We start from the raw sequence: 447,859 nt of genomic DNA on the forward strand, positions 1-447,859 counted from the left end.
CCACGTCCGGGCCTGCCGCCACCCATCCGGCCAGCCGCGCGTTCGCGGCGTCGGTGACCTCGGCGAGCGCCCCCGGCAGCTCGGCGGCGGCGAACCCCTTCTTCCGCAGGCTCTTGCCGATGCGGTACTCGTCCACCGATCCGTCCGGGACGATGCGCGAGGAGGCGATGGCGAGCTGGTCGAACGCGGGCTGCCCGCGCCCGTCGAGCGGGACCTCCTTCGTCCAGAGGCCGGAGAGCGCCTCGTCCAGGGCGAGGGAGGCCAGGTGGCAGGCGGTGTGGCCGAGGGAGAAGCCGGCGCGCGCCTCGGCGTCGACCGCGACGGCGGCGGCCGCGCCGGGCTCGACGCCGGTCGCGTCCGCCACGAGGTGGCAGACCAGGAACGCCCAGCCTTCGGTCCCCGTGCGCACCGGGGCGTCGCCGACGTGCAGCGTCGATCCGTCGGTCGCTCCCACGACCGCGCCGACGACCGGGAGGACCCGGCTCCCGATGGTCACCGTCCCGGTGTCCGCCGGCTGGTCGGGCCAGACCGGGTCGACCGGGTGGAAGGCGGTGCGGTCGAGGATGACCGCGCTGCGCCCGTCCTCGAGAGGCTCGACGTGCAGCACGGTTCCGGTGGAGGCGAGGTCGCCGTCGGGGTAGGTGACGACGGTGTCGCGGGCGGGGAGGGTCATCCCTCCAGCGTAGGGGACCCTCCCGGCGCGATCACTTCGTGAGCGCGTCGACGTACGCGGAGTGCGCGTCCATCCACTTCTCGACGATGCCGTCGTACTGGCTGGCGTCGGTCTTGCCGTTGTACATCGCGTTCTCCAGCGAGTAGAGCAGGTCGGACTTCATCCGGAACTTCTTGACCCACTTCGCGATCTGCGGGAACTTCTGCGGGAAGTCCGTGCTCGCGATCGAGTGGATGGACTCCGCCGCGCCCAGTGTGTTCTTCGGGTCCTTCAGGTCCTTCAGCTTCCACTGGTCGTAGGCCCAGTGCGGCCGCCACAGCGTCACCGCGATGTTGTCGTGCTTCCGCATCGCGCTCGACAGCTCGGCGAGCATCGCAGGTGTCGAGGAAGTGACGTAGTCCATCTTCCCCAGCCCGTACTCCGGGATGACCTTCTTCTGGGTGGCCTCGGTGAGCCCGGCACCCGGCTCGATGCCGACCAGTCGGTTGCCGAAGTCGGAGGCGTGCGAGGCGAGTTGGTCGAGCGAGTCGATCGGGGCGTCCTTGTTGACCGCGATGGTCAGCTTCGCCTCGTCGTTCCAAGCGCCGAGGTCGGTGAGGTGCGCGCCGTAGGTCTTCATATACTGCGCGTGCGTCGTCGGCAGCCAGCCGTCGAACGCCACGTCGTAGTCGCCCGTGCTGAGCCCGGCGAAAGCCGGCCCGGCGTCGGCGTACTCGAACTGGACCTGGTAGCCCTGGCGCTCCAGCACATGCTTCCACAGGTAGGACGCGGCCTCGCCCTCCGGCCAGCCGTTGAACACGGCGACCTTCACGGTGCCCTTGTCGCCGCCCGCGGTGGAGGCCGCGGTCACGGCCGTCCCGCCGATCACGACGAGCAGGCCGGCGCCGAGCACCGCGAGCGCGCGCTTCGGCATCCGCACTCGGGCCTTCCCGGCCGCCGCGGTGAGCCGATCGAGCACGATCGCCAGGATGACGACGGCGATGCCCGCCTCGAAGCCGAGCCCGACATCCACCCGGCTGAGCGCCTGGACGATGTCGCGGCCGAGACCGCCGCCGCCGACCATGCCGGCGATGACCACCATCGAGAGCGACAGCATGATGACCTGGTTCACGCCGGCGAGGATCGACGGCATGGCGAGCGGAAGCTGGATCTGGCGCAGGATGCGCCGGGGCGGCGAGCCGAACGCGCGGCCGGCCTCCACCAGCTCGGTGTCGACGCCGCGGATGCCGAGCTCGGTGAGCCGCACGCCCGGCGCCATCGCGAACACGATCGTCGCGACCATGCCCGGCACCACGCCCACCCGGAACAGGATGAGCGCCGGGATCAGGTACACGAACGCGGGCATCGTCTGCATGAAGTCGAGCACCGGCCGGATGATCGCCGAGGCGATCCGGGACCGGGCGGCGAGGATCCCGAGCGGCACGCTCAGCGCGATCGCGATGGCCGAGGAGACCAGGACCAGCGCGAGCGTGTCCATCGCGTTCGACCATTGGCCGATCCCCGCGATGAGCAGCAGCCCGAGCACCGTGCCCGCGCCGAACACCCAGCCGCGCAGCCAGACCGCGAGGATCGCGACGATGAGGATGACGCCCCAGAACGGCGGCGTCTGCAGCACCCAGTCGACGCCGTCGTACATCCCGGTGAAGACCACGCGGATGACGTCGAACAGTCCGCCGAAGGTGGTGGTGACGACGTCGACGACCGCGGTCGCCCACTCGCCGAGCGGGATCAGGTGGGCGGGGTTCACGCGACCACCTCCTCGCCGCGGGCGACCTCCGGGACGGCGTGGCTCCCGGCGGTCTCCCGCAAGGCCAGCGTCATCGCGTCGACCGGCACGGTGGCGGGAGGCTCGACCACGACCGGGATCTCGGTGGTGTCGCTGGAGACGTTCCCGAGCGCCGCGAGCAGGGTGACCCGCGGGATCACGCCCAGCAGGCGGCGCTGGTCGTCCACCACGGCGAGCGGGAGGGCGCTGCCGACGGCGGGCTCCACCAGTTCGCTGAGCACCTCGTCGCGGGACACCGTCGCGAAGTCCGCGTCGATCGCCTCGGTCAGGTCGCCCTGCCCGTCGCGGACCTGGCGCATCACGTCGCGGTCGCGCACGGCGCCGAGCAGCCTCCGTCCCTGGCCGACGACGAACGCCGCGGAGGTCTGGAGGTCGCGCATCGTCCGCATCGCGGCGCGCGGGCCGCCCGCGACGGTGACCAGCGCTCGAGCCGGCTCCATCACGCTCGCCGCGGTGAGCACGCGGGCGCGGTCCACGTCCTGCACGAAGCTGGCGACGTAGTCGTTGGCGGGGTCGGTGAGGATCTCTTCCGGCGTGCCGGTCTGGACGATCCGGCCGTCGCGCATGACGGCGATCCGGTCGCCGAGGAACATCGCCTCGTTGAGGTCATGCGTGATGAAGACGATGGTCTTGCCGAGCGAGCTCTGCAGCTCGAGGAGCTGCTCCTGCATCTCGCGGCGGATCAGCGGGTCGAGCGCGGAGAACGCCTCGTCCATCAGCAGCACGTCGGTGTCGGCCGCCAGCGCGCGGCCGAGGCCGACGCGCTGCTGCATCCCGCCGGAGAGCTCGCCGGGGAGCTTCTCCCCCCAGCCGCCGAGGCCGACCAGCTCCAGCACCTCGGCCGCGCGCTCGCGGCGCTCGGCGGCGGGCGTCCCGCGCACCTCCAGGCCGTAGGCGATGTTGTCGAGGACGGTGCGGTGCGGCAGCAGCGCGAAGTGCTGGAAGACCATCGAGATGTGCTGCTGCCGGACGGCGCGGAGCTTCGCCCCGGCGAGGCCCGTGATCGTGGTGCCCATGACCTCCACCTCGCCCGCCGTGGGCTCAAGCAGCCCGTTCAGGAGACGGATCAGGGTGGACTTGCCCGAGCCGGACAGTCCCATCACGACGAAGATCTCGCCGCGCCGGACGGTCAGGCTCGCGTCGATGACGGCGGCCGTACCGAGCCCTGCGACGTCTTTCCGGCTCGCGCCCTGCCGCACCCGGCGCACCGTCTCCTGGGGTTTGCGTCCGAAGACCTTGAAAAGGTTCCTCGCCTCGACGGCGATCGTGTTGCTCAACGTGTCTCTCCGCGGTGCGCGCTCGCGTCTGGTGGACACGCGCACTCTGGTCGCGCCCGGGCCGACGGCGTGCGGCGACGGCAGCACGACTCGAGCGCGGGCCTTCCGCGCGAATCACCGTCACTGGCGCGACCATCGGGGTGCGCCCACGCCAGCCGACCGTACGATCCGAGCGGGGCCACCGGTGCGGCCGCACGGCCCGGATCGCGGGCTGGTTCACCTCCGGCGCACCGCGCTCCGCAGCGCGCCAGGGCCTTTCGACGCTATCAGGGTCTTCGCGGCGATCGCGAATCGAGAGCGGGTGAAACCCCGCGCGGCGGGCCATCGGATCTACCGCGCGCGGCGGGATTCCGGCAGAGTGAGCGGCATGGCGAACAGCACCGGCGGTCACCCCTGGCAACGCGTCCCGATCGAGCCGCAGAGCGTCGACGCCCCGCTCTCCCAGGCGGCGGTCTTCCTCGTCGTGACGGTGGCGGACTCCCCCGACGCGATCGCCGCGGCGAAGGACGTGGTGGCGAACATCTCCGACATCGTGAAGACGGTGGGCTTCCGCGACCTGGGCGCCAACCTGTCGTGCAACGTCGGCGTCGGCGCGGACTTCTGGGGCAAGCTGACCGACGCCGCTCCGCCGAAGGAGCTGCACCCGTTCCGGGAGATCCGCGGAGCGGTGCACACGGCGGTCGCGACGCCCGGCGACCTGCTGTTCCACATCCGGGCGGAGCGCGGCGATTTCTGCTTCGAGTTCGAGCGGCAGCTGCTCGACGCCCTCGGCGACGCGGCCACGGTGGTGGACGAGGTGGTCGGCTTCCGCTACTTCGACGCCCGCGACCTCCTCGGCTTCGTCGACGGGACGGCCAACCCGACCGCGGGCGACATGGCGTCCGCCGCGATCGTCGGCGACGAGGATCCCGCGCACGCCGGCGGCAGCTACGTGGTGGTGCAGAAGTACCTGCACGACCTCGCCTCCTGGAACCGCCTGCCGGTGTCGTCGCAGGAGGACGTGATCGGCCGGACCAAGGTCGAGAACATCGAGCTGCCGGACGCCGAGCACGGCCAGAAGGCGCACAAGACGCTGAGCACGATCACCGACGAGAACGGCGTGGAGCACGACATCCTCCGCGACAACATGCCGTTCGGGAGGCCGGGACACGGCGAGTTCGGCACGTACTTCATCGGCTACTCGCGCGAGCTGTGGGTGATCGAGCGGATGCTGGACCGGATGTTCATCGGCGACCCTCCCGGCAGCCACGACCGCATCCTGGACTTCTCGACGGCCGCCACCGGGACCACGTTCTTCGCGCCGACCCGGAGCTTCCTGGAGGGGCTCGGGGGCTGAGGCGGGGCGGGGTGAGCACGCGGGTGACGCCCGTATGACGCCGCATGACGCGCGACCCCGCAACAGGTCGTCATCTTCGTGGCGACCGGTGGCGACGGCACGATACAAAAAGGCCATCATGTCGCGCATCTTCACGAGCAAGTTCAACCCGGGCCGCGCCCGCTGGGAGCTGGTGGTCAGCCCGCGCGGCGACGTCTACGCGTTCCCACTGACGCTGCCGATCGCGCAGCGCCAGGCGCTCGGCGGCCACAAGCGGTACCTGGTCGGCAAGGTGCGCAAGCAGCAGGAGACCTGGACAGCGGCCGGGCCCTCCGGGCTGGTCTACGGCACGACGTTCCCGACGCTGCCCTCGGCACTGGAGGCCATCGCCGACGAGGTCGACCTCGCCCCGGTGCCGTAGGGCCGACGCGATCACGCGATCGGGTCGATCACCAACTCCATCCACGTCTCCGGCGACGCCAATGTCGTCGGCCGGCGTGGACCTGGTCTGCGTGCCGGACGCGTTTCAGACGTCCCGACGGAACGGGAACCCGGCAGGGCCGCGTTCGTCACGCGGACTTCAGCAGCGCGTCCTCCAGCGCAACCCACGGCAGCATCGCGCACTTCACGCGCGTCACGTACCGCGAGACCCCCGCCAGCACGACGGCGTCGCCGAGCACCTCCTCGTCGCCCTCCAGCGCACCCTTGGACTGCATCAGCTCGCGGAACGCCGCGATCGACGCCGTGAGCTCCGCTCGGTCGGTGTCGTGCACCAGGTCGCTGAGCAGCGACGCCGACGCGGTCGAGATGGAGCAGCCGTGGCCCTCCCAGCTGATCGCGTGGACGCGGCCGTCCGCGCCGGGGTGCACGCCCACGGTGACTTCGTCGCCGCAGGTCGGGTTGAACTGGTGCGAGCTGGCCGCGGCATCCGCGCGGAGGCCGTAGCCGTGCTTCTCGCGTGCGTGGTCGAGGATGACCTGCTGGTACAGGCTCTGCAGATCGCTCATCGGTCGATCACCCCGAAGAACTCCCGCGCGTCGGCGACCGCCGCCACCGCGGCGTCCACCTCGTCCGCCGTGTTGTAGAGGTACGCGCTGATCCGGGTGGAGGCCGTGGCGCCGAACCGGCGGTGCACCGGCTGGGCGCAGTGGTGGCCCACGCGCACCGCGATGCCGCGGTCGTCCAGGAACTGGCCGACGTCGTGCGCGTGGATGCCGTCCACGACGAAGGCGGCGAGGCCGACCCGCTCGACGTCCGCGCCGGGGCCGAGCACCCGCACGCCGGGGATCGCCGCGAGCCCGGAAAGCATGCGCGCTCCGAGTTCCGCCTCGTGCGCCTCGATCGCCGGCATCCCGACGGCGTCGAGGTAGTCGACCGCCGCGGCGAGCGCGACCGCCTGTGACACGCGCTGCGTGCCGGCCTCGAAGCGCTGCGGGGCCGGCAGATACTCGGCGTGGTCGAGCGTCACGGTGGTGATCATTGAGCCGCCGGTGAGGAACGGCGGCAGCGCGTCGAGCAGCTCGCTGCGGCCGTAGAGGGCGCCGACGCCGGTCGGGCCGAGCATCTTGTGGCCGGAGAACACCGCGAAGTCGACACCGAGCGCCGGGAAGTCGACGGCGAGGTGCGGCACGGACTGGCAGGCGTCGAGCACCGCGAGCGCGCCCTGGGCGTGCGCGAGCGCCACGAGCTCACCGACCGGGTTGATCGCGCCGAGCACGTTGGAGACGTGGGTGAAGGCGACGACCTTGGTGCGCGGTCCGATCAGCTCGGCCGCCTGGTCGAGCCGCAGCAGGCCGTCGTCGGTCAGCCCGATCACGCGGAGGGTCGCCCCGGCGCGGGCCGCCAGCTCCTGCCACGGGATGAGGTTGGCGTGGTGCTCGGCCTCCGTGACGACGAGCTCATCGCCCGGGCCGACCCGGAACCGCTCGGCCGCCGCGCCGCCGCGGCCTGCGGACGCGTTCGACATCCCGTAGGCCAGGAGGTTGAGGCCCTCCGTTGCGTTGGAGGTCCAGACCAGCTGCTCCGGCCGGGCTCCGACGAAGCGGGCCACGCGGGCGCGGGCGTCCTCGAAGAGCTCGGTGGCCTCCCCGGCGACGGTGTGGGCGCCACGGTGCACGGCGGACGTGAACCGCTCGGCGAAGTCGCGTTCAGCGTCGAGCACCTGCCGCGGCTTCTGCGCGGTGGCGCCGGAGTCGAGGTAGACGAAGGGGTGCCCGTTCACCTCGCGGGAGAGGATGGGGAAGTCCGAGCGGAGACGGACCGTGTCGAGGGTGTCGGTGCGCATACTGTGCCTAACGCTACCGGGGTTCGCTGCAATCCCGCCGTGCGTGACGGCGCTGGATGACGCCGGGCGCGGCCGACCGGCCGCCGGTAGGCTCAGGGGCATGGTCGAACGGACGAACGGCTCGCCGTGGTTCTTCATCGGCGGCGTCCTGCTCGTCGTGGTGGGGCTCGGCGGTCCGCTCCTGGTGGACGCGGTGACGGGCGACGTGCAGTGGGTGGTCCGCGGCGTCGGGGTGCTCGTCGCGATCGGCGGCGGTGTGCTCATCGGGTTCTGGCTGCGGAGGCGCCGGGGGCGCTGAACCGCCGGCCCTGACCACCCGCTGGGCCAGCGCGGATGACACGCCGGGATTGGGGTGGATCAAGCATTCTGCCCGGTACGTTTCGCACGCTGACTGCTTCAACTGCTCGGCGAGACGCTCACTCACCAGTTCCCGGCTGTGTAATGGATCGCCCGCCGATGGGCTTGGAGGTGTGGATGAGGAGACTGGCTTCGCGAGCGACCAACGTGCATTCGTCGGGTGCCCCAGCGAACCCGCCTTCGAGGACAGCGATATCGATACTGGTGGCGGTTTCCACGACAGCGGCGCGGGTGCCGTAGCAATCCGGGGTCCCTGCAAGGAAGAAGACCCGGATATCGGTGCTCGAGACCACCTCGTATCGATTCCATTCGACGCCCCTCTCGCCGGTGAGATCGTTTCTCGGTGTGTCGTCTTCGCTCTCGTAAGGCGTCACGGGCGACGGTGGTGAGCTCCGGTGTGGTTCCGCGGCGGTACAGCTACCGAGAAGCAGGGCAGGGAGCAGGGCTCCCACGGAAAAAATCCCGCGCAAGCCCCGCCCACAGGATTCTCCGTCAGCGAGCGGCATCCTCACCAATCGCTGTTCGCGGCATTGTAGAGTCCGACGATGCGGGAGTCGAGATACGGTCCGGCGATGTACGACGTATCGTCCCTCGGCCCGAAGGAGTTGACGGTCCTGATGTTCCCGAGGCCTGTGGAATTGCTGTAATGGGAAAGCCAAGGGCCACCCGATGCCCCGCCACCGAAGTTGCATCCGCTGATCGAGTGGAACTGGTACGTCGAGTTGTAACGGGAGCCGGTCGTCCCCCAGCACGCCCACATTACCTCGCCTTTGTTCAGGTTTCCGGGGTATCCGAAGTTGCTGACACCGAAGTTGTAGCTTCCGCCGTAGATGAGCCCATGCCCACCGACGGCGTCCACGACGGTCCCGTTGCTATTCGCGTACGTCGTAACGAAAGCGATGTCGGAGTTGAAGCCGCGGGCAGTCGGCCCGTAGTTGATCCAGTCGTTATAAGCACGGAGCGAGTAGGCGGAGAACGTGCCGTGAGGACGCGTCCCGTTGTGGTATTCGGGGATGAAGACCCAGTTCTGGTGCCATGTCTTCCCCGGCCCACCATGCACACAGTGCCCGGCGGTCGCGACAAGTCGCGAGGAACCACTGTTGATGGCGGCTCCCGAACAGATGTAGTTCTTTCCGTCCGAGGCATCCCGGAAGAGCACCTTGCCGTTGGTCTTGGAGAAGTTCGTCACCGCGGTCCGCGTACCCTTTTTAGTCTCGGCGGGAAGCGCCGCATCTGCGATAGCCGTCTCCGGCTCCTCGACCCCGAGCGTCCGTCTACCGAGGTCGCTCGCCGAAAGCTCGGGAGTGTCCACGGGGTTCGCCTCGGCGATCCGATCAGGCGTCCAATAGTCGAGTACCCGGGGATCACCACCGATCGCGTCCAGCTCCTCGGCTGAGAAAGGCCTGGTGCGGGGACTCCTCGACACGTCTGGGGAGAGCGCCGGGGCGGCGGCGGTGGTTTCACCGGAAACGTCGGACGTCGAAGCGTGATCGTTTTTCGGTGCAGCGTGCGCTGGTGCGGCTGTCCCGGACAGGACAGGGAACATCAGCGCGGTCGCAAGTAATACGCCGCGGACCGACGTTCTGCGGTGGGGACGGGGATGCATAAGGGGCCAACCTGCCTTCTTGTCGTAGCTGACGACGCGACGCGGCCACACCCCTCGTGAATGGACACATCATCGTGCTGCACCGAGCCAAAAGGTCGGACTCAATGTGCCTGATCACTTGAACCTAGCGTGAGCGCAACGACCAATGGTCACATAAACATATCGCCGCTTTTTACCTAAAGGGAAGCGCTTATAAGGTGAAATTGTCCTCGGAGTCACGGCGAATCCGGGCTGAGCCGGCTCGGCTCCCCCTCATCCGCACGCCGGCTGCGGGCTCCCCTACTCCACCGTCGCCCGCGCGAGGTCGCGCAACTCGACCAACCGCCGCGCCGCACCGCCGTGCCCGCCGCGGATCGCGATGTGCTGCCGCGCCGGCGGGGTGAACGCGGCGTCCAGCGCGTAGGTCACCATCAGCAGGTAGAACCTCAGCAGCCGTGAGGCGTCCGCCCGGAGCGGCTCCTGCTCCGGCTCGCAGATCATCCCGTCGAGCCAGCGGGAGAGCTGGGTGAAGGCGATCCGCAGCCGAAGGCCCTGGCGCGCGTCCGCGGCGCCGAGCCGGCGGTCGGCCGGGCGCACCCCGACCGGGCGGCCGGGCTCCCCCGCCACAGCGCATCGCTCGAGCAGGCTCTCCGCCGCGGAGAGGTGCGACACCGCCTCCTCCAGGACGGCCAGCAGGGTCAGGGCGCTCAGGCCGTCCTCCACGAGCGCCGTGGAGTCGGCGCGACGTGCCTTGGCGAACCACCCCACCGGGCGCCTCCCTCCTGCCGGCCTCCTGCCGAAGTGGGACCGATTGTACGCTGGCATACCCCGGATCCGAGAGGGGATCAAGGCGCTTCCCCGGGCGCCGGATCGCGCCTAGCGTTCGCCGCGGCAGTTCTGACGACGCGCCCGCCGGAGAGGCGGGCGAAAGTGGAGGAGGCACCGATGACCGACCGCAGATCCCCAGCGGACGAACCGACGGAGACCCGCGCGTACGAGCCGGGCACCCGGGCGTACGACGCGGCGCCCGCGGACGCGACGGCGCCCGCCCCGGCCGCCGGAGCTCACCGGGCGCACGGCGAGCCCGTCGATCCCGTCGCGACACGGCACGCGGACGACCGCTCCCTCGACGAGGAGCCGGTGGACGAGTACCCGCGCGCCGCCCGCTACCCGAGCGACACCCGGGATGAGACCGACGAAGCCGTCCTGGTGGACGGCAACCGGACCCTGCGCGAGAACGTGGTCGCCCGCGAGCGCAGCGAGTTCGGCGGCATGAAGTTCGGCTCCGCCTTCTTCGGCTGGCTCACCGCCACCGGCATGGCGGTCCTGCTGACCGCCCTGGTCGCCGCAGCGGGCGCCGCCGTCGGGCTCGGCGCGACGGGCGGCGGCAACGCGGCCGCGAACGCGGCCAACAAGAACGCCGCGACGATCGGCATCGCCGGGGCGATCGCCGTCGTCGTGATCGCGTTCGTCGCGTACTACTGCGGCGGCTACGTCGCCGGCAGGATGGCGCGCTTCGACGGCGCTCGCCAGGGCCTGGCGGTGTGGATCTGGGCGATCATCATCGCGGTCGTCGTCGCCATCCTCACTCTCATCCTCGGCGCTCAATACAACATCCTCGGCAACATCAACGGCTTCCCCCGCATCCCGCTGAACGAGGGCAGCGTCACGCTGACCGGCATCATCACCGCCGTGGCCGTCGCCATCGTCAGCCTCGCCGGCGCGGTGCTCGGCGGCGTCGCCGGCATGCGGTTCCACCGCCGGGTGGACCGGGTCGGCCTCGGCAGCTAGCAGGCCCTGGTCTCGAACAGAGAGGTGCGGCCGGTCTCACCCCGTCCTGTGGATGAGATCGGCCGCACCGTCACCCGCATCAGGGAGTGACCTTCGGTCCGCGGAACCCCCGTGCCGCTGAACCGGTCGAATGATTCTCCCCGCAGGGGGTTACCGGCGGGTGAACTGGAGCCTGGGACTACCCCCAGAACGGGTGCGCCAGGCTGAGGATCCTCCGATGGAACGCCGCCGGGCGATAGTGTCGGTGCACCCGAACGAGGAGCCCGATGAGCCAGTTGCCGCCGCCCGGCTGGTACCCCGACGCCGACACCCGGTTCCAGCGCTGGTGGGACGGCCTCCGCTGGACGGACGCGGTCCGCCCGCTGGCGCCCTCCGCGCCGGTCGCAGGGCCGCCGCCGGTCAACGGCCTGGCCACCGCGTCGCTCGTCGCCGGCCTGGTCGCAGCGGCCGTCGCCGCGCTGGCGGTCGCCACCGGCGGCGGCATCGACCCGCTCCTCGCCCTGCTGATCCTGGTCGGTGTCGGGCTGTCCGTGGGCCTCGGGATCCCCGCGCTGATCCGCGCCGGGGCGCTGACGCCGCGCATCGGGAGGGCGCGCGCCATCTGGGGGATCTGCCTGGGCGGGGGTGCGCTGCTGGGCTGTGTGCTCGCGGTGGCGCTGTTCGGCGCGACGCCGGTGGACGGCGGGACGAACGCGGACGTGCCCGCGGCCGCGGCGCGCGCGTGAACCCCGATGGACCTCGATGAACCTCGACGCGGAGGATGAGATGACCGAGAACCCTGAAGCTTCTGTGCCGGCGGCGGCGGATGCGCCCTTCGCGCCCGTGGCGTCCGGTGCGGCCTTCACGCCGGACTGGGCCGCCGCCCAGCCGCCCGCGGCCGCAGGCTCGTGGCCATCGCAGCCGCTCGCTGCGGCTCCGGCGCCGGCTCCGGCTCCGGCTCCGGCTAAATCGCCGCGACTGGGCCGGGTTGCGATGATCATGGCCATCGGCGTGATCAGCGTGTCCGTGCTGATCTCGATCCTTCAGGGCGTGTTCGCGACCACGCTCTACACGTACAGCCGAGCGTCGGGCGCCGGCTTCAACATGCGCCCGGACCAAGACTGGTTCGGCCTCCAGCTGCTCGTCGGCTCGGCGTTCGGCATCTGGGCGCTGACCCAGGGAATCGTGGCGGTGGCCCAGAACCGCGGCCGTCGTTACGGCGTCGTCGCGATCGTCCTCGCGGGCGCCGCGCCGATCGTCAGCCTCATCGTGTGGATCGCACTGGGCTTCGCGTTCGGGCACCACGTGCAGGGGTGAGGGGCGAGGCGGCCGGCGACCTCTGGTTCTTGTCAGTCCGCCTGCGCTGACTCGATCTTCGAGCGGAGGACGGCCCTCTGTCGGCTGTCTCTCCAGGACCGGAGGACGTCGATCCCGGGCACGAAGAGGGTGGCCACGACCATGACCCCGACGAGCCGCACAAGGGTCGGGTATCCGGCCAGACCCACCACGAGTCCGGCAAGCAGGCTACTCACGGCTCCCCCGATGTTCAGGAAAGTGTCGGCCACGCCCTGGGCTCGGAGACGGCTCGCTGCTGGCACGGCGGCGAGCCCGGCGGAGCTGGCGACCATGTTCAGTGACCAGCCGAAGCCCAGCAAGGTGAGCCCGACGCCGAAGAACAAGGCGGACTGCGTACTCATCGCGATGACGACACACGCCGCAAGGATGCAGGTGAGCGCGGCGATCCAGGCAGTGCGGTGACGAGTCACGCGGACAAGCAGCCCGAACAGCGGGCTTGCCACGTACATGCCGACGAGGTGAGCGCTCATGATCGCAGCGATCGCCTCGATACCGACGCCTCGCTCGGTCAGGAAGACCGGCGCCATGCCCATGAGCCCTGTCATCGCCATGTGCGTCGATGTGGACACGACGATCGCGCTCCACGCCGCCGCAGGTATGCGGTGACGGGGTGGTGACGGACCGACGGGCGCGCTCACCGGACGGACCTTCTCCAGAACGGACGTCCTGACGAGGGAGAGGATGAGGAGCGACACGGCATAGAGCCCTGCGATGACCAGGAACGGCGCCGCGGCCATTCCGGACCTCACCGACGACGTCGCGATCTGAGGTCCGGCGAAGCTCCCGACGCTCGCGACCCACAGGATCAGCGCGATGTAGTGCGGGCGCCGGGCGGGATCCGGGGCGAGGTCGGCGGCGGCGAAGCGCAGCGCGAACCCGGCCGCTGTTCCGCTCCCCACTCCGACCAGTCCGACGAGGAACATACCCAGCACGCCCGTCGCAGCACCCACGGCAGCGGCCAGACCTCCCGCAATAGCGATGACGTAGGCGACGCGCAGGGCTGTCCTGCGGCCGCGTCGCGATGCAAGACGGGCGAGCGGAATGGAGGCCACTCCGGCGCCGATGATGGTCACGGTCTGCGCAAGGCCCGCTGCCGTCGCCGATCCGGCGAGGTGCGTCACCGCGATCGCGCTTGCCGTCAGTGAGACACCGGCGGCAGCGGCTCCCGATATCTGCGTGAGGGCCAGGGCGGCGAGGGCGACACGGTTCCGAGAGGGCGTCACGCGTGCTTCTCGTAGAAGAAGGGCGCTTCGTCCCCCTGGATGTACACGGCCGTGTAGTCCTCGAACTCCTGGTAGACGGCGACTTCGTATTGCGTCACGATGCTGCCGTCCGGTTCTTGGATGGCAACCCCGTGCCAGGGTGAGATCGTGGTCCTCGAATCCGCGAGACGTGGCGAGTACTGCCCGGGCTTGGGATGCACCGTGCCGCGGATCGCCCCGTGGAACGACGAGCCGATGAGGTTCACTGTGCGTAGTTTCGTCATCAGCACCGCATACTCGAAAGCTGTCTCTTCGGCGCGTTGCTGAACGACGACATCGGCGTCGGCGATGAATCGCTCGATGTCCACGTCCCTGTGCGATCCGCTTTTGTACAGTTCGATCAGCGCCGCCGAGATGGCAGTCGTCTCGGTTCCCTGCCGGAGAGCTCGGACCAGGTCGGCGCGCTCGCGGAGCCGACCGGAGTCCCATGCCCGGCGGACCTCGTTCCTGACCTGGAGATCAACGGCATCGAGATCGCGCTTCCTGGATTGCAGGAGATCGTGCATGTCGACCGTACGGAGTTGCCCGCGCGCACCCAGGAGGTCGATCTGGGCCTCGAGATTGGCTCCATAAGGGATCGCCTCGTCGTCGCTGTAACCGTAGAACGGCCGGTACGCCCTTCCGTCGAGAATCAGCGTGAACAGCACTCCCGGGCTGTAAATCCGGCGGACCGCGTCGGAGACGTTCTTCAGCCGTTGCAGAGCATAGAGCTCGCCCAGATCGGGGCTCACTCGCCGATGGGCGGCAGGGTTGTGCGGACGCCCTGCGAACGATGGGAGCACGATCTCGATCGGCGCTCCAGCGCGCATGGCTCTGTCGATCTTCTTGAGGACGCCGCCGGACGGGCGAAGGACGTGGTCGTCAGGTCCCTTTCTGAAACGAGGATGGTTGAGGACAGTGACGATCGCTTCGGCTCCGGTGCCCTTCGCCACCCATGAGTGGTCCAGGCCGTGCCGAGCCTGGAATTGCTGGACGTCGAAGCGCGCGACGGTCCGAGAGTCGATGGGACGCCACCTCCGCGCGGCATCCAGAAGCTTCCAGGGGTTGGCTTTCCACCCCGCTGGAGTGTACGAAACGTGCGCGAAGTCGATTTCGGCCAGCGCCCCGAGTGGTGTCGGATCAGTCATTGCGGAACCCCCTAATAGTGAAATCTTAGGGTATACCGTTCCGCATCTACATTTCTCATTTCAGGGATCCGGGGCTGCCGCAGTCAACAAAAGACCCCGGCTCATCGGCCACCCCGGCTACGGGTTCAGCTGGTCGTCGATCGCCGCTTTGAAGGCCTCGAGTTCCAGCGTGTCGCCCTCATAGACCGTTCCCCCGCCGGTCCAGGTGAGCGCCAGCGTGCCGACAGTCTCGTCTCCTGTCACCTCGGCGCCTTCGAAGCGGGCGTGATCGATGACGTCGTCGTGGCTCCCGTTGTGGTGCTCATCGTCGAAAAAGTAGATCCTTTTCGGAGTGAGAACGAGCCGACCGGCATGCCGGCCGTTCTCATCCAGTCGATCGGCTCCCACTTCCGCGATCGGCTGCTCGCCCTTCGGGAGCCTGTCCGGGCGGCCTTTTGCATGTTCAACCATGACCGCACCATAGACCCGGAACGATCGCGGTTGTGAAGATCCCGCAGCCCATCTGCCGATCCCCTCAGATCGTGTACGAGATGAGCTTCGCGCACTCCGCCTCCCCCAGGGCGTTCGCGTGCAGAGCGTCCCAGACGACCGGGCCGAACCCGAAGATCCACGGGGTGCTCGGGCACAGCCCGTGGCCGGAGAAGCCACCGATCACGTCGACGAATCGGGTGTTCGCGTCACGCGCGCCCGCGACCCCCTGACGGATGAATGCGGCCACCCCGACGAGCACACCATTCGCCAGCGTGGCCTGCGTCGCCGTCAGGTTGACTGGCATACTGCCGAGCCTGCGAGCGACTGGAGACAGGCGAGAGTGGCGTTGGCTCCGCTGCACGGGAGCAGCGCGCTCTGCCAGCCGAGGTCGTTGATGCCGACGGTGAGGGTCACCAGTTTCGTGGCTCCGCCGATCGCTCCGTGTGCGCTCAGATAGGCCAGCTGCGTGTATACGTCGGCGGTGGTGGCGCCGGCGCACGCCGCCGAGAAGGACGGCGACTGCCCATACGAGGCGGCAAGGACGACCGGATACGCACCGGGAGCGTGCACACAGCCCGCAGCGCAAGGTGAGCAACAGACGCCCGGCCACCCCGGGATGTTCTCGTCCTCAGCGCTACGGGCTCAGCCTCAGCCGGCAGGATACGGACGCGATCAGGCAGACGTTCAGCGACTGCCCGTAGCCCCGTGCCGTATTGTGTCCCCCCGAGGATCAGTCCCGTCATCTCGAAGGCCGTGCACATCCGTGAAGTACTGCCAGCACGCGCCCGCAAGAGCCGGGGCGTCCAGAATCGGAGCCACCGCCGCGACCGCGTCGGTCAATGCTCTTCGGGACCGCTCAAGTTCGACAGTGAAATCACTGAGTCGCGGCTCCCACCCTTTCCTCGCGACCGGTTGAGCCGCGCCGAGAGCCATGTACACGTAGCCTCGGTCGCTCATCGCGAAGAACACGGTGTCCGACGAGAGATCGCCGAAGTCGAGCGCCCACAGGACGGGGGTCCGTTCCGCGCGCCATTCGGGGACCATCGCCTCTACGAGGTAGTTCGTTGCGTATCTCACTGGCTCGACCAGGCCGTAAAAGAAGCCGACCCGCTCGTCACCCTCCCAGAAATCCCATCCGGGGTCGTCCACTGAAAGCGAGTAGGTCCAGCCGTGCTCGTTGCGGAACCCCGACATCGGCTGCTCTAAGAACTCCTTGGAACGGATGACGGAGAGAGCGTCCCGCAAGCCATCTTTCCTACCGACGAGCTTTGCCGGCTTGTCGTCCTCGTCGAGGACGGCGAGCAATTCCATCCCGGTACGGACATTCGAACGAGCGAACACTCGCACCGCATCCACGTAGTTCGTCTCCGCTTCGAACTGCGACCGCTTCACCGCTCCCAGCATCCGCTCGCGATCCCTGATCTTCATGGTGCGCCTCCCCTGACTAACCAGGTCTACGCCCCGCGATTCGCTTACGCCATATCGGGAAGACGACGGACTCCGAACCCATCAACCCCCGTCCTAGCCGGCACTCGGTGAACCGCGTTTCACACCGCCGCACACACCCGGCGTGACTGCTTCGACTCAGACCCGTCAGCCGGCCGGTATCGCCACGGTGAGTGCCGTTCCGCTCGCCGTTCGGGCGTTCACGGCCGGGCGGCCTGTCGCGGGCTGGGTGTCGACGGGTTGCTCAAGCGGCAGGGGACGTGGGCGCGATGACAGTTGATGCGCCTGCCCCGGAACATTCGCGGGATCACGCCGATCTGGGCAGCAAAAACCCCAGATCACTTGAATTCTGGGGATCCTCTTTCGCTGGCATCATCGACCTCTGTTCAAACCTATTTGAGGGCGGCCTGACCCCCGATGGACTGCGACAGCTGACCACCTCATCAGGCATTCGAACTGATGGTTTGAGCACGCCGAGTGAATACCGACCGCATCGGCTTTCCAAGCGTCTTGGCGAAGCGAACGTAGAGGACATCCTCCAGCGATATCGGACAGGTGAGAGCGCCCGCAGTTTGGCGCACGAGTATGGCCTTACCGCGTCCGCGCTCGTTCGGCTGTTGCGGGACCGGGCCGTGGTGGTTCAGAAGCGGAAGATAACCGACCAGGAAGTGGCTGCGATGGCAACGGGATATGAAGCGGGAGCGACCATGGCCGAGATCGAAGCGAAGTACCAGCTGTCGCACGGCGCGTTTATCGCGCCATGCATCGCGTGGGCATCGAGGCGCGGCCAAGTGCGCCTCGGTCAAATCGGGGATGAAGGCCGTGCCGGTGGTCTACCCCCTCTCCTCAGACCGGAATGTGGGGGTTTACATTACATGCGAAATTTTTTAAGTTCCAAGTATGACGACTCAACACCCACCCGCCCCACACAGCCCAGAAGACAAATCAAACGACATCGGGGACGCAGCACAGGAGAACCTCGAATACATCCTTGATGGATTTACCAAGTTCGTCCTCGACGGCCATGTCTCAGAAGGGGTGATCGACACTCTCTCGGCAATCCCGGTAGTCAAGAATGTCGCTGCCGTCCTTGCGATCATCGGCACCTTCCGCAACAGGTTCGTGGCGAAGAAGATCGCAGTGTTCATCGACACCGTGCAGGCTGGCGCCCACGACCCAGCAGCTTTCCAACGGCTTCGAGACAAGTACGGCGAAGAGCGCATTCTTGAAGAGGTGATGAACCGTATCGACCGGCTACGAAGCGAAATGCACGCCGACATCTACGCGCACCTGTACCGCGCCGTGGTTGACGAGTCGATTGACTGGCCCCGATTCGTCCAGATCGCGGACGCCATCGAAGCCCTCAGCACCACCGATATCGACGACGAGCACATCAGCAACCCAGTCTCCGGGCCGAGCTTCACCGCATCCGGTCTCTCGTATCTCTACTACGATCCGAAATCGGATCGTATGCGCATGGCCAAAAACGGCACCTTCTACAACGACTTCTGGACATATGGACTAGAGCCGTACAAAGAGAGCCACCAGGCTCGCGACTGAGGTTCCAAGGGACGCCCGCCCGGAGTCAGTTTCTATATCGCTTGATTCGATCGTGCCACGCCTTTAGCCAAGCAATTTCGCAACCAAGCTCGTCGATTGCTTGCGGCACTTAGTTTTCTTCTGGTGCATTGTCGTGCCGCGCAGCCCAGCTGGAAGTTTTCGCGTATCCGGTCTGAAACTCGTCATGATCGTTCTGCGTGAACAAAGGGAGGATCTTGAGCATGGTCGGGCGTACCTCGTTCGTTCCACGTTCGACGAGCTCAAAGTTGCGGAGGTCGTGGCCAGAGAAAAGATGGGTCGGGAAGCAACCGATGACCTACGCAAGCTCATCGCTGACGCGGTCCACGATCTACTGCTGGCCGATCGCGAAGCGAAAGGACAACTGCGTAGTCAACTTCAGAAGCTGGAGGCACAAGAGGAGCGCCTGATCGAACTTGCGACAGACGACTCGCTTCCGATTGCCAGGCTCCGAACGAAACTCGAGCAGACATCACTGCAGAAGGCGGCCGTTCTCGAAAAGCTTCACGAAACCGAGGACCGACTTCAGTACGGAGCAGATATGACCTTTTCCTATGTGGAGCTGCTCCGCGAACCAGGCGAGCTCTATCGCCGGGCTCCTGACGCTGTGCGCCGAGATCTGATCTCAGCCCTGTTCGAAAAATGCCTCGTGTACGTGCACACCGGCGGCCTGTCGATCGTGACCGAACGAATACAGCCGAACGCCGCGCTACGTCAGCTTGGAAGCCACCCAGCCCCGGATCCGAAGGACGCCAAAAACCAGAAAACCTCCCGCAAAAGTGCGAGAGGTTTTCGATCCAATGAGTCCGGCTCTGGTCCAATTACTCATGGTTTGAGTAAGACTCATATGGCTGGGGTACCTGGACTCGAACCAAGAACAACTGAACCAGAATCAGCCGTGTTGCCAATTACACCATACCCCAAGGGCTTCGGGCCATGGCCCGGGCACGAGATACAACAATAGCCTATGCTCCGCCGCTTCCACAAAACGCGGGAGGGCCGGGCGAGCCGTCGCCGGGCCCGGCCGTTCAGGCCGCGACGGCGGCGGTCTCCTCCTCCTCGGCAGTAGCCTCGATCGTGTCGTCCGCGGCCCGTCGGCGGCGCACGGTGAGCAGGTGACTGATGCCGATCAGCGCCACCCCGGCGGCCGCCCACAGCGCCAGGCGGAGGCCGTCGAAGCCGAACACCTGGCCGGGGAAATACGTCAGCGCCCGCGCGGCGTCCAGCCAGGCGGCTCCCGTCCAGAACGTGCTGAGGCCGGCGAAGAACGGCGGCTGCATGTTCTGCGGGAAGATGCCTCCGGAGGTCGTCACGTTGAGCATGACGAACAGCAGGGTGAGGACCGGGGTGGTCCAGCGGCCGAGCATCGGGTGAAGGCCGACGCCGATCGTGATGATTCCGAACGTGTAGAGGGCGCCGAGGAGGCCGATGGCCCATTCGTTGCCGGCGAGGACATGGAAGAGCGGGCCGGCCACCACAGTGGTGATCGCCGAGACGACGGCAGCGGTCGCGGCCGACACGGCGATCCGCCAGCCGATGCCGAGGCGCCCCGCGACCGCAGCGATGGCGATCGCGCTCGAGTAGCCGCCGACGCTCATCGCGACCATCATGAAGAACAAGCCCTGGCCGGTCATGTCGTTCGCGGGCACCGGGCGCACGTCGTCGATCGTCACCGGCAGGTGCTGCTGGTAGGCGATCGGGAGCAGCACCTCCTGCGCGGCGGAGGCCTCCGCCGGGGACGCCGCGGTGGACACGATGATCGTGGCGTGCGTCGCGTCGGTCGCGTAGGCCGCGGAGAGCGTTCCGTCGGCGACCTCCGCCTTTGCCTTCGCGAGGGTCGGGACGGTGCTCACGTCGAGAGCGCGCGGGGCCTTGTCGTTGAGGGTCTGCGCGAAGACGCCGGCGGCAGGGCCCTGGCCGACGATCCCGACGGGGATGTTGTCCGGCTGTGCGGCGTGGAACGCGCCGAGGTAGGCCAGCGCCATCCCGGTCGCGAGGAACAGCGGGATGACGATGTGGGAGCCGAGCGTCTTCCAGAAGGCGGCGGGCGGCCAGAACCGCTGCGGCCGAGCGGCGGCGGGGGCGGGGGCGATGCGGTGCGCGGACATGCGGCGGAAGATCCTCTCGACAGTTTTGTTGCAGAGAGCAACGTACGATAATTAGTTGTATTGTGCAACTTGGATCCCGGTAGGCTGGGTGGATGACCCCTCCTGACCCGCGCGACCCGATCGCCCGCGTGCAGCGCGAGCTGCTCACCGTCGGCCGCCGCGGAACCGCCCGGGTGCGCAGGGAGGACGAAGCGCTCTCGGTGGTGGACCGGTCGCTGCTGACCTACATCCAGGACAATCCCGGCTGCCGGGCGGTCGACATCGCGACGCACTTCCAGCTCAACCGCTCCACGGTGTCGCGGCAGCTCGCCGCCCTCCTGGAGCACGGCTACGTCGCGGCCGACGAGGAGGGCGGAGGCTCGCGCGGCACCGCTCTGCGGCTCACCCCCGAGGGCCGCCGCGCCTACGACCAGTCCACGCGCACGGTGCTGGACTCGGTCGCGCGCCGCCTCGAAGGCTGGTCGCAGGCCGACCTGGAGGCTCTCGCGCGGATGCTCGAGCGCTACAACGCCGCCCCCGACGAGTGACCCCGGCCGCCGCGATTCGTGCCGAATGTCGCGAATGGAGGCGCCAGAACGCACATTCGTGACGAATCGCGCAGCGATGCGAGCGCGTGTGCGCCGCGGGGACTAGAGGACGGCGCCCTCGTCCACGCCGATGCCGATGAGGTCGCGGTTCACGGCCGCGGCCACGACGGCGCCCGACCCGGCTGCCACGATGAGCTGCTGCGGCCCCGGCGCGGTGGTCTCACCCGCCGCGTACACGCCCGGCAGCGAGGTGCGGCCGTGCGCGTCCGTCACCAGATACCCGTCGGTGTCTCGGTCGAGGTCGAGCGCGTCAGCGAACGACAGGGCGGGAGTCCACACCGGCCGCACGAACCCGCCGGCCCGCGGCACCACGGTCCCGTCGCTGAGCCGGACGCCCGTCATGACGCCCTTCTCCCCCACCACATCCTCGATCGGCCGACGCTCGACGCGCACGCCGAGCCGGGCCAGCGCCCGTTCCTCGTCGTCGCCGATCGGCGCGACGCCGTTGGTGAAGACGATCAGGTCGCCCGTCCACTGCGTGAGCAGCAGGGCGCGCTCGGCCAGGTCCGCCGTCTCCCCGATCAGGGCGAGCGGCTCACCGGCCTTCTCGTAGCCGTCGCACTCCAGGCAGCTGTGCAGCTGGGTGCCGTAGAAGGCGCGGAGGCTCGGGAGGGCGGGCATGGTCTCAGCCACGCCGGTCGCGATGACGACGGTCTGCGCCACAGCGTCCACGTCGGCGCCGCCGCGCACGCCAGTGCCGCGGACGCGGAAGCCGTCGGCGTCCACGGTCACCGAGCCGACCTGCGCGAACACGACGTCCGCGTCGTCGTAGCCGGAAACCTCTTCGCGGCCGAGGCGGCGCAGCTCCGCGGGCGGCACGCCGTCTCGGCTCAGGAAGCCGTGCGCCTGCAGCGTCGCGGCGTGGCGCGGCCGGTTGCCGTCCACGACGAGCACCCGCCGGCGGGCGCGCGCCAGGTTCAGCGCGGCGCTGAGGCCGGCCGGGCCGCCCCCGACGACGATGACTTCGACGCTGTCCCCCACGGCGAGACCTAGCTCAGGCTCGCCGACAGTGCGCGCAGCCGGGCCAGTGACTCGGCCTTCCCGAGGATCTCCATCGACTCGAACAGCGGAGGCGACACCCGGCGGCCCGAGACAGCCACCCGCAGCGGCCCGAACGCGACGCGCGGCTTGAGCCCGAGAGCCTCCACCAGGGCGTCGCGGAGCGCGGCCTCGATCGCGTCGTGCGTCCAGCCGTCCTCCGGCAGAAGCTCGAGCGCGCCGAGCGACGCGGCGAGCACCTCGGCGGCGTTGTCGGGCAGCGACGCCCGGGCGTCGTCCTCGATCGTCAGCGACGCGGCGTCGGTGAACAGGAAGCCGAGCATCCCCGGCGTCTCGCCGAGGAGCTGCACGCGCTCCTGCACTAGCGGCGCGGCCTCCGCGAGCACCGCGCGCTGCGCCTCGGTCAGCGGCTCGGTGAGCACACCGGCGGCGACCAGGTACGGGATGGTCCGCTCGGCGAAGTCCCCGACCTCCAGCAGCCGGATGTGGTCGCCGTTGATCGACTCGGCCTTCTTCTGGTCGAAGCGGGCCGGGTTGGGGTTCACGTCGGCGACGTCGAACGCCGCGACCAGCTCCTCGATCGAGAACACGTCGCGGTCGTGGGTGAGCGACCAGCCGAGGAGCGCCAGGTAGTTGACCAGGCCCTCCGGGATGAACCCGCGGTCGCGGTGGTGGAACAGGTTCGACTCCGGGTCGCGCTTGGAGAGCTTCTTGTTGCCCTCGCCCATCACATACGGGAGGTGGCCGAACCGCGGCACGAATGTGGTCACGCCGGCGTCGATGAGCGCGTGGTACAGCGCGATCTGCCGCGGGGTGGAGGACAGCAGGTCCTCGCCGCGGAGCACGTGCGTCACGCCCATGAGCGCGTCGTCCACCGGGTTCACGAAGGTGTAGAGCGGGTGGCCGTTCGGGCGCACCACGACGAAGTCGCTGAACGAGCCGGCCGGGAAGGTGATCTCGCCGCGCACCAGGTCGTCGAAGCTGAGGTCGTCGTCCGGCACCCGCAGGCGCAGCGCCGGCTCGCGGCCCTCAGCGCGGTAGGCGGCCTTCTGATCCTCGGTGAGGTCGCGCTCGAAGTTGTCGTACCCGAGCTTCGGGTCGCGTCCGAGCGAGACGTTGCGCGCCTCGATCTCCTCGCCGGTGGCGAAGCTCTCGTAGATGTGGCCGGAGGCCTTCAGCCGCTCGATCAGCTCGCGGTAGATGTCGTACCGCTGCGACTGCCGGTACGGCTCGTTCGGGCCGCCGGCGTCGATCCCCTCGTCCCAGTCGAGGCGCAGCCAGCGCAGCGCGTCGATGATCATCGCGTACGATTCCTCGCTGTCGCGGGCGGCGTCGGTGTCCTCGATGCGGAAGATCAGCTTGCCGCCGGTGTGCCGCGCGTACGCCCAGTTGAACAGGGCGGTGCGGATCAGGCCGACGTGCGGGGTGCCGGTGGGCGACGGGCAGAACCGGACGCGGACATCCGCGCCGGTCGCGGTCGAGAAGGGGTGCGAGGCGTTGTCAGACATACAGAGGAAATCCTACTTGGGTGCGCGCACCGGATTCACCAGCGAGCCGACGCCTTCGACCTCCACCTCGACGGTGTCGCCCGCGACGATGGGCCCGATGCCGGCCGGCGTGCCGGTGAGGATGACGTCGCCCGGCAGCAGGGTGAAGACGCTCGAGGCGTAGGCGATGATCGACGGGATGTCGTGCACCATCTCGGAGATGCGCGCCTCCTGCTTCAGCTCGCCGTTGACCCGGGTGCGCAGGAACGCCTCCGGGTTCAGCTCGGTCTCGATCACCGGGCCGAGCGGGCAGAAGGTGTCGAAGCCCTTCGCGCGGGTCCATTGGCCGTCCGACTCCTGGAGGTCGCGGGCGGTGACGTCGTTGGCGACGGTGTAGCCGAAGATATGCTCTGCGGCCTTCTCCTCCGGGACGTGCCGCGCGATCTTGCCGATCACGACGGCCAACTCGCCCTCGAAGTCGACCCGCTTCGACTGCGGCGGCAGCACGATCGCGTCGCCGAGGCCGATCACCGCGGTGTTCGGCTTGAGGAACAGCAGCGGCTCGCCCGGCGCCTCACCGCCCATCTCGGCGGCGTGGTCGCGGTAGTTCTTACCGACCGCGACGACCTTCGAGCGCGGGATGACCGGGGCCAGCAGCGAGCCGACCTGGCCGAGCGGCACGCGCTCCCCCGTCGTGTCGAAGCCGGAGAACAGCGGGTCGCCGGCGAGGACGACCAGAGCGTCGTCGTCGACGATGCCGTAATCGATCACCGGGGTCTGCTCGGAGGGACGTGTGTGGCTGAACCGTGCGATCTTCACGCGTTCGAGCCTAGCGCCGCGACGATCCGGGCGATGGCCGGGGTGGGGATGCCGTGCCGGGCGCCGATGCGCAGCAGCGCGCCGCCGATCGCGTCCAGTTCGTTCGGGTGGCCGTCGGCGAGGTCCTCCTGCAGGGAGGTGCGCATCCCGCCGGGCACGCTGTGGAGCACGCGGACGAGGTCGAGCGCGGAGGTGGGGACGCCCTCCGCGGTCGAACAGGCGACGATCTCGGAGACGACGGCCTCGGTCAGCTCGGGGTCCTCGCTCAGGGCGGGGCCGGCCGACTGCCGCCAGTAGGAGGTGAGGAGCGCGAGCGCCGACAGCAGCCGGAACTTGGCCCAGAGCACTTCGGCCTCGGTTCCGCCGACCTTCACGCGCGGGCCGGCGTCCGCGAGGGCGCGGATCGACGCGAAGCCGCCAGCGGCCTCCGGAGCCTCGATGTTGACGAATGGGCTGCGGTGGTCGATCACCGTCGTGGAGGCGCGCAGCGCGGACACCGCGACGGACGCGCCCGCGACCGGCACCCCGGGCAGCGCCTCCCGCAGCGGGACCATGTGCTCGACGCCGTTGAGGAACGACACCACCTCGCTCGGGTGTGCCGCCGCGATGCCCGGGAGGACATCCTCCAGCCCGTAGGCCTTGGTCGCCACGATGACGCTCGCACCCTCCGGCACCTCGGTGGCGGCGGAGACGCGCTCGACGCCGTCCCCGAACGTGGCGCTGCGCACCTCGATGCCGTCCGCACGGATCGCCTCGACGGTCGTGGGCCGGCCGACCGCGACGACGTCGTGCCCCGCGCGGGACAGCAGCCAGGCGAACAGGCCGCCGACGGCTCCGGGACCGACGACGGCGAAGACGGGTGCTGGGGAGCTCATGGCTCGATCGTAGCCACGGTTCAGAGCGCCGACAGTCCCCAGGGCTCGCCGTCGAGCGCGAGCAGCACGTCCGCGGTGGCCGCGATCGCCGGGACGGCGTCGGAACCCGCGGCGGCGACCAGGTTGATGGTGCGATGGTCGCGGTTCGCGGTCGGGCGGAGCACCACACCGTCGACCGCGCCGGCCGAGCCGACCGCGAGCGCCGGGAGCAGCGCCACGCCGACGCCCTCGGCGACCATCCGAAGCACGGCGATGAAGTTGTCGGTCTCGTAGGCGATGCGCGGCGCGTAGCCGCAGGCGTCGGTGAGCTCGAGGAGGTGGCCGCGGCAGCGCGGACAGCCGCCGATCCAGGAGGCCGTCGCCAGCTCGGCGAGGTCGACGCGCTCCCCGGCGGCGAGGGGGTGGTCGGCGCGGAGGGCGACCAGCATCTCGTCCTTCCAGAGCGGGACGACGGCGAGGCCGCGGGCGCTCTCCCGGTGCGGGTCGACGCGGTCGCCCGGGTAGCTGAACGTGATGGCGAGGTCGGCGGTCTGCTCCCGGACCGCCGCGACGGCCTCGGGAGGCTCGGCCTCGAGGTAGGTGATCCGGACGCCCGGGTGGTCGGCCTCCATGGTGTTGAGCAGCCGCGGGACGAGAGAGGAAGACGCCGAGGGGAAGCCCGCCAGCCGGACCCGGCCGGTGCGGAGGCCGCGCAGGTCGGCGAGCTCGCCCGCGGCAGCGTCGAGTGCGGTGGTCACCGCGCGGGCGTGCCGGGCGAGCACGCGGCCGGCCTCGGTGAGCCGGACACCGCGGCCGGCGCGCGCGACCAGCGGCATCCCGATCCGGGCCTCCAGTCGGCGCAGGTGCTGGCTGATCGCGGGCTGGCTGTAGCCCAGCGACTCGGCGGCGCGGGTGATCGAGCCGTGGTCGGCGATCGCCCGCACCACGCGGAGGCTGTGGGAGTCGAGGTCGTCGAGCAGCATGCGGAAATCATAACGCCGGGTGATGGATGCGATTCAACACCTGTTCTGGTGTGATGTGTGAGGGTCGCTCAGGATGGGAGCCATGCCCGAATCCCCGACCCTGCCCGCGCCAGCGTCCGTACCAGCGGAGGCCGCGACGCCAGCCGCGACGCTGTCCTCCTCGGCATTCCGGGACGCTTTCCTCTCCGGAGCCGGCTACCTCGCCGCCTGCACGCAGGGCCTCCCCACCCGCACCACGGTGGAGGCCACCCGCATCGACCTCGAGCGCTGGGCGCGCGGCGAGGCCACGCCCGGCGACTACGACGCCGCCATCGCCCGCGCGCGCACCGCGTTCGCACGCCTGGCGGGAGTGGCTGTGGCGGACGTCGCGATCGGATCACAGGCGTCGGTGCTGGCCTCCCTCATCGCAGCCTCCGCCCCGGACGGCGCCATGGTGCTCTGCCCTGAGGGCGACTTCGCGTCCGTCGTCGCGCCGTTCCAGGCCCAGGCGCACCGCGGGGTGCGCGTCAGGGAGGTCGCCCTGGCCGACCTCGCGGACGCCATCGACGGCGACACCTGGCTGGTGGCGTTCTCACTGGTGCAGTCCGCGACCGGCGAGCACGCCGACGCCGACGCGATCCTCGCCGCCTGCGCCCGCACGGGGACGCTGAGCCTGGCCGACCTCACCCAGGCGCTCGGCTGGCTCCCGGTCGACGCCTCCCGCTTCGATCTGACCATCACGCACGCCTACAAGTGGCTGTGCGCGCCGCGCGGCAGCGCGTTCCTGACCGTACGGCCTGCGCTGCGCGACGCCCTCAACCCGGTGCACGCCGGCTGGTACGCGGGCGAGGATCCGTGGACCTCGTGCTACGGCCCGCTCCTGGCTCCCGCGGCCTCCGCCCGGCGCTTCGACGTGTCTCCCGCGTGGCCGGTCTGGCCCGGGACCGCCGCAGCCCTGGAGTTCTTCGCGTCGCTCGACTCGGCCGCTGTGCACGCGCACGCGACCGGCCTGGCCGACCGGCTCGCGGAGGCGCTCGGCCTCACCGACGTGTTAGGCCGCGCGGTTCGCGGCCGTGCCATCCTCACCTGGCCCGACCCGGAAGGCGCCGACCTCGCCGCGCTCACCGCCGCGGGCCTGCGCGCCTCCGGTCGCGCCGGCCGGGTCCGCGTCGCCTTCCACCTCTGGAACACCGACGACGACGTCGACCGCGTCCTCACCGCGCTGGTACCCTCCCGGCGGCATTCGTCACGAATGTAGGGAAACGTCGCCGCTTTCGCGACATTCGTCACGAATGTGGATTCGCCCCTGCGCCGCGATTCGTGAGGAATCGCGGCACAGGGGCGAATGCGACGCGGTCTACGCGTCGAGGCGCATCATCCAGTTGTGGCGGTCGCGCTCGCGGCCGTACTGGATGTCGGTCAGCTCCTTGCGCAGCGACATCGTGAGCTCCCCGGGAGGCGCGGTGATGTCGCCCACCGTGAAGGTGTCCGACTTCAGCTCGCCGATCGGCGTGATGACCGCGGCGGTGCCGCACGCGAACACCTCGACGATGTCGCCGGACTCCACGCCGTCGCGCCACTCGTCGATCGTCACGCGGCGGCGCTCCACCGTGTGGCCGCGGTCGCGGGCGAGCTGCAGCACCGAGTCGAGCGTGATGCCCTCGAGGATGCTGTCCGAGTCGGGCGTGACCAGCGTGCCGTCCTTGTAGACGAGCACGACGTTCATGCCGCCGAGCTCCTCGATGTACTTCCCCTCCACGGAATCGAGGAAGAGCACCTGCGCGCAGCCGTGCTCGTACGCCTCCGCCTGCGGGAGCAGGCTGGACGCGTAGTTGCCGCCGGTCTTGGCGGCGCCGGTGCCGCCCTTGCCCGCGCGCGACCAGTGGTCGGACAGCCAGATCGACACCGGGGCGACGCCGCTCGGGAAGTACGCTCCGGCGGGGCTGGCGATCAGATAGTACGCCACCTTGTTCGCGGGCCGAACACCGAGGAAGGCCTCCTTGGCGAACATGAACGGGCGCAGGTAGAGGCTGGTCTCCTCACGGTTCGGCACCCAGTCGCCGTCGACCGCGATCAGCTGCTTGAGCGAGTCGAGGAAGTGCTCGACCGGCAGCTCCGGCAGGGCCAGGCGGTAGGCGGAGCGCTGCATGCGGGCCGCGTTCGCCTCCGGGCGGAAGCTCCAGATCGAGCCGTCCTCGTGCCGATAGGCCTTGAGTCCCTCGAAGATCTCCTGCGCGTAGTGCAGCACCGCGGCGGACGGCTCGAGCTGGATCGGGCCGTACGGGGAGACCCGCGGCCGGTGCCAGCCGCCCTTGGCCGACCAGCACAAGTCGACCATGTGGTCGGTGAAGTAGTTGCCGAAGCCCGGGTTCGCGAGGATCTCCTCGCGCTCGGCCGCGCTGCGCGACGACTCGTTGCGCGTGACGTTCCAGAGGAGGCCGGCCGTCTCGCTGGGTCCGGAGGTGAGGTTGATGCTGGTGGAGGTCATTGAGTGTCCTTTTGTGCGATGCGTCAATTCTGCGCCACGCGGGCCGCGATCGCGTCGCCCACTTCGGAGGTGGTGCGCGCGGCGCCGCTGCGGGCGGCCAGGTCGGACGTCACCGCCTGCTCGACCCGCTCGGCGAGCTCCCGGGCGCCGAGGTGGCGGAGGAGGAGCGCGACGGAGAGGATCGCGGCGGTGGGGTCGGCCTTCTGCTGGCCGGCGATGTCGGGGGCCGATCCGTGAACCGGTTCGAACATGCTCGGGAATTCGCCCGCGGGGTTGATGTTGCCCGAGGCGGCCAGTCCGATGCCGCCGCTGATCGCGGCCGCGAGGTCGGTGAGGATGTCGCCGAAGAGGTTGTCCGTGACGATCACATCGAATCTAGCAGGATCCGTGACCAGGAAGATCGTCGCCGCGTCCACGTGCAGGTAGTCGACGTCCACGTCCGGATGCTCGACGGCGACCGCGTCCACGATCCGCTTCCAGAGCCCGCCCGCGAAGGTCAGCACGTTGGTCTTGTGCACGAGCGTCAGCTTCTTGCGGCGCTGCTCCGCCTGCTCGAAGGCGTAGCGGACGACGCGCTCCACGCCGTAGGCGGTGTTGACCGAGACCTCGTTCGCGATCTCGTGCGGCGTCCCCTGCCGGATCGCGCCGCCGTTGCCGACGTACGGGCCCTCGGTCCCCTCGCGGACGACGACGAAGTCGACCTCGCCCGGGTTCGCCAGCGGGCTCGCGATGCCGGGGAACAGGGTGGTCGGCCGCAGGTTGACGTAGTGGTCGAGCGAGAAGCGCAGCTTCAGGAGCAGCCCGCGCTCGATGTTCGCACCGGCCAGCCGCGGGTCGCCCGGCTTGCCTCCGACGGCGCCGAGCAGGATGGCGTCGTGGCTCGCGATCGCGGCCAGGTCGTCGTCGGTGAGCACGTCGCCGGTCGCCAGGTAGCGGTCCGCGCCGAGCGAGAAACGGGTCTTCTCGAACGCGAGGTCGCTGCCCGCGGTGACCGCGTCGAGCACCTTGACCGCCTCCGCGATCACCTCCGGACCGATTCCGTCCCCGGGGATGACGGCGAGTTGGACGGTTCTGCTCATGACGCTCCTGCGCTGATCGGTGGGCGGACGGTTCCCCTACACACTATCGCCGCCGCCGCGCCGCTCAGCCGCGCACGCGCCGCAGTGTGACCAGCGCGAGCACGGCGGCCGTCAGCATCAGCCCGGCGCCGATGGAGGCCGTGAGCGCGATGCCGCTGTCGAACGCGTGGCGCGCGGACTCCAGCAGCTCGCCTGCGGCGCCGCTCGGGAGGCCTTCGGCGACCGTCACCGCCCCGCCCAGGGTGTCCCCGGCGGCCGCTGCGTCGGCCGGGCTCAGTCCCGCGGGCAGCACGATCGCCGCGCGGTACGACGCGATGATGATGCTCCCGAGGGTCGCGGTGCCGAGCACCGCGCCCAGCTCGTACGCGGTCTCGGACACCGCGGACGCCGCCCCCGCCTTGTCGGCCGGCGCCGTCGACACGATGAGCTCGTTCGACACGGTCTCCGCCGCGCCGATCCCCGCCCCCAGCAGCACGAACGCCGCGAGCAGGATCCCCCACGAGGCGCCGCCGCCGCTCACGGCGACGAGCAGGTACCCCGTCGCCGAGACGCACAGGCCGGCCGCGATCACGAGCCCAGGCCGAAGCCTGCGCGCCACCGGCACGACGAGGAGGCCGGACACGATCATGGTCGCGAGCCCCGGTAGCAGCACCATCCCGGCACGCATCGGGGGCATCCCGAGCACGAGCTGGAGGTGCTGCGACACGAAGAACAGGAACCCGACCAGCGCGATCACGCTGAGCAGGTTGATCAGCACGGCGCCGCTGAACGCCGCCCGCCGGAACAGGCGCATGTCGAGCATCGGCACCGGCCTGCGGAGCTGGCGGCGCACGAACAGCACCCCGGCGGTCACCCCGACGAGCACCGCGAGCACGGGCACGAGCGCGAGCCCGTGCACCGCGAACTCCTTGATCCCGTAGACGATCGGCGCCATGGTCACCAGCGACAGCAGGATGGACACGACGTCGACCGGCCCCGGCGCGGGGTCGCGCGACTCGCGCACCAGCAGCGGGGTCAGCACCAGCAGTGGGATGAGCACCGGCACCGCCAGCAGGAACACCGATCCCCACCAGAAGTGTTCGATCAGCAGGCCGCCGACGATCGGGCCGAGCGCGGACCCGGCCGCGAAGCCCGCCGCCCAGATCGCGATGGCGACGCGGCGCTGCTCGCGGTCCTGGAAGACGCTGCGCAGCAGCGACAGCGTGGAGGGCATGAGCATCGCGCCGAAGACGCCGAGCAGCGCCCGCGCGCCGATCAGCAACTCGGCGGTCGGGGCGAACGCGGCCGCGGCGGAGACGCCGGCGAAGCCCGTCGCGCCGATCAGCAGCACCGTCCGGCGGCCGATGCGGTCACCGAGGCTGCCCATCGCGACCAGGAGGCCGGCGAGCACGAGCGGATAGACGTCGACGATCCAGAGCATCTGCGTGGACGACGGACGCAGCGCCTCGGTGATCGCCGGCAGGGCGAAGCCGAGCACGGTGTTGTCGACCGACACCAGGAGGACCGGCAGCATGAGGACGACCAGGGCGACCCAGGCGCGCGTGCCGGCGCGGGCCGGCGCGGGCGCAGGGGTCTGCGCCGTCGGCTCGGCGGCGGCCGGGATGCGGTCGGGGCGGGTGGTCGCGGTCATGGCATTACTGTACCGTCCGGACGGTACAGTAGTCAACGAACCAGGACGAGGCTCGGGAGCGCATGGGCTCGGAAGCGCATGGGCTCGGAAGCGCATGACCGGGCGCACAGCGCCGCCGCGGCTAGCATGGCCCCATGTCCTCCCCCGCCTCCGCGGCGTCCCCCTCGTCCGCTCCCGCCTCGCGCTCCGCGCGCGACCGCATCCTCGACGCCTTCGAGGACCTGCTCGCCGAGCAGAGCGAGCGCGCGGCGACGCTGGAAGCCGTCGCCGCGCGCGCGGGCGTCTCCAAGGGCGGCCTGCTCTACCACTTCGCGTCGAAGGACGCCCTGGTCGACGGCGTCCTGGAGCGCTTCGCGGCCGACCTCGCCACAGACATCGATCACATGCGGGCCGCGCCGGACGGGCCGGTCGCCTACTTCCTGCGCACCTCCATCCCGTCCGACAACCGCCTGGAGCGCGTGATCGTCGCGATCGCCCGGCTGGCCCAGGCGTCCGACGCCCGCGCCAGCGACGCCCTGGCCGACGCCCAGCGGCAATGGCTCAGCGAGTTGGAGGCCGTCGTCGGCGACCGGATGGTGGCGCGGACCATCATGCTGATCGGCGATGGGATGTACTACAACACGGCACTCCTGCCGGCGGCGAACACCGTGCTGCGCGACGAGACCGACCTACAGGAGCTGATCGGTCTGGTGGAACGGCTCAGCGCGCGGGACTGAGCGGACTCACGCCCCTCCCGCGGCCAGCAGCCGCAGCAGCGACCTCCGGGTCCGGTCGTCTCCGGCCGCCGCGATCGCGCGGCGCAGCTCGGCCGCCGACCCCGGCCGGTCACCCGCCAGCCGCAGCAATTCGGCGCGCGCCGCGTGCGCCCTGGGTGCCAGCGGACCGGCGAACACCTCAGGATCGGCGTCGAGCGCGGCGAGGGCGACCTCCGGTCCGGCGTCCGGGCTGTGGCCCAGCGCGACCAGCCGGCCGAGCCGCGCAGACGCGCTCGGCCAGACCCGCACCAGCCCGTCGTAGAGCCGGACGATCGCGGGCCAGTCGGTGGCCGTCCAGGTCGGCGCGATCGCGTGCAGCCCGGCGATGCCCGCCTGCAGGGCGTAGCGACCGTCCCCTTCGCCCATTCCGTCGAGCGCGACGGTCGCCAGCCGCTCCCCCTCCACCATCATCGGTACGTCCCAGCGCGTCCGGTCGGCCTCCCGCAGCGTCGCGAACTCATCGTCCACGGTCAGCCGCGTCCTCTGGCGGGCCTCGGTGAGCAGCAGCAGGCCGAGCAGTCCGGCGCTCTCGGCGTCGCCGGCCACCCGGTGCGCGTCGCGGGCGAGGGCGATCGCGTCGGCGCGCAGCCGGTCGTCCGCGGTCGCATGCCCGACCGTGTAGAGGAGGTAGATCGTCGTCAGAGCGTCCGGCATCCGGGCCGCGACGGCCGCCGGGTCGTCGAGAGCGAACCGGAGGCCGGTGTCGTGGACGCGCTTCTTGGCGCGGGTGAGCCGGGCGGCCATCGTGGGCTCGCTGACCAGGAAGGCGTCCGCGATCCGCGCGGTCGGCACGCCGCAGACGTGCCGCAGCGCCAGCGCGACGCGCGTCTCCGGCGCCAGGTCGGGATGCGCGACGAGCAGGATGAGGTCCAGTCGCTCATCGCCGGTGAACACCTCAACACCACCCCTCTGCTCCGCGGCGGCCGCGGCCGCGCTCTCGGCGCGCTCGGCCTCCGCCGCCAGCATCGGAGCGACGCGCCGGGCGCTCCGCTCGCGCCGCAGCGCGTCGAGCGCCACCCGGCGCGCGACCGTCGTGATCCAGGCCGCGGGGTTCCGCGGCTCACGGCCGCGCGCCGCCTCCGCGACGGCGCGCGCGAACGCCTCCTGCACCGCGTCCTCGGCGAGCAGGAGGTCGCCCGTCGTGCGCGCGACCGCGCCCAGGATGCGGGCGGCGTCCTCGCGGTAGGCGCGCTCGATCCGGGAGTGCGGGGTCACGGCCCCGCCCTCCCGCGGCGCACCCATTCCGCGCTCCGCCATCCGCCTCCGGTCTGCCCGGCTCAGCGCACGGTGTCGAGCACCAGCACCGGGTACAGCTCCACCCAGCCGCTGGTCGGCACCAGAGCGGCCAGCTCCCTGGCCTGCTCGGGCGTCGCGGCGGTGTAGCTGTAGAAGCCGGTGACGACCTCGCTGGTCTCGCCGAACGGTCCGTCGGTGATCAGCGGGGCGGCGCCGCCCCTGGGTGTGATCTTCGTCGCCTTGGCGATCGGCTGCAGGGCGCTGCTGGCGACGATCCGCTCGCCGGCTGCGGCCACGGCGTCCTGGAATGCCTTGTGGCCGGCCATGCCCGCCTGCCACTCCTCCGCCGTCATCGCCTCGGGGTTCCAGTTCGGCTCGCGGATGAGCAGAACGTACTCGTCGGACATCGTGGTCTCCTCACTTCGTCGGAACGCCACCCCGCTCGGGGCGACATCCGTACGACGCAAGTCAACCGCCCGAATCGACAGTGCGCGACAGGAATTTCCTGGAGGCCGGGCCTCAGGCCTCCGTGATGTCGATCTCCTGCATCAGGTCGGCCTTGATCGCGATGCGCACGGTCTCGAGCAGGCCCTCCGGGACGCGCGAGTCGACCGTCAGCACGCTGAGCGCCTTGCCGCCGGCCGAGGTGCGGGCGATCTGCATGCCGGCGATGTTGATCTTCGCCTCGCCGAACTCGTGGCCGTAGACCGCGACGATGCCGGGACGGTCGTCGTAGACCATGACGATCAGGTGCTCGGCGATCGGCACCTCCACGTCGTAGCCGTTGATCTCCACGACCTTCTCGATCTGCTTGGTGCCGGTGAGGGTACCGGAGACCGACACCTGCGAGCCGTCGCTGAGCGCTCCGCGCAGGGTGATCAGGTTGCGGTACTCCTCGCTCACCGAGTCGGTGATGAGGCGCACCTCGATGCCGCGCTGCTCGGCGAGCAGAGGCGCGTTCACGTACGACACCGTCTCCGAGACGATGTTGGTGAAGATGCCCTTGAGCGCCGCGAGCTTGAGCACGCTGACGTCGTAGTCGACGAGCTCGCCGCGGACCTCCACGTCGATGCTGGTCAGCGGGCTGTGCGCCAGGCCGGAGAACACTTGGCCGAGCTTCTCCACGAGCGGGATGCCGGGGCGCACGTACGGGTCGATGACGCCGCCGGCGACGTTGACCGCGTCCGGAACCAGCTCGCCGGAGAGCGCGAGCCGCACCGACTTGGCCACCGAGACGCCGGCCTTCTCCTGCGCCTCATCGGTCGAGGCGCCGAGGTGCGGAGTGACGATGACATTCTCGAGCTCCAGCAGCGGCGAGTCCGTCGGCGGCTCAGTGACGAACACGTCGAGTCCCGCGCCGGCGATGCTCTTGGTGCTGAGCGCGCGGTAGAGGGCGTCCTCGTCGATCAGTCCGCCGCGGGCGACGTTGACGATGAACGCGGTCGGCTTCATCTGCGCGAGCTGGTCGTCGGAGATCATCCCGGTGGTCTCCGGGGTCTTCGGCATGTGGATGGTGATGAAGTCGGCGTCGGTGAGCAGCTCGTCCAGGCTGACCAGCTGGACACCGAGCTGCTGCGCCCGGGCGCTCGTGACGTACGGGTCGTACGCGATCACCTTGGTGCCGAACGCCTGCAGGCGGGCGGTGATCAGCGCGCCGATGCGGCCGAGGCCGATGATGCCGACCGTCTTCTCGTAGAGCTCGACGCCGGTGTACTTGGAGCGCTTCCACTGACCCTGGGCGAGCGCGCTGTGCGCGGCCGGGATGTGCCGGGCGAGGCTCAGGATGTGACCGACGGTGAGCTCGGCGGCCGAGATGATGTTTGAGGTCGGCGCATTGACGACCATGACACCCGCATTGGTGGCGGTCTTGATGTCGACGTTGTCCAGGCCGACGCCGGCACGGGCGATGACGCGCAGCTTCGGGGCGGCGGAGATGACCTCGGCGTCGACCTTGGTGGCGGAGCGCACCAGGATGGCATCCGCGTCGGAGACGGCGGACAGCAAGGCGGGCCGATCGGTCCCGTCCACGTTGCGGATCTCGAAGTCCGGCCCGAGGGCGTCGACGGTGGCGGGCGAAAGTTCTTCGGCGATCAGCACGACCGGCTTTGTCACGTGGCAGTTTCCTTACAGGGAGGCTGGCTTGGGAGAAGACGCGCAGCAGTCGTCGGTGCGCGGGTTGCTTAACTCTAGCCGGAGCGCAACGCCGCCTTTCACCGCGTTACGAACGGACGTCGCGGACGGCGGCGACCGCCTCGCGCACGGTGATCGGATGGGTGATGTCGTAGGTCGCGTCGCCGCCGCCCGGGCCGCTCGGCGCGCCCGACACCGTCTGGCGCGCCGAGAGGTGCACCGCGTCGACTCCGGCCGCGATGAGAGCGTGGATGTCCTGCACGCGCACTCCCCCGCCTGCCATCACCTGAATGCGGCCGTCCACCCGCTGGGCCAGCGCTCGCAGGCCGTCGAGCCCGTCGACACTGCGCGCCGCGCCGCCGGAGGTGAGGATGCGCGCGACGCCGAGCCTCGCGAGCAGGTCGGCGGCGGCCGGCGGGTCGCTCAGCGTGTCGAAGGCCCGGTGGAAGGTCACCTCGAGGCCGGCGGCTTCCGCGACGAAGCGGGCGACGGCCTCCCCGTCGACACTCCCGACCTCGTCCAGTGCGCTGACGACCACGCCCGCGGCGCCCGCTTCACGGGCGAAGCGGATGTCGGCGGCGATCGTGTCCAGCTCGTCGGAGTCGTAGACGAAACCGCCGCCGCGCGGACGCACCAGCACGTGGACGAAGCCCGCGCGGCCGTCCTCCCGCGCCTCCTCGACCGCTGCACGCACGAGCCCGGCCGACGGGGTCAGCCCGCCGAGGCCCAGCGCGACGCACAGCTCGACCCGGTCCGCGCCCTCCGCGAGGGCGACGCGCACGCCGGCGACATCCTGGACGGCGATCTCGACGGCGGTGCGGCGCGGTTCGGGCATGCGGCCACGATAGCGGCATTCCCGCCAGGACGGCCCCGGCGTAACGTCGACCGTGAGGGTTCAGGGAGGAGGCCGTCATGCAGGCGACGATCGGAGACCGGATCTGCATCCGGGGCACCCACGTGGAGTCCGCCGACCGCCACGGCTCGGTGATCGAGGTGCGCGGAGAAGACGGCGCGCCGCCGTATCTGGTCCGGTTCGACGACGGGCACGAGACGCTCGTCTATCCCGGCACCGACGCGGTGATCGAGCACAGCGCGGCGTAGCGCAAACCCCCGAAGCGCGGACGCCCGGAGCGTAACGACGGACGGGGCCGCACCCTCATCCGGTGCGGCCCCGTCCGGGATGCCGTGGTCAGCGCGGCTGGATCAGCGCGCGACCTCGCCGTCCACGTAGTCGTCGTCGTTGGACGCGTTCCAGGCGAAGAGCTTGCGCAGCTCGCGGCCGGTGGCCTCGATGGGGTGCTGCTCGCCCTTCTTGCGGAGCTCCAGGAACTCGGGCGCGCCCGCGTCCTGGTCGGCGATGAAGCGCTTGGCGAAGGTGCCGTCCTGGATGTCGGAGAGCACCGCCTTCATGTTCTCCTTCACGTGCGGGTCGATGACGCGCGGGCCGGAGACGTAGTCGCCGTACTCGGCCGTGTCGGAGACACTCCAGCGCTGCTTGGCGATGCCCCCCTCCCACATCAGGTCCACGATGAGCTTCAGCTCGTGCAGGACCTCGAAGTAGGCGACCTGCGGCTGGTAGCCGGCCTCGGTCAGGGTCTCGAAGCCGTACTGGACGAGCTGCGAGACACCGCCGCAGAGGACGGCCTGCTCGCCGAAAAGGTCGGTCTCGGTCTCCTCGGTGAAGGTGGTCTTGATGCCGCCGGCGCGGAGGCCGCCGATGCCCTTCGCGTACGAGAGGACGAGCGGCCAGGCGTTGCCGGTCGCGTCCTTCTCGACGGCCACGATGACGGGGACGCCGCGGCCGGCCTCGTACTCGCGGCGCACAGTGTGGCCGGGGCCCTTGGGGGCGACCATGATCACGTCGACGCCCTCGGGCGCCTCGATGTAGCCGAAGCGGATGTTGAAGCCGTGGCCGAAGACGAGGGCGTTGCCCTCCTCCAGGTTGGCCTGGATGTCGTCCTTGTAGAGGTTCCGCTGCACCTGGTCGGGCGCGAGGATGACGACGACGTCGGCCCACTTGGCGGCGTCGGCGGCGGAGAGGACGCGGAAGCCCGCCTCCTCGGCCTTCGGCTTGGACTTCGAGCCTTCCTTGAGGCCGATGACGACCTCGACGCCCGAGTCGCGGAGGTTCTGCGCGTGCGCGTGGCCCTGCGAGCCGTAGCCGATGACCGCGACCTTCTTGCCCTGGATGATCGAGAGGTCCGCGTCGTTGTCGTAGTAGATCTCAGCCACTGTGTGGGTTCTCCTTCGTGATGTGGTTCTTAAACGTTCTGGTCTAGTTTTTGAAGACGCGCTCGGTGATGGACTTGCCGCCGCGGCCGATCGCGAGGAGGCCGGACTGGGCCATCTCCTTGATCCCGTACGGCTCCAGCACCTTGAGCAGCGCCTGGGTCTTGCCGCTGTCGCCGGTGACCTCGATCACGAGGGCGTCGGTGGCCACGTCGACGACGCGGGCACGGAAGAGGTTGACCGCCTCCAGCACCTGGGAGCGCGTCGAGTTGTCGACCCGCACCTTGATCAGCAGGTGCTCGCGCTGGACCGATTGCGCCGGGTCCAGCTCCACGATCTTGATGACGTTGATCAGCTTGTTCAGCTGCTTGGTGACCTGCTCCAGCGGGAGGTCCTCGACGTCCACCACCACGGTGATGCGGGAGAGGCCGTCGACCTCGCTCGTGCCCACCGCCAGCGAGTGGATGTTGAAGCCGCGCCGCGCGAAGAGGCCGGCGACCCGGGTCAGCAGACCGGGCTTGTCCTCGACGAGGAGGCTCAGAACGTGTGTGCTCATGGGGGTCACTCCTCTCCGAAGGACGGGCTGTGGTCGCGTGCGTACTGCACGTAGCTGTTGCTGACGCCCTGCGGCACCATCGGCCACACCATCGCGTCGGCGCTGACGACGAAGTCGATGACGACCGGGCGGTCGTTCGTCTCCAGCGCCAGCTTGATGGCGGCGTCCACCTCCTCCTCCTTCGTGACGCGAATGCCGAGGGCGCCGTACGCCTCGGCGAGCTTCACGAAGTCGGGCACCCGCACGGTGTCGTGGCCGGTGTTGAGGTCGGTGTTCGAGTAGCGGCCGTCATAGAACAGCGTCTGCCACTGCCGCACCATCCCGAGCGACGAGTTGTTGATGATCGCCACCTTGATCGGGATGTCGTTGATGGTGCAGGTGGCCAGCTCCTGGTTGGTCATCTGGAAGCAGCCGTCGCCGTCGATCGCCCACACGACACGGTCCGGCTGGGCGACCTTGGCGCCCATCGCCGCCGGCACCGAGTAGCCCATCGTGCCGGCTCCGCCGGAGTTCAGCCATGAGTTGGGGCGCTCGTACTTGATGAACTGCGCGGCCCACATCTGGTGCTGGCCGACGCCGGCGGTGTAGATGCCCTCGGGCCCGGTCAGCTCGCCGATCCGCTGGATGACGTGCTGCGGGGCGAGCAGGCCGTCGCTGGTGGGCGTGTAGCCCAGCGGGAACTCCTCGCGGAGCCCGTTGAGGTAGGTCCACCACTCGACCAGGTCGGGCGCACCCGCGCGGGCGGCGTCCTGGTAGGCCGCGGTCAGATCGACGATGACGTCCTTGGCATCGCCGACGATGGGGACGTCGGCGACTCGGATCTTGGAGATCTCGGCGGGGTCGACGTCGACGTGCACGATCTTCGCGTTCGGCGCGAAGAGAGAGGTGTTGCCGGTGACCCGGTCGTCGAAGCGCGCTCCGAGCGACACGATGAGGTCGGACTCCTGCAGGGCGAGCACCGCGGGCACCGTGCCGTGCATGCCGGGCATGCCGAGGTGCTGCTTGTGCGTGTCGGGGAACGCCCCGCGCGCCATCAGCGTGGTGACCACCGGGATGCCGGTCGCCTCGGCGAGCTCCAGGAGCTCCTGCGAGGCGCGCGAACGGATCACGCCGCCGCCGACGTACAGCACCGGCTTCTTCGACTCGACCAGCAGCTGCGCCGCGGCGAGGATCTGCTTGCCGTGCGCCTTGATGATCGGGCGGTAGCCGGGCAGGTCGATCTTGGGCGGCCAGACGAACGGCACCGCGTTCTGCTGGGCGTCCTTGGTGATGTCCACCAGCACCGGGCCCGGTCGTCCCGTCCCGGCGATGTGGTACGCCGCAGCGATCGTGGCCGGGATGTCCTCGGCCTTCTTGACCAGGAACGAGTGCTTGGTGATCGGCATGGTGATGCCGACGATGTCGGCCTCCTGGAACGCGTCCGTGCCCATCAGCGTGGAGAACACCTGGCCGGTGATGAACACGACCGGGACGGAGTCCATGTGCGCGTCCATGATCGCGGTGACGAGGTTCGTCGCCCCGGGGCCGGAGGTCGCCATCGCGACGCCGACCTTGTTGGACGCCGAGGCGTAGCCCTCGGCCGCGTGGCCGCCGCCCTGCTCGTGGCGGACCAGGATGTGACGGATCGCGGACGAGTCCATGATCGCGTCGTAGATGGGGAGGATCGCACCGCCCGGCAGCCCGAAGACGTCGGTGACGCCGAGGAGCTCGAGGGTGCGGACGACCGACTGGGAGCCGGTCAGGATTTCGGGCGACGCCTTTCCGGGCGCCGCGGGGGGCAACACTGAACTGGGGGTTGCATCCGGCGTCATGCCTTATCGATCCCTTACGTGCGAAGCGGTTGATGTATCTGAGCGGGGGCGAAGGCTACCCCGTGACCGCGCCCTCCGCAGCGGAGCGCACGAGCTTGGAGTACTTCGCGAGAACGCCACGGGTATAGCGCGGAGGAAGAGGCGCCCAGCCGTCACGGCGGGCGGTCAGCTCTGACTCGTCGACAAGTAGGTCGAGGGAGCGAGCCGCGATATCGACCCGTATCAGATCACCATCGCGCACGAAGGCGATGGGACCTGCGTCCACCGCTTCGGGTGCTATGTGGCCGATGCACAGGCCGGTTGTGCCGCCTGAGAATCGTCCGTCCGTCAATAGTAGTACATCCTTGCCGAGGCCTGCGCCCTTGATGGCGGCGGTGATCGCCAGCATCTCGCGCATGCCCGGGCCGCCCTTGGGGCCCTCGTAACGGATGATGACGACGTCGCCGGCGCTGATGCGCCCCTCGGTCAGCGCGTCCATCGCGGCGCGCTCGCGCTCGAACACGCGTGCGGGCCCCTCGAACACGTCGGCGTCGAAGCCCGCCGTCTTGACGACTGCGCCCTCCGGAGCGAGCGAGCCCTTGAGGATCGTCAGGCCGCCGGTCGGGTGGATGGGGTTGTCCAGCGAGCGCATGACGTTGCCGTCCGGCGCGGGCGGGTTGATCTCGGCAAGGTTCTCCGCGACGGTCTTGCCCGTGACGGTGAGGCAGTCGCCGTGCAGCAGGCCCGCGTCGAGCAGGGCCTTCATGACGACGGGGACGCCGCCGTGCCGGTCGACGTCGTTCATGACGTACTTGCCGAACGGCTTGAGGTCGCCGATGTGCGGCACCTTGTCGCCGATCCGGTTGAAGTCGTCGATGGTGAGCTCGACCTCCGCCTCGTTCGCGATGGCCAGCAGGTGCAGGACGACGTTGGTCGAGCCGCCGAACGCCATGGCGACGGCGATCGCGTTCTCGAACGCCTTCTTGGTGAGGATGTCGCGCGCGGTGATCCCCTGCTTGAGCAGGTTGACCACGGCCTCGCCCGAGCGGTGGGCGAAGTAGTCGCGGCGGCGGTCGGCCGAGGGCGGCGCGGCCGAGCCGGGGAGGCTCATCCCGAGCGCCTCGGCGACGCTGGCCATGGTGTTCGCGGTGTACATGCCGCCGCAGGCGCCCTCGCCCGGGGCGATCGCGCACTCGATGCGCTTGAGGTCCTCCTCGCTCATCTTGCCGGCCTTGCACGCTCCGACCGCCTCGAACGAGTCGATGATCGTGACGTCCTTCTCGGTGCCGTCGCTGAGCTTGACCCAGCCCGGCGCGATGGAGCCCGCGTAGAGGAAGACGGCGGAGAGGTCGAGCCGCGCTGCGGCCATGAGCATGCCGGGGAGCGACTTGTCGCAGCCGGCGAGGAGCACGGTGCCGTCGAGGCGCTCGGCCATCATGACTGTCTCGACCGAGTCGGCGATGACCTCGCGGGAGACCAGCGAGAAATGCATACCCTCGTGACCCATCGAGATGCCGTCGGAGACGGAGATGGTGCCGAACTGGAGCGGGTAGCCGCCGCCGGAGTGCACGCCTTCCTTCGCCCCCTGCGCGAGGCGGTCGAGCGAGAGGTTGCAGGGCGTGATCTCGTTCCACGAGCTGGCGATGCCGATCTGCGGCTTCTCCCAGTCCGCGTCGCCCATGCCGACGGCCCGCAGCATCCCGCGGCTGGTTGTGGCTTCGATTCCGTCCGTGACGACGCGCGAACGCGGCTTCCAATCGATCTCTGGCATGTGACAACTCTAGGACCGTTTGGATACCGGGTCGGCCATGAGTCGAACCGGTGCAGAAGCCGCAGCGCTACTCGGGTTGTGGAGGACGTCCGCGCCCTCAGGCGCGCGCGCTCCCCCGCGCATCCGCCAGCAACCCCAGCAGCGTCGCCACCGCCCGCTCGTCCGCGACCCGGAACTGTGCCGCCGTCTCACCTTCGCCGACCTTGATCCCCAGGTCGCCCTCCTCCGGCCGCAGCACGGCGAAGGCGTCCTCGTCGGTGATGTCGTCGCCGGCGAACAGGACCGCGGTCGCGTGCGTGTACTCGCGCAGGCGCTCGATGCCGTCGCCCTTGTTCGCCCCGCGGACCGAGAACTCGATGATGTCCTTGCCGTCGCGGATGGTCAGGGCGTCGCTGACGGACGCAGCGGCCTCGTAGGCGCGCGCCACCACGGCAGCGCCCTCGTCGGCGTCCAGCAGGCGGTAGTGGACGCCGAAGCCGACCGGCTTGACCTCCAGTCGCGTGCCCGGGACGCTGTCGACCAGCGCGCCCAGGGTCTCGCCCAGCTTCTCGAGCGTCGTCCGCTCCTCGTCGCTCAGATCGAGGGAGACGCCGTCGCGGCCGAAGCGGATCTCGACGCCGTGGGAGCCGATCAGCAGAGCGTCCTTGTCGGCCTCCGTGACGATCTCCAGGCTGGAGAGCGGACGGCCCGAGACGTACGCGACCCAGGTGTCCGGGAGCGCCTCCAGGCGGTCCAGGGCGGCCTTCGCTGCCGGGAGCATCCGGGCGGCCTTCGGTTTGTCGACGAAGGGCGCGAGCGTGCCGTCGAAGTCCAGGGCGAGCAGCAGGCGCTCGGCGCCCGCCAGCCGCGCGACGGCCGTCGCGAGGGCGATGGCGGCCGGCTGCGGGTCGGTGGCGGCGTTCGGGAGGGAGGTGTCTGTCATGCGGCTCTCTGTTGCGTGAACGGGGGTCAGCGCCGGTTGACCGGCGGATTCTGCAGGGGGTGGTCGCCGTGGGCGCTCCGGGTGAGCGCCTCCAGGAAGCTGGCGGACCAGCGGGCGACATCGTTCGTGAGCACCTTCTTGCGCAGCGCACGCATGCGGCGCACCCGGTCGCGCTTGGGCATCGCGATCGCCTGGAGCATGGTGTCCTTCAGGCCCTCGATGTCGTGCGGGTTGATCAGGAGCGCCTGGCGCAGCTCGTCGGAGGCGCCGGCGAACTCGCTGAGCACCAGCACGCCGTCCTCGTCGACCCGGGTCGCCACGTACTCCTTGGCCACCAGGTTCATGCCGTCGCGCAGGGCGGTGACGAGCATGACGTCGGCCGCGAGGTAGAGCGCGACCATCTCCTCCTTGGGATAGCCATGGTGGAGGTAGGCCACGGCGGTGTGGCCGAGGGTGGCGTAGTCGCCGTTGATCCGGCCGACGGTGAGCTCGATCTCGTCGCGCAGTTGGCGGTAGGTCTCCACCCGCTCGCGGCTCGGGCTCGCGACCTGCACGAGTGTGACGTCCTCCACGCTCAGCCGGTCTTCGCGCAGCAGCTCCCCGAAAGCCTTCAGCCGGTGCCCGATGCCCTTGGTGTAATCGAGACGGTCGACGCCCAGCATGATCGTCTCGGGGTTGCCCAGCTCCTCCCGGATCTCCTTGGCGCGCTCTCGGATGGACGGGCGGCGGGCCAGTTCCTGGTACGCCTCGGCGTCGATGGAGATCGGGAAGGCCCGTGCGAGCACCGTGCGCACCAGGCCGCCGTGCCGGTTCGTCGTGACGTGCCGGTGCGACCCGGACTCGGGGTCGTCGGTGTCGATCGGCACCTCGATGATCGGGCCGCGAGTCTCGTAGCCCTTCAGCCGGCGGACCGCGCGCGAGAAGTTGCCCGCGTCGGCCACCCGCTGGAAGCCGATGACGTCGGCGCCGAGGAGGCCGTCGATGATCTGCCGGCGCCACGGCAGCTGCGAGTAGATGCCGTACGGCGGGAACGGGATGTGGTTGAAGAAGCCGATGACCAGGTCCGGGCGCACCTCCCGCAGCATCGCCGGCACGAGCTGGAGCTGGTAGTCATGCACCCAGACGACCGCACCGTGCGAGGCGACGCTCGCGGCCGCGTCGGCGAAGCGGCGGTTGACGCGCACGTAGCTCTCCCACCACTCCCGGTGATAGCTCGGCTGCGCGATGACGTCGTGGTACAGCGGCCAGAGCGTGTCGTTGGAGAAGCCCTCGTAGTACTCCTCCAGCTCCTGCTCGCTGAGCATGACGGGCCGGATGGTGATGCCGTCCGCCTCGAAGGGCTCGATCTCCTCGTCCGCGACGCCGGCCCAGCCGACCCAGACGCCGTCCTCCGCGCGCATGACCGGCTGCAGCGCCGTGACCAGGCCGCCCGGCGACGGCCGCCAGGACGCCTGCCCCGCCTCGTCGACCACACGGTCGACGGGTAGTCGGTTGGACACGATCACCAGGTCGTACGTATCGGTTGCTGCGGCTTCGGACGTCTGGCTGATGGTGGGTCAACTCCCCCAGTTGATGCGATTGGTCTGCTTGTCACAGTACCAGCGCCCGATCCGGCCGGCGCGGGTGGGCGTTCCCCCTCCGGACACTGCTCGTTCAGTCGCCGTCGTTAGAGTGGCGGTCGTGATGCGCATCGGCATGGGCACGACCTGCGTCTACCCGCTCGGGGTCGAGACCGCCTTCCGCACGGCCGCCGAGCTGGGCTACGACGGCGTGGAGGTCATGGTCACCCGCGACGACCGGACGCAGTCGACGGAACCCCTCCGCAGGCTCGCCGAGCGCTACGGCACGCGCGTCCTGAGCGTCCACGCCCCTGTCCTGCTGCTGACGCACTTCGTCTGGGGACGCGACCCCGGCGTCAAGCTGGAGCGGTCGGCCGAGCTCGCCGCGGAGCTGGGCGCCGACACGGTCGTCGTGCATCCGCCGTTCCGCTGGCAGTCCGGCTACGCCGAGGACTTCCTCGGCCTCGTCCGGACCACCGCCGAGCGGACCGGCGTCACCGTCGCGGTCGAGAACATGTTCCCGTGGAAGGTCGCCGGCCGCTCGATGGCCGGTTACGTCCCGCACTGGAATCCGCTCGGCATGGACTGCGACGCGGTCACGCTCGACTTCTCGCACGCCGCGCTGAGCGGGGTGGACGGGCTCGACCTCGCGAGCCGGCTCGGCGACCGGCTGCGGCACGTGCACCTGTGCGACGGCTCCGGCCCGCTGGACGACTCGCGCGTGTTCGACGAGCACCTCATCCCCGGGCGCGGGAGCCAGCCGGTCGCCGAGGTGCTGCGCTCGCTCGCGGCCTCCGGCTGGGACGGCTCGGTCGTCGCGGAGGTGAACACGCGGAAGGCGCGCGACACCGCCGAGCGCACGGCGATGCTCCGGGAGACCTTGGAGTTCGCGCGCGCCACCATCGACGGCACGCACCAGGCGCCGGCCCGCATCGCCGGTGAGGGCGCGGAGGACGACCCTGCTACTTCGCTCGGCCCAGCAGCCGCGTCAGCGCGTTCGCGTACTGCGCATAGCCCGTCGCGGTCGGATGGAAGGCGTCGATCCCGCTGAGGTTCAGCCACGGCTTCTTCGAGCCGATGCCGTGCCCGGCGAAGTCGACCCCGACGTAGGTCATCGGCACCCCCTGGGCGCGCTGGGAGTCGACGACGTCGGAGATGGTCTGGTTGAGGCCGAGCGTCGCCGCGTTGATCGCGGTGTCCGTGCCGAAGGTCGGCGACTTCGGGTCGTAGTTGTCGAACTCGATCGCGTAGCCGGTGACGACGATGCGGGCGTTCGGGGCGGCCAGGTGTATAGCCGCGTAGACCGCCGCCAGCCGCTCCGGGAGGACGTTCAGCAGGGACAGGGCCGAGGAGACGCCGTTGCGGCAGGCGAACGCCTTGCCGGCCGAGCACTCCGCGGCGATGGCGGCGACGCCGAGGTCGTTGCCGCCGATGCTGATGGTCACCAGGTTCGTGCGGTCGTCCAGCGCGATCAGCTGATGTTTGAGGAGGTCGGACGTCGTCGCTCCCGCGCAGGCCGCGTTGACGACCAGGTCGACCCCGGACTGGCGGGTGAACACGCTCGGGTAGCTGAGCGGGCTGGAACGGCACTTGCCGGTCTCGTCACCGCCGCCCATCCCCGCGGCGAAGGAGTCGCCGAGCGCGACGTACCGGGTCTGCGCCGTGAGCGGCTCTTTCGGGAACGGGTCGCGGGTCGCCTTCGGGGTCGGCGTGGCTCCGACGGCCGCACCGGGCGTCGCCGCCGGATTCGCCGGCGCGGCGCACGCGGCCACGGCCAGCAGTACGGCCGCGCACAGCGCGGTCGCGAGGGCCGGACGGAGCAGTCGACGTCGCATCGAGCACACGTTACCCGCTGCGCCTCGGCGTTCGATCAGATCCGTTCGGTGAGGGCCAGCAGGATGGCGGGCACCGACTCCGAGAGCCGTTCGGCGAACTTCCGCTCGTCGCCCGAGAGCAGCGCGCGGGCCTCCCCGTTGGCGCAGAGCTCCGCGATGACGCGCACCGCCTCCTCCGGGTCGATGGTGAACCGGCGCCGCGCGCTCGCGAGGGCGGCGACGACCGTCTCGGTGAGCTCCTGGAAGAAGCCGTCCTGGTAGCGCAGGAAGTCCGCGGAGATCGCCGGGTCGCGCAGCGCGAGCAGCAGGAACTCCGACTGCACCAGCCACCAGCGCCGGTCGTCGGACTGCAGTTCCAGGATGCGGGTGATCGTGCGGAGGACATCGTCGTCGTCGAGCTCGACGCCTCCCGAGCCCACCAGGGGCCGGAGGAACTGTTCCACGCCGGCGTCGAGCTGCTCGAGCCGCATGGTCTTCTCGCGCTCCATCAGGGCGAAGAAGAGCTCCTCCTTGCTGGAGAAGTTGGAGTAGAACGCGCCCCGGGTGAAGCCCGCCGCCTCGGCGATCGTCTCCACGCTCGCGGCCTTGACGCCCTGCTCGGCGAAGACGTCGAAGGCGGCGTCGAGGAGCCGTGTGCGGGTCCGCTGCCGGCGTGCGGACTCGACGGGCGCGTCGTCTCTGAGAGCCGTGCTGTTCAAGCTGAAACCTTCCTGTGCCGAGTTCCCGATACACGAGTGTATCCGATACAGTCGGGCATCGGATACGACGGTGTATCGAAACCCATTCGACGGTCGGCGCGACCCCGCTCCGTCGTTCCTTTCACTGTTGGAGAACGCGTGTCCTCGCTCCTGTATTCGATCGGCCGCTGGGCCTTCCGCGCCCGCAAGCTGGTCCTGTCGCTGTGGCTGCTGCTGCTCGTGCTCCTGGCCGGGGGCGCTGTCGCCTTCAACCAGGGCACGGACAACACGTTCAGCATCCCCGGCACCGAGTCCCAGGCGGCGCTCGACACGCTGAGCAGGACCTTCCCGCAGGTCAGCGGCACCAGCGCGCAGATCGTCGTGGTGGCGCCGAAGGGCGAGACGGTCGACCAGGCGGCGATCAAGGACCCGGTCGAGCGCACCGTCTCCGACCTCGCGAAGACCGCCGGGGTGGCCGGCACGACCTCCCCGTACAGCACCACTGTCAAGAACCTCATCTCGGACGACCGCACCGCGGCGATCGTCACGGTGCAGCTCCACGGCCAGCAGACCACCGTGCCGGCGGAGACCAAGGCCGCGATCAAGGACGCCGGCGCCGCCCTCCAGAAGGAGCTTCCGGCCGGGTCGCAGACGGCGGTCGGCGGCCAGCTGTTCTCGCAGAACCTGCCCACCATCTCGCCAACGGAGGGCATCGGGCTCCTCATCGCGATCGTCGTCCTGATCATCACGTTCGGGTCGATCCTCGCGGCCGGGATGCCATTGGCCACCGCCCTGCTGGGCGTGGGGCTGTCGATGGCGCTGATCTTCCTCGCCACGCTGTTCGGTCCGATCTCGTCGACCACTCCCCTGCTCGCCCTGATGCTCGGGCTCGCGGTCGGGATCGACTACTCGCTGTTCATCATCTCGCGGCACCAGAGCCAGTTGAAGGCGGGCGTCGATCCGGAGGAGTCCGCCGCCCGGGCGGTGGCGACCGCCGGGTCCGCGGTGCTCTTCGCGGGGATCACGGTGATCATCGCGCTCGCCGGCCTGGCCGTCGCGGGCATCCCGTTCCTCACGACGATGGGGTTGGCGGCGTCGGTCGCGGTCGGCATCGCCGTGCTGGTGGCGCTCAGCCTGACGCCGGCGTTCCTCGGCTTCGCGGGGGCGCGGATCACGCCGGGGCATCGCGCCGCCAGCCGGGCCGCGCGCGCGGCGAAGCGCTCGGCAGGGGCAGGGCCCGCGGGCGCGGAGGACGCGCCGCCCGCAACCGAGCCGGCCGCCCGCGCCAACCCGTCGCTCGCCCACGCCGCGACGGCCGAGATCCCGAAAGGCCCCTTCCGCACCTGGGTGCGCGCTGTCACGCGCTTCCCGATCGCGACCGTGGTCGCCGTCGTGGTCGCGCTCGGCATCGCCGCCGTGCCCGCCCTCCAGCTCCGGCTCGCCCTCCCGGACGCCGGGTCGCACCCCAAATCCGACCCGGCGCGCATCGCCTACGATCTGGTGTCCGAGCACTTCGGCCCCGGCTACAACGGCCCGTTGATCGTGACCGGCTCGATCATCTCCAGCCACGACCCGCTCGGGCTGATGAAGAAGCTCGGCGCGGAGATCGCCGACCTCCCCGGCGTCGCGGCCGTCCCGCTGTCCACCCCGAACCAGAACGCGGACACCGGCATCGTCCAGGTCATCCCGACCACGGCGCCGGACGATCCGGCCACCGCCCAGCTGGTCTCCGAGCTGCGCTCGAAGCACCAGCACTTCCTCGACGAGTACGGCGTGGACCTCAAGGTGACCGGGACGACCGCGGCCCAGATCGACGTCTCCACCCGACTCGGCGGTGCGTTGCTGCCGTTCGGCATCCTCGTCGTCGGGCTCTCCCTGGTGCTGCTGACCATGGTCTTCCGCTCGATCGCGGTGCCGATCAAAGCCGCGCTCGGGTACCTGCTCTCCGTCGGCGTCGCCTTCGGCGCGGTCACGGCGGTGTTCGAGTGGGGCTGGTTCGCCGACGCGGTGCACCTCGACAAGACCGGGCCGGTGATCAGCTTCATGCCGATCATCCTGATGGGCGTGCTGTTCGGGCTCGCGATGGACTACGAGGTCTTCCTGGTCAGCCGGATCCGCGAGGATTACGTGCACGGCGGCGACGCGCGGAGGGCCATCCAGAGCGGCTTCGTCGGCTCAGCCAAGGTCGTCACGGCCGCGGCCATCATCATGATCTCGGTGTTCGCGGCGTTCGTCCCGGAGGGCGACGCGTCCATCAAGCCGATCGCGCTCGGGCTCGCCGTCGGTGTCTTCGTAGACGCGTTCATCGTCCGGATGACGCTCGTGCCCGCGGTCCTGCAACTCCTCGGCGACAAGGCCTGGTGGATGCCGCGCTGGCTCGACCGCATCCTTCCCTCGTTCGATGTGGAGGGCGACGGGCTGCAGAAGGAGCTGGAGCTGGCGGACTGGCCGGAACCCGACTCCCGGTACGTCGCCGCGGCGGACGGCCTGTCGGTCAGCGCGCGGCGGACGCCGATCCTGCGCGACGTGAGCTTCCGGCTCGCCGACGGGGAGGCGCTCGTCGTGCACGGCCCGGACCGCACGGCCGCGCTCGCGCTGCTGATGGCCGTCACCGGCCGCACACGCGTCGACGGCGGAACGGTCAAGGTCGCCGGATTCGTCCTGCCGACCCGCGGCTCGGCCGTGCGCTCGCGGACCTCCGTCGTCCGGCTCGACCACGCCGAGACCCCCGTGGAGGACGTCCGCCGCGCGCTCGCCGGCGCACCGGTCATCCTCGGCCTGGACGCCGCGGACAGCCTGACCGACCCCGTCGAGCGGCGGCGCGTGCGCGTCGAACTCGGCAGGGCGTTCGCCGACGCTTCGGCCGCCGGTCGGCCGTTCGCACTGATCGTGAGCTGCGTCGACCCCTCCGGGCTGGACGACCTGCTGCCCGACACCGCCGAACCGACTGAGGTGCAGCTCGCCGTCGACTCCGACGGGGCGGCGCACGGAGCCGCCTCCACTCCTCCCGCTGCAGCGCCCGCGCCCGCTGCCGCCGCCGCCGACCACCACCCTGCCGCCCACCTCGAGAAGGCGAACGCCCGATGACCACCCCGATCTCCCCGTCCTCGACGCCGGCCCTGCGCCGCCCGCGCTCGCTGTTCTCGCTGGAGCGGATGCGCTCCGACAAGCGGGTGACCTGGCTGACCATCGTGGGTATCGTCCTCGTCCCGCTGGTCATCGGCGGCCTGCTGGTGTGGGCGCTCTGGAATCCGACCGACCGCCTCGGCGACGTGAAGGCCGCCGTGGTCAACCTCGACCAGCTGGTGACCGTGAACGGCCAGATCGTCCCGCTCGGACGCGAGATGGCCGCGGGGCTCCTCGGCGCGAAGAACCAGAACTTCACCTGGGTGCTCACCGACCAGAAGGACGCCAACGCGGGCATCGCCGACGGCAGCTATGTCGCCGTGGTGACCATCCCGAAGGACTTCTCGAAGGCGGCGACCTCGACGGCGGGCACGTCCGGCGCCGCGACGCAGGCGACCATCGACGTCCGCACGAGCCGGAAGTCCAAGCTCGTGGACCCGGCGATCAGCCAGGCGGTCACCACGACCGCGACGGGCGTGCTCAACAAACAGCTCACGACGACGTACCTGGAGAACGTGTACGTCAGCTTCAACACGCTGCACGACCAGCTCGCGAAGGCGGCGGCCGGCGCGGAGTCGCTGTCCACCGGGCTGACGCAGCTCGCGAGCGGCACCCATCAGCTCGCCGACGGCTCGGCGCAGCTCGCCACGGGAGCGGACTCCCTCGCGAGCGGCGTCGGGCAGCTCTCCGGCGGCGCGTCGGGGCTGGCGAGCGGGCTCGGGACGCTGTCGAACGGGATGACCCAGTACGCGAACGGCGTGTCGCAGGGCGCGACGGCGGCGCAGCAGCTGCCGTCCGGAGCCGCGCAGCTCGCCACCGGCACCGCGGGTGTCCGCGACGGTGTCGGCCAGACGGTCACCGGCCTGACCGACCTGCACAAGAACTGCGTGCTCCTGCACACCGCAGCCGATCCGATCTGCGTGGGCATCCAGTCCGCCATCGACGGGATCACGAACCCGGACCCCCGGAAGGGCCTCCAGGCCGCCGCGACCCAGGTCGCCGCCGGCGCGCAGACCTTCTCGAACAGCGTCGCCCCGTTGCCCGGCCAGCTCGCACAGTCCGCGGCGGCGGCGCAGCAGCTCGCCTCCGGCGCGTCCCGGTCGGCCTCCGGAGCGCAGCAGCTCGCCTCCGGCGTCCAGCAGTCGGCGGACGGGGCATCCCAGTATGCGACCGGCGTGCAGCAGTTCGCGGCCGGCGTGCCTGCGCTCGCGTCCGGCGCCGACCAGTCGGCGGCGGGCGCGGCCTCGCTCGCCTCCGGGCTGAACCAGGCCGTCGCGAAACTTCCGAGCTACGACGCGGGCCAGCGCACGAACCTGGCCTCGGTGGCGTCGCAGCCGGTGGGCCAGAAGCAGTCCGGCACCACGGCGTTCGGAGCTTCCAGCGTCCCGCTGTTCGCGTCGGTCGCGCTGTGGCTCGGGGCGTTCGCGTCGTTCCTGGTGCTGCAGGCGATCTCGCGGCGGGCTCTGCTGACCTCGCGCGCCGCGGGCCGTATCGCGGCCGACGGTCTGCTGCCGGCCGCGGCGATCGGGGTGCTTCAGGGCGTTCTCGTGGCTGCGATCATGCAACCCGCCATGCAGCTGAGCGTCGGCGCGTGGTTCGGCTTCGCGGCGGTCGCGGCTGCGGCCGCCGTCGGCTTCGCGGCGGTCAACCATGGGCTGGTCGCCCTGTTCGGCGGACTCGGGCGGTTCCTCTCGATGCTGGTCGTCGTGGTCACGCTCGCCTCCGGGATCGTGTCGACCGCACCCGGGTTCTTCGACAGCGTGACCGCGTGGCTCCCGACATCGCCCGCGATCACGGCCCTCCAGGGCGTCGTGGACGGGTCGACGGGGGTCTGGCGCGGGCTGGGCGGCCTCCTGATCTGGACCGCGATCGGCTTCGCGCTCGCGCTCGCGGCGGTCGCCCGCCGCCGCATCGTCAGCGCGTCGCAGCTGCTACCGGCGGAGTGACCGCGGGTCAGGCAGTGGCGGCCAGGGCCAGCGTCGCGAGCACGACGGTGACGGGCGCGACGATCAGGCCGAGGAGCATGTAGCGGCCCCAGCGGATGCGGACGTCGAACGACGTGAGCCGCTGGTGCCACAGCAGGGTCGCCAGCGACGCCCACGGAGTGATCAGCGGACCGGCGTTGACCCCGATCAGCAGCGCGGCCAGCCGGACCGGGCTGCCCGCGGCCGGTTCGAGCGCCAGGTAGGCCGGGAGGTTGTCGATCGCGTTGGCGCCGACCATTCCGGTCAGTGACAGCCGCAGCAGCGCGAGCGGCGACTCCCCCGAGCCCGACACGCGCGCCAGCAGCGTTCCCAGACCGTTCGCGTGCAGCGCCTCGATGAACAGGAACAGCCCGGAGGCCAGCAGCACGAGCTGCCACGGCAGCAGCCCGAACCGCAGCACCGAGCGCCGCCGCACCGCGAACACCACGGCCAGGACGACCGCAGCACCCGACGCCGGGATCCAGACCGGGATCCCGGACACCAGGAGCGGCATCAGCGCGACCACGACCGCCGCCGCGATCCAGAACAGCACCGGGTCCTCGATGCCGTCCTCCTGCCCGGTCTCGTAGCGGACCAGCAGCCGCGTGCGCGAGAGGACGAACACGACCACCAGCGGCACGACGATCGCCACGAGCGCCGGCGCCCACATCAGAGCGGCGAAGGCGAACGGGGTGGGCTGGCCCATCGCGTGCTGAGCGAGCAGGTTGGTGAGGTTGGAGACCGGAAGCAGCAGCGAGCCGGTGTTCGCGATCCAGACGGTGGTCAGGGCGAACGGCAGCGGGTCGAGGCCGGAGTGCCGGGCCAGCACGATCACGACGGGGGTGAGCAGCACCGCGGTGGTGTCGAGCGACAGGAAGATCGTGCTGAGCGTCGCGACGACGGCCACGAGCAGCCAGAGCAGCCAGGCCCGGCCACGGCCCCAGCGCGCGGTCTGCTGGGCCACCACCGTGAACACGCCGGCCTCCGCCGCCAGCTCGGTCACGACCGTCACCGCGACGACGAAGAGCAGGATCGGCCAGACGCGGTCCCAGAGGGCCAGCGCGTCGGCCGCGGGCAGCAGTCCGGTGAGCACCGCGACCGCGCCGAGGAGGAGCAGCACAGCGCCGACGATCGCCGTCCGCATCCCACTCCTCTCCGCGACACCTTCAATCCGGGGCCCTCGGAAGCGTACCCTGGCGGACGAGCGAAAGGACGCGGATGCGCAAGTTCATCTTCAACGGAGCGGTCATCAGTGCGATCATCGGACTCTGGTCCACGATCCAGGAGACCAAGGAGGGCCGGCGCGATTGGCGGGTGGTGCTCATGTGGATCAGCGCGGCGATCAGCGTCGTGATCGCCGTCGGAACCGTCCTGGAGGAGTCGCGGGAGGCCGACGAGCGCGAAATCCGGCGCTGACCGCACGATTTCCGCGATCCGCTCGGCGTGTCCGCGCGTTCTGAGGGTGATACGCCCTGACACTTGTTCTCGACGGAGAACCTGGAAGGGGTATCGCGATGTTTGGTCGTAGGCGGCATGCCGCCGCCGAGGTGCAGGCGGCGCCGGTTCCTCAGCTCACGGATGCACAGATCCTCGAGGTGGTCCACACCAAGATCGCCGAGCTGATCGGCGAGCGCGGCGAATGGACCGTGTCGCGCCGTTCGACCGACGACACCGACTCCATCTTCCACTCCGTCCTTGCGCAGTCCGTCTCGGTCGGGATCACCGCCGCACTCGTGGAGGCGCGCCGTCGTCTGGAGGCCGGGGAGGCCGCAGCCGAGCCGCAGCACCGCGCTCCCGTCGAGCCGATCGCCATCGCGGAAGCGGCCCCGGTCGCCGAGGAGCGGCACGAAGAGCCCGCCGCATTCGGCTGGGAGCCCGCGCCGATCACCGTCTGGACCGACCTGCGTAAGCCCGTCACCGGCGAGCTCCCCGCCATCGCGGAGCGCTCCGCGGCCTAGCCGTCAGCCGATCTTCTTCCACGACGCCGGCCCGTCCGACCCCGCGCGGTAGGTCTGCAGCGGCACCTCTTCCTTCTTCCACGCCGCGATGACCGGCGCGACGATCCGCCACATCTCCACCGCGGTGTCGCCGCGCACCGAGAGCGACGGGTCGCCGTCCAGGATGCCCTCCAGCACTTCGCCGTAGGCCAGCAGGAGGCCGGGGCCGAAGTCGGCGCTGAGCGCCACGCGCTCGATCACGTGCGGGTCGTCGGGCCCGTTGATGTTGAGCTCCAGCGACATCGCGTCCGGGGCGAGCATGATGCGCAGCATCGTCGGCTCGCGGTGCCCCTTCAGGCCGCGCGGGATGTGCCGCGCCGGCTTGAACGTGACCAGGATCTCGCGCCGGCGCGTGCCGAGCGCCTTCCCCGAGCGCAGCGTGAACGGCACGCCGGCCCACCGCCAGGTGTCGATCTGGACGGTGACCTCGGCCAGCGTCTCGGTGTTGTTCGCCGGGTCGACGCCGGGCTCGCTGGTGTACGCCGGCAGCTTCTTCCCGTCGACCGTGCCCGCGGTGTAACGGGCGCGCCTGCTGGAGGCCGCCGGGTCGTCGTCCCACACCCGCGTCGCCCGCAGCACCGACGCCTTCGCGTCGCGCAGGTCGGTGGCGTCGAGCGCGCTCGGGGGCTCCATCGCGAACACCGCGAGCACCTGCAGCAGGTGGCTCTGGATCATGTCCATCAGCGCGCCGGCGTGGTCGTAGTAGCGGGCGCGGTCCTCCAGCCCGAGCGACTCGTCGTAGACGATGTCGACGCTCTGGATGTGGTCGCCGTTCCAGACCGGCTCCAGGATGCTGTTCGCGAAGCGCAGGCCGATCAGGTTCAGCACGGTGGAGTTCCCGAGGAAGTGGTCGACGCGGTGGATCCGGTCCTCCGGCACCAGCGTCGCCAGCCGCTTGTTCAGCGCGATGGCGGAGCGCTTATCGGTGCCGAACGGCTTCTCCAGCGCGAGGGTCAGGCCGGCCGGCAGCGTTACCTTGCCGAGCGCCTCGCACGCCTTCGCGGTGATCGCGGGCGGCAGGGCGAAGTACAGGGCGGGCGCCCCCTCGCAGGCGTCGAAGATCTTCTGCAGGTCGTCGGTCTTCGTCACATCCGCGGGGAGGTACACAGTGCTCGTGAGCAGCTGCTCCACCGCTGGGCCACCGGCCTTCACCGTCTTGAACGACGCCTTCACGACGGAGCGCCACTTCGCGTCCGACCAGTCCTCCGCCCCGGAGCCGACCAGGTGGAAGCGCCGTTCCGGGTGCTGGGTGAGCAACTGCCCGATGGCAGGGAGGAGGAGCCTGGACGACAGATCGCCGCTCGCTCCGAGAATCACCAGAGTGCCCACGGACTGCGTCATGCGCTTCACAGTACGGCCATACTGGGGATATGTCGCTCCCCATCGAGGATTACGCCCTGATCAGTGATTGCTTCACCGGGGCCCTCGTCGGACGGGACGGCAGCATCGACTGGCTGTGCCTGCCGAGATACGACTCGCAGTCCACGTTCGGCGCCCTGCTCGGCACCGAGGACCACGGTCGCTGGCTGCTCGCACCGACCGATCCCGACGCCACCAGCACGCGCCACTACGAACGGGACACCATGATCCTGGTCACCCGCTGGCGCACCGACACCGGCGAGGTGGAGGTGGTGGACGCGATGCCGATGGGCGACCACCGGGCGGACCTGGTGCGGCGGGTGCGCGGCGTCAGCGGAACCGTCGAGATGCGCCAGGATCTGCGGATCCGCTTCGGCTACGCGACGGCCATCCCGTGGGTTCGCAAGATCCCCGACCAGAAGCCGGCCGCGCTGGTGGCGGTCGCCGGCCCGGACGGGCTGGTCTTCCGCGGGACGACGATGCACGCAGCGGACCACGCGCACCAGGCGACGTTCACCGTGAAGGCCGGCCAGACCATCGACCTGTCGATGACCTGGTTCCCCTCGCACCGCTCGGCGCCGGAGCCGCTCGACGTGGAGACTTCCCTGCAGACCACCCGGGAGTGGTGGACGAAGTGGGCGGAGGGCTGCGCCCACGACGGCCCGTATCGCGAGGAGGTCGTCCGCTCGCTCCTGATCCTGCGCGCCCTGACCCACTTCGAGACCGGCGGCATCGTCGCGGCGGCCACGACGTCCCTGCCCGAGAACTTCGGCGGCGAACGCAACTGGGACTACCGGTACGTGTGGCTGCGCGACGCGTCGCTGACCATCGGCGTCCTGCTCGCCCACGGCTACGACGACTACGTCGACCACTGGCGCGACTGGCTGCTGCGTGCGATCGCGGGCGACCCGGGCGACGTCCAGATCATGTACGGCCTCGCCGGCGAGCGCGACCTCGCCGAGCGCGAGCTCGACAGCCTCCCGGGCTACCAGGGCGCGCACCCGGTCCGTGTCGGAAACGACGCCTCCACGCAGTTCCAGGCCGACGTGATCGGCGAGGTCATGCTGGCGCTCGATCACGGCCGCACCCGGGGTGTTCCGGAGACGCGGTTCTCGTGGGCGCTCCAGCGCGCGCTGATGGGGTATCTGGAGCAGAACTGGCGCAAACCCGATCACGGCATCTGGGAGATCCGCGGCGAGGAGCGGATGTTCACCCACTCCCGCGTGCTGGTGTGGGCCGCGTTCGACTGCGCCATCCGGGGCGTCGAGCAGTTCGGCCTGGAGGGTCCGGTGGAGCGGTGGCGGCGCCTCCGCGATCAGATCCGCGCGGATGTGGAGGCCAACGGGTTCGACGAGCACCGCGGCACCTACGTGCAGTACTTCGGCACCACCGAGGTGGACGCCTCCCTGCTGCTCCTGCCGCAGGTCGGCTACTGCGCCTTCGACGACCCCCGGATGCTCGGCACGGTGAAGGCGATCGAGGCGGACCTGATGCGCGACGGCCTCCCCCTGCGCTACCGCACCGAGAAGGGCGTCGACGGCCTGCCGCCCGGCGAGCATCCCTTCCTGGCCTGCGCGTTCTGGCTGGCCGAGCAGTACGCCCGTTCGCACCGGGTGGACGACGCGGTGCGCCTGATGGACCGTCTCGTCTCGCTGGCCAACGACATCGGGATGCTCTCCGAGGAGTACGACGTCGAGGGCCGCTCGCAGGCGGGCAACACGCCGCAGGCGCTCACCCATCTGGCGCTCGTGCGCGCCGCGGACGCCATCGCCGAGGTGCGGAAGGCGTGACGCCCGCGATCGTGGAGCCCGCCACCGAGGAGGAGGTCGACCTCGGCGAGCGGCTGGGGCTCGGCGCGCCGTGGGTGACGATCGTGTGGAACGACCCGGTGAACCTGATGTCGTATGTGACCTACGTGTTCCAGAGCTACTTCGGGTACTCCAAGGCGGAGGCCAGGCGGCTGATGCTGCTCGTGCACAACGAGGGCCGCGCGGTCGTCGCGACCGGCACGCGCGAGGAGATGGAGCGGCACGTGGAGGCCATGCACGGCTACGGGCTCTGGGCCACCCTGACGAAGGCGGACGCGTGAGGCCGTTCCGCGCCGACCGGCACGGCGGCGGCGTGCGCGCGCGGTTCGAGGCGGAGGAGGCCGCGGTCCTGCGCGGCTTCGCGGCCGAGGCGGCGGAGCGGGCCGAGCGCGCCGGAGCGGAGTCGCCGGACACGCCATCCGCCGACCCGGCACTCGCCCGTCTCCTCCCGGACGCGTATCCCGACGACCCCGAGGCGTCGGCGGAGTTCCGCCGGTTCACGGCCGAGCGGCTGGCCGAGTCGAAGGCGCAGAACGCGCGCGTCGTGATCGCGTCGCTGAGCGGGCCGGCCGACGCACCCGGCGGCGCGGTGGACGTGCGCCTGGACGCCGCCGAGGCCCAGGCCTGGCTGCGCGCCCTCACGGACATCCGGCTCGGGCTGGCCGCCGGCCTCGGCATCGAGGAGGACGGCGACGAGGGCGACGTGCACGACCTGGAGTCGGCGACGCGCCGGGCCGTGTACGACTGGCTCGCCGCCGTCCAGGAGTTCCTCGTGCTGGCGCTCGCCCGCGCCGAGCGGCACTGACGGTCAGACCGGGAACCGCACCGCGGCCGCGACGGCGCCGCCGCCGGGGACGTCCTCCGCCCGCAGCGCGTAGATCTTCGCCTTCGAGGCCAGCGAGCGGCGGATGATCTCGTCCACCACGCCGTAGTTGCCCGCCGTGTCGTCGTCGAGGTAGGCGATCGTGCCGGTCTCCTCGTCCACGGAGCCGGGCACCCGCCGGTCGATGTCGAACACCAGGGTCTCCACCGCGCCGTAGGTCGCCGCCCGGGCGATGTCGCTCAGGTCGGCGAGGGCCGTGCCTGCGGCGATACGGGTGGAGAAGTCCTCCTTGAGCGCTTCGATCTTGCGGGCGTACAGGCGGTCGAGGACGCCGCGCGCGGCCGCCGCCAGCTCCTCCTCGGTCTTGTCCTCCGGGTTGCCCGCGATCACGTCGTCCACGAGCCGCGGGTAGTCCGTCGCTCCCCGGAAGATGCCGATCAGCGGCTCGGCCGCGGCGAGGATCAGCGGGTCGGTGGAGGTGGCCAGCAGCGGGTGGAGCGCCCGCTCGATCGCCTGCACGTACTCGAGCATCCGCACCTTCTGGCCCTCGGAGCCCTGGATGCGACCCTCGGCCGCCCGGCCGCTGATGGAGGTCTTGCCGACCGCGTCGGCGACGTCCTTCGGCATCCCCTCCACCTCGATCAGCGCGGGCGGCTGCTCGGGGTCGACGCGGATCAGGCGCACCGAGTTCTGTGCCAGCGCGAGGATGAGCGCCGACTGCGGGAAGGTCACCGCACGAAGCAGCGGCTTGATGTAGAAGCGATCGGCGACCTCGCACGCGGAGGTCAGCCGGTTGGGCAGACGGAAGGTCTCGGCGACCTCGCCGTCGAGGAACACCGCGAGCGATCGCGACTGGTAGCGCCAGAAGTCGCGGTCCTCCAGGATGCCCTCGCCCTCGGCCTGGACGGCGGCGATCCGGTGCCGGTCGACGCCCATGCCCTCCAGCGATTTCACCGCGAGCGCGAGGTGGTTCTTGAGTTCGATCCGCGCCCTGTCCGCCTCCGGCGGGGTCGTCCCGGTCGGCAGGTAGATGCTGACGCAGCCCGGTTCGCGGTGCGCCGCGATCCTTTCGATGTCGGCCTTGGTCGGAATGTCCTTGTAGTCCACGTTTCCTCCTCGGTCGGGGCCCGGCCGGACGTCGGCGGCCGGTCGCCCCAGTCTCGTCGCGGGCGCAGAGCGGCACAAGACCCCCGGGGGTGAACCTCGGCGTGACCCGTTGACAGATCCGCGCAAGGCGGCTACCGTCCCTTAAACCGGTTTAGACGCCACCTGTTCTGGGGGTGGCACCAGGAATCCACGAGTTCTGAAGGAAACGCAATGAAGCGGAATCGACTCCTCGCCGCTGCGACGGGCGCAGCCCTCGCCGCCGCCGCCGCCCTCGTCCCGGCGATCGCCGCCCCGGCCGACGCCTCCCCTGCTCCCGCGGCTCCGGCCGTCCCCACGCTGACGAACCTCGCCCACCTGAATTTCCTCCTGGACGACGTGCCGTTGCTTCCCGGGGTCGCGGGCCACTCCACGTACCAGCAGAGCCAGCAGCCGACCGCGCGCGCCCCGTGGGTGTACGCGAACCGCAACGCCGACGGCAGCTTCACGCGCGTCGGCGGCGGCCCGATCACGAACGCCGCCAAGGGCTGGTACGCGCAGGGCTCCTTCGACGCCGACGACATCTCCCGCGCCGCGGTCGTCTACCTCCGCGACTGGAAGCAGAACGGCACGGCCGCCAGCCGCGCCTCGGCGTACGAGCTGCTGCGCGAGTTGACCTACCTGCAGGTCGACTCCGGCCCGAACGCCGGCAACGTGGTGCTCTGGCAGCAGCACGACGGCACGCTGAACCCGTCCGCGACCCCGGCCGACAACCCGAATCCGAGCGACTCGGGCGAGTCCTACTGGCTGGCGCGCACGGTGTGGGCGCTCGGCGAGGGCTATGCGAGCTTCCAGCAGTCCGACCCGGGGTTCGCCTCGTTCCTCCAGCAGCGGATGTCGCTCGCGCTCCGCTCGCTGGAGCGCCAGTCGCTCACGAAGTACGGCACCACCGAGACGGCCAACGGCGTCACGGTGCCCGGTTGGCTCATCGTCGGCAGCGCCAGCCCGACGGCGGAGGCCGTGCTCGGCCTGAGCGCGTACACCGCGGCGGCTCCCGGCGACGCCCAGGCGCGCACCGACCTCCAGCGCTACGCGAAGGGCATCGCCGGGCTCTCCTCGGGCGGCACCGGCCAGTGGCCGTTCGGCGCGCTGCTGCCCGAAGCCAACTCGCCCACCTTCTGGCACGCCTGGGGCGGCATGCAGCCTGCCGCGTTGACGGCCGCCGCGACCCGGCTCCACGACGGCAGCCTGCAGACCGCGGCGAACACCGACCTCGCCAGCTTCACTCCGCAGCTCCTCGCCAGCGGCGGCCCCGACAACGGCTGGACGCCGACCCCGGCCGACCCATCCCAGATCGCCTACGGCGTCGACTCCCGGGTGGAGGGTCTGGTCGCCGCGTCCGACGCCACCGGCTCGACCGGTCTCGCCACCCTCGCGGGCGCGCAGGCCGCCTGGTACTTCGGCGCCAACCCCGCGGGCGTCCCCGTCTACGATCCGAACACCGGCGTGTGCGTCGACGGCATCGGCGGCGACGGCAGCGTCAACCACAACTGCGGCGCCGAGTCGGCGATCCACACCGAGCTGAGCATGCTCGCGCTGGACGCCCATCCGGCGATCAAGCGCCAGGCGCTGGCGCTGACGCACCGGTCCGCCGTCGACGGCCTGCAGGTCGTGGAGGCCGAGAAGGGCACGCGCACCGGCCCGGCCTCCGTCGTCACCCCGCCCTCCGCGTGGACCGGCTCGGCCAACTGGTCGGGCGGCGCCTACGTCTCCGCCTCCACCGGCGCGACCGTCACGATGACGCTCCCGGCCGGCCACCCGGCCGCGCGCATCCTCCCGATCGAGGACCTCGGACCCGACGGGACCGCCACGAGCGGCTCGGGCACCACCGCCTGGACGGCGAACGGTGGAAACCGAACTGTGCAGCTCGGCACGAGTCAGAACGTGCGCCCCGGCGCGCAGGGCATCGCGCCCAGCCCGGTGTTCCTGCTGCCGCAGACCCTCCCGGTCTCCGCGCCCATCGGAGCGACAACCGTCACCGCCCGGGTGAGCGGCCACGCCCGGCTCGACGCGGTGCTCGTGCAGCCCATCGTCTCCCACCTCGGCCTGACCGGCTCCGGCAGTCTCGACGTCTACGTCAACGCCACCTCGGCGACGGTGCCGCAGCATCTCGGCTCCTCCGGCCCGGTGCTCGCGACCCGCTACGACGCCACCGGCCATCAGGTCGGCGCCCCGATCCCGCTGAACGGCAACGGCACCGTCACGGTCGTGCCCGGCGGCTTCACCACGGTGGTGCCGCGGTGACCCCGGCCGACATCACGATCAACGACGTCGCACGGGCGGCGGGCGTGAGCAAGGGACTCGTCTCGCTCGCCCTCAACGGCAAGCCCGGCGTGGCGCTTCAGACCCGCGAGCGCATCCTCGCGACCGCGCGTGAGCTGGGGTTCACCCCCAACCCGAGCGCCCGCGGGCTCACCACCCGGCGCGCGTACGCGCTCGGGCTGATCCTGCGCCGCGCCGCCCGCACCATCGAGGTGGACCCGTTCTTCGCGGCGTTCATCGCGGGCGTCGAGACCGTGCTCTCGGAGCGCGGCCAGGTGCTCGTGCTGACGGTGGTGCCCGACCACGACGCGGAGGCGCGCGCCTACGAGCGGCTCGCGCTCGACAAGCGCGTCGACGGCTTCCTGCTCACCGACCTCCTCGCCGACGACCGGCGCATCCGGCTGGTCCAAGAGTTCGGCTCCCAGGCGGTCTCGCTCGGCGAGCCGGTCGGCGGCAGCCCGTTCCCGGTCATCACGCGCGACTACGACTCCGGGATCGACGAACTCGTCGCGCACCTGCTCGGGCTCGGCCACACGCGCATCGCGCACGTGTCGGGCGACGAGCGGATGCTGCACGGCCTCCGTCGCCGCGAGCGGTTCGAGCAGGCGATGGTCGAGGCCGGCCTGCACCCGGTCGTCGTCCCCACCGACTTCTCACCCGAACAGGGCGCTGAGGCCACCAAGACCCTCCTCGACTCCGCGGAGCCGCCGACCGCGATCGTCTACGGCAACGACCCGATGGCGATCGCGGGGATGGGCGTCGCGCACGAGCGCGGCCTCCGGCTCCCCCAGGACCTGTCCATCACCGGGCTCGACGGCTCCCAGATCGGGACCTACATCTATCCGAGCCTGACGACCCTGGACAACGACCCGGCGGGCTGGGGCATCGCCGCCGCCACCGCACTGCTGCGGCTGGTGGAAGACGGCGAGCCTGCCGATGTCGCCCTGCCCCCTGCCCGACTGGTGGTGCGCGCCTCCACGGCCGCGCCATCGCGTCACTGAAATCACAGAAAGAGCACAGAACATGCGCAAACGCATCACCGGCTACCGCAGACTCGCGGTCGCCGTCATCAGCGCCGGCGTCGTCGCCGGCACCCTGGCCGCGTGCGGCTCCAGCGGCGGAGGCGGTCAGACCGACGCCATGAAGGCGCACGGCCCGATCACCATCTGGTACTCCAACAACGCCCAAGAGGTGCAGTGGGGCAAGGCGATGGTCGCCTCCTGGAACTCCGCGCACCCCAAGGAGCAGATCAAGGCCCAGGAGGTCCCCGCCGGAAAGAGCACCGAGGAGGTCATCGGCGCCGCCATCACGGCCGGCACCACGCCGTGCCTGGTGTTCAACAACCTCCCGGCGGCCACCGGCCAGTGGGAGAAGCAGGGCGGCCTGGTCGACCTGTCGAAGTTCTCCGACGGCAACTCGTACATCGAGGGCCGCAGCGGCAAGACCGCCGACCAGTACAAGTCGCCGAACGGCGACTACTTCCAGATGCCGTGGAAGCAGAACCCGGTGATGATCTTCTACAACAAGGCCATCTTCCAGAAGGCCGGGATCGACCCGAACAGCCCGGACCTGTCGACCTACGACAAGTTCCTGGCCGCTGCGCAGAAGATCAAGTCCTCCGGAGCGGCGCCGTACGCCATCTACCCGGCACCGACCAGCGAGTTCTTCCAGCCGAACTTCGACTACCTGCCCCTGCTGGCCGCGCAGACCGGCGGCAAGACGTTCATCGAGAACGGCAAGGCGAACATCACCAGCCCGGACTCGCTCGACGTCGCCAACTTCTGGAAGACCATCTACGCCGACGGCCTCGCCGGCAAGGAGGCCTACCAGGGCGACGCCTTCGCGGACGGCAAGTCGGCCATGGCGATCGTCGGGCCGTGGGCCATCGCGGTCTACAACAAGGTCCAGTGGGGCTCGGTTCCGGTCCCGACCAAGGACGGCAAGTCGGCCGACCAGACCTACACGTTCCCTGACGCGAAGAACATCGGCATGTACACCTCGTGCAAGAACCAGGGCACGGCGTGGAACGTCATCAAGTACGCGACCTCCAAGGACCAGGACGGCAAGCTGCTGGACGTCACCGGCCAGATGCCGATCCGCTCCAACGTGTCGAGCGTGTACGCGAGCTACTTCGACTCGCACCCGGCCTACAAGCAGTTCGGAAGCCAGAGCGAGCGGACTGCTGACGACCCGACGGGCGTCAACACCATCGCCCAACTCCAGGCGCTGCGCGACGCGTACTCCAAGTCGGTGATCAACGGCACCGGCACGGTGGAGGACGCCTTCAAGGCCGCCGCGCAGAAGATCGACCAGCTCCAGGCTCAGAAGTAATCATGAGCACCCTCTCCGCACCCCCGGCGGCGGGCACCGCGCCCGCCGCCGGGGCGAGCCCGGGACGGCGCCCGCCCGTGCTGCGGCGGATCCTCGGCCGCAATCCGCTCGGCTGGCTGTTCGCCGCGCCATACCTGGTCTTCGTCCTGCTGATCTTCGCGTACCCGCTGGTGTACGCGGTCTACATCTCGTTCTTCGACTACTTCTTCGCGGCTCCCGGCGCGCAGGTGACGCAGCCCTTCGTCGGCCTGCAGAACTACGTGCAGGTCTTCACCGACCCGGCCGTGATCCAGTCGTTCATCAACGTGGGGATCTTCCTGATCATCAACGTGCCGCTCACCGTGGTGCTGTCGCTGGTGCTCGCCAACGGGCTCAACAGCATCACCCGGTTCCGCACGTTCCTGCGCGTGAGCTACTACGTGCCCTACGTCACGGCGAGCGTCGCGATCATCGGCGTGTGGCTGTTCCTGTTCAACAGCACGGGCCTGGTGAACCAGATCCTCGGCCCGCTCGCCCCGAACCCGTCGTGGTTCGTGAACCCGGTGCTGGCCATGCCGACCATCGCGATCTACGTGACCTGGAAGCAGCTCGGCCTCTACATCCTGCTGTACCTCGCGGCGCTGCAGAACGTGCCGCGCGAACTGTACGAGTCGGCCGCGACGGACGGCGCCGGGCGGGTGCGGCAGTTCTTCTCCGTCACCGTCCCGGGCGTGCGTCCGGCGACCGTGCTGGTGCTGCTGCTCGCCACCATCACCGGCGCCAACCTGTTCACCGAGCCGTACCTCCTCACCGGGGGCGGCGGGCCGGACGGCCACTCGACCTCGCCGGTGCTCCTGATCTACCAGCAGGGCATCCAGCAGGGTCACCCGGGCTACGCCTCCGCGATCGGAGTCGTGCTCGTGATCCTGGTGCTGATCATCGGCTGGCTGCAGAACCGATTCGCGGGAGGACGCGACTGATGACCACGCTCAAGATCACCGGCCCCGACCAGGCGCCGCGCAACCCGCGTACTCCGCGGCAGCGGCGCCGCCGGGACATGGCCGCCTCCACGAAGCTCAGCCGGCCGCAGGCGATCCTGCAGGGCGTCGTGCTGACGATCGGGGCCATCGCCTTCCTGTTCCCCTTCTACTACATGCTGATCGGGTCGCTGCAGGCCGCGCCCGACACCACGGTCGCCGGGGCGTTCCCGAACCCGGCCAACCTGACGCTGCACAACTACGCGGCGATCGACTCCCGGATCAACCTCTGGCAGGGGCTTGTCAACTCCGGGATCTTCACCGGCGGCGTGCTGCTGTTCACGGTCGTGTTCGGCGTGCTCGCCGGGTACGCGCTCTCGATCCTCGAGTGGCGCGGCCGCGGGGTGACCTTCGCGCTGGCGCTGCTGGTGCAGACCATCCCGTTCCAGCTGCTGATGATCCCGCTCTACGTGCTCATCGCGCGCAACTACGGGCTCGCGGACAACTACCTGGGGATGATCCTGCCGTTCGCCATCAACTCGGCGGCAGTGCTGATCTTCCGGCAGTACTTCCTGCAGCTGCCGCGCGAGCTGTTCGACGCGGCACGGATCGACGGCGCCGGGGAGTTCACCCTGCTCTGGCGGGTCGCCCTCCCGCTGGTGCGCCCGGCGCTGGTCACCGTGCTGCTGCTGACCTTCATCGGCCCGTGGAACGAGTTCCTCTGGCCGTTCCTCATCACGAAGGAGGCGAGCCTGCAGCCGCTGGCCGTCTCGCTGGCGAACTACATCAGCACCGTCGCGGCCTCCACGGCCAACCCGTACGGCGCGATCCTCGCCGGAGCGGTCGTCCTGGCCGCGCCCGTCGTGGTGCTGTTCATCGTGTTCCAGCGCTACTTCACCTCCACCGACATCGGCTCGTCCGTCAAGGGCTGAGCCGCCCCACCGCAACACCACGCAAGGAGAACAGTGGACGCCGCCTACACCGACGCCCTCCGCCGCAACTACGAGGAGGCGTTGGGCCATTCCAACGCCCTCACCGACCACATCTCGACCGACCAGTTCTCGGCGCACTACGTCGATCCGCCGGACTGGGCGATCGGCCCGTTCGAGCGGGACCCGTCGCTCACCTTCCGGCTCGACGGCCAGTGGGACGACCCCACCGGCGTCGGCTGGACGAGCAGCGCGATCTACAATCCGACGATGATCGAGCGCGGAGGTGAACTGCACCTCTACTACCGGGCCTCGCCGCGGATGGAGTCGACTGCCAGCCGCATCGGGCACGCCGTGCGCCGCGACGGCGTCTGGAAGGACGACCCGGCCAACCCGGTCGTGTACCCGACCCTGCCCAACGAGACACTGGGTTGCGAGGACCCGAAGGTCTACGAAGCGGACGGCCGCTACGTGCTCTTCTACAACGCGATCCGCCGCACGGGCGACGGCGAGACCGCGGTCGACATCATGGGGATGGTCTCCGACGATCTGGTGTCGTGGGAGAAGATCGGCCTGGTCGTCCCGCTCGAGGTGTCCCTCGGCTGGGCGAAGGGCGCCGTGGTGCCCCGCGACGAGCGCGGCCGCGCCGTGCGGATCGGCGGCGAGTACCTGATGTACCTCTCGGAGGGCTGCGGCGATCGTCCGATGATCGGGCACTCCGACGACCTGGTCTCCTGGACCTTCACCGAGCAGCCCTACCTCGACCTGTCGCCGCTACCCGGCACCCTGTTCGAGGTCGCCTGCGCCGTCGTGCGCGGCGACGACCTCGTGCTGGACTTCTTCTACGCCGACGATCACGGCGACTTCGCCGCGGCCCAGGCGCACTACTCCGTCGACGCTCCGTTCACGCAGACCGGCCTCCACCGCGGCGGCTCCCTCGCCTGGGGCGGCCTGCAGAGGGTGGACGGCCGGTGGTCGTTCGCGCAAGGCTGGGACGCCCCCCGCGGAGAGCGCGAAATCTATGTCTACAAGGAGGTCACGAAGTGACTGAGTCTTTCCCCGCCGTGCCCTTCCCGTACGCTCTCACCCGCGCCGGCGTGGTGATGATCCCCGACCCCGGCGAGCCGCTGGAGGCCGAGGGCGTGCTCAACCCGGCCTCCGGCCGCGACGCCGACGGCGAGCTCTACCTGCTGCCGCGGCTGGTCGCCGACGGCAACGTGTCGCGCGTGGGCCTCGCCCGCGTCGTCGTGGAGGACGGCGTGCCCGTCGGCGTCGAGCGGGAGGGCGTCGTGCTGGCGCCCGACCGCGACTTCGAGCGCGGCCGGCGCAACTCCGGGGTGGAGGACCCGCGCACGACCTACGTGCCCGCCCTCGGCCTCCACCTGATGACGTACGTCGCCTACGGACCGCTCGGCCCGCGCACCGCCGTCGCCGTCTCGTCCGATCTGCGGTCGTGGCAGCGCCTCGGCCCGGTGAGCTTCGAGTACGACGACGAGCTGGGTGTCGACTTGGCGCTCTTCCACAACAAGGACACGGTGTTCTTCCCCGAGCCGGTCACCGGCCCGGACGGCGTGGAGAGCCTCGCGGTGCTGCACCGGCCGGTGTGGGATCTGGGCGAAGTCCGTGACGGTGAGGGCGCGCACCCGCCGACCGGGCTGGAGGAGAAGCGCCCCAGCATCTGGATCGCGTTCATCCCGCTCGCGGCCGTCCGCGACGACCTCGGCGAGCTGGCCCGGTGGCGGCACAACCGCTTCCTGGCCGGACCGGAGTACCCGTTCGAGGAGCTGAAGATCGGCGCCGGTCCCGCCCCGGTGCGCGTCCCGGAGGGCTGGCTTCTGCTCCACCACGGCGTCACCGGGCGCCTGGAGCGCGGTGTCGACCAGCAGAAGCACGTCAACTACGCCGCCGGCGCGATGATCCTCGACGCCGACGAGCCGTGGAGGGTGATCCGGCGCACCGAGGAGCCGCTGCTGAGCGCGGAGACCGAGGAGGAGCGCAGCGGGATCGTGCCGAACGTCGTCTTCCCGACGGCGATCGAGCGGATCGGCGACACCGACTGGGTATTCTACGGGATGGCGGACTCGAAGATCGGGGTGGCGAAGCTGGAGCGGGTGGTCTGATCCGCGGCATGATGTCGAGATGACGCCTCCCCGTTCGTACGAACGGTGAGAGGAAGGAATCACGACCATGTCCCAGTACCTGCTCAGCGTCTACCAGCCCGACGGGCCCGTCCCCGAGCCGGAGGTCCTCGCCGCGATCGGCGAGGACCTCGACGCGCTCAACACCGAGATGCGCGCGGCCGGCGCATGGGTGTTCTCCAACGGCCTCCTGCCCCCGGAGTCGGCGACCGTGCTGCGGCCGTCCGGCTCCGAGGTGCTCGTCACCGACGGGCCGTTCGCGGAGAGCAAGGAGCACCTCGGCGGCTTCACCATCGTCGACGTCCCCGACCGGGACGCCGCCCTCGAGTGGGGGCGCCGGCTCGCCGTCGCGACGACGCTGCCGATCGAGGTGCGGCCGTTCGCGTGAGCGTCAACGCAAGCGGCACGATCAGCGGCTACGGCGCCACCGTGGGATAGCCGCTGCGCCTTCCCCACGCGCCCTCCGCGGTGGAGAGTGGCGCTATGGACATCGCATTCCTCGGGCTCGGCCGGATGGGCCGCGAGCTCGTCCCGCACCTGATCGACGCCGGCCACACCGTCACTGTCTGGAACCGCTCACCGGAGCCGGCCGAGACCATCGGCCGCCGCGGCGCGCACGTCGCGGCGTCGGCGGCGGACGCCGTCGCCGCCGCGGACACGGTCGTGAGCGTGCTGTTCGGGCCGGAGGCCGTGCGGGAGACCCTGCTCGACCCGGAACTGCCGTGGCGCCCTGGCACGCTGTGGATCGACGTGACGACGGTCTCGCCGGCCGACGCGACCGAGTTCGCCGACCGTGCCGCCGCGCTCGGCATCCGTTACGTGGCCTCCCCCGTCGTCGGGTCGCTCGCTCCCGCCCGCGCCGGAAAGCTCGCGGTGCTGGTCGGCGGCGAGCACGACGCGGTGCGCGAGGCGAAGCGAGTCGTCGGGTTGTGGGCCGATCAGGAGAAGCTGCGCACCTTCGACACGCCCGCGGCGGCGACCGCGGCGAAGCTGGTCGCCAACCTCGCGCTCGCGATCTCGATGGAGGCGCTGTCGGAGTCGCTGCGCCTCGGCCGCGCCGCGGGCCTCAGCGACGACGAGGTCCTCGCGACGCTCTCCCTGACGGCGATCGCCCCGCTCGCCGCCATGAAGGGCCCGCTCGTGACGGCGGGCGACTACGACGACGCCCAGTTCACCGCCGACGCCCTCGCCAAGGACGCGCGCCTCATGCTCGCGACGGCGGACGTGCCGCTGCCGGCCGTCGCGCTCGTCGCGGCCGAGCTGCAGCGCGCGATCGACGCCGGCCAGGGCGGGAAGGACTTCTCGGTGATCGCTCGGGATCGCTGACCGGGCTCTCCGAGGGTGAACCTCACCACCGGACCGCGCGTCCCGCTTGTGACCCCGGCTGCCGTCCCCCTACGCTCGGCGGAAGGCGTGGAACAGGCGCCGGGACCGAGAGGCGGGGGCCATGCGTTTCATCCAGTCGCCGGACCGGCGTACGCACCCGCACGGTCCCGACACCCAAAACGCGCCGCTCCTGAAGCGCAGCCCGTTCCTGTTCGGGTTCGTCGTCACCCTCGGCGCGCTGGGCGCCGTCGCCACCGGCTACATGCTCTACGGCCTCCGGTCGATCATCTTCTCGGTCTTCCTCGCGGCGTTCGCAACAGTCGGCCTGGACCCGCTGGTCCGCTGGTTCCAGCGGCACGGGATGAAGCGCGCCTGGGCGATCGTGACGGTCATCCTGCTCATCGTCGGCGTCCTCGTCGCGATCGTCTGGGTGGTCGTCCCGCTGATCGTGCAGCAGATCACCAACCTGGCGACGGCCATCCCGGCGGAGGTGGCGACGTTGCGCGCCGCGGGCTGGTTCGACGCGACCAACGCGGCCAGCAACGGCGTCCTCGGCCAGGCGGTCACCTGGATCTCGGATCAGGTGAAGAACCCGCAGACCTGGGCGAACATCGGCAACGGTCTGGTCGGCGTCGGCCTCTCGGTGCTGAACGGCTTCACGACCGGCTTCTTCATCGCCATCCTGACGATCTACTTCATCGCCTCCTACGACTCCACCAAGGCGTCGCTCTACCACCTGGTGCGCCGCTCGCACCGGGACTCGTTCGAGGGCTACACCGAGCGCATCCTGCAGAACTTCGGCAAATACCTGAGCGGGATGGTGATCCTCGCGTTCTTCAACGCGACCTACAGCCTGATCCTGCTGCTGGCGACCGGCGTGCCCGGCGCGTTCCTGATCGCGCTGGGGGCGTTCTTCATCACGCTCATCCCGCTGATCGGAACGGTGCTCACCACCGTGCTGATGACCGTGCTCGCGCTGATCCACTCGCCGGTGAGCGCGATCGTCGTGCTGGTCTTCATGCTGATCTACATGCAGGTGGAGGCATACATCCTCACCCCGAAGGTGATGGGCAAGGCGGTGCAGGTCCCGGGCTCGGTCGTCCTCATCTCGGCGCTCGCGGGGTCGACGCTGTTCGGCCTGCCGGGGGCGCTGGTCGCCATCCCGATCTCGGCGGGCATCATCCTGATCGTGAAGGAGGTCGTGATGCCTCGGAAGGATCGGACGTAGCAGGCGTAGAGTCCCTCCACGTGACCACGAAGATCGCGCTCATCACCGGGGCAAACAAGGGAATCGGTTTCGAGACGGCGCGGCGGCTCGGCGAGCTCGGGATGACCGTGCTGGTCGGCGCGCGGGACGAGCAGCGCGGGCTCGCCGCCGAGGCGTCGCTCCGGGATGGCGGCGCCGACGCCCGGTTCGTGCGGCTCGACGTGACCGACGACGACTCGATCGCACGCGCCGCCGAGTGGATCGGCCGGGAGTTCGGCCGCCTCGACGTACTGGTCAACAACGCCGGCACCGCCACCGTCTCGCGGCAGCGTGCGCTCGCCAGTGCGACCTCGCTTGCGGACATGCGCGCGGTCTACGACATCAACGTGTTCGGCCTGGTCGCCGTCACGAACGCGATGCTGCCGCTGCTGCGGCGCTCCGAGGCCGGGCGCATCGTCAATGTGTCCAGCGAGGTCGGCTCGATCGGGTCCCAGTCCGACCCCGCCAGCCCGCTGTACGACCTGCCCGCTTCCGCGCAGTACCCGTCGTCCAAGGCGGCGGTCAACATGCTCACCGCGATGTACGCGAAAGAGTTGAGGGACACCCCGATCAAGGTGAACGCCGCCAACCCCGGCTTCACGGACACCGACTTCAACGACCACCGCGGCATCCGCTCGGTCGAGGAGGGCGCGGAGCCGAGCGTCCACCTGGCGACGCTGCCCGACGACGGACCGTCCGGCGTGCTGTGGGGACACCTGTGGCTGCGGGAAGGCGAGGGCGGCTACGGCGTGCTGCCCTGGTAGCCGGAGGCGTCGCTGCTTCCGCGCGCGCCGCGGGCCGACGCCTCCCCCGCACCCGTCCCGACGGCCAGGAACGCCGTCCCGAAGCACAGCTCCACCCACGCCGCTTCGTCCAGCCCGTCCCGCATCGCCGCCCGGATCGACTCCCACGGCCGCCGCCGCATCCACTCCTCCAGCGCGGCCGACCTCCCGACCGCCGCGACGCCCAGCCACGCCAGCCACGCCGGCGTGCGCTCCGGCCTCTTCAGGTCGAGCACCGCCCACCGGCCGCCCTGCCTGAGCGCGGCCGCCCCGTGCGCGACGACCGCACCGCACGCGGGCACCTGGGTGAGCGCGTAGGTGGAGAGGATTGCGTCCACGCCGCGCGGGAAGGGGAACTCCGCGGCGTCGGCCTGCACCAGCTCGACGTTCCGCCAGCCGTGCGCCGCCACCCGCGAACGGGCGCGGTCGAGCATCGCGTCGGTCAGGTCCACACCGATCAGGCGGCCGGCCGGCCCGATGGCGTCCTCCAGCAGCGGGAAGTTCAGCCCCGTTCCGCAGGCGATCTCCACCACGGTCGCGCCGGAGCGGAGGCCGAGCGCCCGCACCGCGCGCAGCCGCTGCGAGCGCTGCGGGTAACCCGGCACCGGGTACAGCCGCGAGGTGAGGTCGTAGTGCGCCGCCTTCCGCCGGTAGACCTCGATCAGCCGCTCGGCGCCGTCCACCCGGGTCACGGCGACCCCGCGCCGGCCTGCACGTCGGCCTCCACCGCGGCCTTGATCGCGGCCATCTCGATGTCGCTCGTGCGCTGGATCCTGCGCCGGAGGATGCCGGGCGGGAGCAGGCGCATGACGTTCGAGAGGTCCACCTCCACCCACATGATGGCGTCGGTGCTGTCCTCGCCGGCCGGCAGGACCTCCATCCCCCAGCGCGCCGGCGACGAGCCGACGGTGCCGGCGAACCCGAGGGTGTGCGGGGCGTCGACGACGGTCACCCGCTCGGTGCGGCGATGCTCCGTCCGGAAGTCGCGCGCCCGCTGTTCGATGATCGCGCCGGGCTCGATCGGTCCGCCGCCACGGACCCGGCACTCGAGCACGGTCGGCGCCCACTCGGCCCAGCGCCCGACGTCACACAGGTAGTCCCACACGTCGCGGACGCTGCCGGCGACGACGATGCGGCTCTCGGTACGGATGGTCATGGCTCGCGCCGCGGGGTCGTCACGGCGTGCGTCCTCCTGTGGGGTACACGGGGTGGGCGGGTGGATGGTTCACCTGACGCGTTCGCCACGATGAACGCCGCCGCATCCGCAGCGACCCGCTCGGGCCGCTCCCACAGGACCAGGTGCCCCGTCCCCTCGTAGATCATCAGGCGGCTGCCGTCGATCGCACCCGCGAGCTCGTGGGCCTGCGAGGCCGGCAGGATGTCGTCCTGCGCCCCCCACAGGATCAGCGTCGGCGCGGCGATCGTCCCGTTCCCAAGCGGCGAGGGCGCGGTGACGAGCCCCTCGATGCCTGCGAGAAGAACCGCACGCGGGATGCTCAGCGCCGAGATCTCCTGGTCGACGAGGAAGCTCCCCGGCACAGGCGAGCGCAGCGGGAGGACCCCGTTGAGGGCCCGGACGTCATCCCGGGTGACGGGATCGTGGAACGACGCCAGCACGCGCGCGAGCGCCGCCGGAACCGGCCCCCGCAGGTCGCTCGGCGCCCCGACCAGCACGAGTCCCCGCACCCGTTCGGGATGCGCGACGGCGACCTGCTGCGCCACGTAGCCGCCGCTGGAGGTGCCGAGCAGCCAGGAGGCGTCGATCGCCAGCGCATCCAGGAGCGCCACCACGTCCTCGCCGACCTCGCTCAGCGAGTACCCCCGTGGGGGCTTCGAACTTCCGCCGGCGCCACGCAGGTCGGGAACGACGACACGCAGCGAGCGCGGAAGCAACGGGGTCAGCCGATCGAACGAACGATGCGTCTCACCCCACGCGTGAAGAAGCACGACCGGTTCGCCCTGGCCGGAATCCAGAACGGCCAGCTCGATCCCTGTGGAGAGCGGGACGCGCCGCATGCGGGCATTATGGCGCGTGGGGAGGTGTCGTGTTCAGGTCTCGTCGTCCCGGCAGACGCCCGCCGCCACCGCAGCCGCACCTCCCACACTCTGGTCCGCGGACGAAAAACCCCCGATCCCAGTGTTTCCAAGGGATCGGGGGCTTCTCGCCACCTGCGGTGTTGGGTGCGCCCCCAGGGACTTGAACCCTGAACCCATTGATTAAGAGTCAATTGCTCTGCCGATTGAGCTAGAGGCGCATTCGTTCCGGTTTCCCGGACCGAGGCTCAACATTAGCATCCGATTCGGGCACGGCGCCAATCGAGGCGGGCGCCCTCCGCACCCCGGGCGTGTCCGCGCGTCGGGCCGCTAGGCTCCTGGCGTGACCGACGCACGCGACACCGCCCCGCAGCTCTCCGACGACCTGGCGCTCGCGCTGCGGCTGGCCGACCTGGCCGACGAGATCTCGTCCGCGCATTTCCGGGAGCGCGGCCTCCACATCGACACCAAGCCGGATCGCACGTTCGTCACGGAGGCCGACCTGGCCGTCGAGCGAGCCATCCGGGAGGCGCTCGCCGCCGAGCGGCCGGGCGACGGAATCCTCGGCGAGGAGTACGGCACCGAGGGGAGCGCCGTTCGGCAGTGGATCCTCGACCCGATCGACGGGACCTCCAACTACCTGCGCGGCGTACCGGTGTGGGGGACGCTCATCGCGCTCGCCGAGAACGGCACGCCGGTCGTCGGCGTGGTCAGCTCCCCCGCGCTGGGCAAGCGCTGGTGGGCGGCGGCCGGCGGCGGAGCGTGGACGACCGACGGCCCCGGTGCCGAGCCGCGGCGGATCCGGGTGTCGGCGGTGGACGACCTGGCGAACGCGTCGGTCAGCTTCCAGAGCATCGCCCAGTGGGACCAGGCGGGCTACCTCGACCGGCTCGTCGCGCTCACCCGGCGGGTGTGGCGGGACCGCGCCTACGGCGACATGTGGGCATACATGCTGCTGGCCGAGGGGCTGCTGGACGCGGTGGGCGAGTTCGACGTCAAGACCTACGACCTCGCCGCGCTCATCCCGATCGTGGAGGAGGCCGGCGGCCGGTTCACCTCGGTGACGGGCGAGCCGGGGCCGTCGCACGGCTCGTCGCTCGCGTCCAACGGCCTGCTGCACGCGGCCCTGCTCGACGCGCTCGGATAGCAACGCCCGACAACACTTTTATAGGCTCCGATTCCCGCGGCCCCGGCGCCCTCCACCCAATAGGCTCGATCGTGTGAACACCCACAGCGACGAGCCTCTCGTGCACATCGCCGGCTTCCGCATGGACTTCGGGCGGACCACCGTCATCCGCGACCTCTCCTTCGACATCGCGCGCGGGGAGACGTTCGGCTTCCTCGGCAGCAACGGGTCGGGCAAGACCACGACCATCCGCGCCCTGCTCGGCATCTACCAGCCGACCGCAGGCGTGCTGCACATCGACGGCAAGGACTTCTCTCCGGAGGCCGGTGAGCGGCTCGGCTACCTGCCGGAGGAGCGCGGCCTCTACAAGAAGGAATCCGTCATCGACGTGATGGTCTACTTCGGCCGGCTGAAGGGGCTCGGCGCTGAGAGGGCGCGGCGCTGGTCCAGCGAGTACCTGGAGCGCGTCGGCATCGGCGACAAGGAGAAGGTCCGACTGGACAAGCTCTCCGGCGGCCAGCAGCAGAAGGTGCAGCTCGGCGTCACGATCATGAACCAGCCCGAGCTGCTCATCCTCGACGAGCCGACGAAAGGCTTCGACCCGGTCAACCGGCGGCTGCTCATGGACATCATCGACGACCAGAAGCGCGCCGGCTCGACCGTGATGATGGTGACCCACCAGATGGAGGAGGTCGAACGGCTCTGCGACCGCGTCATCCTCCTCAAGGACGGCGTCTCCCGCGCCTACGGCACGGTCTCCGAGGTGCAGGAGCAGTTCGGCGGGACGGTCGTACACGTGGACCACGACGGCACGATCCCGGCCTCCCCGGCCTACCGGGTCGCGAGGGACGAGAGCGGCCACGCCGAGCTGGAGGTCGCGAACGACGCCGACACCGCGGCGATCCTGCGCGGCCTCCTGGACGCCGGCCTCCACGTCACGCGCTTCTCCCCCACCCGCAAATCTCTCGACGACATCTTCGTCGAGGTCTACGGCGCCGAGAGCCGGGAGGACTGACCATGGCCCGCCACAACCTCTCCACCGTCATCGGGTTCGAGTTCACCCGCACGATCAAGAAGCGCAGCTTCTGGGCGGTGACGCTGATCCTGCCGATCCTGGTGTTCGGGCTCGGCGCGCTCGTCATCTCGGCGAACGTCTCCAGCGCCAACACCGCCGACCAGCAGAAGAACGCGCGCTTCGACTTCCTCTACGCGGACGCCTCCGGCCTGGTCGACCCGGCCGTCGCGCACAGCTACGGCGGCAGGGAGGTGGCCAGCAGCTCAGCGGGCGTCGAGGAAGTGCAGAACGGCGGCAGCCCGGCCTTCTTCGACTACCCGGCCGACCCGTCCCAGCAGACGATCAAGGTCTACGGGGCCGACGCTGGCGTGTTCGCGAACAGCAAGTACTCCGCCGTCGCCCAGTCGCTGCTGGCGACGAGCGTGGAGCGGAAGCTGAACAGCCCGGTCGACGTCGCGATCCTCCGCGGCGAGACGACCACCTCCACGACCACCTTCAAAGACGGCGCCGTCGCGCCCGGTTTCCAAGGGATCCTGCCTCCTCTGATCTTCCTGGCCGCGTTTTTCATCGTGATCGTGTTCCTCGGCAACCAGATGCTCAACTCGACCCTGGAGGAGAAGGAGAACCGGGTCACGGAGATGATCCTGACGACGATCAACCCGACCAACCTCCTGGTCGGCAAGGTGGTGTCCCTGTTCGCGGTCGGGATCATCCAGATCGCCGTCTTCGCGCTGCCGGTCGTGATCGGCTACCTCTTCTTCCGCGACCAGCTCGCCATCCCGAACTTCGACCTGAGCTCGCTGGTGTTCGACCCTCAGAAGATGATCATCGGGGCGCTGATCACGATCGGCGGCTTCGCGCTGTTCACCGGGACGCTCGTCGCCGTGGGCGCGGTGATGCCGACCGCGAAGGACGCGGCGCCGTTCTTCTCGGTCGTGGTCTTCGCCGTCGTCATCCCCGTCTACGCGTCCAGCTACGCGGTCAGCACGCCGGAGGCGCCGATCGTGCAGATCCTGGCGTTCTTCCCGTACACGGCGCCGATCACCGCGCTCATCCTCAACGCGTTCGGGTCGCTGCCGCTCTGGCAGGCGATCGTGATCATCGTCGAGCTGTTCGCCCTCTCCTACGTCGTGCTCCGGCTGGCCGTCCGGCTGTTCCGGTACGGGTCGATCGAGTACTCCAGCAAAGTGCGCATCCGGGATGTGCTCGGGCGCAAGCCCGCCGCGGGATCGGCGGTCCGCTGATGCGCGCCGTGATCGTGCCGCAGCCGGGCGACGCGGAGGTTCTGACCGTCGCCGACGTCCCTGAGCCCCAGCCCGCAGGCGGCGAGGTCCGCATCCGGGTGATCGCGGCCGGCCTGAACGGCGCGGACCTCAGCCAGCGCCGCGGCTTCTACCCGCCGCCTCCCGGAGCGCCCGAGTGGCCCGGCCTCGAGGTGTCCGGCGTGATCGACGCGGTCGGCGCGGACGTCGAGCCCGGGCGCTGGCAGGAGGGCGACCTGGTCTGCGCTCTGCTGCCCGGCGGCGGCTACGCCGAGTACGTCACGGTCGACGCGGAGCTCGTCCTCGCGATCCCGCCCGGCGTGGACCCGGTGGAGGCCGCCGGCCTGCCCGAGGTCGCCGCCACGGTCTGGTCCAATGTGTTCGACCTCGGCGCGCTCGCGCCGGGCGAGACCCTGCTGGTCCATGGCGGCTCCAGCGGGATCGGCAGCATGGCCATCCAGCTCGCCCACGCGCTCGGCTCCCCGGTGATCGCGACGGCCGGCAGCCCCGAGAAGGCCGCGTTCTGCCGCGGGCTCGGCGCGGACGCCGCGGTCGACTACCGCACCGACGACTTCGTGGAAGCCGTCTGCGCCTTCACCGACGGCCGCGGCGCCGACGTCGTGCTCGACATCGTCGGCGGCGCGTACATCGCCCGCGACCTGGAGGCCCTCGCGACCGACGGCCGCATCATGTCGATCGCGGTCCGCGACCGCACGCCGGCCGCCGTGGACATGGGCCTCCTCATGCGCAAGCGCGCCCGGCTCCAGGGCACGACGATGCGCGCCCGCCCGCTCGCCGAACGGGTCGCGATCGTCGCCGCCGTGCGCGAGCACGTCTGGCCGCTGCTGGAGTCCGGCGAGGTCCGGCCGGTCATCGACTCGGTGTTCCCGCTCGCGGACGCGGCTCAGGCGCACCGGAGGATGGAGTCGTCCGCGCACCTCGGGAAGATCCTGCTGCGCGTCTCCTGACCCACGCGTCGGCGACGGCAGCGCCCGCCGCGCCGACCGCATACGCGAGCAGGTCGATCCATTGGAACGTGGACCCGATCACTAGCTCGGCGCCGGGGACCGTCGCCGACAGGTACGCGGGGACACTGGTCAGCTGGAAGACCTCCACGGCGGCGCAGATCCCGAAGGCGACGCCGCCGACGACCGCGCTCGACACCCGCGGGGCCACGACCGCGACGAGCAGGAAGATGAGCACCGCGTACAGCGCGTCCCCCGCGAACGCACCGGCGGCGCTCTGGAAGACCTCGTGAACGGTCAGGCCGGCGGCCACGGTCGCGAGCGCGGCGACGAACAGGGCGGTGCGGCGGCGGGCGCGGGACCGCCTGGGTGCTCGGGATGGCATGAGTCGAGGGTATGGGGGCGGGTGCGGTGAGGCGTCCGGCGGCCGACGGATCGATCTCCGCCGGTGGGATGATCCGGCCGGTTCGACGACGGCGACCCCGGTTCGGTGGGAGGATCGAAGCATGACCACGCCGCCCTCCGACGACGCCCTGTCCGCCCTTCCGAAAGCCGAGCTCCATCTGCACATCGAGGGCACCCTCGAGCCCGATCTGGCGTTCGAGCTCGCCGGGCGCAACGGAGTGGAGTTGCCGTACGCCTCCGTCGATGAGCTCGCGGCGCAGTACGACTTCTCCGACCTGCAGTCGTTCCTCGACCTGTATTACGCGACCATGGCCGTGCTGCGCACCGAGGACGACTTCGCCGAGCTCACCCGCCGCTACCTTCGCACGGCCGCCGCGCAGGGGGTGCGGCACGCCGAACTGTTCTTCGACCCGCAGGCGCATGTGACGCGCGGCGTTCCGATCGAGGCGGTCGTGGACGGGATCAGCGGCGCCCTGGCGGAGGCCGAGCGCGACCTCGGGATGTCGGGCGGCCTCATCCTCTGCTTCCTGCGCGACCAGCCGGTGGAGTCCGCCGACGCGATCCTGACCGCCGCCCTCACCCGGCCCGAGCGGCTGCTCGGGGTCGGGCTGGACTCCGCCGAGGTGGGCTATCCGCCGGAGCTGTTCGCGGACGTGTTCGCGCGGGCCAAGAGTGCCGGGCTGCACGCGGTCGCGCACGCCGGCGAGGAGGGGCCGCCCGCCTACATCGTGCAGGCGCTCGACCTCCTCGGCGTGGAGCGGGTCGACCACGGCATCCGGGCCGCCGAAGATCCCGAGCTGATGGCGCGCCTGGCGGCCGACGGCATCCCGCTCACCGTCTGCCCGCTGTCCAATGTCCGCCTGCGCACGGTCCCCGACCTGAGCGCGCACCCGCTGCTGCGGCTCGACGCCGCGGGGGTCCGGGTCACCGTGAACTCGGACGACCCGGCGTACTTCGGCGGCTATATCGGCGACAACTACCGTGCGATCCGGGACGCGCTCGGCGTCACGGCCGAGCAGGCCGAGCGGTTCGCGCGCACCTCCATCGACGCCTCGTTCGCGAGCGCCGAGCGCAAAGCCGAGCTGCAGGCCGAGGTCGACGTGTGGCAGAGCTGACGGGAGGCCGGGTCGGGAGCATCACTCGTCCGGACGGGCGCGCGGTGCGGTTCTTCGACACCGGGGAGGCCGGCCCCGCGGCGGACACCGACGCGCCTGTCGTCGTCTGGCACCACGGCACCCCGCAGACCGGTGCCGTCCTCCAGCCGATCGCGGAGGCGGCAGCCGCCCGCGGCCTCCGCGTCGTCTCGGTCGCCCGGCCCGGCTACCCGGGCTCCGACGCCCTGACCGGCCGGACCGTCGCGGACGCGGCGGCCGACGTGCTCGCCGTCCTCGACGTGCTCGGCGTCGAGCGCTTCGCCGCGGTCGGCGCCTCCGGCGGCGCCCCGCACGCGCTCGCCTGCGCCGCCCTCGCCCCGGCAGGGGTGTCCGCCGTCGTGTCGTTCGCCGGCATCGCGCCGTATTGGGACGACGTCGACTGGTTCGCCGGCATGGCCGACCCGGGCGGTCTGCGCGCAGCGCTCGCCGGCCGGGATGCCCGCGCCGCGCACGCCGAGACCGCCGAGTTCGAACCGGAGTCGTTCACCGCTCGCGACTACGAGAATCTGAAGGCGGCGTGGGCCGCGCTCGGAGCCGACGCCGGAGCCGGGACCGCCGAAGGACACGACGGCGAGGTGGACGACGACCTCGCCTACGTCTCTCCGTGGGGCGTCGAGCTGAGCGCCGTGAGCGCTCCGGTCCTCCTCGTGCAGGGCGGACGCGACCGCGTCATCCCGGCCACGCACGCGGGCTGGATGCTGGAACGGCTCCGCCGCGGCGAACTCTGGCTGCGGCCGCGAGAAGGTCACGTCTCGGTCCTGACCGCGCTCCCCGTGGCGCTGGACTGGGTGACGGCGACCTCCGCTCGCTGACCGACACGCGCATTTCTGTGGATTCTTTCAGAAAAGTGCTCTCTTCCTGCTAGGGTCGCGGGAAGTCGACCGGATGGGCCGCTCCCGGCACACCGTCCCGTTTCCCGAAGGAGAGCTCATGACGACGACGTCCACGGCGTCCGCGCCCGCGCGGTCCGGAACACTGCGCCGCAGCCTCGGACTGTGGGCGATCGTCGGTCTCGGCCTCGGATACATGACGCCGACCGTCGTCTTCGACACCTTCGGCATCGTCTCCGACGAGACCAGCGGCGCCGTGCCCGCCGCGTACCTCGTCGCGCTCATCGTGATGATGTTCACCGCCGTCAGCTACGGCAAGATGGCGGGCGCCATCCCGAGCGCCGGGTCGGCCTACACCTACGTGCGGGAGTCCATCCACCCGAACCTCGGCTTCATGGTCGGCTGGACGTCACTCATCGACTACGTCCTGCTGCCGATGGTGAACTGCCTGATCATCCGGCTCTACCTGGAGCAGGTCTTCCCGGGCGTCCCCGGCTGGATCTGGGTCGTGATCTACTGCGCGGCGGTGACGACGCTCATCTACTTCACGATGCGGGGCACCTCGAACATCAACATGATCCTGCTCGTCTTCGCCATCGTCGTGATGGCGGTGTTCGTCGCGATGGTGATCGCGCAGCTCGCGAACGGCGCCGGCGACGGCACCGTCGCCTCGATCAAACCGTTCTTCCACGACGGCGTCACCCTGTCGGCCGTGCTCACGGGCGCGACGGTGGTCTGCTTCTCGTTCATCGGCTTCGACGCGGTGACGATGTACGCCGAGGAGGCGAAGACGCCGAAGATCATGCCGCGGGCGATCCTGCTGACGGTGGTGATCGGCGGGGCGATCTTCCTCGTAGCCGGGTTCTTCACGCAGCTCCGGTTCCCGACGAACGCGCCGTTCGGCGAGTTCACCGACGACCCGCTCCCCCAGATCGGCCTCATCGTCGGCGGCCCGGTCTTCCAGGCGATCTTCGTCGCTGCCGGTTTCGCGGCGACGCTCGCCTCGGGCCTGGCCTCGCACGCGTCGGTGTCCCGGATGCTGCTGGTGATGGGCCGCAACAACGTCCTCCCCCGCCGCTTCTTCGGCTACATCGACCCGAAGACGCACACGCCGACGCTGAACATCGTGCTGGTCGGCGCGATCTGCCTCCTCGCGATGTCGTTCTCGCTGGAGCTGATCTCGGCCTTCATCAACTTCGGCGCCCTGATCGCCTTCACCTTCGTCAACGTCTCGGTGATCGCCTGGTTCGCCATCCGGCAGGGCCGGCGGCGCACGGCGGCCGACATCGTGAGCTTCATCGTCCTCCCGGGGATCGGCATGCTGCTCACCGGCATCCTGTGGGCGAACCTGCACGCGGACGCGCTGATCGGCGGCCTGATCTGGACGGCGATCGGCTTCGCGTACCTGCTCGTGCTCACGCGCGGCTTCCGCCGGCGGGCGGCCGCCTTCGACGAGAACCAGCCGGTCACAGGGTTCACACCGGCGGCCGGGAAGGATCGGGAGCCGACGGGGTAAGCGTCAGCACTCACCTGCGAGTCACCCGAACCGCGCGCCCCGCGCCGCACTGTTCGTTCTAGTGTTGGCACAAGTGTCCTGTCGGGCGCACCGTTTCGCGCCCGGCCCCGGGGAGGAGTACCGATGTCCGAGCTCGACCTCAACCAGCCGTTGACGCCTCCGGACGAGCCGGCGGCCGGGGTGAGCCTCACACCGCCCGCCGCGGTGCCGGAGGTCGGCGGCGACCAGGCCGTCGGAATGGTCGCCGTGCCCGCCGACAAGCGGGCCGAGCTCGCTGCCAAGGCGGACGAGTTCGTCGCCGGGCTCGCCGGGGTGGAGCCGGGCAGTCCCGAGTTCACCCGTCGCGTCGACGAGATCGCGCGGATGGGCGTGCAGGAGATCCGGTCGTCCTCCGAGGTCTCGAACCGAATGCTGCAGCGGCCGGAGTCCTCGCTCGCCGCGGCCCGGGGTCGCGGCGGCCCCTCCGACCCGCAGACCCAGGTGGCCCAGACGCTGCAGCAACTCCGGACCACGATCACCGACCTCGACCCCGGCCACGCGAACCTCGCCGGCTCCAAGGGATTCTTCGGGAAGCTGCCCGGCGGCAAGTCGCTGATGCGCTACTTCGAGCGCTACCAGCCGGCGCAGAAGCAGCTCGACGCGATCATCACCGCGCTCATCTCCGGCCAGGACGCCCTCCTCAGGGACAACGCGGCCATCGACCTGGAGCGCACCAACCTCTGGGCGACGATGGGCAAGCTCGGCGAGTACACCACGCTCGCCAAGGCGCTGGACGACGCGATCGAGGCGCGCGCGGCGGAGCTGCGGCTCACCGACCCGCAGCGGGCGGACTCGCTCGTCGCCGACGCGCTCTTCCCGATCCGCCAGCGCCGCCAGGACCTCACCACGCAGATCGCGGTCTCCGTCCAGGGCTACCTCGCGCTCGACGCCATCCGGAAGAACAACCTGGAGCTGATCAAGGGCGTCGAGCGTGCGCGCACCACGACCGTCGCCGCGCTGCGCACCGCGATCATCGTCGCCCAGGCGCTCGGCAACCAGGAGCTCGTCCTCGACCAGATCACCGCTCTCAACGACGCGACGAACTCGATGATCGACCGCACCGGCGAGCTGCTGCGGCAGCAGACCGCGCGCGTGCACGAGCAGGCCGTCTCCACCGGGGTCAGCATCGAGACGCTCCAGCACGCGTTCGACAACGTGTTCGCGACGATGGACTCCATCGACAGCTACCGCGTGAAGGCCGTCGAGAGCATGGCGAAGACCGTGGACGCGCTGGAGCAGCAGATCACGCGCTCGAAGAGCTACCTGGACCGGTCGCACTCGAACAGCAGCAGCTGACGGGACGGCACCCCGGCCCCCGGTTCAGGGCAGGTCGAGCCGCGACGCCCCGAAGCGCTCCGACAGGAATCGCCCGTTGACCAGCAGGGCCGTCGCGTCCTGTTCGATCGCGGCGTCCCGCATCCGCCTCGCGGCGCGCTCCAGCTCCGCGAGCTGCCGGACCAGCGCAGTCGCCGCGGTCGTCCCGTCCGGGAAGACGTGATCGGCCGCCCAGTCCGCCGGCAGCGACAGGTAGGCGCGCAGGGTGTCCGGAAGGTAGACGGTCGCCGTCCGCCGCACCACGACCTCCGGCTCGCCCTGCCCGGCGACCCGCGGGAGGGCGTCGATGAGGAGGTCCCCGATCCGCCCCACCTGGGCGACCGCCTCCTCCGGCACCCGGTGGCCGAGGCGGGCGGGCAGCGTCCGGAGGTCGCCCTCGATCGTGCGGTCCCGCACCTGGATCTCCGACCCGGCGGGCTCCAGCCCCAGGGTCTGCAGCGCACGCGAGGAGGTCGCGGCGTCCCCGGCCGCCTCCGCGGCGAGCGCGGCGACCCGGCCCGCGAACGCGGTCAGCCACTCCCCGAGCCCGAGGGCGCGACGCGCGATCGTCACGCCGCCGTAGACGCGGTGCGCCTCGCCCTTCCAGTGCGGTCCCGGCTCGTAGCCGAGCGTCAACGTCTCCTCCGGGCCGATCAGACTGACCCGCGTGATGGCGCCCGGCCTGCCGGAGAGTCGGTCGGCGAGCGTTCGTTTGCGCTCGACGACCAGCACCCGGGCGGCGAGGGCCGGCGGCAGGGCGCGCGCGACGCTCTCGACCAGGTCGGTCAGGAACGTCTGCGGGTCGGTCGCCGCCTCCGTGGGCTCGGTCATCGTCCGCCGTCGGTGAGCGGGAGGACGAGGTTCGGTGTCGCGATGACGTGGTCGTCGCGCAGCGGTCGGACCGCCGTGCCGATGGCGAAGAACTCGGTGGTGTGGCCGCCCCAGGTGCCGGTCGGCGGCTTCTCGTCGGCGACGACGGCCGTGCCCACCGCGACGAACTCGGCGAGGTCGTTGCCGTATTCCTTGAACTCGATCTCCAGCCGCACGCCGACGACGCCGTCCGCGCCGAGCGCGTCGGCTTCGGCTTCCATGCGGGTCATCGCGAGCTCGCGGGCGTGGTACATCGCCTGGCTCAGCTTCTCGAGTTCCATGTTCTTGCTCCACTTACGAGCCTGGATGCCCACATGGTAGACGCTGGAGCCGAGCACGAGGCCGACCGGCCGGAACCCCGCCTGCCGGACGAGCAGGAACTCGTTCACCGACAGGTCGGAGGTGAAGCTGAGGACGGCCGAGGCCGTGTCCTCGACCGTCAGGTCCGTGCTCCACACGTCGCCGCGGTTCTTCGGGTACGGCACGAGCAGCGGGTCGTCGGAGCGCACCGCGGTGCCGAGCGCAGTGAACTCCCACGCCGACCCGTCCAGCCGGGAGCGGCGGACTGTGACGCCGACCACCCCGTGCGCCCCGAGCGCGCGTGCTTCGGTGAGCATCCGCCGCACGGCCCCGTACCAGGCGGACTCGTACGCCTTCACATAGGGCGCGAAGCCCACATAGCTGGTGCCGCCGGAGGTCGTGACCGGCGAACGCCAGGCGGTGCGGCTCCGCCCCGGGGTCGGACCCGGCGCGCTCCACCACGCGCAGCCCGTCCCGGCCCAGCCGAGGTTCACGACCATGCCGCCGAAGACCTCGCCGACCGCCAGCAGCCCCGCGCTGCGCGCCGCTGCCGCCGCCGGGGCGGAGAACAGCGAGGACCGCACGCCGCTCGCGGCCTGCTGCTGCACGCGCGAGCGCGCGGCCGCGGAGAGGCCGTCGGGAGAGTGCGTCACGCGCTCATCCAACCACGTCCGCGGCCGCGACGCGCGCAGCGCTGAGGTTCCGTCTCGTCAGCGCCCGACGGCAGTGCGGAGGAGCTGCGCGACGCGCTCCCGGGCAGCGTCGTCGAGCGCGGTCAGGGCGAACCCGACCGGCCACACGTTGCCGTCGTCCAGGGTCGCCGCCTGCTGGAACTCGATCGTGGCGTAGCGGATCTTGAACTTGGATCCCGGCTTGAACGCGACGACGACCTTGCCGTCGGCGTCGGCATACGCGGGCATCCCGTACCAGGTCTTCGCGGCGAGCGACGTGTTGTCCGCGACGAGCCGGTGGAAGGCCTCCGCGAGCTCGCGGTCGGTCCCCGTCATCGCGGCGATCGCCTCCTCGCACGCGGCGGCGGCGTCGGTCCCGGCCTGCTGTGCCTTCCTCTCGGCGACGGCGGCCTTGAGCGCCGCCTTCTCTTCTTTGCTGAACGTGGTGTCGGTCATGGTGTCCCCTTCTCGATCGGATGAGCCGGGTTCAATCTACGATTTCCGGGGTCAGGCGCGCTTCTCGATATCTGCTCGATCGTGGACGAACCGGGGGCCTCCGGGGGCCTTTACCCTCGGCCCCGCCGGTCTTAATATCGTGTCGTCACCCCGGACCCCGGTGACTCCCGTATCGATACGTGGGCTCGAGGGGGCGAGGCGGCATGCAGTTCAGCGTCGCGTGGGTCGCGACGCGCCCCGAGGACGCGCGAGAGCGCCTCGCGGCAGTGTTCAGCGGCGTGGAGGTGGCCACCGACGAGGCCGATCGCTTCAGCCTGTCCAGCCTGGAGAGCGGCGACGGCGCGGTGACGCTCGCCCACCTGAAGTGGACGGCGAGTGGGCGTAGCAGGACGGAGGAGAACCCCTTCTACGTCATCGGGGACATCGACGACGGCTCGGTGTCGATCGTCGCCGGCGGGGAGGCGGTCGACGCGCGGCGGGTGTTCCTCATCCCGCCGCGCGACATCGAGGCGTCCTGGACCGGCTCGCACAGCGCGCGGACGGTCCGCGTGCGGCGATCCGTCGTCGACGCGTACGCGCGCGGGCTGCTCGGAGCGGAGGCGCCCGCCGTGGCCTTCGAGTCGACCTCCCCGATCAGCCCCGTGCACGAACTGCTCTGGCGGTCGGCCGAACGGCACATCCGGGAGGACGTCGCGGAACACGGCGACCTGCTTCATGACGATCTGATCTGGGACGCCGCCGCCCGCCACCTGGTCGCCGCCATGCTCGCCGCGTTCCCGAACTCGACCTCCGGCTGGGACGCCAGGACCGACGGCGATCGTGCGCTGCCCGCGTCGGTGCGTCGTGCGGTCGCGTTCATGGAGGAGCACCTGGGCGAGCCGATCTCCATCGGGGACATCGCCGAGAGCGCCGGGCTCTCGGCGCGCGGCCTCCAGGACGCCTTCCGCCGCCTGCTCGGGCGCAGCCCTACGCAGGAGCTGCGCCTGCTGAGGCTGGAGGCGGTCCGCGACGAGCTCATCGCCGCCGGCCCCGGCTCCGGCGCGACCGTGAGCGCCATCGCGCACCGCTGGGGCTTCGGCCACATCCCGCGGTTCGCAGCCGCCTATCGCGCCCAGTACGGAGAGAATCCGCGCGACACGCTGCACCGTTAGCCCGCACACCGGTTGATAAACGGTCCCGGTGCGGGGACAGTCATGGGTGAGGCCGAATCCACCGCGGACGAACGCCCGGTCGGGAGGCGCCATGACCGAGACCGACATGTCCGGATCGAGGCCGCCGGGTCGCAGTGTTCCTCCCGACGAGGATGCGGCGATAATTGAGGCGATGGCCAACGAAGACGAACGCTTCACGAGGGCGATGCGCGACTTGAAGGGGGAACTGCCGTCGGACGGGGACCTCGGCAGGTCGTTCACGGACCTGTTCCCGATCGCGGGCACGGCGATCTCCACGCTGGGAGACCTGCTGGGCTCCGAGACGGTCTTCGCCAGCGACGCGCAGGCCGCCCGGTTGGACGAACTGCAGTTCGACCTCGGCATCGGACCGTGCTGGGACGCCCTGAGCACAGAGCGGCCGGTGCTCGAGCCCGACCTCCGCGAGCACCCGCGCAGCACGTGGCCCGCCTTCACCGAAGCCGCCGTCGCGGACGGGGTCGGGTCGCTGTTCGCCTTCCCGATGCTGGTCGGATCGCTCAGGATCGGCGCCGTCGACATGTACTCACGCAGCCCGATGACCCTGGACCGGGTCCAGACCCGGCAGGCGGCGTCGCTGGCCGACCTGGTCGGACGGCTCGTGCTCAGGAAGGCGCTGATCCGTTCCTCGGTGGAGGACCCGGACGAGCCGGAGAGCCCGTTCTCGCGCCGGCTCGTGCACCAGGCCACGGGCATGGTCCTCGCCCAGTTGAACGTCAGCGCAGACGACGCCCGTCTGGTCATCCAGGGGCACGCTTTCGCCACCGGGCGCTCGATGATGGAGGTCTCGCGCGACATCGTCGCCGGCGCCCTCGACTTCAGCGTCGACGAGGCGGGCGGCGAGGCCCGATGACAGAGAACACGCGCGAACTCCAGCTGCTCCGCGCTTTCGCGGGCTTCGCCGACACACTGGTCGCCGGTTACGACGTGGTCGACCTCATGCAGCGACTGGTGGACACCTGCAGCGCCCTCCTCGAGGTGACGGCGTCAGGCGTGCTGCTCGCCGACGAGACCGGGGAACTCGACCTCCTGGCGTCGACGAGCGAGGCCAGCCGGCTGGTGGAGGTCTTCCAGCTCAGCGCCTACTCCGGCCCGTGCATCGAGAGCTACACCACCGGCCGGATCGTCGCACTGCCGGACATCGCGGCGTCCCCCGCGCGCTGGGAGCAGTTCCGCGACAAGGCGATCGACCACGGCTTCGCCTCGATCGTCGCGATCCCGTTGCGGCTGCGGGAGACCACCATCGGGACCCTGAACCTGCTCCGCGAGACCCGGGGCGAGCTCCCGGAGGACGACCTGGTCGCCGCCCAGGCGTTCGCCGACGTCGCCACGATCGGGATCCTGCACCAGCGGACGCTGCACGAGAGCGAGACGATCCGGGAGCAGTTGCAGACCGCCCTGAACAGCCGCATCGTCATCGAACAGGCGAAAGGCGTCGTCGCGCAGCTCCACCGGGTGAGCATCGACGAGGCCTTCACGGTCATCCGCGACCACGCCCGCCGCCGCCAGCAGGGACTGACCAGCGTGGCGACCGCGATCGTCGAGCGCACCCTGGTGCCGCCGCTGCCAGGGGCCCAGGGGCGGGGCGAGTAGCGGGGCCGGCACGCTCGTATCGCTGCCGACGGCCGCGGTGAGCTCCCGGATGGCCGGCGCCGGGTCATCCGCACCAAGTCATCCGCGCCGGGTCATCGCGGCGGCGCATAGTCGATCGGCCGCACGCGGACGCGGCGGTGACGGTATGCGCAGTTGTACGCAGGGGATGACCTCAACAACGCGCGATGACGACCATCCGTGGAGATGGGGGGAATCGAACCCCCGTCCACTGCTGTGGTCATGTGCCTTCTACGGGCGTAGCCAGTGAAGTCGCTTTCTCAGCCCCGGAACTTGTCGCTGGCACCTGTTCCGACGGGCTCAGTATCAGTTGGAGTCCCTCTGCGCCCTGATGCTCAACGCAGAAGCAAGTCTTCTAGCTGACGCCAGGATCCGGGTAGAAGACAGTTCCCGGTCTGACGGTCTCTTCAAATGGCGAAGGGGAACTTACGCCGCGAGGGCGAAGTCGGCCTTGGCCGAGACAGTGCTCTTGTTATTGGCACTTATTTTTTCGCATGGATCGTTTACGAGATAACCATGCATCCTCGACCCGCTTCTCACAATCTCGCAGACAATGTCGAAACCGATCATCCCCGTGCGACGGCCGTGAGGCCGGGTCGTCATCGCGCGCTGTTGAGTTGTCCAGATACACACCGCTCCTGGCGGCGAGCTTCTTATCGTACAACAACACAGCCCCCACTTCTATGCCACGATCGGTGGATGGCCGACACCATCATCACCGTCCAGGGCGAGTACGAGCTGAAGCACCCGGCCGAGCGGGGTGCGGTGCGGCTGAGCGTCGCGTACGAGGGCGAGCAGCGCGACGATACGCTCGCGCTCACCGCCCAGCGGCACGCCTCCCTCGCCTCCGAGCTGCGCGAGCTGCACAACCCGCAGACCGGGCCGGTCACCGCGTGGGCGTCCGACCAGCTCCGGGTCTGGGGCGACCGGCCGTGGAACCAGGACGGCCGCCGCCTCGCACCGGTCTACCACGCCGAGGTCGGGCTGGACGTCACGTTCAGCGTGCTGACCGCCCTGTCCGACTGGGTGGGTGTCGTCTCGCTCCTCGACGGCGTGACGATCCAGGGGGTCACCTGGAGCCTGACGGAGGCGAGGCGCCAGTCGATCACGCAGGAGGCCCGGCGCCGGGCAGTGGAGAACGCGGTCGCCAAGGCGACCGTCTACGCCACGAGCCTCGGGCTGACCACGGTGAAGCCGCTCGCGCTCAGCGACCCCGGAATGCTCGGCGACGGGCCGGCGAACGGTCAGCCGCAGCCGCTCCAGGCCCGCGCGATGTCCGCCGAGTTCGGCGGGGCGACGCTGGCGCTGAAGCCGGAGGACATCACCGTTGCGGTGCAGGTGCACGCGCGGTTCGCGGCGTCCTGAGGGCGCAAGCGGGTCAGCTGCTCGGCTTCGGTGACGGAGTCGGCGTCGGCTTACCCGGTCGCAGCGGGAGGTCGGCGACGTTGAGGATGCGGGCCGCGGTCACCGTGCTGCCGGAGCGGGTGCCGATGACGATCACCTCGTCGCCGACGGCGAAGTCGGACGCCTTCTGCGTCTGGCCCGGAGCCCCGTACGCCGTGGACGACGTCGTGTCCACGGTCAGGGTGGCGCCGCGCGGGGTGGAGATGGTCCAGGTGGAGCCGGAGATCGTCGCCACGGTGCCGCGGACGACTCCCTTGGCGATCGGGCCCTCGTCCTGACGGCCGCCCTGCCCGGAGCCGTTGCCCTTGCCGTTCGGCCCGGGAAGTCCGGGAATGCCCGGCTTGACCTGCACCGGGCCGCGGTTGCCGTCCTGCAGCAGCCGCGAGACGGGAGAGCCGGCGTGGAAGACGATCGAGCCGACCGCGAAGGCGCCGGCACCGGCGATGCCGAACAGGACGATGACGCCGAGCACCAGGGTCGAGATGGCGAACGCCAGCCCGTGACGCTTGTAGAACGGCTCCCCCACGGGGCGCACGGGCGCGCCGTACGGCGCCTGCGATCCGTACGGGTGCCCCTGCTGCGGCGGCACCTGCTGGTACGGCGGCACGCCATGCTGCGGCGGCACCTCCTGCTGCGGAGGCTGGGGCCGCTGCGGGTACAGCGGCTCCGTGGGTCGGTTCTCGTCCATGCTCACAAGAACACCTGATCAAACCTCGATACGGCTGAGCGCCGGTTATGGCTTCGATGTGAACTCACGCCGGCTCCACCAGCACCGAGCGCAGCTTCGCCAGCTCGAACTCGTCGAGCCCGGTGGCGATGAGGTACTCGCGCACGCTTCCGAACCGGCGCTCCACCAGGTCGAGCGCCTCCTCGAGGGCGGCGGGCGGGCTCCCGCCCAGGATGATGCGGAGGTCGGGCGTGACCTCCACCCCGTGGCTGCGGACGAGGTCGATCATCCCGTCCAGCCACGGGCCGCGGAGGTTGGCCTGCGTCGCGACGTAGTCGGCGATGACGAGGTCGCGCTCGACGCCGACGGCGAGGAGCGCGAGCGCGACGACGACCCCGGTGCGGTCCTTGCCGGCCGTGCAGTGCACGACGACGGCGTCCTCCCCGGTGTCCGCGATCTCCCGCAGCGCGGTCACGACGACGTCGCCGTGCTGCAGCAGGATCTTCTCGTACAGCCCCACCAGCGTGATGCCGATGGTCGACTGGGACGCGCCGGAGCCCTCGAACACCGGCAGGTGGAGGCGCTGGAGGCCGAGGCCGTCGACATCGTCCGGCAGCACCGAGACCTCGAAGTCGTCGCGGAGGTCGATCACGACCCGCACGTCGAGGTCGCGCAACGCCTGCCGCCCCTCGTCGCCCAGCCGCGCGAGCCCGTCCGACCGGTACAGCTTGCCGCGGCGCACGGCGCCCTCGGGAACCGGGTAGCCGCCCGCGTCGCGGAAGTTGTACGTGCCGGGCACCGGGATGCGCTCGGCGAGTTCGCGCGTCGCGGCACTGCTCGCGTGGGCGCTCGTCGCCTCGTCGTCGGTGCTCATGCCCTCATCCTGCCACCCGGCGCCGACAGTGCGCCGTGCGGCTGGCATCACTCGCCGAGATGACGCCGGCTGGACATCGCCCGTTCGGCCTCGCGGTTGTCCTGGCGCTCGCGCAAGGCCTGGCGCTTGTCGTACTCGCGCTTGCCCTTGGCGACCGCGATCTCGACCTTCGCGCGCCCGTCGCTGAAGTAGATCTGCAGCGGGACGATCGTGTAGCCGCCCTGCTTGACCTTGTTCTCGATCTTGACGATCTGCGCCTTGTGCAGCAGGAGCTTGCGCTTGCGACGCGGTGCGTGGTTGTTCCACGTTCCGTCGAGGTACTCGGGGATGTGCACGGCGTCGAGCCACGCCTCTCCCCCGTCGACGAACGCGTAGCCGTCGACCAGCGACGCCCGCCCCTCGCGCAGCGACTTCACCTCGGTGCCGGTGAGGACGAGGCCCGCCTCGTAGGTGTCCTCGATGGTGTAGTCGTGGCGCGCTCGGCGATTGGTGGCCACGACCTTCTGGCCACGTTCCCTGGGCACAGCGTCTCCTGACGTCGAAGATGGTGCTGCCCGGCACGGCGCCGGGCAGCAGACCAGTCTACAGTGCCGGGCCAGGATCCGCTGAAGGCTAGACCCGCAGGTAGCGCTTGATCGCGAAGTTCGCGGAGGCCGCCGCCAGCACCACTCCGACGACGATCAGGAGTGGGATCACCAACCAGCCCTGATCCATCCCGACGAAGTTGATCGACGGGATCTTCGGGCCGAGGAAGCCGCGCACGAAGTACTGCACCAGCAGCCAGATCACGACGCAGCTCAGGATCGAGCCGATCAGCGCGGCGATCACGCCCTCGATGATGAACGGGGTCTGGATGAAGCGGTTGGACGCTCCGACCAGCCGCATGATCCCGATCTCCCTTCGGCGGGAGAACGCGGACAGCCGGATCGTGGTCGCGATCAGCAGCACCGCGGCGACCAGCATCAGGATGGCGATGCCGATCGCGGTGAGGCTGGCCGCGTTGAGGATGTTGAAGATCTGGTCGAGGTAGCTGCGCTGGTCCACGACGCTCTGCACGCCGGGCGTGCTGGACAGCGTCTCGGTGAGCACGTCGGAGCGGTTGGGGTCCTTGAGGTTCACCCAGAACGTCTGCGGGATCATGTCCGGCGTGACGTAGTCGGCGATCTGGTTGCCCTTGAACTGCTGCTTGAACTGCTCGTAGCCCTGCTTCTGGTCCTGGAAGTAGAACTTCTGGATGTACGGCGCGATCTCCGGAGACTCGAGCTGCTTCTTGACGGCCTCCACCGTCTGCGGGGTCGCGGCGCCGCCTGGGCAGTTGTCGGTGTCCGTGCACATGTACACCGCGACCTGGGCGCGGTCGTACCAGTACGTCTTCATCTGGGCGATCTGCAACTGGAGCAGAGCGGCGGTGCCGACGAAGGTCAGCGAGATGAAGGTGACGAGCACGACGGAGACGACCATCGAGAGGTTGCGGCGCAGGCCGTTGCCGACCTCGGACCAGATGAGCCCGAATCTCATTTCGTGGGCCCCACATTCTGTTCGCCGTCGCGGTCGGACGCGTCGCGCAGCCCGCTCAGGTCGAGGTTGGCGGTGAAGTTCAGGTGGTCCGGCAGGTCCTCCCCGCCGGAGGGCACGGCGACCGGGACGGGCGCGGGAACGGCCGGGGCGGGCGTTTGCTGCGCGGGCGCGGGCTGCACCGGCTGCACCGGACCGGTCGCGCCCACCGGCACGGGTCCGGTGGGGTTGCCGACCGGCGCGTGCGGGCGCGTCATCGGCTCGGACGGAGCGGGCGCCGCGGCGGCGGCCGGCACCGGCGCGGCGGCTGCGATCGGCACCGCGGAGGTCACCAGTCCGTCCGCGGTCGGCCGCGGCAGCGGGATCGCGGAGGTCACGCCGTAGCCGCCGTGCCGCTCGTCGCGGACGATCTGGCCGCCGACGAGCTCGATCACGCGCTGCTTCATCTGGTCGACGATCGCCGCCTCGTGCGTGGCCATCAGCACCGTGGTGCCTCCGGCGTTGATCTGGGCGAGCACCGACATGATCCCGGCGCTGGTGGCCGGGTCGAGGTTTCCTGTCGGCTCGTCGGCCAGCAGGATCTGCGGCTTGTTGACGACGGCGCGGGCGATCGCGACGCGCTGCTGCTCACCGCCGGAGAGCTCGTGCGGGAGGCGCTGCGCCTTGCCGTCGAGGCCGACCATCGCGAGCACGTCGGGGACGGCCTCCTGGATGAAGCCGCGCGACTTGCCGATCACCTGGAGGGTGAAGGCGACGTTCTGGAAGACCGTCTTGTTCGGCAGGAGCCGGAAGTCCTGGAAGACCACGCCGATGTTGCGGCGGAAGTACGGGACCTTTCGCGACGAGATCGTGCCGAGGTCCTGACCGAGGACGTGGATGGCCCCCTTGGTCGGCCGCTCCTCCTTGAGGATCAGCCGGAGGCAGCTCGACTTGCCCGAGCCGGAGGCGCCGACGAGGAAGACGAACTCGCCGCGCAGCACTTCCAGGTTGATGCCGTTGAGCGCAGGGCGCGCTGTTCCCGCGTACTGCTTGGATACGTGTTCGAACCGGATCATGACTGTTAGAGACTAAGCAACTCTTCCGCGATCCACAGTAGCGACATGCCCGCGAGCCGCAAGCCTGACAGTCCCCGGCACACGCGCTGAACGCAACGCGCGGGAGGCCTGTGACCGGGCCTAGTCCTCGTCCTTGGCGCCCGCTCGCCAGCGGATGCCCGCGGCGATGAAGCCGTCCAAGTCGCCGTCGAAGACGGACGCCGGGTTGCCCGACTCGTAACCCGTGCGCAGATCCTTCACCAGCTGCTGGCCGTAGAGGAAGTAGGAGCGCATCTGGTCGCCCCAGCTCGCGGTGATGGTGCCGGCGAGCTCCTTCTTCTTGGCGGCCTCCTCCTCCTTCTGGAGCAGGAGCAGCCGGGTCTGGAGGACGCGCATCGCGGCGGCGCGGTTCTGGATCTGCGACTTCTCGTTCTGCATGGAGACGACGATGCCGGTCGGGAGGTGCGTGATGCGGACGGCGGAGTCGGTCGTGTTGACCGACTGGCCGCCGGGGCCGGAGGACCGGAAGACGTCGACGCGGATGTCGCCCTCGGGGACCTCGACCGCCGTGGCCTCCTCCATCAGCGGGATGACCTCGACCGCGGCGAAGGATGTCTGGCGCTTGTCGGCCGACCCGAACGGGCTGATCCGGGCGAGCCGGTGCGTTCCGGCCTCCACCGAGAGCGTGCCGAACGCGTACGGGGCCTCGACCTCGAAGGTCGCCGACTTGATGCCCGCGCCCTCAGCGTAGGAGGTGTCCATGACCTTCACCGGGTATTTGTGCTGCTCCGCCCAGCGCAGATACATGCGCATCAGCATCTCGGCGAAGTCGGTGGCGTCGTCGCCGCCGGCTCCCGAGCGGATGGTGACGATCGCCGAGCGCTCGTCGTACTCGCCGCTCAGCAGCGTCTGCACCTCGAGGTCGCCCAGCGTTTTCTGCAGCGACTCCAGCTCGGCCCGCGCCTCGGCGGCGGACTCCTCGTCGTCGCCTTCGTTGGCGAGCTCGACGAGCACCTCGAGGTCGTCGAGGCGCTGCTCCACCGAGGTGATGCGGCCGAGCTCGGCCTGGCGGTGACTGAGCGCGCTGGTGACCTTCTGCGCGTTGGCCGTGTCGTCCCAGAGATCGGGCGCCCCGGCCTTCTCGCTGAGGTCGGCGATGTCGGCGCGGAGCTTCTCGACGTTGACGACGGCGACGATGTCGGCGAGGGTCGAGCGGAGCTCCGCGATCTGCGGGGAGAGGTCTAGTTCGATCATGGCGTCCTCCAGCCTACCGGCTGCCCTCCCGGCGGGACGTGCCCGGGACAGTTGTACTGTGTTAAGCAAATGACTTCCGACGAGCGCCCGTTCTCCTTCCGCTCCGTCGCACTCGCCGCCTTCCTGCCCACGCTGCTGTTCTCGATCGGCGAGGGCGCGATCATCCCGATCATCCCGATCGCCGCGGGCAATCTCGGGGCGACGCTGGCGATGGCCGGCTTCATCGCGTCGATGCTCATGCTCGGCGAGCTGGCCGGCGACATCCCGAGCGGCTGGCTCGTCTCGCGGGTCGGCGAGCGCCGCGCCATGATCGGCGCAGCCGCCGTCGCGGTCGCCGGCGTAGTGGTCTGCCTGGCCGCCCCGAACTACTGGGCGCTCATGGCCGGCATCTTCGTGGTGGGGATCGCGACGGCCGTCTTCGCCCTCGCCCGGCACGCGTTCATGACGACCTACGTGCCCGTCCGCTACCGGGCGCGCGCGCTGTCCACGCTCGGCGGCATCTTCCGCGCCGGCTGGTTCATCGGCCCGCTGGTCGCCTCCGCCGTGATCGCGGCGACCGGGTCGACGCAGTCGGTGTTCTGGATCTTCATCGTGAGCTGCCTGGGCTCGGTGGTCGTCCTGCTGGTGCTCCCGGACCCCGAGCGGATGTTCGGCCCGGCGCCGACCACGCCCGGGCACGGCGGCGAGCCGCTGACGGAGGGCGAGGAGGACGCCGAGGAGCGCACCCGCGGGCTCTTCGCGACGATCTGGGCGTTCCGCGGCGTGCTCGCGCGGATGGGCTCCGGGATCTCGCTCGTCGCGGCCGTCCGCTCCGCGCGCACCGTCCTGCTGCCGCTCTGGGCCGTCTCGATCGGGCTGAGCGAGGCGAACACCGCGCTCATCATCGGCATCGCCGGGGCCGTCGACTTCGCCCTGTTCTACGCCAGCGGCCAGCTCATGGACCGCTTCGGACGGATGTGGAGCGTGGTGCCGTCGATGCTCGGCCTCGGCATCGGGTTCCTCGTGCTGTCGTTCAGCCACGACCTCCCCGGCGCGGTGGCCTGGTACGTCGGCGTCTCGCTGTTCCTCGCGTTCGCGAACGGCATCGGCTCCGGCATCATCATGACCCTCGGCGCCGACCTGGCGCCGAAGGAGAGCCCTGCGGCGTTCCTCGGCGCCTGGCGGTTCACCGGAGACGCGGGCCAGGCGGCGGCGCCGCTCGTGGTCTCGCTGCTGACCGGGCTGGTGTCGATCGCGTTCGCGAGCGGAGTGATGGGCGTGTTGGGCCTGGTCGGCGCCGCGCTGCTCGCGCGCTTCATCCCGCGCTACATCCCGCGCCGCCCGCGGCCCGCAGAAGGGGCTGCGGAGGGGCTGACGGAATAGCCGCCGGTCCCGTACCGTTCGATTCGTATGCAAACGCATCGAGCAGGAGGACGGACATGGCCGCACGGCTGGAACTCGGGATCGACACGTTCGGCGACATCACGCTGGACGCCGACGGGAAGCCGCTGCCGCACGCGCAGGTGCTCCGCAACGTCGTCGCCGAAGGCGTAGCGGCAGACCAGGCCGGGCTCGACTTCATCGGCATCGGCGAGCACCACCGCAAGGACTTCTCCGTCGCGGCCCCGGAGGTCGTGCTCGCGGCCATCGCCGGGCAGACCGAGCGCATCCACCTCGGCTCGGCGGTCACCGTGCTCAGCTCGGACGATCCGGTGCGGGTCTTCCAACGCTTCGCCACCCTCGACGGTGTCTCGAACGGCCGGGCGGAGGTCATCCTCGGCCGCGGCTCCTTCATCGAGTCGTTCCCGCTGTTCGGCTTCGACCTCGGCCAGTACGAGGAGCTCTTCGACGAGAAGCTCGACCTGTTCGCCGCCATCCGGCAGCAGGAGCCCGTCACCTGGAGCGGCACGCTGCGGCCGCCGCTGACCGAGCAGTCCGTCTATCCCCCGGTCGAGCACGGCCTGCTGAAGACCTGGATCGGCGTGGGCGGCAGCCCGGAGTCGGTGGTCCGCGCCGCGCGCTACGGCCTCCCGCTCATGGTCGCGATCATCGGCGGCGGGCCGATGCGCTTCCAGCCGCTGACCCAGCTCTACCGCACCGCGCTGGAGCAGTTCGGCCAGGACACCGACCTCCCGATCGGCGTGCACTCCCCCGGCTTCGTCGCCGAGACCGACCAGGAGGCCAAGGACCTGCTCTGGCCGCACTGGGAGGCGATGACCAACCGGATCGGCCGCGAGCGCGGCTGGCCGCCGGCGACCCGGGCGCGCTTCGAGCACGAGGCGGCCGAGGACGGCGCGCTGGTCGTCGGTTCGCCGGAGACCGTGGCGCAGAAGATCGCCTACGCCGCACGGGGCCTCGGCCTCACCCGGTTCGACGTGAAGGTCAGCAACGGCACCCTCGCCCACGAGCACATCATGCGGGCGATCGACCTGCTCGGCCGCGAGGTCGCGCCGCGCGTGGATGAGCTATTGTCGTAGCCGCGCGCAGCGCGAGCCGCGGGAGTGGTGAAACTGGCAGACACGCAGGATTTAGGTTCCTGTGCTTCACGGCGTGAGGGTTCGAGTCCCTTCTCCCGCACCTCATCGTCCGTCCAGAGGATGAGCACGGGCGGCGTCCAGTGGGTCCACAGGGTGATGTTCGCTGTGAGGGCTCCGGATTCGCACGGTTCGTGGAGGTTGCGCCCACTAAACTCGGGCTGAATCCGCCACCCGGATCCTCACCACCCGAACCCTGGAGACACGTGATCCATCACGCCGGCCTCATCCCCTGGCTCGACCCCACCACCATCATCGGCGCGGCCGGACCGTGGGCGCTGCTCGTGGTGTGCGGCATCGTGTTCGCCGAGACGGGCCTCCTGGTCGGCTTCCTGCTGCCCGGCGACACCCTGCTGGTGATCTCCGGCCTGCTCACCCACACTTCGCGGGTCTTCGGCGTCGACATCTGGTGGGTCTGCCTGGCCATCGCCTTCGCGGCGTTCCTCGGCGGGGAGGTGGGCTACCTGATCGGGCACAAGGCCGGGCCGCGCGTGTTCGAGCGCAAGGAGACCGGCCTGTTCAGCATGGAGAACGTGCGCCGCACCAACGCGTTCTTCGACCGGTTCGGCGCGCTCGCGGTCATCCTGGCGCGGTTCGTGCCGATCGTGCGCACGTTCGCCCCGGTCGCCGCGGGCGTCGGGCACATGAACTACAAGAAGTACTCGCTCTACAACGCGATCGGCGCGCTGCTCTGGGGCGCGGGGCTCACGGTCTTCGGCTTCCTGATCGGGTACATCCCGCCGATCGCGAACTTCGTGTCGCACTACATCGACATGATCCTCATCGGAGCTGTGGTGATCACGCTCATCCCGACGCTGTTCCACTACGTGCAGTCGCTGCGCAAGGCGAAGAAGAAGCGCCTGGCCGAGACGGACGCCGAACTCCCCAGCCCCCGTCCCACGCCCGACATCTGAGGCCACGGGCCGCCGCTCAGCGGTGGAACTCGTCCTCGTGCGCGGCATGCTCGGCCGGCTCGAGCTGGAACGTCGAGTGCTCGACGTCGAAGTGCTTCGCCAGGCAGCCCGAGAGCTCGTCCAGCAGGTCGCCCGTCGCGCCGGAGCGGAAGACGCCGGCGTCGACCACGACGTGCGCCGTGAACACCGGTGCGCCCGAGGTGATCGCCCAGACGTGCACATCGTGCACGGCGACCACCCCCGGGGTGCCGAGGATGTGGTCGCGGATCTCCGCGACGTCGGTGTCGGCGGGCGCCGCCTCGCTGAGCACGCGCACCACGTCGCGCAGCAGGAGAACCGCGCGCGGGACGATGAGAGCGGCGATCAGCAGCGACGCGATCGCGTCGGCCGGGGCGAAGCCCGTGAACATGATCACGAGCGCCGCGACGATGACGGTCAGCGAGCCGATCAGGTCGCCGAACACCTCCAGGTAGGCGCCGCGCATGTTGATGGAGTGATCGGCGGCGGGGCGCAGCAGCAGGAGGGCGCCGAGGTTCGCCACGAGGCCGATGACGGCGACGACCAGCATCGGCCCGGACTGCACGTCCGTCTCCCCCGACACGAGCCGGCCGATCGCGCCGACGGTCACGAAGACCGCCACCACGACGAGGATCAGGCCGTTGATGAGCGCACCGAAGACCTCCGCCCGGCGGAAACCGAACGTCTGCCGGTCGGTCGCCGGACGGGCGGCCACGATGGTGGCCATGAGCGCGACGATCAGGCCGGTCAGGTCGCTCAGCATGTGGCCGGCGTCGGCCAGCAGCGCCAGCGAACCGCTCAGCCACGCGCCGACGACCTGCACGACGAGCACCGCGGCGACGATCCCGATGGCGATCAGGAGCCGGTTGCGATTGGCGGAGTGGCCGTGGTCGTGACTCATGGTTCTTCTACGGTATGTCGAAGTCGCGGCGGCGTGCCAGCGCTGCGGCTAGATAGGAATGAGTGCCGTTCTCATTCTCAGCGCGCCAGTGCTTCTCGGCGCGCCACGGCTCAACCCGCGCCGGCGACCAGCTCCCGCAAGGCGGGGACGATCGCCGCGAAGGCCCGCGAGCGGTGGCTCTCGGCGTTCTTGACCTCCGGCCCGAGTTCCGCAGCCGTCGCGTCGTGGCCGTCCGGCACGAAGATCGGGTCGTAGCCGTGGCCGTGCTCGCCCCGCGCCTCGTGCGCGATGCGGCCGGGCCAGAGCCCCTCGACCACGGTCTGCCGGCCGTCCGGGGTCACCAGCGCCAGCGTCGCGGTGAAGTGCGCCGCGCGCGTGCCGTCGGGGAGCTCGGCGAGCTGGTCGAGCAGCAGCCGGAGGTTGGCCTCCGCATCGCCGTGCCGGCCGGCCCAGCGCGCCGAGAAGATCCCCGGAGCGCCGCCCATCGCGTCCACGCAGATGCCGGAGTCGTCGGCCAGCGCGGGCAGTCCGGTGTGCGCGGCCGCGGCGCGCGCCTTGATCAGCGCGTTCGCCTCGAACGTCACGCCGTCCTCCACCGGCTCCGGGCCGTCGTAGCCGACGATCTCCAGCCCGGGGACGGCGTCGCCCAGGATCTGCTGGAACTCCCGCGCCTTGTGCGGGTTGTGCGTGGCGAGGACGACGCGGACCATCAGCCCTCGATGCCGAGCGCGGACGACTCGAGCGCGGCACGCTGCACGGCGGCCAGCTCGGTCGTGCCCCCCAGCGCCAGGTCGAGCAGCGCGTTCAGCTCGTCCCGGTCGAACGGCGCGCCCTCCGCGGTGCCCTGGACCTCCACGAACGACCCGCGCCCGGTGACGACCACGTTCATGTCGGTCTCGGCGCGGACGTCCTCCACATAGGCGAGGTCGAGCATCGGGGTGCCGTCGATGATGCCCACGGAGACCGCGGAGACGGAGTCGATCAGCGGGGTGGCCTTCTGGCCGATGAAGCGGTGCTGGCGCCCCCACTCCAGCGCGTCGGCGAGCGCCACGTAGGCGCCGGTGATCGCGGCGGTGCGGGTGCCGCCGTCGGCCTGCAGCACGTCGCAGTCGATCACGATGGTGTTCTCGCCCAGCGCCTTCATGTCGACGACAGCGCGGAGGCTGCGGCCGATCAGCCGGCTGATCTCATGGGTGCGGCCGCCGATGCGGCCCTTGACCGACTCCCGGTCCATGCGCTCGTTCGTGGAGCGGGGCAGCATGGCGTACTCGGCGGTGACCCAGCCTTTGCCCTTGCCGGTCATCCAGCGCGGCACGCCGTTCGTGAAGGAGGCCGTGCACAGCACGCGCGTGTTGCCGAAGGAGATCAGCGCCGAGCCCTCGGCCTGCCGGCTCCAGCCGCGCTCGATGGTGACAGGACGGAGCCCGTCGGGGGTGCGGCCATCCGCGCGGGTGATGTCGGTCACAGTTCTCTCCTCGGTGGGAAGCGGTCGGTCGGGGGTCAGAGCGGGAGGTCGATCACGCCGGTCTGCACGAGGTCGACCCGGAAGATCTCCGGCCCGATGAACCGGTGCGCGAGGCGCAGGAAGTAGTCGGCGTCGAGGCCGGTCGCCTCGTAGCGGATCACGGGCGGTGTGGTCTCCGTGCGCTCCAGGCCGCCGCTCACCAGCGTGCGGTAGACGTCCTTGGCCGTCTCGGTGTCGCTGGACACCAGGGAGACGCCCTCGCCCATGACGTACGAGATGGCGCCCTTGAGGAAGGGATAGTGCGTGCAGCCGAGCACGAGCGTGTCCACGTCGGCCTCGCGCAGCGGCTGGAGGTACTCGGCGGTGACGCGCAGCACCTCCTCTCCGCTGGTGATCCCGGACTCCACGAACTCGACGAAGCGCGGGCAGGCCTGCGTGAAGAGCTTCAGGGACGGCGCGGCGGCGAAGGCGTCCTCGTAGGCGCGCGAGGAGATCGTCCCCGCTGTGCCGATGACGCCGACGCGGCCCGTCTTGGTCGCGGACACCGCGCGGCGCACGGCCGGCTGGATGACCTCGATCACCGGCACCGAGTAGCGCTCGCGCGCGTCGCGCAGCATGGCGGACGACGCGGTGTTGCAAGCGATCACGATCAGCTTGACGCCCTGGTCGACCAGGAAGTCGAGCACCTCGAGCGAGTAGCGGCGCACGTCCGCGATCGACTTCGGCCCATACGGAGAGTGCGCGGTGTCGCCGACGTAGAGCAGCGACTCGTTGGGGAGCTGGTCGCGGATGGCGCGGGCGACGGTGAGCCCGCCGACCCCCGAGTCGAAGATCCCAATCGGCGCATCCGTCACAGCAGTCCAGCCTACCCGTCCGCGCCCCTACCCGTCCGCGCCGTGGCTAAGGTGGAGCCGTGACCGAGTCCTCCGCGCTGCTGACCGACCGATACGAGCTGACCATGCTCGACGCCGCGCTGCTGAGGGGCACGCACGACCGCGAGAGCGTGTTCGAGGCGTTCACCCGGCATCTGCCGAGCGGCCGCCGCTACGGCGTCATCGCCGGCACCGGGCGGCTGCTGGAGCTGATCGAGCGCTTCCGCTTCGGCGACGCGGAGCTCGAGTACCTGCGCGACAACGACGTAGTGCGCCAGGAGACGCTCGACTGGCTCGCCGACTTCCGGTTCTCCGGGACCATCCGCGGGTACCGGGAGGGCGAGATCTACTTCCCCGGCTCGCCGTTCCTGATCGTGGACGCGCCGTTCGCCGAGGGGGTCCTCCTCGAGACGCTGCTCCTCAGCGTCTTCAACTACGACTCCGCCGTCGCGTCCGCCGCGGCGCGGATGGTGACCGCGGCGGCCGGCCGCCCCCTCGCCGAGATGGGCTCGCGGCGCGCCAACGAGAACAGCGCGGTCGCGGCGGCGCGGGCAGCGTACATCGCGGGCTTCGACGCGACCTCCAACCTGGAGGCCGGCCGCACCTGGGGTGTGCCGACGATGGGGACGGCCGCGCACGCGTTCACGCTGCTGCACGACAGCGAGGAGGACGCCTTCCGCGCGCAGGTCGCGGCGATGGGCACCGGAACGACCTTGCTGGTCGACACCTTCGACGTCGAGCGGGCGATCGAGACCGCCGTGCGGGTGGCCGGCCCGGAGCTCGGCGCCATCCGCCTCGACTCGGGCGACCTCCCCAAGCTCGTCCGCCAGGTCCGCGACCAGCTCGACCGGCTCGGCGCGACGCGCACGCGGATCACGGTGACCAACGACCTCGACGAGTTCACCATCGCGGCGCTGTCGTCCTCACCCGTCGACTCCTACGGCGTCGGAACGTCGGTCGTCACCGGCTCCGGGTCGCCCGCCTCCGGGATGGTCTACAAGCTCGTCGCGCACCGCGACGACGACGGCGCCTGGGTGCCCGTGGCCAAGAAATCCGACGGCAAGCCCAGCATCGCCGGCCGCAAGCACCCGGTCCGCCGGCTCGACGCGTCGGGGCGCGCGGTCGCGGAGGTCGTCCACATCGTCGAGGCCGGCGACGTGCCCGACGACAACGGCCGCGACCTCCTCGTGCCGCTGGTCACGGACGGCGAGCTCCACCGCGAGCACCTCGGCCCGGAGGGAACCAAGCGGGCGCGGGAGCACCGCGCGAGCGCGATGGCGGAACTGCCGGACGAGGCGTTCCGGCTGGGTCGCGGCGACCCGGTGCTGCCGACGATCTTCGGCTGAGCCGGCTACTCATCCCGCACCGCGGCGCCCGGGTCGCGGGACCAGGTGATGACCGTTCCTTGTGGCCGATCAACCGAGCCGTGTCAGCCTTGGCCTGACCTGCCAGGCCGCCAATTACTACAAAAGATTCGAGATCAGCACGCAAGATCGCCATTTCGGTCACGCAATCCGGCGCCTAAGCACGCAATGTAGCCCCGTGGCGTACGCGATTTGCCCAGTCGGCATATCGCCGCACGGGTCTCAGCACATCTACTGGAGGGGCGCACCTGCGGTGAGCAGCCCGCGCATATCGGTGGCATCGGCGCCACCGAGAAGGAGGCAAGGTGAACAGTTGTAAAGCTAGTCACCGATTCCGTGGAGGACGGAGAACATCGTTCGGGTTGGGGGCGGTGCTGACAGTGGCCGTGACGGTCGCGCTTTCGGTGGTGACTCCCGCCGAAGCGGCGAATTGGTGGACGTGGCGGTCGAGTTCGGCCAGCAGCGCCAACGGAACCTGGTACGGGGTGAACACGGGCGCTCAGTACAACCAGGCACGGGTTCGCACCTACACCGACCAAGCCAACGCGGAGGTGTTCACGGCTGGAGTGGGGACCTCTTCGGCACCTGCCCAGGTGATTCAAACATTCGGCGGCTACCGCACGGTGTCGGCCCAATGCCGATGGGTCACCGGCCTTGTACCACAGGGAACGCGCTACGGGATGGTCGACTGCGCGCTTGGCTTCTGACCGAAAGGACCACAAAGCATGAACAAGACAGCTTTCATTTCAACTCTCGCAGCCGGGGCCTTGGCATTGGGCCTGGGATTCATGATCGCGACTAACACCAGTCAGCCGAAGGCGGTTGCCGCCGACGCAATCGACCCGGCGATGACCAAAGCGCTCTCGCCACGACTCCAGCAGTCGCAGGTAACCACCGACGCGCTACCGAAGTTCCTTCAGGCCGGTACCCAGGAGCTGCCCGGTATCCAAGCCAGCAGCGTGCGACAGCTCGGTGAAACCGAGGACGCTCGATTCTGGCTTGGCATCAACGAAGATGGCGAGACCTGCCTCATCAACCTGCTCTCAGGTCCTGACCAGCTTGCCTCGATGACCTGCCAGCCCGCCGCCGTGGTCTGGAAGCAGGGCCTAGCGTTACAGGTCGACACCAAGGCCGGAAGTGTGCGGGCATATTTCCTGCCGACCGGATACGCCACCGAGATCGACGGTTACGTCAGAGTCGGCGATCAGCTGCTGGTGGGTCACCCGAGCCAAGCGTCCAAGACGATCACCGTAGCCCCCACAGGGAAGTCGCGGGCGATGCGGTCGGCTGACGGCGTGAGCTTCGGTGGCGCCCTGCTCGAACTGCCATGGATGCCGGCCCCGCAATACGGGAACGGCAACTGATGTCGGCGTCTGCGCAGACCACAACACACGGAAACAGGTGGCGCCCCGCGGTGCTGTCAGCTCTCGCCGTGCCGGTGGTGTTCCTCTTGGTGCTCGGCAACCCGTTGGAGGTGAGCGCCGCGGGCACCAGCTACTACAAGGGTGACAGCGCCCACGGGGTCTGGCGCGGTAGCCCCACCGTCTCCACCACCGGAAACGCGGCACAGGCCCAGTTGAACGCGGCAACCGTCACCGTCGACAACGGCGCATCAGCCACCAGCGGGCAGAGCGCCGCGACCCAGACCTACAGCAGGCGCTCCGTCCCGGTGTACTGCCGATGGACACACCCAGCATTCACCAAAAACACCGCACCCCTGAGTTGCCAGATCACCAAGTGACACCCCGTCGGGGCACCTTACCCTGGTAATGGCGTCCCGACTTCTCTCTCTCCGGGCCTCACCCGATCGACGATTTGGAGAACAGATGATCTGGAAGCGAATCGGGAACGTGCTCCTCACTGCAGGCCGTATCCTTTTGATCGTCCTCGGCCGAATCGGAACGGTACTCATGATCCTCGGCAGTGGGCTCAAAGGCGGGCACAGCGCAGACGAACAAGCCCGGGCGCTCTACATGCCCCGCAAAGATTACCGCCCCTGACCGCCCCGCCGAAGCGGCGGCTGTGCGGTTGGCGTTGCGCCCTGCGCGCTTCCTGGCATCGGCGTAGTGACCGGAACTGCCGGACGAGGCGTTCCGGCTGGGCCGCGGCGACCCGGTGCTGCCGACGATCTTCGGCTGAGCGCCCTACTCTTCCAGCTTCACTCGTCGCGCAGCTTCTCGTAGATCTCCTTGCAGGTGGGGCAGACCGGGAACTTCTCCGGGTCGCGGCCCGGGGTCCACATCTTGCCGCACAGCGCCTTGACCGGCTTGCCCGTCAGGGCGGACTCGAGGATCTGCTCCTTCTTCACATAGTGCGAGAAGCGCTCGTGGTCGCCCGGCTCGGAGATCTGCGGGGTCTCCAGGAGCTCGCGCTCGAGCGTCGTCGTGCCGCCGCCGCCCGGCTCTCCGCCGGGTTCGAGAGTGCTGGAGTCGTTCATCATCCCAGTCTAACGACGTGAGGCCGGGACGCCTCCTGCTCCGTCGCCGCCGGGCTCAGTCGTTCCGGTTCGCGAACGCCATCAGCTCCGGGCCACGCTTGTCGAACGCCCGCGCGCCCACCCACAGGCCGACGCCGAGCGTGGCGAAGCCGATCAGCACGGACGCGATCGGCGAGATGCCGAGCCAGAACGGATTGACCGTCAGGCCGAGGACGAGGAACACGATGGCAGGCGACGCCAGGACGACGATCGCGAAGAAGCTGAACGCCTGCGCGAGGGCCGCCGAGGCGCCGGAGTACTGCGGCTGGGTGAAGGCGCTGTCGCCCGGCTTGGTGGCCGGATACGGGAACAGGGCCGAGAACACGCTGGACAGACCGAGGCCGATCACCAGGATGGACCCGCACAGCGCCGCGACAGCGGGCAGCACGGCCCAGTCGCCGAACACGGCAGTGGTCACGATCGAGCCCACCGCGATGACGGGGATCCCGATGACCACGGGCGGGAACATCCTCCCGAGCCGGTCCGCGATGCCGCGGGTGCCCGACACCAGGTGCAGCCAGATCGCCGTGGAGTCGTAGGCGACGTCGTTGTGGATGGTCCAGCCGAGGAACAGGCAGACCAGCGGCAGCGGCACCAGCGACGCGAAGTGGATCGGCAGGCCGCCGAGCGCGAGCGGAACGACCACCAGCACCGGGATGACCGGGATCGGCACCAAGGCCACCCAGTAGCGGGTGTCCCTCGCCCAGTAGGTCATCGACCGCGCGGCGATGGCCGCCGTCGGGCCGCCGGGGAGCCGGGAGAACCAGCCCAGGCCGTGGTGGTCGCGCGCGCTCACCTCCCGCGCCGGCGAGACGAGCACCAGCGCGACCAGGGTGCGCCACACCAGCCAGAGCACGGCGACGGTCGCGACCGCGATGAGGAACTGGGCGAACGCCGCTCCCCCGTCGCCCTCGGCCGCGGCGCCCGGCATGCTCCAGACCGCTCCGAGCGGCGTCCACTGCAGCCAGCCGGCGAAGCCGTTCAGGGTGCCGAGGCCGTCGCGGCCCCAGTCGACCGTGAGCAGCAGGATCAGCACAGGGGCGAGGAGCACGAGGGCCAGCATCGCGACGACGCCGCCCGCCTCCTTCGACCGGCGCGGCGGGATCAGGAGGGACGCGATCGCCGTCGATATCCGCGACGCGAGCACGCAGGTGGGCACCACGAGCAGCGCCGAGAGCACGGCGAGCACCGCGGCGCCGGGCTCGCGGGACCAGGTGATGACCGTGCCGAGCGAACAGACGAACAGCACGACCGCGGGGACGCCGACGAGCGCGGCGAGGGCCAGAGCCCGGGCGAGCTCCCGGTCCGGGATCCCGAACAGCGCGAACTTCCGCGGGTCGAGGGCGTCGTTCACGCCGAACATCAGGGGCAGCAGGAGGAACCCGGCGACCACGATCGACCCGACGACGACGAGCACGCCATGCACGTCGGCGACATCCGGCGCGAGGCGCGCCGCCACCAGCGCGCCGAACACCAGGACGCCCGTCACGATGCCGTACGCCAGCGCCAGTACCAGGCCGAACACCTGCCACGGGCTGCGCCGGAAGGCGTTGGCCAGGAGCCTGAGCCTCAGTCCGAGAAGCTGTGCAACCACTCCATGCCCTCCGCCGCCTTGCGTCCGCCCGCCAGGTCGACGAACCGCTCCTCCAGGGTCTGCTCTCCGCGCACCTCGTCGATGGTCCCGGCCGCGAGCACCTGGCCGCCGACGATGATCGCGACGCTGTCGCACACTCGCTCGATCATGTCCATGCCGTGGCTGGAGAGCACCACCGTGCCGCCTGCCGCGGTGTAGCGCTGCAGGATGTCCACGACGTTCGCGGCGGAGACCGGGTCGACGGACTCGAACGGCTCGTCCAGCACCAGGAGGCGCGGCGAGTGGATCATCGCGGCCGCGAGCGCGATCTTCTTGGTCATACCCGCCGAGTAGTCGGCGACCAGCCGGTCGAGGGCGTCCGCGATCCCGAAGGCGATCGCGAGGTCAGCGGTGCGCGCGTGCACGGTCACGGCGGAGAGCCCGCGCAGGGTGCCGGCGTAGTGCAGGAACTGCGCACCGGTGAGGCGGTCGAACAGCCGCAGCTTGTCGGGGAGCACCCCGATGACGTGCTTGGCCCGCACCGGCTCGGTCCAGACGTCCACCCCGTGCACCACGACGCGGCCCTCGTCGGGACGCAACAGCCCCGTGATCATCGACAGCGTGGTGGTCTTGCCGGCGCCGTTCGGCCCGACGATGCCGTAGAAGGAGCCCTCGCGCACGTCGAGCGAGACGCCGTCGGCGGCGACGATCGAGCCGTAGCGCTTGCTGAGCCCGTGCACGGTGAGGACGCTCGGGCGTGTGTCCACGATCGGGGCCGGGCGCGCCGGCTCCGGAGCCTCGGCGGGCTCGGGCACCGCAGGCGCCGTCTCCACGACGGCCTTCGCCGTACGGGACTTCTGAGTGGTCTTCGCCGGGGTCGCGGTGGTCTTCGCAGCGGTGGCGCGCTTGCGCGGCGTCGGCGTTCGCGTGCTCGACCCCGCTGCGGCGGCGGCCGTCTTCGGCTGTGTGCGCTTGGCTGCGGGGCGGCCGGGCGCCGCCTGCTCCGGCCCGGACTGCGTGATCTCGGACATCCGCTCCCCCTCGTCGTCCCCCTGCGGTTCGGGCGCGCCGGACTCCGGATCGGTGCTGCTGCCGGGTCGCGCGTGCTCGAAACTCACCACGCAACCGTACCAACACAGAACCGCTTGCGTACCCCCCGACGGGTGCCTCGCGATGAGGGTGTCACGGTTCTCAGACTGCCTAGGAAAGTCCTGTGAGGAACATAACGACCCAGCAACGACCGACGTCAACCCCTGCCCCCGGATGAGGGCCGCCGGTATTCTGGTGCAGGCATGAAGGCGTGTCGAAACACGTAAAGCGTGAATGAACTCCCGGTGACGATCCGGGAGTGGCGGGCTTCGACGCACCGCCGCAAATCACACCCACACGGGGTTCGCGCGGATTCAAGGAGATGATTGTGACGACCCAGGTAGTGATCCTCGCGGCGGGCATGGGAAGCCGGCTCGGCCGGAGCCTTCCGAAGCCGCTGACGGAGCTGAGCGACGGCCGCACCATCATGCAGCAGCAGTTCGACAACATCCACGCCGCGTTCGGCAAGGACGTCACCGTGACGATCGTCGTCGGCTACAAGCTCGAGCACATCATCGAGGCGTTCCCGGACGCCGAGTTCGTCTACAACGAGCAGTACGACCAGACCAACACGTCCAAGAGCCTCATGCGCGCCCTGCAGGCCTCCGGCCCCGGCGGCGTCCTCTGGATGAACGGCGACGTCGTCTTCGACCCGGCCGTCCTCGTCCGCGGCGCCGCGATGGTGGCGCGCGACCAGACGTTCGTAACCGTGAACACCTCGTCCGTCGCCGACGAGGAGGTCAAGTACACCACCGGCCCCGAGGGGTACATCCACGAGCTGTCCAAGACCGTCAAGGGCGGCCTGGGCGAGGCTGTCGGCATCAACTACATCTCGGGCAAGGACAAGGCCGCCCTGCTGCGCCAGCTCCAGCGGGTGGCCGACCAGGACTACTTCGAGCGCGGTCTCGAGCTGGCGATCGAGCAGGACCGCCTGCTGGTCGAGCCCGTCGACATCTCCGACCTGTACGCCGTCGAGGTGGACTTCCAGGAGGACCTGGAGCGCGCGAATCTTTTCGTATAGTCGAAGGGCTGTGTGACGCGAACACGCAGCCAGCGATCAATACGATAGGTTCCCGTGACCACTACCTCCGCCGACCTGCGCCCCGCGCAGCGAACGCGCGCCGCCCGCTACCGCCACTCGCTGTGGCTGCTGACGGTGCGCGACCTGCGCGTGCGCTACTCGACCAGCGCGTTGGGCTACCTGTGGTCGATTCTCGATCCGCTCGTCATGAGCGCGATCTACTGGTTCGTCTTCACGGTGATCTTCCACCGCAGCGTCGGTGAGAACCCCTATATCGTCTTCCTGCTCGCGGCGCTCCTGCCGTGGATGTGGTTCAACGGCGCGGTCTCCGACAGCACGCGGGCCTTCCTCCGCGAGGCGAAGCTCATCCGCTCGACGATGATCCCCCGCACGATCTGGGTCAACCGGATCGTGGCCTCCAAGGGCATCGAGTTCCTGCTGTCGCTGCCCGTGCTCGCGATCTTCGCGATCGCCACCGGCGCGACGGTGAACGTCGACATCCTGCTGTTCCCGCTGGCGATCCTCATCCAGGTGGTGCTCACGGTCGGCGTCGGCCTGATCGTCGCACCGCTCGTGGTGTTCTTCCGCGATCTGGAGCGGGCCGTGAAGCTGGCGCTGCGCTTCCTCTTCTATGCCTCGCCCATCATCTACAGCGCTCGGGACCTCCCGGGCGGCTGCGGCGCAGGCGTCCCCGTCAAGGAGTGCGCCGCGCACCTCGCCGCCAACCCGGGCACGGCGACCGAGACGCTGTTCTCGCTGCATTTCTGGTCGGCGTTCAACCCGCTCACCGGCATCTTCAGCCTCTACCGGTCGGCGTTCTTCCCGCAGGAGCTGGACTGGTACCTGGTGATCGTGGCCGCGCTGATGTCGCTGGTCCTGCTCGGGGTCGGCTGGCTCGTGTTCACGCGCTTCGAGCGCGACGTGCTGAAGGAGATCTAGGTGTCCGCCGTCATCGACGTCGCGGGCCTGGGCGTGCGGTTCAAGCGCAACCGCGGAGCCCGGCGCTCGTTCAAGGATCTGTTCGCCGGGCGCCGGCGCCGCGCCCGCCCCGATGACTTCTGGCCGCTGCGGAACGTGACGTTCCGTGTCGAGCCGGGCGAGGCGATCGGCGTGGTTGGCCGCAACGGGCAGGGGAAGTCGACCCTGCTGAAGCTCGTGGCCGGTGTGCTGCTGCCCGATGAGGGCACCGTCAAAGTCGCCGAAGGCGTCGCGCCCCTGATCGAGATCACCGGCGGCTTCGTGGACGACCTCACGGTGCGCGACAACGTCTACCTGACCGCCGGGCTGCACGGGATGACCAAGCCGCAGATCGACGCCCGGTTCGACGAGATCATCGCGTTCGCCGAGATCGGCGACTTCGTGGACACGCCGTACAAGCACCTCTCCAGCGGGATGAAGGTGCGGATCGCGTTCGCGGTGATCGCGCAGCTCGAGGAGCCCGTCCTGCTGGTCGACGAGGTGCTCGCGGTCGGCGACCGGGGCTTCAGAGAGAAGTGCTACGCGAAGATCGAGGAGCTGCTCGCCAGCGGCCGCACCCTCTTCTTCGTCTCCCACAACGAGAAGGACCTGCGCCGGTTCTGCGCCCGCGGGCTCTACCTCGACAAGGGCAGCCTCGTGCTCGACGGCCCGATCGACGCGGTTCTCGACCTCTACAACCAGGACTACGGGGCGTAGAAAAGCGCCGGTCAACCAGCTTTTCAGCACCACTGGAAGTCCTGCACAGAAAAGAAATCGCGCGAGTTCTCCCCAGAAGAGGTCTTCAGGCCCGAATTCGGCGTTCCGGCGTCGGAGGGCGTTATTACCGTTGCTCCCATGAAGACGCTCCGGAACCTCCGAACCCCGCTCGCCCCACTCCGCGACAGGCGCCACGCCTACCGCGTCCCCTGGACCGTCGATCGCAGCGGCGCGCCCCACTTCCGCCTTGTGAACACCAGCAACGAAGAACTGCGCGGCGTCACCGTCAGCATCGCGGGCAGCTCGTCCGTGCGGGTGAGCTCGCCGTCCGCCGTGCGGCCCGGTGAGGCCGTGCGCGCCAGCCTGAGCGGCAGCGACGACCCCGCGCGTGACACGCTGCTCGTCGTACGGTGGTTCCCGCCCGACGGCCGCGGTCCTCCTGCATGCATTTTCCGAACTCCGGGCCTGAGGCACGAAGGTCGCGGTGGCGCACACTCTGGCCCGCCAGTCTCCAGCCGGATAAGCATGACGCATGAAACATTCGAGGTCTCGCGCCGCGGTCCGCTTCGGTGCGCAGGTGCGCCGCACCCGCATCGCCCTCGGGCTCAGCCAAGAGAGCGTCGCCGAACTCGCCCAGATCCATGTCACGAACTACGGCCGCATCGAACGCGGCATCGCGAACCCCAGCCTCGTCACGATGCTCCGGATCGCGAGCGTGCTCGGCACCGACATCGCCCTCCTGACCGAAGGGCTGTCACGAGACGACCTGCCCGCCGAGTTCGAGGTCCTGACGGCGGACGAGTTCCTGCGGGAGCGGGAGAGGCGGCGCTGAGGCGCGGCCGCGCGCGGTCCGACGGCATGTATTTTCCGAAGTTCCGGCCTCAGGCAGGAATGTCGAAGTGGCAGGCACTCTGGTTCGGGAATCCGCAACCGGATAGGCATGACGCATGAAACAGCCGACCTCTCCTGCGGCGATCCGGTTCGGGGCGAACGTGCGGGACGCGCGCCTCGCGCTCGGTCTCAGCCAGGAGAGCATCGCCGAACTCGCCCAGATGCACGTCACCAACTACGGCAAGATCGAGCGCGGCACCGCCAACCCGAGCCTGGTGACCATGCTGCGGATCGCGAGCGTGCTCGGCACGGACGTCGCGCTGCTGACCCACGGGCTGTCGAAACGCGACCTGCCGGACGAGTTCGACGTCCTGAGCGCCGAGGAGTTCCTGCAGGAGCGCGCCAGACGGCGCTGAGGCGGCGATCTCCTCGCCGGCCTGGTCGCCGCGGCGTGGAGGCCTACACTCGGTACAGATGAGCAAGCGACCCGAGCCCTTCGTCTCCCCGACCGGCGGACCGCCGCGTGGCGGGGACACCCCGCGCGCCGTCGACAACACCCTGGACCGGTTCCTCGGCATCCAGCGGCCGGTCGTGCTCGCGCACCTGCGCGGCCTGCGCCGCCGGCACCCCGAGGCGACGGCCGTCGAGCTCGCCGCCATCCTCGAGCGGCGCTATCTCGCGGCGGTCACCACCGGCGGCGCGGCGGTCGGCGCCACGGCCGTCATCCCCGCCATCGGCACCGGCGTGACCCTGGCCCTCTCCGGGCTGGAGACCGCCGCCTTTCTGGAGGCCACTGCGCTGTACGCGCAGTCCTTGAGCGAACTGCACGGCATCGCGGTGGAGGACCCGGCGCGGGCACGTGCCCTCGTCCTGACCATGATGCTCGGCCGCGAGGGCTCCGACCTGGTGCGCCAGCTCGCCGCGCAGGTGGCCGGCACCGGGGTCACGCGCACGGCGTACTGGGGCGAGCTCGTCACCACGACGCTGCCGTCGATGGTCGTCGGGCCGCTCGTGGACCGGCTGCGGAACTCCTTCATCCGGCAGTTCGCGGTGCGCGGCGGCGCCTCGATCGTTGCCCGGGCGATCCCGTTCGGCATCGGCGCGGTCGTCGGCGGGACCGGCAACCACATCCTCGGCCGGCGCGTGGTCACGAACTCGCGGCTGGCTTTCGGGTCGGCGCCGCTCGTCATCCCGGACGCCCTCACTCCGTCGGAGGGGCCGGGAGCGGTGCGGCGCTTCGGAGTGGTCACCGGGCGCCGCGTGGTGCAGGCGGGGGTCGTGCTGCGCAGCGCCCTGCCCGCGAGCAAAGCCCGTCGCGGGCGGAAGGACGACGATCCGGCCGCGCCGGAGTCGCCGGACGAAGCCGCGCCCTAGACGATCGGAGGCCGCCCGGCCGCGGTCATCCGCAGCACCGTGCGCCAGCGGATGGGCCGGCGCTCGCCCGGGTCGGCGCTCCAGCCCTCGCGCCAGCCGCCGAACCACGCGCGCAGGACGTCCGGCTTGCGGAACCAGCGCAGGAGCTGAATGCCCGTCCACGAGCCGACGTAGACCGGGACCAGCACCGCGGGCAGGTTGCGGCGCGCCAGCCAGACGCGGTTGCGGGCGTTCAGGCGGTAGTAGTACGAGTGCCGGGTGGGCGACACAGCCGGGTGCTCGGCGACCAGGTCGCCCGCGTACCAGACGCGCTTGCCCTGATCCCACACCCGCCAGGCGAGCTCGATGCCCTCGTGCGCGTAGAAGAACGGGTCGGCCCAGCCACCGGCGCGCTCGAACACGACGCGCGGGAGCACGATGACCGCCTCCAGCACCGAGAACACTGCGGACGACCGCTCCGGGTCGCCCTTCCGGATCCGCGGGATCCAGCGCCGCGGCGACGGCTTGCCGTCGCGCGCCCGCAGCCGGGGCTGGATCATCCCGACACCGGGGTCGCTCCGCAGCAGGGCGATCGCGTCGCGCAGGAAGCCGGGCGACGGGATGTCGGCGTCGTCGTCCAGGAAGAGCAGGTACTCCCCCGCCACCTGCGGCACCCCTCGGTTGCGCCCGGCCGGGATGCCGAGGTTCTCCGGCAGCGCCAGCGTCCCGACCCCGGGCGGCAACGGCGGATCCGCTGTCGCGGGGTCCCAGCCGTTTCCGACCACGACGATGTCGGTGGCCACCCCCTTCTGGGCGAGGACGGACTCCACGCCGCGCAGCAGGTCCTCCGGCCGCGTGCCCTGGGTGAGCACGACGACGCCGACCGTGGGGTCAGCCACGGACCCGCTTGGACGACATGATCGCCACGAAGTGCCCGATCGCCGCCAGCAGCGCCAGCGGAACGAGGATCGACAGCAGGACGCGGTCGGCGAGCGGCGAGCCGATGAACAGCCCGACGATGGAGAAGACGAAGATCAGGATGGTCAGCTCCACCGAGTGGTACATCCGGTGGAACGGGACGAACTTGGCAGCCTTCCGCAGCCGGGCGACCACCCCGTGCGTCGGGGCGTACGCGGCCTCGGTGTCGGCCAGCTTGGGCAGGCCGGCACTCGCCCGGGCGACGCGCACCATGTCGTTGAGCGCCTTGTTCAGGACGATGATGAGCGCGAGCAGGGTGCCGAGGTTCGTCCAGAGGAAGTCCTGCGGCGCCTCGAACGGGAACCCGGCGGCGCGGATGCCGAGCACGATGGCGATCAGCGTCTCCGTCGTGTAATGGCCGACGTTGTCGAGGAACATCCCCGCGGGCGACGATGTCCCGCGCCAGCGTGCGACCTCGCCGTCGCAGCAGTCCACCAGCATCTGGAGCTGGCCGAGGACGAGCGCGAGCGCGGCGCCGGCGATCCCGGGGATGAGCAGGCTCGCGGCCGTGGCCCAGCCGGTCAGGATCATCAGCCCGGTGACGCCGTTGGCCGAGATGGAGGTCTTGAGCAGGACCCAGGTGAGGTACGGCGACAGGTTCCGCAGGTACAGCGACGCCGTCCAGTGCTCGGCGTTGCGCCGTCCGCGCACCTCGGGCGGCTGGGCCACCGCCCGGAGTTCGGCGATCGACGAGGGCCGCGCTCCGTGCGCCGCCGGTCCCGCTGCTGTCATGCCTACCTTCCCGTGTGGGCCGTGATGTTCCGCGTGAGCGAGAGGTATCCGAGGATGAACCCGATGCCCCAGCTGAAATGGATGCACGGCAAGACTACGAGAAACCACAGGAACGCGGAAAAGTTGTCGCGGCGCCCCCAGACGAACGCGGACGCCACCACGATGACCAGGTACGCCGCAGGCACCGCGAAGGCCCAGAGCAGCCAGGGGGTCGCACCGAGGACGGCCTGCAGCACGCCGCCGAGTCCGAGCAGCACGCCGAGGGCGACGCCGAGCACCATCACCGGCGGGGCGAAGTAGCGGACGCCGTTGGAGGCCGGGAAGCGCCGGGCGAGCTCGCCGCGCCAGATCCCGGTCGAGAAGAACTGCCGGGCGAGCCGGTACAGGTTCGGGCGCGGCCGGTAGACGACGCGCAGCCGGGGGGTGAACCAGACGGTGCCACCCGCCTGCCGGATGCGCCGGTTGAGCTCCCAGTCCTGGCCGCGCTTGATCTCCTCGTCGAAGAGGCCGACCTGCTGGAGGCGGTCGCGGCGGAACACGCCGAGGTACACCGTCTCGGCAGGGCCGGCTGTGCCGCCGACGTGGAGCTTGGTGCCGCCGAGCCCGATCCGGCTGCCGTATGCGCGGGCGACCGCGCGCTCGAACGACGTCGTGCCCTGGGCGTCCATGAGCCCGCCGACGTTGTCGGCGCCGGTCTCCAGGATGGTCTCCACCGCGATGCGCGCGTAGTCCGGCGGCAGGACGCTGTGGGCGTCGACGCGGATCACGACCGGGTACCGGGACGAGCGGATCGCCAGGTTCAGCCCGGCCGGGGTCGAGCCCACCTCGTTGTCGACGACGCGGATGCGCGGGTCGACGGCGGCGAGCTCGGCGACCAGTTCCGTGGTGCCGTCGATGCTCGGCCCGAGCGCGATGGTGACGTCGAACGGACCGGTGTAGTCCTGTGCCAGCAGGCTGTCGACCGCGGCCCGCACATGGGTCGCCTCGTTGAGGACGGGCATCACGTAGGACACACCGGGAAGGGTGTTCACGTTGTCGTCCGGCATCTGATCCATTCGTCGTACGGGCCTCGCCGAGCTTATCAGCCGGCGCCTGAGCGCCCCGTCCGACGACAGGACGACGGAAGGCCGCCCCGCTCTGCGGGACGGCCTTCCGTGCGGGCCTGCGGTCAGTTCGCCGGGAGCGAGCCCAGGGTGACCGAGGTGGTCTTGGACTGACCGTTGTGGAGGTACGTGACTTCGGCCTTCGCGCCCGCCGGAAGCGCGCGCACCTGGGCGGTCAGGTCCGTGGCGTCCGTGATCGGCAGCCCGTTGAAGTTGACGACGATGTCGCCCGCCTGCAGGCCGGCGCTGGCCGCGGCTCCGCCGGAGGTGACCGACTTGATGGCGGCGCCGACCGTGGTCGCCTTGCTGTCCTGGCTCGCGTCGCCGACCGAGGCGCCGAGGAGGCCGTGGGTCGCCTTGCCGTCCTTGATCAGCTCGTCCGAGATCCGCTTCGCGAGGTTCGACGGGATCGAGAAGCCGACGCCGATGCTCCCGGACTGGGTGCCGGAGGAGCTGCCGCCGCCGGCGCTCGCGATCGCGACGTTGATGCCGATCAGCTCGCCCTTGCTGTTGAGCAGCGCGCCGCCCGAGTTGCCCGGGTTGATCGACGCGTCCGTCTGGATGACGGGGAGCGAGATGGTGCCCTGGCTGCCGCTCTGCGACGAGCCGCCGCCCTGGTTCGGGAAGTCGAAGTTGAACGGGTTCTGCGAACTGCCGTTGCCGCTGCCGCCGCCGTTGCCGTTCGAGCCGTCGCTGGACTTCGGCGCCGCCGAGGACGCGATGCTGATCGACCGGTTCAGCGCGCTCACGATGCCGTCGGTGACGGTGCCGGAGAGGCCGAGCGGGGCGCCGATCGCGACCGTGGTGTCGCCCACGTTCAGCTTGCTGGAGTCGGCCCAGTTCATCGGGGTCATCCCGCTGGCGCCGTCGAGCTTGATGACCGCGAGGTCGGTGGTGGGGTCGGTGCCGACGATCTTGGCCGTGTAGATCTTGCCGTTGTTGTCGGTGACGCTGATGCTCACGTTGGCCGCGGCGCCGTCGAGGGTGACGACGTGCGTGTTGGTGAGGATGTAGCCGTCCGGGGAGAGCACGACCCCGGAACCGGTGCCGCCCTCGCTGGAGGCGCTGACGGAGATGGTGACGACGCTCGGCGACGCCTTGGCGGCGACCGCGGTCACCGTGGTGGCGTTGTTGGTGTCGTTGACCGTGATGTTCTGCGGGCCGGAGACCGTCTTGATGGTCGCGTTGCTTCCAGTGGCCGAGTACAGGCCGATGCCCGCGCCTGCGCCGGCCACGCCGCCGATGAGCGCGCCGATGGCGAGCGTGGCGATGATCAGGCCGGTGTTGCGCTTGCGGGGCGCCTTCTCGCCGGTGCCCGGCGCGGCGGCGTAGGGCTGGTGGGCGCCGGGGAGCTGAGCGCCCGGCTGGGCGTACGGGGCCTGCGCGTAGGCGGGCTGCCCGAACGCGCCGTTGCCGTAGTCGGGCTGCGGCTGGTGCAGCGGCGCGCCGGCCGGCTGACCGTAGGGCTGCTGCGGGGCGACCGGCTGGGTGGGCTGCGTGTGGTTCACGGGGATCGGGCCCTGCGGCGCCGTGGGCTGCTGCGCCGTCGGCTGCTGGGCGGTGGGCTGCTGGGCGGTGGGCTGCTGCGCGGTGGGCTGCTGCGCCGTCGGCTGCTCGGCGGTCGGCTGCTGCGCCGCGGGCTGAGCGGCGGCGGGAGCGGTCCAGCCGTGGTCCGGGGCCGGAGCGCTGGGCTGCTCGGCTGCCGGGGTCTGCGCCGCTACGGGAGTCTGCGCCGCCGGAGTCTCGGCGGGACGAGCCGCGCCGCCATCCACGACCGCGTCGGCTTCGGCGTCGTTCTGGGGCTTCGCGGGCTCCGGGGTGATCGGGGAGTCGGTCATGGTGTGGTGCTCCTTCCAAGCACTAGACAGCTTGGGATGCCAACCTGAGCGTTCTATTTGCGGGTCCTGTGGGCGACCTTCCGCCTCCCGATGACTCCTCCCAACGTAACGAATGGATACGCTCGGAGCGAGGCCCTACGGTGGGTCCATGACGGTTTCGGGCGCATGGAGGGCCGCCGCGCGCGGCGCGGGACTGCTGGGTGCGGACGGCGTCGTCCGCCCGACGATCTTCGCGGAGATGAGTGCTCTCGCGGTGCGCACCGGCGCCATCAACCTCGGCCAGGGCTTTCCCGACGAGGACGGGCCCGCCGTCGTGCTCGACGCGGCCGTTGACGCCATCCGCGCCGGCGCCAACCAGTATCCGCCGGGGATCGGCGTCCCGGAGCTGCGGCGGGCCGTCGCCGATCACCAACGGCGCTTCTACGGTCTGGAGGTCGACCCCGACCGCGAGGTGCTGGTCACCGCCGGAGCGACGGAGGGCATCGCCGCGACCCTCCTCGCTCTGCTCGAGCCGGGCGACGAGGTCGTCACATTCGAGCCCTTCTACGACGAGTACGGCGCGGTGATCTCCCTCGCCGGCGGCGTGCACCGAACCGTCCCGCTGGAACCGCCGGCGTTCCGGCCGGACCTGGACCGGCTGCGCGACACCGTGACGGACCGCACCAGGGTCATCCTGGTCAACACGCCGCACAACCCCACCGGTGCGGTCCTCGACCGCGAGACGCTGACGACGATCGTCGAACTGGCCCACCGGCACGACGCTCTCATCGTCACCGACGAGGTCTACGAGCACCTGACCTTCGGGCCGCGGCACATCCCGATCGCGACGCTCCCCGGCGGCTGGGAGCGGACCGTGACCATCTCCTCCGGCGGCAAGACCTTCAACACCACCGGCTGGAAGGTCGGCTGGCTGACCGCGCCCGCCGAACTCGTCACCGCCATCCTCGCCGTGAAGCAGTTCCTCACCTACGTGAACGGTGCGCCGTTCCAGCCGGCTATGGCCGCCGGCCTGGCCCTCCCGGACACGTTCTTCACCGGGATCGCCGCCGCGCTCGCCCACAAGCGCGACGTCCTGTCCGCCGGGCTGCGGGCCGCCGGATTCGACGTCCACGGCAGCGACGGCACCTACTTCGTCGTCGCGGACGCCGCGCCGCTCGGCCACCCCGACGCCGTCGAGTTCTGCCGCCGGCTGCCCGAGCTCGCCGGTGTGGTCGCGGTGCCGCTGTCCGCGTTCTGCCGCGACGACTATGCGCGGCGGACGGCGTCGCTGGTGCGGTTCGCCTTCTGCAAGCGCGTCGAAGTACTGGAAGAGGCCGCAGCGCGGCTGGCGACGCTGGGCTCCTGACCCGGCCTGGGCTCCTGACCCGAACGCTGCCGAGCCGCGCTCAGTCGATCGGCTCCACCCGGTAGCGCCGCAGCTCGAGTGCCGGGTTCCGCCGGCGGACCTCCTGCACGCGCTCGGCCGACGCCTCCGCGACGGCGACGCCCGAGGTCTCCCCCAGTCCCGCGAGCACGACGCCCATCGGGTCGACGATCGCGCTGGAGCCGACGCCGATCGGCGGCGTGTGGTCGGCCGCCGCGACGTACAGCGTGTTCTCGATCGCGCGCGCGGCGATCAGCGTCGACCAGTGCTGCTCCTTGAGCGGACCGCGAACCCACTCCGCGGGAACGGCGACCAGCTCGGCGCCCGCGTCCGCCAGCCGCCGCGTCACTTCGGGGAAGCGCAGGTCGTAGCAGGTCTGCATGCCGATCCGGAGGCCGTCCACCTCGAACACCTCGGGCAGCGCGAGGTCGCCGGGCACGACCCAGTCGGACTCGGTGGAGCCGAAGGCGTCGTAGAGGTGCTGCTTGCGGTAGACGGCGAGTCTCTCGCCGGTCGGGCCGACCGCGACGAGCGTGTTGGCGAATTTGTCCCGCACCCCGGTCTGCTCGACGAGCCCGGCGATCACGAAGACGTCGTGGTCGCGCGCCGCGACCTGGAGCGCCTGCACGAACTCCCCGTCCAGCGGCTCGGCGTTGCGCGCGAAGGACGGCCCGAGGGGGTCGGTGAAGTACGAGGAGTACTCCGGCAGCACGACGAGCCGCGCCCCGCGGGCGGCCGCGACCGCGATCAGCGCCTCCGCCAGGTCCCGGTTGTGCACCCGGTCGTCGCCCGGCGTGAACTGCGCGACCGCGACGCCGACGCCGGTCACGGCCGGGCCTCCGCGCCGGGGACCGCCTCCGCGACGGGGCGCGGCGTCTCGACCGGGAGCCGGAGGCTGATCGACGTGCCGAGGCCCTCCTCGCTCGCGATGTCGAGCCGGCCGCCGTGCGCGGTGACGATCGCCTTGGTGATGGTGAGACCGAGGCCGACGCCCGGGACCGCGTTGCGGGTGGCGGTGGAGGCACGGAAGAACCGCTGCGAGAGCTGGCTCAGCTCTACAGCCGGGATGCCCATCCCGGTGTCCGTCACCGCCACCACCGCCTCCTCCCCCTCACGGTGCAGCGAGACGGTGACCCTCCCGCCGGACGGCGTGAACTTCAACGCGTTGGAGACGAGGTTGTCGACGGCCTGCCCGAGGCGCACGGTGTCGCCGCGGACCTCCACCGGCTCGTCGGGGACGTCGCACACCAGCTCGACACCCGCGGTCGCGGCGACCGGGGTCGCCGACTCGACCGAGGCGGCGACGACCGAGCGCAGCTCCGCGTCCGTGATGTCGATGGGGAACCGTCCGGACTCCACCTGGGCGGTGAACAGCAGGTCGCCGACCAGCCGCAGCAGCCGGTGCGCGTTGCGCTCGGCGACGCCCAGGTACTGGAGCTGCTCGTCGGACAGCGGGGACTCGTCGTCGTCGCGCATCAGCTCGAGGTAGCCGAGGATCGAGCTGAGCGGGGTCCGCAGCTCATGCGAGATGAGGCCGACGAACTCGTCCTTGAGGCGCGCGAACTCCCGCGCCTGCGTCATGTCGGTGGCCACGAAGATGAAGCCGACCCTGTGCCCGTTCTCGTCCAGCCGCGGGGTCGCGGCGACCTGGACGGGCACCTCCTTGCCGTCGGCGCGCACGTAGGTCCAGTCGCGCACGTCGGCATAGCCCGCCCGCACAGTGTCCACGAGCGCGGAGAAGTCGTCCATGCCAGCCACCGTCGTGAAGCGCGCGTCCATGTCGCGCAGCCGCTCTTCCAGCTCGCTGACCAGGTGGAACTCGATGACCTTGCGGTTCGCGCCGACGACCTGACCCTCGGTCAGCCCGAGCATCTTCTCGGCGCCCGGGTTCCAGACGTCGATCACACCGTCGAGGTCCGTGCCGATCACGGACTGCTCCGTCACGGCGTTCCAGATGCTCTGGATGAGGCGGTTCGCGGTCTTCAGCCTGGCCTCGTTGAGCACCAGCTCGTCCTGCGTGCGCACGGCCTGCTGGAGCAGCTCCTCTCGTTGCTCCGCGGCGGCGCGGGTCGCCGCGAGCTGCCGGCGCGAACGGTGCGCGATCTCGTTGACCACTGCGGCGACGATCAGGTAGATGACCGGCGAGAAGAAGGCGCGGATGATGTCGGCCGGACCTGTCGAGGCCACATCCACGACGATGGGGGCGAGCAGCACCAGGAAGATTCCCGCCCCGGCGATCACGATGTTGCGCCGGCCCTCCTCCGTCGCGATCCAGACGAACGGCAGGAGCAGGATGACGCCGACCGCCGAGGTGGTGCCGCCGGTGCCGATCCGCATCAATCCGATCGAGAGCATCGCGATCAACGGGACGACGACCGACCAGCGCACTCCCACGCGCGGCCACGGCACCAGGATCGCGAGCAGCAACGCCCCGATCATCATCGCGACCGAGCCGCCGATGTAGGGCAGGATGTGCTGGCTCACCACACCGGGGATCAGCGACAGTCCCAGCGCGATCGCGTACCCCACCAGCGTCGGCGCCAGTTTCAGGACGACGGAGGGCGATTCGATCGGGATACGGCTGAGCCAGCGGTCGACCGTCATGCGAGTTCTCCCAGTCCGAGCATCGAGCGGATGCGCTCGGAGAGCGCTCGCGGGCTGAACGGTTTGATGAGGAAGCTGTCCGAGCGGTCGGCGACGATGCCGTGGTCGGTGAGGAGCTGCACGGAGGCCGACACCATCAGGATCATGGTGCTCTTGGTCAGCTCGCCGCCGCGGATCGCCTCGGCGACCTCCACGCCGTTGAGGCCCGGCATCGAGATGTCGAGCACCGCCAGGTCGATGCCGCCGGCGTTCACCGCGTCGAGCGCCGACCGGCCGTTGTCGACCGCGGCCACGACGTCGACACCCGCCCGGTTGGCGGCGATCACCATGAGCCCCCGGATGTCGGCGTCGTCGTCCGCGATCACGACCCGCTTGGCCGTCACGAGAAGAACACCACCCGCACCACGACGATCGCGGCGATGATCAGGAGGGCGACGGCGCCGTAGACCGGCAGCCGCAACTCCCAGCGCCGGTTGGCGTCCAGCTCGCGCTGCAGCTGCTCGCGCTGCACCCGGGTCAGCTCGACGGGGCTCATCCCTTCTCCTCCTGATCGACGGCGGCGAGCAGCGCCGCCACTCGGTCGTAGCGGCCCACGTCCGCGGCGTCATGGCTGTCGGTGGAGGCAACGATACGCGCACCGGCGGCCTGCAGGGCGCGCACCGCGGCGGGGCCGGGGCAGGCCCACTTCTCGTTGATCTCGACGATCGTGCCGGTGGCAGCCGCCGCGGCGGCCCAGGCGGCCAGCCGGGAGGCGCCGAGCTGCTCCTCTGAGAGCCCGACCTTCGGCAGGATGGAGAACCAGTGCGCGAGCTGCGCGTGCGGCGTGGCCTCCATCGCCCGGATGCTCGCCTCGATCAGCAGGTCGAGCGCATCGTCCGCCGAGAGTCCGGCCGCAAGGCGCTCCCGGGTGGCCTCGGGCGACCACGGCCCATCGGTGCCGGGGAACTGGTGGTCACCGATCACGACGGCGTCCACACCGCCGGGGCCGACGACGAGGCCGGCGGGGGTGTCGAGGGCGCCCGAGACGTCGAGGAGCTTGGCCTCCACGCCGGTCAGCACCGTGAGACCGTCCGGTACCGGCTCGGCCGCGACCGCCGCGACGAACTCCGGAACCCACGCCGTCGACGCGCGCACGTGGTCGGTCAGCCGCACCGTGCGCAGCCCGGCGCGGTGCGCGGCCGCGATGTTCTCGGCGAGCGTGCTGCGGGCGTCGTCGGAGAAGGTGGAGTGGACATGGAAGTCGCCCTCCAGGAGCGCGCTCAGCCCGGTCGCTCCCGGTGCCGTCACTCTTCGGGCCCCTCGGCGTGCGCGGCGTTCCCGGAGACGAGCACGTCGCCCGGGTCGAGGAAGACGTCCTCCAGGAAGCGCACGTTGGCGAGCTCCGCGAAGTCGACGGCCGAGGGCACCGGGCGGCCGAGCACCAGGTCGAGCAGCAGCGACGGCATGTCGACGCCGGCGGCGATCGTCAGCGGCATCGCGCCGGGGAAGCGCGGGTTGACCTCCAGAAGCGCGGGGACGCCGTCGCTGGAGTAGCGCAGCTGCACGTTGGCGACGCCGGTGAGGCCGATGGCGCGCGCGACGTCGGCGGCGGTGTCCGACAGCTCGGCCCGGCGAACCGTGCGGCCGGCGATCGAGACGCCGGAGTCGACGCGTTCCCGTGAGCGCGGCACGGCGGCGATGACGTTGCCGTCGAGCCCGGCGAGGACGTCGACCGAGAACTCCTCGCCCGGCAGGTTCTCCTGGATGATGACGCTGCGGTCCTCGCCGAGCGCCTCCAGTGCCGCGCGGTCGGGGATCAGCCGGACGCCCCGCGAGCCCGCGCCGCTGCGCGGCTTGACGATCACCGGGAAGACCCACTCCGCGCCGACGCCGTCGCGGTCGAGCAGCCGGGTCTCCGGGATGCGCGCGCGGCCGGCGACAGTCTGCGCGAGCCGGTACTTGTCCAGGCACGTCACCAGCGTCTCGTGGCTCGGCGCGGCGAGGGCGGTGCCGGCCGCCGCCAGCTCGTCCCGTCTCGCCGCGAGCCCGGGCAGCTCGACGTCCACCGTAGAGAACAGCACGTCGACGTCGTCGGTGGCGCACAGGGCGATCACGTCGTCCACGAACTGCGGCGACTTCCCGGGAGGCACGATCCGGCGGGCGCCCTCTGGCACCAGGTACAGCCCGCTCGCCCAGCCGTCCATGTCCGCCGCGAGCACTTCCACGTCGGCGCGCTTGAGCAGGGAGCGGATGACGGCGACGCCGGCCGGTCCGCCGGCTCCGGTGACCAGGACCCGGGTGACCTCGTCGCTCATTCCTGGGTCCTTCTGATCCGTGCGTCGGTGTGGATGCTCGCGGCGGGCACCGAGATGTCGGCGGTGTCGCGCATGACCTCCAGCGGCTCGCAGTTCGTGCCGCCGCCGAACCGGGACCAGTACCGCGCGGTGGCGAGCACGAAGTCGTGCTCGAGGTACGCGCGCTGCTCGGTCTGCGAACGGAAGCAGTCGATCAGCCGCAGCTTGGACTCGGTGAACCCGTCGATCGGCACGAACCGGGTGGGCCGGAAGTCGATGGTCGCCGACGGGCTCTGGAAGCAGCAGACCGTGCGCACGTCCCGGGTCGCCACGTTGACGGCGGCGTGCACGGCACGGTGGTCCTGGTGACGGTCGTGCGCGGAGTGCGTGTAGACGATGTCCGGCCGCACCTCGGCGACGACCCGCTCGACGATGCTGACGGTTGGGTCGCCCGCCGAGATGCGGGTGTCCTCCAGGTCCTCCAGGAACAGGCGGGCGCCGAGCAGCTCGGCCGCCGCGAGCGACTCGTGCTGGCGGTCCTCGGCGTCCCCGCCGCGGGCGCCGCGGGAGAGCGTCAGAATGACCACCTGATTGCCCGCCTCGCGGTGCGCGGACAGGATGCCGCCGACTCCGATCTCGACGTCGTCCGGGTGCGCGCCGATGGCGAGGACCACCTGCTGCTGGTTGGCGGCGCGCTTGGCGCGGCCCTCCTCGGCCAGGCGGCCGACGATCGCGACGAGCTCGGAGGAGGCGATCGGCTTGGTGAGGAACTCGTCGGCCTGGGCCCGCAGCGCGGAGACGGCGTAGTCGACCGAGACGTGCGCGGTCATCACCACGACCGGCATCCCCGGGTGGCGCCCGCGCAGCTCGCGCAACAGGTCGATGCCAGAGATGCCCGGCATCTCGATGTCCGTGATGACGACGTCCGGGTCGAAGGCGGCGATGGTGTCGAGCGCGATGGACGGATCGGTGACCGCGACCACCTGCGCATCGGCACGCTTCTCCAGCACCGTCTTCATGTAGAACGCGACGTCCGGATCGTCCTCGATCACGCACACGCGGTACTTCTGAGCAGAGTTCGCCATACGTCTTCTCCCGAATTCCTGGCTCGACTCTAGTGGGACGCCCGGTCTGCACGAATCGGACTCGCCCGGGCGTGCACCCGATTTCACAGCGCCCCGAGGCCGTGATAGAGTTTCTTCTTGTGCCGCGGGGTGGAGCAGCTCGGTAGCTCGCTGGGCTCATAACCCAGAGGTCGTAGGTTCAAATCCTGCCCCCGCAACCAACTGGCCCGGACTTGAGGAGAAATCCCCAGGTCCGGGCCGATTTTTGTCTGTGCTGCACCTGTCTGTGCTGCACCTGTCTGTGCTGCACGTGTCTGGCACCCGGAGGATGAGTGGACGAGGCTCTCGACGCCGCGCGCGTCGCGGCGGTCTGGGAGGAGCATCCCACCTGGGCGCTGCTGCGCAGCTACAACGGCCGCTGGGTCCTCCCCCTCTTCTCCCGTCATCTGGAGTACGCCGACGGCACCGTATCGGCCGACTGGTTCCACCAGAAGGTCGCCGAGGCGCTCGAGGCCCTGGAGGACGACCGCGACGACCGCGACGACAGCGACGCTCCGGCCGACGCCGAGTCCTCCCGCACCTCCCCCGTCGAGTACTGCCGGAGCTGGGTGGACAGCCGCTGGCTGATCCGCACCCGCGCCGGCGCCGGCGAGGGACGCGCCCGCTACCGGCTCTCGCAGTACGCCCTCCAGGCGCTGCGGATCGTCCGCGAGCTGGCCGAGCCGGACAGCGCTGTGTCCGAGGCGCGCTTCGCGAGCATCGCGCACGCCGTCCACCACCTTGCCGCGCTCACCGACCCGACCGCGGAGTCCCAGCTCGAACGCCTCGACCGGGAGATCGCCGAGCTGCAGGCGCGCCGCGACGCGATCGCGCGCGACGGAGCGGTCGCCGCCTCCCCCGAGACGGTCGCCCGCCAGGTGCGCGAAGTCCTCCGGCTCACCGCGACGCTGCCGGAGGACTTCCGCCAGCTCGGCGCGATGGTCGAGCAGCGCCACCGGGAGGTCGCGCGGGCTGCCTCCTCGCAGCATGTCGGCAAGGGGGCGCTCGTGGACCGCTTCCTGCGCGACAACGACCTGCTCGAGGAGACGCCGGAGGGGCGTGCGTATCGCGGGTTCGCGGGGATGCTCTCCTCGCGCGAACTGGACGGGATGCGCGCCGACATCGACCGGGTGCTGTCGCGCCCAGGCGCGGAGCTGACCGAGCGGCAGCGCGCCCAGCTCGAGACGCTGATCACCTCGCTCCTCGCCGAGGAGCAGGCGGTCCAGGAGACCTACGTGCGCTGGACTTCCTCACTGCGCCGGTTCCTCAGCCGCAGCGGCTCCGACCGGCACGCCCGGCTGCTCTCGCTCGCGGCCCGCGCGCTCGACGCGGGCGCGCTCTGGACGGAGCGCCGGCCCGGGCCGGTGCTGGTCGACGGCGACGTGCTCGGCATCGGCGGCTGGGAGCTGGTCGACGTGACCCAGACCCAGCTCTGGCGCGACCGCGGCCGGCCGCAGGTCGGCGTCGCGATCACCGAGAACGACGACCCGCTGCCCGAGCACGAGCGCGACGCGCTCCGGCTCGCGGTAGGGACCAGCACCGCGGCCGTGCGGGAGACGATCGACGCCCTGCTCGCGCGGGCCGAGACCGTCACCGGCGCCGACGTGTACGCGGAGACGCCGCCGGAGTTCCGCCGGCTCGGACTGGCCGTGAGCCTGATCGAGCTGGGCGCCGAGCACGGCGCCGTAGCCGAGGGCGTCCAGACCGTGCCGCTGGAGCTGGCCGACGGCGACCGCGAAGTGACCATGCCGCTGCTCGTCTTCGGACGGGACGCGCTCGAGACGGAGGCGAACGACCGGTGACGGACACCCTCGAACAGGACCCGATCGACAGCGCGGACGCGCAGGCGCGCGACGACGCCTTCGGCGACCGGGTCCCCGACACCCTCCCCCGCGAGGCGCGCACCGCGCTCGTCACCCTGCTCACGAGTCGGTTCATCACCCGCGCCAAGCAGCCCGACGCCTGGCGGAACCTGCTCGATCACGAGGACGACATCCGCGCCCGGCTCGACGAGCTGTTCCTGACCCTGCACCTCGACCGCGAGCACGAGGTCGCCTTCAAGCGGCAGAACGGCGAGGACGGCGTCCCCGTCCTGCTCCGACGGGAGAAGCCGCTGTCCCGCGACGCCTCGCTCCTGCTCGTGCTGCTGCGGCAGGAGCACGCCTACACGGACGCGCACGACGAGCCTGTCACGGTCACCCGCGACCACATCGCGGAGTTCCTCGGCCGGTTCCAGGGCGACTCCGCCCACGACGAGGTGCGCGTCGACCGCCGGATCCGGGCGGCGATCGCGGCGCTCGACCGGCTCGAGCTGCTGACCCCCGCGCCAGAGGACCCCGATCTCTTCGTCGTCTCGCCCGCGGTCGTGCCGCTGATCGGCACCGCCGAGCTGCTCCACCTGGAGCGGCTGTTCCTGGAGGGCGCCGGTGCGCCCGCCGACACCGCCGCCGCCGAGGAGGACGCCGAGTGACCGATCTGCCCGCCGACGAGGGCCTGCTGCGCCGCGGCCAGTTCCGCATCGAGCTCGTCCAGCTCCTCAACTGGGGCAGCTACGACGGCCTCCACCGAATGCCGGTCGGCCGCGGCGGCATCGCCATCCTCGGCCCGACCGGGCGCGGCAAATCCACTGTGCTCGACGCCATGTCGGCCGTCATCATGCCCAACCCGCAGGAGTTCAACCGGGCGGCGCGCGACGACTCCCGTCACCGCTCCGAGCGCACCGTCTACAGCTACGCGCGCGGCAAGACCGACGAGGTGAAGGACGCCGGCTCGGACACCACCACCACGCACTTCCTGCGCCCGCTCGGCACCGCCTTCCCGAGCGGCGCCGCGATCACCTGGCGCACCGAGCTCGGCGAGACGATCACCGCGGCGCGGCTCGCCTGGATCGGACCGGACACGTCCACACAGGACGAGGTCACCACCGCGACCGTCTACCTGCTCGCGCACGGCGAGTTCCCGCTCGGCCGGCTGAACGAGCTGGTGCAGGAGCCGGGCAGCTCGTCGCCGCTCACCCGGGCCTCCCTCGGTCGGCTGGTGCACCCCGAGCGCGACCTGGTCACCTCCTCGCAGCCCGAGCTCCGCGTGCGGCTGTGCGAGGAGCTCGGCATCGGCGGCAGCGACGAGTCGCAGCTCAAGGCGCTCACCCTGCTGCGCCGCGCTCAGGCGTCCAAGGGCGTGTTCTCCATCGACGAGCTCTTCAAGAGCTTCGTGCTCACCGAGCCGCGCGCCCTCTCGCGCTGGGAGACCACCCTCAGCAGCTACCGCGAGGCGTCCGCGCTGTACGACGTCTTCGAGACCACGCGGCGCAAGCTCGAGGTGCTCGCCGACGTCCCGGCCCGGGCCGAGCAGTACGCCGCAGCCGTCGAGGACGCCACTGGCAAGCGCCGGCTGCTCTCCCCCGCAGACGGCGAAACCGGCCCGCGGCTGCGGGTCTGGCTGGCCGAGCGCATCCGCGACTGGGTGTCCGGCCAGGTGGACGAGGTCCGCGACCGCAAGCGCGAGCAGGAGGCGCTGCGCCGCGAGGCCGACGCCGAGGAGCAGGCGGCGCACCGCGCGCACCAGGACGCCCAGGCCCGGCTCGCCGCGGCTGGCGGTGACCCCGCAGTGGTGCTCCGCCGGGAGCTCGAGTTCGCCGAACGGATCCTCGCGGCCCAGACCCGCGAGCGTGCGGCGGCCGACGCCGTGTTCGCCCGCGCGGGACTGGCCGCCCCGGAGTCCGCAGGTCAGCTCGCGGAGCTCCAGCGCGAGGCCGAGTCGCGCCTCGCCGCGGTGACCGCCGACGACGAGCAGCAGGCGCGACGCTACGAGCTGGCCGGCCGTGTCGACGCCGCGAAGAAGGCCATCGCCGTCGCCACCGCCGAGAAGCGGTCGTTCGAGCAGCGCCGCAGCAACGTGCCGGCCGACGCCGACGAGCGCCGCCGCCGGATCGCCGAAGGGGCCGGGCTGGCCCCAGAGGACCTCCCGTACGCCGGCGAGCTGTTCGAGGTCGCCCCGGGCCGCCGGGACTGGAGCCGCGCCGTGGAGGCCGTGCTCGGCGAGGTCGCGACGCACCTGATCGTGGACGAGCGCCGCTTCGACGCCGTCCGCCGGTTCGTGAACGAGGCCGACCTGCGCGGCCGGGTCGTGCTCGTGCCGGCCGCCGCCGGCCGCGCGCCGGCGCTCGACCCGATCGATCGGACCGTCCCCGCGCTCCTCCAGTTCGACGACGCCAGTCCGTTCCACGGCTGGCTGCACGACGAGCTGGTGGCCGACCGCAGCGTGCTGTGCGTCGAGTCGCCAGAGGAGCTGGACGCCGCCCGGCCCGCAGGCGTCACCGGCGCGGTCACCCGCTCCGGGATGCGCTCTGCCGCGCGCGGCCGCGTCGTCAAGGACGACCGCCGCACCGCCTCCTGGATCGGCCTCGACAACACCCCGCGCATCCACGAACTGGCGTCCCGCATCGCGTCCCTCGAGGCCGAGCTGGCGGACGCCCGCGCCGCGTCCGACCGCGCGGAAGCCGAGCACGGCGACGCCAGCCGCCGCAGCGAGGCGCTCGGCGCGATCCGCGCGCTGGAGTGGGAGGCCATCGAGGTCGCGCCGCACGCCGCACGCGCCGCCGAGCTCGCCGACCAGCTCGCGAACGTCTCGGTCGCGCACCCCGAGGCCGCCTCCCTCCAGGAGGAGTCCGAACGCCACGACCGCGAGCGGATCGACGCTGCCAAGCGCGGCGCCGCCCTCCAGGCCCGCGTGGACGAGCTGGAGGCCCAGCACGCCGCCCTCATCGACATCGAGGACAGCATCGCCGACGCCCTGGAGGACAACAGCCCGCTCACCGCCGATGAGCGCCTGCTGCTCGGCACGCTGCCGTTCGCGGCGCCGCGGGAGGCGGCCGATGTCGACCGGCGCTACGCCGAGGCGCTGGCGGCGCTGCGCGACCAGATCGACGCCCACCAGCAGAGCGTCGAGCATTATGAGCAGCTGCTCGTCGTGACGTTCGAGCGCTACCGCGACCTCGACCCCGGCGCCGAGATCGACGCGACCATCGACAGCCTCCCCGCCGTGCAGGCCATCCACCGGGTGCTGGTGGAGGACGACCTCCCGCGCGCCAAGTCCGACTGGCTGGTCAAGGCGGGCGCGAGCATGGGCGACAGCCTGCGCGCCCTCCTCACCCAGATCGAGGAGGACGGCCACGCGATCCGCCGCGGCGTCCGCCCGATCTCGAACGCCCTGCGCGGCATCGAGTTCCGCGAGGGGTCGACCCTCGACATCGACCCGCGGCCGGTGTCGAACAGCGACCTCCACGAGTTCACGCGGACGCTGCGCAAGCACACCGCCGCCGCGGCCGGGGCCGACCGGAGGGACGCCGCCGCGATCGAGCGCGACTTCCTCGACCTCCGCCGCGACCTGTCCCGCCTCGAGGAGCGCTCACGGGCCGGCGAGGCCTGGCGGCGGCGGGTGCTCGACGCGCGCGAGCACTACCAGTTCCGGGCGATCGAGACCCGTGCCGACGGCGCCCAGATCGTGCACGAGGGCGTCGCGGGCAAGTCCGGCGGCGAGGGCCAGGAGCTCATCGCCTTCGTCCTTGGGGCGGCGCTGCGGTACCGGCTCGGCGACGGGACGGACGCCACCCCCACCTACGCCCCGATCATCCTCGACGAGGGCTTCGTGAAGGCCGACAACGAGTACACCGGGCGCGCGCTGGCGGCGTTCCGCGGGCTGGGCTTCCAGCTCATCGTCGGCGCCCCGCGCGACAAGGTGAACGCGTTCGAAGAGCATGTGGAGTCGGTCGCCTACGTCACCGGCGACCCGGCTCGGCCCGGGCTGTCGCGGATCTACTCGCTCAGCATCCGGGAGGCGCTGGAGGGCGAACGGATCGGGGCGCTGTAGCTCTCCGCCGACGTCAGCCGAACGTCACCTCGTCCAGCTCCGGGACCTCCACCCCGGCCGCGATGAGGTCGAGCGTGACGCGCTCCACGATGTCGGCCGCGGGCTCGCCGTCCGGGTACGTGGTGTGCGCTCCCGCCGGGACGATCACGTCGAATCCGCGCTCCAGCGCGCCGACGGCGGTCGCCTGCACGCAGTACTCGCTCTGCAGGCCCGCCACCACGAGCGTGTCCACGCCCATCGCGCGGAGCACGTCCGCCAGCGCCGGGTTGGACTCGAAGGCGTTCGCGACGTCCTTGCGCACGATCGGCTCGCCGGGCAGCGGCGCGAAGACCAGCTCCCAGCCCGGGCTGCCCGGCTCGTCGGGGTCGCCGCGGCGTCCGTCGTTCTTCACGTGCACGATCGCGGCGTCCGCGTCCCGTGCGGCGTCCAACAGGCCGGCGAGCACACCCCGGAACTCCGCGGCGCCCTCGACGGCGGTCTCGCCCTCCAGCATGTTGCGCTGGACATCGACGAGGATGAGGCCATATCCCATGCGCTCCATCATGCGCCGCATTCGCTATGGTCGTAAACCGGGGGCCAGCATCAGATGCGCACGCCGCGAGGAGGACTGTGGCTGACGATCACGGCAAGGCGACGCAGTCCGCCGTGCGCGAGCGCAACCTGACGAGCGCGCTGCAGCTCGTGCTGTCCGGGGAGGGCCTGGCCACCCGGGCGAGCATCGCGCGACGCACCGGGCTGACCTCGGCGACCGTCTCGTCACTGCTGGCCGGCCTCATCGCGGACGGCCTGGTCGTGGAGGGCAGCCTCGCCGAGAGCACAGGCGGCAAGCGCGCGACCACGCTACGTGTGGAGGCCTCCCGCAACGTGCTGCTGTCGGTGATCGTCCAGCCCGGGCTGGTCCGCGGGGCCGTGCTGGACCTCCTGGGCGACGTGGTCCAGAGCGTCGCCCAGCGCACGACCGCGACGGCGACGGTGGAGGACGTGCGGGCGATCGTCCGCCGCCTCGCGACCGCGACGACCGCCCGCGTCGTCGCCGTGGCGGTGCAGGTTCCCGGCATCGTGGACGCCGACCTCGTCCGCGAAAGCGTGCAGCTGGGCTGGGTGGACGTCCACCTCGGCCGCGAGCTCGCCGGGGTCGTCTCCGCTCCGGTCCACCTGGTCAACGACGCCGACGCGGAGGCGCTCGCCGACTATGCGATCTCCGAGGAGTTCGGCGCCAACCAGCTCTTCGTCTCGCTCAGCACGGGCGTCGGCGCGGCCGTCATCGTGGACGGCGACGTGCTCGCCGGCGCGACCCACCGCGCGGGCGAGATCGGCCATGTGCCCGTCCTGTTCGGCGACGACGCTCCGCTCTGCGCCTGCGGCAACCGCGGCTGCCTGGAGGAGGTGGTCTCGGTCACCAGCCTCCTCGGCCTCCCGCACGGCGCCGACCTGGAAGCCGTGGACGTCCCGGCGCTCGCCGCCCTCCCCGAGTCCCGCGAGCGCATCGCGGCGGGCGCCCGCACACTGGCCCGGGCGCTGCTCATGGTCGGCGCGGCCCTCGACGTGCCGAACGTCGTCCTCGGCGGCGCCGCACCGAAGCTCGGCCCGGACTTCATCGGCCACGTTCGCGCGGAGGCCGCCCGGCACCCGGTCCGCGCCGCGATGCCGCTCAGCTTCCGCTACGCGAAGACCGCGCAGGAGCAGCCGTTCCGAGGTGCGGCGCAGTACGCGCTGCACGCGACGCTCGGGGTGAGCTGGGCGCGGTGAGAGCGCCTGCTGTCTGATCTGGCCGCCGGCTACCTGGCGACGCTCACCGTCCACGGGCTCCTGCGGCTCGTCCGCCGCGGGTCAGCCCGCGTCGCCGCCGCAGAGCAGGGAGACTAGCAGCGCCCCGTGCGCCTGGGCGTACCCGCCCGTGGCGATATCCGCATACCCGGGCATCACGAGCGGGCCCATCTCCACTACCAGCATCCGCGCTCCCAGTGCTCGCACCGCGTCCACGACCTCGCGCTGCCACGGGATCGCGCCGAGCCCGACGCCGAGGAGGATGACGGGCGCCCCCGTCGCGAGCACGGGCTCGGCCGGGTCGTCGCTGTCCACGTAGATGACCGGGTTGCCCGACCAGAGCGCTTCCTCGGCGGTGCCCGGCTCGGTCCAGGCCTCCGCCAGCGTGTACCAGCGCGGGACGCCGAGGCGTTCGTTGTCGAGGCTGGCGAGCCGGACGACAGTGCAGCGGGTCCGGAAGGCAGGAAGCTTCTCGCGGACGCCCGCCGCGAAGCGGAAGCCGGTCAGCTCGGCCGGCGCCGTGCGGGTGTCCGCGATCAGGGTCATCAGGAGACGCCGAGCTGCGCCGAGAGGACCATGATGACGCAGCCGCGCAGCACGTTGTCGCGGCCCTGGGCGGTCATCCGGATCGTGACATCCGAGTGGAAACCGGCCATCGTCCGGTTCCGCAGAGTTTCGCGGAACGCGTCCAGAAGCGCGCCGGCGAGCAGTTCGTCCGGGCCGCTGAGGACCAGCTCCGACAGGTTGAGCGCGCCGACGATCGGGGCGACGGCGACGCCGAGCCGCTGGCCGGCCTCGCGCAGCACCGGGTCCACCGGCTCTCCGGCGCGGGCGGCCGCGGCCACCTTCGCCTCCAGGCGCGGGACGGCGAGCCAGGCCTCCAGGCACCTCTCGCGGTCGTACGGGCCGTCGGCGCCGTCGTCGGTTCCGACCATCACCTGGCCGATCTCCCCCGCGGCGAAGCGGCTGCCGAAGACCAGCGCGCCCGCGACCAGGAGGCCGGAGCCCACGCCGTGGCCGACCTTGACCAGCATCATGTCGCCCTGGGCGTCGGCGAAGCCGTGCTCGGCGAGCACTGCGACGTTGGCGTCGTTGGCGACGAACACTGCCAGGCCGGTCCGCTCCGCCAGGCGTCGCTGCAACGGTTCGTCGGTCCAGCCGAGGTTGGGCGCCGCGACGACCGTGCCCGTCGCGTCGACGATGCCGGGAGACCCGACGCCGATCCCCAGGATCGGCGCGGTCGCCGCGGCCACCAGCTCGTCCACCAGGACGAGCACCTTGGTCACGGCCTCCTCGCCGCGGCTGCCGGCCAGCTCGACCTCCGCCGAGCGCAGCACGGCACCGTCGATGTCGAGCACCGAGCCGCGGAAGACGGCGTGCTCGCTGAGGTCGACTCCGATGATCTGGGTGGCGGCGCGGTTCACGTCGAGCAGCACGGCCGGCTTGCCCGGCCGGGCGTCGTCCCGCTGGCCGAGCTCGACCACGAGGCCCTCGGCGATCAGCTCCCCGACCAGGTCGGAGATGGTGACGCGGGTGAGGCCGGTCTCCCTGGCCAGGTCGGCGCGGCTCGCCCGCCCGGCGCGGTACAGCGACTGCAGCACCAGCGACCGGTTGTGGTTGCGGGCATGCTCGGGGAGGACCTTCGTGCGCGGCCGGAGCGCGCGGCCCGGGACCATCGTGCCGTCGGCGCCGGCCGGACGCCGATCGGAGGAGCCGGACCGCCGCGCTTCATCGATGAGCATGTTTGTTAGTAAAGTAGACAATCAAAGTCCGCGCAAGCGTTTTGCCCTGAAATACCGGCGAATCGCGCGGACAACCGGGCCCGGTGGCCACACTTCGTACAGCCTCTGAACATACGGAACGACCCGCATCCGTCGCGGATGCGGGTCGTTTCGCGTCGAGAGGCCGGGCTACTTCGACGGCGTCGGGGACGGGGTCGGCTTCGGCGTCGTGACCGTTCCCGTGCTGCCCTCGGCCGCCAGCGCCTGCTGGAGCGCCTGCTGGAGCCGTGCGTCCGCAGCGCCGTAGGCGGCCCAGTCGCCGCCCTTGAGCGCGGCCTGGCGGTCGGCCAGCGCCTGCTTGGCCTGCTGGAGTGCCTGCTGCAGCGCGACGTTGTTCTGACTGCTCGAACCGGACCCCGTGCCCGACCCGGTCCCGCTCGATCCGCCGCCTGACGCGCTTCCGCCGCTGGTCGGGATGTTCTTGTCGCCCGCGCTCGCGCCCGAGTCGCCGCCGAACAGGGCGTCCAGGGCCTGGTCGAGCGTGTCCTCGAAGGCGATCTTGTCACCGAAGGCGACGAGCACCTTCTGCAGGATCGGGTAGCTCGTCTCCCCCGTCGACTTCACGAAGACCGGTTGGACATAGAGCAGACCGCCACCGACCGGCAGCGTCAGCAGGTTGCCGTTGATCACGTCGGTCTTGCCCTGCCTGAGCAGGTTGAGCTCCTGCGAGACGGTCGGGTCGGAGTTGAAGTTGTTCTGCACCTGACCCGGCCCGGGTATGGTGTCGCTCGACGGCAACGACAGGAGTCTGAGCTTGCCGTACGACGACGCCACCGTGCCCTTCGTCGAGCCCGCGTCCGCATCGACCGCCAGGTAGCCCTTCAGGATCGATCGACTGGAATCGCTGGCGGCCTGTGGGATGAACGTCGAGTAGAGCGAGAACGACGGGGTCTCCTGCCCCGGCATCTGCAGCGTCAGGTAGTACGGCGGCTGCAGCGTCGGGTCCGACGGCGACGATGTGGGGTCGTTCGGCGTGGTCCAGGCGTCATCGCGCGAGTAGAACGAGCCGGCGTCCGTCACGTGGTACTGGCCGAGCACCGAACGCTGCACCTTGAACAGGTCGGCCGGGTAACGGACATGGCTGAGGAGCTGGGCGCTCATGTCGCTGACCGGCTTGACCGTGGTCGGGAAGACCTTCTCCCAGGTCTTGAGCACCGGGTCGGAAGCATTCCAGGCGTAGAGCTGCACGGACCCGTCGTAGGCGTCGACGGTGGCCTTGACCGAGTTGCGGATGTAGTTGATGTCGTCGAAGGCGTAGGCCGGCTTCGGCGTCTCGGTGTCCGCGATGGCGTCGCTCAGGCTGCCGACGTGCGAGTACGGGTATTGGTCGCTGGTCGTGTAGCCGTCGATGACCCACTTGATGCGCCCGTCGATCACGGCCGGGTAGGCCTGCGAGTCGAGGGTGAGGTACGGCGCGACCTTCTGGACGCGCTTGATCGGGTCGCGGTCGTAGAGGATCTGCGAGTCGCTGTTGACGGCGTCGGAGAGGACGATCTGCTCGTCCTGGAACTTGAGCGCGTAGACCAGCCGCTTGAACACGTTGTCGAGCTTCGGGCCGGCGTTGCCGGTGAACGTGGTAGCGGTCTGCTGCGCGTTGTTGCTGCCGCCCGGATAGTCGAGCTCCACCGGCTTGGAGCCCTTCGGGGCGCCGACGATCGAGTAGGTCGGCGACTGCTGGCCGAAGTACACGCGGGGCTCGTACTGGCCGAGCGTTCCGGTGCTGGGGATGCCCGACTCCATGAACACCGGCTGGCCGTCGCTCGAGCGCTGGTTGCCGTAGGCGGCGACCATCCCGTAGCCGTGCGTGTAGACGACCGTGTCGTTGAACCAGCTCCGGCTCGTGAGCCCCGACTGGTTGAGCTCGCGGACCGCGACCACCGCATCCTGCTCGTTGCCGTTGATCTCGTAGCGATCGACGTTGAGGTTGCGCGGGAACGCGTAATACTGGCGGAACTGCTGGAGCTGCTGGAACGACGGACTGATCACCGCGGGGTCCATGATGCGGATCTGCGCGGTGGTCTGGGCGTCCTGCCGCAGCGCGCCCGGCTGGGCGTTCGTCGTGGCGTCGTAGGGGATGACGTCGATGTTGCTCAGCCCGTAGGCGTCGCGGGTGGCGTTGATCGAGCGCTGGATGTACGGCGTCTCGAGCGTCTTCTGGCTGGGGTCGACCTGGAAGCGCTGGACGACCCACGGGTAGATCGCGCCGACGACGAGGGCGGCGACGATGAGCAGCGCGGTACCGACGAGCGGGAACCGCCAGCGCCCGATGAACGCGGTCGCGAAGAACATGATGGCGACGAGCACCGCGATCCCCGCGAGCACGGCACGGGCGGGGATGGTCGCGTTGACGTCGGTGTACGCGGCGCCGTTGATCATGTCGTTGACGTTGGAGTCGGTGACGGCGGCGTATCGGTCGAGCCAGATGCTGATGCCCTGCAGGAGCAGGTAGACGCCCGCGATGACCGAGATCTGCACGCGCGCGGCCTTGGAGATCCGCACCTCGCGGCCGCTGATCCGGAGGGAGCCGTACAGGTAGCAGGTGGCGAGCGTCGCGAGCAGCGCGATGAGCACCACGGCCGAGGCGAAGCCGACGGCGCTGCGGTAGAACGGCAGCGCGAAGAGGTAGAAGCCGATGTCGAGGTGGAACAGCGGATCGGTCTTGCCGTACGACGTCCCGTTGATCCACATCGCCGCCGCCTGCCAGCGGCTGGCCGCCGAGACGCCGGCGAAGATCCCGAAGACGATCGGGATGCCGTACATCGCCAGCCGGCGCAGCGGCTCGATGACCTGCTGGTAGCGGTCGAGCTGGGTGTTGAGCTTCGCGTAGACCGGGCGCAGCCGGTAGGCGAGCTGGATGGACAGCCAAAGCGGCACGGCCATCGCGAAGAACCCGATGAAGAACATCGTGGTGCCGGCGAGCCACTGCGTGGTCAGGACGTTGAGGAACCCGAGTTGCTGATACCAGAGGATGTCCGCGTACAGCCCGGCGAAGACGAAGAACAGGATGACCAGCGCCACGACCACACCCAAGGTGATCCAGATGGCGGCCCGGCGACGTCCAGGGGGTCGAACTGCGGCGGTTGAACTCACGTGTGGGCCCTCGTGCTCCTCGTGGGGTGACTCAGAGGTCCATCCTAGGCGGGCGTCGCTTGGAGAATGCTGCGGCCCGGCGGTGAAGAGCAGGTGTGCGGGCCGAACGCCGGATCGACCTCAGGATGCCGGACAGACCTCAGGATGCCGGGCACGTCGGGAGCTTCGCGGTGCTCGCGCCGCTGCGGACGGCGTCCAGCACGGCGAGCGAATCCTTCAGGGTCTTGACCGCGAACACGTGCAGGCCGGCGGGGATGTGCCCGGTGACCTCGTCGCAGTTCGACGCGGGCGCGAGGAAGTAGCCGGCTCCGCCGGTGTCGCGGGCCGCGTACATCTTCTGCCGGATGCCGCCGATCGCCCCGATCGAGCCCACGTTGTCGATCGTCCCGGTGCCCGCGACCTTCTTGCCGCCGTTGAGCTTGTCCGGCGTCAGCTTGTCGATGATCCCGAGCGCGAACATCTGCCCTGCGCTCGGGCCGCCGACGTTGTTGAGCTGGATGTTGACATCGAACGGGAAGGTGTAGTCCATTCCCGCGCCGATTCCGAGCACGACCTGGCCCTGTGTCGTCTCGGGAGTGATGGAGACCGTGGAGGCGGCGCCGTCGCGCAGGATGCCGATCTCCGCCGCCTTATTCGCGCCGTTGGCGTTCACCGCCTTGCGGAGAGCCGCGACGCTCTCGATGGTCTCCCCGTTGACGCTGTGGATCTCGTCACCGACCTTCAGCACCGCCGCGGCCGGCGTCTTCGGGAGGATCTGCTTGACGGCGACGGCCTGCGGGAAGTGGTAGCCGAGCTGGTTGAGTGCGGCGGCGATGGCGTCCTGCTGGGAGTCGACCATCAGGGCCGCGTTCGCGGCGTTGGACTGCTCGGTGGTGGTCCCGGGCGGGAACACCTCGTCCATCGGCGTCACCGCGCGGCTGGGGTCGAACCAGGCCTGGACGATGCTCAACCAGCTCGGGCTCTGGTCCGGGTTGCCGACCACCGACACGGTGAGGAGGTCGAGGGATCCGCCGGTCGGATACGTGGTCTGGCTCGGGATGGTGATGAGGGGCTTCGCGTCGTGCGCGGGCGGCGATCCGACCGCCTGGTCGGTGCCGAGCGTGTTGAAGACCGGGCCGGGCTGCTCGATCACGAACGGCGCGGGCGCGAGCGCGAGGACCAGCGCGAGCACGACGGCAACGCCGATGGCGACCCAGCCCGCGATCGTCCGGCGCGACGGCGCGATCCGGCCGGCCGGCGGGGGCGGCGCGGGGCGGTCGTCGTCGGTGAACAGGGTCACGCGCGGTCCCTTCGGTCGTGTTCGCCACGGGCGCACAGCCCACGGCATCGCCCGAGCCGATTCTCACCCGGCTCGCGGTGATCACGGGCTAGCGTAGATGCCAAGCCTGGAAAGGCCGTAATCGCACGGCCGAAACCACCCGAGACGAGGAGCGCGACCGATGTCCGACGATCCGAACAAGGAACCGGACGACGAGTTCCGGGACATGTTGCGGGAGTTCCTGTCGGGTGACTCCTCCATCGACCCGAGCCAGCTCGCGGGCGCCGCCGGCCTCCCGAACGACCCGGCCGCCATCCAGCAGCTCCTCGGGCAGCTCCAGAACGCGCTGATGAACCCGGGAGGCGGAATCAACTGGGATCTGGCCTCCCAGCAGGCGCGCACCCTCGCCTCCGAGGGCGCGCACGCGGTCACTCCGGCCGAGCGCTCGGCGCTCGACCAGGCCTTCCACGTCGCAGCGCTCTGGCTCGACGAGGCCACCACCGTGGCGGGGCTGTCGACGCAGCCGGAGCTCATCGGCCGCGCCGAGTGGGCGCGCCAGACCATGCCGCTCTGGACCCAGCTCGCCGAGCCCGTCGCGCTCAGCATCTCGGACGCCCTCACCCGTGTTCTCACCGAGCAGGCTCCCGAGGAGATGCAGGGCATGATCCAGAACGCCGGCCAGGTCATGCGCTCCGTCGGCGGCGCCCTGTTCGCCATGCAGCTCGGCCAGGTGGTCGGGCAGCTGGCGAAGGAGGTCGTCTCCGGGGGCGACATCGGCATTCCGCTGCTGGCCGACGGCAGCGCGGCGCTCATCCCGCAGAATGTGGCCGAGTTCGGCGAGGGCCTCGACATCCCCACCGACCAAGTGCAGCTGTATCTCGCGGTGCGCGAGCTCGCCCACGCGCGGCTCTTCCGGCACGCGAAGTGGCTGCGGCTGCAGCTGATCACCCAGATCACCGCGTTCGCCCGCGGCATCACGATCGACACCGACCGGCTCGAGTCGCTCGCCGAGAGCTTCGACCCGGCCAACCCCGAGGAGTTGCGCGAGGCGATGGTCTCCGGCGCCCTCATCCCGCCGAAGACCGAGGAGCAGCAGGAGGCTCTCGGCCGCCTGGAGACCGTGCTCGCGCTGGTCGAGGGCTGGGTGGACGTGGTCACCGCCGGCGCCACCCGGTTGCTGCCGAAGGCCGACGCGATCGCCGAGACGGTGCGCCGCCGGCGTGCCGCGGGCGGTCCGGCCGAGTCGGCGTTCGCGACGCTCGTCGGCCTGGAGCTGCGCCCGCGCCGCCTCCGCGACGCCGCCGCCCTGTGGCAGGCCGTGACGGACGCCGTGGGCCAGGAGGCCCGCGACCGGCTGTGGTCGCACCCCGATCTGCTCCCCCAGGCGGCGGACCTCGACGACCCGTCCCGCCTGGTCGCCCGGCTCACCGCCGCGGCCACCGGCCAGGAGCCGGAGCGCGACGAGTTGGACCAGGCCATCGAAGACCTCCTGCGCGGCGACGGCCCCGCCGAGGACGCGTAGCGAGCGGAGGAGTCTCCCCGCGGCCAACGGAGGACTTCCGCCCTCCCCACGTCCCGATCTCCTCCGCAAGCTGCCACCACCCGGCGTGTCGGCGCCGATCTCCTCCGTTGGCCGCGGGTGGTGACGGGTTGTGGATGGACCGCGAGGCGGCCGGAGCTGTGGATAACCGCCTCGGGGCGGTCCCGCCACGGCAGGATGGCGGGATGGTCCACCAGCTCGATCCCGCCGTCCCGCGTGCGTGGCGCTCGCCGCGCGCACTCCAGTTCGGCGTCGAGCGGGCGCGGCTGATCCTCGAACCGGTCGGCGTGGCCGAGGAGCGGATGATCTCCGCGCTGGCCACCGGCGCGACCCTCGGCGCCCTGCGGATGATCGCCCGCAGCGCCGGAGCGGGACCGGCGGCGGTCGACGCCCTGCTCGCGCGACTGAAGCCCGTGCTGCTGGCACGACCGGACGCGGCGTCCGACACCGCGCCGATCGTCGTCCTCGACGGCGCCGGCCCGACGGCGGCCCGCATCCTCGCCCTGCTGCGGGAGGCCGGGGTCGACGTGCGCAGCGGTCTCGCCGCCGACGACCCGGCCGTCGACCTCGCGGCGGCGGCGGTCCTGGTCGGCGCGTTCGCGATCGCGCCGCACCGGCACCAGCGCTGGCTGCGCAGGGACATCCCGCACCTGGCCGTGGTGTTCGGCGACGGCGGGGTGACCGTCGGGCCGTTCGTGCGGCCGGGCGACGGCGCGTGCCTGCGCTGCGTCGACCTCCATCGCCGGGACGCGGACCCGGCGTGGCCGGCGCTCGCAGCGCAGCTCCACACCCGGCCGCTGCCCGGCGAGACGGAACTGGTGTGCGGGGCGGCGGCGTCGGCCGCGGCGGGCGCGGTCCTCGCGCTGCTCGGCGGCGCCGGCGGACGCTCCGACGCCGCTGCGCGCTACGATCCGGCGGCCGGGCGGTGGTCGGAGCGGCGCTGGGACCCGCATCCCGAGTGCGGCTGCCTCAGTCCGCTCGCCCGGCCTCCCGCGCCGCCCGCACCGGCGCCAGCTCGGCCAGGAACCGCGAGGCCTGCCGTGACACGGGGCGTCCGGGCTGACTCCCGCGTTGCGCCCAGCTCAGCCGGAGCCGGTGCCGCGCACGTGTGACGCCCACGTACAGGAGGCGACGCTCCTCGTCGATCTGCTCGAAGCTGGAGGCGTAGCTGATCGGCACCAGCCCCTCGGAGAGACCGACGATGTACACGGAGTCCCACTCCAGACCCTTCGCGGCGTGCAGCGTCGCCAGCGTCACGGCGGACAGTGTCGGCTCGTGCTGGCCGGCCTGCCGGGCCATCAGCTCGTCGGTGAAGCGGCGGAAGGTCGCGCCCTCCGGCATCTCGTCGACGAGCCCCATGATCGCGTTGAGCGACTCCCAGCGCTCGCGCACCGCTCCGCGACCCTCCGGAGGCTGCACGGACCAGCCGAGCGTGCGCAGCACGTCGCTGACCGACTTGAACAACGGTTCGTCGGTCGCCGCGACGCTCGCCGCACGCAGGGTCATGACCGCCTGACGCACCTCGGGGAGGTCGAAGAAGCGCTTCGACCCGCGGAGCTGGTAGCTGATCCCGAGGTCGCCGAGCGCCTGCTCCAGCGCCGCGGCCTGCACGTTCACGCGGTAGAGCACGGCGATGCTCTCCGGCCGTGCGCCGGCTGCCAGCTCGGCCGCGATGCTCTGGGCGACGGCCCGCGCCTCGGCGCGGTCATCGTCGAACACGGCAGGCGCCGCCACCTCGTCGCCCGCTTTCGCCTCGTGCACCGCGTGCAGCGTGAGTGCGCCGGAGCGGCCGCGCATCAGTCGGTTGGCGGTGTCGATGATCGGGGGCGCCGACCGGTAGTTCTGCTCCAGCCGGACGACCGTGGCGCCCGGGTTCTCCCGCTCGAAGTCCAGCAGGTACTCGCTGCGGGCCCCGGCGAACGAGTAGATGGTCTGGCTGGCGTCGCCGACGACGCAGAGGTCGCGTCGGGTGCCGAGCCAGAGCCGGAGGAGGTCGTGCTGCAGCGGGGAGACGTCCTGGTACTCGTCCACCACGAAGTACCGGTACTGCTCGCGCACCTGCAGGGCCACGGACGGCTCGGTCTCGATCATCCCGGCGCAGACCAGGAGGACGTCCTCGAAGTCGATCTGCTTGCGCTCGTCCTTCAGCTCCTCGTAGGCGCGGTGGAAGTCCACGAGCTGCTCGGCCGTCAAGGTGCCGGGCAGCGGGCGGGAGGCCAGCGCCGCGGCGTACTCCTCCAGGCCCAGGCTGGAGACCTTGCGCCACTCGATCTCCGCCGCGACATCGCGGAGGGTCGCGGTGTCCACGCGGAGCCCCAGCTTCTCGGCGGCGTGCCCGAGCACGCGGCCCTTGCCGTCCAGGACGCTCGGGAGCTGGCCGCCGACGACCTGCGGCCAGAAGTAGTTCAGCTGCGCCAGCGCCGCGGCGTGGAACGTCCGGGCCGACACTCCCCCGGCGCCGAGCTGCCGCAGCCTCCCGCGCAGTTCGGCGGCGGCGCGGTTGGTGAAGGTCAGCGCCATGACCCGGTTCGGTGTGAACGCGCCGGAGGCGACGCCGTAGGCGATCCGGTGGGTGATCGCGCGGGTCTTGCCCGTGCCGGCGCCCGCCAGCACGCAGACCGGGCCGAAGAGGGCCTCGGCGGCCACGCGCTGCTGCGCGTCGAGTCCTGCCAGCAGGCCGTCGGGCCCGGACGCCGTCACCGTCGTCACAGCGCCGCGCTCACAGCACGGGAGGCTCGTCGAGCGGGCCGCCGTACCAGTCCTCGATCAGCGCGCGAGCGATGGACGACCGGCCGGGCAGGATGATCTGCTCCCTGGCCTCCCACAGTTCGTCGCGGCTGAACCAGCGCAGGTCGAGGATCTCCTCGCCGTCCGGCGCGAGTGCGGCGGGCGGCTGGTCGTCGGCGAGCCGCGCTGTCATGCCGACCATGACGGAGGCCGGGAACGGCCACGGCTGCGAACCCTTGTAGCGGGCGTCGGTCACCCGGACGCCGGCCTCCTCGAAGATCTCTCTCTCGACGGCCGACTCGAACGACTCCCCCGGTTCCACGAACCCGGCCAGCAGCGAGTAGCGGGAGTGCTCCCACATGGCGTTCGAGCCGAGCAGCAGCCGGTCGTCGGCGTCGAGCACCGTGACGATGACCGCCGGGTCGGTGCGCGGGAACACTTCCGACCCGTCCTCGAAGCAGCGCCGCACCCAGCCGGCCTGCTCGACCACGGTCGGCGTGCCGCAGCGCGGGCAGTGCGTGTGCGAGGCGTGCCAGTTCGCGATCGCGAGCGCCTCGGTGAACAGCCCGGCGTCGCGGTCGCTGAGCGCCGTCGCGACGGTGCGGAGGTTGCCCCAGCGCGCCTCGTCGGGCTCCAGCTCGGTCGCGGCCGCGTCGGTGAGGACCTCCAGCACGACCGCCGAGCCGGCCGGCTGGCCGGGGGCGTCCACGAGCGTGCGGCCGAGGTAGACCCGCACGAGCGCGGCCGTGACCCGGTCCACCGGGAGGAGCTCGAGCTCCGCCGGTCCGGCGTCGGGCGCGCTCCAGCCGTCGGACGCGGGCGTCGCGGCGGCCACGCTCTCGGGGGTCAGCAGCGCCCTGCCCTTCCAGAGCGCGAGCACCCGGGTGCCCGGCTCCTCCCACAGCTCGTCGAACAGCGCCGGCCGGGAGCGGGCGGCGTGATCCCGGTCGATCGCGTGGCGCGAGAGCGGGAGCGCTGCGAGCGGCAGCGCGGACGTCGATGCGGACGACATCGGGATCCCTTCGAGGCGTGGAGAGAGTTGCAAGGCGTGGCGGAACTGCCCACGCGCGGATGTCCATTTAGCCTAGGTGCATGGCCAGATCCCCTCTCACTCTAGCCGCGCTGGCCAGCTCGGCCGTGCCCGACCTGACTGTCACCGGAACCCGCGCGCACACCGCAGACGGCGCTGGCGAGTTCGACTCCGCCGTGCTCAGCACAGCCGACGGCAGCGAGCGCATCGTGCGCCTCCCGCTCACCCAGGCGGCCGAGACGGAGCAGAGCTCCGACCTCGTCGCGCTGCGCGCCCTGACGACCGGCATCCGCAGCCGCCTGCCGTTCGACGTGCCGACCTATCTCGGACAGGCGCCGGTCGGCGGCACGCGCGCCATCGTCTACGACTTCCTGCCGGGCGAGCACATCGCGGTGGAGGACGTGCCGCCGGGCGACGGCCTCGCCGGGTCGATCGGCCACGCCATCGCAGCCATCCACACCCTGCCGACCAGTTTCGTCGGCGAGGCCGGCCTCCCCGTGCTGACCGCCGCGGAGTGCCTGTCCTCGACCGCGGCGCTGATCGAGTCCGCCGCCGCGACCGGCAAGCTTCCCGCTGCGCTGCGCGACCGCTGGCGCGACGCCGTCGCGGACCACTCCGTGTGGCAGTTCCAGCCGACGGTGATCAACGGCGCGCTGACCGCCGACTCCTTCCTGATCGACGGCGAGTCGGTCTCCGCCGTGCTCGGCTGGTCGGCGCTGCGCGTCGGCGACCCGGCCCGCGACCTGCACTGGCTGCTCGCCATGGACCCGGAAGCCACCGACGGCGCTCTCATCGCCTACGCCTCCGCGCGCCAGGTCGCCACCGACCGGCAGTTCACCCAGCGCGCGATGCTGTACGCCGAGCTGGAGGTCGCGCGCTGGCTGCTTCACGGCCGCGAGCTGCGCGACCAGAGCATCGTGGACGACGCCGTGCAGATGCTCGACGGTCTGGTCGACCGGGTGCACAGCAACACGGTCACCCCGCTCTCGACCGCCACCGGCCCGATCATGGCGGTGGACGACGTGGAGGCTCTGCTCGACCGCACGCCGGGCGACCGCGCGTCGGTCCGTCCGGGCGGCATGCGCCCGGTCGACGACCAGGCCGGCTGAGCCGCCGGCTCCTCCGGAGCTACAGGTGATTCGGGCGGGTGACCGGCGGAAGCTCCGGAGTCACGCGCCGCGCACGCCGTCCCACAGCTCGACCAGCTCCGCCTCGGAGTACAGCCGCTCGGGGCGGACCACGCGGTCGTCGGCCACGAAGTAGAAGACGGCGTCGATGCGGGCCGGGTCGATGCCGGCGTGCTTCGCGTAGGCGAGCCGGTAGAGGGCGAGCTGGAGCTGCTTGCGCTCCAGGTCGGCGGCGTCGCGCGGCGCCTTGCCGGTCTTCCAGTCCACGATCTGGACGTCATGGCGGCCGTCGGAGACCGCGTAGACCGCGTCGAGCTTGCAGACCACCACCTGACCGGCGAGCGTGACGTGGATCTCCAGCTCCACCTCGGCGGGAGCCCGATCGGCCCACTCGCTCGCGGCGAACGTCGCCTGCAGTTCGGCCAGCGCCTCGGCGCCCAGGATCTCACCTGCGGGGTCGTCCAGCTCGGCCACCGCCGCGTCGAGAGCGTCCGTGGCGCCGCCCGCGACGCCGTAGCGCTCCTCGACCCAGCGGTGGAAGAGCGTCCCCACGCGCGTCTGCCGGTAGGGCCGCTCCGGCATCGGGCGGCGCAGCTGCGCGGCGACGGCGGCGGGGTCGCTCACGAAGTCCTTGAACCGGGAGGCCGGGATGCGGGCCGGCAGCTCCACCAGTCCGTCCTCCGCCTCGCGGCGGGCGCGCTCGGCGAGCAGCAGGTCGACGTCGAGCGCGTAGACGCCGCCGTCGCCCGGGCCCTGCTCGCGGGCGGCGTGCACCGCGGCCGCCGCGGCCTCCACCCGCGTGCGGCGCACGCCGAGCGGGTCGAGCGGCCAGAGCACCGTGCGCGACTCCGGCGCGAGCGGATTCTCGTCCGGCTCGTCGCACGGCGGGAACGCGTCCTCCGGCAGCAGCCCGGCCTGTTGCAGCTCCAGCAGGTAGGCGCCAGGCGACCGCGGCCGGGACTGCGTCGACCAGTACGAGCCGGTCAGCAGGAGGCTGCGCCGCGCGCGCGTGACGGCGACGTAGATGAGGCGGCGCTGCTCCTCCAGGTGCCGCGCGACGTTGGCGGCCTCGAAGGCGGAGATCGCCTCGTCCACCTGCTTCTGATCCTCCGCGTTGCGCCACGGCAGCACCGGCAGCTCGGCCGAGTCGCCGCGGAACTCGTTGGGGAGCTGGCCGAACGCCAACCAGCCGCGCTTGCTCTGCGGCGGCCCCGGGAGCTCCCCCTCGACCATGCGCGGCACGGCGACCACGTCCCACTCCAGGCCCTTCGCGCCGTGGATGGTCAGGATCTGCACCGTGCCCGGCTCCGGGTCCTCGCTGCGCGGCGCCAGGTTGTCGCGCTGCTCGGCCTCCGCCAGCCAGGCCAGGAACGACCCGAGAGTCGCGCGGTCGTCACTGGCCAGATAGGAGGCCACCTGCTCGGCGAACGCGTCCAGGGAGGCCTGCCCGAGCTGGGCGGTCTCATTGGCGGCGACCTCGATGTCCAGCCGCAGCTCCTGCTGCACCAGCGTCACGAGGTCCAGGAGGTCGAGCCCGGCACGCGACCGCAGTCGGTCGAGCTGCGCGCCCGCCGCCCGCAGCCGCTCGAGGCCGACCGGGCTGAAGTCAGCGAGCTGGCCGTGACCTTCTGGCGCCTCCACCACGAAGTCGAGCGCGTCGACCAGGGAGGCCGACTCCTCCGCGACCACCGAGCCGCGCAGCCGTTCGCGCACGTCCGGGTCGAGCGCCTGGAAGCGGTGGTCGCGGGCGGCCAGCCAGCTCGCCACCCGCCGCAGCGCCGCGATGTCCCGCGGACCCACCCGCCAGCGCGCCCCGGTCAGCAGCCGGATCAGCTCGGACCCCGCGGTCGGGTCGTGCATGACTCGCAGCGCGCTCACCAGGTCGGCGATCACCGGCTGCTCGAGGAGGCCGCCGAGGCCGAGGACGTGGAAGGGCACTCCGCGCGTCGCGAGGGCCGCGGTGAACGCGTCGATCTTCTTGATGGACCGGCAGAGCAGGGCGGCCGAGGGCGGCATCCCCTGCGCATCCCGCTGGGCCAGGCGGACGCGCAGCCACTCGGCGATCGTCGCCGCCTCGTCCTCGACGGTCTGCCCGAAGGCGTGGTCGAGCTCGCCGGCGATCGCGCCGGGTCGCGGCTGCAGCTGCTCGACGTGCACGGGCGAGTCGGCGGAGAGCGGGGCGACCAGAGTGTTCGCGGCGTCCAGCACCGTGGTCGGGTTGCGCCAGCTCGTGCTGAGGGCGAAGGAGGCCGCGCCGTCCTTCGCTCCGGTGAAATCGAGGGCGAACCGCCCCAGGTTGGCCGCGCTCGCGCCGCGCCAGCCGTAGATCGACTGGTGCGGGTCGCCGACCGCCATCACGGCCTGCCCGGAGAACAGCGACGACAGCAGCCGGGTCTGCACGACGGAGGTGTCCTGGTACTCGTCCAGCAGCACCACCCGGTAGCGGCGGCGATAGTCGGCGACGACCTCCGGCAGGCACTCGCACACGGCCAGCGCGAGCGCGACCTGGTCGGAGTACTCGACGAAACCGCGGCGGCGCTTCTCGTCGGCGAACCGCTCCGCGAGGTCGAGCAGCGGGGGCAGCGAGCCGACCGACGCCACAGCCGCGCGGACCGAGGCGTAGGCGTCCTTCACCCGCCCGCTGCCGGTGGGGAGCTCCAGCAGCCGGCCGAAGCCCTCCACCATGCGGTGCACGTCGCGGGCGTCGGCGACGTTCTCGCTGAGCGCGCGGCTGAGGTCCAGAACGGCGCTGGTGACCGCGTCCACGCTCTTGTCCAGCTCCACCAGCCGCTCGTCGTCGCAGGCCACCACCACCCGGCGGGCGAGCTGCCAGGCGGAGGCCTCGCTCAGGATGGCCGACTCCGGCTCCCGGCCGATCAGCAGGGCGTTCTCGCGGAAGATCGCGTTGGCGAAGGCGTTGTAGGTCGCCACTTCCGGCGCATCGAACGGGTCGAAGACCACCTCGGTGAGCCCGGAGGCCGCGAGCTGTTCGATGCGGCGCCGGATCCGTTCGGCGAGCTCCCCGGCCGCCTTGCGGGTGAAGGTCAGGCCGAGCACCTCCGGCACGCGCACCAGGCCGTTGGCGAGCAGCCAGACCACCCGGTTCGCCATCGTCTCCGTCTTGCCGCTGCCCGCTCCGGCGACCACGATCGCGGGGGCGAGCGGTGCCTCGATGACAGCCTGCTGCTGCACAGTGGGCTGCGGGAGGCCGAGGGCGTCGGCGATCTCGGCCGCGCTCAGGCTCCGGGCCGGGCGCTGCGGCTCGGGAGCCGCGGCCTCGGCGGCGAAGGCCAGCTCGACCAGGTCGAGACCGGGCTCGTCACCCGTCAGCTCCAGCAGTCCGTCGTCGTTCATCGTGCTCCCCCGCTCATGCGCTGACCGCCGGGACGAGGTGGATGCGGTACGCGTAGGCCGCGTGCGGGTCGCGGTCGCCGAGGTCGACCACCCCGGCGAAGGTCGCTCCGGCCATGCCCTCGGCCGCCCGGGCCACGCGCTCCTCCAACCGCACGAGCGCGTCCGCGTCGACGCGCTCCTGCACGACCTCGCGGTATGCCTTGCCGCGCACGCCCTTGGCGACGAAGAGCAGCTTGGCGCCGCCCGGCGGCAGCCCCTCCGCCTCCACAGCCCCGTGCTCGAGGGCGAGCTGGTAGACGCCGAGCTGGGCGTGCGACGCCGTCTCCGCCGCCGTCGGGACGGTGCGCCCGGTCTTCAGGTCCACGATCACGACGGTGCCGTCCGGGGTCTCCTCGACCCGGTCGATCTTGCCGCTGATCCGGGCCCGGCCGAGCTCGAGCTGGAACTCGCCCTCGGAGCCGAGCAGGCGGCCTCCGGCACGCCCGAAGTCGCGCAGGTACTCCGACACCCCGGCGACCAGCCCGCGCGTGCGGCGACGCTCGCGCTCCTCGATCCACGGCGACTCGAACTGGAGCTGCGCCCAGCGCCGCTCGATGCCCGACCAGAGCAGGTCGACGCTCGTCTCGTCGGTCGCGGCGGCCTCCTCCATCACGGCGTGCACCACGGTGCCGATTCCGGCCGCCAGCCCGCTCGGGGAGGCGGCCATCTCGTCAACGAACCAGGCCAGCGGCGACTTCTCGAACGTCCCGAGGCGAGACGGCGAGACCTTCACCCGCGCCTCCGGGTCGTCCAGGTCGATGAGCGGCTCGGTGGTCGACGGCTCGGCGAGCCCGTACCAGTCGGCGGGGTCGGCGCCTTCCACCCCGGCCTCGGCGAGCCGTGCGAGCGCGTCGGCGGCGTCGGGCGATCCGGTCGTGACCAGCCGGCGGCGCAGCCGGCCGACCATGCCGCGCAGCGACAGCGGGTGGATGCCCGGGTCGTCGTCCTCGACCGCGAGCTCTCCCGCGAGGCGCAGGAACGGCGAGGGCTGCTCGTCGTCGTTGGCGGTGGCGGTGAGCAGCACCTGGCGCCGGGCGCGGGAGACCGCGAGGGCGAACATCCGCAGCTCGTCGCTCAGGACCGCCGCCCGCTGGTCCGCGGTGTCCCGGCCGTCGTCGGCGCTGTCAGGAGTGGCGCCGGAGTCCGCGCCGCGCCCGGCGAGGGCGTCGTCCAGCTCCTGCGGGTGCAGCAGCGATCCGCGCAGCCGCAGGTTCGGCCACACGCTCTCCTGGAGGCCGGCCACCGCGACGACGTCGAACTCGCGGCCGACCGTCGCGCTGGGGGTGCACACCAGCACCGCGTCGCCGGTCGTGCGGGCCGCGAGGGTGTCCTCCGGCACCTCCGCGCCGAGGAGTTCGATCACGAAGTCGGAGGCCGGACGCTCGGGCGAGCGCTCCACGAAGCGCCGGGCAGCGGTGAACAGCGCCACCACACCGTCGAGGTGCCGGTCGGCCTCGTCGGCGACGATGCCGGACCGCTCGGATTGCTCCAGCCAGCGCTTCGCCAGTCCGCTGCGCTCCCAGGCGTGCCAGAGCAGCTCCTCGATGGTGGCGCCCGCCTCCGCCTTCTCGCGGCCGACGCGCAACGTCTCCGCCAGCCGTGCGGCACGGCGGGCGGGCGAGGAGTCGATCGTGGCGAGGTTCGCGGGCCCCGCGAGCGCTTCGACCAGGAGGTCGTCGCCCGGGCGGTTGCCGTCGCCGGCCAGCTCCTCCTGGCGCAGCGCGAGCCGCAGCCGGCGCAGGCTGATCGCGTCGAGGCCGCCGAACGGCCCGAGCAGCAGCTCCGTCGCGACGACGGGGGTGAGCTCGATCGCGCCGAGGGCGACACCCGCGATGGTGATGAGCTGCCGGGCGGCGTAGTCGTCGCGCAGTGGACGCCCCGCGATGCTGGTGGTGGTCGGGACCTCCGCGACGGCGAGCGAGCGGGCGAGGCCCGGGATGTGCGCGCCGGAACGCACGACGACCGCCATGCGGCTCCACGGCACGCCGTCGATGAGCCGCCGCTCGCGCAGCAGCCGGGCGAGCCGTGCGGCCTCTGCCGGAGCCGACGACGCCTTCACGACGACGACGGCCGGGCCGGCGTCCTCCGGCTGCTCGCGGCCGGCGACGGCCACCCGGTGTACTCCGACCGCCGCCGCGCCGATCCGCTCGGTGACGCGCGAGGTCAGCTCGCGGAGCACCGGAGTCTGGCGGTGCGCGGTGCCGAGCACGATCCGCGTCACGGGGACGCCGAGCCGTGCGCCGAGCTGACCGAGCGCAGCGACCTCCGCGCCGCGGAAGGTAGTGGAGGCGACATCCGGGTCGCCGAACGCGATGACCGCGATGCCGCGGGCCGCGACGGCGCGCAGCAGTGCGATCGTGGCGACGGTGGCCTCCTGGAGATCGTCCACGAACAGCGCCCGGAGGCCGTCCAGCGAGCTCCCCTCCGCCACGACCGGCACGGCCGAGGCGATCAGCTCGGCGGCGTCGACGTAGCCGCCGCGGAAGCTGTCGAGCACGCTCTGGTACTCCGCGATGAACCGGCCGGCGGCGCGCCACTCGTCGCGCCCGGTGATCGCGCCGAGCTCCGCCAGCCGCGACGGCGAGACGCCCCGCTCGGCGCAGCGGCCGATGAGTTCGCGCAGCTCGGTGCGGAAGCCGCGCAGGATCCGCACCTCCGGACCGAGCGCAGAAGGCCAGACCGGCCCGCTGCCGTCCTCCAGGTGGCCGGCCAGCAGCTCGGCGATGATCTGGTCCTGCTCGCCGCCGGTGAGCAACCGCGGCGGTTCCCAGCCGTTGCGCCTGGCCTGCTCGCCGGCGAGCTGGAAGGCGAGCGAGGTCGCCGTGCGGGCCAGCGGGCCCGGGGTGGGCACGCCGAGCCGTAGCGAGATCCGGTCGCGCAGCGCGGTCGCGGCGGCGCGCGAGGCGCTCAGCGCGAGGACCTCCGAGGCGGCGTAGCCGCGCTCGTGCACGCGCTCGGCGATGGCCTCCACCAGCGCGGTCGTCTTGCCCGTGCCCGGCGCGCCGAGCACGGCCGCCGAGGCGCCGTCCGGCAGCGCGAGCACCGCGCGCTGGGCGTCGTCGAGGGCGACGGCGAGGCCGCCGGCCGCGTCGTCGACGCGCGGACGGAAGCCTCGGGTGGACATGCATTCACGGTAACGGCGTCCGCCGACAGAGAACGCGATCGGAGCCCGCGAGCCGCGTGCCGTAGTCTGAACTCGCAACCGCCCGGTCTGATTCGAAAGGCACATCCCGTGGAGATCCGTATCGGAATCGTCAACGCCCCCCGCGAGCTCAGCTTCGAGTCGGCCCAGTCGGCCGAGGAGCTCACCGAGCAGATCCAGGCCGGCCTCAGCAGCGGCACCGGCATCCTCAAGCTCGCGGACGACAAGGGCCGGGTCTACATCGTCCCGACCGCGGGCATCGCGTACGTGGAGGTCGGCACCGAGGAGTCGCGCCGCATCGGCTTCGTCGGCTAGATTCCCCAGCGTGGAACTGCTCTTCGTCGCGCTCGCCGGCGCCATCCTCGGCCTCGGCGCACGGTACCTCCTGCCCAACCGTCACACGCACGGCTCCGTGCTCATGCCCGCACTGGGCGTGAGCGTCGCGTGCATCCTCTGGGTGGCCCTCACCTGGGCCGGCCTGAAGTGGAACGGCGGCTGGATCTGGTGGATCACGCTGGTGGGCACCGGCGTCGTCGTGATCGTGGCCGACGTGGTCATCGGTCGCGTGCGCACCGCCCACGACGACAAGCTCCTGCACACCCTCACCCGCGGCGCCGTCGCCCGCTGACGCCGGTCAGCAACCGAGGACTTCGCCCCTCCCGCGGCGCGCATCTCCTCCGTTGACTGTCACGGTCGGGCGTGTCGCGAGGGATCTCCTCCGTTGGCGACGCCTAGGCCGTCAGCCCCAACGCGTCCATCCGCCGCGTGTGCGCCGCGATCAGCTCGGTGAAGATCGGCTCGATCCGCTCCTCGTCCGCGGCGCGATTCCCAGACAGGTGCAGCGCCGAGCGTGCCACCAGCAGCGTGTCGCCGACCAGGCGCCGCCCCCACATCGCCAGCCGCGACCCGAGCTGCGGGTCGGCCGCGATCTCGCCGCGCAGCACCTCCAGCAGACCCTCCTGACCGGAGTCCGCCCCGAGCAGCTGAGCGATCCGCGGGCCGACGTCGCCGGGCAGGCCGCCCGCGAGCCGGATAAAGAAGTCGTCCAGCAGGCCGCCCGTCATCAGCGCGGCCAGCAGCGTCTCCCGCCAGTCGGAGCCCACCAGCAGCGCGCGGAAGCCCTCGATCTCCTCGGCGAACGGCCGCATGACCTCCGCGGGCTCGTGCCCGCGCCGGCGGATCTCCGCCACGATGCCCTGATGCTTGGAGAGCGCCAGGCCCGCGGCGACGGAGACGACCTCCTTGGCCGCGAGAACGTCGGTGTCGGCGGCCACCCGCGAAAGCGTCTGGAACTGCTCCAACTGCAGGTACGCCGCCTGCCCGAGGTACGGCAGCAGCTCGGGCATGACCTCGTGCAGATCGACGCGGACCGTCGCCTGAGGCGCGCGCGGGCGGAGGCGGGACAGCTCGACCGCGGGCCGGCGTCTGGTGAACCACGTTGACACGTACAGCAGTGTAACGGGGAGGTCCAGTAGGATTGTGGTGCCGTCGGCGCAGGATCGACGGCCCTGCGCCTGCGACGAGAACAGGGCGTGGACTCACTTTTCGAACCGACAGGCACCCTTACGTGACTTTCTCAGAACTCAACATCGACCAGGACATGGTGGACGCCCTCGCCTCAAAGGGCATCATCGAGCCGTTCCCCATCCAGTCCCAGACCATCCCGCTCGCCCTCGCCGGCCAGGACATCATCGGCCAGGCCAAGACGGGCACCGGCAAGACCTTCGGGTTCGGCCTCCCGATCATCCAGCGGCTCGGCCTCAACCCTGAGCCAGGCGTCCAGGCGCTCGTGGTCGTCCCGACCCGCGAGCTCGCCGTCCAGGTCTTCGAGGACCTGGAGCAGGCCGCCTCCAACCGTCCGACCGCCGTCACCGCGATCTACGGCGGCAAGGCCTACGAGGGCCAGATCGCCCAGCTCAAGGCCGGCGCGCAGATCGTCGTCGGCACACCGGGCCGCCTGCTCGACCTCGCCGGCCAGCGCCTGCTGAACCTCTCGAACGTCAAGGAGATGGTGCTGGACGAGGCCGACAAGATGCTCGACCTCGGCTTCCTCTCCGACATCGAGAAGCTGTTCGCGCAGACCCCGGCGACGCGCCACACCATGCTGTTCTCGGCGACCATGCCCGGCCCGATCGTCGCGCTGGCCCGCCGCTTCATGACGCGCCCCATCCACATCCGTGCCAGCGACCCCGACGAGGGCCAGGTGCAGGCGAACATCAAGCACCTCATCTACCGGGCGCACTCGCTCGACAAGGACGAGGTCGTCGCCCGCATCCTCCAGGCCGAGGGCCGCGGCAAGACCGTGATCTTCACGCGCACCAAGCGCGCCGCCGCCAAGCTGGTCGAGGAGCTGGGCGACCGCGGCTTCAACACCGCGGCCGTGCACGGCGACCTCAACCAGGAGCAGCGCGAGCGCGCGATGGCGGCCTTCAAGGCCGGCAAGAAGGACGTGCTGATCGCCACCGACGTCGCCGCGCGCGGCATCGACGTGGACGACGTCACCCACGTCATCAACCACACCATCCCGGACGACGAGAAGACCTACCTGCACCGCGCCGGCCGCACCGGCCGCGCGGGCAAGACCGGCGTCGCCGTCACGTTCGTGGACTGGGAGGACCTGCACAAGTGGGCCCTGATCAACCGTGCGCTGGAGTTCGGCCAGCCCGAGCCCACCGAGACCTACTCGTCGTCGCCGCACCTCTACAGCGACCTCGACATCCCTGAGGGCGCGAAGGGCCGGCCGAAGTCGACCCCGGCCGTCAAGGCTCCGGAGACGCAGGACGGCGCCCGCCACGACTCCACCGGCCCCGGCGCGCAGGGCGAGGCCCGCGCGCGCAACCGCCGCCGGCGCACCCGCTCGGGAGGCTCCGGCCAGGGCGAAGCAGTCCAGGCGTCGAGCTCCGCGCACACCGCTCCCACCGCCGGCGAGGACAAGTCCCCCGCTGCAGGCACGCACGACGGCGGCGGCTCGCAGCACCGCGACGGCAACAGCGCCCCGCGCCGGCGTCGCCGTCGTTCACGCGGCAGCTCCCCCGCCACGCCCGCGAGCTGAGCGCATCCACCTGACAGGACACGCCGCCTACCGACCCCGGTAGGCGGCGTGTTCTGTCAGGTCGTCGTTCAGTACCAGTTCGGCGTGTGGCTCATCTCGAAGGACCACGCGGCGCACGGCGAGCCGTACGAACGGTTGATGTAGTCGAGGCCCCAGTTGACCTGGGTGTTCTGGTTCGTCATCCAGTCGGATCCAGCCGACGCCATCTTGCTGGCCGGCAGCGCTTGCGGGATGCCGTACGCGCCGCTCGACGTGTTGTACGCGTCGGCGCGCCAGTCCGACTCGTGGTTCCACAGCGCGATCAGGCAGCCCATCTGGTCCTGGCCCCATCCGAACGCGCTCAGCCGGCTCGACGCGTACGACTGGGCGGCGGCCGGATCGACGTTCATCCCGGGCGGAGGCGCGAAACCGTTCGCACTGCCGCCGCTGTTCGCCGCCTGGCGCGCGGCCGCGGCGGCCGCCGCCTCCTGCGCAGCCTGGGCGGCAGCGACGCCGGCAGCGTAGGCCTGCTCGACCGAGGCCTCGGTGTTCTGGAGCGACGCGAGCTGCGCGTACAGCGTGGTGGCGTGCTGCTTCTGGGCGGCGAGCTGCGCGTCCGCCGCCGCCTTCGCCGCGTTCGCCGCCTGCAGCGCCTTCTGGGCATCCTTGTCGAGCTGGTCCCTGACCTTCTGCGCAGCTGCCGCCTGGTCGCTGAGTGCCGCGGCGGTGTTCTTCTGCGCGGCGGCCTGGGCGAAGAGGCTGGAGGCCTGGTCGGCGAGCTTGGACACCGCGCCCAGCTGATACAGCAGGGACGGCCGGGTGCCGGTGGTCGCCACGGAGGTCCCGCCGGGCGCGCCCGTGCCGCCGAGGAAGAGCCTGAGCGAGACGTCCGAGGTCCCTGACCGGGTGAGCTGGGCCGCGAACTTGCCGCTCTCCGCCCGCAGCTCGTCCGATCGTGCCGCGGCCGCCTGGGCCTGCTGGCCGAGGTCCTGCGCCTTGGCCGTGGCCGCCTTGAGGGCCGCCTCCGCCTGACCGTATTCGCCCAGGCGCTTCACGGCCAGGTCGCCGGCCGCGTTGGCCGCGGTCTGCAGCGACGCCAGCAGGCCGTTGATCCGGTCGACCTCCGCCTGCGCCGCTGCGGCGTTCGCCTTGGCCGCCTGAACGTCGTTCCAGGAGGGGTAGTTGTCCGCGTTCGCGGGAGGAGCACCGCCCGCAACCACGAGGGCGGCGCCGATCAGCGCCGCCACCGCGACGGAAGACCTCCAGAACCGCCGAGACACACGTACCTCGCTTCCTGATCCCCGCCGACCAGGCTAACGGCTGGTCACGCTCATCCGTAGAAGGGCGCCGCGCCTGTCGCTTCTTCGATCATCAGCTCCAGCACGGCCGGATCGGTCGTGTTCTCGCCCAGCCGGTTCGGCTTCCCCGACCCGTGGTAGTCGCTGGAGCCGGTGATCTGGAGGCCGTACTTCGCCGCGTAGCCGAGCAGCACCGCCACTCCCTCCGGCCGGTTCTCGCGGTGGTCGAGCTCCAGCCCGAACAGCCCGGCCTGGACGAGCCGGCGCAGCCGGTCCTCCGGGATGACGCCGCGGCTGCTGGTCGCCGGGTGCGCGAGCACGGGGACTCCCCCCGCCCCGCGGATGAGCCGGATGCCGGTCATCGGATCGGGCGCGTAGTGCGGCTGGAAGTATCCGCTGCGCCAGTGCAGGATGCCGGCGAAGGCCGCGCTGCGGTCGACCGCGAGACCGCGCGCGACCAGGGCGTCGGCGATGTGCGGGCGGCCGACCGTCGCCCCGTCGGTCGCCTGGGCGAGCACATCCGCCCAGGTGATGTCGTAGTCCTCGGCGATGTGGCGCACCATGTCCTCCGCGCGGCGCATCCGCCCTTCGCGGATGCGGCGCGTCTCGGCCACGAGCGCTTCGTCCGCCGGGTCGAAGAGGTAGCCGAGCATGTGCACGCTGGCGAACTCGACCCGGGTGGAGAGCTCCATGCCGGGGATGACGGTGACGCCGGCCTCGGGAGCCGCCGCCGCGGCGGACGCCCACCCCGCCGTCGAGTCGTGGTCGGTGAGGGCGACCGTGCCGAGCCCGGCGGCCGCGGCGGCGCGCACCAGCTCGGCGGGGGTCTCCGTCCCGTCCGACACGCTGGAGTGCGCGTGGAGGTCGACGGGACCGCGGAACCGTCGCTCATCAGCCATGCCCACCATCCTAGGAGTGGAAGAATGGTCGGCATGTCGTCCGAGAACACCACCGCGCCCGCCCCTGCCGCCGCACCATCCGGCGACACGGCCGAGGAAGCGCCCCGCGCAACCGCGAACCGCTCCACCACCCCCGGATCGGAGAACTTCCGCGCGTACATCGGCAGCAACTGGGCCGAGCGCCCGGAGATCCTGCCCGGCGCCCGCGCGCAGGCCGCCTACGCCGCCGCCCGCCGCGCCCGCGTGTCCGAGCTGTTCCCGGGGCAGCGGCTGATCATCCCGGCCGGTCGCCTCAAGCAGCGTTCCAACGACACCGACTACCCGTTCCGCGCGCACTCCGCTTTCACGCACCTGACCGGTTGGGGCTCCGACGCCGAGCCCGGCAGCGTCCTCGTGCTGGAGCCCTCCGACAGCGGTCACGTCGCCACCCTGTACTTCCGGGAGCGCGCCGGTCGCGACTCGGACGAGTTCTACGCCAACCCCGAGATCGGCGAGTTCTGGATCGGCGCGCGCCCGTCGCTCGCGCAGGTCGCCAGCGACCTGGACCTCCCGACCCGCGCCATCGCCGAGGTGGAGGCCGTCCTCGACGCGGTCGACGCGTCCACCCTGGTGCTGCGCGAGGCCGACCCCGAGCTGACCGACCGGGTCGACGCCGCCCGCCTGATGCTCGCAGCCGAGGCCGGCGAAGAGGCCGGCGACGCCGCGCTGGACCCCGAGGACCACAGCGACGACGACCGCCTCGCCCGGGACCTCTCCGAACTGCGCCTGGTCAAGGACGTCTTCGAGCTCTCCGAGCTGCGCAGCGCGATCGCGGCGACCGCAGCGGGCTTCGACGACGTGATCGCGGACCTCGCCCGCATCGTGGACCACCCGCGCGGCGAGCGGATCGTGGAGGGTGTCTTCAACGCCCGCGCCCGCCTGGACGGCAACGCGGTCGGCTACGACACCATCGCCGCGAGCGGGCCGCACGCCTGCATCCTGCACTGGACGCGCAACGACGGCCCGGTCGTCCCCGGCGACCTGATCCTGATCGACGCGGGTGTGGAGGTCGACAGCCTCTACACCGCCGACATCACCCGCACCCTCCCGATCGACGGCACGTTCACCGTGACCCAGCGCCTGGTCTACGAGACGGTGCGGGAGGCCGCGGACGCCGCCTTCGCGATCGTGCGCCCCGGCATCCGGTTCCGCGAGATCCACGCGGCCGCGATGGCGGTCATCGCGCAGCGCACCGCCGAGTGGGGCCTTCTACCGGTCAGCGCGGAGGAGGCGCTGCAGGCGGACAACCAGCAGCACCGCCGCTACATGGTGCACGGGACCAGCCACCACCTCGGGCTGGACGTCCACGACTGCGCGCAGGCGCGCCGCGACCTCTACCTGGACGGCGTGCTCGAGCCGGGCATGACGTTCACGATCGAGCCCGGCCTGTACTTCCAGCCCGACGACCTCACGGTTCCGGAGCGGTTCCGCGGCATCGGCGTGCGCATCGAGGACAACATCCTCGTGACGGCCGACGGCGCCGAGAACCTCTCGATCGCTCTTCCGCGTACCGCGGACGACGTGGAGGCCTGGGTCCGCCGCCTCAGCGCCCGCTGACCGGCGGTCAGGCGGGCGGCGCCGTGGGGTGCTGGTCGTCCGCCGGCGGCTGCTGGTCGTCCGCCGGCGGCTGCTGCGGCTCCGGCTGGACGGGCGGCGCGGGCGGCGGGTCGGACGGGTGCGCCGGCGGAGCGAAGCCGGCCGGCGCGGCCGCGGCGTCGGCGGCGCCGCCGAGCAGGTTCCGCGCACGGTGGACCAGGTCGGAGTCCACCAGCACCGAGTAGCTGGTCGCGATCACCTGCATCACCGACGTGTAGTCGCGGCGGCGGCGGTTGATCGCGTACGACACGATGCCGAAGAGCATCCCGAAGCCGGCGCCGATCAGCACCGCTGCGATCACGAACGCATAGCTGACGGTCGGCGAGAAGATGATCAGCAGCAGCCCGAAGAAGATGCCGAGCCAGGCTCCCGAGGCCGCGCCGGCGAGCGCCACTCGTCCCCAGGTGAGCTTGCCGGTCACGCGCTCGACGCTCTTGAGGTCGCTGCCGACGATGGAGACCTTGGCGACGGGGAAGTCGGCGCGGGCCAGCACGTCGACCGCCTGCTGGGCGTCCACGTACGTCTCGTAGGTGGCCACGATCTCTCCCCGGGGCATGGTCGGGAAGAGCATCCGGTCGCGTCCGCCGAGCGGGCTGGGTGTGGTCATCCCGTCATTGTCCCATCCTCACCGTCCCCCGGCTGCTAGGGCTTAAGTTATTAGACGTGAGCACCCGAATCTTCGTCGCCCGATTGGCCGGCACCAGCGTGTTCGACCCGGTCGGCGATCGGGTCGGCAAGGTCCGTGACGTCCTGGTGGTGTACCGCAAAGACGATCCGCCCAGTGTCGTCGGCCTCATCGTCGAGATCCCCGGCAAGCGGAGGGTGTTCCTGTCGATCGGCCGGGTGACCAGCATCTCCAGCGGCCAGATCATCACCAATGGACTCATCAACGTGCGCCGGTTCGAGCAGCGCGGCGGGGAGGTCCGGGTCATCGCCGAACTCCTCGGCCGCAAAGTCGTCTTCACCGACGGCACCGGCGAGGCGACCATCGAGGACGTCGCCATCCAGGAGTCCCCGACCGGCGACTGGGCGGTCAGCCAGCTCTTCGTGCGCCGCCCGAAGTCGGGCGCGTCGCCCTTCGGCAAGGGCCAGACCACCTTCGTCGCCTGGAACGAGGTGCGCGAGAAGCAGGCCCGTGGCGAGGCGCAGTCCGCCGAGCAGCTCATCGCGGCGTACTCGGAGCTGAAGCCCGCGGACCTCGCGAACACGCTCCTCGACCTCCCGCAGCAGCGCATGCTCGAGGTGGCGGAGGAGCTTCCCGACGACCGGCTCGCCGACGTGCTGGAGGAGATGCCGGAGAGCGAGCAGGTCCAGATCCTCGCGCAGCTCGACGACGATCGCGCCGCCGACGTGCTCGACCAGATGCAGCCCGACGACGCCGCCGACCTCATCGCCCAGCTCTCCGACGAGCGCGGCGAGCACCTCCTGGAGCTCATGGAGCCCGAGGAGGCCGACGACGTGCGCATGCTGCTGAGCTACGCGCCGGACACCGCGGGCGGCCTGATGACGACAGAGCCGATCATCGTCTCGGCCGACGCCACGGTCGCCGAGGGCCTCGCCCTCATCCGTCGGCACGAGCTCGCCCCGGCGCTCGGCGCGGCGGTCTGCGTGACGCTGCCGCCGTACGAGGCGCCGACCGGGCGCTTCCTCGGCATCGTGCACTTCCAGCGGATGCTGCGCTACCCGCCGCACGTGCGGCTCGGCACCCTGCTCGACCCGAGCCTGGAGCCGGTCACGGCCGACACCTCCGCCGCCGAGGTGTCGCGCATCCTCGCCAGCTACAACCTCGTCTCGGTCCCGGTCGTCGACGAGAAGCACCGGCTCGTCGGGGTGGTGACCATCGACGACATCCTCGACTACCTGCTCCCCGACGACTGGCGAAGTCAGGACGAGGACGAGCCTGTGAAGGCCCCGTCCGACGAGACCGGCAGTATCCGCATCGTGAACGGAAGGAGGGGCGGACATGGCACGAGTTAGGCAGGACGCGAGCCTGGACGCCCCGAAGGGCCTCCGCACGTCGGTGATTCCCCGGCGCAACCCGTTCGAGCAGAACGACCGGTTCGGCCGCTTCACGGAGTGGATCGCGCGGGCGATGGGCACGCCGTGGTTCATTCTCGGGCTGACCGTCTTCGTGGCCGCCTGGATGCTGTGGAACACGCTGCTGCCGAACGCCTGGCGGTTCGACTCGGCCGCGCTCGGATTCATCGCGCTGACCCTGGTGCTGTCCCTGCAGGCGTCGTACGCCGCCCCGCTCATCCTGCTCGCCCAGAACCGGCAGGACGACCGCGACCGGGTGCAGATCGAGCAGGACCGGCAGCGCGCCGAGCGCAACCTCGCCGACACCGAGTACCTGGCGCGCGAGGTCGTCGCCCTGCGCCTCGCGGTACGGGATATGGCGACGAAGGACTTCATCCGCGCCGAGCTGCGCGCGCTGCTGGAGGACCTGGAGAAGGGCGATGCGGCCGAGAACGGACGTGCGCGTGCCTGAGCCCGTCCCCCCGGCTCGCAGCGTGGCCGAGCTGGTCGGGCGCGCCCTCTCCGGCGTGCTCGACCCCGAGATCCGCAAGCCCGTCACCGAGCTGGACATGATCGGCGGAGTGGAGGTCGACCCCGCCGGGCACGCGACCGTGCGCGTCAAGCTGACCATCGTGGGATGTCCGGCCGCCGACAAGATCGAACGGGACGTGCGGGCCGCCGCCGCCGCCGTGCCCGGCGTCAGCGGCGTGACCGTCGACGTGTCGGTGATGACGCCCGCCGAGCGCGCGGCGCTCACGGAGAAGCTGCGCGGCGGCCGCGTGGCGCGGGCGCAGCAGTTCGCCCCCGACTCGCTCACCCGCGTCTACGCCGTGACCAGCGGCAAGGGCGGCGTGGGCAAGTCGACCGTCACCGCCAACCTCGCCGTGGCGCTCGCCGAGCGCGGGCTCCGGGTCGGGCTGGTGGACGCGGACGTGCACGGCTTCTCCATCCCCGGCCTGCTGGGCCTGACCGACGCGGACGGCGTCGCAGTGCGGCCGACGCGCGTGGACGACATGATCCTGCCGCCGGTCGCGTACGGCGTGAAGGTCATCTCGATCGGGATGTTCGTGGACTCCTCGTCGGCGGCGGTCGCCTGGCGCGGGCCGATGCTGCACCGCACCATCCAGCAGTTCCTGGGCGACGTGTTCTTCGGCGACCTGGACGTGCTGCTCCTCGATCTCCCGCCCGGCACCGGCGATGTGGCGATCTCGGTCGGCCAGCTGCTGCCGCAGGCGGAGGTGCTGGTGATCACCACGCCGCAGCCGGCGGCGGCCGACGTCGCCGAGCGCAGCGGCGTCGTGGCACGGCAGACCGGTCAGCGGATCGTCGGGGTCATCGAGAACATGGCCGGGCTCGCGCAGCCGGACGGCACGGTGCTGGAGCTGTTCGGCTCCGGCGGCGGCGCGGAGGTCGCGCGGCGGCTCTCGGCGGGACAGGACGAACCCGTGCCGCTGCTCGCCAGCGTCCCACTCAGCGTGGCGCTGCGCACCGGAGGCGACACCGGCGCGCCGATCGTGGTCACCGACCCGCAGGACCCGGCCGCCGCCGCCATCCGCGCCGTCGCCGCCGGCCTCGCGACCCGCCCGCGCGACCTCCCCCGCCGCAAACTCCCGCTCTCGACCCGCTAGCCGCCCCAACCCCCGAGTACGTCGATAATCTGCGTACTCGGCGGTTTTCGGCTGATTAATCGCGTACTCGGCGGTTTGTCAGGCGGGCTCTACGAGGCGGGCGAGGAGTTCGGTGAGGAGGCGCTCGGTGACGGGACGCGGCAGCGCCTCGATCAGGGCCAGCAGGGGCGCCTGCTCGTCCGGGAGGGCGGGGGCGTCGCCGGTGATCCCCACGGCGCGCAGCAGGCCGGCGGCGGCGTCCGAGTCGAGCGGCCGGTCGCCGAGCGGCGGCAGCGCCGGGAGCAGGTCGGCGGCGTCCACCGGGGGCACGCCCCGCACATCGTCCGCCGAGGCCCGCAGCGCGGCCTCCAGCTCGTCCAGGCGGTCCCGGGTGACCGGGGTGATCGTCAGGTGCGTCGTGCTCGGCAGGCGCGTCCCGTCCGGCTGCGTCAGCCCCGGCTGGAGCTGGAGGTGCCAGCCGCGCTTACGCGCCCGGTCGGCCCAGCGGTGCGGGTCGACCCTGTGCTCCTCCGCCACGGCGTCGTCGGCCGCGACGGCGAGCAGCGGACCCGTCGGCGCTCCCACCACCCGCAGCCCCTCGATGTCGTCCACGATGTCCGCGAGCGTCCGGGTCGCCCGCAAGCACGCCTCCGCCAGCGACGCTAAGCCGCGCGCCCCGAGCGCCTGGATGATCGCCCACGACGCAGCCAGCGCCCCGGCCGACTTGGACCCCAGCAGCGTCGGGTTCACCACCGGGTAGCCCGGCCATCCGGTCGTCGCGAAGTACTGCAGCCGCTGCCGGTCGCGCCCGCGCTGCAGCAGCACGCTCGCGCCCTTCGGCGCGTAGCCGAACTTGTGGAGGTCCGCGGAGAGGCTCGTGACGCCGGCGACGCGGAAGTCCCACGCCGGCAGCGCCGACCCGTCCGGCTCCCGCCAGAACGGCAGGATCCAGCCGCCGATGCAGGCGTCCACGTGGAGGTCGACCCCGGCCTCGTCGCACGCCGCCGCGACTTCCTCGACCGGGTCGAGCGACCCGTACGGGTAGGACGGCGCGGAGACGACGGCCAGTGCGACATCCGGTCCCAGTCGTTCGATCAGCCGGCCCGCGTCCAGGCGTCCACTGTCCGGATCGACCGCCACGAGGTCCAGCTCGAGCCCGAAGTAGTCCGCCGCCTTGTGGAACGCGGCGTGCACGGTCACCGGCGCGACGATGCGCGGCACACCCGAGCAGCCGCGCGCCCGCCACGACTCGCGCGCGGTCTTCATAGCCAGCAGGCACGATTCGGTGCCGCCGGAGGTCACCGAGCCCACCACTTCGTCGCCGCCATGCAGCAGCTCGCGCGCGAAGCCGAGCACCTCGCGCTCCATCACCGCCACCGACGTGAACGCGGTCGGGTCCAGCCCGTTCACCGGCTGCACCAGCCGCACCGCTGCGGCGGCCAGCTCATCGAGTTCCGCGATCCCGGAGTCGTACACGTAGCTGAGCACGTGCCCGCCGTGCGTCGGCGCGTCCGCGGCCCGCAGGCCGGCGAGCCGGCCGAGGATCGCGTTCCGGTCAAACGAGATCATCGACGTCCCCCTTCCGGAGCCGGTAGCGCGCCAGCGGCGCCAGGCTCGCGGCGATGATCGCCGCGGGGATGAGGCTGAAGCTCAGCACGATCCCTGCCACCGCCTCCGCGGGCTGGGTCGCTCCCCCGGCCGCCGCGGCCGCGTCCGACGCCGAGCGGGCGATGTACCCGGTCAGCGCGAGCACGACGGTGAGCACGGTCGCGCCGAGCGCCATGCCGGTGGTCTCCCCCGCCGTCCACATCCCGCCGAACGTCCCCGCCCGGCCGGGGCCGTTGCGGCGGGCGTCGTGCGAGATGACGTCGGGCAGCATCGCCATCGGCAGCGACTGCATGCCCGCGTAGGCCGCGCCCGCGACGGCGACGGGCAGGTAGACCCAGTCGCCGGGGAACCAGATCAGGAGCACCATCGACAGCGCCGCCGCGCCGAACAGGACGCTCGCCGCGAGGAATCCGCGCTCCTTGCCGATCCGCCGCGCGACGACGCCCCAGACCGGCGTCACGACCAGCGCGGGACCGATCAGCGCGATGAACAGGAATGTCACGGCGTCCTCCGAGTGCAGCACCCAGGTCGCCACGTAGCTCGCGCCGGCGAGCATCATCCCGGTCGCCAGACCCTGCAACAGGAAGGTGAGCAGCAGAACGCGGAACGGCTGGCTGTCCCGCAGGGCGCCGATCCCGGCCGCGTAGTTGGTCCGGAGCGTCGTGAGCACACCCTCCCGCGCCGGCAGGACCTCCGCGGGGAGCTGCCGGGGTGCGACGGACGCGGAGACCAGCATGCCGCCTCCGATCACGACGCCCGCCACGAGCGCCATCAGGAAGTAGCCGGCGAAGTCGTTCCCGCCGCCGAGCGAGCGGAGCGCTGGGCCGCCGGCGCCGAACAGGAGGATCGCGAAGGTCAGCACCACGACACGCCAGGTCAGCAGCCGGGTGCGCTCGTCGTAGCCGGACGCGAGCTCGGCCGGGAGGGCGATGTACGGCACCTGGAACAGGCTGAAGGCGGTGGCCGTGAGCAGGAACGCCACGAACACCCACACGGCCGCGGGGACGGCGGCGGTGCCGGCCGGTACGGCGAAGGTCAGCAGGAAGAACACCGGCAAGGCGATCGCGCCCAGGAGCATCATCGGCCGCCGGGAGCCGCGCGCCGCCAGCATCCGGTCGCTGCGGGCGCCGATCACCGGGTCGATGATCACGTCCCACACCTTGGCGACAGTGACGACGAGCCCGGCGGCGATGGCCGCCACGCCCAGGCTGTCGGTGAGGTAGTAGACCAGGACCAGCCCGGGCAGCGTCGCGAAGCCCCCGGTGCCGAGCGAGCCGACGGCGTAGCGGGCGACCGTCGCCCGGGTCAGCCACTGCTGCGTTGCGATCATTCCCGCATCGTATGGGATACAGGGTCGTATCGGCGCGTGGCGCGTCAGCGAGGCGCGCGGGAGCCTGTACGAGCTCTCAGGTGGACCGTGCGCTCAGGTGGACCGAGCTCTCAGGTGGACTCGGGGTCGAACGGCGGCACCGTCCCCGGCGGGAGGTCCGCTCGCTGCGTGAACGCCGACGGGGTCACCGGCTTGATCGCGGACGGCGTCGGCGTGTCGTCCAGCAGGGCCTCGCGGATGATGCGGCGGGGGTCATACTGACGCGGGTCGAGCTTCTTCCAGTCGACGTCGTCGAACTCCGGCCCCATCTCCTCCTTCATGCGGTCTTTGGCGCCGTCGGCGAAGTCGCGCACCGTGCGCACGAACTGCCGGAGCTTGCCCGCGTAGAGCGGAAGCCGTTCCGGCCCGATCAGGAACGCGGCGATCACAGCCACGATGAGGAGCTTCTCGAAGGTCAGGCCGAACACACATGAAGAGTATCGCGCGCGGCTGCACGAATGCTGGATCGGCTGGGCCTATTCTGGACCGAGGCCACTGACGGGAGACACGTGTCTGACAAGGACTCGAACTGGAGATTCGCCGACGACGTCATCGTCGAGAGCGAGGTGATCGCCCGAGCCCGGCAGCAGTCCCTGGAGCTGGGCGTCGACCCGATCGCGCCGAGCACGGGCGCGCAGGCCGCCGTCGTGGTCGCCGCGACCAAGGCGGAGAACATCGTCGAGATCGGCACGGGCGTCGGCGTCTCGGGGCTCTGGCTGCTGCACGGCGGCGCGGAGGCGCAGCTCACCAGCATCGACATCGAGGTGGACCATCAGCAGCACGCCCGCACCTTCTTCACCGAGGCCGGCGTCGCGGCCAACCGCGTCCGGCTGATCACCGGCCATGCCCTGGACGTCCTCCCCCGGATGAACGAGAACTCCTACGACATCGTCTTCGTCGACGCAGACCCGCAGTCGGTCATCGAGTACGTCGAGCACGGGCTCAGACTGGTCCGGCCGGGCGGAACCGTGCTGGTCGCCCGCGCGCTCTGGCGCGGCCGGGTCGCCGACCCCGCGGCGCGCGACCCGCTGTCGACCGGCTACCGGACGCTGATCACCGAGACGGCGGCCTCCGGTGCTGTGATCAGCGCGCTCTCGCCGGCGGGCGACGGGCTGCTGCAGATCACCAAGCTGACGCCGTAAGAACCCCGGACACGAGGAAGGGGCCCCGATCGCTCGGGGCCCCTTCTCGGGTATCTCGTTCAGTCGGGTACGTCAGGACGCGCTCACGACGCTCGCCAGAGCGTCGTGCAGTTCCTTGGCCTCCGCATCGTTGACGGAGACGACCAGACGTCCCCCACCTTCGAGCGGTACCCGCACGATGATGAGCCGTCCCTCCTTCACAGCCTCCATCGGCCCGTCCCCGGTCCTCGGCTTCATGGCCGCCATGCAGCTCCCCTTTCGTGGATGTCATGTCCATTATCCGTCATCCGCGGCTGGCGGGGGAAATCGCCGGTCTACCCCAGACCCCATGGGCCACGGGCACCGGGCCCAATGGGCCGCGGGCCCGGGGCCCGATGGGCCGGGCCGTCGCGCGCCGGATCACGGCGGCGACCAGTCGGCTCCGTCCACACCCCAGCAGAGGGCGATCCAGCCGACCTGGAGCGCCACGAACAGCACGGCCATCCCCACCCGGTACACCCGGCTCCGCGGCAGCGCGATCACGCCCAGCAGCGGGAACAGCGGCATCAGGAGCCGGAACGTGCTCGACTGCGGGAAGAAGACCGCGAACAGGTAGAGCGCGTAGGCCGCGCACCAGAAGCGGAGATCCACCCCGATGCGTCGCACAGCGGGCGAGAACAGCAGCACGGCGTACACCGCTGCGAGCACCACGACCGCGACCAGGCCGATCCACCCGGGAAGCCCGAGCATGACCTTCGCCCACCAGTCCCCGGCCTGGAACCACGGTGTGAACGGCGTCAGATGGGTATGGCCGATGTACGGAGAGCGCCAGGCGAGCTCGGTGTCCGTATACGCACTCCAGGAGCCGGTGGCGAACGCGGCGATGGCCGGCCAGGCGATCCCGGCCACGGCGCTGAAGACGGCGAGCGACGCGCTCAGCACCCGCTCCCGCACCGGGAACGGGTCGTCGCGCCTGCGCACCCAGCGGTACACGACGTGGAGGCCGACCGCCAGCGCGAAGGCCAGCCCGCTCGGGCGCGTGAACGCCATCGCGAGCACCACGGGGAACAGCCAGCCGTACCTCCGCTCGACCAGGAGCAGCAGCGCCGTGGCGAGCAGCAGCAGGTAGAGCGACTCCGCGTAGGCGAGCTGGAACAGGGGCGACACCGGCGCGACGCAGAACAGCACGACCGCGAACATGCTCGTGGACGTGCCGAGTCCGACGCGCAGCATCAGCCGGTAGAACACCAGCGCGGCCCCGGCGGAGCACAGCACCGACACGAGCACCGCGGCCGGCGACCACGACAGCCGGGTGACGAACATGACCGCGTCGACGACCCCGGGGTAGCCGGGCAGGAACGCCCAGGCGTTCTCGGTCACGTGGAGGCCGTCGGTCGACGGCAGCGCGGCGGGGTAGCCGCTGACCGCGACGATGTTGTACCAGAGCCCGTCCCAGATCGTCGCGTACGAGAAGTAGTCCGGATGCGGCCCGGTCCAGGGGTTCTTGCCCTGATTCGCCGCGAAGATCAGCAGGATGACGGTGGTGACGACCCGGCTGGCGAGGAAGACGCCGAGGACCCGCACCCACCAGCGCGACCACCACGGGCCGCGCGGGGCCAGCGCGGCCTCGTCGGCCTCAGCGGGCGCCGGAACCGTTGAGCCAGGCACGGAGACCGGCCTCCACCGCGACGATCTGCTCCACGTCGACGCGCTCGTCGTCGGCGTGGGCCTTCAGGGGGTCGCCCGGGCCGTAGTTGACCGCGGGGATGCCGAGGGCGCTGAACCGGGCGACGTCCGTCCAGCCGTACTTGGGCTTGGCGACGCCGCCGACCGCGGCCACGAACTCCTGCGCGAGCGGAGCGTCGAGGCCCGGGCGGGCGCCGTCCGCGCGGTCCACCACCGTGATCTCGTAGCCGTCGAAGAGCTCGTGCATATACGCGATGGCCTCCTCCGAGCTGCGCGAGGGGGCGAACCGGTAGTTGATGTGCACCATCGCCTCGTCGGGGATGATGTTGCCCGCCACGCCGCCGGAGACGCCGACCGCGTTCAGGCCCTCGCGGTACACCAGGCCGTCGACCTCCACCTCACGGGCGGTGTAGCCGGCCAGCAGGTCGAGCACCGGCGCGATCTTGTGGATGGCGTTCTCGCCGACCCAGCCCCGCGCGGAGTGGGCGCGCAGCCCGTAGGCCCGCACCTCGACGCGGAGGTTGCCATTGCAGCCACCCTCCACGACGCCGTTGCTCGGCTCGCCGAGGATGGCGAAGTCGCCGACGAAGAGGTCGGGACGATTGCGGGCGAGCCGGCCGAGGCCGTTCAGCTCGGCGTTGACCTCCTCGTGGTCGTACCACATCCAGGTCACGTCGATCGCGGGGTCGGTGAGCTCGGCGGCGAGCTTGAGCTGCACGGCGACGCCGGCCTTCATGTCGACGGTGCCGCGGCCCCAGAGGTAGCGGACGCCGCCGTCCTCCTCGAAGCGGGTCGGGAGGTTGCCGTTCAGCGGCACGGTGTCGATGTGGCCGGCGATCAGCGCGCGGCGGTCGCGGCCCAGGTTCGTGCGCGCGACGACGGTGTCGCCGTCGCGGACGATCTCCAGGTGCGGGAGCGGCGAGAGGGTCTCGACGATCGCGTCCGCGAGCGTCTTCTCGTTGCCGGACACCGACTCGATGTCGCAGATCTGCCGGGTGAGGTCGATGGACGTGGCGCTGAGGTCGAGAGGCACGCTACTAATCTAGGGGCATGCCTTCCGACTTTCCTGACGAGTCCGCCGCGTCCGCGAACGCCCGCTCCGCCTGGGGGTACGGGCTGGCCACGATCGCCGGCGACGGCACCGTGCTGGACACCTGGTTCCCCGAGCCGCGACTCGGCCGCCTCCCGGCCGGCCGCGAGCGCTGGATCGCCCCCGCCGAGTTCGAGGAGCTCGCCGGCGAGGACCCGCGCCGCAACGTCCGCATCGACATCGTGACGGTCGAGATCGACTTCGACACCGCCCCCGCCTCCACGCCGGACGCGTACCTGCGGCTGCACCTGCTCTCGCACCTGCTCGCCCGCCCCAACACGGTGAACCTCGACGGGATCTTCGCGCACCTGCCGATCGTCGCCTGGACGAACGCCGGGCCGGTCCTCCCCGCGGACCTGGACCGCCTGCGGCCGACGCTGCAGCGCGCCGGCATCCACGTGACGGGCATCGACAAATTCCCGCGGCTGCTCGACTACGTGACGCCGGACCGCGTCCGGATCGCGGACGCGTCGCGGGTGCGCCTCGGCGCGCACCTCGCGCCGGGCACCACGGTCATGCACGAGGGCTTCATCAACTACAACGCGGGCACGCTCGGCTCCTCGATGGTGGAGGGCCGCATCTCGCAGGGCGTCGTGGTCGGCGACGGCTCGGACATCGGTGGCGGCGCCTCCATCATGGGCACGCTCTCCGGCGGCGGCACCCAGCGCGTCGCGATCGGCGAGCGTGCGCTGCTCGGCGCGAACTCCGGCATCGGCATCTCGATCGGCGACGACACCGTGGTCGAGGCCGGGCTCTACGTCACCGCCGGCACCAAGGTGGTCGTCGTCGACGGCCCCGTCACCGCCGACGGCCGGCCGCAGACCGTCAAGGCCGTGGAGCTCTCTGGAGTCCCCGGCCTGCTCTTCCGCCGCAACTCCCTCACCGGCGCCGTCGAGGTCCTCCGCCGCTCCGGCACCGGCGTCGAGCTCAACGCCGCCCTCCACGCCTGACCCCTCCATCCGTTCCGGGCTTGTGCACGCGACACGCCGTGCGTGCACGTACACAAGTCCGGAACGGATAGTGGCTACACGAGGGTGAGGACGGAGGCCGGGTCGGCGAGGATGCGGCCGATGTCGGCGAGGAAGCGCGAGCCCTGCTCGCCGTCCACGATCCGGTGGTCGAAGGTCAGCGCCAGCGTGAGCACGTCGCGCAGGGCGATCTCGCCGCGGTGCTCCCACGGCTGACGCCGCACGGCTCCGACGGCCAGGATCGCGGCCTCCCCCGGTGTCAGGATCGGCGTTCCCGCGTCCACGCCGAACACGCCCACGTTGGTGATCGTGATCGTTCCCCCGGTCAGCGCGGCCGGCGGTGTCTTGCCCGAGCGCGCGGTGACGGCGAGGTCGCGGATCGCGCCGGACAGCTCGGCGAGCGAGTGCCCGTCGGCGTCGCGGATCACCGGCACCAGCAGCCCGCGCGGGGTTGCCGCGGCAATACCGAGGTTGATCGCACGGGTCTGCACGATCTCCTGCGCGGCCTCGTCCCACTTCGAGTTGACCTCGGGCGTGCGCCGCGCCGCCAGGCACAGCGCCTTCGCGACCACGGCGAGGAGGCCGGGACGCGCGTCGGCGAGGTCGGGCCGGGCGCGGAGGCGCTCGATCAGCTCGGTCGTGGGCGTGACATCGACCGTGAGGAACACTGTCGCCTGCGGAGCGCCGAACGCGCTGCGCACCATCGCGTCGGCGGTGGCCTTGCGGACGCCCTTGATCGGGATGCGCAGCTCGCCGGGCGCCGCTTCGGCCGGAGCCGCCGACGGTGCGGCGGCCGAGGTCTCGAAGGCGTCGAGGTCGGCGCGGGTCACGAGCCCGCGCTCCCCGGTCCCCGTGACGGCGGCGAGGTCGATACCGCGCTCGCGCGCCAGCTTGCGGACGGGAGGGGCCGCGCGGGGCCGCTCCGGGACGGAGGGGGCAGGCCGGCCGCCGGCGGCGGACTCCGTCGCGACCTGTGGCGCGGACGCCGCCGGAGCGGTGGCGACCGGCTGTGCCGAAGCGGCCTGCCCGGCGAGTCCCGGACGCGCCCGGCGCGCGGGCCGTCCCTTCGCATCCGGCCGTGCGCCGTAGCCCACGAGGACCGGTTCCCGGGTCTCCGAAGAGCCGCCGTCCTCCTCCGCGGGCGCCGCGACGGGAGGCTCCGGCTCGGCCCCGGCCGGCCCCGCCACCTCGAACGCCACCAGCGGCTCCCCCACCGCCACGGTCACGCCGGGCTCGACGTACAGCCGCGACACCGTCCCCTCGTACGGCGCGGGCAGCTCGACCAGCGCCTTGGCGGTCTCCACCTCGGCGATGATCTGGTTCAGCCGCACCGTGTCGCCCACCGCGACGTGCCAGCTCACCAGCTCCGACTCGGTCAGCCCCTCGCCGAGGTCCGGGAGCGCGAAGTCCTTGACCGCCATCAGTCCTCCACCCCGCTCAGCGAGTTCGGCCGGTCCATGACGCGGTCGATGCCGTCGAGGATCCGGTCGAGGTCGGGCAGGTGGTGGGCTTCCAGCCGGGCGGGCGGATACGGGATGTCGTGGCCGGTGATCCGCACCGGCGCGTGCTCCAGGTTGTAGAAGCAGCGCTCGGTGATGGACGCGGAGATCTCCGCCCCGAGGCCGCCCGACAGCGCGGCCTCGTGCGTGACCACCAGCCGCCCGGTCTTCCGCACCGACGCCGCGACCGTGTCGAGGTCGAGCGGCGACAGCGAGCGGAGGTCGATGACCTCGACCGAGATCCCCTCGTCGTCGGCCGCGAGCGCCGCGTCCGCCGCCATCTGGACCAGGCCGCCGTAGGTCACCAGCGTGACGTCGCTGCCCGAGGCGACCACGCGGGCGGTGCCCATCGGGCGGGCGTCCTCCAGCGGGGCCTCCTCGTCCACGTCGCCCTTGGCGTGGTACCGCCGCTTGGGCTCGAAGAACAGCACAGGGTCGTCGGAGGCGATCGCCTGCCGGATGAGCGTGTAGGCGTCCTGAGGAGTGGACGGGCTCACGACGCGAAGGCCGGCGGCGTGCGCGAAGTAGGCCTCCGGCGAGTCGGAGTGGTGCTCCGCGGCGCCGATCCCGCCCGCGAACGGCACCCGGATCGTGATCGGCATGCGCACGGCGCCCGCGGTGCGGTAGTGCATGCGCGCCACCTGGCTGACGATCTGGTCGAACGCCGGGTAGATGAAGCCGTCGAACTGGATCTCCACCACCGGGCGCAGCCCGCGGTACGCCATCCCGACGGCGGTGCCCAGGATGCCGGACTCGGCCAGCGGCGAGTCCATGACCCGGCGCGGGCCGAACTCCGTCTGGAGGCCGTCCGTCACGCGGAACACGCCGCCGAGCGTGCCGATGTCCTCGCCCATGAGCACGACGCGGTCGTCGTCGGCGAGCGAGCGGCGGAGGCCGGCGTTGATGGCCTTCGCCATCGTGAGCGCGGTCATCGGTCACCGCCGACGAACGTGCGCAGGTAGCGCGAGTAGTGGTCCCGCTCCCGGGCGAGGCCGGTGTGCGGTTCGGCGTACACGTTGTCGAAGACCGACAGCGGTTCCGGGTCCTGGAGGGCGACGACGCCCTGGCGCATTTCGGCCGCGACGCGGTCGGCGTGCTCCTGGATGGCGGTCAGTCGCTCGGGTGTCAGCAGGCCCTCGGCGGCCAGGTGCGCCTCCACCCGGGCGATCGGGTCTTTGGCGCGCCACTCGTCCAGCTCGGCGGGGTCGCGGTAGCGGCTCGGGTCGTCGGCGGTGGTGTGCGGCCCCATCCGGTAGGTGACGGCCTCGATGAAGGTCGGGCCGCCGCCGCTTCGGGCGCGGTCGAGGGCGGAGCGGGTCACGGCCATGACCGCGAGCACGTCGTTGCCGTCCACCCGGACGCTCGGCACGCCGAAGCCGGGGGCGCGCTCGGCGATCGGTCGCTGCGCCTGCAGGCCGACCGGCTCGGAGATCGCGTACTGGTTGTTCTGGCAGAAGAAGATCACGGGCGCGGCGTAGGTCGCGGCGAAGATGAGCGCCTCGTTGACGTCGCCCTCGGAGGTCGCGCCGTCGCCGAAGTAGGCGATGGAGGCCGCGTCGGTGCCGTCGGCCTGGATGCCGATCGCGTAGCCGGTGGCGTGCAGGGTCTGCGCGCCGATGATGACCTGCGGGGTCGCCATGTTGATGTCGTACGGGTTCCAGCCGCTCTGGGTGGTGCCGCGCCAGACGCGCAGCAGGTCGACGAGGCCGGCGCCCCGGCAGTAGGCCACGCCGTGCTCGCGGTAGCTGGAGAAGACGAAGTCGTCGCGGCGCAGCGCGCGGCCGGAGCCGATCTGGGAGGCTTCCTGGCCGAGCAGCGGCGGCCAGAGGCCGAGCTCGCCCTGGCGCTGCAGGGCGGTCGCCTCGGAGTCGATGCGGCGGATGACGACCATGTCCTCGTAGAGCGCGAGGAGCTGCTCCGGGCCGATGTCGGCGACCCAGGCGTCGAAGCGCACGTCGCTGACGCGCTCGCCCTCGGGAGTCAGCAGCCGGACGGTGTCGGCGCCGGCCGGAAGGTGGACGTCGTCCAGTCGGGTGTCGGGTTGATTGTCGATCGTCACGGTTCACGCAACCTTCACTCTCGCGTCCGGCCGCCCGCTTGTGGCAGGCACGACCGGCTTCCGGCCTCCTTGCCGGAATTACCCGAAAGGCTACGCTCCACGATCAGCGCGCACAACTGACGGCGTGTCGACCGTGCAGAGTGCACTGTCGCGGGTCTGGCCGAGGTGCTAGCTTTCACACTATGCGCACGTTCGACAGCACCGACAGACGCATCCTCGTCGCCCTCGCCGACGACCCGCGATCGACCAATGTCTCCCTCGCCGACCGCCTCGGCCTCAGCCGCAACACGGTGCAGGCGCGGGTGGCCGAACTGGAGCGGAACGGCGCCTTCCTGTCGTTCGAGCGGCGCATCTCCGCGAGCGCCGCCGGCTACCCCCTGGCGGCCTTCGTGACGGTGCACGTGCAGCAGCAGAAACTGGCCGACATCGTGGAGCACCTGGCCGGCATCCCGGAGATCGTGCAGGCGCACGGGCTGTCGGGGCCGTCCGACCTGCTGCTGCGGGTGGTGTGCACCGACGCGGAGGACCTGTTCCGGATCACGGGCGCGATCCAGTCCACCGACGGCGTCGAGCGCGCAGAGACCTCCCTCGACATGGGCGAGCTCATCCCGTACCGCCTCCGCCCCCTCCTCACCCGCGACGCGTAACAACCGCCGAGTACGCGAATAGTCTGCGTACTCGACGGTTTCCGGCTGATTTATCGCGTACTCGCCAGTTGGTCAGCGCGGAGACGGCGAAGGCCGCGCCGACGTGTGTCGGCGCGGCCTTCGCTGTGGAACGGGAGCTCAGCTCTCGACGGTCTCCACGGCGCCCTCTGCGGGCTCCGCGGGGCCCTCGGAGGCGGCGTCGCGGCCGTGGCTGTCCGCCTCGTCGGCGAGCACCGGGGCGAGCGACAGCTTGCCGCGGTCGTCGATCTTGGTGATCTCCACCAGGATCTTCTGGCCGACGCCGAGGACGTCCTCGACGTTCTCGACGCGCTTGCCGCCGGCGAGCTTGCGCACCTCGGAGATGTGCAGCAGGCCGTCCTTGCCCGGGAGCAGCGAGACGAACGCGCCGAACGCGGCGATCTTGACGACGGTTCCGAGGAACTGCTCGCCGACCTCCGGGTTCGTCGGGTTCGCGATCGCGTTGACCTGGGCGCGGGCCGCCTCGGCCGACGGGCCGTCGGTGGCGCCGATGTAGACGGTGCCGTCCTCCTCGATGGAGATCTCGGCGCCGGTCTCGTCCTGGATCGCGTTGATCGTCTTGCCCTTCGGGCCGATCAGCTCGCCGATCTTGTCGACCGGGATCTGGACCGAGATCACGCGCGGCGCGGTCGGGGCCATCTCGTCCGGGGTGTCGATCGCGGCGTTCAGCACGCTGAGGATGGTCGTACGAGCATCCTTGGCCTGCTTGAGCGCGCCCGCCAGCACCGACGACGGGATGCCGTCGAGCTTGGTGTCGAGCTGGATCGCGGTGACGAACTCGCTGGTGCCTGCGACCTTGAAGTCCATGTCGCCGAGCGCGTCCTCCGCGCCCAGGATGTCGGTGAGCGCCGCGTAGCGGGTCTCACCGTCGACGACGTCGGAGATCAGGCCCATGGCGATGCCGGCGACCGGGGCGCGCAGCGGCACACCGGCGTTCAGCAGCGACAGGGTGGAGGCGCAGACGGAGCCCATCGAGGTGGAGCCGTTGGAGCTGAGCGCCTCGGACACCTGACGGATCGCGTACGGGAACTCCTCGCGGGTCGGCAGCACCGGCACGAGCGCGCGCTCGGCCAGGAAGCCGTGCCCGATCTCGCGACGCTTCGGCGACCCGACGCGGCCGGTCTCACCGGTCGAGTACGGCGGGAAGTTGTAGTGGTGCAGGTAGCGCTTCTTGGTGACAGGCGACAGCGAGTCGATCTGCTGCTCCATCTTGAGCATGTTCAGCGTGGTGACGCCCAGGATCTGGGTCTCGCCGCGCTGGAAGATGGCCGAGCCGTGGACGCGCGGGATGACCTGCACCTCGGCGTCGAGCGGACGGATGTCGGTCAGGCCACGGCCGTCGATGCGGATGCCCTCGCGCAGCACGCGGCCGCGCATGACCACCTTGGACACCGACTTGTACGCCGCGGAGAACTGCGTGAGCACCTCCGCGTCGAGCGCGCCGGCTTCCACCTTCTCGGTGAGGGCGACCTTGACGCGCTCCTTGAGGGCGTCGTCGGCGTTCTGGCGCTCGACCTTGTCGGCGATCTGGTAGACGTTCACCAGCTCGTCGTAGGCGAGCCCGGCGACGTTGTCGTAGGTCTCCTGCGAGTAGGGCAGGAACACGGGGTAGTCGGCGATCGCCTTCGCGGACTGCTCGGCGAGCACGTTCTGCGCGCCGACCAGCTGGCGGATGAACGGCTTGGCGGCCTCCAGACCCTGGGCGACGACCTCCTCGTTCGGCTTGACGGCGCCGCCCTGGATGAGGTTCCAGCTGCCCTCGGTGGCCTCCGCCTCGACCATCATGATCGCGACGTCGCCCTCGGAGCCGTCCTCGTTGGTGAGGACGCGGCCGGCGACGACGAGGTCGAAGACGGCCTCCTCGAGCTGCGAGGCCTTCGGGAAGGCGATCCACTGGTCCTCGTGCTGGCCGTTGCCGGGGATGAGCGCGAGCCGCACACCGGCGATCGGGCCGGAGAACGGCAGGCCGGAGATCTGGGTGGAGGCGCTGGCCGCGTTGATGGCGAGCGCGTCGTAGAACTCGTCCGGGGCGATGCTCAGGACGGTGATGACGATCTGCACCTCGTTGCGGAGGCCGTCGACGAACGACGGGCGCAGCGGGCGGTCGATCAGGCGGCAGACCAGGATCGCCTCGGTGGAAGGACGGCCCTCACGGCGGAAGAACGAGCCGGGGATCTTGCCGGCGGCGTACGAGCGCTCCTCGACGTCGACGGTCAGCGGGAAGAAGTCGAAGTTGTCCTTCGGGTGCTTGCTGGCGCTCGTCGCGCTCAGCAGCATGGTCTCCTCGTCGAGGTAGGCGGCGACGGCGCCCTGCGCCTGCTGGGCGAGGCGTCCGGTCTCGAACCGGACGGTGCGGGTGCCGAAGCGTCCATTGTCGAGGACTGCTTCGGCGAACTTGATTTCGGGACCTTCCAAGAGGTCTTTCTCCTTTGTTTAACGTCGCAGCCCCGTCTGGGCGCGACTCCACAATGCCCGTCTGCGCGGAGTGCGCAGGGTGGGCTCAGGAGCGAGCAGGCAGTTCGACACGGCTTTCGTGTACGCGGCATCCCATGCGGGTGCGTGGGCTGAGCCCGTCTGGCCATCAGTAGAAATACACGGTTGCGGTTGTGCCTCTCGCACAGCGCATCCGGATACCACCACCGAGGACCAGCTCCTGCCAGCCTGCTCCGGCGGCCGGCGTTCGGCCGACCAGCAGAATCCTATCAGTCGTGGTGCCCGGAAGCCCGGAATTCCCGGTATCAGAGGGCGAGCGTCGCGCGCGCGGCCTCCGCCAGCGCCGCGCCGTACGACGGGCCGTGCCCTGCGGCGTGCACCGCCAGCGGGTGCAGCTGGTGCAGCGGGACGCGCTCCCGCCAGCCGGCGCGCAGCGGGCGGGCGGCGTCGTACCCGGCGAGGATCTCGTCGAGGTGGGGCGCGCCGAACAGCGCGAGCATGGCGAGGTCGGTCTCCCGGTGACCGCCGTGCGCCGCCGGGTCGATGAGGACCGCGCCGTCCGCGGACCAGAGCACGTTGCCGGTCCAGAGGTCGCCGTGCAGGCGGGCGGGAGGCTCGTCGTCGTCGAACTCGCCGGCCTCCACCCGGGCCAGGGCGGCCTCCACGATCTCCCGCTGCTGCGCGGTCAGATTGCCGGCTGCGATGGCCGGATCGAGGTACGGGCGGACGCGGTCGCGCGCGTAGAACCGGCCCCAGCCGGGCTCGTGGGCGGCCGGGAGCGGGCGGCGGCCGATGAAGAGCGGCCCGTCCCAGCCGTCGGGCGGCGCACCGAAGGCGGCGGCTCCGGCGGCGTGCGTGGCGGCGAGGGCGGCGCCGAAGGCCCGGGCAGCGGCGGCAGTCGGCCGGGTTTCCGGCACCTCCTCCAACTCGATCCGGCCGGGGCCGACGTCCGCGACACGCACGACGCGGGCGCCGCCGTCGCGCTCGGCGTCGCCCAGCCAGCGCAGGCCCGCGGCCTCCGCCTCGAAGAACAGGGCGGGCGCGTCGGGGCGTTCCTTCACGATGGTGCGCACGCGATCCACCGTACTCAGGCGGCCCGCGCACCGCGTACGATGCTGCGCATGGACGACGCCGTCGACGCCCCTGCGGGCAGCCCGCACCGCGGCCTGCGCCCCGTCGTCGACGCCTCCTGGCGGCGCGCCGAGCGGGCGCACCTCAATCCCGCCGTCGCCGCACCGGTCGTCCTCGACGGTCCCGGACTGGAGGACGCCCGGCGCTCGCATCCCATCGCCGCCGCCCTGCCGGTGATCCGGCAGCTGCTCGTCCGCGACGCCGAGCCGGACAGCCGTGTCGTGGTGGCCGTCGGCGACGCCCGCGGCCGGCTGCTCTGGGTGGAGGGCGACCCCGTGCTGCGGAGGCGGGCCGAGTCGATGCTGTTCGTCCCGGGGGCCGCCTGGGCCGAGGGAGACGTGGGCACCTCCGCTCCCGGCACGGCGCTCGCCATCGGCGGCGGCGTGCAGATCCGCGGCGCCGAGCACTTCGCCCAGGACGTCAAGCCGTGGAGCTGCACGGCCGTGCCGGTGCGCGACCCCGAGACCGGCGACATCATCGGCGTCATCGATGTGACGGGCGGCGACCAGGTGGCGGAGCCGCACGTGCTCCCCCTCCTGGAGGCGACCGCGGCCGCGGTGGAGCGGGAGCTGCTCATCGCGCGGCTGCGGGACGCACGGACACCCGGCGCTGCGCGGCGCGACCGTCCGCGGCCGGCGATCGCCGCCCTGCGCGTCCTCGGCCGCGACACCGGGGAGCTGGCCGGCGCCGACGGCCGCTCCGGCACGCTGAGCGCACGGCACAGCGAACTCCTCACACTGCTCTCCTGGCATCGCGAGGGGCTGTCGGCGGAGCGGCTGGCCGAGCTGCTCTACGGCGACCCGGCCTCCACGGTCACGCTTCGCGCCGAGATCGTGCGGCTGCGCAAGGCGATCGCCGCCATCGCGCCGGAGCTCGGCCCGCTCGCCCGCCCGTACCGGCTCGCGGCGCCGCTGGAGACCGACCTCGGCGCGGTGCTCGACCTCCAGCGCAGGGGCGCGCACCGGGCCGCGATCGCGTCGTACGGCGGCGGCCCGCTGCCCGGCTCGGACGCGCCCGGCGTCGAGGAACTGCGCGAGGACGTCATCGCCCGGCTGCGCGAGGCGCTGCTGGAGTCCGGCTCCGCCGACCTCCTGATCGCCTGGGGCGAGACCGAGCGCGGCGCCGCCGACGAGGACATCTGGCGCGCGGCACTGCAGGCGCTGCCGCCGCACTCCCCGCGCCGGGCGCAGGTCGTGGCGCGGCTGCTCGCGCTCGAGTCCTGACGTCGCAACAGGATGCAACCTCCCGCTGCGTAACCTCCCGGATCAGAGGCGTGCGATGGGCGCACGCGACAGTCAAGGGAGACTCGAATGACTCTGAGCCCGGAACAGACCGAAGACGCCGCGGCGGCGGTCACCACCGAGAAGCCGAGCGTCTATGCCCAGCCCGGCGCGGCGGGCTCCGTCGTGAGCTACGCCACCCGCTACGACCACTTCATCGGCGGCCGGTACGTCGCGCCGGCGAGCGGCCAGTACTTCGAAGACATCACGCCGGTGACCGGGAGGCCGTTCACGGAGATCGCCCGCGGCACCGCCGCCGACGTCGACCGGGCCGTCGACGCCGCCTGGGCTGCGTTCCCGGAGTGGAGCAGAACCTCCGCCGCCGAGCGCGCGCTGCTGCTCACCCGCATCGCCGACCGCATGGAGGCCAACCTCGAGCTGCTCGCCGTCGCCGAGACCTGGGAGAACGGCAAGCCGGTGCGCGAGACGCTGGCCGCCGACATCCCCCTCGCGATCGACCACTTCCGCTACTTCGCCGGAGCCATCCGCGCACAGGAGGGTGGCATCAGCGAGCTCGACCACGACACCATCGCCTACCACTTCCACGAGCCGCTCGGGGTCGTCGGACAGATCATCCCGTGGAACTTCCCCATTCTGATGGCGACCTGGAAGCTGGCGCCCGCTCTCGCCGCGGGCGACTGCGTCGTGCTGAAGCCGGCTGAGCAGACGCCGGCCTCCATCCACGTCTGGCTCGACCTGATCCGCGACCTGCTGCCCGACGGAGTGCTCAACATCGTCAACGGCTTCGGGTTCGAGGCCGGCGCACCGCTGGCGTCGCACCCGCGCATCCGCAAGGTCGCGTTCACCGGTGAGACCACCACCGGCCGGCTCATCATGCAGTACGCCAGCGAGAACCTCATCCCGGTGACCCTGGAGCTCGGCGGCAAGAGCCCCAACATCTTCTTCGAGGACGTCGCGGCCCAGAAGGACTCCTTCTACGAGAAGGCGCTGGAGGGCTTCTCGTTCTTCGCGCTCAACCAGGGCGAGGTGTGCACCTGCCCGTCGCGCGCGCTGGTGCAGAAGTCGATCTACGACGGCTTCGTCGCCGACGGCCTGGAGCGCGTGCAGCGCATCAAGCAGGGCAACCCGCTGGACGTCTCGACGATGATCGGCGCCCAAGCCTCCAACGACCAGCTGGAGAAGATCCTCTCCTACATGGACATCGGCAAGCAGGAGGGCGCGAAGCTGCTCACCGGCGGCGAGCGCGCCGACCTCGGCGGGGATCTGGCGGGCGGCTTCTACGTGCAGCCCACGGTGTTCGAGGGCGTCAACTCGATGCGGATCTTCCAGGAGGAGATCTTCGGCCCGGTGCTCGCGCTGACCAGCTTCGCGGACTTCGACGACGCCATCGCGACGGCCAACGACACGCTCTACGGGCTCGGCGCGGGCGTCTGGAGCCGCGACGGCGCGCAGCTGTACCGGGCGGGACGGGCGATCGAGGCCGGCCGGGTCTGGTCGAACACCTACCACCAGTACCCGGCGCACGCGGCCTTCGGCGGCTACAAGCAGTCCGGCATCGGGCGGGAGAACCACAAGATGATGCTCGACCACTACCAGCAGACCAAGAACCTCCTGGTGTCGTACGCCGAGGGCCCGATGGGGTTCTTCTAAGCGGATGGACACCATTCAGTCCCGCGTGGACGTCACGCCGGCCGCTGCGGCGATGCTGCGGCGGCTGGCGGCGGCCCACGGCCCGCTCATGTTCCACCAGTCCGGCGGCTGCTGCGACGGGTCCTCGCCGATGTGCTACCCGGTCGGCATGTTCCGGGTCGGCGCGTCGGATGTGCTGCTCGGCGCGCTGGAGGTCGACGGGATCGACCCGGTGCGCGTCTTCATGTCGGCCGCCCAGTTCGAGTACTGGAAGTACACGCACCTGACGATCGACCTGGTCGATGGTCGGGGAAGCGGGTTCTCGGTGGAGGCGCCGGAAGGAAAGCGCTTCCTGATCCGGTCGCGGCTGCTCCACGACGCCGAGCTGGCCTCGTTCGGGCTGGGCTGACGGCCCGTCACAGACTGCGGGAGGGCGTCGCATCGGGGCGCGACCGGCGCCCTCCCGCGAACACCGCGACCACCCCGATCTCCACCAGCGTCCCGAGCGTGTTCGCCAGCAGGTCCCGCGGATCGCTCACCCGCGCCGGCAGGAAGTGCTGCACGAACTCGATCGTCAGCGTCGCCGCCGCGCCGATCGCAAACGCCAGCCACCACCGCCAGCGGCCCAGCAGCACCGCGAACAGGAGACCCATCGGCACGAACAGCAGGATGTTGGCCGTGAACTCAACAACGTCGTAGTCGATCCAGGCGAGCAGCGGGGTCTGCGCGCACGCCGCCAGGAGCCCCTCCAGGAGCGGATTGCGGTGCGGGTCGGCGGGGGCCGGGTTCAGCGTGATCCAGGCCACCAGCAGCAGGTAGGCGGCGGTGACGGCGGGAAGGACGCGGCGGAGCACCCTCCTATGCTTGCGCACATGAGCATCGCCTTCCGCATCCCGATGTCCGGGCGCTCGACCGACGAGGAGCATCGCGTCTCCAGCCCGCTCGAGCTGCTCTTCGACCTGACGTTCGTCGTCGCCGTCGCGCAGGTGTCGGCTCAGCTCGCCCACGCGAGCGAGCAGGGCCACGCGCTGAGCAGCCTCGGCCCGTACCTGATGGTGTTCTTCGCGATCTGGTGGGCCTGGATGAACTTCACCTGGTTCGCCTCGGCGTACGACACCGACGACGTGCCCTACCGGCTGATGACGATGGTCCAGATGGGCGGCGTGCTGGTGCTGGCGGCGGGAGTGCCGGCCGCGTTCGAGCGTCAGGAATTCACCGCCATCATCATCGGCTACGTCATCATGCGGCTGGCGATGGTGGGTCAGTGGGTGCGCGCGGCGGTCGAGCATCCGGACGGCCGCACGACGGCGCTACGGTACGCGATCGGGATCGCGGCGGTGCAGGTGCTCTGGGTGGCGTGGGGGTTCCTGCCCGTCGAGCTGAAGCTGTGGACGTTCCTGTTCGCGGGGCTGCTGGAGCTGTTGGTGCCGGTGTGGGCGGAGCGGCCGAGGATGACCTCCTGGCATCCGCACCACATCGCGGAGCGCTACGGGCTGTTCACGATCATCGTCCTCGGGGAGTCCGTGTCGGCCTCCGCGATCGGGGTGCAGAGCGGCCTGGCGGCGCACGGCGTCTCCCCCGCGCTGGTCGTCATCGCGGCGGCGGGGCTGGTGCTGCTGTTCGCGCTGTGGTGGCTGTACTTCCTGGAGCCGGCGGCCGAAGGCCTCCAGTCCAACCGCGGGAGGTCGTTCTACTGGGGGTATGGGCACTACTTCGTGTTCGCGTCGCTGGCGGCGCTCGGGGCCGGGCTGGAGGTCGCCGTGCAGCGCGGAGCGGCGCACGCGGCGGTGTCGGACACGGCGGTGGAGTATGCGATCGCAATCCCGGTGGCGGTGTTCCTGCTGCTGCTCTACGTGCTGCACGCGCCGCTGGTGCCGGAGGTGGTGATCCGGCCGCTGAAGACCGGGATCGCAATCCTGCTGGTGCTGCTCGCGCCGCTGGCATCGCCGGTGATCGGGCTCGCGGGGGTGGTGATCGTGATCGCCCTGGCCTCGGCCGCGCTCGTCGCCGCCACCCTCATCGACCGCGTCCTCACCGCACGCCGCGCCAACCGCGACTAACGCCCCAGCAATCGCGGGACGCGATTCGTGCCGAATGTGGGGATTGGCGGCGGGAATCTCGACATTCGTGACGAATGTTCCCCCCCGGGAACGCGGAACGGGCCGCCACCCGGAGGTGACGGCCCGTTCGCAAGAAGCTCGCGGTGTCGATCGAAGAACGACCTGCGTGCGACCTGAGGTTATCGACGCAGACCGAGGCGCTCGATGAGGGCGCGGTAGCGGTTGATGTCGATGTCCGACAGGTAGCCGAGCAGGCGGCGACGCTGACCGACCAGGAGGAGCAGGCCACGACGCGAGTGGTGGTCGTGCTTGTGCTCCTTGAGGTGCTCGGTGAGGTCCTTGATCCGCTTGGTCAGGATGGCGACCTGAACCTCGGGGGATCCGGTGTCACCGGGGTGGGTCGCGTACTCTTCGATGATCGCCTTCTTGGTCTCTGCATCCAGTGCCATAGAGGGGATCCCCTTTCTCTCGTTGCGCGGTGCCCGGGGCCGAATGCCTGGGCTCTCTTTCTCCGCGGCCGTTCAGACGGCAACCTGAAGAGTTTAGCAGACCGGGATGGGCCCACCGTCCGCGCGAGAGACGCCGAAGAGCCTCACCGCGCCTCCGGTTCGAGCAGCCCGAAACCCGCGCCCAGGGCGTCCGCGACGATCGCCCAGCGGCCGACGCCCTCGGCGGCGACCGGGGCCTCGAGGATGCTGCCGCCGAGCTCCGTCGACCGCAGGACGGCGGCGTCGAGGTCGGCGACACGGAAGTACACCAGCCAGTGCGCCGGCACTCCGGGAGCCGCCGTAGTCGCGCCCGCGACGTTCACCGGGCCGACGTCGAGCAGGCCGTACGGCTCGCCGTTCACCCGCATCTCGCTCGCCGCGACGCCGAGCACCGCCTCGTAGAAGGGGAACGTGCTCTCGTAGTCGGCTGCGGCGAGCTCCAGCCAGTCGACCGCGCCCGGTTCGTCACGCAGCCACGGGGAGCCCTTCTCCTGCTGCCAGAGGCCGAGCACCGCGCCGGCGGGGTCGGCGACGACGGCGAGCCGGATGCCGGGCATGACCTCGCCCGGCGGGAGGAGGACCGCTCCCCCGGTCTCCGTCGCCGCCGCGGCGGACGCGTCGATGTCTGCGACCGCGAAGTACACGGTCCAGACCGGGCGCTCCATCCCGGGCGGGAACGGCCCGATCGCGGCCGCGGGAGTGCCGCCCAGCGAGGCGATCGCGTAGCCGCCGGTCGCCGGGTCGGCCTCCGGCACCTCCCAGCCGAACAGCGACCGGTAGAACGAGGAGGCCGCAGCCGGGTCGGAGGTCTGAAGGTCGGCCCAGACGGGGGTGCCGGGAGGGAACTCGGTGACGATCGGCATGGCGCACAGGCTACCCGCCGCGCCGGTCAGCCGGGCAGCCCCCGCAGCACCTCGTCCAGCGCCTCCACCGCGACCGCCGCCGGGTCGTCGCCCTCGTCGCGCGACGCCCACCAGAGCAGCGCCGAGAAGTTCGCCGAGCTGATCGCGTCGGCGAGCACCTGCGCCCGCAGCGCCTCCGGCGGAACCCCCAGCCGGCGCGCGATGAATTCCGCGAGCAGGTCGCGGTTGGCGGCCAGCCGCGTCAGACCGAACCCGATCAGCGCCGGGTCGGAGGCCATCAGGCGCAGCCGGAACCGGGTCGCCTCGACGCCCTCGGGGCCGAGGTCGAGGGATTCTGTGATGGCGCGGGCGATCACGTCCCGCGGGCGCTCGTCCGCCGGAGCCGTGTCCAGCACCTCGTGCATCCGCGCGACCACCGGCTCCAGGCCTCCCCAGACCAGGTCGGGCTTGGACGGGAAGTAGCGGAACAGCGTCCGTCGCGCGATCCCGGCGAGCGCGGCGATCTCGTCCATCGTCGTCGTCTCGTAGCCGTGTTCCGCGAAGTGCCGGAGGGCCAGCAGCGCGACGCGGTCGGGGTCGACGTCCACGGGCCGGCCGCGTCGGCGCGGGCCGGATCCGGTGTCGGGCGAATTCATGGTCTCCATTATGGCACTCAGTGTTATAAAGAGATCGACGCCCGTCCGAGCGCCGACGATGTCATCGACTCAAGGAGTACAGCAGTATGAGCAGCAACGGAACCAGCCGCTTCGCCGGCAAGACCGCCATCGTGACCGGGGCCGGCTCCGGCATCGGCAAGGCGACCGCCCTCCGCCTCGCGTCCGAGGGCGCGCGCGTGGTCGGCAGCGACATCTCCGCAGACCGGCTCGCGGCCCTGGTGGAGGAGAACCCCGAGCTGGACATCGTCACCGTCGCGGGCGACGTCTCCAGCGCGGAGACCATCGCCGCACTGCTGGAGGCCGCTGACGGCCGGGTCGACGCGCTCGCCAACGTCGCGGGCATCATGGACGGCTTCCTGCCTGCCGCCGAGGTGGACGACGCGACCTGGGACCGCGTGTTCCTCGTCAACGTCACGGCGATCATGCGTCTCACCCGCGCGGTCCTCCCCCTGATGGTGGCGGCCGGCGGCGGGTCGATCGTGAACGTCTCCTCCGAGGCGGGGCTGCGGGGCTCCGCGGCCGGCGCGGCCTACACCGCGTCGAAGCACGCCGTCATCGGCCTCACCAAGAGCACGAGCGTCTTCTACGCGCCGAACGGCGTCCGCACCAACGCGGTCGCGCCGGGCGGGGTCATCACGAACGTCGACGGCACCTTCAAGTCGCAGCTCGCCGGCGAGCGCCTCGGCCCGATCATGCAGACCAACGTCCCGCCGGTGGCCCACCCCGAGCAGCTCGCGGCGGCGATCACCTGGCTGCTGAGCGACGACTCGGCCAACATCTCCGGTGTCGTGCTCGCCTCCGACGGCGGCTGGTCGGCGATCTGACCCGCGGCGCGTGGCACGTCGAAGCGGTCGGACAGCCCGGACGGGCTCAGCCGGCCGCCTCGGCGGAACCGTTGTCCGCTATCCCGCGTGCACGCGCCCGACGACCTCGGCGAGCAGCCGGAGGCCGTCCGGGATGTCCTCCGCCGCGATCGAGCCGAAACCGAGCAGGAGGCCCTCCCACCCGGCGGTCAGCAGCGCGAAGCGCGGGAGCGCCTGCACCGCGACCCCCGCGACGGCGGCGGCAGCAGCCACCCGCGCCGAGTCGAACGGCACCCCTTCCTCCGGGCGGAGCGCGAGGTGCAGTCCGGCGGCCGACGGCACGACCGCGAGGCGCCCCGCCAGCAGGCGGCCGGACTCCCGCCCGAGGAGCGCGTGGCGCTCCTCGTAGACGCGACGTGCCTTCCGCACATGCAACGCGAACGCCCCGGAGTCCAGCAGGCTCGCCATCGCCGACTGCGTGACGACGTCGTTGTGCCAGTCGGTCAGCCGCTTGGCGCTGCGGAGCGCCGGCACGAGAGAGGGCGGCGCGACGACGAAGCCGAGCCGGAGGCCGGGGAGCATCGTCTTGGAGAACGTGCCGACGTAGACCACGCGGCCGTCGGCGTCCAGGCGCTGTAGCGGGTCGAGCGCCCGCGCGCCGAAGCGGTACTCGCTGTCGTAGTCGTCCTCCACCACCACGGCGTCGTGACGTGCGGCCCACTCCAGCAGTGCGGTGCGCCGCTCGAGCGGGAGCACCCCGCCGAGCGGGAACTGGTGGGATGGCGTGACGTAGACCAGCCGCGCGGGCGGCAGCAGGTCGACGCGGAGGCCCTGGTCGTCCACCGGAACCGGCACGACCCGCGCGCCGAGCTGCTCGAAGAGCTGACGGACCGGAGGGTAGCCCGGGTCCTCCACGGCGACCGTGTCCCCGGGGCTCAGCAGGGTGCGGCCCAGCAGGTCGAAGGCCTGCTGCGCGCCGCTGGTGACCACGACGTCGTCGGCGGCGGCGATGACCGAGCGCGCGAGGCCGAGGTGCCGGGCGATCCCCGCACGCAGCCGCACCGGGCCCGCCGGGTCGGCGTAGTGCGCCGTCCGCAGCGCCGGACCGCGGAGCGCGGCCGCCACGGCCCGCCGCCACGCGTCGGCCGGGAACAGCGCAGGGTCGGGCGACCCCACGCTGAAGTCGTACGCGATCGGGTGCGGCTCGGACCAGAGCGGATCGGCGAGGTCGCGCCACGCCGGCGCCGGCTGCGCGGCGGCCGGGCGGCGCGCCGGTCCCTCGCCCGCCGCCGCGGGCAGCGCCACGAAGGTGCCGGAGCCGACCCGCGCGACGAGGTAGCCCTCCGCCGTCAGCCGCTCGTACGCGGTCGAGACGGTGCTGCGCGAGACGCCCAGGCTCGCGGCGAGCTCGCGCGTGGCGGGCAGCCGCTCGCCGCGGCGCAGCCGGCCGTCCAGGACCGCGTCCCGCAGCGCGCGGTAGACCCGCTCGGTGCGGTCGCCGCGGCCCTCGAACGACACGTGGATGTCCGTGACGGCCTCCCGATTGGCCTATAAGAATTCGACGGAATTGGATCTTACACCGAGCCATTAAGCACCCTACGTTGGAGCCATGACAGACACCTCGATCATCGAAACCGTCGCCGCCGCCGACCACCCCGCCCCCATCGAACGGGTGCAGCTCTCCGCCGTCGTCCCCGACGGCTACCGCAAGGTGATCAGCCTCGACGGCTACGTCGGCCAGACCGTGGAGGCGCCGCTCGGCGACCTGATCAAGCTCCGCGCCTCCCAGATCAACGGCTGCAGCTACTGCGTGGACATGCACTCCGTGGACCTCCAGGAGGGCGGCTACCCGCTCCGCAAGGTGTTCGCTGTGTCCGCCTGGCGGGAATCCCCCTGGTTCACCGAGCGCGAGCGCACCGCGCTGGAGCTGACCGAAGCGGTCACCATGATCCACCAGGGCGGGGTGAGCGAGGAGCTCTACGCGCGCGCGATCGCCGAGTTCGGCGAAGTCGACTTCGCGAACCTGATCCTCGCGATCGGCACGATCAACATCTGGAACCGGATCGCCATCCCCACCCACCTGCAACCGCCGGCGCTCTGAACACCCGGCGGACGCACGAAGGGCACGTGGCCACCGAGGTGTGCCACGTGCCCTTCGACACGACGAGCGGAGGTCAGCTCACGCCGAGCAGGTCGATCACGAAGATCAGCGTCTTGCCCGAGAGCGGGTGACCGCCGCCGGCCGGGCCGTAGGCGAGCGCCGGCGGGACGGTGAGCTTGCGACGGCCGCCGACCTTCATGCCGGGGATGCCGTCCTGCCAGCCCTTGATCAGGTTGTTCAGCGGGAAGTTGATGGACTGCCCGCGGCTCCACGAGGAGTCGAACTCCTCGCCCGACTCGTACTCGACGCCCAGGTAATGGACGTCGACCTTGGAGCCGGTGGTCGCCTCAGGGCCGGAGCCCTCGACGATGTCCACGATCTCGAGGGTCGTGGGGGCCGGGCCCTCGGGGGCGTCGACCTCGGGCTTCTCATTGGTGTTCTCTGCCATGCACCCATCCAACCGGTGCACGCCCTCCACGTCAAAAGTCTTGCAATCCGGGCGAGCCTGGGGCAGGCTAGACGCATAACTCGACGACCCGGGAGCGTTGCAGGCATCGCCGCACCACCGGGCGTCGAGTCTTTTAAGGGACCTTTTCAGCCGAAGACTTTCCCCGGGTTCAAAATCCCCAGGGGGTCGAAGACCGACTTGAGCTTCACCTGCAGCTCGTAGGAGTCCGGTCCGAGCTCCTCCGCCAGCCACCGTCGCTTCAGCACGCCGACGCCGTGCTCGCCGGTGAGCGTGCCGCCGAGTGCGACCGCGGTTCGGAACAGGTCGCCCGCGGCGTCCCAGACCTCCTGGCCGACCTCCTCGCCCGCCGTGATGAAGTTCGGGTGCAGGTTGCCGTCGCCCGCGTGCGCGACCGTCGGGATGGCGATGCCGTAGCGCTCGCCGATCCGCTCGATCGCCGCGAACATCTCGGGCATCCGCGAACGCGGCACCGCGACGTCCTCGATGAGCACCGTCCCGCTCGCCGCGAGCGCCGGATGGAACGCCCGCCGGATCGCGAGCAGCCGCTCGCCCTCCTCGGCGTCGGCGGCGACGCGCACCGTGCCGCCGGTCTCCGCGATCAGGGTGCTCGCCCGCGCGGCGTCCACCGCGGCGGCCGGCCCGTCGAACTGGACGAGGAGGTACGCCGCTCCCCCGCTCGCGCCCAGCGCCTCCCGGATGGTCTCCTCGCCCAGGTGGGCCGAGATGCGCTCCAGCGCCGGCCCGTCGAGCAGCTCCATGATCGCCGGGCGCAGGTGCGCGGCGGTCACGCGCGCCGCGGCGTCGGAGGCCGCGCGCACATCCGCGAACAGCGCGCCGAGGGTGGTCGGCTCGCCCTGCGGCAACGGGAGGACGCGGACCGTCGCGCCGACGATCACGCCGAGCGTGCCCTCCGAGCCGACCAGCAGCGAGGTGAGGTCGTAGCCGGTGACGCCCTTGACCGTGCGGTGCCCGGTGCGGAGGAACCGCCCGTCGGCGAGCACGACGTCCAGGCCCAGCACGGCCTCCCGGGTCACACCGTACTTCGCGCACAGCAGCCCGCCGGCGTTGGTCGCGATGTTTCCGCCGACCGTGGAGATCGCCTTGCTCGCCGGGTCGGGCGCGAAGAACAGCCCGAACGGCTCGAGTGCGGCGTTGAGGTCGGCGTTGACGACGCCCGGCTCGACGACCGCGAGCTGGTCCTCCGTCGAGATCTCGAGGATGCGGTCCATGCGCGCCACGCTCAGGACCAACGAGCCGGCGGTCGCGTTCGCGCCCCCGGCCAGGCCGGTGCCGGCGCCGCGGGGCACGACCGGCACCCGGAACTCCGCGGCCGCACGCATCGCCGCCTGGACGTGGTCGACCGTGCGGGCGTTGACGATGGCGAGCGGGAGGCCGTCCGCGACCCAGCCGGAGTGGTCGCCGCGGGCGGCGTTCAGGTGCTCGGGGTCGACCGACAGCACGTCCTCCGCGTCCTCGCCGAGAGCCGCCCTGAGCCAGTCGATGACATCCATGACCGTCATGCTAGCGAGGGTGCGCTCATGTCCGATTTCCGCTATCGGATGTCGGTGGCCCGTGTCACGCTGGGAGGCATGAGCAGCACCGCGTCGAAGCCCCGCGTCCCGGACACGGCCGAAGACCGGCTCGCCGACCCGGTCTTCGCCCAGCGCTACCGGGCCATGAGCGCCAGGGACGCCCGCTTCGACGGCCAGTTCATCACCGGCGTCCACTCCACCGGCATCTACTGCCGGCCCAGCTGCCCCGCGGTGACGCCGAGGGCCGACAACGTCACCTTCTACCTGACCGCCGCCGCCGCGCACGAGGCCGGCCTCCGGGCGTGCAAGCGCTGCCTCCCCGACGCCGTGCCCGGCTCGCCGGAGTGGAACGTGCGCGACGACCTCGCCGCGCGCGCCATGCGCCTGATCGCCGACGGCACGGTCGAGCGGGAGGGCGTGCCCGGGCTCGCGCACCGCCTCGGCTACACGCCGCGGCACCTCGGCCGCGTGCTCACCGCCGAGCTGGGCGCCGGTCCGCTCGCGCTCGCCCGCGCCCACCGGGCGCAGACCGCCCGCCTCCTCCTGGCGGGAACGGACATGCCGGTCACCGACGTGGCCTTCGCCGCCGGCTTCTCCAGCGTGCGCCAGTTCAACGAGACGATGGCGGAGATCTATCACGTTACGCCCGGCGCGATCCGGGCGTCCGCGCGGCGCCGGCCGGGGATCGCTCATGCGCCGATGGTGGCGGGGGCGCCGGCGGGCGCGTCGCTGACGCTGCGGCTGCCGGCACGGGCGCCGTTCGACGGCGCGCGGCTGCTGGCGTTCCTGGGCGCGCGCGCGATCGAGGGGATGGAGGCCGCGGTGACGGGCGCGGACGGGTCCGGTATCGCTCCGTCGTACAGCCGGGCCCTCCGCCTCCCGCACGGCCCCGCCGCCATCCGGCTCACCCTCGCCGGTGACGCCGACGCCCCCGCGATCGAGTGCGCGGCGAGCCTCGCCGACATGGCCGACCTCGCCCCGCTGGTCGCGCGCGTTCGCCGCCTCCTCGACCTGGACGCCGACGCCGAGGCCATCGACACGGCGCTCGCGGCCGATCCGGCGCTCGCTCCGTCCGTCGCGGCCGCACCCGGAATGCGGGTCCCCGGCGCCGTGGACCCGGAGGAGATCCTGTTCCGCGCGCTGATCGGGCAGCAGGTGTCGGTGCCGGCCGCGCGCACCGCGCTCGCCCGGCTCACCGCCGCACTCGGCGAGCCGGTGACGATCGGCGGCTTCACGCGGCTGTTCCCGACCGCGGCGGCGATCGCCGAGCACGGCAGGGACGTGCTGCGCGGTCCAGGCAAGCGCATCGACGCGATCGTGGGCGCCGCCGCGGCGCTCGCGGACGGCTCTCTCGCGATCGACGTCGGCGAATCCCGCGCCGAGCTGGAGGCCCGGCTGGTCGCGCTCCCGGGCATCGGCCCGTGGACCGCCGGCTATGTCGCCCTCCGCGTTCTCGGCAGCCCGGACGTGCTGCTCACCGGCGACCTGGCGCTGCGGCAAGGCGCAGCACGGCTCGGCCTCCCGGCGGAGCCGCGCGAGCTCGCCGCCCGCGGGGCGCTCTGGTCGCCGTGGCGCAGCTACGCCGGAATGCACCTCTGGGGGAGCGCGCACCTGGCGCAGCGGGAGGCGCGCGAGCAGCGCGCAGCGCGCCCGGCTCGGCGTGGCCCCGCCGGCACCCGCGAAGCGTAGGATCGCACTCACGCGGGCCACCGTGACGGCCCGGCCACAAATACGTGCATTTCGGTCGAGGAGGGAGCGCTGTCGTGCCCTCGATCGCCGTCGTGATCCCCGCGCTCGATGACGCCGCGATGCTCGCCCGCTGCCTGGCCGACCTGGCGGCGCAGCTGCGGCCCGCGGACGAGATCATCGTCGTGGACAACGGCAGCTCCGACGACACCGCCGCGGTCGCTCGCGCCGGCGGCGCCCGCGTCCTGGAGCAGCCGGCCCGCGGCATCTTCCCCGCCGCCGCGACCGGCTACGACGCGGTGACCGCCGACATCGTCGCGCGCCTGGACGCCGACTCGCGGCCTCCCGTCGACTGGCTCCTGCACATCGAGGCGGAGTTCGTCGACGATCCGGCGATCGGCGTGCTGACCGGCCCCGGCGTCTTCTACGACGGGAACACGTTCGTCGCAGGGCTCGGCCAGCTCGTCTACATCGGCGGCTACTTCTGGTCGATGGAGATCTGGCTCGGCCACCCGCCGATCTTCGGCTCCAACTTCGCGATGCGGCGCGAGGTCTGGCACCAGGTCCGCGGGCGCGTGCACCGCGACCTGCGCGAGGTGCACGACGACCTCGACCTCGCGATCCACCTCGACCCCGGAGTGGTGGTGCGGTACGACGATCGCCTGCTCGTCGGAATCTCGTCGCGGCCGTTCTCGACCTGGCACGGCTTCGGCCGGCGCATCCGCTGGGCGTTCGGCACGCTGCGCATGCACCTGCCGGAGGAGACCCCGTGGCGCCGGCGCGCGGCGCGGCGGCGGTGGGAGGCAGAGCACACCGAGGAGGCGCCGGGAGCGATGGCGTGAGCCGCCGTGCTCTGACCGCTGGAGGTCGCTCCCCGGTTCTGCGCGTTCTGGGCGTTCTCCCGGGCCGTCCCGGTTCGTGCCGACGGGCGTCCGACCGATAGGTTGGACAGTGTGAGATTCTCGCACCTCAGTACCACCCCGGACTCGCACCCGCGCCTCGCGGCCGTCATCGGAGACGGAGCTCTCTTCCTCGACGAGCTCATGACAGAGGCGCCGCGCGACCTCCAAGACCTCATCGAACGCGGCGACGCGAGCCTGGCGGAGGTGCGCACCCTGGTCGACGAGGCCGTCGCCGCCGGCGCGCCGCTCGTCCCGGTGCACGAACTCCGGCACGCGTCCGCCGTGCTGCGTCCGCCGCAGGTGATCGCGATCGGCGCCAACTACGCCGCGCACGCCTCCGAGCTGAAGCTGCGCAGCGAGAAGGCGGCGACCGTCTTCTCGCTCTGGCCCAACTCGCTCGCCGGCCACGGCGGCACCACGAGCTGGCCCGAAGACCTCACCTCGCAGGTCGACTACGAGGCCGAGCTCGGCGTCATCATCGGCAAGCCCGCACGCAACGTCTCCGTGCTCGACGCCCTCGACTACGTGTGGGGCTACACGGTGGTCAACGACATCACCGCGCGCGACCTCCAGTTCTCCGAGGCGCAGTGGTCGCGCTGCAAGTCGTTCGACGGCTTCACCCCGAACGGACCGGTGGTCGTCACGGCCGACGAGATCGCCGACCCGCAGGACCTCTGGCTCACCACGAACGTGGACGGTGCGATCCTGCAGGACGCGTCCACGGCCGACATGGTCCGCTCGGTCGCCGAGATCATCGAGTTCCTGTCGCGCTCGGCCACGATCCTGCCCGGCACGCTGATCTCCACCGGAAGCCCGGGCGGCGCCGGCTACTCGCGCACTCCCCCGGTGTTCCTGCGCGACCGCTCGACGGTCACGGTCTCCATCGGCGGGATCGGCTATCTGACGACGTACTGCCGCGTCACCTGAGGCAGCCCTCAGCTATTACCTGTATTGCACGCATTCGTCCGCTGTCGGCTAGCGTGAGTGCATGTCGATCGGCGAGCGGCGGCCCGGGCTCTCGGGCGGAGACGACGAGGCGGCCCGCCTCGACGCCGTCCTGCCGGACATCGACTGGTCGGTGGCTCCCGTCGGCGCGACGTTCTCGACCTTCCGCGCACCCAGCGGCGAGCTCGCCGTGGTCGCGCTCGGCGACCCCGCCGACCCGCGCGTCGTGCTGGTCCCGGGTGCCACCGGCTCGAAGGAGGACTTCTACCTCCTGGCGCCGATCCTGGTGGCGGCCGGGTACTACGTGCAGAGCTACGACCTCGCCGGCCAGTACGAGTCGGCCACGGCCGGACCGGCGGAGGGACAGCATTACACCTACGACCTCCTGGTGGCGGACTTCGTGGCGTTCCTGCAGGACGGCGGCCCGGCGCACGTCCTCGGCTACTCCTTCGCCGGCATCCTCGCGGAGCTCGCGCTCGTCCAGCATCCGGAGCTGTTCCGCACGCTGACGCTGCTGACCTCGCCGCCGGAGCCCGGCCAGGCGTTCCGCGGCGTGCGGGTCATCGGCTGGCTGAGCTGGTTCCTGAACGGCCGCCAGGGCGCCGGGCTGATGATCTGGGGCATCGTCACCAACAAGAACAAGGTCGGACCGACGCGCCTGGCATTCGTCCGCTCCCGGTTCGCGCTCACCCGGCGGTCGAGCGTGGACGACATGGTCGGGCTGATGAAGCGTGTACCGGACGTGCGCGAGCGCATCGCCGCGATCGGCCTCCCTGTGCTGGTGGCGACGGGCGACCACGACCTGTGGCCGACGCACCTGCACGCCGCGAACGCGAAGGCGCTCGGCGCGCGACTGGCCGTCTACCGCACCGGCCACAGCCCATGCGAGACCGCCCCGAACCAGCTCGCGCGCGACATGATCGCCCTCTTCCGCTCCGCCGAGCACTGACCCAGCAACGACCTGGCAGGACACGCCGCGTCAGCGACCGCACACGCGGCGTGTCCTGCCAAGTCGATGGCCCGTGCGGTTACTCGCGCGCCTTCTCGGCCTTCTCGATGGCCTCGGCCTCGACGACCGGGATGGAGGTGGTGATCGCCTCGAGGCCGCTCAGTCGCGCCGGGGACAGCAGCCGGGTGACCTCCTCGCGGCTCATCAGCTTGGCCTCCACCACCAGGTCGGCGACGTTGTGGCCGGTCAGCAGCGCCGACTTGGCGAGCGCGGCCGCGGCGGCGTAGCCGATGTGCGGGGTGAGGGCGGTGATGACGCCGACCGACGAGCCGACCATCGCGCCGAGGCGCTCCTCGTTGGCGGTGATGCCGTCGACGCAGTTGACGCGCAGCGTGTGGAAGGCCTGCGCCATCCAGGTGATGGACTGCAGCAACGAGTGGGCGATCACCGGCTCGAACGCGTTGAGCTGGAGCTGGCCGCCCTCCGCCGCCATGGTGACGGTGACGTCGGCGCCGGCCACGGAGAACGCGACCTGGTTGACGACCTCCGGGATGACCGGGTTGACCTTGCCGGGCATGATCGACGAACCGGCCTGGCGCGGCGGGAGGTTGATCTCGCCGAGGCCGGCCTGGGGGCCGGACGACAGCAGGCGCAGGTCGTTGCAGATCTTGGACAGCTTGATCGCGCTGCGCTTGAGCGAGCCGGAAAACGACATGAAGGCGCCGGCGTCCGACGTCGACTCGATCAGGTCGGGCGCGGTCTCCAGGTTGAGGCCGGTGATCAGGTTGAGGTGCTTGACCGCCGCGGCCGCGTAGCCGGGGTCGGCGGTGATGCCGGTGCCGATCGCGGTCGCGCCGAGGTTGATCTCGGCGAGCAGCCACTTGGTCTCGGTGAGCCGGGCGTGGTCCTCGGTGAGGGTGGTGGCGAAGCCGTGGAACTCCTGGCCGAGCGTCATCGGCACGGCGTCCTGGAGCTGGGTGCGGCCGACCTTGAGGATGTGGCGGAACTCGCGGCCCTTGGCGGCGAAGGAGTCGCGCAGCAGAGCGAGTTCGTCGAGCAGGTGGCCCAGTGCGAACGTGAGCGCGATCTTGATCGCGGTCGGGTACGTGTCGTTGGTGCTCTGGCTGCGGTTCACGTCGTCGATCGGGTGAATGTGCGCGTAGTCGCCCTTGGGGTGGCCGTCGAGTTCGAGCGCGATGTTCGCGATGACCTCGTTCGCGTTCATGTTCGTGGAAGTGCCGGCGCCGCCCTGCATGACGCCGACGACGAACTGGTCGTGGAACTTGCCGTCGATGATGAGCTGGCAGGCCCGGTCGATGAGGTCGGCCTTGTGCTGGTCCAGCACGCCGATCTCCAGGTTGGCCCGCGCCGCTGCCTGCTTGACGTCGGCGAGGGCGACGATCAGGTCCGGGTAGACGGAGATGGGCCGCTTGGCGATCGGGAAGTTCTCGAGGGCGCGCGAGGTGTGGACGCCCCAGTAGGCGTCGGCCGGGATCTCCCGGCTGCCCAGGGAGTCCGTCTCGACGCGGGTGGGCCGGCCCTCGGCGCTGGGGGTCGGGACGTCGGACACGTTCTCGGACGCGTCGACGACGGTGCCGCCGGCGGTCGGGTCGATGACCGGGATGGGGTGCGTCTTCGGTTCGTCCATCGTTGCTGTGGAATCCACGCTTGGCTCCATTGCCTCTCGTTGTGCGTTGGCGTTATCGGGGTCTACCGGCCGTTCGTGGCGCCCGGCAGTGCCGAGCCTACCCCTGGTGCCTGCACGCTGGATGGACACTTCGTCCGGTATCCCGGACGCCGTTCGACAGCCTGTCGAGACGGCCTGCGCTCAGCCGAGTCTGCGCAGCAATCCGCGCGCGAAGCGGTCCTTCGCCTCGGTGTACGGCGGGTAGATCAGCTGCAGCGTGTCGGGCGCGAGCGCCTTCGACAGCACGGCCTTCTCGTGGCTGAAGGTCTCCAGCGACCGGCGGCCGTGATACGCGCCGGACCCGCTCTCCCCCACGCCGCCGAACGGGAGGCCGCCGACCGCGAGGTGCGCCGCGGGGACGCCGAAGCCGACCGCCCCCGAGCTGGTCTCGGTGAGGATGCGCCGCCGCACGTCGCGTCGCTCGCTGAACACGTAGAGGGCCAGCGGCTTGTCGCCGGAGCGGATGAACGCGATCGCGTCGTCCAGCCCGTCGACGGCGACGATCGGCAGCACCGGGCCGAAGACCTCCTCGCCCATGACGGCCGAGTCGCGCGGGACGTCCACGAGCACGGTCGGGGCGACATAGCGGGAAGCCGCCTCCGACCGGCCGCCGACCGCGGTCGTCCCCGAGCCGAGCAGCCCGGTCAGCCGCTCGAACTGCCGGTCGTTCACGATCCGCCCGTAGTCGGGGCTTTCCGCCGGGTCGTCGCCGTAGAGCGCTCGGACGGCCTTCCCGAGCTCGGCGGCGAGCCGCTCGGACACCGGCTTCGTGGCCAGGATGTAGTCGGGCGCAACGCAGGTCTGTCCCGCGTTCATGAACTTGCCCCAGGCGATCCGGCGAGCGGCCGCGGCGAGGTCGACGGAGTCGTCCACGTACACCGGGGACTTGCCGCCCAGCTCCAGGGTCACCGGCGTCAGGTGCTCGGCCGCCGCCGCCGCGACGATCCGGCCGACACGGCCGTTGCCGGTGAAGAAGATGTGGTCCCAGCGCTGAGCGAGCAGCTCCGTGGTCTCGGCGATCCCGCCCTCCACGACCGCGACGGCCGACCGGTCGAGGTACTGCGGGACGAGCCGCGCCATCGCGGCCGAGGTGGCGGGCGCGAGCTCGCTCGGCTTCAGCACGACGGCGTTCCCCGCGGCCAGCGCGCCCACGAGCGGCGCCAGCAGGAGTTGCACCGGGTAGTTCCACGGGGCGATCACGAGCACGACGCCGACCGGCTCCAGCACGACCCGCGCCCGCGCGGGCATCAAGGCGCCAGGGACGGCGACCCGCCGGGGCCGCAGCCAGCGCCGGAGGTTGCGGCGCATGTGGTCGATCTCGCCGACGACGAAACCGAGCTCGGCGATCTGCGACTCGGTCGGGTTCTTGGCGAGGTCCTCCAGCAGGGCGTCCTCGAACTCGGCCGCGCGCTCGGTGAGCATCCGGCGGAGTGCGGCGAGCTGGGCGAGCCGCCACGAGAGCGGCTTGGTGCGCCCGCGGTCGAAGACGGCGCGCAGGCTCGCGACGGTGTGCGGGATGCTGTCGCCGGCAACGGCGCCGGACGTGAGCGTGGACTCCGAGGTCATGCGCCCATCATCACACGCGCGGCCTCACACGCGCGGCCGGTACTCCAGGTCGAAGATCGCGTGCCCGAGCCGCTCGCCGCGGCGCTCGAACTTGGTCACCGAACGGTCCTCCGGGCGCGCGATGAACCCACCGGGCCCCGCGGCGTTGGTCAGCGCCGGTTCGTCGTCGAGCACCGCGATCATGTGCTCCGCGTAGGGCTCCCAGTCCGTCGCGAGCCGCAGCACGCCCGTCGGCTTCAGCGCGGCGACGATCAGCCGGACCACATCGGGCTGCACCAGCCGGCGACGGTGGTGGCGCGCCTTCGGCCACGGGTCGGGGAAGAAGATGAGCACCTCGTCCACGGTGTCGGCTCCGAGCCCCCGCTCGAAGACCTCGACCGCGTCGTGCCGGACGACCCGGACGTTGGTGAGGCCCTGCTCCTTCGCGGCCGCGAGCACCCGGCCGACACCGGCGCCGTGCACCTCCACGCCGAGGAAGTCCTTCTCGGGATGCCGTCCGGCGAGGGCGAGCAGGTTCTCGCCGTTGCCGAAGCCGATCTCGACCACGCGCGGGGCGCTGCGCCCGAAGATCGCGTCGAGGTCGAGCGGCGAGCCGTCGAAGTCCACGCCGTAGACCGGCCAGAACTCGTCGATGGCCCGCTGCTGGGCTTCGGTCTTCCTGCCGCGGATGACGAAGCTGTGCGGCCTGTCGCTGCGTGGCGTGACGAGAGGGGACGGTTCCATCCCTCCATTCTCGCAGGCAGCGCGGGCGGCGCTCGTCAGAGGTGCGCCCCCACGTAGTGCCACGGCAGGAAAGCGAGCCCGAAGCCCACGCCGAGCACCGCGACCAGGAGGCCGATGAGGATGCCCGCGAGCATGACGGCGTTGAGCACGATCCCCCAGATCGCGAAGGTGCGCCCCTCCGGCTCCCGGCTGAGCGCGAGGACCCCGAGCACGAGCCCGGCGATCGGGGCGAGGAAGGTCCAGCTGAAGACGATGGACGCGAGGCCGAGCGCGAAGCTCGTCAGGCTGAGTGTGCGGGCCGGAGCGGCCTGGTACGGGGTCGCCGGGTTCGGTGAGGTGCTGGTGGATGTCATGGATCCAGTCAAGTGATCCACCCGGCCGGCGCACATCCGGGTAACCCCCGGTTGCGGTCAGGGGTTACCCGGGATGTGCGGCTCAGCCGATCAGTGCGGCAGCAGCGTCTCGATGGGGCCGCGCGCGAAGTACACCAGGAAGCCGGCCGCGACGATCCAGAGCAGCGGGCTGATCTCGCGCGCCTTGCCGGAGAGCGACCGGACGAGCACCCAGGAGATGAAGCCGACGCCGATGCCGTTCGCGATCGAGTAGGTCAGCGGCATGACGATGATCGTCAGGAACACCGGCAGCGTGCTGGAGAACTCGTGGAAGTCGATGTGGCGGATCTGCACGACCATGAGCGCACCCACGATGACGAGCGCCGCGGCGGCCACCTCGCTCGGGACGACGCTGGTCAGCGGAGTGAAGAACATGGCCAGCAGGAACAGCACACCCGTGATGACGCTCGCGAATCCCGTCTTCGCGCCTTCCCCGATGCCTGAGGCCGACTCGACGAACACGGTGTTGGACGACGCCGACGTGCCACCTCCGACGACCGCGCCGACACCCTCCACGATGAGCGCGGACTGCAGGCGCGGGAACGTCCCGTCCTCGTTCGCGAGGCCGGCGCTGCGGGCAAGACCCGTCATCGACCCCATCGCGTCGAAGAAGTTCGTGAAGACCAGCGTGAAGACGAGCATGATCGCGGCGAGACCGCCGATCCGCGCGAACGAGCCGAACAGGTCGAACTGCCCGACGAGGCCGAGGTTCGGCACCGAGACGAACGAGGTGGGCAGGGCGGGGACCGAGAGGTTCCAGCCGTTCGGGTTCTTCACGGAGGACCCGAGGTGGAAGATCGCCTCGATGATGATGGCCACAGCGGTCGCCGCGACGATGCCGATCAGGAGCGCGCCCTTCACCTTGCGCGCCATGAGCACGCCCATGATCACCAGGGCGATCAGGAACACCAGGGTGGGGAGCGTCGCGATTGACCCGGCCTCGCCGAGCTGCACGGGCGGCGACGCCGTCTTGGTGCTGCGTACGAAACCGCTGTCGACGAAGCCGATGAAGGCGATGAAGAGGCCGATGCCGACGGTGATGGCCGTCTTCAGCTGCGGCGGGACGGCGTTGAAGATGAGGCGGCGCAGCCCGGTCGCGGCGAGCAGGACGATGATCAGGCCGTTGATGACGACGAGTCCCATCGCCTCCTGCCAGGTGAGCACCTTGACGACGTTCACCGCGAGGAACGAGTTGATGCCGAGGCCCGCGGCGAAGGCGAACGGCAGCCGGGCGACCAGACCGAACAGCACGGTCATGACGCCGGCGCTCAGCGCGGTGACGGCGCCGACCTGCTCGAAGCCCAGCGTGTGGCCCGTCACGTCGGGCGCGGAGCTCAGGATGATCGGGTTGAGGATGACGATGTACGCCATGGTCACGAAGGTCAGCAGGCCGCCGCGGATCTCCGTCGCCCACGTGGTGCCGCGGGACGTGATCTCGAAGAACCGGTCCAGGCGCCCTCTGAGGGTCGGCGTGGGCGTGGAAGTCGAAGCGGAAATGGTGGTCTCCCGTAGTATCGGTTGGGTTTTGGTTCGAGGCGCATTCGAAGGTACGTCACAGCGCTGTACCAGCCTAATTCCCTCCGCGACACGATAAGGACACGCATGGCTCTGCCCTGGAAGCTGCACGGCGACGGTAAGAAGGTCGGAGCGCGCGAGATCGTGCTCCCCGGCGAGCGGCTGACGTGGCCGCGGACGATCGGGCTCGGCGCCCAGCACGTCGTCGCGATGTTCGGCGCGACGTTCCTGGTGCCGCTGCTCACGGGCTTCCCGCCGAGCACCACGCTGCTGTTCTCCGGCGTCGGAACCATGCTGTTCCTGCTGGTGACGCGCAACAAGCTGCCCAGCTACCTCGGTTCCTCGTTCGCCTTCATCGTCCCGATCGTCGCGGCGACCAAGGCGCACGGGATGCCGTCGGCGCTGTTCGGCATCGTCGTCACCGGCCTCCTGCTCGCCGTCGTCGGCTTGATCGTGGTCGCGACGGGCACGAAGTGGATCGACGGGCTGATGCCGCCGATCGTCGCCGGCGCCATCGTGGCGCTGATCGGCTTCAACCTCGCCCCGGCCGCGAAAAACAACTTCATGCAGGCGCCGGTCACGGCGCTCGTCACGCTCGCGGCTGTCATCCTCTGCACCGTGCTGTTCAAGGGGATGCTGGGGCGGCTCTCGATCTTCCTCGGCGTCGTCGTCGGCTACGTCTTCGCGGCGCTCTCGGGACAGGTCGACTTCAGCAAGGTCGACAAGGCGGCCTGGCTCGGCCTTCCGCAGTTCACGTTCCCGGCCAACCCGTTCGCGGACGCTGCGTCGACCTGGGGCATCCTGCCCGCGTTCCTCCCGGTCGTGCTGGTGCTGATCGCGGAGAACGTCGGCCACATCCGCGGCGTAGCCCAGCTCACCGACCCCGCAGTCAACAAGCTCACCGGCCGCGCGCTGTTCGCGGACGGCCTGGCGACCACCATCGCCGGCTTCTTCGGCGGGTCTGGAACGACGACCTACGGCGAGAACATCGGCGTCATGGCCGCGACCCGCGTCTACTCGACCGCCGCGTACTGGGTCGCCGGCATCGTCGCCGTGCTGCTCGGCCTCTCCCCCAAGGTCGGCGCGGTCATCAACACCATCCCCGCCGGAGTGCTCGGCGGCGTCACGACGGCGCTGTACGGCCTGATCGGCGTGATCGGCGTGAAGATCTGGCTCGACAACAAGGTCGACTTCTCCAAGCCGGTCAACCAGTTCACCGCTGCCACCGCGCTCATCATCGGCATCGGCGACTTCACGCTGAACTTCGGCCAGCTCACCTTCAACGGGATCGCGCTCGGCGCCATCGCGGCGATCGTCGTGTACCACGTGATGAACTCGGTCGCCCGCGTGCGCGGCACCGCGTAGAGCGGATGCGGCACGCGCCCGGGCGCGTGCCGCATCCGATATTGCACACTCCTCTCATCTGTTCTACGCTGCACAATGTCAGCGAGAGGAACCTGTGCAGCGCATCCACACCACCGGCTACGACCGCTCCGGCGTCGCGTGCGGCGTCGCGCACATCGGCGTCGGCGGCTTCCACCGGGCGCACCAGGCGCTCGCGATCGACCGGCTGCTCGAGCACGGGCTCGCCCGCGACTGGGGCATCCTCGGCGTCGGCGTGCTCCCGGCGAAGACGCCGCTCGGCCGGGAGGCCTGGATGGGGTCGAGGGGCGACGAATCGCGCGCCCGCATCCCCGCCCGGCGGCTCGCCCGGCCCGAGGAGGTCGCCGCGCTGATCGGCTACCTGGCCTCCGACGAGGCGGCCCTGGTCACCGGCGAGAACATCCTGATCGACGGCGGCTACGCCTCCATCTAGGCCGGCGCCCCGAGACGGATCGACAGGAACAGGAGCAGGGATGGGCAGGACGGTCGGCGTCGAGCCCGAACAGTTGTCGGCGGGCGCGAAAGCGCTGAAGGGGGTCGTCACCGGCCCTCGTCCTTCGGCGGACGAGTCCAGCCGTTTCGGCTCGACGGTCGCCTGGGGAGCGGTGAGCCGGTACGAGGCGTACTGGGTCCGCGGCCAGTCGGCCGTCGACGACCTCGTCGCCGGCCTGGCCGGCGCACTCACCCAGGCGGCCGAGTCCTATCCGCGCCGGGATGCGGAGGACGCCGACCGGTTCGCGGGCGACCGGGGTGGTTTCTATGGCTTCTAGGTGGGCGGGTTCGCGGTGGGCGGACTGGTCGCCGGTCGGGTTCGACACCGACCCGACGCCGGGCGATCCGGAGCTGGTGGAGGCGCTGGTCGCCCACCTGCGGAAGTGGTCGGGCCGACTGGAGCGGCAGTCGGTGGTCGCCAGGCAGGTGCTGACGACCAACCTCGGGGCGGCATCGTGGTCGGGCCTGGCTGCCGACGTGTTCTCGGACCGGCTGCGTGCGCTGACCGCCGCGGCTCTGAAGGCGGCCGAACAGCACAACGAGGGGGCGGTGGCGGCGACCAGGTGGTCGCTGGCGCTGGAGTACACCCAGCGCGAAGCAGGCGAGGCGCTGCAGGACGCCGAGGAGGCGCTGGCGGACCTGGAGGCGGCGGAGGCGTCGGTGGCCGCCCTGGGCGTCGAACAAGCGGCGCTGCTGGCGGCGTTGCGCGCCCTGGAGAAGGCGTACAGCTCCACCGAGAAGCCGCCGCCGGGGTCCTCCGCTCCGGCGCACTTCGACGTGGCCAACGCCCGCCGACGGGAGCAGGACGCGAGCGACGAACTGGCGAGAGCGCGCCGCACGTTCGTCGACGCGCAGGAGCGGCTGGACGACGCGAAACGGAAGGCCGAACGGGCGAAGCAGGAGTACGACGCGGCCGAGAGGACGTTCGCCAGAACGCTGGACGACGCCCTGCACGGCGCGCTGCCGCCCGCCCCGAAGCCGGAGCTGAAAGCCTTCGCGTCTGTGGTCGGAAAGCTCTCCCACATCCCCGCCTCGGCGAGCGTGAACGCGTCCCTGATGGACACGCTGAAGCGGTTGACGCCCGAGGAGCTGGCGGTGCTCGCGGCGGAGAATCCGCGGCTCGTGCAGGAGTTCTGGAAGCATCCGCCGTCGCCGGATTCGGTGGCGAAGTGGTGGGGCGGGCTCGGTGACAAGGCGAGGGAGGCGTTCCAGGCGGCGGCGCCCGGTGTCCTTGGGAACCTGGCTGGGCTGCCGTACGGGGTTCGCGACCGCTGCAATCGTGCCGTCTACGAAGCGGCGCAGCTGCGCACGGCCAGCCTCACCCCGGAGCAGCGGAAGGTGCTGACCGCCCTTGAAACGGTGCTTTCCGACCCGTTGGCGTCGTTGGTGTCTTTCAACCTGGAGGCGCCGGTGCCGATGGTCGCGGTCGGGTACGGCGATCTGGACACGGCGGACACGGTGACCTGGGCAGCACCCGGGATGAACTCCGACGCGGCGGAGGCCACCCAGAGCTGGTCGCGCGCCGCGAAAAAACTGTACGACCAGCAGATCGACCTCGACGAAGGTCGGACACATGCCGTGGTGGGCTGGCTGGGGTATGACACTCCTGACCTGGCGAGTGTGAACAATCCGGCGTTGGCGCAGGACGGATCGTGGCGGTTCGCGAACGAGCTGGACGGAACACACGTCACCCGGACTGCGCACCCGGCGGTACCGTTCCCGTACGTGTCGGTGGTGGCGCACTCGTATGGGACCACGATGGCCGCCGATGCGTTGACTCGGGTGAAGCACGCGGTGGACTCCTTCACCATGCTCGGGTCGGCGGGGATCGACACCCACGTCGTGGGGTCGCTGACGGGTCTGCATGTGAAGCACGCGGGCGGCCAGCCGGCGATCTTCACCACGACGGCCCAGCTGGACCACCTCGCACCATTCGGCTCGGCTCTCGGGGGCCGGGCCGAGCCGAACCCCGAAGCGTTGCGCTCCCCGGGGACGGGGTGGGCGACGCCCTTCATCGGGTTGAACGTGCCGCAGTCGATGGGCGACGCTCAATCGTTCTCCTCCGAGGGAGCAGTCCTCCCGAACGGTGAGGTCTTGAAACAGACCAAGGGCCACAGCGCTCTGGGTGCGCACACGGACGGGAACCTGCTCAACGGGATCGCCCCCGAAGGCTTCGGATACCTCGACGACGATACGGAGGCCCTACGAAACACCGGTTACACGACGATCGGTCAGTCCGAGGGCGTCGTCGGCGGCCTGAGGCCCACCCGATGAATCACAGATCCGACGGGTCCGTGAATCGCATCGCGAGAGTATGCGGTGTGGCAATCGTCGCAGCCGCGACGCTTTCTCTCCTAGGAGGTTGTATGTCTGTTCCAGCTCTGCATGACGCCGTCCCACAATCCCCGGGCACCCCGCAGAAGACGATCACCGAGTTGCTGACCCAGTGGGCCGACCTCACCAACGCCGCCATCGCCGCCACCGGTGACACCAAAGGCTGGTACCGCGGCGCGATCCTGGACAACAAGCTCTGGGACCCGGCCGCGGAGGAAGTTGGCCTGCCACCCTGCGGGACGGTCGGCGAGAAGACCGCTCATCAGGTTGAGGCTGTGGTTAGGCATGCCGCGTTCGGGGCTGACCCGCACCCGATCGCGGACAAACTCACCGCTTACTGGGAAAGCGAAGGGTTCACCGTCTTACGAACGGTCGATTGGACCTCCCCCTCCGGCAAGATGGATGTCTCGATCCGCGCCACACGACCAGACGGCGTCTACAACGGACTCACCGCCACCAGCACACAAGTGTCCATCAGCGTCTCGTCGGAGTGCTCCACTCACCCCTCCATCCAGTCGTGGGCACGTGAGCGATCACTACGCAACTTGAAGACGCCGACACCGCCGCCAGCCGCGTCCGCCACCTCGGAAGACGCGGATGACGGGTTCTTATGGGGATGATCCGCACACGCTGCTCCGACCCCGCCGGGAATCGCCTCCCATCGGGTGGACAGCGGGACAGCGTTGCCATGTCCGGGGTTTTTGAGCTCTCTCGACGGGGCCCGCTCCGAAGGCGACCGATGGGTCGAGACAGACCGGATGACGGGCCGATTGAGCGGGTTCGCCGGTCGTTTCGTGAAATTGTGCGGTGCTGCGGCCCTGACAGCGTCGCTGCTCGGAGGCTGTATGGCTGTTCCCGCTCTCCGCGATCCTGCGCCACAGTCCCCGGGCACCCCGCAGAACACAATCACCGAGTTGCTGACCCAATGGGCCGACCTCACCAACGCTGCCATCGCCGCCACCGGCGACACCGAAGGCTGGTACCGCGGCGCGATCCTGGACAACAAGCCCTGGGACCCGGCCGCGGAGGAAGTCGGCCTGCCACCGTGCGGGACGGTCGGAGCGAAGACCCTCACCAGGTACGCGCCATCGTTACACACGATGCGTTCGAAGCTGACCCGCACCCGATCGCGGACAAACTCACCGCTTACTGGGAAAGCCAAGGATTCACCGTCGTACGAACAGTCGATTGGACCTCCCCCGCCGGCAAGATGGACATCGCGATCCGCGCAACACGACCAGACGGCGTCTACAACGGACTCACCGCCGTCAGCGATCAAGTGTCCATCAGTGTCTCGTCCGAGTGCTCCACCCACCCCTCCATCCAGTCGTGGGCACGTGAGCGATCACTACGCAACTTGAAGACACCGGCACCGGCACCGTCGCCGGGACCACCCAGCTAGGCCCTACGCACCCCTCACCCGTGGAAGTACGGAATGATCAAATACAGCCCATACAGCACCGCTGCCCCGCACAGCACGAAGCACGCATAAGCGCCGGCGAGCGCGGCCCGCTTACGACCTTCGCTCACCGGGCTCTTGCGGCGGGCCTTCTCGGCTTTCTTCTGGGCCTTGGCCGCCTGCTCCGGCGTGATCACCGTGATCGCGTCCGTGAATTCCGCCGGCTCCACGAACAGCGCGCGGCCGGCCACGGCCAGCAGCCGTGTGCCGAGCGCATAGAAGCCGACGACAACGCACGCGCCGATCAGGGACGCGGCGAAGACCGTGATGAACTGCAGGACGGCGCTCATGCGGGGTTCCTTCCCGAGCGCTCCTTTTTGAGCGGCTTGACCTTTTTGATCTTCACCACGCGGCCGGAGGCAGCGACGTCGCTCTGGCCCTGGACGGGGACCGGCGTCACCGCGTTGGAGCTGGAGACGCGGTTTCGGCGGGACCGCCAGAAGATGAAGGCGATCACCACGACGGCCACGACCGTGTCGATCAGGATGCCGATCGGGCCGAGGAGGCCGATCAGCGCGGCCACGGCGCCCACAGCCGCCGCCGCGGGCAGGGTCAGCACCCAGCCGATGGCGATCCGGCCGGCGGTCCCCCAGCGCACCGATGAGCCGCGGCGGCCGAGGCCGGAGCCGATCACCGAGCCGGAGGCGACTTGCGTGGTGGAGAGCGCGAAGCCGAGGTGGCTGGAGGCCAGGATGGTCGCGGCCGTGCTCGTCTCCGCGGCGAAGCCCTGCGCGGGCTTCACCTCGGTGAGGCCGCGGCCGAGGGTGCGGATGATGCGCCAGCCGCCGGAGTACGTCCCGATCGCGATGGCGAGGGCGCACGACACCACGACCCAGAGCGGCGGCCCGCTCCCTGCGGGCAGCAGGTTCGCCGAGATCAGCAGCAGTGTGATGACGCCCATGGTCTTCTGCGCGTCGTTGGTGCCGTGCGAGAGCGCGACGAGCGACGAGGAGAAGATCTGGCCGTAGCGGAAGCCGCCTCGGCCGTCCGGGCGGCCGTCGTAGCGGCGGGTGATCCAGTAGGCCAGCTTGGTGGCGGCCCAGGCGACCACACCGGCGGTGAAGGGCGCGATGACGGCAGGCAGGACGACCTTCTGCACGACCGTCGGGAAGTTCACGGACGCGATCCCTGCGCCGACGATCGCCGCGCCGATCAGCCCGCCGAAGAGGGCGTGGCTGGACGACGACGGGAGGCCGTACAACCAGGTCACCATGTTCCAGACGATGGCCCCGACCAGTCCGGCGAAGATCAGCTGCGGCGAGATCAGGACGCCGCCAGAGCCCTCGTTGATGATGCCGCCCGAGATGGTCTTGGCGACCTCCGTCGACAGGAACGCTCCGACGAGGTTCAGGACCGCGGCGAGCGCGACAGCGACCTTGGGTCGCATCGCGCCGGTCGCGATCGGCGTCGCCATCGCGTTCGCCGTGTCGTGGAACCCGTTGGTGAAGTCGAAGAACAGGGCCAGCGCGATGACCAGCACGATGATGAGGGTGAGATCCACCGGCTTCTTTCTCGTGTGGAGACGGACGCCCGGCGGGAGTTCACCGGACGTTCATGCGGAATGCCTGGCGCGGTTAAGCGACCTCGGACATGTTTTCACGGCCGTCGAGCACGCGTCAAACCATCGTCCGGCCGTCAGAGGCGGTCGACCGCCGTCACCCGGACGACCGCCACGCCGGTGCGGGCGGAGTCCGCCAGCAGCACGTCGGCGGCGATCCCCCAGTCGTGGTCGCCCGCCGGATCGGCGAGGATCTGCCGCACCCGCCACAGTCCCTCCGTCGCGGCGGGCGCCTCGTCCACGACGATCATGCTCGCGGCCCGCGCCGACGCGTCGGTGAGGATCTCGTCGTGCTCGGCGTAGTACGCCTCCAGCGCCTCGTCCCACTGCAGCTCGGTGAAGGACGGCGCGGGCGCCTCGGCGAGCGCCGCCGCCTCGTTCTCGAGGGCGCCGAGCTCCTGGACCCGGTCGAGCGCGGCGAGCTGCACGCGCCGGAACAGCTCGTTGCGGACGAGCACGAAGAAGGCGCGCCGGTTGGTGGTGACGTTCCGCGGCGCAGGCGGGGCGAGCTCACCGCTCTCGGCCGCGTGCCGGGCGGCGTCGGGATGCACCAGCTCTTCCCACTCGTCCAGGAGGCTGGAGTCGACCTGGCGGACCAGCTCGCCGAGCCACTCCACGATGTCGCGCAGCTCCTCGGTGCGGAGGTCCAGCGGCACGGTCTGGTTCAGCGCGCGGTAGGCGTCGGACAGATACCGCAGCACGACGCCCTCGGACCGAGCCAGCTTGTAGAAGGCGATGAACTCGCCGAAGGTCATCGCGCGCTCGTACAGGTCGCGGACCACCGACTTGGGGCTCAGCTCGAAGTCGGCCACCCAGGGCTGACTGGAGGCGTAGGTCGCGAAGGCCTCGTGCAGCAACTCGTCGTGCGGCTTGGGGTGCGTGACGGTCTCCAGCGCCTCCATCCGCTCGTCGTACTCCACGCCCTCGGCCTTCATGGCTGCCACGGCCTCGCCGCGCGCCTGGAACTGCTGGGCCGACAGCACAGGACGCGGGTCGTCGAGGGTGGCCTCCACCACCGAGACGATGTCGAGCGCGTAGGCCGGCGACTCGACGTCGAACAGTTCGAACACCGCGAGGGCGAATGGCGACAGCGGCTGGTTGAGAGCGAAGTTGGGTTGGAGGTCGACCGTCAGGCGGATCTCGCCGTCCACGACCTCCACGACCCCGGCTGTGAGCAGCGAGCGGTAGAGGCCGAGCGCGCGGCGGGCGAGCGCGAGCTGCCGTTTCCACGGCTCGTGGTTGTCGAACACCAGGTCGCGGACGTGACCGAAGACGTCGCCGCCGCGCCCGATCACGTTGATGAGCATGGCGCTGGTGATCTGCATCGAGGACGTCAGCGTCTCCGGCTCGGCCTCCACGAGCTTGCGGAAGGACGGCTCGCCCCAGGAGACGAAGCCCTCCGGCGCCTTCTTGCGCACGATCTTGCGGCGCTTCTTCGGGTCGTCGCCCGCCTTCTCCAGCGCCTTGGCGTTCTCGCTCTCGTGCTCGGGCGCCTGCACGACGACGGTGCCGGCGGTGTCGTAGCCCGCGCGGCCGGCCCGCCCGGCGATCTGGTGGAACTCGCGCGCGTTGAGCTGGCGCATCCGGGTGCCGTCGAACTTGGTCAGCGCGGTCAGCAGCACGGTGCGGATCGGGACGTTGATGCCGACACCGAGCGTGTCGGTGCCGCAGATCACCCGCAGCATCCCGCGCTGGGCGAGCTGCTCTACCAGTCGGCGGTACTTGGGCAGCATCCCGGCGTGGTGCACGCCGATACCCTGCCGCAGCAGCCGGGAGAGCGTGCGGCCGAAGGAGGTCGTGAACCGGAACTCGCCGATCAGCTCGGCGATCGCGTCGCGCTGCTCGCGGCTGGCGATCTTCGCGCTGGAGAGCGCCTGCGCGCGCTCCAGCGCGGCCAGCTGCGAGAAGTGCACGATGTAGATCGGCGCCTGACCGGTGTGCAGGAGGTCCTCGACGGTGTCGTGGATGGGCGTGAGCTCGTAGTAGTAGTGCAGCGGCACCGGGCGCTCGACGCCGGTCACCGTCGCGGTCTCCCGGCCGGTCCGGCGGGACAGGTCGGCGGCGAGCGCCGTCACGTCGCCGAGGGTCGCCGACATCAGCACGAACTGTGCGCGGTTCAGGAGCAGCAGGGGCACCTGCCACGCCCAGCCGCGGTCCGGGTCGGAGTAGAAGTGGAACTCGTCCATGACCACTTGGCCGACCGGGGTGTCCTCTCCCTGCCGGAGCGCGAGGTTGGCGAGGATCTCGGCGGTGCAGCAGATGATCGGAGCGTCGGCGTTGACCGCGGAGTCTCCGGTCATCATCCCGACGTTCTCGGCGCCGAAGACGTCGACCAGTGCGAAGAACTTCTCCGACACCAGCGCCTTGATCGGCGCGGTGTAGAAGGTCCGCTCGCCGCGGGCCAGCGCCGCGAAGTGCGCGCCGACGGCGACGAGCGACTTGCCGGTCCCGGTGGGCGTCGACAGGATGAGGTTCGAGCCGCCGACGATCTCGATCAGCGACTCGTCCTGCGCCGGGTAGAGGGTGATGCCGGTGGACTCCGCCCAGGCGACGAACGCCTCATAGACGGCGTCCTCGCTCACGCTGGAGGGGCCGGCCCAGCCGGGGAGGTCGTCGACGCGGAGGGAGGCCATAGGGCTCAAGCCTGTCACAGGCCGGGATGCTCGGCATATCCACCGGATCGCGCGCTTATCCTTCCGCTATGGGATCGCCTGTGTCTGCCGGGCCGGCGCGGCCGGAGGGGCCGTCAGGGCCGGAGGGGCCGGCGCGCCCGGAGGGACCGTCGGGGACCGAGCGGCCGTCGCGGCCGGCCGATCCGGCGCGCGCGCCCTTCTGGCCTTCCGCCGCCGTCGGCGCCGCGAGCGTCGTCGCGGGTGTCGGCGCCGCCGAGCTGCTGAGCGCGTTCTTCGTGCAGGACGGCAGCCCCATCCTGGTCGTCGGCGCGCTCGTCATCGATCTCACCCCGGCCTGGCTCAAGAACGCCGTGATCGGCGTTTTCGGCACCGGCGACAAGGCGTTCCTCATCTCGTCGCTCGCCGTCGTGCTCCTCTTCGGGGGCGCGCTCGCGGGCTGGCTGGAGCTGCGCCGTCCCCCGCTCGGCCGCATCCTGATCGGCGTCGGCGGGGCGCTCGGCGTGCTCGCCGCGATCACCCGGGCCGGCTCCTCGATCGTGAATGTCGTGCCGTCCGCGCTCGCCGCGCTGGTCGCGATCCTGATCCTGGGCTGGCTGGCCGACCTGCTGCGCGGCACCCGGCCGACCCGGATCGCTCCCCAGGGCGAGGTGAGCAGGCGGCACTTCGTCACCGCCACCGCGGCGACCGCCGCGGCCGGCATCGTGGCGACGATCGTCGGCCAGGCGATCGCCACCGGCTACCGTGCCGCCTCGGCCGCCCGCGCCGCCTTCCACCTGCCGAGACCCGCCGTCACGGCGCCGCCCATCCCGGCGGCGGCATCGTTCGACGTCCCCGGCCTGGCGCCGATCATCACGCCGAACGCCGACTTCTACCGCATCGACACCGCCCTGCAGATCCCCGGCATCGATCCGTCCGCCTGGCGGCTGAGGATCACCGGGATGGTCGAGAAGGAGGTGGAACTGACCTTCGCCGAGCTCCTCGCCCTCCCGCTGGAGGAGTCGATCACCACGCTCACCTGCGTCTCCAACGAGGTCGGCGGCAACCTGATCAGCAACGCGAAGTGGCTCGGCTACCCGATCCGCCACCTGCTGGCCCGCGCGAAGCCCTCCGCCGACGCCGACATGGTGCTGTCCCGCAGCCAGGACGGCTGGACCGCCGGGACGCCGCTCGAGGCCCTGACCGACGATCGCAACGCCATTCTGGCGGTCGGGATGAACGGCCAGCCGCTGCCGCTGGAGCACGGCTACCCCGTGCGGATGGTCGTCCCCGGGCTGTACGGCTATGTGTCGGCGACGAAGTGGGTGGTCGAGCTGAACGTGACGCGCTTCGACAAGGCGACCTCGTACTGGACCGACCGGGGCTGGTCGGAGCGCGGCCCGGTCAAGCTGGAGTCACGCATCGACGTGCCGTCCGACGGGCATCAGGTGAAGGCGGGCACGGTCGCGGTCGCGGGCGTCGCCTGGTCGCAGCACGACGGCGTGAGCGCCGTGCAGGTGCAGGTCGACGGCGGCCCCTGGCAGGAGGCCACGCTCGCCGACGCGATCTCCGCCGACACCTGGCGGCAGTGGAAGTACGCGTGGGACGCCACGCCCGGCGCGCACAGGATCAAGGTGCGCGCCACCGACGCGCACGGGACCGTGCAGACCTCGAAGGTGCAGGACGTCGTGCCGGACGGCGCCACCGGATTGCACACCATCGGCGTGACCGTGGTTGGCTAGCGCCATGGCCTCCCCCGATCGTCCCGCGCCGCTGGTCGCGCCCGGCCCCGCGCTGCCGGCGGAACAGCGCGCCCGCTACGCCCGCACCGTTCAGCTCCCCGGCTTCGGGGAGGTCGCCCAGCGCCGCCTCCGCGCCGCGCGGGTGCTCGTGGTCGGGGCGGGCGGCCTCGGCTCGGCCGTGCTGCCGCTGCTGGCGGGCGCCGGGTTCGGGACGATCGGGATCATCGACGACGACACTGTGGAGCTCAGCAACCTCCCGCGGCAGACCATCCACCGAGAGCAGGACCTGGGCCGGCAGAAGACCGCGTCGGCGGCCGACGCCATCCGCGCCATCGACGCCGGCATCGACGTCCGGGTGTTCCCGGAGCGGCTCACCTCGGCGAACGCGCTGGGCATCCTCGCCGGCTTCGACCTCGTGCTGGACGGCAGCGACAACTTCCCGACCCGGTACCTCGTGGACGACGCGGCGCTGCTGGCCGGCCTGCCGGTCGTGTGGGGCGCCGTGCACCGGTTCGGCGGCCAGGTCGGGCTGAGCTGGGCGTCGCACGGGCCGCACTACCGCGATCTGTTCCCGGTGCCGCCGGAACCGGGCAGCGTGCCGAGCTGCGCGGAGGCGGGCGTGCTGCCGAGCGTCTGCGGTGTGATCGGCTCGCTGATGGTGAGCGAGGCCACCAAGGTCGTGACCGGGGAGGGCGACCTCCTGCTCGGGAGGGTGCTGGTGCACGACGGGCTGCGCGGGACGTTCCGCGAGCTGCCGTACGCGGCCGACCCGGCGGCGGAGCCGGTGACGGAGCTGATCGACTACGAGCTGTTCTGCGGCGTCGCGCCGGTGGAGGCCGCCGCGGCCACCGCCGTCTCCCCCGCCGACCTGGCCGCGCGCCTGGCGGCGGGCGAGCCGCACATCCTGCTCGACGTGCGCGAGCCGTGGGAGGCCGACATCGCCGAGCTGCCCGGCTCGCTGCTGGTGCCGCTCGACGTCGTGGTGCGGGACGCTCCGGGTGTCGCCGCGCGGCTGGGCGACGACCCGCTGGTGATCATCTGCCACCACGGCCCGCGGGCCGAGACCGCGCGGACGCTGCTCGCGGCCGCCGGCGCGCCCGGCGTGGTGCTGGAGGGCGGCCTCGACCGCTGGTCCCGCGAGGTCGACCCCTCCTTGCCCCGCTACTGAAGCCCTCGCCTGGCCTCGGGACGCGCGGGATACTGAAGCCATGACCCCACCGCGCAGCGTCGAGGAGCACGTCGAACACGTAGGCCGCCTGCTGGAGCCGCTCTCCGCGGAGCCGGACATCGAGATCGTGCGGCTCGCCGACGCCGCCGGGCGCGTCGCCGCCGCCGACGTCCGGTCGGAGGTCGACCTCCCGCTCTTCCGGAACGCGCAGATGGACGGCTACGCGGTGCGTGCGGCCGACATCGCGCGCGTGCCGGTCGCACTCGAAGTGACCGGCGACGTCCCGGCCGGCCATGAGGTGCCGCTGACGCTGACACCGGGCACGGCCATCCGGATCATGACCGGCGCGCCGGTGCCGAGCGGCGCGGACGCGATCGTGCCCGTGGAGGACACCGAGCTCGTCCTGGGCCGGGACGACGACCTGGCCGGCGCGGTGGTGGAGATCCGGCGCTCCCGCAGGCGCGGCGAGTACGTGCGCGAGCGCGGGAGCGACCTGGAGCGCGGCGACGTTCTGGTGACGGCGGGCACGAGGCTGGCCGCACGGCACCTGGCGGCGCTCGCCGCTGCGGGCGTCAGCTCGGTGGCCGTCCGCGCGCGGCTGCGGGTGGCCGTCCTGACCACGGGATCGGAGCTCGCGACACCCGGCCGCGGCGTGCGCTTCGGGCAGGTCTTCGACGCCAACGGCGTCGCCCTCGCCGCACTGGTCGAGGAGTCCGGCGCCGTCGTGTCGCTGCGGGCGAGCAGCAGCGACGACCCGGCGGCCTTCGCACGCGTGTTCGACGCCGCGGTCGCCTCCTCCGACCTGGTGGTCACCTCCGGCGGCATCTCGAAAGGGGCGTACGAGGTGGTGCGGGAGGTGCTGCTGCCGCGCGGCGCGGAGGTCACCACGGTGGCGATGCAGCCCGGCGGCCCGCAGGCGACCGCGGTCGTCGACGGCGTTCCGGTGCTCTGCTTCCCGGGCAACCCGGTCAGCACGCAGGTGTCGTTCGCGGTGTTCCTGCGCGGGCCGCTGCGCCACGCGGCCGGCCTGCCCGCCCTGCCGGTCCGGCGTGTCCGGCTGGCGGAGTCGGTGCGGTCGGTGCCGGGCAAACGGCAGTTCCTGCGCGGCCGGCTCCGCGAGGACGGCGTCGCGCCGGTCTCCGGGCCGAGCTCCCACCTCGTGGCGGCGATGGCCACCGCGGACGTGCTCATCGACCTGCCAGAGGAGGCGGAGGCGGTCGAGTCCGGCTCGGACGTGACAGTCTGGACCCTATGAGCGAGCTCACCCACCTGGACGCCGACGGTCGCGCCCGCATGGTCGACGTCGGCGCGAAACCGGAGACCGACCGGGAGGCCGTGGCCCGCGGACGGCTGGTGACCACCCCGGAGGTGGTGCGCCTGGTCGCCGCGGACGACCTCCCGAAGGCCGACGTGCTGGCGACGGCGCGCATCGCCGGGATCGCCGGCGGCAAGCGCACGAGCGACCTCATCCCGCTCTGCCACCCGCTGCCGCTGAACTCGCTGAGCGTGGACTTCGCGCTCGACGAGACGGCCGGGTCGATCGCGATCGAAGCGGTGGCACGCACGCACGGGCGCACCGGCGTGGAGATGGAGGCGCTGACCGCGGTCGCCGTGGCGGGGCTGACGCTGCACGACATGGTGAAGGCGGTGGACCCGGCGGCGAGCCTGACGGACGTCCGGCTCGTGGCCAAGAGCGGCGGGAAGCGCGGGGAATGGCGCAGGGAGGGCGAAGCGGAGCCCGTGCCCTCGACGCCCGAGCACACCCCCGCGTACACCCGCGCGTCCACCACCTCCGCCGTCGTGATCGTCGCCTCCACCCGCGCCGCGGCGGGCGAAGCGGCCGATACCACCGGCCCGGCCATCGCCTCCTGGCTCGAGGGCCACGACCTCGACCCCGAGGTGCGCGTCGTGGCGGACGCGGACATCGCCGCCAGCCTGAAGGCCGCCGTCGCCGAGCGTCCCGCCGTCATCCTCACCACCGGCGGCACGGGCGTCGCCCCCGACGACCGCACCCCGGAGGCCACCGCCGCCGTCCTCGACCGGGAGCTGCCCGGCCTCGCCGACGCGCTGCGGGCCCGCGGCGCGGCCTCCACTCCGCTCGCCGCGCTGAGCCGCGGCCGGGCGGGCGTCGCCGGCCGCACGCTCGTCGTGAACCTCCCCGGCTCCCGGGGCGGCGTCGCGGACGGGCTGGCCGTCCTGGACGAGGTCCTGACGCACCTCCTCGACCAGCTCCGCGGCGACAGCGATCGCGACCACGACGGGAGCCGCCGATGAGCGACATCTTCGCCGACATCTCCGACCGTCCGCTCGACCCGTCGACGCTGGACGAGTTCGTCTGGCGCCGCGAGGCCGGCGCGGTCGTGTCGTTCCAGGGCATCGTGCGCGACCACGACGGCGGCCGTTCCGTCGTCTCGCTCGACTACCGGGCGCATCCCGAGGCCGCCGACTTCCTGCGGCGCTGCTGCGAGGACGTCGCCGCGCGCACCGGCCTGCGCGTGGCCGCCGTGCACCGGGTCGGCTCTCTGACCATCGGCGACCTCGCGCTCATCGCGGCCGTGGCGGCTCCGCACCGGGCGGAGGCGTTCGCCGCGTGCGCCGAGCTGGTCGAGCGGATCAAGGCCGAGGTGCCGATCTGGAAGCGCCAGCACTTCGGCGACGGCGCGTCGGAGTGGGTCGGACTCTGAGCCGGCACCCGGTGGAGGGGTCGATTTCGACGCGTCTGCCGGTCTAGAGTGCTGTTCGTGCCGCAGATACGGGTAAGGGACGCCTCGAGCTTCCTGGGGGTGAGCGACGACACCGTGCGCCGCTGGATCGACGCAGGAATGCTCTCCAGCGACAAGGACGACGGCGGACGCACCGTCGTGGACGGCCTGGAGCTCGCCCGGCTCGCCAAAGAGAACGCCGTCCTCCCCGCCGACCGGTCCGGGGTCGGCCGGTCGGCGCGCAACCGGTTCGTGGGAATCGTGACCGACATCGTCATGGACACGGTCATGGCGCAGGTCGAACTGCAGTGCGGCCCGCACCGCGTCGTGTCGCTGATCAGCAGCGAGGCGGTGCGCGAACTCGGCCTGGAGCCGGGCTCGGTCGCCGTCGCGGTCGTCAAGGCCACCAACGTCATCGTGGAGACCGCCGAGGCGGCCGAATGAGGAGAACCTTGCGCAACCGGTCGCGGTTCGGGATGGTCGCGGCCGCGCTCGTGACCGTGGCGTTCGCCGTCGCGGGATGCTCCGCCTACGCGGGATCGGACGCACCGACGCAGACCCCGACGAAGCACGACATCACCGGCACGGTCACCGTCTTCGCCGCGGCCTCCCTCACCAAGACCTTCACCGCGCTCGGCGCGGGCTTCGAGAAGGCCAACCCGCACAGCACCGTCCGTTTCAGCTTCGGCGGATCGTCCGACCTGGTCACCCAGCTGAGCGCCGGAGCCCCGGCCGACGTGTTCGCCTCGGCGGACCAGAAGAACATGGGCAAGGCGATCTCGGCGGGGATCGTGTCCGGCGACACGGTCGACTTCGCGACGAACGTGCTCGCGATCGCCGTTCCCCCCGGGAACCCGGCTCACGTCACGGGGTGGGCCGACCTCGCCGAGCCGGGCCGGAAAGTCGTCGTCTGCGCTCCGCAGGTCCCCTGCGGCGCCGCGACCGCCGCGGTGGAGTCGAAGACGGGTGTGACGCTGAAGCCGGTGAGCCAGGAGTCCTCGGTGACCGACGTGCTCGGCAAGGTGTCGTCCGGGGAGGCCGACGCCGGCATCGTCTACGTCACAGACGTGAGGGGCGCGGGGAAGAGCGTCGACTCCGTGCCGTTCCCTGAGGCGGAGGACGTCGTCAACACCTACCCGATCGCGAAGCTCAAGCAGGGACAGAACTTCACCGGGGGCGCGGCTTTCATCGCATACGTGACAGGGCCGGAGGGCAGGAAGGTGCTCGAGGCCGCCGGCTTCGGGAAGCCGTGACCCGCCGCGCGCCCGCCGGCACGGGGACGGGCACCGGCATCCCCGGCTGGGTTCTCGCTGTGGCCGCGCTCGGCGCGCTGTTCGTGCTGCTCCCGATCGTCGCGATGGTGACCCGGGTGGACTGGACGCAGTTCGTCGCGCTGATCGCCTCGCCGTCGTCGGTGGACGCGCTGCTGCTCAGCCTGCGCACGTCGCTCGCGGCGACGATCGCGTGCCTGGTGCTCGGCATCCCGCTGGCGATCGTGCTGGCCCGGGTGCCGTTCCGCGGGCGCGGACTGGTGCGGGCGATCGTGCTGCTGCCGCTCGTGCTGCCTCCCGTCGTCGGCGGTCTCGCCCTGCTCGCCCTCTACGGCCGGCGCGGGCTGCTGGACGGGGCGATCCCGATCGCGTTCTCGACGCCGGGGGTGGTGATCGCGCAGACCTTCGTGGCGCTGCCGTTCCTGGTCCTCAGCCTGGAGGGGGCGCTGCGCACCACCGGCCGACGCTACGAGGCGGTCGCCGCCACCCTCGGCGCGCGGCCGTCGAGCGTGCTGTTCCGCGTGACGCTGCCGCTGGTGGCGCCCGCGATCGTGTCGGGCTCGATCCTGTCGTTCGCGCGGGCGCTCGGCGAGTTCGGGGCCACCCTGACCTTCGCCGGGAGCCTGCAGGGCACGACGCGCACGCTGCCGCTGGAGATCTACCTGCAGCGGGAGACCGACCCGGACACCGCCGTCGCGCTGTCGCTGGTGCTGATCGCGGTCGCGATCGCGGTGGTCGCCGTAGCGCACGGGGCGGGTGAGCCGCTGCGCCGGAGTCCGCGGCGGGTGCGCGAGGCGACGTCGTGAGCCTCGAATTCTCCGCCACGGTCGCCGAACGCGACGTCGCGGTGGACCTGCGGCTCGGCACGGGCGAGACCCTGGCGCTGCTCGGCCCCAACGGCGCGGGCAAGTCCACTGTGCTCGGGGTGCTGGCCGGGCTGGTTCGCCCGGACGCGGGGCGCGCGACCCTCGCCGACGAGACGCTGTTCGACCTCCCAGGCGCCGATCGCACAGCGTCCTGGCTGCCCCCGCACCGCCGCGGCATCGCCCTGCTGGCGCAGGACGCCCTGCTCTTCCCGCACCTGACCGTGCGCCGCAACGTCGAGTTCGCGCCGCGGTCGGCCGGAGCCTCCCGGTCGGGGGCGCGCGCGAAGGCCGACGAGTGGCTGGAGCGCACGGGCGTCCAGGAGCTGGCGGAACGCCGTCCGGACGAGCTCTCCGGCGGACAGGCGCAGCGCGTCGCCATCGCCCGCGCGCTGGCGGCGGAGCCCGACCTGATCCTCCTGGACGAGCCGCTGGCCTCCCTCGACGTGAGCGTGGCGGGCGAGCTGCGCGGGATTCTGGCCGAGGTGCTCGCCGGCCGCACCGCGGTCGTCGTGACGCACGACGCGCTCGACGCCTACCTGCTCGCGGACCGGGTCGCGGTCCTCGGCGCCGGGCGCGTGGTCGAGGAGGGCGCGGCGCGCGACGTGCTGACGCAGCCCCGGCACCCGTTCACCGCCGAGCTGACGGGCCTCCGCCTGCTCACCGGGCGGCGCACGGCGACCGGCCTGCTCACCGACGACGGTCTCGCCCTCGACGGCACGGCGACAGCGCAAATCGCGGAGGGCCGGCCGGTGACGGCGGTCGTGCGGCCCTCGACGGTCGCGGTGCGGGCGGGCGACGCTGAGCCGGCCGCGACCGGCATCCGGGCGACGGTCACCGCGCTCGAACCGCGCGACGACCTGGTGCGGTTGCGCACCGACCGGCTCACCGCGCTCGTCCCCGCGGCCGTGGTCGCCGAGCTGCGCCTCGCCCCCGGCGCCCACGTCACCCTGACCGTGCCACCCGCCGAGGTCCGCATCTCCCCCGCCTGACGCGCGCGATTCGTCACGAATGTCGCGATTCCCGCGCCTATTCGCCGCATTCGGCACGAATGTAACCGGCGCAATTCAGCACGAATGGCGCGAATGCCGCCGCGATTCGCGCGATTCGGCACGAATGTCGTGGGCCTAGTTCGAGCCGAGCTTCATCCCCGCGGTGGAGTAGCCGCCGTCGGGGTTCGCGGACGGGCGCGGCTCGTCGAAGGCGGGGTTCGCCTTGCCGGGAAGGCTCTCCGGCGCCACCCGTGCCCGGCTCGCGCCCACGATCGCGATCACGCACGCCGCCAGCAGCACGACGCCCGCGACCAGCAACGCCAGCCCGAATACCGCGCCGCGGGTCAGCAGCGCGACGCCGAACGGCACGGTCAGCCACGTCCCGATCCCGGTAAGCACCGCCGCGACCACCAGCGCCGCGAACCTCCCCTGCCGGCGCCGCACGGCCGCCAACTCCTGCATGTGCACGCTCATCGTGTCCCCCTTCGCCGCAGTCTAGCGAAGCGCGTGCTGCGGACTCAGCCCCCGGCGAATGGAGGCAGCACGTCCACTCTCTCGCCGATCGCCGCCTCCGGGTCGCGCGACACGACGCCGTCGACCAGGAACGATCCGTTGCGCAGCACCAGCCGCATGGCCTCGCCGTAGCGCGCGTCGAGCAGCTCGCGGAGGGCGCCGACGGTCGGGGCGTCGAGCGAGACCCGCTCCTCCTCGCGTCCGGCCGCCTCTTCGGCAGCCGCGAAGTACCGCACCAGGATGCTGCGCTCAGCCACCGATCGCCCCCATGCTCCGCACCGGCGGCACGAAGCCGGCGGCCTCCATCCCGTGCCCGGACTGCTTGCCCCACATCGCGCCCCGCCACCAGCGGGCCAGCTCGGCGTCGTCGGCGCCGCCGCGCAGCAGCGCGCGCAGGTCGGTCTCGTCGTCGCCGAACAGGCACGAGCGCACCGTGCCCTCCGCGGTGATCCGGGTGCGGTCGCACGCGGAGCAGAACGAGCGGGTCACGGAGGCGATGATGCCGACCGTCGCCGGGCCGCCGTCGACCAGCCACTCCTCGGCGGGAGACGACGGGTCGTCCGGGCGCCCGGCCTCCACCAGGTCGAACCGGGTGCGCAGGACGGCGAGCAGCTCTTCGGCGGAGACCATGTTCTCGCGCAGCCAGGTGTGGTCGGCGTCGAGCGGCATCTGCTCGATGAAGCGCAACCGGCAGCCGTGCTCCAACGCCCAGGCGAGGAGGTCGGGGGCGCCGGCGAGGGTCTGGCGCATCATCACGGCGTTCAGTTTCAGCGGCGTCAGGCCCGCGGCGTGCGCGGCGGCGATCCCGGCGAACACGGCCGGCAGCCGGTCGCGGCGGGTGAGCGCGGCGAAGTGCTCGCGGTCGACGGTGTCCAGCGAGATGTTGACACGGGTCAGCCCGGCGGCGACGAGCTCGCGCACGCGGTGGTCGAGGCCGATGCCGTTGGTCGTGATGCTCAGGTCGATGCCGGGCGCTGCGGCGGCCGAGAGCCCGATGATCTCGGCGAGGTCGGCGCGCATCAGCGGCTCGCCGCCGGTGAAGCGCACCTCGCGGATGCCGAGGTCGCGCACGCCGATCCCGATCAGCCGGGCGATCTCGGCGGGGGTCAGCAGCTCCTCGCGCGGGATGGCCGGGAGGCCTTCCGCCGGCATGCAGTAGGTGCAGCGCAGCGAGCATTTCTCCGTCACCGATACCCGCAGGTCGCGGGCGACGCGGCCGAACCGGTCCACGAGCCCTGGAACGTCCGGGCGGCCGTCGACGCCGGGGGCGACAGCGCTCCCCTCATCCCGCAGCGACATGCTGCGCGGGAGCCCGAGATTCACCGCGGTCATGTCCTCACCCTAGACCGACCGGCCATAGACCGGTGCACGGCGACGGGAATAAGCTCCGCGCATGGGAATCATCTCGTCCGGCTTCCTCGGCCGGCGCAGAACCGAGGACCCCCGCCTCCCACCGGGGCAGTACGTCACGGAGGGCTTCCCCGTGCTGTCGGCCGGGCCGACCCCCAGGATCGCGAAAGAGGACTGGGCGTTCACGATCACGACCGAGAAGGGCGTGGTGCACCGCTGGAGCTGGGACGAGTTCCTGGCCCTCCCGCAGGACGACGTCGGCACCGACATCCACTGCGTGACGAGCTGGTCGAAGCTCGGCACCTCGTGGCGCGGCGTCGCCCTCGACACCCTGTTCGAGAACGTCGACACCGACTACGAGTACACGATGGCGCACTCCTACGGCGGCTACACCACGAACGTCCCGCTGAAGGACCTCCTCGACGGCAAGGCCTGGGTGGCGCACACGTTCGACGGCGCCGACCTCCCGCCCGAGCACGGCGGGCCGGCCCGCCTGCTGGTGCCGCACCTCTACTTCTGGAAGAGCGCCAAGTGGGTGAGCGGGCTGGAGATGCTGCCGCAGGACCAGCCCGGCTTCTGGGAGCAGAACGGCTACAACATGTACGGGGACCCCTGGAAGGAAGAGCGCTACTGGTGAGCAGCGCGTGGCGGGTGGCGGACGTCGTGGCCGCGCACCAGGAGACAGCGACGGCCCGCACGATCCGGCTGCGCCTGCCGGGGCTCGCCGGGCACCTCGCGGGTCAGCACGTGGATGTGCGGCTCACCGCGCCGGACGGCTACCAGGCCGTGCGCTCCTACTCGATCGCGTCCGCCTCCGGCGCGGGCGGCCTGGCGCCGGACGAGTTCGAGCTGACCGTGGAGGAGCTCCCCGACGGCGAAGTCTCCCCGTACCTGGTGCACGGCCTCGCGGTCGGCGAGCAGCTGGAGGTGCGCGGCCCGGTCGGCGGCTGGTTCGTCTGGCGGGCGGGCGAGGAGGGCGCCGTGCAGTTGATCGCCGGAGGCTCCGGCGTCGTGCCCCTGATGTCGATGGCCCGCGCACACGCCGCCGCGGCGAGCGCCGCGCCGTTCCGGCTGCTGTACTCGGCCCGCACGCCGATGTCGGTCTACTACCGCGACGAGCTGATGGCGCTCGGCGAGGGAAGCGCGCCGTTGCGGATCGACTACGTGTTCACGCGGGAGGCACCGGAGGGCTGGCCGGTCGAGGCGGGGCGCCTCACGCAGGAGACGCTCGGCGCGCTCGTGCTTCCGGCGGCGGACTCGCCGCGGTTCTACCTGTGCGGGTCGACCCCGTTCGTCGAGGCGGTCTCCGACTGGCTCGTCGACGCCGGGCATGACCCCGACCGCATCCGCACCGAACGCTACGGCGGGATCGGAGGGGCAGCGTGAGCGACATGGACTACCTCGACGGCAATGCCGCGGCGGGGCTCCTCTCGGAGGTCTTCGCCGTCGACGTGACCGTCGCACGCGGCAAGTGCGCGCACTGCGGCGACGTGTCGGCGATCGCCAAGGCCCACCTGTGGCCCGACGACCACGGGATGGTGCTGCGCTGCCGGGTCTGCTCCGACGTCATCGCGATGGCGACCGAGCGCGAGGGCAGGCTCTGCCTCGACCTCCGCGGGCTGGACTGGCTCGAGCTGGAGGTCTGAGCTCCGCTTCCCCGGGGGTAGGCACCCTCAGCGGGCGGTCATCCGCGCCCCAGTACAATCGTCCGGTGCCAGCCGAAACCTCCGCGAGTCTCGATCCCGACGACCTCGCGACCACCCTCCGCGTCCTCGCGCAGCTCCACGAGCTCGACCAGGAGCACCCCGACTTCGTCGCCGTCCGCCGCGCCACCGCCCACATGTTCAAGGCCGTCAAGCAGGCCAGGCGGCGCGAGCTCCGGGAGGCCGAGCTCGCCGCCGACCGCGCCGTCATCGCGGCGACCGCGACCGGCGCCCCCGACCGCATCGATGACGAGACGCGCGGCCGCGACCTGACCTCCCCCACCACCGGCTCCACGACCGCCGGTACGCTGATCAACTCGCAGGCCTGCTACATCTGCAAGCAGCACTACACCGAGGTGGACTGGTTCTACCACCAGCTCTGCCCGTCCTGCGCCGCCTTCAGCCACGCCAAGCGCACCGCCCGCACCGACCTGACCGGCAAGCGCGCGCTGCTCACCGGAGGCCGCGCCAAGATCGGCATGCACATCGCGCTGCGCCTGCTGCGCGACGGCGCCGACCTCACCATCACCACGCGCTTCCCGCGCGACGCAGTGCGCCGGTTCTCCCAGCTGCCCGACGCCGCCGAGTGGCTGCACCGCCTGCGCGTGGTCGGCATCGACCTGCGCGACCCGGCCCAGGTGATCGGCCTCGCCGACTCCGTCGCCGCCCGCGGCCCGTTGCACGTGCTCATCAACAACGCCGCGCAGACGGTCCGCCGCTCCCCCGGCGCGTACTCGCTGCTGGCGGAGGCCGAGTCGCACCCGCTGCCCGACGGTCCGCTCCCCGAGCTGGAGACGTTCGGCCACACCGCCGATCCGCACCCGCAGGCGCTCGAGGCCTCCGTCGCCGCCCACCCGCTGCTGTCGTCCGCCAACGTGAACGGCACCGTCGCCGAGCTGGTCGGCGCCGCCGCACTCACCGCGAACGACCTCGCCTCGGCCGCCATGGCCGCCGGGTCGTCCTCGCTGGAGCGCCACCACGATGGCACCGCGATCGACGCCGGCGGCCTGGTGCCCGACGTACAGCGCGTGAACACCTGGACCCGCGCGGTCGGCGGCATCGACCCGCTGGAGCTGCTGGAGGTGCAGCTCTGCAACACGACCGCACCCTTCATCCTCATCGACCGCCTCCGGCCGGCGCTCGCCGCAGCGGGCCGCGCCTACGTGGTGAACGTGTCGGCGATGGAGGGCGTCTTCGGCCGCCGCTACAAGGGCGCCGGCCACCCGCACACCAACATGGCGAAAGCCGCGCTCAACATGCTCACCCGCACGAGCTCGCAGGAGCTGTTCGAGACGGACAACATCCTGATGACGAGCGTCGACACCGGCTGGATCACCGACGAGCGCCCCCACTACACGAAGGTCCGCCTCGCCGAGGAGGGCTTCCACGCCCCGCTCGACCTGGTGGACGGTGCGGCGCGAGTGTACGACCCGGTGGTGCGGGGCGAGGCGGGTGAGGATCTGTACGGGGTGTTCCTGAAGGATTACCGATCGTCGGCGTGGTGAGCGCGGCCGCCTGACTATACTTTTCCAGGCATCGCGGGGAGGCCGGTAGCGGGTCCTTCCCGAAGGTCTCTTCCGGCGCTCCGTGCGATGAACGTACAGTGAGCACGAAGGTGAACGAAGGGCAGCCGATGTCGAGCACTTCCCCGTCCGGTGACAAGGCGCAGGGCACGGGCTCTGCGACACCGGACGATCCGTCCTCAGGCGGCGCGGCTTCGATCCCGGCCGAGCTCACCGGAGACGCTCCGCGGCGCGTGATGCCCAAGCAGCCGATCCCGATCCCGGGCCAGGCGCATCCGCTGGCCCCGGCGCCCGCGCACGGCGGCCGCTTCAAGCACTGGCTGCTGCGGGGCATGATCGACGAGCGCGGCACTCAGCAGGGCCCGCACGGCCGGAACCCCGAGCGCACCCACTCGTGGTGGCAGGTCATGTGCCTGACCGGTGTCGACTACTTCTCCACCCTCGGCTACCAGCCCGCGATCGCGGCCCTGGCGGCCGGCCTGATCTCGCCGTTCGCGACGCTCGTGCTGGTGGCGCTGACGCTGCTCGGCGCGCTCCCGGTCTACCGCCGGGTCGCCCGGGAGAGCTTCCGCGGCTCCGGCTCGATCGCCATGCTCGAACGGTTCCTGCCGTGGTGGGCGGGCAAGCTCTTCGTCCTCGTGCTGCTCGGATTCGCCGCGACGGACTTCATGATCACCATCACGCTGTCCGCCGCCGACGCCTCGGCGCACGCGATCGAGAACCCGTTCGCGCCATCGTGGTTCCACGGCAACAACGTCCTCATCACCCTCTTCCTGCTCGCGCTGCTCGCGGCAGTGTTCCTCAAGGGCTTCAAAGAGGCGATCGGCATCGCCGTCGTGCTCGTGGCCGTGTACCTGGCGCTCAATGTGGTCGTTGTGACCACCTCCATCGTCCAGGTGTTCCAGCACCCGACCGCCATCGACGACTGGTGGACCGCGGTGTTCGTGACGCACGGCGACCCGCTGCTCGTGGTGGGCGTCGCGCTGCTGGTGTTCCCGAAGCTCGCGCTCGGTCTCTCCGGCTTCGAGACCGGCGTCGCGGTCATGCCGCAGATCAAAGGCAAGGCCGGTGACGACCCCGCCCAGCCCGAAGGCCGCATCCGCGGCGCGCACAAGTTGCTCACCACAGCCGCGATCATCATGAGCGTGTTCCTCATCACCTCCAGCTTCACGACCACGCTGCTCATCCCGCAGAAGGAGTTCCAGCCCGGTGGAGCCGCCAACGGCCGTGCGCTCGCCTACCTCGCCCACGAGTACCTCGGCAACGGCTTCGGCACGGTCTACGACATCAGCACCATCCTCATCCTGTGGTTCGCCGGCGCCTCCGCGATGGCCGGCCTGCTGAACCTGGTGCCGCGCTACCTCCCCCGCTACGGGATGGCGCCGCAGTGGGCCCGCGCGGTGCGGCCGCTGGTACTGGTCTTCACCGCGATCGGTTTCCTGATCACGCTGGTCTTCGACGCGAACGTGGACGCCCAGGGCGGCGCGTACGCAACCGGCGTTCTCGTGCTGATCACGTCGGCCTCGCTCGCGGTGAGCCTGTCGGCCTGGCGCAAGAAGCAGCCGAAACGCACCGTCGTGTTCGCGATCATCACCGCGATCTTCGTCTACACGACCATCGACAACATCATCGAGCGCCCCGACGGCCTCCGCATCGCGACGCTGTTCATCCTGGGCATCCTGATCGTGTCGATCGTGTCCCGCGTCGGGCGGTCGTTCCAGGTGCGTGCGACCAGCGTCACCTTCGACGTGACGGCGCTCGACTTCATCCTGGAGGACGCGGAGGAGGGCGAGATCCGCATCATCTCGCACGAGCCCGACGTCGACACGACGAAGGAGTACGAGGAGAAGAACAAGGACGAGCGCCGCTTCAGCCACATCCCGCAGCGGTCGCGCACCATCTTCCTCGAGGTCATCAAGTCCGACTCCTCCGACTTCGAGGAGGACCTGGTCGTGCACGGCGTCGTCAAGTACGGCTACCGCGTGCTGCAGGTGAAGAGCGGCAACGTGCCGAACACCATCGCGGCGGTCCTGCTGGAGATCCGCGACATCACCGGCGTCGTGCCGACGATCTACTTCGAGTGGACCGAGGGCAACCCGATCTCGAACATGTTCCGCTACCTGATCACCGGGGTCGGCGAGGTCGCCCCGGTGACCCGTGAGGTGCTGCGCGAGGCCGAGAAGGACGTCAAGCGGAGGCCGGCCGTCCACGTGGCCTGAGCTGCGCGCCTCTCTCCACCGCGGGCGCGGTGTGCCACCATGTGCGCATGGATACCCACGCGGTCTTCGAGGCGGTCGGGGTCGCCTTCGAGTTCGCGGGCGTCGTCGCCCTGGCGGTCGGCTTCGTCGTCGCGCTCGCGATCGCGGTGGCGGTCTGGGTGCGCACACGCAGCGGCGCGGACGCCTTCCGCACCCTGAGGGAGGCCTTCGGCGGCGTCATCCTGCTCGGTCTCGAACTGCTGGTCGCGGCCGACCTGGTCAAGACGGTGACCTCGAACCCGACGCTCACCGATGCGCTGGTGCTCGGGATCATCGTGCTGATCCGCACCATCCTGAGCTTCTCGCTGCAGGTGGAGATCGACGGTGTCGCGCCCTGGCGCCGCGCGTTCGTCACCGGCCCGGAGGTGCTGGCGCACGCGGTCAGGAAGGCCGGGTCGGCGGGGACGCCGGAGCAGCCGTAAGCCCGCGCAGCGGTAGGTCAGTCGCGCTCGGTCCGCGCCGTCCGCTCCGCGTTTCGCTGCTTCACCCGCGCGTTCTCGGCGTGCACCTGCGCATGGGTCGCGCGCTCGGCGACCAGCCACTCCGGCTTCTCCTCGAGGAGGGCCTTGATCTCGGCCGTGGTGAGCGGCTCGGTGACGCCGGCGCGGGCCAGCCCGGAGTTGCTCACGCCGAGCTTGTGCGCCACGACGTCGCGCGGGTGCGGGCCGTCGGCGCGGAGGGCGACCAGCCAGGCGGGCGGGTTGGCGTTCAGCTCGTCGAGTTCGGTGCGGCTGATCTCACGGTCGCGGAACTCCTCCGGGGCCGCCGACAGCAGGATGCCGAGCTTCTTGGCCGCAGTGGCCGCCTTCATGGTCTGGGGCTTCATGCCTTCCAGGGTATCGTCCGCGCCGGGTGGCGGCCTGCCGGTAGCCTGGCCTGCATGGCCTCCCGCTTCGCCCTCGCCTTCCCGCTCGGTGTCACGATCGGCAAGTGGACGCGCGTCTTCGCCGAACGGCAGCCCGACGTGGAGCTCGTGGTGCGGCCGTCGGCCGACCCGCTGGGCGCGCTGGCGGCGGGCGAGGCCGACATGGTGTTCGCGCGCGACGCCGAGGCCGACGAGGACCGGCACCTCATCCCGCTCTACACGGAGGATGTCGTGGTCGTGATGCACCACGAGCACCTGCTGACCCTGGAGGAGAAGCTGCACCTCGCCGATCTCGACGGCGAGCCCCGGGTCACCGGCGAGCCGTCGGAGGCGTTCATGCGCAGCGTGGCCGCCGGCGACGGCATCGCCCTGCTGCCCGCCTCCGTGGCGAAGGCGCTGCGCCGCAAGGATGTGACGGCGATGCGCCTGGAGGACGGCCCGACCTCCCAGGTCGGCCTGACCTGGCCTCGGGAGGGGCAGCATCCGCTGGTGGACGAGTTCATCGGCATCGTGCGCGGGCGCACAGCGCACAGCTCGCGCAACCCGGAGGTGGCCGCGACCGAAGCCGCGCAAGCCCAGCGCTCCCCCAAAGGCGCCAAAGGCGCCAAACCCCCCAAACCCTCCAACCCCCGCACCCCTCGAAAGGGCGGCCCGCGAAAGCGCTGACCGCATCGACCTGGCAGGACACGCCGTCTGCGCGCGGCGCGAGGCGGCGTGTCCTGCCAGGTGGATGTGCAGAATGGGCGCATGACGACGACGACGCTGGCGAACAGCATCGGCCGGTCGGCGCAGAGCGTCGTGTACCGCGCGGGCGTGAGCGGGCGACGGCCGGCGATCCCGGTCGCGTTCCCCGCGCTGGAGCGCGCGGCGCGCCGGCGGATGTCGCGCGCGGCCTTCGCGTACATCGCGGGGTCCGCGGGGCTGGAGCGCACCGACCGGGCCGACACCGACGCGTTCGCCCGGCACCGGATCGTGCCGCGCGTGCTGCGGGACATCTCCCGGCGCGACCTGTCGATCGAGCTGTTCGGCCGCCGCCTGCCCGCTCCCCTGCTGCTGGCGCCGATCGGCGTGCTCGAGCTGGCCCGCCGCGACGGCGACGCTGCCGCCGCGCGCGCCGCAGCCGCGCATGGCATCCCCGCCGTGCTCTCCACTCAGGCCTCAGCTCCGATGGAGGCCGTCGCCGCCGCCATGGAGGACGTCCGGCCGGGGGCAGCGCGCTGGTTCCAGCTCTACTGGAGCTCGTCGCGCGACCTGGTCGCGAGTCTGGTCGCCCGGGCGGAGGCGAGCGGCTGCGAGGCGATCGTGGTCACTCTCGACACCCACGTGCTCGGCTGGCGCCCGCGCGACCTCGACCTCGGCTACCTGCCGTTCAGCCGCGGCCTCGGCATCGCCCAGTACACCAGCGACCCGGTGTTCCGCCGGCTGGTGCGGGAGCGGATGGCGGCCGCGGGTCCCCGCGAGCGCGCCGCCGTCACTCCGGCCGCGCTGGCGTCCTTCGCGAGCATCCTGCGCCACCACCCCGGGGACCTGCGTGAGAACCTGCGTTCCGGCGAGCCGCTGGCGGCGGTCGAGACGTTCCTCGACGTGTTCGCCGACCCGTCGCTCGGCTGGGACGACCTGGCGTTCCTGCGCGAGCACACGAGCCTCCCGATCGTCCTGAAAGGCGTCCTGCACCCCGACGACGCCCGCCGGGCCCTCGACGCGGGCGTGGACGCCGTCTACGTGTCCACCCACGGCGGCCGGCAGATCGACGGCGAGATCGCGGCGCTCGACGCCCTGCCCGGCGTCGTGGACGCTGTCGGCGGCCGCCTCCCCGTGCTGTTCGACAGCGGGATCCGCGGCGGCGCTGACGCGGTGATCGCGCTCGCGCTCGGCGCCAGGGCCGTCGCGGTGGGGAGGCCGTACGCCTACGCGCTCGCGCTGGCCGGCGAGCGCGGCGTGAGCGAGCTGCTCCGCAACCTCCTGGCCGAGCTCGACATCACGCTCGGGCTCTCCGGCGTCGCCCGGGTCGCCGACCTGGACGGCTCGGTCCTGGCTACGCCGCCGCCCGGACGATGAGCGACAGCAGCGCCTGCGCGTAGGCGGACGCCGCGTCCTCCTCCTCGAAGTAGCGCTCGGCGCCCTCCAGCTCCAGCGTGACCCGGTACCCGTCCGGTGTGCGCGCCAGGTGACGGAAGGAGCCGCCCAGCAGCTCCCTGAGCTGGTCCTCGCGCGGGATCCACAGCGCGTCCTCGACGGCGAGCGAGTCGAGCGCCCACTCGGTCGTGCCGTTGAAGCCGAGGATGGTGCCGGTGTCGAAGTGGTGCGCCTCGATCGTCATCTCGCTCACGGTGAAGCGCTCGCCTGCCATGCCCGGCCGGTCGATGGCGAAGGTGTCCCCCGACGCCGGCTGCCAGCGCAGGCCGGCGGCGCGAAGCAGCCGCGCGGTGTCCTCGTCGATCATTGCCGCTCCTCTCGTGTTCCGGTCCGCCCCCAGTTCGGGGGCGAACCTGGAGAATACGCCCCGGCACCGGGGTTTCGTTCACCATCCGTTCGATTCTCGGCCATAGGTTCGCTCCATGGGAATGCCGACGAGACGCCGTGTTTGACGCGCTGCTCTCCATCGACGTGCTCGACGGTCCGGTACCGATCCTCGCGTTCGCCGTCGCCGCCGCACTGCTGGTCGTCCTCCTGGCGCGCCGTCCCTCTCTCGCTCTGCTCCGCCGGTTCGGCCTCGCCTGCGCCGTCGGCCTCCTGGGCGCCGTCATCGCCTGGCTCGTCTGCGTCCGCTGGCTCAACCTGTTCGGGGAGTCGCTCGGCGCCGGCAACTACCTCTGGGTGGCCGCGGTGTTCTGCGGGGTCGCGCTCTGCGTGGCCAGCCTCGGCCGCACTCCGCGGTGGCGCACGGTGGTGGCCGCCGTCGCGATCCCGGCGTTCGTCCTGGCGGCGATCCTCGGCATCAATCTGAACTACGGACTCGACCGCACTGTCGGCAACGTCCTCGCCATCACGATCCCGAACCCGATCAAAGCCAGGCCGCTCACCGTTCGGAGCGCGGGCTACGACGTCGCGCTCTGGAGGCACTGGAAGGCGCCGGCCGGGATGCCGCTGAAGGGCACCACCGGAACCGCGCACATCCCGGGGACGATCAGCGGCTTCCACGCCAGGGAGGCCGGCGTCTACCTGCCGCCCGCCGCGCTCGTGCCCCACCCGCCCGCACTGCCCCTCGTCGTGATGATGATGGGTCAACCCGGCAACCCCGACCCGGAGCCCATCGCGTCCGTGCTGAACGGGCTCGCCGCTCAGCATCACGGCCTCGCGCCCGTCGTCGTCGTCGCCGACCAGCTCGGCCCCGGGATGCCCGACACTCTCTGCCTGGACACGGCGCAGCGCGGCAACGCGGCGACCTACATCACGCGGGACGTCACGGACTGGGCCGCCCGGCACCTCCCGATCACCCACGACCACCGGTTCTGGTCGGTCGCCGGGTATTCCAACGGCGGCCTGTGCGGACTCTCGTTCGGCATCGACCACCCCGACCTGTTCGCCAACGTCCTCGACATCTCCGGGGAGGAGTATCCCGGCGCAGAGCACCCGGCGGAAACGCTCAGCCAGTTCTTCCACGGCGACAAGGCCGCCTACGAGCGGTCCAAGCCGCTCAGCCGGCTCCTCCCCGGAGCGTTCCCCGGCTCGATCATCTTCACGGCCTGCCGCGACGACCCGTGGTACCACAGCATCGCGAAGCTCGAGGTGCGGGCGACGCAGCGCGCAAGAGTGGCGAGCACGTTCATCGACCTCCCGAGCGGAGGCCACGGCATGGGCGCACTGATGGGTGGCCTGCATGGCGGCCTTCCACTGCTGTACGGGACGCTGGGGCTGCAGAAACCGGCCTAGCCGACGCTCAGTCGGTGACGATCACGATCTTCCCGCGGACGTGGCCGGCCTCAAGCCGACCGTACGCCTCGACGGTGCGCTCGATCGGGAAGATCGAGTCGATCGGCAGCACCAGCTCGTTCTGCGCGAGCAGTTCGGCCAGTTCCGCCAGTTCGGCGTTGCCCGCCGCACGGCCGCCGACCGTGCGGGCGCCGCGCGCGGCGGGACCGAACGCGGCGATGGTGTTGATCCGCTCCGGAGGGACGCCGAGCTCGATCGCGGCGTCGATGGTGTCCGGCCCGTGGTTGTCGAGGACCGCCGTCACGCGCTGCCCGTCGTCCAGGACCTCCCGCACACGGTCCGCCAGACCGTCCCCGTAGGCGACCGGGATGATCCCCAGCGTCTCCAGGAAGTCGTGGTTCTCCTCGCTCGCCGTGCCGACGACGGCGGCGCCGCAGCGGATCGCGAGCTGTGCCGCCAGCACCCCGACCCCGCCGGCCGCCGCGCTCACCAGCACCGTGTCGGTCTCGCCGAGGTCGAGGGAGGCCGCGGTCGCCATCGCGGTGCGCCCGACCACGCCGAGCGATCCGGCCACCTCGAAGGTGAGCGGGTCCGGCTTCTCGACGATCTGCCCGTCCTCGGCGACCACGACGAAGTCCGCGAGCGCGGCGAAGGGCGCAGTGCCGAGTACGGCCTGGCCGAGCCCGAAGCGCTCGGCGCCCTCGCCGCGCTCCTCCACGAAGCCGGCGAAGTCCTGGCCCATTCCGCTCGGCAGCGTCACACCCATCCGGGCGGCCGCCTGCTCGCTGCGGTACGCCTTGTAGTCCATCGGGTTGAGGCCCGCGGCCATCACCCGCACCAGCACTTGTCCGGGCCCGGGCCACGGTCGCTCCCGCTCGACGAGGTGAAGGAAGTCGCGCGAGCCGAATTCCTCGAGCTGGACGAATCTGGGCACCTTCGGGCTCCTTCCGCTCATACGGTGGAGCCTAACCCCGGTCCCCGGAGGAAGGGAGGGGCGGCCGGTCAGCCGAAGAGCAACGCCGCCTCCTCGTAACGCGCCGGCGGCACTGTCTTGAGGCCGCCGGTCGCGTCGGCGATCGACACGTTCACCACGTCGGTGCCGCGCAGCGACACCATCGAGCCCCAGCGGCCCTCGTAGGCCGCGTCGACCGCCGCCATGCCGAGCCGGGTGGCGAGCACGCGGTCGTAGGCGCTCGGCACGCCGCCGCGCTGCATGTGGCCGAGGACGGTCGCCCGCGACTCGATGCCGGTGCGTTCCTCGATCATCGGGGCCAGCATCTCGCCGATCCCGCCGAGGCGCGGCCGGTTGAAAGCGTCGAGGCCCTTGTGCGAGTGCGCCTCCTCCATGGTGTCGAGGTGGAAGCCCTCTGACACGACGATGACCGGTGCGCGGCCGCGGTCGCGCACAGACTCCACCCACTCGCAGATCTGATCGATGGACTTCGGCTGCTCCGGGATGAGGATGGCGTGCGCGCCGCCGGCCATCCCGGAGTGCAGAGCGATCCAGCCGACGTGGCGGCCCATGACCTCCACGACCATGCAGCGCTGGTGCGACTCGGCGGTGGTGCGGAGCCGGTCGATGGCCTCGGTCGCGATCTCCACCGCGGTGTCGAAGCCGAACGAGTAGTCGGTGGCGGCGAGGTCGTTGTCGATGGTCTTCGGCACGCCGACGATCCGCAGGCCGGCGTCGGTGAGCCGGCGGGCGGCCGTGAGCGTGCCCTCGCCGCCGATCGCGATGATGGCGTCGATGCCGTTCTCGTCCATCATCCGCTGGATGTTCTCGGGGCCGCCCTTGTCGCCCTCGAACGGGTTGGTACGGCTGGAGCCGAGGATGGTGCCGCCCTGGCGCGAGAGGCCGCGGACACTGTGCCGGTCGAGCGGCATGATGTCGCCCTCGACCACACCACGCCAGCCGTAGCGGAAGCCGGCGAACTCGGACCCGTACACACGGTCGCCCTTGAGGACCGCGCCGCGGATGACCGCGTTCAGTCCGGGACAGTCGCCGCCGCTGGTCAGGATGCCGATCTTCATGCTGCTCTCTTTCTCGTTGCGCCCCTGAGCATCATGCCCGAGGGACACCGGAGCACCAAAATCCCGCCGCGCCCGGGCCGATCAGAGGCATCATGCCCGAGGGATACCGGAGCACCAAAATCCCGCCGCGCCCGGGCCGATCAGAGGCATCATGCCCGAGGGACACCGAAGCACCAAAATCCCGCCGACGCGGACCGGTTCAGAGGCCGAGCGCGCGCTGCAGCTTGGACGAACTCGCTGAAGGCCGGGCGCCGGCCGCCAGCAGCTCCGCCTCGATGCCGTCGAGCAGAGCGGTGCGGCCCTCGCGCGAATCCGGAGCGCCGCTGAGCAGCTCGACCTCCCACTCCCGCCAGGCGTCGCTCGTGCCGGTCTGCAGGTTCTCGCCGCGGACGTGGTCGTCGCACAGCTCGGCGAGCTCGAAGCCCGCCGCGTCCTTGAGGAGGGTGGTGTCGCGGCTGTTGGTCACTCGCGCGACCGGGATCAGGACGCCGTCGCCGAGCTGCTCGCGGATGGTCTCCAGCAGTTCGGCCGGCGGCTCCTGGCCGTCGCCGAGCGGCCAGTGCAGCTCGGGACGCCCTTCGTCGGTCGGCGGCAGCTTGAGGTGCCAGCCTTCGTCGGACCCGCCGCGCCGCGCGCGCACCGCGACACGCTGCCGGGCGAGCCGCAACTCGGTCGTGTCGTAGTAGGTCGCCACCAGTTCGGCGGTCTCGGGCCCGGTCTCGACGGCGATCGCTCCGACGCCGACGAGCTGGGGTGGGCGGAGGTCGCCGTCCACGTCGTACTTGCGCTCGATCTCGAGCTGGGTATGGTGCTGCGCCATGTCCCCTGTCTAGTCCACTTCCGCGCTGTCGCGAAATTGCACGATGTGTGCGGACGCGCTCGTTAGGCTCCGGGCATGGACAACTCCACCATCGTCACCGCCCGCTTCGACGTCACCGGCTGGGACCCGGAGGAGCTGCCCGGCATTCCGGGCGACTGGCTCGGCGCGGTCGTGATGCGCAAGGCCTACACGGAGGGCCTGGTCGGCGAGTCCGTCGCGCACTTCGTGTCGTCCGGGACGGAGGAGGGCGGCCGTGGCTACCTCGCGGCCGAGCGGATCACCGGCACGCTCCCGGACGGCCGCTCCGGCTCGTTCACGGTCCACCACGGCGCCCTGCAGCATCCCGACGACCCGTCCGCCTTCGGCTACATCGTCCCCGGCACCGGCACGGGCGACTTCTCCGGCTTCGCCGGCTCCGCGCGCATCCGCCACGACGCCCTCGGCGCGTACTTCGAGTTCGCGCTGACCTGAGCCCGCGCGACATTCGGCACGAATCGTCGCTTTCGCCGCGCCAGAGCCGCGATTCGGCACGAATAGCGGTCTGGCGATTCGGCACGAATCGTCGCTTTCGCCGCCGCAGAGCCGCGATTCGGCACGAATCACGGAGGCTCTCGTGCGCCGTCGGCGGGCGCGGTAACCTCGGTGCATGAGCGAGACGGACCGCAGCCGGGAGGACGACGACGACTTCCTCGAGGCGCAGGAGGGCGACTACGAGCCCACCGACGTCATCCGCGACGAGGACGACCTGCCGGTGGACGACGACGAGGACGACGACCGGATCCTGCCGGACGACGAGCGTCCGGTGCCGCTCGATCCGGACGACGCCGAGATCGCCTGACACGGTTCCCACCCGCGCGGCTACGCCTCCAGCGCGTCCTCCAGCAGGTTGATCAGCGCGTCCAGCTGCACCGAGTCGGCCGAGCCGATCTCCACATCGCTGCCGTCGAGCGCGCGAGCAGCCAGGCCCTGCTTGGCGTCGATCAGCTCCGCGATCTTGGAGTCGATGGTCTGCGCCGCGATGATCCGCCACGCCGTGACCGGCTCGTCCTGGCCGATGCGGTGCACGCGGTCGATCGCCTGGGTCTGCTCGGCGGCCGTCCAGGAGAGCTCTGCGAGCACGACGTTCGATGCGGCCTGGAGGTTGAGGCCGACGCCCGCCGCAGTGAGCGAGCAGACCGCGACCGCGACCTCCGGGTCGTTGTTGAAGGCGTCGATCTCCTTCTGGCGCGCGAGCGCGGACTGGTCGCCGCGGATCGAGATGGTCTTGAGGTCGCGGGCGGCGAAGGCCTCCTCCGCCGCGTCCATCACGTCGATGTGCTTGGCGAAGAACACCACCTTGCCCACCGACCGCGCGAGCTGCGCGGTGTAGTCGGAGGCCAGGCCGGCCTTCGCCTGACCGATCTTGCGGACCATCGTGAAGACGTTGTCGCCGGTCCTGGCCGACTTCGACTCCTCCAGCTCGGACTGCGCGACGAGCCGGATGAGGTGCTTGCGGTGCGCCTCGTCGTCGCCGTCGAACGAGTCCGGCCGGCCCGCGGCCGCGGCGCGGTGGAAGCGCGCGACGAGCCGGGCGGCCAGCTCCTTCTCGGCCTGCTTGATCGAGCGGCCGAGGTCGTCGTCCAACTCGACCGGCAGATCCACCACCCGGCGGCTCGGGAGGTCGGCGGCCACGTCCACCTTGCGGCGGCGGACGATGCCCAGGTCGATGACGGACTCACGGGCGGCGGCGTAGAAGCCGAAGTCGGCCGGGGTGAGGCCGGTCTCCTCCAGGCTCTCCATCAGCTCGGCGGTCGGCTTGTTGCCGTCGATCCAGCCGAGGAACTGCCAGATCGCCTTGAAGTCGTCGATGTCGTTGATCAGCGGCGTGCCGGTGAGCGCGATGAGCAGCGGGTCCGCCGCCTTCTCGCGGATCGCCTCGGCCAGCCCCAGTACGAGCCGGGAGCGCTGGGAGTGCAAGTTCTTGATGAAGTGCGCCTCGTCGACCACCATGCCCTGGAAGCCGAGCGTGCTGAGCCAGGACAGGTGCCGGTCGAGCACCTCGTAGTTGACGATGACGACGTCGGCGAACGCGTCCAGGCCCTCGCCGTCGCCATGGATGACGGTGGCGCGGCGGTGCGGCGTCCAGCGCTCGACCTCGCGCGCCCAGTTCATCTTGACGACGTTCGGCACGACCGCGAGCAGCGGGTAGGCGCCGGCGACCGACGCGGCGAGGACGGACTGCGCGGTCTTGCCGAGGCCGGGCTCGTCGGCGAGCAGGAAGCGGCGGTGCCCCTGGCGCACACTCTCGATGAACCGCGACTGGTGGTGCATGAGCTCCAGCCCCTGCGGCGAGTAGCGGTCGATCTTCGGAGCAGGCGGGAGCTCCATGCTCGCGGCCTGGCCTCCCGCGCCGTACTCGAACGACTTGAACAGCGGGCCGAGCAGCTCCCACGAGTCCAGGCGGCGGCGCGGCGAGGGGGCGGCGGCGGTGCTCTTACTGAAGTCGGGCGCGAGGAACGGGTTGGAGAGCTGGCGCGCCTTCACCGAGGCGGGCACGACCTGCTTCTGTGCGAGCTCCGGCGGGATGACGCTCTCAGGCGCGATCACGCGCTCGACCGTGATGATCAGGTCGTCCGGGCTGAGCTCGGTGCCGGACTCCAGCAGCCAGTCGCGCCGGATCTTCTGCGCGGTCGCGGTGGGCGGCGCCTCGCTCTCGAGCAGCGAGATGAGCGAGGTGTCGCGGGCGGCGGTCTTGGCCAGGATGGTGGCGATGCCGTCCAGCCGCTTGAGCTGCTCGGCGCGCGCGGCGTCGCTCAGCTCGGTGTCAGCCTTGGCTCGGGCGCGCTCCTCGCGCATGAGGAAGGCGATGACCTGGAACTTGGTGCGGTTCGTCGGGCCGAGCTTCTTGCCGTCGGCGGCTTTGGCCTCCACCTCGCGCACCTTGCGCGCGAGCACGGGGATGAGCCCGTCGTTGTTGGCGTGGCGGTTGCGGCGCTGCGGCTGCGAGGAGGCGCGCTGCGACGCACCTTGGCCGGACGTGCGCTTCTCCGTGCGCTGACCCGACGTGCGCTGACTTGACGTGCGCTGACCCGAACGAGACATGGTCCTCCAGTGGATGCGTCGCGCGCTGACAGCGGACGCGACGCCATTTGGCGTGAGGGCCGGCGCGGCGGCGGGGAGCGGAACCGAGTGGTCCACTCCGAGCATCGCAGAACGCCGGGCGCACGACGCAGGACGGCCGTGCAACCGTCATTTTACCGTATCGGGACGGGTCAGCGGCGTGTGTCGGCCGGAATCTTGATCAGGAGTCCCGCGGCGACGAACACGGCGGCCGCGGCGAGGCTCAGCAGCGGCAGCGCCGGCGTGAGGCCGCGGATCGGGAAGATCGGGTTCCAGAGCACCGCGATCGGGATCAGTCCGGCCAGCCACCAGCGGCTCTTCGCCTGCCAGGAGAACACGCAGAGGATGAGCGCCAGGATGCAGACCGCGTACTCGACGTAGGTGTACCAGTCCGCGAACGCGAGCCCGAAGAGCAGCACCAGCGCGCCGAGGATGCCGGGCGCCAGGGCGGCGCGGTTGTAGGCGGGCGGCTGCGGGGTGTAGGGCACCCTGCAACTCTAGGCGACCGGCCGGCGCGCGATCCGCGTGGACCGGACAGCCCGCGTCCCCGGGGCGGGACCGGGCCCCGGGGATACGGACCGCTGCCGCCGGTCCCGCCTCAGAGAGCGCCGCGCCGGAACAGGAACGCGCACGGGGGCGCGTCCGATCCGACCCGGACGATCACCGCGGAGTCCCGCGCCAGTCCGACGAACGGCTCGAGTTCGAGCCGGCTCATCGGGATGCGACGGAGTTCCGCGTCGGAGGCGATGCCGTTGACGGCGAAGGCGACATCGGGGACTTCGTAGGGCTCGCCTGCGAGGTCGAGGAAGACGATCGGTGACGGGTTGGTGGTGTCGAGTGGAAAAACACTGAGGATCGCTTCGGCGGCGGCTTCAGTGGTGACGTCCTCCCCCAGGTGGACGATGGGCGCGGTGAGTGCTTCTTCGGGATAGCCGCTGCCGACAAGCGTGAGCGTGTCGCCGTCGTGCATGGAATCCAGTGCGCGCAGGAGCGCGCCGGACAGCAGCGGGCTGAGGTTCTTCAGCAAAGTCGGGCCTTTCCTGTAAAACGAATATTTCTCAACCCCTGCTAGGGAGGATAGACGCTGCAGTATGTCCTCCCATACCCCCCAATAGGGGGTCTGATGCGCAGCGGATTCTTTGGTCGATACCAGGGCGGGGTATCGGGTTTCCGCGGTATCCTGGGAGACGTGATCGCAGACATCAAGAAGCGGGCGCTGCACCGCACGCGCATCCTCGAGGGGCAGCTGCGCGGCCTCGAGAAGATGATCGAGAACGAGGACTACTGCGTCGACATCATCACCCAGTCGCTCGCCATCCAGAAGTCGCTCGGCTCGCTCAACAAGCTGCTCGTCGAGAACCACCTCAAAACCCACGTCTCCACCATGTTCGAGGAGGGCGGGGACCAGCGCGACGACGCCATCCTCGAGCTCCTGAAGGTGTACGAGCTCTCGAACAACCGGGGCTGACGTGACGGACCCCATCGAGATCGTCCGCGGCGACATCACCGAGCAGACCGTGGACGCTCTGGTCAACGCGGCCAACAGCTCCCTGCTGGGGGGCGGCGGCGTCGACGGAGCCATCCACCGCCGCGGCGGCCCCGCCATCCTGGCCGCCTGCCGCGAGCTGCGCGCCACCACCCTGCCCGACGGGTTGCCGACGGGTCAGGCCGTCGCGACGACCGCCGGAGACCTCCCCGCGCAGTGGGTGATCCACACCGTCGGCCCGGTCTGGGCGAAGCGCGAGGACCGCACCCCCGACCTGCAGAACGCCTACCGGTCGTCGCTGCGCGTCGCCCGCGAACTGGGCGCCGCGACCGTCGCCTTTCCCGCCGTGTCCGCCGGGATCTACGGCTGGCCGATGGAGGACGCGGCGCGGATCGCGGTCAGCACGGTGCGAGCGGTGCTGTCGTCGGGCGTCGGCTCCGTCGAGCTGGTGCGCTTCGTGCTGTTCAGCGACGACGCGGCGGCGGCGTTCCGCGCGGCGGCCGGCGAGTGAGCGACCCCGTCCCGCTCGACGCCGCCCACCTCGACGCCGACGCCGCCGTAGAGCGCTTCCGCACGCTGCTGCGCATCCCGACCGTGTCCCGCAGCGCCGTCGAGGAGACCGACTGGGCGGCGTTCGACGCCTTCGTGGCGACCCTGCCCGGGCTGTACCCGCGCGTGCACGCCGTCCTCCAGCGCGAGCTGCACGGCCACTCCCTGCTGTACCGGTGGCCCGGCGCGGGCGACGGCGCCCCGACCGTCCTGATGGCGCACTACGACGTCGTCCCCGCCACCGCCGACGGCTGGGAGCACCCGCCGTTCGGCGCCGAGCTCACCGGTTCCGACGACGACCGGGTGCTCTGGAGCCGCGGCACGCTGGACGACAAGGGGGCGCTCGTCGCCATCCTGGAGGCGGTGGAGGGGCTGCTCGCCGCCGGCCACACCCCCGCGGCGGACGTGTACCTCAGCTTCGGCCACGACGAGGAGACGGTCGGCTCCGGCGCGCAGGCCATCGTCGCCGCCCTCGCCGCCCGCGGCGTCCGGCCGGCCCTGGTGCTGGACGAGGGCGGGGCCGTGGTGGAAGGCGTCTTCCCCGGCGTGGCCGAGCCCATCGCGGTGGTCGGCGTGAGCGAGAAAGGCATCACGAGCGTCCGGCTGACGGTGGAGCAGCAGGGCGGCCACGCCTCCACCCCGCCGAGGATGACGGCGACCGTGCGACTGGCGCGCGCGGTCACGCGGCTGAACGCCCGACCGTTCCCCGCCCGCCTCACCGAGACGAACCTCCAGATGGTGGAGACGCTCGGCGCACACGCGACCGGGCCGCTGCGCGCGGTCTTCACGCGGGCGCGCCGGCTGAAGCCGGTGCTGGTCCCGGTGCTCGGCCGGCTGAGCGACGAGACGCGGGCGATGGTCCGCACGACGACCGCGGTCACGCAGCTCAGCGGCAGCCTCGCCGCCAACGCGCTGCCGGAGACCGCGACGGCGGTGCTCAACGTGCGCATCGCGGTCGGGTCGAGCGTCGCCGAGACCGTCGCCCACCTCCGCCGCGCGATCCGCGACCCGCTGGTGCGCATCGAGACGATCGACCCGGCGGAGCCCTCCCCGGTCTCACCCACGAACGGACCGGAATGGGACGCGGTGGCGAATGCCGTCTCGGCTGTGCACCCGTCCGCGGTGGTGACGCCGTACATCATGCTCGCCGCGAGCGACGGCCGCCACTTCACCGCAATCAGCGACGCGGTGTACCGGTTCACACCGTTCGAGATGAGTGGTGACGAACGCGGGACGCTGCACGCCCGGAACGAGCGGATCCACGTGGCGACGTGGCTGCGGGGAATCCGGTTCTACGAAGAGCTGCTGCGGGGGCGGTAGCGCCCTACGCCGCCCCACCCAGGTCCGGCAGCTGGATCGCCCGGCTGCTCGGCGGCAGCTGCCGCGCCCGCTCCAGCCCGGGCACCAGCTCCCCCAGCCATGCCCGGTACCCTTCCGCGTTGAGGTGGAGGCGGTCGTCGGTGTATGCCGGGTTGAGCTCGCCGTCCTCCAGGGCCAGCGCCGGCCAGAGGTCGAGCCAGGCTGCGTGGACCGTTGGGGCGAACTGCCAGAGGTGGCGGTTGATGTCGCGGATCTGGTCGGCGAACTCGTGGCCGCGCGGCATCACCGACTGCACGAGGATGCGCACCTCGGGCAGCTCCTTGCGGAGCGTGACCAGGATGGTCTCGATGTTGCGCACGACGTGCTCGACCGAGCGGCGCCAGGCCAGGTCGTTGGTGCCGATCAGGAGCGCGATCAGGGCCGGCTGCGCCGCCACCACGTCGCCCAGGCGGGCGAGCACGTCGTCGGAGGTGTCCCCCGCGACGCCGAGGTTGACGACGTCCTCGCCGGGCAGCCAGGCCGCCCAGTCGCCGCCCTGGGTCAGGCTGTCGCCGACCAGGACGAGCGGTCCGTGCCCCGATCCCCACCCGTCGCTCATCCTCCCATCCTCCCTCAGATCACGGGAGGTCGGAAGGGTGCCGTCCACCGCAGGGCGGTTACAGCAGCGACTTGGTGTGCCAGACCGTCTTCGTCTCGGTGAAGAACGCGATGCGGTCGAGCGACGGCGCGGCGGCGTCCGGACCGTTCTCCGGGGTGAGGACGCGCTTCAGCGTGTCCGCCGCGGCGATCTGGAGGTCCACCCATTCCAGCGCGCCCGCGCCCACCAGGTCGAGCGCGTTGACGTCGGCGTGGGAGGCCAGCCACGGGGCGATCTCCGCCGGCGAGCCGGTGAGGATGTTGACCACGCCTCCCGGCACGTCGCTCGTCGCCAGCACCTCGCTCAGGCTGATCGCCGACAGCGGGAAGCGCTCGCTCGCCACGACGACGACCGTGTTGCCCGCGACCAGCGCGGGGGCGACAGCGCTGACGAAGCCGAGCAGGCTGGAGTCCTGCGGGGCGATGATCGCGACGACGCCGGTCGGCTCCGGCACCGAGATGTTGAAGTAGGGGCCCGCGACCGGGTTGGCGTTGCCCGCCACCTGGGCGAACTTGTCGGCCCAGCCGGCGTACCAGACCCAGCGGTCGATCGCCTCGTCCACCTGGGCGCCCGCGACGGCGGTCGAGACACCCTCCGAGGACACGATCTCGTCCACGAACTGGGCCCGGCGGCCCTCCATCAGCTCGGCGATCCGGTAGAGCACCTGGCCGCGATTGTAGGCGGTCGCGCCGGCCCAGCCGGACAGCGCGCCGCGCGCGGCGACGACCGCGTCACGGGCGTCCTTGCGGGAGGCCTTGGCGGCGTTGGCCAGGAACGCGCCCTTCGCGGAGGCGACCTCGTACGTGCGGCCGGACTCGGAGCGCGGGAACTTCCCGCCGATGTAGAGCTTGTAGGTCTTCGGCACGGCCAGGCGGCTCATTTCGTCGCTCCCTTGCGGGTCGTGGTGCGGGTGGAGGTGCTGGAGGCGGTGACCGCCGCGGCGGGCAGCGAGCGCCCGGGCACCAGGTACGCGCCGAGGCCGTGACGGCCGCCCTCGCGGCCGTAACCGGACTCCTTGTAACCGCCGAACGGGCTGGCAGGGTCGAACCGGTTGAAGGTGTTCGCCCAGACCACACCCGCGCGGAGCTTGTCGGCGACGGCCAGGATACGGCTGCCCTTGTCGGTCCAGATGCCGGCCGAGAGACCGTACGGGGTGTTGTTCGCCTTGGCGATCGCCTCCGCCGGGGTGCGGAAGGTGAGCACCGACAGCACCGGTCCGAAGATCTCCTCGCGGGCGATCCGGTGGCTGGTCGACACGTTGTCGAAGATGGTCGGGGCGAACCAGAAGCCGTTCTCCGGGATCGCACACTCGGCCGTCCAGCGGTCGGCGCCCTCGGCCTCCCCGATGTCGGAGAGCTCGCGGATGCGCTGCAGCTGCTCGGCGCTGTTGATCGCGCCGATGTCGGTGTTCTTGTCGAGCGGGTCGCCGAGGCGCAGCGTGGAGAGGCGGCGCTTCAGGCGCTCAACGACCTCGTCGTGGACGCTCTCCTGCACCAGCAGGCGGCTGCCGGCGCAGCAGACGTGGCCCTGGTTGAAGAAGATGCCGTTGACGATGCCCTCGATGGCCTGGTCGATCGGCGCGTCGTCGAAGACGATGTTCGCGGCCTTGCCGCCGAGCTCCAGCGTGAGCTTCTTCTCGGTGCCGGCCACCGAGCGCGCGATCTCGCGGCCGACGGCGGTGGACCCGGTGAAGGCGACCTTGTTGACGTCCGGGTGGGCGACCAGCTCGCGGCCGGTCTCCCCGGCGCCGGTGACGATGTTGACGACGCCGGCGGGGAGGTCGGCCTGCTGCACGATCTCGGCGAACAGCAGCGCGGTCAGCGGGGTGGTCTCCGCGGGCTTCAGGACGACGGTGTTGCCCGCCGCGAGGGCCGGCGCGATCTTCCACGCCAGCATGAGCAGCGGGAAGTTCCACGGGATGACCTGGGCGGCGACGCCGAGGGCGCGGGGAGCTGGGCCGAGGCCGGCGTGCTCCAGCTTGTCGGCCCAGCCGGCGTAGTAGAAGAACCAGGCGGCGACCAGGGGGATGTCGACGTCGCGGCTCTCCTTGATCGGCTTGCCGTTGTCGAGGCTCTCGGCCACGGCCAGCTCGCGGGCGCGCTCCTGGATGAGGCGGGCGATGCGGAACAGGTACTTGCCGCGGTCGCTGCCGCTCATCCGCGACCACACGCGGTCGTAGGCGCGGCGGGCGGCGGCCACGGCACGGTCGACGTCGGCGGAGTCGGCGGTCGCGATGGTCGCGATGCGCTCCTCCGTCGCCGGGGAGATGGTCTGGAACGGCGTGCCGTGCCCGTCGACGAACTCGCCGTCGATGAAGAGGCCGTACTGGTCGCGCAGGTTGAGGATCGCGCGCGACTCGGGGGCCGGGGCGTACTCGAGGAAGCTCATGGTGGTGTCGTCCCGTCTCAGTCGATCGTCACGTAGTCGGCGCCGGAGTAGTGCCCGGTGTGCAGCTTCTGCCGCTGCAGCAGCACGTCATTGAGGAGGCTGGAGGCGCCGAACCGGAACAGGTGCGGCTGCAGCCAGTGCTCGCCCACGGTCTCGGCGACCGTCACGAGGTACTTGATGGCGTCCTTCGACGAGCGGATGCCGCCCGCCGGCTTCACGCCGATCTCCTCGCCGGTCAGCCGGTGCCAGTCGCGAACGACCTCCAGCATCAGCAGCGTCACCGGGAGGGTCGCGGCGGGCGAGACCTTTCCGGTGGAGGTCTTGATGAAGTCGGCGCCGGCGAGGATGCTCAGCCAGGACGCGCGGCGCACGTTGTCGTAGGTGTTCAGCTCGCCGGTCTCCAGGATGACCTTGAGGTGGGCGTAGCTGCCGTCGTCGCGGCGGCAGGCCTCCTTGACGGCCACGATCTCGTCGAAGACGAGTCCGTAGCGTCCGGAGAGGAAGGCGCCGCGGTCGATGACCATGTCGATCTCGTCCGCGCCGGCCGCGACCGCGTCGGCCGTGTCGGCGAGCTTGACCGGGAGGGACGCGCGACCGGACGGGAAGGCCGTGGCAACGGCGGCGACGTTGATGCCGCCGTGCTGCCCGGTCTCGCGGGCGACGCGGCCGGCGTGGGAGGCGCCGAGCGCCTCGACCGCGTAGGGCACCATGTCGCCATAGACGCAGACCGCCGCGGGCCGCGGTGCGGTCAGGTCGCTGGGGTCCGGCGTGAGGGCCTTGGCGACGAGCGAGCGCACCTTGCCGGGCGTGTCCGCGCCCTCCAGCGTGGTCAGGTCGATGAGCTCGATGATCTTGTCGAGCGCCCAGGCCTTGCTGGTGGTCTTGATGGAGCGGGTGCCGAGACCGGCCGCGCGCTGCTCCAGCCCGACGGCGTCCACGCCGGGGATGCCGCCGAGGTAGCGCCGCAGCGACCCCTCGGTGAGGTCGCCGCCCAGCACCTCGACGGCGCGGGCCGCCGGCGCGAGCGTGCGCACGGGCGGTGTCGTTTCGATGGTCATGACGTCTGCTTTCTCATGTTCGGCGCGCGGCCGAGGAGGTCGTTGGCGGTCGACTCGTCGGTGATCAGGGTGGTGCACAGGCCGCTCGCGACGACCGCGTGGGCGATGCCGTGCTTGGCCTCCCCCGCGATGACGGCGATGGCGGTGCCGGCGTTGCGGAGCTCGTCCAGGCTGAGGCCGAGGGTGCGGCCGTCGAGCTCGGGGTCGGCGACCTGCCCGGCCTCGTCGATGAAGCGGCCGACCACGTCGCCGACGGCGCCCTTGGCCGCCAGGGCGAGCACGTCCTCCGGCGAGAGGTAGCCGGAGTCGACGTGGACCGAGCTGGTGTCGACCACGCCCGCGCTGAACAGGTAGGCGTTGGCGCTGCGCGCGAGCTCCAGCACGGACTGTACGGACCGGTCGGCCTCGATGGCGCGGCGGGTGGCGGCATGCTCGAAGATCGCCGGGCTCGGCAGCAGGGTCGCCGTTCCCTGGGCTTTGCGGGCCATCACCACCGCGGTGTCGGCGGCGGCCGTGGCCTGACGGGTACTCGAGACGCTGCCGTTGATCTGGACCGGGTTCACGCCCACGGCCCAGCCCGGGCGCAGCCGCGCGGCGACGGCGTGGAGGGTGCGGCCCCAGCTCACCCCGAGGGTGCGCGGAACGGGCCGCAGGGTGGTGAGGTAGTCGGCCGCGGCCTGCGCGACACGGGCCTGCACGTCGGCGTCGGACTCGGCGGCGGGGACGACGACCGCGTCGTCCAGCCCGTAGAAGCCGCACAGTTCGCGCTCCAGCGAGAACTTCCGGGCGCTCGGGTGGACGATCTCGATGCGCACGAAGCCGTGCTCGCGCGCCGCCACCAGGAGCCGTCCGACTTTCCAGCGGGAGACGTTGAGGGCGACGCCGATCTCGTCCTGGGTCTTGCCGGCTTCGTAGTACAGCTCTGCGGCTTTGACGGCGAGGATCTCGTCGGTATCGTTCAGGGCCACGCGTCAAGTTTAGGTTGGTGTGCAACGGTTGCGCGTTCGTTGCTCAAATGAGCGGGGGCGGTTTCGTTTATCGTTGGCTCGTGTCTGCCACTCCCCTCGCACTCGCCGTCGACTTCGGCGGAACCAAGGTCGAAGCCGCCCTCGTGGACGCGGACGGCGTCCTCCTCCCCGGCTCCCGCCACCGCCTCCCGACCGGCCGCACGGCGACGGTCGCCGACCTGGAGACCTCCGTCGGCGGTGTCGTGCGCGACGCGGCCGCCGCTCTCCCGGACGGCGCAACGATCGTCGGCGTCGGGATCGGCTGCGCCGGCCCGATCGACCGCAGGCGCGGGCTCGTCTCTCCGTTGAACGTGCCGGACTGGCGCGACTACCCGCTCCGCGACTTCATCGGCTCGGTCGTCGCCTCCCTCGGCCTCGACGTGCCGGTGACGCTGGAGATGGACGGTGTCGCCATCACGATGGCCGAGCACTGGGTGGGCGCGGCGCAGGGCGTCGACAACGTGATGGGGATGGTGATCTCGACAGGCATCGGCGGCGGCCTGATCGTCGACGGCCGGGTCATCACCGGCCCGACGGGGAACGCCGGACATATCGGGCATGTGGAGGTCGGCGCCACCCGGGGTGAGGACACCTTCGGCGCCCCCTACGCTCTGGAGGCAATCGCCTCCGGTCCGCACACCGTCGCCTGGGCGCGCGGCGAGGGCTTCACCGGTGACACGGGCGAGGAGCTGGCCGCCGCGTACGCCGCCGGCGACGAGATCGCCGTGGCGGCGATCACCCGCACCGGCCGCGCCGTGGGCCACGCCATCGCCTCCGCGACCGCGCTGCTCGACCTGGAGCTGGTCGCGATCGGCGGCGGCTTCTCGCACTCCACGCCCGACCTGTTCACGCACATGCGCGAGGTGATCGAGGCGCACTACTTCCCGTTCGTCCGCAAGGTGCGGATCGTCCCGAGCGCCCTCTCCTCCGAGGGCCCGCTCATCGGAGCGGCGGCCCTCATCCACCGCGCCGCGATGCTGCCGGCCCTCTAGCCGCCGAGTACGCGAGAAATCCGCTGGAAACCGCCGTGTACGCAGATTATCTACGTACTCGCGTGGTGGTCAGCGGTCTTCGAGGGGGGTGGGGCGCGCGACGACGGCTCCGGCCCCCGCGGCGGCGAGGGCGGTCGCGGTCAGCACCACGAGCGGCACCGTCCAGCCGCCGGTCACCTGGTGGAGGAGGCCCACGGCCAGCGGTCCCAGCGCCCCGAGCGTGTAGCCGAGACCCTGGGTGAAGCCGCTCAGCGCCACCGACCCGGCGTGCGTGCGCGTGCGCACATTGATCAGCACCAGGCTCAGCGGGAACAGCAGCGGGCCGAGGCCGGCGAACGCCACCCACAGCCAGGTCGCCACCCCCGGCGCGAACACCAGCCCGGCGTAACCCGCGACGAAGAACGCGACGCCTGCGTAGATCAGCGCAGAGACGTTCCGCATCCGCGCGGCCAGCAGCGGCACGAGCAGCCCGGCCGGGATGCCCATCCCGGCGTAGACCGAGAGCAGCGCTCCGGCCTCCGCCGGTGGCGTCCCCGCGACGTCGTGCACGAGCTGGGGCAGCCAGGCGAACATCGCGTACGCGTTCAGGCTCGACACCGCGAACACCACCGCCATCGCCCAGGCCAGGCCCGAACGCCAGATCCGCCGGACCAGCGAGTGGTCGGCCTCCTCGACCTCCACGTCGTGCGCGGGATGCGCGGGCCGGTGCGTGATCAGGATGCGCAGCCAGGGCACGATCGCCAGCACGCTGACCAGCGCCCACATCCCGACCGACACGTGCCAGCCGGCCGTGTCGGCGACCGGCACGGCGACGAGCGGCGGCAGGAGCGTGCTGACCGACATCACCGTCGCGTAGAGCGCCGTCACCAGGCCGATCCGGTCGGGGAAGTAGCGCTTGACCAGCGGAGGCAGCAGGACGTTGCCGACGCCCATGCCCGCGAAGGTGACCGCCGACCCGACCGCGAGCATGACGTACGACCCGGCCGTCGCACGGAGGAGGTGCCCGGCCAGCATCACGCCGAGCGCGATCAGCAGCACCGCCTCCAGCGCCGCGCGCCGGGTGAACATCGGAGCCAGCAGACCGAACAGCGCGAAGCAGACGGGAGGCAGCATCCCGAGCAGCCCGACGCCGACGCTCGACACGGGGAACTCGACGCGGATCTCCGCGAAGATCGGCGACAGCGCGGCGACCGCCGTGCGCAGGTTGGCCGCGACCAGCAGGATGCCGAGCAGCGCGACCGTCCGGCCCTGCCAGAGCGGGCGCGGCGCGGAGGCCGTGGACGCGGAGGCCGTGGACGCGATGTCCGGCGAGTGCTCGCTCACGCGCGCTCGGCCGTCAGGATGCGCCGGGCCTGCTCCACGTCCGCGGCGATCTGCGCGATCAGCGGCTCGATCCCCTCGTACGCGACCATGCCGCGGATGCGCTCCGAGAACGCCACGTCGACCGTGTGACCGTAGAGGTCGAGCTCGCGGTCGAGCACATAGGCCTCGACCTGCTTCTGCGGCACGCCCTCGAACGTCGGATTGTTGCCGACCGAGATCGCGGCGGGATAGCGGGTGCCATCGTCGTCGGTCAGCCAGCCGGCGTAGACGCCGTCGGCCGGGATGAGGCCCTCCGACTCCGGCGACAGGTTCGCGGTCGGGAAGCCGAGCTCGCGGCCGCGCGCCGCCCCGTGGACGACGACCCCGCGCACGGTCGGGACGGTGCCGAGCAGCTCGGCGGCGTGCCCGACGTCACCGGCGGCCAGCAGCTCCCGGATCCAGGTGGAGGACACCCGGCGGCCGTGCTCCGGCCGCACGTCGTCGATCAGCTCCACCGTGAAGCCGTACCGCTCCCCCAGCTCGCGCAGCAGCTCGACGTCGCCGACGCCGCGGGCGCCGAACCGGAAGTCGCTTCCGACGAGCACGGCGGCGGCGTGCAGCCGCTCGACCAGGATGCGGTGCACGAACTCCGAGGGAGGCAGGTCCGCGAGCGCCCGGTCGAAGGCCACCATCAGGGTCGCGTCGATCCCGGTCTCGGCGAGCAGTTCCAGCTTCTGCCGGTTGCTCATCAGGGAGGCCGGGCACTTCTCCGGCGCGAGCAGCTCCAGCGGGTTGCGGTCGAAGGTGATGACCGCCGCGGTCAGCCCGCGCTCGGCGGCGACGGCGCGCAGCCGCTCGATCACCGCGCGGTGGCCGGTGTGGACGCCGTCGAACTTCCCGATCGTGACGGCGCTCGGCCCGAAGCCGTCGGGGATCTCCTCGACGGAGCCGAACACCCTCACGAAGGCTCCCCGTCGCGCGGCTTGTGCTTCGACAGGTAGAGGAGGCCGAGGATCGGCAGGACCAGCGGGACGAACAGGTAGCCCATCCCGTAGACGGACCACACGGTCGCGTCGCGGCCGAACGGGTCGATGTCGTGGAGGCCGAGCGTCGCCGGCGCGAACAGGCTGAGCGTCCCGATCACCAGCACGCCCACCAGCTCGAAGGTGATCGTGATCCACGCCACCCGGTACCAGACACGCCCCGGCGCGATGAGCGCGACGGTCGCCACGATGTAGACGACCGCGGACAGGCCGGACAGCGTGAACGCGACGGGCGCCTCGTGGAAGCGGTCGATGATCTGGAACACGCTGCGACCGGTCGCGGCCAGCGCCAGCACGCCGTAGACGAACACGAGGACGCGGCCGACGCCGGAGACGCGGCGCCTGGGCGCGTCGCCCCCGCTCTGCTCGCGGGCGGACATGGTGTGGTGGGACATCGGTAACGATTCTATTCGCGCTGCCGACGTCTGCTCGCGCGCGGTCAGACGCCCTGCACGAACCAGATCTGCCCCATCCGGTACACCATCACCGCGATGGCGAGGCAGACGCCGCCGAGGATGACGGTGCTCCAGCGGTTGCGCTCGATCAGCGCCCAGAACCCGCCGGCGAGCGGCAGGAGGATCGCCGAGATCAGGTAGATGTAGAACTCCGCGAGGCTGCCGGTCGGCGGGTTGCCCACCAGCGGGGCCACGATCGCCATCACGAGCTGGACGATCAGCAGCAACTCGACCAGCGCGACGGCCCCCATGCTCACGTCGCCGGGGACGCGCCCGGCGAACCCGAGCACCAGGCAGAGCACGCCGGCCACCACGGCGACGCCGACCTGCAGCGCCACGAACCACTCGATCATGCGGAGGCGATCTCGTCGGTCGGGAAGTTCACGAGTGTCCTGGCTTCCTTTCCGCGGAACTCGATGAGTCCCACGAGGTGGCCGCCGGGGGCGATGGCCGCGACGGGTCCGCCTCCCGGTCCCTCCCGATCGGCGATGTGGATGCGCCGGCCGTGCGTGAGGTCGATCGCCTGCTGCTCGGTCAGCTCGAGCGTCTCGAAGAGGGCGGAGGCGGCTCGTGCGGCGGGGATGAGGGCCGCCGCGGGATCGAGCGTATCGAGTTCGCCGGCCTCGCGCACGTCGAACGGGCCGACCCACGTCCGGCGCAGCGCGGTGAGGTGGCCGCCGACGCCGAGGTCCGCGCCGAGGTCGCGTGCGAGCGACCGGATGTAGGTGCCGGAGGAGCAGACCACGCGGACGTCGACCTCGATCGCGACCGGCGCCTCGGGTCCGGGCAGCCTTCGCGCCGCCAGCAGCTCGAACTCCGCGATGGTCACCGCGCGCGCCGGGAGGACGACCTCCTCGCCCGCGCGGACCCGCGCGTAGGCGCGCTTGCCGTCCACCTTGATCGCGCTCACCGAGCTCGGGATCTGCTCGATCTCGCCGGTGAGTGCCCGGATGCCGCGCGCGATGTCCTCGTCCGACACGGCGGCGACGGCGGCCGGATCGGCCTCCGCGACCACATCCCCTTCCGCGTCGTCGGTCGTCGTTGTCGCGCCGAGCCGGATGGTCGCCAGGTACTCCTTGTCGGCGCCGACGATGTAGGTCAGCAGCCGCGTGGAGGAGTTGAGGCCCAGGATGAGCAGCCCCGTCGCCATCGGGTCGAGCGTGCCCGCGTGGCCCACCTTGCGGGTGCCGGCCAGCCGGCGCACGCGCGCGACGACGTCATGGCTCGTCCAGCCCCCCGGCTTGTCGACCAGGATGAGACCGCTGCCCGTCATGCGTTCTCGCCGGCGACGTCGAGGACGAGCTGCAGCTTGGTGCGGAACGTGGACTCGATGATCTCGGTGGCGCACACATCCTTACCGTACTCGGCGGGCAGCTTGAGCCCGAGCAGCGTGTTCAGCAGCATGCCCTCGGCGAGGAAGCTGCGCGCCTCGTCCGGCGAGAAGCCGACCTGGTCGCGGACCATCTTGTAGATCCCGAGGAAGCCTTCGCGGGCGCGCGCGCCGATGACGGGATCGTTGCCCATCGCGAATGCCTGCATGAGCGAGAGCAGGATGCCGCGGTCCTCGAGGAGGTTGACGTAGGCCAGCCCCAGCCGGCGGGCGATCTCGTGGAGGCCGCCCACGGATTCGTCCTCGCCGGCCGGCGAGCCCTCGGCCTTCCAGTCGTCGATCGTGGACTGGAAGCTCGCCATCAGCTTGTCGAGCGCGCGCTGCAGCACCTCGACGAAGAGGGTCTCCTTGCTGCCGAACATCCGCACCACGTAGGGCTGGCTGATCCCGGCCGCCTTGGCGATCTGGTCGGTGGTCGCGCCGAAGTAGCCGCGCTCCCCGAACACGAGGCTCGCCGCGCCGAGGATCTGCTCGCGGCGCTCGGCCGAGGGGATCCGTTCACTGATCGCCGAAGTCATGCTTGACATGTTATCAGTCGATTACTACAGTTCGTTGTAATCATTCGATTACTTCCGAATGATACCCGAACATACCCACCCGCGAATCCCGTCATCGACCCAGGAAGCGAACGTCTCATGACTTCTCTCCGCACCGAAAGCCCGGCCCGGCCCAGCTCGACCGCCCGCCGCGTCCCCGTCTGGCTCGCGATCGTCGCGGCCTCCCTCCCGATGTTCATGGCGACCCTCGACAACCTGGTCGTCACCAGCGCCCTCCCCGTCATCGCCCGCGACCTCAGCGCGTCCATCGAGCAGCTGCAGTGGGTCGTCAACGCCTACACGCTCAGCTTCGCGACGCTCATGCTGATGGCCGTCGGGATGGGCGACCGGCTCGGCCGCCGCTCGGTCTTCCTCGGCGGCATCGTCGTCTTCACCCTCGCCAGCGCCGCGAGCGCCCTCGCCACCGAGCCGTGGATGCTGATCGCGGCCCGCGCCGTGCAGGGCGCCGGCGCCGCGGCGCTGCTCCCGCTGTCGCTCACGCTGCTCGCCGGCAGCGTCAGCCAGCGCCTCCGTCCGGCCGCGATCGGCATCTGGGGAGGCATCTCCGGTCTCGGGGTCGCCCTCGGCCCGCTGATCGGCGGCGCGGTCGTGCAGGGCTGGAACTGGCAGGCCATCTTCTGGCTGAACGTCCCGCTCGGCGTCATCGCCGTCCCGCTCGTGCTGCTGGCCATCCCGAACAGCTTCGGCGACCGGGTGCGCGCCGACATCGTCGGCCTGCTGCTGGCCGCACCGGGCGTGCTCGGACTCGTCTACGGCATCGTCCGCGGCAACGACGCGGGCTGGGACAGCGCGGAGGTGCTGTTCTCGCTGATCGCGGGCGGCGCGCTGCTCGTGGCGTTCGTCTTCTGGGAGTCGCGCACGTCCGCTCCCCTGCTGCCGCTCCGGCTGTTCCGCGACCGCAGCTTCACGGTCGCGAACCTCGTCGGCGTCACGTTCAGCTTCGGGATCTTCGGCGCGATCTTCATCCTCATCCAGTTCCTCCAGGTCGTGCAGGGGCATACCCCCCTGGAGGCCGGCGTGATGACCATGCCGTGGACGCTGGCGCCGATGGTCGTCGCGCCCCTCACCGGGCTCGTGTCCGGGCGCACCGGAACCCGACTCCCGATCGTCGTCGGGCTGGTGTTCCTCGCGGGAGCGATGGCATGGATCGCCGGGACGCTGTCGGCCGACCTGCCGTACTCGCAGATGTGGCCGCCGTTCCTGCTCGCCGGCGTCGGGATGGGCCTGGTGTTCGCGCCGAGCTCGACCGCCGTGCTGGCGAACATGCGGCCGGCCGACCACGCGAAGGCGTCCGGCACCAACTCCACGCTGCGGGAGATCGGCGTCGCCCTGGGCGTCGCGGTGCTGACCGCGGTGTTCACCGGCGCGGGCGGCACGCTGACCCCGACCGGCTACGTGAGCGCCGCCATCCCGGCCGTCTGGGTGGGTGCGGGCGCGCTGGCCCTGGCGGCCGTGATCTCGGTCGCCCTGCCGAGCCGCCGCCGAGCGGCGCAGCTCGCGGCCGCCGCGCACGCCGCCGAGCCCGAGCCCGACGCCCTCGCGGCCGCCGCGGCGGCCGAGGCCACCGCCGAGCCCACCCCGGTCCTCGCGGAGTAGCCGACGATCCACCTGGCAGAACACGCCGTCTCGCGCTCGTGCGAGACGGCGTGTCTTGCCAGTTCGTTCGCTCACCTAGGCTGGAGGGCGTGCGAATCGGCGTGATCGGAGCAGGGGCAATCGGCGGCACGATCGCGGCGCTCCTCGACCGGGTCGGCCACCTGGTGGAGGTCACCGCCCGCGGCGAGCAACTCGCCGCCATCCGCGCCGACGGCCTCCGGCTCGACGGCGGCTGGGGCGCCCACACCGCCCGGGTCGCCGCGGCAGAACGGCTGCAGACCCGCCCGGAGCTGGTGTTCGTCTGCACCAAGGCGCAGGACGCCGAGGCTGCCATCCGCGACAACGCCGCACTCCTCGACGGCATCACGGTCGTGGTCGTCCAGAACGGCCTCGCCGGCCTGCGGGTCGCCACCGAGCTGCTCCCGGGCTCGGACTGCGTCGGTGCGCTCGCCCTGTACGCCGCCAGCTACCTCTCCCCCGGGCGGGTCACGGTCACCACCACCGCGAACACCTACCTCGGCGCGGGCGACGGCGAGCCGCCGGCGAGCGCGGTGGAGGCCGCGCGCATCCTCGACGCCGCCATGCCCAGCTTCGCGGTCGAGAACTTCACCGGCTGCCAGTGGACCAAGCTCATGGTCAACCAGGTCAACGCCATGCCCGCGATCACCGGTCTCAGCGCCCAGGAGACCCTCGGCAGCCGCCTGCTGCGGCCGATCATCACCGCGAGCCTCCAGGAGGCGGTCCGCGTCGGCATCGCGCGCGGTGTGCGGTTCGGCCGCATCCAGGGCCTGGACGACCGGATCCTGCGTTTCGTCGCCGTGTCGCCGCGCTGGCTGGCGCAGGTCGTCCCGCTGCTGATGCGCCGCAGGATGGGCGCTACGCCCAACCCCGGCTCGACCCTGCAGAGCATCCGGCGCGGCCAGGTGAGCGAGATCGACTATCTGAACGGCGCGGTCGTCGCCGAGGCGCGCGCGATCGGGCAGGAGGCGCCGGTCAACGCGACTCTGACCGCCCTGGTGCACGAGGTGGAGGCCACGAAGGCGTTCATCGCACCGGCCGACGTCGCGCGCCGGCTCGCTCCCCTGCTGGCCCGCTAGGCCGGCTCGGTCCGCGGCACCCGCACCGGCACGAGCGGGTCGGAGTCGTCCACGAGGATGGTGGCGAACGCCCGCGGCCGGGCGTCCTCCTCGTAAACGGCCCGTTCCGGCGTGTTGACCAGCAGGATCGACGCGTTCCACTCCCGGCGCAGCTCCGGCCGCAGCAGGAACTCGCCGTCGATCACGAGCACGGCGTCCGGCTTAGCGGTCTCCCACCTGGCGCCGACCGGCGCGTCGCGCACCTCGTCGAACGCGGCCGTCTGAAACCCGGTGCTGCCCGCCATCCGGAACGGGTCGAGCAGCACCCGGCGGAACGTCGAGTAGTCGAAGGCGTCACGGTAATAGCGCTCCGGCGTCTCGGGGCCGAAGAAAGTCCGGTCGGCTCGGGGCCGGTGGAAGTCGGCGACCGACGCGCGGTGCGTGTCCACCCCGGACTCGCGGAACACCACGGCGAGGTCGTCCGCGAAAGTCGCGGTGCCCCCGCCGCCGTCCACCGCGACCACCACCCGGCCGCCCGGGGCGAGGGCGCGCACCTCCGCCACGATCTCGCGGAGGGCGGTCACCCGCGGCGTCGGCGGCAGCATCATGGAACGAGCATAGGCCGCCGCACCCGGTAGCCTCGATGCATGCCCGACCCGGACGAACCCGGCGCCTTCGCCACGGCGGTGGTCGACTGGTACCACGCCAACCGCCGAGACCTCCCCTGGCGCCGCGACGGCTTCACCCCGTGGGGCACTCTGGTCAGCGAGTTCATGCTGCAGCAGACGCCGGTGGCGCGCGTGATCCCACGGCTCGAGGAGTGGCTGACCCGCTGGCCGACCCCCGCCGACCTGGCGGCGGTCCCGCCCGGGGAGGCGGTGCGCGCCTGGCAGTCGCTCGGCTACCCGCGCCGCGCGCTCTGGCTGCACGCAGCCGCGGTCGCGATCACCGAGCGGCACGGCGGCGTCGTGCCCGACGACGTGGAGGCGCTGCTCGCGCTGCCGGGGATCGGCGACTACACCGCGCGCGCCGTTGCGGTGTTCGCGTACGGGGCACACCATCCGGTCGTTGACACCAATGTGCGCCGCGTCATCGCGCGCGCCGTCGACGGCCAGGGCGAGCCGGGGCCGCCGAGCGCCCGGCGCGACCTCGCGGCGATGACGGCGCTGCTGCCCGACGACCGCCCGGCGGCCGCCGCGTTCAACGCCGGGATGATGGAGCTCGGCGCGATCGTCTGCGTCGCCCGCTCGCCGCGCTGCGACGAGTGCCCGCTGGCGGCGGCCTGCGCGTGGCGCACGGCGGGCTACCCCGCCTACGCCGGCCCGCGCAAAGCGGTCCAGAAGAAGTACGAGGGCAGCGACCGCCAGGTGCGCGGCCGCATCCTCGCCGAGCTGCGCGGCTCGCACATCCCGGTCACCGCCACCGAACTGGAAGACGTCTGGCCGGACGCGGAGCAGCGCGACCGCGCGCTCCGCGGACTGGTCGCCGACGGGCTCGCGGTCGCTGAGGGCGACGGCTACACGCTGCCCTGAGGATGCGGGGGCTCAGGACTCCGCGAAGACGATCGGATCCCAGTCCAGGATCCGCGACCGGTAGACCAGCCCTTCGGTGAAGAACGGGTCGCTGTCGCGGAACCGCTCCGCGGCCTCCCGCGACCGGAACACCGCCATCGACCCCTGCGTCCCCGGGTCGCCGAACGTGCCGATCATCAGCACGTCGCCGGTCTCCGCGGCGAACGCGTCGAGGTACGCCTTGTGGCGCGGGTAGGCCTCGACGACGCGCTGGAAGCGCTCCGGGGTGGTGTCGGGGTCGGGGTCGTAGAACGAGACGGCGTACATGGCGTCAGTCCTCCTCGTCGTCCTCGCGCGGCTTCACGTACGGGTCCTCGTCGCCGGCGTAACTCGCGCCGGAGGCCAGGCCCGCCACCTCGGTGTCGTGCTCGCGCGCCTGGCGCAGCAGGTCCTCGATGTGGGCGGCGTTCTCGGGGATGGCGTCGAGCTGGAAGGTCAGCGTCGGCGTCAGCCGCGCGGTGATGTTCTTGCCCACCTCGCTGCGGAGCATGCCGGTCGCCGCCTGCAGGGCCGCGGCGGTGTCGGCGCGCTCCTGATCGGTGCCGTAGACGGTGTAGAACACGGTCGCGTGCTGGAGGTCGCCCGTCACCTGCACGTCGGTGATCGTCACGAAGCCGAGCCGCGGGTCGCGGAGGCCGCGATCCAGCCGCTTGGCGATGATGACCTGGATTCTGTCCGCGAGCTTCCTCGCGCGTGCCGGGTCGGCCATGGGGTCCTCCTTGGATGGTTCGGTGCGGAAGCCGGAGGCCCGGCGGTCTCCCGCCGGGCCTCACATGCTACCGATTCAAGCGCGGGGCTTCTCCCGCAGCTCGGTGGTCTCGATCTCGTCGCCGACCTGGATGTCGTTGTACTTGCCGAGGCCGATACCGGCTTCGAAGTCCGTGCGCACCTCGGTGACGTCGTCCTTGAACCGGCGCAGCGACTCGATGGCGAGGTTGTCCCCCACCACCACGCCGTCGCGGATGACGCGCGCCTTGGCGTTGCGCGTGATCGTTCCGGACCGGACGATGACACCGGCGATGTTGCCGAACTTGGAGGAGCGGAACACCTCGCGGATCTCGGCCACACCCGACTGGACCTCTTCGAACTCGGGCTTGAGCATGCCCTTGAGCGAGTTCTCGATGTCCTCGATGGCGTTGTAGATGACCGAGTAGAAGCGGACGTCCACACCCTCGCGGGCCGCACGCTCGCGCGCCTTCACGTCCGGGCGGACGTTGAAGCCGATCACGATCGCGTTGTCGATGGTCGCCAGGTCGATGTCCGACTCGGTGATCGCGCCGACGCCGCGGTGCAGGATGCGCAGAGAGACCGACTCGTCGACCTCGATCTTCATGAGCGACTCCTCCAGCGCCTCCACGGCACCGGACACGTCGCCCTTGATGATGAGGTTGAGCGCCTCGACCTTGCCCTCTTCCAGAGCACGGGTGAAGTCCTCGAGCGAGATGCGCTTGCGGGCCTTCGCCAGCTGCGCGTTGCGCTCGGCGGCCTCGCGCTTCTCGGCGATCTGCCGGGCGGTGCGGTCCTCCTCGGTGACGATGAAGGTGTCACCGGCGCGCGGGACGCTGGAGAGACCCTGCACCTGCACCGGACGCGACGGAGCCGCCTCGATGACGGGCTCGCCGTTCTCGTCCGCCATCGCACGGACGCGGCCGTAGGCCGTTCCCGCGACGATCGCGTCGCCGACGCGCAGCGTTCCGGACTGGATGAGCACGGTCGCCACGGCGCCGCGGCCCTTGTCGAGCTTCGCCTCGATCGCGACACCGCGCGCGTCCTTGTTCGGGTTCGCACGGAGGTCGAGACCCGCGTCGGCGGTCAGCAGGACCGCGTCGAGCAGGGAGTCGATGCCGATGTTGTTGCGGGCCGACACGTCGACGAACATCACGTCGCCGCCGTACTCCTCCGCCACCAGGCCGAACTCGGTGAGCTGCTGGCGCACCTTGGCCGGGTTGGCGTCCGGCTTGTCGATCTTGTTGACCGCGACCACGATCGGCACGTTGGCCGCCTGGGCGTGGTTCAGCGCCTCGATCGTCTGCGGCATGATGCCGTCGTCGGCCGCGACCACGAGGATCGCGATGTCCGTCACCTGCGCACCGCGGGCACGCATGGCGGTGAACGCCTCGTGACCCGGGGTGTCGATGAAGGTGATGGCACGCTCGATGCCGTCGTGCTCCGTCCACACCTGGTAGGCGCCGATGTGCTGGGTGATGCCGCCGGCCTCGCCCGCGACGACGTTCGCGTTGCGGATGGCGTCGAGGAGGCGCGTCTTACCGTGGTCGACGTGACCCATGACGGTGACGACCGGGGGCCGGATCTCGAGGTCCTCGTCGGACTCGCCCTCCAGCTCGGCGTCGAGGTCGATGTCGAAGCCCTCGAGCAGCTCGCGGTCCTCGTCTTCGGGCGAGACGACCTGGATCTTGTAGCCCAGCTCCTCACCGAGGATCTGGAAGGTCGCCTCGTCGAGCGACTCGGTCGCGGTCGCCATCTCGCCCAGGTGGAAGAGGACGGTGACCAGCGACGCGGGGTTCGCGTCGATCTTGTCGGCGAAGTCCGAGATGGAGGAGCCGCGGCGCAGGCGCACGACCGTGCCGCCGTCACCACGGGGAACGCTCACGCCGCCCAGCGACGGAGCTTCCCGCATCTCGAATTCCTGGCGCTTCGCGCGCTTCGACTTGCGGGCCTTGGACTTGCCGCCGCCACGGCCGAACGCGCCGGCCGTGCCGCCGCCGGGACCACGGCCGCGGCCACCGCCGCCGGCCGGACGCGGGGCGCCGAAACCGGTGCCCGTGCCGCCGCCCGGGCGCTGGAAGCCGCCGCCCGCGCCGCCACCGGCGCCACCGGGGCGCTGCTGGAAGCCGGGACGTCCGCCGCCGCCCTGGCGCGGGCCGGGACGGTTTCCGCCGCCCTGGCCGGGCGCGCCGATGCGCGGCGAGCCGGGACGCGGCGGTGCCGGGCGCGGGATGTTGCCCGGGCTCGGGCGCGAGCCCATGCCCTGCGAGCTGGAGAACGGGTTGTTCCCGGGCCGCGGGGTGCTGGGCCGCTGGCCCATGCCCTGGCTGGACGAGAACGGGTTGTTGCCCGGGCGCGGGGCGCCGGGGCGGGGGATGCTGCCGGCGCCGGAGCCGCCGCTCGCGCCGGGGCGCGGCGAGGCCGGCTTGGCGGCGTCGGTGGTGGCGGACGCGGCGGGAGCCGCCTGCGCGGCCTTCTCCGCCGCGGCCTTGTCGGCGGCGGCCTTCTCTGCCGCTGCCTTCTCGGCGGCGGCCTGACGCTCGGCGACCGAGAGCGGCCGCTGCGGCTTGGGAGCGGCGGACTCGCTCGACGCCTGCGGGCGCGGCGCGGCGGGGCGCGGGGCCTCTGCCTTGGGCGCCGACGCCTTGTCGGCGGTGAAGCCTTCAGCCTCCAGGGCGGCGCGCAGCTTGCGGGCTACCGGGGGCTCGATGCTCGACGACGGGCCCTTGACGAACTCGCCCATCTCCTTGAGTTTCGCGAGCGCGACTTTGCTGTCGACGCCGAGCTCGCTCGCGACCTCGTGTACGCGTGGTTTTGCAGCCACAATTCTCCTGTCTGGGGCCCACCCCGGACAGGGCAGGCGTTAGTTGCGGACGGCACTCATTTCGAGCCGCTCATTTGTTGTCACTCATGTGAAGTCACTGCTTCTTCAGCCTGTTCTCTCAATGCCACCCGGGGTCGCAGTGCGGCCCGGATGGCCGTCGGGTCGAGCGCCCCGTCCGCTTTCAGCGCCCGCCCGAAGGCCTTGCGCTGGAGTGCGAGATCGAGACACTCGTCGACCGGATGCAGCCACGCGCCCCGTCCGGGGAGAGTGGCGGACGGGTCCGCCACGAGTTCCGAATTCCGGAGGACGACCCTCAGAAGAGAGGATCGGGGAGCGCGAGAACGGCATCCGACGCACGTTCTGACGGCTTCCATCTTACCCCTCACGCATCTCTGCGCCGAATCAGGACGGAGCGCCGCCTTTCAAGACAACGCTCCGCCGCTGTTTCGCATTCCTTCGGTCGGCGTCTACTTCTCGTCCAGGATCGAGTCGGGCTGGATGTCGATCTTCGCGCCGGTCAGCTTCGCCGCGAGGCGCGCGTTCTGACCTTCCTTGCCGATCGCGAGCGAGAGCTGGTAGTCGGGCACGAGCGCGCGCACGGCCTTGAGCGACTCGTCGATCACGAAGGCGCTGGTCACCTTGGCCGGCGAGAGCGCGCTCGAGACGAAGGTCGCGAGGTCGGGCGAGTAGTCGACGATGTCGATCTTCTCGTTGTTGAGCTCCGCGGTCACCGCGCGCACGCGCTGGCCGAGCTCGCCGATGCAGGCGCCCTTGGCGTTGACACCGGGCTCGGTCGCGCGCACCGCGATCTTGGTGCGGTGCCCCGCCTCGCGGGCGAGCGAGACGATCTCCACGACACCGCTGGCGATCTCGGGCACCTCGAGCGCGAACAGCTTGCGCACCAGCGCCGGGTGGGTGCGCGAGACCGTGATCGACGGGCCCTTTGCGCCCTTCGCCACGCTCGTGACGTACACGCGGATGCGGGACCCGTGCGTGTACTCCTCGCCCGGCACCTGCTCCTCGGGCGGCAGGATGGCCTCCACGCTGCCCAGATCGATGTGCACCATGCGCGGGTTCGGGCCCTGCTGGATGACACCGGCGACGATGTCCCCCTCGCGGCCGCGGAACTCGCCGAGCACCGCGTCGTCCGCGATGTCGCGCAGCCGCTGGTTGATCACCTGCTTGGCGGCGAACGCCGCGATGCGGCCGAAGTCGCTCGGGCTGTCCTCGGCCTCGCCGATGACGTTGCCCTCCTCGTCGCGCTCCGGGACGTAGACGGTGACATGCCCCGTCTTGCGGTCCAGGTGGACGCGCGCGGCGGGCGGCTGATCGCTGTGCCCGTGGCGGTGGTCGGCCTGGTTGGTGTGCTTCAGATACGCGGTCAGGATCGCCTGCTCGATGATCTGCACCAGCTCATCGAACGGAATCTCCTTCTCGCGCTCCATGAGACGCAAGACGCTGAGGTCGATGTCCATGCCGGCCTCCTCTATTCAGATCTTCGCCGCCGCGCGACGGCGCGGCGGACCCAGCTATCTACGGTACCCGAGATTCCGAGCGTCCGGGACCCCGCGTACCGTGCACGGTATGAGCGGCGCACCCTCCCGAACAGCCTCCCGGCTGGAGCACAGCACCACCCTGCGGATCCTCACCCGCGTGGGGCTGGCCTCCATCGGCCTCCTGCACATCCTGATCGGCGTCATCGCGCTGGCCGTCGCCTTCGGCGCGGGTGGCACGGCCGACCAGTCCGGCGCCATGCAGGCCGTCGCCTCGGTGCCCGGAGGCGTGTTCGTGCTCTGGCTGATCGTCATCGGGCTGATCGTGCTCGCGCTGTGGCAGCTCCTGGTGGCTGTCACCGCGCACGGGGCCATGACGAAGGTCGTGGAGGTCGCCAAGGCGGTCGTCTACGGAGCGCTGGCGGTCATCACGATCTCGGTCTCCCTCGGCGGCGGCCACAACTCCACGGGCAAGCAGAAATCGGGCAGCGCGCATCTGCTCGCGTTCCCTGGCGGTGTCTTCGTCCTCGGCCTGATCGGCCTGATCGTCGTCGCCGTCGGCGTCGAGTTCTTCCGCAACGGCGTGACGAGCCGGTTCGAACGCGACCTGAAGCTGCCCCCGGACCGCTGGGCGGGAGCGATCAGCGCGCTCGGCCGCGTCGGCTACATCGCCAAGGGCGTCGCCCTGGTGCTGGTGGGCGGCCTGGTGATCCTGGGTGCGGTGACCTACGACCCGTCGAAGGCGACCGGCCTCGACGGCAGCCTCAAGACGTTGGCGAGCGCGCCGTTCGGGGTCGTCGCGCTGGTCGTGATCGCCCTCGGCCTCATCGCATACGGCCTCTTCTGGTGCGTGCGCGCCGTCCGGGCACGCCTCTGACCCCGCACATTCGTGCCGAATGTCGCCTGTGGAGTCGCGTGAATCGACATTCGGCACGAATCGGAGGGGCGCCTAGGCCTCTTCCTCGGCGGGGGCGGCGAATTGGGCGTTGTAGAGGGTGTAATAGGCGCCGCCGCGGGCCAGCAGCTCGGCGTGGGTGCCCTGCTCCACGATGCGCCCGGCCTCCATCACGAGGATGAGCCCGGCGTCGCGGATCGTGGACAGCCGGTGCGCGATCACGAACGAGGTGCGGTCGGCGCGCAGCGCGCTCATCGCCTTCTGCACGAGCAGCTCGGTGCGGGTGTCGACCGAGGAGGTCGCCTCGTCCAGGATGAGCACGCTCGGCCGGGCGAGGAACGCCCGGGCGATCGTCAGCAGCTGCTTCTCGCCCGCCGACACGTTCGAGCCCTCGTCGTCCAGCACCGTGTCGTAGCCGTCCGGGAGCGAGTGCACGAACCGGTCGACGTAGGTGGCCCGCGCCGCGTCCAGGATCTCCTCCTCCGTCGCGTCCGGGCGGCCGTAGGCGATGTTCTCGCGGATCGTGCCCTTGAACAGCCAGGTGTCCTGCAGCACCATCCCCATCCGGTCGCGGAGGTCGTGCCGGGTCATCGTCGCGATGTCGACGCCGTCGAGGGTGATCCGGCCGGAGTCCAGGTCGTAGAAGCGCATCATCAGGTTGACCAGGGTGGTCTTGCCCGCGCCGGTCGGCCCGACGATCGCCACGGTCTGGCCGGGCTCCGCCACCAGCGAGAGGTCTTCGATGAGCGGCGTGTCGGCCAGATACCGGAACGACACGTTCTCGAAGGCCAGCCGGCCGCGGGTGCCCTGCGGGCTGGCCGGCACGGCCGGGTCCGGGCTCTGCTCCTCGGCGTCCAGCAGCTCGAAGACCCGCTCGGCGCTGGCGACGCCCGACTGCAACAGGTTCGCCATCGACCCGAGCTGGGTCAGCGGCTGCGTGAACTGGCGCGAGTACTGGATGAACGCCGTCACGTCGCCGAGCTGCATCGCGCCGTTCGCCACCTGGAGGCCGCCGACCACGGCGATCGCGACGTACATCAGGTTCCCGACGAACATCATCGACGGCATGATCAGGCCGGAGATGAACTGCGCGCCGAAGCTCGCCTGGTACATCTCCTCGTTCTTGGAGCGGAACCGCTCCTCCACCTCGCGGTGCCGCCCGAAGACCTTCACCAGCGAGTGACCGGTGAAGGCCTCCTCGATCTGGCCGTTCAGCTCGCCGGTGTTGCGCCACTGCGCCACGAACAGCCGCTGCGAGCGCTTGGCGATCAGCATGGTCACCACGAGGGTCAGCGGGATCGTGACGAGCGCGATCACCGCCAGCAGCGGCGACACCACGAACATCATCACGGTTACGCCGATCACCGTCAGCAGCGACGTGAGCAGCTGGCTCATCGTCTGCTGGAGGGTCTGCGAGATGTTGTCGATGTCGTTCGTCACCCGGCTGAGCAGCTCGCCGCGCTGCATCGTGTCGAAGTAGGTCAGCGGGAGGCGGTGGATCTTGGCCTCCACGTCCTGACGCAGCCGGTACACCGTGCGCTGCGTGATCCCATTGAGCACGTAGCCCTGCAGGTAGGCGAACAGCGACGACGCGATGTAGAGGGCGAGCACCCACATCAGCACGTGGCCGACCGCGGTGAAGTCGATGCCCTGCCCCGGCGTCAGCGTCATCCCCGAGATGAGGTCGGCGAGCTGCCCCTGGCCGCTCGCACGAAGACCCGCAATGGCCTGCGCCTGAGTGATGCCCGCCGGCAGGTGAGCCGAGATCGCCCCGGCGAAGACGAGGTTGATCGCGTTGCCGAGCAGCTTCGGCCCGAGCACCGCGAACACGACGCTGACCACCGCCAGGGCCGTGACGAGCACGATCCCGACCGCCTCGGGCCGCAGCCGCCGGGCGAGCCGCTTGGCCGAGGGGCCGAAGTTCAGCGACTTGTCGCCGGGCATCGTCATCCCGCCGAACGGCCCGCCGCCTCCCGGGCCGCGGCGGACGGGCGTCCGCACGGGAGTCTGCTGCGCCTGCTGGGCCGTCGCGCCGCCGCGGGCGCCGTCTGCGCGGCTCATGCCGCCTCCTCCGCGGTGAGCTGCGACGAGACGATCTCGGCGTAGGTGGGATTGGTCTCGACGAGCTCGGCGTGCGTGCCGCGGCCGACCACGTGGCCGTCCTCGAGCACGACGATCTGGTCGGCGTCGATGATCGTGGACACCCGCTGGGCCACGACGATCATGGTGGCCTGCGACTCGTTCCGCGCGAGGGCGCTGCGCAGGCGCGCGTCGGTCGCGGTGTCGAGGGCGGAGAAGGAGTCGTCGAAGATGTAGATCTCCGGCCGGCGCACCAGCGCGCGGGCGATGGCGAGGCGCTGCCGCTGGCCGCCCGAGACGTTCGTGCCGCCCTGGGCGATCGGGGCGTCCAGCTTCTCTGGCATCTCCTCCACGAAGCCCTTCGCTTGCGCGATCTCCAGCGCCCGCCAGAGCTCGTCGTCGGTGGCGTCCGGGTTGCCGTAGCGGAGGTTGCTCGCGACGGTGCCGGAGAACAGATACGGCTTCTGCGGCACCAGGCCGATCCGCGACCAGAGCAGCTCGGGGTCGAGCTCGGCGACGTCCACGCCGTCGACCAGCACGATTCCGGTCGTGGCGTCGAACAGCCGCGGGATGAGGTTGACGAGGGTCGTCTTGCCTGCGCCCGTGCTCCCGATCACCGCGGTGGTCTTGCCGGCCTCCGCGAAGAAGGTCACGTCGCTGAGGACCGGCTGCTCGGCTCCCGGGTAGGAGAAGCCGACGCCGACGAACTCGACGGTCCCGCGCGCGGTGACCTCGGTGACCGGGTTCGCGACGGGGCTGACCGACGGCTCGGTGTTCAGCACCTCGCCGATGCGGTCGGCGCAGACCGCCGCGCGCGGCACCAGGACCGCCATCATCGTGGACATCATCACGCCCATCAGGATCTGTGCGAGGTACTGCAGGAACGCGGTCAGCGTGCCGATCTGCATCGATCCGTCGGCCACCCGGTAGGCGCCGAACCAGATCACGGCGACGCTGGAGACGTTGAGCACCAGCATCACGATCGGGAACATGAGCGCGAACAGGCGGCCTGCCCGGATCGCCGTGTCGGTGACCTCGTCGTTGGCGACCGTGAACCGCGCCGTCTCGACGTCCTCCCGCACGAAGGCGCGCACGACGCGGATGCCGGTGAGCTGCTCGCGCAGCACCCGGTTCACCCGGTCGATCCGCTCCTGCATCTTCCGGAACAGCGGGATCATCCGGACGATGATCATGCTCACCGCGATCAGCAGCACGGGGACGCTCACCGCGATCAGCCAGGAGAGCTGCAGGTCCTGCCGCATCGCCAGGATGATCCCCCCGATCGCGAGGATCGGCGCCGACACCAGCAGCGTGCAGGTCATCAGCACGAGCATCTGCACCTGCTGGACATCGTTGGTGTTCCGCGTGATGAGCGACGGGGCCCCGAAGTGCGTCACCTCGCGCTCGGAGAACTCGCCGACCCGGTGGAAGATCGCGCCGCGCAGGTCGCGGCCCACCAGCATGGCCACCTTGGCGCCGAAGTAGACCGCGGTGATCGCGCACGCGATCTGCACGATGGTCACGCCGAGCATCTCCGCGCCGGTCGACAGGATGTAGCCGGTGTCGCCCTTGGCGATGCCATTGTCGACGATGTCGGCGTTCAGCGTCGGCAGCCACAGCGACAACAGCGACTGGGCGAGCTGGAAGAACACCACCCCGATGAGGAGCGGCCAGTGCGGCCGGAGGTAGCGGCCGAGGAGTTTCAGGAGCATCCGGGCTCTCCCAGATCTGCCGCGTCGGCGGCGGTCGTGACGGTGGTGACGGGCGTATGGCCGGCGAACGATCGGCCGGCGATGCCCACGAGGGCGATCCGGGCCAGGTCGTCGACGCTGAACTCGATACCGTCGTTCAGCGCGGGGAATGCGGACGAGAAGCTGATCAGGCGCAGGATGTGCGCGACGCGGTCGGGCGGCCAGTTCAGCTCGGCGGCCTCCGGAGCGAGGATGCGGGCGATGATGGCCGCGAACTCGGTTCGCTCCTGCGGGATCGGCGGGCGCTGATGACCCACCACCGTCACGATGCGCATGACATTCTGGAACCGCTCGCGCAGCAGGAAGACGATCGCGCGCAGCTTGTGCTCCAGCGGGAGGCCCGGGTCGATGGCACGCAGCGCCTCACGCAACGGCTCCGGGTCGAGGTATTTCTCGATCGCTGACTGGACGAGCGTCTCCTTGTCGCCGAACGCGCGGAAGATCGTCCCCTCCGCGATCCCGGCGGCGTCGGCGATCTGGCGCGAGGTCACCCCGCGGCCGTGCTCGATCAGCAGCGGGATGACCGCGTCGATGATCATCGCCTTACGGTCCTCCGGCGGCAGCGATGGGGCGCGGTTGCGCGTCGTCTCCAACTCGGTTTCCACGCAGGAATCGTAAGCGGAGTGAGTGCTCACTCACAACGGCGATCGCGTTCGCCGCGAGCGAACAGACCCTGCCGGGTTCAGCGGTCGAGCGGGAAGAAGCCCGAGATGGTCGCGATGTCCTCCGCCGACGGCGTCCACGCGGTCGCCGCCTCCGCGTTCGCCACGATCTGCTCGGGACGTGTCGCCCCGGCGATCACACTGGTGAGCCCCGGCTGGGCCAGCAGCCAGGCGAAGGTCGCCTGGAGCATGGTGACGCCGCGCTCGTCGCAGAACGCCTGGTACCGCTCGATGGCGTCCCACGGCGCGTCGTCGAGCAGGTGCTTGCGGATCATCATGATGCGGCTGTCGGCCGGCCCGCCCGAGCGGCTGAACTTGCCCGTGAACAGCCCGTTGTAGAGCGGGAAGAACGGCAGGAAGCCGAGGCCGTAGGCGTTGACCGCCGGAAGCACTTCGCGCTCGGCGCCGCGGGCCAGCAGGCTGTACTCGTTCTGAGCCGAGATGAACTTCGGGTGCCCGGCGAGCCGAGCGGTGAACTCGGCCTCCGCGATCTGCCAGCCGGCGAGGTTCGAGTGGCCGATGTAGCGGATCTTTCCCTCGGCGATCAGGTCGTCCAGGGTCTCCAGCGTCTCCTCGATCGGGGTCACCGGATCCGGGTGGTGCAGCTGGTAGAGGTCGATCCAGTCCGTCCGCAGCCGCCGCAACGACGACTCGACGGCGAGGCGGATGTAGCGTCGAGACCCGCGCACTCCCCAGTCCGGGCCGTTCGCGCCGGCCATGTCCATGCCGAACTTGGTGGCGAGCACGATCCTGTCGCGCTTGCCCCGGAGGGACGCGCCCATCAGCGTCTCCGAGAGTCCCCGCTCCTTGCCGTAGATGTCGGCGGTGTCGAAGAACGTCACGCCTGCGTCGATCGCGGCATTGATCACCGCGTCGGTGCCCTCCTGGGTCTCGGTGGCCGTACCCGCCCGGCCGAAGTTGTTGCAGCCGAGGCCGATCGTCGAGACGATGAGGCCCGAGTCGCCGAGCGTGCGGTATTCGATGTTCGCCATGCCGTCGAGTCTAGGCAGCGTCCACGGCCGGGTCGAACGGATTCGTCCTCCACAGAACGGGCCGGAATGGGACTTATCCCCGATGTCCGATTTCCGCGAGTCACTGTCGGCGGCCACCCGTAGAGTCGACCCATGAGCAGTTCCACGATCTTCCTCCTCCGGATGCCGAGCCCCATCGGCCGCATCGAGCTGACCGGCGACGGTGACGCCGTCACGTCCCTCTCGATCGCACGCGACGATGTGCTCCCCCACGACGGCCTGCCCGAGAACCGCGACGCCGTGCTCGAGAAGGCGGCCGCCCAGCTCGACGAGTACTTCGCCGGCACGCGACGGGAGTTCGACGTGCCCGTCCACCTCATCGGTACCCCGTTCCGCACGGCGGTCTGGGAGCGCCTCACGGCGCTGGAGTACGGCACGCTCACCACCTACGGCGAACTCGGGCTGGCGCTCGGCCACCCGGGCTACGGGCGCGCCATCGGCGGCGCGGTCGGGGCGAACCCGGTGCCCATCATCATCGGCTGCCACCGCGTCCTCTCGTCCACCGGCAAGATCACCGGGTACAGCGGAGGCGAGGGCATCCCCACCAAGCTCTGGCTGCTGGAGCACGAGGGGATCACCCTCGCGGCATGAGCACGGAAGCCACCACCGAGAAGACCTCCACCCTCCCGGCAGAGACGGTCGCCCGCACCGCGCTCGTGATCGGCGACGACGGCCGCGCCCGGTGCTCGTGGTCGGCGAACGACCCCGAGTACCGGCGCTACCACGACGAGGAGTGGGGCACGCCCCAGCACGATCCGCGCGCGCTCTACGAGAAGCTCTGCCTCGAGGGCTTCCAGGCGGGGCTCTCCTGGATCACGATCCTCAAACGCCGGCCGGCCTTCCGCGAGGTCTTCCACGGCTTCGTCCCGGAACGTGTCGCGGCCATGACGGAGACCGACGTCCAGCGGCTGCTGGGCGACGAGCGCATCATCCGGCACCGCGGCAAGATCGAGGCGACCATCTCCAATGCGCGCGCCGCCCTCGCGCTCGACGTGCCGCTGGAGCAGCTGATGTGGGGCTTCGCCCCGGCCGGCCCGCGGCCGAGACCGCGGGAGTGGCACGAGGTCCCGGCGGTGACGCCCGAGTCCACGGCGATGAGCAAGGAGCTGCGGCGTCGGGGATTCCGCTTCGTCGGGCCGACCACGATGTACGCCCTCATGCAGGCGACCGGGATGGTGGACGACCACTTCGAGGGCTGCTTCCGCGCGGCGTGACAGGCACTGCGCGTGGGACGCACCGAGCCAGTCTGGCGCCCCAGCAGCCGCGGCCACGAGAGAGTCGGGCCGACGAAGTCGATCTGGGAACCGTTCTCGCTGGTGGCGACGCGTCCGCTCGTGCCCGACCGCAGGCGGAATCTACTGTGCTGCCGCCACACCGGTTCCGGACTCGGCACATCCGAGGATGTGTCCGCGATCTGCGCGTCGGCCCGACTGGTATGTGGGTGCCTTCCGGCGTTCACAGCGCCGGGACTGACGGGATGTCCCTTCTCTCGTGAGATGAGCATATCTCACTTGCACCTCGCGCACCACAGCTCCGAAGCAGATGCTCAGCGTGCTGAACGCAGTACCGCGCTGAGCTTCCCCGGCACGCCGACGACCTCCGGGACGACGAGGTCGAGCTCGCTCTCCCGGTCCGCCGAGCGCGTCAGCTCGTAGCCCTCGGCGGCGGCCCAGGCGAGGAGGGCCTCCGTGGAGGCGAAGTCCTCGCCGTGCTCGATGAGGGCACGCGCGAACAGGCCCTTGGCTTGCTTGTTGAAATGGTTGAGCGCGCGAACGGTGCCAGTCTCGTCCCGCGCGAGCACCCGCAGGTAGTGCGCTCCCTCGCGCTCGGGCAGCGGTCCGAGCGCGGCGTAGCCCTCCGACCTCAGGTCGAGGATCACCCCGTCGACCCGGGCCAGCTCCGCCGCGCACACCGCCGCCCAGCGCTTCTTGAGCGCGGGCGAGAGCCGCGAGTCGAACGACAGCCGGTAGGCGGGGATCGGATCGCCCGCGAGCACGAGGCCGAGCAAGGCCGACTGCACCGCGACGCTGCGCGCGGCGAACCGCCACTCCTCGTCCGTCAGCGTCTCCGCGTCCAGGGCGTCGTACAGCACACCGGTGTAGCGCAGCAGCGCGGGCATCGTCGGAGCCCGGCGGAGGCCACGATTGCGTGCCACCTCGTGCGCCTGCTTCGGGCCCAGCTTGAGCGCCCTGACCGCGGCCTCCGGGGTGCGCGACAGCGCGACCGTGTCGCCGACGACAGCCCGGCGCGTCGCGTTCAGTGCCGGGAAGCCGAGGGATTTCAGGGCGAGCGGCTCCCCCTCTCCCCCGTCGCGCTTGGTCTCCGACGGGGGCAGCAGGACGAGCACTCAGCCCTCCAGGAAGGCGAAGGCTGCGTCGACGTTCTCGCCGAGCGGGCGGGAGGTGTCCAGGGTCACGCGCGGGAGCGACGCCGCGGCGCCCTTCCACTCGGCGTAGTCGTCCACGCTCTGCTCCACCGCGTACGCGGCGCCCAGGCCCGTGCGCTTCGCGAGACGCTGCTCGTGCAGCTCATCGTCGGAGCACACCGTCTCGACCACGCGCAGCTTCACGCCGCAGCGCTCCGCCAGGTCGCGCCACTGCAGGCGCGCGGGCTCGACGGCGTTCACGGCGTCCACGACGACCGAGTGACCGCTGACGAGCACCTGCTCGGCCATCCGCTCCGCGACCAGGTACGCGGCGAGGCCGGTCGGCTGGTCGGAGTCGATGCCGGCCTTGAGGATCGCGTCCTCGATCGGGTCCACCGAGATCGCCGTCGCGCCGAGCCGGCCCGCGATGATCTCCGCGATGGTGGACTTGCCCGAACCAGGAAGCCCCGCCGTCACGATCAGCACGGGGACGCGGACGTCGTCGAACTGTCGGTCGAGCGGGGCTTTCGGGTCGGACATGCTCAGACCAGCTCGGCCTGACGCGCCACGATGGTAACCGTGTTGTTCTCGACGGAGAGGAAGCCGTCGTCGGCCTGCGCCGCGATCGACTCCCCGCCGTTCAGGGTCACGCGCACCTCGCCCTGGGCGAGGATGGCGAGCAGCGGCTCGTGGCCGGGCAGGATACCGATCTGCCCCTCCACGGTCCGTGCGACGACCATGCTCGCCTCGCCCGACCACACTTCGTGGTCGGCGGCGACGACGCTGACGGTGAGGACAGCCATGTCAGCCGTTCTCCTTCTGGATCTGCGCCCACTTCTCCTCGACGTCGGTGATCGCGCCGACATTGAAGAACGCCTGCTCGGCCACGTGGTCGAACTCGCCCTTGGCGATGGCGTCGAACGACTCGATGGTGTCCTTCAGCGGGACGGTCGAGCCCTCGACACCGGTGAACTTCTTCGCCATGTAGGTGTTCTGCGAGAGGAACTGCTGGATGCGGCGGGCCCGCGACACGGTGATCTTGTCCTCTTCGGACAGCTCGTCGACACCGAGGATCGCGATGATCTCCTGCAGCTCCTTGTTCTTCTGAAGGATCTGCTTGACCGTGGTGGCCACGCGGTAGTGGTCGGCGCCCAGGTAGCGGGGGTCGAGGATGCGCGAGGTCGAGGTCAGCGGGTCGACCGCCGGGTACAGACCCTTCGACGCGATCTCACGGGAGAGCTCGGTCGTGGCGTCGAGGTGGGCGAACGTGGTCGCCGGCGCCGGGTCCGTGTAGTCGTCGGCCGGAACGTAGATCGCCTGCAGCGAGGTGATCGAGTGGCCACGGGTCGAGGTGATGCGCTCCTGGAGGAGACCCATCTCGTCGGCCAGGTTCGGCTGGTAGCCCACCGCGGAGGGCATGCGGCCGAGCAGCGTGGAGACCTCGGAGCCCGCCTGCGTGAAGCGGAAGATGTTGTCGATGAAGAGCAGCACGTCCTGCTTCTGCACGTCGCGGAAGTACTCCGCCATCGTCAGCGCGGACAGGGCGACGCGCAGACGCGTCCCCGGCGGCTCGTCCATCTGGCCGAAGACGAGCGCGGTCTTGTCGAAGACGCCCGCCTCCTCCATCTCGTGGATGAGGTCGTTGCCCTCACGGGTGCGCTCGCCGACGCCGGCGAACACCGAGACACCACCGTGGTCCTGGGCCACGCGCTGGATCATCTCCTGGATGAGGACGGTCTTGCCGACGCCCGCGCCGCCGAACAGGCCGATCTTGCCGCCCTGCACGTACGGGGTGAGGAGGTCGATGACCTTGATGCCGGTCTCGAACAGCTGGGTCTTGGACTCGAGCTGGTCGAACGACGGCGGCTGGCGGTGGATCGGCCAGCGCTCGGTGATCTCGATCGTCTCGCCCGGCTCGGCGTTGAGAACGTCGCCGGTCACGTTGAAGACCTTGCCCTTGGTCACGTCGCCGACCGGGACGCTGATCGGGGCGCCGGTGTCGCGCACCTCGCCGCCGCGGACCAGGCCGTCGGTCGGCTTGAGGGCGATCGCACGGACGAGGTCGTCGCCGAGGTGCTGAGCGACCTCGAGCGTGATCTCGGTCGACTGCTCGCCGATGGTGATGGTGGTCTTCAGGGCGTTGTAGATCCCCGGGATCGAGTCGTGCGGGAACTCGATGTCGACGACCGGACCGGTGACGCGGGCGATGCGTCCCACGCCGGCCGGCTGCGCGGTCGAAGCCTGGGCTTCGGCGGTAGCGGTAGTCATGATTCGTTCTCTCTCGTTTGGACGATTATTTTGCCGAGCTCAGCGCGTCCGCGCCGCCCACGATCTCGGAGATCTGCTGGGTGATCTCCGCCTGGCGGGCGTTGTTGGCCAGTCGCGTGTAGTCGGTGATGAGCTTGTCGGCGTTGTCGCTCGCGGCCTTCATCGCCTTCTGCGTGGCCGCGTGCTTGGAGGCGGCGGACTGCAGCATCGCGTTGAAGATGCGGCTCTCGATGTAGACCGGCAGGAGCGAATCGAGCACGGTGTTGACGTCGGGCTCGAACTCGTAGAGCGGCAGGACCTGCGTGCGGTCCGGCTCCTCCATGCCCTCGACGACCTCCAGCGGAAGCAGGCGGACGATCTGGGGCTCCTGCGTCAGCATGCTGACGAAGCGGTTGTAGATGATGTGGATCTCGTCCACGCCGCCGTCGGACGCGTCACGCAAGAAGGACTCGAGGACCGCGTCGGCGACCTCTTTGGCCTGCTCGAACTCGGGGTTGTCCGTGTTGCCCGTCCACACCCGCTCGAACCCGCGGCGCCGGAAGCTGAAGTAGCCCTGCGCCTTGCGTCCGATCAGGAAGTAGACGACCTCCTTGCCCTGGCTGCGCAGCAGCTCGGCGAGCTTCTCCGACTCCTTGAGCACGTTCGAGTTGAACGCGCCCGCGAGTCCGCGGTCCGACGAGAAGATGACGATCGCGGCGCGCTCGATCTTCTCCGGCTCCGTGGTGAGGACGTGCTCGACGTTCGAGTAGGTCGCCACCGCCGACACCGCGCGCGTGATCGCGCGGGCGTACGGCGTGGAGGCGGCCACCCTGGCCTGCGCCTTCTGGATGCGTGAGGCGGAGATCAGCTCCATGGCACGGGTGATCTTCTTGGTCGTCTGGGCAGACCTGATCTTCTGCCGGTAGACCCGAAGCTGTGCTCCCATGTGTCTTCCTCAGTACCTATCCGTGCTCAGCGCTTCGCCTTGACGATGCGCTCCTGGTTGACGTCCTCCGTGGAGCTCGCCTCGAACTCCTCGCGTCCGACCGAGGCGAGCGGCTTGCCCTCGCCGGTCTGGAACTCGAGCTTGAACTTGTCGATCTCCTCGCCGAGCTTCGACACCGTGTCGTCATCGAGGACGTTGGTCTCGCGCAGCGTGGTGAGGATGTCGGTGTTGCGGCGCAGGTGGTCGAGCAGCTCGGCCTCGAAGCGGAGGATGTCCTCGACCGCGACCTCGTCCAGCTTGCCGTTGGTGCCGGCCCAGATCGAGACGACCTGCTCCTCCACCGGGAACGGCGAGTACTGCGGCTGCTTGAGCAGCTCGGTGAGGCGCGCGCCACGGGCGAGCTGACGGCGGCTGGCCGCGTCGAGGTCGGACGCGAACATCGCGAACGCCTCGAGCGAGCGGTACTGCGCCAGTTCGAGCTTGAGCGTGCCGGAGACCTTCTTGATCGACTTGACCTGCGCGTCGCCACCGACGCGGGAGACCGAGATGCCGACGTCGACCGCGGGACGCTGGTTGGCGTTGAACAGGTCGGACTGCAGGAAGATCTGGCCGTCGGTGATCGAGATCACGTTGGTCGGGATGTACGCCGACACGTCGTTCGCCTTGGTCTCGATGATCGGCAGACCGGTCATCGAGCCGGCGCCCAGCTCGTCGGAGAGCTTGGCGCAACGCTCCAGCAGGCGGGAGTGCAGGTAGAAGACGTCGCCCGGGTAGGCCTCGCGTCCCGGCGGACGGCGGAGGAGCAGGGACACGGCGCGGTAGGCCTCGGCCTGCTTCGACAGGTCGTCGAAGATGATCAGGACGTGCTTGCCGCCGTACATCCAGTGCTGGCCGATGGCCGAGCCGGTGTAGGGGGCGAGGTACTTGAAGCCCGCCGGGTCGGAGGCCGGGGCCGCGACGATGGTGGTGTACTCCATCGCGCCGGCGTCCTCGAGCGCGCCCTTCACCGAGGCGATGGTCGAGCCCTTCTGGCCGATGGCGACGTAGATGCAGCGGACCTGCTTGTTGACGTCGCCGGACTCCCAGTTGGCCTTCTGGTTGATGATCGTGTCGATCGCGATGGCCGTCTTGCCGGTCTGGCGGTCGCCGATGATGAGCTGGCGCTGGCCACGGCCGACGGGGATCATGGCGTCGATCGCCTTGATGCCGGTCTGGAGCGGCTCGTGCACCGACTTGCGCTGCATGACGCCGGGGGCCTGCAGCTCGAGCTCGCGGCGGCCTTCGGTCGCGATCTCGCCGAGACCGTCGATCGGGTTGCCGAGCGGGTCGACCACGCGGCCGAGGTAGCCGTCGCCGACGGGGACGGAGAGGACCTCGCCGGTGCGGGTCACCTCCATGCCCTCGACGATCTGGTCGAACTCGCCGAGGACCACGACGCCGACCTCGTTCTCGTCGAGGTTCTGCGCCAGGCCCAGGGTGCCGTCCGCGAAGCGGATGAGTTCGTTCGCCATCACGCCGGGGAGGCCCTCGACGTGCGCGATGCCGTCGGAGGCGTCGAGCACGTGCCCGACCTCGACGGTCTCGGCGTTGGCCGGCTCGTACTTCGAGACGAAGTCTTTGAGCGCGTCCCGGATCTCATCGGGGCTGATCTGGATGTCTGCCATCGTTGTTCCCTATCTGGGTTTTCTCTGGGGCGGTCAGCCCGCGAGCTGAAGTCGGAGTTCGGTGAGGCGCGACGCGACGCTTCCGTCGATGACGTCGTCGCCGATCTGAACGCGCAGGCCGCCGAGGATCGAGGGATCGACGACCTCGTTGAGCTTGAGGTCGCCGTACTTCGCGGCGAGGCTCGCGCGGAGGCGCTCGGCCTGCTCGGCCGGGAGCGGCTGGGCCGTGACGACCGTGGCGATCGCCTGGCCGTACTGGGCGGCGACGATGCGCGCGGCCTCGCGGAGCGACTCGCGGATGCTGCGGCCGCGCGGCTGCAGGACGAGCTGGCGCGCGATCGCGACGGTCTGCGTCGAGGCCTTGCCCGAGAGCAGTCGCTCGGCGAGAGCGGCCTTGGCCTCGGGCGCGGCGAGCTTGCTGCGCAGCGCGAGCTCGAGCTGCGCGTCGGAGGTCACGGCGCCTCCGAACGCGAACAGCTCGCCCGGGATGTCCACGTTGCGCGGCGCGGAGGCGGCGATCGAGCGGATGCCGAGCTCCTCGATCGCGGCGAGCACGTCGTCCTGGCCGGACCAGCGCTCGCCCGCGACGACGGTCAGCAGCTCGACCGCGGGGGCCGAGAGCGACGCGAAGACGCGCTGGACCAGCGCGGCCTTGCCGTCGGCGGGCGCCGAGGGGTCGCTGAGGACCGCACGGAGCTGGGCGGAGTCGGCGACGACTCGTCCTGCGGCGAACAGGTCTTCAGCCGTCGCCAGATCGGCCTTGGACCCGAGCCCGGCGAGCGCCTGGACGGATCGGGCCAGTGCTTCTCTGGAGGCGCTTCCCATCAGTTGCTCGACCCTGCTTCCTGGGCCTTCTGGGCTTCACTGGACTCGAGGTCGGCCAGGAACCGGTCGACGATGGCCTGGGCCCTCTTGTCGTCGGTGAGCACCTCGCCGACCACGCCGGACGCGAGGTCGATCGCGAGCGAGCCGACCTCGCCGCGGAGCGAGACGAGCGCGCCCTGGCGCTCCGCCTCGATCTGGGCCTGGGCGGCGGCGGTCACGCGCGCGGCCTCGGCCGTGGCGTTGTCCTTGGCCTCCGCGACGATCTTCTGACCGTCCACGCGGGCCGTCTCGCGGATCTTGGCCGCCTCGGCACGCGCGTCGGCGAGCTGCGCGGTGTACTCCTCGAGCAGCGCCTCGGCCTTGTGCTGAGCCTCGTCGGCCTTCGCGATGTTGCCCTCGATCGCCTCGGCGCGCTCATCCAGGAGCTTCCGCATGCGCGGAAGGACCAGCCTCCAGAAGAAGAACAGGATGATGACGAAGCAGATCACCGAGCCGATGATGTCCGGCCACGCGGGGATCAGCGGGTTGTGCGTCTCCTCCGTCGCGGCGATCACGACACTGTTGAGCATCGTTCCTCCTTACGGGAATGGATAAAGAGGACGGACTACTGGAAGATGAAGCCGACGGCGATACCGATGAACGCGAGCGCCTCGGTGAACGCGATACCGATGTACATCAGAACCTGGAGGCGGCCGGCCAGCTCGGGCTGGCGGGCGACGCCCTCGATGGTCTTGCCGACGACGATGCCCACGCCGATGGCCGGGCCGATGGCGGCGAGGCCGTAACCGACGGTGGCGATGTTGCCGTTGATTGCAGCGATGTCCACGTTATGTGTTTCCTTCCGTGATGGCGGTGCGCGCGGTCGCGCGAACCGTAATTAGTGTTCCTCGGCGACTGCGAGCTGGATGTAGACACCCGTGAGCAGTGCGAAGACGTAGGCCTGGAGGACAGCCACCAGGATCTCGAACAGGGAGAATGCGAACCCGAACGCGAAGGTCACCACACCGAACAGCGACCAGAGTCCGCTCAGGGTGAAGACGAAGAACGCGGTGCCGGTGAAGAACAGCACGAGCAGCAGGTGCCCAACGACCATGTTCATGAGAAGTCGGAGGGTCAGCGTGATCGGCCGGAGGATGAAGGTCGAAATGAACTCGATCGGCGTGACCAGGATGTACAGGAACCACGGGACACCGGGCGGGAACAGCGCGTTCCGGAAGAAGTTGCCCGGGCTCTTCTTGATACCCGCGTAGATGAACGCGACGTAGGCCGCGACCGCCAGCACGAGAGGCGTCCCGATGATGGCCGTTCCCGCAATGTTGAGGAACGGGATGATGCCGGTGATGTTGAAGAACAGCACCATGAAGAAGATCGTGGTGAGCAGCGGCAGGAAGCGCCGGCCGTCCTTGCGGCCGAGCAGGTCCTCCGCGATGTTGACACGGACGAAGTCCAGGCCCATCTCGACGACCGACTGGAAGCGGCCGGGGATGAGCTTCATCTTGCGCGTGCCGAGCCAGAAGATCAGGATCAGCGCGACGGTCGAGATGATGCGGACCAGCGTGATGCGGTTGAACTCGAGTCCGCCGATGGTGAACAGGGTGGGTGGGAAGAACTCGTTGATCGACGGGCCTTGGAAGCTTCCTCCATCGGAGCTTGCGGCCTGGACCAGCAGGTTCACAGCGTTAGCTAACAGCGCTATCTCCTGTTTCGGGGCGTCGAGCTGATGCTCTCGCGACGACGAACGGTGGACACCCGATTTCGCGCGCCCGGTGGTGCATGGGCGCGTACGGGTGGGGGATCACTGACAACTCTACAAGAGTTTTCAAGCGGTAACGAATCGGATAAGGTTCAGCGTTTGTCCCCCGGCAGCGTGACGTCGCTGGCGTAGGGGATGCGCGATCGGAACACGACGATCATGTCGACCACGAGCGATCCGATCACCCCTGCGATCAGGCTCAGGAACAGCACCACGGGGTTGATCCACGGCTGGTCGCGCAACAGCAGCGCGAGCACGATGAACAGCACGAACTTGACGATCCAGCCGCCGAGCACGATCCCGAAGAACAGCCCGACGAAGAGGTCCGAACCGATGAACCGGTTGGCGATCAGGATGCTGAGCGCGGTGATGCTGAGGAACACGGCGGCCATGAGGGTGCCGATCAGCGCGCTCGTGACGCCGACCCAGCCGGCGAAGATCCCGCCGAGGACCATCCCGACGACGGCGATCGCTCCGGCGAGGATGAAGCCGTACTTGAGCACGTCCTTCAGCACCGGGGTCGACGTCGGCTGCTGCGGAGCGGCCTTCGCGGGCTCGTCCGGCCGCGGGGCGGGGGCTCCGTCCTGGTGGTCGGTCATCGGGTCTCCTTGCTGGTGGGGCTGGCGGGCTCGCCGGGATCGCCAGGCGGGGTGGTGACGGAGATGCGCTCGCTCGCGATGTCGAGCGCGTCGTACTTCGCCGTCTCCTCGGCCTCCTTGCTGCCTGCGGGGGCGAGCTCGGCGGCGGCCTCGTTCACCTTGCGGCGGCTGAGCGGGGCGAGGGTGATCGCGGTGCAGATCACGAGGCCGATCGCGACGAAGACGATGGCCATCCAGTACGGGTCGAAGAAGAACAGCAGGCAGCCGATCGAGAGCACGGCCGTCCACGCGTAGAAGATCAGCACCGCATGGAGGTGCGAGTGCCCCATGTCGAGCAGGCGGTGGTGCAGGTGCTTGCGGTCGGCGCTGAAGGGCGACTTGCCCGCGCGCAGCCGCCGCACCACCGCGAGACCGAAGTCGAGCAACGGGATGACGAGCACAGCGAACGGGATGGTGACCGGAATGAACGCGGGAACCAGCGACGACTTGCCGAGGGTCTGCAGGGCCTCTGGGTTGATCGTGCCCGTCACCGAGATGGCTGAGGTCGCCATCAGGAGGCCGATCAGCAGCGCGCCGGCGTCGCCCATGAACATCTTCGCCGGGTGCCAGTTGAGCGGCAGGAAGCCCGCACACGCGCCGACCAGGATCGCTGCGATGACGCCGGCCAGGCTGAAGTAGTTCTGCGGGCTGATGTCGCGCTGCAAGAGGTACGTGTAGACGAGGAAGGTGCCGTTGGCGATGAGCGCGACGCCGGCGACGAGGCCGTCCAGCCCGTCGATGAAGTTGATGGCGTTCATCACGAGCACGATCGCGAAGAGGGTGATCACGATGCTCATCACCGGCGAGCCGATGGTGAGGCCGCCGATGGGCAGCGAGTAGATCTGCACGCCCAGCCAGGCGACGATCCCGGCCGCGACGAACTGGCCGGCGAGCTTGGTCATCCAGTCGAGGTCCCACAGGTCGTCGGCCACGCCGAGCACGACGATGAGCAGGGAGGCGCCCAGGATCGCGATGATCGGGCCTGCGTCCGAGAAGATCAGCGACAGCACGCCGAACTGGCTGGACAACAGCCAGGAGACGCCGAAAGCCACGAGGATGCCGAGGAACATCGCGACGCCGCCGAGCCGCGGAGTCGGCCGGGTGTGGACGTCGCGCTCCCGGATCTTCGGGTAGAGCTTGAAGCGCATGGAGACCTTGTAGACCACCACCGACATCCCGAACGTGATCACGGCCGAGATGAGCGCGAGGGCGAGGAAGAGGGTCACGGCTCAGGTGTCCGCGGCGGTGTCGGCGACCGCCTCGGCGTCGTCGGCCGGGTCCGCGGCCCGCACACCGGGCTCGTCGGCGTCGTCGACGAGCGCGTCGCCCACGACCTCGCGCAGCTGCGCAGCGGAGATGACGCCGTGGCGGAGGATGCGGAGCTTGCCGGCGCCCGCCGCGAGCGCGGTCGCGTCGACGATGGTGGAGGAGGAGTCCTTGCCCTCGACGCGCTCGTAGGAGGTGCCGGCCTCTCCCCCGTCGAGGTAGACCGACACGGACTCGCCGAGCATGGCCTCCGCCTCCGCTGCGGTGCGGGCGGCGGGGCGGCCGGTGAGGTTGGCGGACGAGACGGCCAGCGGGCCGGTCTCGGCGAGGATCTCCAGGGCGATCCGGTCCTGCGGCATGCGCAGCGCGACGGTGCCCTTGGTCTCGCCGAGGTCCCAGACCAGGGACGGCGCGGCGGGCAGGACGATGGTGAGGCCGCCCGGCCAGAACGCCTGCACGAGCGCGTCGACCTCGGCCGGGACGCGCTCGGCCAGGGCGGCGAGCGTGGGGATGCCGGGCACGAGGACCGGGGGCGGCGACTGGCGGCCGCGTCCCTTCGCGTCGAGGAGCCGCTGCACGGCCGTCGGGCTGAAGGCGTCCGCGGCGACGCCGTAGACGGTGTCGGTGGGGATCACGACGAGTTCGCCGCGGCCGATCGCCCCGCGGGCGAGGCGCATGCCGGTGAGGAGTTCGGAGTCGACGGAGCAGTCGTAGATGGGAGCCATGACGGCACCCATGATAGTTGAGCCACCGCAAGGTTCTCTGCGACCGCGCGGACCGGTAGGACGATGACAGGGCGCGGGACGATACTGGTGGCGATGGACGTCTACTTCTTCGACTGCGACAAGACCCTGTACGACTACGACTTCCACAAACGGCTCCCCCGCCTCGCCGAGCTGAGCGGCGTGAGCCAGTACCGGCTGGCGTCGAGCTGGTGGGCGGGCGGCCACGAGCGCGCCGCCGAGATCGGCGAGTACGCCACGAGCGAGGAGTACCTCGCCGCGTTCGCGGAGGTGACCGGAGGCCGCCTCACGCTGGAGCAGTGGCAGGAGGCCAGGCAGGCCGCGATGACCCGGATCGACGGGTCGGTCGAGGCGCTGCGGGTCGCCGCGACGCTCGGGACGGTGTCCCTGCTGTCGAACAACCCCATCCCGTTCAAGGACTCGCTCCCTGTGCTCATGCCGGACGTGGCGAGCATCCTGGGCAGCAACGACCTGGTCTCCGCGGTGCTCGGCGCCCGCAAGCCCGAGCGCCGTATCTACACCCGGGCGCTGGGACGGTTCGGGGCGCGGCCCGAGGACGCCATCCTGTTCGACGACTCGCTCGCCAACGTGGAAGGCGCCCGCGAGGCCGGGATGCACGCGTTCCACTTCACCCGCCGGGAGGACGGCACGTTCGACACCGACGGGATGCTCGCGGCGGTCCGGGCGTTCGCGGAGCGTTGACCCTCCTCGTATTCGGCACGAATGTCGCGGGGAGCGGATCGCTATTTGAGGGCGGTGGTCGCGCGGTCGCGGGTGGTGAGGTCGCGGTGCGTCGCGGCGGCGCGCCAGCCGTCGGCGGTCAGCAGCTCGCGAATCTGGGCGCCCTGCAGCTCGCCGTGCTCCAGCACGAGCGTGCCGCCGGGGCGGAGCAGTCTCCGGGCGACGCCCGAGATGACGCGCACGACGTCGAGCCCGTCGGCGCCGCCGTAGAGCGCCGCCGCCGGGTCGAAGAGGCGCACCTCCGGGTCGCGCGGGATCGCGTCGTCCGGCACGTACGGCGGGTTGGAGATGACGACGTCCACCGTGCCGTTCAGCTCGGGGAGGGCATCGGCGAGATCGCCGAGAACCGCCTGGAGGTTCGTCGCGCCGACCGACTCGACGTTGCGCCGGGTCCAGACGAACGCCTCCGGGGACTTCTCCACTGCGTACACGCGGGCGTGCGGCACCTCCGTCGCCATCGCGAGCGCGATCGCGCCGCTGCCGGTCCCGAGGTCGACGCCGACCGGCTCGGCCGACGGCACCGCGCGCAGCGCGTCGATCGCGAACTGGACCACCTGCTCCGTTTCCGGCCGCGGCACGAACACGCCGGGGCCGACCGCGAGCTCCAGGGAGCGGAACGGCGCCGAGCCGGTGATGTGCTGCAACGGCTCGCGTGTGGCCCGGCGGGCGGCGAGCTCGCGGACTCGCCGGGCGTCGTCCGTGTCGATCGCGGCGTCCATCACCACCAGCGCCTGGACGCGACCGCGCCCGGCGCCGAGCACGAACCCGATGAGGAGGTCGGCGTCCACCTCCGGATCGGGCACTCCCGCCTGCGCGAGGACGGCGACCGTCTCGTCGCGGAGGGAGCGGACGGTGGAGGGCGCGGCGTCAGACATGGCCCGACGAGCTTACCGTCACAGGCCTTCACCAGGGCTCCGGGCGGAATAGAGTGAACACCATGCCCGCGAAGATCTATGAGAACATCACCGAAACCGTCGGACGCACTCCGCTCGTCAAGCTGAACAGGCTCGCCGCCGGCACCGGCGCGACCGTGCTGGCGAAGCTGGAGTTCTTCAACCCCGCCGCCAGTGTGAAGGACCGCATCGGCGTCTCCATCATCGACGCCGCCGAGAAGGCCGGGGCGCTGCGCCCGGGCGGGATCATCGTGGAGGGCACCAGCGGCAACACCGGCATCGCCCTGGCCATGGTCGGCGCCGCACGCGGCTACAAGGTCATCCTCACCATGCCGGAGACCATGTCGAAGGAACGGCGGGTGCTGCTGCGCGCGTTCGGCGCCGAGATCGTCCTCACCCCCGGCCCCGAGGGCATGCGTGGGGCGGTGGAGGCGGCGAAGAAGATCGTCGCCGAGAACGACAACGCCATCTGGGCGCAGCAGTTCGCCAACGCCGCCAACCCCGCCATCCACCGCGCCACCACCGCCGAGGAGATCTGGGCCGACACCGACGGCGGCGTCGACATCTTCATCTCCGGCGTCGGCACCGGCGGCACCATCACCGGCGTCGGCCAGGTGCTGAAGGAGCGCAAGCCCGACGTGCAGGTCATCGCCGTCGAACCGGCCGACTCCCCGATCCTCAACGGCGGCACGCCCGGCCCGCACAAGATCCAGGGCCTCGGCGCGAACTTCGTCCCCGAGATCCTGGACACCGGCGTCTACGACGAGGTCATCGACGTGTCCTTCGAGGACTCCCTCGACATCGCCAAGAAGCTCGCCTCCGAAGAGGGCATCCTCGCCGGAATCTCCTCCGGCGCCATCATCTGGGCCGCCCTCCAGGTCGCCGCCCGCCCCGAGAACGCCGGCAAGACCATCGTCGCCATCGTCTGCGACACCGGCGAACGCTACATCTCCACCGCCCTCTGGGCCGACCTCCTGGACTGACGGCGTGGCCCTTTTCCGGGTGCGCGAGGACATCCGCAATGCGCGCACGCACGACCCCGCCGCGCGCGGGGACGCCGAGGTGGCGCTGGTCTACTCGGGCCTTCACGCCGTGTGGTCGTACCGCGTCGCCCACCGGCTCTGGCTCGCCGGCTTCCGGATGCCGGCGCGGATGCTGTCCCAGTTCACGCGCTTCCTGACCGGCATCGAGATCCACCCCGGCGCCCGCATCGGCCGCCGGTTCTTCATCGACCACGGGATGGGCGTCGTCATCGGCGAGACCACCTGGATCGGCGACGACGTGATGCTGTACCACGGCGTGACCCTCGGCGGCCGCGGCAGCGGTCACGGCAAACGCCACCCGACCATCCACGACCACGTGACGGTCGGCGCGGGCGCGAAGGTCCTGGGCGCGATCGAGATCGGCACACGCACCGTCATCGGCGCCAACGCCGTCGTCGTCCACGACGCGCCGCCGGACTCGGTGCTAACGGGCGTCCCCGCCCGTGCCCGCCCGCGCTCCGGCCACGAGCAGATCGCCGGCGACGAGTGGCTCGACCCCGCCCTCTACATCTGACAGCAACCGCCGAGTACGCAGATTGTCTGCGTACTCGGCGGTTTCCGGCTGATTTCTCGCGTACTCGGCGGTTTCAGTCTTGGGCCAGGTCGGCCAGGCGGGCCTCTTCGTCGGCGAGGATGTTGGACTCGATGACGGGGTCGAGCGCGCCGTTCATGACGGAGTCGAGGTTGTAGGCCTTGTAGCCCGTCCGGTGGTCCGCGATGCGGTTCTCCGGGAAGTTGTACGTGCGGATGCGCTCGGAGCGGTCCATCGTGCGGATCTGGCCCTTGCGGAACTCGGCCGCCTCGGCGTCCGCCTCCTCCTGCTGCTTCGCGAGCAGCCGCGCCCGGAGCACGCGCATCGCGGCCTCGCGGTTCTGGAGCTGGCTCTTCTCGTTCTGCATCGATACGACGATGCCGGTCGGCACGTGGGTGATGCGCACCGCCGAGTCCGTCGTGTTGACCGACTGGCCGCCGGGGCCCGACGACCGGAAGACGTCGATCTTGAGGTCGTTGGGGTTGATGTCGACCTCTTCGGGCTCGTCGACCTCCGGGAAGACCAGGACACCCGCGGCGGAGGTGTGGATGCGGCCCTGCGACTCGGTCGCCGGGACCCGCTGCACGCGGTGCACGCCGCCCTCGTACTTCAGGTGCGCCCACACGCCCTCGGCCGGGTCGCTGGAGTTGCCCTTGAACGCGACCTGGACGTCCTTGACGCCGCCGAGGTCGCTGGAGGTCTGCTCGATGATCTCGGCCTTCCAGCGCTTGGAGTCCGCGTAGTGGAGGTACATGCGCAGGAGGTCGCCGGCGAACAGCGCGGACTCGGCCCCGCCCTCCCCCATCTTGATCTCCATGATGACGTCGCGGCTGTCGTTGGGGTCGCGCGGGATCAGCAGGCGGCGCAGCTTCTCGCCGGACTCCTCCAGGCTCTGCTCCAGGCCAGGGATCTCCTCGGCGAACGCCTCGTCCTCCGCGGCCAGCTCGCGCGCGGCCTCCAGGTCGTCGGAGAGCTGCTTCCACTGGTTGTACGAGGCGACGATGCGCGACAGCTCGGCGTAGCGGCGGTTCACCTTCTTGGAGCGGACCGGATCGCTGTGCAGCTCGGGGTCGGAGAGCTGCTGCTGGAGATCGTCGTGCTCGGCGATGAGGCCGTTGACCGACTCGAACATGCGTGACTTCTTTCTGGAGGCGCTGGCTGGGAACGAGAAAGCGCCCGCCGCCGCGCACAGGGCACGGCGGACGGGCGCTTCGTCAGCTAGCGGTGGTCGTTCTCGTGGCCGTGCGAGTGCGCGTTGCCGTGGCCGTTGGCCGGCTGCGGCATCGACTTCTGCACCTGCATGAGGAACTCGACGTTGCTCGAGGTCTCCTTCAGGCGGCCGAGCACGATCTCCAGGGCCTGCTGCTGGTCGAGGCCGGCGAGGGCGCGACGCAGCTTCCAGGTGATCTTGACCTCGTCCTGGCCCATCAGCATCTCCTCGCGGCGGGTGCCGGAGGCGTTGACGTCGACGGCCGGGAAGATGCGCTTGTCGGCCAGCTGGCGCGACAGGCGGAGCTCCATGTTGCCGGTGCCCTTGAACTCCTCGAAGATCACCTCGTCCATCTTGGAGCCGGTCTCCACCAGCGCCGAGGCGAGGATGGTCAGCGAGCCGCCGTGCTCGATGTTGCGCGCGGCGCCGAAGAAGCGCTTCGGCGGGTACAGCGCGGAGGCGTCGACACCACCGGACAGGATGCGACCGGAGGCCGGGGCCGTCAGGTTGTAGGCACGGCCGAGGCGGGTGATCGAGTCGAGCAGGACGACCACGTCGTGGCCGAGCTCGACCAGGCGCTTGGCGCGCTCGATCGCGAGCTCCGCGACGGTGGTGTGGTCCTCCGCCGGGCGGTCGAAGGTGGAGGCGATGACCTCGCCCTTGACCGTGCGCTGCATGTCGGTGACCTCTTCGGGACGCTCGTCCACCAGGACGACCATGAGGTGCACCTCAGGGTTGTTGGTGGTGATCGCGTTGGCGATCTGCTGCATCACGATGGTCTTGCCGGCCTTCGGGGGCGCGACGATGAGGCCGCGCTGGCCCTTGCCGATCGGGGCGACCAGGTCGATGATCCGCTGGGTGACCTTGCCCGGCTCGGTCTCGAGCCGCAGCCGCTCCTGCGGGTACAGCGGGGTGAGCTTGCCGAACTCGACGCGGGTCGCGGCCTCCTCGATGGTCTGGCCGTTGATCGAGTCGACCTTCACCAGCGCGTTGTACTTCTGGCGGCTGTTGTTGTCGCCCTCGCGCGGCTGGCGGATGGCGCCGACGACGGCGTCGCCCTTGCGGAGGCTGTACTTCTTGACCTGGCCGAGCGAGACGTAGACGTCGCTGGCGCCCGGGAGGTAGCCCGTGGTGCGGACGAACGCGTAGTTGTCCAGCACGTCGAGGATGCCCGCGACCGGGATCAGAACGTCGTCATCGCCGATCTCCGGCTCGAGGTCGTCGCCGCCGGCGCCGCCACGGCGCTTGCGGTTGCGGTCGCGGAAGCGGCCGGCGCGGTCGCCCTCGGCCTGCTGCTGCTGCGGGCCGCGGTTCTGCTGGCCGCCCTGCTGGCCGCCGTCGCCCTGGAGGTCCTTCGGCTGGTTCTGCTGGCCCTGCTGGTTCTGGCCCTGCTGGCCGCCCTGCTGGTTCTGGCCCTGCTCGCCGTTCTGGTTGCCCTTGTTGCGGTTGCGGTTGCGACGGCTGCGGCCGGACTGCTGCTGCTCGCCGCCCTGCTCGGTGTCGCCCTGCTGCTCGCCGGTCTGGTCGCCGCGGGCCTGGTCGCCGCGGGCCTGCTCCCCCTGTGCGGGCGCCTCGGCCGACTGCTCGTCGGTCTCCTGGCCCTGGCCGTTCTGCTGGCCCTGACCGTTCTGGCCGCCACGGCCGCGGCGACGCCGTCCGCCGCCCTGGCCGTCGCGCTGCGCCTGCTCGCGGGACGCGAGAGCGGAGTCGAGCAGAGCGTCGACGTCCGGGATGAGCGACTCGACACCGGTCTCGCCGGTGTTGACGTGGGTGGCCGCGCCGACGCTGGTCGACGGGGCGATGCTCGTGCCGTCCGGGCTGGAGGCGCGGCGCGAGCCGCGTCGGCGCGGTTCGGCGGCGACCTGGCCGAGGAGGGCGTCGCCCGCGATGGGCTCGTCCGCCACGGGCTCGGCGATGAGCGGCTCGATGAGCACCTGGGAGGCGGCCGTCGCGTGGTCCGCCTGCTGCTCGGTCTCGGCCGGCACCGTCTCGATGGAGACGGGCTCTGCCGCTTCCGGCTCGGCGGGCGCCTCGGTCCCGGCGGCCGCGGCGCGAGCCGTCGCGATCGCCTCGACCAGCTCGCCCTTGCGGAGCCGGGTCGCGCCCTGGAGGCCGAGCTCGGCGGCGAGAGCCTGCAGCTCCGCCACCTTGAGCGAGGTCAGGTCGCTGGTGTCCACGCCCCCGGCGTGGAGTTCGACATCAGTCACTGAAGAGGATTCCTTTCCCCCGACGCGCACTCTGCGCGCCGCTGTGGAGCACTCGTCACGTGAGCCTGCCTTACCGTGCTGCGTTCGGATCCGCGCTACGGTGCGCTCTGGATCTCCGGATGCTCCGGAGAACCGAAAAGCGCAGGCAGGAGTGACGGCATGATTGCTAAGAGATCACCCGGAAGCTGGATTCGCTCGTGACGCGGGTTCTTCACGGGTGCACTCGGTAGTTTACCACCTCACGACAGGCCCTTTCGACGCTACGCCGCCGGTGTGTCCGCGTCGTCGACGGCCAGCGGAGCGACCGTCGCGCCCTTGAAATCGACCGCGAGCATCAGCGGCTGCCAGGCCGTCTGCGCCTCCCGGGCGACGAGCTCCGCAGCGGCGAGCCGCTGGCTCGGGTCGCTGCACAGCACCAGGATCGAGGGGCCGGCGCCGGAGACCACTGCCGCGAAGCCGTTGGATCGCAGCAGCGTGATCAGCCGGTCGGTCTCCGGCATGGCCGAGGCACGGTAGCTCTGGTGGAGCTTGTCCTCGGTCGCCGCGTGCAGCAGCTCGGGGCTCTGGATGAGCGCTGCCACCAGCAGAGCCGAGCGCGACACATTGAAGACGGCGTCCTCGTGGGGCACCGACTCGGGCTGGAGGCTCCGGGCGAGCGCGGTCGACATGACGTGCTCTGGCACGAGGACCAGCGGCGAGACGCCGCGGTGCACGATCAGCTTCTTGAACCGCGGGCCGTCCGGGGTGACCCACGCGATCGTGAGGCCGCCGAAGAGCGCCGGCGCGACGTTATCGGGGTGACCCTCCATGTCGTTCGCGAGGGCGAGCAGCGCCTGGGCGTCGAGCTCGACGACGCCCTCCAGGAGGCCCTTGGCTGCCATGATGCCGGAGACGATGGCCGCGCCGGACGAGCCGAGGCCGCGGCCGTGCGGGATGTTGTTGCGCGCCACCAGGTTCAGCCCGGGCAGCGCGACTCCGACGGACTCGAAGGTGTGGGCGATCGCCCGCACGACGAGGTTGCTCTCGTCGGTCGGGACCTCCCCCGCTCCGATGCCGACGACCTCGACGCTCGCACCCGGCTCGTCGCGCACGCTGACGCGCAGCTCGTCGTAGAGGGCGAGGGAGAGTCCGAGGGTGTCGAAGCCGGGGCCGAGGTTGGCGCTCGTCGCCGGGACCTTGACCGCGACCGCGCGGCTGCGCAGGTCGACGGCGCGCAAGCTCATGCCGACGCCCCGGTAGCCGGGACCAGGCCGAGCACGTCGGCGATCGCGTTCGTGTCGACCGGGACGATGGTGGGCTGCACGTCGGAGCCGTCGGCCGTGCGGAGCGCCCACTGCGGGTCCTTCAGGCCGTGGCCGGTGACGGTCAGCACGACGGTGGCGCCGGCCGGGATCACACCGGCGGCCGAGCGCTCCAGGAGGCCGGCGACGCTGATCGCGCTGGCGGGCTCCACGAAGATGCCGACCTCGGCCGAGAGGATGCGGTGCGCCTCCAGGATGGCGGCGTCGTCGATCGCGCCGAAGTAGCCCTCGCTGTCGTCGCGCGCGTTGAGCGCGAGCTCCCACGAGGCCGGGTTGCCGATCCGGATCGCGGTGGCGATGGTGTCGGGCTCCTTGACGGCGTGGCCGAGCACGATCGGGGCGCTGCCTGCGGCCTGGAAGCCGAACATCCGCGGGAGCTTCGTGGCCTCGCCGCGCTGCAGCTCCTCGGTGTAGCCGCGGTGGTAGGCGGTGTAGTTGCCGGCGTTGCCGACGGGGACGATGTGGAAGTCGGGAGCGTCGCCCAGGACCTCGACGACCTCGAACGCGGCGGTCTTCTGGCCCTCGATGCGGTCCGGGTTGACCGAGTTGACCAGGTGGACCGGGTAGTTGGTGGCCAGGTCGCGGGCGATGTCGAGACAGTCGTCGAAGTTGCCCTGCACCTGGAGGAGCTGCGCGTTGTGCGCGATCGCCTGACTGAGCTTGCCCATCGCGATCTTGCCCTCCGGCACCAGCACGACGGCCTGGATGCCGGCGTGCGTGGCGTACGCGGCGGCGGAGGCCGACGTGTTGCCGGTGGAGGCGCAGATGACGGCCTTCGCGCCGTGCTCGACGGCCTTGGAGATGGCCATCGTCATTCCGCGGTCCTTGAACGACCCGGTCGGGTTCATGCCCTCGAACTTCACGAAGACGTTCGCACCCGTGCGCGCGGACAGCGCGGGGGCGGGCAGGAGCGGCGTGCCGCCCTCGCCGAGCGTCACGATCGGAGTCGCCTCGGAGATGTTCAGGCGGTCCGCGTACTCGCGGAGCACGCCGCGCCACTGCCGGCTGTACGACTTCGGCCCATTCGACGACTGGGGCATTACGATCCTTCGACTCGGAGAACGGAAGAGACGGCGGTGACCACGTCGCTCGCGGCGAGCGCCTCCACGGTGGCCGCCAGCGCGGCCTCCTCGGCTTCGTGGGTGCCGATCACCAGGGTAGCGGTGGGGGCGGTCGCGCCGTGAATCGGATGGTTACCGGAGATGACGACGGCGCCGGTCGAGCTCGGCACGGACTGCTGCACCGTCTCCACGCTCACCCCGCCGTCGCTCAGGATACGGGCGACCCTGGCGAGCACGCCGGGCTGGTCTGCCACCGACAGAGTGATCTGGTATCGGGTGACGACGCGGCCGATATCGAGCACCGGGAGGCCGGCGTGCGTCGACTCGGCGACGCCAGGGCCGCCCACGACGTGCCGGCGCGCGGCGGACACGACATCGCCGAGCACGGCCGACGCCGTCTCCACGCCGCCGGCGCCCGCGCCGTAGAACATCAGGTCGCCCGCGGCCTCGGCCTGGACGAAGACCGCGTTGTGCGCGCCGCGCACCGCGGCCAGCGGGTGCTCGCGGCTGATCAGGGCCGGGTAGACGCGGGCGGAGACGCCCTCCTCGCCGGTCTCCGGGTCGACCAGCCGCTCGCAGATCGCCAGCAGCTTGATCACCCAGCCGCCCGCGCGGGCCGCCTCGACCTGCTCGCGGGTGACCGACGTGATGCCCTCGCGGTAGACCTGCTCCAGCGGCACCGTGGTGTGGAAGGCGAGGCTGGCGAGGATCGCGGCCTTCTGGGCGGCGTCGTAGCCGCCGATGTCGGCGGTCGGGTCCGCCTCGGCGTAGCCCCGCTCGGTGGCGGTGGCGAGCGCGTCGGCGAGGGTCTCGCCTGTCGTGTCCATCCGGTCGAGGATGAAGTTGGTCGTGCCGTTGACGATGCCGAGGATGCGCGAGACCGTGTCGCCGGCGAGGCTGTCGCGCAGCGGCCGGATGATCGGGATGGCGCCGGCGACCGCGGCCTCGTAATAGAGCTGGGCGCCGACCTGCTCGGCGGCGTCGAACAGCTCGGGACCGTGGGTGGCGAGCAGGGCCTTGTTGGCCGTGATGACGTCGGCCCCGGAGTTCAGCGCCTCCAGCACGTAGCCACGGGCGGGCTCCACGCCGCCCATCAGCTCGACCACGATGTCGGCGCCGAGGATGAGCGAGGTGGCGTCGGTGGTGAACAGCTCCTTCGGGAGGTCGACGTCGCGCGGCGCGTCCACGTCGCGCACGGCGATGCCGACGAGCTCCAGCCGCGCGCCGACGCGCGAGGCGAACTCGTCGCTCTGCTCCAGCAGCAGCCGCGCCACCTGAGAGCCGACGGAGCCGGCGCCCAGCAGCGCGACGCGGAGATTGCGGTATTCGATCATCGGCGGGTGCTCCCGTCTTCGTACGCGGCGTCGCGTGCCAGCAGGTCCGCCTCGGTCTCGCCGCGCACGATGACGCGGGCCGCGCCATCCGTCACGGCGACGACCGGCGGGCGGCCGAGGTAGTTGTAGTTGCTGGCCAGCGACCAGCAGTAGGCGCCCGTCGCGGGCACCGCGAGGAGGTCGCCCGGGGCGACGTCGCCGGGCAGGTACTCGGCGTCCACCACGATGTCGCCGCTCTCGCAGTGCTTGCCGGCCACTCGCACGAGCACCGGCTCGGCGGCGGACGCCCGGCCGGCGATCCGGGCCGAGTAGTCGGCTCCGTAGAGCGCCGGGCGCGCGTTGTCGCTCATCCCGCCGTCCACGCTCACGTAGCGGCGAATCGCCGTCTCGCCGTCGTCCTGCGCGGCGACCGTCACGTCCTTGGTCGTGCCGACCGTGTAGAGGGTGAGTCCCGCGGCGCCGATGATCGCGCGGCCGGGCTCGAACGCGACCGCCGGAATAGGGATGTCGAGATCCTCGCAGGTCGCCGCCACAGTCTCCGCGATGCTGCGGGCGAGTGCCTCGATCGGAGCCGGGTCGTCGGCCGCCGTGTACGCGATGCCGAAGCCACCGCCGAGGTTGAGCTCGGGGATGTCCCCACCGGCCAGCAGCTCCTTGTGCACGGCGAGCAGGCGGGCGGCCGACTCGGCGAAGCCGTCCGCTCCGAAGATCTGCGAGCCGATGTGGCAGTGCAGCCCGAGGAACGCGAGCCCGGCGTGCGAGCGGATGCGCGCGACGGCGCCGGCGGCGTCGGCCAGCGCGATGCCGAACTTCTGGTCTTCGTGGGCGGTGGCGAGGAAGGCGTGCGTGTGCGCGTGCACGCCGCTGTTCACCCGCAGCCGCACGCGCTGGACGACGCCGTGGCGCTCCGCGGCCTCGGCGACGCGGTCGATCTCCTGGAGGCTGTCGATGATGATGGCGCCGACGCCCTCCACCACCGCGCGGTCGATCTCGGCGAGCGACTTGTTGTTGCCGTGGAAACCGAGTCGCTCGGCCGGGACGCCCGCGGCGAGGGCGATCGCGAGCTCGCCTCCCGAGCAGACGTCGATGTTGAGCCCGGCCTCCGTCATCCACCGGGCGACCTCGATCGAGAGGAACGCCTTGCCCGCGTAATAGACCCGGGCCGCGGAGCCGACCTCGGCGAACGCGCGCTGCAGCGCGGAGCGCACCTCGACGGCGCGCTCGCGCGCCTCGGTCTCGTCCACGACGTAGAGCGGCGTGCCGAAACGCTCGGCGAGCGCGGCGACGGGGACGCCGCCGACGACGATCGCACCCTCCTCACGGTGGGCGGTGCGCGACCAGAGGCCCGGGACGAGCGCATTCGCGTCGTCGGGCTCCCTGAGCCACGGTGGTGCGAGCGGATTCGATGCCATGGGGACAACCTCACGAGTACGGAGAACTCAAGTACGACGAGTGGGGTTCTCTCTGGCGAGCGGACCCGGATTGGCCCCTGAAGCCGGTGGAGAAGCTGCATGAAGTCTAGCGAGAGGCAAACAACTGCTTCGCCGTGTTACGAGCAGTTCCCCTTGCTGTGCAGGAACTTCTCATCCATCACGAAATTCGACGCGGTCAGCGTGACGGTGGCGCGATTCGGCGTCACGTGGATGTCGCTGACCTGCACGCCGGCGGGGAGGTATTGCGCGGCGCACAGCGGGAACGGCCCGCTCGCCGTCAGTGCTTGGAGCAGCTTGGTGACGTTCACGTTGCCCGACCCGGCCGAGACGCTGGCCTTGCCCGGCGTGAGCAGGACGGTGCTCCCGTTCGCCTTGGCGGTCGCGCTCACGGTGTAGTCGACCGGGAGGCCGAGCAGGTCGATGCTCCCGTCGTAGCCGAGCACACCGTCGCCCAGGGTGATGTCGCCCTTGGCGCCGGGGATGGTGATCAGCTTGTTGAGCGAGTCCTGCGAGATGCTCAGCGTGCCCGTGGCCGACTGGATGGGCTTGCTGAAGTCGGTGGGAACTCCGGTCGCGTGGATGGACGCGCTCAGCAGCGCGCCGTCGACGGTCGCGTGCGGGGCCACCAGGTCCACGTCCGAGAAGCTGCCCGCCAGGAACTGCTGGAGCACCGAGAATCCGCCGATGTGCACCGAGACGTCGGCCTTCACCGACGAGGGGAGGTTCTTCTCGATCTCGGCCGCCACCCGCTGCTCCGCGACCGCGCGCGTCACGGCGTCGGCGACCACCAGTAGGAGGACGACGACCACGACAGCGATCACGATCCGCAGGAGGGTCTTCAGCCGGCGCGGGCGGGCGGGCCGTTCGCTTCGCACAGTCATGCCGTCACATCCGCTCCGGAGCGGACACCCCCACCAGCGCGAGGCCGTTGCGGACGACCTGGCCGGTCGCGTCGTTCAGCCACAGCCGGGTGCGGTGGGCGTCGGTGACCGGCTCGTCGCCGTGCGGGAGCACCCGGGTGGAGCCGTCGCGCACGGCGTACCAGGCGTGGTACAGCCCGGCGAGCTCCTCGATGTAGCGCGCGACGCGGTGCGGCTCGCGCAGCTCTGCCGCCTGGGCGATCACCCGGGGGAACTCCTGGAGGCCGCCGAGCAGGGCGCTCTCGGTCTCGTGCGTGAGCAGTTCCGGCTTGAACACGCTCCGGTCGACTCCGGACTTCGCCGCGTTGGCCGCCACCGAGCGGGTGCGGGCATGCGCGTACTGCACGTAGTAGACGGGGTTCTCGTTGCTGCGCTTGGTGAGCAGGTCGAGATCGATGTCGAGCTGCGAGTCGGTGGAGGAGCGCACCAGCGAGTAGCGCGCCGCGTCCACGCCCACCGCGTCGACCAGGTCGTCGAGCGTGACGATGGTGCCGGCGCGCTTCGACATCTTGACCGGCTCGCCGTCCTTGACCAGGTTGACCATTTGGCCGATCAGGATCTGGAGGTTGACGTGCGGCTCGTCGCCGAACGCCTCCACCATCGCCATCAGCCGGCCGATGTAGCCGTGGTGGTCGGCGCCGAGCATGATGATGTTCTGCTCGAAGCCGCGCTCGCGCTTGTCGAGGTAGTAGCCGAGGTCGCCGGAGATGTAGGCGGGCTCGCCGTTGGAGCGCACGATGACGCGGTCGCGGTCGTCGCCGAACGTCGTGGTGCGCAGCCAGATCGCGCCGTCCGCCTCGAAGATGTGGCCGAGGTCGTCCAGGCGCTCGATGGCGCGCTCGACGGCGCCCGACTCGTGCAGCGAGTCCTCGTGGAAGTACACGTCGAAGTCCACGCCGAACGCGTGCAGCCGGTCCTTGATCTCCTGGAACATCAGGTCGGTGCCGATGCGGCGGAAGACCTCCTGCTGCTGCTCGCGCGACAGGCCGGCCAGGTCGCCGATCTCCGGGTCGGCCGCGGCGCGGGTCGCGACCTGGGCCGCGATCTCGCCGATGTAGGCGCCGCCGTAGCCGTCCTCCGGCGTGGCCTCGCCGAGGTAGGCGGCGAGCAGGCTGCGCGCGAAGCGGTCGATCTGGGAGCCGTGGTCGTTGAAGTAGTACTCGCGCGTGACGTCGGCGCCCTCGGCCTGCAGGATGCGGGCCAGGCTGTCGCCGACGGCCGCCCAGCGCGCGCCGCCCAGGTGGATCGGGCCGGTCGGGTTGGCGGAGACGAACTCCAGGTTGACCAGCAGCCCGTCGTAGAGGTCGCCGCGGCCGTAGGCGTCGCCGGCCTCCACGATGGTCTGGGCGAGCTTGCCCGCGGCGGCGGCCTCCAACCGGAAGTTGATGAAGCCGGGGCCGGCCACCTCTGCGGAGGAGACGCCCTCGATGCCGGCGGCCCCCTCGGCGACCTCGGCCGCGAGCTCGCGCGGGTTGGCGCCGAGACGCTTGGCGAGCCGCATCGCGACGTTGGACGACCAGTCGCCGTGCTCGCGGTTCTTGGGGCGCTCGAGCGGGATGTCCTCCGCCGTGATCGTGAGCTCCGGAATGCTCGCGTCGCCCTCGCGTCGGCGGCTCACCACGGTCGTCACGATGGCGAGCAGGGCGGCGGAGAGGTCATCGGGAGTCATAGGGGACCAGTCTACTGGCGCTCCACGCCTTCCCCCGCCCTGGGTCTTGATAGGGTGCCTTCCGACACGCACCGGACGACACGGAAGACGCAGAACCGCATGCAGCAGCACACAGCACGGACCCTCGCCGCCCTCGCGATCGCCGCCGCCGCGGTCACGCTCGTGGGCTGCACACCGGCCGCGAAGCCGAACGCCGCGGCCTCGGCGTCCGCGCACGCCGGCGGCTCGAAGGGCGGCGACCCCACCCCGACGCCGACGCCCACCCCGACTCCGACGCTGCCGCCGACGCCGGTGACGCTGACCTGCGACCAGGTCGTCACCGCGAACCAGCTCTACGCCTACAACCCGAACTTCGCGACGGATCCGGGCTACGCTCCGACGGACGGGACGCTGGAGAAGCAGATCGCCGACTGGAAGGGCGCCACCTGCGCCTGGAAGAACCAGACCAGCGGCGACGTGATCCAGATCGCCGTGGCGATCCCGCCCGCGGACAAGCTGGAGGGGCTCAAGAACACCGCGATCACCGTGGCCCAGCCGGTTCCCACCTACGGGACGCCGCCGCAGGTGGAGGGCTACTTCAAGCCGGGCACCGCCGGCCAGGTGCAGATCTTCCGCGGCAAGTACTGGGTGGTCGCCGAGTCGCCCGCGTTCTTCGAGCCGGGCGACGCCGCGACGTTGATGCAGAGCGTGCTGGGCAACCTGCCCGCGAGCTGAGCCGACCGCAGGCGGGCCCGCTGGACGGGCGCGGCGCGAAAGGATGCTAGCCTGGACGGGCACTCCTGGCCCCCATAGCTCAGGGGATAGAGCGTCTGCCTCCGGAGCAGAAGGCCGTAGGTTCAAATCCTACTGGGGGCACCGAAGACAAGCCGAGGGCACCGAAGACAAGCCGGGGGCACCGAAGACAAGCCGGAAGGCCCCTCCCGCGGGAGGGGCCTTCCGCCGTTCTCAGCCGGCGCCGACCGTATCCCGGAGGGTGAGCGCGGCCGGGGGCAGCGGGGTCGCGAACAGGGCCGTACCCGCGCACGCCCCGCTGCCGTCGTTCGCGCTCTCGCACCGGGAGGTCACGGCCCACACGGAGCCGATCCCGGAGGACTGCACGTCCTTCAGCCACGGGCCTCCGCTCGCGCCGTGCGTGAAGTCGCAGGCGGCGCGCGCGTCGGACGCATAGCTGTTCACGCGGGTCGTGGCCACGTCGCAGCGCTGGGCGGTCTGCCCGGTGTACGGCGCCCGCGCCGGGTAGCCCCAGATCTGCGCCCCGGCCTGCTCCTGCCCAGCACCCGCCACGACGGCGTTGGCGCCGACCCGACTCACGATCTGCTGTCCCCCGCTGGCGGCGAGCCGCACGAACGCGTAGTCGTGGTCCCACTTCTTGCTCTGCGTCCACTCGGCGGACGCGCCCGCCGCTGTGCCCGTCCAGTAGCCGTGCGCGGACGGGCCGTTCTTCCAGCCCGGCGCGAACAGGAAGTCGGTGTAGTACGCCTTCCCCGGGCCACCCGGGTGGACGCAGTGCGCCGCCGTGACGACGAGGTTCTTCGTCGCGCTGTTGACGACGGCGGCGGTGCACGACGAGTCACCGGTCGGTGTGCGGAAGAACAGCCTCCCGACCGTGTTGTTGGCGGGGACGACCGTGCCCCAGGTCAGGGACCGCTCTGCGGGGAGAGCCCCTTCCGCCGGCGCGCCGGCACCGTGCCCGACCGGGAGGTCGGGCGCCGCGGCCTTCAGCTTCTCCGCCGACCAGTAGCCGTGCCGGTCGATCACCGGCTCCGCCGCCGCGGCGGGCACGAGGCCTCCCGCCGCGAGCGCCGACGCCACCGCGATCGCACCCAGTACCCGAGTGAGCGTGTGCATCCTGTCCCCCTTCCCGCCCGCGTCGTCGCGGGAGCGGTCGTGTCCTTCGACGCTAGGGCGCGGACCCCGCGCGCCGCGTCGGCCGCGGGAGGGGTGGGGGGTCAGCCGCTACTCGGCGTCGAGATCGGTCTCCAGGAGGGCGACGAGCTCGTCCAGTGCGACCTCCGACCCCGGGGCGTCCGACTTCAGGGTCACGACCGTGCCCTTGCTCGCCGCGAGCCCCATCAGGGAGAGGATGCTGCCGGCGTTCAGGTCGGGGCCGTCGCCGGCGGCGATGGTCACCGGGATCCCCTTCTCCTGAACGGCCTGCACGAACAGCTTGGCGGGACGGGCGTGCAGCCCGGAGGAGCTGGCGACGGTGGCGGTGCGCTGGGTCATGGTTCTCTTCTCTCAGTGATGGTCGTGGGGGCCGGTGCTCAGGCCGCCACCGTCGCGGGCACGGGCTGCTCGGTCTCGGCTGCCCGGGTCACGACGCGCGGCGCCGCGAAGCGCTTGAGGCCGACGACCAGGACGGCCGTGACGAGCGTTCCCGCCGCGAGCGCCAGGAGGAAGCCCCAGACCGGGTCGATCGCGAAGAACACGAAGATCCCGCCGTGCGGAGCACGCGATCCCACTCCGAAGGCCATCGCGAGCGCACCGGCGACGGCGCCGCCGGCGAGGTTCGCCGGGATGACCCGCAGCGGGTCGGCCGCGGCGAACGGGATGGCGCCCTCGGAGATGAACGAGAGGCCGAGCAGCCACGCGGCCGCCCCGTTCTCCCGCTCCACCTCGGTGAACCCGCGGCGGTAGAGCACGGTCGAGGCGAGCGCCATCCCGAGCGGCGGCACCATGCCGGCGACCATGACCGCTGCCATGATGTGGAAGCTGGCGTCGGTCTGGGCGGCAAGGCCGGCCACGGCGAAGGCGTAGGCCACCTTGTTGACCGGACCGCCGAGGTCGAAGCACATCATCAGGCCGAGGATGACGCCGAGGAAGATCGCGCCGGCTCCGGAGAGTCCGTTCAGGAAGTGCGTGAGCTGGGTCATCAGCCAGGCGATCGGGGCGCCCAGGATGAGCAGCATCAGTCCCGAGGCGACGATCGAGGCGCCGAGCGGGATGATGACCACCGGCATCAGGCCGCGCAGCCAGCGCGGGACGGCCGGGCGGCCGATCAGCCACGCGGCGTAGCCGGCCAGCAGGCCGCCGATCAGACCGCCGAGGAAGCCCGCGTTCATGAACACCGCGATGGCGCCGGCGACGAATCCGGGGGCGATTCCCGGCCGGTCGGCGATCGCGAAGGCGATGTACCCCGACAGCGCAGGGACCAGGAAGCCGAGGCTCACGCTGCCGATCTCGAAGGCGATCGCGCCGAGGTAGTAGCCGAGGCCTTCCGGCGGGAGGTTCCAGATCGCGTAATGCGTCAGCGTGTAGACGGCGTTGTTCATGCCGGAGCTGCCGTGCGCGAGCGCGATACCGTAGCCGCCGAGGAACGGCAGGAAGCTGATCGCGATCAGGAGGCCGCCACCGGCGACGAACGGGATCATGTAGCTGACGCCGGTGAGCAGGATGCGCTTGAGGTTCGCGCCCCAGGAGAGCGAGGCCGCAGTGGACGCGGCGGACGAGCCGCCCGTCGCGGTCACGCGCGCGCCATTCGGGTCGGCCGCGACGGCGACCGCCTCGGCGATGAGCTGGTCGGGCTGCTCGATGCCGCGCTTGACGGTCGAGCGCACGACGGGCTTGCCCGCGAACCTGGCCTCCTCGCGCACGTCCACGTCGTTGGCGAAGATCACGGCGTCGGCGTCGTCGATGATGCTCTGCGGGATGGCCTGGTAGCCGCTGGAGCCCTGCGGCTCGACGGTCAGGGCCACGCCGTTCTTGGCGCCGGCCGCGGTGAGCGCGTCGGCGGCCATGAAGGTGTGGGCGATGCCGGTCGCGCACGAGGTGACCGCGACGATGCGGGCGGGGCGGCCGTCGATCTGGAGGGCGGCGCCGGTCGCGGCATCCGCAGCGGCGGACGCGGCAGCCGGTTTCGTCGCGGCCGCGGGCGCGTCGCCCTCGCCGATGGCTTCGTCGACGAGCGCCACGACGTCCTCCGGAGTCTTCGCGGCCCGCAGTCCTGCGGTGAACTCCTCGGTCATCAGGCTGCGCGCGAGCTTCGACAGGACGGCGAGGTGGGCCTCGGCCGCGTCCGCCGGCGCCGCGATCAGGAACACGAGGTCGGCGGGACCGTCGGGCGCGCCGAAGTCCACACCGGGCTCCAGCCGCGCGAACGCGAGCGTCGGGACCGTGACGGACGGGCTCTTGGCGTGCGGGATGGCGATGCCGCCGGGCAGACCGGTCTCGTCCTTCTGCTCACGGGCCCAGGCGTCGGCGTACAGGGCGTCCACGTCGCTGGCGCGGCCCTCGGCGACGACGCGCGCGGCGAGGGCGCGGATGACGTCGCTCTTGTCGCCTGTCGCGCCGTCGAGACTGACGAGTGCGGGAGTGATGGTCTTCAGTGACACGGTGTCCTCCAGGTCGGGGGGATGAACTCCGCCGGAGACGGGCTCCGGGGAGTTCGGGGGTTCAGGGGTGGAGTGCGGCGACTTTGAGGTCGTCGGTGGGCAGATCGGCCGGACGGGGGGCCTGGGTGCCGGGCAGCGAGGCCGCGGCCGAGCCGTAGCGGATCGCGTGGACGAGCCGCTCGGAAGGAGAGGCGCCGGCGACGTCGGCCAGCAGGAAGCCGGCCAGCGCGCTGTCGCCTGCGCCGACGGTGCTCCGCACGCGGATGCGCGGGGCTTCGGCGACGAAGCCGCCGTCGGCTGTCACCAGGACGGAGCCGAGGGCGCCGAGCGTGACCAGCGCGGCGCCGGCCTGCTCGGGGACGAGCGTCCGGGCGACGGCGAGGACCGCCTCAGGGAGCTCGCCGGTCTCGAACGAGGCGCCGGTGAGCTCGGCGAGCTCGTCCTCGTTGGGCTTGATGAGGTCGGGGTGGCCGTCGAAGACCGCGGCCCGCAGGGCCTCCCCCGACGTGTCCACCGCGATCAGCGGCGCGGCCTCCGCCCAGCGCTGGCGCACCGCGCGGATGACGGTCACGTAGAAGTCGTCGCCGGCGCCAGGCGGCAGCGAGCCGGCGAGCACCAGCCACCGGGCTCCGGCGCAGGCCTCGACCACGGCCTCCACCAGCGCAGCGGAGTCGGCGCCGTCGAGGGCCGCGCCGGGGAGGTTCAGCTTGGTGGTGACGCCCGCAGGGTCGGTGATCGTGAGGTTGGCGCGGGCGTGGCCGTGGATGGCGACGGTGCGGACGGGCACGGCGGCCGACCGGAGCGCGACGCCGAACGGGTCGTCGGCGGCCAGCGGGAGCACCGCGAGCGCCGGCACGCCGGACGCCGCGACGACCCGCGCCACGTTGATCCCCTTGCCGCCGGCGTCCTCGCGGGACGACGCCGCGGACTGGACTTCGCCCGGGCGCAGCGGCGCGCTGAGCGTGACGGCCCGGTCGAGGGACGGGTTGGCGGTCAGGGTGACGATCATGCCTGCACGACCTCGACTCCGGAGGCCGCGAGCGCGTCGGCGAGCTCGCCGTCGGGCGCGCGGTCGGTCACCAGGACGTCCACCGCGTCGAGCGCCGCGAACGAGACCAGCGACTCCTGCTGGAACTTGGTGGCGTCCGCGACGACCACGACCCGGCGTGCGGCCCGGACGATGGCCTCCTTGACGGCGGCCTCCTCCGGGTCGGGCGTGCTGAGACCGAAGCCGGAGGAGACGCCGTTGACGCCGACGAACACGATGTCGGGACGCAGAGACTGGATGGAGCGGACGGTCGCAGCGCCGACCGCCGCGGCGGTGACTCCGCGGATACGGCCGCCGACCACGGTGAGGGCCACCCGGTCGGCCGCTGCGAGGGCGGGAGCGAGGGTGAGCGAGTGGGTGACGACCTCCGCCTCTCCCCCGGTCGCGGTGAGTCGGGCGGGGAGCAGCTGAGCGACGGCCGCCGTGGTGGTGCCGGCGTCGAGGTAGAGGGAGCCGCGGAAGCCGTCGCCGAGGACGTCGAGGGCGCGGGCGGCGATGCGCTGCTTGGTGTCGGCTCGGAGGCCGGTGCGCTCGAAGACGGAGGCCTCCGCGGTGCTCACGCGCTCCAGGGCGACGGCGCCGCCGTGCACGCGGCGCAGAGCTCCGGCCGTCTCCAGAGCATCCAGATCACGGCGCACCGTCTCGGTGGTCACCCCGAATCGCTCGGCGAGCTCGACCACGGCGACGCGGCCGTCCTCGAGCAGCAGCCGCTCGATCCGCTCTTGACGCTCCGTTGCATACACGCGAGGCCTCCTTTGGTTTCCCACACATTACAACAAGAACCAACATCCCACAAGAGGATTTCTTGTTGCTTTTTCTGTGTTTTTGCGGGGCCGGGTGGGAATGGCCGCGCCACGTACAATCGTTTGCGGAATGGACTGCTCGTACTTCGACGCCGGCGTGTGCCGCTCGTGCACGCTGATGGGCATCCCCTACGCCGAGCAGCTGGCCGGCAAGGACCGCCACTCGCGCGAGCTCCTGGCGCCGTTCGGCGACGCGGTCTGGCTGCCGCCGGTCGCGAGCGCCGAAGCCGGCTACCGCAACAAGGCGAAGATGGTCGTCTCCGGAACGGTCGACGCGCCGACCATCGGCATCCTCGACGAAGCGGGACGCGGCGTGGACCTGCGCGAGTGCGGCATCTGCGCGCCCGGCGTGCGCGCGGCGCTGCCGGTGCTCGCGGAGTTCGTGACCCGTGCCCGGATCGAGCCGTACAGCGTCCCCGACCGCCGCGGCGAGCTCAAGTACGTGCTGGTTACCCTCTCCCCCGACGAGGAGCTGATGGTGCGCTTCGTCGTGCGGTCGGAGCGGTCCGTCGGCCGCATCCGCGCCCTGCTGCCCGAGCTGCTGGCCGCGCTGCCGAACGCGCGCGTCGTGACCGCGAACCTCCAGCCCGAGCACAAGGCGGTCGTGGAGGGCGAGCGCGAGATCGTGCTGACCCCGGAGTCGTCGCTCGTGATGCGGGTGGGCGGCATCCCGCTGCGGCTTCGGCCGCAGAGCTTCTTCCAGACGAACACCGCTGTGGCCGAGGCGCTGTACGCGCAGGTCGCCGCCTGGGTGGACGAGGTGTCGCCGGCGAGCGTGTGGGACCTGTACTGCGGCGTCGGCGGCTTCGCCCTGAACGTGGCGGCGCCGGGCCGGCGCGTGGTCGGGGTGGAGACCAGCACGGAGGCGGTGCGCAGCGCCCGCGCGACGGCCTCCGCCGCGGGGCTGCCGCTGGTGGCATTCCGGGCCGGGGACGCGACCGCGTTCGCGCTCGGCGCGAAAACCGCGCCGGAGCTGGTCATCGTCAACCCGCCGCGGCGCGGGATCGGCGCCGAACTGTCCGGCTGGCTCGAGAACTCCAGTGTCCGGAGCGTGGTGTATTCGAGCTGCAACCCCAAGAGCCTCGCGCACGACCTGGCGCGGATGCCGTCGTACCGCATCCGCACCGGGCGCGTGCTCGACATGTTCCCGCAGACCGGCCACCAGGAGGTGGCGGTGCTGCTGGACCGCGTCCAGCCCTGACTAGCTCGCCGCGGCCTCTCGGCGCGGCAGCTTCCAGTCCGGACGAGCGTAGTGGCAGGTGTAGCCCCACGGGATGCGCTCCAGGTAGTCCTGGTGCTCCGGCTCGGCCTCCCAGAACGGTCCGGCGGGCTCCACCTCGGTGACGACCTTGCCCGGCCAGAGGCCGGAGGCGTCCACGTCGGCGATGGTGTCCTCGGCGACGCGGCGCTGCTCCGGGCTCTCGTAGTAGATCGCCGACCGGTAGCTGGTGCCGACGTCGTTGCCCTGGCGGTTCTTCGTCGAAGGGTCGTGGATCTGGAAGAAGAACTCGAGCAGGTCGCGGTAGCTGATCTTCTCGGGGTCGAACTCGATCTCGATCGCCTCGGCGTGGGTGCCGTGGTTGCGATAGGTGGCGTTGGGCACGTCGCCGCCGGTGTAGCCGACGCGGGTGCTCACGACGCCGGGGCGCTTGCGGATGAGGTCCTGCATGCCCCAGAAACATCCTCCGGCCAGGATGGCCTTCTCGGTCGTCATCAGTGGTTCTCCTCGTTCTCGTCGTTCTGGTCGTTCTCGAAAAGGTGGCGGTAGTCGCCGTAGCCCTGCGCGTCGAGCTCGGCGAGCGGGACGAAACGGAGCGCGGCGGAGTTGATGCAGTAGCGCAATCCCCCCGCCTCGGCGGGCCCGTCGTCGAACAGGTGGCCGAGGTGGCTGTCGCCGTGGGCGGAGCGCACCTCGGTGCGGATCATCCCGTAGGTGCGGTCGGTCTTCTCCACGATGTTGCCCGGCTCCACCGGCACGGTGAAGCTCGGCCACCCCGAACGGCTGTCGTACTTGTTCACGGACGCGAAGAGCGGCTCCCCCGACACGATGTCGACGTAGAGCCCCGCCTCGTGATTGTTCCAGAACTCGTTGCGGAAAGCGGGCTCTGTCGCCGCCTCCTGGGTGACCGCGTACTGCGCGGGGGTGAGCCGCGCGAGGGCGTCCTGGCTCTTGCGGTAGTCCTGTGTCACGTTTCCTCCTGAGTGCGGCGAGCGCTGGCTGCGGCGCCGTCAGTTAGGAGAACAGCGGAGGGCGACCGGTTGGTCCCGCTGTTGCTGTGAGTTCGCTGAGGTCGCTACGCCCGCTCGACGATGCGGTCTATCGCGGCCTCCACCCTCTGCCAGTCCTCGACGACCTGCCGAGCGCTCACCCGGAGCCGGCGGTGTCCGAGCTCGGCGAGCGTGGCATCACGCAGCCGGTCCCGTTCGAAGGACTCCGAATCGCTGTGGAAGGCGTACCCGTCGACCTCCAGATACAGCTCGCCGTCGATCCGCATGTCCACCCGTCCGACGCCGCGCACGTGCACCTGCTGCTCGACCCGGCGTCCACGCTGCTCCAGCCGCTGCCTCACGACCGACTCCACTCCGGACTCCGAACCCGGCCTCGCGTGCGCCGCTCGGTCCCGCGCAGCCTTCGGCACGTCCGCTAATATCCGCCGGAGATCCGAGGGGTTGACGTGCCCCGCAGCCAGCGCCGTGTCGAACGCCGCGACCGCCGTCTCCTCGTCCGCGCACCGCGCCACCGACCGGAGGCAGTCGGCGAGGGACACCCGCCAGAGCTCGGGATGCGCTTCGACCGGCCGCCAATGGCAGACGAGTCCGGGCGGCGCACGCCGCGACTGCGGCGACAGCATGACGTGGGTTCGCCGGTCCGACCCGGACCAGAGGCCGTAGCTGGCGCAGGCCGAGACGCACGACAGGCGCGCTCCGGCACGGACGGCCTCCAGTGCCACTCCGCTCAGGAGCGGCGAGACGTAAACGCCCCTGCGTACGCGATCCAGCCCGCCGCCGCGCACCGCGCGCTTCAGGTCGTCCGGTGTCGCGCCCGCCATCCGGAGCTGATGGGTGGTGGCTGCGCCACCGAGTTCTCTGAGCCGATTCATCCAGGTCATGGAACGATCCTGGGCGTCGGAGCGCCGCTCCGCGGCCCTCCCCGCGAATCTGTGGAGAACTCACCTGAGGAGGCGCTAGGTGTGAACAGGAGACACGATCTGGATCTCCTTCCGATGGGGGTTCGGAAGGAGATCCAGGGTGAGTCGCGGGGATTCCTCCTGTTGGCGGGAGGGGGGCGGGAGGTGGGGCGGGGGCGGGAGGTGGGGCGGGGTCGGGAGGGGGGCGGGGGCGGGAAGGGGTGGGGTTAGTCGGCGGGGTCGGCCCGGCGCTCGTCGGTGCGGGTGGGGTCGGGCTGGATGGGGATGGCGTCGGTGAACTGGGAGGCGCGCTGTTCCTTCTCGGGGGTGCCTCCGAAGAGGCGGCCCTCGGCCTGCTGGGCTGTGCGGGCGCGGGAGGTCGGCAGTTGCGTCTCCGGGGTCTCCACCATTTCGACGCGTTTGCGCGGCAGCGCGGCGTCGGCGTAGCGCTGCATCCAGTCGATCAGCAGCTCGCGCACGTGGCAGCGCAGGTCGAACAGGGTCGGCGCGTCCTTGCCGGTGACCAGCACGCGCACCCGCACCCAGCCCTGCGTCGCATCGGTGACCTGGAGGACGCCCGTCCGTCCGTCCCAGAGGTCCGTCGCGGACAGGATCCGGTTCAGCTCCGCGCGCATCCCCGACGGCGACACCCGCCAGTCGAGGTCGAACTCCACCGAGCCGAGGAGCTCGCTGTGCTGGCGGGTCCAGTTCTCGAACGGTTTCGTGGTGAAGTATGTCGACGGCAGCACCAGCCGGCGGTCGTCCCAGATGTGCACCACCACGTAGGTGAGGGTGAGCTCCTCGATGGTCCCCCACTGCTGCTCGACCACGACCACGTCGTCGATCCGGATGGCGTCCGAGAAGGCGAGCTGGATGCCCGCGAACAGGTTCGCCAGGCTCGACTGCGCGGCCACACCGGCGATCACACCGATGATCCCCGCAGACGCCAGCAGGCTGGCCCCGGCGGCCTGCAGCACGGGGAAGGTGAGCAGGATGGCGGCCAGGCCGATCACGACCGCCGCGACGACGGTCAGCCGGCGCAGGACAAGTACCTGCGTCCGCACCCGGCGGGCGTACCGGTTGTCGGGCACGTCCACCCGGTACCGGGCGAGCCCGAGGTCCTCCGCGAAGACCACCAGCGCCGCGAGGAACCAGGTGCCGGTGGCGATCGCGAGGATCAGGAAGCTGTGGTTGATCACGCCCGCCCAGTCCCGCGGCACGTCCGGCGGCAAGGTCAGCGCCACCGCGATCCACAGCACCATCACCGCCAGGAAGAGCCGGAACGGCACCCGCGCGCGCTTCACCAGCACAGCGGGCCATTGACGATGGCGGCCCACGCCGCGCAGGATCAGCCCCACGATCGCGGTCACCACCACGGCGGCGACGATCGCGACGAGGCACGCGATCACGAGCGAGGGCCAGGTTCGAAGTGGCACGGCGGGAGAGCTCCTTCCCTGGACGGCTGGGCGGACGACCTGCACTGTACGCGGGGCGCGACGGGACCTTAACCTCGCAGGCCGTCTGGGCATTAGTCTGGGTCGTCTGGGGGGCGCGGCCGGCGACGGCCGCGGAACCTGTGCAGTACCGCCGGCGACGATGCGAGGAGCAGGGATGACAGCGACACGGACACTCTTCATCGGGGGCACGGGGGTCATCAGTTCCGCGTGCGTCACCCGGGCCCTCGAGCAAGGCCACGAGGTCACCGTCATCAACCGCGGGAACAGCGACCTGCGTCCGCTGCCGGACGGCGTGGAGGTGTTGCACGCCGACATCCGCGACCCGGAGAGCGTCCACGCCGTGCTCGGCGAGCGCAGCTTCGACGTCGCGGCCGAGTTCCTCGCCTTCACCCCGGAGCACATCCGCACCGACTTCGACCTGTTCGAGGGTCGGGTCGGCCAGTACGTGTTCATCTCCTCGGCGTCCGCCTACCAGACCCCGCCCGCCCGGATGCCGGTGATCGAGTCCACGCCGCTGCGCAACCCGTTCTGGCAGTACTCCCGTGACAAGATCGCCTGCGAGGACCTGCTGGTGGAGGCGTACCGCGAGCGCGGCTTCCCGATCACGATAGTGCGCCCGTCGCACACGTACGACCGCACCATGATCCCGACCAGCGGGCACTGGACCGACCTGGAGCGGATGCGCCGCGGGGCGCCCGTGGTCGTGCACGGCGACGGCACGAGCCGGTGGACCATCACGCACAACACGGACTTCGCGGTCGCGTTCGTCGGGCTGCTCGGCCGCCCGGAGGCCGTGGGCGACTCCTTCCACATCACCTCCGACGAGGCGCCGACCTGGGACCAGATCTACTGCTACCTCGCCGAGGCGCTGGGTGTGGAGGCCGAACTCGTGCACGTCGCGAGCGAGACCATCGCCGCCGTCATCCCAGACCTCGGCCCCGGGCTCCTCGGCGACAAGGCCCACTCGATGCACTTCGACAACAGCAAGGTGAAGTCGCTCGTGCCCGAGTACCGGGCGGCCGTGACATTCGCGCACGGCGCGGGCGAGATCGTCGACTGGTACCTCGCCGACGCCTCCCGGCAGCGCCTCGACCCGGACCTCGACGCCGCGTTCGACCGGCTCGTCGACCACGCGCGCTCGGTGGTCTGAGGCTCGGAACCCCCTACGGCACGGCCTCGTTCAGGTTTGCCTCTTTACTATAAAGAAACTTTCCTGATACATTCGGCTCAACAATCGTTCCGACGAGGGGATGACCATGGCCGACCGACCCGTCCGGGGGACCCCGGGGTGGCTCCGCGAGACCAACGACCGCACGGCGCTCGCGCTGCTGCTCGAGCACGGCATCCTCACGCGCACGCGGATCGGCGAGCTCTCCGGGCTCTCGAAGCCGACCGCAGCGCAGATGGTCGCCCGCCTCGAGACGGCCGGTCTCATCCACGTCGTCGGCGAGGTCTCCGCCGGACGCGGCCCGAACGCGGCCGGCTACGCCGTGCGCACCGACCGGATGCTGGGCGTCGCGGTCGACATCGACGCGGCCTCCATCCGCTCGACCATCGTCGACGCCGCCGGGGCGGAGCACCCCATCGCCGTCACCCCGCTCGCCGCCCGGACGCCGGAGGCCGACCTCCGGCTCGCGATCGAGGCGGCGTGCGCGGCGGCGGACGTCGACCCGGACCGGGTGCGCGCCGTCTGCGTCGGCGTGCAGGGCGCGCTCGACCCGCGGACGGACGAGCTCACCTACATCGAGACCCTCCCCGGCTGGCCCAAGCAGGGCATCCGCCGCCGGCTGGAGGACGCCCTCGGCATCGCGGTCCACATCGACAACGACGTGAACCTCGCCGCGGTCGCCGAGCGCACCGACGGCGTCGGCACGGAGGCCGGCGGCTTCGCGCTGCTCTGGATGGGCGACGGCCTCGGCCTGGCCGTCGATCAGGCCGGCGCCGTGCACCGCGGGGTCTCCGGCGGCGCGGGCGAGATCGGCTACCTCCCCATCCCGCGCTCGGCCGCGGACCTCGACCCGGAGGCCGCCGACCTGCAGGACCTCATCGGCGGCCCGGCGGTCGCGAAGCTCGCCGCCCGCCACGGCCTGAGCTTCGGGCCGCAGGGCGACGAACTCCGGGGCGACGAACTCCGGGGCGACGACCTCCAGGGGGGCGACGAACTCCGGGGCGACGACCTCCGGGGCGACGTCCTCCGGGGCGACGACGCCGCCCGGGAGGCGCTGGTGACCGAACTCGCCGCGCGCGTCGCCGTCGGGGTCGTCCCCGTGCTCGCACTGCTCGACCCCGAGTTGGTCGTGCTCGGCGGCCCGACGGGCGCGGCCTGCGGCCCCCGGCTCGCCGAGCTCGTCGCCGCCGAGCTGCGCGCCGACTGGGGCGAGCGCTCCGTCGTCGCCACCGGCGTCCCCACCCATCCCGTCCTCCGCGGCGCACGCGAACACCTCCTCGGTGAGGTGCGCGAGGCGCTCTTCGACGAGGTGTCGCGCATCGCCGTCTGAGGCGACGCCGGCACGTCCGCACGAACACCGCACCGTCCACCGAAATCACGAGAAGGATCAGCGAGGAACCACCCGTGAAACATCGTCACCTCATCGCAGCAGTCGCCGTCGCGGCGGCCGCGGCCCTCACCCTGGCCGGATGCTCCGGCGGATCCAGCGGAGCGTCGTTCCAGGACAGCACGCCATCCGACCTCTCCGGCACCGTGTCGTTCTGGCACTTCTTCTCCGACCGGGAGGCCAAGGTCATCCAGTCGGTCGTCGACGACTTCGAGAAGAAGTATCCGAAGATCAAGGTCGACGTCCACTCCGGCCAGGACGACGAGAAGCTGCAGAAGGCCATCGCCACCGGCAGCAAGGTCGATGTCGGGCTGTCCTACTCGACCGACATCGTCGGCAATTTCTGCACCAACGGCGCCTTCCGCTCGCTCAACAAGGTGATCGCGCGCGACCACGTCGACATGAACCAGTTCAGCGACACTGTGAAGTCGTACACCGAGTTCAAGGGCAACCGCTGCGCGATGCCGATGCTCGCCGACGTGTACGGCCTCTACTACAACAAGAAGCTGCTGCAGGCGGCCGGCTTCTCCGAGCCGCCGAAGACGCTGAGCGAGCTGGAGTCGATGGCCGAAAAACTGACGACGCTCAACCCCGACGGCTCCATCAAGACGCTCGGCTTCAACCCGACCATGGGCTGGTACGAGAACTCGGCCGCCCACTACGGCCCGGCCGCCGGCGCCGAGTGGCTGAAGGCCGACGGCACCAGCGCGATCTCCTCCTCCCCCGGCTGGAAGGAGCTGATCCAGTGGCAGAAGGCGTACGTCGACAAGATCGGCTGGGACAAGCTCAACGCCTTCACGTCCGGACTCGGCCAGGAGTTCTCGGCCGACAACGCGTTCCAGACCGGCCAGGTGGCGATGAACATGGATGGCGAGTACCGCACCGCGTTCATCGACGACCAGGCCAAGGGCCTCGACTACGGCACCGCGCCGTTCCCGACGGCCGACGATCACACCGACCTCTACGGCGGCGGCTACATCACCGGCAACATCATCGGCATCTCCAAGGGATCGAAGGAGCCGGAGCTGGCCTGGACGCTGCTGAAGTACCTCACCACCGACACCGGCGCGGTCGTCAAGCTGGCCAACGGGCTCAAGAACGTGCCGACCACGAAGGACGCGCTGGCCTCCCCGAACCTGGAGGTCTCCCCGCAGTACAAGACGTTCCTCGACATCGCCTCGGACAAGCACGTCATGACCACGCCGGCCAGCCCGCTCGGGGCCGGCTACCAGAACACCTTCCAGGACTGGTGGAACAAGTACCAGAGCCAGGGCGGCGACATCAACGCCGGGCTGAAGTCGGTCGACAAGCAGATCAACGACGCCCTCGCCCTCTCCAAGGGACCGTGAGCTCGTGACGACCACGGCTCGCAGCGCGGGGGGGGTGGCCGCCCGCCCCGCGCGGTCCTCCCGAGGCCGTCTGCGCCGCAACCTGGTGACGCTGGCGCTGCTCGCCCCCGCCCTGCTCGGGCTCGCGATCTTCTTCGTGTACCCGCTGATCGCCTCCGTCTACTACTCGTTCACGCGCTTCGACCTGATCTCGCCGCCGGAGTGGATCGGCCTGCGCAACTACGAGTACCTGTTCACGCAGGACCCGAACGTCTGGCTCGCCACGCTCAACACCCTGTGGTTCGTGGTGATCTGGGTGCCGGTGAAGACCGGGTTCGCGCTCATCGTCGCCGGCCTCCTCGCCCGCGCCCGCCGGGCCTCCGGGGTCTGGCGGACGATCTTCTACCTGCCGGCGCTGGTGCCGCCGGTCGCGAGCGTCGTCGCGTTCGTGTTCCTGTTCAATCCCGGCACCGGACCGGTCAACCAGCTGCTCGCCTGGTTCGGGATCAAGGGCCCGCTGTGGTTCAACGACCCGGCCTGGTCGAAGCCCTCGCTGGTGCTGCTCGGCGTCTGGGTGATGGGTGACATCATGATCATCCTGCTGGCCGCGCTGCTCGACGTGCCGCGCGAGCAGTACGAGGCGGCCTCGCTCGACGGCGCGGGCGGCCTCCAGAAGGTCCGCTACGTCACGCTGCCGAGCATCTCGCCCGTACTGCTGTTCGCGGTGGTCACCGGAGTGATCGCCGCGATCCAGTACTTCACCGAGGCCGCGGTCGCCTCCTCGGTCGCCAGCGGCAAGGCCGTGGTCGGCGAGGGCATCGGCAACACACTCGGCTACCCGGACGGCTCGCTGCTCACCTACACGCAGTGGCTGTACGTGCGCGGTTTCGGCACGTACCAGCTCGGCTACGCCTCGGCGCTCGCGGTGCTGCTGTTCGTCGTGGCCGCGATCATCCTCGTCCTGCTGCTCCGCCGCTTCAAGGCGTTCACCCCGGAAGGCGCGCAATGACGTCCGCAACCCTCACCCCGGAGGCCCCGGCGTCTCCCGCCGCGCCGGAGCGGCGGATCCGCAGCCCGCGCTCGCTGCGCACCCGCAAGGCGCTCGGCTGGATCGCCGAGCACGCCGTCCTCATCGTGCTCGCCGTGCTGTTCGTCTCCCCCGTCGTGTTCGTGTTCCTGACGTCGCTGATGTCGAGTTCGCAGACGCTGACGGCGTCGCTGTGGCCGCAGCCGTTCGTCTGGAGCAACTACGTCACTGTGTTCACGACCGTGCCGCTCGCGCAGTGGTTCGCGAACTCGGCGATGTACGCGATCCTGGCCACGGCCTTCATGCTGCTCTCGTCGGTCCCCGCCGCCTACGCGCTGGCGAAGATCCGGTTCCGCGGCTCCGGCGTGCTGTTCACCGCGATCATCGTCGCGATGCTGCTGCCGCCGCAGGTCACGGCCATCCCGATCTACGTGATGTGGTCGCAGCTCGGCCTCACCGGCACGCTCTGGCCGCTCATCCTGCCGAACCTGCTCGGCGACGCGTTCTCGATCTTCCTGCTGCGCCAGTTCTTCCTGACCATCCCGCCGGAGTACTCCGACGCGGCGCGGATCGACGGCAACGGCGAGTTCGGTGTGCTCTGGCGGGTCGTGCTGCCGATGGCCAAGCCCGGGATCGCGGCGACCGCGATCTTCATGTTCTTCAACTCCTGGAACGACTACTACGGCCCGCTGCTGTACACGTCCGAGAACCCGGCCGCCTGGCCCGTCGCCTACGGGCTGGCGTCGTTCCGCGGGGTGCACGGCACCGACTGGGGGCTCACCATGGCGATGACCATGCTCGTCACCGTGCCCGTGGTCATCATCTTCTTCTTCGCCCAACGCGTCTTCGTGGAGGGCATCACACTCACCGGCGTGAAGGGATAGCTCGTGAAACTGGCCGTCGTGGGCGGAGGCTCCACCTACACCCCCGAACTCGTGGACGGGTTCGCCCGGCTGCGCGACCTGCTGCCGATCGAGGAGCTGTGGCTCGTCGACACCGACCCGGAGCGCCTCCGGCTGGTCGGCGGCGTGAGCGAGCGGATGTTCCGCGCCGCGGGGCATCCGGGGAGGATCGTGCCGACCTCCGACCTGGTCGCCGGGGTCACCGACGCCGACGCCGTGCTCATCCAGCTCCGCGTCGGCGGTCAGGCCGCCCGGCACGGGGACGAGACGTTCCCGCACGCGTGCGGCTGCATCGGGCAGGAGACCACCGGCCCCGGCGGCTTCGCCAAGGCGCTGCGCACCGTGCCCGTCGTGCTCCGGGTCGCGGACGCCGTGCGCGAACACGCCAAGCCGGACGCCTGGATCGTGGACTTCACCAACCCGGTCGGGATCGTCACACGCGCGCTGCTCCAGGAGGGCCACCGCGCGGTCGGCCTCTGCAACGTCGCGATCGGCTTCCAGCGCCGGTTCGCCGGCCTGCTCGGGGTCGCGCCGTCCGAGGTCGCGCTCGGGCACGTCGGGCTCAACCACCTGACCTGGGAGCGGTCGGTCACCGTGGGCGGCCGGGACGTCCTCCCCGACCTGCTGGGCACGCACCTGCCGCAGCTGGCCGAGGAGATCGAGCTGCCCGCCTCCCTGATCCGGCTGCTCGGGAGCGTGCCGAGCTACTACCTGCGGTACTACTACGCGCACGACGAGGTACTCCGCGAGCAGCTCGACGCGCCGACCAGGGCAGAGTCCGTGCGGCGCGTGGAGCGCGAACTCCTGGAGCTGTACGCCGACCCTGCCGTCGACACCAAGCCGGAGCAGCTCGCCCAGCGCGGCGGCGCCTTCTACTCGGAGGCCGCTGTGGACCTCCTGGCGTCGCTGACCGGCGACCGCGGCGACGTGCAGGTGGTCAACCTCCGCAACGAGGGGACGCTGCCGTTCCTGCCCGACGACCACGTGATCGAGGTGCCGGCGGTCGTCGGCGCCTCCGGCGTACGGGCGGTGGACATCCCGACTCTCCCCGACGACCTCTCCGGGCTGATCGGGCACGTCGCCGGCTATGAGCGGCTCGCCCTCGACGCCGCCGTGCACGGCGGCCGCGACCGGGTGCTGCGGGCGATGCTCGCGCACCCGCTCGTCGGTCAGTACGACCGCGCCGAGAGACTGACCGACCTGCTCCTGGCGGAGAACCGCGCACACCTGGCGTGGGCTCGATGAGCGGGACACCCGGACCGGGAGCGCCGCTCGTGATCGCGGTCGACGGCGGCGGCTCGAAGACCGACGCGGTCGCGCTGGAGCTCGACGGGACCGTCGCGGCCACCGCCCGCGGCACCACGTCCAGCCCGCATCTGATCGGGATGGCCGCGACCGCCGCGCTCGTCGACGAGCTGATCGAGCGGCTGCTGAACGAGACCGGGCCGCGCCCCATCGCCGCTGCGAACATCTACTTGTCCGGGCTCGACCTCCCCGCGGAGGAGGCCGAGTTCCGCGCCGGGATCGCCGGCTACGCCTGGGCGGACGCGGTCGTCGACAACGACCTCTTCGCGCTGCTGCGCGCCGGCACGAGCGAACCGGACGCCGTGGCCGTGGTCTGCGGCACCGGCATCAACTGCGTCGGCGTCCGCTCCGACGGCGAGGTCGTCCGGTACCCCTCGCTCGGAATGATCTCCGGCGACTGGGGCGGCGGCTGGCACCTCGGCGAGCAGGCGCTCTGGCACGCCGCGCGCGCGGTCGACGGGCGCGGCTCGGCGACCGCGCTGGTTGAGGCCATCCCGCCGCTCTACGGGCTGGACGGCATCCCCGACGTGATCGAGGCGCTGCACTTCCGGCGCATCCCAGGCAGCGACCTCTCCCGCATCGCTCCCGCGGTGCTGGCGGCGTCACGCGCAGGCGACCTGGTCGCGCAGGAGCTGGTCGACCGGCAAGCCGAGGAGATCGTGGTGTTCGCCGTGACGACGCTGCGCCGGCTCGGGCTCCTGGACCGCGAGGTGCCGGTCGTCCTCGGCGGCGGGGTGATCGGCTCGCGCGACGAGCGGCTGCTGTCCGGGGTCGAGCGCCGGCTGTCGGCGCGTGCCCCGCTCGCGCGCATCCAGCTGGTCACGGCGGCGCCCATCCTCGGCGCGGCACTGCTGGCGCTGGAGGCCGCCGGAGCCGGCGCGGAGGCGCTGGAGACCGCGACATCCAGCCTTCAGGACCGCAGGGCCGCGGTGGTTCAATAGCGGTACGAACAGGGAATTCAGCGCCGAACGCGAGCGGATGGTCGAGGAGCAGCTCCGCCTCCGCGGGATCGAGGACCAGCGGGTGCTCGACGCGATGAGACGCGTGCCACGGCACGAGTTCGTCCCGGAGGGCGCGGAGCGGTACGCCTACGAGGACCACCCGATGCCGATCGGCGACGGCCAGACCATCTCTCAGCCGTACATCGTCGCGCTGATGCTGGAGGCCGCCCGGATCGGCCCGGAGGACGCCGTGCTCGACGTCGGCACGGGCTCAGGCTACGCGGCCGCGGTGGCGGCGGAGCTCGGCCACCGGGTGGTCAGCATCGAGCGGCATCCCGAGCTCGCCATCACCGCGGCGGCGACGCTGGAGGCGCTCGGCTACCGCGTGAACGTCGTCACCGGCGACGGGACGCTCGGCTGGCCCGCCGGAGCCCCCTACGACGCGATCGTGGCCGCGGCGACGGGGCCGGCCGTGCCGCGCGCCTGGCCCGAGCAGCTCGCGCCGGGCGGCCGCATCGTGATGCCGGTGGGACATCCGGGAGGCGCCCAGCACCTGGCCGTGTTCGAGCGCGGCGCCGACGGCTCGCTGCACGAACGCAACCTCGGCGCGGTCGCGTTCGTCCCCCTGATCGGCGCCCACGGCTGGCACTGACGCCACGCACATTCGTGCCGAATGTCGCGTTAAGCGGCGCCATTCGGGACGTTCGTGCCGAATGCGCGTCGAAGCGTCACGAATGTGCGGCGGGGGTTGCGGGACGTTCGTGACGAATGTCGCGTATCGCGGCGCTGTTCACGGCATTCGTCGCGAATGTGCGGGGCGCGCGCGGCGCGTCAGGCGGCGAGGGAGGCCGCGGGGGCGGGCACGCGCAGCGCGGCCAGCAGCGCGGCCAGCTGACCGGCGGGGGCTCCCGGGTCCTCCGGGTGCCACTGCACCGCGAGGATCGGCGCGGTCTCGTGCTCGATCGCCTCGACGTGGCCGTCGGGCGCGCGGCCCGTGACGCGGAGGCCGGCGCCCACGACGTCCACCGCCTGGTGGTGCGCGCTGCGGACCGCGACCACCGGACCGCCGAGCAGCTGCTCCACGCGGCTGTCCGGCTCCAGCAGCACGGGATGCGTCGTCAGCACCTCCGGGATGGGCACGCCGCGGCGCACGTGGTCGGTCTCGCCGAGGTCCTGGACGAGGGTGCCGCCGAGCGCGACGTTGACGATCTGCAGGCCGCGGCAGATGCCGAGCAGCGGGAGGCCGCGCTCGATCGAACGGTGCACGAGGGCGAGCTGGGCGGCGTCGGCGGTCTCGCGGTGCAGGCTCTCGTGCGGGTAGCCGCCCGAGGCGCCGTAGAACCGCGGCGAGATATCCTCGCCGCCGACGATCACCGCGGCGTCGGCCCGCTCGGTCGCCGCCAGCAGGGCGTCGGTTCCACCGTCCGCCGCCAGCCGGGAGACCGTCCAGCCGTCGGCCTCCGCCGCGCGGACGACTCCTCCGACGAGCACCTGCACGTAGGCGTGATACTCCGGGTCGTGGCCGCGGAAGCGCGTCGCCTCGACGACGGCGAGGGTGCGGGCGGCCGGAGACATGACAGCAATTCTGCGGCGGCATGCGGCTACGCGCATCCGCGCGTGTAACAGGTCGAAACAGTGACACGGCCGGGAGCGCGCTCATAGACTCGGCTCGATGACAGGAAAGCTCGGGAGAGTGGGTGGATGTCCGTGCATCGTTCACTGATCGGGCGCCGCGTGCTCATCGCCCTCCTGCTCGCGGTGGGCGCCGGGTCCGCGCCGCTCGTCTTGTCCGCGCCCGCGGCGCAGGCGGCGCGCACGGCGGACCCGGTCGACTTCGGCTCCGGGCACGTCGTGGACCAGGCGAGCGTGTTGTCGGACGCCGACGTGGACACGATCGAGGCCGCCTCGGCCGCCCTCTACAAGAACCACGGCATCCGCCTCTACGTCGCCTACGTCGACCAGTTCAGCAACCCGACCGACGCGGAGGACTGGGCCAACGAGACCGCGGCCCGCAACGACCTCGGCCCGACCGACTACCTGCTCGCGGTCGCGACCGACGGCCAGGCCTACTATCTGTCCGGCGACAGCAGCGGGCCGGTCAGCGACCGCGAGCTGACCACGATCGAACAGACGCAGGTCGAGCCGAAGCTCCGCACCCAGGACTGGACGCCGGCGGCCGTCGCCGCGGCCCAGGGACTCGGCGCCGCGGTCGGCGGCAGCGGAGGAGTCGTGATCTTCTGGGTGGCCCTCGCCGTCGTGCTCATCGTCGGCGCCGTCGTGCTGTGGCTGGTGCTCCGGCGCAGGCGCGGCGCGCGGCAGAGTGTGGAGCACGTGTCATGACGACGCTGGGCCTGGTCGGCGCGGGGCGAATCGGCAGTCAACTCGCCCGCCTCGGGATCGCGCACGGCTACGACGTGGTCATCAGCAATTCGCGGGCGCCGGAGTCGCTCGCCGCGCTGGTCGGCGAGCTCGGGCCGCACGCGCGCGCGGGCACGGTGGCGGAGGCCGCCCTGGCAGGCGACATCGTCGTGGTGGCCATCCCGCTTCGATCGATCGCCTCGCTGCCGTCCGCGGCTTTCGCCGGCAAGGTCGTGATCGACACCGGCAACTACTACCCCGCGCGCGACGGCGTCATCCCCGAGCTGGAAGACGGCCGCGAGACCGTGTCCGGGCTGCTCCAGCGCGTCCTCCCGCAGGCGAGCGTCGTCAAGGCGTTCAACCACATCCCGGCCGCGAACCTCACCGCGGACGCCGCGCCGCCGGGGACCCCTGGCCGGCGCGCCCTCGCCATCGCGGGCGACGATGAGGACGCCAAAGCGCTCGTCTCCGAGCTGCTGGACGAGTTCGGCTTCGACGTCGTCGACCTCGGTCCGCTCGCCGAAGGCTGGCGGTTCGAGCGCGACATGCCCGCCTACGGTCAGCATCTGACCGCCTCCGGCCTGCGCAACGCGGCCGCGGCGGCGACACGGAAGGAAACAGGATGAGCCCGGCATCGTTCCTCGTCGTACCGCAATGGCAGGGTTCAGGGTCCTCCCGGGCGATGCGGCTGATCGACGGCGCGGAGGCCATCCGCGGCGACCTCCCCGCGAACGCGACCCACAGCGTGGCGGTCCCCGCGGCGGCGGGGGAAGCCCTCGGGACGGGGGTGCTGCGGTACTCGTCGCTCAGCCTCGTCCGCGAGCTGGCAGCGGCGGAGCTGGCGGTCCTGGAGGCGCCGGTCGTCACGATCGGCGGCGACTGCGGCGCCGACCTCGCGGGCGTGCAGCACGCGGTGGGGTCGCATCCGGCCGGGTCCGTCGCCGTCGTGTGGTTCGACGCGCACGGCGACCTCAACAACGTGTCGACATCGCCGTCCGGCGCCTTCCACGGAATGGTCGTGCGCGCCCTCCTCGGCGACGGGCCAGACGGGCTCGCCGCGACCGGGGCGGCCCGGCTGCATCACGAGCAACTCGTCCTCGCCGGCACGCGCGCCCTCGACGACGGCGAGTCGGCGTTCGTGGAGCGCATGGGGATCCGCGTTGTCGCTCCGGGCGAGTTCGAGGACCCGCAGGCGCTGGTGCGCGCGGTGGAGGCGACCGGCGCGACGTCGGTCTACCTGCACGTGGACCTCGACGTGCTCGACCCGTCCGCGATCGAGGGCATCGGCTTCCCTGAGCCGTTCGGAGTGTCGCCGGAGCAGCTCACGGACGCGATCCGGGCCCTGCGCACGCGGTTCGACCTGGCCGGAGCGGCGGTCACGGAGTTCGCGCCGGAGTCGCCGGACGCGGCGGGACGCGACCTGAGCGTGATCCTTCGGGTGCTCGGGAGCCTGACGGCGCCGCTGAAGGCGGCCAGCGCGGCCGGCGGAGGTTCCTCCACAGAGCGCGGCCCACGCCACTTGTCCACGGATACCGCGCCGCCGGATGACGTCCGCTGATCGCGCCGGTAGCTTGAGAGGCATGAGCGAACCGAAGATCCTGACCGAGCGGCGCGGCTCCGTGCTGCTGATCGGTCTCAACCGTCCCGAGAAGCGCAACGCGGCGGACTACGAGCTGCTGAACGCGCTGGCGGAGGCCTACGGCGAGCTCGACCGCGATCCCGGACTGCGGGTCGGCGTGGTCCACGCGATCGGCGACCACTTCACCGGCGGTCTCGACCTCGCCGACGTCGGCCCTCGCATCGGCCCGGAGGGGCTGTCGTTCGTCGGCGAGACCGGCGTAGACCCCTGGGGTGTGTCCGGCCCGCGCGTCCGCAAACCGGTCGTCGTGGCGGTGCAGGGCACCTGCCTCACGCTGGGCATCGAGCTCATCCTCGCGGCCGACGTCGCCGTCGCGGCGCGCTCGACGACCTTCGCGCAGATCGAGGTCGCCCGGGGCATCCTGCCGTTCGGCGGCGCGACCATCCGGTTCCCGCGCGCAGCGGGCTGGGGGAACGCCATGCGCTACATCCTCACCGGAGACCCCTTCGACGCCGACGAGGCGTACCGGATGGGGCTCGTGCAGGAGGTCGTCGACGACGGCGCCCAGCTCGACGCCGCGCTCGCCATCGCGGAGCGGATCGCCGCACAGGCGCCGCTCGCGGTGCAGGCGACGCTCGCGAACGCCGTCACCGCCGTGCGCGACGGCGACGCCGCCGCCGAGGCCGCACTGCAGCCGGCGCTCGTCCGGCTGGCCGGCAGCGAGGACGCCCGCATCGGGATGCAGGCCTTCCTCACCCGTACCACGGCGGAGTTCGTGGGGCGCTGACCCCGCAGGCTCCGTCCAGCCGACACGAGACCACGACCACTCAGGAGAAGAGATGCCCGCAACGACCGAGTACGACGTCATCGTCATCGGCGCAGGAACGGTCGGCGAGAACGTCGCCGACCGTGCCGCCCAGGGCGGCATGCGCACGGTGATCGTGGAGGCCGAGCTGGTCGGGGGCGAGTGCTCGTATTGGGCCTGCATCCCGTCGAAGACCCTGCTGCGCTCCTCCGCCGCGCTCCGGGCGGCGCAGCGCGTCGGCGGCGCTCGCGAGGCGGTGACCGGGCCTCTCGACGTCGCTGCGGTGCTCCGCCGCCGCGACTACATGACCAGCGACTGGAAGGACGACGGGCAGGTGGAGTGGCTCAAGGGAGCGGGCATCGACCTGGTCCGCGGCTGGGCCACCATCTCCGCCCCGCGCGAGGTCACGGTCACGAGTGAGGACGGGGTGACGACCGTCCTCACCGCGAAACACGCCGTGGCCGTGTGCACCGGCTCCGCGACGCTGCTGCCCGACATTCCGGGCCTGCGCGACAGCGAGCCGTGGACGAGCCGTGACGCGACCAGCGTGCAGCGGGTACCGGTGTCGCTGGCGATCCTGGGCGGCGGCACGGTCGGGACCGAGATGGCGACCGCCTACGCGGGCTTCGGCACCGAGGTCCACCTCATCGCGCGGCACGGACTGCTCGGCGGCGCCGAGCCCTTCGCCGGTGAGCGCGTCGCGGCGGCGCTGACGGAGCTCGGGGTGAACGTGCACCTCGACGTCACGACCGAGTCCGTCGAGCGCACCGACGACGACCGGTTCCGCATCCGGCTCGGCGACGGCACGGTGGTCGAGACCGACGAGCTCCTGGTCGCGACCGGGCGGCTGCCCCGCACCTCGGGGCTCGGCCTGCAGAGCTTCGGGCTGGAGGACGGCGGCTGGCTCACCGTCGACGACAGCATGCGCGTGCTCGACACGGCGGGCGAGCCGGTGGACGGCGGCTGGCTGTACGCCGCCGGCGACGTCAACCACCGGGCGCTGCTGACCCACCAGGGCAAGTACCAGGCCCGCGCCGCGGGCGACGCGATCGCCGCCCGTGCGAAGGGGCACGACGTGTCGCTCGCGCCCTGGGGCGCGTTCGTGGCGACCGCCGACCACCAGGCGGTCCCGCAGGTCACGTTCACCGAGCCGGAAGTCGCCTCCGTCGGCCTCACCGCGGCTGCGGCGGAGAAGGCCGGCTACCGGACTCGCGTGGTGGACTACCCGATCGGCTCGGTCAGCGGCGCCTACGTCCTGGCCGATGACTACGACGGCCTGGCGCGCATGGTCGTGGACGAGGACCGCGGCGTCGTCCTCGGCGCGACCTTCGTCGGGCAGGACGTCGGCGAGCTCCTGCACTCGGCGACGGTCGCCATCGTCGGCGAGGTGCCGCTGGAGCGGCTGTGGCACGCGGTCCCGTCGTACCCGACGGTCAGCGAGATCTGGCTGCGGCTGCTCGAGACGTACGGCCGGCCGGCGAAGTGACGGAACGTGCAGAGCGGAGGGCGGCGGCGCGTCCCCTGTCGGCGGTGTTCCTCGACTCGCCGATCAGCCGGCTCGGCTACCTGTACGCGACCGCGGTCGGGCTGGTCTGGGGCTTCGCCTGGAGCACCGGCCGGGTCGAGCGGCGCGGTGGACTGTTCGTCTTCCGCGGCATGCCCAAGCGGACGTTCGGCCGCGGCGGGTCGTGCGTCGGTGCGTGCTACCTCACCGACGGCAATGTGAGCGACGACGTCCTCGAGCACGAGGCCGTCCACAAGCGGCAGTGGCAGCGCTACGGCATGCTCTTCCCGTTCCTCTACCTGCTGGCGGGGCGCGACCCGCTGCGCAACCGGTTCGAGATCGAGGCGGGCCTCGAGAAGGGCGGCTACCGATGAACGCCCCCGAAGTCCCGCTGAACAGCCAGGAGGCCCGATGAACACCCAGGAGCGCCGCACCGTCGTCGTCACCGGCGCCAGCTCCGGCATCGGCGCCGCCGCCGCGGAACGGCTCGCCGCGGCCGGTGACGACGTGGCCGTGGTCGGCCGCGACCCGGAGCGGACGCGTGCGATCGCGGAGCGGATCGGGGCCACGCCGTTCCTCGCCGACTTCGAGCGGCTGGACGACGTGCGTGCGCTCGCCGCCGCCCTCCTCGACCGCTACGACGCCATCGACGTGCTCGCCAACAACGCGGGCGGCCTGTATCACGAGCGGCGCAACACGGTCGACGGTCATGAGCGCACCATCCAGCTCAACCACCTCGCGCCGTTCCTGCTCACCCACCTGCTGCGGCCGCGCCTGGAGCAGACGGCCGCATCCGGTCGCGACGTGCGGGTGGTCTCGACCGCGAGCATGGCGAACCTGTTCGGGAGCCTGCGGCTGGACGACCTGGACTGGGAGCGGCGGCGCTGGCGCGGCGGCTGGCGGGCGTACGGCACGTCGAAGGTCGCGACCATCCTGTTCGTCACCGAGCTCGCCGAACGCCTCACCGGCACCGGCGTGACGGCCTACTCCTTCCATCCGGGCACGGTCGTCACGAGCTTCGGGGCGAGCTCTCCCCTGATCCGGTTCGGCGCTGCCGTGACCGGCGGCCGGTACGGCATCACCCCCGAGGAGGGCGCCGCGCCGCTGGAGCGGCTCACCGGCCCGCTCCCGGTCGGGGCGCCCAGCGGGGTCTACTTCGACCGGTTCACGGCCAACGGCCCGGTGAGCCGGCAGGCGAAGGACCCGCAGCTCGCCCGCGACCTCTGGATGCTGAGCGAGGGTCTGACGGGAGTCGCGGAGAGGGGCTGACCGCCGCAAGGCGCGGGCGCGCGCTGGCCGCCCTTCCGGACGGCTGCGCGGCGCGCCCTTCCGGACGGCTGCGCGTCGCGGCATGATCGAGACATGCGTCCGACCTCCGACTCCCCCGTCGCCCCCATGCTCGCCAAGGCGCTCCCCGCGGTGCCCGACCAGGACAGCGTCCCGGGCGGGCTCAGCTTCGAGCCCAAGTGGGACGGCTTCCGCGCGCTCGTCTACGCGGACGACGCCGGCGACGGCACAATCGGCCGCATCGAGATCGGGAGCCGCGGCTCCAAGATGCTCACCCGCTACTTCCCGGAGCTGATCGCGGCTTTCCGCGAGCTGCTGCCCGGCCCATGCGTCCTCGACGGCGAGATCGTCGTCCCCACCGGCGAGCCCGGCGCCCAACGGCTCGACTGGGATGCGCTCTCCCAGCGCATCCACCCGGCCGCCAGCCGCGTGAAGCTGCTCTCCGAGCAGACCCCCGCCACCTTCGTCGCGTTCGACCTGCTCGCCCTGGGCGCCGAGTCCTACCTCGACCGGCCGTTCTCCGAGCGGCGTGCGGCGCTGGAGGAGTTCGCCGGCGACCTCCCCGACCCCATCAAGGTCACCCGGACGACCGTCGACACCGAACGCGCCCGGCAGTGGCTGGTCGAGTTCGAGGGCGCAGGGCTCGACGGGGTGGTCGCCAAGCCGCTGGACGGCGCGTACGCCCCGAACAAGCGGACGATGCTCAAGATCAAGCACCACCGCACGGCGGACGTGGTGGTGCTCGGCTACCGCGTGCACAAGAGCGGCCAGGGCGTCGGCTCGCTGCTCGTCGGGCTCTACGGCGACGACGGCGTGCTGCGCAATGTCGGCGGCGTCTCCGCGTTCAGCGACAAGGTGCGCCTCCAGCTCGTCGACGACCTGGAGCCGCTGGTCGAGCGCGACGACAGCGGCGCGGCAGTCACGGGCGAGACCGATCGCAGCCGGTTCTCCGCGAGCAAGGACGTCTCGTTCGTGCGCCTGCGCCCTGAGCGGGTGATGGAGGTGCGCTACGACCAGATGGAGGGCTGGCGCTTCCGCCACACCGCCCAGTTCGAGCGCTGGCGCCCGGACCGCGACGCGGCCTCCTGCACCTACGACCAGCTCGACCGCCCGATCGCCTACGACCTCGCCGACGTCATGTCCTGACCCGCCGCACACTCCCGAGTACGTCGATAATCTGCGTACTCGGCGGTTTCCGACTGATTTTCTCCGTACTCGGCGGGTGGCTACGGCTTCTTGGCTCGGCTGGGCTGGACGCGGGGCGGCTCGCCGGGCATCTTGGGGTAGTCGGGTGGGAAGGGGAGTTCACCGAGGCCGTTGTCGAGGTCGCTCTGCCACCAGTCGAGCAGCGTGTCGATGGTGCCGGGGCGCTCGCCGAAATCCTGCCACGGGTCGCCGGTGGTGCGCAGCCGCTCCGGGACGGTGCGCACCGTGAAGTCGCGCGGGTCGACCTCGGGCAGCTCATCCCAGGTCACCGGTGTGGAGACCGGCGCGTGCCCCAGCGCCCGCGGACTGTACGCGCCGGCCATCGTCCGGTCGCGGTTGGCCTGGTTGAAGTCGACGAAGACCTTCTCGCCGCGCTCTTCCTTCCACCACGCCGTCGTCACCTGCTCCGGCATCCGCCGCTCCAGTTCGCGCGCCGCCGCGATGACCGCGTGCCGCACATCGAGGAACTCCCGTTTCGGCTCGATCGGCGCGAACACGTGCAGGCCGCGATTGCCCGACGTCTTGATGTAGGTCTCCAGACCCGCGTCGGAGAGCACCGCACGCAGCTCGATCGCGGCGGGGATCGCGTCGGCGAAGTCCGTGCCGGGCTGCGGGTCGAGGTCGATCCGCAGCTGGTCCGGGTTGTCCGGGTCCTCCGCCCGCGAAGGCCAGGGGTGGAAGACCACCGTGTTCATCTGCGCCGCCCACACCGCGGCGGCCGGCTCGTCGATCACGAGCTGCGGGTGCGACCGTGCGCTCGGGTAGACGACCATCACCGAGCGGACGAAGTCCGGGGTGCCGCGCGGCGGGTTCTTGGAGAAGAACTGCTCGCCGTCGATCCCGTCCGGGAAGCGCTGCAACGACAGCGGCCGGTCGCCATTGGCACGCACGAACGCCTCGCCGACCTCCACGAGGTAGTTCGCGAGGTCGAGCTTCGTGATCCCGAGTTCCGGATAGAGCACCCGGCCCGGACTCGAGATGCGGATCTCCCGGTCCCCGTGCGGACCGGGGACGGTGAGGATGACTGCGTCGCCTGCCATGCGACCACCGTAGCGGTCCAACGGGCGATGACCAGGGTGTGAATTCCGTGTGGGATGCGACCGGTCCTCGTTGTACAGCATGATGGTTGGGCCACAATGAGCGGTGACCGGGCGTTCCCCGGCGACACTACGACGCGAGGAGGTGCGGGGCCCTGAGGATCATCAGCTACAACCTCCGCAAGCACGCTGCCGGTCACGAGCTCGAGGACATCGCCAAGACGTACGACGCCGACGCGCTCTGTCTGCAGGAGTGCGACAGCGAGGCGCTCGCGCCGCGGCTGCACGACCTCCAGCTCGCCGACACCACCAAGGCCAACCGGCTCGGCCTCGCCGTCTACGTGCGCGACGAACGCTGGGAGGTGCTGGACACGCAGGTCTTCGCCGTGCAGAAATCCCTTCACGACCGCGTGCTCGCCCCCGCGAACGAGCGGCTGCTCGCCGCGCTGCTGCGCGACCGCGACTCCGGCGAGCGGGTGCTGCTCGGCTCTTTCCACGCCGCGCCGCTCACGGCCTCCAACTCGCTGCGCCGCAAGCAGATCGCGGCCGCCCACGAGGGGATGCGCTCGCTCGCGCCCGAGACGCCCGCGATCATGGTCGGCGACTTCAACTACCCGTGGTTCATCCGCGGGCTGGAACGACACCTGACCACCTCCGGCTACACGCTCAAGCGCAGCGACGAGCCGACCTACCTGCGCTACAAGTTCTTCAGCGGGTACTTCGACTTCGTGACCTCCACGGGCTTCGACGTGGACCGGGTGGACGTGCTCCCCGCGGGCGCGTCGGACCACCGGGCCATCCGGCTGGACGCGGAGCTCGCGGCCTAGCCTCCCTCGCGATCCGGCGTTCGCCCGCCGCCGCGGCGAGCGTACGGTGAGATCCGATGGATGCGCTGGGCTGGCTGGCCGGGACCGATTACACGATCGCGCGGGAGATCCTGCAGCGCGGCGTCGCAGCCCTCTATGTCGTGGCGTTCCTCTCGGCCGTCGCGCAGTTCCCCGCGCTGCTCGGTGAGCACGGCCTCCTGCCCGCGCCGCGCTTCCTGCGCTCGGCGTACGCCCGGCGGCAGCCGACGCTGTTCCGCTGGCGGTACTCGGACCGGCTGCTGCGCGCCGTCGCGTGGACCGGGGCGGGACTCGCGGCGCTGGTCGTCGTCGGCGTTCTGCAGCTGACGCCGTCGTACGTGTTCGTGCCGGTGTTCCTGATCATCTGGTTCCTGTACCTCTCGATCGCGAACATCGGCCAGACCTTCTACGGCTTCGGTTGGGAGAGCCTGATCTGCGAGGCCGGCTTCACCGTCGCCTTCCTCGGCTCCTGGGACACCGCTCCCCCGATCACGATCGTCATCCTGCTGCGCTGGCTGGTGTTCCGGCTGGAGTTCGGCGCCGGGATGATCAAGATGCGCGGGGACCGCTCCTGGCGCGACCTCACCGCGCTGTACTACCACCACGAGACCCAGCCGATGCCCAATCCGCTCAGCCGGACCGCGCACCTGCTGCCGAAGTGGTGGCACCGCGTGGAGGTCCTGGGCAACCACTTCGCGCAGCTGATCGTGCCCTGGCTGCTGTTCCTCCCGCAGCCGGTGGCGAGCGTCGCGGCCACGGTGGTCATCCTCACCCAGCTCTGGCTCGTGGCGACGGGCAACTTCGCCTGGCTCAACTGGATCACGATCGTGCTCGCCTTCGCCGGCGTGAGCGACGGCGCGTGGCGGTGGATCAGCGGCGGCGCGATCCACGGTGGGATCGGCGCGGCGGACGTTCCGCTCTGGTACGCCGTCGTCGCGCTCCTGGTCTCCGCGTTCCTGGTGGCGCTGAGCTGGTGGCCGCTGCGGAACCTGTTCCGCAGGCGCCAGCTGATGAACGCGAGCTTCAACCGCTGGCACCTGGTCAACGCCTACGGCGCGTTCGGGAGCGTCACGAAGGAGCGCTACGAGGTGGTCGTGGAGGGCACGGCCGACGACCCGCACGATCCGGGCGCCGAGTGGCGCGAGTACGGCTTCAAGGGCAAGCCGGGCGACCCGCGGAGGCTGCCCCGGCAGTACGCGCCGTACCATCTCCGGCTGGACTGGCTGATGTGGTTCCTCGCGCTGGGCTCCCGGGACTCGCCGTGGTTCGAGGTGTTCCTGCTGCGGCTGCTGGAGGCCGACCGGCCGACGCTCCGGCTGCTGCGGTTCGACCCGTTCGGCGGGGAACCGCCGCGGTCGGTCCGGGCGCGGATGTTCCTGTACCGGTTCGCTACGCACGCCGAGAAGCGTGCGACGGGCGACCGGTGGGTGCGCACGGAGGTCGGCACCCTGGTGCCGCCGGTGGCGCTGCGGGACGGCGGGTGAGCGGGCGCGGTGCTCAGTACCCGGTGCGCTCCTCCTGGAGCCGGGCGAGGTCGCGCCAGATGAGCAGCTTGAGCCGCCCCGGCTTCTCGCGCTCGTAGTCGGCCTTCAGCGCCTCCACCCCGGAGAACGCGTCGAGCCCTGCCTCGATCGCACGGCCCACCTCGTCCCAGGCGTCCACCCGGCCGCGCTCCACCAGCGCGAGCAGCTCCTCCTCCGAGTCGGCCTTCGCCCGCAGCGCGCTCGCCAGCGCGACCGCCGCGTCCCGGCGCAGCCGCAGGTTCGCCACATCGACGTCGCGGTAGTCGTGCGGGTGGGTCGCGTCGCCGCGCAGGCCCTGTGCGGCCTCCAGGTCGGCCTCGATCCGGCCGGCCGCCTCGCCCTGCTCGGAGGCGAGCTCGCGGAGCAGGTGCGCCGCCTCGCCGGTGTGCCGGGCCGGGTCGAAGTCGTTGCCGTACTGCAGCGTGTCGACCACGATGTGGTTCTTGACCGCCATCCGGGTGGCGTATTCCGCGAGGAGCATGCCTTCGTCGACGGTCTGCTCCAGCGTGGGCGCGGCGGGTTCCGGGAGGGCGTCCTCGTCGAAGGGACGCGTGCGCACGGTCTTCACGGTGCGCTTCCTGAGCCAGTTCGGCCAGCGCATGGCCACATGCCTTTCGGGTCGGTCGGGGACGCCGGGCGTCGGCGCCACCTCCCATTCTGTCCGATCGCGCCGACAGCCCGGCGCGATCGGTCAGCCGCGGCTGGCGAAGAAGGCGTTGGCGCGCTGCGTGTACAGCAGCGACAGCATGACGATCGCCCAGAGGATCTCCAGGATCCCGCTGAAGAACTGCAGGCTGAACAGCAGCAGCACCCCGCCGATCGCGTTCAGGATCATGACGACCGTGACGAGCCCGCGCGCGAACCGGCTGCCGTTCAGCAGGCCGCGGGCGACGACGAGGATCACGACGCCGAGGATGATCGCCACGATCGCGGAGGTGATGAGCCCGGCCTGCGCGCCGGCGTTCGACGCCCGCGCCATCTGGTCGCGGGTGAACAGGATCACGACGCCGCCGACGATGTTGAGGACGCCGTTGATGTAGGCGAGCACGGCGACGAAGGTGACGGAGCCGGGACGGGTGGCGGCCATGGGTCCTCCTGAGGGTCGGTGCGAGGATAGCGCCGCCGAGGCCGCGCGGGGCAGGGGCGATGTCGGTGGTCGGTGGCAGGCTGGAAGCATGTCCGGCGTGCGCTACGAGTTCGAGACGGAGCTGTTCCGCTGGGAGGCCCGGCGCGACCTGTGGGTCTTCGCCCGCCTGCCCGACGACATTTCGGAGGAGATCCGCCTGCAGCCGCACCCGCCCGCCGGCTGGGGCTCGGTCAAGGTGATGGTGACGCTCGGCGGGTCGCGCTGGTCGACGTCGGTGTTCCCGGAGAGCGCGGACGGGGCGTACGTGGTGGCCATCAAGGGCGATGTGCGACGGCGCGAAGGCGTCGGGCTCGGCGACCGCGTGACGCTCGGTGTGGAGACGTTGCTCTAGGGGTTCAGCGCTGGAGGCGTTCAGCGCTCTAGGCGCACGGTGTTCCCTGCGCGGTGCTCCACGCGCGCGATCCGCTGCCGCTCACGCCCGCCGGCTGACGAACCCCCGGTGCTGCGCCGTCTGCCGCAGCGCGGAGAGCAGCGTGAAGCCGGCCAGCGCATCCCAGCCGCCGGTCCAGGTCAGGGTGCGCGCGGTCTCCCACACGGTGCCGCCGGGGTGGGCGGCGACCTCGTCCGCGCGGCGGAGGTGGTGGGCGGCGAGGGCCGCGCAGCGCTCGCGCAGGCCGGTGAAGGGGTCCTCGTGGCCGGGGAGGGCGAGGAGGCCGTCATGATCGAGCTGTGCGACCCGGTCGAGCGACTCCAGGTAGTCGGCGATCGGGTCGGTGGCGGTGGGTCCGCCCAGCCCCAGTCCGGAGTTGACCGCCGGCAGCACGTGGTCGCCGGTGAAGAGAAGGCCGGCCGCCTCGTCGTGCAGGCAGAGATGGCCGTCGGTGTGGCCGGGCGTCCCGATCACGCGGAGGCGGCGGCCGGGGACGTCGAGCAATTCGCCATCCGCCAGAACGCCTGTGATCACCGCGTCCACGAGCTCCGCGGCCGGGCCGGTCGGCACGGCCGCGGCGGCGAGGAGCTCCGGGCGGCGGTCTGCGGGGACGCCCCACGCCTCCAGATCGGGTGCGGGAAGGCCGGCGGCGATGAGCCCGAGCGCTGCCCGCTCGCGCGCGTGGACGAGCACGGCGGCGCCCGTCTCGGCGCCCAGCGCTCCCGCCCCGCCGGAGTGGTCGGCGTGCAGGTGGGTGATCACGATCGAGGCGACCGGAGCGCCGTCGAGGGCCGTCCGCAGCGTCTCGTGCGCCTCCGAGGTCGGGGAACCCGGGTCGATCACGTGGACGCGGCCGTCGGCGTCCTCGATCAGGTAGGCGTTGCTGAACGGGAGGCCGCCGCCGGGCGGCATCGGGATGCGCACGCGACTGACGCCCGGAGTGATCGCCTCGGCGGCGGGGGTGGAGGGCATCCCCACACGCTAGCCGACGCACCCGTGCCGACGGGCCGCTCGACGCGATCCGCGGCGAGCCGGCCGGGGGCGCGAACGCCGCCCGGCGCTCCGAGGGCGCGCCGGCGCGATCCTCCCCCACCGCAGCCCTGGCGCACGCGAACGGACCGCGCCCCGGAGCGGGACGCGGTCCGTCGGGCACCCGGGGTGTCAGCCCGCGAGCAGCCCGAGCGTGTCGACCACGCGGTTGGAGAAGCCCCACTCGTTGTCGTACCAGGCGACCACCTTCACGTGGCGGCCGTCCACGCGGGTGAGCTCGGAGTCGAAGATCGACGAGGCCGGGTTGCCGGTGATGTCGGACGACACGAGGGCGTCCTCCGAGTACTCCAGAACGCCGGCGAGGGGGCCCTCGGCGGCGGCCCGGTACGCGGCGAGCACGTCCTCCCGGGTGACATCGCGGGCGACGACCGTGTTCAGCTCCACGATCGAACCGACCGGGACGGGCACGCGGATGGAGTCGCCGGACAGCTTGCCGTCCAGGTTCGGCAGGACCAGTCCGATCGCCTTCGCCGCGCCGGTCGTGGTCGGCACGATGTTGACGGCGGCGGCGCGGGCACGGCGCGGGTCGCGGTGCGGACCGTCCTGCAGGTTCTGCTCCTGGGTGTACGCGTGGACGGTGGTCATGAAGCCGTGCTCGATGCCGGCCAGGTCGTCCAGGACCGCGGCGAGCGGCGCCAGCGCGTTCGTGGTGCAGGAGGCGTTCGACACGATCGTGTGGACGGCCGGGTCGTAGGCGTCGGTGTTGACGCCGTAGGCGAGGGTGACGTCGGCGCCGTCGGCAGGGGCGCTGACGAGGACCTTCTTCGCGCCGGCCTCCAGGTGGGCGCGAGCGGCGGTCGCGGAGGTGAACCGGCCGGTGGACTCGAGCACGATGTCCACGCCGAGCTCGCCCCAGGGCAGCTGCGCAGGCTCGCGCTCGGCGAGCACGCGGATGCGATGGCCGTCGACCACGAGGACGTCGCCGTCCACGGAGACGGGTCGGCCGAGGCGGCCCGCGGTCGAGTCGAAGGCGAGGAGCTTGGCGAGCGCGGCGGGCTCGGTCAGGTCGTTGACGGCCACGACCTCCAGGTCGCTGTCGCGCTCCAGGAGGGCGCGGAGGACGTTGCGGCCGATACGGCCGAAGCCGTTGATGGCGATGCGGGTCATGCGGAGGGTTCCTTTCGTTTCGCTGACAGCCTCGCCTCCACGCTTTCGCCCCACCAGGGGCGCGATCGCCACGGTTCGAAAGCTTCCCGCCAACGCGCCCACTGCGCCCACCGCGCCCATATTCGGCACGAATCGCGGGAATTGTGCTGCGAAAAGCGACAGTCGGCACGAATCGCGACGCGCACATTCGGCACGAATCGCGGGGATCGTGCCGCGAGACGCGACATTCGGCACGAATGTCGAGAATGGCGGCGCGACGGGCGTCTCAGCCGGCGTCGCCGCTGAAGGTGCGGCGGTACTCGCTCGGCGTCGTGCCGAGGATGCGCTGGAAGTGCAGCCGCAGGTTCGCTCCGGTGCCGAGCCCGACGTCCGCGGCGATCTGCTCGACGCCGAGCTCGGAGCGCTCCAGCAGCTCCCGGGCGACGTCGATGCGCGCCCGCATCACCCACTGCATGGGCGTGTAGCCGGTGTCCTCCACGAACCGGCGCGAGAAGGTGCGCGGCGATACGGCGGCCCGGCGGGCGAGCACCTCGAGCGTGAGCGGGTCGCCGAGCCGGTGCAGCGCCCACTCGCGGACGGCCGCGAAGCGTTCGCCGAGCGGCTCCGGCACGCTGCGCGGAACGTACTGGGCCTGACCCCCGCTGCGGTACGGCGCGGCCACGAGGCGCCGGGCGGCGTGGTTGGCGGCGGCGATGCCGTGGTCGCCGCGCAGGATGTGCAGGCAGAGGTCGATCCCGCTGGCGGCGCCGGCGGAGGTGAGCACGTCGCCCTCGTCGACGAAGAGCACGTTCTCGTCCACCCGGATCAGCGGATATCGCTGCGCGAGCGCGCGCGTGTAGTGCCAGTGCGTCGTTGCGCGCTTGCCGTCGAGAAGTCCGGTCGCCGCGAGCGCGAACGCGCCGGTCGAGATCGCGGCCAGCCGGGCGCCGCGCGCGTGCGCCGCGAGCAGGGCCTCCACCACTTCGCTCGGCGGATCCTCGCGGTCGGGATGCCGGTAGCCCGGCAGGAACACGATGTCCGCCCACGCGAGCGCCTCCAGGCCGTGCGCGACGTGGTACGAGAGGCCGTCGCCGCCGGTCACGAGGCCGGGGGCGGCACCGCAGACACGGACCTCATAGGGCATGCTCGCCCGCGTGGTGAACACCTGCGCCGGGATGCCGACGTCGAGCGGCTTGGCGCCCTCCAGCACGAGGACGGCGACGCGATGCAGACGGTCCGGCACGGGTTCAGGCTACCGGGATGCCCCCGCGCTCGACGCGCGTGCCTGTGACATCGCGGCCTTCGAGACCCGGGTGATCCAGGGGTTGAACATCTGGACCCGGAACGGCTCGAAGTCGCGCGAGTTGCGCGTGACCAGGGTCAGATTGCCGACCTCTGCGGTCGCGGCGATCAGCGCATCCCGCTCGGGCCGCGGATCGGGCACGTGGTAACCGGCGGCGAGTCCGGCTACCTCCCCGTCGACCGGCAGAATCCGCTCGGCGAAGACCATCATCACGTCGTCCTGCCACCGCCGCAGCGCGATCCCCTGCGCCGCGTCGATGCGCTCCTTCCGCTGGATGCCGAGCTCGAGCTCGAAGATCGTGATCGCCGAGATGTGGAGCGAGTACGGGTTCTGTCCTTCGAGCCATCGGATGACGGCCGGATCCTCCCGATCGGGCCGCCGGGTCGCGGACAGGGTCATGGTGTCGAGCAGCCACTTCACAGGTCGATCTCTCTCGCCTCGAAGGTCATGGGCGGGAAGTCGGCCTCGAAGTCGCCCTCCTCGTCCTGTCGCAGAAGATCGACGACGTTGTCGAGCTCCCCTTTCAGCTCGCGGTACTGGGTGTACGTCAGGAGGACGAACGAGGGCGTACCGCGGTCGGTGATGATCAGCGGCTCGCGCGCCGCCTCCCGTTTTGCGGCTGATGCATCCTGATTGAAGGCTCGCGCCGTCATGATCGCCATGCGCCCCTCCTTTTCTGTAGGTACGTAGGCACGAATATATCACGAGCCGGTCGCCTCCAGATGATATACGATCCTGAACGGGCCTCTCCCGGCCCGGATGACGCCCTCCGACGACGACAGGGAGCCGCCGATGCTCGACACCCCCACCATCCACGCGATCGCGGACGAGCTCGCGACCGCCGAGCGCGAGCGCGCCACCGTGCCGCTGCTGACCGCCCGCCACCCGGACATGACGGTGGAGGACTCCTACGCCGTGCAGCGCGTCTGGGTCGAGCGCGGGCTCGCGGCCGGGCGCCGGCTGGTCGGCCGCAAGATCGGGCTGACGTCGAAGGTGATGCAGCAGGCGACCGGGATCACCGAGCCCGACTACGGGGCGATCTTCGCGGACATGGTCTACGAGACCGGGGCGGTGATTCCGTTCAACCGGTACTCGAACGTGCGGATCGAGGTCGAGCTGGCGTTCGTGCTGGCCGACCCGCTGGAGGGACCGGACGTCACGCTGTTCGACGTCCTGGACGCGACGAAGTACGTGGTGCCTGCGCTGGAGATCCTGAGCTCGCGCATCGAGCTGCCAGGGCGCACGATCGTTGACACGATCTCGGACAACGCGGCGATGGGCGGCATGGTCGTCGGCGGCCGGCCGGTCGCGGTGGACGCGGTCGACCTGCGCTGGGTGGCGGCGCTGCTGTACCGCAACGAGACCATCGAGGAGTCCGGTGTCGCGGCGGCGGTGCTGGATCATCCCGCGACGGGGGTGGCCTGGCTGGCCAACAAGCTCGCCCAGCACGGGAGCCGGTTGGAGGCCGGCGACATCGTCCTCGCCGGCTCGTTCACCCGCCCGCTCTGGGTGGAGCGCGGCGACACCATCCACGCCGACTACGGGACCCTGGGAGCCGTGACATGCCGATTCAGCTAGAGCCGACCCCGACCTTCGCCGACCGCCTCCGCGCGGCCGACCGCACCCTCTACGGCATCTGGTCGTGCGCGGGCAGCCCGCTCGTCGCCGAGGTCTGCGCCGGCAGCGGGCTCGACCTCCTCCTGATCGACGGCGAGCACTCCCCCATCGGGCTGGAGTCGATCCTGGCGCAGCTCCAGGCGGCGGCCGCGTACCCGGTCGTCCCGGTGGCGCGCGCGCCGATCGGGGACGCGGTGATCCTCAAGCAGCTGCTCGACCTCGGCGCGCAGAACGTGCTGGTGCCCATGATCGACAGCGTCGCGCAGGCCGAAGCAATGGTGCGGGCGGTGCGCTATCCGCCGCGCGGCGTCCGCGGTGTGGGCAGCGCGCTGGCGCGGTCGTCGCGCTGGAGCCGCATCCCGGACTACCTGGCGCGTGCCCACGAGCTGGCGTCCCTGACGGTGCAGATCGAGACCGCCGACGGTCTCGAGGCGGCGGCAGACATCGCGGCCGTTGAGGGCGTGGACGCGCTGCTCGTCGGCCCGGCGGACCTGGCCGCGTCGCTGGGCCTGCTCGGGCAGCAGGACCACCCGGACGTCGTCGCCGCCGTCGAGAGCGTCATCCGTGCGGGACGCGAGGCCGGGACGCCGGTGGGCGTCAACGCGTTCGACCCCGCGATGGCCACCCGGTACGCGCGGGCCGGGGCGGCGTACGTGCTGGTCGGCAGCGACGTGACCCTGCTGGCCCGGGCGTCGGAGGGGCTTGCGACGCGGTTCATCGGAGACCCCGGCCCCGGCCCCGCCCCGGCATCGTACTGAGCGACATCGGCCGACCCGAGCCAACCGGGTCGTCCCCCGGGCCAGCAGCTGCAGGGCCGCACCCGCCGCGGATCCACCAGTCTCCAGCGGCCCACGCACGTTTACGCTGGGTCCTGTCAACGCCGATTCCCGACGCCGACGCCCGGAAGATCGGAGCGGATCATGGGATGGAGACTCACCAACCTGACGACGGCGACCTCCGGAGCGCCGCACGCCGTGTACCAGCCGACCGCATGGCTGTTCGCCCAGTTCACGCGCCACGTGGTGTTCCAGGGCTACAACTCCCTCACCGGTGGGGACGGGCAGCTCTACGAGTTGTATTGCAGCGCGAGCGACGACTGGAACGTCAAGAACCTCGTCTCCGAGGCGGGAGGCGCGGCCGCGGCGACGAACTCCAACGGCTACATCTGGGCGCACCAGGGTTCGCAGCACGTGGTCTACCAGGGCCAGCGGTTCGACGGCCACGTGCACGAGCTCTGGTACACCGAGGACGACGGCTGGAACGCGAACGACCTCACGAACGCCGCAGGGGCTCCGCTCACCCTGTCGCAGCCGTACGGGTACGAGACGTACTACGACGGCACCCAGCGCGTCGTCTACCAGGCCCGCGGCGGCGGCCACATCCACGAGCTGAGCAACTCCGGCGACGGCTGGCACGACCTCGATCTGACCGCGGCGACCGGCGCCCCGCCGTGCGCCCCCGACGCCGCGCCGACCGGCTACTCCTTCGAGGACCAGCAGACCGCGCACGTGCTGGTCCGCACCGAGCTGGGCCACGTCCTGGAGTTGTGGAAGGACGCCTCGGCGTGGCACTGGGGCGACCTGACGGCGGCCACCGGCGCCCCGGTCGTGAGCGACGCCGAGACGGTGAACGGTTACGTGTTCCGCGGCCAGGGCACCCAGCACATCGACTACGTCGGAGGGAACGGGCACCTGCAGGAGCTGTGGTGGGACCCGACCGGCTGGCACCACGTCGATCTCTCGGCAGCGGCGGGCGCAGTGACGCCGTACCCGACCTCCAGCCCGGCGGGCTACGCGTTCGAGGCAGGACCGTTCCAGCCGGTCGCGACGCAGCACGTGATCTTCACGGGCCACGACAACCTCGTCCACGAGCTCTGGTGGCGCGAGGGCGTCTGGCACACCAACGACATCGGCCCGCTCGTCGGCGCCCCGCCGATCGTCGGCGACCCGGTCGCGTTCGTGGAGGTGGACGAGGGGACGCAGAACGTGTTCTACCTCAGCGACGCCCACGAGATCGTGGAGCTGCGGTGGACGCCGTGAGGATTCAGAACTCCACGTCGGCCGCCGACACCACCCCGAACTCCTGCCCCGGGTAGCGCAACCCCGAGAAGTACCGGTTGGTGTGCGCGACGATCTGCGCGGCGCTGATCGTCACGCCCTCCCACTCCGCGTCGGTCGTGGTGTGCGCATCGCCGACGAGGACGACGTCGTAGCCGCGCACCGCTGCGCTCTGCGTCGTGGTGCGGATGCAGTAGTCCGTCTGCGCACCCGCGACGACGAGGCGGGTGGCGTCGAGGGACTCCAGCACCTCGTCCAGGTCGGTGCCGGCGAATGCGTCGCGGCACTCCTTGCGCACGAGCGCCTCTCCCGCCGCCGGGACGAGGTCGTCGGCGAGCTGCCACGGGGCGCTCTCCCACGGGAGGTCCTCCGCCTCGTGCTGGACCCACACCACCGGGGCGCCGGCGGCGCGGGCCCGCTCGACCAGCGCGGCAGTGCGGGCGACCACGCCGTCGGCGTCGAGGCAGCCCGGGAGCACCCCCTTCTGCAGGTCGATCACGAGCAGGACGGTGGGGTTCGTGTCGGTCACGTGACCATCCTGGCATCCCCAACGCGGCAGGATGGGACCGGGCGGCAGGATGGGAATGGGCGGCAGGATGGGACTGGGCGGCAGGATGGGACTGGGCGGCAGGATGGGACGGTGCGGCAGGATGGGACGGTGACCTCTCCGAGTCGGACCCTCCAGGTCGTCGCCGCCGTGATCGTGCGCGACGGCGCCGTGCTCGCCTGCCGGCGGGGCCCGCACAAGGACGCCGCGGGGCGGTGGGAGTTCCCGGGCGGCAAGGTGGAGGCCGGCGAGGCTCCGGAGGCGGCGCTCGCGCGCGAGCTGCGCGAGGAGCTCGGGGTGGCGGTGCGGGTGGGGGCGCTGCTCGACCGCTCGACGACCGGCCGCGTCGATCTCGCCGGGTACGCGACCGCGCTGGCCGGCGCGGCGCCCCACGCATCCACGGACCACGACGCGCTGGAGTGGCGCGGCACGGACGACCTGGCCGGACTCGACTGGGCGGACGCGGACCGGCCGCTCGTCGCGCTGCTCGCCGGGCTCGGTCCGGAGCGGTTGGCTGCGGCGGTCGCGGCGGCCGCGTCGATCGAGAGGGAGGCCTGATGAAGGCGCTGCACTACGAGACGTTCACCGGCCCGGTCGGGGTCGGCGACCTCCCCGTCCCCGAGCTGCCGGACGGCGGCGCGCTCGTCCGTGTCGGCGCCTCCGGGCTGTGCCGCAGCGACTGGCACGCCTGGGCCGGCCACGACGACTCGGTGCGGCTGCCGCACGTCCCCGGCCACGAGTTCGCCGGGGTCGTGGAAGCGGTCGGCCCGGGGGTCGAGCGGTGGCGGCCGGGCGACCGGGTCACGGCGCCGTTCGTCAACGGCTGCGGCCGTTGCGAGTGGTGCCGGTCGGGTCAGGCGCAGGTCTGCCCGGACCAGACCCAGCCTGGGTTCACGCACCGGGGCTCGCACGCGGAGCTGGTGGCGGTGCGGGCGGCCGACCTCAACCTGGTCGCCATCCCGGACGGCTTGGCCGATGCCGCGGCGGCCGCACTCGGCTGCCGGTTCGCCACCGCGTACCGGGCGCTGACCGCGCGCGCCGGCCTCCGGTCGGGCGAGTGGACGGCCGTCTACGGCGCGGGCGGCGTGGGGCTCAGCGCGATCGTCATCGCCCGCGCCTTGGGCGCCCGGCCGATCGCGATCGACCGCTCGGCGGCCGCCCTCGAGACGGCGGCACGGCTCGGCGCCGAGCACACCATCCCGGCCGGACCGGAGGCTCCGGACGCCGTCGCCGACCTCACCGGCGGCGGCGCGCACGTCTCGGTCGACGCGGTGGGATCCGCGGAGACCGCGACGGCGAGCGTCCTGTCGCTGCGGCGGCGCGGTCGGCACGTGCAGATCGGCCTCCTCGCCGGCGGGATGCCGGCGCTTCCGCTGGACCGCGCGATCGCGTGGGAGCTGGACATCCTCGGCAGCCATGGCATGGCGGCGGCCGACTACCCCGGGATGCTCGCGCTGGTGGCGTCCGGCGCCCTCCGGCCGGAGCTGCTGGTCGGCCGCACGGTCGGCCTGGCGGAGGCCGCGCGGCTCCTCCCGCTCGCGGAGGCGGCGCCCTCCACCGGCATCACCGTGCTCGACCCGACCCTCCCGTAGCACCGCGCACCGCACGATTCGTGCCGAATGTCGCGTCTCGCCGCGGTATTCGCGACATTCGTCACGAATGTCCTGCACCCGATTCGTGACGAATGTCGACTTACGCCGCGGGTTTCGCGACATTCGTGAAGAATGTCGACTTACGCCGCGGGTTTCGCGACATTCATGCCGAATCGCAGCGAGGCGGTGGCGGCGAAGTCGGCGGGAAATGGGTGACGCACGGCCGGAATTGTGCGGGGCGGCGCGGCAGGATGGAGGCATGCGCCTTGCCGACATCGTCGCTCCCGACACCGCCGCGGCGCGCGCCGCGCTCGAACTCGCCGCCGAGTACCACACCCCGGCGCTGCTCAACCATGTGCTCCGGTCGTGGCTGTGGGCGGAGGGCTTCGCGACCGTGGAGGGGCTGCACGGCATCGACCGCGAGCTGCTCTACGTCTCCGCCGTCCTCCACGACATCGGGATCGCGCCCGCTTTCGACAACCACACCCTCGCCTACGAGGACGCCGGCGGCCACGTCGCGAAGGCGCTCACCGCGGGCGCGGGCTGGCCGGCTGCCCGCCGCACCCGGGCGCACGAGGTGATCGTGCGGCACAACTGGCCGGAGGTCGACCCGGCTTTCGACCCCGAAGGCCATCTGCTCGAGGTCGCGACCGCCCTGGACATCTCCGGCGTGCGGCCGGAGGCGCTGCCCGAGGAGTTCCGCCGCGAGGTCGTCACGGCGTTCCCGCGGCTCACGCTGGCCGCCGAGTTCACGGCCTGCGTGACCGACCAGGCCGAGCGCAAGCCGGACACCGCGGCACGGCGGATCGTCGACCGCGGAGTCGCCGGCAAGCTGCAGCGCAACCCGCTGGAGGCCCTGGGCTGATCGCTGGCGGCCCTGGGCTGATCGCTGGAGGCCCTGGGCTGACCGTTGGAGGCCCCGGGCTGACGCGGGCACGTATCCTCGTCTGGTGACCCTCCCGCTCCCCGCCGCCGACTGGCGCGCCCGCGAAGCCGCGCACGCCGAGCGCGCCGACGCGCTCACGGCCGGTCACCGCGCCAGGGCCGCCCGGGGCGAGAAGCACCCGATCGAGGACTTCCTGTTCACCTACTACGCCTACTCGCCGTCGGTGCTGCGCCGCTGGCATCCCGGCGCGGGCGTGGAGCTGCTGGACGCCGCCGACGAGCCCCGGGCGGCCTGGCGCTGGTACGCCCCCGGCGCGACGCCAGACGGTCTCGTCGTCGACCGCGCCGCGATGGAGCGCGAGAAGGCGCCGCTCCTGACGACCATCGAGCGCATCCTCCGTTCGACGGCCTCGCGGCCCGGCCGGTTCGGCTGCTTCGGCCTGCACGAGTGGGCGATGGTCTACCGGCAGGACGAGCGCCGCCACGACGTCCCCCTGCGGCTCGGCCGGCACGGCACCGACGCGGTGGTGGAGGCCGCGGAGCTGCGCTGCACGCACATCGACGCGTTCCGCTTCTTCACGCCGGACGCCGTCCCGCTCAACCGCTTCGCGCCCACGCGCGAGACGCAGCCGGAGCTGGAGCAGCCTGGTTGCCTGCACGCGGGCATGGACGTCTACAAGTGGGCGATGAAGCTCGGCCCGCTCGTCCCCGGCGAGCTCCTCCTCGACGCGTTCGAGCTCGCCCGCGACATCCGGTGGCTCGACATGCAGGCCTCCCCGTACGACATGCGGCCGTGGGGCGCGGAGCCCGTGCGCATCGAGACCGCCGAGGGCAAGGCCCAGTACGTGCGCCGCCAGCGCGCGTTCGCCGAGCGGTCGAACGCGCTGCGAGGGCGGGTGCTCGAGGCGTGGCCGGGCGGACGTGCGATCACGACCGCCCGGGAGCACGGCCCGGCTTAGCCGCCGTTGCCGCCGCCGGTCCCACCGCCCTTCCCGTTACCGGGGCCGGGGGTTCCGGTCGGTTGCGGAGTCGGGGTGCCGCTCGGGGTGGGGGTCGGTCCCGGCGTCGCGGTGTTCTGCCCCGAGCTGAGCTGGATGGTGACGCTCGAACCGCCGTCCACCGAGGAGCCCGACGACGGGTTCGTGTCCGCGACGGTCCCGGCCGGCTGGTCGCTCGGGATCGGCGTCTGATCGACGGTGACCGTGAGGCCGAGACCCTGCAGCAGCGCGGTCGCCTGGTCGGGCGTCTTGCCGCTGACGTCGGGGATGGTCACCTGGCTGCCGTACAGCACGCTGCTGTCCGGCCTCGGGAACGCGTCGCCGCCGTAGACCTTGTCGAGCGCCTTCAGGATCGGCCGGGCGATGGAGAACTTGACGTTGCCGCCGCCGATGCCGTTGAAGTCGAGGCTGCGCAGAGGGGTCTGGCCGGACACGTTGCCGACCCAGGTGGCCTGCGCGACCTTCGTGGTGGAGGTGATCATCCAGTTCTGCAGCGAGTCGTCCGTCGTGCCGGTCTTGCCCATGATCGGCGTGCCGTCGTAGGGGTTCGCGCTGGCGGCGGTGCCGCCGCCCCGCATGACGCCCTGGAGCGCGTAGGTGACCCCGGACGCGATGTTCTTCTGGAGGCCCTGCGTGCACGTCGACGGGCTCACCTTGTGCGGGGTGCCGTCGGCGTTGATGACCTTGTCGATGGCGATCGGGGTGCAGACGGTTCCGCCGTTTGCGATGCCTGCGTAGGCGGTCGCCATCGTCAGCGGCGCGATGTTGTTCGTCCCGAGGATCATCGACGGGTACGAGTTGAGCTGCGCGCCGGTCTTGGCCGGGTGCACGCCGAGGTTCTGCGCCGCCTTCAGGATGGAGCACAGGTCGGTCTTGGTCGCCATCATGGCGAACGCCGTGTTGACGGACTGCGCCGTCGCCGACATCACCGACAGTCTGCTCGCCGAGCCCTCGTCGTTGGACACCGGCCACGGCGGCCCGGAGACCGTCCCGCAGCTGCTGGAGAAGTCGGACATCGGGAAGGTGTGCTGGGAGGCGTTGACCGTCTCGTAGAGGGAGTGACCGCCCTCCAGCCAGCCGGCGAGGTCGAACGCCTTGAACGTCGATCCCGTCTGGAAGCCCTGCGAACCTCCGTAGGCCTCGTCGGTGTTGTAGTTGACCGCGGTCGTGCCCGGCTGGGCCTGGTCGGAGTTGTTGAACGCGCGGTTCTCGACCATCGTGACGATGCGGCCGGTGCCGACCTCCACCGACACGTTGGAGGCTCCGATGTCGATGTCGGGGCGCGAGCCCGGGATGTACTTGGAGAGCGACTGCTGCGCGACCTGCTGGAGGTCGAGGTTCAGCGTCGAGTAGATCTTGAGGCCGCCGCGGTTGAGGGTCGTCCACCGGTCGGCGCTCGTCTTGCCGTACGCCGGGTCGTTGAGGATGACGTCACGGACGTAGTCGCAGAAGAATGCCGCGTTGACGTTCTGGGCGACGGCGCAGCCCGAGGGCGTCACGGTGACCGTGGGCTGGATAGGCGTCTTCTTGGCGGAATCCCGGTCGGCGAGCGAGATCTTGTGGTTCACGTACATGCGGTCGAGCACGTAGTCGCGGCGCGCCTTGGTGAGCGCGTACCCGTTGGCCGCGCCGTTGTCCTTGTTGTTCGGCTCGTCGATGCGGAGGTTGGACGGATTGTTGACGATCGCGATCAGGGTCGCCGCCTGCGGCAAGGTGAGCCGGGCGGCGCTGGTGTTGAAGTAGTACTGCGACGCGGCCTCGATGCCATAGGTCTGGCCGCCGAAGCCGACGACGTTCAGGTAGCCCAGCAGGATGTCCTGCTTGCTGTACTTCTTCTCCAGGCCGACCGCGTAGCGCATCTCCTGGATCTTGCGCTGCAGGGTCACCCCGGCGGCGTCGTTGTAGCAGGCCTGCACCTTCTTCTGGTCGGTGAGCCCCTCGCAGTGCTCGACCTCGACGTTCTTGACGTACTGCTGGGTGATGGACGAGCCGCCCTGGACGTTGCCGCCCACGACCGTGGAGAGCGCGCCGCGCACGGTGCCGAAAAGGTCGACGGCGCCTTCGGAGTAGAAGCGCGGGTCCTCGGCGGAGGTCGCGGCGTCCTTGGCGACCTGGGCGACATCGGCCCAGCCCACGTCCTTCCGGTTCTGCGCGTAGAACTGCGCGATCGGGACGTCGTTTCCGCCCTGCTTGGCGTACACCGTCGAGTTCTGCGCGAACTGCCCGATGTTGAGGTCCCCCGGCAGCTTGTTGAAGTCGTTGATCCCCGCAGCGGCCGCTACACCGGCTCCCAGGAAACCCGGAAGAAAGAACAAGGCGGAGAGCACCGCGGCGACCAGCGCGAGCGCCACCCACTGCACGATCGCGGCGTTCCGCGAACGCGGAGCAGCCAACTCGAACCGTTTGAGAGGCTCGAGACGCTCGTCGATCGCCTGAAGGCGCGGGGAATTCTGGAATCTGTCCGGGATGGGCACGGGTCCACGCTTCCAGGGTCTGCTGTGGGACGGGTTGAGACACGCACTGTACCCCTATGTGGATTTTCAGGAAGGGTGCCCCGAGCTGGGGATGCCCGAGCGACCCGGCAGGTTCATAGACTTCCCGAACGAACTTCGAGGAGCACCTGTGACGACACCCGACGCCGGCTGGTACACCGACCCAGGAGACGCGCGCCGCGTCCGGTGGTGGAACGGCGCGACCTGGACGGAGCATGTGCGGGCGCATCCGGAGGCGGCGCAACCGGCCGTGCCGCCGCAGCCCGTCTTCCCGGCACAGCCCGGCTACCCTGCGCAGCCAGGCTTCCCTGCGCAGCAGGCCTACTCCGGCCAGCCGCTGTACAGCCACCAGCCGACCTATCCGATGGAGCCCGCCGCCAGCCGCCACGCGGACCGCGAGCGGGCGATGCGCCGCAACAACCCGTGGGCGTACACCGGCGTGCTCCTCGTTCTCATCGGCCTCCTCATCAACCCGTTCTCGATCCTCTCCCTGCTCGGCGCCGGCTTCTCGGTCGCCGGCCTGGTGCGCGCGAGCTCCGTCGACCCGTCGGTGCGCTACAACGGCCGCGTCACCGCGATCATCGGCCTCGTGCTGGGCCTGCTCGCGACCGGGTACTTCTGGATCAACTGGATGCGGTTCGTCGGATGACGAAGAGGCGCCGGCCCCCGAAGGAGCCGGCGCCTCTCAGTACCTCTCAGCGTTACGCCGCCGCCGCGAACACCGCCCGCGGCCGCACCTGCAGTGCCCCGTCGACAGCGTCCACCACGACCGTGCCGCCGTCGGCGACGCTGCCTGCCACCATCAGCTCCGCGATCCGGTCGTCGACCTCGCGCTGGATGACGCGGCGCAGCGGACGCGCGCCGTACTCCGGCTCGTAGCCGGCGTCGGCGATCCACGCCACGGCCGCGTCGGTGACGTCGAACCCGATGGCGCGGTGCGCCAGCCGGTTCGCCGTCGCCTGCAGCAGCAGGCGGACGATGTCGCGCAGCTGCTCGGCGTCCAGCTTGCGGAACAGCACGATCTCGTCGATGCGGTTCAGGAACTCGGGGCGCATGGCCTCCCGGAGCTTGCCCATCACGCGGTCGCGGATGTCCTTGTCCGAGGCGAAGCCGTCCGAGCCCGACGGGACGAAGCCGAGGGCTCCGCTGCGGGAGGCCAGGAACTCCGAACCCAGGTTGGAGGTCATGATGACGACCGTGTTGCGGAAGTCGACCGTGCGGCCCTGGCCGTCGGTCAGCCGTCCGTCGTCCAGCACCTGCAAAAGCAGGTTGAACACGTCAGGGTGCGCCTTCTCGATCTCGTCGAACAGCACCACCGAGTACGGGTTGCGCCGCACGCGCTCGGTGAGCTGGCCGGCCTCGTCGTAGCCGACGTACCCGGGAGGGGCGCCGACCAGGCGGGCGACCGTGTGGCGCTCGCCGAACTCGCTCATGTCGAACCGGATCATCGCCTTGTCGTCGCCGAACAGCGACTCCGCCAGCGACTTGGCCAGCTCGGTCTTGCCGACGCCGGTCGGGCCGAGGAATAGGAACGAGCCGACGGGACGGCGCTCGTCGCCGAGGCCGGTGCGGTTGCGGCGCACCGCCTTCGCGACGGCCGTCACCGCGTCGTCCTGGCCGACGACCCGCGCGTGCAGCTCCGACTCCAGAGCGGCGAGGCGCTCCCGGTCGGCGTCGCCGATGCGGGACACCGGGATGCCGGTCGCACGGGACACGATCGCGGCGATCTCTGCCTCGTCCACGACCGCCTCGGCGGCGCGGCGCGGGTTCTTCCCGAGCTCGTCGATCTCCTGCTGCACGGCCTCCATCTCGTCACGCAAGCGGGACGCCTCCTCGTAGTGCTCGGCCGCGACGGCGGAGTTCTTCTCGGACTCCAGGGTCGCCAGGCGCTGCATCAGCTCGGACGCGTCCACCCGCTTGCCCAGCGACAGGCGCAGCCGGGCGCCCGCCTGGTCGATCAGGTCGATCGCCTTGTCGGGCAGGAACCGGTCGGAGATGTAGCGGTTGGACAGCTCCACCGCCGCGCGGATGGCCTCCGGCGTGTACGTGACGGCGTGGTGCTCCTCGTAGGCGGAGCGCAGGCCGTCCAGGATGAGCACGGCGTCCTCGACGCCCGGCTCGCCGACCATCACCGGCTGGAAGCGGCGCTCCAGCGCCGGGTCCTTCTCGATGCGGCGGTACTCCTTGAGCGTGGTCGCCCCCACCAGGTGGAGGTCGCCGCGCGACAGCCGGGGCTTGAGGATGTTGCCCGCGTCCATGCCGCCGGACTCGCCGGACCCTCCGGCGCCGACCACGGTGTGCAACTCGTCCACGAACACGATCAGCTGGTCCTTGCCCGTGCTGATCTCGTCCATGAGCTTGGTGAGCCGCTCCTCGAAGTCGCCGCGGTACCGGGTGCCGGCGACCATCCCGGCGAGGTCGAGCGCGACGACCTTCTTGTCGCGCAGTTGCTCGGGGACGTCGCCCGCGACGATCGCGCGGGCCAGGCCCTCCACGATCGCAGTCTTGCCGACGCCGGCCTCGCCGACCAGGACGGGGTTGTTCTTGGTGCGGCGGGACAGGATCTCGACGGTCTGCTCGATCTCGTCGAGCCGGCCGATGACCGGGTCCAGCTTGCCGTCCCGCGCGAGCGCGGTGAGGTCGGTGCCGAACTGGTCGAGCATCGGGGTCTCGGACTCGCCGGCCGTCTCTGCGGTGTCCTGGGCTCCCGCACCGACGGTGGCCGACTGCCGCATGGCGTTCGTGAGGGAGTCGGGGGTGACGCCGGCCGCCTGGAGGACCTGCCCGGCGGGGGCGTCCTGACCGATCACGAGCGCGAAGAAGAGGTGCTCGGGGTCGATGTAGGTCGCACCGGAGGCGCGGGCCACCTGGTAGGCGTGGAAAAGCACGCGCTGGGCGGAAGCGGTGATCGAGGCGCCGTCGGCGTCGATCGGCTCCCCGGACGCGGGGAGGCGCTGCTCGGCGGCGGCGGCGACCGCGGACGGGTCGACGCCGATGCGGCGCATGGCCTCGGACGCGGGCTCCTGGCCGGCCATCACGCGGAGGATGTGCAGGGCGTCCAGCTCGCGGTGACCGTGCTCGAGGGCGTACCGGCCCGCCTCGGCGAGGAGTTCCTGCGTGCGCCGGCTGAGGAACCGGCTGATGTCGATGGAGCGCGCGGCGCGGGCGCGCTCGCCCGCGAGGTAGCGCGAGAGGAACTCGTCGAACGAGTTCTCGCTGCCGTTCTCGGGGGTGAAGTTCTCAGGCACCTGATCTCCTGTTTCTGAAAGTTGAGCTGATTGCACTCAAGTTCAACGCTCGGGTGGGAGGATTATTCCGCGACCGTTCACCACCGTCTTGGACTTTTCTGGGGAGGATTGGGATTCACTGGAGGTGGACGCTGATTCGAGAGGACGGTGCCGACCTGTCTGTCACGATGCTGCGGCCGGCCCCGACGCAGACGGCCCGGCCCCTCACCCGCCCCGTGGCGCTCGCCGCGGCGTTCGGCGTGCTCGCGACCGTACTCTCCGCCATCGGTTCCGGCATCCCGTCGCTCTGGGGCGACGAGGCGACCAGCGTCATGTCGGCGCAGCGACCGCTGCCGTCGCTGTTCCGGATGCTCGGCAACATCGACGCCGTGCACGGCACGTACTACCTCGGCCTGCACTTCTGGGGCGCACTGTTCGGGTTCTCCCCCGTCGCCGTCCGGCTGCCGAGCGCGATCGCGGTCGGGCTGGCCACCGCGGCCGTCGTGCTCCTGGCGGCGCGTCTGCGGAACACCCGCACGGCGGTCGTCGCGGGCCTGGTCTGCGCCCTCCTCCCCCGCGTCACCTACATGGGCGAGGAGGCGCGCTCGTTCGCGTTCTCCGCCGCAGTCGTCGCGTGGCTGACCGTGCTGCTCGTCGCAGTGCTCGACCGGGAGCGGCCGCGGGCCGCGTGGTTCGTCGGCTACGGCGCGCTGCTCGCGCTCGGGACGTACGTCTTCCTCTACACGATCCTCTTCGTGGTGGTCCACGGCGTGATCGTCGCACTCTGCCGCCCGCCGCGGCGCACCGTCCGCGGCCTGCTGATCGCAGTGGGCGGGGCGGTGCTGGCCGTCGCGCCCCTGCTGGTCTTCGCGATCGGCCAGCACAACCAGATCTCCTACCTCGGCGCCGTGCCGCAGCTCGCACCGGAGACCCTGTTCAGCGGCCTGTGGTTCGGCGACTCCTGGCCGCTCGGGATCGCGGCCTGGGCGCTGATCGTCCTGGCCGTCGCGGTCGCGGTCCGGCAGCGGGTGCTTGTGGCGCGGGCTCGCGGGGAGCGGTTCCTCGGGCTCCCGGAGTCGCGCGTCCCGTCCCCCGTCGGGCTCGCCCTGCTCTGGCTGCTCCTGCCGCCGGCCATCCTGATCGCCGTGCAGTCGGTCGTGCCCGACTTCACCGCCCGGTACGTGTCGTTCTGCGCGCCGGCCGCGGCGCTCCTGATCGCGTGCGGCGTGGACGAGGTGTTCCGCTGGCGGCGCTGGGCGGGCGTCGTCGCGGGAGCGCTGGTCCTCGCGCTGTGCTTCCCCGTCCTCGTCGCCGAGCGCACGCCGTACGCGAAGAACCAGAGCGACTGGGCGGAGGTCTCCGCCGCGATCGGGGCGCACGCGCTCCCCGGTGACGCGGTCGTGTTCGACGAATCGACCAAGCCGTCCAAGCTCCCCCGCCTCGCCGAGCACACCTACCCCGCAGGATTCGCGAACACGAGGGACGTCGCCCTGCGCGTCCCCTACCCCGAGACCTCGACGTGGCGGGACAGCGCGTACACTGTGCGCCAGGCCGGGGCTCTCGGCCGATTCGACGGCATCGACCGGGTCTGGCTGATCGAGTTCGCGCCCTCCCCCGGTTCGGTCGACGACTACGGCGTCGCCGACCTCACGACTCTCGGCTACCACGAGACCACGACGCGGATGACGACCCATCGCGAACTGATCTCGCTGTACGAAAGGACCCCATGACCGCCCACGCACTGGCCGCCGCCGGCGCCCTCGTCCACACCGGGCTGCTCGATCCGCAGGGCCTGATCCAGGCCGCGGGCCCCTGGGCGCTGCTCGGCATCTGCGCGATCGTCTTTGCCGAGACCGGCCTCCTGCTCGGGTTCTTCCTGCCCGGCGACACCCTGCTGTTCTTCGCGGGCGTGCTCACGCTCACCGGCCACATCCCGCAGCCGCTCTGGCTGGTGATCGTCGCGGTCGCCATCGCGGCGATCGTGGGCGGTGAGGTCGGCTACCTGATCGGCTGGAAGACCGGCCCGGCGGTGTTCGACCGGCGCGAGTCCGGTGTCTTCAGCCGCGCCAGCGTGCTGCGGACACAGCGGTTCTTCGACAAGTACGGCAGCGGCGCGGTCGTCGTCGCCCGCTTCGTGCCGGTCGTGCGCACGTTCGCGCCCGTCGCGGCCGGCGTCGGCCGGATGCGCCACGGGGTGTTCAGCCTCTTCAACGTGATCGGCGCCGCGGTCTGGGCCGCCGGGGTCACGCTGATCGGCTACGGACTCGGCCACATCCCCGGCGTCGCGGACTTCGTGTCGAAGTACCTGGACTTCGTGCTGATCGGGATCGTCGTGCTCTCGGTCGGCCCGGTGCTGGTGCGCGCCATCGCCCTGCGGCGGCGGAAGTCGCGGATCGAGTCGTAGCGGGCGCGCTGCGCAGACGTCGGATCCCGCCGCTACCGTGGGGGGCATGGCCGTCACCCTGGACCGCGACGAAGCGCGCCGGATCGCCGTGCGGGCGCAGCGCCTGGACGCCGCGCGGCCGGCCGGGATCGTCCCGCTCGTGGAGAGCCTGACCTTCCTCCAGCTCGACCCCACCGCCGCCATCGCGCCGAGCGCGGACCTCATCGCCTACACCCGGCTCGGTGCGACCTACCGGCCGGAGGCGCTGGTGGAGGCCTTGGAGACCGACCGCCTGCTCTACGAGGTCAAGGCGATGGACGATCCGGTCACGCCGCCGTTCGCGATGGTGCGGCCGGTCTCCGACCTCGGCCTCCACCTCGACCGGATGTCGCGCTGGCCCGAGCGCCTGTCGGGTGCGCAGGCCTGGCTGGAGGCGAACGATGCGTTCCGCCGCGACGTGCTCGCTCTGCTGCGCGACCAGGGCCCGACGCTGTCGAAGGACATCCCGGACACCGCCGCCGTGCCGTGGGTGTCGACCGGCTGGACGCACGGCCAGAACGTCACCCGCATGCTCGAACTGCTGCAGGGCCGCGGGGAGGTCGCCGTCGCCGGGCGGATCGGCCGCCAGCGCACCTGGGACCTCGGCGAGCGCGTCTACCCGGACGGCATCGAGGTCGTGCCGGAGGCGGAGGCCGCCCGGCTGCGCGACGAGCGCAGGCTGCGCGCGCTCGGAATCGCCCGTCGCGCCCTCGTGGGCGAGGCGGGCGAACCGGCGACCGTCGAGGGCAGCACCCTCGAGTGGCGGGTGGACCCGGCCGCCGTCGGGCTCCCGTTCGCCGGACGGACCGCGCTGCTGTCGCCGTTCGACCGGCTCGTGCACGACCGGGTGCGCAGCCAGGAGGTGTTCGGGTTCGAGTACCTGCTGGAGATGTACAAGCCCGCCGCCAAGCGGCGCTGGGGCTACTTCGCGCTGCCGATCCTGCACGGCGACCGGCTGATCGGCAAGCTCGACGCCACCGCCGACCGGAAGGCCGGCATCCTCCGCGTCGCCGCCGTCCACGAGGACGAGCCGTTCGCGCCGGAGGTGCGGGACGCGGTGCGCGCCGAGATCGACGCGCTCGCGGCCTGGCTCGCCCTCACGCCCGAGTACGCCTCCTAAGCGGCGGACTCGCGGGCGTGCGGGTCGGAGCCGTTCAGCACTTCCACGACGCGGTCGTAGTCGCCGCGGGCCTCGCCGTAGCGGAGGAACTTCACGCGCTCCACCTGGAGCTCGGTTGCGTCGGGCTGCGTTTCGATCAGCTCCATGACCTCCGCCACGAACTCGTCCAGCGGCATCGCGAAGTCGCTCTCCTCCTGTCCCGGCATGAGCGCGGTGCGGACCGCCGGCGGCTCCAGCTCCATGACGCGCACGGAGGTGTCGGCGAGCTGCAGGCGGATGCTCTCGCTGAGCATGTGGATGGCCGCCTTGCTGGCGTTGTAGCTCGGCGTCACCTTCAGCGGCGTGAACGCCAGTCCCGAAGACACGGTCACGATCGTGGCGTCCGGGCGGGTCTGCAGGTGCTCCACGAACGCCGCGATCAGCCGGATCGGGCCGAGCACGTTGGTGGTGACGATCGACTCTGCGGAGGCGAGGAACGCCTCGGGACGGTGCCAGTCCTCCGCCCGCATGATGCCGGCCATCGTGATCAGCACGTTCAGGTCGGGGTGGGCGGCGAGCACGGTGTCCGCGGCCTCCCGGATGCTTTCGGCGTCGGCGGTGTCGATGCGGACGGTGTCGATGCCGGGGTGCTCGGCGGCGATGGCCTCCAGAAGCTCGGTGCGGCGGCCTCCCACGATGACGCTGTTGCCGCGCTCGTGGAGGGCGACGGCGAGGGCGAGCCCGATGCCGCTGGTGGCGCCGGGGATGAAGACGGTGTTCCCTGTGATGTTCATGCCCTCCACTCTGCGGGGGTTCCTCCGCGGGCGGGAGCGGAGCGCTCATCGGGGGATCCGCGATCCCTGGCTCGGACCCGCCCGACGTCGGATGATGGTGTGATGGACCGCACCGCGCTCGCCGACTTCCTCCGCCGCCGCCGCGAGGCGCTGCGCCCGGAGGACGTCGGCCTGCCCTCCGGCCCCCGCCGCCGCGCGCCCGGCCTGCGCCGCGAGGAGGTCGCGATGCTCGCCGCGATGTCGAACGACTACTACACGCGGCTGGAGCAGCGCCGCGGCCCGCAGCCGAGCGACCAGATGCTCGCCTCCCTCGCGCGCGCCCTCCGGCTCTCTGCCGACGAGCGCGACTACCTCTACCGCGTCGCCGGGCACAACACCCCCGACCGTCTCGGCGGGGCGCATGTGCCTCCCGCGCTTCAGCGCGTGCTCGACCGGCTGGACGACACGCCCGCGCTGGTGCTGTCCAACCTCGGCGAGACGCTCCTGCAGAACCGGCTGGCCGTCGCGCTGCTGGGCGACCGGTCGCACTACATCGGCCTCGAGCGCAGCGAGTTCTACCGCTGGTTCACCGCCCCGGAGACGGCCCGGGCGATGTACCCGGAGGCCGACCGCGACCGGCAGAGCCGCGCCCAGGTGGCTTCGCTCCGCGACGCTTACGGCGCGCTCGGCCCGCAGTCGCGCGCCGGCGAGCTGGTGCGCGCGCTGCTGGAGCGGAGCCCCGAGTTCGCGGAGCTGTGGGAGCGGCACGAGGTCGCCCGCCGGTTCGAGGACCACAAGACCCTCCTCCACCCGGAGCTCGGCGCGATCGAGCTGGACTGCCAGGCGCTCTTCACCGAGGACCAGTCGCAGTGCCTGCTTGTCCTGACGGCCGCACCGCGCACCGAGGCGGCGGAGAAGCTGGCGCTGCTGAGCGTGGTCGGCACCCAGTCGTTCGCCTGAGAACCTCCCCACCCGTTCAAATTTGAGCTATTCTCACCTTCATGTCGAGGGACGCCGTCCCCCGGACCCCGCCCGACCCAGACGGACACGGTCCGAGGTCGCGCAGCCGACGGCGCTGGTGGCTCGCCGCCGCAATCGTCGTCGCCGTCGCCGTCGTCGTCGCCGCGGTCGTCGCCGGCATCGCGATCGGCCGCTCGGCCTCGGCCGCTCCGTTGACGCTCGTACCGGCCGACAAGCCAGGCCCGAACCCGTTCACCGACACGACTCAGACGGAGGCCGCGCCCACCGCCTCGGCGACCGTCACCCGGAAGTCCGCACAGTTGCGCGCCACCCTCCCGAAAGCCGGCGGAACGAGCACGCCTGTCGCAGAGGGCACCGCCCCGGGTCTGTACGGAGGCAGCGGGAACGTCCACGTCTGCGATGCACAGCGACTCGTCCGCTTCCTGCGAGACTCCCCGGCCAAGGCCGCCGCCTGGGCGCACGTGCTCGGCACCGCACCGGCGACGATCGAGCACTACGTCGCCGGCCTCACCCCCGTGATCCTCAACAGCGACACGCTCGTGCAGAACCACGGTTACCGCGCAGGCGCGGCGACCTCCTTCCCTGCGATCCTGCAGGCGGGCACCGCGGTGATGGTCGACAGCGCCGGCGTCCCCCGGGTCAAGTGCAACTGCGGCAACCCGCTGACCGAGCCGAGCGTGGTGTCCGTGCCGTCGGCGTCGACCACCGGCGCGGTGTGGCCGGGATACGCGGCAGGCGGCGTGATCCTGGTCCACGGCGGCACGGCGGGCGGAAGCTTCCAGCTCGTCGACCGCGAGAGCGGCCAGGTCTACGCGCAGCCGCTCGGCGCCGGGGCGGCGGTGTGGGCGGCCGCGAGCTGGACCTCATCGGTGGGCGCTGGGATCGCCGACCAATCCGTCCTGTGGACGAGCGCGGACGGCGCCGCGTGGGCGCGCGCGACGACAGTCCCGCACGAGCTGATCTCGGGACTCGCGTGGGGGGACGGGCGCTGGGTCGCGGTCGCCGCGTCCGACGACCAGGCGTCGATCCACTCGGAGATCCTCACCTCGCCCGACCTGAGGACGTGGACCGTCGCCACCACGGTGAGCGGCCGCCTCCGCGCCGTCGGCTTCGGGACGGGAGGCTGGCTCGCGGTCGGCGACCCCGCCGACGGCTACAGCGACTCGACCGGGCTCTCACAGCCGAGCGGTCACGCCGACGTCTACGCGAGCACGGACGGCACGAGCTGGACGAAGACCACGACCGTCGACACCCCCGGATCGGACGGCTTCTGGTCGATCGCCTACGGCGACGGTCACTGGGTTGCGACGGCCAACGCGATCTACGTGCTGAACTCCCCCGTGAACGTGTACCAGAGCGCGGACGGGACCACGTGGACCGCGAGCGGCGCCCCGCTCGCGCAGCAGACGGACGGGATCGTCGCTCACGGCGCCGACGGCTGGCGCATCGCGGCGTCCACCACGTACCCGGCCGACCCGGCCTCGTTCGACCCGCCGCTCCAGGACACGCTGATCGACGCGGGCGCCGGGGGCGGAACCTGGACCACGTCCAGTCCCGCGGCGCTGAAGCAGCAGCTCCCGCATGTCCTGGCGGCCGGCGGCGGCCGCTGGCTCCTCGGCAGCGAGGATTCGGAGCTCATCAACCAGGGCCACGCCTTCAACACGACGCGCGTGAGCTCCAGCGCGGACGGGGTCGCGTGGGCGACCGCCGGCCGCATCGACGGTCCGCTCGGTGCGCTCGGGTACGGCAGCGTGGCCGGGGCGCCCGCGCCGGGGACGACCTCCGCTCCGACCGCGACACCGGCGCCGACCAGCACGCCCGGCGCGGGAGGCTCGGGCGGGACGCCCGACTGCACGGCCGCTGCCCTCCAGCGCGCGCTCGCGGCGGCGGGACTCCCCGGGACCATCGGCACCGACCTGGCGTGCAGCGCCGGCTGGGCGGCGGCGGGCGTCAACCATCCCCAGTCGCAGACGACGGCGGTCTTCCAGTGGGTCGAGGGCGCGTGGCAGTGGCGGGACCGCACGACGATCTGCTCGCAGAATGTCCTGCCGCCGGCGGTCGCGCCTGCGGCCTGTCAGAGCAACTGACGCCGGAGGCGGCGGAGGACCCGGCCCTGCTGGCGGTACTGGGCACGCAGTCGTTCGCCGGGTAGCCTGGCCGCCGTGGATGTCCTCGGCTGGCTTCTCGACGGCGACCCTGCGATCCGGTGGCAGGTGCGCCACGACCTTCTCCATGAACCGGACGACGCGGTCGCCGCGGAGCGCGCGACGGTGGAGACCGAGGGCTGGGGCGCCCGCCTGCTGGACCTCCAGCAGGAGGACGGCACCTGGGGCGAGGGCGTCTGGACGCAGCGCGACCGGGTAGGCGTGGATGACGCGATGCTGCTCCTGGCCCTGCTGGGCGGACCCGCGGACGGCGAGCGGACGCGCGTCGCGGTCGACCGGGTCGTCCGGCACGTCGACTGGGGCGAGGAGTGGTGGAACCATCCGTTCTTCGACGGCGAGGTGGAGCCGTGCATCAACGGCCGCGTGCTCGTCGCCGGCGCGCGGTTCGGGCATCCCGGCGAGCTTATCGTGGAGCGGCTGCTGAACGAGCAGCAGGACGACGGCGGCTGGAACTGCTACGCCGAGACCCGGCAGGACCCCGGCTCGTTCCACAGCACGATCTGCGCGCTCGAGGGCCTGACGGCCTACCGCGACGCGGGTGGCCCGACCGACGTGGCCGGGGCGATCGAGCGCGGCCACGAGTATCTGCTGACGCGGGGGCTGATGCGCCGGCTGAGCGACGGGTCGATCATCCGCGACAGCTGGCTGCGCTTCTCGTTCCCGTACTACTGGTCGTACGACGTCCTGCGCGGCCTCGACCATCTGCGGGCGGCGGGCGTGCCGGCGGACGAGCGGGTGGCGGAGGCCGTGTCCGTCGTGGCGTCGCGGCGCCAGCCGGACGGCCGCTGGCTGCTCGACCACGAGCACTCGGGGCGCGCGCTGCTCGACATGGAAGCGGTCGGCGAACCGAGCCGGTGGAACACGCTGCGGGCGCTGCGGGTGCTGGAGTGGGCCGGGGCGTAGCCCTACGTGGGGCAGCCACGCCCTCCCGGGCGCCCCTGCTCCCGCTACACCGCGCAGCGACGAGCCGCACGGTCGGCGAACGCGTCGAGCGCCTGGATCATGTCGTCCGCGATCCAGAGCCTGTTGCGCTTGCGCGAGTTCGCGGGGCGGAGGACGCCACGGTCCACCAACGCCTCGAACGCGCGATACGTCCCCGGCGCCGAGAGCCCGAGCCGGGCCTCCACGACCGCCGCGTTGAGCACGGGCTGCTCCAGGGCGAGCGCGGCGACCCGACGGCCCGAGCTGTCGGAGCGCAGGCCCGTCAGCGCGTCCTCCCAGCGCGCGCGGAGCTCCGCGATCGCGGTGGCGAGCTCACGCCCCGTGCGCACCGCGAAGCCGGCTGCGTCGGAGAAGGCCCGCACGATCGGGTCGACCTCGCCCAGGCGGTAGGCGGTGAGCGCGTCGTAGTAGTCCTCCACCTCGAACAGGAGGCCGGCCGAGACCGGCACGACCACCGTCGCGGTCGTGCGCGACCGCCGGAGCATGGCATGCACGATGGCGCGGCCGGTCCGGCCATTGCCGTCCGGGAACGGGTGGATGGTCTCGAACTGCGCGTGGGCGATCGCCGCGTGGACGAGCGCCGGGACGTCCCAACGGCCCATGAACTCGACCAGGTCCGCCATCGAACCGGGCACGCGCTCGTGGTGAGGAGGGACGAAGGTGGCTCCGTGGGGGCTCACGCCCGAGCCCCCGATCCACACCTGCTCGCGGCGGTAGCCTCCGGTCAGCTCGGGCGCGTGATTTTCCAGGAGCGCCGCGTGCATCGCGATGATGCCTCCGCCGTCGAGGGCGTCGGAGAGCTCCAGCGCGGCCTGCATGGCGTGGACGTTGCGCACGATCAGCGGGGCGTTGCCGGTGTCGCGCTCGCCGAGCTCGGTCTCCGCGATCGCGCGGGCGCCGCTGGTCAGGTTCTCGATCTGCGACGAGGACACCGACTCGCTGCGCAGGAGGATCGACGCGAACGGCAGGACGGAGAGTCCGAGCTCTGCGTCGAAGCGCGTGAGCATCGCCGCCGCCTCCACCGCTTCGGCCGCGACGAGGGCGCTGACCGGGATGTCGCGGTCCCCGATCCGCGGCACGATCGCGGCCTCGTACGGCCCCCGACTCGACGCCCACTGGCGCCGGGTCAGGTGGTCCCGGCTGTAGCGCGACTGCCAGGCATAGGACTCCCGGTCGAGCGCGGGCCAGGTTCCCATTTCGGACATGAGAGCAAGCCTAATCGTTATTTACGCTTAAAGCGCTAAGTGTAAATAACGCTCCTCCCTATTTTCACCCCAACCCCACCCCATCGCCCTCTAGACGCCCGAACCCTCGCGGCGTTACTCTCAGCGCACATCCAGGCTCGGACCCGAGCCCCGGGGGAAAGGTAAAACGACATGGATTTCTGGAACAACTTCTGGAACATCATCTGGCTGTTCTTCTGGAGCTTCGCCTTCATCGCCTACCTGTTCGCACTGTTCGCGATCATCAGCGACCTGTTCCGGGACCACAAGCTCAACGGCTGGTGGAAGGCGCTGTGGATCATCTTCCTGATCTTCGTGCCGTTCCTCACCGCGCTCGTCTACCTAATCGCCCGCGGGCCGGGGATGGCGGAGCGCAGCCAGAAGGAGGCCCGCCAGGTGCAGCAGAGCACCGACGCCTACATCCGCGAGGTGGCGTCCTCCAGCCCGTCCGACGAGATCGCGAAGGCGAAGGCCCTCCTCGACGCCGGCACCATCACCCCGGAAGAGTTCGCGCACCTCAAGAGCGTCGCGCTCGGCCACCAGGCCGCAGCCGGGGCGCACGCGGCTCCCGCCGCACCGTCCGCGCCGACCCCGCCGCCGGCAGCGCCCACGGCGTGATCGAACGGGCTCGGTGACCGACGTGACCGACCCGACCGCGACGGCGCCGGAGTCCTCCAGGGCTCCGGCGCCGTCGCACGCCCGCAGCCGGCCGTCCGCCGGGCTGACCGACACTGACCGGGAGGCCATCATGGCGCTCCAGACACCGATCGCAGGAACCGATCATGGCCGCCGTTAGCGGGATCTGGCCGTTCCGCCGACGCGCCCGCCGACCCGAGCCCGCCCCACCCGACGCACCCGACCCCGAGCAGGAGGCAACGGCCTCCAACGGCCGCAGCGTCCGCATCCTCCTGAGCCTGGCGAGCGGAGCCGTCATCCTGTTCGGGCTGCACGCCATCGCCGGCATCCTCGCCCCGTCGCTGCTGGCCCTCGTCCTGGTCATCTGCGCGCAGCCCGTCCGGGTCTGGCTGGAACGCCACGGCACGCCGAGCGGTGTCGCGACCGGCGCCGTCGCGTTGACCACCTTCGCCCTCCTGGCCGGTTTCGCGGCCCTCCTGATCATCGCGATGGCCCAGTTCGTCTCGATGCTGCCGCAGTACAAGGAGCAGTTCCAGCAGATCGGCCAGCAGTTCGCGAGCTGGCTGTCGACGATCGGCATCAACACACAGGACGTCAAAGCGGTGACGCAAGGATTCGACCCGACGAAGCTGGTCAACTTCTTCGGCGGGCTGCTCGGCGGCGCGTTGGGCCTCATCACCTTCGGCGTGATCGTGCTGACCATGCTCATCCTGATGCCCGCCGACGCCGCCTACACCCCGACGCTGCTGCGCCAGCTGGAGCCGACCAAACCGAACCTCGTCTACGCGATGACCGGCTTCGCGCACAGCGTCCGCCGTTACATGGTCGTCACGACCGTGCTCGGCGTCGTGCAGGGCGTCATCAACGGCATCGCGCTGTTGATCCTCGGCGTGCCGGCCGCGCTGCTCTGGGCGATCCTGTCCTTCCTGTGCAGCTTCATCCCGAACGTCGGCTATTTCCTCGCGCTGGTGCCGCCACTGGTGTTCGGCTACCTCATCGGCGGCTGGGGCACGGTGATCGCGATCATCGTCATCTACGGGATCGTCAACGCCGTCGTCCAGTCGGTGGTGCAGCCGAAGGTGGTCGGCAACGCCGTGGCGCTCAGTCAGACGCTCACGTTCTTCTCGGTGCTGCTCTGGGCGGTCGTGCTCGGCGCCATCGGCGCCATCCTCGCCATCCCGCTGACGCTGCTCGCCCGGGCGATCCTGGTGGACTCCGACCCGCGCGCCCGGATCTGGCGCGCCGCGATCGGCGACCTGCGCGAGACGAAAGACCTGATGAAGGAGGAGTCCGCCGCGGCGAAGGCGGAACGGCGCTCGGCGAAGGCTGTCGCGCGGTCGGGTGCACGGCCGCCGGACGCGGGCGGCGGGAGCGGGCCGAACGATGGGGTGTGAGGAGTAGTCGGCGAAGGAGTTCGCCGCTCGCGTTGAATTCGCTTCAGCCGGCTGCTGCCGCTGCCGCTCGCGCGTTCTCGAGGTCATAGCGCATCTGCATCCGAAGCCAGAGCTCCGCCGATCCGATGTCGTTGCCCTCGAGCGCGAGCGCGAGCTTGGTGCTGATCGCGGCATGCCCGTTGAGAACGCGCGACAAGGCCGGACGGGACATGCCCAGCTTCAGAGCGGCCTCGCCGACGGTCAGCCCGAGCCCTTCGACTCCGAGCTGCTCCGCGAGCACCTCGCCGGGGTGCGGTCTGTTGTGCATCGTCATCATCGCCTCCTTCGTCGTCAGTGGTAGTCCAGGTAGTCGACGAGGATCACGTCCTCGTCGTCGAAGGCGAAGATCACTCGCCAGTTGCCGTTCACGCGCAGGGAAAACATCCCGGCGAGGTCGCCTTTCAGGGCGTGGAAGCCGAACGCGGGCAGGTCGACATCCTCGGGTACCGCGGCGTCATCGAGCGTCGCCAGGATCAACCGCAGCCGTCGCCGATGCTGCGGAACGATCCCTTTCGCCGAGCCTGTGTAGTAGAACGCGGACAGGCCTTTGTGGGCGAAACTCTTGATCACCTCCATCACTGTAACGCGTAACGGCACGCATTACAACTCGCAAAAACTTACGTCAGTGCTGCAACGTCGTCTTCAGCACGATCACCACGACCCCGAACAACCCCGTCACCACCGCCCCCGTCACGCACACCCATACCGGCCGCCCCCGGATCAGGAACACGAGGTACCCGAGCAGCGCCAGCAGCAGCACCGTCAGCCACAGCGACACCAGCACCCCCGTCGCGGGCGGCAGGATCCCGAGGGCCGCCAGCAGCAGCGGGACACTGGGCACCACCGCGGCCTCCAGCATTCCGCTCGACTCGAAGAGGGCGTGGCGGAGGGAGTCGACGATGCGGGCTCGCGCGCTCTCGTCGTCGGCGTGGAAGCCGAGGGCCGTGGAGTAGACGTGGGCGAGCCAGAACACCACGATGCTCACCAGGCTGAACACCAGGACGTGCAGCGCGTCGGAGCGGCTGGACGTGCCCCCGGAGCTCGCCGCCACCACGCTCGCGTAGACGATGGTGCCGTAGATCCCCGCCGGTGTGCCCCAGTGCCGCCAGAGCGCGCGCTGCACCCGGATGCCGCTGTCATCGGGCTGCGCCGCGGACGAGTTGAGGTCCATCGAGTCCATGAGGCCATCATGGTCCGACGGCGACGGCGACGTCACTCCTGTTCGGGGAAGCGCGCCTGAGTCTGCAGGCCGCCCTGCGCCGCCGCCGAGCCCGCCAGGCCACCGCCGCGACCGCGGAGCAGGAACGCCGCGCCGACCGCGACCACCGCCCCCGCGACCGGTCCGACGATGTAGACCCAGTAGGCGTCCCAGTGCCCGCTCACCAGGTCGGGCCCGAAGGTGCGGGCCGGGTTCATCGAGGCGCCGGAGATCGGGCTCCCCCAGAGTCCAGCCAGCGCGATGTAGGCGCCGACGCCGAACGCGCCGATGATGCCGAGGTTCTGGGCTCCGGAGGCCGTGCCCAGGATGACGCTCACCAGGCCGAACGTGAGCACGGTCTCCATCAGCAGCGCGTCCCAGGACGAGAACCCGGTTGCCGGGTAGTTCGAGCCGTAGCGCGCGGAGATGTGCGTCACGCCCTCCAGGAACCACGCCGCCAGCGACGCCCCGCCGAGCTGCACGACGATGTAGCCGGGCACCCGGGACCACGGGAAGTCCCCGCGCAGCGCGAACGCCACGCTGACCGCCGGGTTGAGGTGCGCGCCGGAGACCTTGCCCATGAACAGGATGATCGCGAACACCATCAGGGCCGGCGCGGTCACCGCGGCGGTGCGGGAGATCGTGTTCGGGAACGCCTGGCCCATCATCCCGCCGCCCGCCGCCACCAGCACCAGGAAGAAGGTGCCCAGCAGCTCGGCGAACAGCCTGCGCCACTCCTGCGACGCGTCGTGGAAGTCCTCGATGGACTGCGCGATCGTCGCCGGCACATGCATGAGCCTGCCGTGGACGACATCGTTGACGATCCCGCGCGCCTCAGCGGCGTCCCTGCGGGTCTGCTCCTGGCTCATGCTGCCTCCTGACTGTCCGACGCCGGCTAGCCGGCTCCCACCGCGCTCGGCTCCACGGACAGGTCGCTGCCGCCCTCGACCGTGATGCGCCGGCCGACCCGCACGAGTTGCGGCTTGTCCGAGAACGCGCCCGCGAAGAGCGCCTCGCCCTTGCGGAAGGTCGGCGACTGCTCCAGCAGGTGCTGCGGCACGAACCCGAACACGTCGCCGATCTCGTCGATGTCGCGCGGCGAGTTCATCCGCATCAGGCCGAGGTTGTCGCACTGCGAGAGCACGTTCGGGTGGATCTTGGTGGGCCGCTGCGTGGACAGGAACAACCACAGCCCGAATTTGCGGCCCTCCGCGGCGATCTGGATCAGCTGCTCCGTGAGCTGCGCCTCCACGCTGTTCCGCGGCACGGGCGGGCAGAAGTTGTGCGCCTCGTCCAGCACGATCAGCAGCGGGTCGCGCTCCATCCGCTTCTCCCAGAGGTGCTCCAGGACGCAGAGCGCCGCCGCCTGCGGCTCGGCCTGGTGGGCGAAGCCGCCCACATCCAGCACGGTGACACGCGGGCGCTCGTCGATCGTGTCCACGACCGAGGAACGCCCGAACGACCAGAGCGGCCAGTCCAGGATCTCCAGGTTGTCGATCCGCATCCCCAGCCGGCGCTGCGCCGGGTCGTCCGAGGAGGCCAGCGCCCCCAGGAAGCGCTCCTTGTCGAAGCGCTGCGCCTGCGACTTGTCCAAGTGCAGGAGGGCGTTGTACTCCTCCTCGTCGGCGATCGGGTCCAGCCTCCCGACCGCCGCCTGCGACCGCACGCTGAGGTCGACGTAGCGGGCGTGCAACTGCGGCTCGGTGCGGGTGCTGGAGTGGAAGACCCGGATGTCGAAGTCCGCGAACCGCTCGCGCTCGTCCGGCGACGCGTCCTCCCGGGTCCGCGACACCCGCACGAAGTCGGCGTTCGGGTCGAGGACCGCCATCGGCAACTCGGTCTCCAGCAGCAGCTGCTCCAGCACGACGCCGAGGGCGTAGGTCTTGCCGGATCCGCTCTGCCCGCACCAGAACGTGTGCCGGTTGAAGCGCGACCCGTCGATGACGGCGGGACGCTCCGGGGCCTCGACGGTGGTGCCGATGGTGAGCGGGATCATCGTGCGGGCTTCCGGTCGGTGGTGCGCCGTTCTCGGGAGCTCTGGGCGGTGAGCGCGGCGTCGAGGGCGATCGCCGCCCGGATCAGCGCGAGGTGGGTGAACGCCTGGGGGAAGTTCCCGAGCTGGAGGCCGGCGGGGTCGATCTCCTCGGCGAACAGGCCGACGTGGTTGCCGTAGGTGAGCATCTTCTCGAACGCGTACTGCGCCTCGTCCAGCCGGCCGGCGTCCGTCAGCGCGCAGACGTAGAAGAACGAGCACAGCGAGAAGGTGCCCTCCCGCCACGCCCTGGTCCCGCAGCGCACTCTGCTTTACTGGCGTACCCCGCCCGGAATCGCGTCGTCGACGCGGACCATGCCGGAGGGCGTCAGCCTGATCGCGGGCGACGAGACGGCCACGGCGCCGCAAAGCACCTCGGTCGTCGGCTGGACCTGCACGGCGACCGCGACCGACCCGCGACCGGGAAGGGCATCGCTCCCGCACGATTGCCCGTCGGGCTCGCAGCTCCGGCTCGTCATCACTTTCCCGAACTGCTGGGACGGCCACACGATGGACGGCCGCGATCGTTCTGGCGCGGTGTACGCCACGACGACGGGGTGTCCGGCATCGCATCCCGTGCACATCCCGCAGATCGTGCTTCACGTCACCTACCCCACCGCGAGCGGCGCGGGGATCACCCTCTCGACCGGACCTGCGACGCAGGGGCCGCCGGTCACGGGTCACGCCGACTTCCTGAGTGGCTGGCAGCAGAGCCGGATGGACGCGGATGTGGCGGCGTGCGACACGGCTCAGGTGCGGTGCGGGCCGGTGAGGGGTGCGGACGCGACGCCGCAGGGCGGGTCAGAGCGGAGCGGGAGAGCGCAAAGCGGGAAGGCGTGAGGCGGGAGAGCGCGGAGCGGCAACGCGTAGAGCGGGAGCGGCAAGGCATAGAGCGGGAGAACCCAGGCGGCAAGGTGGCCGGGATCGGCGCAGAGCCTGAATCGTTGGCCCGCCTCCCCTGTACATTTCCATACGAACGCAACACAATGACATAACATGAGCCGCCCTCATGTAATCCGGACTCCCGATCAGCGATTACGCATCTTCGTCTCCTCCACCCTGCAGGAGCTCGCCGAGGAACGACGCGCGGCGCGGAACGCGATCGAACGGCTGCACCTCGCTCCCGTCATGTTCGAGCTCGGGGCGCGTCCCCACCCGCCTCGGGAGCTCTATCGTTCGTACCTCCAGCAGTCCGACGTCTTCCTCGGTCTCTACTGGGAGCGCTACGGCTGGGTGGCGCCCGACGAAGAGGTCTCGGGGCTCGAGGACGAATACAACCTCTGCCCCGACGACGTCCCCCGACTGCTCTACGTCAAGGCCTCGGAGCACCGGGACGAGCGGCTCACCGGCCTCCTGAACCGGATCCGCGACGACGATCGCGCGGCCTACAAATACTTCGAGACCGCCAAAGAGCTGGCCCGGCTCGTGGAGGCCGACCTCGCCATCCTGCTCGCCGAGCGCTTCGACCAGAGCAAGGCGCCCATCCTCGACGAGTACGAACCGACGCGCCCCGCCATCGGGCGCTCGGGACCGGATCCGGCGGTGGCCGATCCCGTCCGCCTGCCGGTGCCGCTCACCGGGCTGGTCGGGCGTGAGCGGGACATCGCGGAGATCCACGGGATGCTCGCCTCCGGGACCCGGCTCGTGACACTGGTCGGCCCGGGCGGGATCGGGAAGAGCAGACTCGCGATCGCGGCGGCGCGCGCGTCGGCGCCGGACTTCGAGGACGGCGCCGTGTTCGTCGACCTTTCGGCCGTCCACGACCCCGAACGCGTGCCCAGCCGCATCGCGCAGTCCCTCGGCGTCCGCGACACCGGCGACGCCCCCATCATGGAGAACCTGGCGACGGCGCTGCGCGAGCGCAGCATCCTGCTCGTGCTCGACAACTTCGAGCAGGTCGTGGACGCCGCGCCCGCCCTCACCACACTCCTCGCGGAGGCGCCCGAGCTCGCGATCCTGGTCACCAGCCGGGTGCTGCTGCGCATCAGCGGCGAACAGAGCTACGACGTCGAACCGCTCGGCGACGAGCAGGCGGTCGACCTGTTCGTCGAGCGCGCCCACGCCGTCAAACCGGACTTCGAGATCACCCCCGACAACGAGGAGGCCGTCGAGCGGGTCTGCGACGCCCTCGACGGGGTGCCCCTCGCGATCGAGCTGGCGGCGGCGCGCGTGCGGGTCCTCTCCCCCGCGGAACTGCTGGACCGGCTCGACCGGCGGCTGTCCGTGCTGGTCGGCGGCGCACGCGACCTTCCCGCACGCCAGCAGACCATCCGGCGGACCATCGAGTGGAGCACGCAGCTCCTCAGCAGCGACCAGCGCAAACTGCTCGCCCGGCTGGGCGTGTTCGAAGGCGGGTTCACGCTGGAGGCCGCGGAATTCGTCGGGGCGGCGATCACGCCGGACAACGGCGACACCCCCGCCGACGCGGAGGTCCTCGAGAATCTCGCCGCGCTCGTCGACAGCAGCCTCGTCGGCCAGCACGACAGCGACGACCGGCCGCGGTTCTCCATGCAGGCGATCGTCCGCGAATACGCCAGGGAGCAGCTCGCGCACAGCGGCGAACAGCCGGCGGTGCGGGACGCGCACGCGCGCTACTTCCTCGCGCTCGGCGACGACGCGGAGGACGACCTCCGTGGCGCCGGGCAGCGCCGGTGGATGCGGCGTCTCGGCGACGAGCGGGACAACCTCCGGGCGGCCGAGCGGTTCCTGCTCGACGGACACGACTGGGATCGGGCCGCGCGTCTCGCCTTCAGCCTCTACCTGTACTGGTGGGTCACCGGCCTGCTCGGCGAGGTGCGCACCTGGATGGAGGAGGCGCTGACGTCCGGCGACGAACTCGACCCCCACACCCGCGCCATCGCGCTCTACTTCAGCCGCACCATCATGTTCTGGAAGGACCCCGACGGCAGTGTCGCCGCCGACCTCGCCGAGAGCATCGAGCTGTTCCGCCGCACCGGCGACCCGACCGGCGAGGGGATCGCCTCCATCTCGCTCGCGCTCGCCCTGCTCGCCGGCGACACGCCCGACACCGCGCGCGCCCGGCGGGTGATGGAGGCCGCGCTCGCCCTCTACCGCGCGAACGGAAGCGTGTGGGGCGAGTCGATGGCCCGAGTGCTGCTGGGGCGGGTCGCCCTGCGGGAAGGCGACCTGGCGGAGGCGCAGGACCACTTCACCACGAGCCTCGCGCTCACCAACCGGTCCGGCGACCGCGTGGGCCAGCGGATCGCGTCGTACCACCTCGGCTGGACAGAGCTGATGCTCGGCGACGTGGCGGCGGCGCGATCGGACTTCGCGCTGAGCGTGACGATCTCCGCCGCGGTCGGTCACCCGGAGGGCATCGCCTATGGTCTGGAGGGCATGGTCGCGGTCGCGGCGCTTTCGCACGACGACGAGCGGGCGGGCGAGCTGGCCGGCGCGGCGCAGGCTCTCCGCGAGCGGAGCGGCCTCCACAACGGGCCGACGTTCACCTTCCATCAGCGCTACCTGGACGATCTGCTCTCCGGGCCGCACGGCGACGAGGTCGCCGCCGCCATCGCGGCCGGCCGCGAGCTCACCGTGGACCAGGCGGTCGCGGAGGCGCTGGCGGAGGGGCGCGGCGAGTCCGGCGAGGAGAGCGAAGACGAGAGCGAGGGCGGCTCGGACGACAGCGAGGACGGTGCAGAGACGAGCGAGGAGGGCGGCGACAGAGAGCACCACGGCGACTCAGAGGACCGCGGCGGCACAGAGGACGGCGGCGACACAGAGGACGGCGGCGACACAGAGGACGGCGGCGACACAGAGGACGCTGCCACACCCGGGCCGGTCGGCGACTGACCCCGCCCCGCCGCGCTTACGGCACCACGATGTCGAACCCCGGATCCCCCTCATCCAGCACGCCGACCATCTGCGTCAGCACTCCCAGGTCCCCGTCCACCGTCAGCCCGTCCGTCTCGGTGTCGCCGCCCACCAGCCGCAGCAGTCGCGGCTTCGTCAGCGTGAGGTGCAGGGGCGCCTCCCCCGACGGCTCGCGCTCCACGTACACGAGGACCCCGTTGCGCAGGGTGAGGTGGAAGCTGCGGCCCAGGTCGGTCAGGGTGATGTCGAACGCCAGGTCGAGGTCCCACGCGCGTGGGCCGTCGACGCGGATCGCGACCGAGTCGAAGAGCTGTTCCGGGGAGAGCTGGATGAGGATGGCCGGTGACGCCGCCGTGGTCGGGGTGCCGAAGTTGCCTTCGCGCAGCTCCGTCGCCCCGGAGAGGAAGAAGTTGCGCCAGGTGCCGTTCTCCGAACCGTAGGCGAGCTGCTCCAGGGTGTCGGCGTAGAGCGCCGTGGCCGACTCGTGCGCCGGCGAGGCGAAGACGGCGTGGTCGAGCAGCGTCGCCGCCCAGCGGAAGTCGCCCGCATCGTACGCCTCCCGCGCGAGCTCGACCACCCGGTCCACGCCGCCGATCGCCGCCACGTACCGCTCGGCCAGGGCTTGCGGCGGGTGCGGCCACAGCCGCGCGGGGTTGCCGTCGAACCAGCCCATGTAGCGCTGGTAGACCGCCTTCACGTTGTGGGACACCGACCCGTAGTAGCCGTGCGTGCTCCACTCGGCCACCAGCGCCGGCGGCAGCTCGAAGTCCTCCGCGATCTCCGCACCCGTCAAGCCGCGGTTGATGCCGCGCAGCGTCTGGTCGTGCAGGTAGCCGTAGAGGTCGCGTTGCACGCCGAGGAAGTGCCGGATGCGGTCGCCGCCCCAGGTCGGCCAGTGGTGGGAGGCGAACAGCACGTCGGACCGGTCGGCGAACCGCTCGATCGCCTCCGTCAGGTAGGCGGACCAGATGTGCGGGTCGCGCACCAGCGCACCGCGGAGGGTGAGCAGGTTGTGGAGGTTGTGCGTCGCGTTCTCGGCCATGCAGAGGGCGCGGTAGCGCGGCAGGTAGAAGTGCATCTCCGCGGGGGCCTCGGTCCCCGGCGCCAGCTGGAACTCGACCTCGACGCCGTCGATGGTGAGCGTCTGGCCGGTCTCCCGGATGTCGACGGTCGGGACGAGGATGCCAGGCTCTCCCGTGGAGGTGGTCTGGCCGAGCCCGGCCCCCACCTGCCCCGAGGGACCCTTGTCGAGCGCCGCGCCGTACATGTAGCCCGCACGGCGCCCCATGGCGGTGCCGGCGTAGACGTTCTCGGAGATGGTGTGGCCGAGGAAGCCTTCCGGCGCCACGATCTGCACCGTCCGTCCCTCCAGGTCGGCGGCCTCCACCACGCCGAGCACGCCTCCGAAGTGGTCGATGTGGCTGTGGGTGAAGATCACCGCCACCACCGGACGGTCGCCGCGGTGCGCGCGGTACAGGCCGAGCGCCGCCGCGGCGGTCTCCTTCGAGATGAGCGGGTCCACGACGATCACACCGTGGTCGGACTCGATGAACGACATCACCGACAGGTCGAGCCCGCGGGCCTGGTACACGCCGTCGACAACTTCGTAGAGGCCGTGCTTGGCGACCAGCTTCGACTGCCGCCACAGGCTCGGGTTGACGGTGTCGGGCGCGTCCCCGGCCACGAAGTCGTACGCCGCCGCGTCCCAGACCGCGTTGCCGTCGGCGTCGCGGATCACCGGGTCCTCGAGCGTGCCGAGGTAGCCGCGGTCGGCGTCGGCGAAGTCGTCCGCGTCGGCGAACGGCAGCGCGTCGAGGAGGGCACGGTTGGCGTCGGCGATGGCCGCGGTCGGGTCGTTCTGCTTCATGGGTCTCTCCCTCGGGCCGGGTCGATGCGCGCCGTTACGGCCGAGGTTTCCTCAGAGAACCGAGGAGCGTCTAGCCCCGATCGACCGGATCGCGCCACATCGTCGTGACCGGTGCGCCGTCGAGCACCGCGCGAAAGCCGCCCACCGGTCGGAAGCCGGCGCGCGCGTAGCGGTGGTCGTTGGCCGGGTTGGTCGACTCGAGGTAGGCGGGCAGCCCGCCGGCGTCGAACCGGGCGAGGTCCTCCGCGAGCAGCTGTTGCCCGATGCCACGGCCGCGATGGTCGGGATGCGTCGCCAGGAGACTCAGGTACATATGGGCCGGCTCGTGCGGGTGCGCGTCGTCGAACAGCGCGTAGAGCTGCTCGTACGCGGCGTACCGCTCCGGCGACAGCGTCGCGACCAGGAGGGTGTCGAGGTCGCGCTCCTGCTCCGGGGTGAGCTCGTCCACGGCGGGCGGCAGCCAGACCGCGACGCTGGCGATCTCGCCGTCCGGCCCGTCGAGGACCGAGACGGTCCCGTGGCCGACCGCGCCCTCCGCGAAGAACCGCCAGAACGGCAGGAGGTGGCCGGTGCCCCCGTCCGCGGCGACGAGCGCGGGACCCCACACCGGGTCGTCGCGGAACGCGAGCGCCATGGTGGTGGCGATCGCGTCCACGTCGTCGGGGCGGGCGGTGCGTCGGTTCATAGCGGCACTGTAACGGTGGCCGGCGACAGCGGGGAGGCCGCCGGCGTACCGACGCCCCGCTCCGAGCGCCGGGGCGCCGTCACTGCGGATGGGGCGTCTCGCCCGCCTCCAGCATCCCGATCAGCTTGGCGAGGCGGTTGCCGCGGCTGGTCGCGCTGGGCGCGGTGATGACGCGGTGGATGACGGAGTACCGGTTCGCCGCGTTGAGCGTCGCGAAGGTGGCGGCGGCCGCCACCGAGACCTCGAGCGCCGCGGCCAGGTCCTCCGGGATCTCCGCGGTGCTCGACGGCGCGTAGGCGCGCTCCCACCGGCCATCCGCCTTGGCTCGCTCGATCTCGGCGTAGCCGCGGTCCCGCATCCGGCCCTCGGCGATCAGCGCCTCCACCAGCCCGATGTTGCGCTGCGACCACAGCGAGGCGGCGCGCCGCGGCGTGAAGCGCTCCACGAACGTCGACGCGTCGCGGCTGCGCTTCTGCCCGTCGATCCAGCCGCTGCACAACGCCTCGTCCACCGCCTCCGCGTAGCTGAGCGACGTCGGGTCCGTCGTTCCCTTCTTGGCGAGCACCAACCACACGCCGTCCGAGCCGTCCTCGTTGGCGTCGAGCCACGCGCGCCAGGAGGCGGCGTCGGCGACGACCAGCTCGGTCGTAGCTGGGGAGGCGGCAGGCGGCGTCATCGTGTGATCGTAAAGCCCGCCTCCGACACCGACCGCCTCACGCATGCAGCAGCACCAGCACGTGGTAGACGACGTACGCCGGCCAGACGATCGCCTGCAGCAGCCCGAGCACGACGCCCCAGAACGAGCCGTTGGAGACCGACACGAAGTAGATCGCCGCGCCGATGTACGCGATGAAGAAGAAAAAGCCCCACTGCGCCGATTGGACGATCACCCGGCCGCCCCGCCCGTTCTCGCTCATGGCCGTCAGGTTAGCGAGTGGAGGCCGCCCCGGGGAGGGCCGGATGTCACACGGGCGATCGCTGTCCCGTCTGCAGGGATGTACGCAGAGAACACAGCGGAAGGTGGACATGATGCGGGTCTTCGTGGCAGGTGGGAGCGGCGTGCTCGGCCGGCGGCTGGTGCCGCAGCTGGTGGCGCGCGGGCACACGGTGACGGCGTCGACGACGAGCGCGGCGAAGCTCGGGACGATCGAGGCGATGGGCGCGACCGGCGTCGTGATGGACGGACTCGACGGTGCGTCCGTCGGCCGGGCGGTGGCGTCGGCCGAGCCGGAGGCGATCATCCACCAGATGACGGCGATCAACCCCGCGCACGCGGGCAAGCCGGACCTCAAGCATCCCGACAAGTGGTTCGCCGGCACCAACCGGCTGCGCACCGAGGGCACCGACCACCTGCTGGCCGCGGCCGAGGCGCAGGGCGTGACGCGGTTCCTCGCGCAGGGCTACGCGAGCTGGAACGGCCTCCGCGAGGGCGGCTGGGTGAAGACCGAGGCCGATCCGCTCGACCTGCTGACCGGCACGCCCGCCGAGCCGGGGATGCGCGCGATGAAGCACGTCGAAGACACGGTGACCGCGTTCGGCGGCGCGGTGCTCCGCTACGGCGCCCTCTACGGCCCGGGCGCAACCGACGACCAGGTCGAGCTGGTGCGGCGCAGGCAGTACCCGCAGGTCGGGCGCGGCCAGGGCTACAGCTCGTGGGTGCACCTGGACGACGCCGCGTCGGCGACCGTCCTCGCACTGGAGCAGCACGCGACCGGCGTGTTCGACATCGTGGACGACGACCCGGCCCCGGCGAGCGAATGGCTGCCGTACCTCGCCCGGACGGCGGGGGCGAAGCCTCCGCTGCGCATCCCGGTCTGGCTGGCGCGGATGGCCGCCGGGGAGCAGGCTGTCATCATGATGACGGAGGGCCGCGCCTTCTCCAACGCGAAGGCCAAGCGCGAGCTGGGCTGGGAGCTGCGCTACCCGTCCTGGCGGCAGGGGTTCGCGGAGGGACTGACGTGACCGAGGACACGCAAGAGACGTTCCAGGAGCTCCGGCCGCTGCTCTTCTCGATCGCGTACCGCATCCTCGGCAGCGTGACGGAGGCGGAGGACGCGGTGCAGGAGACGTGGCTGCGCTACCAAGCCGCGGGCGTCGAGCCCGCCTCGGTCAAGGCGTACCTCTCGACGATCGTCACCCGCGTCTCCCTCGATGTGCTCTCCTCCGCGCGGGTGCGCCGCGAGGCCTACGTCGGGCCGTGGTTCCCGGAGCCCCTGCTCTCCGATCCCTACGAGGACCCCGAGCGCGCGGCCGAGCTGGCGGACTCGCTGTCGATGGCCGCCCTTCTGCTGCTCGAACGCCTCACCCCGCTGGAGCGCGCGGTGTTCGTGCTGCGGGAGGTGTTCGCGTTCGACTTCCCCGAGATCGCGACGGCGGTCGGCCGGTCGGAGGCCGCCTGCCGCCAGCTCGCGGTCCGCGCCCGCCGCCACATGGACGAGGGCCGGCCGCGCTTCGACGCCGACCGGGCCGAGCGCGAGGACCTCGCCGCCCGGTTCTTCGACGCGTTCCGCGCCGGCGACGTGGAGGCGCTGCGCGCGGTTCTCCTCGCCGATGTGGACCTGGTCGGCGACGGCGGCGGCAAGGCGCCGCAGTGGGCACGGCGCGTGATCGGAGCGGACGACGTGGCGCAGGTGCTGGTCGCGATGGCCGGCCCGTTCGCGGCGATCGGCGGGACCGTCGAGCAGCACGAGGTGAACGGGCAGCCGGGCGCCGTCTTCCGCGACCGCGACGACCGGGTGATCAACACGATGAGCCTGGAGATCGTCGGCGGCGGCGTCCAGACCATCCGCACGGTCATCAACCCCGACAAGCTGGCGCACGTCGGCCCGGTCGCCGACGCCTGGGCGGTGCTGCGGGAGGCCAACAGGGCGCGCCTCGCGGCCGGCGGCGCCCCGCTGCCTCCGCTGGCCAAGCGCGTCCACCGCGACTGAGCAGCGCCGCCGGACCCCTGTTCCGCCGGCCCGCCCGCACCGATACTCTCGGCTCATGGCCTCCGTCCCGCTCACCGACGCGCAGGTGCGCGAGCTGCGCGAGAAGTACGCCGCAGGCGCGCGCCAGGTGCAGCTCGCCGCCGAGTACGGCGTGCGCCAGAACACCGTGTCGAGCCTGGTGACCGGCCGGTCGCGCCAGGAGGCCGGCGGACCGATCCTGCCGGGCAAGTCGCGCAAGGTGACGAGCGCGGAGGTCGTCGCCATCCGGGAGGCCGTCGCCGCCGGCGCCCCGCGCGCGGAGGTCTCGGAGCGCTACGGCATCTCGCACCAGATGGTCTCCAACATCGCCTCCGGGCGCGCGTTCGCCGACGTCGGCGGACCGCTCACTGGCGCGGCTGCCACGCGCGCCCGGCCGCTGACCGTCGAGCAGGTGGAGCGGATCCGGGAGCGCGTCAGGGCCGGCGAGGACCGCCAGGCGATCGCGGACAGCTTCGGCGTCTCGCACTGGACGATCGCGTCCGTCGTGCGCGGAGCCACGACGGGCGTCGAAGCGGCGTCCGGGGACGACGACGAGGTGGTCCAGATGCGCCGACTGCACAGCGCCGGCGTCTCGCAGACCGAAATCGCGCGGCGCTTCGGCACCAGCCAGCAGCGGGTCAGTCTGATCGTTCGCGGCAGCTCCCACGCCGGGCACGGCGGCCCGATCGCCGAGGCGCACCGGAGGCGGCTCGGCGACGACGAGGTGCGCGGCATCCGCGAGGCGTTCGCCGCCGGGACGTCGCTCACCGAGCTGGCGGAACGCTACGACGTCGCGCCCGCGGTCCTCCGGCTGGTGGTCACCGGGCGCACCTACGCGGACCGCCCGGGGCCGATCGCCGGCCCCCGCCCCTGAGCGGGGCCCGGCGTTCAGCTGTGGGTCGCGCGCAAGCCGGTTGAGCTTCCGGCGATCCGGTGGCACCGTCGGAGGATGGGCATGAAGAAGAAGGCCAAGAAGGCCTACAAGCGCGCAGTCAAGGCCGTCGACAAGGCGGTACGCACGGCAGAGAACGCGGACGAGGCGGCGCGCAGGCGCCTGACGAAACTGGCGGAGCGGCTCGCCGAGTACCAACCGACCCACCCGAACGCGCCGATCGACCTCACTCCCCCGCTCCCGCGCGCCGGCGGGAGAAACGCGTAACTAGGCCGGGGGCATCGGCGCGGGCTGCGGCTCCGACGCCGCACGGGCGGTCTCCGTCCGGCGGTAGTGGCGGAGCACCAGCCACAGGGTGATGATCCCCGCCGCCGACACGACCGCGAGCGCCACGATGTAGAGCACGGTCGCGAGCGCCTCCACCTGGTTCGCCGTGCTCTGCTGCAATCCGCCGCTCTGCAACTCCTGCACCGCCCTCCCGTTGGTCAGCACCGCGAAGAATGTGGCGATGTCCGATGCGGAATCCCACGCTGCGTGCAGCAGCGAGACGCACGCGTAGGTGAGCAGGATCCACCACGACCAGCGGAACCGTCTGGCGCCGCGGGCCGCGCCGAAGATCACCGCGCCGAGGATCGCCGTCCACAGCACGTGCCCGACCGGCGCGAGGATGGCGCGCACCAGCTCCGTCTGCAGCAGCGAGACGAGGTCGATTCCGCGGGAGGTGATGGCCGCGTTGAACGCGTAGCCCGCCGACTCGAATGCGGCGAACCCGGCCCCGATCGTCGCGCCGAGCAGAGCGCCCTGCTTCGCGGTCTTGGGCACGGTCCGCCAGCCGAAGATCACCAGCAACGCCACCTTGACGAATTCCTCGATCAGCCCGACCAGGCCGTAGACCCAGAAGCTCTGGTGGAGGTCGGCCTCCAGCAGCGAGGCCCCGAGCACGCCGAAGATGCCGCCGACGAAGAACGCGAGGATGAGCTGGAGGGTGCTGATCGACCCGGTCACCCGCTCGATCGCGAAGAGCACGACGCAGAACGGCACCAGGAAGCTGCCGAGCAGGATGAGCGTCGGGACGAGATTGATGTTGCCGGTGAAGGCGGTGACGACGATGGTGATCACCCACAGCCCGAACCCGGCCAGGAGGGTCTTCCACCACCAGCCGTGGTGGTGGTGCGGGTGGGCGCGATCCTCGACGTCCAGGGTTTCGGCGGCGGTCATGTGGCCGACGTTAGCCGCGTCGTGCCGCCGGGCCTACCCCTCCGGGTCCCTATTCACGATCGTGAAGGCGAGCTGCGCGGCCGGCCCGAAGATCGGGAGGGCGCGGGCGGCGGGCGGGAGGTCGAGCACCGCGTGGATGACGTTGCGGTTCTGCGGGTCGGGCGTGAGCGCCAGTTCGTCCGACATCTGGCCGAGCTGGTTGATCGCTCCCGGCACGGCGCTGTTCCAGCCCGTCCAGGCGCCGAAGCGCCCGGCGGCGGAGCGGCCGATGTCGACGATGAGGACGTCCTGCCAGTCGCCGACCTGCTCGAGGTTGCTGGAGAAGTCGAAGACGCCGTTGCGCGTGATGACCTGGTAGACGCGGAGGGTGAGGGCGTAGCGGGAGAGATCCTGGCTGAGGCGGGCGTACTCGGAGGAGCCCGGTCCGGCGGCGCCCGGGGCCGGCACCGCGGGCAGCGTGGGGTCGAGCGGGTTCTCGAGGGGGACGTCGGCCGGCGGGAGGGAGGCAGCCTCGGTGGTGTGCTCGTCGTCGCCCGCTCCGAACGACTCCACGAAGCGGTGCCACCAGCCCTGGCGGGCGGGCGCAGGCGCGGGTGCGGGCGCAGCGGGTGCGGGCGCAGTGGGTGCGGCGCCGGGCGCACCGGCCGGCCCGGGATCGTCGCCCACCCCCGGCGTCACGTGCGTCGGCGGCAGGTCGCTCGGCGGCTCCTTCGAGAACAGGAACGTCCCCACCAGCGGGATCGGCGCGTCCACCGAGTCGTCACCCGGCGCGCCAGGGGCGTGCTGCGCGATCTCCGCGTTGAGCTGCACCGGGTTGTAGTGCACGGCCTTCTGCTCGGTGATCAGCACGGAGAGTCCCCGGATGGCGAGCTGGAGGTCGGCCTGCCAGGCGACGTCCGGCTGCGCGGCCACGACCGACGCAGGCGGGAGATTGCTCAGCTCCACCTGCACCGACCAGTGGCCGAACAGGAAGCGCGACAGATTCTGGTAGCCCTCCTCGGAGTTCACCTCGCCGTACGGACCGGAGTGCGACTTGTACACGAACGCCCGGTGCGCGCCCTTCACGTAGGCGTTCTCGATGAGCACGAGCCCGTCGCTGCGCGGCCCGACGCCGAGCTTCGCCAGGTTGTAGTCGTTCTGGTCGGTGCCGATGATGCAGAACACGTCGTCCACGTCGAACACCGCCGACGGGATGACCCGCGGGTCCCACGCCACCCCGATCGGCTTATCGCCGAACTTCTTGCCCGGCGTCAGGTAGCCGTACATCTTCGGCGGCGAGAAGATGTCCGACCCGGCCGGTCCGAAGGTCTCCATCAGCCAGTTGAGGAGGCCGCCGGTGAAGACGATCCCGCCGTGCGGGGTCGCGTAGGTGCAGAACTTGGCGACGAGCTCCTTCGCCGGGATGCGGCCACCCTCCTCGCACACCTTCTGCATCATGCAGCGCGCGACCAGGCCGCCCATCGAGTGCGCGACCAGGAACACTTTCGGCGCCCCGGTCTTCTCGCGCACCGACAGCACGAGGTCGTAGAGCTCGCGTGCGGCCTGCTCGATGTCGAAGCCCTGCGCCTGCGTGTGCTCGCGGACGAGGTCCTCTGTCCAGGTGATCGCCCGGTCGAAGAGGTTGCCGGTGCGCGGCGTCGGCGCCGCGTACGTCGTGGCGGCCTCGTCATAGAAGCGGTGGATCCAGATGGATTTCTGCGGCAGCGAGCCGTCGGCGGCGGTCGCGAGCAGCTCCTTCTGGCTCCCGCGCACGAACACCTGGTAGGCGCGCTCCCCCAGCAGCCGCAGCAGCGGTCCCTCGAACTGGTAGAACATCGGGTCGCCGTCACCGTTGACCCGGGTGTGGGTGGCGCCCTCGTTGAAGCCGTAGAAAGGATCGTTGACCGTGGAGTCGATCTGGCTGGTCGGGCCGGCATACCCGCGGCAGTAGACGATCGGCAGCTCTTGCACGGGGACAGCGTCCCGCTGATTGTGAGGAAGTGTCAAGACCGGGTGGTCTACCGCGCAGGCGGTCTCGTGCTCCGAAACGCCGAAACGGCCGGCCACCCGAAGGCGACCGGCCGTCCGTGACACCGAGAGCGTCAGCCGCCGATGCGGATGAGCTTCTTGTTCACGAACTCGTCGGCGCCGAACCGGCCGAGCTCCCGGCCCGAGCCGGAGCGCTTCACGCCGCCGAACGGCAGCTCAGCGCCGTCTGCAAGCACCACGTTGACGAAGACCATGCCGGCCTCGATCTGGTCGGCGACCCGGAGGGCCTGCTCCTCGTCGGTCGTGTAGAGGTACGAGCCGAGCCCGAACGGGGTGTCGTTGGCGATGCGCACCGCGTCCGCCTCGTCCTTCGCGCGGAACACCTGGGCGACCGGACCGAAGAACTCCTCCTTGGAGGCCGGGTTGTCCGGGGTCACGTCGGTGAGCACGGTCGTCTCGAAGAACGCGCCGTTGCGGCCGCCGCCGCGCACCAGCGTCGCGCCGTTGGCGACGGCGCGCTTCACCTGCTCGTCGAGGCCCTCCGCCGCCTTCAGCGACGAGAGCGGGCCGAGCGCCGAGGACTCGCTGGTCGGGTCGGTGGCCTCCACCTCGGCGAGCTTGGCGGTGAACTTCTCCAGGAAGGAGTCGTACAGCTCGTCCGCGATCACGAAGCGCTTGGCCGCGTTGCAGGACTGACCGCTGTTGTCGAGGCGGGCGTCGACCGCGTTCTGCACGGTCGCGTCCAGGTCGTCGGTCGACAGCAGGATGAACGGGTCGGACCCACCCAGCTCCAGCACGACCTTCTTGAGGTTGCGGCCGGCGATCTCGGCGACCGCGGCGCCGGCGCGCTCCGAGCCGGTCAGCGAGACGCCCTGGACGCGCGGGTCGGCGATGACCTTCTCGATCTGGTCGTGCGATGCGTAGATGTTGACGTAGGCGCCCTCCGGGAAGCCCGCGTCCAGGAACATCCGCTCGATGGCGGCGGCCGACTCCGGGCACTGCTCGGCGTGCTTGAGCAGGATGGTGTTGCCGATGATCAGGTTCGGTCCAGCGAAGCGGGCGACCTGGTAGTACGGGAAGTTCCACGGCATGACGCCGAGCAGGACGCCCAGCGCCGAACGGCGGACCACCGCGGAACCGGTGCCGTCGAGCAGCTGGATCGGCTCGTCCTTCAGGAACTCCGACGCGTGGTCGGCGTAGTACTCGTAGATCGCCCCGGCGAAGTCCACCTCGCCGAGCGCCTGCTCGACCGGCTTGCCCATCTCGCGCACGATGATGTCGGCCAGCTCCTGGCGGCGCTCCACGTGCAGCTCCCCGACGCGGCGGACCAGGGCCGCCCGCTCCTCGACCGTGGTCGTCTTCGACCAGGTGCGGTACGCGTTCTCGGCCGACGCGATCGCGGCCTCGAGGCCGGCGTCGGTGATCGTGTCGAAGGTCTTGACCGTCTCGCCCGTGGCGGGATTGGTCACGGCGTAGCTCATGTTGCTCCTTATTCCTACAGTGACGGGGTCGTGGCCCTGGGGTGAACGTGGCGAAAGAGCCCCCGTGAGGGGCCCTCGGTAAAGACCCTACGGGTCCGGAGCGCCCCGCGCTACGCGCCGAGGCCGCGTCCCGCAGCGGGCGCCCATCCCTCACGCCGCGCGGGGCCGCTTCCGCCCCCGCGCCGCGGCCTTCCAGCCGAAGTCGATGACCACCGCCAGCACCAGGATCCCGAGGAGTGCGAACGCCGTCTTCGGCTCGTTCACGAGCGTCGTCGTGCTGAAGATCACGAACGTCCCGAGCGTGGCCAGCAGTCCGACGACGAGCACCACGACGTTGCCTCCGGTCTCGTGCCGGATGCGCAGGTGGCCGATGCTCACGGCCGAGAACACCAGCAGGGCGACGGCGCTCCCGATGGACGCGATCGCGTTGAGGTTGAAGAACGACACCAGCAGGATCGCCAGCACCGCCATCACGACCAGCCCGGCCGGGAACGGTCCCCACTTGCGGCCGAAGAACGGCGGGAACTGGCCGACGCTCGCCAGGTGCTGCGTCATCCCGATGGACGGGTAGAGGCCGGCGTTCACGGCACCGGTGGTCGAGAACAGCGCCGTCACCACCATGAGCACGTAGCCGGCCTGCCCCAGCACCGGCTTGGCAGCCTCGGCGAGCGCCGTCGTCCCGTACTTCACGACCTCGTCCGCGGTGAGCGTGCCGAACACGCCGAGCGACACCGCGACGTAGACCGTGGTGGCGATCAGCAGCGCGAAGTAGATCGCCTTCGGCAGCTGACGCGCCGGGTTCGGGAGGTCCTTCGCCGTGAACGTGATCACGCCGAAGCCGAGGAACGCGAAGAACGTGAGCGCCACGCTGGAGATGATGTCCTGCCAGCCCGGATAGCCGGACGGCGCGAGCAGGGCCGGATTCCAGGTCGCGATCGTGACGACCGCGAACAGCACCAGGATGACGAGGACGACGCTCACGATCACCGACTGCACACGCGCCACGGCAGCCGACCCGATGGTGTTGAGCCCGCTCATCACCAGGATGAGCAGCACCCCGAGGACCTTCGCCCACGTCGGGTCGTCGTGCGCGACGACCGAGCTCGCGTAGCTGCCGAACGACGACGCGATCATCGCGACCACGATCGACCCCGCCGTGAAGAACAGCCACGCCCCGATCCCGGCGACGTGACCCTCCCCGTACCCTTTCGAGAGGAACGTCAGGATGCCGCCCCCGGACGGGTACTTCGAGCCGAGCTTGGCAAACGAGTAGCCCTGCAGGAGGGCGATGATGCCCGCGATGAGGAACGACAGCCAGACCGCCGCACCGGCGACCGCGCCCGCGGCTCCCAGGAGGGCGAAGATCCCGGCGCCGACCATCGAGCCGACCCCGATGTAGGTCGCCTGCAGCACCGTCATGCGCTTGGCTCCGGACGGTGAACTCATGCGCGGCCTCCGATCCGCTCCCCATCGGCGTCCGACTGCGGGCGCCGCCGCGCGGGGGGTTGAACCGCCGCGGCGCCCGGAGCCGGTGACCACGCGTGCGTGCTAGCCGAGCGCCCGTGCCTTCAGGTGGGCGAACTCGTCCTGCGAGATCGCGCCCGAGTCCAGCAGGGCCTGCGCCTTCGCGATCTCGTCCGCCGGGGTGCTCGTCGACGTGACCTCGCGGATGTGCGCGTCCACCGCCGCCTGCGTGTCGACGGCCTCCTTCATGTTGCGCTCCGCCATGCCGCGGCCGCGGGCGATGAGGTAGACCAGCGCCGTCAGGAACGGCACGAAGATCAGGAAGATGATCCAGACCGCCTTCCACCAGCCGTTGAGCGTGTGATCGCGGAACAGGTCGCCGATGATCGCGAACAGCGCGAACAGGTAGGCGACGAACGCGAAGCACCAGAAGAACAGCCAGACCGTACTCCAGAAGCTGCTCATTTCGGTCCCTCCCCTCGAGTGCCGGCCTTCTATGCCGGCGACGGGAATGTAACTCCGGCCGGGCGTCCCTGGCTACACCCGGTTTTCGGGAGTTTCGAAATGTTCAAAATCCGAACAATTGCCCTATTCCCACCGCCGTGACCGTGGTGCATCCTGTGGGCGAACAGGGAGACGGCGCCTGGGGAGGCCCATGATGGATATCGCTCTGGTCATCATTCAGGGGTGCGTCGTCATCGGCGCGATCGTGCTGGGGGTCAGGACCGGTGGCATCGGCCTGGGGCTCTGGGGGGTGGTCGGCACCGCGATCCTCGTGTTCGTCTTCCGGCTGCCGCCGGGGTCGCCGCCGATCGACGCCTTCTTCATCATCATCGCCGTGATCACCGCGTCCAGTGCAATGCAGGCCGCCGGCGGCATCGACTACCTGGTGTCGATCGCGTCGAAGATCATCCAGCGCAACCCGAGACGGCTCACCTACGTGGCTCCGTTGGTCGCGTTCGTCTTCACCGTGCTCTCCGGCACGTCGAACATCTTCTTCGCGCTCATCCCGGTGATCTACGAGACCGCGTACCGGAACGGCCAGCGACCCGAGCGGGCGCTGGCGGCCTCCACCGTGACGTCGGGCCTCGGCATCACCGCGAGCCCGGTGTCGGCCGCGATGGCCGCCTACCTCGTGCTGATGGAGTCGAAAGGCTTCGGCCTCCCGCAGGTGCTGGCCATCACCATCCCGTCGGCGATCGTCGCCTGCATCGTCACCTCGTTCGTGCAGCAGCGGATCGGCAAGGAGTTGCTCGACGACGCCGTGTTCCTCAAGCGCGTGGAGGCCGGGACAGCGGAGGTCCCCGCAGCGCTCGAGCACCGCTACGAGCAGCAGATCGGCCGGGCGGCTCCCGCCGCGACGGCCGGTGCCGGCGGCGCGACCGACGCCGGAGCGGCGCCCACCGCCGTCGCCACCAAGCCGCCGCGGGGCGCCGGCCGGCTCTCCAAGGAGGAGGCCTCCGCGATCGAGCACCCGGTCCCGCCGGGAGGAGCGACCGCCGCGTGGATCTTCGTCGCCGGAACGCTGCTCGTGGTCCTGCTCGGCCTGTTCCCGTCGCTGCGCCCGGCGTTCCCCGACGCGGAGGGCAAGCCCCAGCCGATCCCGATGGCGACCGTGATCGAGATGGTGATGTTCACCGTCGCGCTGGTCATCATCCTGGTCCGCCGGGTGAAGCCGTCGCTGGTGGTCGAGCAGCCGCTGCTGAGGGCAGGCTATGTCGCCGCCGTGGCGCTGTTCGGGATCGCCTGGATGGCCGACACCTTCATCTCCGCCAACGAGGAGACGATCATCAAGCCGCTCGGCGAGCTCATCAACGCCAACCCGATTCTGCTGGCAGTGGCTCTGTTCATCGTGGCAGGTCTGACCACCAGCCAGTCGGCGACCACCAACACGCTCATCCCGATCGCGCTGACCGCGGGGCTCGCGCCCGGGGTGATCACCGCGATGTGGCCGTCCCTGATCGGCGTCTGGCTCTTCCCGGCGAACGGCTCGCAGATCGCGTCGGTGGAGACCGACCGGACCGGGTCCACGAAACTCACCCAGGTGCCGGTCTGGCACTCCTTCACCATCCCGATGCTGGTGTCCTGGGTCGCCGTGGTGGCGTCCGGCCTCCTGATCCAGCTCGTCATCCACTGAGCGCGCCGCCGCCACTTCTCGGAGGAACACCATGACCGACACCGCAGCCGACGTGGCCGCCGCCGCGCAGGAGCTCATGCCTGATGTGCTGGAACGCCTCTACGGCCTCGTGCGCATCCCGTCCGTCGCCTTCCCCGGCTTCGACCCGGAGCCCGTCCACAGGATGGGTGAAGCCGTGGTCGAGCTGTTCGAGGCGGCCGGGGCCGACGGCGTCCGCCTGCTCGACGTGCCAGGAGGCTACCCGTGCGTCTACGCGGACCTCCCCGGCCCGGAGGGCTCGCCCACCGTGCTGCTGTACGCGCACTACGACGTGCAGCCCGCGCCGGAGAGCCAGGGCTGGTCGACCCCGCCGTGGGAGCCGACGCGCGCCGCGAACGGCCGAATCCACGGCCGCGGCGCCGCCGACGACAAGTCCGGGCTGGTCGCGAACTACGCCACGCTGAAGCTGCTCGGCGCCGATCGCCCGTGCCGCGTCATCCTGCTCTCGGAGGGCGAGGAGGAGACGATCTCGCATCTCGAAGCGTTCGTGGAGGCCAACCCCGCGCTGTTCGCGTGCGACGCCGCCGTCATCGCCGACATCGGGGGCCAGGAGGTCGGCCGCCCCGGCCTCACCGTCGCGCTGCGCGGCGACGTCGCCTGCACGGTCACCGTCCGCACCCTGGCCAACCCCGTCCACTCCGGCGAGTTCGGCGGCGCGGCGCCGGACGCGATGACGGCGATGATCCGCATCCTCGACACCCTGCACGACGAGAACGGCGACACGGTGATCCCCGGCGTCGACTCGGGGCGCTGGGAGGGGGCGGCGATGGACGAGCCGGTGTACCGGGAAGGGTCGGCCATCCTCCCCGGTGTCGACTACCTGGGCACCGGCTCTTTGGCCGACCGGATCTGGATGAAGCCCTCGGTGACGGTGCTCGGGATGGACCTCCCGAACACCGCAGAGGCGTCCAACGTGCTGCTGCCGTCGGTCACGGCGAAGCTCTCGATGCGCATCATCCCGGGCTCGGACGGCGACGCCCAGCTGGAGGCGCTGATGGCGCACCTGCGGTCGCAGCGCCCGTGGAACTGCGTGGTCGAGGTGGAGAAGGTCAAGGTCGGCCACGCGTTCCGGGTGGACGAGAGCCACCCCGCGATCCCGGCCGCGATGGACGCGATGCGGGAGGCCTACGGCCGCGACGTCGAGTCGATCGGCAGCGGCGCCTCCATCCCGCTGGTCGCCTCCCTCAAAAAGGTGTCGCCCGGCGCGGCGATCCTGCTGTGGGGAGCCGAGGACACCAAGCAGTCGCGCATCCACGCCTCCGATGAGTCGGTCGACCCGGACGAGATCGAGCGGATCATCGTCACCCAGACCCTCTTCATCCGGAAGCTCGCGGCCGCGATGTAGGCCGGCACAGGACACGGGGACGGCCGATGCGGGAGCTCGCCAGGTTCGCGGGGGCGGTGGCGCTGATCGCCCTCGTGGCCCTGGCGACCACACCGGGCCAGCCGCTGAGCACGACCCGGCTGCTGGACGCGCTGGTGGTGCTGATCGCGGCGGCGGTGAGCGCGTTCTGCGCGGGCGTGGCGGAGGTGCGGCGCGTCCAGGCGGGGGCGACGGCCCCCGACGACCAGCTCGCTCTGAGCGCGCCACGCGACGGCGTGGTCAGGTGACCGAGTGGTCGGGTGACGGAGTGGTCAGGTGACGGCCTGAGGCGCCCGTCCTGTGTGTAGTTTGGTCGCATGACCGACCTTCCGGACGCGCTCCCTGCCGACTACGAGCCCGCGCACGTGTTCCGCGTGGTCGCGATGCCCCTCGACCGCGGCTGGGGCGTGTGGCTGCGCGCGGCCGACGACAGCGTCATCCACAGTTTCGGGCTCGGGCTGCCTCCGGACATGCCGTTCCGTCCCGACGTGCTGGAGGTGCTCGGGCCGGTGCTCAACCTGCAGTTCCGGCTGGCGTACATGGACGACGCGGCGTGGGACGAGCTGGAGAACCACTGGTCGGCGGTCGTGTACGAGTACACGCCGCGGTAGTCACAAGAATTCAGTCGTCGGGAGTCGTGACCTGTTCCACGCCGGCGGCGTCCCCAACGGTCCCCGGCACGGTCCCCTCGTAGAGGTAGGCTGCCGCCTCGGGCCACGCGCTGGCGTCCGCCAGCCGGAACACATCCACCGCGGCCGCCCCCTCGAACGCCGAGGCGGCCCGGAGCACCGCCGGCGGCCGGGCACCGACGATCGGGAGCTCCTTGGTGATGGTTCCGACCGACTCGTCCGGGTACACGAACACCGCAACGAACGTGTCGTGCACATCGTTCATGACCCGGTCCCGATGTCGTCCCTGTCGCGCGCTAGCTCTTCAGCTCCCGTCCGTGCACCGTGACCGCGTAGATGACGAGGATGTCGACCGTCACCATCACGATCGACCACCACGGCTGCGCCGGCAACGACATCAGCTGGGTGACCGCGTTGAGCCCCGCGATCACGACGGCGAACACCCGCGCCCACATCGCTCCGCGCAGCAGGAACAGTCCCGCGAGCAGCAGGAGCACGCCGATGATCAGCGACCACCAGCCCCACAGCGCCACGTTGAAGGAGGCGACGGCCTTCGTGCTGACGAAGTACGCCGTGTTCGGTCCGATGATCGCCATGATCCCGTAGAAGATGTCGATCGCCGCCCCGATGAAGAGCATTGTCGACGCGAAATACGCCCAGCCGACCCAACCGGTCGCCGTCCTCGCCTCAGTCATTTCGGGCACCCCTCTCGTCCGTCGCCGCCGCCGCGGCCGCGGCTGCGGCACCCCCGCGGAAGACCCTCCGGCTCCCCCGTGGCGGCATGATGCCCCAGCGGTCGGGAACTCGGCAAGACGTCGTTCCTCGCCGACCGGGGGACAAAATTCGGGAATAGCCAAGGCCCTCCGTCCGGAGGCACAATCCGCATATGAGCGAAGCCAACGCCACCGGCCCCACCGCCCTCGGCCCCGGCACCGTGCCCGGGGGCATCCCACTCAAACTGCACCTGAACGAGCCGGAGTACGCCGCGCTCGTCCGGATCGCTTTGCACCGTCACACCACGGCGTCCCACCTGGTCGAGATGCTCGTCTTGCGCGCGTTGGAGAACACCGAGGTGCCGCCGCCGGCCGACTCGTCGCCGAAACGGTCGCACACGACCTACGACGAGGCGACGCGCGGGTTCACCCGCGACGGAGAGCGGGTGACGCTGCCGGAGCACTGACTGCCGGAGCACTGACTGGCGGTGGCAGGATGACCTCGTGACCGAATCCATCCTCCTCGTCACCGGAACGTCCTCCGGTATCGGCCTCGCGACCGCGGTCGCCGCCGCCCGCCACGGGTTCACCGTCGTGGCCACCATGCGCGACCTCGGCAAGGCGTCGGCTCTGCAGGCCGCCGCCGACGCGGCCGGCGTCTCGCTCGATCTCCAGTCGCTGGATGTGACCTCGCCGGACTCCGTCGCCGCGTGCTTCGGCCACATCCGGTCGACCTACGGGCGTCTCGACGCACTTCTCAACAACGCGGGCGCCGGGCACCTCGGGACGGTGGAGTTGGAGTCCGTCGCCGCCGTGCGCGCCGTCATGGAGGTCAACTTCTTCGGCGTCGTCGCCGTCACCAAGGCCGCGATGCCGCTGCTGCGCGAGAGCGGCGGCCGCGTGGTCACCGTGTCGAGCGTCGGCGGCGTGGTGGGCCAGCCGTTCAACGAGGCGTACTGCGCCGCGAAGTTCGCCGTCGAAGGCTTCATGGAGTCGCTGACCCCGGTCGCCGCCACCGTGGGTGTCGGCGTGAGCGTGATCGAGCCCGGCGCCGTGACGACCGAGTTCGTCGCGAACGTGCAGGCGCAGGAGGCCCCGACGGTGGCGGGGACGCCGTACGAGGGCGCGCTGAACGCCTACCTCGCGCGCACCGCCGCCGCGTTCGACCCGGCGGCCGCGCAGACTCCGGAGGGCGTGGCCGACGTGATCGTGGAGACGCTTCGGGCTTCGGAGCCGCCGGCGCGGGTGCAGACGTCGGAGGCGGCGCGGCGGTTCGCCGCGGTGAAGCTCGCGGACCTGGACGGCGCACACGTGCAGGCGGTGACCCGGCACTGGGTGACCGGTGCCTGACCCGGCCTCCCCGCCGCGCCGGTTCCTCAGCTCGCCGGACTACCGCCTCCGGCCGCCCACGAGCACGTAGATCAGCGGCAGCGCCGACACGCTCATCAGCACGATCCCGAAGGCCGGCACCGTCGGCAGCAGCACCGCGCCGGCGACCAGGAACCCGCTGAACAGCACCGCCGCGATGAGCCGCCGGGTGACGCGTTCGAGCCGCCCGATCCTCTGGTCGAGCGCCGGTGTCTTGACCGAGAAGTTGCCTTCCTCGATCCGGTTGACCATCCCGTCGAGCCGTTTCGGCAGCCGGACCGCCACGCCCGCGATGGAGACGGCCTCCTTCAGCGCGTCCTGCACCATGTTCCGGCTCTCGTCGCGCAGCAGCTGCGTCGCGTACGGCTCGATCGAGTCCCACAGGTTGAACGCCGGGTCGAGCGCGCTGCTCACCCCTGACGTGAGCGACATCGCCCGGATGATGAGGAGGAAGTTCTCCGGCAGCTGGAACGGCAGCGACCGGATCACGTCGCCGAACTGGGTGGCGAAGTCGCGGAACTCCCGCTGGTCGACCTCCCGCAGCTGCGCGAACCCCATCCCGCCGAACCGCGCGAACAGCTGCGTCATCGCCCGCTCGAGCTCGCTCGTGTCGGAGGTCGGCAGCAGCACACCGACATCGCGCATCGCGTCGACGAGCCCCTTGCCGTCTCGTCCAGCCGCCGCGATGAGGAGCTTGCGGAGGCCGCGCCGGGTGCCGTCGGGGACCTCCCCCATCATCCCGAAGTCGATGAACGTCAGCTTCCACGGGTGCGCAGTGGTCGCGTCCATCCCGTCGCCGATCTCGGCCACGTTGGGTGTGACGAAGATGTTGCCCGGGTGCGGGTCGGCGTGGAAGAACCCGTTCGTGAACAGCTGGTCGAACATGACCGAGGCGAACACCGGCGCCACGTGCGCCGGGTCGATCCCCGCGGCGCGCAGCGCGAGCACGTCGGTGATCTTGATCGCCGTGACGTCTTCGAGCGTGAGCACGCGACGGGTGGTCCGCTCCCAGACCACTTCCGGCACCGCCACGCGCGGGTCGTGGGCGAAGTCCTCCGCGAACCGCGCCGCGCTGCGGGCCTCGTGGAGGTAGTCGATCTCCTCCAGGCTGGTGGCCGCGAACTCCTCCACCAGGGCCGGCATGTCGACCCGCTCGGCCACCACCCGGACCCGCCTGAGCCAGCCGCCGACACGGCGCAGCGCCGCGAGGTCGACGTCGACGATCGCGTCGATCCCCGGCCGCTGCACCTTGACGACGACCGTGTCGAGCCCGGTGTCCTCCCGGTCCTGTGCGGCGAGCCGCGCCCGGTGCGCCTGGCCGAGCGAGGCCGCCGCGACGGGCACCGGGTCGATGCTGTCGAAGACGCGCTCCAACGGCATCCCGAGCTCAGCCTCGGCCAGCCTCCTGATCGCGTCGAACGGCACCGCCGGCACCTCGTCCTGCAGCCCTTCGAGCTCCTTGGTGATCTCGGGCGGCAGGATGTCGAGCCGGGAGGACAGGAACTGCCCGACCTTGATCATCAGCCCGCCGAGCTCGACCGCCAGGTCGTGGAACCGTCGCGCGAACGCGGTGAGCCGTTTGGTGCGCCCGCGCTCGCTGAGTCGCCAGAGCCCGATGCGCGGCAGGAAGAGGTCGTACCACCAGATGTGGATGAGGTTGGCCGCGGCGAACCGCAGGATGCGGCGGTAGCGGGCCCGGGTGTTGCCGGAGCCCGCTACTGCTGTTTTCTTGTTGTTCGTGCCTGGTGTCGTCGTCGCGCCTGATCCGGCCGCGTCGGGCGCCGCCACCCGCTCAGTCCTGGGCGTCCTGGGCGAGGATCGAGTACAGCTTCCGCCGCGCCTCGTCGAGGACCGCTGCGGCCTCCTTGATCTGCTCGGGCGTCCCCGTGCGCCGCACCTGCGCGGCGGCTTGCGCGAGCGCCATCCCCGCCTTCGGCAGCTCGGAGTCGAACGGGTTGTGCCCGCCGCTCCAGTTGCCCGGACCCCACGGACCGCGGCTGTCCTGCTTCTTCTCCTCCGGAGCCCACGGCGCCGGCCCGGCCTCCTCGGCGGCCGCACGGCCCTCCTCGGTCAGCGAATAGGTCTTGCGCCCGTTCGACTCGTCGGCCGTGATGAGCCCCTCATCCGCGAGCAGCTGAAGGGTCGGGTAGACGGACCCCGCAGACGGCTTCCAGCTCCCGCCGCTGCGCTCCTCGATCTCCCGGATGATCTGGTACCCGTGCATGGGCTTCTCGGCGAGCAGCGCGAGCACAGCGGAGCGCACGTCGCCGCGCCCCATGCGGGTGCCGACCTTCTTCTCGAACTGCGACCGCAGCTGGTCGAACGCCTGAAACAGGCTGTCCGCGTTCATGTTGGCCCAGCCTCCGCCGCCGGTGAATGTTCCGCTCATGATGTGCCTCCAGGTGTGGATCGTGGTGAGTCGGTAACGATAGTTAACGATATATCGTTCGGGGGTGGATTGGGAGGGGTTGGTGGGAAAAGCTGATCGCGTGCTTACCGTCCAATCGCGGGGTCTGCTGATCGTTCGGGTGACCGCATTGCGCGTCACCCCGGACCTCACCTAGTCGCGATGCTCAGCGTGAACGATCGCGAAGTCCCAGACTTCTTCCGCAAGCCGCAGAGCGAGCAGGTCACCACGGGCCTCCCACGCCCCTAGCGCGACTGGATCCTTCCACGGCTCCCCCGGGCCAGCCGCGGCCTCCCACTCGTCGTACCACTGGCGAAGGGCGTGAGTGAGTTCGTCGCCCAGGGCGAAATCCTCGGGGTCGGCGGTGTACCCGACGGACGAGTCCCAGAGCGGCCAAGGGTGGCCGTGATCTGGAAAGAACCTGACGTGGCGCAACTCGCCTGAGCGCCGCTTCGCCTCGCGAATAACGGTCGAGTCAGCATTGCTAAACGTGGGGATGGGCAGCTCCACTTGGGTGACCGGATCGAGGACAATGCCCGTGGTCTCGAAGTCGCGGCTCGTGATCTCGCGTCGCATCTGTCCAGCCTGCCACCAAGGCAGATAGGCGGCCGAAGCTGCAAAGCCGGACGCTGCGCGTGCTACAGGTGTCTCTCTAGTGCCCCTTGGTGGGGATTGCAGGCATTACATGCATTTCGTAGCGTCGACTCATGCCCGACATCACGCCTGCGCAACTCTCGCTCGAACTAAATTTCAGTCAGAAGCGGATCCGAGACGTGTTGCGCGAGCTCTACGGGACGCCGCCGGACGGCTTGACACGGTGGGCGCTGAGCGACGAGCAAGCAGATGCGGTGAGGGCCCATATCGGACGATCCGCCCGCACAGATGGCGCTGTGTGGACGCTCGAACCCGGGGACGCTGTCCTTCGCCGCGCGCTTCACGCGGCCTACGGCGGAAGTCGGCAGAACGGGATCGTCACGCTCAAGGGGCGGCCCGACATTCTGGTATTCACCGACGCGAGAAGCGGTTCGGCCTTCGGCTACCACCTGTTCGAGGGCCTACAGGAAGACGGCTCGTACTCCTACACCGGAGAAGGTCAGCGTGGCGACCAGCAGCTCACGCGCGGCAACCGTGCGCTGGCCGAATCGGGACCCAACGGGCGTCCGATCCGCCTCTTCACCGTCCAAGGCACATCAGTGACGTACGTCGGGGAGTTCGCCACCGGAGACCCGACGTACTGGGAGAGAACCATCCCTGACATCGACGGTAAGCCGCGAACCGGACTGATCTTCAACCTCGTCCCCGTAGACGCGGCGAGCACTCTTCTTGCTCCGGCGTCCGCGGCGGAAGCTCCGCAAGCGGACGTCGACGCATGGACGCTGCCGAATACAAGTGACGTGATCGTCGCTGTTGAAGCTCCCGAGGCACCAAGCGATCGGGTGGTCTCGCGCCTTGAATTCGCCCTCCAGTCAGACTTCGGGACGTGGCTGCGGGCCGGCGGCGACGAACCGCGACGCCTGCGGCTGACCTCACACGGTGCGACCATCGAGCCTGATCTGTACGTGGAGTCCCGCGGATGGATCGTCGAAGCCAAGAAGTCTTCCGGTCGGAACTACGTGAGGACCGCAATCGGCCAGGTACTGGACTACGTGCACGTCGCCGAGCAGGCAGGCAGGTCGGCGACCCCGGTGGTGCTGCTGCCTTCTCGCCCCACGCCGGACCTCGTTGCGCTGCTGGGCCGGCACGGGATCACCCTGGTCGTACGGGCCGACGAGGAGTTCGAAGTCGTGTCGCCCAAGGCGTAGGCGGGCGCGGGGTTACGTACAGGCGCTCTCGCCGTACGGCTCCGGCTGTTGGACGTGGAAGTGAACGACGAGCGTTAGGCGCACACACCGACCCAAAGGCCGTCACGTGCACGAGTCATTCCTACGTATAGCTCGCGGCGGTGAATCGTCAGGACTTCATCATCCCGGTCAGCGCCCTCGAGGAGTGATGGTGGCACACGAGGAAGCATGACGTGTTTGAACTCGAGTCCCTTCGCCCGCTTGATGGTTCCGACCTTGACCGCATCCACAGGAATCCCGGCATAATCGGTGAGCTCCAGGACGGGGATGCCCGCCGAACTGAGCGATTGAACCGCATCCCGGACCCCTTGAGTCGTCATGCAGAGAACTCCGACGTCACCAGGTGCGCACGGCAGAGTCGCAAAGTACTGGATGAACTCCCTGTCGTGTGCCGCCCTGCTCGAAAATCGCTGAGAGACCGGGACCGGACCCGACCTCGGTACGTCACTCATCGCGTCCCGACTACGGACGTCACCCTCGATGTCAGCGAACTCGTCGCCATCGATCACTGCGGAGGCGAACTCGACGATCTCCCGCGTGTTCCGATAATTGGTGGACATCACAACACCGCGCCCCGCAATCGACACACCCGCCTCCGTGAGGGAGAAGCCACCCGGATAGATCGTCTGCTGCCCATCCCCGATCAGAGTGAGCCCATCGGGCTTGTCCCCGACCAGCAAGTGAAGCATTCGTACCATGGCGCACGTGAGATCTTGCGCCTCGTCAATGATCACCCCGCCGTAGCCTTTGATCGGCGTGGCTCGAAGGGATGCCTCGGCCCGGAGGATCACATCATCGAAATCATGAACCTTGCGATGCGCGAGCTCTTCTTGATACGCCACAAAGAGTTTCCAGACCTCGCGACGTTGATCGATGCCCAGCGGGCGACGCCGACCTGTCCGCGTGAGGTCGGCGTACTGGTCGAACCGGGTCAGCCCCCGACCCTTGATCACATAACTGATCTCGTCCCGCCAATACTGAGGGTTGGCGTCGATCGCAGCGAGCGGACCGCCGGCAGCGGAACGAAGCCACGCCGATCCGAAGGCCAAATCGAGTTCTGACTTCTTGACGTTCATCCTCAGACCACGCTGCTTGAGCAAGCGCAAAGCGAATGCGTGAACGCCGACGAACTCCACCAGCTCGGTTACGTCGGGGGCGAGCCGGCCCAGAAGATTGCCGAGCACGTCAGGAAGAGTCCTCACGAAGGAGGTCACCAGGACCTTGCTTCGCTGCGACCGGGCCAGATACGCCGCACGGTGGAGGCCGACAACAGTTTTGCCTGTGCCTGCAGCTCCACGGATTCGTGCGGGCCCGTTGAACCCGCGCCTGACCAATTTCGCTTGGGTTGGATGGAGGAAAGCCATCCACTCCTCAATCGGTGCGGCCATAAGACCAGCGAGCAGGATCTCCGTGACATCCTCGACCTCGAGCAAAGGCTCTAATGCGGCCTCTGCAAGGACAGGTTCCGAAATGGTCGTTTCGATGGGGACTGGTTCGGCATTCAATACAGGAAAGTGGCTCAGAGCAGCGCCGAGAACCGAGTTGACCTGAAGGTCGGTAAGCCTACGACCGTGCGCGTTGATGTATTTCGCTGCCTGCTTCTCCCCCACCACAACGACTCCACCCACCTCGGTTGGGGGCATCGCTCTACCGGCTAGGACAACGACAACGTGAACCTCGCCGGGCGCCAGACCTAAATCCGCCATAACAGCTTCGGTCCCGAAACCGACATCTGCCAACCCGTCGTGGTCATCCGTAACGTCCGCCTGCCCGCGGAAAATTCGGCCCGCTGCGATCTCGACGTCGGCCCATGCCTTGGTGTCGACGATGAACAAACCCCCGGGTCCCACAAGTACGTGGTCTATCTGCGCCCGCGAGCGCGAACCCGGCCAGGCCCGGTCATGAAGAAAGGAGTATCCCGCGGCCGAGAGAGGCGCGAGGCTGCCCGCGACTTGTCGCTCGGTGCGGTGCGCAATCATCCACCGTTCCGCGGCGTCTCTCGCCTCGGCTGCAAGCCGCTCATGCTCCGCGGCCATGGCTAGCTGGCGGCGGCTTTCCTCGGCCGCCGAGTAACCTGCGGAACCCACAGCGAACTCCCCCCGGCTCGAACTGCTATTCAAGTTCAAACCGAGTCCAGTTTTGCCGCGCCAGGGCCCGCTCGACACACCCAGTAAGAGGCACGCGTGCGCGAGGCCGGTCGGTGCGGCAGCAGTAGCCGCACTCGAAGACGAAGCCGGAATCACCTTCGACGCGGCAGCATGACGGTTATTCCAGTCCGACACGGCGCGAAATACTCGACGCTGCGCGTCACAGTGAATACGAAACTGAATCTCCCAGCGTCAAGATCCAGCTCGACGTCGGCACGACAAACGGTCATCCGATTCCAACGGTCATCGCCGAGAATTCGGTGACGATCCTGCAATGGGGGACATCCATCAGACGATCGCACGACAAGGTTGCCGTTCGACGCTTCCAGATGACGACAACTCTCACCGCTGACGACTTATTTGCGAAGCCGCCACCGCGGCAGCACGCCATCGAAGGTTGTTGGCGACATTGATAACGGACGCAACGCCCGTGATGCTGAACGTCGTGTCGACGCGCCATTGTATTGGGGAGAATTCGAACTACAAGCGGGGATAAATGACAAGCCGATACGACGATCTCGATGCTGCTCTTGAACTCGAGCAGAAGATCACATCAGACCTACGCTAGGCGTTTGAACACCGAGGTTGCCGAATCGTTCATCACGGGACGAACTCGGGCGGTCGCCACTCACCGGGCGGGATGGCAGACGTCGAAATCCAAGATCTGGCCAACGAGAGGCTGATCCTGGTCGAAGTGACCAAGCGGCGCGGATCGGCCGCCGACGGAGAGTTTCCGGCCATCTCCGACCATCTAAAGCGCGCCGTCGCCGCCGGCGGATACTCGACCTACGGAATGCTGTATGTGTCACCAAGCACGTCTGCCCGTGGGGAGAACGTGAAGTCGACGGCGCGCCCGTTGAGATCCCTGAAATATTGCGTAGCTACGCGGTGGCAGCCCAACTCGCATTCCGTGCGCGGCCCAACTGGATGGTCGCCTTCGTCCCAGCGATCTGAGACTTCGGTCCACGTCGCCAGACCTCCCAGAAGGACGAAAGGCGAGTGTGAGACGCCCAATGGCCGTCGAGTGCACAGGGTAAGAAAAGCGCTCGCAGCCGGAAGGAAATGCCTTGTGTAGGGAATGGCGCGGCCAGCAGCGCTCGTGCCGCACCCCCGACCGTGCCAGGCTGGACCTCGTGCCCGTCCCTCCCCCGCCGCCCGCCGCCATCGTCATCGCCGGCGGCCGCTCGACGCGTTTCGGCAGTGACAAGCTGCGTGCGGAGGTCGACGGGCGCACGCTGCTGCAGCGGACGATGGAGGCCGTGGGCGGCTGTGCGACGGTCGTCCTCGTGTCGGCGACCAACGAGACCGTCCCGCGCGGGGTCGTGACCGTGTCCGAGTTTCCGCGGTGGGGTGGGCCGTGCGCGGGGATCGCGGCGGGCGTCGCGGCGTTGCCCGAGGAGGCCGCGGAGACGCTCATCGTGTCGGCCGATCTTGCGCGGCCACGCAGCACGGTCGCCGCGCTGCACGCCATCGATGTGGGCATTCTGGCCGATCACGACGGCAATGTGCAGTGGCTGCTCGCGCGGGTCCCGGTCGCGGCGCTCAGGGCGCAGCTCGACGCGCTCGACGCGGCCGGCGGCACCGCCGGGCGGCCGGTCCGCGCGCTGATCGGGCACCTCGGACTCCCGATCGTCCGCGCCCACCGCGACGCGGTCGCGGACATCGACGAACAGCACGACCTCGAACGACTGAAGGAGCGACACTGATGGAACCGCAGGAACTCGACGCATGGGCCGGCGCCGCCGCGCGGCGGCTCGGGGTGAGCCTGGAGCCGGGCGATGTCTCCGCGCTGCTCGACCTCGCGAAGGACGCCGCCCACGGGGTGACGCGGCCAGCGGCGCCGCTCACGGCCTACATTGCCGGGATGGCGGTGGCCTCGGGGCGCACGCTCGAGGATGTCGCACGGGAGCTCAGGGTCGCGATCGCGGAGTCCGGGCACGGCACCGAAGGCTGACGCCGCCTACATCACCGCCATCAGCAGGACGCCGACGGCCATCCCGGCGACCTCGCCGAGCTCCAGGAGGCCGCGCGCAGCGGGACGACGCGACAGTCCGCGAGCCCGCACCATCGTGACGAGCAGCCACGCACTGTACGCGAGATACCCCGCGACGAACCCGACCACGATAGCGCCGAGCGAGACCCCGTGGGCGTGCGCAGAAAGAGACGGCTCCCGCGCCATCCCCAGCGACATCGCCACCAGCGCCGCCATCGTCACCCCGCCGAGCGCCCGGTGCAGGCTCATCGGCGGCACCCTCCCGGACCGCCGCTGCAGCGCGAATCCCGCCGAGGCCAGCGACAACACGATGGCGGCCAGTCCGACGCCGGGCACGGACGACCCGAGCACGCATCCCGCCATCGCGAGCACCATCAGCCCGGCCGACACCCACACCCGCACCGGGCGCGGCGAGCCCAGCAGGCAGCACGCGGAGACCGTGGAGGCCCCGAGCGCGCCCACGTCGAGCAGCATCAGTGCCCGCAGGTGCAATCGGCGCCGCAGGAGGCTGCAGAAGCAGCAGCACCCGCCGTGTGGCACGACGACGACGTCGACCGCGGCACGTCCAGCGTCGGGTTCCGGTCGAAGAACCCGTACGGCTTGAGCGTGAAGCCGGCGTAGTCCACGGGCATGATCGGCCAGTCCTCCAGGCGCGGGAAGTGCGTCAGCCCGAAGGTGTGCCAGACGACGATGTCCTCGCCGTCGAGCGGGCGGTCCTGGGCGACGTAGGCCGGAAGCCCCGCGCCGCCGGGGTGCAGGTTCACCGCGTATCCGGCCGCCCACAGCTCCGACGGCTCGTACTGCGTCACCCACAGGTGGTGCGCGGCGAAACCGGCGCGGCGACGCTGGTGCGCCTCGTCCGCGGAGAACAGCGCGGGCTCCGACGACGGGTGCAGCACGTAGCTCGTGGGGCGGCCGACGCGGTTGCGGCGGGAGGCGCTGCTGATCGACCAGACGCGGCCCACCGAACCGTCGGCGTCCCGGACGGCCGAGGCCTCCGACGACAGGCGCGTGATGGTCCGGCCGATCGCGCTCCCCCACGGGTTGCTCTCCGAGACCGGCACGCGCGCGACGTCGATCTCGTCGACCGCGTTGGCGACGCCGTCCACGGTCATATCGAGCCGGGCGCAGAACATGTGCTGGTGCACGGGTGCGCCGAGGCCGGGGCCGAGCGGGGTGGAGTACGGGTCGTCGCCGCCGTCGTGGGCGCCGGTGAAGACGATGCCGGTCGCCTTGGCCTCCACCTCGAACGTGCCGTCCAGGTAGAAGTAGAAGTAGAAGCCGTAGTCGTAGTTGCCGACGGTGGTGAAGAAGGAGACGACGAGGCGGCGCTGGCGGCGGGCCTCGGAGGTGTGGGTGAACTCGTCGGTGTGCTTCCAGAGGATGCCGTAATCCTCCTCGTGGACGCAGATCGCGTTTTTGATCGTGCGCGGGCGGCAGAAGTCGTCGGCGACCACCGCGTCCAGGTAGAAGATGTCGCCGAGGCAGTCGCAGCCGAGCTCCAGCGAGTTCGCGAGGCGGCCGAACTGGTACTCGCCGGCGTCGTAGTAGTTCTGCCAGCCGTGGATGGGCGTCGGGTCGGCGTAGTTGACGACCATCTCCGAGATGGAGGCCCGGTGCATGATCGGGCGGCGCTCCTGCTGGTAGGTGAAGGCGACGTCGTGGAGGGTGAGGCCCTCGCGGCCGTTGAAGCCGACGCGGAGGTCCCAGTTCTCCCAGCTCAGCACGCCGTCCCGGTACTGGAAGCTGACGCCCTCCGGCTGGGTGATCTCGATCGGCTTCAGCGACGTGCGCAGCGGGCCGGTGACCTCCGGGTCGAGGTAGTCGCCGGACTCCAGCGGCACGGTGCCGATCGGGGTCTCGACCAGGCGGATCACGGAGCGCGAGAGGGTGTCGACGTGCGCGACGAGGCCGTCGATCGGGTGCGCCCACGGGAGGTCGGACTCGCTCTGCTGCACGAAGGCGAGCACGCGGAACATCCGGCGGCCCTCTTCGTCGTCGTAGTCGAAGTGGCCGGCGGTCAACGGGCAGGTGCGCACCGTGCTGATGTCGTGGATGCCGCGCTTGGCGAGCGCGGCGACCCAGCCGGCGTCGGCTTTGACGATCTCGTCCACGAGGCCGAACTCCTCGTCCAGCACGGGCGCGGTGCCCTCGGTGACGGGGTCGAGCTCGCGAGTGTGGACGACCTCCCCCGCGGCGAGGTCGGCGACGGCGTGGGTGACGGCGCCGGTGGCGAAGTCGAGCAGCAGGGTCTCCACCTCGCGGTGCAGCGTGGCGGCGCGGTCCGGGTCGAGGACGTCGCGCTTGTGCGGCTCCCGCAGCATCACGTAGGTGAACCGGGTGTGCTCGGACACGAGGCCGGCGGAGGCGAACACCTCGCGGGCGCGGTCGATCTCGGCTCCGGTGAGCGCGGCGAGCGGGTGAGAGGTCGCGGTGGCGATCGTCAGGGACATTCCAGAACTCCTTCGTCGGTGGGATCCCGATGGTTATTGACTATAGCGTCAAAATCCGGCTGAGGGAAGCGCGATGTTGGTAACGGAGGAGATTCGGGACGACACGCCGGGTCTGGGCAGGTAGCGGAGGAGATCGGGCGGGGTGGGGGGCGGGAGTCCTCCGTTGGTGGCGCGGCGGGAGGCAGCGCCGCGCGTGTGGGCGGGCGCGGGTGCGGGGCAACGGAGGAGATTCGGGCCCTCGGAGGTGGCCCCTCCTCCGTTCGCTGCGGTATCGGGGGTCGCGGAGGTCGACCTCCTCCGTTCCCGACGCGAAGCGCCCGGCTGGGGCCCCTGCTCCGACCTCCGCGTCGCGTCGTGCAAGATGGGGAGCGTGCCGAAGATCGTCGATCACGACCAGCGCCGCCGCGACATCGTGGACGCCTACCTGCGCGTGCTCGCGCGCACCGGCGCCGCCGGGACGCACGGCCGCTCGGTCGCGGCCGACCTCGGCGTGGTGCCCGGGACCCTCTGGCACTACTTCGACTCCGTCGAGCAGATCGCGGAGGCAGCGGCCCAGCGGGGAATCGACCGTACCCTGGAGCGGATCGCGGCGCGCACGGGCGAGGCCCGCGGGCTTGCGGCCCTGCTCGCGATCGCGGAGGAGATCCTGCCGACCTCCGCGGTGACACGCGAGGAGGCGCGCGTGGTCGTGGCCTTCTGGGGCCAGGTGCACCCGGGATCCGACCCGCGCTCGGCATTCGGGCGGCCGCGGGAGTTCACCGAGCTGACGCGCTCGGCGCTGAGGGAGGCCGTGGCCGACGGCGAGCTCGTGGCGGCCACACCGGTCGAGCCGCTGGTGCGGCTCCTGGACTCGGTCTACGCGGGCGAGCAGGTGATCTGGGTGGCGGAGTCCGCGGACGACGACGTGAGCCAGGTGCGGCGGACGTTCGCGACGGCGGTGCTGCCGTGGCTGGGCGACGTGGTGTCCGCCGCCGCGGCCACGCTCCGAGCCTGGACCCGCTGACCCCCAGCCATCGATTCCGGAGTTCTGCACGCGACACGCCGGGCCGCAGCGTGCACAACTCCGGAAGAGTTGGAGGGGCGGCTCAGCACGCCCCGGTCAACGCCCGCGGGTCGGTGATCGCGTCGTACTCCTCCGCCGTCAGCAGCCCGCGGCCGACGATGGCCGCGCGCACGTCTCCCCCGGTCTCCAGCGCCTCGTGCGCGATCTGCGCGGCGGTCGTGTAGCCGATCCGCGGCGTCAGCGCGGTCACCAGCCCGACGGAGGACGCCACGCGGATGCGCAGCAGCTCGGCGTCGGCCTGGATGCCGTCCACGCAGTTCACCCGGAGCGTCCGGCAGGCGTTCGTGAGCCAGGTCAGCCCCTGCAGCAGCGCGTTGGCGATCACCGGTTCGAAGGCGTTGAGCTGGAGCTGGCCGTTGTCGGCGGCCATCGTGATCGACACGTCGGCGCCCGCGATCGCGAAGGCGACCTGGTTGACGACCTCCGGGATGACCGGGTTGACCTTGCCCGGCATGATCGATGAGCCCGCCTGGCGCGGCGGCAGGTGCAGCTCGCCGAAGCCGAACTGCGGGCCGCTGGACAGCAGCCGCAGGTCCGAGGAGATCTTCGAGAGCTTGATCGCGGCGCGCTTCAGGGCGGCCGAGACCAGCATGAAGACCCCGGTGTCGGAGGTCGCCTCGATGAGGTCGGTCGCGGTCACCAGCGGCAAGCCGGTCAGCCCAGCCAGCTGGCGGACGACCGCGGCGGCATAGCCGGGCGACGCCGTGATGCCGGTGCCGATCGCCGTCGCGCCGAGATTGATCTCCGCGAGCAGCGGGATGGTCTCGGTCAGCCGCAGGTTGTCCTCGTCCATCGTCACCGCGAACGCCGTGAACTCCTGGCCGAGCGTCATCGGCACGGCGTCCTGGAGCTGGGTGCGGCCGATCTTCACGTGGTCCCGGAACTCCACCCCCTTGGCGCGGAACGCCGCCGCGAGCAGCGCGTGCTCGGCGATCAGCCGCCGCAGCCCGATCGTGAGCGCGACCTTGACGGCCGTCGGGTACACGTCGTTGGTGCTCTGGCTGCGGTTGACGTGATCCAGCGGGTGGATGACGTCGTACCTCGCGCGCGGGAGCCCGAGGCGTTCGAGCGCGCGGTTCGCGATCACCTCGTTAGCGTTCATGTTGGTGGAGGTGCCGGCGCCTCCCTGGATCAGGTCGACGACGAACTGGTCGTGCAGGCCGCCGTCCACGATGTCCTGGCACGCGGCGTCGATCACCTCCGCGACTCGCGGCTCCAGCACCCCGATCTCCGCGTTCGCCCGCGCGGCCGCCTGCTTGACCAGCGCGAGCGCGGTCACGAGCTCGGGATACGTCCCGATCCCGCGCCCGGAGATCGGGAAGTTCTCGACGGCGCGCTGCGTGTTCGCGCCCCAGTAGGCGTCGGCCGGGACCTCGACCGGGCCGAGCGAGTCGTGCTCGGTGCGGATGGCGGTCACGACACGAAATCCACGACGGTCTGCGCGAGCGCGACGGCGGCATCCCGCAGCGCCTTCTCCGCCAGCGGCCCGACGCACGCGGCGGCGAACTCCGGCTGGTGGTTGGTGGCGGGGAGGCTGCCGACACCGATGTACGGATGGATGGCCGGGACGACCTGAGACACGTTGCCCATGTCGGTGGAGGCGCGGTTCATCCGGCCGGCGGCGGAGCTCCCGTCGAATACCCTCCCCAGTGCCTCCGCGTTGGCGCGGTAGAACCCGAGCGCCCGCTGGTCGTTGCGGAACTCCGAGTACGGCTTGCTCTCCGGTGTGATGGTGAGCGTCGTCCCGGAGGCCAGCGCACCCGCCTCGAAGCAGCGGTTCACCTTATCCTCGATGCGCTCCAGCTCGGCCAGCGTCTCGGCGCGGACGTACCAGCGGCCCTCGGTGCGGTCGGGGATGGCGTTGGGCGCCTGCCCGCCGACCGTCTGGATGCCGTGCACGCGCGCGGAGTGCGGCAGCTGCTGGCGCAGCAGACCGATGGCGACCTGCGCGACCACGAAGGCGTCGTTGGCGTTGACGCCCTCCTCCGGGTACGCGCCGGCGTGGGCCGCCTTGCCGTCGTAGCGGATGTGCGAGTGCGCCACCGCGAACGGCCGGGCTTCGGCGACGTCCACCGGCCCGGGATGCGCCATGAGCGCGAGGTCGAGCCCGGCGAACGCGCCGCGGTCGAGCAGCTCGATCTTGCCGCCGCCGCCCTCCTCCGCCGGGGTGCCGTAGACCTCCACGGTGATGCCGAGCTCATCGACCAGCGCAGCAAGAGCGCCGGCGACGCCGACCGCGATCGCGGCGATGAGGTTGTGCCCGCAAGCGTGGCCGAGGCCGGGGAGCGCGTCGTACTCGGCGCAGACGCCGATGCGCACCGGGCCTGTGCCGGAGGTGGCGAGGAACGCCGTGTCCAGCCCGAGGTAGGCCGGTGTCACGGCGAAGCCGCGGGAGGCCAGCGCCTCCTGCAGGCGCGCGCTGGAGCGGTGCTCGTTCCAAGCGGTCTCGGGGTCGGCGTGTAGGGCCTCGGACAGGACGATGAGCGACGGGAGGTCCGCGTCGACCAGCGCGCGGGCGCGGTCCTTCACCGCCGCCGCCGCAGCGACCGCGACGTCACTCATCCCCCGGCACCCCATAGCTCGGCGCCCCCGCCGGCATCAGCCCGCGCGTCACGTAGGCGTCCCGCTGCGGCAGCCATGTCTCCACCAGGATCTGCCCCAGCAGCTCGACAGGGTTCTCTGCCCAGTCCACACGGAGGTCGGTGACCCGCCAGCCGGCGTCGCGCACGACCGCGACGCCGGCCGAGTGCACCGGCCCCTCCTCGCCGCCGGCGGCGATCGCGGCCTGGAGCGCGGCCAGCAGCCGAACCTCCAGCTCGCCGGTGGAGGCCTCGAAGGCGTCCACCATGAGCTGCGGCACATCGTCGCGCGCCAGCATGTTGCCCGCCGCGACCGCGTGCGCCGACTGCGCCTGGCCGTGGTGGCCGAGCACGTGCGAGCCGGAGTGGATGGCCGAGCGGCCGTTCCGGTCGATCACGAGGAGCTGCCGGTAGTCGATGTCCGGCGTGGAGTCCACGACCCACGCCAGCAGCTCCTCCACCGGGCGGCCGTCGCGCAGTCCGTCGATCAGCCGCGGGCCGAGGCGCGGGTCGGTGATGTTCTGGGAGTGCGCGCCGCCGACGCCGTCGGCCAGGTTCACGCAGCGGGCGGCGACGGCGGGCGACGAGGAGCAGATGGCGGAGCCGATCGCCCCGGTGTCGTCGACGGCGAGGATGGAGAACGTCACGCGGCGCCTCCCGCCACGGCCGCGGGCGAGCTGATGACCGCCGTGGCGTCGATCTCGACCAGCCACTCCGGCCGGGCCAGCGCCGACACGACGATGCCGGTGGAGACCGGGAAGACGCCCTTCAGCCAGCGGCCGACGACGCGGTAGACGGCCTCCCGGTAGCGCGGGTCGATGATGTAGATGACCACCTTCACGATGTCCTCGAGGCTCGAGCCGGCCTCCTCCAGCAGCATCGCGATGTTCGCCATGGCTTTCTCGGCCTGCGCCTCGACGTCGCCGATGCCGACCGACTCACGGGTCTCCAGGTCCTGGCCGATCTGACCGCGCAGGTAGACGACGCCGCCGGCGACGACGGCCTGGCAGAGGTCGTTGTCGAGGTTCTGCTCAGGGTAGGTGTCCTTGGTGTTGAACGGGCGGATACGGGTGTGGGTCGGCATCAGACGGCTGCTCCTTCCGCCGCGACCGCGGCGTTCTCGTACGACAGGTAGGTGCGCTGGATCTGGATCTGGTCGGCGATGTAGGCGGCGTCGTGCCAGACGCCCCAGATGAAGCTGGAGCCGCGGCGCGATTGCCACGGCAGCCCCAGGAAGTAGACGCCGCGCTCGGCGGAGACGCCGCGCTGGTGCACCGGACGGCCCGCGGCGTCCAGCGCGTCCACCTGCAACCAGCCGTAGTCGACGCCGAAGCCGGTCGCCCAGACGATGGAGCTGATGCCTGCGGCGGCGAGGTCGAGTTCGGTGACCGGGTCGGTGACGCAGGCGGGGTCGGGGCCGAGGATGCGCGCCTCCGGCTCCTCGGGCAGGTCGAGGCCGTTGCGCTCGATGTAGGCGTCGGCCTCATCGAGCACCGAGAGGTAGTTGGCGTCGCCGGCGTGGATGTTGGCCGCGAGGTCGCTCCCGAACCGGATCACGCCGTCCACGTAGTCCTGCGTGCGGCCGACGAGCGTGATGCCGCACTCGGCCAGCTCGCGGAAGTCGACGGTGCGTCCCCCGCGGGCGCCGCTGACGGCGATGGTCACGTGCTCGGCGCCGGCGGCGGGCGCGGAGGCCTCCCACTTGCCGAGGACGCCCAGCCACCACACGTTGTCCCGGCCGCGGTAGCGGCGCGGCGGCCGGTCGTGCGGCCCGACCGAGAGGTGCACCTGCCGGCCGGCGCGCCGGAGCTCGTCGGCGATCTGCACGCCGGACGAGCCGGCGCCGACGACGAGCACGCCGCCCTCCGGCAGCTGCGCGGGGTTGCGGTAGTCGCTGGAGTGCAACTGCTGGACGCCCGCGTCGGCCGGGATGACGGTGGGGATGACCGGCTTCTGGAACGGACCGGTCGCCGCGACGACATAGCGCGCCGTGTAGGAGCCATCGGTGGTCTCCACCCGGAAGCCGGGCGCGCCCTGGTTGCGGCGCACCGACAGCACCTCCACCCCGCTGCGGATCGGCGCGTTCGTCATCGCGGCGTAGGAGACGAAGTAGTCGGCGACGCGCTCCTTGGGGGCGAAGCCGTCCGGGTCGACGTCGTCGAACTCCAGGCCGGGGAAGCGGTCGTGCCAGGCGGGGCCGTTGGCGACGAGCGAGTCCCAGCGGCCCGAGCGCCAGCGCTCGGCGATGCGGCCGCGCTCCAGTACGAGATGCGGGATGCCGCGCTCGGTCAGGTGGGCGCTCATCGCGACACCGGCCTGTCCCGCGCCGACGACGAGGACCTCGATCTCCTGGCTCGACATGCTGATCTCCTTCGCTGATCCGTGGTGGTCTGTGCTGTTCCGTGGATGTCTGGCCATTGTCAGCAGGCCGCAGCGAATCTGTAAAACAATGAGAATCGCCGTACTGGATCAGTTGAAGTGATGCTTCGCGTGCGTCGTGCGCACGCGAATCATCCCTGCCACGAAACCGTCCAGAGTTGGTCCACTCGGCTGCATCACTTCGAGCGATGCAGTGCAACGCTTTTCAGCGCTCGTTCCGATGCACCACTCGTGCGTACTCTGCGAAGACCACGGCGGGAGGTTCCCGACCGTGGCGAACGGAGGAGAGCCCCGCATGACGCTCGAGACCACGACGACCGCGGCCACCCCGGAGGCCGTCCCGCGCCTCGCGACCCGCATCGACGGGCGCGCCGTCATCGGCGGCGACCGCGTCCCGTCCGCGTCGGGCGAGACGTTCGTCACGATCAACCCGGCCACCGGCGAACCGCTCGCGGAGGTCGCCAAGGGCGGCTCCGTCGACGTCGACCGCGCCGTGGCCGTCGCCCGCGCCGCCTTCGAGTCCGGCGTCTGGAGCCGCCGCGACGCCGCCGACCGCGGCGCCGTCCTCCGCCGCCTCGCCGACCTCATCGAGCGGAACGCCGACGAACTCGCCCTCCTCGAATCCCTCGACATGGGCAAGCCGCTGTCGCAGACCAGCACGGTCGACGTGCCCGGCACCGCGGCGACGTTCCGCTGGTACGGCGAACTCGCCGACAAGCTCACGGACGAGGTGCCGTCCACTCCCCCGGGATCGACCGCCATCGTCAGCCGGGTCGCGCTCGGCGTCGTCGCCGCGATCGTCCCGTGGAACTACCCGCTCGACATCGCCGCCTGGAAGCTCGCGCCCGCCCTCGTCGCCGGCAACAGCGTCGTGCTGAAGCCGGCCGAGACCACCAGCCTGACCGCGCTCCGGCTCGGCGAGCTGGCGCTGGAGGCCGGCATCCCGCCCGGCGTGCTCAACGTCGTCCCCGGCCCCGGCTCGGTGATCGGCCGCGCGCTCGGCCTCCACCCGGACGTCGACGCGCTCACCTTCACCGGCTCCACCGCCGTCGCCAAGAAGCTGCTGACCTACGCCGGCGAGTCGAACCTGAAGCGGCTGAGCCTGGAGGCCGGCGGCAAGAGCTCCAACCTGATCTTCGCCGACGTGGCGGACCTGGCTCTGGCCGCCGAGAAGGCCGCCTTCGGCGCGTTCTACAACCAGGGCGAGGTCTGCTCGGCCAACTCGCGGATCTTCGTCGAGCGCCCGGTCTACGACGAGTTCGTCGGGCTGCTCACGAAAGCCAGCGAGGCGTACCGCTCGGGCGACCCGCTCGACCCGGCCAGCGGCAACGGCGCGCTCGTCTCGGAGTCGCACGCCGACGGCGTCGCCGCCGCGATCGAGGCCGCCGCCCGCGACGGCGAGCTGATCGGCGGCCAGCGCATCCAGCGGCAGGGCTCGCGCGCGTTCATCGACCCGGCGATCGTCGCGGGCCTCCCGCTGTCGCACGCCCTGCACCGCGACGAGGTCTTCGGCCCGCTGGTCGTCGTCCAGGCCTTCGACCACGAGGACGACGCCGTGCGCGCTGCGAACGCGACCGACTACGGCCTCGCCGCGTCGCTCTGGACCTCCAGCCTCTCCCGCGCCCACCGGGTGTCCGAGCGGCTGGTCGCCGGCACCGTCTCGGTGAACACCGTGGACGCGCTCGGCTCCACGACCCCGTTCGGCGGGTTCAAGCAGTCCGGCTTCGGCCGCGACCTCTCCCGCCACGCCATCGACAACTACGTGGGCCTGAAGACCACGTGGTTCCAGCACGCGTAGGAGGCCGGCGATGACGATGCAGCTCGACGTCACGCCCCGCTCGACGACCCGGGTGCCGCCCGAGGTCGCGCGCTCCTGGCTGCTGATCTCGGCCGCCCGGCTCGACCCCGTCGCGGTCGCCGGGTCGCAGGCGGACGCGGTCGTCATCGACCTGGAGGACGCGATCGACGCCTCCCGCAAAGAGATGGAGCGCGAGCGCGTCGCACGCTTCCTGGAGTCCGCCGGCGAGGCGTGGGTGCGCGTGAACGACCGCACCTCGGCGTTCTGGGCCGGCGACCTGGACCGGCTGCGCGGCCTCCCCGGGCTGCTCGGGGTCGTGCTCGCGAAGACCGAGGACGCCGCCCACGTCACCGAGACCGCGGAGCGGCTGGGCGGCGCGACTGCGGTCGTCGCCCTGATCGAGTCCGCTCTCGGGATCGAGAACGCGGCCCTGATCGCCCGCGCCCCCGGCGCCTTCCGCCTGGCGTTCGGAAGCGGCGACTACCGCCGCGACACCGGCGTCGCCAACTCCGAGGTCGCCCTGGCCTACCCGCGCTCGCGGCTCGTCGTCGCCAGCCGCGTCGGCGGCCTCCCCGGCCCGATCGACGGACCGTCGGTGGTCGACGGCGCGCCGATCCTGACCGAGCAGTCGCGGGCGGCCGCCGCGCTCGGCCTCACCGGACGGCTCTGCCTGCGCGAGACCCAGGTCGGCATCGTCAACGAGGTGATGGCGCCCTCCGCCGAGGACGTGTCCTGGGCCAGCGGCTTCCTCGCGGAGTTCGAGGAGGCCGGCAGGGTCGTGCGTGACGGCAGCGACCTCCCGCGGCTCGGCCGTGCCGAGAGGATCCTCCGCCTCGACCGCGCGTTCAGCGCCGGGTAACGCCTCCCCACCGGCTGAGCGTCCCCGCCCCGCCGGATTTCCCCCACCAGTCCCCACCCGAAGAGAATGCAAGGACGAAGGAGTCCCCCGATGACCGACACGAAGCTCCAGACCTCGAACATCCGAACCCAGCATTTCCGCAAGACCCTCGGCCGGCTCGACATCGTCTTCCTGTCGATCAGCGCGGTCATCTCCATCGACACCGTCGCCCAGATCGCTGCGGGAGGCGGCGCCGAGGCGTTCACCTGGACGGCCGTGATCGGGATCACCTTCCTCTTCCCGTACGCGCTCGTCATCTCCGAGCTCGGCAGCACGTTCCACGACGAGGGCGGCCCCTTCGTGTGGGTGCGGCTCGCGTTCGGCAAGCTCACCGCGGCGATCGCGACGCTGTTCTACTGGATCACCAACCCGCTCTGGATGGGCGGCTCGCTGGTGTTCATCTCCGCGGCGACCTGGGGCGCCTACATCGCCCCGCTTCCGGAGGGGAGCGCCGGGGACATCGTGTTCAAGCTGGTGTTCATCTGGCTGGCCATCGGTACCGCGATCATCGGCCTCCAGTACGGCAAGCACATCGTCGCGGCCGGCGCGATCGTCAAGATCCTGCTGCTGGTGGTGTTCGTCGTCACCGTGGCCGTCTACGCGATCAAGAACGGCGTGCACGGGTATGCGGCAGGCGCGTTCTCGCCGACGCTCGGCGGCTTCCTCGCGGTGACCCCGGTCATCCTCTTCGCGGTCGTCGGCTTCGAGGCGCCGAACGGCGCGGCGGAGGAGATGCGCGACCCGCAGCGCGACGTCCCGCGGGCGATCACGTCGTCCGGCATCGTGTCGATCCTCTGCTACCTCGTGCCGATCTTCGCCATCCTGGCGGTGCTGCCGGCGAACAAGGTGCAGGGCGCGAGCGGCCTCCTCGACGCCTTCAAGGAGGTCTTCTCGGTCTACGGCATCGCGACCGGCCCGGTGATGTTCATCGCAGCGCTGCTGTTCGTGTTCGTGGTGCTCACCCAGGCGAGCGCGTGGATGATCGCCTCCGACCGCGTGCAGGCCGCCGCCGGCGCGGACGGCGCGTTCTTCCGCTACTTCGGCGTCTTCTCGAAGCGGTTCGGCACCCCGGTGCGGATGAACCTGCTCTCCGGGATCGTGGCCACGGTGTTCTGCGTCGCGGCGACGCTGCTGCTCAAGGGCAGCACGGCGGCGGTGTTCACGGTGGTGCTCACGGTCGCGATCTCCACCCTGCTGCTGTCGTACCTGGTGATCTTCCCGTCCATCGTGCGGCTGCGCCGCAAGTACCCGGACGTCGAGCGCCCCTTCCGGGTGCCGGGAGGCCGGGCCGGGCTGTGGATCGCGGTCGTGATCATCTACGCGTGGGTGCTGCTCGGGTCGTGGGTCGCGGTCTTCCCGGGAACGCTGGAGGGGCTGCTCGGGGTCAAGTACGACTTCGTCGACACCTGGGGCGTCGACCGGCCGACCTTCGAAGGGTTCACGGTGGGGACGCTGATCGTCATCACGGTGCTGGCGCTGGCCGGGTACTTCTGGCAGCGGTCCCGCGACCGCCGCGTCGACCCGGGGCCGGAGGTGCTGCTGGAGCCGGTGCGCGACTGAGGCGCTGCACGCCTCATCGGGACTTGAAGTAGACGAACAGGTGCCGTTCCCGAATGCCGAGAACCGCACTGACAGTCCCGATGAGGACCGCCGGCACCGAAGCCGCCACGGGCCACAGCGCAACGCTCCACAAGGACGTCGGATCTCCGGGCTGTTGCACAAGCGCGAAAGTCCCGAGAATCGGCAGCGCGACGAGCGACGCGGTCGCCGCCCACGCGAGAGATTCGACCATCAACTGGAATGTCTGGCTGGCGGCAGTCACGCCGGCGTGGCGCGCGGCCGCCAACTCCAGCCTCCGACGAGTGACGGAGATGAACCCCAGGGTGACGCTGACCACGGCGACCACGACTGGCGCAAATCGGGTGATCCTGCTCTCGAAGGCGTGAGCGCCGTCGAATCGCGTGCCGAGAGATGCGTTGAGTTGCTTGAGCTGGGGCCCCTGGCCCGGGGGAACGTTCGACGCAGCGCCGGGTATGAGGACGGTCGGGACGACGGAGAGGAGCGCGTCGGTCACCGGCCAGGCCTCGATCCAGCACTCGTCGTACGGCTGGGACGCGTCGGCGGGACTCAGAATCGAATAGCCGTAACCGGAGAGGCGCCCGTCGGCGGGATACGGGAACACAGCTCCGATCCGGGTAGCGCCCGAGGTCAGCGCCAGCGACTGGCCAGACGTGACGCCGAGCGTGGATGCCAGGTCTTCTGCGATGAAGACACCACTGGCCGTGGATCTCTCACCGAGTGCTCGGTAGCCTCCGAATCCGGCCGAGACGTCGAAGGTCGGGATGACCTGGTCCGGCAATGCCGCCGCAACCTCTCCACTGCTCCGTTGTCGCACGGCCCCGGCCGCGGACACGTCGGGGATCGACCTCAGCCGATCGCAGACCGATGCGTCGATTCCGTTCTTCATGCGATACACGAGCGTCGACCCGCCTCTGTCGCGGAACTCCGCGGCGCGATGCTCGATGTCTGCGACCACCGCGATCTCCGCACCCGCGCACCCGACGACGACGCACGCGAGGGCGAGGCAGAAGAGCGCCGCCCGGGTGGCTCCACTGGTGACGTTCAACACGGCTTCGCGGATGAGCGAGCCGAGCCTCATTGGGCGGCCAGATCGATGACACCGGCGCAGGCAGCTCGCGTTCGTGGATCGTGGGTGGCGACCACGACGATGCTTCCTTGGCCCGCGACCGCAGCAATCGCGTCGTTGACCGTGGCGGCGGTATGGGAATCGAGTTGAGCCGTCGGCTCGTCGACCAACAGGAGGTCCGGCTCGGCTGCCAGGCCACGGGCGAGCATCAGTCTCTGCGCTTCGCCTCCCGACAAATCTCGAAAGGGAGACCCACTGACACGCGAGAGTCCCACGCGTGCCAAACGGACTCGAGCCTCTGCTCGGGCGTCCGCGTGCGTCCGCCCTCGCGCCAGGAGCGGAAGGGCGACGTGATCCTCGGCGGTCCGACCGGCGACTCCGTGCGGGTTCTGGAAGATCCAGGAGATCTTGTCGATGTTCTGCCGGGACAGTGTGCCGGATGTCGGATCGGCCCACCCGGCGAGCAAGCTGAGCAGGGTACTTTTCCCCGACCCGGATGGACCGGTCAGTGCGTAGACCTCGTTCGGCACGAGGGTGAAATTCAACCCGACGAACAAGAAGGACGTCTCTCCGAATCGGTGCGAGAGGTCCGTCGCCACGACACGTCGCGGATCGTCGCCGAAGCCTACTTCCGGCACGCGGGAGCGTCCTTCGTGTCAAGGCCTACGTGGCGCAGCTTCTGGTCCTGCTCGGGCACGACGAAGGTCTGCCCCAACTGCGAACCGACGATCGTGACTGCGATGCCCCGCCCGTCTGCCACGACGCACGCCGAGACTCCGTGGGTGTCGTACACGGATGCAGCGGGAACCGAGAACACGCCGACGGGCGTCGCGAGGCGGTATTGGACCGACAGTCCCGCCCCCGCCGAACCATCGCCGGAAGCACCCGCACCGGATGGTCCAGTGCCCGTGTCATCAAGATGCTCCCGGTAGGCAGAGGACTGCGCCAGGCGGGTGAGATCGTCGCCTGCTGCGATCGACCCGGACCCGTCGACGGGAAGCGTCAGGTCGCCGACGGCCACGACTCTGTCGCCCGCCAGGGCATTCTGCGGCAGGGGTGCAACCCGGGCTGCCGCCACTCCCCCGACCAGCGTCGCAACCGGATCACCCTCGCTCACCCGGTCTCCCAGCTGACGGTCGCATGTCACCGTCTGGACAATCGACGCAGGAAGCCAAATCACGCGAGAATGTGGCAGGTCGGCCCAGGTGGCCGAGTCGCTCGCTCCGGCGTTCCTGGCGATCTCGACGACCGCTCTGAGCGTGGCCGATCCGAACCGGCCGTCCGGCCGGAGCGCATGCCCCAGTGCCACCAACTCCTCCTGAAGGGAACGCACATCCGCCCCGACGTCACCCACCGTGAGGTCGCGCCATAGCGGCCGTGACGTCGCAAGGTAGATCAGCGTCTCATCGTTGACGGACAGCGCAGCGCTGCCCGACTTGGCCGAGCCGCCGGCAGCGCACGTCGTGCTCGTCACCGTTCCCGACATCGAGGTCGAGAGGGTCTCTGCCGGTGCAGCCGTGACCACCAGGGTGGCAGGCTGCTCATCGACGGTCTGCACTTCCTTAGCGGGAGCAGCGGCGAGCGAGCCGCTCGGCGCGATGGCCTCAGGCGCGGCCGGCCGCACGAAGAGCACACCAACGAGTACGCCGACTCCAAGGGATGCGGCGACTCCGGCCAGGACAGCGGGCAGCGACGAGCGCCGCAGTAACCGTTTCATTTCCCGGACGCCAGACCGAGCGGATCGTTGACGCACTTGGAGAAGCCGGGATCGTCGATGCTGTAAGGGAATTTCTGGGCTTGGAGGTCGGCTTCGTAGTCGCGCTTCGAGTATCCGGGCGGCGCCACTTTCTTGTCGACAAGACAGGCCGCGACAATCTCCTCCTCATCGCGGTGGTCCGGGTTGCGATCGACGCTTCTCCGCAGCGCTGCGATGACCGACATATCCTGGTCGCATTCCTGCTGGGCGGCGTCATCGCCAGGGCCGGCGTCGATGACGCTCTCCCCGAAAGGCCCGGTCACTTCCGCTTTAAAGCCTTTGTTCGCCATGCACCTGACGTAGGCACTGCTCACTTCGGTGTAGTCGCGGTCCGTAATCGATTCCTTCTCGAGGATTCTGTGAACCACCTCGCTCGTGGTGGAGCGATACGCATCGGCGAATTCCGATGCCCACGGTCCAGAGAAGGCGGGGATGGGACCCGAGTACGCCGCGGGAGGACGCCGCGGGTCTCCCGCGGACGAATCGGCTGCCGGGGAACAGGCCGTTAGCGCGGTTGCAATGGCGAGGGCCACTGCAACCGCGCTAGCGATTGTCATACGACGCAAGAGCCTTCCCTACGGCTGGCCCACGTGGCCGTAAGACGAGATCCCGGCCCAGCTCGTGCCCTGGTCGGACCACACGCCAGGCCCAGCCTTGGGCGCGTAGATCTTCTTCCCCTGCGCAACGACCCAATGCTGGATCGTCCCGAACGAGTCTGCGTAATGGTAGATCTTGTTGGTGTAGAGCACGCCGACGTGCTGAGTGAAGGTCGCCGCGCTCGCCGGAACCGACGTCGCCACCACCCCTCCCGCAACGGTGAGCAGCGCTGTGGCCCCCAGGATGGCGCGTGCACGAAGTTTGTTCAACTGCATTGTTTCCCCGAACTGTGCGTGTAACTGATTCCCTGCGCAACCGGCGGCTGCACAGGAATTCAGAATCTCACAACAGAGCGGGTGTTCGCTACAACATCAATTCCTATGCTTGCAATATCAAGCGTTCGCGACCAGCTCCGCCGCCCGCTCCGCCACCATCATCACCGTGATGACCGGGTTCACCGAGGTGAGCGTCGGGAACACCGACGCGTCAGCGATGCGCAGCCCGTCGATCCCGCGCACCCGCAGCTCCGGGTCCACCACCGCGAGCTCGTCGTCGACCGCGCCCATCCGGCACGTCCCGGACACGTGGTACACCGTCTGGTGGATGTCGCGCTGCACGGCCGACAGTTCCTCGTCCGTCTGCACGTCCGGCCCCGGGAAGACCTCCCGCACCAGGTGGCTGCGCATCGGCTCGGCGGCCGCGATCTCGCGTGCGAGCCGCACCCCGGCGACCAGCATCCGCTCGTCGTGCTCGGTCGCGTCGGTGAAGTAGCGGTAGTCGATCACCGGCGGCTCGTCCGGGTCGGCGGAGGCGATGGTGACGCGGCCGCGGCTGTGCGGCTTGGCGACGTTCGGCGCGATCGCGACGATGGACTCCGGGAACGAGACTCCGCGGGCACGCGGGTGGTCGACCACCGGCTCCACGGGGAAGTGCATGAGCACGTCGGGCTTGGTCGGGTCGCCGTCCACGCCGACCATCGCGCCGGCGTCCCAACCGGAGGCGGACACCGCGGGCGGTGGCGACACAGCCTCCCAGACGACCAGGCCCTCGGCGTGGTCCTGGAGGTTCTCGCCGACGCCGGGAAGGTCGAGCACCGGAATGACACCGGCATCCGCCAGCACAGACCCGGGGCCGATGCCGGACAGCATCAGCAGTCGAGGGGTGTCGATCGCCCCGCAGGCGAGCACGATCTCCCGCCGGGCCCGCACCTCATGCAACGCACCGGAGGCGTCGCGGTACTGCACGGCGACTGCGCGCCCCTCCACGACCACGATCCGCGTCGCCCGCGCGCCTGTGATCACATCCAGCGACTCCCGCGCGTCCATCACGTCGTGCAGATAGTGGATGGAGCTCGACCCGCGCACGTTCGTCTCGGGGTCGTAGCCGACCTCGAAGAACCCGGCGCCGCGTGCCAGGGTGTCGGTGCGCCCGTCGTTCCAGCGCTCCTGCGCCGGGAGGCCGAGGGCCGTCACCGCCGAGGCGGCCACGTCGGCCACGAACGGGTTCCGGTCCGCCTCCCCCACCGGGTGCACCGGGATGGCGAGCCGGTCGAAGTAGGGCTGGAAGCTCGCCGCGTCCCACCCGTCGGCTCCGGCCTGCACCCATTCGGCGAGGTCGGAGGCGAGCGGGCGCCAGGCGATCATGGTGTTCGCGGTCGAGCAGCCGCCCAGGATGCGCATGCGTGACTGCCGGATGGCCGAGTTGCCGCGCTGCTGCGGCACGCTGCGGTAGTCGAGGTCGTACTCGCTCTCGATCATCTCCTCCCAGCGTCTCAGCTCGCGGGCCCGGCCCTCATCACGGTCGCTGGGGCCCCACTCCAGCAGGGCGACCGTCACGTCCGGGTTCTCGGAGAGGCGTGCGGCGACGATGCCGCCCGCAGTGCCGCCGCCGACCACGACGTAGTCGTACTCGGCGGCGGGCTGTGCTGCTGGATCGAGGGTCATTCTGCTCCTGCGACGGTGGTGGGGAGGGAGGCGGCGGCCGCGCTGAGCACGGGCGGCTTCGACGGCGCCCACTTCATGAGCGCGTAGTAGAGCGGGCAGATCACGGCCAGGCCGACGATCCAGGAGATGTCGACGCCGCCGAGCGCGGTCGCGATCGGTCCGGTGTAGAACGCCGTGTTGATGAACGGCAGCTGGATGAGGACGCCCAGCACGTAGCAGATCACCGCGTTGCGGTTGATCCGGCCATAGACGCCGCCGTCCTGGCGGAACAGCGAGGCGATGTCGTATTTGCCGTGCTTGACCGCGTAGTAGTCGACCAGGTTGACGGCGGTCCACGGGATGAGGACGCACAGCAGCAGGATCATCAGGTTCGACAGGTTGACCAGGAAGTTGGCCGAGAACGCGAAGCCGAGCACGAGTGCGACCAGGAACAGGATAACCGCGATGGCCCCGCGCGTGACGGCCCGCGGGATCCACTTCGGGAACAGCGTCTGCCCGATCGTGATGATGGCGAGGCTGCCGCAGTAGAGGTTCATCCCGTTGCTGACGCTGATCCCGACGCCGAACACCAGCATCGCGAGCCCGGCGATCCCGGGGATGAGGGCGCTCAAACCGGTCGCGACATCGTCCTTCGGGAACGCCGCGCCGACGACGGAGCCGAGAACCATCGGGATGACCGACCCCGCGACGCAGCCGGCGAACGTCGCCCAGAACGCGGCGCGCACGCCGGTGTCCTTCGGCATGTACCGCGTGTAGTCGGAGACGTACGGCGCGTAGGCGATCTGCCAGAGCGCCGCGACCGAGATCGTGCCCATGATGCCGGTGGCGGTCACCGAGCCGTAGCTGATGGCGCTCGCCGGGAGGGTGCCCGCGGCGAAGATGTAGACGAAGACGATCGCGATGGTGAGGCCCGCGACGACGCTCATCACGGTGCCGAAAACGTGCAGCAGCCGGTAGCCGAACACCGCGCCGAAGACGCTGATCAGGCCGACGATCACGGTGGACCAGAACGCGCCGAGGTGCGTCAGCGAGTCGAGCGCCTGACCGCCCAGGATCACGTTCGACGCGAAGAACGCCACGTACATCCCGACCACGATCACGACCACCAGGAGGCTGCCGTACGACCCGAACTGCGCCCGGGTCTGCAGCATCTGCGGCACGCCCATCTGCGGGCCCTGCGCAGCGTGCAACGCCATCACGACGCCGCCGATCAGGTTCCCGACGACGAGCGCGACGATCGCCGCCCAGATCGGGAGGCCGTACACCGCGGTAGCGAGCAGCCCTGTCGCGATCGACAGCATCATGATGTTGCCGCCGAACCAGATCGTGAACAGGTTGCGGGCCTTGCCGTGCCGCTCGTCCTCGGGGATGTAGTCGATGGTGCGGGTCTCGACGCCGAGGGCGTCGCTGCGGACCTCTGTGGTCATGGTGTGCTCCTCGCCCTGGTGCTTCGGATCGCTGTCGCTTGGCATAGAAGCCTCTGCTCTTCCGCCGCATCTATCAAGTAAGGTTGCCTGAAGCACTGCATCACTTCGCAAGATGCAGGGCCGTAGGTAACAGGACCGAAACACCGCCGTAATCGGCCGCGCCGACGGGATGCCTCCCCATGAGCAAGAAGCCGGATGTCACGCTCGCGCAGCTCCGCTACTTCATCGAGGCCGCGACGCACCTGTCGATGACCCGCGCCGCCGAGGAGCTGTTCGTGGCGCAGTCCGCCGTCTCCTCCGCCATCGCGCAGTTGGAGCAGCAGGTCGGCTCGCAGCTCTTCATCCGGCAGCGCTCGCGCGGGCTGACGCTCACGCCGGCCGGGCAGCAGTTCCTCGGCGACGCCCGGGCGCTGCTGCTCAACCTGGAGGAGGCGCTCGACACCGCCCGCGGCATCGACAACCAGGTGCGCGGCACCATCCGGATCGGCTGCTTCGTCACGCTCGCGCCGTTCATCCTCCCGGCGATCGTCAGCCGGGTGCGCGCCGAGCACCCGTACCTCGACATCGAGGTGGACGAGCTGGACACCGACGGCGCCCGGGCGGCTCTGCGCAGCGGCCGGGTGGAGCTGCTGATCGGCTACGACTTCGGCTTCGGCAACGACATCCGCACCGCCGTGCTGTCGGACGCTCCCCCTCACGTGATCCTGCCGGCCGACCATCCCCTCGCCGCCTCGCCGCAGGTGTTCCTGCGGGAGCTGTCGCGCGAGCCGATGATCCTGCTCGACCTGCCGCACAGCCGGGAGTACTTCCTCGGCATCCTCGCCGGCGCCGGACTCCAGCCGGAGATCCGGCATCGGTCGCTCAACTACGAGACGGTGCGCGCGTTCGTGGCGCACGGCCACGGCTTCTCGATCCTCAACCAGCGGCCGCGGCACGACTTCAGCTACGACGGCGAGCGCGTGGCGGCGCTGCCGATCGCGGACAGCGTCCCCGCACTGCCCGTCGTGCTCGCGGCGATGCGCTCGGTGCGGGCGACCGCCCGGGCGCGCGCGGTGAGCGACATCGCGGCGCAGGTGGTGGCGGAGGCCCTCAACCCGGAGCCCCACCGCGCCTGAGATGACGGCGACGTTTCGGCGAGATCACACATCTGCGGTGCTGATGAACTGATCCAACCGAAACTATTTGCGTGATCCATTGTTTCGCCCCGAGACTGGTCGGATACGCGAAAGGGACGCCGATGACGAGTCTGCACTTCACGAACGCCCGCCTTTACCTCGGCGACGGCGTCTGGCAGGACGGCGGCGTCCTCGTCCGCGATGGTCGCATCGCGGCGGTCGGGGCGGACGACGAGCTCGCGGCGCTGCGGGACGACGACACGGTCGTCCGGGATGCGGCCGGCGGCTCCCTCCTGCCCGGCTTCCACGACACGCACGTGCACCCGCCGATGGCGGGCAGCGCACTGCTCGGCATCGACCTGATGCCGGTGCACGACGCCGGCGAATACCGCCGGGTGATCGCGGAGTACGCCGCCGCGCATCCCGAGCTCGACACCATCGTCGGCGTCGGCTGGTACGGCGACGTCTTCGCCGGCGGCTTGCCCACCCGGGAACTGCTCGACGCGGTCGTGCCCGAGCGGCCGGTGATCCTCACCAGCCACGACGGCCACGGCGTCTGGGTGAACTCACGGGCCCTGGAGGCCGCGGGGGTGCACGACGATGTCGCCGACCCGCTGGGTGGCCGGTTCGTGCGCGACGGCGCGGGGCGGCTCACCGGCGTGCTGCTCGACACCGCGGTGCAGGCGCTCGACGCGATCACTCCGCCGCCGCCTCCCGGCTTCCTGGAGGAGGCCGTGCTCGCCGCCCAGCAGCGCCTCCACTCGGTAGGCGTCACCACCTGGCACGATGCCGCTGTGGGGAAGAGCGAGCTCGGCCCGGACTCCTTCGACAGCTATCTCGCCCTCGCGTCCCGCGGGTCGCTGACCGCGCGGGTGGTGCTCTGCCAGTGGTGGGACCGCGACCGCGGCCTCGAACAGGTGGACGAGCTGGCCGCCCGGCGCGCGCGGGCGGCGGAGGTCCCCGGCGTGACGGCCGGCGTCGTGAAGATCATGCAGGACGGCGTGATCGAGAACCACACCGGCGCGCTCCTGGAGGAGTACGCCGACGGCTCAGGCGAACGTGGCGACTCCTTCATCCCGCCCGAGCTGCTGAAGGCGATCGTCGCCGAGCTGGACGCGCGCGGCTTCGACGTGCACCTGCACGCCGTCGGCGACCGCGCCGTGCGCGAGTGCCTGGACGCGGTCGAGCACGCGCGCACTGCTAACGGCCCGGACGGCGGCCGCCACCAGCTCGCCCACCTCGACGTGGTCGACCCGGCCGACTTCGACCGCTTCCCGACGCTCGACGTCACCGCCAACGCGCAGCTGCTCTGGGCCCGCACGGACACCGAGATCGTGGAGCGCAAGCTGCCCATGATGGGCCACGACCGCGCGTCGCGGCACTTCCCGTTCGAGTCGCTGCGGCGGCACGGCGCCCGCATCGTCGGCGGCAGCGACTGGCCGGTCTCCGACCCGAACCCACTGTGGGCGATGCACACCGGAACGACCCGGCTTGCGCCCTCCACGGACCCGCACGCGACCGGGCCGGCGCTGACCGAGCCGCTGCTGGCGGCGGAGGCACTGCCGTTCGCGACGGTGCTCGACGCGTACACCGGTACCGCCGCGTGGGTCGGACGGCTGGAAGCGGAGACCGGGAGAGTCGCGGCGGGCTTCGCCGCCGACCTCGTGCTCCTCGACCGGGACATCTCCGACGGGAGCGGTCTCGACATCGCACGTGCTGCCGAGACCGTCGTGGGCGGCGTCACTGTGTTTCTCGCATAGTCTCTCGCAAGGACCGGGCCGAGCCCCACCCCTCGCGAGCCAGGTGTGTTTGTCACTTGAATGCTCTAAAATTACGCATTGCAATGTGGTGCACCAGCACCTCGGAAGCATTACATCGATTAACGAGGGCGCCGAGTGAATCCGACCACCCATGAGGCCGATTTCACCTGGCGCGACCCAGTCAGCCCCTTCCAGTTGACCAACGCAGAGGAGGTGCCTCGAGATCGACCATTCGACGAGCAGGTCAGGCTAGCGCGGCGCATGCTTGCGCGCTGCGATGACGATGCCGTCATCGCAGGAGCCGCGCCGTTCGATACGGAGGCCGCGGGCGCACTCTGGGTCGGCAGTCCACAAGCCGTTGAATTGCTGGATATCGCTCCCCCTACGACAGAACTGAGCCCGCTGTGTGAACACGTCGACGGCAAGCGCGCCTCCGTCTCCACATCGGCGTTTCTCGCCTCAGTCGAAAGGGCGCTCAGTCAGATCAATCGTGGCGTCGTCGACAAGGTTGTGCTGTCCCGCGCCGTCGAAGTCGATACCGGGGCGGACGTAGACCTCGACGCCGTTCTCTCGCGACTGGCCCGAGACCCGTCGATCCTCCCATTCGCATTCCGCGACGAAGGCAGCTATGTCGTCGGCGCAAGCCCCGAAGTTCTCGTATCCAAACGCGGTGGCGTCGTTCAGAGTGGTCCATTGGCCGGGTCTGCCCCACGGCGAATTGACAGAGACCGCGACCTGGTCACCGCGCACAACCTTCTCAAGGATCGCAAGAATCGCGACGAACATTCATTCGTCGTCGAGGACATCATGGGCAGGCTCAAGTCAGCCGGGACGGCCCACCACAACGGGCCGTTCGCATTCAGCACCGACACGATCTGGCACCTCAAGAGCACCATCCAGGTAGATGTGAAGTCAGGCGACACACGAGATTCGCTCGCGTTCGCGCAGCTTCTGCACCCGACCGCCGCCGTTTGCGGGTGGCCTCGCGCCGCTTCCCGCCAGATGATTCGTGGGCTAGAAGGGCGTGACCGCGGTTTCTACACCGGGTACGTCGGCTGGCAGAACAAGCGAGGCGACGGCGATTGGCGGATTATTCTTCGGGCCGCTAGGCTTCATGGAAGATCTGCAATTCTAGATGTCGGAGCCGGAATCGTCCACGAGTCTCGGCCCCACACTGAGCTTGCGGAAACCACGCTGAAGCTGCTGCCGATGTTGCGAGCGCTGGGACTCGACGCCTAGCAGCGAGTCGTTTGCGATCGTCGAGCACGAGCGTTCTATTGGGGGTATGCCGTCGAATGGGTGAGAAGACCGTTCCTTTGGCTCGATATTTGTTCGAGCGCTTGGCGGAGGCAGGCGTAGAAGAAATCTTCGGCATACCCGGCGATTTCTCTTTGGCTCTCCTGGATGAACTGGAGACCTTCGAAGGGCTCAAATGGGTCGGGGCCGCGTCTGAGCTCGGAGCGTCGTACGCTGCGGACGGTTATGCCCGGGCCCGTGGCCTCGGCGTTCTGGCCACGACCTTCGGTGTTGGCGAGCTCGGAGCCGCTTGCGGAGTAGCCGGCTCCATGGCAGAAGACGTGGGCGTCCTCCACCTCGTTTCGTCGCCGCCCACGACCGCGATGTCTTCTGGCGCGGCCGTGCATCACACGCTCGCGGACGGCGACCATTCTCGGTTCCTCCGCGTCGCCGGAGAAATCACCCATCAACAGTTCGTCGTTGCCGCCGAGACGGCCGCTGAGGATGTGGATCGCGCCCTCGACACGTGGATCCAATCGCGCCTACCCACGTACCTGCTCATCCCGCAAGACGTCTCGCTTGTGCGCGTCCGGAGTGTTCCTCTCGAAAGGGCTATTGGAGCACCCGATCCTGCGACAGCCGAGCGCGCTCGCGAACTCATTTCGGACTTCTTCGACACGTTTCCGGCAGCAGTCGCTGTCGCAGGCCATTTGGTCGGGCGCTGGGGACGGGAAGAAGCGATGTCGTGCCTCATCCAGCGTGGCGTACGCGTTGCCGTCCTTCCGAACTCGAAAGGAGTGGTCGACGAGTCATCGCAGGGATATCTCGGTCTGTACAACGGCAAGCTCTCCGACCCGTTCGTGCGCAATGCGGTGGAGGGCGACGAGGGTCGTGTCCTTATCGGCTGCACGCTCGCCGACACCACCACAGGCGGCCTGAGCCACCGATTCGCGCCAGAGTCCACGCTCGCCGTCACGAAGAACAGCGTCAGCTGGGCAGGAGTATCCGTCGAGGGAGCCCGCTTCGTTGATCTGCTCGACGTTCTCGGTACCGAATGGCCTGCCCGCTCGACTTCACAGTCGGAATTCTCACCCTCTACCCCACTCGTGTCGATGAGTCCCGGGTCCAGGTCCATTCCGCTGACGCAAGACCATCTCTGGGCACTCATCGCCGGGTCGCTTCCGACTCGCTGGCGGCTGTTCGCAGACACAGGCACATCGCACTATGGAGCGCTCGACATCGCCTTCCCCGACGATACGAAATTCGAGTCGGCACCCGTGTGGAGTGCGATCGGATACTCGCTGCCTGCAGCGCTGGGGGCAGCGATCGGGGATCGGGCGAGGCGCGTGATCGCGGTCATCGGTGATGGAGCCGCACAGTTGGTCGCCCAGGAGCTCGGCCTCATCCATCGCGAGCACCTCAATCCCGTCATCGTTCTCGTCAATAACAGTGGCTACACCGTCGAGCGCGTGATCCGGGGACCTCACGCGGCTTACAACGACATCGCCACATGGGAGTGGCCCCTCGTCCCGCGAGCACTCGGAGTTCCAGAGTCGACGATGACGATTCATTCGGTCCGCGATGCTCGATCGCTTGCCGAGGCTCTTCAGGCCGCCTTCGACGATCCCGCACGAGCCCATTTCGTCGAGGTGGTCACGGACGTGCTGGACGCCCCTCCGACGCTCGCGAAAATGGCCGCCATGCTGCGGGCCAAAGCCGCCCATGCAGAGCAGGGATAACAACATGGCAGTCGGCGACGATCAGCGAGGTGATGACGTGACAAAGGTGACAATCCAGAGAAGGTCCGTCTCAGTAGACGATTCATTGGATTGCCTCGTCACCGTCCGAGGAATCGTGGGAGAGCGTTCTGCCTTTCTGCTCGAGTCGCTCGCGGGACCGTCGACAGACACGAAGAACTCGCTCATCGGCATTACGGGCTTACTCGAAATCGCCGTCTATCGCGACCACGTCGCCTTCAGCGGCCTTCCCGCCCTCGTCCAGCGCGCCCAGGAGGCCCTCCTGAACGCGGACGTGCTGCGCTTCGTACAAGGGAGCCTCGTTCTGTGTGACGATGCCGCCCTTTGGCATCTCCCTCGCGAGATCGACGCCTTGTTCGAAGTCGAGCGCGACCCGGCTCAGTTCGGTTTCGGCCTTCTCGTTTACTACGGATACGACGCCGTGCGTTATATCGAAAAGCTGCCTCGCCTCATTCCCGATAGTGGGAATCGGGTTCCGGACGCCATCTTCAGCCTTGTTCGCGGACTCATCCGCACTGACCTCACCACCCGCGCGTCCACACTGACGGTCGCCGAATCATCGCTGTGGCCCTCTCTCGATGTCGAGGAGCTCGTCGCGCAGATCGAGAATGAGCCCGTCACCAGTCAGGAAGGCGATCGAGAACCGATCACCGTACCTCGGCCTATCGAGGTCACGGACGATGTCGACCAGGACGAATACCTCCGTCGGGTGAAGGTTGGACTGGATCACATCCGCGCTGGCGACATCTACCAGGTGCAGCTCGGGCATGAAATCACGGTGAAGACGGACGCGGATCACCTGGACGTCTACCGCCGCCTCCGCTGGCGCAATCCGTCCCCCTACATGTGTTTGCTACCGATCGCCGGAAATGTCGTAGTGGGCGCCAGCCCGGAACTCTTCGTCCGCATCGACGGAGAGACCGTGACGATGCGGCCCATTGCCGGCACGGCACGGCGGCAGGACACCGAAGAAGGAAATGCGTTGGCGATTCGTAACCTCCTGGACGACACCAAGGAGCGTGCGGAGCACATCATGCTCGTCGACCTCTGCCGCAACGATCTGGGTCGCGTGGCAGAACCTATGACCGTCGAGGTTCCGGATCTCATGACCATCGAGAGGTACTCGCACATGTTCCACCTCGTCTCGAACGTCACAGCGCGTGTGCCGGAGCATCACGACATCTACGACGTGGTCCGAGCGAGCTTTCCGGCGGGAACTATGACTGGCGCGCCGAAGGTTCGAGCAATGGAGATCATCGAAAGGCTCGAGACCAGCAGTCGAGGGCTGTACGCGGGCTCGTTCGGCGTTGTGGGCTTCGGCGGCTGGAGTGTCCTCGGTCTCGCGATACGCATGGCGGTGCATTCGGAGGGGCGCTACAGCCTCCGCGCATCGGCGGGAGTGGTATCTGACTCCGTACCGATCAACGAGTGGAACGAGACTTTGACAAAGCTCGGGGCGACTTATTGGGCCGTTACCGGCGAGGAACTGGCATGAGGACTTTGCTCATTGATGCATTCGACAGCTTCGTCTTCATCATCGATCAGTATTTGAAGGGGTTGGATGCCGGCCCGATCGTTGTTCGTTCCCGCCAAGGGCTTGCAGAACACATCCGTGAGGTCAGTCCAGATCTCCTCGTGCTCGGTCCTGGGCCAGGGCATCCGCTCGACTCGGGGCATGTGGAGCTGGTGCGCGAGTTCGCAGGCCAGATTCCCCTTCTCGGCGTGTGTCTGGGCCATCAAGCGATCGCGGCCGCATTCGGCGCGAAGGTGGTTCCGGCGTCGCATCTGATGCACGGCAAGTCGAGCACGATCGATCATGACGGGCGCGGGATGTTCTCGGCATCGCCCGCGGGTCAACAGGTCACGAGATACCACTCGCTCATTGTCGAAGAAGACAGTCTTCCTCCTGAACTCGAAGTCAGCGCTCGCTCCCGAGATGACGGTTACATCATGGCTTTGCGACACCGCTCGCTGCCGATCGAATCTGTGCAGTTCCATCCGGAGAGCATCACAACGGACCATGGGATCGACCATTTCCGGGCGTTCCTTCGCTGGCATGTGCCCGCCTGGAGCAAGCAATGGGACGCGTGATGACGCACCAGCAGAATGCGCCCGTCGTCGTCGCCCTCGTCGGATCGGAACGCCGGGATGGGGACACGGCAGCCGTTGTCCGCACCAGTGGGGAGTTCCTGGAGCAGCACGGCATTCGTCTGGAGATCATTACCCTCGCCGAGCACATGATCGTGCCTTGTGGCCCGTGCGGAAGCTGCAACTTCCGCGCATCGCCGTGCGAGATCGATGACGATGTACCGCGTATCGTCGATCGTCTGATCTCCGCCGACGGCATCATCTACGCCGTTCCGGTACATGGATTCGGCGCAGCATCGCTCCTACAGACGTTCATCGAACGAGCGGGGGTCGGCTACCTGCGGCTCGCGCGCCCGCTGGCGAACAAGGTCGGCGGCGTCATCGTCGTCGGACGCCGCTACTCGCACGTTGACGTTGTCTCGCAGCTCTACCACAACATCATGTTGAACCGGATGCTCCTTGTCGGGAGCGGTTTCCCCGCCATATTCACGACTGAGGGCGGCCGGTCGCCACTGGATGACACTGAAGGCGTCATAGCGCTCGAAGCGATGCTCTCACGCATGGCCGAAGCGATCTGGCTTCTCAGGGAACATGAGCAAGTGTTCGGGCGGTCGATGAAGTTGCCGATGCCCACCAACGAAAGGGCGTCATGACAATGAAGGGCATCGTCGTTGTCACCGGCGCGACGGGCGATATCGGCAGGGCGACGCGCACCCGTCTCACCGCTGAGGGGTACCGCACAGTCGGAATCGACCTTGTGGGCGCTGAGTCAGCAGATAGCTTCACCGCTGACCTCAGCGACCCGCGTTCCGTTGGGAAGGTCTTCTCACGCATCGCGCACGAGAACGGCAATCTTTTCGGCCTGATCAACTGTGCCGGCGTCTACGAGGGGCTCGATCCGTCGACGACCACCCTCGCCGAATTCGATCGTGTGTGGCGAGGCAATGTCGTCACCGCGTGGTTATCGTCGCTGTCTTTCGCGGAATACGCCCAGGACGGTGCGCGCATCGTCAATCTCGCCTCGATCAGCGGTCAACACGGAAGTCACGATTTAGCCTACGGAACAGCCAAGGGCGGTGTCCTCGCTCTGACGAAGAGTCTGGCACTTCACCTCGCTCCTCGGATTCGTGTCAACGCCGTGGCTCCCGGGGTTGTCGAAGGTTCGATGGCGTCGCGCATCCCCGCCGGTCGCCTCGATGGTTACCGCTCATCCAGTCTCCTCGGGCGGCTGGGGCAACCGGAAGACATCGCATACGCGATCGCGTCGCTTCTCGGTCCCGCAGGCACATGGACCACCGGATCCGTCATCGATATCAACGGAGGAATCGCATGAATTCACACGAGCCGACCAGGGTGACCGCCCTCAGAGACGGTGGCGCTTGGCTCCCAAGGCCGCGCGACAATGACTTTGTCGAACGCTTCACGGAGATCGCCGAGCGCCACTACGCTCGTAGCCTTTCGAAGGAAGAACTGAAGGAGTGGCGATCGGATCAGCTTCGCACCGTTCTCGCCAAGGTGACGGAGCGCTCGCCCTTCTACGCGCGCCACTTCGCGGAGGTCGACATCGCCACGATCGGTCTCGACAACCTGTCGACGTTGCCTTTTACGACAAAACAGGATCTGCGCCGTGAAATGTTCGCCGTGCTCTCCGGCGATGTCTCGGAAGCAACGTTCTTCTACGAGACCACCGGAACGACAGGCCGAGCGACGCCGTGTCCGAGGGATGAGAAGGAGATCATCTCTAGCAACACCCATATCACTGAGTCCTGGCGCGCCATCTTCTCCAAGCACTTCGGTGACCGCCGCCCCGCCGTGGGACTCATGGGTCCCACTGAGGTTCACTCCTTCGGTGACACCCTCGGCGACGTCGCGAGGAACGTAGGATCGTGCAACGCGAAGATCTGGCCGTACTCACCTGTCATGGGGTTCAAGAAGGCGCTCGAGTTAATTCGCGACCTGCGGCTCGAGGTAGTCGTCGCCACTCCGGGCGTGTGTCTGAATCTCGCTCGAGCCGCGCGCTACTACGGTTTCGATATCAAACGCGACTTCTCGGTCGAACTCTTCTTTGTAACCGGCGAGATGTGCACCCCGGAATTGGCCGCAAACATCGACGCGATCTGGGGTGCGACGACCTACAACATTCTCTACGGATCGCAGGAGGCCTTCGTCATGGGGGTCGCATGCCCGTCAGGGACGATGCGACTCGCCGAGACCAATTACATCGTCGAAGTCATCGACCCGGAGACATCTGAAAGCTTGGGCGAGCGTGGGACGGGTGAGCTCTGCGTGACGATGCTCGCCGACGGGATCAAGCCGCTCGTGCGATACCGCACGGGTGACCTTGTCCGCATCACGAACGATGAGATGCACAAGGGTGACCTTCCTGGTCCGCGAATCGAAGTCATCGGGCGTGTGCTCGACCAGATCACGATCGGCGGGAGTCAGGTGCCGGCCGCTGCAATCGAAGGCGCCGTTCTCCACGGGGTCACTGACTGCTACGGATATCAAGTCGTCATCGACAACGACCCAGCGTCAGGGGCTGATGTCGTTACCGTTCGCGTCGAGCTGGCGGATTCTGCGGCGGATCACGTCTCATCGCAATCGCTCGCAATCGCGCGACGATTCGAAAGTGAGCTAGGAGTGCGCTGCCAGGTGGAAGTTCTCGATGAGCTCGACGCTGTGGTGAGTACAGGCGCGTTCGTCAGTTGGAAAGCGGCTCGTATCCTCGACCGCCGGAGCAAGCCCGGCCATGAGGAACTGGTCGCTCAGGAGCTCGCAAAAGGTCGCGGGATCACGACATGAGTAATCCGCACTTGCCCGTGGTTTCCGTTCCCCGACTATTGCCGAAGGCAGAGCGCGCAGCGAGTTGGCTCCAGGGGGTTATAGACACGCGCGGTCACGTTCGAATAGCTTCGCTCGGTCCAACAGGAACAAGCGCGCACGACGTCCTGAACGAGCTGGCCAGCCACCTCACCGCGGGCGATACCTCGCGCCTCCAATTCGAGCTCTGTTCTTCATTTGAAGCCGCTGTACACCGAGTCCTGGATGGCGCGGCTGAATACGCCCTCGTTCCGAGCGCCTACAACGACGTGACCGCGTTCCACTGGGATACGCTCCTTGAACTGGCCTGTATCTTCGTTCACCGAACTCCTGACTACGGTCTTGCTGTCCGGCCAGAGACATTGGACTCCCTGACCGACGGAGTTGTCGTTGCTGCAATGCCCGAGGTGCGGGGGATCTACAGTCAACTCGTGCCTGACCACCTCGCGCAGCAACGCCACGAATTCGCGATGGCCACATCTACGAGCAATGCTGCCTCGATCGTTCGCGAGGGCTCGGCGCATATCGCCGTATGCAACGAGCTCGGACGACAAGAGCATGACCTGGTCTGGGCGAGCCGGCGCGATGGGGCAGAGATCGTCTGGATGCTTTTCGAACGTCATCGGTAGGAGTTGCGATGTGACGGCACAATTCAGGCGGCGTGCTCCCCGGCGAAGGCGTGCAGCCCTTCGGGGGCGATCGCGAAGCGGACCTGCTGGCCGGGGGTCAGCGCGTCGGCCGCCTGCGAGAGCATCGTGACCGGGATGCGGAGGTCGCCGGCGACGATCTCGGCCCGCGCGAAGGGCCCGAAGAAGTCGAGCGCGCGCAGCACGCCCACCGCGGATCCCGCCGTGGAGGCCGCGTCGTCCGGCAGGATGCGCACCCGTTCGGCCATGACCAGCACGTCGACGCGGTCGCCTTCGCGGAGGTCGTTCTGCGCTGTCGTCAGCGACAGGCCGCCGATCTCCACCGTCGCGGCCGGCCCGGATCCGTGGACGACGCCGGTGCCTAGGGAGTGGCCGCCGAGGAACTGCGCCACGAACCGGTTGCCCGGCGTCCGGTACATCGCCTCGGGGGTGTCGTTCTGCTGGACGACACCGTGGTCGAGCATCATGACCTGGTCGCCGAGGTCCATGGCCTCTTCCTGGTCGTGGGTGACCATGATCGTGGTCAGCCCGGTCTCGCGGTGGATGCGCTTGAGCTCGCGCTGCATCTCACCGCGGATCTTCTTGTCGAGCGCCGACAGCGGCTCGTCCAGCAGCAGCAGGTCCGGGGAGGTCACCAGCGCCCGCGCCAGCGCGACCCGCTGCTGCTGGCCGCCGGAGAGCTGGGAGGGTGAGCGGCCGCCGAAGTCGCCCAGGCCGACCAGGCCGAGCATCTCCTCCGCCTTCCTCTTCGCCGCTGCCCGGGGGGTGCGGCGGGCGCGCAGCCCGTACATCACGTTCGCCAGCACGCTGAGGTGGGGGAACAGGGCGTAGTTCTGGAAGACGAACCCGATGTTCCGCTTCTCGACCGACAGCCGGGTCACATCGCGAGAGCCGACCCGGATGGAACCCTCGTCGGGGTCCTCCAAGCCGGCCACGATGCGCAGCAGGGTGGACTTGCCGGACCCGGAGGAGCCCAGCATGCAGCAGAACCGGCCGTCGCCGACGGTCAGGTCCAATGGGTGAAGGACGCGGGTGCCGTTGAACGTCTTGGACACACCGGTCACAGTGAGCTCGGCCATCAGTTTCCTTTGTTCGTTGAGGTCGTGAAGAGCTTGGCCGCGTTGCCGGACAGCCAGTTGAGGATGACCACCAGCAGCACCGTGGAGAGGATGATGATCGTCGCAAGCGCGTCCACATCCGGGGTCACCCCGAGGCGGACCATCGAATAGATCTGCACCGGCAGTGTGGAGACCCCGATGGGAGCGAGGAAGAGCTGGATCGCGAAGTTGTTGAACGTGATCACGAACGCCAGCAGTCCGCCCGCGATGATGGACGGTCCGATCAGGGGGATGGTGATCGTGAGGAACGTCCGCAGCGGGCCGGCGCCGAGGGAGTGTGCGGCCTCCGCGTAGTGAGGGTTCAGGTCGCGGAGGCGCCCCGAGACGATCAGCACCACGAACGGCAGCGAGGTCACGATCGAGGCGAGGATGAGCCCGAGCGTGCTCGACCCGAGGCCCAGCCAGCCGAACACCACGACGAACCCGGCGGCGAGGATCAGCGCCGGGACCGTGAGCAGGGCGAGCAGCAGGCTGTTGATCGGCGCCGTGACGTAGATCCGGCTGCGCGCCATCCCGAGGGAGAGGAGCGTGCCGACGATCACGGCCGCGACGGTCGCCTGCGTCGCCAGGTTGAGGCTGGTGAGCAGCGCGTCCACGAGGGCCTGGTCGTGCGAGAGATTGGCGTACCAGTCGAACGTGAAGTGGAACGGGAACGTGCCGTACCGGGACTGGTTCAGGCTGAGCGCGGTCATGGCCAGCAGCGGCAGCGCCAGGATCACCAGCACCACGTACAGCCAGATCTTCATCAGCCGGGGCAGGACGGCGGTCTTCATCGGAGGACTCCTTCCGTGGGTGCGGCGGCGACGGCTTCACGGGCGAGCACCCGCTCGGCCTTCGGGCGACCCGCCTTGGACACGCCCGACAGGGCGGAGCGCGACCACGACAGCAGGCCGGTCACGCCGCCGACGATCGCCAGCGACGTCACGAGCAGCACCAGCGACATCGCCACGGCGAACTGCTGGTGCACGCCCGCGGAGAGCTGCGCGGAGATGGTGTTGCCGAGCATCTGCCCGTTCGGACCGCCGAGGATCGCCGGCTCAGCGAAGGCGCCGACGGTCTGGACGAAGGTGAGGGCGAAGTTCACGCCGATCATCGCCGTCGACAATGGCCAGATCACCCGGGTGAACACGAACCCCTTCGACGCACCCAACGTGCGGGAGGCCTCCAGCACCGATCCGCTGATCTGCTCGGACGCCGAGTACATGACCAGGATCGCCGTCGGGATCGACTCCTGGATCAGCATCAGGATGTTCGCCGCCGGGGTGTACATGATCGACGCCTGCGGGTCCGCCAGCCCGATCGAGGACAGCAAGGACATCACCGGCCCGCCCGCCTGGATCAGGCTGACGAACCCGTAGATCAGCAGCAGCTGCGAGGTGATGTACGGGATGATGACGAACCCGAGGATCAGCGGCTTCACCTTGGGTCGCGTGTAGCGTGCCAACGCCCACGCCGCGGGCCAGGCCAGCGCGATGCTGACCACGGTCACGCAGAACGCGATCAGCAGCGTCCGGCCCAGCAGCGACAGGTACACCGGACTCGAGAACATCTCGGTGAAGTTCTCCACGGTGACGCCGCCCGAGCCGTTCGTGAACCCGATCACCAGCAGTGCGACCAGCGGAAGCAGGGCGAACAGGACCAGCAGGAGGCCGCCGGGCGTGAGCAGGAAGCCCGTGCCCAGGGCTCCCCTGGCCCGCCGCCGGGGACGGCGGGCCAGGGACAGCGGAGCGGTGGTCATCAGGAGCCGGCTTTCACCTGCGTCCAGGCGTCGACCCACGACTGGAGCCGGTCCGCGGGCTGCGGGAGCTGCAGCGCGAGGCTCGAGATCTTGTCGGGGTTCGCCTGGAGGCGGTCCAGCGTGGCCGGTTCGAGCGACGCGACGACCGACTTGTTGGCCGGGGCCGGCGAGGAGTCGGCCGGAGTGTTCGCCCACTTCGTGAGGAAGTCCTTGCCGGTCATGTAGTTCAGCCACTTGTAGGCGAGGTCGAGGTGCTGGGTCTTGGCCGCGATCGCCCAGTTGTCGATCCAGCCGACCGCGCCCTCCTTGGTGACCTCGTACCGGAAGTTCGCCGTCCCCGGCGCCTTGCCTGCGACCAGGCCGCCGATGCCGTCGGAGTTCGCGATGCCCGCCACGATGGCGCCGCTGGCGATGCCCTTGGCGAGGTCGTCGGTGGACGAGTAGAGCAGCTTGGCGTTGTCCTTCAGCTTCTGCAGCGCCGGCGTGACCTTGGCCATGTCGGGGTTCTGCGGGTCCTCACCGAGGTAGAGGGCCGTGATCGGGACGAGCACGGTCGCGTCGTCGATGAGCGCGATCTGACCCTTGTACTTCGGGTCCCAGAGCACGCTGAGCGAGTCGGGGGTCGGCGTCACCTTGCTGCCGTCGAAGAACAGGCCAGTGCTTCCCCAGGTCCACGGCACGCCGTACAGCTTGCCGTCCTTGCGGATCTCCTTGCGACCGGAGAAATCCGGGTAGAAGTCGTTGTAGTTCGTCAGCTTGGAGGTGTCCAGCTCGTGGAAGATGCCCTGGTCGATGCCCTGGCCGATGTACTGGATGTTCGGCAGCGCGACGTCGATCCCGCCGTTGGCCTTGTTCACCAGCTGCAGCTGGTTCGACTCGGAGTCGATGTACTGGAACTTGAGGGTGGCTCCGGTCTCCTTCTTGAAGTCGGTGGCGACCCAGGGCAGGTCGGCGCCGTAGCCCTTCCAGATGGCGACGGTCAGGGTGTTGCTGTCGCTTCCCGAGGCGCTCGGCGACAGCGAGCACGAGGTCAGGGCGACAGCTGCGGCGACGGCTGCTCCGAGGGCGATCGTCGTCCGTCGCGCGATGGAGCGGCGCCGTTGCCCTTTGGTGCTGCGTGAGTTGTTCACGTCATTCTCTCCTTGTTGATTGGTGCTGCAGGAATCCACTCCTGGCGGGTGGAGGTGGTGCGGTCCGTGATGGTGCGGTCCGGGTCAGAGGATGCCGGCGGTGGCGTCCTCCAGATAGGTGCGCGCCGCGATGAGCTGCCCGACAGGGTCGGCGGCGGCGTCGAGCTCGAGCAGGATGCCGCCCTCGTAGCCGATCGCGGCGAGGGCCGCAGCGAACGCGGGCCAGTCGATGATGCCCTGGCCGGCCGCGCGGAAGTAGGGACGGTGCCGCTCCCAGATGTGCTCGTCCACGAGCACGTCCTCCCGGAACGCGCCGGCCGCGTCCTTCCAGTGCGCGATGACGACGCGCTCGCGGTGGCGGGTGATCAGCTGGACCGGGTCTCCCCCGCCGAGCACGATGTGGCCGGCGTCCGGACAGAACGCGACGAGGAACGGGTCGGTCAGCAGCAGGAACAGGTCGACGTCACGCGGCGTCCAGAAGACCGAGTGGCTCTCGGTGTGCAGTGCGAGCGTGACGCCGTGGCGCTTGGCGATCGCGCCGACCTCGTTGGCGATGTCCGCGATCGGCGCCGCGGTCGCGAGGTCGACCGGAGCGAGGCCGTCGCCCTCCGCGTTGTTGCGGCGCATCGGGAGTCCTGCGACCAGGAAGGAGGCGCCGATGCCGGCGAGGAAGGCGGCCTCCGTCTCGGCGGCGGCGAGGATGGCGGCGCGCGTGGCAGGGTCGGTCACGTCCTCCGCGTGCTCGATGTCCGCGAAGTAGGCGCTGACCACCGAGAGCCCGCGGCGCTCCAGCTCGGCGGCGAAGGCCTCCGCCGAGCCGTAGGCGGCGATCGCGGTGAGGCGGTCGGCAGGCGGGAAGGTCATCTCGAGCTCGGCGACGCCGGCCTCCTGGAGGGCGTCGAGGATGGTGTCCCAAACGCGGCGCGGTTCGGCGGCGGCGAGGGCTTCCAGTTCCTCGCGGCCGGTGAGGCCCCAGAAGCCCGGGTCGAAGAAGGTGATCAGGTCCACGCCGAAGGCGCGGGTGGTTGTGGGTGCGGCGGTGGTGGCGGTCATGCGATCGCGGTCTCCTCGAGGGATGCCGAGCGCCAGGTCTCCGTGGACGGGGCGGGGCGCTCGCAGCTGGTGGTCAGGGTTTGGACGCCGTCGGTGCCGTTCGCGATCGCGTCGAGCACCTCCAGCACGTGCAGGGCGAAGTCGGCGCTGGTGCGGTGCGGCTCGCCGGTCAGCGCGGCGGCGAGGTCGGCGACGCCGGGGCCGCGCAGCGGAAGCAGCTCCTCTAGGAGACCGCTCGTGAAGCCCTCGATGACGGGAGGCAGCTCGCGCCACTCGTCCTCGCCGTGCAGGCGGACGCGCACCGCGTCGTCGTAGTTGTTCGGGTCGGGGACGCTGAGCGTGCCCTTCGACCCGTACAGCTCGATGAACGGGAGGTTGTGGTCCCAGACGTCGAAGCTGGCGAGCACCGTGCCGATGGCGCCGGACGCGAAGTCGAGCGTCGCCGAGGCGTGCGTCGGGATGGTGACGTCGATGGACTCCACCCGGCGGCCGGGGGTGGAGACCGGGCGGATGGTGCTGCCGATCCGGGCGCGGGCGGAGACGCTCTCGACCGGCCCCAGCAGGTTGACCAGCGCCGCGATGTAGTACGGGCCCATGTCGAGGGCGGGGCCGCCGCCGGGGATGAAGAGGAAGGTGGGGTCCGGGTGCCAGAGCTCGGCCTTGCTGTGGGTGACGAACGCGCTCGCGCCGATCACCTCGCCGATGAGCCCCTCGTCCACCGCGGCCCGCGCGGTCTGCCCTGCCGAGCCGAGGAAGGTGTCGGGCGCCGACCCGAACAGCACACCGCGCTCGCGGGCCTCCGCGACCAGCGGGGCGGCCGTGGCGAAGGAGGCCGTGAGCGGCTTCTCTGTGAAGACGTGCTTGCCGGTCGCGATGAGCGCGCGGGTCACGCTCTCGTGCGCCAGCGGCGGGGTGAGGTTGACGAGAATGTCGACGCCCTCCGCCGCTGCCAGCTCCGCCACGCTCGCGAAGACCGGGACGCCGTAACGCTCCCCCGCCGCCTGCGCGAGCTCCTGGCTCAAGTCGGTGCAGCCGACGATGCGGAGGCCGTCGAAGCGCTCCAGCCCGCGGAAGTACGCGCCCGAGATGTTGCCGCAGCCGACGATGCCGACTCCGATCCGGTCTTTCTGAACAGTCACGCTGGCCCTTCTTCTTCGAAGCTCTCGGCGGGGGAAGCAGGTTTGCTTGCCGCCGTTGAACGGGAACGTTAGCAATTATGCGCGGTAATAGCAAAACTATTTTTTCTCGCGTATGATCAGGCACTGGCACGAAGGGGTAGACCACAGATGGATCATTCGGAGATGCGGCAGCGCAATGCCGCCAGCACGCTCGGCATCCTGTACCGCACCAGCCCGGCGAAGATGACCGAGCTGCAGCAGGAGTCCGGGCTGTCGCGGCGGACCATCGAGCTGATCCTCGACGACCTGATGGAGTCCGGCTGGGTCGTGGAGCTGGCCGCGGCCTCCCCCGACGCCCGACCGGTCGGCCGCCCGGCGCGCTCGTTCGCGTTCCGTTACGACGCGGCGTGCGTGGTCGCGCTGCAGTTGGAGGCCGGCCAGATCCACGCGACCGTCGCAGACCTGGCGACGACGATCCTCGGCGACCTCCGCATGCCGCTGCCGATCAAGACCTCCCGGGCCGAGCGACTGAGCCTGCTGGACGACTGCGTGACGCGCGTCCTGGAAGAGGCGGGCGTCGACCGCTCGGCCGTCGTCGCCGTCACCGTCTCCACACCCGGCATCGTGCGCGACGACGGGATAGTCGACCTGCCGATGACCATGCCGGAATGGACCGGCTTCTCACTGCGCGACGCGGTCGGCGAGCTGTTCGACTGCCCGGTTCGCGTCGAGAACGACGCCAAGGTAGCCGCGCTCGGCGAGAAGTGGTCGCGCGACGGCGAGGTGCAGGACTTCGCCTACATCTTCTCGGACAGCGAGCGCATCGGTATCGGTCTGGTGCTCCGCAACGAGCTGTACCGCGGCCGGGACGGTGCCGCCGGTGAGGTGAGCTGGGCGCGCGACTTGGGGCTTCACGACCTGGTCAGCCCGTTGCTGGTCGACCTGGACGACGAGCTCGCTCCGGGCCATGCGGCGACCTGGGAACTGGTCACCGCCGCCCGCGCCGGCGAGCCGCACGCCGTCGCGGAGGTCGATCGCCTCGCGAGCGCGCTCAGCACCGGCGTGACCCTGATCGCGTGGCTGCTGGCGCCGGAGGAGATCATTCTCGGCGGCTCGCTCGGCACCCTGCAGGACCTGCTCATCCCTGCCCTCGAGCGCACGCTCGCCCGGAACGACCGCCCGATCGAGACGCGCCTGCGCGGCTCGCAGTACGGCCACGCGAGCGTCCTCACCGGCGCGCTGCGCATGTGCATCGAATCCCTGGCCGACCAGCTCTTCACCCCCACCGGAGTGGCCACCATCGGCCGAGCCCGCATCCCCCTCGCGCCCCCCGAGGAGGCCGCCAGCTAGCCCCGCTCGCGCGCCCGCGCCCGCGCCCGCAGGATCCTCGGGCCCGGCACGCGCTCGAACTCCTGCCGAACGCAGTCCGGCAGGACATTCCAACGCGTCTTCCTTCAGGAGACGACGTACTCCAACGCGACCGCCGCCTCCAGGGTCGCGGTGGCCGCATCCGACGACACGCTCCAGGCAGACTGCGCCGTGCACCGCAAGGAGTCGTTCCTGGACGTTCCACGCCCGCCCGCGTGGCCGCGCATGTCCCGCAAACGGGGGGTCTACCGTGAGCCCATGGCGATCAGAATCGAACTGCGGACGGCGGACTGCCCCGTCTGCGGAAAGCGTATGAACGGCACGGTGAAGATGCTCGGCAATCCGGGCCAGGTCGGCTTCCGGACGGCGCCGCAGGACGTGCACTGCGTGTCGGGCTGCGAGCGGGCGCTCGGCGACAACCGGGAACGGATGCTGGGGGTCTTTCAGGAGTAGGGATCGAGCGCGCGTCACCGTCGGAGAGCGTTCCACCGCGACGTCATCACAGAAGCGACGGACAGCCACGACAGGATCCCTACGAAGGACAGCGCGGAACCGATGGAGAGCACGGACGCGAAGGAACCGATCGACCCGATCGACAGCGCCGAGCCCACACTGCCGATCGACAGCACCGAGTTCTTCGACCCGATCGACAGGACGGACCCGCTCGAGCGGATCGACAAGACCGCGGGTTCGCCATGACCAACCACCCCTCACAGGATCAGCGAGCGCAAGGATACGCCCCCTCGCCTGTTGCGGACGACCGATCAACGACTATGCTCCGGCCGGGGAGAGCCGGGGTCCAAGAGGGGGTGACCCACGTGACGGATTTCTTTGTGATGAGGTCGGGGGAAACGGCGGCTCCACTGCCGCCGGGCCCGGTTCTGTGTGCCGGGACGGCAGACATGCGCCGCATCCACCGGTTCTTCCTCTGGGCGTATCAGGAGGCGCCCGGGCTGGTGCGTTCAGCGAAAACCGGTGACACCGACCGCGCTGCCGAGGTCGGTGAAGTCCTCTCCGCCTTCGACAACGGGCTCCGCGTGCATCACGAGGGCGAGGATCTGCTCATGTACCCGAAACTGGCCGAGCGGGCGCCGGCGTGCGCGTTGCATGTCGGGCAGATGCTGGGGCAGCACAAGCAGGTCGCGCAGATGCTCGACGCGATCGAACCTGTCCGCTCCCGCTGGATAGCAACAGCGGACGCCGACACCAGCAGTGAACTCGTCCGACAGTACGAAGACCTCTCGGAGGTCCTGCAAACGCACCTACGGCGGGAGGTCACCGAGGTGATGCCGGCTGTCGACCGTGTCCTCACCGACACGGAGCTCACCGAAGTCGGCCAGCACGGAATCGACACCATCGACCGGAAACTCCTGCTGAGCTACCTCGGTCTCATCCTGGCATCGAACCCCGCCGAAGACCGGAAGGAACTGTTCAAGGAGATGCCTGCACCGGTGCGTGTGATGTACCGCGTCGTCGGACGGCGGATGTACCGGCGGCAGTACGCGAGGCTGTTCCCCGGGCGGGCGGTGCCGGCGACGTTGTAGAGGGGGGCGAGGGCTGGTCGACCGCGCGGAGTTGTCGTGTCGTTCTCCACGCCCGTCGCCAGGCTGCGCCCCACCCGCTCCCCCAGGCGCCGTGCCTCGCAGAGCGAGACACGGCGCCTGGGGCCCCTCGCGGGCGGGGACCCCATTAGGCAGCGCGAGTTCTGAAAAAGCCGGAGGGGCACGTGGTCGCTTTGCGACCTTCGTGCCCCTCCGGCTTTTTCAGAACGTCGGGCTGACAGGATTTGAACCTGCGACCCCTTGACCCCCAGTCAGACAGAGGCCATATCGCGTAGTCCATACGGTGCGCTGTGGTCCGGATTTCCGCCACCGGCGCGGCCTCTTCGTGCGGTCGGGTCCAACCCGTGATGAGCAGTCCGCTCACACAATCGTGCACACAAACGAATTGGCATACGCGACCACGCGCAAAAGAGGCCTTCGAGGTGACTGGCACCTCGAAGGCCCTTCCGCTTTGATCGGCGTCTTACCGCCCCGCGCGCAGGAGCTCCGACGCGGCCTCTGCCGCCTGACGGTTTGCATCTCGAAGCAGATGGCCGTAGAGGTCCGACGTAACTGAGATCGTGCTGTGGCCCAGTCGCTTGCTGATGACGGCGAGGGGCACTCCTGCCGCGATGAGCAACGACGCATGCAGGTGACGCAGGTCGTGGAAGCGGATTCGCTCAAGGCCGGCCGCGGCGACGATTGCATGAAACGCGTCCGTGACGAACCGCGGGCGCAGGTCCAATCCGTTCTCGTAGGTGAACACGCGCCCAGATTCGATGTAGGCCGCGCCCCAGGTGTCCCGCTCGATCTCCTGGCGAAGCTTCCACCCGATCAAGGCGCCGATCGCGTCATCCGAGAGGGACACCACGCGGTCCTGACCCGCATCCGTCTTGATCGGACCCTCGACTGCCCCGCCCTTCATTTGCGTGAGCTGCACGCGCGCCCGGAGCTCGCGCTGATCGAGGTCGACGTCCGACCAACGAAGGCCGCAGATCTCACCGCGGCGCAGGCCGGTATGGATCTCGAGCTCGAACAACGCGCCCAGTCGATGCTCCCCCGCTTTCAGCAGGAAGGCATTTGCAAGCGCCGGCTCCCAAATGGTGATGCGGGTCCTCTTCACCGCGGGCAGCGATACTTTCGACGCCGCGTTGAAGTCCACCAGATCGAGTGTCTCGGCAGCGCTCAACGCACTTGAGAGGGTGGCATGGATGCGGCGTACGGTCGTCGCACCTCGGCCCCCCTTCTCGAGGTCGCGGATAAACTTGTCGACCTGCGCGCGTCGCAGCTCGGCGAGGCGCACGCGTCCGAGCGCAGGCACGATGTCGTTCGCCACGTAACTGCGATAGGTGACCACCGTCGAGGGCCTGAGCTTTCCGTCGATGCGGTCAAGCCAGGACGTCAGGTACTCGCCGAGCGTGACCGTCTGGTGGCCCTTGTACCGGCCGGCGGCGACCTCGGTCACCTTCTCGGCGCGCGCCTTCTGCGCGGCCGCCTTCGTGGCGAATCCCGTCGCGCGCGGCTGGATTCGCTTCCCGGTGACCGGGTCGACGCCGCCCGAGACCGCGTAGCCCCACGAGCCGTGCTTCGGATCGCTCAGTAGCTTCGGGCAGGCGTGCGCCTTCGCGTCCGCAGATGCGCGGTCAGGCAGGGGTCGATACTGCTTGCCGCTCGCGTCTCGGCATCCGCAGCGACGGTAAATGTCTCCACTCATTGGTCGTTCCTCCTGGCAATCTTGCGACCCGTGCGCCGCGCTGGACGGCGCACGGGTCGAACTTCTCGGTTCACACGCCCACGAGGAACGAGGCGGTGGGTACAGCTAGGGCGCCTGCGAGCGCGACCAACTCCGTCAAGGATGCCGGTCGGCGGCCGTAGAAGACGTCCCGGGCCCTTCTGACGCTGATTCCGGCGACCTGGGCGAAGAACGACGTTCCTAGGCGCTCCGCGCCGAGTTCGTAGCGGATGTTCCTCGCGACCGTCGCGGCGGGACTCCGCTTAGCCGATCCCTCGACTGATCGGAGCAGGAGCGGACGGCTTGCCATCGCCCCCATCAGGCCACCGCGCAAAGCGATGCGAACGACATCTGCGGGAACGCCACGACGACGCGCGCGACCAGCTCGAGCGAGGGGCTGATCTCGCTGCTTAATGCCGCGGCGAGCTTCGACGGTTCCCCTCCGATCGTCTCGGCCAGAAGCTCCGCACTCTCGGACTCGGCCAGCCTTTTCAGCTCGTCGACCGCTTCCGGCCGGAGCACGAGACTGGGCGCCGTCGCGCTCATGCGTTCACCTCCGTCGGCTTCGCAGCGAGCAGAAGCTCCACCGTGTCCATTTGGAGGTGAGGCGCGAGGGCGCAGAGTTCGTTGAGCTTGATCGGCGTCTCGCCGGTAAACCGGCGATAGACCGAAGACATGCTGAGCCCGAGGACGCTCGCCACGGAGGCAGCGGTTCGCCCGTGTCGGCCGACCTCAGCTCTCACGGCCGCGCCGATCTTCTCCCGAGCGGTGGGGTTGATTGTCATACTGTTCATGTCCGAGTGATCCTTTCGTGTTGTTCGGACGATGCCCTCGGCTCGCTGTGAACGGGCCGGGGGCTCCCTTTCTTCTAGGGTCTGGTGGGTTTCTGGTCCTCGCTGAGCGGGAGCTCGCCCGGCTTCCCCGCTATGCCCGCGCCGAGATACCCCGCATCGCGAGCCTGTTTCAGCCAACGGCGCACCGTCGCGGCGGGCTTGGGATAGCCAGGCGTCCCATACTGCTCGGCCATCCAAGCTGTGGGCCTGTGCGGCGCAACGTCCAGAGCGCGGCGGTAGGCGCGCGCGATCTCCCTGAGGAATTCATCTCCCTTACCTCGGGGCTTCCGCCCGACGGCCGGGAGAGACTCGATAAGCTCGCGAGCCTGACCGAAGTGGGCCTCTGCTCGCTTGACGAACGTGATGAGCTCCGGAATCCGAATCTGGCGGAGGGCACGAGCCGTCAGTTCGCGCGTCCCAAAACTGAAGTTTCCGATCTCGCCGATGATGAGGCCCGTGCAAATCAGCCGGCCATCGTCGGCTTTACCCAGCGCCACGAATACGGGTGGGATTCCTGGGTCATCGGGGAAGTCAGGACCGAGCCCCATCCATGAGAGCTCTCCGATCCATTGCTGCAAGCGAAGCGATTCGTCGGAGCCCACGGGGAAAGCGCCGATCGGGTGCCATTCCGCTTCGAGGGGTTCGTCCTTCGTCATGACGGTGACTCTACCAATGTATCTACCAGTGCACAACTAGCTCATTTACTGGGCACCCAACTCCGGCTAGCCCAGGTTCCGCGCACTCAACCCAGCGCCCCACACCTTGTCGTCCAATGAAGTGACACGAGAGGGAGGTGCACAAATGAGCGACCTGATCACAAAGCTCACTGCATCCAAGCAATTGCCACCGCCGCGCCTCGCACGCGAGATCCGAGTAGCTGCGGGAGCTTCACAAGCACAAGTCGCCGCGGAGCTTGGCGTAGCTACGAACACGGTCTCCAGATGGGAAACCGGCAGCCGCCGGCCCAGCGGCGACGCACGAGTGGCCTACGCCCGCCTGCTTGACCAATTGCGAGAGGTGGCAGGCGCATGACAACCGTCGAGGACATCCGGGGCCGCGCAACCATCGCTGTTCCCGAGGCCGCCGAGCTGCTCGGCATCAGCCGCAGCCAGGGATATGCCGCAGCACGATCCGGCGACTTGCCTACGCTCTCGCTCGGCCGGCGCCTCGTGGTTCCCGTGAAGCGTCTACTCGTCCTCCTCGGAGAGGTGACCGAGACCGTCGCGGACATCGAGGGCGAGGACAGCTAAGCGTGGGCGCGCAACTGGTCGGAAAAGCGTTCGCATTCGGAATGGCTCACTCCCTCACGGGAAACGAGTTCCGACTGCTCGCGTTCATGGCGCACACCGCGCTCGACACCGATCAGCCGCCCCGCTACTACGGCTCCCGCGAGCGCTCAGCCTACGGCCTCGGCTTCGCCCTTCCCGAGCACGACGACACCCCGGAGGCCGCCAAGGCGCGGCGGTCCGCATTCGAGGTCGTGAGACGCGCTACGGCCGCGCTGGTTGAGGCGGGCGCCATCACCAGGGTTCGGAGCGGTCGCGCAGGCCAACGAGCCGAGTTCACAATCCTCGCCGGATTCGGGCTCGACCAGCTAGCAAGCAGCCCCAACAAGTCGTCGGGCCTGCGATCTGAGCAGCCCCAATGAAACGTTGCGCCACCAATCCAACGAAACGTCGGGCCGCCTGGCACAACCAGACGTTGCAATTTGCCCCAACCGATCGTCGGGCCCAAGGAACCACCTCAGGAACCACTTCAAGAACTAGCCACCACGAACAGATCACCAACCCTGGCACGTCACCTGCACCTGTGGATTACCCGAACTAGGAGTGAGAATGACCATCCACGAACCCGACACCGGCGCCCGCTGCTCCGAGCACGTCGGCGAAGCCTTCCCGCCCCGTTGCACCGATTGCGATGTGGCCGCCCGTGAAGCAGTCACCACCTGCACCCCGAACCTCGAGCGGCGCGTCCGCTCCAACGATCCCGACACGAGCTGGGACGCCGCCACCATCGCCACGCCCGACGCGAACGAGGTACGCCGCAAGGTCCTCTCGATCATCGCCGCCCGCGGACCCGTCAGCGACGAGCAGATCTTCGCCATGTACCGCGCAGGCGGCGGCACACGCACCGCCCAACGCGTCCGCACCGCGCGCGCCGAGCTCTCCCGCCCCATCACCGGCGAACCCCCCATCCGCGAACACGACCGCGACGGAATCTCCTCCACGGGCGCCGCTGCGCGACGGTGGGTGATCGCATGAGCACCCCGGCCAGGTACACCCTGATCGCCACCGATCTCGTCGACCAGATCCTTGAGCAAGTCACGACGGCGAGCGACCTGATCACCATCGTCCACGCACGGACGTCTGTGCCGGCCGAGCGTGAGCTTCTGATTCTGGCCCTCGCGTCGATCTCCGCATCCCTCATCGAAAGACTCCCAGGGGGCCGCGAACTCTTCGCCGAAGTCGTCAGCCAGTGCAAAGCCGAAGTCTCCGTCGACGACTTCCGAGACGAAATCGAAGCCACTCTCGGAAGCGAGCTCCCCCAGTGAGCGACATGTGGGAGCGAGCACGAGTCATCTACGAGATCGTCCTCGAAGCCGTCGGCGGCAACTTCCCCCAAGACGCCGTCGACCGCGCACTCGCATGGAAGAACAGCCTCCCCAACCCGGACCTCGAAGTCGAACTCCTACTCGGAGGACTAGGCGCGGTCGCAGCGAACATCCTCACCGACTCAGTCGGAGTCGACGAAGCCCGCGCCCGCCTCCAAACCCGCATCACCGTCAACAACGTCCAAGAGATCTTCGACGGCATCGGCCCGTCCGACCCTGTGGAGAGCGATTCGTGAGGGCGATGCGGAACGTTCCAGGCCAAACGCGCGCGGGCGAACATTCGACCCCTTACGCGCGCGTACGCGCGGGCCAACCTGCGGTGCGAGTCCCCGATGCGCGGCGCGTAGCGCTCACACGCGACTCACACAGCCCCGGGAGCCCAATGATTGCAAGGGCTCTGGGCTGGCCCTCTGATACCGAATCAGATCAGGTGTCGAGCGCGTCGGCCTCACCGAACGTAACCACCAGTGGTTCCATGGCGAGATACCGCTGCGGTTCAGCGGCCCAAAGCGCTCCGCGCTTGATAAGGTCCGCCGACGGCTTCCCTACCTTCACGTTCGCTCCGGACGCCGCACCATCGTTTATTGCCGTGACAAAGCCATTCAGCTCTGTCGAAAGTCGGCCAGCGCCCGCGTCATTGATCGCACGGGCGAACGCAGACACCGACACGGCGCTCAAGAACGGGCCCGGTGCCAAACGGCCGCCCTCAAGGCGATCACTGAACGCGACGTCCAAAACGGTCGACTGGAATCTTGTAAAGAACTCCATGCGGTCATCACGTGCACGGCGCGCCCGTTCGTACTCAGTCGACCTTTCAGCCGACTGGAGGGCGATCCGAGCTGTCACGTGGGATCGATATGCGATGTACGCGGCGGCGAAACCCACGGCGACCGTGGCGAGTAAGGCCAACACGGTCATCGCAAGCTGGAGCCATTCAAACGGCGAGGGGGTCTTGTCGGCGAGCGTCGCAGCAATGCGCGACAGCTCGCATGCGACCGTCGGCGTCGAATTGCAGTCCACGAGCGCGAGCCTAGCGGAGGTGACAACGCGTGCCTCGCACATGGTTCAGGGTCCGGCCTGACGGCTCGATCGTGGCCCCGCCGGAGGTGTGGGGCCACATCGCACGGAAGGCGACGGAGAAGGCCCGCTATGACCGGGATAACGGACACACGGTGAGTGTGCAGCTTGAGTTCATCCAGGCCGTGTTCGAAGCGCAACGGGTCATGGTCGACCGCCGCGGCACGACATGTCCGCATGCGGAAGCGCCGATCACACCACCCGCCAAGCTGGAGTTGACCGCGAGAGAAGCGGCCGAACGGATGGGTTGCTCCGAGCGGCACATTCGCCGGCTTTGCTCGGACGGAAAGATCCAGTCCCGCAGGGTTGGGCGGGACTGGATCATCCAAGCGGACGACATAGACCGACAGACCCCAAGGAGACCCGAATGACCACCAAGTACATCCGCAACGAGGACGGCGGAGTTCACTCCGTCACCGACGAGCACTTTGAGAACGTTCTCCACGAGAAGAGCGAGACCGGCCGCCGCTACCTGAAGCACGGTTGGACCGAGATCACCGAGGCGGAGGCTCGTAAGGCGCACCCGCAGATGTTCGGCCAGCCAGACCCGCAGATCACCTACACGGTCGAGGAAGCCGCTCAGGCCCTCGACCGCAAGCGTGCGCTGGACGAGCTCTTCGAGCCGAATGTGGGTGCCTGAGATGGGGTCCGCACGGCACGATACGACCCTGGAGACTCCCGAGTCGATCATCGCTGAGGCCGACCGGCAGGTCGAGGAGGCTGAGGGCCTCGCCGCTGACCTGGAGGCTGGCGCCCGCGACGGCGGCGACGTCACCCAGGAGCAGCTCGAAGAAGCGCAGAAGCGTGCCGGATGGGCCCGCATCATGCGAGACGCCGCGACTAAGAAGGCGGCGAAGCGCGCCGAGGAGCTCCGCGCGGAGGGATACCGAAACCTCCTCGCGAACTACCTCGACCGGGCGCGGAAGGACGTAACGGCCGAGGTGGAGGCCGAACTCGAGAAGGCTCGACCGCACATCCTCGCGGCCCTTGAGCTTCTCCGTGACCGCAACCGCGCCGTCTGGGCGATCGCCGAGTACGCGTCCCACGACGCGAACTACATTGACCCCGACGACGAGCTTTGGTCGGTCACGGTGCCAGGTGCGCCCGGCGCATCTTCCTTCACGCTCAACGGTGAGGAGCACCTGTTCATCCCGGCGACCGAGGTCGCGAAGCAGCTTCTCGCCCCGCTCTACAAGACGCTGCACGCCCAGTCCGGCGGCGTCGCTGCCGACTGGCTGAGCGAGGTGCGGTGATATGAGCATCATTCGCAGCAACGTAGACAACTACGGCATCGGCACCTCCCGAGTCGCCGACCTCTCAGGCCGCGTCGTCACGCACAAGCAGCTCACGGACTCGAAGTTCTATGACCTGGTGAAGCCCGAACTCCTCACGGGGCAGGTCGACGTCATCAGCAGTGCACTCGACAAGGTCCGCACGCCAGACGGCCGCGAGCTCAGCTTCGATGATCCGGCGGCCGCTGTGGAACTGGCGAAGTCGCAGATGCGGTGGATCGGCGCCCAACCGTCAGCACCCGTTGAGATCTTCGACACCCTCGGCCTGGACTGGGTGAACATCCAGGCCCGCCACGCGACACAGAGCTGAGGAGAGGCCTAATGCCTGCCACGCCCACCACCGAAGGCTCGATCGTCGCGTACCTGCGACTGAACGACGACGACTGGAACGCGACCCTCGACCGCGCCGAGGCGCGCGCCCGCGAGCTGGGCCGCGTGGACCCGGACATCAAGGTCCACGCGGACACCGCGGACGCGATGGCGAAGCTGGAGGCTGTCCGTGCAGCGGAGTCGTCGCTCGGCGGCGGCAGCACCTCCGTTTCGTCGGACAAGGCGGCGAGCAACCTCGCGGCAGCGCAGACGCGCCTCGCGGCGGCCGAGCGTGCCGCAGCGAACGCCGCGTCGTCGCAGTACCTCGCGGAGCTGCGGCTCGCGGACGTGCAGGACAAGCGCGGGCGCACGGATCTCCAGCTCGCCACCGCCGAAGAGGCTGTCGCACGGGCGACGCGCAACGCGGAAGCCGCGGAGCTCAAGCAGATCGTCGCGTCGACCGCGCTCAAGGACGCCGAGCAGGCTGCCGCGCGCGCAGCACTGGAGAACGCCGCCGCGCAGGAGGTTGAGGCTGCGGCGACCGACACCGGGGCCAAGGCGTCCAGCAACGCCGCCGGCTCAATGATGCAGAACACGCAAGCGCAGACGTACGCCATCATCGGTGCGACTGCCCTCATCGGGCCGCTGGTGGCGGCGGTGGTCGGCCTCGGTGGCGCGTTCGTCGCGGAAGGTGCGGCCGGTGTTCTGGCTTTCGAAGGTATCAAGAAGGAGATGGCAACTGGCACGGCCACCGGCGAGCAGTACCGCGCCGGTGTAGCCGAGCTCAAGGGCGACCTGGAAACCCTCGAGTCGACCGCGGCGAAGGGCATCCTCGACGGCTTCGATAACGCCGTCTCGACCGCCAACTCGGCCATGCCGCAGCTCAACGCGTTCGTGGGCGAGTTCGCCGGCATGCTCGGCCAGTCTGGAGACAACCTCCTCAGCGGCACTCTGAGTAGCGTCGAATCGCTCGAACCGCTCTTCCGTGAGGGCGCAGGCATTCTGCAGCAGTGGACAGCCGAGTTCGCCTCCTGGGCGGCTGCCGGCGGCCTCAATGACTTCGTCTCGTACGCGGAGGCGAACCTTCCCCGAGTCGCTGTCACGCTCGAGACGTTGACCAAGGACGCCGTCGAACTCGGGAAGGAGCTCGCTCCACTCGGCACCGACATCATGGACATCGTCAACGCAGCGGACAAACTCAGCAAATTGGTGCAATGGGTGGAGGGGCTCGCGAAGTCCGTCCCGGTCCTCGGCTCCGGTCTTGAGTGGGTCGGCAAGATCGTTGGCGACGTCCTCAACCCGATCCAGGGCCTCGAGGACGCCATCGCACCGCTGCAGCCTCAGATCGACCAGTTGACGGGCGCCACGAACAACCAGAAGGGCGCGCAGGACTCCGCCAACCAGGCGTTGGCGGTGGCTGACGCGACCACGAAGAAGCTCGCGGATGCGCAGAACGCCGCGAAGACAGCGACCGACCAGTTCGCGCAGGCGCTCGCCGGCCTCGGCAACGTCAACCTGTCAGCCACTCAGGCCAGCGTCTCCTGGAACCAGTCGATCGCGGATGCCTCGGCCGCCCTGCAGAAGAACGGCGCGACCCTCGACCAGAACACGCAGAAGGGTCGCGACAACACCACCGCGCTCGACAACATGGCGCAGTCCGCAGTCGCGCTGATCTCGGCCCAGGCGAAAGCGGGAACGGCCACGGGAGACCTCACCGCGAACATGCAGGCGGCCCGCGAATCGTTCATCCAGACGGCGGAGAAGATGGGCGACACCGAGGCACAGGCGAACGCGCTCGCCGATCAGTACGGGCTCATCCCGAAGAACGTCACGACCCAGGTCCACGCCTCTGGGCTCGACACTGCTCAGGCTCAGGTACTCGCCTTCCAATCGCAACTCGACCGCTTCGTCGGCACGTACACGGCCCACATCGTCGTAACCACCCAGAACGGCGGGACCGCCGGTGGCGCGACCAAGATGTTCTCGACTGGTGGCGAGGTGTCCCAGTATCGAGCTGCCGGCGGCGCGATCGACGCGGCGTACCTCGCGGGCGGCGGGAATCCGTTCCAGCCTCGCGGCACGGACACCGTCCCGGCAATGCTCACGCCCGGCGAGTTCGTCGTGAAGCAGAAGTCCGCGAGCTACGACCCGGGGTTCATGAAGGCGTATAACGACAACCCGGCAAGCGCACTCGCGGCCAAACAACGCCAGGGCGGCGGGGATCGACCTATCTACATGGACGGCACCCTCTTCGGCGTCCTCCGGGAGATGGCGAACGGTGAAGCTCGGATCGTGGTCAACCAGGCAAACGCACGACAGAAGGCCGCCCTGGGCGGCGGTCTTCAGGAGGTCGCGAGCTGATGGCCGCGTTCACGCAGGGCCAGCAGGCCCGGGATCTATTCGAACGAGGCTTCGGCTGCAACGCGATCGCCCGCGAGCTCGGCGTCTCCCCGGCGACGATCTCGAGGTGGGCGAAGGACGCTCGCGTGAGCTTCGACCGGTCGCAGACCGCGGCCGCGAACGAGGCGCACAAGATTGACATCGCGGCCGGCCGTATCCGGTTGGCGGAGAAGATGCTTGCCGCGGCCGAGTCGATGCTGGACCGGATCGATGAGCCGTACTTGGTGTACAACTTCGGCGGCACGGACAACACCTACGAAGAGCGCCTATTGGACCAGGCGCCGGTCGAGGTGCGCCGCAACATCATCACCGCGGCGGGGATCACGTTCGACAAGCTGACCCGGATTGTGGAGAACTCGGGATCTGGAGCCGAAGACGCGGCGAGCATGCTCGCCCAGCTCGGCCGGGCGCTCGGGATCGGACAGGGGACCAGCGAATGAGCGAACCGGCTGATGGCGGCTACGTCGAGGGCATCCACTCTGTGGATAATCCAGGGCGAGCTAGTGCCAGGTCCAAGGTCCCTGAATCGCAGCGGCGATAGTCATTCCAATAGCAGTCATCAAGAGGCCCCATGCCGCGAGCCTGGTGCCCCGAGTTGCCAGCCGTCCGACGGAGTCTTGCACCTCGGCGCGAAGCTCGTCACCCTGCTCCTTGATCGAATCCTGCAGCTCGCGCGTCGCCGCGCCTTGCGCTACTCCATGTGCCTCAAGCTCGACGAGCCGAGCATGTGTCTCAGCGACTCGTTTCTCTATCCACTCCAGACGCTCGTCGTCGGGCGACGTCGGGCCGAGCGGTACCCACGGATCTCGAATTGTGCCGCTCGAATAGCCGATCAACGAGTCCGTGGGGGGCGGAACAGCGCTCACCTCGACATCTGGCTTCTGCGGCGCAAACGAACGCCACGCCCGGAGTCCCGTCTGCTTGATGAACCGACCTAGTGTGACCGCCCACTGGAGCATCCACTTTTCGCCGGGCGCGAGGTAGGCCCTCTGGTTGTCCGCGACGCCCCAGAGCGCGAAGCCGACGCCAGCAAGTTGCAGCAGCAAAGCGCCCCACCACAGGACCGTCAGCCACATGGTGTGATCAGCACCCCGCGGATGTATCCGCTGGCAGGTTGAGCACGAGTCGAATGCGCTGCGATGCTGCGCCGGCCCCGTTGTCGACGAAGCTGTTGGAGAGGGAGTTCGCGGAGTCCAGGGTGCCGGCCGCCGCGATCTCGTTCAGGATCGAGATGGATGCGAAGTCGGAGTCACTGAGCAGCTTCAAGTCAGCCGAGGAGACGACAGGCGGCCAGAGAATGTCCGTGTTCGTGAATTGGGTCACCTCGGCGCGCTCGGAGTCGCGCGTGGCCGCAGCAGACTGCTGGATGGAGGTGAGGTTCTGTGAGGTCAGAGCCGCGTTGAACGCCGCCTTGGCCTTGTTGGTCGGGCACACCGCCGCCAGGTAGAACTTTCCGGCCTCGTCTGCGCTCATGATGTGCACGGTGGGCGTGGGCGTCGGCGTCGCGGTGGGCGTCTTCGACGAGTTGTCAGCAGCCTGGACGGAACCACCATTGTGGGTCGAGCACCCGGCTAGAGCGACCACGGCAAGCACTACAACGACGGCAAATAGAGGTTTCCTCAACACTGCTCGATCGTATCGATTGCGCAGACGCACCGGTACACCCCAGAGTGGGCACGCTACGGTCGACTGACCCCCTTACTCGAGTCGTTCGTTTGCGAGCTTCGAGCGATAGTAGAGCCGCTCGAATGGCTGTGCGGAGGCGAGTGGATAGGCATAGTCGGTCTCACGCAGCTCACGCGTGGTCCACCCTGAATCGTTACCATGGACGGGCTCGAGAATGCTCCCCCCAGATACAACGGGGTGACCCTCATTCGAACCGAAATCGGCGTTGTAGGAGTAGAAGAGGCGGAAGATCTCCCGCTCCGATTCTCCCTCGTCAGAAGTGCGTTGCGGGTCATAGCGTCGGTATAGCCTGATCCACTCTTCGAGAGTCTCAACACGCAACACGTCGAAAGATCGCGCCTTGCCTACTAGCAGGACAAGGGCTTCGCGACGGCGCGAGCTCCCGACGTCGTAAGACACCTCGATGTCCGCGCGCCCAGGGCCATCGTTTGCGACTTCGACCTTGTATCGCAAGGCGAGACGCTTCGAATTGTCGCCCGGTGTCGTCCACGTGACCGAACCGGGGTCGATGCGTGTCATCGACATGTCTGGCCCGCTCGCCGGCGCTTCGTAAAGCCAAACCTCGAACGGTTGCTCTGTAACCCGGACAGTCAGCTTCGGAATCTGCGAGGAGATCAACGCCTTCTGAGCTTCATCGATCGACCGCTGCGCTGCGGCCGCCTGATCTTGGGCCGCACTGACTGCCAATTCGGTCGCCCTCACGCTGCGGCGTGTCTGCCGGATCTGCAGGTAGATGAGCACCGCGGTGACGGCCGTAACCACAGCCGAGCCGAGCGTGCTCCAGGCCGCAAGCGCCGAGAAGTCGGGTGGCGTGGACTTCGCCATCTCAATGAGCATGGCCGAATCTTACTGACAAGCCTCCGTCACTCGGACCTCGACGCTGACTTCATCCGAGCTTGGCCGACGCCTCGGCCGCTCGCCGCTCGAGTTCGAGCCGGATCGCGATCTGCAGAAGCACACGCCCGGCGGCGCGCATACACTCCTCTCGGGTTGGCTTCGCAGTCTGATCTTCATCTCGCAACATTCGGATCTCCAGTTGAGCTCGGATGAGGCCGTGCGGCCATGAAATAGTCCCGCATGGCAGCACAGCAGCGCGCGCCGTCGTCATCTCAACGAGCGAACGTTGCAACTGGCCGATACCGATGCTTGCCTCAGACCATGAATGAGCAGACCAGGAAGAAGCTCGGCTATACGATCCCGCAAGCGGCTGAAATGGCGGCAATCGGCGAATCGGTCCTCAGGCGTGCCATCGACCGCGGGGACCTCCCGAGGCGGTACCCGTCGTCGCGTCCGATCATCATCGCCTCGGACCTCGAGAAGTGGTTGGAGTCGCTGCCGACGGAACCGCCTACGCCGAGGTCAGCGTCGGGCGCCGCTCGAACGCGAACCCGGCACGCGAACGACAATGTGACCCTTCAGCAGATGGAGGCCCACGCGCGCTCGCTGGGTGTGAGTCCGGAATCGCTTCTGCTGCGCGCACCTGAGGGCCTGTGAACACACATCGCTCACACATCGACCGATCGGACGACGAAGGGGACCCGGCAACAGGCCGAGTCCCCTTTGTTTTACTGGTCGGGCTGACAGGATTTGAACCTGCGACCCCTTGACCCCCAGTCAAGTGCGCTACCAAACTGCGCCACAGCCCGTTGCTGTCCCGCCCAGGCCGTGAGAGCGCCAAGCAGGACAACTCGACTATCTTAGCGTGCCGGCGGGGCCGGTCGTGACCAACCCGACAGCCACGAAGCCCCGCCGGCACAGCGCCGCGCGGCCTGCCTCCCGACGAGGAGGCGCGACGCGACGCCCGGACCTCCCGCCCCGCAGCGGTGCGTCCAGGTGGGTCGGCGGCGGGATGCGCCAGGAGGCAGCATCCCGCCGTCGAGTCACTTCTGGGTGGCGCCACCGCCCAGGATCGTGTCGATCTCGTCCTGGGTGAGCGGGGCCCAAGGGGACGAGTCGGGGTTCGCGCTGGCGGCCTCCGGGCTGTCGCCCTTCGTCCACCACTTCGCCTCGAACGGCACGCCGTCGAACAGGATGCGGGCGCCCTTGTCGTAGGCGGTCTCACCGCTCCAATTCGGGTAGGTGCCCGGCGGGAGGGTCGGCTGCGGGATCGGCCCCTCGCCCGGCAGCACCGGACCGACCAGGTCCCACGGGGTCTCCCACGCGTTCAGCACAGGGTTGTCCGGGACGTCGCCCTTCGTCCACCACTTCGCCTGGTACACGTTGTGGTGCCAGGTGACCTTGGTGCCCTTCAGGTACGAGCTGCTTCCGCTCCAGATCGGGTACGGCGAGTGCGCCGGGTCGTCGGTCGCGGCGGTGGAGGTCGGCTCGGCCGTGGTGACGGCGCCCTCCCCCAGCGCGATGCGGCCGTCGAAGCCCTTCGACAGGAGGCCGGCGAAGGTCTGCTTGCCCTGATTCACGCCGCTGCACGCGTCCGACACCACGCCCGTGTCCACGTAGTTGGACCCGCAGGTCTTGTCGCGGTTCGCGGACCACATCGACATGCGGCCGATACCGGTGGAGACAGCCCAGGCGTTCAGCGTCCGGGCGTCGGCGAGGCCGAACACCTGACCCTGGTCGTCGTTCTGGCCGATCATCGGGGTGGCGCCGATCTTCGCCCACAGGCTCGGGTCGGACTGGTGCGTGCCAGCCCGGTCATAGAGCACGCCGAGCTGGCGCTGAGCGGCGGTGAGCGCGGCCTCGGAGGTCGCGGCCATCGACTTCCCCGCGTCCTTCGCGCTCCCGAAGTCCATCGTCATCAGGTTGACGCCGGAGAGGTCGACTTTCGCCTTCAGCATCGCCGACACCGCGTTGGTGCCGTCGACGGTCAGGCCGGTCGGCGACACCGGGAGCGTCAGCCAGACGGCGAGGCTCTTGCCGGCGGCACGGCGCTCCTGCTGGAGGTCGTGGATGGCGGTCGCCCGGCGTGCGGCGGCGTCCGCGTTCACCAGGCCGTCGCCCTCCAGGTCCAGGTCGACGGTGCCGACCTTGTAGCGGTCGACCACCGAGGCGTACGCGTTCTTCAGCGCCGAGGGGTCGGTGCAGCCGACGGCGAGCTCCTCGTTCCGCTGGCCGCCAAACGACACCGCGACGGTGCCGCCCTGCTGCTGCAGGCGCGCGATCCGGCGGTCCAGATCGAGCGAACCGCGCGCTTCGCTCATCGTGTACGCGCCGCCCCAGGAGGGCGTGCACGGGTCGGTCGGGTCGGAGACGACGAACGACAGCACGGCGTCCTTGGTGGAGGTCGACCCGAGGTTCTCGAACCCGAACCTCGGGGTCGCGGTCACGTCCACGAACGACGCGAACCACGGCTTCACGTCCACCGACGCCCGCGCGCTCCACCACTGGAAGCCGACGACGCCGGCCGAGACGACGACCACCGCGACGAGGGCGGCGCCGATCACGCGCAGCGGCGAGAGGCGGCGGCCGGCGTCCGACTCGGGGGCCTGGAGCCGGTCGGTCTGCGAGACCTCCGCGACGGCCTTCCTGTCCTTCCGCGCCATCAGGCGGCCTGCCGCTCGCCGTCGACCGCCGGAGCGTCGAGCGGAGCGTCATCCCGCACCGCGGTGCGCTCGAAGTGCGGCACGTCGCCACCAGCGTGGCCGTGGTACAGCACGGAGCGCCAGTCGATCGACTCGGTCGCGGGAGCGGAGGCCGGAGCAGAGCGCGTGCGCTTCTTCTCGACGTACAGCGGCTTGGTCAGGCCGAGCCAGATGTCCACGATCGTGTTCCAGATGCCGATGTAGGCGACCAGCGACCAGATCGCGAGGGTCGCGTTGAAGGCGGCGAACGCGGCGTTGCCCCAGTTGTGCGCGTTCCAGTCCCGCCACAGCGTGAACAGCGAGAACGCGATGATCGCGAGCGGCGCGAGCACGTACAGCAGCGGCGAGGCGGTGCGGTTCTTCACCTTCGGTGTGCGGGCGAACGGGATCTTCTTGCCGGTCAGCGACTGCTGGATCGACTTGAGCACGCCGGCCAGGTTCACCGGAAGCAGGATCAGGTTGAAGCCGTAGATCCGGAAGATGTCGGTGCCCTTGTAGCCGGCGTAGCGGAGGTCGCTGGCCTGGCTGATGAAGTACGGCAGGGCGGCCAGCAGCACCATCGGGCTGAGCAGCCGCCCGTCGTACGGGTACGCCAGCAGGAACACCAGGCCGAAGCTCGCCCAGCAGATGGAGGCCATGTAGTTGACCCGCAGCAGCAGCTCGATCCGCGAGACGGTCTCGCCGCGGCGCTTGCGCTCGCGGACCTGCTTCCACAGCTTCGGCAGGATGAGGAGGCCGCCGTTCGCCCACCGGCGGCGCTGGACGATCAGCGAGCCGAAGTCCGGCGGGGTGGCCGAGTAGCTGAGCCGCTCCGGGTAGTTCACGAGCGTCCAGCCGTGGGTGCCGAGGTCGATGCTCGACTCGGTGTCCTCGATGACCGTGCGGTCCTGGATGTACCGCCGCACCTCGAAGCCGCCGACCCACTCGGTCTCGACGATGTCCTCCAGCGCGCGCTTGCGGATCACCGCGTTCGCGCCCACCCAGAAGGTCGCGCCGTAGAAGCTCTTGCCCTGGTGGAGGATGTGCTGGATGTCGGTCGTCGCGCCGGCGAGGCGCTCGATGCGGGTGCCGGCGCCGCGGAACGACGAGTACGGGGTCTGCGTCACCGCGACGCGGGCGTTGTCCGGCTGCTGCAGGAAATAGGTCAGCCGCAGGCAGTACTCGCGCAACAGGATGGAGTCGGCGTCCAGGGTCAGCAGGAAGTCGCTGTCCGGGATCTCGATGTCGCCGGGCCGGCGCGAGCCTGCGGGCACCGCGTTCAGGATGGGACCGTCCGGTGTCTCCTCCACGCGATAGGTGCCGCCCATCAGGCCGATGTAGGCGTTGAGGTTCATCGCCTTGTTCGCTTCGTGCGAGAGGGACGCCCACTTCTTGCGCTCGAAGATCATCAGCTCGGCGTCGAACGTCCAGGCCAGGCGGCGGTAGAGCTGGGCGACGCGCTCGGAGGTGAGCGCGGCGCCTTCGCCGACGGCGGCCGTCACGGCCTCCGCCGTGCGCGCCAGCTCGTCGCCGAGGGCGCGGAGCACCTGGTCGGCGAAGAAGACGTCCACGTGGTCGTCGATGCCGTGCGCGTCGGCCTGCGCGTACAGCCACTCGGCGGCCCAGCGGTAGTGGTCCGCCAGTTCGAGCGCGTCCGCGTCGTCGGCGAAGGCGCGCTCGTCGCCCAGCTCGAAGCGCATCAGCGCGTCCGAGAAACGGAAGCGCGGCTCCGCCAGCTGCCCGGTGATGCTGTCGGCGAGGGCGCGGGTGGCGTTCAGCCGCTCGGCGACGGCCGGGTCGGTCGGGTTCGGGTTGTCGTCGACCAGCAGCACGACGCGCATGGAGGGGAACTCCTGCAGCGCGGCCGAGAGCAGCGTCATCCGCACCACCTCGGGCTCCTCCGCGTAGGAGGGCACGAGCACCGTGATGGACGGCTGGTGCTCGGCGAAGTGCCGGTCGAGCTCGGCGCGGGGAACGCGCACGTGCTTCTGGAAGCGCTGCAGCGCGCCCTGCCGGGCGACCAGGTACATCAGGGCGGAGAAGGTGAGGAAGGTGACGACGACGGTGTAGCCGATCGCCTCCATCGTGAAGCGGAAGTCCTGCGTGCCGAGCACGAGGAACTGGCGGATGATCGTGGTGACGACGTAGATCGCCCAGAAGACGATGGTCGCGACGATGGCGACGCGGCTCCAAGTGATCTTCCGGTCCGAAGGCTTCGGGTGGACCGTGGGCAGCGGTTCGGTGCGGCGCTCGGCGCCCCACTGTCGTTTCCGGGCAGGCGTGTATGAACTTGTAGAACTCATTTTCGGGTATGCGTCCTCGATGACGAGAGCCTGCGCCTTCGGGTAGCGCAGTCGGGTAGCTCTCTCAGAGGTCCACAGTAGTGAGGACAGACCGGGGTACAAATACCCCCAACCGGGTCGCCCCCGCACTGGGGGTTCCGCGTCCCCTTGACGCCGAAACCGCCGAGTACGCGAACAATCTGCGTACTCGGCGGTTTCTGACCGATTATGGGCGTACTCGGGAGGTCAGCGCTTGCGCTTCTCGCGCACGCGCATGTTGAGGACGATCGGGCTGCCTTCGAAGCCGTAGACCTCGCGGAGGCGCCGGATGATGTAGCGCCGGTAGCCCGGGTCCAGGAAGCCCGTGGTGAACACCACGAATGTCGGCGGCCGGCTGCTCGCCTGCGTGCCGAAGAGGATGCGCGGCTGCTTGCCACCGCGGACCGGGTGCGGGTGCGCCGCGGTGAGCTCGGCGAGGAACGCGTTGAACTTGCCTGTCGGGATACGGGTGTCCCACGACTCCAGCGCGAGCTCCAGCGCGGGCACCAGCTTCTCCAGGTGCCGGCCGGTGCGCGCCGAGATGTTGACGCGCGGCGCCCAGGAGACGTGCGCGAGATCCTGCTCGATCTCCCGCTCCAGGTAGCGGCGGCGGTCGTCGTCCAGCAGGTCCCACTTGTTGAAGGCCAGCACGAGCGCGCGGCCGGACTCCAGCACGAGGTCGATGATGCGGACGTCCTGCTCGCTGATCGGCTCGGACACGTCGAGCACGACGACCGCGACCTCCGCCTTCTCGAGCGCGGTGGAGGTGCGCAGCGACGCGTAGAAATCGGCGCCCTGCTGCAGGTGCACGCGGCGGCGGATACCGGCGGTGTCGACGAAGCGCCAGACCTTGCCGCCCAGCTCGACCTGCTCGTCCACCGGGTCGCGGGTGGTGCCGGCGAGCTCGTTGACGACCACGCGCTCCTCCCCCGCCGCTTTGTTGAGCAGCGAGGACTTGCCGACGTTCGGACGGCCGACGATGGCCACGCGACGCGGACCGCCGACCTCCCGCTTGGCGACCTTGGAGACCTCCGGCAGCGCCTTCAGGATCTCGTCCAGCAGGTCGGCCACACCGCGGCCGTGCAGCGCGGAGACCGGCCACGGCTCGCCGAGGCCCAGTGACCACAGCTCGGTCGCGTAGGGCTCCTGACGGGCGTCGTCCACCTTGTTGGCGGCGAGGAACACCGGCTTCTTCGTCTTGCGGAGCAGCCGGACCACGTGCTCGTCGGTGGAGGTCGCGCCGACGGTCGCATCCACGACGAACAGCACCGCGTCGGCGAGGTCGATCGCGACCTCCGCCTGCGCAGCGACGGACGCGTCGATGCCGCGCGCGTCGGGCTCCCAGCCGCCGGTGTCCACGACTGTGAACCGGCGGCCGTTCCACTCCGCGTGGTACGACACGCGGTCGCGCGTGACACCGGGGGTGTCCTCCACCACGGCCTCGCGGCGGCCCAGGATGCGGTTGACGAGCGCCGACTTCCCGACGTTCGGGCGGCCGACGATGGCCAGCACCGGCAGCGCGGGCAGGTAGGTGATCGCGTCGGGGTCCTCGGTGACGGCGCCGAGGAGGTCGAGGTCGGTGTCGTCGAGCTCGTACTCCTCCAGACCGCTGCGCAGGGCGGCGGCGCGCTGCACCGCGAGGTTCTCGTCCAGCTCCGCCAGGCGCTCGACCAGGTCGTCGGCGCCCGTGGGCTCGTTCTCGATGTCAGACATGGGTCTCTTTCTGTACGACCGCGATGACCGCGTCGACGGTCTGGTCGAAGTCGAGGTCGGTGGAGTCGACGGTGGTCACGCCGTCCGCGGCGTTCATGAAGTCCACGACCCGGGAGTCGGCCGCGTCGCGTCTGCGGAGGGCCTCACCGACGTGGTCGGCGGAATGCCCGGTCAGCTCGGCAGAACGCCTGGCCATTCTAACCTGCTCGTCGGCGGTGAGCAGGATGCGCACGGGT

General features: G+C 70.6%; 442 protein-coding genes, 6 tRNA genes, 1 other RNA gene and 1 pseudogene (2 of these 450 only partly in view). 207 read left to right on the top strand and 243 right to left on the bottom strand.

Annotation, left to right across the window (positions count from 1 at the left end):
* The 3 genes in view from AC1ROW_RS03810 to AC1ROW_RS03820 are tightly spaced (at most 31 nt apart) and all read right to left on the bottom strand, a layout consistent with a single transcriptional unit that may run on beyond the window.
* Positions 1-673, bottom strand: partial view of an alanyl-tRNA editing protein gene (locus AC1ROW_RS03810; protein WP_493017520.1) — the 5' portion only. Its footprint begins 200 nt before the window's first position; only the first 673 of its 873 coding nucleotides appear in the window; it begins with the start codon at positions 671-673; its stop codon lies beyond the left edge, outside the window.
* A 31-nt stretch (positions 674-704) separates the two neighbouring features.
* Positions 705-2,420: an ABC transporter permease/substrate binding protein gene (locus AC1ROW_RS03815; protein ID WP_493017521.1), complete on the bottom strand. Its 1,716-nt coding sequence runs from the start codon at positions 2,418-2,420 to the stop codon at positions 705-707.
* The gene (locus AC1ROW_RS03820; protein ID WP_493017522.1) at positions 2,417-3,736 is read right to left on the bottom strand and encodes a quaternary amine ABC transporter ATP-binding protein; all 1,320 of its coding nucleotides are present in this window, start codon (positions 3,734-3,736) and stop codon (positions 2,417-2,419) included. Before AC1ROW_RS03820 ends, AC1ROW_RS03815 begins: the two co-directional genes overlap by 4 nt.
* A gap of 367 nt (positions 3,737-4,103) precedes the next feature.
* On the opposite strand from AC1ROW_RS03820, the gene AC1ROW_RS03825 reads away from it, so the two are divergent.
* Together AC1ROW_RS03825 and AC1ROW_RS03830 are read left to right on the top strand one after the other, a co-directional pair.
* Positions 4,104-5,072 (top strand): Dyp-type peroxidase, encoded by a 969-nt coding sequence (locus AC1ROW_RS03825; RefSeq protein ID WP_493017523.1) that lies wholly within the window; start codon positions 4,104-4,106, stop codon positions 5,070-5,072.
* A 118-nt stretch (positions 5,073-5,190) separates the two neighbouring features.
* Positions 5,191-5,472 (top strand): hypothetical protein, encoded by a 282-nt coding sequence (locus tag AC1ROW_RS03830; RefSeq protein WP_493017524.1) that lies wholly within the window; start codon positions 5,191-5,193, stop codon positions 5,470-5,472.
* A gap of 148 nt (positions 5,473-5,620) precedes the next feature.
* On the opposite strand, the gene sufU is transcribed toward AC1ROW_RS03830, so the two are convergent.
* Together sufU and AC1ROW_RS03840 are read right to left on the bottom strand one after the other, a co-directional pair.
* Positions 5,621-6,058, bottom strand: coding sequence for a Fe-S cluster assembly sulfur transfer protein SufU (gene sufU / locus AC1ROW_RS03835; protein WP_493017525.1), 438 nt, complete (start codon positions 6,056-6,058; stop codon positions 5,621-5,623).
* The gene (locus AC1ROW_RS03840) at positions 6,055-7,335 is read right to left on the bottom strand and encodes a SufS family cysteine desulfurase (RefSeq protein ID WP_493017526.1); all 1,281 of its coding nucleotides are present in this window, start codon (positions 7,333-7,335) and stop codon (positions 6,055-6,057) included. Before AC1ROW_RS03840 ends, sufU begins: the two co-directional genes overlap by 4 nt.
* Positions 7,336-7,435: 100 nt before the next feature.
* On the opposite strand from AC1ROW_RS03840, the gene AC1ROW_RS03845 reads away from it, so the two are divergent.
* A complete protein-coding gene (locus AC1ROW_RS03845) occupies positions 7,436-7,633 on the top strand; it encodes a hypothetical protein (RefSeq protein WP_493017527.1) in 198 nt (65 codons plus the stop codon).
* Between the two features lie 118 nt (positions 7,634-7,751).
* Here the strand turns inward: AC1ROW_RS03845 and AC1ROW_RS03850 are convergent, their stop codons facing one another.
* The 3 genes from AC1ROW_RS03850 to AC1ROW_RS03860 form a co-directional block, all read right to left on the bottom strand.
* Positions 7,752-8,066, bottom strand: coding sequence for a hypothetical protein (locus AC1ROW_RS03850; protein ID WP_493017528.1), 315 nt, complete (start codon positions 8,064-8,066; stop codon positions 7,752-7,754).
* 134 nt (positions 8,067-8,200) lie between these two features.
* On the bottom strand, positions 8,201-9,004 hold the full coding sequence (locus tag AC1ROW_RS03855; protein ID WP_493017529.1) for a trypsin-like serine peptidase: 804 nt from the start codon (positions 9,002-9,004) through the stop codon (positions 8,201-8,203).
* Between the two features lie 573 nt (positions 9,005-9,577).
* Entirely contained in the window at positions 9,578-10,045 is a 468-nt protein-coding gene (locus tag AC1ROW_RS03860) for a hypothetical protein (protein WP_493017530.1), read from the bottom strand.
* 177 nt (positions 10,046-10,222) lie between these two features.
* On the opposite strand from AC1ROW_RS03860, the gene AC1ROW_RS03865 reads away from it, so the two are divergent.
* The 3 genes from AC1ROW_RS03865 (at position 10,223) to AC1ROW_RS03875 (ending at position 12,364) form a co-directional block, all read left to right on the top strand.
* Entirely contained in the window at positions 10,223-11,068 is an 846-nt protein-coding gene (locus tag AC1ROW_RS03865; RefSeq protein ID WP_493017531.1) for a hypothetical protein, read from the top strand.
* 266 nt (positions 11,069-11,334) lie between these two features.
* A complete protein-coding gene (locus tag AC1ROW_RS03870; RefSeq protein WP_493017532.1) occupies positions 11,335-11,793 on the top strand; it encodes a DUF2510 domain-containing protein in 459 nt (152 codons plus the stop codon).
* Between the two features lie 40 nt (positions 11,794-11,833).
* Entirely contained in the window at positions 11,834-12,364 is a 531-nt protein-coding gene (locus tag AC1ROW_RS03875) for a hypothetical protein (protein ID WP_493017533.1), read from the top strand.
* 32 nt (positions 12,365-12,396) lie between these two features.
* Here the strand turns inward: AC1ROW_RS03875 and AC1ROW_RS03880 are convergent, their stop codons facing one another.
* The 6 genes from AC1ROW_RS03880 to AC1ROW_RS03905 form a co-directional block, all read right to left on the bottom strand.
* Positions 12,397-13,626, bottom strand: a complete 1,230-nt coding sequence (locus tag AC1ROW_RS03880) for an MFS transporter (RefSeq protein WP_493017534.1) — start codon at positions 13,624-13,626, stop codon at positions 12,397-12,399.
* Positions 13,623-14,792 carry an L-tyrosine/L-tryptophan isonitrile synthase family protein gene (locus AC1ROW_RS03885; RefSeq protein ID WP_493017535.1) on the bottom strand — a complete coding sequence of 390 codons (1,170 nt, stop codon included), beginning with the start codon at positions 14,790-14,792 and terminating at the stop codon, positions 13,623-13,625. The genes AC1ROW_RS03880 and AC1ROW_RS03885 overlap by 4 nt, the downstream gene beginning before the upstream one ends.
* Positions 14,793-14,909: 117 nt before the next feature.
* The gene (locus AC1ROW_RS03890; RefSeq protein ID WP_493017536.1) at positions 14,910-15,242 is read right to left on the bottom strand and encodes a hypothetical protein; all 333 of its coding nucleotides are present in this window, start codon (positions 15,240-15,242) and stop codon (positions 14,910-14,912) included.
* 64 nt (positions 15,243-15,306) lie between these two features.
* Positions 15,307-15,567, bottom strand: a complete 261-nt coding sequence (locus AC1ROW_RS03895) for a hypothetical protein (RefSeq protein WP_493017537.1) — start codon at positions 15,565-15,567, stop codon at positions 15,307-15,309.
* Positions 15,552-15,833 carry a hypothetical protein gene (locus tag AC1ROW_RS03900; RefSeq protein WP_493017538.1) on the bottom strand — a complete coding sequence of 94 codons (282 nt, stop codon included), beginning with the start codon at positions 15,831-15,833 and terminating at the stop codon, positions 15,552-15,554. Before AC1ROW_RS03900 ends, AC1ROW_RS03895 begins: the two co-directional genes overlap by 16 nt.
* A 114-nt stretch (positions 15,834-15,947) precedes the next feature.
* Complete coding sequence (locus tag AC1ROW_RS03905; RefSeq protein WP_493017539.1) at positions 15,948-16,691, bottom strand: hypothetical protein; 744 nt, start codon at positions 16,689-16,691, stop codon at positions 15,948-15,950.
* A 918-nt stretch (positions 16,692-17,609) separates the two neighbouring features.
* Between AC1ROW_RS03905 and AC1ROW_RS03910 the strand changes: the two genes are divergently transcribed.
* The gene (locus tag AC1ROW_RS03910; protein WP_493017540.1) at positions 17,610-18,269 is read left to right on the top strand and encodes a hypothetical protein; all 660 of its coding nucleotides are present in this window, start codon (positions 17,610-17,612) and stop codon (positions 18,267-18,269) included.
* A gap of 866 nt (positions 18,270-19,135) precedes the next feature.
* Here the strand turns inward: AC1ROW_RS03910 and AC1ROW_RS03915 are convergent.
* Positions 19,136-19,210 (bottom strand) — tRNA-Gln (locus AC1ROW_RS03915).
* A gap of 105 nt (positions 19,211-19,315) precedes the next feature.
* Entirely contained in the window at positions 19,316-20,395 is a 1,080-nt protein-coding gene (locus AC1ROW_RS03920; protein WP_493017541.1) for a hypothetical protein, read from the bottom strand.
* A gap of 92 nt (positions 20,396-20,487) precedes the next feature.
* Between AC1ROW_RS03920 and AC1ROW_RS03925 the strand changes: the two genes are divergently transcribed.
* On the top strand, positions 20,488-20,922 hold the full coding sequence (locus AC1ROW_RS03925; protein WP_493017542.1) for a MarR family winged helix-turn-helix transcriptional regulator: 435 nt from the start codon (positions 20,488-20,490) through the stop codon (positions 20,920-20,922).
* A 102-nt stretch (positions 20,923-21,024) separates the two neighbouring features.
* On the opposite strand, the gene AC1ROW_RS03930 is transcribed toward AC1ROW_RS03925, so the two are convergent.
* From AC1ROW_RS03930 to AC1ROW_RS03950, 5 genes are read right to left on the bottom strand one after another with little or no spacing between them, the layout of a single operon-like run.
* Positions 21,025-21,963, bottom strand: a complete 939-nt coding sequence (locus AC1ROW_RS03930) for an NAD(P)/FAD-dependent oxidoreductase (protein WP_493017543.1) — start codon at positions 21,961-21,963, stop codon at positions 21,025-21,027.
* Positions 21,964-21,971: 8 nt separating this feature from the next.
* The gene (gene gltX, locus AC1ROW_RS03935) at positions 21,972-23,489 is read right to left on the bottom strand and encodes a glutamate--tRNA ligase (RefSeq protein ID WP_493017544.1); all 1,518 of its coding nucleotides are present in this window, start codon (positions 23,487-23,489) and stop codon (positions 21,972-21,974) included.
* A 12-nt stretch (positions 23,490-23,501) separates the two neighbouring features.
* Positions 23,502-24,287, bottom strand: a complete 786-nt coding sequence (locus tag AC1ROW_RS03940) for a fumarylacetoacetate hydrolase family protein (RefSeq protein WP_493017545.1) — start codon at positions 24,285-24,287, stop codon at positions 23,502-23,504.
* The gene (locus AC1ROW_RS03945; protein WP_493017546.1) at positions 24,284-25,162 is read right to left on the bottom strand and encodes a ketopantoate reductase family protein; all 879 of its coding nucleotides are present in this window, start codon (positions 25,160-25,162) and stop codon (positions 24,284-24,286) included. The genes AC1ROW_RS03940 and AC1ROW_RS03945 overlap by 4 nt, the downstream gene beginning before the upstream one ends.
* Positions 25,163-25,182: 20 nt before the next feature.
* Positions 25,183-26,124, bottom strand: coding sequence for a LysR family transcriptional regulator (locus AC1ROW_RS03950; protein ID WP_493017547.1), 942 nt, complete (start codon positions 26,122-26,124; stop codon positions 25,183-25,185).
* A gap of 82 nt (positions 26,125-26,206) precedes the next feature.
* Here AC1ROW_RS03950 and AC1ROW_RS03955 point away from each other — a divergent pair, with 82 nt between their 5' ends.
* Positions 26,207-27,361, top strand: coding sequence for an aminotransferase class V-fold PLP-dependent enzyme (locus AC1ROW_RS03955; RefSeq protein WP_493017548.1), 1,155 nt, complete (start codon positions 26,207-26,209; stop codon positions 27,359-27,361).
* A 99-nt stretch (positions 27,362-27,460) separates the two neighbouring features.
* Here the strand turns inward: AC1ROW_RS03955 and AC1ROW_RS03960 are convergent, their stop codons facing one another.
* From AC1ROW_RS03960 to AC1ROW_RS03970, 3 genes are all read right to left on the bottom strand, one after another.
* Positions 27,461-28,591, bottom strand: coding sequence for a branched-chain amino acid aminotransferase (locus tag AC1ROW_RS03960; protein ID WP_493017549.1), 1,131 nt, complete (start codon positions 28,589-28,591; stop codon positions 27,461-27,463).
* Positions 28,592-28,614: 23 nt separating this feature from the next.
* The gene (locus AC1ROW_RS03965; RefSeq protein ID WP_493017550.1) at positions 28,615-29,670 is read right to left on the bottom strand and encodes a 3-isopropylmalate dehydrogenase; all 1,056 of its coding nucleotides are present in this window, start codon (positions 29,668-29,670) and stop codon (positions 28,615-28,617) included.
* 64 nt (positions 29,671-29,734) lie between these two features.
* Positions 29,735-31,300, bottom strand: a complete 1,566-nt coding sequence (locus AC1ROW_RS03970) for an MFS transporter (RefSeq protein ID WP_493017551.1) — start codon at positions 31,298-31,300, stop codon at positions 29,735-29,737.
* Positions 31,301-31,434: 134 nt separating this feature from the next.
* On the opposite strand from AC1ROW_RS03970, the gene AC1ROW_RS03975 reads away from it, so the two are divergent.
* Positions 31,435-32,016, top strand: a complete 582-nt coding sequence (locus tag AC1ROW_RS03975) for a TetR/AcrR family transcriptional regulator (protein WP_493017552.1) — start codon at positions 31,435-31,437, stop codon at positions 32,014-32,016.
* Positions 32,017-32,022: 6 nt separating this feature from the next.
* Here AC1ROW_RS03975 and AC1ROW_RS03980 read toward each other — a convergent pair whose 3' ends face one another.
* The 4 genes from AC1ROW_RS03980 to AC1ROW_RS03995 form a co-directional block, all read right to left on the bottom strand.
* Positions 32,023-33,270: an RNA polymerase sigma factor gene (locus AC1ROW_RS03980; protein ID WP_493017553.1), complete on the bottom strand. Its 1,248-nt coding sequence runs from the start codon at positions 33,268-33,270 to the stop codon at positions 32,023-32,025.
* 62 nt (positions 33,271-33,332) lie between these two features.
* Positions 33,333-33,698 (bottom strand): YciI family protein, encoded by a 366-nt coding sequence (locus AC1ROW_RS03985; RefSeq protein ID WP_493017554.1) that lies wholly within the window; start codon positions 33,696-33,698, stop codon positions 33,333-33,335.
* A 112-nt stretch (positions 33,699-33,810) separates the two neighbouring features.
* Complete coding sequence (gene serA / locus AC1ROW_RS03990) at positions 33,811-35,403, bottom strand: phosphoglycerate dehydrogenase (protein WP_493017555.1); 1,593 nt, start codon at positions 35,401-35,403, stop codon at positions 33,811-33,813.
* A gap of 106 nt (positions 35,404-35,509) precedes the next feature.
* A complete protein-coding gene (locus tag AC1ROW_RS03995) occupies positions 35,510-36,256 on the bottom strand; it encodes a copper homeostasis protein CutC (RefSeq protein WP_493017556.1) in 747 nt (248 codons plus the stop codon).
* A gap of 77 nt (positions 36,257-36,333) precedes the next feature.
* On the opposite strand from AC1ROW_RS03995, the gene AC1ROW_RS04000 reads away from it, so the two are divergent.
* Positions 36,334-36,522 (top strand): DUF1918 domain-containing protein, encoded by a 189-nt coding sequence (locus AC1ROW_RS04000; RefSeq protein WP_493017557.1) that lies wholly within the window; start codon positions 36,334-36,336, stop codon positions 36,520-36,522.
* A gap of 102 nt (positions 36,523-36,624) precedes the next feature.
* Here the strand turns inward: AC1ROW_RS04000 and ilvC are convergent, their stop codons facing one another.
* From ilvC to otsA, 6 genes are all read right to left on the bottom strand, one after another.
* On the bottom strand, positions 36,625-37,653 hold the full coding sequence (gene ilvC / locus AC1ROW_RS04005; RefSeq protein WP_369960074.1) for a ketol-acid reductoisomerase: 1,029 nt from the start codon (positions 37,651-37,653) through the stop codon (positions 36,625-36,627).
* A gap of 43 nt (positions 37,654-37,696) precedes the next feature.
* Positions 37,697-38,206, bottom strand: coding sequence for an acetolactate synthase small subunit (ilvN, locus tag AC1ROW_RS04010; protein ID WP_064108653.1), 510 nt, complete (start codon positions 38,204-38,206; stop codon positions 37,697-37,699).
* A gap of 5 nt (positions 38,207-38,211) precedes the next feature.
* Positions 38,212-40,017 (bottom strand): acetolactate synthase large subunit, encoded by a 1,806-nt coding sequence (locus tag AC1ROW_RS04015; protein ID WP_493017558.1) that lies wholly within the window; start codon positions 40,015-40,017, stop codon positions 38,212-38,214.
* Between the two features lie 55 nt (positions 40,018-40,072).
* Positions 40,073-41,767 carry a dihydroxy-acid dehydratase gene (ilvD, locus tag AC1ROW_RS04020; RefSeq protein ID WP_493017559.1) on the bottom strand — a complete coding sequence of 565 codons (1,695 nt, stop codon included), beginning with the start codon at positions 41,765-41,767 and terminating at the stop codon, positions 40,073-40,075.
* Between the two features lie 97 nt (positions 41,768-41,864).
* A complete protein-coding gene (otsB, locus tag AC1ROW_RS04025; RefSeq protein WP_493017560.1) occupies positions 41,865-42,689 on the bottom strand; it encodes a trehalose-phosphatase in 825 nt (274 codons plus the stop codon).
* Between the two features lie 26 nt (positions 42,690-42,715).
* Entirely contained in the window at positions 42,716-44,188 is a 1,473-nt protein-coding gene (gene otsA, locus AC1ROW_RS04030) for an alpha,alpha-trehalose-phosphate synthase (UDP-forming) (RefSeq protein ID WP_493017561.1), read from the bottom strand.
* Between the two features lie 184 nt (positions 44,189-44,372).
* Between otsA and AC1ROW_RS04035 the strand changes: the two genes are divergently transcribed.
* Positions 44,373-45,299 carry a sugar phosphate isomerase/epimerase family protein gene (locus tag AC1ROW_RS04035; RefSeq protein ID WP_493018353.1) on the top strand — a complete coding sequence of 309 codons (927 nt, stop codon included), beginning with the start codon at positions 44,373-44,375 and terminating at the stop codon, positions 45,297-45,299.
* Here the strand turns inward: AC1ROW_RS04035 and AC1ROW_RS04040 are convergent.
* Both AC1ROW_RS04040 and AC1ROW_RS04045 read right to left on the bottom strand, forming a co-directional pair.
* Complete coding sequence (locus AC1ROW_RS04040; RefSeq protein WP_493017562.1) at positions 45,211-46,083, bottom strand: SGNH/GDSL hydrolase family protein; 873 nt, start codon at positions 46,081-46,083, stop codon at positions 45,211-45,213. The genes AC1ROW_RS04035 and AC1ROW_RS04040 overlap by 89 nt on opposite strands.
* 35 nt (positions 46,084-46,118) lie before the next feature.
* The gene (locus AC1ROW_RS04045) at positions 46,119-46,781 is read right to left on the bottom strand and encodes a TetR/AcrR family transcriptional regulator (protein WP_493017563.1); all 663 of its coding nucleotides are present in this window, start codon (positions 46,779-46,781) and stop codon (positions 46,119-46,121) included.
* 138 nt (positions 46,782-46,919) lie between these two features.
* Between AC1ROW_RS04045 and AC1ROW_RS04050 the strand changes: the two genes are divergently transcribed.
* Positions 46,920-49,847 carry an MMPL family transporter gene (locus AC1ROW_RS04050; protein WP_493017564.1) on the top strand — a complete coding sequence of 976 codons (2,928 nt, stop codon included), beginning with the start codon at positions 46,920-46,922 and terminating at the stop codon, positions 49,845-49,847.
* Positions 49,844-51,832: a YhgE/Pip domain-containing protein gene (locus tag AC1ROW_RS04055; protein WP_493017565.1), complete on the top strand. Its 1,989-nt coding sequence runs from the start codon at positions 49,844-49,846 to the stop codon at positions 51,830-51,832. The genes AC1ROW_RS04050 and AC1ROW_RS04055 overlap by 4 nt, the downstream gene beginning before the upstream one ends.
* A gap of 7 nt (positions 51,833-51,839) precedes the next feature.
* Here the strand turns inward: AC1ROW_RS04055 and AC1ROW_RS04060 are convergent, their stop codons facing one another.
* Positions 51,840-52,994, bottom strand: a complete 1,155-nt coding sequence (locus tag AC1ROW_RS04060) for an SLC13 family permease (RefSeq protein ID WP_493017566.1) — start codon at positions 52,992-52,994, stop codon at positions 51,840-51,842.
* Positions 52,995-53,068: 74 nt separating this feature from the next.
* On the opposite strand from AC1ROW_RS04060, the gene AC1ROW_RS04065 reads away from it, so the two are divergent.
* Together AC1ROW_RS04065 and AC1ROW_RS04070 are read left to right on the top strand one after the other, a co-directional pair.
* Positions 53,069-53,266, top strand: coding sequence for a hypothetical protein (locus tag AC1ROW_RS04065; protein WP_454108136.1), 198 nt, complete (start codon positions 53,069-53,071; stop codon positions 53,264-53,266).
* Positions 53,267-53,364: 98 nt separating this feature from the next.
* On the top strand, positions 53,365-53,808 hold the full coding sequence (locus AC1ROW_RS04070) for a hypothetical protein (RefSeq protein WP_493017567.1): 444 nt from the start codon (positions 53,365-53,367) through the stop codon (positions 53,806-53,808).
* Positions 53,809-53,811: 3 nt separating this feature from the next.
* Here the strand turns inward: AC1ROW_RS04070 and AC1ROW_RS04075 are convergent, their stop codons facing one another.
* A complete protein-coding gene (locus AC1ROW_RS04075; RefSeq protein WP_493017568.1) occupies positions 53,812-55,188 on the bottom strand; it encodes a glucose-6-phosphate dehydrogenase in 1,377 nt (458 codons plus the stop codon).
* A 29-nt stretch (positions 55,189-55,217) separates the two neighbouring features.
* Here AC1ROW_RS04075 and AC1ROW_RS04080 point away from each other — a divergent pair, with 29 nt between their 5' ends.
* The 3 genes from AC1ROW_RS04080 to AC1ROW_RS04090 are packed head-to-tail and all read left to right on the top strand — an operon-like array spanning position 55,218 to position 57,819.
* On the top strand, positions 55,218-56,996 hold the full coding sequence (locus AC1ROW_RS04080) for a glycoside hydrolase family 15 protein (protein ID WP_493017569.1): 1,779 nt from the start codon (positions 55,218-55,220) through the stop codon (positions 56,994-56,996).
* Positions 56,993-57,295: an ATP-dependent Clp protease adapter ClpS gene (gene clpS, locus AC1ROW_RS04085; RefSeq protein ID WP_493017570.1), complete on the top strand. Its 303-nt coding sequence runs from the start codon at positions 56,993-56,995 to the stop codon at positions 57,293-57,295. Before AC1ROW_RS04080 ends, clpS begins: the two co-directional genes overlap by 4 nt.
* Complete coding sequence (locus AC1ROW_RS04090) at positions 57,292-57,819, top strand: DUF2017 domain-containing protein (RefSeq protein WP_493017571.1); 528 nt, start codon at positions 57,292-57,294, stop codon at positions 57,817-57,819. Before clpS ends, AC1ROW_RS04090 begins: the two co-directional genes overlap by 4 nt.
* Positions 57,820-57,822: 3 nt before the next feature.
* Here AC1ROW_RS04090 and AC1ROW_RS04095 read toward each other — a convergent pair whose 3' ends face one another.
* Positions 57,823-58,944, bottom strand: a complete 1,122-nt coding sequence (locus tag AC1ROW_RS04095; RefSeq protein ID WP_493017572.1) for a baeRF8 domain-containing protein — start codon at positions 58,942-58,944, stop codon at positions 57,823-57,825.
* 210 nt (positions 58,945-59,154) lie between these two features.
* Here AC1ROW_RS04095 and AC1ROW_RS04100 point away from each other — a divergent pair, with 210 nt between their 5' ends.
* The 11 genes from AC1ROW_RS04100 to AC1ROW_RS04150 all read left to right on the top strand — a co-directional run bounded on the left by AC1ROW_RS04100 (position 59,155) and on the right by AC1ROW_RS04150 (position 70,932).
* Entirely contained in the window at positions 59,155-61,224 is a 2,070-nt protein-coding gene (locus AC1ROW_RS04100) for a hypothetical protein (RefSeq protein ID WP_493017573.1), read from the top strand.
* The gene (locus AC1ROW_RS04105; RefSeq protein WP_493017574.1) at positions 61,221-62,243 is read left to right on the top strand and encodes a LacI family DNA-binding transcriptional regulator; all 1,023 of its coding nucleotides are present in this window, start codon (positions 61,221-61,223) and stop codon (positions 62,241-62,243) included. The genes AC1ROW_RS04100 and AC1ROW_RS04105 overlap by 4 nt, the downstream gene beginning before the upstream one ends.
* Positions 62,244-62,265: 22 nt before the next feature.
* Entirely contained in the window at positions 62,266-63,573 is a 1,308-nt protein-coding gene (locus AC1ROW_RS04110) for an ABC transporter substrate-binding protein (protein ID WP_493017575.1), read from the top strand.
* A gap of 2 nt (positions 63,574-63,575) precedes the next feature.
* The gene (locus AC1ROW_RS04115) at positions 63,576-64,532 is read left to right on the top strand and encodes a carbohydrate ABC transporter permease (RefSeq protein WP_493017576.1); all 957 of its coding nucleotides are present in this window, start codon (positions 63,576-63,578) and stop codon (positions 64,530-64,532) included.
* 77 nt (positions 64,533-64,609) lie between these two features.
* Positions 64,610-65,461 carry a carbohydrate ABC transporter permease gene (locus AC1ROW_RS04120; RefSeq protein WP_493018354.1) on the top strand — a complete coding sequence of 284 codons (852 nt, stop codon included), beginning with the start codon at positions 64,610-64,612 and terminating at the stop codon, positions 65,459-65,461.
* A gap of 33 nt (positions 65,462-65,494) precedes the next feature.
* Complete coding sequence (locus AC1ROW_RS04125; protein WP_493017577.1) at positions 65,495-66,505, top strand: glycoside hydrolase family 130 protein; 1,011 nt, start codon at positions 65,495-65,497, stop codon at positions 66,503-66,505.
* Positions 66,506-66,561: 56 nt separating this feature from the next.
* A complete protein-coding gene (locus AC1ROW_RS04130) occupies positions 66,562-67,578 on the top strand; it encodes a glycoside hydrolase family 130 protein (RefSeq protein ID WP_493018355.1) in 1,017 nt (338 codons plus the stop codon).
* Positions 67,579-67,645: 67 nt separating this feature from the next.
* Positions 67,646-67,984 (top strand): YciI family protein, encoded by a 339-nt coding sequence (locus AC1ROW_RS04135; RefSeq protein ID WP_493017578.1) that lies wholly within the window; start codon positions 67,646-67,648, stop codon positions 67,982-67,984.
* A gap of 95 nt (positions 67,985-68,079) precedes the next feature.
* Positions 68,080-68,922: an NAD(P)-dependent oxidoreductase gene (locus AC1ROW_RS04140; protein WP_493017579.1), complete on the top strand. Its 843-nt coding sequence runs from the start codon at positions 68,080-68,082 to the stop codon at positions 68,920-68,922.
* Positions 68,923-69,043: 121 nt separating this feature from the next.
* Entirely contained in the window at positions 69,044-70,150 is a 1,107-nt protein-coding gene (locus AC1ROW_RS04145) for an AI-2E family transporter (protein ID WP_493017580.1), read from the top strand.
* Between the two features lie 20 nt (positions 70,151-70,170).
* The gene (locus AC1ROW_RS04150; RefSeq protein WP_493017581.1) at positions 70,171-70,932 is read left to right on the top strand and encodes an SDR family oxidoreductase; all 762 of its coding nucleotides are present in this window, start codon (positions 70,171-70,173) and stop codon (positions 70,930-70,932) included.
* Here the strand turns inward: AC1ROW_RS04150 and AC1ROW_RS04155 are convergent.
* The 4 genes from AC1ROW_RS04155 to AC1ROW_RS04170 form a co-directional block, all read right to left on the bottom strand.
* Positions 70,911-71,642, bottom strand: a complete 732-nt coding sequence (locus AC1ROW_RS04155; protein ID WP_493017582.1) for a class I SAM-dependent methyltransferase — start codon at positions 71,640-71,642, stop codon at positions 70,911-70,913. The two genes, AC1ROW_RS04150 and AC1ROW_RS04155, sit on opposite strands and share 22 nt — an antisense overlap.
* Entirely contained in the window at positions 71,639-72,106 is a 468-nt protein-coding gene (locus tag AC1ROW_RS04160) for an SRPBCC family protein (RefSeq protein ID WP_493017583.1), read from the bottom strand. Before AC1ROW_RS04160 ends, AC1ROW_RS04155 begins: the two co-directional genes overlap by 4 nt.
* Positions 72,103-72,966 (bottom strand): alpha/beta fold hydrolase, encoded by an 864-nt coding sequence (locus AC1ROW_RS04165; protein WP_493017584.1) that lies wholly within the window; start codon positions 72,964-72,966, stop codon positions 72,103-72,105. Before AC1ROW_RS04165 ends, AC1ROW_RS04160 begins: the two co-directional genes overlap by 4 nt.
* 166 nt (positions 72,967-73,132) lie before the next feature.
* A tRNA-Lys gene (locus AC1ROW_RS04170) sits at positions 73,133-73,205 on the bottom strand.
* A 122-nt stretch (positions 73,206-73,327) separates the two neighbouring features.
* Between AC1ROW_RS04170 and AC1ROW_RS04175 the strand changes: the two genes are divergently transcribed.
* The 4 genes from AC1ROW_RS04175 to AC1ROW_RS04190 all read left to right on the top strand — a co-directional run bounded on the left by AC1ROW_RS04175 (position 73,328) and on the right by AC1ROW_RS04190 (position 77,355).
* The gene (locus tag AC1ROW_RS04175; RefSeq protein ID WP_493017585.1) at positions 73,328-74,131 is read left to right on the top strand and encodes an inositol monophosphatase family protein; all 804 of its coding nucleotides are present in this window, start codon (positions 73,328-73,330) and stop codon (positions 74,129-74,131) included.
* Between the two features lie 121 nt (positions 74,132-74,252).
* Positions 74,253-75,125 carry an ABC transporter ATP-binding protein gene (locus AC1ROW_RS04180; RefSeq protein WP_493018356.1) on the top strand — a complete coding sequence of 291 codons (873 nt, stop codon included), beginning with the start codon at positions 74,253-74,255 and terminating at the stop codon, positions 75,123-75,125.
* Between the two features lie 2 nt (positions 75,126-75,127).
* Complete coding sequence (locus AC1ROW_RS04185) at positions 75,128-76,369, top strand: ABC transporter permease (protein ID WP_493017586.1); 1,242 nt, start codon at positions 75,128-75,130, stop codon at positions 76,367-76,369.
* Entirely contained in the window at positions 76,369-77,355 is a 987-nt protein-coding gene (locus AC1ROW_RS04190; RefSeq protein ID WP_493017587.1) for an NAD(P)H-quinone oxidoreductase, read from the top strand. The genes AC1ROW_RS04185 and AC1ROW_RS04190 overlap by 1 nt, the downstream gene beginning before the upstream one ends.
* Here the strand turns inward: AC1ROW_RS04190 and AC1ROW_RS04195 are convergent.
* The gene (locus tag AC1ROW_RS04195; protein WP_493017588.1) at positions 77,258-77,737 is read right to left on the bottom strand and encodes a ribosomal maturation YjgA family protein; all 480 of its coding nucleotides are present in this window, start codon (positions 77,735-77,737) and stop codon (positions 77,258-77,260) included. The two genes, AC1ROW_RS04190 and AC1ROW_RS04195, sit on opposite strands and share 98 nt — an antisense overlap.
* Positions 77,738-77,858: 121 nt before the next feature.
* Between AC1ROW_RS04195 and AC1ROW_RS04200 the strand changes: the two genes are divergently transcribed.
* From AC1ROW_RS04200 to AC1ROW_RS04215, 4 genes are all read left to right on the top strand, one after another.
* Positions 77,859-78,872, top strand: coding sequence for an adenosine deaminase (locus AC1ROW_RS04200; protein ID WP_493017589.1), 1,014 nt, complete (start codon positions 77,859-77,861; stop codon positions 78,870-78,872).
* Complete coding sequence (locus tag AC1ROW_RS04205; RefSeq protein ID WP_493017590.1) at positions 78,860-79,723, top strand: alpha/beta fold hydrolase; 864 nt, start codon at positions 78,860-78,862, stop codon at positions 79,721-79,723. Before AC1ROW_RS04200 ends, AC1ROW_RS04205 begins: the two co-directional genes overlap by 13 nt.
* Positions 79,724-79,841: 118 nt before the next feature.
* Positions 79,842-81,257 (top strand): APC family permease, encoded by a 1,416-nt coding sequence (locus AC1ROW_RS04210; protein WP_493017591.1) that lies wholly within the window; start codon positions 79,842-79,844, stop codon positions 81,255-81,257.
* Positions 81,258-81,380: 123 nt separating this feature from the next.
* Positions 81,381-82,592 carry a toxic anion resistance protein gene (locus AC1ROW_RS04215; RefSeq protein WP_493017592.1) on the top strand — a complete coding sequence of 404 codons (1,212 nt, stop codon included), beginning with the start codon at positions 81,381-81,383 and terminating at the stop codon, positions 82,590-82,592.
* Between the two features lie 24 nt (positions 82,593-82,616).
* On the opposite strand, the gene AC1ROW_RS04220 is transcribed toward AC1ROW_RS04215, so the two are convergent.
* The 3 genes from AC1ROW_RS04220 to AC1ROW_RS04230 are packed head-to-tail and all read right to left on the bottom strand — an operon-like array spanning position 82,617 to position 84,907.
* Positions 82,617-83,441 (bottom strand): hypothetical protein, encoded by an 825-nt coding sequence (locus tag AC1ROW_RS04220; RefSeq protein WP_493017593.1) that lies wholly within the window; start codon positions 83,439-83,441, stop codon positions 82,617-82,619.
* Complete coding sequence (locus AC1ROW_RS04225; RefSeq protein WP_493017594.1) at positions 83,438-84,433, bottom strand: heavy metal-binding domain-containing protein; 996 nt, start codon at positions 84,431-84,433, stop codon at positions 83,438-83,440. Before AC1ROW_RS04225 ends, AC1ROW_RS04220 begins: the two co-directional genes overlap by 4 nt.
* A 57-nt stretch (positions 84,434-84,490) precedes the next feature.
* Positions 84,491-84,907 carry a hypothetical protein gene (locus tag AC1ROW_RS04230; RefSeq protein ID WP_493017595.1) on the bottom strand — a complete coding sequence of 139 codons (417 nt, stop codon included), beginning with the start codon at positions 84,905-84,907 and terminating at the stop codon, positions 84,491-84,493.
* A 203-nt stretch (positions 84,908-85,110) separates the two neighbouring features.
* Here AC1ROW_RS04230 and AC1ROW_RS04235 point away from each other — a divergent pair, with 203 nt between their 5' ends.
* The 3 genes from AC1ROW_RS04235 (at position 85,111) to AC1ROW_RS04245 (ending at position 87,687) form a co-directional block, all read left to right on the top strand.
* Positions 85,111-86,058, top strand: a complete 948-nt coding sequence (locus tag AC1ROW_RS04235; protein WP_493017596.1) for an AraC family transcriptional regulator — start codon at positions 85,111-85,113, stop codon at positions 86,056-86,058.
* A 172-nt stretch (positions 86,059-86,230) separates the two neighbouring features.
* Positions 86,231-86,947, top strand: coding sequence for a GAF and ANTAR domain-containing protein (locus tag AC1ROW_RS04240; RefSeq protein ID WP_493017597.1), 717 nt, complete (start codon positions 86,231-86,233; stop codon positions 86,945-86,947).
* A complete protein-coding gene (locus tag AC1ROW_RS04245; RefSeq protein WP_493017598.1) occupies positions 86,944-87,687 on the top strand; it encodes a GAF and ANTAR domain-containing protein in 744 nt (247 codons plus the stop codon). The genes AC1ROW_RS04240 and AC1ROW_RS04245 overlap by 4 nt, the downstream gene beginning before the upstream one ends.
* A gap of 196 nt (positions 87,688-87,883) precedes the next feature.
* On the opposite strand, the gene ssrA is transcribed toward AC1ROW_RS04245, so the two are convergent.
* Positions 87,884-88,279: a transfer-messenger RNA gene (ssrA, locus tag AC1ROW_RS04250) on the bottom strand.
* A gap of 125 nt (positions 88,280-88,404) precedes the next feature.
* Between ssrA and AC1ROW_RS04255 the strand changes: the two genes are divergently transcribed.
* Complete coding sequence (locus tag AC1ROW_RS04255) at positions 88,405-89,070, top strand: SIMPL domain-containing protein (protein ID WP_493017599.1); 666 nt, start codon at positions 88,405-88,407, stop codon at positions 89,068-89,070.
* Positions 89,071-89,083: 13 nt separating this feature from the next.
* Here the strand turns inward: AC1ROW_RS04255 and AC1ROW_RS04260 are convergent, their stop codons facing one another.
* From AC1ROW_RS04260 to prfB, 6 genes are all read right to left on the bottom strand, one after another.
* Positions 89,084-89,797: a DUF5666 domain-containing protein gene (locus AC1ROW_RS04260; RefSeq protein WP_493017600.1), complete on the bottom strand. Its 714-nt coding sequence runs from the start codon at positions 89,795-89,797 to the stop codon at positions 89,084-89,086.
* A 64-nt stretch (positions 89,798-89,861) separates the two neighbouring features.
* The gene (locus tag AC1ROW_RS04265) at positions 89,862-90,650 is read right to left on the bottom strand and encodes a tyrosine-protein phosphatase (RefSeq protein WP_493017601.1); all 789 of its coding nucleotides are present in this window, start codon (positions 90,648-90,650) and stop codon (positions 89,862-89,864) included.
* Positions 90,651-90,697: 47 nt separating this feature from the next.
* Complete coding sequence (smpB, locus tag AC1ROW_RS04270; protein ID WP_179606746.1) at positions 90,698-91,174, bottom strand: SsrA-binding protein SmpB; 477 nt, start codon at positions 91,172-91,174, stop codon at positions 90,698-90,700.
* A gap of 88 nt (positions 91,175-91,262) precedes the next feature.
* A complete protein-coding gene (ftsX, locus tag AC1ROW_RS04275) occupies positions 91,263-92,168 on the bottom strand; it encodes a permease-like cell division protein FtsX (RefSeq protein WP_493017602.1) in 906 nt (301 codons plus the stop codon).
* Positions 92,165-93,220, bottom strand: a complete 1,056-nt coding sequence (gene ftsE, locus AC1ROW_RS04280; protein ID WP_493017603.1) for a cell division ATP-binding protein FtsE — start codon at positions 93,218-93,220, stop codon at positions 92,165-92,167. Before ftsE ends, ftsX begins: the two co-directional genes overlap by 4 nt.
* Positions 93,221-93,340: 120 nt before the next feature.
* A complete protein-coding gene (gene prfB, locus AC1ROW_RS04285) occupies positions 93,341-94,453 on the bottom strand; it encodes a peptide chain release factor 2 (RefSeq protein WP_493017604.1) in 1,113 nt (370 codons plus the stop codon).
* A 69-nt stretch (positions 94,454-94,522) separates the two neighbouring features.
* Between prfB and AC1ROW_RS04290 the strand changes: the two genes are divergently transcribed.
* The 4 genes from AC1ROW_RS04290 to AC1ROW_RS04305 all read left to right on the top strand — a co-directional run bounded on the left by AC1ROW_RS04290 (position 94,523) and on the right by AC1ROW_RS04305 (position 97,880).
* Complete coding sequence (locus AC1ROW_RS04290; RefSeq protein ID WP_493017605.1) at positions 94,523-95,815, top strand: MFS transporter; 1,293 nt, start codon at positions 94,523-94,525, stop codon at positions 95,813-95,815.
* Between the two features lie 56 nt (positions 95,816-95,871).
* On the top strand, positions 95,872-96,909 hold the full coding sequence (locus AC1ROW_RS04295; RefSeq protein WP_493017606.1) for an LLM class flavin-dependent oxidoreductase: 1,038 nt from the start codon (positions 95,872-95,874) through the stop codon (positions 96,907-96,909).
* 18 nt (positions 96,910-96,927) lie between these two features.
* Positions 96,928-97,009: transfer RNA gene (locus tag AC1ROW_RS04300), tRNA-Leu, on the top strand.
* Between the two features lie 163 nt (positions 97,010-97,172).
* Positions 97,173-97,880 (top strand): DedA family protein, encoded by a 708-nt coding sequence (locus AC1ROW_RS04305; protein ID WP_493017607.1) that lies wholly within the window; start codon positions 97,173-97,175, stop codon positions 97,878-97,880.
* A 16-nt stretch (positions 97,881-97,896) separates the two neighbouring features.
* On the opposite strand, the gene AC1ROW_RS04310 is transcribed toward AC1ROW_RS04305, so the two are convergent.
* The 4 genes from AC1ROW_RS04310 to murI form a co-directional block, all read right to left on the bottom strand.
* Positions 97,897-98,799 carry a cation diffusion facilitator family transporter gene (locus AC1ROW_RS04310; RefSeq protein WP_493017608.1) on the bottom strand — a complete coding sequence of 301 codons (903 nt, stop codon included), beginning with the start codon at positions 98,797-98,799 and terminating at the stop codon, positions 97,897-97,899.
* Positions 98,800-98,909: 110 nt separating this feature from the next.
* A complete protein-coding gene (rdgB, locus tag AC1ROW_RS04315; RefSeq protein ID WP_493017609.1) occupies positions 98,910-99,509 on the bottom strand; it encodes an RdgB/HAM1 family non-canonical purine NTP pyrophosphatase in 600 nt (199 codons plus the stop codon).
* Positions 99,509-100,264 carry a ribonuclease PH gene (gene rph / locus AC1ROW_RS04320; protein ID WP_493017610.1) on the bottom strand — a complete coding sequence of 252 codons (756 nt, stop codon included), beginning with the start codon at positions 100,262-100,264 and terminating at the stop codon, positions 99,509-99,511. The genes rdgB and rph overlap by 1 nt, the downstream gene beginning before the upstream one ends.
* Before the next feature lie 35 nt (positions 100,265-100,299).
* Positions 100,300-101,118, bottom strand: a complete 819-nt coding sequence (gene murI, locus AC1ROW_RS04325; protein WP_493017611.1) for a glutamate racemase — start codon at positions 101,116-101,118, stop codon at positions 100,300-100,302.
* Positions 101,119-101,177: 59 nt separating this feature from the next.
* Here murI and AC1ROW_RS04330 point away from each other — a divergent pair, with 59 nt between their 5' ends.
* From AC1ROW_RS04330 to AC1ROW_RS04345, 4 genes are all read left to right on the top strand, one after another.
* Positions 101,178-102,482, top strand: a complete 1,305-nt coding sequence (locus AC1ROW_RS04330) for a nicotinate phosphoribosyltransferase (RefSeq protein WP_493017612.1) — start codon at positions 101,178-101,180, stop codon at positions 102,480-102,482.
* A gap of 398 nt (positions 102,483-102,880) precedes the next feature.
* The gene (locus tag AC1ROW_RS04335; protein WP_493017613.1) at positions 102,881-103,207 is read left to right on the top strand and encodes a hypothetical protein; all 327 of its coding nucleotides are present in this window, start codon (positions 102,881-102,883) and stop codon (positions 103,205-103,207) included.
* An 18-nt stretch (positions 103,208-103,225) separates the two neighbouring features.
* On the top strand, positions 103,226-103,864 hold the full coding sequence (locus AC1ROW_RS04340; protein WP_493017614.1) for a hypothetical protein: 639 nt from the start codon (positions 103,226-103,228) through the stop codon (positions 103,862-103,864).
* A 50-nt stretch (positions 103,865-103,914) separates the two neighbouring features.
* The gene (locus tag AC1ROW_RS04345; RefSeq protein WP_493017615.1) at positions 103,915-104,241 is read left to right on the top strand and encodes a hypothetical protein; all 327 of its coding nucleotides are present in this window, start codon (positions 103,915-103,917) and stop codon (positions 104,239-104,241) included.
* A gap of 417 nt (positions 104,242-104,658) precedes the next feature.
* On the opposite strand, the gene AC1ROW_RS04350 is transcribed toward AC1ROW_RS04345, so the two are convergent.
* From AC1ROW_RS04350 to AC1ROW_RS04360, 3 genes are read right to left on the bottom strand one after another with little or no spacing between them, the layout of a single operon-like run.
* Complete coding sequence (locus AC1ROW_RS04350) at positions 104,659-104,937, bottom strand: DUF3039 domain-containing protein (RefSeq protein WP_493017616.1); 279 nt, start codon at positions 104,935-104,937, stop codon at positions 104,659-104,661.
* A gap of 55 nt (positions 104,938-104,992) precedes the next feature.
* Positions 104,993-106,570: a hypothetical protein gene (locus AC1ROW_RS04355; protein ID WP_493017617.1), complete on the bottom strand. Its 1,578-nt coding sequence runs from the start codon at positions 106,568-106,570 to the stop codon at positions 104,993-104,995.
* The gene (locus tag AC1ROW_RS04360) at positions 106,546-107,580 is read right to left on the bottom strand and encodes an ABC transporter ATP-binding protein (RefSeq protein WP_493018357.1); all 1,035 of its coding nucleotides are present in this window, start codon (positions 107,578-107,580) and stop codon (positions 106,546-106,548) included. Before AC1ROW_RS04360 ends, AC1ROW_RS04355 begins: the two co-directional genes overlap by 25 nt.
* A gap of 386 nt (positions 107,581-107,966) precedes the next feature.
* On the opposite strand from AC1ROW_RS04360, the gene AC1ROW_RS04365 reads away from it, so the two are divergent.
* Genes AC1ROW_RS04365 through AC1ROW_RS04375 form a run of 3 tightly spaced genes read left to right on the top strand, consistent with a single transcriptional unit; the run spans position 107,967 to position 110,333 of the window.
* Positions 107,967-108,659: a phosphocholine cytidylyltransferase family protein gene (locus tag AC1ROW_RS04365; protein WP_493017618.1), complete on the top strand. Its 693-nt coding sequence runs from the start codon at positions 107,967-107,969 to the stop codon at positions 108,657-108,659.
* Positions 108,660-108,713: 54 nt separating this feature from the next.
* Positions 108,714-109,598, top strand: a complete 885-nt coding sequence (locus tag AC1ROW_RS04370) for an ABC transporter permease (protein ID WP_493017619.1) — start codon at positions 108,714-108,716, stop codon at positions 109,596-109,598.
* Positions 109,599-110,333, top strand: coding sequence for an ABC transporter ATP-binding protein (locus AC1ROW_RS04375; protein ID WP_493017620.1), 735 nt, complete (start codon positions 109,599-109,601; stop codon positions 110,331-110,333).
* Between the two features lie 197 nt (positions 110,334-110,530).
* Here AC1ROW_RS04375 and AC1ROW_RS04380 read toward each other — a convergent pair whose 3' ends face one another.
* Positions 110,531-110,728 (bottom strand): hypothetical protein, encoded by a 198-nt coding sequence (locus AC1ROW_RS04380; protein ID WP_493017621.1) that lies wholly within the window; start codon positions 110,726-110,728, stop codon positions 110,531-110,533.
* Between the two features lie 137 nt (positions 110,729-110,865).
* On the opposite strand from AC1ROW_RS04380, the gene AC1ROW_RS04385 reads away from it, so the two are divergent.
* The 3 genes from AC1ROW_RS04385 to AC1ROW_RS04395 all read left to right on the top strand — a co-directional run bounded on the left by AC1ROW_RS04385 (position 110,866) and on the right by AC1ROW_RS04395 (position 112,538).
* Positions 110,866-111,165 carry a helix-turn-helix domain-containing protein gene (locus AC1ROW_RS04385; RefSeq protein ID WP_493017622.1) on the top strand — a complete coding sequence of 100 codons (300 nt, stop codon included), beginning with the start codon at positions 110,866-110,868 and terminating at the stop codon, positions 111,163-111,165.
* A 115-nt stretch (positions 111,166-111,280) separates the two neighbouring features.
* Positions 111,281-111,580: a helix-turn-helix domain-containing protein gene (locus AC1ROW_RS04390; RefSeq protein ID WP_493017623.1), complete on the top strand. Its 300-nt coding sequence runs from the start codon at positions 111,281-111,283 to the stop codon at positions 111,578-111,580.
* A gap of 58 nt (positions 111,581-111,638) precedes the next feature.
* Entirely contained in the window at positions 111,639-112,538 is a 900-nt protein-coding gene (locus AC1ROW_RS04395) for a hypothetical protein (RefSeq protein ID WP_493017624.1), read from the top strand.
* Here AC1ROW_RS04395 and AC1ROW_RS04400 read toward each other — a convergent pair.
* From AC1ROW_RS04400 to AC1ROW_RS04415, 4 genes are all read right to left on the bottom strand, one after another.
* Positions 112,535-113,416, bottom strand: a complete 882-nt coding sequence (locus AC1ROW_RS04400) for a glycosyltransferase family 2 protein (protein ID WP_493017625.1) — start codon at positions 113,414-113,416, stop codon at positions 112,535-112,537. The two genes, AC1ROW_RS04395 and AC1ROW_RS04400, sit on opposite strands and share 4 nt — an antisense overlap.
* Positions 113,409-114,227 (bottom strand): CDP-alcohol phosphatidyltransferase family protein, encoded by an 819-nt coding sequence (locus tag AC1ROW_RS04405; RefSeq protein ID WP_493017626.1) that lies wholly within the window; start codon positions 114,225-114,227, stop codon positions 113,409-113,411. Before AC1ROW_RS04405 ends, AC1ROW_RS04400 begins: the two co-directional genes overlap by 8 nt.
* A gap of 2 nt (positions 114,228-114,229) precedes the next feature.
* Entirely contained in the window at positions 114,230-115,273 is a 1,044-nt protein-coding gene (locus AC1ROW_RS04410) for a glycosyltransferase family 2 protein (protein ID WP_493017627.1), read from the bottom strand.
* Positions 115,274-115,395: 122 nt separating this feature from the next.
* Positions 115,396-117,168 carry a S1C family serine protease gene (locus AC1ROW_RS04415; RefSeq protein ID WP_493017628.1) on the bottom strand — a complete coding sequence of 591 codons (1,773 nt, stop codon included), beginning with the start codon at positions 117,166-117,168 and terminating at the stop codon, positions 115,396-115,398.
* 148 nt (positions 117,169-117,316) lie between these two features.
* Here AC1ROW_RS04415 and AC1ROW_RS04420 point away from each other — a divergent pair, with 148 nt between their 5' ends.
* On the top strand, positions 117,317-118,513 hold the full coding sequence (locus AC1ROW_RS04420) for a pyridoxal phosphate-dependent aminotransferase (protein WP_493017629.1): 1,197 nt from the start codon (positions 117,317-117,319) through the stop codon (positions 118,511-118,513).
* A gap of 40 nt (positions 118,514-118,553) precedes the next feature.
* Here the strand turns inward: AC1ROW_RS04420 and AC1ROW_RS04425 are convergent, their stop codons facing one another.
* From AC1ROW_RS04425 to AC1ROW_RS04455, 7 genes are read right to left on the bottom strand one after another with little or no spacing between them, the layout of a single operon-like run.
* Positions 118,554-119,360: a carbon-nitrogen hydrolase family protein gene (locus AC1ROW_RS04425; protein WP_493017630.1), complete on the bottom strand. Its 807-nt coding sequence runs from the start codon at positions 119,358-119,360 to the stop codon at positions 118,554-118,556.
* Entirely contained in the window at positions 119,357-121,135 is a 1,779-nt protein-coding gene (locus AC1ROW_RS04430; RefSeq protein WP_493017631.1) for a sensor histidine kinase, read from the bottom strand. Before AC1ROW_RS04430 ends, AC1ROW_RS04425 begins: the two co-directional genes overlap by 4 nt.
* Positions 121,132-121,518 (bottom strand): response regulator, encoded by a 387-nt coding sequence (locus AC1ROW_RS04435; RefSeq protein WP_493017632.1) that lies wholly within the window; start codon positions 121,516-121,518, stop codon positions 121,132-121,134. The genes AC1ROW_RS04430 and AC1ROW_RS04435 overlap by 4 nt, the downstream gene beginning before the upstream one ends.
* Complete coding sequence (locus AC1ROW_RS04440; protein WP_493017633.1) at positions 121,515-121,670, bottom strand: hypothetical protein; 156 nt, start codon at positions 121,668-121,670, stop codon at positions 121,515-121,517. The genes AC1ROW_RS04435 and AC1ROW_RS04440 overlap by 4 nt, the downstream gene beginning before the upstream one ends.
* A complete protein-coding gene (locus tag AC1ROW_RS04445; RefSeq protein WP_493017634.1) occupies positions 121,667-122,422 on the bottom strand; it encodes a PHP domain-containing protein in 756 nt (251 codons plus the stop codon). The genes AC1ROW_RS04440 and AC1ROW_RS04445 overlap by 4 nt, the downstream gene beginning before the upstream one ends.
* Positions 122,419-123,429 (bottom strand): ATP-grasp domain-containing protein, encoded by a 1,011-nt coding sequence (locus AC1ROW_RS04450; RefSeq protein ID WP_493017635.1) that lies wholly within the window; start codon positions 123,427-123,429, stop codon positions 122,419-122,421. Before AC1ROW_RS04450 ends, AC1ROW_RS04445 begins: the two co-directional genes overlap by 4 nt.
* Complete coding sequence (locus AC1ROW_RS04455; RefSeq protein WP_493017636.1) at positions 123,426-124,493, bottom strand: PIG-L deacetylase family protein; 1,068 nt, start codon at positions 124,491-124,493, stop codon at positions 123,426-123,428. Before AC1ROW_RS04455 ends, AC1ROW_RS04450 begins: the two co-directional genes overlap by 4 nt.
* Positions 124,494-124,616: 123 nt before the next feature.
* On the opposite strand from AC1ROW_RS04455, the gene AC1ROW_RS04460 reads away from it, so the two are divergent.
* The 4 genes from AC1ROW_RS04460 to AC1ROW_RS04475 all read left to right on the top strand — a co-directional run bounded on the left by AC1ROW_RS04460 (position 124,617) and on the right by AC1ROW_RS04475 (position 130,379).
* A tRNA-Met gene (locus tag AC1ROW_RS04460) sits at positions 124,617-124,693 on the top strand.
* Positions 124,694-124,804: 111 nt separating this feature from the next.
* On the top strand, positions 124,805-126,313 hold the full coding sequence (locus AC1ROW_RS04465; RefSeq protein WP_493017637.1) for a DUF3375 family protein: 1,509 nt from the start codon (positions 124,805-124,807) through the stop codon (positions 126,311-126,313).
* On the top strand, positions 126,310-126,981 hold the full coding sequence (locus AC1ROW_RS04470; protein ID WP_493017638.1) for a DUF4194 domain-containing protein: 672 nt from the start codon (positions 126,310-126,312) through the stop codon (positions 126,979-126,981). The genes AC1ROW_RS04465 and AC1ROW_RS04470 overlap by 4 nt, the downstream gene beginning before the upstream one ends.
* On the top strand, positions 126,978-130,379 hold the full coding sequence (locus tag AC1ROW_RS04475; RefSeq protein ID WP_493017639.1) for an ATP-binding protein: 3,402 nt from the start codon (positions 126,978-126,980) through the stop codon (positions 130,377-130,379). Before AC1ROW_RS04470 ends, AC1ROW_RS04475 begins: the two co-directional genes overlap by 4 nt.
* 13 nt (positions 130,380-130,392) lie before the next feature.
* Here the strand turns inward: AC1ROW_RS04475 and AC1ROW_RS04480 are convergent, their stop codons facing one another.
* Positions 130,393-130,923 carry an isochorismatase family protein gene (locus AC1ROW_RS04480; RefSeq protein ID WP_493017640.1) on the bottom strand — a complete coding sequence of 177 codons (531 nt, stop codon included), beginning with the start codon at positions 130,921-130,923 and terminating at the stop codon, positions 130,393-130,395.
* Positions 130,924-130,988: 65 nt separating this feature from the next.
* Here AC1ROW_RS04480 and AC1ROW_RS04485 point away from each other — a divergent pair, with 65 nt between their 5' ends.
* Positions 130,989-132,128: an ROK family transcriptional regulator gene (locus tag AC1ROW_RS04485; protein ID WP_493017641.1), complete on the top strand. Its 1,140-nt coding sequence runs from the start codon at positions 130,989-130,991 to the stop codon at positions 132,126-132,128.
* A gap of 81 nt (positions 132,129-132,209) precedes the next feature.
* Here AC1ROW_RS04485 and AC1ROW_RS04490 read toward each other — a convergent pair whose 3' ends face one another.
* The 4 genes from AC1ROW_RS04490 to AC1ROW_RS04505 form a co-directional block, all read right to left on the bottom strand.
* On the bottom strand, positions 132,210-132,692 hold the full coding sequence (locus tag AC1ROW_RS04490) for a hypothetical protein (RefSeq protein ID WP_493017642.1): 483 nt from the start codon (positions 132,690-132,692) through the stop codon (positions 132,210-132,212).
* Positions 132,692-133,888 (bottom strand): ROK family transcriptional regulator, encoded by a 1,197-nt coding sequence (locus AC1ROW_RS04495; protein WP_493017643.1) that lies wholly within the window; start codon positions 133,886-133,888, stop codon positions 132,692-132,694. Before AC1ROW_RS04495 ends, AC1ROW_RS04490 begins: the two co-directional genes overlap by 1 nt.
* Before the next feature lie 168 nt (positions 133,889-134,056).
* A complete protein-coding gene (locus tag AC1ROW_RS04500; RefSeq protein WP_493017644.1) occupies positions 134,057-137,017 on the bottom strand; it encodes a UPF0182 family membrane protein in 2,961 nt (986 codons plus the stop codon).
* Between the two features lie 139 nt (positions 137,018-137,156).
* Complete coding sequence (locus AC1ROW_RS04505; RefSeq protein ID WP_493017645.1) at positions 137,157-138,296, bottom strand: YlbL family protein; 1,140 nt, start codon at positions 138,294-138,296, stop codon at positions 137,157-137,159.
* Positions 138,297-138,456: 160 nt separating this feature from the next.
* Here AC1ROW_RS04505 and AC1ROW_RS04510 point away from each other — a divergent pair, with 160 nt between their 5' ends.
* On the top strand, positions 138,457-139,797 hold the full coding sequence (locus AC1ROW_RS04510) for a zinc-dependent metalloprotease (RefSeq protein WP_493017646.1): 1,341 nt from the start codon (positions 138,457-138,459) through the stop codon (positions 139,795-139,797).
* A gap of 987 nt (positions 139,798-140,784) precedes the next feature.
* Here the strand turns inward: AC1ROW_RS04510 and AC1ROW_RS04515 are convergent.
* Both AC1ROW_RS04515 and nudC read right to left on the bottom strand, forming a co-directional pair.
* On the bottom strand, positions 140,785-142,524 hold the full coding sequence (locus AC1ROW_RS04515) for an ATP-dependent helicase (RefSeq protein ID WP_493017647.1): 1,740 nt from the start codon (positions 142,522-142,524) through the stop codon (positions 140,785-140,787).
* A 10-nt stretch (positions 142,525-142,534) separates the two neighbouring features.
* Positions 142,535-143,554 (bottom strand): NAD(+) diphosphatase, encoded by a 1,020-nt coding sequence (gene nudC / locus AC1ROW_RS04520; protein WP_493017648.1) that lies wholly within the window; start codon positions 143,552-143,554, stop codon positions 142,535-142,537.
* Positions 143,555-143,634: 80 nt separating this feature from the next.
* On the opposite strand from nudC, the gene AC1ROW_RS04525 reads away from it, so the two are divergent.
* A complete protein-coding gene (locus AC1ROW_RS04525; RefSeq protein ID WP_493017649.1) occupies positions 143,635-144,681 on the top strand; it encodes a phosphotransferase in 1,047 nt (348 codons plus the stop codon).
* A gap of 60 nt (positions 144,682-144,741) precedes the next feature.
* On the opposite strand, the gene AC1ROW_RS04530 is transcribed toward AC1ROW_RS04525, so the two are convergent.
* The gene (locus tag AC1ROW_RS04530) at positions 144,742-148,053 is read right to left on the bottom strand and encodes an ATP-dependent helicase (RefSeq protein ID WP_493017650.1); all 3,312 of its coding nucleotides are present in this window, start codon (positions 148,051-148,053) and stop codon (positions 144,742-144,744) included.
* Between the two features lie 13 nt (positions 148,054-148,066).
* Positions 148,067-151,216: an ATP-dependent helicase gene (locus AC1ROW_RS04535; RefSeq protein ID WP_493017651.1), complete on the bottom strand. Its 3,150-nt coding sequence runs from the start codon at positions 151,214-151,216 to the stop codon at positions 148,067-148,069.
* Positions 151,217-151,324: 108 nt separating this feature from the next.
* Between AC1ROW_RS04535 and AC1ROW_RS04540 the strand changes: the two genes are divergently transcribed.
* Both AC1ROW_RS04540 and AC1ROW_RS04545 read left to right on the top strand, forming a co-directional pair.
* Positions 151,325-151,549 carry a DUF3107 domain-containing protein gene (locus tag AC1ROW_RS04540; RefSeq protein WP_493017652.1) on the top strand — a complete coding sequence of 75 codons (225 nt, stop codon included), beginning with the start codon at positions 151,325-151,327 and terminating at the stop codon, positions 151,547-151,549.
* Between the two features lie 10 nt (positions 151,550-151,559).
* Complete coding sequence (locus AC1ROW_RS04545) at positions 151,560-151,862, top strand: hypothetical protein (RefSeq protein ID WP_493017653.1); 303 nt, start codon at positions 151,560-151,562, stop codon at positions 151,860-151,862.
* 103 nt (positions 151,863-151,965) lie between these two features.
* On the opposite strand, the gene AC1ROW_RS04550 is transcribed toward AC1ROW_RS04545, so the two are convergent.
* Positions 151,966-152,679 (bottom strand): ferritin-like fold-containing protein, encoded by a 714-nt coding sequence (locus AC1ROW_RS04550; protein WP_493017654.1) that lies wholly within the window; start codon positions 152,677-152,679, stop codon positions 151,966-151,968.
* A gap of 122 nt (positions 152,680-152,801) precedes the next feature.
* Between AC1ROW_RS04550 and AC1ROW_RS04555 the strand changes: the two genes are divergently transcribed.
* A complete protein-coding gene (locus AC1ROW_RS04555; protein ID WP_493017655.1) occupies positions 152,802-154,286 on the top strand; it encodes a DEAD/DEAH box helicase in 1,485 nt (494 codons plus the stop codon).
* 68 nt (positions 154,287-154,354) lie between these two features.
* Here the strand turns inward: AC1ROW_RS04555 and AC1ROW_RS04560 are convergent, their stop codons facing one another.
* Positions 154,355-155,512 carry an aggregation-promoting factor C-terminal-like domain-containing protein gene (locus AC1ROW_RS04560; protein ID WP_493017656.1) on the bottom strand — a complete coding sequence of 386 codons (1,158 nt, stop codon included), beginning with the start codon at positions 155,510-155,512 and terminating at the stop codon, positions 154,355-154,357.
* Positions 155,513-155,595: 83 nt separating this feature from the next.
* Positions 155,596-156,462 (bottom strand): PHP domain-containing protein, encoded by an 867-nt coding sequence (locus AC1ROW_RS04565; protein WP_493017657.1) that lies wholly within the window; start codon positions 156,460-156,462, stop codon positions 155,596-155,598.
* 33 nt (positions 156,463-156,495) lie between these two features.
* Between AC1ROW_RS04565 and AC1ROW_RS04570 the strand changes: the two genes are divergently transcribed.
* Positions 156,496-158,058: an aminopeptidase P family protein gene (locus tag AC1ROW_RS04570; RefSeq protein ID WP_493017658.1), complete on the top strand. Its 1,563-nt coding sequence runs from the start codon at positions 156,496-156,498 to the stop codon at positions 158,056-158,058.
* Positions 158,059-158,065: 7 nt separating this feature from the next.
* On the opposite strand, the gene AC1ROW_RS04575 is transcribed toward AC1ROW_RS04570, so the two are convergent.
* Positions 158,066-158,704, bottom strand: a complete 639-nt coding sequence (locus AC1ROW_RS04575; protein ID WP_493017659.1) for a YflT domain-containing protein — start codon at positions 158,702-158,704, stop codon at positions 158,066-158,068.
* 56 nt (positions 158,705-158,760) lie between these two features.
* Between AC1ROW_RS04575 and AC1ROW_RS04580 the strand changes: the two genes are divergently transcribed.
* The 3 genes from AC1ROW_RS04580 to AC1ROW_RS04590 are packed head-to-tail and all read left to right on the top strand — an operon-like array spanning position 158,761 to position 161,741.
* Positions 158,761-160,074, top strand: coding sequence for a magnesium transporter MgtE N-terminal domain-containing protein (locus AC1ROW_RS04580; protein WP_493017660.1), 1,314 nt, complete (start codon positions 158,761-158,763; stop codon positions 160,072-160,074).
* Positions 160,061-160,585 carry a DUF1003 domain-containing protein gene (locus AC1ROW_RS04585; protein ID WP_493017661.1) on the top strand — a complete coding sequence of 175 codons (525 nt, stop codon included), beginning with the start codon at positions 160,061-160,063 and terminating at the stop codon, positions 160,583-160,585. Before AC1ROW_RS04580 ends, AC1ROW_RS04585 begins: the two co-directional genes overlap by 14 nt.
* A complete protein-coding gene (locus AC1ROW_RS04590) occupies positions 160,578-161,741 on the top strand; it encodes an Mrp/NBP35 family ATP-binding protein (protein WP_493017662.1) in 1,164 nt (387 codons plus the stop codon). The genes AC1ROW_RS04585 and AC1ROW_RS04590 overlap by 8 nt, the downstream gene beginning before the upstream one ends.
* A 78-nt stretch (positions 161,742-161,819) precedes the next feature.
* Here the strand turns inward: AC1ROW_RS04590 and AC1ROW_RS04595 are convergent, their stop codons facing one another.
* From AC1ROW_RS04595 to AC1ROW_RS04605, 3 genes are all read right to left on the bottom strand, one after another.
* A complete protein-coding gene (locus tag AC1ROW_RS04595) occupies positions 161,820-163,289 on the bottom strand; it encodes a pyridoxal phosphate-dependent decarboxylase family protein (RefSeq protein WP_493017663.1) in 1,470 nt (489 codons plus the stop codon).
* Complete coding sequence (locus AC1ROW_RS04600; RefSeq protein WP_493017664.1) at positions 163,276-164,658, bottom strand: MFS transporter; 1,383 nt, start codon at positions 164,656-164,658, stop codon at positions 163,276-163,278. The genes AC1ROW_RS04595 and AC1ROW_RS04600 overlap by 14 nt, the downstream gene beginning before the upstream one ends.
* A gap of 110 nt (positions 164,659-164,768) precedes the next feature.
* Positions 164,769-165,125, bottom strand: coding sequence for a twin-arginine translocase TatA/TatE family subunit (locus AC1ROW_RS04605; RefSeq protein WP_493017665.1), 357 nt, complete (start codon positions 165,123-165,125; stop codon positions 164,769-164,771).
* Between the two features lie 81 nt (positions 165,126-165,206).
* Between AC1ROW_RS04605 and AC1ROW_RS04610 the strand changes: the two genes are divergently transcribed.
* Positions 165,207-165,839 (top strand): O-methyltransferase, encoded by a 633-nt coding sequence (locus AC1ROW_RS04610; RefSeq protein ID WP_493017666.1) that lies wholly within the window; start codon positions 165,207-165,209, stop codon positions 165,837-165,839.
* A 72-nt stretch (positions 165,840-165,911) separates the two neighbouring features.
* Here the strand turns inward: AC1ROW_RS04610 and AC1ROW_RS04615 are convergent, their stop codons facing one another.
* The 3 genes from AC1ROW_RS04615 to dapE form a co-directional block, all read right to left on the bottom strand.
* Complete coding sequence (locus AC1ROW_RS04615) at positions 165,912-166,085, bottom strand: DUF3117 domain-containing protein (protein WP_021764147.1); 174 nt, start codon at positions 166,083-166,085, stop codon at positions 165,912-165,914.
* 153 nt (positions 166,086-166,238) lie between these two features.
* Positions 166,239-167,486 carry a hypothetical protein gene (locus AC1ROW_RS04620; RefSeq protein ID WP_493017667.1) on the bottom strand — a complete coding sequence of 416 codons (1,248 nt, stop codon included), beginning with the start codon at positions 167,484-167,486 and terminating at the stop codon, positions 166,239-166,241.
* Positions 167,455-168,537, bottom strand: coding sequence for a succinyl-diaminopimelate desuccinylase (gene dapE, locus AC1ROW_RS04625; protein WP_493017668.1), 1,083 nt, complete (start codon positions 168,535-168,537; stop codon positions 167,455-167,457). The genes AC1ROW_RS04620 and dapE overlap by 32 nt, the downstream gene beginning before the upstream one ends.
* 17 nt (positions 168,538-168,554) lie before the next feature.
* On the opposite strand from dapE, the gene dapD reads away from it, so the two are divergent.
* Positions 168,555-169,544, top strand: a complete 990-nt coding sequence (dapD, locus tag AC1ROW_RS04630) for a 2,3,4,5-tetrahydropyridine-2,6-dicarboxylate N-succinyltransferase (protein WP_493017669.1) — start codon at positions 168,555-168,557, stop codon at positions 169,542-169,544.
* A 74-nt stretch (positions 169,545-169,618) separates the two neighbouring features.
* Here the strand turns inward: dapD and AC1ROW_RS04635 are convergent, their stop codons facing one another.
* The 3 genes from AC1ROW_RS04635 to pdhA are packed head-to-tail and all read right to left on the bottom strand — an operon-like array spanning position 169,619 to position 173,114.
* Complete coding sequence (locus AC1ROW_RS04635; protein ID WP_493017670.1) at positions 169,619-170,983, bottom strand: dihydrolipoamide acetyltransferase family protein; 1,365 nt, start codon at positions 170,981-170,983, stop codon at positions 169,619-169,621.
* The gene (locus tag AC1ROW_RS04640; protein ID WP_493017671.1) at positions 170,983-171,993 is read right to left on the bottom strand and encodes an alpha-ketoacid dehydrogenase subunit beta; all 1,011 of its coding nucleotides are present in this window, start codon (positions 171,991-171,993) and stop codon (positions 170,983-170,985) included. Before AC1ROW_RS04640 ends, AC1ROW_RS04635 begins: the two co-directional genes overlap by 1 nt.
* A complete protein-coding gene (gene pdhA, locus AC1ROW_RS04645) occupies positions 171,990-173,114 on the bottom strand; it encodes a pyruvate dehydrogenase (acetyl-transferring) E1 component subunit alpha (protein WP_493018358.1) in 1,125 nt (374 codons plus the stop codon). The genes AC1ROW_RS04640 and pdhA overlap by 4 nt, the downstream gene beginning before the upstream one ends.
* A gap of 188 nt (positions 173,115-173,302) precedes the next feature.
* On the opposite strand from pdhA, the gene AC1ROW_RS04650 reads away from it, so the two are divergent.
* Positions 173,303-173,767: an Lrp/AsnC family transcriptional regulator gene (locus AC1ROW_RS04650; protein ID WP_493017672.1), complete on the top strand. Its 465-nt coding sequence runs from the start codon at positions 173,303-173,305 to the stop codon at positions 173,765-173,767.
* A 138-nt stretch (positions 173,768-173,905) separates the two neighbouring features.
* Here the strand turns inward: AC1ROW_RS04650 and AC1ROW_RS04655 are convergent, their stop codons facing one another.
* Positions 173,906-176,221, bottom strand: a complete 2,316-nt coding sequence (locus tag AC1ROW_RS04655; RefSeq protein ID WP_493017673.1) for a polyribonucleotide nucleotidyltransferase — start codon at positions 176,219-176,221, stop codon at positions 173,906-173,908.
* Positions 176,222-176,544: 323 nt separating this feature from the next.
* Positions 176,545-177,303 carry a fructosamine kinase family protein gene (locus tag AC1ROW_RS04660; RefSeq protein ID WP_493018359.1) on the bottom strand — a complete coding sequence of 253 codons (759 nt, stop codon included), beginning with the start codon at positions 177,301-177,303 and terminating at the stop codon, positions 176,545-176,547.
* A gap of 57 nt (positions 177,304-177,360) precedes the next feature.
* Here AC1ROW_RS04660 and AC1ROW_RS04665 point away from each other — a divergent pair, with 57 nt between their 5' ends.
* The 3 genes from AC1ROW_RS04665 (at position 177,361) to AC1ROW_RS04675 (ending at position 180,649) form a co-directional block, all read left to right on the top strand.
* Entirely contained in the window at positions 177,361-178,593 is a 1,233-nt protein-coding gene (locus AC1ROW_RS04665; RefSeq protein WP_493017674.1) for a GAF domain-containing protein, read from the top strand.
* An 87-nt stretch (positions 178,594-178,680) separates the two neighbouring features.
* A complete protein-coding gene (gene exaC / locus AC1ROW_RS04670) occupies positions 178,681-180,261 on the top strand; it encodes an acetaldehyde dehydrogenase ExaC (RefSeq protein ID WP_493017675.1) in 1,581 nt (526 codons plus the stop codon).
* Positions 180,262-180,265: 4 nt separating this feature from the next.
* Entirely contained in the window at positions 180,266-180,649 is a 384-nt protein-coding gene (locus AC1ROW_RS04675; RefSeq protein ID WP_493017676.1) for a DUF779 domain-containing protein, read from the top strand.
* A 7-nt stretch (positions 180,650-180,656) separates the two neighbouring features.
* Here AC1ROW_RS04675 and AC1ROW_RS04680 read toward each other — a convergent pair whose 3' ends face one another.
* The gene (locus AC1ROW_RS04680) at positions 180,657-181,094 is read right to left on the bottom strand and encodes a VanZ family protein (RefSeq protein ID WP_493017677.1); all 438 of its coding nucleotides are present in this window, start codon (positions 181,092-181,094) and stop codon (positions 180,657-180,659) included.
* A gap of 18 nt (positions 181,095-181,112) precedes the next feature.
* Here AC1ROW_RS04680 and AC1ROW_RS04685 point away from each other — a divergent pair, with 18 nt between their 5' ends.
* A complete protein-coding gene (locus AC1ROW_RS04685; protein ID WP_493017678.1) occupies positions 181,113-182,300 on the top strand; it encodes a low temperature requirement protein A in 1,188 nt (395 codons plus the stop codon).
* Between the two features lie 179 nt (positions 182,301-182,479).
* On the opposite strand, the gene rpsO is transcribed toward AC1ROW_RS04685, so the two are convergent.
* The 3 genes from rpsO to AC1ROW_RS04700 all read right to left on the bottom strand — a co-directional run bounded on the left by rpsO (position 182,480) and on the right by AC1ROW_RS04700 (position 184,286).
* The gene (gene rpsO, locus AC1ROW_RS04690) at positions 182,480-182,749 is read right to left on the bottom strand and encodes a 30S ribosomal protein S15 (RefSeq protein WP_185277889.1); all 270 of its coding nucleotides are present in this window, start codon (positions 182,747-182,749) and stop codon (positions 182,480-182,482) included.
* A 143-nt stretch (positions 182,750-182,892) separates the two neighbouring features.
* Complete coding sequence (locus tag AC1ROW_RS04695) at positions 182,893-183,651, bottom strand: VOC family protein (RefSeq protein WP_493017679.1); 759 nt, start codon at positions 183,649-183,651, stop codon at positions 182,893-182,895.
* A 26-nt stretch (positions 183,652-183,677) separates the two neighbouring features.
* Positions 183,678-184,286 carry an acyl-CoA-like ligand-binding transcription factor gene (locus tag AC1ROW_RS04700; RefSeq protein WP_493017680.1) on the bottom strand — a complete coding sequence of 203 codons (609 nt, stop codon included), beginning with the start codon at positions 184,284-184,286 and terminating at the stop codon, positions 183,678-183,680.
* Positions 184,287-184,372: 86 nt separating this feature from the next.
* Here AC1ROW_RS04700 and AC1ROW_RS04705 point away from each other — a divergent pair, with 86 nt between their 5' ends.
* Positions 184,373-185,131 carry an SDR family NAD(P)-dependent oxidoreductase gene (locus AC1ROW_RS04705; RefSeq protein ID WP_493017681.1) on the top strand — a complete coding sequence of 253 codons (759 nt, stop codon included), beginning with the start codon at positions 184,373-184,375 and terminating at the stop codon, positions 185,129-185,131.
* Positions 185,132-185,209: 78 nt separating this feature from the next.
* Here the strand turns inward: AC1ROW_RS04705 and pdxR are convergent, their stop codons facing one another.
* The gene (pdxR, locus tag AC1ROW_RS04710) at positions 185,210-186,628 is read right to left on the bottom strand and encodes a MocR-like pyridoxine biosynthesis transcription factor PdxR (RefSeq protein WP_493017682.1); all 1,419 of its coding nucleotides are present in this window, start codon (positions 186,626-186,628) and stop codon (positions 185,210-185,212) included.
* A gap of 91 nt (positions 186,629-186,719) precedes the next feature.
* Here pdxR and AC1ROW_RS04715 point away from each other — a divergent pair, with 91 nt between their 5' ends.
* Complete coding sequence (locus tag AC1ROW_RS04715; protein ID WP_493017683.1) at positions 186,720-187,211, top strand: carboxymuconolactone decarboxylase family protein; 492 nt, start codon at positions 186,720-186,722, stop codon at positions 187,209-187,211.
* Between the two features lie 73 nt (positions 187,212-187,284).
* Here the strand turns inward: AC1ROW_RS04715 and AC1ROW_RS04720 are convergent, their stop codons facing one another.
* Complete coding sequence (locus AC1ROW_RS04720) at positions 187,285-187,659, bottom strand: FKBP-type peptidyl-prolyl cis-trans isomerase (protein ID WP_493017684.1); 375 nt, start codon at positions 187,657-187,659, stop codon at positions 187,285-187,287.
* Positions 187,660-187,805: 146 nt separating this feature from the next.
* Positions 187,806-189,191: an FAD-binding oxidoreductase gene (locus AC1ROW_RS04725; protein ID WP_493018360.1), complete on the bottom strand. Its 1,386-nt coding sequence runs from the start codon at positions 189,189-189,191 to the stop codon at positions 187,806-187,808.
* 78 nt (positions 189,192-189,269) lie between these two features.
* Between AC1ROW_RS04725 and AC1ROW_RS04730 the strand changes: the two genes are divergently transcribed.
* The 4 genes from AC1ROW_RS04730 to AC1ROW_RS04745 all read left to right on the top strand — a co-directional run bounded on the left by AC1ROW_RS04730 (position 189,270) and on the right by AC1ROW_RS04745 (position 193,694).
* Positions 189,270-190,901 carry an AlkA N-terminal domain-containing protein gene (locus tag AC1ROW_RS04730; RefSeq protein ID WP_493017685.1) on the top strand — a complete coding sequence of 544 codons (1,632 nt, stop codon included), beginning with the start codon at positions 189,270-189,272 and terminating at the stop codon, positions 190,899-190,901.
* A gap of 74 nt (positions 190,902-190,975) precedes the next feature.
* Complete coding sequence (locus AC1ROW_RS04735; protein WP_493017686.1) at positions 190,976-191,740, top strand: glycosyltransferase family 2 protein; 765 nt, start codon at positions 190,976-190,978, stop codon at positions 191,738-191,740.
* Between the two features lie 111 nt (positions 191,741-191,851).
* Positions 191,852-192,727 (top strand): fumarylacetoacetate hydrolase family protein, encoded by an 876-nt coding sequence (locus AC1ROW_RS04740; RefSeq protein ID WP_493017687.1) that lies wholly within the window; start codon positions 191,852-191,854, stop codon positions 192,725-192,727.
* A 61-nt stretch (positions 192,728-192,788) separates the two neighbouring features.
* A complete protein-coding gene (locus tag AC1ROW_RS04745; RefSeq protein WP_493017688.1) occupies positions 192,789-193,694 on the top strand; it encodes an alpha/beta fold hydrolase in 906 nt (301 codons plus the stop codon).
* 79 nt (positions 193,695-193,773) lie between these two features.
* Here the strand turns inward: AC1ROW_RS04745 and AC1ROW_RS04750 are convergent, their stop codons facing one another.
* The 5 genes from AC1ROW_RS04750 to AC1ROW_RS04770 form a co-directional block, all read right to left on the bottom strand.
* Positions 193,774-195,342 (bottom strand): aspartate ammonia-lyase, encoded by a 1,569-nt coding sequence (locus AC1ROW_RS04750; RefSeq protein ID WP_493018361.1) that lies wholly within the window; start codon positions 195,340-195,342, stop codon positions 193,774-193,776.
* Positions 195,343-195,522: 180 nt separating this feature from the next.
* Complete coding sequence (locus AC1ROW_RS04755) at positions 195,523-196,947, bottom strand: aldehyde dehydrogenase family protein (protein ID WP_493017689.1); 1,425 nt, start codon at positions 196,945-196,947, stop codon at positions 195,523-195,525.
* A gap of 24 nt (positions 196,948-196,971) precedes the next feature.
* Positions 196,972-197,670 carry a tRNA (guanosine(46)-N7)-methyltransferase TrmB gene (trmB, locus tag AC1ROW_RS04760; RefSeq protein ID WP_493017690.1) on the bottom strand — a complete coding sequence of 233 codons (699 nt, stop codon included), beginning with the start codon at positions 197,668-197,670 and terminating at the stop codon, positions 196,972-196,974.
* 35 nt (positions 197,671-197,705) lie between these two features.
* Entirely contained in the window at positions 197,706-198,023 is a 318-nt protein-coding gene (locus tag AC1ROW_RS04765; RefSeq protein WP_493017691.1) for a hypothetical protein, read from the bottom strand.
* A 90-nt stretch (positions 198,024-198,113) separates the two neighbouring features.
* The gene (locus AC1ROW_RS04770; protein WP_493018362.1) at positions 198,114-199,577 is read right to left on the bottom strand and encodes an NCS2 family permease; all 1,464 of its coding nucleotides are present in this window, start codon (positions 199,575-199,577) and stop codon (positions 198,114-198,116) included.
* An 87-nt stretch (positions 199,578-199,664) separates the two neighbouring features.
* On the opposite strand from AC1ROW_RS04770, the gene AC1ROW_RS04775 reads away from it, so the two are divergent.
* The 5 genes from AC1ROW_RS04775 (at position 199,665) to AC1ROW_RS04795 (ending at position 204,406) form a co-directional block, all read left to right on the top strand.
* Complete coding sequence (locus AC1ROW_RS04775) at positions 199,665-200,942, top strand: uracil-xanthine permease family protein (RefSeq protein ID WP_493017692.1); 1,278 nt, start codon at positions 199,665-199,667, stop codon at positions 200,940-200,942.
* Between the two features lie 94 nt (positions 200,943-201,036).
* On the top strand, positions 201,037-201,393 hold the full coding sequence (locus AC1ROW_RS04780; RefSeq protein WP_493017693.1) for an SDR family oxidoreductase: 357 nt from the start codon (positions 201,037-201,039) through the stop codon (positions 201,391-201,393).
* A 40-nt stretch (positions 201,394-201,433) separates the two neighbouring features.
* Positions 201,434-201,730, top strand: a complete 297-nt coding sequence (locus tag AC1ROW_RS04785; protein ID WP_493017694.1) for a hypothetical protein — start codon at positions 201,434-201,436, stop codon at positions 201,728-201,730.
* Entirely contained in the window at positions 201,720-203,726 is a 2,007-nt protein-coding gene (locus tag AC1ROW_RS04790) for an alpha/beta hydrolase (protein ID WP_493017695.1), read from the top strand. The genes AC1ROW_RS04785 and AC1ROW_RS04790 overlap by 11 nt, the downstream gene beginning before the upstream one ends.
* Positions 203,727-203,818: 92 nt before the next feature.
* A complete protein-coding gene (locus AC1ROW_RS04795) occupies positions 203,819-204,406 on the top strand; it encodes a hypothetical protein (RefSeq protein WP_493017696.1) in 588 nt (195 codons plus the stop codon).
* Between the two features lie 796 nt (positions 204,407-205,202).
* Here the strand turns inward: AC1ROW_RS04795 and AC1ROW_RS04800 are convergent.
* The 3 genes from AC1ROW_RS04800 to AC1ROW_RS04810 all read right to left on the bottom strand — a co-directional run bounded on the left by AC1ROW_RS04800 (position 205,203) and on the right by AC1ROW_RS04810 (position 209,436).
* Complete coding sequence (locus AC1ROW_RS04800) at positions 205,203-205,535, bottom strand: peptidase (protein WP_493017697.1); 333 nt, start codon at positions 205,533-205,535, stop codon at positions 205,203-205,205.
* Positions 205,532-206,746, bottom strand: coding sequence for an inorganic phosphate transporter (locus AC1ROW_RS04805; protein WP_493017698.1), 1,215 nt, complete (start codon positions 206,744-206,746; stop codon positions 205,532-205,534). Before AC1ROW_RS04805 ends, AC1ROW_RS04800 begins: the two co-directional genes overlap by 4 nt.
* A gap of 134 nt (positions 206,747-206,880) precedes the next feature.
* Positions 206,881-209,436 (bottom strand): DEAD/DEAH box helicase, encoded by a 2,556-nt coding sequence (locus AC1ROW_RS04810; RefSeq protein WP_493017699.1) that lies wholly within the window; start codon positions 209,434-209,436, stop codon positions 206,881-206,883.
* Positions 209,437-209,504: 68 nt separating this feature from the next.
* Between AC1ROW_RS04810 and AC1ROW_RS04815 the strand changes: the two genes are divergently transcribed.
* From AC1ROW_RS04815 to AC1ROW_RS04855, 9 genes are read left to right on the top strand one after another with little or no spacing between them, the layout of a single operon-like run.
* The gene (locus tag AC1ROW_RS04815) at positions 209,505-211,154 is read left to right on the top strand and encodes a molybdopterin-dependent oxidoreductase (protein ID WP_493017700.1); all 1,650 of its coding nucleotides are present in this window, start codon (positions 209,505-209,507) and stop codon (positions 211,152-211,154) included.
* Between the two features lie 4 nt (positions 211,155-211,158).
* Positions 211,159-212,322, top strand: a complete 1,164-nt coding sequence (locus AC1ROW_RS04820) for a ThiF family adenylyltransferase (RefSeq protein WP_493017701.1) — start codon at positions 211,159-211,161, stop codon at positions 212,320-212,322.
* A 40-nt stretch (positions 212,323-212,362) separates the two neighbouring features.
* Positions 212,363-213,577 carry a molybdopterin molybdotransferase MoeA gene (locus AC1ROW_RS04825; protein ID WP_493017702.1) on the top strand — a complete coding sequence of 405 codons (1,215 nt, stop codon included), beginning with the start codon at positions 212,363-212,365 and terminating at the stop codon, positions 213,575-213,577.
* Positions 213,574-214,596, top strand: a complete 1,023-nt coding sequence (gene moaCB / locus AC1ROW_RS04830; protein ID WP_493017703.1) for a bifunctional molybdenum cofactor biosynthesis protein MoaC/MoaB — start codon at positions 213,574-213,576, stop codon at positions 214,594-214,596. The genes AC1ROW_RS04825 and moaCB overlap by 4 nt, the downstream gene beginning before the upstream one ends.
* Complete coding sequence (locus AC1ROW_RS04835) at positions 214,593-215,006, top strand: molybdenum cofactor biosynthesis protein MoaE (protein WP_493017704.1); 414 nt, start codon at positions 214,593-214,595, stop codon at positions 215,004-215,006. Before moaCB ends, AC1ROW_RS04835 begins: the two co-directional genes overlap by 4 nt.
* Positions 215,007-215,063: 57 nt before the next feature.
* Complete coding sequence (locus AC1ROW_RS04840) at positions 215,064-215,468, top strand: TOBE domain-containing protein (RefSeq protein ID WP_493017705.1); 405 nt, start codon at positions 215,064-215,066, stop codon at positions 215,466-215,468.
* Positions 215,465-216,277, top strand: a complete 813-nt coding sequence (gene modA / locus AC1ROW_RS04845; protein ID WP_493017706.1) for a molybdate ABC transporter substrate-binding protein — start codon at positions 215,465-215,467, stop codon at positions 216,275-216,277. Before AC1ROW_RS04840 ends, modA begins: the two co-directional genes overlap by 4 nt.
* The gene (locus AC1ROW_RS04850) at positions 216,274-217,101 is read left to right on the top strand and encodes an ABC transporter permease (RefSeq protein ID WP_493017707.1); all 828 of its coding nucleotides are present in this window, start codon (positions 216,274-216,276) and stop codon (positions 217,099-217,101) included. The genes modA and AC1ROW_RS04850 overlap by 4 nt, the downstream gene beginning before the upstream one ends.
* A complete protein-coding gene (locus tag AC1ROW_RS04855) occupies positions 217,098-218,150 on the top strand; it encodes a sulfate/molybdate ABC transporter ATP-binding protein (RefSeq protein ID WP_493017708.1) in 1,053 nt (350 codons plus the stop codon). The genes AC1ROW_RS04850 and AC1ROW_RS04855 overlap by 4 nt, the downstream gene beginning before the upstream one ends.
* A 135-nt stretch (positions 218,151-218,285) precedes the next feature.
* Here the strand turns inward: AC1ROW_RS04855 and AC1ROW_RS04860 are convergent, their stop codons facing one another.
* The 3 genes from AC1ROW_RS04860 to moaA are packed head-to-tail and all read right to left on the bottom strand — an operon-like array spanning position 218,286 to position 219,995.
* On the bottom strand, positions 218,286-218,624 hold the full coding sequence (locus tag AC1ROW_RS04860) for a hypothetical protein (RefSeq protein WP_493017709.1): 339 nt from the start codon (positions 218,622-218,624) through the stop codon (positions 218,286-218,288).
* A 44-nt stretch (positions 218,625-218,668) separates the two neighbouring features.
* Positions 218,669-218,920 carry a MoaD/ThiS family protein gene (locus AC1ROW_RS04865; RefSeq protein ID WP_493017710.1) on the bottom strand — a complete coding sequence of 84 codons (252 nt, stop codon included), beginning with the start codon at positions 218,918-218,920 and terminating at the stop codon, positions 218,669-218,671.
* A complete protein-coding gene (gene moaA, locus AC1ROW_RS04870) occupies positions 218,913-219,995 on the bottom strand; it encodes a GTP 3',8-cyclase MoaA (protein WP_493017711.1) in 1,083 nt (360 codons plus the stop codon). The genes AC1ROW_RS04865 and moaA overlap by 8 nt, the downstream gene beginning before the upstream one ends.
* A 61-nt stretch (positions 219,996-220,056) precedes the next feature.
* Between moaA and AC1ROW_RS04875 the strand changes: the two genes are divergently transcribed.
* The 6 genes from AC1ROW_RS04875 to AC1ROW_RS04900 all read left to right on the top strand — a co-directional run bounded on the left by AC1ROW_RS04875 (position 220,057) and on the right by AC1ROW_RS04900 (position 225,919).
* Positions 220,057-220,650, top strand: coding sequence for a sulfite oxidase-like oxidoreductase (locus AC1ROW_RS04875; RefSeq protein WP_493017712.1), 594 nt, complete (start codon positions 220,057-220,059; stop codon positions 220,648-220,650).
* Positions 220,647-221,399, top strand: coding sequence for a ferredoxin reductase (locus AC1ROW_RS04880; protein WP_493017713.1), 753 nt, complete (start codon positions 220,647-220,649; stop codon positions 221,397-221,399). Before AC1ROW_RS04875 ends, AC1ROW_RS04880 begins: the two co-directional genes overlap by 4 nt.
* A 5-nt stretch (positions 221,400-221,404) precedes the next feature.
* Positions 221,405-221,659, top strand: coding sequence for a DUF6510 family protein (locus AC1ROW_RS04885; protein ID WP_493018363.1), 255 nt, complete (start codon positions 221,405-221,407; stop codon positions 221,657-221,659).
* Positions 221,660-221,724: 65 nt separating this feature from the next.
* Positions 221,725-223,221, top strand: coding sequence for an SDR family NAD(P)-dependent oxidoreductase (locus AC1ROW_RS04890; RefSeq protein WP_493017714.1), 1,497 nt, complete (start codon positions 221,725-221,727; stop codon positions 223,219-223,221).
* Between the two features lie 254 nt (positions 223,222-223,475).
* Positions 223,476-225,458 (top strand): APC family permease, encoded by a 1,983-nt coding sequence (locus AC1ROW_RS04895; protein ID WP_493018364.1) that lies wholly within the window; start codon positions 223,476-223,478, stop codon positions 225,456-225,458.
* A gap of 47 nt (positions 225,459-225,505) precedes the next feature.
* The gene (locus tag AC1ROW_RS04900; RefSeq protein ID WP_493017715.1) at positions 225,506-225,919 is read left to right on the top strand and encodes a DUF1622 domain-containing protein; all 414 of its coding nucleotides are present in this window, start codon (positions 225,506-225,508) and stop codon (positions 225,917-225,919) included.
* Positions 225,920-225,936: 17 nt separating this feature from the next.
* Here the strand turns inward: AC1ROW_RS04900 and AC1ROW_RS04905 are convergent, their stop codons facing one another.
* A complete protein-coding gene (locus AC1ROW_RS04905) occupies positions 225,937-226,323 on the bottom strand; it encodes a DUF5997 family protein (RefSeq protein ID WP_493017716.1) in 387 nt (128 codons plus the stop codon).
* A 54-nt stretch (positions 226,324-226,377) separates the two neighbouring features.
* Here AC1ROW_RS04905 and AC1ROW_RS04910 point away from each other — a divergent pair, with 54 nt between their 5' ends.
* Together AC1ROW_RS04910 and AC1ROW_RS04915 are read left to right on the top strand one after the other, a co-directional pair.
* Complete coding sequence (locus AC1ROW_RS04910) at positions 226,378-227,028, top strand: LysR family substrate-binding domain-containing protein (protein ID WP_493017717.1); 651 nt, start codon at positions 226,378-226,380, stop codon at positions 227,026-227,028.
* Between the two features lie 81 nt (positions 227,029-227,109).
* On the top strand, positions 227,110-228,420 hold the full coding sequence (locus AC1ROW_RS04915) for an alpha-hydroxy-acid oxidizing protein (RefSeq protein WP_493017718.1): 1,311 nt from the start codon (positions 227,110-227,112) through the stop codon (positions 228,418-228,420).
* On the opposite strand, the gene AC1ROW_RS04920 is transcribed toward AC1ROW_RS04915, so the two are convergent.
* The gene (locus AC1ROW_RS04920) at positions 228,398-228,805 is read right to left on the bottom strand and encodes a hypothetical protein (RefSeq protein WP_493017719.1); all 408 of its coding nucleotides are present in this window, start codon (positions 228,803-228,805) and stop codon (positions 228,398-228,400) included. The two genes, AC1ROW_RS04915 and AC1ROW_RS04920, sit on opposite strands and share 23 nt — an antisense overlap.
* A gap of 137 nt (positions 228,806-228,942) precedes the next feature.
* Here AC1ROW_RS04920 and AC1ROW_RS04925 point away from each other — a divergent pair, with 137 nt between their 5' ends.
* Entirely contained in the window at positions 228,943-230,235 is a 1,293-nt protein-coding gene (locus tag AC1ROW_RS04925) for an alpha/beta hydrolase (protein ID WP_493017720.1), read from the top strand.
* A 7-nt stretch (positions 230,236-230,242) separates the two neighbouring features.
* Here the strand turns inward: AC1ROW_RS04925 and AC1ROW_RS04930 are convergent, their stop codons facing one another.
* The 3 genes from AC1ROW_RS04930 to AC1ROW_RS04940 all read right to left on the bottom strand — a co-directional run bounded on the left by AC1ROW_RS04930 (position 230,243) and on the right by AC1ROW_RS04940 (position 233,086).
* On the bottom strand, positions 230,243-231,169 hold the full coding sequence (locus AC1ROW_RS04930; RefSeq protein ID WP_493017721.1) for an NADP-dependent oxidoreductase: 927 nt from the start codon (positions 231,167-231,169) through the stop codon (positions 230,243-230,245).
* A 68-nt stretch (positions 231,170-231,237) separates the two neighbouring features.
* Positions 231,238-232,266: a 6-phosphofructokinase gene (locus AC1ROW_RS04935; RefSeq protein WP_493017722.1), complete on the bottom strand. Its 1,029-nt coding sequence runs from the start codon at positions 232,264-232,266 to the stop codon at positions 231,238-231,240.
* 199 nt (positions 232,267-232,465) lie between these two features.
* Entirely contained in the window at positions 232,466-233,086 is a 621-nt protein-coding gene (locus AC1ROW_RS04940; protein WP_493017723.1) for a CYTH domain-containing protein, read from the bottom strand.
* A 75-nt stretch (positions 233,087-233,161) separates the two neighbouring features.
* Between AC1ROW_RS04940 and AC1ROW_RS04945 the strand changes: the two genes are divergently transcribed.
* Positions 233,162-233,557, top strand: a complete 396-nt coding sequence (locus AC1ROW_RS04945) for a DUF3224 domain-containing protein (protein WP_493017724.1) — start codon at positions 233,162-233,164, stop codon at positions 233,555-233,557.
* 175 nt (positions 233,558-233,732) lie between these two features.
* On the top strand, positions 233,733-233,924 hold the full coding sequence (locus tag AC1ROW_RS04950) for a hypothetical protein (protein WP_493017725.1): 192 nt from the start codon (positions 233,733-233,735) through the stop codon (positions 233,922-233,924).
* Positions 233,925-233,944: 20 nt separating this feature from the next.
* On the opposite strand, the gene AC1ROW_RS04955 is transcribed toward AC1ROW_RS04950, so the two are convergent.
* The 3 genes from AC1ROW_RS04955 to AC1ROW_RS04965 all read right to left on the bottom strand — a co-directional run bounded on the left by AC1ROW_RS04955 (position 233,945) and on the right by AC1ROW_RS04965 (position 237,212).
* Positions 233,945-236,167, bottom strand: a complete 2,223-nt coding sequence (locus AC1ROW_RS04955; protein ID WP_493017726.1) for a DEAD/DEAH box helicase — start codon at positions 236,165-236,167, stop codon at positions 233,945-233,947.
* Positions 236,168-236,337: 170 nt separating this feature from the next.
* Positions 236,338-236,673: a DUF6804 family protein gene (locus AC1ROW_RS04960; RefSeq protein WP_493017727.1), complete on the bottom strand. Its 336-nt coding sequence runs from the start codon at positions 236,671-236,673 to the stop codon at positions 236,338-236,340.
* A 110-nt stretch (positions 236,674-236,783) separates the two neighbouring features.
* Positions 236,784-237,212 carry an RbsD/FucU family protein gene (locus AC1ROW_RS04965; protein ID WP_493017728.1) on the bottom strand — a complete coding sequence of 143 codons (429 nt, stop codon included), beginning with the start codon at positions 237,210-237,212 and terminating at the stop codon, positions 236,784-236,786.
* A 162-nt stretch (positions 237,213-237,374) separates the two neighbouring features.
* On the opposite strand from AC1ROW_RS04965, the gene AC1ROW_RS04970 reads away from it, so the two are divergent.
* From AC1ROW_RS04970 to AC1ROW_RS04980, 3 genes are read left to right on the top strand one after another with little or no spacing between them, the layout of a single operon-like run.
* A complete protein-coding gene (locus tag AC1ROW_RS04970) occupies positions 237,375-237,653 on the top strand; it encodes a metal-sensitive transcriptional regulator (protein ID WP_185277937.1) in 279 nt (92 codons plus the stop codon).
* A 1-nt stretch (position 237,654) separates the two neighbouring features.
* On the top strand, positions 237,655-238,182 hold the full coding sequence (locus AC1ROW_RS04975; RefSeq protein WP_493017729.1) for an O-acetyl-ADP-ribose deacetylase: 528 nt from the start codon (positions 237,655-237,657) through the stop codon (positions 238,180-238,182).
* The gene (locus AC1ROW_RS04980; RefSeq protein WP_493017730.1) at positions 238,179-239,540 is read left to right on the top strand and encodes a M20/M25/M40 family metallo-hydrolase; all 1,362 of its coding nucleotides are present in this window, start codon (positions 238,179-238,181) and stop codon (positions 239,538-239,540) included. Before AC1ROW_RS04975 ends, AC1ROW_RS04980 begins: the two co-directional genes overlap by 4 nt.
* A 4-nt stretch (positions 239,541-239,544) precedes the next feature.
* Here the strand turns inward: AC1ROW_RS04980 and AC1ROW_RS04985 are convergent, their stop codons facing one another.
* The 5 genes from AC1ROW_RS04985 to AC1ROW_RS05005 are packed head-to-tail and all read right to left on the bottom strand — an operon-like array spanning position 239,545 to position 244,591.
* A complete protein-coding gene (locus AC1ROW_RS04985; RefSeq protein WP_493017731.1) occupies positions 239,545-240,138 on the bottom strand; it encodes an SGNH/GDSL hydrolase family protein in 594 nt (197 codons plus the stop codon).
* Positions 240,139-240,196: 58 nt separating this feature from the next.
* On the bottom strand, positions 240,197-241,057 hold the full coding sequence (locus AC1ROW_RS04990; protein WP_493017732.1) for an aldehyde dehydrogenase family protein: 861 nt from the start codon (positions 241,055-241,057) through the stop codon (positions 240,197-240,199).
* Positions 241,054-242,565 carry an aldehyde dehydrogenase family protein gene (locus tag AC1ROW_RS04995; protein WP_493017733.1) on the bottom strand — a complete coding sequence of 504 codons (1,512 nt, stop codon included), beginning with the start codon at positions 242,563-242,565 and terminating at the stop codon, positions 241,054-241,056. Before AC1ROW_RS04995 ends, AC1ROW_RS04990 begins: the two co-directional genes overlap by 4 nt.
* A gap of 17 nt (positions 242,566-242,582) precedes the next feature.
* Positions 242,583-243,623: a deoxyribose-phosphate aldolase gene (gene deoC, locus AC1ROW_RS05000; RefSeq protein ID WP_493017734.1), complete on the bottom strand. Its 1,041-nt coding sequence runs from the start codon at positions 243,621-243,623 to the stop codon at positions 242,583-242,585.
* Entirely contained in the window at positions 243,620-244,591 is a 972-nt protein-coding gene (locus tag AC1ROW_RS05005; protein ID WP_493017735.1) for a sugar-binding transcriptional regulator, read from the bottom strand. The genes deoC and AC1ROW_RS05005 overlap by 4 nt, the downstream gene beginning before the upstream one ends.
* Positions 244,592-244,671: 80 nt before the next feature.
* Here AC1ROW_RS05005 and AC1ROW_RS05010 point away from each other — a divergent pair, with 80 nt between their 5' ends.
* Positions 244,672-245,622, top strand: coding sequence for an ROK family protein (locus tag AC1ROW_RS05010; RefSeq protein ID WP_493017736.1), 951 nt, complete (start codon positions 244,672-244,674; stop codon positions 245,620-245,622).
* A gap of 69 nt (positions 245,623-245,691) precedes the next feature.
* On the opposite strand, the gene AC1ROW_RS05015 is transcribed toward AC1ROW_RS05010, so the two are convergent.
* From AC1ROW_RS05015 to AC1ROW_RS05040, 6 genes are read right to left on the bottom strand one after another with little or no spacing between them, the layout of a single operon-like run.
* Entirely contained in the window at positions 245,692-246,945 is a 1,254-nt protein-coding gene (locus AC1ROW_RS05015; RefSeq protein ID WP_493017737.1) for an MFS transporter, read from the bottom strand.
* On the bottom strand, positions 246,942-247,886 hold the full coding sequence (locus AC1ROW_RS05020) for a bifunctional riboflavin kinase/FAD synthetase (protein WP_493017738.1): 945 nt from the start codon (positions 247,884-247,886) through the stop codon (positions 246,942-246,944). The genes AC1ROW_RS05015 and AC1ROW_RS05020 overlap by 4 nt, the downstream gene beginning before the upstream one ends.
* Positions 247,883-248,362, bottom strand: a complete 480-nt coding sequence (locus tag AC1ROW_RS05025; RefSeq protein ID WP_493017739.1) for a hypothetical protein — start codon at positions 248,360-248,362, stop codon at positions 247,883-247,885. The genes AC1ROW_RS05020 and AC1ROW_RS05025 overlap by 4 nt, the downstream gene beginning before the upstream one ends.
* A gap of 44 nt (positions 248,363-248,406) precedes the next feature.
* Positions 248,407-248,775 carry a hypothetical protein gene (locus AC1ROW_RS05030; protein WP_493017740.1) on the bottom strand — a complete coding sequence of 123 codons (369 nt, stop codon included), beginning with the start codon at positions 248,773-248,775 and terminating at the stop codon, positions 248,407-248,409.
* Entirely contained in the window at positions 248,772-249,695 is a 924-nt protein-coding gene (gene truB / locus AC1ROW_RS05035) for a tRNA pseudouridine(55) synthase TruB (RefSeq protein ID WP_493017741.1), read from the bottom strand. Before truB ends, AC1ROW_RS05030 begins: the two co-directional genes overlap by 4 nt.
* Entirely contained in the window at positions 249,692-250,339 is a 648-nt protein-coding gene (locus tag AC1ROW_RS05040) for a TetR/AcrR family transcriptional regulator (RefSeq protein WP_493017742.1), read from the bottom strand. The genes truB and AC1ROW_RS05040 overlap by 4 nt, the downstream gene beginning before the upstream one ends.
* 108 nt (positions 250,340-250,447) lie before the next feature.
* Between AC1ROW_RS05040 and AC1ROW_RS05045 the strand changes: the two genes are divergently transcribed.
* Positions 250,448-251,965, top strand: a complete 1,518-nt coding sequence (locus AC1ROW_RS05045; RefSeq protein ID WP_493017743.1) for a DHA2 family efflux MFS transporter permease subunit — start codon at positions 250,448-250,450, stop codon at positions 251,963-251,965.
* A gap of 89 nt (positions 251,966-252,054) precedes the next feature.
* Complete coding sequence (locus AC1ROW_RS05050) at positions 252,055-253,062, top strand: ketopantoate reductase family protein (protein ID WP_493017744.1); 1,008 nt, start codon at positions 252,055-252,057, stop codon at positions 253,060-253,062.
* Here the strand turns inward: AC1ROW_RS05050 and AC1ROW_RS05055 are convergent.
* Entirely contained in the window at positions 253,059-253,649 is a 591-nt protein-coding gene (locus tag AC1ROW_RS05055) for a nucleoside/nucleotide kinase family protein (protein WP_493017745.1), read from the bottom strand. The genes AC1ROW_RS05050 and AC1ROW_RS05055 overlap by 4 nt on opposite strands.
* 39 nt (positions 253,650-253,688) lie before the next feature.
* On the opposite strand from AC1ROW_RS05055, the gene AC1ROW_RS05060 reads away from it, so the two are divergent.
* The gene (locus AC1ROW_RS05060) at positions 253,689-254,573 is read left to right on the top strand and encodes an HhH-GPD family protein (RefSeq protein WP_493017746.1); all 885 of its coding nucleotides are present in this window, start codon (positions 253,689-253,691) and stop codon (positions 254,571-254,573) included.
* Positions 254,574-254,585: 12 nt separating this feature from the next.
* On the opposite strand, the gene AC1ROW_RS05065 is transcribed toward AC1ROW_RS05060, so the two are convergent.
* The 5 genes from AC1ROW_RS05065 to nusA all read right to left on the bottom strand — a co-directional run bounded on the left by AC1ROW_RS05065 (position 254,586) and on the right by nusA (position 259,637).
* The gene (locus AC1ROW_RS05065; RefSeq protein ID WP_493017747.1) at positions 254,586-254,879 is read right to left on the bottom strand and encodes a YciI family protein; all 294 of its coding nucleotides are present in this window, start codon (positions 254,877-254,879) and stop codon (positions 254,586-254,588) included.
* 4 nt (positions 254,880-254,883) lie between these two features.
* Positions 254,884-255,321 carry a 30S ribosome-binding factor RbfA gene (gene rbfA / locus AC1ROW_RS05070; RefSeq protein WP_493017748.1) on the bottom strand — a complete coding sequence of 146 codons (438 nt, stop codon included), beginning with the start codon at positions 255,319-255,321 and terminating at the stop codon, positions 254,884-254,886.
* A 75-nt stretch (positions 255,322-255,396) separates the two neighbouring features.
* Complete coding sequence (gene infB, locus AC1ROW_RS05075; RefSeq protein WP_493017749.1) at positions 255,397-258,162, bottom strand: translation initiation factor IF-2; 2,766 nt, start codon at positions 258,160-258,162, stop codon at positions 255,397-255,399.
* An 80-nt stretch (positions 258,163-258,242) separates the two neighbouring features.
* Positions 258,243-258,536: a YlxR family protein gene (locus tag AC1ROW_RS05080; protein ID WP_493017750.1), complete on the bottom strand. Its 294-nt coding sequence runs from the start codon at positions 258,534-258,536 to the stop codon at positions 258,243-258,245.
* 93 nt (positions 258,537-258,629) lie between these two features.
* Positions 258,630-259,637, bottom strand: a complete 1,008-nt coding sequence (gene nusA / locus AC1ROW_RS05085; protein WP_493017751.1) for a transcription termination factor NusA — start codon at positions 259,635-259,637, stop codon at positions 258,630-258,632.
* A 109-nt stretch (positions 259,638-259,746) separates the two neighbouring features.
* Between nusA and AC1ROW_RS05090 the strand changes: the two genes are divergently transcribed.
* The gene (locus AC1ROW_RS05090) at positions 259,747-260,532 is read left to right on the top strand and encodes a DUF1206 domain-containing protein (RefSeq protein WP_493017752.1); all 786 of its coding nucleotides are present in this window, start codon (positions 259,747-259,749) and stop codon (positions 260,530-260,532) included.
* Positions 260,533-260,604: 72 nt separating this feature from the next.
* Here the strand turns inward: AC1ROW_RS05090 and AC1ROW_RS05095 are convergent, their stop codons facing one another.
* The 4 genes from AC1ROW_RS05095 to AC1ROW_RS05110 form a co-directional block, all read right to left on the bottom strand.
* Positions 260,605-262,611: an ABC transporter ATP-binding protein gene (locus AC1ROW_RS05095; RefSeq protein WP_493017753.1), complete on the bottom strand. Its 2,007-nt coding sequence runs from the start codon at positions 262,609-262,611 to the stop codon at positions 260,605-260,607.
* Complete coding sequence (locus tag AC1ROW_RS05100) at positions 262,608-264,341, bottom strand: ABC transporter ATP-binding protein (protein WP_493017754.1); 1,734 nt, start codon at positions 264,339-264,341, stop codon at positions 262,608-262,610. The genes AC1ROW_RS05095 and AC1ROW_RS05100 overlap by 4 nt, the downstream gene beginning before the upstream one ends.
* Positions 264,332-264,985 (bottom strand): TetR/AcrR family transcriptional regulator, encoded by a 654-nt coding sequence (locus tag AC1ROW_RS05105; protein ID WP_493017755.1) that lies wholly within the window; start codon positions 264,983-264,985, stop codon positions 264,332-264,334. The genes AC1ROW_RS05100 and AC1ROW_RS05105 overlap by 10 nt, the downstream gene beginning before the upstream one ends.
* 77 nt (positions 264,986-265,062) lie before the next feature.
* Entirely contained in the window at positions 265,063-266,034 is a 972-nt protein-coding gene (locus AC1ROW_RS05110; protein WP_493017756.1) for an aldo/keto reductase, read from the bottom strand.
* Between the two features lie 132 nt (positions 266,035-266,166).
* Here AC1ROW_RS05110 and AC1ROW_RS05115 point away from each other — a divergent pair, with 132 nt between their 5' ends.
* Both AC1ROW_RS05115 and AC1ROW_RS05120 read left to right on the top strand, forming a co-directional pair.
* The gene (locus tag AC1ROW_RS05115) at positions 266,167-266,664 is read left to right on the top strand and encodes a methylated-DNA--[protein]-cysteine S-methyltransferase (RefSeq protein ID WP_493017757.1); all 498 of its coding nucleotides are present in this window, start codon (positions 266,167-266,169) and stop codon (positions 266,662-266,664) included.
* The gene (locus tag AC1ROW_RS05120) at positions 266,661-267,287 is read left to right on the top strand and encodes a DNA-3-methyladenine glycosylase I (RefSeq protein WP_493017758.1); all 627 of its coding nucleotides are present in this window, start codon (positions 266,661-266,663) and stop codon (positions 267,285-267,287) included. Before AC1ROW_RS05115 ends, AC1ROW_RS05120 begins: the two co-directional genes overlap by 4 nt.
* A gap of 332 nt (positions 267,288-267,619) precedes the next feature.
* On the opposite strand, the gene AC1ROW_RS05125 is transcribed toward AC1ROW_RS05120, so the two are convergent.
* The 13 genes from AC1ROW_RS05125 to AC1ROW_RS05185 all read right to left on the bottom strand — a co-directional run bounded on the left by AC1ROW_RS05125 (position 267,620) and on the right by AC1ROW_RS05185 (position 278,502).
* Positions 267,620-268,420, bottom strand: coding sequence for a YaaA family protein (locus tag AC1ROW_RS05125; RefSeq protein ID WP_493017759.1), 801 nt, complete (start codon positions 268,418-268,420; stop codon positions 267,620-267,622).
* On the bottom strand, positions 268,421-268,978 hold the full coding sequence (locus tag AC1ROW_RS05130; RefSeq protein WP_493017760.1) for a P-loop nucleotide/nucleoside kinase family protein: 558 nt from the start codon (positions 268,976-268,978) through the stop codon (positions 268,421-268,423).
* A 2-nt stretch (positions 268,979-268,980) separates the two neighbouring features.
* Positions 268,981-269,241 (bottom strand): F0F1 ATP synthase subunit epsilon, encoded by a 261-nt coding sequence (locus tag AC1ROW_RS05135; RefSeq protein ID WP_185277966.1) that lies wholly within the window; start codon positions 269,239-269,241, stop codon positions 268,981-268,983.
* Between the two features lies 1 nt (position 269,242).
* Positions 269,243-270,706, bottom strand: a complete 1,464-nt coding sequence (gene atpD, locus AC1ROW_RS05140; RefSeq protein ID WP_345836449.1) for a F0F1 ATP synthase subunit beta — start codon at positions 270,704-270,706, stop codon at positions 269,243-269,245.
* Between the two features lie 25 nt (positions 270,707-270,731).
* Positions 270,732-271,631, bottom strand: a complete 900-nt coding sequence (locus AC1ROW_RS05145; protein WP_493017761.1) for a F0F1 ATP synthase subunit gamma — start codon at positions 271,629-271,631, stop codon at positions 270,732-270,734.
* A 26-nt stretch (positions 271,632-271,657) separates the two neighbouring features.
* Positions 271,658-273,295 carry a F0F1 ATP synthase subunit alpha gene (atpA, locus tag AC1ROW_RS05150; protein ID WP_493017762.1) on the bottom strand — a complete coding sequence of 546 codons (1,638 nt, stop codon included), beginning with the start codon at positions 273,293-273,295 and terminating at the stop codon, positions 271,658-271,660.
* A gap of 33 nt (positions 273,296-273,328) precedes the next feature.
* Positions 273,329-274,120 carry a F0F1 ATP synthase subunit delta gene (locus tag AC1ROW_RS05155; protein ID WP_493017763.1) on the bottom strand — a complete coding sequence of 264 codons (792 nt, stop codon included), beginning with the start codon at positions 274,118-274,120 and terminating at the stop codon, positions 273,329-273,331.
* Positions 274,120-274,689: a F0F1 ATP synthase subunit B gene (locus tag AC1ROW_RS05160; protein WP_493017764.1), complete on the bottom strand. Its 570-nt coding sequence runs from the start codon at positions 274,687-274,689 to the stop codon at positions 274,120-274,122. Before AC1ROW_RS05160 ends, AC1ROW_RS05155 begins: the two co-directional genes overlap by 1 nt.
* Positions 274,690-274,724: 35 nt before the next feature.
* Positions 274,725-274,946 (bottom strand): F0F1 ATP synthase subunit C, encoded by a 222-nt coding sequence (gene atpE / locus AC1ROW_RS05165; RefSeq protein WP_179607020.1) that lies wholly within the window; start codon positions 274,944-274,946, stop codon positions 274,725-274,727.
* Positions 274,947-274,997: 51 nt separating this feature from the next.
* Positions 274,998-275,795 carry a F0F1 ATP synthase subunit A gene (gene atpB / locus AC1ROW_RS05170; protein ID WP_493017765.1) on the bottom strand — a complete coding sequence of 266 codons (798 nt, stop codon included), beginning with the start codon at positions 275,793-275,795 and terminating at the stop codon, positions 274,998-275,000.
* A gap of 170 nt (positions 275,796-275,965) precedes the next feature.
* On the bottom strand, positions 275,966-276,472 hold the full coding sequence (locus tag AC1ROW_RS05175) for a Cg1360 family ATP-synthase-associated protein (protein ID WP_493017766.1): 507 nt from the start codon (positions 276,470-276,472) through the stop codon (positions 275,966-275,968).
* Positions 276,469-277,737: an MraY family glycosyltransferase gene (locus AC1ROW_RS05180; RefSeq protein ID WP_493017767.1), complete on the bottom strand. Its 1,269-nt coding sequence runs from the start codon at positions 277,735-277,737 to the stop codon at positions 276,469-276,471. The genes AC1ROW_RS05175 and AC1ROW_RS05180 overlap by 4 nt, the downstream gene beginning before the upstream one ends.
* Positions 277,738-277,740: 3 nt before the next feature.
* Complete coding sequence (locus tag AC1ROW_RS05185; protein WP_493017768.1) at positions 277,741-278,502, bottom strand: L-threonylcarbamoyladenylate synthase; 762 nt, start codon at positions 278,500-278,502, stop codon at positions 277,741-277,743.
* Between the two features lie 93 nt (positions 278,503-278,595).
* On the opposite strand from AC1ROW_RS05185, the gene AC1ROW_RS05190 reads away from it, so the two are divergent.
* Positions 278,596-279,222, top strand: coding sequence for an HAD-IA family hydrolase (locus tag AC1ROW_RS05190; RefSeq protein ID WP_493017769.1), 627 nt, complete (start codon positions 278,596-278,598; stop codon positions 279,220-279,222).
* A 41-nt stretch (positions 279,223-279,263) separates the two neighbouring features.
* Here AC1ROW_RS05190 and prmC read toward each other — a convergent pair whose 3' ends face one another.
* Positions 279,264-280,136 carry a peptide chain release factor N(5)-glutamine methyltransferase gene (gene prmC, locus AC1ROW_RS05195; RefSeq protein ID WP_493017770.1) on the bottom strand — a complete coding sequence of 291 codons (873 nt, stop codon included), beginning with the start codon at positions 280,134-280,136 and terminating at the stop codon, positions 279,264-279,266.
* Positions 280,137-280,198: 62 nt separating this feature from the next.
* Here prmC and cysK point away from each other — a divergent pair, with 62 nt between their 5' ends.
* Together cysK and epsC are read left to right on the top strand one after the other, a co-directional pair.
* Complete coding sequence (gene cysK / locus AC1ROW_RS05200; protein WP_493017771.1) at positions 280,199-281,137, top strand: cysteine synthase A; 939 nt, start codon at positions 280,199-280,201, stop codon at positions 281,135-281,137.
* Positions 281,138-281,141: 4 nt separating this feature from the next.
* Positions 281,142-281,711: a serine O-acetyltransferase EpsC gene (epsC, locus tag AC1ROW_RS05205; RefSeq protein WP_493017772.1), complete on the top strand. Its 570-nt coding sequence runs from the start codon at positions 281,142-281,144 to the stop codon at positions 281,709-281,711.
* Positions 281,712-281,784: 73 nt separating this feature from the next.
* Here the strand turns inward: epsC and prfA are convergent, their stop codons facing one another.
* The 8 genes from prfA to argS form a co-directional block, all read right to left on the bottom strand.
* The gene (gene prfA / locus AC1ROW_RS05210; protein ID WP_431346709.1) at positions 281,785-282,861 is read right to left on the bottom strand and encodes a peptide chain release factor 1; all 1,077 of its coding nucleotides are present in this window, start codon (positions 282,859-282,861) and stop codon (positions 281,785-281,787) included.
* Between the two features lie 86 nt (positions 282,862-282,947).
* Positions 282,948-285,146 carry a transcription termination factor Rho gene (gene rho, locus AC1ROW_RS05215; protein ID WP_493017773.1) on the bottom strand — a complete coding sequence of 733 codons (2,199 nt, stop codon included), beginning with the start codon at positions 285,144-285,146 and terminating at the stop codon, positions 282,948-282,950.
* Positions 285,147-285,406: 260 nt separating this feature from the next.
* A complete protein-coding gene (thrB, locus tag AC1ROW_RS05220; protein ID WP_493017774.1) occupies positions 285,407-286,369 on the bottom strand; it encodes a homoserine kinase in 963 nt (320 codons plus the stop codon).
* Positions 286,366-287,487 carry a threonine synthase gene (gene thrC, locus AC1ROW_RS05225; protein ID WP_493017775.1) on the bottom strand — a complete coding sequence of 374 codons (1,122 nt, stop codon included), beginning with the start codon at positions 287,485-287,487 and terminating at the stop codon, positions 286,366-286,368. Before thrC ends, thrB begins: the two co-directional genes overlap by 4 nt.
* The gene (locus AC1ROW_RS05230) at positions 287,487-288,842 is read right to left on the bottom strand and encodes a homoserine dehydrogenase (protein WP_493017776.1); all 1,356 of its coding nucleotides are present in this window, start codon (positions 288,840-288,842) and stop codon (positions 287,487-287,489) included. The genes thrC and AC1ROW_RS05230 overlap by 1 nt, the downstream gene beginning before the upstream one ends.
* Entirely contained in the window at positions 288,839-290,254 is a 1,416-nt protein-coding gene (gene lysA, locus AC1ROW_RS05235) for a diaminopimelate decarboxylase (RefSeq protein ID WP_493017777.1), read from the bottom strand. The genes AC1ROW_RS05230 and lysA overlap by 4 nt, the downstream gene beginning before the upstream one ends.
* Before the next feature lie 137 nt (positions 290,255-290,391).
* A complete protein-coding gene (locus tag AC1ROW_RS05240; RefSeq protein ID WP_493017778.1) occupies positions 290,392-291,156 on the bottom strand; it encodes an LmeA family phospholipid-binding protein in 765 nt (254 codons plus the stop codon).
* Between the two features lie 4 nt (positions 291,157-291,160).
* Positions 291,161-292,864: an arginine--tRNA ligase gene (gene argS, locus AC1ROW_RS05245; protein WP_493017779.1), complete on the bottom strand. Its 1,704-nt coding sequence runs from the start codon at positions 292,862-292,864 to the stop codon at positions 291,161-291,163.
* A gap of 99 nt (positions 292,865-292,963) precedes the next feature.
* On the opposite strand from argS, the gene AC1ROW_RS05250 reads away from it, so the two are divergent.
* Complete coding sequence (locus tag AC1ROW_RS05250; protein ID WP_493017780.1) at positions 292,964-293,578, top strand: iron ABC transporter ATP-binding protein; 615 nt, start codon at positions 292,964-292,966, stop codon at positions 293,576-293,578.
* A 68-nt stretch (positions 293,579-293,646) separates the two neighbouring features.
* Positions 293,647-293,719: transfer RNA gene (locus AC1ROW_RS05255), tRNA-Arg, on the top strand.
* Positions 293,720-293,809: 90 nt separating this feature from the next.
* On the opposite strand, the gene AC1ROW_RS05260 is transcribed toward AC1ROW_RS05255, so the two are convergent.
* The 5 genes from AC1ROW_RS05260 to AC1ROW_RS05280 all read right to left on the bottom strand — a co-directional run bounded on the left by AC1ROW_RS05260 (position 293,810) and on the right by AC1ROW_RS05280 (position 298,986).
* A complete protein-coding gene (locus tag AC1ROW_RS05260; protein WP_493017781.1) occupies positions 293,810-294,712 on the bottom strand; it encodes a trypsin-like serine peptidase in 903 nt (300 codons plus the stop codon).
* 108 nt (positions 294,713-294,820) lie between these two features.
* Positions 294,821-295,090, bottom strand: coding sequence for an HPr family phosphocarrier protein (locus tag AC1ROW_RS05265; RefSeq protein WP_493017782.1), 270 nt, complete (start codon positions 295,088-295,090; stop codon positions 294,821-294,823).
* Positions 295,091-295,128: 38 nt separating this feature from the next.
* Entirely contained in the window at positions 295,129-297,195 is a 2,067-nt protein-coding gene (locus AC1ROW_RS05270) for a PTS fructose transporter subunit IIABC (RefSeq protein ID WP_493017783.1), read from the bottom strand.
* 61 nt (positions 297,196-297,256) lie between these two features.
* Positions 297,257-298,204 (bottom strand): 1-phosphofructokinase, encoded by a 948-nt coding sequence (locus tag AC1ROW_RS05275; protein WP_493017784.1) that lies wholly within the window; start codon positions 298,202-298,204, stop codon positions 297,257-297,259.
* Positions 298,201-298,986 (bottom strand): DeoR/GlpR family DNA-binding transcription regulator, encoded by a 786-nt coding sequence (locus tag AC1ROW_RS05280; protein ID WP_493017785.1) that lies wholly within the window; start codon positions 298,984-298,986, stop codon positions 298,201-298,203. The genes AC1ROW_RS05275 and AC1ROW_RS05280 overlap by 4 nt, the downstream gene beginning before the upstream one ends.
* Before the next feature lie 130 nt (positions 298,987-299,116).
* Between AC1ROW_RS05280 and rlmC the strand changes: the two genes are divergently transcribed.
* Complete coding sequence (gene rlmC / locus AC1ROW_RS05285; RefSeq protein ID WP_493017786.1) at positions 299,117-300,247, top strand: 23S rRNA (uracil(747)-C(5))-methyltransferase RlmC; 1,131 nt, start codon at positions 299,117-299,119, stop codon at positions 300,245-300,247.
* On the opposite strand, the gene msrA is transcribed toward rlmC, so the two are convergent.
* The 4 genes from msrA to AC1ROW_RS05305 all read right to left on the bottom strand — a co-directional run bounded on the left by msrA (position 300,248) and on the right by AC1ROW_RS05305 (position 303,610).
* Positions 300,248-300,760 (bottom strand): peptide-methionine (S)-S-oxide reductase MsrA, encoded by a 513-nt coding sequence (gene msrA, locus AC1ROW_RS05290; RefSeq protein ID WP_493017787.1) that lies wholly within the window; start codon positions 300,758-300,760, stop codon positions 300,248-300,250.
* The gene (msrB, locus tag AC1ROW_RS05295; protein ID WP_493017788.1) at positions 300,760-301,236 is read right to left on the bottom strand and encodes a peptide-methionine (R)-S-oxide reductase MsrB; all 477 of its coding nucleotides are present in this window, start codon (positions 301,234-301,236) and stop codon (positions 300,760-300,762) included. The genes msrA and msrB overlap by 1 nt, the downstream gene beginning before the upstream one ends.
* Positions 301,237-301,340: 104 nt before the next feature.
* Complete coding sequence (locus tag AC1ROW_RS05300; RefSeq protein WP_493017789.1) at positions 301,341-302,156, bottom strand: hypothetical protein; 816 nt, start codon at positions 302,154-302,156, stop codon at positions 301,341-301,343.
* Between the two features lie 245 nt (positions 302,157-302,401).
* The gene (locus AC1ROW_RS05305; RefSeq protein WP_493017790.1) at positions 302,402-303,610 is read right to left on the bottom strand and encodes a mechanosensitive ion channel family protein; all 1,209 of its coding nucleotides are present in this window, start codon (positions 303,608-303,610) and stop codon (positions 302,402-302,404) included.
* A 175-nt stretch (positions 303,611-303,785) separates the two neighbouring features.
* On the opposite strand from AC1ROW_RS05305, the gene AC1ROW_RS05310 reads away from it, so the two are divergent.
* From AC1ROW_RS05310 to AC1ROW_RS05345, 8 genes and pseudogenes are all read left to right on the top strand, one after another.
* Positions 303,786-304,781 carry an SDR family oxidoreductase gene (locus AC1ROW_RS05310; protein WP_493017791.1) on the top strand — a complete coding sequence of 332 codons (996 nt, stop codon included), beginning with the start codon at positions 303,786-303,788 and terminating at the stop codon, positions 304,779-304,781.
* Positions 304,782-304,887: 106 nt separating this feature from the next.
* Entirely contained in the window at positions 304,888-306,129 is a 1,242-nt protein-coding gene (locus AC1ROW_RS05315) for an ROK family transcriptional regulator (RefSeq protein WP_493017792.1), read from the top strand.
* A 74-nt stretch (positions 306,130-306,203) separates the two neighbouring features.
* Positions 306,204-307,535, top strand: a complete 1,332-nt coding sequence (locus tag AC1ROW_RS05320) for an ABC transporter substrate-binding protein (protein ID WP_493017793.1) — start codon at positions 306,204-306,206, stop codon at positions 307,533-307,535.
* A gap of 4 nt (positions 307,536-307,539) precedes the next feature.
* Complete coding sequence (locus tag AC1ROW_RS05325) at positions 307,540-308,523, top strand: carbohydrate ABC transporter permease (protein ID WP_493017794.1); 984 nt, start codon at positions 307,540-307,542, stop codon at positions 308,521-308,523.
* Complete coding sequence (locus AC1ROW_RS05330) at positions 308,520-309,425, top strand: carbohydrate ABC transporter permease (RefSeq protein WP_493017795.1); 906 nt, start codon at positions 308,520-308,522, stop codon at positions 309,423-309,425. The genes AC1ROW_RS05325 and AC1ROW_RS05330 overlap by 4 nt, the downstream gene beginning before the upstream one ends.
* Positions 309,426-309,428: 3 nt before the next feature.
* Entirely contained in the window at positions 309,429-310,688 is a 1,260-nt protein-coding gene (locus tag AC1ROW_RS05335; protein WP_493017796.1) for a 6-phospho-beta-glucosidase, read from the top strand.
* Positions 310,685-311,689, top strand: a complete 1,005-nt coding sequence (locus tag AC1ROW_RS05340) for an N-acetylglucosamine kinase (protein WP_493017797.1) — start codon at positions 310,685-310,687, stop codon at positions 311,687-311,689. The genes AC1ROW_RS05335 and AC1ROW_RS05340 overlap by 4 nt, the downstream gene beginning before the upstream one ends.
* Before the next feature lie 25 nt (positions 311,690-311,714).
* A pseudogene (locus AC1ROW_RS05345) lies at positions 311,715-312,341 on the top strand (protein-L-isoaspartate(D-aspartate) O-methyltransferase); the annotation flags it as partial.
* Between the two features lie 179 nt (positions 312,342-312,520).
* Here AC1ROW_RS05345 and AC1ROW_RS05350 read toward each other — a convergent pair.
* The gene (locus AC1ROW_RS05350; RefSeq protein ID WP_493017798.1) at positions 312,521-313,264 is read right to left on the bottom strand and encodes a gamma-glutamyl-gamma-aminobutyrate hydrolase family protein; all 744 of its coding nucleotides are present in this window, start codon (positions 313,262-313,264) and stop codon (positions 312,521-312,523) included.
* A gap of 126 nt (positions 313,265-313,390) precedes the next feature.
* Here AC1ROW_RS05350 and AC1ROW_RS05355 point away from each other — a divergent pair, with 126 nt between their 5' ends.
* The 8 genes from AC1ROW_RS05355 to AC1ROW_RS05390 all read left to right on the top strand — a co-directional run bounded on the left by AC1ROW_RS05355 (position 313,391) and on the right by AC1ROW_RS05390 (position 320,368).
* Positions 313,391-314,029: a TPM domain-containing protein gene (locus AC1ROW_RS05355; protein WP_493017799.1), complete on the top strand. Its 639-nt coding sequence runs from the start codon at positions 313,391-313,393 to the stop codon at positions 314,027-314,029.
* Positions 314,026-314,673 carry an NADPH-dependent F420 reductase gene (locus tag AC1ROW_RS05360; protein WP_493017800.1) on the top strand — a complete coding sequence of 216 codons (648 nt, stop codon included), beginning with the start codon at positions 314,026-314,028 and terminating at the stop codon, positions 314,671-314,673. The genes AC1ROW_RS05355 and AC1ROW_RS05360 overlap by 4 nt, the downstream gene beginning before the upstream one ends.
* Complete coding sequence (locus tag AC1ROW_RS05365; RefSeq protein ID WP_493017801.1) at positions 314,670-315,605, top strand: arginase family protein; 936 nt, start codon at positions 314,670-314,672, stop codon at positions 315,603-315,605. The genes AC1ROW_RS05360 and AC1ROW_RS05365 overlap by 4 nt, the downstream gene beginning before the upstream one ends.
* A gap of 22 nt (positions 315,606-315,627) precedes the next feature.
* Positions 315,628-316,413 carry a crotonase/enoyl-CoA hydratase family protein gene (locus tag AC1ROW_RS05370; RefSeq protein ID WP_493017802.1) on the top strand — a complete coding sequence of 262 codons (786 nt, stop codon included), beginning with the start codon at positions 315,628-315,630 and terminating at the stop codon, positions 316,411-316,413.
* Positions 316,414-316,465: 52 nt separating this feature from the next.
* Entirely contained in the window at positions 316,466-317,917 is a 1,452-nt protein-coding gene (locus AC1ROW_RS05375; protein WP_493017803.1) for a dihydrolipoyl dehydrogenase family protein, read from the top strand.
* Positions 317,914-318,309 carry a Fe-S oxidoreductase gene (locus AC1ROW_RS05380; RefSeq protein ID WP_493017804.1) on the top strand — a complete coding sequence of 132 codons (396 nt, stop codon included), beginning with the start codon at positions 317,914-317,916 and terminating at the stop codon, positions 318,307-318,309. The genes AC1ROW_RS05375 and AC1ROW_RS05380 overlap by 4 nt, the downstream gene beginning before the upstream one ends.
* A 37-nt stretch (positions 318,310-318,346) precedes the next feature.
* A complete protein-coding gene (locus AC1ROW_RS05385; protein ID WP_493017805.1) occupies positions 318,347-319,204 on the top strand; it encodes an SDR family NAD(P)-dependent oxidoreductase in 858 nt (285 codons plus the stop codon).
* A 93-nt stretch (positions 319,205-319,297) separates the two neighbouring features.
* Positions 319,298-320,368, top strand: coding sequence for an ATP-dependent DNA ligase (locus AC1ROW_RS05390; protein WP_493017806.1), 1,071 nt, complete (start codon positions 319,298-319,300; stop codon positions 320,366-320,368).
* Positions 320,369-320,448: 80 nt separating this feature from the next.
* Here AC1ROW_RS05390 and ligD read toward each other — a convergent pair whose 3' ends face one another.
* Positions 320,449-321,468 (bottom strand): non-homologous end-joining DNA ligase, encoded by a 1,020-nt coding sequence (ligD, locus tag AC1ROW_RS05395; protein ID WP_493017807.1) that lies wholly within the window; start codon positions 321,466-321,468, stop codon positions 320,449-320,451.
* Between the two features lie 161 nt (positions 321,469-321,629).
* Here ligD and AC1ROW_RS05400 point away from each other — a divergent pair, with 161 nt between their 5' ends.
* Together AC1ROW_RS05400 and AC1ROW_RS05405 are read left to right on the top strand one after the other, a co-directional pair.
* Positions 321,630-322,292, top strand: a complete 663-nt coding sequence (locus AC1ROW_RS05400; RefSeq protein WP_493018365.1) for an endonuclease/exonuclease/phosphatase family protein — start codon at positions 321,630-321,632, stop codon at positions 322,290-322,292.
* Positions 322,293-322,348: 56 nt separating this feature from the next.
* The gene (locus AC1ROW_RS05405) at positions 322,349-323,794 is read left to right on the top strand and encodes a lipase maturation factor family protein (RefSeq protein ID WP_493017808.1); all 1,446 of its coding nucleotides are present in this window, start codon (positions 322,349-322,351) and stop codon (positions 323,792-323,794) included.
* Positions 323,795-323,807: 13 nt separating this feature from the next.
* On the opposite strand, the gene AC1ROW_RS05410 is transcribed toward AC1ROW_RS05405, so the two are convergent.
* Both AC1ROW_RS05410 and AC1ROW_RS05415 read right to left on the bottom strand, forming a co-directional pair.
* Complete coding sequence (locus tag AC1ROW_RS05410) at positions 323,808-324,434, bottom strand: hypothetical protein (protein WP_493017809.1); 627 nt, start codon at positions 324,432-324,434, stop codon at positions 323,808-323,810.
* A gap of 90 nt (positions 324,435-324,524) precedes the next feature.
* Positions 324,525-324,920 carry a DUF7144 family membrane protein gene (locus AC1ROW_RS05415; protein ID WP_493017810.1) on the bottom strand — a complete coding sequence of 132 codons (396 nt, stop codon included), beginning with the start codon at positions 324,918-324,920 and terminating at the stop codon, positions 324,525-324,527.
* Positions 324,921-325,008: 88 nt separating this feature from the next.
* Between AC1ROW_RS05415 and AC1ROW_RS05420 the strand changes: the two genes are divergently transcribed.
* Positions 325,009-325,311: a DUF1905 domain-containing protein gene (locus AC1ROW_RS05420; RefSeq protein ID WP_493017811.1), complete on the top strand. Its 303-nt coding sequence runs from the start codon at positions 325,009-325,011 to the stop codon at positions 325,309-325,311.
* An 81-nt stretch (positions 325,312-325,392) separates the two neighbouring features.
* Here the strand turns inward: AC1ROW_RS05420 and AC1ROW_RS05425 are convergent, their stop codons facing one another.
* From AC1ROW_RS05425 to AC1ROW_RS05445, 5 genes are all read right to left on the bottom strand, one after another.
* On the bottom strand, positions 325,393-326,322 hold the full coding sequence (locus tag AC1ROW_RS05425; protein WP_493017812.1) for an MBL fold metallo-hydrolase: 930 nt from the start codon (positions 326,320-326,322) through the stop codon (positions 325,393-325,395).
* Positions 326,323-326,511: 189 nt separating this feature from the next.
* Complete coding sequence (gene gap, locus AC1ROW_RS05430; protein WP_493017813.1) at positions 326,512-327,507, bottom strand: type I glyceraldehyde-3-phosphate dehydrogenase; 996 nt, start codon at positions 327,505-327,507, stop codon at positions 326,512-326,514.
* A 265-nt stretch (positions 327,508-327,772) separates the two neighbouring features.
* Positions 327,773-328,717, bottom strand: coding sequence for a GlxA family transcriptional regulator (locus AC1ROW_RS05435; RefSeq protein WP_493018366.1), 945 nt, complete (start codon positions 328,715-328,717; stop codon positions 327,773-327,775).
* Positions 328,718-328,738: 21 nt separating this feature from the next.
* Positions 328,739-329,209 (bottom strand): type II toxin-antitoxin system VapC family toxin, encoded by a 471-nt coding sequence (locus tag AC1ROW_RS05440; RefSeq protein WP_493017814.1) that lies wholly within the window; start codon positions 329,207-329,209, stop codon positions 328,739-328,741.
* On the bottom strand, positions 329,206-329,451 hold the full coding sequence (locus AC1ROW_RS05445; RefSeq protein ID WP_493017815.1) for a type II toxin-antitoxin system prevent-host-death family antitoxin: 246 nt from the start codon (positions 329,449-329,451) through the stop codon (positions 329,206-329,208). The genes AC1ROW_RS05440 and AC1ROW_RS05445 overlap by 4 nt, the downstream gene beginning before the upstream one ends.
* Positions 329,452-329,581: 130 nt before the next feature.
* Here AC1ROW_RS05445 and hpaH point away from each other — a divergent pair, with 130 nt between their 5' ends.
* The 3 genes from hpaH to AC1ROW_RS05460 all read left to right on the top strand — a co-directional run bounded on the left by hpaH (position 329,582) and on the right by AC1ROW_RS05460 (position 332,445).
* A complete protein-coding gene (gene hpaH / locus AC1ROW_RS05450) occupies positions 329,582-330,367 on the top strand; it encodes a 2-oxo-hept-4-ene-1,7-dioate hydratase (protein WP_493017816.1) in 786 nt (261 codons plus the stop codon).
* Positions 330,352-331,164 (top strand): HpcH/HpaI aldolase family protein, encoded by an 813-nt coding sequence (locus tag AC1ROW_RS05455; protein ID WP_493017817.1) that lies wholly within the window; start codon positions 330,352-330,354, stop codon positions 331,162-331,164. Before hpaH ends, AC1ROW_RS05455 begins: the two co-directional genes overlap by 16 nt.
* 162 nt (positions 331,165-331,326) lie before the next feature.
* Positions 331,327-332,445, top strand: a complete 1,119-nt coding sequence (locus AC1ROW_RS05460; RefSeq protein WP_493017818.1) for a hypothetical protein — start codon at positions 331,327-331,329, stop codon at positions 332,443-332,445.
* A 4-nt stretch (positions 332,446-332,449) separates the two neighbouring features.
* Here AC1ROW_RS05460 and AC1ROW_RS05465 read toward each other — a convergent pair whose 3' ends face one another.
* Positions 332,450-332,992 carry a cysteine hydrolase family protein gene (locus tag AC1ROW_RS05465; protein ID WP_493017819.1) on the bottom strand — a complete coding sequence of 181 codons (543 nt, stop codon included), beginning with the start codon at positions 332,990-332,992 and terminating at the stop codon, positions 332,450-332,452.
* 129 nt (positions 332,993-333,121) lie between these two features.
* Here AC1ROW_RS05465 and AC1ROW_RS05470 point away from each other — a divergent pair, with 129 nt between their 5' ends.
* The 4 genes from AC1ROW_RS05470 (at position 333,122) to AC1ROW_RS05485 (ending at position 336,446) form a co-directional block, all read left to right on the top strand.
* Positions 333,122-333,568, top strand: coding sequence for a (deoxy)nucleoside triphosphate pyrophosphohydrolase (locus AC1ROW_RS05470; protein ID WP_493017820.1), 447 nt, complete (start codon positions 333,122-333,124; stop codon positions 333,566-333,568).
* The gene (locus AC1ROW_RS05475; protein ID WP_493017821.1) at positions 333,568-334,602 is read left to right on the top strand and encodes an alcohol dehydrogenase catalytic domain-containing protein; all 1,035 of its coding nucleotides are present in this window, start codon (positions 333,568-333,570) and stop codon (positions 334,600-334,602) included. Before AC1ROW_RS05470 ends, AC1ROW_RS05475 begins: the two co-directional genes overlap by 1 nt.
* A 259-nt stretch (positions 334,603-334,861) precedes the next feature.
* The gene (locus tag AC1ROW_RS05480; protein ID WP_493017822.1) at positions 334,862-335,467 is read left to right on the top strand and encodes an HD domain-containing protein; all 606 of its coding nucleotides are present in this window, start codon (positions 334,862-334,864) and stop codon (positions 335,465-335,467) included.
* An 85-nt stretch (positions 335,468-335,552) separates the two neighbouring features.
* Positions 335,553-336,446, top strand: a complete 894-nt coding sequence (locus tag AC1ROW_RS05485) for a 3-methyladenine DNA glycosylase (protein ID WP_493017823.1) — start codon at positions 335,553-335,555, stop codon at positions 336,444-336,446.
* Here the strand turns inward: AC1ROW_RS05485 and AC1ROW_RS05490 are convergent.
* Positions 336,443-338,959, bottom strand: a complete 2,517-nt coding sequence (locus AC1ROW_RS05490; RefSeq protein ID WP_493017824.1) for a penicillin-binding protein — start codon at positions 338,957-338,959, stop codon at positions 336,443-336,445. The two genes, AC1ROW_RS05485 and AC1ROW_RS05490, sit on opposite strands and share 4 nt — an antisense overlap.
* A 148-nt stretch (positions 338,960-339,107) precedes the next feature.
* Between AC1ROW_RS05490 and AC1ROW_RS05495 the strand changes: the two genes are divergently transcribed.
* Positions 339,108-339,626, top strand: coding sequence for a DUF2510 domain-containing protein (locus tag AC1ROW_RS05495; RefSeq protein ID WP_493017825.1), 519 nt, complete (start codon positions 339,108-339,110; stop codon positions 339,624-339,626).
* Between the two features lie 52 nt (positions 339,627-339,678).
* On the opposite strand, the gene AC1ROW_RS05500 is transcribed toward AC1ROW_RS05495, so the two are convergent.
* Positions 339,679-342,225: an ATP-dependent Clp protease ATP-binding subunit gene (locus AC1ROW_RS05500; protein WP_493017826.1), complete on the bottom strand. Its 2,547-nt coding sequence runs from the start codon at positions 342,223-342,225 to the stop codon at positions 339,679-339,681.
* Positions 342,226-342,392: 167 nt separating this feature from the next.
* On the opposite strand from AC1ROW_RS05500, the gene AC1ROW_RS05505 reads away from it, so the two are divergent.
* From AC1ROW_RS05505 to AC1ROW_RS05515, 3 genes are read left to right on the top strand one after another with little or no spacing between them, the layout of a single operon-like run.
* Positions 342,393-343,934, top strand: a complete 1,542-nt coding sequence (locus AC1ROW_RS05505; RefSeq protein ID WP_493017827.1) for a glycosyltransferase family 39 protein — start codon at positions 342,393-342,395, stop codon at positions 343,932-343,934.
* Positions 343,931-344,608 carry a DedA family protein gene (locus tag AC1ROW_RS05510; RefSeq protein WP_493017828.1) on the top strand — a complete coding sequence of 226 codons (678 nt, stop codon included), beginning with the start codon at positions 343,931-343,933 and terminating at the stop codon, positions 344,606-344,608. Before AC1ROW_RS05505 ends, AC1ROW_RS05510 begins: the two co-directional genes overlap by 4 nt.
* Positions 344,609-344,654: 46 nt before the next feature.
* Positions 344,655-345,746, top strand: a complete 1,092-nt coding sequence (locus AC1ROW_RS05515; protein ID WP_493017829.1) for a DNA glycosylase AlkZ-like family protein — start codon at positions 344,655-344,657, stop codon at positions 345,744-345,746.
* Here AC1ROW_RS05515 and AC1ROW_RS05520 read toward each other — a convergent pair.
* Positions 345,743-346,519: an SDR family oxidoreductase gene (locus tag AC1ROW_RS05520; RefSeq protein WP_493017830.1), complete on the bottom strand. Its 777-nt coding sequence runs from the start codon at positions 346,517-346,519 to the stop codon at positions 345,743-345,745. The genes AC1ROW_RS05515 and AC1ROW_RS05520 overlap by 4 nt on opposite strands.
* 102 nt (positions 346,520-346,621) lie before the next feature.
* Between AC1ROW_RS05520 and AC1ROW_RS05525 the strand changes: the two genes are divergently transcribed.
* From AC1ROW_RS05525 to AC1ROW_RS05535, 3 genes are all read left to right on the top strand, one after another.
* Complete coding sequence (locus AC1ROW_RS05525; protein ID WP_493017831.1) at positions 346,622-347,458, top strand: helix-turn-helix transcriptional regulator; 837 nt, start codon at positions 346,622-346,624, stop codon at positions 347,456-347,458.
* Positions 347,459-347,499: 41 nt separating this feature from the next.
* Entirely contained in the window at positions 347,500-349,566 is a 2,067-nt protein-coding gene (locus AC1ROW_RS05530; RefSeq protein ID WP_493017832.1) for a DUF6777 domain-containing protein, read from the top strand.
* A 75-nt stretch (positions 349,567-349,641) separates the two neighbouring features.
* The gene (locus AC1ROW_RS05535; RefSeq protein ID WP_493017833.1) at positions 349,642-350,547 is read left to right on the top strand and encodes a prenyltransferase/squalene oxidase repeat-containing protein; all 906 of its coding nucleotides are present in this window, start codon (positions 349,642-349,644) and stop codon (positions 350,545-350,547) included.
* A 44-nt stretch (positions 350,548-350,591) separates the two neighbouring features.
* Here AC1ROW_RS05535 and AC1ROW_RS05540 read toward each other — a convergent pair whose 3' ends face one another.
* A complete protein-coding gene (locus tag AC1ROW_RS05540; RefSeq protein WP_493017834.1) occupies positions 350,592-351,791 on the bottom strand; it encodes a Fic family protein in 1,200 nt (399 codons plus the stop codon).
* A 171-nt stretch (positions 351,792-351,962) separates the two neighbouring features.
* Here AC1ROW_RS05540 and AC1ROW_RS05545 point away from each other — a divergent pair, with 171 nt between their 5' ends.
* The 3 genes from AC1ROW_RS05545 to AC1ROW_RS05555 are packed head-to-tail and all read left to right on the top strand — an operon-like array spanning position 351,963 to position 353,839.
* Positions 351,963-352,427 (top strand): SHOCT domain-containing protein, encoded by a 465-nt coding sequence (locus tag AC1ROW_RS05545; protein WP_493017835.1) that lies wholly within the window; start codon positions 351,963-351,965, stop codon positions 352,425-352,427.
* Positions 352,428-352,440: 13 nt separating this feature from the next.
* Positions 352,441-352,605 (top strand): hypothetical protein, encoded by a 165-nt coding sequence (locus tag AC1ROW_RS05550; RefSeq protein ID WP_493017836.1) that lies wholly within the window; start codon positions 352,441-352,443, stop codon positions 352,603-352,605.
* Positions 352,592-353,839, top strand: a complete 1,248-nt coding sequence (locus AC1ROW_RS05555) for an AI-2E family transporter (protein WP_493017837.1) — start codon at positions 352,592-352,594, stop codon at positions 353,837-353,839. The genes AC1ROW_RS05550 and AC1ROW_RS05555 overlap by 14 nt, the downstream gene beginning before the upstream one ends.
* A 43-nt stretch (positions 353,840-353,882) precedes the next feature.
* Here AC1ROW_RS05555 and AC1ROW_RS05560 read toward each other — a convergent pair whose 3' ends face one another.
* From AC1ROW_RS05560 to AC1ROW_RS05585, 6 genes are read right to left on the bottom strand one after another with little or no spacing between them, the layout of a single operon-like run.
* Positions 353,883-354,152: a HigA family addiction module antitoxin gene (locus tag AC1ROW_RS05560; RefSeq protein ID WP_493017838.1), complete on the bottom strand. Its 270-nt coding sequence runs from the start codon at positions 354,150-354,152 to the stop codon at positions 353,883-353,885.
* A gap of 17 nt (positions 354,153-354,169) precedes the next feature.
* Positions 354,170-354,454 (bottom strand): type II toxin-antitoxin system RelE/ParE family toxin, encoded by a 285-nt coding sequence (locus AC1ROW_RS05565; RefSeq protein ID WP_493017839.1) that lies wholly within the window; start codon positions 354,452-354,454, stop codon positions 354,170-354,172.
* 46 nt (positions 354,455-354,500) lie between these two features.
* Positions 354,501-355,058: a hypothetical protein gene (locus tag AC1ROW_RS05570; protein ID WP_493017840.1), complete on the bottom strand. Its 558-nt coding sequence runs from the start codon at positions 355,056-355,058 to the stop codon at positions 354,501-354,503.
* Positions 355,059-355,090: 32 nt separating this feature from the next.
* Complete coding sequence (locus AC1ROW_RS05575) at positions 355,091-355,945, bottom strand: MIP/aquaporin family protein (RefSeq protein ID WP_493017841.1); 855 nt, start codon at positions 355,943-355,945, stop codon at positions 355,091-355,093.
* 26 nt (positions 355,946-355,971) lie between these two features.
* Positions 355,972-357,072 carry an ATP-binding protein gene (locus tag AC1ROW_RS05580; RefSeq protein ID WP_493017842.1) on the bottom strand — a complete coding sequence of 367 codons (1,101 nt, stop codon included), beginning with the start codon at positions 357,070-357,072 and terminating at the stop codon, positions 355,972-355,974.
* Positions 357,069-357,374, bottom strand: a complete 306-nt coding sequence (locus tag AC1ROW_RS05585) for a glycoside hydrolase family 15 protein (RefSeq protein ID WP_493017843.1) — start codon at positions 357,372-357,374, stop codon at positions 357,069-357,071. Before AC1ROW_RS05585 ends, AC1ROW_RS05580 begins: the two co-directional genes overlap by 4 nt.
* Before the next feature lie 49 nt (positions 357,375-357,423).
* On the opposite strand from AC1ROW_RS05585, the gene AC1ROW_RS05590 reads away from it, so the two are divergent.
* Both AC1ROW_RS05590 and AC1ROW_RS05595 read left to right on the top strand, forming a co-directional pair.
* Complete coding sequence (locus AC1ROW_RS05590) at positions 357,424-357,948, top strand: DUF1996 domain-containing protein (protein ID WP_493017844.1); 525 nt, start codon at positions 357,424-357,426, stop codon at positions 357,946-357,948.
* A 156-nt stretch (positions 357,949-358,104) separates the two neighbouring features.
* Positions 358,105-360,921, top strand: coding sequence for a DUF4062 domain-containing protein (locus tag AC1ROW_RS05595; protein WP_493017845.1), 2,817 nt, complete (start codon positions 358,105-358,107; stop codon positions 360,919-360,921).
* Between the two features lie 16 nt (positions 360,922-360,937).
* On the opposite strand, the gene AC1ROW_RS05600 is transcribed toward AC1ROW_RS05595, so the two are convergent.
* The 4 genes from AC1ROW_RS05600 to AC1ROW_RS05615 form a co-directional block, all read right to left on the bottom strand.
* A complete protein-coding gene (locus tag AC1ROW_RS05600; RefSeq protein ID WP_493017846.1) occupies positions 360,938-362,809 on the bottom strand; it encodes an alkyl/aryl-sulfatase in 1,872 nt (623 codons plus the stop codon).
* Positions 362,810-362,879: 70 nt separating this feature from the next.
* On the bottom strand, positions 362,880-363,494 hold the full coding sequence (locus AC1ROW_RS05605) for a GNAT family N-acetyltransferase (protein ID WP_493017847.1): 615 nt from the start codon (positions 363,492-363,494) through the stop codon (positions 362,880-362,882).
* A gap of 79 nt (positions 363,495-363,573) precedes the next feature.
* Positions 363,574-364,170 (bottom strand): YdeI/OmpD-associated family protein, encoded by a 597-nt coding sequence (locus tag AC1ROW_RS05610; RefSeq protein ID WP_493017848.1) that lies wholly within the window; start codon positions 364,168-364,170, stop codon positions 363,574-363,576.
* Positions 364,171-364,207: 37 nt separating this feature from the next.
* A complete protein-coding gene (locus tag AC1ROW_RS05615) occupies positions 364,208-364,411 on the bottom strand; it encodes a hypothetical protein (protein ID WP_493017849.1) in 204 nt (67 codons plus the stop codon).
* 112 nt (positions 364,412-364,523) lie between these two features.
* Here AC1ROW_RS05615 and AC1ROW_RS05620 point away from each other — a divergent pair, with 112 nt between their 5' ends.
* From AC1ROW_RS05620 to AC1ROW_RS05635, 4 genes are all read left to right on the top strand, one after another.
* Positions 364,524-365,456, top strand: a complete 933-nt coding sequence (locus AC1ROW_RS05620; protein ID WP_493017850.1) for an NAD-dependent epimerase/dehydratase family protein — start codon at positions 364,524-364,526, stop codon at positions 365,454-365,456.
* Positions 365,453-366,424, top strand: a complete 972-nt coding sequence (locus tag AC1ROW_RS05625; RefSeq protein ID WP_493017851.1) for an RNA polymerase sigma-70 factor — start codon at positions 365,453-365,455, stop codon at positions 366,422-366,424. The genes AC1ROW_RS05620 and AC1ROW_RS05625 overlap by 4 nt, the downstream gene beginning before the upstream one ends.
* 55 nt (positions 366,425-366,479) lie before the next feature.
* Positions 366,480-367,316, top strand: coding sequence for a hypothetical protein (locus AC1ROW_RS05630; protein WP_493017852.1), 837 nt, complete (start codon positions 366,480-366,482; stop codon positions 367,314-367,316).
* An 81-nt stretch (positions 367,317-367,397) separates the two neighbouring features.
* Positions 367,398-367,601: a hypothetical protein gene (locus AC1ROW_RS05635; protein ID WP_493017853.1), complete on the top strand. Its 204-nt coding sequence runs from the start codon at positions 367,398-367,400 to the stop codon at positions 367,599-367,601.
* On the opposite strand, the gene AC1ROW_RS05640 is transcribed toward AC1ROW_RS05635, so the two are convergent.
* From AC1ROW_RS05640 to AC1ROW_RS05660, 5 genes are all read right to left on the bottom strand, one after another.
* Positions 367,602-368,552, bottom strand: coding sequence for a PrsW family intramembrane metalloprotease (locus AC1ROW_RS05640; RefSeq protein WP_493017854.1), 951 nt, complete (start codon positions 368,550-368,552; stop codon positions 367,602-367,604).
* Positions 368,553-368,585: 33 nt separating this feature from the next.
* On the bottom strand, positions 368,586-370,502 hold the full coding sequence (locus tag AC1ROW_RS05645) for an alpha/beta hydrolase (RefSeq protein WP_493017855.1): 1,917 nt from the start codon (positions 370,500-370,502) through the stop codon (positions 368,586-368,588).
* Positions 370,503-370,633: 131 nt separating this feature from the next.
* Positions 370,634-372,001, bottom strand: coding sequence for an NAD-dependent succinate-semialdehyde dehydrogenase (locus tag AC1ROW_RS05650; protein ID WP_493017856.1), 1,368 nt, complete (start codon positions 371,999-372,001; stop codon positions 370,634-370,636).
* Between the two features lie 150 nt (positions 372,002-372,151).
* On the bottom strand, positions 372,152-373,447 hold the full coding sequence (locus AC1ROW_RS05655; protein WP_493017857.1) for an APC family permease: 1,296 nt from the start codon (positions 373,445-373,447) through the stop codon (positions 372,152-372,154).
* Between the two features lie 102 nt (positions 373,448-373,549).
* The gene (locus AC1ROW_RS05660; protein ID WP_493017858.1) at positions 373,550-373,930 is read right to left on the bottom strand and encodes an SHOCT domain-containing protein; all 381 of its coding nucleotides are present in this window, start codon (positions 373,928-373,930) and stop codon (positions 373,550-373,552) included.
* A 190-nt stretch (positions 373,931-374,120) separates the two neighbouring features.
* Here AC1ROW_RS05660 and AC1ROW_RS05665 point away from each other — a divergent pair, with 190 nt between their 5' ends.
* The 4 genes from AC1ROW_RS05665 to AC1ROW_RS05680 all read left to right on the top strand — a co-directional run bounded on the left by AC1ROW_RS05665 (position 374,121) and on the right by AC1ROW_RS05680 (position 377,615).
* The gene (locus AC1ROW_RS05665) at positions 374,121-375,602 is read left to right on the top strand and encodes an anaerobic C4-dicarboxylate transporter family protein (protein WP_493017859.1); all 1,482 of its coding nucleotides are present in this window, start codon (positions 374,121-374,123) and stop codon (positions 375,600-375,602) included.
* A 31-nt stretch (positions 375,603-375,633) separates the two neighbouring features.
* Positions 375,634-376,986 carry a M20/M25/M40 family metallo-hydrolase gene (locus AC1ROW_RS05670; RefSeq protein WP_493017860.1) on the top strand — a complete coding sequence of 451 codons (1,353 nt, stop codon included), beginning with the start codon at positions 375,634-375,636 and terminating at the stop codon, positions 376,984-376,986.
* Positions 376,987-377,012: 26 nt separating this feature from the next.
* Positions 377,013-377,252 carry a hypothetical protein gene (locus AC1ROW_RS05675; RefSeq protein ID WP_493017861.1) on the top strand — a complete coding sequence of 80 codons (240 nt, stop codon included), beginning with the start codon at positions 377,013-377,015 and terminating at the stop codon, positions 377,250-377,252.
* A gap of 69 nt (positions 377,253-377,321) precedes the next feature.
* On the top strand, positions 377,322-377,615 hold the full coding sequence (locus AC1ROW_RS05680; RefSeq protein ID WP_493017862.1) for a hypothetical protein: 294 nt from the start codon (positions 377,322-377,324) through the stop codon (positions 377,613-377,615).
* A gap of 10 nt (positions 377,616-377,625) precedes the next feature.
* Here the strand turns inward: AC1ROW_RS05680 and AC1ROW_RS05685 are convergent, their stop codons facing one another.
* Positions 377,626-377,898 carry a hypothetical protein gene (locus AC1ROW_RS05685; RefSeq protein WP_493017863.1) on the bottom strand — a complete coding sequence of 91 codons (273 nt, stop codon included), beginning with the start codon at positions 377,896-377,898 and terminating at the stop codon, positions 377,626-377,628.
* Between the two features lie 31 nt (positions 377,899-377,929).
* Positions 377,930-378,328 carry a DUF7144 family membrane protein gene (locus AC1ROW_RS05690; RefSeq protein ID WP_493017864.1) on the bottom strand — a complete coding sequence of 133 codons (399 nt, stop codon included), beginning with the start codon at positions 378,326-378,328 and terminating at the stop codon, positions 377,930-377,932.
* Positions 378,329-378,519: 191 nt separating this feature from the next.
* On the opposite strand from AC1ROW_RS05690, the gene AC1ROW_RS05695 reads away from it, so the two are divergent.
* Positions 378,520-378,813, top strand: a complete 294-nt coding sequence (locus AC1ROW_RS05695) for a hypothetical protein (RefSeq protein WP_493017865.1) — start codon at positions 378,520-378,522, stop codon at positions 378,811-378,813.
* Positions 378,814-378,850: 37 nt separating this feature from the next.
* Entirely contained in the window at positions 378,851-379,696 is an 846-nt protein-coding gene (locus AC1ROW_RS05700) for an SDR family NAD(P)-dependent oxidoreductase (RefSeq protein ID WP_493017866.1), read from the top strand.
* Between the two features lie 39 nt (positions 379,697-379,735).
* Here AC1ROW_RS05700 and AC1ROW_RS05705 read toward each other — a convergent pair whose 3' ends face one another.
* From AC1ROW_RS05705 to AC1ROW_RS05715, 3 genes are all read right to left on the bottom strand, one after another.
* Positions 379,736-381,502: an ABC1 kinase family protein gene (locus AC1ROW_RS05705; protein ID WP_493017867.1), complete on the bottom strand. Its 1,767-nt coding sequence runs from the start codon at positions 381,500-381,502 to the stop codon at positions 379,736-379,738.
* Between the two features lie 4 nt (positions 381,503-381,506).
* Positions 381,507-382,103: a PadR family transcriptional regulator gene (locus AC1ROW_RS05710; RefSeq protein ID WP_493017868.1), complete on the bottom strand. Its 597-nt coding sequence runs from the start codon at positions 382,101-382,103 to the stop codon at positions 381,507-381,509.
* A gap of 171 nt (positions 382,104-382,274) precedes the next feature.
* The gene (locus tag AC1ROW_RS05715; protein ID WP_493017869.1) at positions 382,275-382,697 is read right to left on the bottom strand and encodes an immunity protein CdiI family protein; all 423 of its coding nucleotides are present in this window, start codon (positions 382,695-382,697) and stop codon (positions 382,275-382,277) included.
* Positions 382,698-382,828: 131 nt separating this feature from the next.
* Between AC1ROW_RS05715 and AC1ROW_RS05720 the strand changes: the two genes are divergently transcribed.
* Positions 382,829-383,923, top strand: a complete 1,095-nt coding sequence (locus tag AC1ROW_RS05720) for an SRA domain-containing endonuclease (RefSeq protein ID WP_493017870.1) — start codon at positions 382,829-382,831, stop codon at positions 383,921-383,923.
* Between the two features lie 74 nt (positions 383,924-383,997).
* On the opposite strand, the gene AC1ROW_RS05725 is transcribed toward AC1ROW_RS05720, so the two are convergent.
* Positions 383,998-386,049: a nuclease-related domain-containing DEAD/DEAH box helicase gene (locus AC1ROW_RS05725; protein WP_493017871.1), complete on the bottom strand. Its 2,052-nt coding sequence runs from the start codon at positions 386,047-386,049 to the stop codon at positions 383,998-384,000.
* A gap of 1,193 nt (positions 386,050-387,242) precedes the next feature.
* Here AC1ROW_RS05725 and mobA point away from each other — a divergent pair.
* The gene (gene mobA / locus AC1ROW_RS05730; RefSeq protein ID WP_493017872.1) at positions 387,243-387,815 is read left to right on the top strand and encodes a molybdenum cofactor guanylyltransferase; all 573 of its coding nucleotides are present in this window, start codon (positions 387,243-387,245) and stop codon (positions 387,813-387,815) included.
* Positions 387,815-388,063 (top strand): DUF6457 domain-containing protein, encoded by a 249-nt coding sequence (locus AC1ROW_RS05735; protein ID WP_493017873.1) that lies wholly within the window; start codon positions 387,815-387,817, stop codon positions 388,061-388,063. The genes mobA and AC1ROW_RS05735 overlap by 1 nt, the downstream gene beginning before the upstream one ends.
* Before the next feature lie 6 nt (positions 388,064-388,069).
* On the opposite strand, the gene AC1ROW_RS05740 is transcribed toward AC1ROW_RS05735, so the two are convergent.
* Positions 388,070-388,594 carry a hypothetical protein gene (locus AC1ROW_RS05740; RefSeq protein ID WP_493017874.1) on the bottom strand — a complete coding sequence of 175 codons (525 nt, stop codon included), beginning with the start codon at positions 388,592-388,594 and terminating at the stop codon, positions 388,070-388,072.
* Positions 388,576-390,555, bottom strand: coding sequence for a primary-amine oxidase (locus tag AC1ROW_RS05745; protein WP_493017875.1), 1,980 nt, complete (start codon positions 390,553-390,555; stop codon positions 388,576-388,578). The genes AC1ROW_RS05740 and AC1ROW_RS05745 overlap by 19 nt, the downstream gene beginning before the upstream one ends.
* 370 nt (positions 390,556-390,925) lie before the next feature.
* On the opposite strand from AC1ROW_RS05745, the gene AC1ROW_RS05750 reads away from it, so the two are divergent.
* Positions 390,926-391,558 carry a TetR/AcrR family transcriptional regulator gene (locus AC1ROW_RS05750; RefSeq protein WP_493017876.1) on the top strand — a complete coding sequence of 211 codons (633 nt, stop codon included), beginning with the start codon at positions 390,926-390,928 and terminating at the stop codon, positions 391,556-391,558.
* Between the two features lie 82 nt (positions 391,559-391,640).
* Here the strand turns inward: AC1ROW_RS05750 and AC1ROW_RS05755 are convergent, their stop codons facing one another.
* Genes AC1ROW_RS05755 through AC1ROW_RS05775 form a run of 5 tightly spaced genes read right to left on the bottom strand, consistent with a single transcriptional unit; the run spans position 391,641 to position 396,558 of the window.
* The gene (locus tag AC1ROW_RS05755; RefSeq protein WP_493017877.1) at positions 391,641-393,035 is read right to left on the bottom strand and encodes an aspartate ammonia-lyase; all 1,395 of its coding nucleotides are present in this window, start codon (positions 393,033-393,035) and stop codon (positions 391,641-391,643) included.
* Entirely contained in the window at positions 393,032-394,180 is a 1,149-nt protein-coding gene (locus AC1ROW_RS05760; protein ID WP_493017878.1) for a M20 family metallopeptidase, read from the bottom strand. The genes AC1ROW_RS05755 and AC1ROW_RS05760 overlap by 4 nt, the downstream gene beginning before the upstream one ends.
* Complete coding sequence (locus AC1ROW_RS05765; protein WP_493017880.1) at positions 394,173-394,844, bottom strand: DUF1028 domain-containing protein; 672 nt, start codon at positions 394,842-394,844, stop codon at positions 394,173-394,175. Before AC1ROW_RS05765 ends, AC1ROW_RS05760 begins: the two co-directional genes overlap by 8 nt.
* The gene (locus AC1ROW_RS05770; RefSeq protein WP_493017881.1) at positions 394,841-395,281 is read right to left on the bottom strand and encodes a RidA family protein; all 441 of its coding nucleotides are present in this window, start codon (positions 395,279-395,281) and stop codon (positions 394,841-394,843) included. Before AC1ROW_RS05770 ends, AC1ROW_RS05765 begins: the two co-directional genes overlap by 4 nt.
* Entirely contained in the window at positions 395,281-396,558 is a 1,278-nt protein-coding gene (locus tag AC1ROW_RS05775) for a flavin-containing monooxygenase (protein ID WP_493017882.1), read from the bottom strand. Before AC1ROW_RS05775 ends, AC1ROW_RS05770 begins: the two co-directional genes overlap by 1 nt.
* A gap of 313 nt (positions 396,559-396,871) precedes the next feature.
* On the opposite strand from AC1ROW_RS05775, the gene AC1ROW_RS05780 reads away from it, so the two are divergent.
* The 3 genes from AC1ROW_RS05780 to AC1ROW_RS05790 all read left to right on the top strand — a co-directional run bounded on the left by AC1ROW_RS05780 (position 396,872) and on the right by AC1ROW_RS05790 (position 400,832).
* Positions 396,872-398,374: an aldehyde dehydrogenase family protein gene (locus AC1ROW_RS05780; protein ID WP_493017883.1), complete on the top strand. Its 1,503-nt coding sequence runs from the start codon at positions 396,872-396,874 to the stop codon at positions 398,372-398,374.
* 10 nt (positions 398,375-398,384) lie between these two features.
* Positions 398,385-399,233, top strand: coding sequence for an HpcH/HpaI aldolase/citrate lyase family protein (locus AC1ROW_RS05785; RefSeq protein ID WP_493017884.1), 849 nt, complete (start codon positions 398,385-398,387; stop codon positions 399,231-399,233).
* A 90-nt stretch (positions 399,234-399,323) separates the two neighbouring features.
* The gene (locus AC1ROW_RS05790) at positions 399,324-400,832 is read left to right on the top strand and encodes an APC family permease (RefSeq protein WP_493017885.1); all 1,509 of its coding nucleotides are present in this window, start codon (positions 399,324-399,326) and stop codon (positions 400,830-400,832) included.
* Positions 400,833-400,845: 13 nt separating this feature from the next.
* Here the strand turns inward: AC1ROW_RS05790 and AC1ROW_RS05795 are convergent, their stop codons facing one another.
* The 7 genes from AC1ROW_RS05795 to AC1ROW_RS05825 all read right to left on the bottom strand — a co-directional run bounded on the left by AC1ROW_RS05795 (position 400,846) and on the right by AC1ROW_RS05825 (position 407,642).
* Positions 400,846-401,931, bottom strand: coding sequence for a hypothetical protein (locus AC1ROW_RS05795; RefSeq protein ID WP_493017886.1), 1,086 nt, complete (start codon positions 401,929-401,931; stop codon positions 400,846-400,848).
* On the bottom strand, positions 401,928-402,557 hold the full coding sequence (locus tag AC1ROW_RS05800; protein WP_493017887.1) for an ATP-binding cassette domain-containing protein: 630 nt from the start codon (positions 402,555-402,557) through the stop codon (positions 401,928-401,930). The genes AC1ROW_RS05795 and AC1ROW_RS05800 overlap by 4 nt, the downstream gene beginning before the upstream one ends.
* Positions 402,545-403,477: a peptidoglycan-binding domain-containing protein gene (locus AC1ROW_RS05805; RefSeq protein WP_493017888.1), complete on the bottom strand. Its 933-nt coding sequence runs from the start codon at positions 403,475-403,477 to the stop codon at positions 402,545-402,547. Before AC1ROW_RS05805 ends, AC1ROW_RS05800 begins: the two co-directional genes overlap by 13 nt.
* Positions 403,478-403,632: 155 nt before the next feature.
* Positions 403,633-404,208, bottom strand: a complete 576-nt coding sequence (locus AC1ROW_RS05810; protein ID WP_493017889.1) for a hypothetical protein — start codon at positions 404,206-404,208, stop codon at positions 403,633-403,635.
* A gap of 42 nt (positions 404,209-404,250) precedes the next feature.
* On the bottom strand, positions 404,251-404,547 hold the full coding sequence (locus tag AC1ROW_RS05815; protein WP_493017890.1) for a hypothetical protein: 297 nt from the start codon (positions 404,545-404,547) through the stop codon (positions 404,251-404,253).
* A 117-nt stretch (positions 404,548-404,664) separates the two neighbouring features.
* Complete coding sequence (locus AC1ROW_RS05820) at positions 404,665-406,215, bottom strand: GMC family oxidoreductase (RefSeq protein WP_493017891.1); 1,551 nt, start codon at positions 406,213-406,215, stop codon at positions 404,665-404,667.
* The gene (locus AC1ROW_RS05825; RefSeq protein WP_493017892.1) at positions 406,212-407,642 is read right to left on the bottom strand and encodes a purine-cytosine permease family protein; all 1,431 of its coding nucleotides are present in this window, start codon (positions 407,640-407,642) and stop codon (positions 406,212-406,214) included. Before AC1ROW_RS05825 ends, AC1ROW_RS05820 begins: the two co-directional genes overlap by 4 nt.
* Positions 407,643-407,821: 179 nt before the next feature.
* On the opposite strand from AC1ROW_RS05825, the gene AC1ROW_RS05830 reads away from it, so the two are divergent.
* The 10 genes from AC1ROW_RS05830 to AC1ROW_RS05875 all read left to right on the top strand — a co-directional run bounded on the left by AC1ROW_RS05830 (position 407,822) and on the right by AC1ROW_RS05875 (position 419,047).
* Positions 407,822-408,757, top strand: a complete 936-nt coding sequence (locus AC1ROW_RS05830) for a LysR family transcriptional regulator (RefSeq protein ID WP_493017893.1) — start codon at positions 407,822-407,824, stop codon at positions 408,755-408,757.
* Positions 408,758-408,879: 122 nt separating this feature from the next.
* Positions 408,880-410,517, top strand: a complete 1,638-nt coding sequence (locus tag AC1ROW_RS05835; protein ID WP_493017894.1) for an amidohydrolase — start codon at positions 408,880-408,882, stop codon at positions 410,515-410,517.
* A gap of 135 nt (positions 410,518-410,652) precedes the next feature.
* Entirely contained in the window at positions 410,653-411,756 is a 1,104-nt protein-coding gene (locus AC1ROW_RS05840; RefSeq protein WP_493017895.1) for an isochorismate synthase, read from the top strand.
* Between the two features lie 56 nt (positions 411,757-411,812).
* Positions 411,813-413,492, top strand: a complete 1,680-nt coding sequence (locus AC1ROW_RS05845; protein ID WP_493017896.1) for an alpha-keto acid decarboxylase family protein — start codon at positions 411,813-411,815, stop codon at positions 413,490-413,492.
* Positions 413,493-413,496: 4 nt separating this feature from the next.
* Complete coding sequence (locus AC1ROW_RS05850; protein ID WP_493017897.1) at positions 413,497-415,005, top strand: anthranilate synthase component I family protein; 1,509 nt, start codon at positions 413,497-413,499, stop codon at positions 415,003-415,005.
* Entirely contained in the window at positions 415,002-415,601 is a 600-nt protein-coding gene (locus AC1ROW_RS05855) for an anthranilate synthase component II (RefSeq protein ID WP_493017898.1), read from the top strand. Before AC1ROW_RS05850 ends, AC1ROW_RS05855 begins: the two co-directional genes overlap by 4 nt.
* A complete protein-coding gene (locus tag AC1ROW_RS05860; RefSeq protein ID WP_493017899.1) occupies positions 415,601-416,251 on the top strand; it encodes a flavodoxin family protein in 651 nt (216 codons plus the stop codon). Before AC1ROW_RS05855 ends, AC1ROW_RS05860 begins: the two co-directional genes overlap by 1 nt.
* A gap of 2 nt (positions 416,252-416,253) precedes the next feature.
* Positions 416,254-416,931: an SDR family NAD(P)-dependent oxidoreductase gene (locus AC1ROW_RS05865; RefSeq protein WP_493017900.1), complete on the top strand. Its 678-nt coding sequence runs from the start codon at positions 416,254-416,256 to the stop codon at positions 416,929-416,931.
* Positions 416,928-418,400 (top strand): phenylacetate--CoA ligase family protein, encoded by a 1,473-nt coding sequence (locus tag AC1ROW_RS05870; protein ID WP_493017901.1) that lies wholly within the window; start codon positions 416,928-416,930, stop codon positions 418,398-418,400. The genes AC1ROW_RS05865 and AC1ROW_RS05870 overlap by 4 nt, the downstream gene beginning before the upstream one ends.
* Positions 418,397-419,047, top strand: a complete 651-nt coding sequence (locus AC1ROW_RS05875) for a type 2 periplasmic-binding domain-containing protein (protein WP_493017902.1) — start codon at positions 418,397-418,399, stop codon at positions 419,045-419,047. The genes AC1ROW_RS05870 and AC1ROW_RS05875 overlap by 4 nt, the downstream gene beginning before the upstream one ends.
* A 23-nt stretch (positions 419,048-419,070) precedes the next feature.
* Here AC1ROW_RS05875 and AC1ROW_RS05880 read toward each other — a convergent pair whose 3' ends face one another.
* The 6 genes from AC1ROW_RS05880 to AC1ROW_RS05905 form a co-directional block, all read right to left on the bottom strand.
* Positions 419,071-420,144 carry an ABC transporter ATP-binding protein gene (locus AC1ROW_RS05880; protein WP_493017903.1) on the bottom strand — a complete coding sequence of 358 codons (1,074 nt, stop codon included), beginning with the start codon at positions 420,142-420,144 and terminating at the stop codon, positions 419,071-419,073.
* On the bottom strand, positions 420,144-420,956 hold the full coding sequence (locus AC1ROW_RS05885) for an ABC transporter permease (protein ID WP_493017904.1): 813 nt from the start codon (positions 420,954-420,956) through the stop codon (positions 420,144-420,146). The genes AC1ROW_RS05880 and AC1ROW_RS05885 overlap by 1 nt, the downstream gene beginning before the upstream one ends.
* Entirely contained in the window at positions 420,953-421,921 is a 969-nt protein-coding gene (locus AC1ROW_RS05890) for an ABC transporter permease (RefSeq protein ID WP_493017905.1), read from the bottom strand. Before AC1ROW_RS05890 ends, AC1ROW_RS05885 begins: the two co-directional genes overlap by 4 nt.
* Positions 421,921-423,051 (bottom strand): ABC transporter substrate-binding protein, encoded by a 1,131-nt coding sequence (locus tag AC1ROW_RS05895; RefSeq protein WP_493017906.1) that lies wholly within the window; start codon positions 423,049-423,051, stop codon positions 421,921-421,923. Before AC1ROW_RS05895 ends, AC1ROW_RS05890 begins: the two co-directional genes overlap by 1 nt.
* Before the next feature lie 84 nt (positions 423,052-423,135).
* Positions 423,136-424,104, bottom strand: a complete 969-nt coding sequence (locus AC1ROW_RS05900; RefSeq protein WP_493017907.1) for a sugar phosphate isomerase/epimerase family protein — start codon at positions 424,102-424,104, stop codon at positions 423,136-423,138.
* A complete protein-coding gene (locus tag AC1ROW_RS05905) occupies positions 424,101-425,243 on the bottom strand; it encodes a Gfo/Idh/MocA family protein (RefSeq protein ID WP_493017908.1) in 1,143 nt (380 codons plus the stop codon). Before AC1ROW_RS05905 ends, AC1ROW_RS05900 begins: the two co-directional genes overlap by 4 nt.
* A 162-nt stretch (positions 425,244-425,405) precedes the next feature.
* Between AC1ROW_RS05905 and AC1ROW_RS05910 the strand changes: the two genes are divergently transcribed.
* The 4 genes from AC1ROW_RS05910 (at position 425,406) to AC1ROW_RS05925 (ending at position 428,134) form a co-directional block, all read left to right on the top strand.
* The gene (locus AC1ROW_RS05910; protein WP_493017909.1) at positions 425,406-426,572 is read left to right on the top strand and encodes an ROK family protein; all 1,167 of its coding nucleotides are present in this window, start codon (positions 425,406-425,408) and stop codon (positions 426,570-426,572) included.
* Positions 426,573-426,848: 276 nt separating this feature from the next.
* Positions 426,849-427,043, top strand: a complete 195-nt coding sequence (locus AC1ROW_RS05915) for a hypothetical protein (protein WP_493017910.1) — start codon at positions 426,849-426,851, stop codon at positions 427,041-427,043.
* A gap of 102 nt (positions 427,044-427,145) precedes the next feature.
* A complete protein-coding gene (locus AC1ROW_RS05920; RefSeq protein ID WP_493017911.1) occupies positions 427,146-427,289 on the top strand; it encodes a hypothetical protein in 144 nt (47 codons plus the stop codon).
* 110 nt (positions 427,290-427,399) lie between these two features.
* Positions 427,400-428,134 (top strand): hemerythrin domain-containing protein, encoded by a 735-nt coding sequence (locus AC1ROW_RS05925; RefSeq protein ID WP_493017912.1) that lies wholly within the window; start codon positions 427,400-427,402, stop codon positions 428,132-428,134.
* A 481-nt stretch (positions 428,135-428,615) separates the two neighbouring features.
* Here AC1ROW_RS05925 and AC1ROW_RS05930 read toward each other — a convergent pair whose 3' ends face one another.
* The 4 genes from AC1ROW_RS05930 to AC1ROW_RS05945 form a co-directional block, all read right to left on the bottom strand.
* Positions 428,616-429,845 carry a site-specific integrase gene (locus AC1ROW_RS05930; RefSeq protein ID WP_493017913.1) on the bottom strand — a complete coding sequence of 410 codons (1,230 nt, stop codon included), beginning with the start codon at positions 429,843-429,845 and terminating at the stop codon, positions 428,616-428,618.
* Positions 429,846-430,181: 336 nt separating this feature from the next.
* Entirely contained in the window at positions 430,182-430,409 is a 228-nt protein-coding gene (locus AC1ROW_RS05935) for a hypothetical protein (protein WP_493017914.1), read from the bottom strand.
* A complete protein-coding gene (locus AC1ROW_RS05940; RefSeq protein ID WP_493017915.1) occupies positions 430,406-430,657 on the bottom strand; it encodes a helix-turn-helix domain-containing protein in 252 nt (83 codons plus the stop codon). The genes AC1ROW_RS05935 and AC1ROW_RS05940 overlap by 4 nt, the downstream gene beginning before the upstream one ends.
* Positions 430,658-430,731: 74 nt before the next feature.
* Positions 430,732-431,352, bottom strand: a complete 621-nt coding sequence (locus tag AC1ROW_RS05945; protein ID WP_493017916.1) for a hypothetical protein — start codon at positions 431,350-431,352, stop codon at positions 430,732-430,734.
* A 145-nt stretch (positions 431,353-431,497) separates the two neighbouring features.
* Between AC1ROW_RS05945 and AC1ROW_RS05950 the strand changes: the two genes are divergently transcribed.
* The 6 genes from AC1ROW_RS05950 (at position 431,498) to AC1ROW_RS05975 (ending at position 433,543) form a co-directional block, all read left to right on the top strand.
* Positions 431,498-431,728, top strand: coding sequence for a helix-turn-helix domain-containing protein (locus AC1ROW_RS05950; RefSeq protein ID WP_493017917.1), 231 nt, complete (start codon positions 431,498-431,500; stop codon positions 431,726-431,728).
* A complete protein-coding gene (locus AC1ROW_RS05955) occupies positions 431,725-431,946 on the top strand; it encodes a helix-turn-helix domain-containing protein (protein WP_493017918.1) in 222 nt (73 codons plus the stop codon). The genes AC1ROW_RS05950 and AC1ROW_RS05955 overlap by 4 nt, the downstream gene beginning before the upstream one ends.
* A 2-nt stretch (positions 431,947-431,948) precedes the next feature.
* Positions 431,949-432,344: a hypothetical protein gene (locus AC1ROW_RS05960; protein WP_493017919.1), complete on the top strand. Its 396-nt coding sequence runs from the start codon at positions 431,949-431,951 to the stop codon at positions 432,342-432,344.
* 187 nt (positions 432,345-432,531) lie between these two features.
* Positions 432,532-432,957: a hypothetical protein gene (locus AC1ROW_RS05965; RefSeq protein ID WP_493017920.1), complete on the top strand. Its 426-nt coding sequence runs from the start codon at positions 432,532-432,534 to the stop codon at positions 432,955-432,957.
* Positions 432,954-433,247, top strand: a complete 294-nt coding sequence (locus AC1ROW_RS05970) for a hypothetical protein (protein WP_493017921.1) — start codon at positions 432,954-432,956, stop codon at positions 433,245-433,247. The genes AC1ROW_RS05965 and AC1ROW_RS05970 overlap by 4 nt, the downstream gene beginning before the upstream one ends.
* Positions 433,244-433,543 (top strand): hypothetical protein, encoded by a 300-nt coding sequence (locus AC1ROW_RS05975; RefSeq protein WP_493017922.1) that lies wholly within the window; start codon positions 433,244-433,246, stop codon positions 433,541-433,543. Before AC1ROW_RS05970 ends, AC1ROW_RS05975 begins: the two co-directional genes overlap by 4 nt.
* Before the next feature lie 190 nt (positions 433,544-433,733).
* Here the strand turns inward: AC1ROW_RS05975 and AC1ROW_RS05980 are convergent, their stop codons facing one another.
* Positions 433,734-434,327: a hypothetical protein gene (locus AC1ROW_RS05980; RefSeq protein ID WP_493017923.1), complete on the bottom strand. Its 594-nt coding sequence runs from the start codon at positions 434,325-434,327 to the stop codon at positions 433,734-433,736.
* A 71-nt stretch (positions 434,328-434,398) separates the two neighbouring features.
* Here AC1ROW_RS05980 and AC1ROW_RS05985 point away from each other — a divergent pair, with 71 nt between their 5' ends.
* From AC1ROW_RS05985 to AC1ROW_RS06010, 6 genes are read left to right on the top strand one after another with little or no spacing between them, the layout of a single operon-like run.
* On the top strand, positions 434,399-434,755 hold the full coding sequence (locus tag AC1ROW_RS05985; protein ID WP_493017924.1) for a helix-turn-helix domain-containing protein: 357 nt from the start codon (positions 434,399-434,401) through the stop codon (positions 434,753-434,755).
* Positions 434,752-435,024 (top strand): hypothetical protein, encoded by a 273-nt coding sequence (locus tag AC1ROW_RS05990; RefSeq protein ID WP_493017925.1) that lies wholly within the window; start codon positions 434,752-434,754, stop codon positions 435,022-435,024. The genes AC1ROW_RS05985 and AC1ROW_RS05990 overlap by 4 nt, the downstream gene beginning before the upstream one ends.
* A gap of 1 nt (position 435,025) precedes the next feature.
* On the top strand, positions 435,026-435,637 hold the full coding sequence (locus AC1ROW_RS05995; protein WP_493017926.1) for a hypothetical protein: 612 nt from the start codon (positions 435,026-435,028) through the stop codon (positions 435,635-435,637).
* Position 435,638: 1 nt separating this feature from the next.
* Positions 435,639-435,986 (top strand): hypothetical protein, encoded by a 348-nt coding sequence (locus tag AC1ROW_RS06000; RefSeq protein WP_493017927.1) that lies wholly within the window; start codon positions 435,639-435,641, stop codon positions 435,984-435,986.
* A gap of 11 nt (positions 435,987-435,997) precedes the next feature.
* Positions 435,998-438,346 (top strand): hypothetical protein, encoded by a 2,349-nt coding sequence (locus AC1ROW_RS06005; RefSeq protein ID WP_493017928.1) that lies wholly within the window; start codon positions 435,998-436,000, stop codon positions 438,344-438,346.
* On the top strand, positions 438,346-438,825 hold the full coding sequence (locus AC1ROW_RS06010; RefSeq protein ID WP_493017929.1) for a terminase gpP N-terminus-related DNA-binding protein: 480 nt from the start codon (positions 438,346-438,348) through the stop codon (positions 438,823-438,825). The genes AC1ROW_RS06005 and AC1ROW_RS06010 overlap by 1 nt, the downstream gene beginning before the upstream one ends.
* 60 nt (positions 438,826-438,885) lie before the next feature.
* Here the strand turns inward: AC1ROW_RS06010 and AC1ROW_RS06015 are convergent, their stop codons facing one another.
* From AC1ROW_RS06015 to AC1ROW_RS06025, 3 genes are all read right to left on the bottom strand, one after another.
* Positions 438,886-439,461 carry a hypothetical protein gene (locus tag AC1ROW_RS06015; protein WP_493017930.1) on the bottom strand — a complete coding sequence of 192 codons (576 nt, stop codon included), beginning with the start codon at positions 439,459-439,461 and terminating at the stop codon, positions 438,886-438,888.
* Positions 439,462-439,468: 7 nt separating this feature from the next.
* Positions 439,469-439,858, bottom strand: coding sequence for a hypothetical protein (locus AC1ROW_RS06020; RefSeq protein ID WP_493017931.1), 390 nt, complete (start codon positions 439,856-439,858; stop codon positions 439,469-439,471).
* Between the two features lie 225 nt (positions 439,859-440,083).
* On the bottom strand, positions 440,084-440,908 hold the full coding sequence (locus AC1ROW_RS06025; protein ID WP_493017932.1) for a hypothetical protein: 825 nt from the start codon (positions 440,906-440,908) through the stop codon (positions 440,084-440,086).
* Positions 440,909-441,229: 321 nt separating this feature from the next.
* Between AC1ROW_RS06025 and AC1ROW_RS06030 the strand changes: the two genes are divergently transcribed.
* A complete protein-coding gene (locus AC1ROW_RS06030; RefSeq protein WP_493017933.1) occupies positions 441,230-441,565 on the top strand; it encodes a helix-turn-helix domain-containing protein in 336 nt (111 codons plus the stop codon).
* Positions 441,566-441,640: 75 nt separating this feature from the next.
* Here the strand turns inward: AC1ROW_RS06030 and AC1ROW_RS06035 are convergent.
* From AC1ROW_RS06035 to cmk, 5 genes are all read right to left on the bottom strand, one after another.
* Positions 441,641-441,717 (bottom strand) — tRNA-Pro (locus AC1ROW_RS06035).
* Positions 441,718-441,951: 234 nt separating this feature from the next.
* The gene (locus AC1ROW_RS06040) at positions 441,952-443,571 is read right to left on the bottom strand and encodes a chitinase (protein WP_493017934.1); all 1,620 of its coding nucleotides are present in this window, start codon (positions 443,569-443,571) and stop codon (positions 441,952-441,954) included.
* A complete protein-coding gene (locus AC1ROW_RS06045) occupies positions 443,571-445,892 on the bottom strand; it encodes a glycosyltransferase family 2 protein (protein WP_493017935.1) in 2,322 nt (773 codons plus the stop codon). Before AC1ROW_RS06045 ends, AC1ROW_RS06040 begins: the two co-directional genes overlap by 1 nt.
* A 225-nt stretch (positions 445,893-446,117) precedes the next feature.
* Positions 446,118-447,623 carry a ribosome biogenesis GTPase Der gene (gene der / locus AC1ROW_RS06050; protein WP_493017936.1) on the bottom strand — a complete coding sequence of 502 codons (1,506 nt, stop codon included), beginning with the start codon at positions 447,621-447,623 and terminating at the stop codon, positions 446,118-446,120.
* A protein-coding gene (cmk, locus tag AC1ROW_RS06055) for a (d)CMP kinase (RefSeq protein ID WP_493017937.1) crosses the window boundary here: on the bottom strand, positions 447,616-447,859 show its 3' end. 494 nt of this gene lie beyond the right edge of the window; 244 of the gene's 738 nt are visible here — the last part of the coding sequence; its start codon lies beyond the right edge, outside the window; its stop codon occupies positions 447,616-447,618. Before cmk ends, der begins: the two co-directional genes overlap by 8 nt.

The organism is Leifsonia sp. GW821-FHT13C09, assembly GCF_058806435.1.

Coding starts and splice junctions, on each gene's coding strand:
- AC1ROW_RS04405 (WP_493017626.1), bottom strand. CDS start 114,227: ATGACAGCAGCGGGACCGGCGGCGCACGGAGCGCGGCCCTCGTCGATC.
- AC1ROW_RS05505 (WP_493017827.1), top strand. CDS start 342,393: ATGCTGCGGCCGGCCCCGACGCAGACGGCCCGGCCCCTCACCCGCCCC.
- AC1ROW_RS05315 (WP_493017792.1), top strand. CDS start 304,888: ATGGCCGACCGACCCGTCCGGGGGACCCCGGGGTGGCTCCGCGAGACC.
- modA (WP_493017706.1), top strand. CDS start 215,465: ATGAGGAGAACCTTGCGCAACCGGTCGCGGTTCGGGATGGTCGCGGCC.
- AC1ROW_RS04900 (WP_493017715.1), top strand. CDS start 225,506: ATGGATACCCACGCGGTCTTCGAGGCGGTCGGGGTCGCCTTCGAGTTC.
- AC1ROW_RS05540 (WP_493017834.1), bottom strand. CDS start 351,791: ATGTCCGAAATGGGAACCTGGCCCGCGCTCGACCGGGAGTCCTATGCC.
- AC1ROW_RS05040 (WP_493017742.1), bottom strand. CDS start 250,339: ATGTCAAGCATGACTTCGGCGATCAGTGAACGGATCCCCTCGGCCGAG.
- AC1ROW_RS03840 (WP_493017526.1), bottom strand. CDS start 7,335: ATGCGCACCGACACCCTCGACACGGTCCGTCTCCGCTCGGACTTCCCC.
- AC1ROW_RS04455 (WP_493017636.1), bottom strand. CDS start 124,493: ATGGCGAACTCTGCTCAGAAGTACCGCGTGTGCGTGATCGAGGACGAT.
- AC1ROW_RS04215 (WP_493017592.1), top strand. CDS start 81,381: ATGTCCGAGCTCGACCTCAACCAGCCGTTGACGCCTCCGGACGAGCCG.
- atpA (WP_493017762.1), bottom strand. CDS start 273,295: ATGGCAGACATCCAGATCAGCCCCGATGAGATCCGGGACGCGCTCAAA.
- AC1ROW_RS04265 (WP_493017601.1), bottom strand. CDS start 90,650: ATGAGCACCGACGACGAGGCGACGAGCGCCCACGCGAGCAGTGCCGCG.
- AC1ROW_RS04920 (WP_493017719.1), bottom strand. CDS start 228,805: ATGATCGACGAGGACACCGCGCGGCTGCTTCGCGCCGCCGGCCTGCGC.
- AC1ROW_RS05875 (WP_493017902.1), top strand. CDS start 418,397: ATGAGTAATCCGCACTTGCCCGTGGTTTCCGTTCCCCGACTATTGCCG.
- AC1ROW_RS04065 (WP_454108136.1), top strand. CDS start 53,069: ATGCGCAAGTTCATCTTCAACGGAGCGGTCATCAGTGCGATCATCGGA.
- AC1ROW_RS05045 (WP_493017743.1), top strand. CDS start 250,448: ATGACTTCTCTCCGCACCGAAAGCCCGGCCCGGCCCAGCTCGACCGCC.
- AC1ROW_RS04570 (WP_493017658.1), top strand. CDS start 156,496: ATGTCGTCCGAGAACACCACCGCGCCCGCCCCTGCCGCCGCACCATCC.
- ilvN (WP_064108653.1), bottom strand. CDS start 38,206: ATGAGCACACACGTTCTGAGCCTCCTCGTCGAGGACAAGCCCGGTCTG.
- AC1ROW_RS05620 (WP_493017850.1), top strand. CDS start 364,524: ATGCGGGTCTTCGTGGCAGGTGGGAGCGGCGTGCTCGGCCGGCGGCTG.
- AC1ROW_RS05785 (WP_493017884.1), top strand. CDS start 398,385: ATGACGATGCAGCTCGACGTCACGCCCCGCTCGACGACCCGGGTGCCG.
- ftsE (WP_493017603.1), bottom strand. CDS start 93,220: ATGATCCGGTTCGAACACGTATCCAAGCAGTACGCGGGAACAGCGCGC.
- AC1ROW_RS05635 (WP_493017853.1), top strand. CDS start 367,398: ATGAAGAAGAAGGCCAAGAAGGCCTACAAGCGCGCAGTCAAGGCCGTC.
- AC1ROW_RS04295 (WP_493017606.1), top strand. CDS start 95,872: ATGGCCGCACGGCTGGAACTCGGGATCGACACGTTCGGCGACATCACG.
- AC1ROW_RS05860 (WP_493017899.1), top strand. CDS start 415,601: ATGACGCACCAGCAGAATGCGCCCGTCGTCGTCGCCCTCGTCGGATCG.
- AC1ROW_RS04765 (WP_493017691.1), bottom strand. CDS start 198,023: ATGACATCCACCAGCACCTCACCGAACCCGGCGACCCCGTACCAGGCC.
- AC1ROW_RS04390 (WP_493017623.1), top strand. CDS start 111,281: ATGAAACAGCCGACCTCTCCTGCGGCGATCCGGTTCGGGGCGAACGTG.
- cysK (WP_493017771.1), top strand. CDS start 280,199: ATGCCCGCGAAGATCTATGAGAACATCACCGAAACCGTCGGACGCACT.
- gltX (WP_493017544.1), bottom strand. CDS start 23,489: ATGTCTGACAACGCCTCGCACCCCTTCTCGACCGCGACCGGCGCGGAT.
- ligD (WP_493017807.1), bottom strand. CDS start 321,468: ATGGCAGGCGACGCAGTCATCCTCACCGTCCCCGGTCCGCACGGGGAC.
- AC1ROW_RS05855 (WP_493017898.1), top strand. CDS start 415,002: ATGAGGACTTTGCTCATTGATGCATTCGACAGCTTCGTCTTCATCATC.
- AC1ROW_RS04235 (WP_493017596.1), top strand. CDS start 85,111: ATGCAGTTCAGCGTCGCGTGGGTCGCGACGCGCCCCGAGGACGCGCGA.
- AC1ROW_RS03950 (WP_493017547.1), bottom strand. CDS start 26,124: ATGCTGCTCGACGACCTCGACTCCCACAGCCTCCGCGTGGTGCGGGCG.
- AC1ROW_RS04615 (WP_021764147.1), bottom strand. CDS start 166,085: ATGGCGGCCATGAAGCCGAGGACCGGGGACGGGCCGATGGAGGCTGTG.
- AC1ROW_RS04905 (WP_493017716.1), bottom strand. CDS start 226,323: ATGAAGCCCCAGACCATGAAGGCGGCCACTGCGGCCAAGAAGCTCGGC.
- AC1ROW_RS05940 (WP_493017915.1), bottom strand. CDS start 430,657: ATGAACAGTATGACAATCAACCCCACCGCTCGGGAGAAGATCGGCGCG.
- argS (WP_493017779.1), bottom strand. CDS start 292,864: ATGACTCCCGATGACCTCTCCGCCGCCCTGCTCGCCATCGTGACGACC.
- AC1ROW_RS05675 (WP_493017861.1), top strand. CDS start 377,013: ATGCGGGAGCTCGCCAGGTTCGCGGGGGCGGTGGCGCTGATCGCCCTC.
- AC1ROW_RS05630 (WP_493017852.1), top strand. CDS start 366,480: ATGGCCTCCGTCCCGCTCACCGACGCGCAGGTGCGCGAGCTGCGCGAG.
- moaCB (WP_493017703.1), top strand. CDS start 213,574: ATGAGCGAGCTCACCCACCTGGACGCCGACGGTCGCGCCCGCATGGTC.
- AC1ROW_RS05595 (WP_493017845.1), top strand. CDS start 358,105: ATGAGCCGCCCTCATGTAATCCGGACTCCCGATCAGCGATTACGCATC.
- nudC (WP_493017648.1), bottom strand. CDS start 143,554: ATGTCGTCCGCATCGACGTCCGCGCTGCCGCTCGCAGCGCTCCCGCTC.
- AC1ROW_RS05145 (WP_493017761.1), bottom strand. CDS start 271,631: ATGGGAGCACAGCTTCGGGTCTACCGGCAGAAGATCAGGTCTGCCCAG.
- prmC (WP_493017770.1), bottom strand. CDS start 280,136: ATGTCTGACGCCGCGCCCTCCACCGTCCGCTCCCTCCGCGACGAGACG.
- prfB (WP_493017604.1), bottom strand. CDS start 94,453: ATGATCGAACTAGACCTCTCCCCGCAGATCGCGGAGCTCCGCTCGACC.
- AC1ROW_RS04165 (WP_493017584.1), bottom strand. CDS start 72,966: ATGCGGCGCGTCCCGCTCTCCACAGGGATCGAGCTGGCCGTTCTGGAT.
- AC1ROW_RS05955 (WP_493017918.1), top strand. CDS start 431,725: ATGACAACCGTCGAGGACATCCGGGGCCGCGCAACCATCGCTGTTCCC.
- AC1ROW_RS05515 (WP_493017829.1), top strand. CDS start 344,655: ATGGCCGTCACCCTGGACCGCGACGAAGCGCGCCGGATCGCCGTGCGG.
- AC1ROW_RS05600 (WP_493017846.1), bottom strand. CDS start 362,809: ATGAAGCAGAACGACCCGACCGCGGCCATCGCCGACGCCAACCGTGCC.
- lysA (WP_493017777.1), bottom strand. CDS start 290,254: ATGGCATCGAATCCGCTCGCACCACCGTGGCTCAGGGAGCCCGACGAC.
- AC1ROW_RS03830 (WP_493017524.1), top strand. CDS start 5,191: ATGTCGCGCATCTTCACGAGCAAGTTCAACCCGGGCCGCGCCCGCTGG.
- AC1ROW_RS05300 (WP_493017789.1), bottom strand. CDS start 302,156: ATGACCTGGATGAATCGGCTCAGAGAACTCGGTGGCGCAGCCACCACC.
- AC1ROW_RS05930 (WP_493017913.1), bottom strand. CDS start 429,845: ATGAGTGGAGACATTTACCGTCGCTGCGGATGCCGAGACGCGAGCGGC.
- AC1ROW_RS03995 (WP_493017556.1), bottom strand. CDS start 36,256: ATGCCCGAACCGCGCCGCACCGCCGTCGAGATCGCCGTCCAGGATGTC.
- AC1ROW_RS05560 (WP_493017838.1), bottom strand. CDS start 354,152: ATGACGATGCACAACAGACCGCACCCCGGCGAGGTGCTCGCGGAGCAG.
- AC1ROW_RS04750 (WP_493018361.1), bottom strand. CDS start 195,342: ATGGACGAACCGAAGACGCACCCCATCCCGGTCATCGACCCGACCGCC.
- AC1ROW_RS05735 (WP_493017873.1), top strand. CDS start 387,815: ATGGAACCGCAGGAACTCGACGCATGGGCCGGCGCCGCCGCGCGGCGG.
- AC1ROW_RS05920 (WP_493017911.1), top strand. CDS start 427,146: ATGGAGAGCACGGACGCGAAGGAACCGATCGACCCGATCGACAGCGCC.
- AC1ROW_RS06000 (WP_493017927.1), top strand. CDS start 435,639: ATGAGCATCATTCGCAGCAACGTAGACAACTACGGCATCGGCACCTCC.
- AC1ROW_RS05390 (WP_493017806.1), top strand. CDS start 319,298: ATGCGTCCGACCTCCGACTCCCCCGTCGCCCCCATGCTCGCCAAGGCG.
- AC1ROW_RS04340 (WP_493017614.1), top strand. CDS start 103,226: ATGAACAAGACAGCTTTCATTTCAACTCTCGCAGCCGGGGCCTTGGCA.
- AC1ROW_RS03975 (WP_493017552.1), top strand. CDS start 31,435: ATGTCCTCCCCCGCCTCCGCGGCGTCCCCCTCGTCCGCTCCCGCCTCG.
- AC1ROW_RS05275 (WP_493017784.1), bottom strand. CDS start 298,204: ATGATCGTCACCCTGACCGCCAACCCGTCCCTCGACCGGGCCGTCACG.
- AC1ROW_RS05120 (WP_493017758.1), top strand. CDS start 266,661: ATGAGCACGGAAGCCACCACCGAGAAGACCTCCACCCTCCCGGCAGAG.
- AC1ROW_RS06020 (WP_493017931.1), bottom strand. CDS start 439,858: ATGAGCGCAGACGAGGCCGGAAAGTTCTACCTGGCGGCGGTGTGCCCG.
- AC1ROW_RS05915 (WP_493017910.1), top strand. CDS start 426,849: ATGGCGATCAGAATCGAACTGCGGACGGCGGACTGCCCCGTCTGCGGA.
- AC1ROW_RS05185 (WP_493017768.1), bottom strand. CDS start 278,502: ATGGCTCCCATCTACGACTGCTCCGTCGACTCCGAACTCCTCACCGGC.
- AC1ROW_RS04525 (WP_493017649.1), top strand. CDS start 143,635: ATGGCCAGATCCCCTCTCACTCTAGCCGCGCTGGCCAGCTCGGCCGTG.
- AC1ROW_RS05965 (WP_493017920.1), top strand. CDS start 432,532: ATGACCATCCACGAACCCGACACCGGCGCCCGCTGCTCCGAGCACGTC.
- AC1ROW_RS04080 (WP_493017569.1), top strand. CDS start 55,218: ATGTCGCTCCCCATCGAGGATTACGCCCTGATCAGTGATTGCTTCACC.
- AC1ROW_RS05650 (WP_493017856.1), bottom strand. CDS start 372,001: ATGAGCTACGCCGTGACCAATCCCGCCACGGGCGAGACGGTCAAGACC.
- AC1ROW_RS05890 (WP_493017905.1), bottom strand. CDS start 421,921: ATGACCACCGCTCCGCTGTCCCTGGCCCGCCGTCCCCGGCGGCGGGCC.
- AC1ROW_RS05090 (WP_493017752.1), top strand. CDS start 259,747: ATGAGCGGCGCACCCTCCCGAACAGCCTCCCGGCTGGAGCACAGCACC.
- AC1ROW_RS05460 (WP_493017818.1), top strand. CDS start 331,327: ATGGGATGGAGACTCACCAACCTGACGACGGCGACCTCCGGAGCGCCG.
- AC1ROW_RS03955 (WP_493017548.1), top strand. CDS start 26,207: ATGCCCGAATCCCCGACCCTGCCCGCGCCAGCGTCCGTACCAGCGGAG.
- AC1ROW_RS04790 (WP_493017695.1), top strand. CDS start 201,720: ATGGCTTCTAGGTGGGCGGGTTCGCGGTGGGCGGACTGGTCGCCGGTC.
- AC1ROW_RS04675 (WP_493017676.1), top strand. CDS start 180,266: ATGGACACCATTCAGTCCCGCGTGGACGTCACGCCGGCCGCTGCGGCG.
- AC1ROW_RS04985 (WP_493017731.1), bottom strand. CDS start 240,138: ATGAGCGACGGGTGGGGATCGGGGCACGGACCGCTCGTCCTGGTCGGC.
- AC1ROW_RS04835 (WP_493017704.1), top strand. CDS start 214,593: ATGAGCGACATCTTCGCCGACATCTCCGACCGTCCGCTCGACCCGTCG.
- AC1ROW_RS04135 (WP_493017578.1), top strand. CDS start 67,646: ATGTCCCAGTACCTGCTCAGCGTCTACCAGCCCGACGGGCCCGTCCCC.
- AC1ROW_RS05665 (WP_493017859.1), top strand. CDS start 374,121: ATGATGGATATCGCTCTGGTCATCATTCAGGGGTGCGTCGTCATCGGC.
- AC1ROW_RS04910 (WP_493017717.1), top strand. CDS start 226,378: ATGGCCTCCCGCTTCGCCCTCGCCTTCCCGCTCGGTGTCACGATCGGC.
- AC1ROW_RS04450 (WP_493017635.1), bottom strand. CDS start 123,429: ATGAGCGACGAGGTCACCCGGGTCCTGGTCACCGGAGCCGGCGGACCG.
- AC1ROW_RS04705 (WP_493017681.1), top strand. CDS start 184,373: ATGAGCAGCAACGGAACCAGCCGCTTCGCCGGCAAGACCGCCATCGTG.
- AC1ROW_RS06040 (WP_493017934.1), bottom strand. CDS start 443,571: ATGGCGCGGAAGGACAGGAAGGCCGTCGCGGAGGTCTCGCAGACCGAC.
- AC1ROW_RS04015 (WP_493017558.1), bottom strand. CDS start 40,017: ATGACGCCGGATGCAACCCCCAGTTCAGTGTTGCCCCCCGCGGCGCCC.
- AC1ROW_RS04915 (WP_493017718.1), top strand. CDS start 227,110: ATGACGACGACGACGCTGGCGAACAGCATCGGCCGGTCGGCGCAGAGC.
- moaA (WP_493017711.1), bottom strand. CDS start 219,995: ATGACCGCGGTGAATCTCGGGCTCCCGCGCAGCATGTCGCTGCGGGAT.
- AC1ROW_RS04935 (WP_493017722.1), bottom strand. CDS start 232,266: ATGAAGATCGGCATCCTGACCAGCGGCGGCGACTGTCCCGGACTGAAC.
- AC1ROW_RS05670 (WP_493017860.1), top strand. CDS start 375,634: ATGACCGACACCGCAGCCGACGTGGCCGCCGCCGCGCAGGAGCTCATG.
- sufU (WP_493017525.1), bottom strand. CDS start 6,058: ATGAGCGATCTGCAGAGCCTGTACCAGCAGGTCATCCTCGACCACGCA.
- AC1ROW_RS04715 (WP_493017683.1), top strand. CDS start 186,720: ATGACAGACACCTCGATCATCGAAACCGTCGCCGCCGCCGACCACCCC.
- AC1ROW_RS05175 (WP_493017766.1), bottom strand. CDS start 276,472: ATGACCGACCACCAGGACGGAGCCCCCGCCCCGCGGCCGGACGAGCCC.
- AC1ROW_RS04895 (WP_493018364.1), top strand. CDS start 223,476: ATGCCCAAGCAGCCGATCCCGATCCCGGGCCAGGCGCATCCGCTGGCC.
- AC1ROW_RS04140 (WP_493017579.1), top strand. CDS start 68,080: ATGGACATCGCATTCCTCGGGCTCGGCCGGATGGGCCGCGAGCTCGTC.
- AC1ROW_RS04035 (WP_493018353.1), top strand. CDS start 44,373: ATGCGCATCGGCATGGGCACGACCTGCGTCTACCCGCTCGGGGTCGAG.
- AC1ROW_RS05415 (WP_493017810.1), bottom strand. CDS start 324,920: ATGGCCGCCACCCGTCCCGGCTCCGTCACCTTCGTCGCCGTGCTCGCC.
- AC1ROW_RS05545 (WP_493017835.1), top strand. CDS start 351,963: ATGGATTTCTGGAACAACTTCTGGAACATCATCTGGCTGTTCTTCTGG.
- AC1ROW_RS04190 (WP_493017587.1), top strand. CDS start 76,369: ATGCGCGCCGTGATCGTGCCGCAGCCGGGCGACGCGGAGGTTCTGACC.
- AC1ROW_RS05100 (WP_493017754.1), bottom strand. CDS start 264,341: ATGCTCCTGAAACTCCTCGGCCGCTACCTCCGGCCGCACTGGCCGCTC.
- AC1ROW_RS05900 (WP_493017907.1), bottom strand. CDS start 424,104: ATGACCGCCACCACCGCCGCACCCACAACCACCCGCGCCTTCGGCGTG.
- ftsX (WP_493017602.1), bottom strand. CDS start 92,168: ATGAGATTCGGGCTCATCTGGTCCGAGGTCGGCAACGGCCTGCGCCGC.
- AC1ROW_RS05095 (WP_493017753.1), bottom strand. CDS start 262,611: ATGAGCCGCGCAGACGGCGCCCGCGGCGGCGCGACGGCCCAGCAGGCG.
- AC1ROW_RS04860 (WP_493017709.1), bottom strand. CDS start 218,624: ATGAGCGTGCACATGCAGGAGTTGGCGGCCGTGCGGCGCCGGCAGGGG.
- AC1ROW_RS04510 (WP_493017646.1), top strand. CDS start 138,457: ATGTCCGACGATCCGAACAAGGAACCGGACGACGAGTTCCGGGACATG.
- AC1ROW_RS04725 (WP_493018360.1), bottom strand. CDS start 189,191: ATGGATGTCATCGACTGGCTCAGGGCGGCTCTCGGCGAGGACGCGGAG.
- AC1ROW_RS04000 (WP_493017557.1), top strand. CDS start 36,334: ATGCAGGCGACGATCGGAGACCGGATCTGCATCCGGGGCACCCACGTG.
- AC1ROW_RS03970 (WP_493017551.1), bottom strand. CDS start 31,300: ATGACCGCGACCACCCGCCCCGACCGCATCCCGGCCGCCGCCGAGCCG.
- AC1ROW_RS04650 (WP_493017672.1), top strand. CDS start 173,303: ATGCGCACGTTCGACAGCACCGACAGACGCATCCTCGTCGCCCTCGCC.
- AC1ROW_RS04745 (WP_493017688.1), top strand. CDS start 192,789: ATGTCGATCGGCGAGCGGCGGCCCGGGCTCTCGGGCGGAGACGACGAG.
- prfA (WP_431346709.1), bottom strand. CDS start 282,861: ATGTTCGAGTCGGTCAACGGCCTCATCGCCGAGCACGACGATCTCCAG.
- AC1ROW_RS05835 (WP_493017894.1), top strand. CDS start 408,880: ATGACGAGTCTGCACTTCACGAACGCCCGCCTTTACCTCGGCGACGGC.
- AC1ROW_RS04950 (WP_493017725.1), top strand. CDS start 233,733: ATGAGCGAGACGGACCGCAGCCGGGAGGACGACGACGACTTCCTCGAG.
- AC1ROW_RS04385 (WP_493017622.1), top strand. CDS start 110,866: ATGAAACATTCGAGGTCTCGCGCCGCGGTCCGCTTCGGTGCGCAGGTG.
- AC1ROW_RS04220 (WP_493017593.1), bottom strand. CDS start 83,441: ATGACCGAGCCCACGGAGGCGGCGACCGACCCGCAGACGTTCCTGACC.
- AC1ROW_RS04640 (WP_493017671.1), bottom strand. CDS start 171,993: ATGACCGCGCTCACGATGGCGAAGGCCATCAACGCCGGCCTCCGCCGC.
- AC1ROW_RS04060 (WP_493017566.1), bottom strand. CDS start 52,994: ATGCGGACGGCGATCGTCGGCGCTGTGCTGCTCCTCCTCGGCGCGGTC.
- AC1ROW_RS03905 (WP_493017539.1), bottom strand. CDS start 16,691: ATGAAGATCAGGGATCGCGAGCGGATGCTGGGAGCGGTGAAGCGGTCG.
- AC1ROW_RS05715 (WP_493017869.1), bottom strand. CDS start 382,697: ATGCGACGCGAGATCACGAGCCGCGACTTCGAGACCACGGGCATTGTC.
- AC1ROW_RS05420 (WP_493017811.1), top strand. CDS start 325,009: ATGTCCGGCGTGCGCTACGAGTTCGAGACGGAGCTGTTCCGCTGGGAG.
- otsB (WP_493017560.1), bottom strand. CDS start 42,689: ATGACAGACACCTCCCTCCCGAACGCCGCCACCGACCCGCAGCCGGCC.
- AC1ROW_RS05685 (WP_493017863.1), bottom strand. CDS start 377,898: ATGAACGATGTGCACGACACGTTCGTTGCGGTGTTCGTGTACCCGGAC.
- AC1ROW_RS05690 (WP_493017864.1), bottom strand. CDS start 378,328: ATGACTGAGGCGAGGACGGCGACCGGTTGGGTCGGCTGGGCGTATTTC.
- AC1ROW_RS05880 (WP_493017903.1), bottom strand. CDS start 420,144: ATGGCCGAGCTCACTGTGACCGGTGTGTCCAAGACGTTCAACGGCACC.
- AC1ROW_RS06015 (WP_493017930.1), bottom strand. CDS start 439,461: ATGTGGCTGACGGTCCTGTGGTGGGGCGCTTTGCTGCTGCAACTTGCT.
- AC1ROW_RS05475 (WP_493017821.1), top strand. CDS start 333,568: ATGAAGGCGCTGCACTACGAGACGTTCACCGGCCCGGTCGGGGTCGGC.
- AC1ROW_RS04700 (WP_493017680.1), bottom strand. CDS start 184,286: ATGAATTCGCCCGACACCGGATCCGGCCCGCGCCGACGCGGCCGGCCC.
- AC1ROW_RS04070 (WP_493017567.1), top strand. CDS start 53,365: ATGTTTGGTCGTAGGCGGCATGCCGCCGCCGAGGTGCAGGCGGCGCCG.
- AC1ROW_RS05745 (WP_493017875.1), bottom strand. CDS start 390,555: ATGTCCCTGACGATCGCCACCGCGACCTCTCACCCGCTCGCCGCGCTC.
- AC1ROW_RS04145 (WP_493017580.1), top strand. CDS start 69,044: ATGCGTTTCATCCAGTCGCCGGACCGGCGTACGCACCCGCACGGTCCC.
- rbfA (WP_493017748.1), bottom strand. CDS start 255,321: ATGGCCGACCCGGCACGCGCGAGGAAGCTCGCGGACAGAATCCAGGTC.
- AC1ROW_RS05640 (WP_493017854.1), bottom strand. CDS start 368,552: ATGACCGCCGCCGAAACCCTGGACGTCGAGGATCGCGCCCACCCGCAC.
- AC1ROW_RS04595 (WP_493017663.1), bottom strand. CDS start 163,289: ATGATCTCGTTTGACCGGAACGCGATCCTCGGCCGGCTCGCCGGCCTG.
- AC1ROW_RS05790 (WP_493017885.1), top strand. CDS start 399,324: ATGACCGACACGAAGCTCCAGACCTCGAACATCCGAACCCAGCATTTC.
- AC1ROW_RS04730 (WP_493017685.1), top strand. CDS start 189,270: ATGAGCAGCACCGCGTCGAAGCCCCGCGTCCCGGACACGGCCGAAGAC.
- AC1ROW_RS04875 (WP_493017712.1), top strand. CDS start 220,057: ATGGGAATCATCTCGTCCGGCTTCCTCGGCCGGCGCAGAACCGAGGAC.
- AC1ROW_RS04820 (WP_493017701.1), top strand. CDS start 211,159: ATGGCCTCCCCCGATCGTCCCGCGCCGCTGGTCGCGCCCGGCCCCGCG.
- AC1ROW_RS04800 (WP_493017697.1), bottom strand. CDS start 205,535: ATGAGCGCCGTCCTGCAGTTCATCACGGTCTTCGCCGCGTCCCTGATC.
- AC1ROW_RS05680 (WP_493017862.1), top strand. CDS start 377,322: ATGACCGACCTTCCGGACGCGCTCCCTGCCGACTACGAGCCCGCGCAC.
- AC1ROW_RS05160 (WP_493017764.1), bottom strand. CDS start 274,689: ATGCTCAACAGTGTCGTGATCGCCGCGACGGAGGAGACGCACAACCCG.
- AC1ROW_RS04795 (WP_493017696.1), top strand. CDS start 203,819: ATGTCTGTTCCAGCTCTGCATGACGCCGTCCCACAATCCCCGGGCACC.
- gap (WP_493017813.1), bottom strand. CDS start 327,507: ATGACCCGCATCGCCATCAACGGCTTCGGCCGTATCGGCCGCAACGTC.
- AC1ROW_RS04810 (WP_493017699.1), bottom strand. CDS start 209,436: ATGGCCTCCCTCCGCGTCGACGACCTCCCCGGCTGGGCCGGCCCCTCC.
- AC1ROW_RS04720 (WP_493017684.1), bottom strand. CDS start 187,659: ATGGCAGAGAACACCAATGAGAAGCCCGAGGTCGACGCCCCCGAGGGC.
- AC1ROW_RS03895 (WP_493017537.1), bottom strand. CDS start 15,567: ATGCCAGTCAACCTGACGGCGACGCAGGCCACGCTGGCGAATGGTGTG.
- AC1ROW_RS05250 (WP_493017780.1), top strand. CDS start 292,964: ATGCAGCAGCACACAGCACGGACCCTCGCCGCCCTCGCGATCGCCGCC.
- AC1ROW_RS04200 (WP_493017589.1), top strand. CDS start 77,859: ATGACCACGCCGCCCTCCGACGACGCCCTGTCCGCCCTTCCGAAAGCC.
- AC1ROW_RS05510 (WP_493017828.1), top strand. CDS start 343,931: ATGACCGCCCACGCACTGGCCGCCGCCGGCGCCCTCGTCCACACCGGG.
- AC1ROW_RS05660 (WP_493017858.1), bottom strand. CDS start 373,930: ATGAGCAGCTTCTGGAGTACGGTCTGGCTGTTCTTCTGGTGCTTCGCG.
- AC1ROW_RS04360 (WP_493018357.1), bottom strand. CDS start 107,580: ATGTCCGAGATCACGCAGTCCGGGCCGGAGCAGGCGGCGCCCGGCCGC.
- AC1ROW_RS05845 (WP_493017896.1), top strand. CDS start 411,813: ATGGGTGAGAAGACCGTTCCTTTGGCTCGATATTTGTTCGAGCGCTTG.
- AC1ROW_RS04815 (WP_493017700.1), top strand. CDS start 209,505: ATGGGATCGCCTGTGTCTGCCGGGCCGGCGCGGCCGGAGGGGCCGTCA.
- AC1ROW_RS03885 (WP_493017535.1), bottom strand. CDS start 14,792: ATGACTGATCCGACACCACTCGGGGCGCTGGCCGAAATCGACTTCGCG.
- AC1ROW_RS04230 (WP_493017595.1), bottom strand. CDS start 84,907: ATGACCGACACCACGTTCAGCAAAGAAGAGAAGGCGGCGCTCAAGGCC.
- AC1ROW_RS05605 (WP_493017847.1), bottom strand. CDS start 363,494: ATGAACCGACGCACCGCCCGCCCCGACGACGTGGACGCGATCGCCACC.
- AC1ROW_RS05365 (WP_493017801.1), top strand. CDS start 314,670: ATGAGCCCGGCATCGTTCCTCGTCGTACCGCAATGGCAGGGTTCAGGG.
- AC1ROW_RS05445 (WP_493017815.1), bottom strand. CDS start 329,451: ATGGCGATCATGACGGCGCGAGCCTTCAATCAGGATGCATCAGCCGCA.
- AC1ROW_RS05995 (WP_493017926.1), top strand. CDS start 435,026: ATGGGGTCCGCACGGCACGATACGACCCTGGAGACTCCCGAGTCGATC.
- AC1ROW_RS05025 (WP_493017739.1), bottom strand. CDS start 248,362: ATGTCCCACCACACCATGTCCGCCCGCGAGCAGAGCGGGGGCGACGCG.
- AC1ROW_RS05910 (WP_493017909.1), top strand. CDS start 425,406: ATGCGGCAGCGCAATGCCGCCAGCACGCTCGGCATCCTGTACCGCACC.
- AC1ROW_RS04350 (WP_493017616.1), bottom strand. CDS start 104,937: ATGAACGACTCCAGCACTCTCGAACCCGGCGGAGAGCCGGGCGGCGGC.
- msrA (WP_493017787.1), bottom strand. CDS start 300,760: ATGACGACCGAGAAGGCCATCCTGGCCGGAGGATGTTTCTGGGGCATG.
- AC1ROW_RS04600 (WP_493017664.1), bottom strand. CDS start 164,658: ATGATCGCAACGCAGCAGTGGCTGACCCGGGCGACGGTCGCCCGCTAC.
- AC1ROW_RS04430 (WP_493017631.1), bottom strand. CDS start 121,135: ATGACGGTCGACCGCTGGCTCAGCCGTATCCCGATCGAATCGCCCTCC.
- hpaH (WP_493017816.1), top strand. CDS start 329,582: ATGCTCGACACCCCCACCATCCACGCGATCGCGGACGAGCTCGCGACC.
- AC1ROW_RS05820 (WP_493017891.1), bottom strand. CDS start 406,215: ATGACCCTCGATCCAGCAGCACAGCCCGCCGCCGAGTACGACTACGTC.
- AC1ROW_RS03865 (WP_493017531.1), top strand. CDS start 10,223: ATGACCGACCGCAGATCCCCAGCGGACGAACCGACGGAGACCCGCGCG.
- AC1ROW_RS05425 (WP_493017812.1), bottom strand. CDS start 326,322: ATGCCCTCCACCCCCGCCGCCGAGGCGATCACTCCGGGCGTCAGTCGC.
- AC1ROW_RS05990 (WP_493017925.1), top strand. CDS start 434,752: ATGACCACCAAGTACATCCGCAACGAGGACGGCGGAGTTCACTCCGTC.
- AC1ROW_RS04160 (WP_493017583.1), bottom strand. CDS start 72,106: ATGACCATCCGTACCGAGAGCCGCATCGTCGTCGCCGGCAGCGTCCGC.
- AC1ROW_RS05055 (WP_493017745.1), bottom strand. CDS start 253,649: ATGATGCTGCCGCCGACGCCGCGGGTGACCGCCCTCCGCGAGATCGTG.
- AC1ROW_RS05350 (WP_493017798.1), bottom strand. CDS start 313,264: ATGTCTCCGGCCGCCCGCACCCTCGCCGTCGTCGAGGCGACGCGCTTC.
- AC1ROW_RS05360 (WP_493017800.1), top strand. CDS start 314,026: ATGACGACGCTGGGCCTGGTCGGCGCGGGGCGAATCGGCAGTCAACTC.
- AC1ROW_RS04110 (WP_493017575.1), top strand. CDS start 62,266: ATGCGCAAACGCATCACCGGCTACCGCAGACTCGCGGTCGCCGTCATC.
- AC1ROW_RS04945 (WP_493017724.1), top strand. CDS start 233,162: ATGGACAACTCCACCATCGTCACCGCCCGCTTCGACGTCACCGGCTGG.
- AC1ROW_RS05385 (WP_493017805.1), top strand. CDS start 318,347: ATGAACACCCAGGAGCGCCGCACCGTCGTCGTCACCGGCGCCAGCTCC.
- AC1ROW_RS05720 (WP_493017870.1), top strand. CDS start 382,829: ATGCCCGACATCACGCCTGCGCAACTCTCGCTCGAACTAAATTTCAGT.
- AC1ROW_RS04290 (WP_493017605.1), top strand. CDS start 94,523: ATGACTTCCGACGAGCGCCCGTTCTCCTTCCGCTCCGTCGCACTCGCC.
- rpsO (WP_185277889.1), bottom strand. CDS start 182,749: ATGGCACTGGATGCAGAGACCAAGAAGGCGATCATCGAAGAGTACGCG.
- AC1ROW_RS03825 (WP_493017523.1), top strand. CDS start 4,104: ATGGCGAACAGCACCGGCGGTCACCCCTGGCAACGCGTCCCGATCGAG.
- AC1ROW_RS05240 (WP_493017778.1), bottom strand. CDS start 291,156: ATGACTGTGCGAAGCGAACGGCCCGCCCGCCCGCGCCGGCTGAAGACC.
- AC1ROW_RS04785 (WP_493017694.1), top strand. CDS start 201,434: ATGGGCAGGACGGTCGGCGTCGAGCCCGAACAGTTGTCGGCGGGCGCG.
- truB (WP_493017741.1), bottom strand. CDS start 249,695: ATGACGGGCAGCGGTCTCATCCTGGTCGACAAGCCGGGGGGCTGGACG.
- dapD (WP_493017669.1), top strand. CDS start 168,555: ATGCCTTCCGACTTTCCTGACGAGTCCGCCGCGTCCGCGAACGCCCGC.
- AC1ROW_RS05080 (WP_493017750.1), bottom strand. CDS start 258,536: ATGGAAGCCGTCAGAACGTGCGTCGGATGCCGTTCTCGCGCTCCCCGA.
- AC1ROW_RS05065 (WP_493017747.1), bottom strand. CDS start 254,879: ATGTACGCCGTCTCGTTCTACGACCCCGACCCCGACACCACCCCGGAG.
- AC1ROW_RS05115 (WP_493017757.1), top strand. CDS start 266,167: ATGAGCAGTTCCACGATCTTCCTCCTCCGGATGCCGAGCCCCATCGGC.
- AC1ROW_RS04055 (WP_493017565.1), top strand. CDS start 49,844: ATGACCACCCCGATCTCCCCGTCCTCGACGCCGGCCCTGCGCCGCCCG.
- AC1ROW_RS04995 (WP_493017733.1), bottom strand. CDS start 242,565: ATGAGCTTCCTCGAGTACGCCCCGGCCCCCGAGTCGCGCGCGATCCTC.
- AC1ROW_RS05655 (WP_493017857.1), bottom strand. CDS start 373,447: ATGAGTTCACCGTCCGGAGCCAAGCGCATGACGGTGCTGCAGGCGACC.
- AC1ROW_RS05565 (WP_493017839.1), bottom strand. CDS start 354,454: ATGGAGGTGATCAAGAGTTTCGCCCACAAAGGCCTGTCCGCGTTCTAC.
- AC1ROW_RS04530 (WP_493017650.1), bottom strand. CDS start 148,053: ATGAACGACGACGGACTGCTGGAGCTGACGGGTGACGAGCCCGGTCTC.
- AC1ROW_RS04990 (WP_493017732.1), bottom strand. CDS start 241,057: ATGAGCCGCCTGGCCGTGCCGAAGACCTACAAGCTCTACATCGGCGGG.
- AC1ROW_RS05230 (WP_493017776.1), bottom strand. CDS start 288,842: ATGATCGAATACCGCAATCTCCGCGTCGCGCTGCTGGGCGCCGGCTCC.
- AC1ROW_RS05405 (WP_493017808.1), top strand. CDS start 322,349: ATGGATGCGCTGGGCTGGCTGGCCGGGACCGATTACACGATCGCGCGG.
- AC1ROW_RS05520 (WP_493017830.1), bottom strand. CDS start 346,519: ATGAACATCACAGGGAACACCGTCTTCATCCCCGGCGCCACCAGCGGC.
- AC1ROW_RS03875 (WP_493017533.1), top strand. CDS start 11,834: ATGACCGAGAACCCTGAAGCTTCTGTGCCGGCGGCGGCGGATGCGCCC.
- AC1ROW_RS05865 (WP_493017900.1), top strand. CDS start 416,254: ATGAAGGGCATCGTCGTTGTCACCGGCGCGACGGGCGATATCGGCAGG.
- AC1ROW_RS03960 (WP_493017549.1), bottom strand. CDS start 28,591: ATGACCTCCACCAGCATCAACCTCACCTCCGGACCCAGCGAGACGGCC.
- rdgB (WP_493017609.1), bottom strand. CDS start 99,509: ATGGTCCGCGTCGTCCTCGCCACGCACAACCCGCACAAGGCGCGGGAG.
- AC1ROW_RS05775 (WP_493017882.1), bottom strand. CDS start 396,558: ATGTCGAGCCAGGAGATCGAGGTCCTCGTCGTCGGCGCGGGACAGGCC.
- AC1ROW_RS05310 (WP_493017791.1), top strand. CDS start 303,786: ATGACAGCGACACGGACACTCTTCATCGGGGGCACGGGGGTCATCAGT.
- AC1ROW_RS05130 (WP_493017760.1), bottom strand. CDS start 268,978: ATGTCCGACCCGAAAGCCCCGCTCGACCGACAGTTCGACGACGTCCGC.
- AC1ROW_RS04185 (WP_493017586.1), top strand. CDS start 75,128: ATGGCCCGCCACAACCTCTCCACCGTCATCGGGTTCGAGTTCACCCGC.
- AC1ROW_RS05190 (WP_493017769.1), top strand. CDS start 278,596: ATGGACGTCTACTTCTTCGACTGCGACAAGACCCTGTACGACTACGAC.
- AC1ROW_RS04825 (WP_493017702.1), top strand. CDS start 212,363: ATGACCCCACCGCGCAGCGTCGAGGAGCACGTCGAACACGTAGGCCGC.
- AC1ROW_RS04040 (WP_493017562.1), bottom strand. CDS start 46,083: ATGCGACGTCGACTGCTCCGTCCGGCCCTCGCGACCGCGCTGTGCGCG.
- AC1ROW_RS05410 (WP_493017809.1), bottom strand. CDS start 324,434: ATGCGCTGGCCGAACTGGCTCAGGAAGCGCACCGTGAAGACCGTGCGC.
- AC1ROW_RS04395 (WP_493017624.1), top strand. CDS start 111,639: ATGAGCAAGCGACCCGAGCCCTTCGTCTCCCCGACCGGCGGACCGCCG.
- AC1ROW_RS04100 (WP_493017573.1), top strand. CDS start 59,155: ATGAAGCGGAATCGACTCCTCGCCGCTGCGACGGGCGCAGCCCTCGCC.
- AC1ROW_RS05780 (WP_493017883.1), top strand. CDS start 396,872: ATGACGCTCGAGACCACGACGACCGCGGCCACCCCGGAGGCCGTCCCG.
- AC1ROW_RS03925 (WP_493017542.1), top strand. CDS start 20,488: ATGACCCCTCCTGACCCGCGCGACCCGATCGCCCGCGTGCAGCGCGAG.
- AC1ROW_RS05555 (WP_493017837.1), top strand. CDS start 352,592: ATGGCCGCCGTTAGCGGGATCTGGCCGTTCCGCCGACGCGCCCGCCGA.
- AC1ROW_RS05330 (WP_493017795.1), top strand. CDS start 308,520: ATGACGTCCGCAACCCTCACCCCGGAGGCCCCGGCGTCTCCCGCCGCG.
- AC1ROW_RS05760 (WP_493017878.1), bottom strand. CDS start 394,180: ATGAGTGACGTCGCGGTCGCTGCGGCGGCGGCGGTGAAGGACCGCGCC.
- AC1ROW_RS04940 (WP_493017723.1), bottom strand. CDS start 233,086: ATGGCGCAGCACCATACCCAGCTCGAGATCGAGCGCAAGTACGACGTG.
- AC1ROW_RS05945 (WP_493017916.1), bottom strand. CDS start 431,352: ATGACGAAGGACGAACCCCTCGAAGCGGAATGGCACCCGATCGGCGCT.
- AC1ROW_RS05530 (WP_493017832.1), top strand. CDS start 347,500: ATGTCGAGGGACGCCGTCCCCCGGACCCCGCCCGACCCAGACGGACAC.
- AC1ROW_RS05135 (WP_185277966.1), bottom strand. CDS start 269,241: ATGGCTGTCCTCACCGTCAGCGTCGTCGCCGCCGACCACGAAGTGTGG.
- AC1ROW_RS05710 (WP_493017868.1), bottom strand. CDS start 382,103: ATGAGCGGAACATTCACCGGCGGCGGAGGCTGGGCCAACATGAACGCG.
- AC1ROW_RS03910 (WP_493017540.1), top strand. CDS start 17,610: ATGACGACTCAACACCCACCCGCCCCACACAGCCCAGAAGACAAATCA.
- AC1ROW_RS03870 (WP_493017532.1), top strand. CDS start 11,335: ATGAGCCAGTTGCCGCCGCCCGGCTGGTACCCCGACGCCGACACCCGG.
- AC1ROW_RS04255 (WP_493017599.1), top strand. CDS start 88,405: ATGGCCGACACCATCATCACCGTCCAGGGCGAGTACGAGCTGAAGCAC.
- AC1ROW_RS04955 (WP_493017726.1), bottom strand. CDS start 236,167: ATGTCTCGTTCGGGTCAGCGCACGTCAAGTCAGCGCACGTCGGGTCAG.
- deoC (WP_493017734.1), bottom strand. CDS start 243,623: ATGACCATCGAAACGACACCGCCCGTGCGCACGCTCGCGCCGGCGGCC.
- AC1ROW_RS05110 (WP_493017756.1), bottom strand. CDS start 266,034: ATGGCGAACATCGAATACCGCACGCTCGGCGACTCGGGCCTCATCGTC.
- AC1ROW_RS06005 (WP_493017928.1), top strand. CDS start 435,998: ATGCCTGCCACGCCCACCACCGAAGGCTCGATCGTCGCGTACCTGCGA.
- AC1ROW_RS04775 (WP_493017692.1), top strand. CDS start 199,665: ATGGCTCTGCCCTGGAAGCTGCACGGCGACGGTAAGAAGGTCGGAGCG.
- AC1ROW_RS04695 (WP_493017679.1), bottom strand. CDS start 183,651: ATGCCGATCGTCACCGAGTTCCCTCCCGGCACCCCCGTCTGGGCCGAC.
- AC1ROW_RS04075 (WP_493017568.1), bottom strand. CDS start 55,188: ATGACGCAGTCCGTGGGCACTCTGGTGATTCTCGGAGCGAGCGGCGAT.
- AC1ROW_RS05795 (WP_493017886.1), bottom strand. CDS start 401,931: ATGAGGCTCGGCTCGCTCATCCGCGAAGCCGTGTTGAACGTCACCAGT.
- AC1ROW_RS04755 (WP_493017689.1), bottom strand. CDS start 196,947: ATGACCTCGGAGTCCACGCTCACGTCCGGCGCCGTTGCCGGCGACAGC.
- AC1ROW_RS04565 (WP_493017657.1), bottom strand. CDS start 156,462: ATGGCTGATGAGCGACGGTTCCGCGGTCCCGTCGACCTCCACGCGCAC.
- AC1ROW_RS04195 (WP_493017588.1), bottom strand. CDS start 77,737: ATGCCATCCCGAGCACCCAGGCGGTCCCGCGCCCGCCGCCGCACCGCC.
- AC1ROW_RS04535 (WP_493017651.1), bottom strand. CDS start 151,216: ATGTCCACCCGAGGCTTCCGTCCGCGCGTCGACGACGCGGCCGGCGGC.
- ilvD (WP_493017559.1), bottom strand. CDS start 41,767: ATGCCAGAGATCGATTGGAAGCCGCGTTCGCGCGTCGTCACGGACGGA.
- AC1ROW_RS04245 (WP_493017598.1), top strand. CDS start 86,944: ATGACAGAGAACACGCGCGAACTCCAGCTGCTCCGCGCTTTCGCGGGC.
- AC1ROW_RS05825 (WP_493017892.1), bottom strand. CDS start 407,642: ATGACCACAGAGGTCCGCAGCGACGCCCTCGGCGTCGAGACCCGCACC.
- AC1ROW_RS04665 (WP_493017674.1), top strand. CDS start 177,361: ATGGACGACGCCGTCGACGCCCCTGCGGGCAGCCCGCACCGCGGCCTG.
- AC1ROW_RS05580 (WP_493017842.1), bottom strand. CDS start 357,072: ATGATCCCGCTCACCATCGGCACCACCGTCGAGGCCCCGGAGCGTCCC.
- AC1ROW_RS03945 (WP_493017546.1), bottom strand. CDS start 25,162: ATGAGCTCCCCAGCACCCGTCTTCGCCGTCGTCGGTCCCGGAGCCGTC.
- AC1ROW_RS05695 (WP_493017865.1), top strand. CDS start 378,520: ATGAGCGAAGCCAACGCCACCGGCCCCACCGCCCTCGGCCCCGGCACC.
- AC1ROW_RS03845 (WP_493017527.1), top strand. CDS start 7,436: ATGGTCGAACGGACGAACGGCTCGCCGTGGTTCTTCATCGGCGGCGTC.
- AC1ROW_RS05480 (WP_493017822.1), top strand. CDS start 334,862: ATGCGCCTTGCCGACATCGTCGCTCCCGACACCGCCGCGGCGCGCGCC.
- AC1ROW_RS04480 (WP_493017640.1), bottom strand. CDS start 130,923: ATGATGGAGCGCATGGGATATGGCCTCATCCTCGTCGATGTCCAGCGC.
- AC1ROW_RS03890 (WP_493017536.1), bottom strand. CDS start 15,242: ATGGTTGAACATGCAAAAGGCCGCCCGGACAGGCTCCCGAAGGGCGAG.
- AC1ROW_RS04585 (WP_493017661.1), top strand. CDS start 160,061: ATGGCACGAGTTAGGCAGGACGCGAGCCTGGACGCCCCGAAGGGCCTC.
- AC1ROW_RS05575 (WP_493017841.1), bottom strand. CDS start 355,945: ATGAGCCAGGAGCAGACCCGCAGGGACGCCGCTGAGGCGCGCGGGATC.
- AC1ROW_RS05060 (WP_493017746.1), top strand. CDS start 253,689: ATGCCCGACCCGGACGAACCCGGCGCCTTCGCCACGGCGGTGGTCGAC.
- AC1ROW_RS04240 (WP_493017597.1), top strand. CDS start 86,231: ATGGCCAACGAAGACGAACGCTTCACGAGGGCGATGCGCGACTTGAAG.
- AC1ROW_RS05970 (WP_493017921.1), top strand. CDS start 432,954: ATGAGCACCCCGGCCAGGTACACCCTGATCGCCACCGATCTCGTCGAC.
- AC1ROW_RS04495 (WP_493017643.1), bottom strand. CDS start 133,888: ATGCTCATCGATGAAGCGCGGCGGTCCGGCTCCTCCGATCGGCGTCCG.
- AC1ROW_RS03965 (WP_493017550.1), bottom strand. CDS start 29,670: ATGAGCAGAACCGTCCAACTCGCCGTCATCCCCGGGGACGGAATCGGT.
- AC1ROW_RS04410 (WP_493017627.1), bottom strand. CDS start 115,273: ATGCCGGACGACAACGTGAACACCCTTCCCGGTGTGTCCTACGTGATG.
- exaC (WP_493017675.1), top strand. CDS start 178,681: ATGACTCTGAGCCCGGAACAGACCGAAGACGCCGCGGCGGCGGTCACC.
- AC1ROW_RS05850 (WP_493017897.1), top strand. CDS start 413,497: ATGGCAGTCGGCGACGATCAGCGAGGTGATGACGTGACAAAGGTGACA.
- AC1ROW_RS05260 (WP_493017781.1), bottom strand. CDS start 294,712: ATGCACACGCTCACTCGGGTACTGGGTGCGATCGCGGTGGCGTCGGCG.
- AC1ROW_RS05610 (WP_493017848.1), bottom strand. CDS start 364,170: ATGACGCCGCCTGCCGCCTCCCCAGCTACGACCGAGCTGGTCGTCGCC.
- AC1ROW_RS04635 (WP_493017670.1), bottom strand. CDS start 170,983: ATGGCGGTCAAGGACTTCGCGCTCCCGGACCTCGGCGAGGGGCTGACC.
- AC1ROW_RS03985 (WP_493017554.1), bottom strand. CDS start 33,698: ATGTCCGACGAGTACGTTCTGCTCATCCGCGAGCCGAACTGGAACCCC.
- AC1ROW_RS04575 (WP_493017659.1), bottom strand. CDS start 158,704: ATGACCACACCCAGCCCGCTCGGCGGACGCGACCGGATGCTCTTCCCG.
- AC1ROW_RS05830 (WP_493017893.1), top strand. CDS start 407,822: ATGAGCAAGAAGCCGGATGTCACGCTCGCGCAGCTCCGCTACTTCATC.
- AC1ROW_RS06010 (WP_493017929.1), top strand. CDS start 438,346: ATGGCCGCGTTCACGCAGGGCCAGCAGGCCCGGGATCTATTCGAACGA.
- AC1ROW_RS05355 (WP_493017799.1), top strand. CDS start 313,391: ATGTCCGTGCATCGTTCACTGATCGGGCGCCGCGTGCTCATCGCCCTC.
- AC1ROW_RS05950 (WP_493017917.1), top strand. CDS start 431,498: ATGAGCGACCTGATCACAAAGCTCACTGCATCCAAGCAATTGCCACCG.
- AC1ROW_RS05370 (WP_493017802.1), top strand. CDS start 315,628: ATGAGCGAACCGAAGATCCTGACCGAGCGGCGCGGCTCCGTGCTGCTG.
- nusA (WP_493017751.1), bottom strand. CDS start 259,637: ATGGACATCGACCTCAGCGTCTTGCGTCTCATGGAGCGCGAGAAGGAG.
- AC1ROW_RS05615 (WP_493017849.1), bottom strand. CDS start 364,411: ATGAGCGAGAACGGGCGGGGCGGCCGGGTGATCGTCCAATCGGCGCAG.
- AC1ROW_RS04260 (WP_493017600.1), bottom strand. CDS start 89,797: ATGGACGAGAACCGACCCACGGAGCCGCTGTACCCGCAGCGGCCCCAG.
- trmB (WP_493017690.1), bottom strand. CDS start 197,670: ATGGAACCGTCCCCTCTCGTCACGCCACGCAGCGACAGGCCGCACAGC.
- thrC (WP_493017775.1), bottom strand. CDS start 287,487: ATGCCCCAGTCGTCGAATGGGCCGAAGTCGTACAGCCGGCAGTGGCGC.
- AC1ROW_RS05870 (WP_493017901.1), top strand. CDS start 416,928: ATGAATTCACACGAGCCGACCAGGGTGACCGCCCTCAGAGACGGTGGC.
- AC1ROW_RS04440 (WP_493017633.1), bottom strand. CDS start 121,670: ATGAGCCCCGTCGAGCTGACCCGGGTGCAGCGCGAGCAGCTGCAGCGC.
- AC1ROW_RS04885 (WP_493018363.1), top strand. CDS start 221,405: ATGGACTACCTCGACGGCAATGCCGCGGCGGGGCTCCTCTCGGAGGTC.
- AC1ROW_RS05935 (WP_493017914.1), bottom strand. CDS start 430,409: ATGAGCGCGACGGCGCCCAGTCTCGTGCTCCGGCCGGAAGCGGTCGAC.
- rlmC (WP_493017786.1), top strand. CDS start 299,117: ATGGACTGCTCGTACTTCGACGCCGGCGTGTGCCGCTCGTGCACGCTG.
- AC1ROW_RS06030 (WP_493017933.1), top strand. CDS start 441,230: ATGAATGAGCAGACCAGGAAGAAGCTCGGCTATACGATCCCGCAAGCG.
- AC1ROW_RS05815 (WP_493017890.1), bottom strand. CDS start 404,547: ATGCAGTTGAACAAACTTCGTGCACGCGCCATCCTGGGGGCCACAGCG.
- AC1ROW_RS05155 (WP_493017763.1), bottom strand. CDS start 274,120: ATGGGAAGCGCCTCCAGAGAAGCACTGGCCCGATCCGTCCAGGCGCTC.
- AC1ROW_RS04115 (WP_493017576.1), top strand. CDS start 63,576: ATGAGCACCCTCTCCGCACCCCCGGCGGCGGGCACCGCGCCCGCCGCC.
- AC1ROW_RS05455 (WP_493017817.1), top strand. CDS start 330,352: ATGCCGATTCAGCTAGAGCCGACCCCGACCTTCGCCGACCGCCTCCGC.
- AC1ROW_RS05030 (WP_493017740.1), bottom strand. CDS start 248,775: ATGATCGAGTGGTTCGTGGCGCTGCAGGTCGGCGTCGCCGTGGTGGCC.
- AC1ROW_RS05525 (WP_493017831.1), top strand. CDS start 346,622: ATGGACCGCACCGCGCTCGCCGACTTCCTCCGCCGCCGCCGCGAGGCG.
- AC1ROW_RS04310 (WP_493017608.1), bottom strand. CDS start 98,799: ATGAGTCACGACCACGGCCACTCCGCCAATCGCAACCGGCTCCTGATC.
- AC1ROW_RS04180 (WP_493018356.1), top strand. CDS start 74,253: ATGGACTTCGGGCGGACCACCGTCATCCGCGACCTCTCCTTCGACATC.
- AC1ROW_RS03920 (WP_493017541.1), bottom strand. CDS start 20,395: ATGTCCGCGCACCGCATCGCCCCCGCCCCCGCCGCCGCTCGGCCGCAG.
- AC1ROW_RS05375 (WP_493017803.1), top strand. CDS start 316,466: ATGCCCGCAACGACCGAGTACGACGTCATCGTCATCGGCGCAGGAACG.
- AC1ROW_RS05265 (WP_493017782.1), bottom strand. CDS start 295,090: ATGACCCAGCGCACCGCCACCGTCGCCAGCTCCTCCGGGCTGCACGCC.
- AC1ROW_RS04415 (WP_493017628.1), bottom strand. CDS start 117,168: ATGACCGACTCCCCGATCACCCCGGAGCCCGCGAAGCCCCAGAACGAC.
- AC1ROW_RS04130 (WP_493018355.1), top strand. CDS start 66,562: ATGATCCCCGACCCCGGCGAGCCGCTGGAGGCCGAGGGCGTGCTCAAC.
- AC1ROW_RS06025 (WP_493017932.1), bottom strand. CDS start 440,908: ATGCTCATTGAGATGGCGAAGTCCACGCCACCCGACTTCTCGGCGCTT.
- AC1ROW_RS05590 (WP_493017844.1), top strand. CDS start 357,424: ATGCCGGAGGGCGTCAGCCTGATCGCGGGCGACGAGACGGCCACGGCG.
- AC1ROW_RS06045 (WP_493017935.1), bottom strand. CDS start 445,892: ATGAGTTCTACAAGTTCATACACGCCTGCCCGGAAACGACAGTGGGGC.
- atpD (WP_345836449.1), bottom strand. CDS start 270,706: ATGACTACCGCTACCGCCGAAGCCCAGGCTTCGACCGCGCAGCCGGCC.
- AC1ROW_RS05770 (WP_493017881.1), bottom strand. CDS start 395,281: ATGCCGACCCACACCCGTATCCGCCCGTTCAACACCAAGGACACCTAC.
- AC1ROW_RS05570 (WP_493017840.1), bottom strand. CDS start 355,058: ATGGACTCGATGGACCTCAACTCGTCCGCGGCGCAGCCCGATGACAGC.
- AC1ROW_RS04420 (WP_493017629.1), top strand. CDS start 117,317: ATGACGGTTTCGGGCGCATGGAGGGCCGCCGCGCGCGGCGCGGGACTG.
- der (WP_493017936.1), bottom strand. CDS start 447,623: ATGTCTGACATCGAGAACGAGCCCACGGGCGCCGACGACCTGGTCGAG.
- AC1ROW_RS05340 (WP_493017797.1), top strand. CDS start 310,685: ATGAGCGGGACACCCGGACCGGGAGCGCCGCTCGTGATCGCGGTCGAC.
- AC1ROW_RS04210 (WP_493017591.1), top strand. CDS start 79,842: ATGACGACGACGTCCACGGCGTCCGCGCCCGCGCGGTCCGGAACACTG.
- AC1ROW_RS05885 (WP_493017904.1), bottom strand. CDS start 420,956: ATGAAGACCGCCGTCCTGCCCCGGCTGATGAAGATCTGGCTGTACGTG.
- AC1ROW_RS04120 (WP_493018354.1), top strand. CDS start 64,610: ATGGCCGCCTCCACGAAGCTCAGCCGGCCGCAGGCGATCCTGCAGGGC.
- AC1ROW_RS04490 (WP_493017642.1), bottom strand. CDS start 132,692: ATGACCCTGATCGCGGACACCCGCACGGCGCCGGCCGAGCTGACCGGC.
- AC1ROW_RS04685 (WP_493017678.1), top strand. CDS start 181,113: ATGAGCATCGCCTTCCGCATCCCGATGTCCGGGCGCTCGACCGACGAG.
- thrB (WP_493017774.1), bottom strand. CDS start 286,369: ATGAGCTTGCGCGCCGTCGACCTGCGCAGCCGCGCGGTCGCGGTCAAG.